413 protein-coding genes, 1 tRNA gene, 4 pseudogenes, 1 CRISPR repeat array, 3 riboswitches and 1 other annotated feature (1 of these 423 only partly in view) are annotated in these 461,373 nt (G+C 44.0%); of the genes and pseudogenes, 304 read left to right on the forward strand and 114 right to left on the reverse strand.

Annotated elements, in window-relative coordinates; all coding sequences use genetic code 11:
* The first annotated feature begins 278 nt into the window (after window positions 1-278).
* The 10 genes from AR337_RS11905 (at window position 279) to AR337_RS11950 (ending at window position 12,542) form a co-directional block, all read left to right on the forward strand.
* Window positions 279-962: a DUF421 domain-containing protein gene (locus tag AR337_RS11905; protein ID WP_059172251.1), complete on the forward strand. Its 684-nt coding sequence runs from the start codon at window positions 279-281 to the stop codon at window positions 960-962.
* Window positions 963-1,050: 88 nt separating this feature from the next.
* Window positions 1,051-1,236, forward strand: coding sequence for an NETI motif-containing protein (locus AR337_RS11910; RefSeq protein WP_059172252.1), 186 nt, complete (start codon window positions 1,051-1,053; stop codon window positions 1,234-1,236).
* A 156-nt stretch (window positions 1,237-1,392) separates the two neighbouring features.
* Window positions 1,393-2,685, forward strand: coding sequence for an adenylosuccinate lyase (gene purB, locus AR337_RS11915; protein WP_059172253.1), 1,293 nt, complete (start codon window positions 1,393-1,395; stop codon window positions 2,683-2,685).
* A 226-nt stretch (window positions 2,686-2,911) separates the two neighbouring features.
* On the forward strand, window positions 2,912-4,654 hold the full coding sequence (locus AR337_RS11920; protein ID WP_059172254.1) for an adenine deaminase C-terminal domain-containing protein: 1,743 nt from the start codon (window positions 2,912-2,914) through the stop codon (window positions 4,652-4,654).
* A gap of 64 nt (window positions 4,655-4,718) precedes the next feature.
* Window positions 4,719-5,765: a DUF3048 domain-containing protein gene (locus AR337_RS11925; protein WP_059172255.1), complete on the forward strand. Its 1,047-nt coding sequence runs from the start codon at window positions 4,719-4,721 to the stop codon at window positions 5,763-5,765.
* 67 nt (window positions 5,766-5,832) lie between these two features.
* Window positions 5,833-6,147 carry a YerC/YecD family TrpR-related protein gene (locus AR337_RS11930; protein ID WP_059172256.1) on the forward strand — a complete coding sequence of 105 codons (315 nt, stop codon included), beginning with the start codon at window positions 5,833-5,835 and terminating at the stop codon, window positions 6,145-6,147.
* 165 nt (window positions 6,148-6,312) lie between these two features.
* On the forward strand, window positions 6,313-7,005 hold the full coding sequence (locus AR337_RS11935) for a heptaprenylglyceryl phosphate synthase (protein ID WP_059172257.1): 693 nt from the start codon (window positions 6,313-6,315) through the stop codon (window positions 7,003-7,005).
* Between the two features lie 68 nt (window positions 7,006-7,073).
* Window positions 7,074-9,314, forward strand: coding sequence for a DNA helicase PcrA (pcrA, locus tag AR337_RS11940; RefSeq protein WP_059172258.1), 2,241 nt, complete (start codon window positions 7,074-7,076; stop codon window positions 9,312-9,314).
* A gap of 43 nt (window positions 9,315-9,357) precedes the next feature.
* Window positions 9,358-11,361 carry an NAD-dependent DNA ligase LigA gene (gene ligA, locus AR337_RS11945; protein WP_059172259.1) on the forward strand — a complete coding sequence of 668 codons (2,004 nt, stop codon included), beginning with the start codon at window positions 9,358-9,360 and terminating at the stop codon, window positions 11,359-11,361.
* Between the two features lie 17 nt (window positions 11,362-11,378).
* Window positions 11,379-12,542: a CamS family sex pheromone protein gene (locus tag AR337_RS11950; protein WP_059172260.1), complete on the forward strand. Its 1,164-nt coding sequence runs from the start codon at window positions 11,379-11,381 to the stop codon at window positions 12,540-12,542.
* Between the two features lie 347 nt (window positions 12,543-12,889).
* Here the strand turns inward: AR337_RS11950 and AR337_RS11955 are convergent, their stop codons facing one another.
* Complete coding sequence (locus AR337_RS11955) at window positions 12,890-14,686, reverse strand: hypothetical protein (protein WP_059172261.1); 1,797 nt, start codon at window positions 14,684-14,686, stop codon at window positions 12,890-12,892.
* Window positions 14,687-15,184 carry an RNA polymerase sigma factor gene (locus AR337_RS11960; RefSeq protein WP_059172262.1) on the reverse strand — a complete coding sequence of 166 codons (498 nt, stop codon included), beginning with the start codon at window positions 15,182-15,184 and terminating at the stop codon, window positions 14,687-14,689.
* Window positions 15,185-15,539: 355 nt separating this feature from the next.
* Here AR337_RS11960 and pruA (AR337_RS11965) point away from each other — a divergent pair, with 355 nt between their 5' ends.
* From pruA (AR337_RS11965) to gatB, 6 genes are all read left to right on the forward strand, one after another.
* Window positions 15,540-17,087: an L-glutamate gamma-semialdehyde dehydrogenase gene (gene pruA, locus AR337_RS11965; protein WP_059172263.1), complete on the forward strand. Its 1,548-nt coding sequence runs from the start codon at window positions 15,540-15,542 to the stop codon at window positions 17,085-17,087.
* Window positions 17,088-17,203: 116 nt separating this feature from the next.
* Window positions 17,204-17,653, forward strand: a complete 450-nt coding sequence (locus AR337_RS11970; protein WP_059172264.1) for a YueI family protein — start codon at window positions 17,204-17,206, stop codon at window positions 17,651-17,653.
* Between the two features lie 160 nt (window positions 17,654-17,813).
* Window positions 17,814-18,638, forward strand: a complete 825-nt coding sequence (locus AR337_RS11975) for a VanW family protein (RefSeq protein WP_059172731.1) — start codon at window positions 17,814-17,816, stop codon at window positions 18,636-18,638.
* 448 nt (window positions 18,639-19,086) lie between these two features.
* On the forward strand, window positions 19,087-19,380 hold the full coding sequence (gene gatC, locus AR337_RS11980) for an Asp-tRNA(Asn)/Glu-tRNA(Gln) amidotransferase subunit GatC (protein WP_059172265.1): 294 nt from the start codon (window positions 19,087-19,089) through the stop codon (window positions 19,378-19,380).
* A gap of 11 nt (window positions 19,381-19,391) precedes the next feature.
* On the forward strand, window positions 19,392-20,837 hold the full coding sequence (gatA, locus tag AR337_RS11985) for an Asp-tRNA(Asn)/Glu-tRNA(Gln) amidotransferase subunit GatA (RefSeq protein WP_059172266.1): 1,446 nt from the start codon (window positions 19,392-19,394) through the stop codon (window positions 20,835-20,837).
* A 15-nt stretch (window positions 20,838-20,852) separates the two neighbouring features.
* Complete coding sequence (gene gatB / locus AR337_RS11990) at window positions 20,853-22,280, forward strand: Asp-tRNA(Asn)/Glu-tRNA(Gln) amidotransferase subunit GatB (RefSeq protein ID WP_059172267.1); 1,428 nt, start codon at window positions 20,853-20,855, stop codon at window positions 22,278-22,280.
* 277 nt (window positions 22,281-22,557) lie between these two features.
* On the opposite strand, the gene AR337_RS11995 is transcribed toward gatB, so the two are convergent.
* From AR337_RS11995 to AR337_RS12010, 4 genes are all read right to left on the reverse strand, one after another.
* Window positions 22,558-22,755 (reverse strand): DUF4177 domain-containing protein, encoded by a 198-nt coding sequence (locus AR337_RS11995; RefSeq protein ID WP_059172268.1) that lies wholly within the window; start codon window positions 22,753-22,755, stop codon window positions 22,558-22,560.
* Between the two features lie 178 nt (window positions 22,756-22,933).
* Window positions 22,934-23,179 (reverse strand): hypothetical protein, encoded by a 246-nt coding sequence (locus AR337_RS12000; protein WP_059172269.1) that lies wholly within the window; start codon window positions 23,177-23,179, stop codon window positions 22,934-22,936.
* Between the two features lie 117 nt (window positions 23,180-23,296).
* A complete protein-coding gene (locus tag AR337_RS12005; protein WP_059172270.1) occupies window positions 23,297-23,527 on the reverse strand; it encodes a hypothetical protein in 231 nt (76 codons plus the stop codon).
* Window positions 23,528-23,550: 23 nt separating this feature from the next.
* Window positions 23,551-23,733, reverse strand: coding sequence for a hypothetical protein (locus AR337_RS12010; protein WP_059172271.1), 183 nt, complete (start codon window positions 23,731-23,733; stop codon window positions 23,551-23,553).
* Window positions 23,734-24,185: 452 nt separating this feature from the next.
* Here AR337_RS12010 and AR337_RS12020 point away from each other — a divergent pair.
* The 9 genes from AR337_RS12020 to AR337_RS12060 all read left to right on the forward strand — a co-directional run bounded on the left by AR337_RS12020 (window position 24,186) and on the right by AR337_RS12060 (window position 30,239).
* Window positions 24,186-24,259 (forward strand) — tRNA-Pro (locus tag AR337_RS12020).
* A gap of 431 nt (window positions 24,260-24,690) precedes the next feature.
* Window positions 24,691-24,993: an urease subunit gamma gene (locus AR337_RS12025; RefSeq protein WP_059172273.1), complete on the forward strand. Its 303-nt coding sequence runs from the start codon at window positions 24,691-24,693 to the stop codon at window positions 24,991-24,993.
* A gap of 16 nt (window positions 24,994-25,009) precedes the next feature.
* A complete protein-coding gene (locus tag AR337_RS12030) occupies window positions 25,010-25,333 on the forward strand; it encodes an urease subunit beta (protein ID WP_059172274.1) in 324 nt (107 codons plus the stop codon).
* On the forward strand, window positions 25,330-27,045 hold the full coding sequence (gene ureC, locus AR337_RS12035) for an urease subunit alpha (protein WP_059172275.1): 1,716 nt from the start codon (window positions 25,330-25,332) through the stop codon (window positions 27,043-27,045). Before AR337_RS12030 ends, ureC begins: the two co-directional genes overlap by 4 nt.
* A gap of 10 nt (window positions 27,046-27,055) precedes the next feature.
* Window positions 27,056-27,511 carry an urease accessory protein UreE gene (ureE, locus tag AR337_RS12040; RefSeq protein ID WP_059172276.1) on the forward strand — a complete coding sequence of 152 codons (456 nt, stop codon included), beginning with the start codon at window positions 27,056-27,058 and terminating at the stop codon, window positions 27,509-27,511.
* Entirely contained in the window at window positions 27,504-28,190 is a 687-nt protein-coding gene (locus AR337_RS12045) for an urease accessory protein UreF (RefSeq protein WP_059172277.1), read from the forward strand. The genes ureE and AR337_RS12045 overlap by 8 nt, the downstream gene beginning before the upstream one ends.
* A 33-nt stretch (window positions 28,191-28,223) precedes the next feature.
* Entirely contained in the window at window positions 28,224-28,835 is a 612-nt protein-coding gene (ureG, locus tag AR337_RS12050) for an urease accessory protein UreG (RefSeq protein ID WP_059172278.1), read from the forward strand.
* 1 nt (window position 28,836) lies between these two features.
* The gene (locus AR337_RS12055) at window positions 28,837-29,661 is read left to right on the forward strand and encodes an urease accessory protein UreD (protein ID WP_059172279.1); all 825 of its coding nucleotides are present in this window, start codon (window positions 28,837-28,839) and stop codon (window positions 29,659-29,661) included.
* Window positions 29,662-29,750: 89 nt separating this feature from the next.
* Window positions 29,751-30,239, forward strand: coding sequence for a hypothetical protein (locus AR337_RS12060; RefSeq protein ID WP_059172280.1), 489 nt, complete (start codon window positions 29,751-29,753; stop codon window positions 30,237-30,239).
* Between the two features lie 69 nt (window positions 30,240-30,308).
* On the opposite strand, the gene AR337_RS12065 is transcribed toward AR337_RS12060, so the two are convergent.
* From AR337_RS12065 to putP, 5 genes are all read right to left on the reverse strand, one after another.
* Window positions 30,309-31,883, reverse strand: a complete 1,575-nt coding sequence (locus tag AR337_RS12065; RefSeq protein ID WP_059172281.1) for an ABC transporter substrate-binding protein — start codon at window positions 31,881-31,883, stop codon at window positions 30,309-30,311.
* 18 nt (window positions 31,884-31,901) lie between these two features.
* A complete protein-coding gene (locus tag AR337_RS12070) occupies window positions 31,902-33,464 on the reverse strand; it encodes an ABC transporter ATP-binding protein (RefSeq protein WP_059172282.1) in 1,563 nt (520 codons plus the stop codon).
* A complete protein-coding gene (locus tag AR337_RS12075) occupies window positions 33,445-34,299 on the reverse strand; it encodes an ABC transporter permease (RefSeq protein WP_059172283.1) in 855 nt (284 codons plus the stop codon). The genes AR337_RS12070 and AR337_RS12075 overlap by 20 nt, the downstream gene beginning before the upstream one ends.
* Window positions 34,296-35,264 carry an ABC transporter permease gene (locus AR337_RS12080; RefSeq protein WP_059172284.1) on the reverse strand — a complete coding sequence of 323 codons (969 nt, stop codon included), beginning with the start codon at window positions 35,262-35,264 and terminating at the stop codon, window positions 34,296-34,298. Before AR337_RS12080 ends, AR337_RS12075 begins: the two co-directional genes overlap by 4 nt.
* Window positions 35,265-35,607: 343 nt before the next feature.
* Window positions 35,608-37,101, reverse strand: a complete 1,494-nt coding sequence (gene putP, locus AR337_RS12085; RefSeq protein WP_059172285.1) for a sodium/proline symporter PutP — start codon at window positions 37,099-37,101, stop codon at window positions 35,608-35,610.
* Window positions 37,102-37,330: 229 nt separating this feature from the next.
* Between putP and AR337_RS12090 the strand changes: the two genes are divergently transcribed.
* The gene (locus AR337_RS12090; RefSeq protein WP_059172732.1) at window positions 37,331-37,882 is read left to right on the forward strand and encodes a thioredoxin family protein; all 552 of its coding nucleotides are present in this window, start codon (window positions 37,331-37,333) and stop codon (window positions 37,880-37,882) included.
* Between the two features lie 53 nt (window positions 37,883-37,935).
* Here the strand turns inward: AR337_RS12090 and plsY are convergent, their stop codons facing one another.
* On the reverse strand, window positions 37,936-38,556 hold the full coding sequence (gene plsY / locus AR337_RS12095) for a glycerol-3-phosphate 1-O-acyltransferase PlsY (RefSeq protein ID WP_059172286.1): 621 nt from the start codon (window positions 38,554-38,556) through the stop codon (window positions 37,936-37,938).
* A 428-nt stretch (window positions 38,557-38,984) separates the two neighbouring features.
* Between plsY and AR337_RS12100 the strand changes: the two genes are divergently transcribed.
* The 5 genes from AR337_RS12100 to AR337_RS12120 all read left to right on the forward strand — a co-directional run bounded on the left by AR337_RS12100 (window position 38,985) and on the right by AR337_RS12120 (window position 43,771).
* Window positions 38,985-39,197, forward strand: coding sequence for a hypothetical protein (locus tag AR337_RS12100; protein ID WP_059172287.1), 213 nt, complete (start codon window positions 38,985-38,987; stop codon window positions 39,195-39,197).
* Between the two features lie 208 nt (window positions 39,198-39,405).
* Window positions 39,406-40,347, forward strand: a complete 942-nt coding sequence (locus AR337_RS12105) for a diacylglycerol kinase (protein WP_059172288.1) — start codon at window positions 39,406-39,408, stop codon at window positions 40,345-40,347.
* Window positions 40,348-40,539: 192 nt separating this feature from the next.
* Complete coding sequence (locus AR337_RS12110; RefSeq protein WP_059172289.1) at window positions 40,540-41,091, forward strand: cysteine hydrolase family protein; 552 nt, start codon at window positions 40,540-40,542, stop codon at window positions 41,089-41,091.
* Between the two features lie 27 nt (window positions 41,092-41,118).
* Entirely contained in the window at window positions 41,119-42,591 is a 1,473-nt protein-coding gene (locus tag AR337_RS12115) for a nicotinate phosphoribosyltransferase (RefSeq protein ID WP_059172290.1), read from the forward strand.
* 631 nt (window positions 42,592-43,222) lie between these two features.
* Entirely contained in the window at window positions 43,223-43,771 is a 549-nt protein-coding gene (locus tag AR337_RS12120) for a GNAT family N-acetyltransferase (RefSeq protein WP_253701665.1), read from the forward strand.
* Between the two features lie 49 nt (window positions 43,772-43,820).
* On the opposite strand, the gene AR337_RS12125 is transcribed toward AR337_RS12120, so the two are convergent.
* On the reverse strand, window positions 43,821-44,615 hold the full coding sequence (locus AR337_RS12125; protein ID WP_059172291.1) for a hypothetical protein: 795 nt from the start codon (window positions 44,613-44,615) through the stop codon (window positions 43,821-43,823).
* Between the two features lie 136 nt (window positions 44,616-44,751).
* On the opposite strand from AR337_RS12125, the gene AR337_RS12130 reads away from it, so the two are divergent.
* The 16 genes from AR337_RS12130 (at window position 44,752) to AR337_RS12210 (ending at window position 66,398) form a co-directional block, all read left to right on the forward strand.
* Entirely contained in the window at window positions 44,752-45,366 is a 615-nt protein-coding gene (locus AR337_RS12130; protein ID WP_059172292.1) for a hypothetical protein, read from the forward strand.
* A gap of 73 nt (window positions 45,367-45,439) precedes the next feature.
* Window positions 45,440-46,810, forward strand: coding sequence for a 23S rRNA (uracil(1939)-C(5))-methyltransferase RlmD (gene rlmD / locus AR337_RS12135; RefSeq protein ID WP_059172293.1), 1,371 nt, complete (start codon window positions 45,440-45,442; stop codon window positions 46,808-46,810).
* Between the two features lie 277 nt (window positions 46,811-47,087).
* Complete coding sequence (locus tag AR337_RS12140; protein WP_059172294.1) at window positions 47,088-49,121, forward strand: DUF262 domain-containing protein; 2,034 nt, start codon at window positions 47,088-47,090, stop codon at window positions 49,119-49,121.
* A 222-nt stretch (window positions 49,122-49,343) separates the two neighbouring features.
* Window positions 49,344-50,120, forward strand: coding sequence for a zinc ribbon domain-containing protein (locus AR337_RS12145; protein ID WP_059172295.1), 777 nt, complete (start codon window positions 49,344-49,346; stop codon window positions 50,118-50,120).
* Window positions 50,121-50,177: 57 nt separating this feature from the next.
* Entirely contained in the window at window positions 50,178-51,542 is a 1,365-nt protein-coding gene (locus AR337_RS12150) for an SPFH domain-containing protein (protein WP_059172296.1), read from the forward strand.
* Between the two features lie 584 nt (window positions 51,543-52,126).
* Complete coding sequence (locus tag AR337_RS12155) at window positions 52,127-53,740, forward strand: ATP-dependent endonuclease (protein ID WP_059172297.1); 1,614 nt, start codon at window positions 52,127-52,129, stop codon at window positions 53,738-53,740.
* Window positions 53,727-54,860 carry a UvrD-helicase domain-containing protein gene (locus AR337_RS12160; RefSeq protein WP_059172298.1) on the forward strand — a complete coding sequence of 378 codons (1,134 nt, stop codon included), beginning with the start codon at window positions 53,727-53,729 and terminating at the stop codon, window positions 54,858-54,860. Before AR337_RS12155 ends, AR337_RS12160 begins: the two co-directional genes overlap by 14 nt.
* A gap of 29 nt (window positions 54,861-54,889) precedes the next feature.
* Window positions 54,890-55,819 carry a hypothetical protein gene (locus tag AR337_RS12165; protein WP_059172299.1) on the forward strand — a complete coding sequence of 310 codons (930 nt, stop codon included), beginning with the start codon at window positions 54,890-54,892 and terminating at the stop codon, window positions 55,817-55,819.
* Between the two features lie 769 nt (window positions 55,820-56,588).
* Window positions 56,589-57,089: a hypothetical protein gene (locus AR337_RS12170; protein WP_059172300.1), complete on the forward strand. Its 501-nt coding sequence runs from the start codon at window positions 56,589-56,591 to the stop codon at window positions 57,087-57,089.
* Window positions 57,082-57,327 (forward strand): hypothetical protein, encoded by a 246-nt coding sequence (locus AR337_RS12175; protein ID WP_059172301.1) that lies wholly within the window; start codon window positions 57,082-57,084, stop codon window positions 57,325-57,327. Before AR337_RS12170 ends, AR337_RS12175 begins: the two co-directional genes overlap by 8 nt.
* A gap of 25 nt (window positions 57,328-57,352) precedes the next feature.
* Window positions 57,353-57,661 (forward strand): hypothetical protein, encoded by a 309-nt coding sequence (locus AR337_RS12180; RefSeq protein WP_059172302.1) that lies wholly within the window; start codon window positions 57,353-57,355, stop codon window positions 57,659-57,661.
* Window positions 57,662-57,986: 325 nt separating this feature from the next.
* Window positions 57,987-58,871: a DUF5677 domain-containing protein gene (locus AR337_RS12185; RefSeq protein WP_059172303.1), complete on the forward strand. Its 885-nt coding sequence runs from the start codon at window positions 57,987-57,989 to the stop codon at window positions 58,869-58,871.
* 244 nt (window positions 58,872-59,115) lie between these two features.
* On the forward strand, window positions 59,116-60,525 hold the full coding sequence (locus tag AR337_RS22745; RefSeq protein ID WP_082686956.1) for a DUF4062 domain-containing protein: 1,410 nt from the start codon (window positions 59,116-59,118) through the stop codon (window positions 60,523-60,525).
* 890 nt (window positions 60,526-61,415) lie between these two features.
* A complete protein-coding gene (locus AR337_RS23775; RefSeq protein WP_253701669.1) occupies window positions 61,416-62,387 on the forward strand; it encodes an SHOCT domain-containing protein in 972 nt (323 codons plus the stop codon).
* Between the two features lie 480 nt (window positions 62,388-62,867).
* Window positions 62,868-65,183 (forward strand): AAA family ATPase, encoded by a 2,316-nt coding sequence (locus AR337_RS12205; protein ID WP_059172305.1) that lies wholly within the window; start codon window positions 62,868-62,870, stop codon window positions 65,181-65,183.
* Window positions 65,184-65,411: 228 nt separating this feature from the next.
* Window positions 65,412-66,398 carry a diaminopimelate dehydrogenase gene (locus AR337_RS12210; RefSeq protein ID WP_059172306.1) on the forward strand — a complete coding sequence of 329 codons (987 nt, stop codon included), beginning with the start codon at window positions 65,412-65,414 and terminating at the stop codon, window positions 66,396-66,398.
* A 205-nt stretch (window positions 66,399-66,603) separates the two neighbouring features.
* Here AR337_RS12210 and AR337_RS12215 read toward each other — a convergent pair whose 3' ends face one another.
* Window positions 66,604-66,825, reverse strand: coding sequence for a hypothetical protein (locus tag AR337_RS12215; protein ID WP_059172307.1), 222 nt, complete (start codon window positions 66,823-66,825; stop codon window positions 66,604-66,606).
* A 318-nt stretch (window positions 66,826-67,143) separates the two neighbouring features.
* Between AR337_RS12215 and AR337_RS12220 the strand changes: the two genes are divergently transcribed.
* From AR337_RS12220 to AR337_RS12300, 17 genes are all read left to right on the forward strand, one after another.
* Window positions 67,144-68,643: an extracellular solute-binding protein gene (locus tag AR337_RS12220; RefSeq protein ID WP_059172308.1), complete on the forward strand. Its 1,500-nt coding sequence runs from the start codon at window positions 67,144-67,146 to the stop codon at window positions 68,641-68,643.
* 23 nt (window positions 68,644-68,666) lie between these two features.
* Window positions 68,667-70,412, forward strand: coding sequence for a sensor histidine kinase (locus tag AR337_RS12225; protein ID WP_059172309.1), 1,746 nt, complete (start codon window positions 68,667-68,669; stop codon window positions 70,410-70,412).
* A gap of 28 nt (window positions 70,413-70,440) precedes the next feature.
* A complete protein-coding gene (locus AR337_RS12230) occupies window positions 70,441-72,045 on the forward strand; it encodes a response regulator (protein WP_253701747.1) in 1,605 nt (534 codons plus the stop codon).
* Between the two features lie 250 nt (window positions 72,046-72,295).
* Complete coding sequence (locus AR337_RS12235) at window positions 72,296-73,792, forward strand: sugar ABC transporter ATP-binding protein (RefSeq protein WP_059172311.1); 1,497 nt, start codon at window positions 72,296-72,298, stop codon at window positions 73,790-73,792.
* A 14-nt stretch (window positions 73,793-73,806) separates the two neighbouring features.
* Window positions 73,807-74,784 carry an ABC transporter permease gene (locus AR337_RS12240; RefSeq protein ID WP_059172312.1) on the forward strand — a complete coding sequence of 326 codons (978 nt, stop codon included), beginning with the start codon at window positions 73,807-73,809 and terminating at the stop codon, window positions 74,782-74,784.
* A 69-nt stretch (window positions 74,785-74,853) separates the two neighbouring features.
* Window positions 74,854-75,846, forward strand: coding sequence for a sugar ABC transporter substrate-binding protein (locus AR337_RS12245; protein ID WP_059172313.1), 993 nt, complete (start codon window positions 74,854-74,856; stop codon window positions 75,844-75,846).
* Between the two features lie 170 nt (window positions 75,847-76,016).
* Window positions 76,017-77,057 carry an NAD(P)-dependent alcohol dehydrogenase gene (locus AR337_RS12250; protein ID WP_059172314.1) on the forward strand — a complete coding sequence of 347 codons (1,041 nt, stop codon included), beginning with the start codon at window positions 76,017-76,019 and terminating at the stop codon, window positions 77,055-77,057.
* 5 nt (window positions 77,058-77,062) lie between these two features.
* On the forward strand, window positions 77,063-78,568 hold the full coding sequence (xylB, locus tag AR337_RS12255) for a xylulokinase (RefSeq protein ID WP_216637378.1): 1,506 nt from the start codon (window positions 77,063-77,065) through the stop codon (window positions 78,566-78,568).
* Between the two features lie 397 nt (window positions 78,569-78,965).
* Entirely contained in the window at window positions 78,966-79,949 is a 984-nt protein-coding gene (locus AR337_RS12260) for a tRNA-dihydrouridine synthase (RefSeq protein WP_059172734.1), read from the forward strand.
* Window positions 79,950-80,118: 169 nt separating this feature from the next.
* Window positions 80,119-80,331, forward strand: coding sequence for a type II toxin-antitoxin system RelE/ParE family toxin (locus tag AR337_RS12265; protein ID WP_082686958.1), 213 nt, complete (start codon window positions 80,119-80,121; stop codon window positions 80,329-80,331).
* Between the two features lie 252 nt (window positions 80,332-80,583).
* Complete coding sequence (locus AR337_RS12270; protein ID WP_059172316.1) at window positions 80,584-81,147, forward strand: sigma-70 family RNA polymerase sigma factor; 564 nt, start codon at window positions 80,584-80,586, stop codon at window positions 81,145-81,147.
* Window positions 81,147-82,208 (forward strand): DUF4030 domain-containing protein, encoded by a 1,062-nt coding sequence (locus tag AR337_RS12275; RefSeq protein WP_059172317.1) that lies wholly within the window; start codon window positions 81,147-81,149, stop codon window positions 82,206-82,208. Before AR337_RS12270 ends, AR337_RS12275 begins: the two co-directional genes overlap by 1 nt.
* 187 nt (window positions 82,209-82,395) lie before the next feature.
* Window positions 82,396-82,938 carry a sigma-70 family RNA polymerase sigma factor gene (locus AR337_RS12280; RefSeq protein WP_059172318.1) on the forward strand — a complete coding sequence of 181 codons (543 nt, stop codon included), beginning with the start codon at window positions 82,396-82,398 and terminating at the stop codon, window positions 82,936-82,938.
* The gene (locus AR337_RS12285) at window positions 82,931-84,340 is read left to right on the forward strand and encodes a DUF4179 domain-containing protein (RefSeq protein WP_059172319.1); all 1,410 of its coding nucleotides are present in this window, start codon (window positions 82,931-82,933) and stop codon (window positions 84,338-84,340) included. The genes AR337_RS12280 and AR337_RS12285 overlap by 8 nt, the downstream gene beginning before the upstream one ends.
* 382 nt (window positions 84,341-84,722) lie before the next feature.
* Window positions 84,723-86,192, forward strand: coding sequence for an amidohydrolase family protein (locus AR337_RS12290; protein ID WP_059172320.1), 1,470 nt, complete (start codon window positions 84,723-84,725; stop codon window positions 86,190-86,192).
* A gap of 15 nt (window positions 86,193-86,207) precedes the next feature.
* Entirely contained in the window at window positions 86,208-87,431 is a 1,224-nt protein-coding gene (locus AR337_RS12295; protein ID WP_059172321.1) for an amidohydrolase, read from the forward strand.
* A 901-nt stretch (window positions 87,432-88,332) separates the two neighbouring features.
* The gene (locus tag AR337_RS12300; protein ID WP_059172322.1) at window positions 88,333-89,895 is read left to right on the forward strand and encodes a glutathione ABC transporter substrate-binding protein; all 1,563 of its coding nucleotides are present in this window, start codon (window positions 88,333-88,335) and stop codon (window positions 89,893-89,895) included.
* Window positions 89,896-89,955: 60 nt separating this feature from the next.
* On the opposite strand, the gene AR337_RS12305 is transcribed toward AR337_RS12300, so the two are convergent.
* From AR337_RS12305 to AR337_RS12335, 7 genes are all read right to left on the reverse strand, one after another.
* A complete protein-coding gene (locus AR337_RS12305; RefSeq protein ID WP_059172323.1) occupies window positions 89,956-91,269 on the reverse strand; it encodes a hypothetical protein in 1,314 nt (437 codons plus the stop codon).
* Window positions 91,266-91,958 (reverse strand): helix-turn-helix domain-containing protein, encoded by a 693-nt coding sequence (locus AR337_RS12310; RefSeq protein ID WP_059172324.1) that lies wholly within the window; start codon window positions 91,956-91,958, stop codon window positions 91,266-91,268. Before AR337_RS12310 ends, AR337_RS12305 begins: the two co-directional genes overlap by 4 nt.
* Window positions 91,959-91,970: 12 nt before the next feature.
* Window positions 91,971-92,720 carry a sensor histidine kinase gene (locus AR337_RS12315; protein ID WP_059172325.1) on the reverse strand — a complete coding sequence of 250 codons (750 nt, stop codon included), beginning with the start codon at window positions 92,718-92,720 and terminating at the stop codon, window positions 91,971-91,973.
* A 95-nt stretch (window positions 92,721-92,815) separates the two neighbouring features.
* Window positions 92,816-93,808, reverse strand: coding sequence for an ABC transporter ATP-binding protein (locus AR337_RS12320; RefSeq protein ID WP_059172326.1), 993 nt, complete (start codon window positions 93,806-93,808; stop codon window positions 92,816-92,818).
* Window positions 93,808-94,827 (reverse strand): ABC transporter ATP-binding protein, encoded by a 1,020-nt coding sequence (locus AR337_RS12325; protein WP_059172327.1) that lies wholly within the window; start codon window positions 94,825-94,827, stop codon window positions 93,808-93,810. Before AR337_RS12325 ends, AR337_RS12320 begins: the two co-directional genes overlap by 1 nt.
* Window positions 94,828-94,843: 16 nt before the next feature.
* A complete protein-coding gene (gene nikB / locus AR337_RS12330; RefSeq protein ID WP_059172328.1) occupies window positions 94,844-95,764 on the reverse strand; it encodes a nickel ABC transporter permease in 921 nt (306 codons plus the stop codon).
* A 15-nt stretch (window positions 95,765-95,779) separates the two neighbouring features.
* Window positions 95,780-96,682, reverse strand: a complete 903-nt coding sequence (locus AR337_RS12335) for an ABC transporter permease (RefSeq protein ID WP_059172329.1) — start codon at window positions 96,680-96,682, stop codon at window positions 95,780-95,782.
* A 290-nt stretch (window positions 96,683-96,972) separates the two neighbouring features.
* Here AR337_RS12335 and AR337_RS12340 point away from each other — a divergent pair, with 290 nt between their 5' ends.
* The 6 genes from AR337_RS12340 to pruA (AR337_RS12365) all read left to right on the forward strand — a co-directional run bounded on the left by AR337_RS12340 (window position 96,973) and on the right by pruA (AR337_RS12365) (window position 107,371).
* Window positions 96,973-98,550 carry a glutathione ABC transporter substrate-binding protein gene (locus tag AR337_RS12340; protein ID WP_059172330.1) on the forward strand — a complete coding sequence of 526 codons (1,578 nt, stop codon included), beginning with the start codon at window positions 96,973-96,975 and terminating at the stop codon, window positions 98,548-98,550.
* A 76-nt stretch (window positions 98,551-98,626) separates the two neighbouring features.
* Window positions 98,627-99,865, forward strand: coding sequence for an amidohydrolase family protein (locus AR337_RS12345; protein WP_059172331.1), 1,239 nt, complete (start codon window positions 98,627-98,629; stop codon window positions 99,863-99,865).
* A 13-nt stretch (window positions 99,866-99,878) separates the two neighbouring features.
* A complete protein-coding gene (locus AR337_RS12350; RefSeq protein WP_059172332.1) occupies window positions 99,879-101,099 on the forward strand; it encodes an amidohydrolase family protein in 1,221 nt (406 codons plus the stop codon).
* A 281-nt stretch (window positions 101,100-101,380) separates the two neighbouring features.
* On the forward strand, window positions 101,381-103,444 hold the full coding sequence (locus tag AR337_RS12355; RefSeq protein ID WP_253701672.1) for a DUF4179 domain-containing protein: 2,064 nt from the start codon (window positions 101,381-101,383) through the stop codon (window positions 103,442-103,444).
* A gap of 853 nt (window positions 103,445-104,297) precedes the next feature.
* Complete coding sequence (locus AR337_RS12360; protein ID WP_059172333.1) at window positions 104,298-105,296, forward strand: DMT family transporter; 999 nt, start codon at window positions 104,298-104,300, stop codon at window positions 105,294-105,296.
* Between the two features lie 443 nt (window positions 105,297-105,739).
* A complete protein-coding gene (pruA, locus tag AR337_RS12365) occupies window positions 105,740-107,371 on the forward strand; it encodes an L-glutamate gamma-semialdehyde dehydrogenase (RefSeq protein WP_059172334.1) in 1,632 nt (543 codons plus the stop codon).
* A 47-nt stretch (window positions 107,372-107,418) separates the two neighbouring features.
* Here pruA (AR337_RS12365) and AR337_RS12370 read toward each other — a convergent pair whose 3' ends face one another.
* Window positions 107,419-109,236, reverse strand: a complete 1,818-nt coding sequence (locus AR337_RS12370; RefSeq protein WP_059172335.1) for a dihydroorotate dehydrogenase — start codon at window positions 109,234-109,236, stop codon at window positions 107,419-107,421.
* 183 nt (window positions 109,237-109,419) lie between these two features.
* Between AR337_RS12370 and AR337_RS12375 the strand changes: the two genes are divergently transcribed.
* A complete protein-coding gene (locus tag AR337_RS12375; RefSeq protein ID WP_059172336.1) occupies window positions 109,420-110,862 on the forward strand; it encodes an HD-GYP domain-containing protein in 1,443 nt (480 codons plus the stop codon).
* Between the two features lie 607 nt (window positions 110,863-111,469).
* The gene (locus AR337_RS12380; protein ID WP_059172337.1) at window positions 111,470-112,714 is read left to right on the forward strand and encodes an MFS transporter; all 1,245 of its coding nucleotides are present in this window, start codon (window positions 111,470-111,472) and stop codon (window positions 112,712-112,714) included.
* 224 nt (window positions 112,715-112,938) lie between these two features.
* Here AR337_RS12380 and AR337_RS12385 read toward each other — a convergent pair whose 3' ends face one another.
* Complete coding sequence (locus AR337_RS12385) at window positions 112,939-113,523, reverse strand: uracil-DNA glycosylase (protein ID WP_059172338.1); 585 nt, start codon at window positions 113,521-113,523, stop codon at window positions 112,939-112,941.
* A 208-nt stretch (window positions 113,524-113,731) separates the two neighbouring features.
* Between AR337_RS12385 and AR337_RS12390 the strand changes: the two genes are divergently transcribed.
* Together AR337_RS12390 and AR337_RS12395 are read left to right on the forward strand one after the other, a co-directional pair.
* The gene (locus AR337_RS12390; RefSeq protein WP_059172339.1) at window positions 113,732-114,328 is read left to right on the forward strand and encodes a DedA family protein; all 597 of its coding nucleotides are present in this window, start codon (window positions 113,732-113,734) and stop codon (window positions 114,326-114,328) included.
* 90 nt (window positions 114,329-114,418) lie between these two features.
* On the forward strand, window positions 114,419-115,468 hold the full coding sequence (locus AR337_RS12395) for an LLM class flavin-dependent oxidoreductase (RefSeq protein WP_059172340.1): 1,050 nt from the start codon (window positions 114,419-114,421) through the stop codon (window positions 115,466-115,468).
* A gap of 245 nt (window positions 115,469-115,713) precedes the next feature.
* Here AR337_RS12395 and AR337_RS12400 read toward each other — a convergent pair whose 3' ends face one another.
* Window positions 115,714-116,541: an alpha/beta fold hydrolase gene (locus tag AR337_RS12400; protein ID WP_059172341.1), complete on the reverse strand. Its 828-nt coding sequence runs from the start codon at window positions 116,539-116,541 to the stop codon at window positions 115,714-115,716.
* A 173-nt stretch (window positions 116,542-116,714) separates the two neighbouring features.
* Window positions 116,715-117,455, reverse strand: coding sequence for a 3-oxoacyl-ACP reductase FabG (fabG, locus tag AR337_RS12405; RefSeq protein ID WP_059172342.1), 741 nt, complete (start codon window positions 117,453-117,455; stop codon window positions 116,715-116,717).
* Window positions 117,456-117,665: 210 nt separating this feature from the next.
* Here fabG and AR337_RS12410 point away from each other — a divergent pair, with 210 nt between their 5' ends.
* The 32 genes and pseudogenes from AR337_RS12410 (at window position 117,666) to AR337_RS12550 (ending at window position 150,970) form a co-directional block, all read left to right on the forward strand.
* Window positions 117,666-119,096 (forward strand): sigma-54-dependent Fis family transcriptional regulator, encoded by a 1,431-nt coding sequence (locus tag AR337_RS12410; protein WP_216637379.1) that lies wholly within the window; start codon window positions 117,666-117,668, stop codon window positions 119,094-119,096.
* 242 nt (window positions 119,097-119,338) lie between these two features.
* The gene (locus AR337_RS12415) at window positions 119,339-120,211 is read left to right on the forward strand and encodes a branched-chain amino acid ABC transporter permease (RefSeq protein ID WP_059172343.1); all 873 of its coding nucleotides are present in this window, start codon (window positions 119,339-119,341) and stop codon (window positions 120,209-120,211) included.
* 3 nt (window positions 120,212-120,214) lie between these two features.
* Window positions 120,215-121,219, forward strand: coding sequence for a branched-chain amino acid ABC transporter permease (locus AR337_RS12420; RefSeq protein WP_059172344.1), 1,005 nt, complete (start codon window positions 120,215-120,217; stop codon window positions 121,217-121,219).
* Between the two features lie 2 nt (window positions 121,220-121,221).
* Window positions 121,222-122,004 carry an ABC transporter ATP-binding protein gene (locus tag AR337_RS12425; protein ID WP_059172345.1) on the forward strand — a complete coding sequence of 261 codons (783 nt, stop codon included), beginning with the start codon at window positions 121,222-121,224 and terminating at the stop codon, window positions 122,002-122,004.
* A complete protein-coding gene (locus tag AR337_RS12430) occupies window positions 121,997-122,704 on the forward strand; it encodes an ABC transporter ATP-binding protein (RefSeq protein ID WP_059172346.1) in 708 nt (235 codons plus the stop codon). The genes AR337_RS12425 and AR337_RS12430 overlap by 8 nt, the downstream gene beginning before the upstream one ends.
* A gap of 70 nt (window positions 122,705-122,774) precedes the next feature.
* Window positions 122,775-124,025, forward strand: a complete 1,251-nt coding sequence (locus tag AR337_RS12435) for an ABC transporter substrate-binding protein (protein WP_059172347.1) — start codon at window positions 122,775-122,777, stop codon at window positions 124,023-124,025.
* A 287-nt stretch (window positions 124,026-124,312) separates the two neighbouring features.
* Window positions 124,313-125,116: an alpha/beta fold hydrolase gene (locus AR337_RS12440; protein ID WP_059172348.1), complete on the forward strand. Its 804-nt coding sequence runs from the start codon at window positions 124,313-124,315 to the stop codon at window positions 125,114-125,116.
* A 50-nt stretch (window positions 125,117-125,166) separates the two neighbouring features.
* Entirely contained in the window at window positions 125,167-126,210 is a 1,044-nt protein-coding gene (locus AR337_RS12445) for a 3-oxoacyl-ACP synthase (RefSeq protein WP_059172349.1), read from the forward strand.
* Window positions 126,194-127,534, forward strand: a complete 1,341-nt coding sequence (locus AR337_RS12450) for an acetyl-CoA hydrolase/transferase family protein (RefSeq protein ID WP_216637380.1) — start codon at window positions 126,194-126,196, stop codon at window positions 127,532-127,534. Before AR337_RS12445 ends, AR337_RS12450 begins: the two co-directional genes overlap by 17 nt.
* Before the next feature lie 104 nt (window positions 127,535-127,638).
* Complete coding sequence (locus tag AR337_RS23930; protein ID WP_082686996.1) at window positions 127,639-127,749, forward strand: MaoC/PaaZ C-terminal domain-containing protein; 111 nt, start codon at window positions 127,639-127,641, stop codon at window positions 127,747-127,749.
* A 316-nt stretch (window positions 127,750-128,065) separates the two neighbouring features.
* Window positions 128,066-129,760 carry a serine hydrolase domain-containing protein gene (locus tag AR337_RS12455; RefSeq protein WP_059172350.1) on the forward strand — a complete coding sequence of 565 codons (1,695 nt, stop codon included), beginning with the start codon at window positions 128,066-128,068 and terminating at the stop codon, window positions 129,758-129,760.
* 48 nt (window positions 129,761-129,808) lie between these two features.
* A complete protein-coding gene (locus AR337_RS12460; RefSeq protein ID WP_059172351.1) occupies window positions 129,809-131,074 on the forward strand; it encodes an exo-beta-N-acetylmuramidase NamZ domain-containing protein in 1,266 nt (421 codons plus the stop codon).
* A gap of 129 nt (window positions 131,075-131,203) precedes the next feature.
* Complete coding sequence (locus AR337_RS23180) at window positions 131,204-131,356, forward strand: hypothetical protein (RefSeq protein ID WP_156424389.1); 153 nt, start codon at window positions 131,204-131,206, stop codon at window positions 131,354-131,356.
* A 175-nt stretch (window positions 131,357-131,531) separates the two neighbouring features.
* Window positions 131,532-132,992: a YdiU family protein gene (locus AR337_RS12465; protein ID WP_059172352.1), complete on the forward strand. Its 1,461-nt coding sequence runs from the start codon at window positions 131,532-131,534 to the stop codon at window positions 132,990-132,992.
* A 123-nt stretch (window positions 132,993-133,115) separates the two neighbouring features.
* Window positions 133,116-133,733: a LysE/ArgO family amino acid transporter gene (locus AR337_RS12470; protein WP_059172353.1), complete on the forward strand. Its 618-nt coding sequence runs from the start codon at window positions 133,116-133,118 to the stop codon at window positions 133,731-133,733.
* Between the two features lie 249 nt (window positions 133,734-133,982).
* Window positions 133,983-135,086, forward strand: a complete 1,104-nt coding sequence (locus AR337_RS12475) for an ABC transporter ATP-binding protein (RefSeq protein WP_059172354.1) — start codon at window positions 133,983-133,985, stop codon at window positions 135,084-135,086.
* On the forward strand, window positions 135,083-135,895 hold the full coding sequence (locus AR337_RS12480; RefSeq protein WP_059172355.1) for an ABC transporter permease: 813 nt from the start codon (window positions 135,083-135,085) through the stop codon (window positions 135,893-135,895). The genes AR337_RS12475 and AR337_RS12480 overlap by 4 nt, the downstream gene beginning before the upstream one ends.
* Window positions 135,888-136,691: an ABC transporter permease gene (locus AR337_RS12485; RefSeq protein WP_059172356.1), complete on the forward strand. Its 804-nt coding sequence runs from the start codon at window positions 135,888-135,890 to the stop codon at window positions 136,689-136,691. The genes AR337_RS12480 and AR337_RS12485 overlap by 8 nt, the downstream gene beginning before the upstream one ends.
* Complete coding sequence (locus AR337_RS12490) at window positions 136,688-137,761, forward strand: PotD/PotF family extracellular solute-binding protein (RefSeq protein WP_059172357.1); 1,074 nt, start codon at window positions 136,688-136,690, stop codon at window positions 137,759-137,761. The genes AR337_RS12485 and AR337_RS12490 overlap by 4 nt, the downstream gene beginning before the upstream one ends.
* A 295-nt stretch (window positions 137,762-138,056) precedes the next feature.
* Window positions 138,057-138,500 carry a MarR family winged helix-turn-helix transcriptional regulator gene (locus AR337_RS12495; RefSeq protein ID WP_059172738.1) on the forward strand — a complete coding sequence of 148 codons (444 nt, stop codon included), beginning with the start codon at window positions 138,057-138,059 and terminating at the stop codon, window positions 138,498-138,500.
* An 18-nt stretch (window positions 138,501-138,518) separates the two neighbouring features.
* A complete protein-coding gene (locus AR337_RS12500) occupies window positions 138,519-140,246 on the forward strand; it encodes an ABC transporter ATP-binding protein (protein ID WP_059172358.1) in 1,728 nt (575 codons plus the stop codon).
* Window positions 140,246-142,123 carry an ABC transporter ATP-binding protein gene (locus tag AR337_RS12505; protein ID WP_059172359.1) on the forward strand — a complete coding sequence of 626 codons (1,878 nt, stop codon included), beginning with the start codon at window positions 140,246-140,248 and terminating at the stop codon, window positions 142,121-142,123. The genes AR337_RS12500 and AR337_RS12505 overlap by 1 nt, the downstream gene beginning before the upstream one ends.
* 292 nt (window positions 142,124-142,415) lie before the next feature.
* Complete coding sequence (locus AR337_RS12510; RefSeq protein WP_059172360.1) at window positions 142,416-143,198, forward strand: amino acid ABC transporter substrate-binding protein; 783 nt, start codon at window positions 142,416-142,418, stop codon at window positions 143,196-143,198.
* Window positions 143,199-143,275: 77 nt separating this feature from the next.
* Window positions 143,276-143,935, forward strand: coding sequence for an amino acid ABC transporter permease (locus tag AR337_RS12515; RefSeq protein ID WP_059172361.1), 660 nt, complete (start codon window positions 143,276-143,278; stop codon window positions 143,933-143,935).
* Between the two features lie 15 nt (window positions 143,936-143,950).
* Window positions 143,951-144,697 carry an amino acid ABC transporter ATP-binding protein gene (locus tag AR337_RS12520; protein ID WP_059172362.1) on the forward strand — a complete coding sequence of 249 codons (747 nt, stop codon included), beginning with the start codon at window positions 143,951-143,953 and terminating at the stop codon, window positions 144,695-144,697.
* A 49-nt stretch (window positions 144,698-144,746) separates the two neighbouring features.
* Window positions 144,747-145,358 carry a class I SAM-dependent methyltransferase gene (locus AR337_RS12525; protein ID WP_253701676.1) on the forward strand — a complete coding sequence of 204 codons (612 nt, stop codon included), beginning with the start codon at window positions 144,747-144,749 and terminating at the stop codon, window positions 145,356-145,358.
* A gap of 444 nt (window positions 145,359-145,802) precedes the next feature.
* Window positions 145,803-145,970 carry a hypothetical protein gene (locus AR337_RS23185; protein WP_156424390.1) on the forward strand — a complete coding sequence of 56 codons (168 nt, stop codon included), beginning with the start codon at window positions 145,803-145,805 and terminating at the stop codon, window positions 145,968-145,970.
* A 15-nt stretch (window positions 145,971-145,985) separates the two neighbouring features.
* Window positions 145,986-146,303: pseudogene (locus tag AR337_RS12530) on the forward strand (redoxin domain-containing protein); the annotation flags it as partial.
* A gap of 151 nt (window positions 146,304-146,454) precedes the next feature.
* On the forward strand, window positions 146,455-148,671 hold the full coding sequence (locus AR337_RS12535) for a bifunctional diguanylate cyclase/phosphodiesterase (RefSeq protein ID WP_059172365.1): 2,217 nt from the start codon (window positions 146,455-146,457) through the stop codon (window positions 148,669-148,671).
* A gap of 196 nt (window positions 148,672-148,867) precedes the next feature.
* Complete coding sequence (locus AR337_RS12540; RefSeq protein ID WP_059172366.1) at window positions 148,868-149,917, forward strand: aldose epimerase family protein; 1,050 nt, start codon at window positions 148,868-148,870, stop codon at window positions 149,915-149,917.
* Window positions 149,918-150,064: 147 nt separating this feature from the next.
* Window positions 150,065-150,559 (forward strand): NUDIX domain-containing protein, encoded by a 495-nt coding sequence (locus tag AR337_RS12545; protein ID WP_059172367.1) that lies wholly within the window; start codon window positions 150,065-150,067, stop codon window positions 150,557-150,559.
* Between the two features lie 51 nt (window positions 150,560-150,610).
* Window positions 150,611-150,970 carry a YbaN family protein gene (locus AR337_RS12550; RefSeq protein ID WP_253701680.1) on the forward strand — a complete coding sequence of 120 codons (360 nt, stop codon included), beginning with the start codon at window positions 150,611-150,613 and terminating at the stop codon, window positions 150,968-150,970.
* 110 nt (window positions 150,971-151,080) lie between these two features.
* On the opposite strand, the gene AR337_RS12555 is transcribed toward AR337_RS12550, so the two are convergent.
* The gene (locus AR337_RS12555; protein WP_059172369.1) at window positions 151,081-151,569 is read right to left on the reverse strand and encodes a QueT transporter family protein; all 489 of its coding nucleotides are present in this window, start codon (window positions 151,567-151,569) and stop codon (window positions 151,081-151,083) included.
* 6 nt (window positions 151,570-151,575) lie between these two features.
* Window positions 151,576-151,620, reverse strand: a riboswitch (PreQ1 riboswitch).
* 162 nt (window positions 151,621-151,782) lie between these two features.
* Between AR337_RS12555 and AR337_RS12560 the strand changes: the two genes are divergently transcribed.
* Window positions 151,783-152,487, forward strand: a complete 705-nt coding sequence (locus AR337_RS12560) for a glycosyltransferase family 2 protein (RefSeq protein ID WP_059172370.1) — start codon at window positions 151,783-151,785, stop codon at window positions 152,485-152,487.
* Complete coding sequence (locus tag AR337_RS12565) at window positions 152,480-153,715, forward strand: glycosyltransferase (RefSeq protein ID WP_059172371.1); 1,236 nt, start codon at window positions 152,480-152,482, stop codon at window positions 153,713-153,715. Before AR337_RS12560 ends, AR337_RS12565 begins: the two co-directional genes overlap by 8 nt.
* Before the next feature lie 64 nt (window positions 153,716-153,779).
* On the opposite strand, the gene wecB is transcribed toward AR337_RS12565, so the two are convergent.
* The 7 genes from wecB to AR337_RS12600 form a co-directional block, all read right to left on the reverse strand.
* Entirely contained in the window at window positions 153,780-154,904 is a 1,125-nt protein-coding gene (gene wecB, locus AR337_RS12570; RefSeq protein ID WP_156424391.1) for a non-hydrolyzing UDP-N-acetylglucosamine 2-epimerase, read from the reverse strand.
* A 60-nt stretch (window positions 154,905-154,964) separates the two neighbouring features.
* The gene (locus AR337_RS12575) at window positions 154,965-155,324 is read right to left on the reverse strand and encodes a hypothetical protein (RefSeq protein ID WP_059172373.1); all 360 of its coding nucleotides are present in this window, start codon (window positions 155,322-155,324) and stop codon (window positions 154,965-154,967) included.
* Between the two features lie 123 nt (window positions 155,325-155,447).
* Window positions 155,448-156,470, reverse strand: a complete 1,023-nt coding sequence (locus AR337_RS12580) for a glycosyltransferase family 4 protein (protein ID WP_172797543.1) — start codon at window positions 156,468-156,470, stop codon at window positions 155,448-155,450.
* 69 nt (window positions 156,471-156,539) lie between these two features.
* The gene (locus AR337_RS12585) at window positions 156,540-157,049 is read right to left on the reverse strand and encodes a PIG-L family deacetylase (RefSeq protein WP_059172375.1); all 510 of its coding nucleotides are present in this window, start codon (window positions 157,047-157,049) and stop codon (window positions 156,540-156,542) included.
* A gap of 15 nt (window positions 157,050-157,064) precedes the next feature.
* Entirely contained in the window at window positions 157,065-157,733 is a 669-nt protein-coding gene (locus AR337_RS12590) for a protein kinase (RefSeq protein ID WP_059172376.1), read from the reverse strand.
* 77 nt (window positions 157,734-157,810) lie between these two features.
* Entirely contained in the window at window positions 157,811-158,821 is a 1,011-nt protein-coding gene (locus tag AR337_RS12595; RefSeq protein ID WP_059172377.1) for a glycosyltransferase, read from the reverse strand.
* 29 nt (window positions 158,822-158,850) lie between these two features.
* Window positions 158,851-159,792 carry a glycosyltransferase gene (locus tag AR337_RS12600; RefSeq protein ID WP_059172378.1) on the reverse strand — a complete coding sequence of 314 codons (942 nt, stop codon included), beginning with the start codon at window positions 159,790-159,792 and terminating at the stop codon, window positions 158,851-158,853.
* 490 nt (window positions 159,793-160,282) lie between these two features.
* Here AR337_RS12600 and AR337_RS12605 point away from each other — a divergent pair, with 490 nt between their 5' ends.
* The 4 genes from AR337_RS12605 to buk all read left to right on the forward strand — a co-directional run bounded on the left by AR337_RS12605 (window position 160,283) and on the right by buk (window position 165,664).
* Window positions 160,283-161,617, forward strand: coding sequence for a hemolysin family protein (locus tag AR337_RS12605; RefSeq protein ID WP_059172379.1), 1,335 nt, complete (start codon window positions 160,283-160,285; stop codon window positions 161,615-161,617).
* A 256-nt stretch (window positions 161,618-161,873) separates the two neighbouring features.
* Window positions 161,874-163,235: an amino acid permease gene (locus AR337_RS12610; protein WP_059172380.1), complete on the forward strand. Its 1,362-nt coding sequence runs from the start codon at window positions 161,874-161,876 to the stop codon at window positions 163,233-163,235.
* 413 nt (window positions 163,236-163,648) lie between these two features.
* Window positions 163,649-164,569 (forward strand): phosphate acyltransferase, encoded by a 921-nt coding sequence (locus AR337_RS12615; protein WP_059172381.1) that lies wholly within the window; start codon window positions 163,649-163,651, stop codon window positions 164,567-164,569.
* Window positions 164,570-165,664, forward strand: a complete 1,095-nt coding sequence (gene buk / locus AR337_RS12620; protein ID WP_059172382.1) for a butyrate kinase — start codon at window positions 164,570-164,572, stop codon at window positions 165,662-165,664.
* A 49-nt stretch (window positions 165,665-165,713) separates the two neighbouring features.
* On the opposite strand, the gene AR337_RS12625 is transcribed toward buk, so the two are convergent.
* The 3 genes from AR337_RS12625 to AR337_RS12635 form a co-directional block, all read right to left on the reverse strand.
* Window positions 165,714-166,325, reverse strand: coding sequence for a LysE family translocator (locus tag AR337_RS12625; RefSeq protein ID WP_059172383.1), 612 nt, complete (start codon window positions 166,323-166,325; stop codon window positions 165,714-165,716).
* 109 nt (window positions 166,326-166,434) lie between these two features.
* Entirely contained in the window at window positions 166,435-166,935 is a 501-nt protein-coding gene (locus tag AR337_RS12630) for a hypothetical protein (protein ID WP_059172384.1), read from the reverse strand.
* Window positions 166,936-167,162: 227 nt separating this feature from the next.
* Window positions 167,163-167,282 (reverse strand): DUF4023 domain-containing protein, encoded by a 120-nt coding sequence (locus AR337_RS12635; protein WP_059172385.1) that lies wholly within the window; start codon window positions 167,280-167,282, stop codon window positions 167,163-167,165.
* Between the two features lie 251 nt (window positions 167,283-167,533).
* On the opposite strand from AR337_RS12635, the gene AR337_RS12640 reads away from it, so the two are divergent.
* The 8 genes from AR337_RS12640 to AR337_RS12675 all read left to right on the forward strand — a co-directional run bounded on the left by AR337_RS12640 (window position 167,534) and on the right by AR337_RS12675 (window position 178,412).
* Window positions 167,534-169,024: a TIGR02677 family protein gene (locus tag AR337_RS12640; protein ID WP_059172739.1), complete on the forward strand. Its 1,491-nt coding sequence runs from the start codon at window positions 167,534-167,536 to the stop codon at window positions 169,022-169,024.
* Entirely contained in the window at window positions 169,025-170,197 is a 1,173-nt protein-coding gene (locus AR337_RS12645; RefSeq protein ID WP_059172386.1) for a TIGR02678 family protein, read from the forward strand.
* Window positions 170,190-174,296 carry a TIGR02680 family protein gene (locus AR337_RS12650; RefSeq protein ID WP_253701685.1) on the forward strand — a complete coding sequence of 1,369 codons (4,107 nt, stop codon included), beginning with the start codon at window positions 170,190-170,192 and terminating at the stop codon, window positions 174,294-174,296. The genes AR337_RS12645 and AR337_RS12650 overlap by 8 nt, the downstream gene beginning before the upstream one ends.
* Before the next feature lie 115 nt (window positions 174,297-174,411).
* The gene (locus AR337_RS12655; RefSeq protein WP_059172388.1) at window positions 174,412-175,695 is read left to right on the forward strand and encodes a TIGR02679 family protein; all 1,284 of its coding nucleotides are present in this window, start codon (window positions 174,412-174,414) and stop codon (window positions 175,693-175,695) included.
* Window positions 175,696-175,775: 80 nt separating this feature from the next.
* Entirely contained in the window at window positions 175,776-176,171 is a 396-nt protein-coding gene (locus AR337_RS12660) for a nucleotidyltransferase substrate binding protein (protein ID WP_253701688.1), read from the forward strand.
* Window positions 176,172-176,176: 5 nt separating this feature from the next.
* Entirely contained in the window at window positions 176,177-176,512 is a 336-nt protein-coding gene (locus AR337_RS12665; RefSeq protein ID WP_059172389.1) for a nucleotidyltransferase domain-containing protein, read from the forward strand.
* Window positions 176,513-176,704: 192 nt separating this feature from the next.
* Window positions 176,705-177,442, forward strand: a complete 738-nt coding sequence (locus AR337_RS12670) for an SWIM zinc finger domain-containing protein (RefSeq protein WP_059172390.1) — start codon at window positions 176,705-176,707, stop codon at window positions 177,440-177,442.
* Window positions 177,405-178,412, forward strand: a complete 1,008-nt coding sequence (locus AR337_RS12675) for a hypothetical protein (RefSeq protein ID WP_156424392.1) — start codon at window positions 177,405-177,407, stop codon at window positions 178,410-178,412. Before AR337_RS12670 ends, AR337_RS12675 begins: the two co-directional genes overlap by 38 nt.
* 286 nt (window positions 178,413-178,698) lie before the next feature.
* Here AR337_RS12675 and AR337_RS12680 read toward each other — a convergent pair whose 3' ends face one another.
* Window positions 178,699-179,214: a hypothetical protein gene (locus AR337_RS12680; protein WP_059172392.1), complete on the reverse strand. Its 516-nt coding sequence runs from the start codon at window positions 179,212-179,214 to the stop codon at window positions 178,699-178,701.
* 153 nt (window positions 179,215-179,367) lie between these two features.
* Between AR337_RS12680 and AR337_RS12685 the strand changes: the two genes are divergently transcribed.
* The 16 genes from AR337_RS12685 (at window position 179,368) to AR337_RS12760 (ending at window position 202,425) form a co-directional block, all read left to right on the forward strand.
* On the forward strand, window positions 179,368-179,832 hold the full coding sequence (locus tag AR337_RS12685; RefSeq protein ID WP_059172393.1) for a GNAT family N-acetyltransferase: 465 nt from the start codon (window positions 179,368-179,370) through the stop codon (window positions 179,830-179,832).
* Window positions 179,833-179,864: 32 nt separating this feature from the next.
* On the forward strand, window positions 179,865-180,587 hold the full coding sequence (locus AR337_RS12690) for a hypothetical protein (RefSeq protein WP_059172394.1): 723 nt from the start codon (window positions 179,865-179,867) through the stop codon (window positions 180,585-180,587).
* A gap of 108 nt (window positions 180,588-180,695) precedes the next feature.
* Window positions 180,696-181,217, forward strand: a complete 522-nt coding sequence (locus tag AR337_RS12695; RefSeq protein ID WP_253701692.1) for a sigma-70 family RNA polymerase sigma factor — start codon at window positions 180,696-180,698, stop codon at window positions 181,215-181,217.
* Complete coding sequence (locus tag AR337_RS12700) at window positions 181,210-182,520, forward strand: DUF4179 domain-containing protein (RefSeq protein WP_059172395.1); 1,311 nt, start codon at window positions 181,210-181,212, stop codon at window positions 182,518-182,520. The genes AR337_RS12695 and AR337_RS12700 overlap by 8 nt, the downstream gene beginning before the upstream one ends.
* Before the next feature lie 409 nt (window positions 182,521-182,929).
* Window positions 182,930-183,901 carry a LacI family DNA-binding transcriptional regulator gene (locus AR337_RS12705; protein ID WP_059172396.1) on the forward strand — a complete coding sequence of 324 codons (972 nt, stop codon included), beginning with the start codon at window positions 182,930-182,932 and terminating at the stop codon, window positions 183,899-183,901.
* A gap of 12 nt (window positions 183,902-183,913) precedes the next feature.
* Window positions 183,914-186,295: a beta-galactosidase gene (locus AR337_RS12710; protein ID WP_059172397.1), complete on the forward strand. Its 2,382-nt coding sequence runs from the start codon at window positions 183,914-183,916 to the stop codon at window positions 186,293-186,295.
* Between the two features lie 78 nt (window positions 186,296-186,373).
* Complete coding sequence (locus AR337_RS12715) at window positions 186,374-187,759, forward strand: ABC transporter substrate-binding protein (protein WP_059172398.1); 1,386 nt, start codon at window positions 186,374-186,376, stop codon at window positions 187,757-187,759.
* Between the two features lie 26 nt (window positions 187,760-187,785).
* Complete coding sequence (locus tag AR337_RS12720; RefSeq protein WP_253701695.1) at window positions 187,786-190,740, forward strand: extracellular solute-binding protein; 2,955 nt, start codon at window positions 187,786-187,788, stop codon at window positions 190,738-190,740.
* The gene (locus tag AR337_RS12725) at window positions 190,730-191,620 is read left to right on the forward strand and encodes a carbohydrate ABC transporter permease (RefSeq protein WP_059172399.1); all 891 of its coding nucleotides are present in this window, start codon (window positions 190,730-190,732) and stop codon (window positions 191,618-191,620) included. The genes AR337_RS12720 and AR337_RS12725 overlap by 11 nt, the downstream gene beginning before the upstream one ends.
* An 18-nt stretch (window positions 191,621-191,638) precedes the next feature.
* Window positions 191,639-192,517, forward strand: coding sequence for a carbohydrate ABC transporter permease (locus AR337_RS12730; RefSeq protein ID WP_059172400.1), 879 nt, complete (start codon window positions 191,639-191,641; stop codon window positions 192,515-192,517).
* Window positions 192,518-192,535: 18 nt separating this feature from the next.
* A complete protein-coding gene (locus AR337_RS12735) occupies window positions 192,536-194,554 on the forward strand; it encodes a YIP1 family protein (RefSeq protein WP_059172401.1) in 2,019 nt (672 codons plus the stop codon).
* Window positions 194,547-196,811, forward strand: coding sequence for a DUF5696 domain-containing protein (locus tag AR337_RS12740; RefSeq protein WP_059172402.1), 2,265 nt, complete (start codon window positions 194,547-194,549; stop codon window positions 196,809-196,811). The genes AR337_RS12735 and AR337_RS12740 overlap by 8 nt, the downstream gene beginning before the upstream one ends.
* On the forward strand, window positions 196,808-197,671 hold the full coding sequence (locus AR337_RS12745) for a carbohydrate ABC transporter permease (protein WP_059172403.1): 864 nt from the start codon (window positions 196,808-196,810) through the stop codon (window positions 197,669-197,671). The genes AR337_RS12740 and AR337_RS12745 overlap by 4 nt, the downstream gene beginning before the upstream one ends.
* Before the next feature lie 15 nt (window positions 197,672-197,686).
* Complete coding sequence (locus tag AR337_RS12750) at window positions 197,687-198,637, forward strand: carbohydrate ABC transporter permease (protein ID WP_059172404.1); 951 nt, start codon at window positions 197,687-197,689, stop codon at window positions 198,635-198,637.
* Between the two features lie 63 nt (window positions 198,638-198,700).
* Window positions 198,701-199,909, forward strand: coding sequence for a glucoamylase family protein (locus tag AR337_RS12755; protein ID WP_059172405.1), 1,209 nt, complete (start codon window positions 198,701-198,703; stop codon window positions 199,907-199,909).
* A 104-nt stretch (window positions 199,910-200,013) separates the two neighbouring features.
* Entirely contained in the window at window positions 200,014-202,425 is a 2,412-nt protein-coding gene (locus AR337_RS12760; RefSeq protein WP_059172406.1) for a beta-galactosidase, read from the forward strand.
* A 728-nt stretch (window positions 202,426-203,153) separates the two neighbouring features.
* On the opposite strand, the gene AR337_RS12765 is transcribed toward AR337_RS12760, so the two are convergent.
* From AR337_RS12765 to AR337_RS12790, 6 genes are all read right to left on the reverse strand, one after another.
* Complete coding sequence (locus AR337_RS12765; RefSeq protein WP_059172407.1) at window positions 203,154-204,134, reverse strand: LacI family DNA-binding transcriptional regulator; 981 nt, start codon at window positions 204,132-204,134, stop codon at window positions 203,154-203,156.
* A 155-nt stretch (window positions 204,135-204,289) separates the two neighbouring features.
* Window positions 204,290-207,628 (reverse strand): cellobiose phosphorylase, encoded by a 3,339-nt coding sequence (locus AR337_RS12770; RefSeq protein ID WP_059172408.1) that lies wholly within the window; start codon window positions 207,626-207,628, stop codon window positions 204,290-204,292.
* Window positions 207,629-207,646: 18 nt separating this feature from the next.
* A complete protein-coding gene (locus AR337_RS12775; RefSeq protein ID WP_059172409.1) occupies window positions 207,647-209,806 on the reverse strand; it encodes a glycoside hydrolase family 3 N-terminal domain-containing protein in 2,160 nt (719 codons plus the stop codon).
* Between the two features lie 385 nt (window positions 209,807-210,191).
* Complete coding sequence (locus AR337_RS12780) at window positions 210,192-210,731, reverse strand: PH domain-containing protein (protein WP_253701699.1); 540 nt, start codon at window positions 210,729-210,731, stop codon at window positions 210,192-210,194.
* 38 nt (window positions 210,732-210,769) lie between these two features.
* Window positions 210,770-210,901, reverse strand: coding sequence for a hypothetical protein (locus tag AR337_RS23935; protein ID WP_301335723.1), 132 nt, complete (start codon window positions 210,899-210,901; stop codon window positions 210,770-210,772).
* A gap of 200 nt (window positions 210,902-211,101) precedes the next feature.
* Window positions 211,102-211,788 (reverse strand): CAP domain-containing protein, encoded by a 687-nt coding sequence (locus tag AR337_RS12790; RefSeq protein WP_059172743.1) that lies wholly within the window; start codon window positions 211,786-211,788, stop codon window positions 211,102-211,104.
* Window positions 211,789-212,349: 561 nt separating this feature from the next.
* Between AR337_RS12790 and AR337_RS12795 the strand changes: the two genes are divergently transcribed.
* Both AR337_RS12795 and AR337_RS12800 read left to right on the forward strand, forming a co-directional pair.
* Window positions 212,350-213,057, forward strand: a complete 708-nt coding sequence (locus AR337_RS12795; RefSeq protein WP_059172411.1) for a DNA alkylation repair protein — start codon at window positions 212,350-212,352, stop codon at window positions 213,055-213,057.
* Window positions 213,058-213,090: 33 nt separating this feature from the next.
* Complete coding sequence (locus tag AR337_RS12800) at window positions 213,091-214,425, forward strand: amino acid permease (RefSeq protein WP_059172412.1); 1,335 nt, start codon at window positions 213,091-213,093, stop codon at window positions 214,423-214,425.
* Between the two features lie 115 nt (window positions 214,426-214,540).
* Here AR337_RS12800 and brnQ read toward each other — a convergent pair whose 3' ends face one another.
* Complete coding sequence (gene brnQ / locus AR337_RS12805; RefSeq protein ID WP_059172413.1) at window positions 214,541-215,881, reverse strand: branched-chain amino acid transport system II carrier protein; 1,341 nt, start codon at window positions 215,879-215,881, stop codon at window positions 214,541-214,543.
* Window positions 215,882-215,983: 102 nt separating this feature from the next.
* Window positions 215,984-216,226 (reverse strand) — a binding site (T-box leader).
* Between the two features lie 298 nt (window positions 216,227-216,524).
* Window positions 216,525-217,172 (reverse strand): hemolysin III family protein, encoded by a 648-nt coding sequence (locus AR337_RS12810; RefSeq protein WP_059172414.1) that lies wholly within the window; start codon window positions 217,170-217,172, stop codon window positions 216,525-216,527.
* Window positions 217,173-217,311: 139 nt separating this feature from the next.
* Here AR337_RS12810 and AR337_RS12815 point away from each other — a divergent pair, with 139 nt between their 5' ends.
* Window positions 217,312-217,908 carry a DUF1836 domain-containing protein gene (locus AR337_RS12815; protein WP_059172415.1) on the forward strand — a complete coding sequence of 199 codons (597 nt, stop codon included), beginning with the start codon at window positions 217,312-217,314 and terminating at the stop codon, window positions 217,906-217,908.
* A gap of 59 nt (window positions 217,909-217,967) precedes the next feature.
* On the opposite strand, the gene AR337_RS12820 is transcribed toward AR337_RS12815, so the two are convergent.
* The 4 genes from AR337_RS12820 to AR337_RS23190 all read right to left on the reverse strand — a co-directional run bounded on the left by AR337_RS12820 (window position 217,968) and on the right by AR337_RS23190 (window position 222,720).
* A complete protein-coding gene (locus AR337_RS12820; protein ID WP_059172416.1) occupies window positions 217,968-219,647 on the reverse strand; it encodes a PAS domain-containing sensor histidine kinase in 1,680 nt (559 codons plus the stop codon).
* Between the two features lie 83 nt (window positions 219,648-219,730).
* Entirely contained in the window at window positions 219,731-220,675 is a 945-nt protein-coding gene (locus tag AR337_RS12825) for a DMT family transporter (RefSeq protein WP_253701702.1), read from the reverse strand.
* 154 nt (window positions 220,676-220,829) lie between these two features.
* Complete coding sequence (locus AR337_RS12830; RefSeq protein ID WP_059172417.1) at window positions 220,830-222,434, reverse strand: glycosyl hydrolase family 28-related protein; 1,605 nt, start codon at window positions 222,432-222,434, stop codon at window positions 220,830-220,832.
* A 127-nt stretch (window positions 222,435-222,561) separates the two neighbouring features.
* Entirely contained in the window at window positions 222,562-222,720 is a 159-nt protein-coding gene (locus tag AR337_RS23190; RefSeq protein ID WP_156424393.1) for a hypothetical protein, read from the reverse strand.
* Window positions 222,721-223,083: 363 nt separating this feature from the next.
* Between AR337_RS23190 and AR337_RS12835 the strand changes: the two genes are divergently transcribed.
* Both AR337_RS12835 and AR337_RS12840 read left to right on the forward strand, forming a co-directional pair.
* Complete coding sequence (locus tag AR337_RS12835; RefSeq protein WP_059172418.1) at window positions 223,084-225,810, forward strand: lipopolysaccharide assembly protein LapB; 2,727 nt, start codon at window positions 223,084-223,086, stop codon at window positions 225,808-225,810.
* Between the two features lie 140 nt (window positions 225,811-225,950).
* Window positions 225,951-227,306, forward strand: coding sequence for a TrkH family potassium uptake protein (locus AR337_RS12840; RefSeq protein WP_059172419.1), 1,356 nt, complete (start codon window positions 225,951-225,953; stop codon window positions 227,304-227,306).
* A 124-nt stretch (window positions 227,307-227,430) separates the two neighbouring features.
* Here AR337_RS12840 and AR337_RS12845 read toward each other — a convergent pair whose 3' ends face one another.
* On the reverse strand, window positions 227,431-228,630 hold the full coding sequence (locus AR337_RS12845) for an MFS transporter (RefSeq protein ID WP_301335724.1): 1,200 nt from the start codon (window positions 228,628-228,630) through the stop codon (window positions 227,431-227,433).
* Between the two features lie 264 nt (window positions 228,631-228,894).
* Here AR337_RS12845 and AR337_RS12850 point away from each other — a divergent pair, with 264 nt between their 5' ends.
* From AR337_RS12850 to AR337_RS12965, 24 genes and pseudogenes are all read left to right on the forward strand, one after another.
* Window positions 228,895-229,656: a threonine/serine exporter family protein gene (locus tag AR337_RS12850; protein WP_059172420.1), complete on the forward strand. Its 762-nt coding sequence runs from the start codon at window positions 228,895-228,897 to the stop codon at window positions 229,654-229,656.
* A 16-nt stretch (window positions 229,657-229,672) separates the two neighbouring features.
* A complete protein-coding gene (locus tag AR337_RS12855) occupies window positions 229,673-230,113 on the forward strand; it encodes a threonine/serine exporter family protein (RefSeq protein ID WP_059172421.1) in 441 nt (146 codons plus the stop codon).
* 351 nt (window positions 230,114-230,464) lie between these two features.
* A complete protein-coding gene (gene mtnK, locus AR337_RS12860; RefSeq protein ID WP_059172422.1) occupies window positions 230,465-231,679 on the forward strand; it encodes an S-methyl-5-thioribose kinase in 1,215 nt (404 codons plus the stop codon).
* 147 nt (window positions 231,680-231,826) lie between these two features.
* Window positions 231,827-232,255 (forward strand): annotated as a pseudogene (locus AR337_RS23785) (general stress protein); the annotation flags it as partial.
* Between the two features lie 1,186 nt (window positions 232,256-233,441).
* Window positions 233,442-235,184 (forward strand): ABC transporter ATP-binding protein, encoded by a 1,743-nt coding sequence (locus tag AR337_RS12870; protein ID WP_059172423.1) that lies wholly within the window; start codon window positions 233,442-233,444, stop codon window positions 235,182-235,184.
* Window positions 235,165-236,979, forward strand: coding sequence for an ABC transporter ATP-binding protein (locus AR337_RS12875; protein WP_059172424.1), 1,815 nt, complete (start codon window positions 235,165-235,167; stop codon window positions 236,977-236,979). The genes AR337_RS12870 and AR337_RS12875 overlap by 20 nt, the downstream gene beginning before the upstream one ends.
* Before the next feature lie 214 nt (window positions 236,980-237,193).
* Complete coding sequence (locus tag AR337_RS12880) at window positions 237,194-238,666, forward strand: sodium:alanine symporter family protein (protein ID WP_059172425.1); 1,473 nt, start codon at window positions 237,194-237,196, stop codon at window positions 238,664-238,666.
* Window positions 238,667-238,854: 188 nt separating this feature from the next.
* Window positions 238,855-240,153 carry an ATP-binding protein gene (locus tag AR337_RS12885; protein ID WP_059172426.1) on the forward strand — a complete coding sequence of 433 codons (1,299 nt, stop codon included), beginning with the start codon at window positions 238,855-238,857 and terminating at the stop codon, window positions 240,151-240,153.
* A gap of 265 nt (window positions 240,154-240,418) precedes the next feature.
* A complete protein-coding gene (locus tag AR337_RS12890) occupies window positions 240,419-241,822 on the forward strand; it encodes an amino acid permease (protein WP_059172427.1) in 1,404 nt (467 codons plus the stop codon).
* Window positions 241,823-242,029: 207 nt separating this feature from the next.
* Window positions 242,030-243,259 (forward strand): ATP-binding protein, encoded by a 1,230-nt coding sequence (locus tag AR337_RS12895; protein ID WP_059172428.1) that lies wholly within the window; start codon window positions 242,030-242,032, stop codon window positions 243,257-243,259.
* Window positions 243,260-243,449: 190 nt separating this feature from the next.
* A complete protein-coding gene (locus AR337_RS12900) occupies window positions 243,450-244,634 on the forward strand; it encodes an HD-GYP domain-containing protein (protein ID WP_059172746.1) in 1,185 nt (394 codons plus the stop codon).
* A 164-nt stretch (window positions 244,635-244,798) separates the two neighbouring features.
* The gene (locus tag AR337_RS12905; RefSeq protein WP_059172429.1) at window positions 244,799-245,983 is read left to right on the forward strand and encodes a hypothetical protein; all 1,185 of its coding nucleotides are present in this window, start codon (window positions 244,799-244,801) and stop codon (window positions 245,981-245,983) included.
* A 237-nt stretch (window positions 245,984-246,220) separates the two neighbouring features.
* The gene (locus AR337_RS12910) at window positions 246,221-247,303 is read left to right on the forward strand and encodes a hypothetical protein (protein ID WP_059172430.1); all 1,083 of its coding nucleotides are present in this window, start codon (window positions 246,221-246,223) and stop codon (window positions 247,301-247,303) included.
* Window positions 247,290-249,494: a molybdopterin oxidoreductase family protein gene (locus tag AR337_RS12915; RefSeq protein ID WP_059172431.1), complete on the forward strand. Its 2,205-nt coding sequence runs from the start codon at window positions 247,290-247,292 to the stop codon at window positions 249,492-249,494. Before AR337_RS12910 ends, AR337_RS12915 begins: the two co-directional genes overlap by 14 nt.
* Window positions 249,494-250,057 (forward strand): 4Fe-4S dicluster domain-containing protein, encoded by a 564-nt coding sequence (locus tag AR337_RS12920; RefSeq protein WP_059172432.1) that lies wholly within the window; start codon window positions 249,494-249,496, stop codon window positions 250,055-250,057. The genes AR337_RS12915 and AR337_RS12920 overlap by 1 nt, the downstream gene beginning before the upstream one ends.
* Window positions 250,058-250,068: 11 nt before the next feature.
* A complete protein-coding gene (locus AR337_RS12925; protein WP_059172433.1) occupies window positions 250,069-250,593 on the forward strand; it encodes a Rieske 2Fe-2S domain-containing protein in 525 nt (174 codons plus the stop codon).
* Window positions 250,583-250,783: a hypothetical protein gene (locus AR337_RS12930; RefSeq protein ID WP_059172434.1), complete on the forward strand. Its 201-nt coding sequence runs from the start codon at window positions 250,583-250,585 to the stop codon at window positions 250,781-250,783. Before AR337_RS12925 ends, AR337_RS12930 begins: the two co-directional genes overlap by 11 nt.
* Window positions 250,780-251,094 carry a hypothetical protein gene (locus AR337_RS12935; protein WP_253701705.1) on the forward strand — a complete coding sequence of 105 codons (315 nt, stop codon included), beginning with the start codon at window positions 250,780-250,782 and terminating at the stop codon, window positions 251,092-251,094. Before AR337_RS12930 ends, AR337_RS12935 begins: the two co-directional genes overlap by 4 nt.
* A complete protein-coding gene (locus AR337_RS12940; RefSeq protein WP_059172435.1) occupies window positions 251,081-251,356 on the forward strand; it encodes a hypothetical protein in 276 nt (91 codons plus the stop codon). Before AR337_RS12935 ends, AR337_RS12940 begins: the two co-directional genes overlap by 14 nt.
* A 39-nt stretch (window positions 251,357-251,395) precedes the next feature.
* The gene (locus AR337_RS12945; protein WP_059172436.1) at window positions 251,396-252,052 is read left to right on the forward strand and encodes a sensor histidine kinase; all 657 of its coding nucleotides are present in this window, start codon (window positions 251,396-251,398) and stop codon (window positions 252,050-252,052) included.
* Between the two features lie 56 nt (window positions 252,053-252,108).
* Window positions 252,109-252,762: a response regulator transcription factor gene (locus AR337_RS12950; protein ID WP_059172437.1), complete on the forward strand. Its 654-nt coding sequence runs from the start codon at window positions 252,109-252,111 to the stop codon at window positions 252,760-252,762.
* Between the two features lie 15 nt (window positions 252,763-252,777).
* Window positions 252,778-253,233, forward strand: coding sequence for a GAF domain-containing protein (locus AR337_RS12955; RefSeq protein ID WP_059172438.1), 456 nt, complete (start codon window positions 252,778-252,780; stop codon window positions 253,231-253,233).
* Window positions 253,234-253,245: 12 nt separating this feature from the next.
* Window positions 253,246-254,607 (forward strand): PAS domain-containing protein, encoded by a 1,362-nt coding sequence (locus AR337_RS12960; RefSeq protein ID WP_082686968.1) that lies wholly within the window; start codon window positions 253,246-253,248, stop codon window positions 254,605-254,607.
* 98 nt (window positions 254,608-254,705) lie between these two features.
* Window positions 254,706-255,266, forward strand: coding sequence for a maltose acetyltransferase domain-containing protein (locus AR337_RS12965; protein ID WP_059172439.1), 561 nt, complete (start codon window positions 254,706-254,708; stop codon window positions 255,264-255,266).
* A 1,683-nt stretch (window positions 255,267-256,949) separates the two neighbouring features.
* Here the strand turns inward: AR337_RS12965 and AR337_RS12975 are convergent.
* A complete protein-coding gene (locus AR337_RS12975) occupies window positions 256,950-258,476 on the reverse strand; it encodes a cation acetate symporter (RefSeq protein WP_059172441.1) in 1,527 nt (508 codons plus the stop codon).
* Complete coding sequence (locus AR337_RS12980) at window positions 258,473-258,826, reverse strand: DUF485 domain-containing protein (protein WP_059172442.1); 354 nt, start codon at window positions 258,824-258,826, stop codon at window positions 258,473-258,475. The genes AR337_RS12975 and AR337_RS12980 overlap by 4 nt, the downstream gene beginning before the upstream one ends.
* Before the next feature lie 290 nt (window positions 258,827-259,116).
* Here AR337_RS12980 and AR337_RS12985 point away from each other — a divergent pair, with 290 nt between their 5' ends.
* Window positions 259,117-259,659: a histidine phosphatase family protein gene (locus tag AR337_RS12985; RefSeq protein ID WP_059172443.1), complete on the forward strand. Its 543-nt coding sequence runs from the start codon at window positions 259,117-259,119 to the stop codon at window positions 259,657-259,659.
* A gap of 46 nt (window positions 259,660-259,705) precedes the next feature.
* Here AR337_RS12985 and AR337_RS12990 read toward each other — a convergent pair whose 3' ends face one another.
* Complete coding sequence (locus tag AR337_RS12990) at window positions 259,706-260,668, reverse strand: nuclease-related domain-containing protein (RefSeq protein WP_059172444.1); 963 nt, start codon at window positions 260,666-260,668, stop codon at window positions 259,706-259,708.
* Window positions 260,669-261,052: 384 nt separating this feature from the next.
* On the opposite strand from AR337_RS12990, the gene AR337_RS12995 reads away from it, so the two are divergent.
* The 3 genes from AR337_RS12995 to AR337_RS13005 are packed head-to-tail and all read left to right on the forward strand — an operon-like array spanning window position 261,053 to window position 262,419.
* Window positions 261,053-261,583: an RNA polymerase sigma factor gene (locus tag AR337_RS12995; RefSeq protein ID WP_059172445.1), complete on the forward strand. Its 531-nt coding sequence runs from the start codon at window positions 261,053-261,055 to the stop codon at window positions 261,581-261,583.
* Window positions 261,558-262,187, forward strand: a complete 630-nt coding sequence (locus tag AR337_RS13000) for a hypothetical protein (protein WP_059172446.1) — start codon at window positions 261,558-261,560, stop codon at window positions 262,185-262,187. Before AR337_RS12995 ends, AR337_RS13000 begins: the two co-directional genes overlap by 26 nt.
* 52 nt (window positions 262,188-262,239) lie before the next feature.
* Entirely contained in the window at window positions 262,240-262,419 is a 180-nt protein-coding gene (locus tag AR337_RS13005; RefSeq protein WP_059172447.1) for a DUF4083 family protein, read from the forward strand.
* Window positions 262,420-262,474: 55 nt separating this feature from the next.
* Here the strand turns inward: AR337_RS13005 and AR337_RS13010 are convergent, their stop codons facing one another.
* On the reverse strand, window positions 262,475-263,764 hold the full coding sequence (locus AR337_RS13010; protein WP_059172448.1) for a purine/pyrimidine permease: 1,290 nt from the start codon (window positions 263,762-263,764) through the stop codon (window positions 262,475-262,477).
* A gap of 523 nt (window positions 263,765-264,287) precedes the next feature.
* On the opposite strand from AR337_RS13010, the gene AR337_RS13015 reads away from it, so the two are divergent.
* The 4 genes from AR337_RS13015 (at window position 264,288) to AR337_RS13030 (ending at window position 268,072) form a co-directional block, all read left to right on the forward strand.
* Window positions 264,288-264,959, forward strand: coding sequence for a Yip1 family protein (locus AR337_RS13015; protein ID WP_059172449.1), 672 nt, complete (start codon window positions 264,288-264,290; stop codon window positions 264,957-264,959).
* A 112-nt stretch (window positions 264,960-265,071) separates the two neighbouring features.
* Window positions 265,072-266,193 carry an efflux RND transporter periplasmic adaptor subunit gene (locus AR337_RS13020; RefSeq protein WP_253701708.1) on the forward strand — a complete coding sequence of 374 codons (1,122 nt, stop codon included), beginning with the start codon at window positions 265,072-265,074 and terminating at the stop codon, window positions 266,191-266,193.
* Window positions 266,190-266,882: an ABC transporter ATP-binding protein gene (locus AR337_RS13025; RefSeq protein ID WP_059172450.1), complete on the forward strand. Its 693-nt coding sequence runs from the start codon at window positions 266,190-266,192 to the stop codon at window positions 266,880-266,882. Before AR337_RS13020 ends, AR337_RS13025 begins: the two co-directional genes overlap by 4 nt.
* A complete protein-coding gene (locus AR337_RS13030) occupies window positions 266,879-268,072 on the forward strand; it encodes an ABC transporter permease (RefSeq protein WP_059172451.1) in 1,194 nt (397 codons plus the stop codon). The genes AR337_RS13025 and AR337_RS13030 overlap by 4 nt, the downstream gene beginning before the upstream one ends.
* A gap of 316 nt (window positions 268,073-268,388) precedes the next feature.
* On the opposite strand, the gene AR337_RS13035 is transcribed toward AR337_RS13030, so the two are convergent.
* The gene (locus AR337_RS13035) at window positions 268,389-270,047 is read right to left on the reverse strand and encodes a glutamine--tRNA ligase/YqeY domain fusion protein (protein WP_059172452.1); all 1,659 of its coding nucleotides are present in this window, start codon (window positions 270,045-270,047) and stop codon (window positions 268,389-268,391) included.
* 180 nt (window positions 270,048-270,227) lie between these two features.
* On the opposite strand from AR337_RS13035, the gene AR337_RS13040 reads away from it, so the two are divergent.
* Window positions 270,228-271,214, forward strand: a complete 987-nt coding sequence (locus AR337_RS13040; RefSeq protein WP_156424409.1) for a Gfo/Idh/MocA family protein — start codon at window positions 270,228-270,230, stop codon at window positions 271,212-271,214.
* Between the two features lie 129 nt (window positions 271,215-271,343).
* Entirely contained in the window at window positions 271,344-272,363 is a 1,020-nt protein-coding gene (locus AR337_RS13045; protein ID WP_253701712.1) for a 4Fe-4S binding protein, read from the forward strand.
* A gap of 73 nt (window positions 272,364-272,436) precedes the next feature.
* On the opposite strand, the gene AR337_RS13050 is transcribed toward AR337_RS13045, so the two are convergent.
* Both AR337_RS13050 and AR337_RS13055 read right to left on the reverse strand, forming a co-directional pair.
* Window positions 272,437-273,447 (reverse strand): diguanylate cyclase, encoded by a 1,011-nt coding sequence (locus AR337_RS13050; protein ID WP_156424395.1) that lies wholly within the window; start codon window positions 273,445-273,447, stop codon window positions 272,437-272,439.
* A 279-nt stretch (window positions 273,448-273,726) separates the two neighbouring features.
* On the reverse strand, window positions 273,727-273,987 hold the full coding sequence (locus AR337_RS13055) for a hypothetical protein (protein ID WP_059172455.1): 261 nt from the start codon (window positions 273,985-273,987) through the stop codon (window positions 273,727-273,729).
* Window positions 273,988-274,291: 304 nt separating this feature from the next.
* On the opposite strand from AR337_RS13055, the gene AR337_RS13060 reads away from it, so the two are divergent.
* The 4 genes from AR337_RS13060 (at window position 274,292) to AR337_RS13070 (ending at window position 278,468) form a co-directional block, all read left to right on the forward strand.
* Complete coding sequence (locus tag AR337_RS13060; protein WP_059172456.1) at window positions 274,292-275,452, forward strand: DEAD/DEAH box helicase; 1,161 nt, start codon at window positions 274,292-274,294, stop codon at window positions 275,450-275,452.
* 147 nt (window positions 275,453-275,599) lie between these two features.
* Window positions 275,600-277,066 carry an amidase family protein gene (locus tag AR337_RS13065; protein WP_059172457.1) on the forward strand — a complete coding sequence of 489 codons (1,467 nt, stop codon included), beginning with the start codon at window positions 275,600-275,602 and terminating at the stop codon, window positions 277,064-277,066.
* Between the two features lie 134 nt (window positions 277,067-277,200).
* Entirely contained in the window at window positions 277,201-277,335 is a 135-nt protein-coding gene (locus AR337_RS23940; RefSeq protein ID WP_281272305.1) for a hypothetical protein, read from the forward strand.
* Between the two features lie 147 nt (window positions 277,336-277,482).
* Window positions 277,483-277,568: riboswitch (cyclic di-GMP riboswitch) on the forward strand.
* Between the two features lie 102 nt (window positions 277,569-277,670).
* Window positions 277,671-278,468 (forward strand): amidase, encoded by a 798-nt coding sequence (locus tag AR337_RS13070; RefSeq protein WP_156424396.1) that lies wholly within the window; start codon window positions 277,671-277,673, stop codon window positions 278,466-278,468.
* 346 nt (window positions 278,469-278,814) lie between these two features.
* Here AR337_RS13070 and AR337_RS13075 read toward each other — a convergent pair whose 3' ends face one another.
* On the reverse strand, window positions 278,815-280,338 hold the full coding sequence (locus AR337_RS13075) for an FAD-dependent oxidoreductase (protein WP_059172459.1): 1,524 nt from the start codon (window positions 280,336-280,338) through the stop codon (window positions 278,815-278,817).
* Between the two features lie 317 nt (window positions 280,339-280,655).
* Between AR337_RS13075 and AR337_RS13080 the strand changes: the two genes are divergently transcribed.
* Complete coding sequence (locus tag AR337_RS13080; RefSeq protein WP_059172460.1) at window positions 280,656-281,801, forward strand: PLP-dependent aspartate aminotransferase family protein; 1,146 nt, start codon at window positions 280,656-280,658, stop codon at window positions 281,799-281,801.
* Window positions 281,802-281,932: 131 nt separating this feature from the next.
* Window positions 281,933-282,667, forward strand: a complete 735-nt coding sequence (locus AR337_RS13085) for a hypothetical protein (RefSeq protein WP_059172461.1) — start codon at window positions 281,933-281,935, stop codon at window positions 282,665-282,667.
* Window positions 282,668-282,816: 149 nt separating this feature from the next.
* On the opposite strand, the gene AR337_RS13090 is transcribed toward AR337_RS13085, so the two are convergent.
* Window positions 282,817-283,233 (reverse strand): DUF1360 domain-containing protein, encoded by a 417-nt coding sequence (locus AR337_RS13090; RefSeq protein WP_059172462.1) that lies wholly within the window; start codon window positions 283,231-283,233, stop codon window positions 282,817-282,819.
* A gap of 172 nt (window positions 283,234-283,405) precedes the next feature.
* On the opposite strand from AR337_RS13090, the gene safA reads away from it, so the two are divergent.
* The 6 genes from safA to AR337_RS13120 all read left to right on the forward strand — a co-directional run bounded on the left by safA (window position 283,406) and on the right by AR337_RS13120 (window position 287,936).
* Window positions 283,406-284,017, forward strand: a complete 612-nt coding sequence (gene safA, locus AR337_RS13095; RefSeq protein ID WP_059172463.1) for a SafA/ExsA family spore coat assembly protein — start codon at window positions 283,406-283,408, stop codon at window positions 284,015-284,017.
* Between the two features lie 307 nt (window positions 284,018-284,324).
* Entirely contained in the window at window positions 284,325-284,678 is a 354-nt protein-coding gene (locus AR337_RS13100) for a hypothetical protein (protein ID WP_059172464.1), read from the forward strand.
* A gap of 60 nt (window positions 284,679-284,738) precedes the next feature.
* Complete coding sequence (locus AR337_RS13105; RefSeq protein WP_059172465.1) at window positions 284,739-285,383, forward strand: PspA/IM30 family protein; 645 nt, start codon at window positions 284,739-284,741, stop codon at window positions 285,381-285,383.
* A gap of 150 nt (window positions 285,384-285,533) precedes the next feature.
* Window positions 285,534-286,268: a cell wall-active antibiotics response protein LiaF gene (liaF, locus tag AR337_RS13110; RefSeq protein WP_059172466.1), complete on the forward strand. Its 735-nt coding sequence runs from the start codon at window positions 285,534-285,536 to the stop codon at window positions 286,266-286,268.
* Window positions 286,265-287,311, forward strand: a complete 1,047-nt coding sequence (locus tag AR337_RS13115; RefSeq protein ID WP_059172467.1) for a sensor histidine kinase — start codon at window positions 286,265-286,267, stop codon at window positions 287,309-287,311. The genes liaF and AR337_RS13115 overlap by 4 nt, the downstream gene beginning before the upstream one ends.
* Complete coding sequence (locus tag AR337_RS13120) at window positions 287,304-287,936, forward strand: response regulator transcription factor (protein WP_059172468.1); 633 nt, start codon at window positions 287,304-287,306, stop codon at window positions 287,934-287,936. The genes AR337_RS13115 and AR337_RS13120 overlap by 8 nt, the downstream gene beginning before the upstream one ends.
* Window positions 287,937-288,331: 395 nt before the next feature.
* Here AR337_RS13120 and AR337_RS13125 read toward each other — a convergent pair whose 3' ends face one another.
* Together AR337_RS13125 and AR337_RS13130 are read right to left on the reverse strand one after the other, a co-directional pair.
* Entirely contained in the window at window positions 288,332-289,045 is a 714-nt protein-coding gene (locus AR337_RS13125; protein WP_059172469.1) for a TrkA C-terminal domain-containing protein, read from the reverse strand.
* Window positions 289,046-289,130: 85 nt separating this feature from the next.
* Window positions 289,131-289,394, reverse strand: a complete 264-nt coding sequence (locus AR337_RS13130; RefSeq protein WP_059172470.1) for a hypothetical protein — start codon at window positions 289,392-289,394, stop codon at window positions 289,131-289,133.
* 173 nt (window positions 289,395-289,567) lie between these two features.
* On the opposite strand from AR337_RS13130, the gene AR337_RS13135 reads away from it, so the two are divergent.
* A complete protein-coding gene (locus tag AR337_RS13135) occupies window positions 289,568-290,515 on the forward strand; it encodes a magnesium transporter CorA family protein (RefSeq protein ID WP_082686970.1) in 948 nt (315 codons plus the stop codon).
* A 67-nt stretch (window positions 290,516-290,582) separates the two neighbouring features.
* Here the strand turns inward: AR337_RS13135 and AR337_RS13140 are convergent, their stop codons facing one another.
* The 5 genes from AR337_RS13140 to AR337_RS13160 all read right to left on the reverse strand — a co-directional run bounded on the left by AR337_RS13140 (window position 290,583) and on the right by AR337_RS13160 (window position 296,824).
* Window positions 290,583-291,218: a Bax inhibitor-1/YccA family protein gene (locus AR337_RS13140; RefSeq protein WP_059172471.1), complete on the reverse strand. Its 636-nt coding sequence runs from the start codon at window positions 291,216-291,218 to the stop codon at window positions 290,583-290,585.
* Window positions 291,219-291,425: 207 nt separating this feature from the next.
* Window positions 291,426-291,830 carry a large conductance mechanosensitive channel protein MscL gene (mscL, locus tag AR337_RS13145; RefSeq protein WP_059172472.1) on the reverse strand — a complete coding sequence of 135 codons (405 nt, stop codon included), beginning with the start codon at window positions 291,828-291,830 and terminating at the stop codon, window positions 291,426-291,428.
* 376 nt (window positions 291,831-292,206) lie between these two features.
* The gene (locus AR337_RS13150; RefSeq protein ID WP_059172473.1) at window positions 292,207-293,439 is read right to left on the reverse strand and encodes an aminopeptidase; all 1,233 of its coding nucleotides are present in this window, start codon (window positions 293,437-293,439) and stop codon (window positions 292,207-292,209) included.
* Window positions 293,440-293,956: 517 nt separating this feature from the next.
* Entirely contained in the window at window positions 293,957-295,540 is a 1,584-nt protein-coding gene (locus AR337_RS13155) for a M20/M25/M40 family metallo-hydrolase (protein WP_059172474.1), read from the reverse strand.
* 15 nt (window positions 295,541-295,555) lie between these two features.
* The gene (locus AR337_RS13160) at window positions 295,556-296,824 is read right to left on the reverse strand and encodes an MFS transporter (protein WP_059172475.1); all 1,269 of its coding nucleotides are present in this window, start codon (window positions 296,822-296,824) and stop codon (window positions 295,556-295,558) included.
* 164 nt (window positions 296,825-296,988) lie between these two features.
* Between AR337_RS13160 and AR337_RS13165 the strand changes: the two genes are divergently transcribed.
* A complete protein-coding gene (locus AR337_RS13165; protein WP_059172476.1) occupies window positions 296,989-298,191 on the forward strand; it encodes a hypothetical protein in 1,203 nt (400 codons plus the stop codon).
* A gap of 16 nt (window positions 298,192-298,207) precedes the next feature.
* On the forward strand, window positions 298,208-298,570 hold the full coding sequence (locus AR337_RS13170) for a YkvA family protein (RefSeq protein ID WP_059172477.1): 363 nt from the start codon (window positions 298,208-298,210) through the stop codon (window positions 298,568-298,570).
* 443 nt (window positions 298,571-299,013) lie between these two features.
* Here the strand turns inward: AR337_RS13170 and AR337_RS13175 are convergent, their stop codons facing one another.
* Both AR337_RS13175 and AR337_RS13180 read right to left on the reverse strand, forming a co-directional pair.
* Entirely contained in the window at window positions 299,014-301,101 is a 2,088-nt protein-coding gene (locus AR337_RS13175; RefSeq protein WP_059172478.1) for a DNA topoisomerase III, read from the reverse strand.
* 293 nt (window positions 301,102-301,394) lie between these two features.
* Window positions 301,395-302,636 carry a hypothetical protein gene (locus tag AR337_RS13180; RefSeq protein WP_059172479.1) on the reverse strand — a complete coding sequence of 414 codons (1,242 nt, stop codon included), beginning with the start codon at window positions 302,634-302,636 and terminating at the stop codon, window positions 301,395-301,397.
* Between the two features lie 277 nt (window positions 302,637-302,913).
* On the opposite strand from AR337_RS13180, the gene hutH reads away from it, so the two are divergent.
* On the forward strand, window positions 302,914-304,431 hold the full coding sequence (gene hutH / locus AR337_RS13185; RefSeq protein WP_059172480.1) for a histidine ammonia-lyase: 1,518 nt from the start codon (window positions 302,914-302,916) through the stop codon (window positions 304,429-304,431).
* A 98-nt stretch (window positions 304,432-304,529) separates the two neighbouring features.
* Here the strand turns inward: hutH and AR337_RS23515 are convergent, their stop codons facing one another.
* Window positions 304,530-304,703: a hypothetical protein gene (locus AR337_RS23515; RefSeq protein ID WP_172797544.1), complete on the reverse strand. Its 174-nt coding sequence runs from the start codon at window positions 304,701-304,703 to the stop codon at window positions 304,530-304,532.
* 203 nt (window positions 304,704-304,906) lie between these two features.
* On the opposite strand from AR337_RS23515, the gene AR337_RS13190 reads away from it, so the two are divergent.
* Window positions 304,907-305,281 carry a DUF1992 domain-containing protein gene (locus AR337_RS13190; protein ID WP_059172481.1) on the forward strand — a complete coding sequence of 125 codons (375 nt, stop codon included), beginning with the start codon at window positions 304,907-304,909 and terminating at the stop codon, window positions 305,279-305,281.
* A gap of 67 nt (window positions 305,282-305,348) precedes the next feature.
* Here AR337_RS13190 and AR337_RS23195 read toward each other — a convergent pair whose 3' ends face one another.
* The gene (locus tag AR337_RS23195) at window positions 305,349-305,504 is read right to left on the reverse strand and encodes a hypothetical protein (RefSeq protein WP_156424397.1); all 156 of its coding nucleotides are present in this window, start codon (window positions 305,502-305,504) and stop codon (window positions 305,349-305,351) included.
* A gap of 430 nt (window positions 305,505-305,934) precedes the next feature.
* Window positions 305,935-306,026, forward strand: a riboswitch (cyclic di-GMP riboswitch).
* A gap of 31 nt (window positions 306,027-306,057) precedes the next feature.
* Here AR337_RS23195 and AR337_RS23200 point away from each other — a divergent pair.
* Window positions 306,058-306,204, forward strand: a complete 147-nt coding sequence (locus AR337_RS23200; protein WP_253701715.1) for an anti-repressor SinI family protein — start codon at window positions 306,058-306,060, stop codon at window positions 306,202-306,204.
* Window positions 306,205-306,255: 51 nt separating this feature from the next.
* Here AR337_RS23200 and AR337_RS13195 read toward each other — a convergent pair whose 3' ends face one another.
* Window positions 306,256-306,588: a helix-turn-helix domain-containing protein gene (locus AR337_RS13195; RefSeq protein WP_059172482.1), complete on the reverse strand. Its 333-nt coding sequence runs from the start codon at window positions 306,586-306,588 to the stop codon at window positions 306,256-306,258.
* Between the two features lie 194 nt (window positions 306,589-306,782).
* On the opposite strand from AR337_RS13195, the gene AR337_RS13200 reads away from it, so the two are divergent.
* The gene (locus AR337_RS13200) at window positions 306,783-307,301 is read left to right on the forward strand and encodes a type 1 glutamine amidotransferase domain-containing protein (RefSeq protein WP_059172483.1); all 519 of its coding nucleotides are present in this window, start codon (window positions 306,783-306,785) and stop codon (window positions 307,299-307,301) included.
* A 109-nt stretch (window positions 307,302-307,410) separates the two neighbouring features.
* On the opposite strand, the gene AR337_RS23945 is transcribed toward AR337_RS13200, so the two are convergent.
* The gene (locus AR337_RS23945; protein WP_301335725.1) at window positions 307,411-307,533 is read right to left on the reverse strand and encodes a hypothetical protein; all 123 of its coding nucleotides are present in this window, start codon (window positions 307,531-307,533) and stop codon (window positions 307,411-307,413) included.
* A 209-nt stretch (window positions 307,534-307,742) separates the two neighbouring features.
* On the opposite strand from AR337_RS23945, the gene map reads away from it, so the two are divergent.
* On the forward strand, window positions 307,743-308,492 hold the full coding sequence (gene map / locus AR337_RS13205; RefSeq protein WP_059172484.1) for a type I methionyl aminopeptidase: 750 nt from the start codon (window positions 307,743-307,745) through the stop codon (window positions 308,490-308,492).
* 96 nt (window positions 308,493-308,588) lie between these two features.
* Here the strand turns inward: map and AR337_RS13210 are convergent, their stop codons facing one another.
* On the reverse strand, window positions 308,589-308,813 hold the full coding sequence (locus AR337_RS13210) for a DUF1128 domain-containing protein (RefSeq protein WP_059172752.1): 225 nt from the start codon (window positions 308,811-308,813) through the stop codon (window positions 308,589-308,591).
* 249 nt (window positions 308,814-309,062) lie between these two features.
* Here AR337_RS13210 and AR337_RS13215 point away from each other — a divergent pair, with 249 nt between their 5' ends.
* Window positions 309,063-309,503 carry a hypothetical protein gene (locus AR337_RS13215; RefSeq protein ID WP_059172485.1) on the forward strand — a complete coding sequence of 147 codons (441 nt, stop codon included), beginning with the start codon at window positions 309,063-309,065 and terminating at the stop codon, window positions 309,501-309,503.
* Between the two features lie 34 nt (window positions 309,504-309,537).
* A complete protein-coding gene (locus tag AR337_RS13220; RefSeq protein WP_059172753.1) occupies window positions 309,538-310,359 on the forward strand; it encodes a YihY/virulence factor BrkB family protein in 822 nt (273 codons plus the stop codon).
* Window positions 310,360-310,782: 423 nt separating this feature from the next.
* Here AR337_RS13220 and AR337_RS13225 read toward each other — a convergent pair whose 3' ends face one another.
* The gene (locus AR337_RS13225) at window positions 310,783-312,696 is read right to left on the reverse strand and encodes a heavy metal translocating P-type ATPase (protein WP_059172486.1); all 1,914 of its coding nucleotides are present in this window, start codon (window positions 312,694-312,696) and stop codon (window positions 310,783-310,785) included.
* 182 nt (window positions 312,697-312,878) lie between these two features.
* Window positions 312,879-314,057, reverse strand: a complete 1,179-nt coding sequence (locus AR337_RS13230) for an MFS transporter (protein ID WP_059172487.1) — start codon at window positions 314,055-314,057, stop codon at window positions 312,879-312,881.
* A gap of 158 nt (window positions 314,058-314,215) precedes the next feature.
* Here AR337_RS13230 and AR337_RS13235 point away from each other — a divergent pair, with 158 nt between their 5' ends.
* The 17 genes from AR337_RS13235 to rlmD (AR337_RS13315) all read left to right on the forward strand — a co-directional run bounded on the left by AR337_RS13235 (window position 314,216) and on the right by rlmD (AR337_RS13315) (window position 329,624).
* The gene (locus tag AR337_RS13235; protein ID WP_059172488.1) at window positions 314,216-314,605 is read left to right on the forward strand and encodes an OsmC family protein; all 390 of its coding nucleotides are present in this window, start codon (window positions 314,216-314,218) and stop codon (window positions 314,603-314,605) included.
* Between the two features lie 78 nt (window positions 314,606-314,683).
* Entirely contained in the window at window positions 314,684-315,721 is a 1,038-nt protein-coding gene (gene cax, locus AR337_RS13240; RefSeq protein WP_172797551.1) for a calcium/proton exchanger, read from the forward strand.
* A 314-nt stretch (window positions 315,722-316,035) separates the two neighbouring features.
* On the forward strand, window positions 316,036-316,671 hold the full coding sequence (locus AR337_RS13245) for a YitT family protein (RefSeq protein ID WP_059172490.1): 636 nt from the start codon (window positions 316,036-316,038) through the stop codon (window positions 316,669-316,671).
* Between the two features lie 112 nt (window positions 316,672-316,783).
* The gene (locus tag AR337_RS13250) at window positions 316,784-317,530 is read left to right on the forward strand and encodes a YfkD famly protein (RefSeq protein WP_253701759.1); all 747 of its coding nucleotides are present in this window, start codon (window positions 316,784-316,786) and stop codon (window positions 317,528-317,530) included.
* 263 nt (window positions 317,531-317,793) lie between these two features.
* The gene (locus AR337_RS13255; RefSeq protein WP_059172492.1) at window positions 317,794-318,519 is read left to right on the forward strand and encodes a hypothetical protein; all 726 of its coding nucleotides are present in this window, start codon (window positions 317,794-317,796) and stop codon (window positions 318,517-318,519) included.
* Between the two features lie 141 nt (window positions 318,520-318,660).
* Window positions 318,661-319,065 (forward strand): PH domain-containing protein, encoded by a 405-nt coding sequence (locus tag AR337_RS13260; RefSeq protein ID WP_059172493.1) that lies wholly within the window; start codon window positions 318,661-318,663, stop codon window positions 319,063-319,065.
* A gap of 141 nt (window positions 319,066-319,206) precedes the next feature.
* Entirely contained in the window at window positions 319,207-320,886 is a 1,680-nt protein-coding gene (ggt, locus tag AR337_RS13265; RefSeq protein WP_059172494.1) for a gamma-glutamyltransferase, read from the forward strand.
* Between the two features lie 63 nt (window positions 320,887-320,949).
* Window positions 320,950-321,135, forward strand: coding sequence for an SE1561 family protein (locus tag AR337_RS13270; RefSeq protein WP_059172495.1), 186 nt, complete (start codon window positions 320,950-320,952; stop codon window positions 321,133-321,135).
* A 148-nt stretch (window positions 321,136-321,283) separates the two neighbouring features.
* Window positions 321,284-322,831 carry a fumarate hydratase gene (locus tag AR337_RS13275; RefSeq protein ID WP_059172496.1) on the forward strand — a complete coding sequence of 516 codons (1,548 nt, stop codon included), beginning with the start codon at window positions 321,284-321,286 and terminating at the stop codon, window positions 322,829-322,831.
* 192 nt (window positions 322,832-323,023) lie between these two features.
* Window positions 323,024-323,809 (forward strand): delta-lactam-biosynthetic de-N-acetylase, encoded by a 786-nt coding sequence (pdaA, locus tag AR337_RS13280; protein ID WP_059172497.1) that lies wholly within the window; start codon window positions 323,024-323,026, stop codon window positions 323,807-323,809.
* Window positions 323,810-323,966: 157 nt separating this feature from the next.
* The gene (locus tag AR337_RS13285) at window positions 323,967-324,560 is read left to right on the forward strand and encodes a hypothetical protein (protein ID WP_059172498.1); all 594 of its coding nucleotides are present in this window, start codon (window positions 323,967-323,969) and stop codon (window positions 324,558-324,560) included.
* A 55-nt stretch (window positions 324,561-324,615) separates the two neighbouring features.
* Window positions 324,616-325,152 carry a hypothetical protein gene (locus AR337_RS13290; RefSeq protein ID WP_059172499.1) on the forward strand — a complete coding sequence of 179 codons (537 nt, stop codon included), beginning with the start codon at window positions 324,616-324,618 and terminating at the stop codon, window positions 325,150-325,152.
* 77 nt (window positions 325,153-325,229) lie between these two features.
* Window positions 325,230-325,634: a hypothetical protein gene (locus tag AR337_RS13295; RefSeq protein WP_059172500.1), complete on the forward strand. Its 405-nt coding sequence runs from the start codon at window positions 325,230-325,232 to the stop codon at window positions 325,632-325,634.
* 51 nt (window positions 325,635-325,685) lie between these two features.
* Window positions 325,686-325,892, forward strand: a complete 207-nt coding sequence (locus AR337_RS13300; protein WP_059172501.1) for a hypothetical protein — start codon at window positions 325,686-325,688, stop codon at window positions 325,890-325,892.
* 117 nt (window positions 325,893-326,009) lie between these two features.
* The gene (locus tag AR337_RS13305) at window positions 326,010-326,597 is read left to right on the forward strand and encodes a uridine kinase (protein ID WP_059172502.1); all 588 of its coding nucleotides are present in this window, start codon (window positions 326,010-326,012) and stop codon (window positions 326,595-326,597) included.
* A 704-nt stretch (window positions 326,598-327,301) separates the two neighbouring features.
* On the forward strand, window positions 327,302-328,165 hold the full coding sequence (locus AR337_RS13310) for a DNA-3-methyladenine glycosylase (protein ID WP_059172503.1): 864 nt from the start codon (window positions 327,302-327,304) through the stop codon (window positions 328,163-328,165).
* A 73-nt stretch (window positions 328,166-328,238) separates the two neighbouring features.
* The gene (rlmD, locus tag AR337_RS13315; RefSeq protein WP_059172504.1) at window positions 328,239-329,624 is read left to right on the forward strand and encodes a 23S rRNA (uracil(1939)-C(5))-methyltransferase RlmD; all 1,386 of its coding nucleotides are present in this window, start codon (window positions 328,239-328,241) and stop codon (window positions 329,622-329,624) included.
* Window positions 329,625-329,781: 157 nt separating this feature from the next.
* Here the strand turns inward: rlmD (AR337_RS13315) and AR337_RS13320 are convergent, their stop codons facing one another.
* On the reverse strand, window positions 329,782-331,476 hold the full coding sequence (locus AR337_RS13320; RefSeq protein WP_059172505.1) for a M3 family oligoendopeptidase: 1,695 nt from the start codon (window positions 331,474-331,476) through the stop codon (window positions 329,782-329,784).
* 354 nt (window positions 331,477-331,830) lie between these two features.
* Here AR337_RS13320 and AR337_RS13325 point away from each other — a divergent pair.
* The 8 genes and pseudogenes from AR337_RS13325 to AR337_RS13365 form a co-directional block, all read left to right on the forward strand.
* Window positions 331,831-332,343: pseudogene (locus AR337_RS13325) on the forward strand (excinuclease ABC subunit UvrA); the annotation flags it as partial.
* A 531-nt stretch (window positions 332,344-332,874) separates the two neighbouring features.
* On the forward strand, window positions 332,875-333,729 hold the full coding sequence (locus tag AR337_RS13330) for a hypothetical protein (protein WP_059172507.1): 855 nt from the start codon (window positions 332,875-332,877) through the stop codon (window positions 333,727-333,729).
* 1,143 nt (window positions 333,730-334,872) lie between these two features.
* Window positions 334,873-335,375 (forward strand): annotated as a pseudogene (locus tag AR337_RS22760) (Ldh family oxidoreductase).
* A 350-nt stretch (window positions 335,376-335,725) separates the two neighbouring features.
* Complete coding sequence (locus tag AR337_RS13345; protein ID WP_059172510.1) at window positions 335,726-336,289, forward strand: DUF4256 domain-containing protein; 564 nt, start codon at window positions 335,726-335,728, stop codon at window positions 336,287-336,289.
* 178 nt (window positions 336,290-336,467) lie between these two features.
* Complete coding sequence (yiaA, locus tag AR337_RS13350; RefSeq protein ID WP_059172511.1) at window positions 336,468-336,938, forward strand: inner membrane protein YiaA; 471 nt, start codon at window positions 336,468-336,470, stop codon at window positions 336,936-336,938.
* 134 nt (window positions 336,939-337,072) lie between these two features.
* Window positions 337,073-337,606, forward strand: coding sequence for a DUF1456 family protein (locus AR337_RS13355; RefSeq protein ID WP_059172512.1), 534 nt, complete (start codon window positions 337,073-337,075; stop codon window positions 337,604-337,606).
* A 220-nt stretch (window positions 337,607-337,826) separates the two neighbouring features.
* A complete protein-coding gene (locus tag AR337_RS13360; protein ID WP_059172513.1) occupies window positions 337,827-338,222 on the forward strand; it encodes a VOC family protein in 396 nt (131 codons plus the stop codon).
* A gap of 21 nt (window positions 338,223-338,243) precedes the next feature.
* On the forward strand, window positions 338,244-338,615 hold the full coding sequence (locus tag AR337_RS13365) for an MmcQ/YjbR family DNA-binding protein (RefSeq protein ID WP_059172514.1): 372 nt from the start codon (window positions 338,244-338,246) through the stop codon (window positions 338,613-338,615).
* 144 nt (window positions 338,616-338,759) lie between these two features.
* Here the strand turns inward: AR337_RS13365 and AR337_RS24070 are convergent, their stop codons facing one another.
* Entirely contained in the window at window positions 338,760-338,966 is a 207-nt protein-coding gene (locus AR337_RS24070; RefSeq protein WP_082686974.1) for an FtsW/RodA/SpoVE family cell cycle protein, read from the reverse strand.
* Window positions 338,967-339,230: 264 nt separating this feature from the next.
* Between AR337_RS24070 and AR337_RS13370 the strand changes: the two genes are divergently transcribed.
* From AR337_RS13370 to AR337_RS13405, 8 genes are all read left to right on the forward strand, one after another.
* A complete protein-coding gene (locus tag AR337_RS13370; protein WP_059172515.1) occupies window positions 339,231-340,823 on the forward strand; it encodes an ABC transporter substrate-binding protein in 1,593 nt (530 codons plus the stop codon).
* 110 nt (window positions 340,824-340,933) lie between these two features.
* A complete protein-coding gene (locus AR337_RS13375; RefSeq protein ID WP_059172516.1) occupies window positions 340,934-341,884 on the forward strand; it encodes an ABC transporter permease in 951 nt (316 codons plus the stop codon).
* Between the two features lie 4 nt (window positions 341,885-341,888).
* Window positions 341,889-342,743 carry an ABC transporter permease gene (locus tag AR337_RS13380; RefSeq protein ID WP_059172517.1) on the forward strand — a complete coding sequence of 285 codons (855 nt, stop codon included), beginning with the start codon at window positions 341,889-341,891 and terminating at the stop codon, window positions 342,741-342,743.
* Window positions 342,744-342,778: 35 nt separating this feature from the next.
* Entirely contained in the window at window positions 342,779-343,777 is a 999-nt protein-coding gene (locus AR337_RS13385; protein ID WP_059172518.1) for an ABC transporter ATP-binding protein, read from the forward strand.
* The gene (locus AR337_RS13390) at window positions 343,770-344,747 is read left to right on the forward strand and encodes an ABC transporter ATP-binding protein (protein ID WP_059172519.1); all 978 of its coding nucleotides are present in this window, start codon (window positions 343,770-343,772) and stop codon (window positions 344,745-344,747) included. Before AR337_RS13385 ends, AR337_RS13390 begins: the two co-directional genes overlap by 8 nt.
* A gap of 14 nt (window positions 344,748-344,761) precedes the next feature.
* Complete coding sequence (locus AR337_RS13395; RefSeq protein WP_059172520.1) at window positions 344,762-345,211, forward strand: hypothetical protein; 450 nt, start codon at window positions 344,762-344,764, stop codon at window positions 345,209-345,211.
* Window positions 345,212-345,394: 183 nt separating this feature from the next.
* On the forward strand, window positions 345,395-346,783 hold the full coding sequence (locus tag AR337_RS13400) for a TldD/PmbA family protein (protein ID WP_059172521.1): 1,389 nt from the start codon (window positions 345,395-345,397) through the stop codon (window positions 346,781-346,783).
* Window positions 346,784-346,786: 3 nt separating this feature from the next.
* The gene (locus tag AR337_RS13405) at window positions 346,787-348,121 is read left to right on the forward strand and encodes a TldD/PmbA family protein (protein WP_059172522.1); all 1,335 of its coding nucleotides are present in this window, start codon (window positions 346,787-346,789) and stop codon (window positions 348,119-348,121) included.
* Window positions 348,122-348,261: 140 nt separating this feature from the next.
* Here the strand turns inward: AR337_RS13405 and AR337_RS13410 are convergent, their stop codons facing one another.
* From AR337_RS13410 to AR337_RS13445, 8 genes are all read right to left on the reverse strand, one after another.
* Complete coding sequence (locus tag AR337_RS13410) at window positions 348,262-348,513, reverse strand: hypothetical protein (RefSeq protein WP_059172523.1); 252 nt, start codon at window positions 348,511-348,513, stop codon at window positions 348,262-348,264.
* Between the two features lie 210 nt (window positions 348,514-348,723).
* Complete coding sequence (locus AR337_RS13415; RefSeq protein ID WP_059172524.1) at window positions 348,724-349,623, reverse strand: FixH family protein; 900 nt, start codon at window positions 349,621-349,623, stop codon at window positions 348,724-348,726.
* Complete coding sequence (locus AR337_RS13420; RefSeq protein WP_082686976.1) at window positions 349,556-350,296, reverse strand: ABC transporter ATP-binding protein; 741 nt, start codon at window positions 350,294-350,296, stop codon at window positions 349,556-349,558. Before AR337_RS13420 ends, AR337_RS13415 begins: the two co-directional genes overlap by 68 nt.
* The gene (locus AR337_RS13425; RefSeq protein ID WP_059172525.1) at window positions 350,293-351,090 is read right to left on the reverse strand and encodes an ABC transporter permease; all 798 of its coding nucleotides are present in this window, start codon (window positions 351,088-351,090) and stop codon (window positions 350,293-350,295) included. Before AR337_RS13425 ends, AR337_RS13420 begins: the two co-directional genes overlap by 4 nt.
* Window positions 351,054-352,403, reverse strand: a complete 1,350-nt coding sequence (gene nosD, locus AR337_RS13430) for a nitrous oxide reductase family maturation protein NosD (RefSeq protein ID WP_059172526.1) — start codon at window positions 352,401-352,403, stop codon at window positions 351,054-351,056. Before nosD ends, AR337_RS13425 begins: the two co-directional genes overlap by 37 nt.
* The gene (locus AR337_RS13435; protein ID WP_059172527.1) at window positions 352,403-352,969 is read right to left on the reverse strand and encodes a hypothetical protein; all 567 of its coding nucleotides are present in this window, start codon (window positions 352,967-352,969) and stop codon (window positions 352,403-352,405) included. Before AR337_RS13435 ends, nosD begins: the two co-directional genes overlap by 1 nt.
* Before the next feature lie 84 nt (window positions 352,970-353,053).
* Window positions 353,054-354,925: a Sec-dependent nitrous-oxide reductase gene (gene nosZ / locus AR337_RS13440; protein WP_059172528.1), complete on the reverse strand. Its 1,872-nt coding sequence runs from the start codon at window positions 354,923-354,925 to the stop codon at window positions 353,054-353,056.
* 60 nt (window positions 354,926-354,985) lie between these two features.
* Window positions 354,986-355,432: a cytochrome C gene (locus AR337_RS13445; RefSeq protein WP_059172529.1), complete on the reverse strand. Its 447-nt coding sequence runs from the start codon at window positions 355,430-355,432 to the stop codon at window positions 354,986-354,988.
* Window positions 355,433-355,797: 365 nt separating this feature from the next.
* Here AR337_RS13445 and AR337_RS13450 point away from each other — a divergent pair, with 365 nt between their 5' ends.
* Window positions 355,798-356,115 (forward strand): hypothetical protein, encoded by a 318-nt coding sequence (locus AR337_RS13450; RefSeq protein ID WP_059172530.1) that lies wholly within the window; start codon window positions 355,798-355,800, stop codon window positions 356,113-356,115.
* A 136-nt stretch (window positions 356,116-356,251) separates the two neighbouring features.
* On the opposite strand, the gene AR337_RS13455 is transcribed toward AR337_RS13450, so the two are convergent.
* From AR337_RS13455 to AR337_RS13485, 7 genes are all read right to left on the reverse strand, one after another.
* Complete coding sequence (locus AR337_RS13455; RefSeq protein WP_059172531.1) at window positions 356,252-356,605, reverse strand: hypothetical protein; 354 nt, start codon at window positions 356,603-356,605, stop codon at window positions 356,252-356,254.
* A gap of 330 nt (window positions 356,606-356,935) precedes the next feature.
* Window positions 356,936-357,271 carry a hypothetical protein gene (locus AR337_RS13460; RefSeq protein WP_059172532.1) on the reverse strand — a complete coding sequence of 112 codons (336 nt, stop codon included), beginning with the start codon at window positions 357,269-357,271 and terminating at the stop codon, window positions 356,936-356,938.
* Window positions 357,264-357,644 carry a hypothetical protein gene (locus tag AR337_RS13465; RefSeq protein WP_059172533.1) on the reverse strand — a complete coding sequence of 127 codons (381 nt, stop codon included), beginning with the start codon at window positions 357,642-357,644 and terminating at the stop codon, window positions 357,264-357,266. The genes AR337_RS13460 and AR337_RS13465 overlap by 8 nt, the downstream gene beginning before the upstream one ends.
* Window positions 357,622-357,855 (reverse strand): hypothetical protein, encoded by a 234-nt coding sequence (locus AR337_RS13470; protein ID WP_059172534.1) that lies wholly within the window; start codon window positions 357,853-357,855, stop codon window positions 357,622-357,624. Before AR337_RS13470 ends, AR337_RS13465 begins: the two co-directional genes overlap by 23 nt.
* Window positions 357,856-357,890: 35 nt before the next feature.
* A complete protein-coding gene (locus AR337_RS13475; RefSeq protein ID WP_156424399.1) occupies window positions 357,891-358,202 on the reverse strand; it encodes an Hsp20/alpha crystallin family protein in 312 nt (103 codons plus the stop codon).
* A 291-nt stretch (window positions 358,203-358,493) separates the two neighbouring features.
* Window positions 358,494-358,739 carry a hypothetical protein gene (locus tag AR337_RS13480; RefSeq protein WP_059172536.1) on the reverse strand — a complete coding sequence of 82 codons (246 nt, stop codon included), beginning with the start codon at window positions 358,737-358,739 and terminating at the stop codon, window positions 358,494-358,496.
* 32 nt (window positions 358,740-358,771) lie between these two features.
* Window positions 358,772-359,254, reverse strand: a complete 483-nt coding sequence (locus tag AR337_RS13485) for a hypothetical protein (RefSeq protein ID WP_059172537.1) — start codon at window positions 359,252-359,254, stop codon at window positions 358,772-358,774.
* A 259-nt stretch (window positions 359,255-359,513) separates the two neighbouring features.
* Between AR337_RS13485 and AR337_RS13490 the strand changes: the two genes are divergently transcribed.
* The gene (locus AR337_RS13490) at window positions 359,514-360,353 is read left to right on the forward strand and encodes a 6-phosphogluconolactonase (protein WP_253701719.1); all 840 of its coding nucleotides are present in this window, start codon (window positions 359,514-359,516) and stop codon (window positions 360,351-360,353) included.
* A 35-nt stretch (window positions 360,354-360,388) separates the two neighbouring features.
* Entirely contained in the window at window positions 360,389-361,774 is a 1,386-nt protein-coding gene (locus AR337_RS13495) for an alpha-galactosidase (protein WP_059172538.1), read from the forward strand.
* Window positions 361,775-361,795: 21 nt separating this feature from the next.
* Here AR337_RS13495 and AR337_RS23205 read toward each other — a convergent pair whose 3' ends face one another.
* Entirely contained in the window at window positions 361,796-362,056 is a 261-nt protein-coding gene (locus AR337_RS23205; RefSeq protein ID WP_156424400.1) for a hypothetical protein, read from the reverse strand.
* Between the two features lie 350 nt (window positions 362,057-362,406).
* Between AR337_RS23205 and AR337_RS13505 the strand changes: the two genes are divergently transcribed.
* Together AR337_RS13505 and AR337_RS13510 are read left to right on the forward strand one after the other, a co-directional pair.
* Window positions 362,407-363,375 (forward strand): NAD(P)-dependent alcohol dehydrogenase, encoded by a 969-nt coding sequence (locus AR337_RS13505; RefSeq protein WP_059172540.1) that lies wholly within the window; start codon window positions 362,407-362,409, stop codon window positions 363,373-363,375.
* 60 nt (window positions 363,376-363,435) lie between these two features.
* A complete protein-coding gene (locus tag AR337_RS13510; RefSeq protein WP_059172541.1) occupies window positions 363,436-364,047 on the forward strand; it encodes a class I SAM-dependent methyltransferase in 612 nt (203 codons plus the stop codon).
* A 122-nt stretch (window positions 364,048-364,169) separates the two neighbouring features.
* Here AR337_RS13510 and AR337_RS13515 read toward each other — a convergent pair whose 3' ends face one another.
* Window positions 364,170-364,625 carry a GNAT family N-acetyltransferase gene (locus AR337_RS13515; RefSeq protein WP_059172542.1) on the reverse strand — a complete coding sequence of 152 codons (456 nt, stop codon included), beginning with the start codon at window positions 364,623-364,625 and terminating at the stop codon, window positions 364,170-364,172.
* 245 nt (window positions 364,626-364,870) lie between these two features.
* Here AR337_RS13515 and AR337_RS13520 point away from each other — a divergent pair, with 245 nt between their 5' ends.
* From AR337_RS13520 to AR337_RS13570, 11 genes are all read left to right on the forward strand, one after another.
* Window positions 364,871-365,620 carry a YveK family protein gene (locus AR337_RS13520; RefSeq protein WP_059172543.1) on the forward strand — a complete coding sequence of 250 codons (750 nt, stop codon included), beginning with the start codon at window positions 364,871-364,873 and terminating at the stop codon, window positions 365,618-365,620.
* Window positions 365,601-366,293, forward strand: coding sequence for a CpsD/CapB family tyrosine-protein kinase (locus AR337_RS13525; protein WP_172797545.1), 693 nt, complete (start codon window positions 365,601-365,603; stop codon window positions 366,291-366,293). Before AR337_RS13520 ends, AR337_RS13525 begins: the two co-directional genes overlap by 20 nt.
* 317 nt (window positions 366,294-366,610) lie before the next feature.
* Window positions 366,611-367,282 (forward strand): sugar transferase, encoded by a 672-nt coding sequence (locus tag AR337_RS13530; RefSeq protein WP_172797553.1) that lies wholly within the window; start codon window positions 366,611-366,613, stop codon window positions 367,280-367,282.
* A 28-nt stretch (window positions 367,283-367,310) separates the two neighbouring features.
* Window positions 367,311-368,132 carry a glycosyltransferase gene (locus AR337_RS13535; RefSeq protein WP_059172545.1) on the forward strand — a complete coding sequence of 274 codons (822 nt, stop codon included), beginning with the start codon at window positions 367,311-367,313 and terminating at the stop codon, window positions 368,130-368,132.
* Window positions 368,129-369,235, forward strand: coding sequence for a glycosyltransferase (locus AR337_RS13540; protein ID WP_059172546.1), 1,107 nt, complete (start codon window positions 368,129-368,131; stop codon window positions 369,233-369,235). The genes AR337_RS13535 and AR337_RS13540 overlap by 4 nt, the downstream gene beginning before the upstream one ends.
* 75 nt (window positions 369,236-369,310) lie before the next feature.
* Complete coding sequence (locus tag AR337_RS13545) at window positions 369,311-370,627, forward strand: lipopolysaccharide biosynthesis protein (protein ID WP_059172547.1); 1,317 nt, start codon at window positions 369,311-369,313, stop codon at window positions 370,625-370,627.
* Window positions 370,628-370,682: 55 nt separating this feature from the next.
* Window positions 370,683-371,435 carry a hypothetical protein gene (locus AR337_RS13550; RefSeq protein WP_059172548.1) on the forward strand — a complete coding sequence of 251 codons (753 nt, stop codon included), beginning with the start codon at window positions 370,683-370,685 and terminating at the stop codon, window positions 371,433-371,435.
* A gap of 74 nt (window positions 371,436-371,509) precedes the next feature.
* The gene (locus AR337_RS13555; RefSeq protein WP_156424401.1) at window positions 371,510-372,916 is read left to right on the forward strand and encodes an O-antigen ligase; all 1,407 of its coding nucleotides are present in this window, start codon (window positions 371,510-371,512) and stop codon (window positions 372,914-372,916) included.
* Window positions 372,917-372,921: 5 nt separating this feature from the next.
* Entirely contained in the window at window positions 372,922-373,965 is a 1,044-nt protein-coding gene (locus AR337_RS13560) for a polysaccharide deacetylase family protein (protein WP_059172550.1), read from the forward strand.
* Complete coding sequence (locus tag AR337_RS13565) at window positions 373,934-374,722, forward strand: hypothetical protein (protein ID WP_059172551.1); 789 nt, start codon at window positions 373,934-373,936, stop codon at window positions 374,720-374,722. Before AR337_RS13560 ends, AR337_RS13565 begins: the two co-directional genes overlap by 32 nt.
* Before the next feature lie 39 nt (window positions 374,723-374,761).
* Window positions 374,762-374,983 carry a hypothetical protein gene (locus AR337_RS13570; RefSeq protein ID WP_059172552.1) on the forward strand — a complete coding sequence of 74 codons (222 nt, stop codon included), beginning with the start codon at window positions 374,762-374,764 and terminating at the stop codon, window positions 374,981-374,983.
* Window positions 374,984-375,044: 61 nt separating this feature from the next.
* Here AR337_RS13570 and AR337_RS13575 read toward each other — a convergent pair whose 3' ends face one another.
* The gene (locus AR337_RS13575) at window positions 375,045-375,743 is read right to left on the reverse strand and encodes a class I SAM-dependent methyltransferase (protein WP_253701722.1); all 699 of its coding nucleotides are present in this window, start codon (window positions 375,741-375,743) and stop codon (window positions 375,045-375,047) included.
* Window positions 375,744-375,983: 240 nt separating this feature from the next.
* On the opposite strand from AR337_RS13575, the gene AR337_RS13580 reads away from it, so the two are divergent.
* Entirely contained in the window at window positions 375,984-376,889 is a 906-nt protein-coding gene (locus AR337_RS13580; protein ID WP_059172553.1) for a hypothetical protein, read from the forward strand.
* Window positions 376,890-376,935: 46 nt separating this feature from the next.
* Here AR337_RS13580 and AR337_RS13585 read toward each other — a convergent pair whose 3' ends face one another.
* A complete protein-coding gene (locus AR337_RS13585) occupies window positions 376,936-377,796 on the reverse strand; it encodes a CAP domain-containing protein (RefSeq protein ID WP_059172554.1) in 861 nt (286 codons plus the stop codon).
* A gap of 598 nt (window positions 377,797-378,394) precedes the next feature.
* Between AR337_RS13585 and AR337_RS13590 the strand changes: the two genes are divergently transcribed.
* Complete coding sequence (locus tag AR337_RS13590) at window positions 378,395-378,790, forward strand: CidA/LrgA family protein (protein ID WP_059172555.1); 396 nt, start codon at window positions 378,395-378,397, stop codon at window positions 378,788-378,790.
* Window positions 378,768-379,451, forward strand: coding sequence for an LrgB family protein (locus AR337_RS13595; protein WP_059172556.1), 684 nt, complete (start codon window positions 378,768-378,770; stop codon window positions 379,449-379,451). The genes AR337_RS13590 and AR337_RS13595 overlap by 23 nt, the downstream gene beginning before the upstream one ends.
* A gap of 119 nt (window positions 379,452-379,570) precedes the next feature.
* Here the strand turns inward: AR337_RS13595 and AR337_RS13600 are convergent, their stop codons facing one another.
* Together AR337_RS13600 and AR337_RS13605 are read right to left on the reverse strand one after the other, a co-directional pair.
* Entirely contained in the window at window positions 379,571-380,461 is an 891-nt protein-coding gene (locus AR337_RS13600; protein WP_059172557.1) for a manganese catalase family protein, read from the reverse strand.
* Between the two features lie 105 nt (window positions 380,462-380,566).
* The gene (locus AR337_RS13605; RefSeq protein WP_059172558.1) at window positions 380,567-380,791 is read right to left on the reverse strand and encodes a YuzF family protein; all 225 of its coding nucleotides are present in this window, start codon (window positions 380,789-380,791) and stop codon (window positions 380,567-380,569) included.
* A gap of 255 nt (window positions 380,792-381,046) precedes the next feature.
* Here AR337_RS13605 and AR337_RS13610 point away from each other — a divergent pair, with 255 nt between their 5' ends.
* From AR337_RS13610 to AR337_RS13655, 10 genes are all read left to right on the forward strand, one after another.
* On the forward strand, window positions 381,047-382,162 hold the full coding sequence (locus tag AR337_RS13610; RefSeq protein WP_059172559.1) for a sugar ABC transporter substrate-binding protein: 1,116 nt from the start codon (window positions 381,047-381,049) through the stop codon (window positions 382,160-382,162).
* Between the two features lie 88 nt (window positions 382,163-382,250).
* The gene (locus AR337_RS13615) at window positions 382,251-383,771 is read left to right on the forward strand and encodes a sugar ABC transporter ATP-binding protein (protein WP_059172560.1); all 1,521 of its coding nucleotides are present in this window, start codon (window positions 382,251-382,253) and stop codon (window positions 383,769-383,771) included.
* A 13-nt stretch (window positions 383,772-383,784) separates the two neighbouring features.
* A complete protein-coding gene (locus AR337_RS13620) occupies window positions 383,785-384,960 on the forward strand; it encodes a sugar ABC transporter permease (protein WP_059172561.1) in 1,176 nt (391 codons plus the stop codon).
* A gap of 217 nt (window positions 384,961-385,177) precedes the next feature.
* Window positions 385,178-386,155, forward strand: a complete 978-nt coding sequence (locus AR337_RS13625; protein WP_059172757.1) for a substrate-binding domain-containing protein — start codon at window positions 385,178-385,180, stop codon at window positions 386,153-386,155.
* Window positions 386,152-387,588 carry a histidine kinase gene (locus tag AR337_RS13630; RefSeq protein ID WP_059172562.1) on the forward strand — a complete coding sequence of 479 codons (1,437 nt, stop codon included), beginning with the start codon at window positions 386,152-386,154 and terminating at the stop codon, window positions 387,586-387,588. Before AR337_RS13625 ends, AR337_RS13630 begins: the two co-directional genes overlap by 4 nt.
* A 1-nt stretch (window position 387,589) precedes the next feature.
* Window positions 387,590-389,167: a response regulator gene (locus AR337_RS13635; RefSeq protein ID WP_059172563.1), complete on the forward strand. Its 1,578-nt coding sequence runs from the start codon at window positions 387,590-387,592 to the stop codon at window positions 389,165-389,167.
* The gene (xylF, locus tag AR337_RS13640) at window positions 389,151-390,245 is read left to right on the forward strand and encodes a D-xylose ABC transporter substrate-binding protein (RefSeq protein WP_059172564.1); all 1,095 of its coding nucleotides are present in this window, start codon (window positions 389,151-389,153) and stop codon (window positions 390,243-390,245) included. Before AR337_RS13635 ends, xylF begins: the two co-directional genes overlap by 17 nt.
* A 202-nt stretch (window positions 390,246-390,447) precedes the next feature.
* The gene (locus AR337_RS13645; RefSeq protein WP_156424402.1) at window positions 390,448-390,678 is read left to right on the forward strand and encodes a hypothetical protein; all 231 of its coding nucleotides are present in this window, start codon (window positions 390,448-390,450) and stop codon (window positions 390,676-390,678) included.
* The gene (locus AR337_RS13650; RefSeq protein WP_059172566.1) at window positions 390,675-390,962 is read left to right on the forward strand and encodes a hypothetical protein; all 288 of its coding nucleotides are present in this window, start codon (window positions 390,675-390,677) and stop codon (window positions 390,960-390,962) included. The genes AR337_RS13645 and AR337_RS13650 overlap by 4 nt, the downstream gene beginning before the upstream one ends.
* Window positions 390,963-391,324: 362 nt before the next feature.
* Window positions 391,325-392,548 carry an MFS transporter gene (locus AR337_RS13655; protein WP_059172567.1) on the forward strand — a complete coding sequence of 408 codons (1,224 nt, stop codon included), beginning with the start codon at window positions 391,325-391,327 and terminating at the stop codon, window positions 392,546-392,548.
* Between the two features lie 108 nt (window positions 392,549-392,656).
* Here AR337_RS13655 and AR337_RS13660 read toward each other — a convergent pair whose 3' ends face one another.
* The gene (locus AR337_RS13660) at window positions 392,657-392,869 is read right to left on the reverse strand and encodes a hypothetical protein (protein WP_059172568.1); all 213 of its coding nucleotides are present in this window, start codon (window positions 392,867-392,869) and stop codon (window positions 392,657-392,659) included.
* A 172-nt stretch (window positions 392,870-393,041) separates the two neighbouring features.
* On the opposite strand from AR337_RS13660, the gene AR337_RS13665 reads away from it, so the two are divergent.
* The 8 genes from AR337_RS13665 (at window position 393,042) to AR337_RS13700 (ending at window position 402,460) form a co-directional block, all read left to right on the forward strand.
* Complete coding sequence (locus AR337_RS13665; RefSeq protein ID WP_059172569.1) at window positions 393,042-393,335, forward strand: DUF5658 family protein; 294 nt, start codon at window positions 393,042-393,044, stop codon at window positions 393,333-393,335.
* A gap of 1,367 nt (window positions 393,336-394,702) precedes the next feature.
* The gene (locus tag AR337_RS13670) at window positions 394,703-395,920 is read left to right on the forward strand and encodes an S-layer homology domain-containing protein (RefSeq protein WP_059172570.1); all 1,218 of its coding nucleotides are present in this window, start codon (window positions 394,703-394,705) and stop codon (window positions 395,918-395,920) included.
* A 16-nt stretch (window positions 395,921-395,936) separates the two neighbouring features.
* Complete coding sequence (locus tag AR337_RS13675; RefSeq protein ID WP_059172571.1) at window positions 395,937-397,547, forward strand: ABC transporter substrate-binding protein; 1,611 nt, start codon at window positions 395,937-395,939, stop codon at window positions 397,545-397,547.
* 166 nt (window positions 397,548-397,713) lie between these two features.
* Window positions 397,714-398,676, forward strand: a complete 963-nt coding sequence (locus tag AR337_RS13680; RefSeq protein ID WP_059172572.1) for an ABC transporter permease — start codon at window positions 397,714-397,716, stop codon at window positions 398,674-398,676.
* Between the two features lie 15 nt (window positions 398,677-398,691).
* Window positions 398,692-399,609 (forward strand): oligopeptide ABC transporter permease, encoded by a 918-nt coding sequence (opp4C, locus tag AR337_RS13685; RefSeq protein ID WP_059172573.1) that lies wholly within the window; start codon window positions 398,692-398,694, stop codon window positions 399,607-399,609.
* Between the two features lie 14 nt (window positions 399,610-399,623).
* Window positions 399,624-400,625, forward strand: a complete 1,002-nt coding sequence (locus AR337_RS13690) for an ABC transporter ATP-binding protein (RefSeq protein WP_059172574.1) — start codon at window positions 399,624-399,626, stop codon at window positions 400,623-400,625.
* A 17-nt stretch (window positions 400,626-400,642) separates the two neighbouring features.
* Window positions 400,643-401,650 carry an ABC transporter ATP-binding protein gene (locus AR337_RS13695; RefSeq protein WP_156424411.1) on the forward strand — a complete coding sequence of 336 codons (1,008 nt, stop codon included), beginning with the start codon at window positions 400,643-400,645 and terminating at the stop codon, window positions 401,648-401,650.
* Window positions 401,651-401,731: 81 nt separating this feature from the next.
* The gene (locus AR337_RS13700) at window positions 401,732-402,460 is read left to right on the forward strand and encodes a response regulator transcription factor (protein WP_059172575.1); all 729 of its coding nucleotides are present in this window, start codon (window positions 401,732-401,734) and stop codon (window positions 402,458-402,460) included.
* Between the two features lie 153 nt (window positions 402,461-402,613).
* On the opposite strand, the gene AR337_RS13705 is transcribed toward AR337_RS13700, so the two are convergent.
* Window positions 402,614-403,102 carry an STAS domain-containing protein gene (locus AR337_RS13705; protein WP_059172576.1) on the reverse strand — a complete coding sequence of 163 codons (489 nt, stop codon included), beginning with the start codon at window positions 403,100-403,102 and terminating at the stop codon, window positions 402,614-402,616.
* 160 nt (window positions 403,103-403,262) lie between these two features.
* Here AR337_RS13705 and AR337_RS13710 point away from each other — a divergent pair, with 160 nt between their 5' ends.
* The 11 genes from AR337_RS13710 to AR337_RS13755 all read left to right on the forward strand — a co-directional run bounded on the left by AR337_RS13710 (window position 403,263) and on the right by AR337_RS13755 (window position 414,684).
* Complete coding sequence (locus AR337_RS13710) at window positions 403,263-404,285, forward strand: LacI family DNA-binding transcriptional regulator (protein WP_059172577.1); 1,023 nt, start codon at window positions 403,263-403,265, stop codon at window positions 404,283-404,285.
* Between the two features lie 127 nt (window positions 404,286-404,412).
* Window positions 404,413-406,509, forward strand: coding sequence for an amylo-alpha-1,6-glucosidase (locus AR337_RS13715; RefSeq protein ID WP_059172578.1), 2,097 nt, complete (start codon window positions 404,413-404,415; stop codon window positions 406,507-406,509).
* Window positions 406,510-406,581: 72 nt separating this feature from the next.
* A complete protein-coding gene (locus AR337_RS13720) occupies window positions 406,582-407,853 on the forward strand; it encodes an ABC transporter substrate-binding protein (protein WP_059172579.1) in 1,272 nt (423 codons plus the stop codon).
* 222 nt (window positions 407,854-408,075) lie between these two features.
* Window positions 408,076-408,975 carry a carbohydrate ABC transporter permease gene (locus tag AR337_RS13725; protein ID WP_059172580.1) on the forward strand — a complete coding sequence of 300 codons (900 nt, stop codon included), beginning with the start codon at window positions 408,076-408,078 and terminating at the stop codon, window positions 408,973-408,975.
* Window positions 408,976-408,990: 15 nt separating this feature from the next.
* Window positions 408,991-409,818: a carbohydrate ABC transporter permease gene (locus AR337_RS13730; protein WP_059172581.1), complete on the forward strand. Its 828-nt coding sequence runs from the start codon at window positions 408,991-408,993 to the stop codon at window positions 409,816-409,818.
* A gap of 66 nt (window positions 409,819-409,884) precedes the next feature.
* On the forward strand, window positions 409,885-410,850 hold the full coding sequence (locus tag AR337_RS13735; protein WP_367576260.1) for an alpha-amylase family glycosyl hydrolase: 966 nt from the start codon (window positions 409,885-409,887) through the stop codon (window positions 410,848-410,850).
* A gap of 77 nt (window positions 410,851-410,927) precedes the next feature.
* A complete protein-coding gene (locus AR337_RS22770; protein ID WP_082686980.1) occupies window positions 410,928-411,083 on the forward strand; it encodes a DUF1540 domain-containing protein in 156 nt (51 codons plus the stop codon).
* A 220-nt stretch (window positions 411,084-411,303) separates the two neighbouring features.
* Window positions 411,304-412,554 carry an ATP-binding protein gene (locus AR337_RS13740; protein ID WP_059172583.1) on the forward strand — a complete coding sequence of 417 codons (1,251 nt, stop codon included), beginning with the start codon at window positions 411,304-411,306 and terminating at the stop codon, window positions 412,552-412,554.
* A gap of 211 nt (window positions 412,555-412,765) precedes the next feature.
* Window positions 412,766-413,410 carry a GNAT family N-acetyltransferase gene (locus AR337_RS13745; RefSeq protein ID WP_156424403.1) on the forward strand — a complete coding sequence of 215 codons (645 nt, stop codon included), beginning with the start codon at window positions 412,766-412,768 and terminating at the stop codon, window positions 413,408-413,410.
* 202 nt (window positions 413,411-413,612) lie between these two features.
* The gene (locus AR337_RS13750; RefSeq protein ID WP_059172585.1) at window positions 413,613-413,993 is read left to right on the forward strand and encodes a RidA family protein; all 381 of its coding nucleotides are present in this window, start codon (window positions 413,613-413,615) and stop codon (window positions 413,991-413,993) included.
* Between the two features lie 166 nt (window positions 413,994-414,159).
* Window positions 414,160-414,684, forward strand: a complete 525-nt coding sequence (locus tag AR337_RS13755) for a ferritin (protein WP_059172586.1) — start codon at window positions 414,160-414,162, stop codon at window positions 414,682-414,684.
* A gap of 69 nt (window positions 414,685-414,753) precedes the next feature.
* On the opposite strand, the gene AR337_RS13760 is transcribed toward AR337_RS13755, so the two are convergent.
* The gene (locus tag AR337_RS13760; RefSeq protein WP_172797546.1) at window positions 414,754-415,266 is read right to left on the reverse strand and encodes a hypothetical protein; all 513 of its coding nucleotides are present in this window, start codon (window positions 415,264-415,266) and stop codon (window positions 414,754-414,756) included.
* Between the two features lie 96 nt (window positions 415,267-415,362).
* Here AR337_RS13760 and AR337_RS13765 point away from each other — a divergent pair, with 96 nt between their 5' ends.
* The 3 genes from AR337_RS13765 (at window position 415,363) to AR337_RS13775 (ending at window position 419,456) form a co-directional block, all read left to right on the forward strand.
* Entirely contained in the window at window positions 415,363-415,950 is a 588-nt protein-coding gene (locus AR337_RS13765; protein ID WP_059172587.1) for a vWA domain-containing protein, read from the forward strand.
* A 214-nt stretch (window positions 415,951-416,164) separates the two neighbouring features.
* Complete coding sequence (locus AR337_RS13770; protein WP_059172588.1) at window positions 416,165-417,892, forward strand: ABC transporter ATP-binding protein; 1,728 nt, start codon at window positions 416,165-416,167, stop codon at window positions 417,890-417,892.
* A gap of 193 nt (window positions 417,893-418,085) precedes the next feature.
* Window positions 418,086-419,456 (forward strand): MATE family efflux transporter, encoded by a 1,371-nt coding sequence (locus AR337_RS13775; protein WP_059172589.1) that lies wholly within the window; start codon window positions 418,086-418,088, stop codon window positions 419,454-419,456.
* A gap of 77 nt (window positions 419,457-419,533) precedes the next feature.
* Here the strand turns inward: AR337_RS13775 and AR337_RS13780 are convergent, their stop codons facing one another.
* Window positions 419,534-419,728: a YwbE family protein gene (locus AR337_RS13780; protein WP_059172590.1), complete on the reverse strand. Its 195-nt coding sequence runs from the start codon at window positions 419,726-419,728 to the stop codon at window positions 419,534-419,536.
* A gap of 1 nt (window position 419,729) precedes the next feature.
* Window positions 419,730-419,924, reverse strand: coding sequence for a hypothetical protein (locus AR337_RS13785; RefSeq protein WP_059172591.1), 195 nt, complete (start codon window positions 419,922-419,924; stop codon window positions 419,730-419,732).
* A gap of 218 nt (window positions 419,925-420,142) precedes the next feature.
* Here AR337_RS13785 and AR337_RS13790 point away from each other — a divergent pair, with 218 nt between their 5' ends.
* A complete protein-coding gene (locus AR337_RS13790) occupies window positions 420,143-420,718 on the forward strand; it encodes a CD3073 family putative ECF transporter S component (protein ID WP_059172592.1) in 576 nt (191 codons plus the stop codon).
* Window positions 420,708-421,169 (forward strand): CD3072 family TudS-related putative desulfidase, encoded by a 462-nt coding sequence (locus AR337_RS13795; RefSeq protein WP_059172593.1) that lies wholly within the window; start codon window positions 420,708-420,710, stop codon window positions 421,167-421,169. Before AR337_RS13790 ends, AR337_RS13795 begins: the two co-directional genes overlap by 11 nt.
* Before the next feature lie 467 nt (window positions 421,170-421,636).
* Here AR337_RS13795 and ilvA read toward each other — a convergent pair whose 3' ends face one another.
* From ilvA to ilvE, 10 genes are all read right to left on the reverse strand, one after another.
* Window positions 421,637-422,647, reverse strand: coding sequence for a threonine ammonia-lyase (ilvA, locus tag AR337_RS13800; protein WP_253701724.1), 1,011 nt, complete (start codon window positions 422,645-422,647; stop codon window positions 421,637-421,639).
* 19 nt (window positions 422,648-422,666) lie between these two features.
* Entirely contained in the window at window positions 422,667-423,248 is a 582-nt protein-coding gene (gene leuD, locus AR337_RS13805; protein WP_059172594.1) for a 3-isopropylmalate dehydratase small subunit, read from the reverse strand.
* A complete protein-coding gene (gene leuC / locus AR337_RS13810) occupies window positions 423,249-424,667 on the reverse strand; it encodes a 3-isopropylmalate dehydratase large subunit (RefSeq protein WP_059172595.1) in 1,419 nt (472 codons plus the stop codon). It abuts the gene before it with no gap.
* Window positions 424,668-424,682: 15 nt separating this feature from the next.
* Window positions 424,683-425,789 carry a 3-isopropylmalate dehydrogenase gene (leuB, locus tag AR337_RS13815; RefSeq protein WP_059172596.1) on the reverse strand — a complete coding sequence of 369 codons (1,107 nt, stop codon included), beginning with the start codon at window positions 425,787-425,789 and terminating at the stop codon, window positions 424,683-424,685.
* Between the two features lie 40 nt (window positions 425,790-425,829).
* Window positions 425,830-427,377: a 2-isopropylmalate synthase gene (locus AR337_RS13820; RefSeq protein WP_301335726.1), complete on the reverse strand. Its 1,548-nt coding sequence runs from the start codon at window positions 427,375-427,377 to the stop codon at window positions 425,830-425,832.
* A 93-nt stretch (window positions 427,378-427,470) separates the two neighbouring features.
* The gene (ilvC, locus tag AR337_RS13825) at window positions 427,471-428,481 is read right to left on the reverse strand and encodes a ketol-acid reductoisomerase (protein ID WP_059172597.1); all 1,011 of its coding nucleotides are present in this window, start codon (window positions 428,479-428,481) and stop codon (window positions 427,471-427,473) included.
* Between the two features lie 46 nt (window positions 428,482-428,527).
* A complete protein-coding gene (gene ilvN / locus AR337_RS13830) occupies window positions 428,528-429,049 on the reverse strand; it encodes an acetolactate synthase small subunit (protein WP_059172598.1) in 522 nt (173 codons plus the stop codon).
* The gene (ilvB, locus tag AR337_RS13835) at window positions 429,046-430,755 is read right to left on the reverse strand and encodes an acetolactate synthase large subunit (RefSeq protein ID WP_156424412.1); all 1,710 of its coding nucleotides are present in this window, start codon (window positions 430,753-430,755) and stop codon (window positions 429,046-429,048) included. The genes ilvN and ilvB overlap by 4 nt, the downstream gene beginning before the upstream one ends.
* Window positions 430,756-431,401: 646 nt before the next feature.
* Entirely contained in the window at window positions 431,402-433,069 is a 1,668-nt protein-coding gene (ilvD, locus tag AR337_RS13840; protein WP_059172600.1) for a dihydroxy-acid dehydratase, read from the reverse strand.
* Window positions 433,070-433,081: 12 nt separating this feature from the next.
* Complete coding sequence (gene ilvE, locus AR337_RS13845) at window positions 433,082-433,990, reverse strand: branched-chain-amino-acid transaminase (protein WP_059172601.1); 909 nt, start codon at window positions 433,988-433,990, stop codon at window positions 433,082-433,084.
* Between the two features lie 479 nt (window positions 433,991-434,469).
* On the opposite strand from ilvE, the gene AR337_RS13850 reads away from it, so the two are divergent.
* From AR337_RS13850 to AR337_RS13885, 8 genes are all read left to right on the forward strand, one after another.
* Window positions 434,470-436,404 carry an FUSC family protein gene (locus tag AR337_RS13850; RefSeq protein WP_059172602.1) on the forward strand — a complete coding sequence of 645 codons (1,935 nt, stop codon included), beginning with the start codon at window positions 434,470-434,472 and terminating at the stop codon, window positions 436,402-436,404.
* Between the two features lie 306 nt (window positions 436,405-436,710).
* Complete coding sequence (locus tag AR337_RS13855) at window positions 436,711-437,187, forward strand: CarD family transcriptional regulator (protein WP_059172603.1); 477 nt, start codon at window positions 436,711-436,713, stop codon at window positions 437,185-437,187.
* Between the two features lie 345 nt (window positions 437,188-437,532).
* Window positions 437,533-438,192 (forward strand): acetate CoA-transferase subunit alpha, encoded by a 660-nt coding sequence (gene atoD, locus AR337_RS13860; RefSeq protein ID WP_082686982.1) that lies wholly within the window; start codon window positions 437,533-437,535, stop codon window positions 438,190-438,192.
* Window positions 438,192-438,842 (forward strand): 3-oxoacid CoA-transferase subunit B, encoded by a 651-nt coding sequence (locus AR337_RS13865; protein WP_059172604.1) that lies wholly within the window; start codon window positions 438,192-438,194, stop codon window positions 438,840-438,842. Before atoD ends, AR337_RS13865 begins: the two co-directional genes overlap by 1 nt.
* A gap of 67 nt (window positions 438,843-438,909) precedes the next feature.
* Complete coding sequence (locus tag AR337_RS13870) at window positions 438,910-440,097, forward strand: acetyl-CoA C-acetyltransferase (protein ID WP_059172605.1); 1,188 nt, start codon at window positions 438,910-438,912, stop codon at window positions 440,095-440,097.
* A 262-nt stretch (window positions 440,098-440,359) separates the two neighbouring features.
* Entirely contained in the window at window positions 440,360-441,796 is a 1,437-nt protein-coding gene (locus tag AR337_RS13875) for a GntP family permease (RefSeq protein ID WP_059172606.1), read from the forward strand.
* Between the two features lie 36 nt (window positions 441,797-441,832).
* Window positions 441,833-442,615, forward strand: coding sequence for a 3-hydroxybutyrate dehydrogenase (locus tag AR337_RS13880; protein ID WP_059172607.1), 783 nt, complete (start codon window positions 441,833-441,835; stop codon window positions 442,613-442,615).
* Between the two features lie 146 nt (window positions 442,616-442,761).
* Window positions 442,762-444,168, forward strand: coding sequence for a sigma-54-dependent Fis family transcriptional regulator (locus tag AR337_RS13885; RefSeq protein WP_156424404.1), 1,407 nt, complete (start codon window positions 442,762-442,764; stop codon window positions 444,166-444,168).
* A 57-nt stretch (window positions 444,169-444,225) separates the two neighbouring features.
* Here AR337_RS13885 and AR337_RS13890 read toward each other — a convergent pair whose 3' ends face one another.
* Window positions 444,226-446,148, reverse strand: a complete 1,923-nt coding sequence (locus AR337_RS13890; RefSeq protein ID WP_059172608.1) for an alkaline phosphatase family protein — start codon at window positions 446,146-446,148, stop codon at window positions 444,226-444,228.
* Between the two features lie 156 nt (window positions 446,149-446,304).
* Between AR337_RS13890 and AR337_RS13895 the strand changes: the two genes are divergently transcribed.
* The 13 genes from AR337_RS13895 to AR337_RS13955 all read left to right on the forward strand — a co-directional run.
* Complete coding sequence (locus AR337_RS13895; RefSeq protein ID WP_059172764.1) at window positions 446,305-448,734, forward strand: CRISPR-associated helicase/endonuclease Cas3; 2,430 nt, start codon at window positions 446,305-446,307, stop codon at window positions 448,732-448,734.
* Window positions 448,735-448,894: 160 nt separating this feature from the next.
* A complete protein-coding gene (cas5c, locus tag AR337_RS13900; RefSeq protein ID WP_059172609.1) occupies window positions 448,895-449,614 on the forward strand; it encodes a type I-C CRISPR-associated protein Cas5c in 720 nt (239 codons plus the stop codon).
* A complete protein-coding gene (cas8c, locus tag AR337_RS13905) occupies window positions 449,611-451,500 on the forward strand; it encodes a type I-C CRISPR-associated protein Cas8c/Csd1 (protein WP_059172610.1) in 1,890 nt (629 codons plus the stop codon). The genes cas5c and cas8c overlap by 4 nt, the downstream gene beginning before the upstream one ends.
* Before the next feature lie 19 nt (window positions 451,501-451,519).
* Complete coding sequence (cas7c, locus tag AR337_RS13910) at window positions 451,520-452,380, forward strand: type I-C CRISPR-associated protein Cas7/Csd2 (RefSeq protein ID WP_059172611.1); 861 nt, start codon at window positions 451,520-451,522, stop codon at window positions 452,378-452,380.
* Window positions 452,370-453,029, forward strand: a complete 660-nt coding sequence (gene cas4, locus AR337_RS13915) for a CRISPR-associated protein Cas4 (protein WP_059172612.1) — start codon at window positions 452,370-452,372, stop codon at window positions 453,027-453,029. Before cas7c ends, cas4 begins: the two co-directional genes overlap by 11 nt.
* On the forward strand, window positions 453,026-454,057 hold the full coding sequence (gene cas1c / locus AR337_RS13920) for a type I-C CRISPR-associated endonuclease Cas1c (RefSeq protein ID WP_059172613.1): 1,032 nt from the start codon (window positions 453,026-453,028) through the stop codon (window positions 454,055-454,057). Before cas4 ends, cas1c begins: the two co-directional genes overlap by 4 nt.
* A gap of 55 nt (window positions 454,058-454,112) precedes the next feature.
* Window positions 454,113-454,403, forward strand: a complete 291-nt coding sequence (gene cas2 / locus AR337_RS13925) for a CRISPR-associated endonuclease Cas2 (protein WP_059172614.1) — start codon at window positions 454,113-454,115, stop codon at window positions 454,401-454,403.
* A gap of 168 nt (window positions 454,404-454,571) precedes the next feature.
* Window positions 454,572-456,783: a CRISPR direct-repeat array (repeat unit 32 nt; unit sequence GTCGCACCCTACATGGGTGCGTGGATTGAAAT).
* Between the two features lie 207 nt (window positions 456,784-456,990).
* On the forward strand, window positions 456,991-457,755 hold the full coding sequence (gene yunB, locus AR337_RS13930; RefSeq protein ID WP_059172615.1) for a sporulation protein YunB: 765 nt from the start codon (window positions 456,991-456,993) through the stop codon (window positions 457,753-457,755).
* A gap of 77 nt (window positions 457,756-457,832) precedes the next feature.
* Window positions 457,833-458,330 (forward strand): DUF1259 domain-containing protein, encoded by a 498-nt coding sequence (locus AR337_RS13935; RefSeq protein WP_059172616.1) that lies wholly within the window; start codon window positions 457,833-457,835, stop codon window positions 458,328-458,330.
* 131 nt (window positions 458,331-458,461) lie between these two features.
* Entirely contained in the window at window positions 458,462-459,439 is a 978-nt protein-coding gene (locus AR337_RS13940) for a ring-cleaving dioxygenase (RefSeq protein WP_059172617.1), read from the forward strand.
* Between the two features lie 244 nt (window positions 459,440-459,683).
* On the forward strand, window positions 459,684-460,133 hold the full coding sequence (locus tag AR337_RS13945; RefSeq protein WP_253701761.1) for a DJ-1/PfpI family protein: 450 nt from the start codon (window positions 459,684-459,686) through the stop codon (window positions 460,131-460,133).
* A gap of 124 nt (window positions 460,134-460,257) precedes the next feature.
* Window positions 460,258-461,166 (forward strand): D-alanyl-D-alanine carboxypeptidase family protein, encoded by a 909-nt coding sequence (locus AR337_RS13950; RefSeq protein ID WP_253701726.1) that lies wholly within the window; start codon window positions 460,258-460,260, stop codon window positions 461,164-461,166.
* A 141-nt stretch (window positions 461,167-461,307) separates the two neighbouring features.
* Window positions 461,308-461,373, forward strand: the beginning of a protein-coding gene (locus AR337_RS13955; protein ID WP_059172766.1) for a proline dehydrogenase family protein. Its footprint extends 924 nt past the window's final position; 66 of the gene's 990 nt are visible here — the first part of the coding sequence; its start codon is at window positions 461,308-461,310; its stop codon lies beyond the right edge, outside the window.

Consider the following 461,373-nt stretch of genomic DNA (forward strand, 5'->3'; position numbering starts at 1 on the left):
AAGCTTCTCAGCGCCGATGGTAGTTGGGGCCTTGCCCCTGTGAGAGTAGGACGCTGCCGGGCAACGCGAAAGGCAACCTTATATAGGGTTGCCTTTTTTGTGTTTCCACGTAACATGAATGGTTCAATGAAAAAGCTTTAAGCATAATTCTTTTTAAAGGTATCAAAATTACCCTGCCTTCTCGTAACTGATAAACTCCTTATACTTGCCAAAAGGAGGTAACATTAACTCCCTGAAAAATGGGTAAATGGACAGAAAGAGAGAAGGAGGACAACTTTATGTATGGTACCATAGCCTTAAAACTGGGAGTGGGCTTTTTTGCCTTGGTTGTAGTAACAAGGCTACTGGGCAAAAAAGAAATGTCCCAGCTCACCCCTTACGATTTTGTTTTTGCTATTTTATTAGGTGGAATTATTGAGGAATCCATATATGACGAAAAAGTTTCCATTTTTCATGTTTTGTTTGGGGTAGCAGTATGGGGAAGCCTCAGTTTTATTGTAGAGAAGCTTTCCGAAAAATTCGAATGGATACGAACCCCGCTTACTGGTAAGGCATCCGTACTAATTAAAGATGGAGAAATCAACCATAAGGAAATGAAAAAAAATCAGCTCGAAATGGAACAACTTAGGGCGCTTCTTCGCTCCCAGGGAGTATTCTCATTACAAGAAGTAAAATATGTCTTCATGGAAACAGGCGGACAAATCAGCATAATGAAAAAAGCCTCTGCTGATACGGTGACTCCAGAAATGTTGAATATAAAGGCCAAGGATGTGGATCCTTCGTTATTGTTGATTGATGAAGGGGAAATCAATAAAGAGGATCTAAAGGAAGCCGGCAAGGATGAAAAGTGGCTTAGGGACGAGCTTGAGAAAGAAGGCATATCAACAATTAAGGAAGTTTATTATGCCGAATGGTCGCCACAGGAGGGCTTTTATATAAAGGTATATGAGAAAGAGCAATAGGCAATTGGAAGTGCAGGTAAATCCCCTGCACTTCCTTTCGTTTGGAAAGATTGGGGTATAATAAGAAAAAAATGAGAGGGAGATTTGTATGGGGAAAAAAATGATATTTGAGGTTAAGGATAATGAGACCATTGATAGCTGTCTTAAACGGATGGAGGAGCAGGGGTATGTCCCAGTGAGAAGAATGGAAAAACCAGTATTTAAGGAGCAAGGAAATGAGGTTGTCCCGGCTGGAAGGCAAATCCTATTCGAAGGAAAACCAAAAGATAAATAAACACGAACAATTAATATAATAATTTCAAAAACGTTCGCTAATTGGTTTGACAGCTTCTGTGCAAGGCTGATAAGATAGGAATGGATTTGCCCATAACCGACAGTGCAACTGGGCCAATGGAGGAAATGTAATTTACCATAAAAAGGGGGAAACGCAATGATTGACCGTTACTCTAGGCCGGAAATGGCTGAAATTTGGGAAGAGAATAACCGTTTTGCGGCATGGCTTGAGGTTGAAATACTTGCCTGTGAAGCGTGGGCTGAACTTGGGGATATCCCTCTTGAGGATGTCCGCAAAATCCGTGAAAATGCCAGGTTTGATGTGGACCGTATTAAAGAAATTGAAGAAGAAACAAGGCATGACGTAGTGGCGTTTACAAGAGCGGTATCAGAAACGCTTGGAGAGGAAAAGAAATGGGTCCATTATGGCCTTACATCGACCGATGTTGTTGACACAGCCCTCTCGTATTTGATTAAGCAAGCCAATGAAATTATCAGGTTGGATATTGAACGTTTTATTGCCATTTTAAAAGAAAAGGCACAGGAACATAAATATACGGTTATGATGGGGAGAACCCACGGAGTCCATGCTGAACCGACAACGTTTGGACTGAAGCTTGCCCTCTGGCATGAAGAAATGAAGCGTAATTTAGATCGCTTCAATGATGCGGCAAAAGGCATTGAGTTTGGTAAAATTTCAGGTGCAGTTGGTACATATGCGAATATTGACCCTTTTGTCGAAAAGTATGTATGTGAAAAGCTTGGCCTCACGGCTGCTCCAATTTCAACACAGACGCTACAAAGGGACAGGCACGCCAACTATATGTCTGTACTAGCGCTTATTGCTACGTCAATTGAAAAATTCGCGGTGGAAGTTCGAGGCCTGCAAAAAAGCGAGACCCGTGAGGTTGAGGAATTTTTTGCAAAGGGGCAGAAGGGTTCTTCCGCAATGCCGCATAAACGCAATCCGATTGGTTCGGAAAACATGGCCGGACTTTCAAGGGTGATCCGTGGACACATGCTAACGGCGTATGAAAATGTCCCTCTGTGGCATGAACGGGATATCTCCCATTCGTCCGCTGAACGAATTATCCTGCCTGATGCAACGATTCTCCTGAATTATATGCTTAACAGGTTCGGAAACATCATCAAAAATTTGACAGTCTATCCGGAAAACATGAAGCGGAATATGGATCGGACCCTCGGGTTGATTTATTCGCAGCGGGTGTTGCTGGCATTGATTGAAAAAGGCCTTTCCCGCGAAGAAGCATATGATACAGTCCAGCCAAGGGCAATGGAGGCCTGGGAGAAACAGGTTCATTTCAGAAATCTCCTTGATGAGGACGAACGGATTACAAAGTATCTTTCAGCCGAGGAACTTGATGATTGCTTTGACTACAGCTATCATCTTCAGCATGTGGATACCATTTTCGATAGGCTCGGCTTGTAGGGAATTAATGGAGTAATAGAGTGAAGCATTTATCCGGTCCAGGGTAAATGCTTTCTTTATTTTGGTAGACCTTTCTTTTAAAATTGCTCAACAATTCACAAATAGTTAATTTACTCTGCAATTCACTTCTCCATGAAATGATAGAATATGGTAATATAAAATGTAAGGGCTTTCTTAAAATAATTAAATTTAAATAGAGATCCTCTTGTTAAAGGGAGTGAATTAAATGGAGCAGCGCTACAGATGGAAAAACAAACATTTGCGGGAGCATATTGATGTCTTGGACGGCAAGCTTTCGCCGACAATCCTCCTAAAAAACGCAACCTACCTTAACCAGACGTTCCGGAGATGGATGGAGGCGAATATTTGGATTTATGATGACAGGATTGTGTATGTAGGCGATAAAATGCCGGAGAAACTTGTGAATTGCAGCACAATCGATTGTTCGGGGCAATTCATTGTACCGGGTTATATAGAGCCGCATGCCCATCCGTTTCAATTATACAATCCTCACTCTTTTGCTGCTTATGCATCAGGGAGGGGTACCACCACTATTATTAATGATAATATGTCACTGGTGCTGCATCTAAACAAGCAACGGGCTTTTTTGTTGATGAAGGATTTGCGGAGCATCCCTGCCAGTATGTTCTGGTGGTGCCGGTTCGATCCCCAGACAGAAATCCTGAATGAGGAAGAGGTATTTTCCCATAGCCATATTAAATCGTGGCTGGAGCATGATGCAGTCCTGCAGGGTGGAGAACTGACCGGTTGGCCGAAACTGCTTGCAGGCGATGATATGATGCTCCACTGGATACAGGAAGCGAAAAGGATGAGAAAGCAAATTGAAGGGCATTTTCCCGGAGCTTCAGAGAAAACTCTGGCAAAAATGATGCTTTTAGGCGCAGATTCCGACCATGAAGCTATGACAGGGAAGGAAGTCTTTGACAGGCTTATGCACGGATATACCGTTTCCCTAAGGCACTCATCCATCCGCCCGGACTTGCCGAATCTGCTGGATGATATGAAACGGCTCGGGATTACAGCTTATGATCATTTGCTGTTTACGACGGATGGATCCTCATCTGGGTTTTACAAGGACGGGATTATCGATCAAATGATCAAAATTGCAATTGATAAGGGCATCCCGGTTATTGATGCTTATAATATGGCGACAATCAATCCGGCGAGGCATTACAATATTAGCCATATCCATGGCAAAATCGCAACTGGAAGAATTGCCAACATCAACATCCTCTCAAGCATGGAGGAGCCATGCCCGGTTTCCGTCCTGGCAAAAGGAAAATGGGTCAAACGGGATGGTGAAATTATCAGAGATTCGTTTAACAGCCTGGATTGGAATGAGTATGGACTGGATCCGCTCCGTCTCGACTGGGAGCTTACGCCGGATGACCTTCAGTTCTCAATGCCTTTTGGGATTAAAATGGAGAATGCCGTCATTACAAAGCCTTATTCCATTTCGCTTGAGGTTTCAAGGGACCAGTTATCTGACAGCCATGATGAATGCTTCTTTATGCTGATAGACCGGCATGGGAAGTGGCGGATCAATACCCTTTTAAAAGGATTTGCCAACAGGCTTCAGGGAATGGCCAGCTCTTTCTCGAACACTGGGGACATTATCCTTATTGGCAAAAGCAAAGCCGACCTCCTCTGTGCCTTTAACCGGATGAAGGAAATAGGCGGCGGAATTGTTGTCTCTGAAGGCGGGCAGGTTATATGCGAGCTGCCGTTAAAGATCGGGGGATTGATGACCGAGCTGCCGCTTGAGGAACTCATGGATATTGAAAAAGTCCTGCTGGAAGTTTTGCGAAAGAGGGGTTATGCCTACTCGGACCCTATCTATAGCCTGCTGTTCTTTTCTTCGACCCATTTGCCATATATCCGGATTACCCAGCAAGGAATGTATGATGTTATGAATAAAATGGTACTCTTTCCGTCAATAATGCGTTAAAATAATAAAGTGAACATAGAATATTACGGCTTAGACAGATAGATGCACAAACAGGGGTGTGAGGATGAGGAAATGGTCTTTGGCGGCGGCAGCAATGTTGTTGCTGTTATCTGCATGCAGCGACAAGGCGCCACCGAAGGATTTGGCAAAGGGCGGAAAAAAAGCTGTAGCCGCAAAAAAGGTGGAACATCCGGTACAAGAACTTCCTTTTTCATATCCGCTTACAGGAATTGGTTCACAAACAGAACCGAATAATAGGGCATTTTCAGTTGTAGTCAACAATTTTCCAAAGGCCCGCCCGCAGACTGGATTGAACCAGGCGGATATTGTCTATGAATTGCTTGCTGAAGGGGACATTACCAGATTCCTTGCTATTTACCAGAGCGAAAAGCCTGAAACCATTGGGCCTGTCAGAAGCGCAAGGGATTATTACGTCGAAATCGCAAAAGGGCTTGATAGCATCTTTATCGCTCACGGTTATAGTGTCGAAGCAAAGAAAATGCTGAATTCAGGTTATATCGATAACCTGAATGGCATGGTTTATGATGGGACACTTTTTAAAAGGGCAAGTTTCAGGAGACCACCGCACAATTCGTACATTCCCTATGAAAATATGGTCAAGGGCGCCGAAAGGAATGGCTTTAAGCTATCCCCTGCACCAAAGCCCTTTAAGTTCCTTACGGAGCAGGAGGTTGCGAACATCGAAGGCAGGATTGCGCTTTCGGCGTTTGTGTCGTATGGAACGAAAAGGTATTCCCCGACATATAAATACGATCCTGAAATCGGAAAATATAAGCGGTACATCAATGGTGAGCTAATGGCTGATTTGGAATCGAAGCAACCAATCCTGCTAGACAATGTTCTCATCGTGGAAATGGTCCATACATCTGCAGGGCCGGGCGGTCTTCGTGATATCGATTTGAAAAGCGGGGGCAAAGGATACCTTTTGCAAAAAGGAAAGCTTACAGAGGTTGACTGGGTGAATGACGAGGGAAGGATTATTCCTGTAAATAGTGGGAACGAGGCCGGCCTTGTCCCAGGGAAAACCTGGGTTAATATTATTCCATCGAATCCAGGACTCTCCAAAAGTGTCACCATTGAAGAAAATTGAATTTCTAACTAATTCTTATACAAGAGAACGGCAATATACATTTTTTATTCCAAGGGGGTAAAACAATATGCAAATCAATAAGCTAAGGGGAAAAGAACTCGATCAGCTGTTCAATTCAATCCTCACATTGAAAGATCTTGAGGAGTGCTACCGCTTTTTTGATGATCTTTGCACGGTGAATGAAATACAGTCCCTTTCCCAACGGCTTGAAGTGGCGAGGATGCTGCGTGAAGGGAAGACGTACCACAAGATAGAAAAAGAAACAGGAGCAAGCACAGCGACAATTTCACGGGTTAAGCGCTGCCTTAACTACGGGAACGATGCTTATGAAATGGTCCTAGACAGGGTCACGGAGCCCGCTGTAACGGGTACAGAAGAATAAACAACGATGGAAGGCCGGGGCAAAGCTTCGGCTTTCTTTTATTTATGTGGGTCTCCTCCCTAACTGGTTATCATTTCTACAACGGCTTTTCCTTCGTTTTCTTTTTTTATCGTTTTGGCAAATGTTATAATGTACTAATGGAATAGTGAATGGAGGATTTTTTGCATGTACGATTTTCGTGAGTGGCGCCATGTGTTCAAGCTTGACCCGGCCAGGGAGATAACGGATCCAGACTTGGAGGCAATTTGTGAATCCGGCACCGATGCGGTGATTGTCGGCGGAACGGACGGGGTGACACTGGAAAGGGTTCTTGATCTGATGGCAAGAATTCGCCGCTTTACAGTTCCATGCGTCCTGGAGGTCTCGAACCTTGAATCGGTTACGCCGGGATTCGATCTTTATTTTGTCCCATCCATCCTGAATAGCAGGGACCCAAAATGGATTAACGGCCTGCATTTTGAAGCGGTCAAGGAATTTGGGGATATAATGGACTGGGAAGAGTTCGCAATGGAAGCTTATGTTATCCTCAATAAGGATTGCAAGGCAGCGAGGCTGACACAGGCTGACACGGAATTGTCTCCGGAAGACATTAGGGCCTACGCGATGATGGCGGAAAAAATGTTCGGCATGCCAATATTTTACCTCGAATACAGTGGTACATATGGCAATCCGGAAATGGCAGCTGCTGCCAAAAGTGGCCTTGATAAAGCAGTGCTTTTCTATGGAGGCGGTATCCGTACAAAGGAACAGGCTGAAGAAATGGCAGCACATGCAGATGTCATTGTTGTTGGTAATGTTATTTATGAAGACCTCAGTAAAGCGCTTGAAACAATCAAAGCAGTGAAAATTGAAAAATAGCTGCATTTTTAGGATAAAGAGCTTACAATAAAAACAGAACATATGTTTTCTTATAGGCGGTGGAGAGAATGCAATACCTGAAGGATAAATTACTTGGGGGCCTTAACCCCGAACAGCAGGCGGCTGTTAAGGCAACGGACGGCCCTTTGCTGATCATGGCTGGAGCAGGGAGCGGCAAGACAAGGGTTTTGACCCACCGGATAGGGTACCTGATGCTCGAAAAGTCGGTCAATCCCTACAATATTTTGGCAATCACCTTTACAAATAAGGCCGCCCGCGAAATGAGGGACAGGATTTCGAGGTTGATGGGCGGAGTCGCTGAGGAAATTTGGATTTCGACGTTCCACTCGATGTGTGTCCGGATTTTGCGAAGGGATATTGACCGTCTTGGATTTAACCGTAACTTTACCATCCTTGACACGACCGATCAGCAATCGGTTATTAAAGGTATCCTAAAGGATCTGAACATGGATCCAAAGCAATTTGACCCAAGGGCAATCCTTGGCTCGATTTCCTCGGCTAAAAATGAATTAATTGGTCCCAGCGAATATGAAAATGCTGCCGGAAGCTACATAGAGCAGAAGGTCGCCAACGTATATAAGGAGTACCAAAAGCGGCTCCGCAAAAACAATGCCCTCGATTTTGACGATTTGATCATGTTGACAATCCAACTGTTCAAGCAGGTTCCCGAGGTGCTTGAAAAATATCAGCGCAAGTTTCAGTATATCCATGTCGATGAGTACCAGGATACGAACAGGGCGCAGTACATGCTTGTTAAAATGCTCGCGGCTAGATTCAAGAACCTGTGCGTTGTCGGTGATTCGGACCAGTCAATTTACAAATGGCGCGGGGCAGACATTGCGAATATCCTCTCGTTCGAGAAGGATTATCCGAATGCCAAGGTCATTTTGCTGGAGCAAAATTACCGTTCGACCAAACGGATTTTGTTGGCGGCTAACGAAGTCATCGCCAAAAACATGAACCGGAAGCCGAAAAATTTGTGGACGGAGAACCAGGAAGGGAATAAACTCGTCTATTATCGTGCAGACAGTGAACAGGGCGAGGCGCAATTTGTTGCCGGAAAAATCAAGGAACTTGTTGATTCCGGCGATTACAGCGCATCTGACATCGCCATCCTCTACCGGACAAACGCGCAGTCGCGTGTCATGGAAGAAGTGTTGTTGAAGTCAGTCATTGACTACCAGATTGTCGGCGGCATCAAGTTCTATGACAGGAAAGAAATCAAGGACATTCTTGCTTATTTGAGGCTTATCTCCAACCCGGACGATGACATCAGCTTGCTTCGGGTCATCAATGTGCCAAAGCGGGCAATCGGGGCGACGTCGGTTGATAAAATCATTGATTTTGCCAATCTGCATGACCTGACGCTCTACCAGGCGCTTGAGTCTGTGGAACTGATCGGCCTTAGCCCAAAAACGGCCAAAGCCGCAGCCGAATTCCGTGACATCATCGCCAATTACACAAGGATGCAGGAATTCCTTTCTGTAACCGAAATCGTGGAAGATTTATTGGATAAATCAGGATATATGGACATGCTCCAGGCGGAGAAGTCGCTTGAGGCTCAGAGCAGGATGGAAAACCTTGAGGAATTGCTCTCTGTTACAAAAAGTTTTGAAGAGACTAGCGAGGATAAGACGCTTGTCGCTTTCTTGACAGATCTGGCCCTTGTTGCCGATATCGATTCGATGAATGACGAGCCGGAGAAAACTGAAAAGGTGACGTTGATGACACTTCATTCCGCCAAGGGGCTTGAATTTCCTGTCGTATTCCTAATAGGCCTTGAGGAAGGGGTCTTCCCTCATAACCGATCTTTGGTTGATGAGGGAGAAATGGAGGAAGAGCGGCGGCTTGCCTACGTTGGCATCACCAGGGCAGAGGAGTATTTATTTATAACAAACGCCCAATTGAGGACACTGTACGGACGGACGAATATGAATCCTCCGTCCAGGTTTATTAAGGAAATTCCCTCCGATTTACTTGAAGTCATTGAAATAGCGGAGAAAAGATTCAGTCCTTCAGTGGGCAGGTTTGGAAACGCTGGACCTTCTCGCCAAGTTGCTGTAAATCAACAGCCAACAATTCGAAAACCGGTCACTCGCCCGGCTGCTTCGGGAGGGGAGTCGATTGCCTGGCGCGCAGGCGACAAGGCTGAGCATGGCAAATGGGGAATCGGCACGGTTGTAGGCGTAAGGGGCGAGGGAGACGGAATGGAACTTGATATTGCTTTTCCAAGTCCCGTGGGAGTAAAACGGCTCCTGGCAAAGTTTGCCCCTGTCAAAAAAGTTTAGCGTGTATTAAACGATTGAATTTTACGAAAAGAGGGATTGATGGATGGACCTGCAACAAGCCGAAATGAAAATCAGGGAGCTGCAGACCTTGCTGCATCAATATGGATATGAATATTATGTTCTCGATAAACCGTCAGTCCCGGATGCGGAATATGATCGGCTCCTTCGTGAATTGATTGAACTCGAAGAAAGTTACCCTCAATTCAAAACCCCTGATTCACCAACCGTCAGAATTGGCGGCGCCATCCTCGACATGTTTGAAAAGGTGCGGCATAAAACTCCGATGCTAAGCCTTGCGAATGCATTTAATGAAGAGGATCTCCGTGATTTTGACAGGAGGGTAAGGCAGGCAGCTGGAGATGATGCCAGCTATGTGTGCGAGTTAAAAATAGATGGGCTTGCCGTCTCGCTTACCTATGAGGAGGGGCGATTCGCGATTGGCTCCACTCGAGGCGACGGGACAACAGGAGAGGATATTACCGCAAACCTGCGTACCATAAAGTCAATCCCGCTCAAGCTGAGGGAAAATGTATCATGTGAAGTCCGTGGAGAGGCATTCATGCCTAAGAAATCCTTTGAAAAGCTGAATGAATTGAAAGAAGAGCGGGGCGAGGAGCCGTTCGCGAATCCAAGGAACGCGGCGGCAGGGTCGCTTAGGCAGCTTGATACAAGCATTGCAGCATCCAGGAAGCTTGATGTTTTCCTATACGGATTGGCCGAGGCGCCAGAGCTGGAAATCGAATCACATAGCGAAGCACTGGACTTTCTGGACAGGCTTGGCTTTAAAACAAATAGGGAACGGCGCCGGTGCGCAACCATTGAAGAGGTTATCGACTATGTAAACGGCTGGGTGGAGAGGCGCCCGAACCTTGACTATGACATTGACGGAATTGTTATCAAAGTGGACTCACTCGATCAGCAGGAACAGCTTGGCACAACGGCAAAGAGCCCGCGATGGGCAGTTGCTTACAAATTCCCCGCCGAAGAAGTGGTCACTACCCTGTTGGATATTGAGCTAAGCGTAGGGCGGACGGGTGTCGTCACCCCAACGGCCATCCTTGAGCCGGTCCGGGTAGCCGGGACCACTGTCCAGCGCGCCTCTCTGCATAATGAGGACTTGATCAGGGAGAAGGACTTGAAGATTGGCGATAAAGTTGTTGTAAAAAAGGCCGGTGACATCATTCCTGAAGTTGTCAACGTCCTTCCTGAGCAGCGGACTGGCAATGAAACGGATTTCTTCATGCCAACTCATTGCCCTGAATGTGGAAGCGACCTTGTCCGGTTAGAGGGCGAGGTAGCATTAAGATGCCTCAACCCGAAATGCCCGGCGCAAATCCGGGAAGGCCTGATCCACTTTGTCTCAAGAAATGCGATGAATATAGACGGGCTAGGCGAAAAAGTCATTTCCCAGCTGTTTGCCCATAAGCTTGTGGAGGATGTGGCTGACATTTACAAGCTGACCGCCGAGGAGCTGCTTGCCCTCGAAAGGATGGGGGAAAAGAGTGTAAACAATCTGCTTCAAGCGATTGATAAATCCAAAGATAACTCGCTGGAACGGCTTTTGTTTGGACTCGGCATCCGCCATGTAGGCGAAAAGGCGGCGAAGACACTTGCCCAGGAATTTGAAACAATGGGCAGGCTTGCAGCGGCAACTGAAAGTGACCTTACATCCATAAATGAAATAGGCGAAAAAATGGCCAGCTCAATCGTGGCTTTTTTCGAACAGGAAGAGGCCAGGGAACTGATTGAGGAGTTGAAGGCTGCCGGCCTTAATATGGAATACAAGGGTCCGAAACGTACGACGGTTGAGTCATCAGATTCAATTTTTGCCGGAAAAACGGTTGTCCTGACTGGAAAAATGGAAAGAATGTCCCGGAATGAAGCGAAAGAAAAGCTGGAAGCTCTCGGCGCGAATGTAGCCGGCAGCGTTAGCAAAAAGACAGACATCCTCATTGCCGGAGAAGATGCAGGATCCAAGCTCGCAAAAGCACAGGAGCTGGGCATTGAAATTTGGGACGAAGAGAGGCTGCTCGAGGAAATCGAATAGTAAGAGGTGCAGGAAACGTGAGAAAGTTATCAATCATGCTTCTTTCCTTATCCCTTCTGCTGGGTGCCTGCGCACCCAACTTCGAACAGCGGGAGGAAGTCGTGGACCAAGTCAAAAACACGAAGGAAAAGGCAATAATTCCAAAATACAAGATTTCAGATAAATATTATCAGACACTCCTCCGATTTGAACCGAGTGGGGCGAGGGGGCTGACCGTCAATAACCTCAACACCCGCTACGATATCAATGAATTTGAAATGGGATTGATGAGGGTTGCCCAGAACGCGTTTGATCCGGATAAGTATGTATTCAGGGAAGGGCAAATCCTGAAAAGGGATACTGTGGAAGCATGGCTCAAACGAAAGTATACGAAAAAACAGCTCGATGAATTAAAAATGAAGGAAGAAGACAATCTTGGCCTAAATCCGGTTGATGAAAGTATCGGCGATATTGAAGCCCGGAATAAAAAAAGCCCAATTTATCTGGCCCATCTCCTGGAGCAGGATTTCCTTGTAAAAGGGGATAACGATAAATACAAGCTCGGCGGAGTGGCGATTGGCCTCGCCCTGAATTCTGTCCACTATTATCAAAAGGAAAAATACGGGGATACATTCCGTGTTCCCATTGATCAGCAGGTAATGGAACGGGAAGGAAAAAAGATTGCCCAGGAAGTACTAAAACGGCTTCGTGGCATGGATGAGTTGAGGAATATCCCGATTACAATCGCTTTGTTTGAACAGGCAAGCATTGAATCGGTTGTTCCAGGGAACTTTTTCGCCTATACGACTGTAAAGCAGGGAGCCGATATCGGGAAATGGGAAAAGGTCAGTGAAAAATACTATCTGTTCCCTTCCAAAGGTGCCCGCGATAAATATCGCGAGGATTCGTTGGCATTTGATAACTTCAAGCAGGACGTTGAGAAATACTTCCCCAACTTTAATGGGGTAGTAGGCAAAGCCCATTATGTGGACGGCCAGCTTAAGGAGTTAAGCATTACGATTCCAATTCAATTTTACGGAAAGGCGGAAGGAATCGGGTTTACCCAGTATGTAACCGGCCTGGTGATGGAGCACTTTCCAAAATACATTTCCGTTTCGGTCAGCGTCACATCGGTCAATGGGCCTGAATCGCTCATCGTCAGAAAGGCGGACCAGGACGAACCATTTGTGCATATTTATTAGGGATTCCAAGTGGATTCGTATAATCTTTTTCACAAACTAATAAAGCTGGTCCGGAAGGCCGTTGATAACGGCTATTCCGGGCCGGCTTTTTTGTATTTTAACGAAACTATAAAATAGAACATTGTGAATAACTCGAAATAAGTTGTTGTAATCCAGCTCCAGCGCCTAGCCCCTCGAGGTCTTAAGCCGGTTCCCTCCGGAGGGCAGGCCCGTCCTGCGGGCCCCGTCTTAATCTGGTCGGGGCTGACCAAGGCGCTTGCGCATTTTGTTCCTTTAGGAGAAGGATTAATCTTGAATTTGTAAAAGAAGAAAGGCTGCCCTATGGATTGGAGGGCAGCCTCTTTAAATTAATAACCGCTTATTTGACCAGTTTTTGGATTGTACTCGTACAGCACTTCTCCATTGTCTTGTATTTTCCTGAGGACCAGCTTTTCACCCTGCCAAAAGTTAGAGTGCGCCTGATCGAACTCTGCAAGCTGGCTCTTTTCCTTTAGATCATAGATGAATACGCTCGGCCTTTCCAAACCAGGGAAGACATCAGCGGCGACATAACGGCCAGATGAATCGACGGAAAGCTGTTTAATCGTCATGTCTTTTCCCGGGTATGATAGTCTGGCAATTGGACTGAATGATTTTGTTTTCAGGTCAAAGGAAAGAAGCTGCACGGAGGGATTCTGGTCCTCCAAGTCATATTCCTGAAGGCTGAATACAATGTTCCCGGTACCGGGAACCTCCGCCAGGGAACTGATTCGGATATTTTCCGCTGTGATGTATTCCTTCGGTATGTCTCCCATGGAAAAGAGCGTTTCTGACTGTTCTCCCTGAATGGCCCGTACTTCATTTTGCATCTCGATGATTTGCCTGCTTGAAATCTCGTTAACTTTTGTGATCCGGTAATGCCCATCCTTTTTCGTGAGGTTAAACTCATAGTTGGAAATCTGGTAATATGCATTAGCTGTATAGGTCCACTGAACTTCAGCATGTATCGTTGCCGTGTTTTGGCTTTCTTCCGACTTGATGATTCGGTACCCGATTTGATGCGGGTTTGAAATGGTAAGAAATTCAGGCGGACTATCCAAATAGGTTTTTGCATAGTCGTCATCCCTGTTGATCAAAGCCTGAAGGTACTGTTCTACCGTTTCTTCCGGGCCCATTTCCTTCTCGCTCAATGAAATTTTCATGACTTTCATTGGAAGATCTACCTGCTGTTTTAAAACAAAAAGAGTATTCCGCCCTGAATCCCATTTGGGCAAATGATAGCTGTACATTCCTTTGGTTGGGTCATCCCTTTCGGCAGGATTGGCTGTTACCTTTTTCTGGGTGTCCAAATCGAGGTCGGCAATCCAGACGTCTTCAAAGCTGGTGGTCTCTTTAATATAGGCAACGTACAGGCCATCCACCGACACGGCGGGGTCTTTTCCCCGGTCAACAATATTCTCTTTACCGTTTTTCAAGTCTTTGACCAGTATATTTCCGCCGCGGCTAAAGGCCAATTTGTTTTCCTTTTTACTGTAGACAGGCGCAGAACCGTCTGTAATGGAAATTTCTTTTTTCGTTAGCAAATCAATCTTTATGATTGCATTTTCGGAACCCGTTTGTTTAACAGCAAATATCTCATCGCCGTTTTTCCATTCCGGAAGTGAATAGTTTGCATTGGAAGTCTTGGAAGCAATGGTTACCTTCTTTTTCGTCTTCAAGTCCAGGCTGTAAATGCTGCCTCCATTTGAAAAGAGCAGTTTTTCCCCGTTATCGGAAAAACCAAGGCTCTCGGCTGTTACATCTGCTGCCAAATGGAGGCCATCTTCTGTAATTTCGAAAATTCCTTTTTGTTTAATCGATACAAACAGGTTGTCATCGTGGATAGCGTAGGCATCGATTTCACCGCTGCCAATGTCAAAAAATGAAATGGCATTTGAAATATTCAGTGTATCGGCCTTAACCTTAACCTCTTCTTCCCTGAGGTTGCCAAGGAACAACGCGATGAATATGCTTGCGGCAACCAACCCGTTAATCCACGGGTTATTCCAGCGGAGGATTTTCTGCTTCCTGACATAATTTTTCCTTAGTTTTTCTTTAAAGGAATGGTCAACAGAGATTTGGTCCCGCAAGGCATTTAATGAGCGTTCAACCTTTTCCTCTTCCATTTAGGTTTCCCCCAAACATTTTTTTACCAGGACGCCGAGTTTTTTCGTGATCCGGCTGGATTTTACACGAAGGGATTCTTCCGTCTTTTTTAAAACGAGGGCGATGTCCTTAAATTTCATATTGGCAAAGTATCTTAAGTTTGTAATCTCCAAATCTTCTTTTGAAAGGTGGTTCAGGCTTTTCTTAAGGCACTCCATTTCCATTGATTCAACAAAAGGGTCCTCAAAGGGAACTGGCGGATAATAGGAGTCAATTTCTTCCCCAATCAGAATGCTCTTCTTTTTTCGATAAAAATCAATAACAGTATTCCTGGCAATGGCCAGGATCCATGCTTTTGGATTTCCCGGATTGTTCCGCCGCCCCCAATTTTCGTAAATTTTACGGAAAACCTCGCTTACAATGTCTTCGGCATCCCATTTGTTGCCTGTCTTTACGAACACATAACGATAAACATCATCAAAGTGCTCATCGTATAAATCGATAAACGTTATACTCAATTGAACCTCCCCTCTCACTAATAAAAACGTATGAGGCTGCAAAAATGTAACAGTTCGGGAAAACAGGATTGTGCGGAATGGGGGAGTCGGAGCGGGCGGCAGGGGGTTTCATTTCCCATTTAATGATGTATAAAATTGATAATAAAAATGATGATAAGAACAGTGAATAATCACTTTGATTATACACAAAGGGTGTAAAAATGAAGTGCTTAATGTAAAAATGGCTCAGATTCTTTATTAAAACAATAAGGGCTTTTAAATAGAGAATATAGATTAGGGGAACAAATAGGATTGGAATTGCTTCTTTAGCGATTGATTGATAGGGGAGATTTACAACCTGCATAGGAGGGTGAAAATGGTGCAACCATACAGGCACGAACCTTTTACGGATTTTACAAATGAGAAAGAACGGAAAGCCTATCTCGAAGCGTTGAAGACAGTCGAGGGCTATCTGGACCAGGATTATGATCTAGTCATCGGAGGAAACAAGGTTACCACTGAAGACAAGATTGTATCCTATAACCCCGCAAACAAAGAAGAGGTTGTTGGCCGCGTGTCAAAAACAAACCGTGAGCTTGCCGAGCAGGCAATGCAGGCGGCAGTGGAAGCCTTTAAAACATGGAAGAAGACAAAGGCTGAAGTGCGCTCTGACGTCCTTTTTAAAGCGGCAGCCATTATCCGGCGCCGTAAGCATGAATTTTCCGCTCTTTTAACAAAAGAAGCCGGTAAGCCGTGGCGGGAAGCAGATGCCGATACTGCTGAAGCAATCGATTTCCTTGAATTCTATGCGCGCCAAATGCTTAAATTGAAAGATGGCGTACCTGTCTTGAGCCGTCCGAACGAGTTCAACCGTTACAATTATATTCCGCTTGGGGTGGGAGTTATCATTTCCCCATGGAACTTCCCGCTTGCCATTATGGCAGGAACAACTGTAGCAGCTATTGTTACAGGCAACACTGTGCTGCTAAAACCAGCGTCCACCACGCCAGTCGTTGCTGCGAAATTCGTAGAGGTGATGGAAGAAGCAGGCCTTCCAGCAGGGGTTTTGAACTTCATTCCAGGAAGCGGAGCGGAAGTCGGCGATTACCTTGTCGACCACAAGGATACTCGTTTTGTTAGCTTCACGGGATCGCGTGAAGTCGGCCTGCGTATTTTCGAACGTTCTTCAAAGGTTAGCGAAGGCCATGTGTGGATGAAGCGCCTGATTGCGGAAATGGGCGGAAAAGATACGATCGTGGTTGACAGTGATGCCGACCTAGAGCTTGCTGCACAATCGATAGTTTCTTCTGCATTCGGTTTCTCTGGGCAGAAATGCTCCGCATGCTCCCGTGCAATAATCGTTGAGGATGTTTATGATCAGGTTCTTAACCGTGTAGTTGAGCTGACAAAAGGTCTTAAAGTCGGCAACCCAGAGGAACAGGATACGTTCACGGGACCGGTTATCGACGGAAGCGCGTTCCGCAAAATCATGGAATATTGCGCAATTGGCCGTGAGGAAGGCAAGTTGATGGCGGGAGGGGAAGGCGATGACTCAAAAGGATACTTTATCCAGCCGACCATTTTTGCTGACCTTGATCCAAAATCCCGTATCATGCAGGAAGAAATCTTTGGCCCTGTTGTTGGATTTTCAAAAGCGAAAGACTTTAGCGAAGCAATTGAACTTGCCAACAACACAGAATATGGCCTGACTGGCGCGGTTATCACAAGGAACCGCAAGCATATGGAACAGGCGCGCGAAGATTTTCATGTTGGAAACCTGTACTTCAACCGCGGCTGTACTGGTGCCATTGTTGGCTACCAGCCGTTCGGCGGCTTCAACATGTCCGGAACGGACTCCAAAGCAGGCGGACCGGATTACCTGTTGCTCCACATGCAGGCTAAAACAACATCAGAAATGTTTTAATTCAGACCCTTGTCCTTATGGGCGGGGGCTGTGTTTTAATGTTAGAAAGGCTCTTCTGTCACATTTAATAGGGAAACATCATACCATCAATACTAACAGGAATGGGGGGGATGGAAATGCCGAAACCATCAATAGATGATGTCCTTCAGCAGGGAATCCACGGGCAAAAGGAGATAAAGCCAGAAGAAAGGCGCCGTTTTTTGGGCACAATCCGTGAACGGGTCCTTGTGGCGCTTACAAAAAAGCAGGTTTACGCGCCTGGCACCTTTCCCGAAGTGGAAAAGCTAATGAAGGACTATCCAGACGCCCATTTATACATGAATGGCCATATGTCGTATGAGGAATTTTCAAAGTATCTGAAGAAGGCCAATGAGCACGATATTGAATATACAATTGTGACGAACAAGGAGCATGATTCGGAAATCGGGCTTGTGCTCGCCTGCCATTATGCGGTTGATAAAGAGGAAATTTATATTATAGAGAACAGCGGAAAGGCTGAAGTGGAAGCACCTGCCCCGGGGAAGAAAGGGTTTTTTGCCAAGCTGGGCGGCTGGCTTAGGAAGTAATTTTAGGGATTACTGGAACTCCGGCAGAAGCCGGGGTATTTTTTTTGCATTTAATAAAAAATGGCTCTATCTTTTTTCGTCAAAACCGATTACGATATGGGTTGAGATGAAAATGTTTGGAAGTTTATTGGAAGTAACATACAATAAAGGAGCCATTGTTATGAACACGGTTGCTTTACGTCCAAAGGACCGCTCCCCGCTCAGGATTAAGGCCGGGAAAGCCTATTATACATGGAAACGGTACCTAGAATGGCTGGCAAACGCAAACAAATATACAAGGACGCGTAAAAGGGTTCTTTTGCCCTATTCGGCATTCAGCCACCAGACGCCGCTGCTTCGCCAGCTGCAGGGAGTTGATATGTCGTATCAATACAATAAGATTAAAAATTTGAAGCTTGCAATCGATCGGCTGGATGGCGTGATCATCCAGCCCGGTGAAACGTTCTCATATTGGAAGCTAATCGGCAATCCGACGAAGGCAAAAGGATATGTGGATGGAATGGTGCTTCATTACGGAAAATTTACGAAGGGAACGGGCGGCGGCCTTTGCCAGCTGTCGAACCTCATTTACTGGATGACCCTTCATACGCCGCTGACCGTGACGGAAAGGCACCGCCACAGCTTCGATGTGTTTCCGGATTCAAACCGGACACAGCCGTTTGGAAGCGGGGCGACATGCTCGTACAATTACCTGGACCTTCAGATTAAAAATGGGACAGATGTGCCGTATCAGCTCCACGTCCGCCTGACCGATTCCCACCTTGTTGGGGAATGGCGCTGTAATGAACCTCCGCTTTATAACTACCGGATTTACGAGAAGGAACACAGCATAACGCCCGCTTACTGGGGCGGCTACATCCGCCATAATGAACTGTGGCGCAAAGTGTACAACCGGCAGCATAAACTGGTACACGAAGAATTCGTTACTGAAAACAATGCGATTATGATGTATGAGCCGCTGCTGGAGCAGCAGTCTGTGAAGTGATTTAATTGGCATCCGGCCCTTTGGGGGCGGGTGTTTTTTTTGCTTAGGACATTGTTGAGAAATCGAAATAAGTTATTGTAATCCAGCTCCAGCGCCTAGCCCCTCGAGGTCTTAAGCCGGTTCCCTCCGGAGGGCAGGCCCGTCCTGCGGGCCCCGTCTTAATCTGGTCGGGGCTGATCAAGGCGCTTGCGCATTTTGTTCTTCATTTAATGAATAGCCTCGTCCTTTGTTTTGTCCGGAAGGGATCAAATTCATGCCTGTTAAAAGTCTTCTTGAAATGTGGGGAGAGGAAACATGTAGCAGCCGGCGGCACATTTCGTTCGTAATGACCGGACTAACGGCCGTACAAAAACCACCTATCCCCCTTGTTAACACCTCCTTCCATTGCTAACAACAAGAATTTTCTGCTATTATCAATAGTATTATGGTTGAACGGGAGGAATAGAGGATGTCAAGGATTTCACTCGATCAGGTGCAGCATGTTGCGCACCTGGCAAGACTTGAAATCAGCCAGGATGAGGCTGAAAAATTCGTCCAGCAGCTAGATGCGATTATCGGATTTGCTGAGGAATTGAATGAATTGGACACAGAGGGCATTGAGCCGACTTCGCATGTTTTGCCAATGACGAATGTACTTAGGGAAGACAAAGCAGGGAAAGGCCTGCCGCGGGAAGAAGTTCTGAAGAATGCACCTGACCACGAAGATGGCTATTTCCGCGTGCCGTCCATTTTAGGCGAATAGGAGGAACGTACGTGAGTTTATTTGAACAGACACTATCGGATTTACATAAACTTTTGCAAAAGAAAGAAGTATCCTCTCTCGACCTTGTCGAAGAGTCATATAAAAGAATTAGCGAAGTAGATGGAAAAGTAGGGGCTTTCCTTACACTTGATGAGGAAAATGCTCGCCAAAAGGCGAAAGAACAGGATGCCAACGGTCCAGCTTCCATCCTATCCGGTATGCCGATTGGAATTAAGGATAATATTGTGACGAAGGGTCTCAAAACGACCTGCGCGAGCAAGATACTTGAAAACTTCGACCCGATCTACAACGCAACAGTTGTAGACAAGCTCGACCAGGCGGGGACGATAACAATCGGGAAGCTGAACATGGACGAGTTCGCGATGGGCTCATCCAATGAGAATTCGCACTACCAGATAACCCGCAACCCGTGGGATTTGGAACGAGTGCCGGGAGGGTCGTCAGGCGGCTCGGCGGCGGCTGTCGCAGCAGGAGAAGTATTGTTCTCACTGGGCTCTGATACAGGGGGATCTATCCGCCAGCCGGCATCGTATTGCGGAGTGGTTGGAATGAAGCCTACATACGGACGGGTTTCGCGCTATGGCCTTGTTGCCTTCGCTTCATCACTCGACCAGATTGGACCGATTACAAGGAATGTTAAGGACAACGCACATCTTTTAAGCGCGATTAGCGGGTTGGATCCGATGGACTCAACATCCGCGAACACCGAGGTTCCTGATTTTGCTGCAGGGCTGACCGGTGATATTAAAGGGATGAGAATTGGTGTGCCAAAAGAATATATTGGTGAGGGAATAGGAGAAGGAGTTAAAAACTCCATCAAGTCCGCGCTTGAAGTACTGGAAAAGCAGGGGGCAGTTATTGAAGAGGTTTCTTTGCCGCACTCAAAATATGCTTTGGCTGCATATTACCTCCTGTCCTCATCAGAGGCATCTGCGAACCTTGCCCGCTTTGATGGCCTTCGCTACGGATACAGGGCTGAAAATGCCGAAAACCTGATTGACCTGTACAAAAAGACACGCGCTGAAGGCTTTGGTGATGAAGTCAAGCGCCGGATCATGCTTGGTACATTCGCTCTTAGCTCTGGTTATTATGATGCGTATTATAAAAAAGCGCAAAAGGTACGGACGCTGATTAAGAAGGACTTTGAGGATGTATTTGAAAAGTACGATCTTATTATTGGCCCGACAGCCCCGACCCCAGCTTTCAAAATCGGCGAAAACATTGATGATCCGCTGACAATGTATGCGAACGATATCCTAACCATACCGGTCAACCTTGCGGGCGTACCGGCACTATCTTTGCCATGCGGATTTGAAAACGGGCTGCCGCTCGGCTTGCAGATCATCGGCAGGCATTTTGGCGAAGAGTCCATCTACAAAGCCGCCTATGCGTTTGAGCAGGCAACTGAATACCATAAACAGCGGCCGGCGCTATAGGAAGGGAGAAGCATTATGAACTTTGAAACAGTCATTGGACTTGAGGTCCATGTTGAATTAAAAACAGAATCCAAGATTTTTTCAAACAGCCCGAATCATTTCGGTGCCGAGCCGAACACGAATACAACGGTCATCGATCTTGCCTATCCAGGAGTCCTGCCAGTTCTGAACAAGAAGGCGGTCGAGTATGCCATCAAGGCTGCCATGGCGCTAAATTGCGAGATTGCGTCCGTAACGAAATTTGACCGGAAAAACTATTTTTACCCAGATAACCCGAAGGCTTTCCAGATATCGCAGTTTGATAAGCCAATTGGCGAAAATGGCTGGATTGAAATTGAAGTGAACGGCTACAAGAAAAAGATTGGCATTACTCGGCTCCACCTCGAGGAGGACGCGGGCAAGCTAAACCATGTGAAGGGAGCCTCTCTCGTTGACTACAACCGCCAGGGGACTCCGCTTGTCGAGATTGTTTCCGAACCGGACATCCGCACACCTGATGAGGCATATGCATACCTTGAAAAGCTTAAGTCAATCATCCTTTATACAGGTGTTTCCGATGTCAAAATGGAAGAGGGCTCGCTTCGCTGCGATGCAAACATTTCCATACGCCCGGTTGGCCAGGAAGAGTTCGGGACAAAGACCGAATTGAAGAACCTTAACTCGTTCAATTTTGTCCGAAGAGGGCTTGAATTTGAAGAGAAGCGCCAGCGTGAGGTTGTCAGCGCAGGCGGAACAATCCAGCAGGAAACCCGCCGCTATGACGAAGCGACTGGTGAAACGCTTCTCATGCGTGTCAAGGAAGGTTCGGATGACTACCGCTATTTCCCGGAGCCTGACCTGCTTGATGTTGTCATTGATGAGGAGTGGAAGGCTCGTATAGCAGCAGAGATTCCGGAACTGCCGGATCAGAGGATTGAGAGGTATGTATCTGAACTCGGACTGCCTGAATACGATGCGAAGGTGCTGACAGCGACCCGTGAAATGGCGGATTTCTTTGAAGCGTCTATCAAAGCCGAAGTGGACGCGAAACAGGCTTCCAATTGGCTGATGGGCGAGGTTTCGGCTTATCTGAAGGCTGAACAGAAGGAGTTAATCGAAACAAAGCTTACTCCGGAAAACCTTGCCGGGATGATCAAACTGATTGAGAATGGCACGATTTCCTCCAAAATTGCCAAGACTGTTTTCAGGGAATTGATTGAGAACGGTGGCAATGCCGAGCAAATTGTAAAGGAAAAAGGGCTTATCCAGATTTCCGACGAAGGCGCCCTTCTGAAAATTGTCAACGAAACGCTTGATGCCAACCCGCAGTCCATTGAGGACTTCAAGGGCGGTAAGAGCAAAGCAACCGGTTACCTGGTTGGCCAGATCATGAAAGCAACAAAGGGCCAGGCGAATCCTCAGCTTGTTAATAAGATTCTTGCGGAGGAAATCCAAAAACGGTAATGTTTTAATAGGACACGGACCTATACGCAGGCGGGGAATATCCTAACGGGTTCGGTTTTGAAGTACAAAATTCGAATTAGCAGTGCTTTTCCCAAAACAATTAGCAGAGGAACCAGCATACAATTAGCAGGTACTTTAGCAGTTAAATTAGCATACAAAAAAGCTCAGAGTCAAAAGCCCTGAGCTTACTTTGTATTAGAGTTTTGTCATGCATAAGCACCCGTTAGCTTAAGTGTAAAGTATCACAAACTTTCGAAACGAATGGTTTCCGTTCTATTTACTGTTTTATAGGTCTTTCAAAAATCAATTCATAGTATGACCCTGCTGCAACTCCTGAAGTTGCAAAGTCAGGAGAGAAAATTTGAACAAAACGCCAGCCTTGATTTGCGTTATTTTTAATTACTTCTCGATAGTCTTCACTAGGTTTACCAGATAACTTTTTAAACTCTATTTTTATAAACTTGTATTCAAACATTTATTACTCCTCCTTTCGATTATGTGTTGTAAACGGGATTTATATAATCTAACTGTTTGTACGATTTGAATTGGAAAAAGTTACGACTTTGCAACAATTTTGTTTAACTAAACTGCATCGTTAGCACAATAAGGAATTCACTACATCATTCTTCAGTAGTTCATCGTATCCAGAGATTTCATTTATTTTCAGGGTTAGAATTCAGTAATTCTGCTTCTATTTCTTCATCTGACACTAATACCTCTTCATTGTTTTGATCCTTACTTTTAGGTATCAGCATTAAAATACCAAGAATAAAAACGATTAAAATGAGCAAAACAGAAACAGTATGCAAACTTTGCCCTGCTGCCATAGCAACTTGCAATAAAATTGAGGCTGTAAGTAGTGATAAACTAATTATTAAAAATCCAAATAACTTGGACATAACTCCCCAACTCCCTTTTTCAATTACCTGCCGTTATTTATATTTATTCTAGTATTTACTACGGATTCCTTCTTCCGCTAAACGCCCCGTTTGTTTAAGTACATTTGAAACCAACAGTTATCCAAAGTGATTATGAAACCACCAAACAATAAGAATCATACTCACTATTCCCCAAGCTGTGGTAATCACTATCCACCAAATTATCGATTTGGCTTTTGTTGAACTTTCCTCGTCATCCATATTTGCTGTTATAAAAGCTAGCTTACTTTCCATACCTTTTTTCATAGAGGTGAGAACAACAAATCCGACTATTATGAAACCGATAGTTATCCAGAGTAATAAGTCCAACTTTAACACCTCCCTTTTTGTATTTAGAATTGGATATTTTTAAAAAGCGAAATGATTAGTATTAGTGTTGATAAGGAACCGACAGACATTAGAGTAATTATTTTTTTCCCATTCTTCTCTTTTGAAGGTTTTACAAGCTCTTGGGATACCGCAATCCAAATAACAATAGAAACTATAGCTACTATGGTAATAACAACTGTAGACACATTTGTTACCTCCCTTAATTAATATTTTATCTGTGTTTTAACATAAATAATTCCTTTAAAGCACCAGCTATATTAATCTGTGTACCCTATGTACGAATTAGAAAAATTAAAGTTGCACTTTTAAACTAAACTGCCCTTATGTTGCGAATTGGACTGCTAATTAGTGTGCGAATTAAGTTTTTGTACTCGAAAACCGTAATTCGGCAATTTTTTCATAAGAAATATGCCCCCAGCCCAAGCACGAAAGCTATTCCGGAAAATTCAATCAAACGTTTGATTGAATTGGGGTTTGTCGGAGTTGGGCGGATTTTTGGGGAAATCAAAATGGAAAATAAAGGTGCAAAAAGTTATAATAATAGTGTGAAACTGCCTTCGCCGAGCTTCAGCTTGCGTGATCTTCCCGAGGCGGGGACACAGAATGTAATTTAAGATTAGGATGCAATATTAACTATCGGGATGTAGCTCAGGTTGGTAGAGCACTAGCATGGGGTGCTAGGGGTCGCAGGTTCAATTCCTGTCATCCCGATTTAATGTACGGAAAGCCTGACCGCGTTGATTTTGACAGCGGCAGGCTTTTTGTTTTTTTAAAAGTAGCGCTGTGATTTTTATAGGTTAGATAATGCTAGTAAATCTCGTAAACAAGTTTTCCTGGATTCAGTGGAATATGGCCCCTTTTTCGACCCCAAAAACTAACCGAAAAGCTTTACTAGTTTGGCCTCCATATATGAAGCACTGGAACTGTCTGCCAGCAACCATTTATAGAGGTTTTTTCCTATGATAGAGACCCGAATTGCGTTATGTTTCACCTTGAAATTTTTATATGCTAAAATGCTCTAGTGGCGGTTAACTTAGTGCCATTGGGGGCAGTATAAATAATGAATTTTTAACTTTTTTTGTAAAAATCCCCTTTCTCCCCAAAGGGGGTTTTTACGTGAAGGATTAAAGGAGGTTTAATGGATGCATTTATTGCCAAGGGAGATTGACAAGCTCATGATCGTTGTTGCTGCCGACCTAGCAAAACGCCGGAAGGAAAGAGGTTTAAAATTAAATTATCCGGAAGCTGTGGCCCTCATCACCTATGAAGTCATGGAAGGTGCAAGGGACGGAAAAACTGTAGCCGAGCTGATGGAGTATGGGGGGACGATTTTGTCTCGTGAAGATGTCATGGAAGGTATTCCGGAAATGATTGATGATATTCAAGTCGAAGCCACTTTTCCTGATGGGACAAAATTAGTAACTGTCCACAGTCCGATACGATAAATAGGAGGGAACGCGAATGTTGCCAGGCGAATACATTTTGAAAGATGAAGACATTATTTGTAATGAGGGCAGCGAAGTATTTACCATTTCCGTTATAAATACGGGTGACCGTCCCGTCCAAATTGGTTCACACTATCATTTCTATGAAGTGAACGAAGCGCTTGAATTTAATCGAGAAGAAGCATATGGAAAACGGTTAAACATTCCGGCAGGTGCTGCTGTTCGCTTCGAACCTGGTGATAAAAAGGAAATCCAGCTTGTTAATTATGCAGGGGAACGCCGTGTATATGGGTTTAACAATAAAGTAGATGGCTCACTAGAAAGTAGGGATGACTCATGAGTTTTAGGATGTCAAGAAAACAATATGCTTCTATGTTCGGCCCAACAATAGGTGATTCAATCCGCCTTGCTGATACGGACTTATTTATTCAAATAGAGAAAGATTATACTAAGTACGGAGAAGAAGTTGTTTTTGGCGGCGGGAAAGTGATTCGCGACGGCATGGGACAGCATCCGCTTGCTACCCGGGAAAAAGATGGTGTAGCGGATACGGTTATTACCAATGCGGTGATTTTGGATTACACCGGAATCGTTAAAGCTGATATTGCCATTCGGGACGGGAAGATTGCCGGGATTGGAAAGGCAGGTAACCCGCTCATATCCGATAACGTCGATATTATCATTGGTGCAGCAACTGAAATTATTGCCGGTGAAGGCTTTATTGTTACGGCCGGAGCGATTGATACGCATGTTCACTTTATGAATCCCGATCAGGTTCAATTAGCTCTTGCAGCAGGGACCACAACATTGATCGGGGGAGGTACAGGGCCGGCAACCGGATCGCGGGCAACAACGGTCACTCCGGGTGAATGGAATATTCACCGAATGCTAATGGCAGCAGAAGGCCTTCCAATCAACGTCGGCTTCACAGGAAAAGGAAGCGCCGCGGCTATGGAACCTCTAGCAGAGCAAGTAAAAGCTGGCGTAATCGGCCTCAAAGTGCACGAAGACTGGGGTGCTACCGCTTCTGCCCTCGATTACGCACTCCGTACAGCTGACAAATATGATATCCAAGTCGCCCTCCACGCGGATACGTTGAACGAAAATGGCTTTATGGAGCATACAATGGCTGCAGTGAAAGATAGAGTTCTTCACATGTACCATACTGAAGGTGCAGGCGGCGGACATGCCCCTGACTTAATCAAATCTGCGGGATATTTAAATATTCTTCCTTCATCAACAAACCCTACCCTTCCTTATACCGTAAACACAATTGACGAACATCTCGATATGGTAATGGTTTGCCATAACTTAAATCCTTCTGTTCCGGAAGATATTGCTTTTGCAGACTCCAGAATTAGAAGAGAAACAATTGCAGCCGAAGACATTCTTCAAGACATGGGTGTTTTCAGTATGGTCAGCTCTGATTCCCAGGCAATGGGACGTGTCGGAGAAGTTATTTTGCGTACTTGGCAAACAGCAGACAAAATGAAAAAGCAGAGAGGGCTTCTCCAAGGTGACAACAAATATGCTGATAACAACCGTGCGAAGCGCTATATCGCGAAATATACAATTAATCCTGCGATTACCCATGGAATTTCCAATCATGTCGGTTCAATTGAAGTCGGGAAAATAGCCGACCTTGTCCTTTGGTCTCCGAAGTTTTTTGGAGTAAAGCCTGAAATGATCCTTAAGAACGGACTGGCTGTAAAAGCATTAATGGGAGATGCTAATGCTTCGATTCCAACCCCGCAGCCGTATATCTACCGCCCAATGTATGCGCAGTTCGGAAAAGCTTTATCAAAAAGCTCGGTTACGTTCATTTCTCAGGCTGCTTATGATGACGGAGTCCATGAAAAGCTTGGCCTTGAAAAAATTATTCACCCTGTGGGTGGAATTCGGACGTTAACCAAGAAAGATATGAAATTAAATTCAGAAACACCCGAAATTACAGTGGATCCACAAACGTATGAGGTGCGTGTCAACGGAGAACTATTGACATGTGACCCTGTTGATACTGTTCCAATGGGACAGCGTTATTTCCTATTCTGAGGTGAAGGAATTGATTATTGAAAAGATTGTCGGAAATATAGGAGACATGGATCAAGAAGAAATCAAAAAACGGCATATTGAAAAAGTTTACCTTGAGAGTGCCAATTTAGTGAAAAGAATCCAGCGGGTAAAAACAGATCATGGAAATGAGCTGGGAATCCGTTTGAAAGAGCTACGCGATCTTTTAGCTGGCGATGTGTTGTATATGGACGAAAAAAATATGATTGTCGTTGATGTGCTATCCGATGATCTTCTCGTCATCAGCCCACGAAGCATAAAGGAAATGGGAACAATCGCACACCAGCTGGGCAATCGGCATCTGCCTGCCCAGTTTGAAGGGAACGATATGCTCGTTCAATACGACTATTTAGTAGAGGAACTACTCCAAGAGCTAGGAATCCCATTTAAACGGGAAGACCGGAAAGTAAAGCAGGCATTTCGTCATATAGGGCACAGCCATGGATAAAAACATCCTTTCTTTATTCCAGCTATGCGACTCGAATTTTCCAACGGGCGCCTTCAGCCATTCGTTTGGTTTGGAAAGTTATATTCAAGATAACCTAGTAACTGACCAAGAGACGTTTTATCGGTGGCTGCAGGTGTACTTGCATGAGCAGCTCATCTATACGGATGGGCTTGCCTGCAGGCTCGCCTACGAGGCCCTATTAAATGAAGATTTTGAGCGCATATGGGAACTGGATCGCCTGTTAACCGTTCAAAACTTACCGCGGGAAACAAGGGAAGGAACACAAATGATCGGGAGCCGAATGCTAAAAATAGCCGAATCTTTATTCGGCTTTCCGGTTCTCGCCAAATACAGAGAAGAAATGAAGAAGAAAAAATCATTCGGGCACCCTTCCATTGTGTTTACGATGGTCGCTCACGGCCTTGGAGTAACAAAAACAAATACAGCACTCTACTATTTGTATTCTTCTATTTCCAGCCTGACACAAAATGGAGTACGGGCAATTCCCCTAGGACAAACAGCAGGCCAACTGATTACACATCGATTCATGTCTGAACTGACAGAGGCCGTTGGAAAAATACTGACGCTGAGCGAAGATGACTTTGGAATTGTGTCACCAGGATTGGAATTAGCCCAAATGAAGCATGAACGAGTCAATATTCGTATTTTCATGTCTTAAAACTATTAAAGAATGATTAAAGGAAGTGTTTTAATGGAACCAATTAAAATCGGGGTTGGAGGCCCTGTTGGTGCAGGAAAGACAATGCTTGTGGAGAAGTTGACCCGCCATCTAAAAGATGAAATCAATATGGCGGTTGTCACAAATGATATATACACAAAAGAAGATGCGAAATTCCTGATTCAAAATGGTGTTCTCCCTGAAGACCGAATTATCGGTGTGGAAACAGGAGGCTGTCCTCATACAGCCATTCGTGAAGATGCATCAATGAATTTCGCGGCCATCGAAGAGCTAATCGAGCGCCACCCTGATGTGGAACTTATTTTCGTTGAAAGTGGCGGTGACAATCTCGCGGCAACATTCAGTCCAGAGCTCGTTGATTTCTCCATATATATCATTGATGTGGCACAAGGGGAAAAGATTCCCCGCAAAGGCGGCCAGGGGATGATTAAGTCCGATTTATTCATCATAAATAAGACGGACCTAGCCCCATTCGTCGGCGCCAGCCTTGAGGTCATGGAGAAGGATACAAAGGTATTCCGCGGGGATAAACCGTTTGTCTTCACAAATTTAAAGGATGAGGAAGGCCTTGATGAAGTCATTGACTGGATTAAGCAACATGTTTTATTAAAAGGATTGGAATAACATGACAAATTGGACAGGCGATTTATCTTTAGACCTGGAATGCCGCAATGGGAGAACTGTTGCAAGAAATGTCTATTTCCAAGGGGCATTTAAAGTCATGCGGCCGATCTACCATGATAATTCCGGGCAGGTATGTTATTATCTATTAAACCCTGGGGGCGGGTATTTGGACGGGGATCGGTATAGAATGAAAATTTCTGCCGCCGAAAACTCTAAAGTAACTCTAACCACTCAATCTGCGACAAAGGTTTATAAGACGCCGAAAGATCATGTCTATCAGGAATCAGAAATTTTTTTAAAAAAGGGAAGTTATCTGGAGTACCTACCGGATCCGCTGATTGCCTATGAAAATGCTCATTACAAGCAAAAAAATATCGTTCATATGGAATCGGGGTCGACGTTCTTATATACGGATATTCTCACACCCGGCTGGTCGCCAAGCGGAGAAAACTTCAGCTATGATACGATTCAATTGAAAACCGAAATATATTTGGACGGCGTACTTGGTGTTTTCGATCATATCAAGTTAGCTCCAGAAAAGAATTCAATTGCAGGCCTGGGTTTTATGGAAGGCTATACCCATTTAGGTTCGATGATTGCGGTCAGCGAAAATACTGATAATGGCCTTCTCGATATGTTGTATGAAACGATTCATTCGGAACAGTCAAACTTTAAATTTGGTCTTTCAAGGCTGGCCATCCCAGGTTTAAGCATTCGGGTCCTTGGGAACTCGACCCAACTCATTGAACGTATTTTTAACCAATGTCACAAAATCATCAGTGAAAAGTGGAACAATACTACGCCAAGTCCTTTAAGGAAATATTAAACATTGAATTCACTTTAGGACAGCCCTCCCCTGTCAGCTCAACCATAAGAAGGGGAAAGCTACCAACAATCAACAGAGGAGGCTCACCGATGCCTGAAGAAAAGAACGAACACCCTGATATTGAAGATTTTGAAGTGAATACTGCATTTGAGGATCGTGTACATGAGAGATTCTCTTTTACGTTTAAAGTCAATAATAATGAGTATAAAGGTTTCTTCCACGAGAATGAAATTCAATGGCACCACCCACACCCCAAACAATTACTTGGTGATGAAAAAATGGAAGCCATGGAATCGAAAATCCATTTATTAATGAGGAAGTACGGAATCTCCAGCGATAGTGGAATAGAAGAACTAGAAATCAAGCCGGCATTTGAAGACAGGGTGCACGAACGCCATCAATTTACCCTGAAAGTAGACGGTGAGGAATACAAAGCGTTTATGACCGAAGGTGAAATTCAATGGTTCCATCCTCATCCTAAACAAAAGCTTGAAGATGAACATGTTCAGGCAATCGAGTTAGAAATACACAAAGAAGTGGCAAAAAAAGAGGAACAACCAGAAGAGGAAAATAAGTAAATTATAAAAAGGAAGGCTTGACGTAGCCTTCCTTTTTATATGGAAGAAAGAATCTACCATGTTACATAATTATTCTTTATCCCATTCCTCAATGTTCCACAAAACGCCGAACCCATGGTGCCCAAGCGTCCTCGTACTGATTCCGGTGACGTCTTTATTGACCCCATAGAGGGCTTTCAGATAGACAAGAAAGTTATACGGCGGGTCTTCCGCAAGTTCTTTCTGGAATTTTTGATAATACGATTCTCTCTCCTGCACTTTAGTTGCCGTACGGGCTTTTTCAAGGAATTCATCTACCTTATAATTTCGATAGGCTCCAAAATTATATTGTCCATCGCCTATTTCGCTGCTATGAAAAAGCCTGAATGTGTGATCATCAGGATCATGTTCACTTCCCCATCCGATAATTAGTGCCTCTTCTTCGTCGTATTTTACCGCATTTCGATCAACTGGTTTGGGTATCGCCTGTATGCCAAGCGGCTTTAATTGTTCCGAAACGACATTGGCGAGCGCAACCCGAATTTTATCTTGTACAGGTGAGACGAGTTCAAACTCGAACCGCTTTCCGCCTTTTACAAGAACTCCATCATCGCCTTTTACCCAGCCGGCTTCAGCCAAAAGCTTTTTTGCTTTTTCCGGATTATACGTATACCAGTCTTTTTGAGGGACTCCTGCCCACGATTTTTGCAAAGGTCCGTAGGCCGGTTCACCATTCCCGGCCAGTACACCTTTCACAAGCGCTTCCCTATCCACCGCCAGGTTCATCGCTTGCCGGACACGCTTATCTTGAAAAAGAGGTAAATTAAAGTTATACATAACTGCCCGATAATCCGCTGTTTCAATTTCGTGCACAGCAAAAGGATCATTTTCTTTTACCCCCGCCCGTTGATTAGGCTCTAACAATGCCAGGTCAATTTCTCTCGTTTTCAACTGGAGGATTCTCGTGTTCACATCAGGTACGGCTTTAAAGACCACTTCATCAAGCTTCGGGGCGGGCCCGTAATAGCCCTCATTGCGCTCAAGGACAATCGTATGGTCACTTTTCCATTCCTTTAGCTTGAAAGGGCCATTGCCGACAGGATTTTGGTTAAAGCCCGTCTCATTCATCGTTTCACCGCTTAATATATGAGCAGGTACGATGCCGATTTTCAGTTTATCCAAAAGTGGCGGGAATGGACGGTAAAGCGTTATTTTAACTTCATCATCCGAAGGAGCTTCGACTGATTTAATTTCATTGAACTCCCCTGCAATAGGTGTGTTTGTTGATGGGTCCTTAATTTTATCAAATGTAAAAACCACATCTGCCGCGGTAACAGGCTTTCCGTCTTGCCACTTTGCGTCTGTACGAAGTTTAAATGTATAAATCAACTGATCTTCCGAGACATCCCAACTCTTGGCTAAATCGGGTTTTACCCCATTGTTCACATCGGGCTTTGTTAAACCGCGAAATAAGAGAGCATCAATTTCTTGGCTTTCATCCAATACTGGATTGATTTTTTCTATTTCCGATCCCGTACCGTAAATGAGTTGCTTTTTATTCGGTATTTCACCTTGTTCCGAACGTTTTTCACTACAGCCCGCCATGACCGCCAAAATAAGTAAAGCCATAACGGCAAAAATCCATTTCATCAAATTCCTTTTCATTCAGAATCTCCTTTACTTCTAAATTTTTTCCGCCCGCGATCCGGGTATAAACGACAAAAGTTCTTTCGTGTATTCATTGGTTGATTGGAATAATTGATATGCGGGAAGCTCGTCGACAATTTCTCCGTTTTTCATAACCATGATCCTGTGGCATAATGCCATGGCTGCCCGGATGTCATGTGAAATGAAAAAAATGGCCAAGCGTTCTTTTTTGATTAATGACCGGATAAGTGAAATTATCTGTGCCTGTGAACTCATATCCAAGTTCGCAAAAGGCTCATCCAGCACAATCAGTTCAGGTTCGACCAAGAGTGCGCGGGCAAGAGCGACCCTTTGTCTCATACCGCCCGAAAGTTCATTTGGATACAAGGAAGCGACTGTTGGAGGAAGACCAACTTTCTTTAAAGCCGACAATACTTGGGCATTTTTATCTCCCTGGCCTTTTTTCCAATAGTCAAACCCTTCCCCAACAATCTTTCCTACCGTCCAACGTAGATTAAATGAGGCAATGGGGTCCTGATGAACCCACTTGACTCCTCTTGCAAGCGGCTTTTCTCCGTGCCAGGATACGATGCCTGTAGTACTTTTTTCAAGCTTCAGAAGAAGACGGGCAAGAGTGCTTTTTCCTCCTCCGCTTTCACCGATTAATCCAACCGCTTCTCCTTGGCATATGTGTAAGCTCACATCTTGTATGGCTTTTATCTGTTCCGTTCGATACCATTTTTTGTTGGTGTATGTTTTTGATATGTTTTTTACATCCATTAAGGGCTTTAGGTCATGGGAGTTGGAGTATTCTGGAGGCCGCGCAAGTAATCGGTATTGCTCGAGCAGCCTTTTTGCCACATTCGTCTTAGGGCGGTGGAATAGTTCCTCTGCCGACGAGCATTCAACCATTCGCCCGGCACTCATAACAAGCACCTCATCCGCTATTTCCGCCACCACGCTAAGGTCGTGTGTAATCAACAGTACTGTCCTGTCCGATTGATTCTGCCATTCATATAGGAGGGAGAGTATTTCAGACTGAACTTTCAAGTCGAGTGCTGTAGTAGGTTCATCTGCAATGAGCAGCATAGGATCGAGTGCAATCGCTAACGCCAGTTGGACACGCTGCCTCATTCCTCCCGATAATTCATGGGGATATGAGCGGAATACCCGCTGAGGATCCTTTATTTTCACAGAATGCAAAAGCTTTATAGCCTCTTCTTTCGCTTCCCGTCTCTTTAAAGGAGTATGGACGGAAAACAGCTCCATAAAGTGTTGTCCAATTGTCTTTATTGGATCGAATGTTTGCCATGTATCCTGGAACACGAACCCAATGTTTTTGCCCCGCCATTTCCTCTTTTGTTTCTCACCCATCAAATGGACATTTTCTCCGAAAAAATGAATATTTCCGGTACTGATAGTGGCTCCTTGCGGGAGCAAGTCAATCAGCGCCCTCGCAGTCAAGCTTTTACCAGACCCGCTTTCACCGATTAATGCAGTAATCGTTCCCTTTTGAATGTTAAATGAGGTGTCAATAATGAATGGAGTCTTGTTTATAGAAATCGTAAGATGTTTTATCTCAAGAAGAAGATCTTTCATACTTTCCTCCTTGTCTGAACTGCGGCCTTGCCAATCGTTCCTGCAATTCATCCCCCAAAAAACTGATGGCAAGTAAAGTTAAGGTAATGCAAATTCCTGGGAATAATGCTTGCCACCATGCACCCGCAAGTAAATGGCTTTGTGCGCTCATAAGCATATTGCCCCAGGATGGCTTATGCGGCGGAATGCCAATCCCAAGAAAGCTCAGCGTTGCTTCCGCAAGAATAGCATGACTCATTCCACTGATGGCAAGAACCGTGATTGTTGGAGAGCATTGGGGAAGCATGTGCCTGATTAATAATTGTAAGGGGGAAGCGCCGATGACGGTTGAGGCCTGAATAAATACTTCCCTTTTCATCGCCATAATTTCCGTACGAATCATACGGGCAACAGGCATCCAGCTTGTTATACTGATCACGAATACGATTGTCATTAAGCCTTGAGATAATAAAAGTTGAAGACCAATCATTAAGATAAGTGAAGGGATGCTTAAACAGGCATCAACAAACCGCATCATCACCCTGTCAACTATGCCGCCGGCAATACCGCTTAAGGATCCATAAATGATGCCTATGATAATGGAAACAGCCATGGCGGCAGCGCCAACTAAGAGGGAAACCCGTCCTCCGTATAAAAGGCGTGTAAAAACATCACGGCCCAGTTCATCCGTCCCAAATAAATGGCCAGAACCAGGTGGTTGAAGTACCTGATCCATCCTGACTTCAATAGGGTCGAATGAGGTTAGAATTGGGGCCATCCATGTGGCAAGGATAAGAACAAAAAGTACACCGGAAGCAATAATTAGCTTCCATGAATAGTGTGGGGTCCGGCTCATTTCTCTCCCTCCCCAAGCATGTTGGCCTGCAAGCGGGGATCAATTACCGCACAAACAATATCCACCAATAAATTGGTGATTATAACAAGTATCATACTGAGCGATATAATTGCTAAAAACACAGGATAATCATGGGCGAGTGCTGATTTTAAAGCAAGCCGGCCGAGGCCCGGCCAGGAAAAAATTGTTTCCACCACAACTGAACCTGCAAGTGCGACCGCAAGCGACATTCCCATATATGATAGAAAAGGTGATAATGCATTGGGCAACAGATGGTTCCACAAAATATGACGATCCGGAATCCCGCGGGCTTTTAAAGCAAAAACAAATCCGCTGTCTTTTGTGAAAGCTATATGATTTCGCAAAAGCTGGATGTAATAACCGGCATGAGATAGTGCGAGGACGAATGCGGGCATAAGCAAGTAACGAAGATGTTCAACCCATCCACCTTCCCCCATTCCGGAAGTTGGCAGAACGCCTAAATAGACGGAGAATATGAGCATGAGCATAAGGGCAAACCAAAAAGACGGAATGGACATAAGAAGGATGCTGACAGCTGTAACGGTTTGGTCAAAATAAGAATGCCGTAACAAGCCAGAGGCGATGCCAAAAAACACGGCCAGAATAACAGTGATTAGATGGGAAGTTAACATAAGTGTAAAGGTCGGCTCAATAGCCCTAGCAACAATGGTGGTTACCGCCTCACCGGAAATGAATGATTGTCCCCATTCTCCGTGGAGTATTTGTGAAAGCCATTTCCCATATTGAATGGGCAATGATTCTTCCAATCCCAAATTTTCCGCGATCCGGGCACGATCGGCATCACTCAGCTTTTGGACCTGTTCACCATACATTGCCGCAGCCGGGTCCCCCGGAAGCAGCCGGATAAAAACAAAGCAAATCATGCTGCCAATCAGCAATACAAAAATTGATTCTACAAGCCGCTTCAAAATGAATTGAACCATTCACATCCTGCTTTCTGTTTAAACTAACTTGACTATTCTAACATACTTTTACCTTGCTTTAACAAAGAGACGATTTACCAAGCAGTTCGGTTTTTACTATGAAACCGGAATTTCAGAACGGTATGTTAGAAAAACAATGTCGGCGGAATCCCTGATAAATTCACCAACCGTAATGTGGAAAGATACCCCATTAAAATTAATGCATTAGTCGAGGCCGATTTCATACCAAAGGGCGGGGAAATCTTGAATGTCTAAATGGCATTGTTTTTGAATGGGGTTTTTCACACTTCTCTTCAAAATGCCATGAAAAAGCCGGACACCCAAGGGCGTCCGGCAGGCTGGCTTATTCGCTTTTCAATAAGTCCATGCTTTGGGTGAATTCTTTTTCGATTTGGTCGTTCTTTTTGTAAGTCATCAAGCTGACTACGTAAGCAACAATCAAGTTGAGGATAAATCCTGGGACGATTTCATACAGAGTCTCACCGAAAAGGACTTTGCCCAGGTTGTAGTTCGACCATACGATTACCGTTACGGCTCCAACGACCATCCCAGCTATGGCTCCCCAGTTGGTCATCTTCCTCCAGAAAAGGCTGAGGATGATGATTGGACCGAAGGAAGCACCGAAACCCGCCCATGCGTAAGCAACAAGGTTCAGGATGGTGTTGTCCTGATCGAATGCTAAAACAGCTGCGATAAGAGAGACGATCAATACCGACATACGTCCAAGGAAAACAAGATGTTTGTCTGATGCATCTTTTTTAACAAGGACTTTGTACAAGTCCTCAACAAGGGCGCTAGATGTAACAATAAGCTGGGAAGAAATGGTGCTCATGATTGCCGCAAGAACTGCTGCGAGCATAAATCCTGCTAAAATAGGGTGGAACAGGATTTGTCCGAGAACGATAAAGACTGCCTCTGGGTTATCCAGTTTCACATTCGTATTTTGCTGGAAGTATGCAATACCTACAAGCGCAACGAAAATTGTTCCAATAAGCGAGAAAATCATCCAGCCCATTCCGATTCGTCGGGCATTTTTAATTTCTTTAACATCCGTAATCGCCATGAAGCGGACGATGATATGAGGCTGGCCAAAGTAGCCCAGGCCCCATGCCGCCGCTGAAATGATGCCGATGAAGGTTGTTCCCTTAAGTAGATCAAGGAAAGCCGGATTTACGGACCTGACAGTTTCAAATGTTTCGGCAGGGCCGCCTGTTGCAAAAATTCCGATAGCCGGAACAAGGAGCAAGGCAATCAGCATCATTAAGCCCTGGATAAAGTCTGTATAACTTACGGCAAGGAATCCGCCAAATAACGTGTAAGCAACAGTAACTCCGCCAACAATATACAGCCCTGTCATATAGCTTGTTCCGAAAGAATTCTCGAAGAAAACGGCTCCGGCAACAAGTCCGGAAGAAACATAGAAAGTAAAGAAAACAAGAATAACAATACCTGAAATGATTCTTAAAAGTTTAGTTTCATCCTTAAACCTGTTTTCCAAATAGCTTGGAATTGTAATTGAATTGTTCGAAACCTCGGTGTAGGAGCGGAGCCGCGGTGCGACCAAAAGCCAGTTGAGGTAAGCACCGGTTGTTAGACCGATTGCAATCCATGCGTCCGCTAAACCGCTAAGATAAATACCGCCAGGCAACCCCATTAACAGCCATCCGCTCATATCGGCAGCGCCGGCGCTTAAAGCCGTTACCGCAGGCCCGAGAGAGCGTCCCCCAAGCATGTAATCAGTCAGGTTGCTCGTTTTACGGAAGGAATACCAGCCGATGAAAAGCATCGCTGCCATGTAAATTCCAATCGATATGAGCTGTAACACCCCATTCGTCATACTATTTCCCCCTTTGCTGAATTGGAAAATATTTTAAATAATATTCAATATATAAAATATTCTCTCATCTTAATTTATAATATAAGTATTTTACTAGTCAACTTGAAAAGTTTTGGTAATATAACAATTTACATATTAAGGGAAATATTTTCGCCAGTAGGAATCGGGAATTTGTAAACGTCGGCCAGGATAGATAAAATAGGAGAAAAGGGAAGGAAGGGTGATTGAAATGGATTTGAATAGCTGGTTTGAAAAAGCAATGCGGGTTGAAGACTACATAGACAGCATGAAAACTCATAAGGAAGGAATGCTTGAGATCTATGAAGAATTTGACTTATCGGAGCCCCAAATATCAAGCCTTGAAGAGGTAAAAGGGAAGCAGCTCCGTGTAATAGGCCTAACGGAGGATTGGTGCGGAGACGCCATGCTGAATAACCCTATACTTTTAAAGATTGCCGAGGCAGCGGATATGGAAGTACGCTTCCTTTTGCGTGATTCGAATCTTGAACTGATGGACCAATATCTGACAAATGGAACTTCCCGGGCAATCCCGATCTATATCTTTATTGATTCGGAAGGGAAGGAACATGCTGTTTGGGGTCCGCGCGCCCCGAAGGTACAGGATTTTGTAGACCGAGGAAGGGCCGAGTTGCCAGGTAAAGATGAACCTGAATACGAAGAAAAACAAAAAGCTTTTTACAGGAACCTTATGGAATCATACAGGACAGACAAAGGAATCTGGCAGACAGTTTCGGAAAGTATGATTCAAAAAATAATTTAATTATATTAAAAAAGCAGCTTTCGTCAATGAAGCTGCTTTTTTTCGTACAACAACTAGCTGAACGGATAGGAGCCGCCTGGAGGAATTCTGTCCTTTTTAATGTTTTTATCATTAATTTTTGGTTCGATACCCAAAATGAGATTGCGTATATTGGATCGATGCAGGTAGATAAGGAACAAAGTAAAACATCCGAACAAAAGACTATTTCCTGCTGTCGGGAAAATAAGAGAGAAAACCAGCAGGGAGAGGCCGACGGAAATAGAACCAAAAAATACATACTTTGTAACATATGTTATAAAAATGAACGAAAGGTATGCGATTAAAAACATTGGCACATTGGCCATAAGCAGGGCTCCAGCGGTGGTGGCTATCGCTTTTCCGCCCCGGAATCCGGCGAAAATGGGGAAACAATGCCCTAGGACAGCAACCATCCCCAGATAAAGAGGATCGATGCCCGTGGGAATAAAAGCCGGGAGGGAAGCTGCAAGCGCGCCTTTACCGGCGTCAACGGCAAGGACAAACAAAGCTGCTTTTTTTCCCATTACCCTAAGAGTATTGGTTGCCCCGGGATTATTGCTGCCATGTTCGCGAATATCAACTCCGTACATAAGCTTGCCCAAAATCAAGGCGGTTGGGATTGAACCGATTAAATAAGCCAGTAGAATTGCCAGCATGCCACCATTCCTTTTATCATTGTACTAGGTCAATATGGAATATATTGTATCATATTAAAGGATGATGTTCCTTTTGAAAATAAGGAACTTGTTTCTACTATTATATTCGCCACATTCTTGTCTACAACATTCATTTAATAGTAAGATAAAAAAATTCTGCCTTTTTTGTAGAAAATTGCATAGTATTTACGTCTATATAACTGGGATGGGAAAAAAGTTTTTTCTAGTTTTAATAGAGCATTTTAGGAATGGACTGCCGAAAGCCCTGTACATAGTTTAATTTGCTAAACCTTTAGATGAGGAGCATGGAAAAAGGGGGAACAAGGGTATGAAAAGAATAAAGTGGACCCAAGTATTGATTGGGATGGCTATGGCCACAGCAGCCTTGCTGGAGCTTGTTATTAAAAAAATAGGGAAAGCGGTAAGCAATGTTTAAGTATCTGTCTGTTCTGGCAGCCTTGTTATCGGTTTTATTGTTCTATTTAAAACCTCTGCCCTATTCAAATTGGTTTGCAGCAGCGGCTGCGATATTTGGTTTTGGCTATGGATTGATCAGCCTCCTGAAGGAGAAGGATAATTGGGGAAAGGCTTCAATTCGTTTAAATCTGCTGGCTATCCTGATTTTGGTCATGGGCCAATAATATAGTGTGGATGCCTGCCTAGGTGGAGGAATCAATTTGGGTACGGTGTTCGGCGTTAATTTTGCAAAAGAGGTGCCCCAAGGGTATGATAGGTATCGAATTCCTCCTTTAAATCCCATTGCGGATGAACATCCTATAGGTTATCATTGAAGATGGATAATGGATTTAAATGGGAAAAAGTACTTTTTGGAAATAGGGATGATATTTTATGATGAGAGCGCGGATTATTTATAATCCTACGTCAGGGAGGGAAATATTCAAGCGAAATTTGCCTGAAGTCCTGGAAAAGCTTGAAAGGGCGGGGTATGAAACTTCCTGCCATGCTACTACTGGTGAAGGGGACGCCACGAGGGCAGCGAAAATTGCTGCTGAGCGCCGCTACGATATTGTCATTGCTGCTGGAGGGGACGGAACGATTAACGAGGTAGTCAATGGCCTTGCCAATCAGGAATACCGTCCAAAGCTGGGTATTATTCCGATGGGCACAACCAATGACTTTGCCCGTGCGCTTCATATCCCAAGAGATATAGAAAGGGCCGTTGACATCATAGTCAAAGGCGGCCGCATTCCTGTCGATATCGGAAAAATCAATAACAGGTATTTTATAAATATTGCAGGCGGAGGGCGTATTACCGAGCTAACCTATGAGGTGCCAAGCAAGCTGAAGACGATGCTTGGACAGCTTGCGTACTACCTCAAAGGGGTGGAAATGCTTCCTTCAATCAAGGCCAGCCATGTTTGCATTGAATACGATGGAAAGCTATTTGAAGGGGAGGCGATGTTCTTTCTTGTCGGCCTGACCAATTCGATTGGCGGCTTCGAAAAGCTCGCGCCTGACGCCTCGCTTAATGACGGGATGTTCACGTTGATCATCCTTAAAAAGCTGAACCTTGCGGAGTTTATCCGAGTTGCCACCCTGGCAGTCCGGGGCGAGCATATCCATGATGAACATGTCATTTATACAAAGGCAAACAGGATAAAGGTTCATTCAAATGATAAGATGCAATTGAATCTTGATGGCGAGTTTGGAGGGCTTCTTCCAGCGGAATTTGAAAATCTGTACAGGCATTTTGAAGTGTTTGCGCCAATTGAAGATTTGCGCCCTGAGGATGTTCCAGCCGACTGGATTCCCGGAAAGAAATACAGCTGATAAGTGGTTCCGTCCTTTTGGGGCGGAGCTTTTTTTATTGGTTTTTCGTAAATCAGGCAATTAATGTTTTAGATCGCCTGAATGTGATATTCTTATTTGGAGTGTTGAAATACCGACAAAAAGGGAAATGGCGAAAATCCATTTTAATGGTACAATGGGATTGGTTCTTATTTTGCGAAACGAGGTGGCAAAATGGGTAGAAGGGCTTTGCTCAATATCGACTATACATATGATTTTGTCGCGGATGCCGGCGCGTTAACATGCGGTGAACCGGGACAGGCAATTGAAAAGAAAATAGTTGAGTTGACCGAAGAGTTCATCAGGAATGGGGACTATACTGTGTTTGCGATTGACGTCCATGACAAGGGCGACGAGTATCACCCGGAAACGAAGCTGTTTCCTCCGCACAATATAAGGGGGACAAGCGGGCGGGACTTGTTCGGGGATCTGCAAAATGTTTATGAAACGAATAAGCATCTGGAGAATGTGTACTATATCGATAAAACCAGGTATTCCGCTTTTGCAGGGACCGACCTTGAAATAAAATTGCGTGAACGCGGCATAACCGAAGTGCATCTTGTCGGGGTTTGTACCGATATTTGTATCCTTCATACCGCGGTCGATGCCTATAATAAAGGGTTTAAAATCGTTGTTCACAAGGAAGGTGTGGCGTCATTTAACCAGGCCGGCCATGAGTGGGCACTAGGGCATTTTACAGGAGTACTTGGGGCCGAAGTTAAATAGCACACATTTCACAAAGGGGTTAACGGAATGAAACACATATATAAAGATGACAGCTATGCCTTGCATACTGATTTATACCAGATCAATATGGTTGAAACTTATTGGAGGGATGGCCTCCACAACCGGAAAGCTGTGTTCGAGCTTTATTTCAGGAAACTTCCGTTTGGGAACGGCTATGCTGTGTTTGCCGGGCTGGAACGGATAATAGAATACGTAAAAGGCTTCCGATTCACGGAGGATGATCTCGACTACTTACGGAATGAAACAGGCTATGGCGAGGATTTCCTGGACTACCTGAAGGGTTTGCGTTTTACCGGGACCATTCGCGGGATGAAGGAAGGGGAGCTTGTTTTCGGCAACGAGCCAATCATTCGTGTTGATACTACCCTTGCGGAAGCACAGCTTCTCGAAACCGCCATGCTCAACATTGTGAATTACCAAACACTCATTGCCACAAAGGCATCGCGTATTAAACATGTCATTGGCAAGGAAGTGGCCATGGAATTCGGAACGAGAAGAGCCCACGAATTTGATGCGGCAATCTGGGGTACACGCGCAGCCTATCTTGCAGGATTCGATGCGACAAGCAATGTCCGTGCGGGCAAGAAGTTCCATATACCGGTAGCGGGCACACATGCCCATGCGATGGTCCAAGCATACCGGGATGATTATACCGCTTTTAAAAAATACGCCGAGACGCATAAGGATTGTACGTTCCTCGTGGACACGTACGATACCCTCCGTTCCGGAGTGCCCGCAGCCATTAAGGTCGCCAAGGAAATGGGAGACAAAATCAATTTCGTCGGCATCCGCCTTGACAGCGGCGACCTTGCTTATTTGTCCAAAGAGGCTCGGAAGCTGCTCGACGATGCAGGCTACAAGGATGCCAAGATTGTTGCTTCCAGCGATTTGGACGAGTATACGATCCTCCATTTAAAGGCACAGGATGCGAAAATCGACAGCTGGGGCGTTGGCACAAAGCTGATAACAGCATTTGAACAGGCCGCACTTGGAGCTGTCTATAAAATCGTATCCATTGAAGACGAAAACGGAAAAATGAATGATACAATCAAGATTTCCTCCAATCCGGAAAAGGTGACAACACCAGGATTGAAACGGGTCTATAGAATCATTAACAATCGTACTGGCTTTTCCGAAGGGGATTACATCACGCTAGAGACCGAGAATCCCCAGGAAGAAAAGCGGATTAAGATGTTCCATCCAACCCATACGTATATCAGCAAATACGTATCGAATTTTACGGCAAGGGAGATTCACGAGGATATTTTCGTTGGCGGCGAGCTTGTTTACGAGGTGCCATGCTTAGAAGAATCACGTGAGTTTCTGAAGAAAAACCTGTCCGAGATATGGGATGAGTACAAGCGGACGGCGAACCCGGAAGAATATCCGGTCGATTTAAGCCAGAAGTGCTGGAATAACAAAATGCGCAACATCGAAGAAGTGAAGGAAAAGGTTACGGCAATGTTCAAAAAAGAATAAAGGGATTGTGGGGCCGGAATTGGTCAGGCGATCTTTGGTGGCGTCCGGTTTTGCCGGGCGCCTTTTTGAATGGATTTTTTAAAAGAAATCTTTAATTAAAAGATAGAGTATTGCCGCGATAATCAGGAAGAGCATACAGCCTGGATTGCCAAATTTGATTCGGTCCTGGTTTTTTCGGTCTGGGTACATGTGGGCGAAGCACCTCCTGGGTATTTTATAAAACAAATATATAACGCTGGGACATTTCATTCTGGCATAAAAATGCGCTAAATCGCCTTCTGACAGGTTTTCAGGATTTCGTGCACATAGAGTCAGAAGTACCCTCGACTTCTGACAGCTTTCTAGGATTTCGAGCGTATCGAGTCAGAAGTACCCTCGACTTCTGACAGCTTTTCAGGATTTCGAGCACATCGAGTCAGAAGTTGCCCCGACTTCTGACAGCTTTTCAGGATTTCGTGCGTATCGAGTCAGAAGTTCCCCACATGATTCTATAGAAACCTCATAAAAAAACATCCGCCCATTCGAAGCAAAATAGGTTCGCAAAAATATGGCTATTCCATTAGAATAGAGTCAAATTAATCCAAGTATTAGCTAGTACGGGGAAAGCAGTAATAGGATAGGGGGATTTCCTTTGGCAAAAATAAGCTCCAAAAAGGTAAACATGATCAATGGCGGGCAGCTACTACTTAGGGAAGCGTCCCCTACAGATGCGGAAGCGGTCCTAGCATATACGAAAGAAATCCTGGCTGATTCTCCATATTTAATGACAACATCAGAAGAATTTAACCAGACGGCAAGCCAGCAGCAGGAGTGGCTCATTCGGATGGCGGAATACCCGAATAAGCTTGTAATTGTTGCGGAATCAAGCGGAATGATTATCGGATTTCTAGATTTTCATAATGGAAACAGAGTCCGGAACATGCATCAAGGGGCATTCGGGATGAGTGTGAAAAGGGAATACCGGAACAAGGGAATCGGTAGCGCTCTCCTCGATGCTCTTTTGGAATGGGCAGAGGGCAACCCCTCCATCGAAAAAGTCACCCTTGAAGTTTTTTCTGAAAACGTTAATGCCATCGCCCTGTATAAAAAAATGGGCTTCGAAATGGAAGGGATCAAGAGAAAGGCTGCCAAGACGGATGCCGGCTACCATAATCTTTTCCTGATGGCGAAGTTTGTGTAAATCGCTTAAAACAAAAAAACTTCAGACGAGTACAGTCTGAAGCCAAAAATCATTCGGGATTTTTTAAATCATATTGCAAGTGTTCCGACAGATAAGGGTTCTGTCCTTGTATATAGACATTTGCAGAGTAATAATCCTCAGGTGCTTCAAACCGGGTTACCGTTGTTAAGTGAAGGCCCACGATATCCTTAAGCAATCCGGGCTGTTTCCATGGAACCGAATAGTATAAGGACGGAGAAGAGTTCGTTTGGAAAAAGGGGAAAGCGTTGTTGTTTCCCATAGGTTGATCTGAAGGACGGATCACTTTAAACTCCCGCTTAATTTTTTCCGGACCGATGGTTGATGCGGTCCACCATACTTGCTTTGCGTAATTCTCAAACACTGGACCTTCAGGTGCCAACTGGATTTCAATCCCCATTGGTTTGATTGGGCCCGCGACATAATCAAAATGATGCTCTGTAATCAAGGTGAAATTCCTGTCTCCTTCATGCAATAGCTTCAAGCTAATCCTTTCAAGACTTGAGAACTTTGGCAAAAAAGAAGTTGAATATGATTTTAGAAGAGATTCATATTCATTTTTTGTGAGGTTATCACTTCGGTCTAAATCATTGATTTCTCTGTAAATATCTATTTCAGAGACAATCTCTCCATCAATCCCCAGTAATGCAGTTCGTTCCGCATTGGCCATATAGCTGATTGCTATTTTGGAAAAGCCAAGCTGCTCCAGATGCCGCAAGTCACGTTCTGATGTCGGTGCATTCGGGTTTTCAAACTTTTTGATATCGGTGATAACCACAGCCTGGGATGTGTAATCCAGATAGGCGGCACCTGTATAAATAAACAAAAGAATTGTCAGCGCACTTGCCAGGCGAAGAAAAGAAAGTCTATTTCTCAGTTCTTCTCCTCCTTTACAGATATTAATAGTATACTATTACCAATATTATACATTGAGGACGGATTACGCGATAGGGGGAATAAGCGTGGGCTTTGGGACAATGATTGTTGGATTCTTTTTCATATTCTTTAATTTTAATCTTGGGCCGGTAAACATCTTCCCGGATTTGGTTGGTTATATTCTTCTTTGTATAGGAGGGGACCGGCTTGCTGGGCGTATCGATAATAAACATTTTCATGTTCTGGGCAAAACCGCACTGTTGTTAATTGCGATGTCGGTACTTGATCTGTTTGTTAAAAACTCATCTATCCTGAATGGGGCAATAAATGCCGCGAATACGATTGAAGGAAAACTGTATATTGGGATAACCTCGCTGCTCACAATAGGCTTGTCTGTATTCTTTTTTTACAACCTTTCAACAGGAATTAGTGAGGAAGCAAGTAAACACGGAAATTCCGAATTGGCGGAGAGGGCTTTAAAAACGAACAAGTTATATATGATTTACCAGGCAGCAGGGGCTATTATATTAATGGCAGGACTCGTCTTTATGGGTGAGACTGTTCATTTTGAGCTTGGTGGAGAGGGCTTCCTCCTCTTTGCTGGATTGATGGCCATTTTTCTATATCTATTCCTAAAAGTCAGGAAAATGCTGAAGATAGCCAAGGAAACCTTTGATAGCGCCTTATCGGACAATCAGTAAAAAACCAGCTTTTTTCGCAATCGTTTCATCGTTATGATAAAATCCTTTTATTACTAAGAGCGAGGGCGAAACAATGACAAAATCAATTCCAGTTCAAAAAAATGAAGTGATAGATGTGCGTTTTGAAGACCTGACCCATGACGGTGCGGGGGTAGCCAAGGTGGACGGATTTCCACTATTCGTCTCAGGAGCCCTGCCGGAAGAATCGGGAAAAATAAGGATTATTAAAACACAAAAAAACTATGCAATCGGGAAACTGATTGAAATCACCGAAAAGAGCCCTTATCGGGTTGAGATTCCAGCTGGCGAAACACATAAATACGGGGGATGCCAGCTGGAGCATATGTCCTATGAAGGCCAGCTGAAGTATAAAGAAAACCAGGTAAGGCAGGTGCTGACACGGATTGGCAAGCTTGAAGATGTGGTTGTCCATTCAGTACTCGGCATGGAAGAGCCGTGGCATTACCGGAACAAGGCTCAGGTCCCGGTCGGCGAAAAGGATGGAAAGCTGATTGCGGGCTTTTTTAAACCGAGGAGCCATGAGATTGTGGATACGGATGAGAGCTTGATCCAGCTTCCCGAGGTCAATGAAGCAATCAATGTGGTAAAGGAAACTTGCAGCCGGCTTGGCATCGAGGCATATAACGAGCAAACCCATAAAGGCGTTCTCCGCCATATTATGGCCCGCTATGGCAAGAAAACTGAGGAACTGATGGTTGTGCTTGTTACAAGAACCTTGGAGCTCCCTCATAAAAACAAGATTATTGAAGAAATTACCGCCAGGCTTCCGAAGGTAAAATCAATAGTCCACAACGTCAATTCGATGCGGACGAATGTCATCATGGGACCGCAAACAACGGTTATTTGGGGAAATGAATTTATTTATGATTATATAGGTGATGTGAAATTCGCAATTTCAGCCATGTCCTTTTACCAGGTCAATCCTGACCAAACAAAGGTGCTGTATGAAAAGGCGTTGGAATATGCAGGGCTGACCGGCGGCGAAACGGTCATTGACGCCTATTGCGGAATTGGGACCATCTCGCTATTCCTCGCACAAAAGGCAGGCCGGGTTTTCGGAGTCGAAGTTGTTCCACAGGCTATTGAAGATGCTAAGCGGAATGCGGAGTTGAACGGAATTACAAATGCGGAATTCGAAGCGGGCGAAGCCGAAGTTGTTATCCCAAAATGGTATAAGGAAGGCAACATGGCGGATGTTCTTGTTGTCGACCCGCCGCGCAAAGGCTGTGACGAAGCTTTACTAAGGACAATTATTGAGATGAAGCCAAAGAAAGTGGTCTATGTCTCCTGTAACCCAGGAACACTCGCTCGCGACCTTCGGATCCTTGAGGACGGGGGATACAAGACGGTGGAAGTCCAGCCAGTGGATATGTTCCCGCAGACGACACATGTGGAGTGCGTAACACAATTGATACTAAAATAAATACGAATAATCACAAAAGTGCCTGTAACTAACCTTTCTAGTCGAATTTTCGACAAATATCGGGGAGTGACAGGCACTTTCTTTAATAATGGTCGATGTTTCCTGAGAGATTTAAAAAATTTAATAACCCTTAAATAATGGCTTCTTCTTAGTTAGGTAGAAAACTTTGGGAATTCACTAAGTATTTCGACATATAAATTAAATTTTTTGGTATATTTTAGTTATAAAGTTGCCTACTTAAAGAAATTTAGAGAACAATTAAAAAAGGGGGATTACTTTGAATACTCCACAACAAACAGAGTCAATCAAAAACTTATTCGAGAACATTGAAAAGGGAAACATAGTTTTACCGGAATTTCAGAGAGATTTCGTTTGGGAAGTAAAAAAATCAATTGAGCTTTTTGATTCATTGGTTAGGGATATTTTTATAGGGTCGATTATTTACGGAAAACCGACCTTTGAAATTACTGTTAGAGAAATGGATACTAGGCCACGCAAAGGAGAAGGGAGTCGTAAAAAATTACAAATTACTTCTTATGACGAAGAAGAGATAAATCTAAAATCGCAAATTGCAAATTTCCGCCTGATATTAGATGGTCAGCAAAGAGCAACATCGATTTATAGAGCATTAAAAGGTATTGACGAAATCTGGTATATTGGAAAAAATGATGAGGAGTTAACGGATACAGTACAAAAAAAGGAGTATAAAAATAGAAGCCTTGAGGAGATGCTGTTTGAATTTTCTCTCCAAGAAGACGAGAGTAGAATTTCAATAAGGTTATCTGAGGCTTATGAAATTTCTAATGGCGATATGTTAGATGAGGATATAAAAGAAAAGTATTTTGATAAATTATCTTTCTTAGCTGGAATGGATGCTTTAGAAATTAGAGAAAATTTTAGAAGGTATAAAACACTTTGTACAAAATTAGGAGAACTATTTAAAAGCGATTTATTGTTATCTTATTATTTGTTAAATATGGACAATGAAAAATTTGCTTTATTTTTCGAACGTAGTAACAGTAAGGGAATACAATTGAATTTTATAGATATATTGGCAGCTAAATTATATAAGGGATTTAACCTTAGAGATAAAATAGATGAATTAGGTGCCCTTTTTCCAAATTATAATTTTGATAGGGAAATTATAGTTCGAACAATTTCCTATATAGTCAGCAATGGTAAAGATATTGATAGAAACTTTATTTTAACCAACTTGAATTATGAACATTTTAATAAGTATTGGGATGAAATTTGTAGCCTTTATAACCAGGTGTTAGATTTTCTATTTAATGAAAATTTGATAATATCCCAGAATTGGATGCCGTATGAAAATATGGTTATACCACTAATGATTTTTTTAAGAGAGTCGAATCAAAAGGACTTTTCTCAAATGAATGAATCTCAATATGAATTCTTAAAATATTGGTATTGGGCATCGATTCTTTCTCAAAGATACTCATCTGGTTCTAACGAAGCAATTTTACAAGACTCAATGATATTTAAAAGCATAGCAAGTAATGAAAGGATAACTGACAGAGTATTTTTTACCCGGCTAAAACTACAAATAGATTCATATGAGGACATCTTATCATATTCTAAAAAGGTTAACGTCATCTATAAAGGGATTTTAAACTTGATAAACTTTAATGCAAAGGGGCTATCCGATTGGAACAACTCAAGTAAGTTATCAAAAAATAAAAAATTAGAGGACCACCATATTTTTCCGAAGGAATATGTAAAACAACAATTTAAAAATGATGAACAAGCAATTTCATTAATTGATTGTGTTGCAAATAGAACTCTGATTCCTAAAATAACCAATATTAAGGTTGGCAAAAAGGCCCCATCTAAATATATGTCAGAAATAAAAGATTCAAATTATAACTTTGAAAAAACCCTCATTGAACATTTAGTTCCTGTAGAAATAATAGAGGGCTTATATGATGAGTTTTATTACGAATTTATTGACGAGCGAGCTAAATCAATATTTAACTTGATAAAAAATAATGTAATTGATAAGGAGAAATCAATAATAGAGCAATATTATCAGCAACCAAAAATAAAAGGGAAAGGGAATATTAAAATTTTTGCCACTTACCATAAAAGAAAATTAGAGGCTACACTTGATTTTGATTCACAAAAAGTTCTTTTACTAGGAGAAAGTCATTCTATATCATCCGCAGCAGATAAAGCGAAGCACACTTTAACCGGAAAAAGTGATACTTCAACAAATGGGTGGAAATTTTGGAAATACATTGATGAAAATGGGAAAGAGAAATTTATTGATAATTTAAGGAAGAGAACATTCTAATGCATTAAACTTAATTAACGAAGTGGAATTTAAAAATGGAAAAACGCTAATATATACAAATCTAAAGCGGCGGGGTCTACCCCCAATGTCAACAGGCTTATCAGAAAGCCGAGATTGCATTCCCTAATTAAACTAATGCTTGCTAATATTCAAAAAATTATTTTTGACAAAAAAATAGAAGAATTGAAGATCAAGGTTCAATAGCCTTGATATGGAGGGAATATGGCATTTTGTTCAAGCTGCGGTGCCAAATTAGAGGATGGTGCAAGGTTCTGCTCTAACTGTGGCACACAAACGCAACAGTCAAATTATAAATATAAACGAACAGAAGAGTATGCAGGAAAAATAATTAAATGCCCGGCGTGTGGTGCTGAGTTACCGAGTTTCACCGCTGTATGCCCAGGTTGTGGGCATGAAATTAATTCATCCAAGGTTTCTGATTCATTAAAATCGTTTATTGCACAAATTGATGATTGTGATAGGCGTATTACAAATAGTCCAGAGGTTTCTAAAAAAGGATGGTCAACCTGGGGTACGGGAAAAAAGATAGGATGGGTTATACTAAATTATTTCCTTGTCTGTATCCCACTAATGATTTATTTGATAATACCATTATTTCGAATAGACAATGTGCCTGCATTAACTAATGAGGAGAAACACAAGGCGACAATTATTGAGAATTTTCCATTCCCTAATGACAGAGGTTCAATATTAGATGCATTAATGTTCATTAAATCAAAAGTTTCCTTTTTAGTAACAAAAAAAGCAAATGTAAATAATGCATATTGGACGGGACTTTGGATGAAAAAGGCAGAGGATTTATATCAGAAAGCAGAATTGATGTTCCCTGGTGATCAGATTGCCAGTGGAGCATATAAAGATATAGTTAATAATAGTGCAAAGGTTAAGAAAAAATTGAAAATCCGTTTGCTAATAAAGGTTGCAATAACAGTTGCGGTTATTATATTTATTGGAAATCTAGTGGCAAATAATAAATAAATCAAATTTAAATTTCAATAAAGATGCACAATCTGAAACACAGAAAGGAGAATAGTCATGGGGTTATTTAGCAAGCTAAAGGCGGGCGGATTTATGGACGTAATTCGTTGTGACGAACCTTCGTATTTAATTTGGAAATGGCATCCACACGGTTCAAAGCAAGGCGAAAACAATAGAGAAAATGCTATCAGATGGGGCTCATCTCTTCGTGTCAAAGATGGTGAAATTGCTGTATTCGTTTATAATCAAGAGAATGAAATTATGCAAGATTTCATTGAGGGACCGTATGATCAGATTCTTGAAACTGAAAACCTTCCTGTTTTGGCGAGTATTGTCGGTTTGGCTTACAAAGGAGAAACTCCATTTCAGGCAGAGGTCTATTTTATCAATCTTGCCAGGGTTATTCAGATTCCATTTGCAGTACCGTTCTTTGAATTATATGATCCAAGGTTCTTGGATTTTGGTGTGCCAACAGCAGTAAGAGGAAAGATTACTTTTAACATTGCTGACTATAGTGAATTTATTAAACTTCATAGATTAAGCAGCTTTGATTTAAATGCTTTCCAAACACAGATCAGAGATGCTGTTGCACGTTATGTCAAAGGCATTGTGGCAAATGTCCCTGCAGAAAAGAATATTCCGGTCGTACAGATAGAACGAGAAATTCCGAAAATCAACGAGCTTGTTGAAGCTAGTATTAGAGACCGTTTCGAGAAAGACTTTGGCGTAAACATCACAGCGGTTGATATTAATTCTATAGAAGTTGATAAGACTAGCGAGGGATTCGTTCAACTGAAGAAAGTAACGCAGGATGTTACCATTGCAACTGCACAGGCACAGACAGAAGTCAATATTAAGATTCTACAAGATATGCAGAGAATTAACGCAGAGAATATGGAAGAAACCATGAGAATCCAAAGAGAAGAAGCACAGTATGCTCAGCGTAAACAGACTCAAGGCGCAAATTTTGTAGCATATCAGTTTGAACAGCAAGCTGCAGTTGGCATTGCTGGTGCTAATGCTATTGGACAAATGGGGGTAAACGGTGCTACAGGAATGACTGACGGTGGCAGTATGAATCCGGCTGCAATGATGACAGGTATGGCAATGGGTGGCGTTATTGGTCAGAATATGGCCGGTATGATGAATAATATGATGGGAGGCGTTCAACGTGCTAATCCAGTAACAACCCCCCCTCCAGTCATTCTAACTGCGTACCATGTAGCAGTTAACGGGCAGGCTACAGGACCTTTTGATATTGCTACCATGACACAAATGGCTACTTTAGGAACTCTTACAAAGAGTAGTCTTGTATGGAAACAAGGAATGGCAGGCTGGGTTACTGCAGAAACGGTTCAGGAGTTGCAGACTATATTTGGAGGAACTTTACCACCTATTCCACCAGTACCGCCAACTTTATAAGGAGTTGCAGTGATGGCGAAAATCATTTTTACTCTATGGATAAACTTGCGAATTTGATAACGCGGGTGTACGAAAAAATTAGTTTAAGGTAAACAACGCTACATCAATATTTATCTGTGACCACCACTCAAGCCATGTGGAAGCGGTCGCGAAAATAGTATTGAAAGAAGGCAACTAACCAGTGTGTATGATAGTTGCCTTTTTATGTAACTTATAAGGTTATTACTCAGCTCTCCAATCATTTTATAGAGTAATGGATGACAAGTGGTTTCAACCCGGAAATAAATTAGTACAATCTGTAGAATTGTGTTTGGATAAATTATACAATTGAATACAGATATTTATATTTAGTACTTTAAAAACCATCGAGGTGTCAATGAATATGGTGAATACTTCGTTTGTGATTTAATCTGCAATTGGAAAATTAAAAAGGTATCTACCTCAATGGAACGAGAAACTAAAAAATATTTTTTAAAATCTAACAGTGATGAATATATCTTTCAATGGATACTGTGTGAAAAATAATAAACCTACGAATACAGTAACCAACTGTACATAATAATACGGATTGGGGAAGAAGAGAGATGTTATTAAAAGAAGTTAAAATATTTAATTACAAGAAGTTTGAGGATTTCTCCTTAGAATTTGATAATAACTACTCAATTATGATAGGAAACAACGGCGCTGGAAAATCGACATTATTAGAAGCAATTCACTTAGCCTTATCAGGGACAATAAATGGGAAACCAATCTTTTATGAATTATCCCCCTACATATTTAATAGAAAAGTAGTAAACCAATTTATCGAGGAAGTAAAAGTTGATAATAAGATTACCCCTCCAGAAACAAAAATAGAATTGTACTTTCCGGTTTCGGAAGATTCTGACCTTAATGAATTAATGGGTTTAGAGAATAGCAAGAATATAAATGTACCGGGGTTCGTATTTTCTATTAAATTTAATGAGCATTATCGTGAGGAGTATCAAGAATATATTAAGAACGAAAATTTTATACATATCCCTACTGAGTACTATACAGTCGAATGGAAAAGTTTTGCAGGGACGACGATTACTACAAGATCAATTCCAATAAAATCTCACCTGATTGATTCAACCACGACAAGTCTCGCTGCTAGTTCTCAAAAATATATTATGAAGATTATTTCAGATGTCTTAGATGAAAAGCAAAAGGCTAATCTGGCTGTTCTATACAGAAGTTATAAGGAGAAATTTGGTGAAGATCCTAACATTGCTTCCATAAATGAAGTATTAAACCAGAAGAAAAATCTTATGTTAGACGATACTAGGAATTTATCGATATCGTTAGATGTGACTCAAAAGGCGACATGGGAATCTGCCATTGCTGCTTTCATGGACAATATCCCTTTCGATTATATCGGTAAAGGAGAACAGAATGTTATAAAGACTACCCTGTCCATTGGAAATAGGAAGCCTGAAAGAAACTTAATCCTTATTGAAGAACCAGAGAGTCATCTTTCTTTTTCAAACATGAGGATTTTATTAGATAAGATCATATCGGAATGTTCTGATCAACAATTAATTATTACTACCCATAGTTCATATGTGTTAAATAAGATGGCGATGGAAAAAGTTATTCTTCTAGGTGAGAACAGAAGTGGGAAGTTAAATCAATTGCCAAAGGATACAAGAGACTATTTCCAAAAGCTACCGAATTATGACACTCTGAGATTTATATTGTCTAAAAAGGTAATATTAGTCGAAGGCCCAGCAGACGATTTAATCATTCAAAAAGCTTATCATCAAAAGTATAATAAACTTCCGTTAGAAGATGGGATAGATGTAATTACAGTAAACGGGCTATCTTTTAAAAGATTTTTAGATATAGCTAAGCTATTAAATATAAATACTGTAGTAGTTACAGATAACGATTCTGATTATGAAAACAATATCAACAGCAAGTATAGGGACTATTTGGGAGGTACTATTAAGTTGTGTTTTAGCACAAATAATGAGCTAAATACACTAGAACCACAGGTATTAAAATGTGATGCTGGTAATTTTGAGAAATTAAAAACAATACTAGGAAAGCCTGACAAAACTGAAAAAGATTTGCTAGAGTATATGCTTAAAAACAAAACAGATTGGGCGTTAAAGGTATTTCTAAACAGCGAAATACAACTAAATTTTCCGGAGTATATAAACGATGCCATCCAATAAAAGAATTGTTAAAGCTGCTGCCGGTACTGGAAAGACTACATTATTAATAGGTGAAGCAGTAAAGAACTATCCAGAAGGCAAGGTACTATACCTCACATATACGAATGCAAATTTAAACTCTATGAAATCTGACCTTATGGAGTCAGTGGGAATAATACCTACGAACATAAAATGTAAGACATGGACGGAGTTTTTGCTTAATGAATGCGCTAGGCCATATAGAAAGGTTCTAGGGGGACCTGAAATAAGAGGAGTCAATTTTTGTTCGTTAGGAGAAATTCCACGCTTGAAAGGTATAACAGCTACTAACTGGAGATATTACTATGATTTCCAAGGAAGGCTTTTTTATGAAAGGTTGGCGCAACTTTGCCATGTAATCTTAGAGGCTTCTCGTAGTGTAATCATTGATAGGCTTGAAAAAATCTATTCTACACTTCTTATCGATGAGGTTCAAGATATGGGGGGATACGATTTAAAAATAATCGAGGCTATCTACCAATCTAACCTAAATCTTGTAGTAGTAGGAGACCATCGACAGGCAACGTATTCAACAAATTCCGGTCCGTTTCTCAGCAGATATAGAGGAGTTAATATCTTTAATTTCTTTACCGAAATATTAAGGCATGACAACCTTGAAAGCTTAGATGTCTGCCACCGTTGTCCACAAATAGTTTGTGATCTAGCAAACACATTATATGATGACCTTAATATGCAATCAGCAAAGGAAGTTGAAGATGAAGATGTAGGTACATACTTGGTTAGTATGGAAAATGTAAATGAGTTTATAAATAGTTTTAAGCCAACGGTTCTTTACTATGATATTAGAGCGTTTAGGAAGTTTAGCTCTCAGATAGATGATGCTCTGGCTTTTGAAGCTATAACGTTCGGTAAATCTAAAGGATTAAGCTTCGATAATGTTTTAATTATTCCAACCAAGGAAATGGAGAGTCACATTGTTACAGGTCGACACAAAATGTCTGATCCAGTAATAGCTCAGTTCTATGTAGCAGTTACAAGAAGTAGGAATAATGTTGCAATCCTTACGGAAAAAACTAGTGTTTTTGACTTTATGAAGACATGGACAATTATCCGTCAACAGCAAGAGGTTACAAGCAAATAATAATATTGTAAAAGAAGGTGTAGTATTATATGACACAAGAAAAAAGACCTTTAAGCCATGTTGTGATTAGAAATCTAATGCTAGAGACTCTAGGTACTGAAATTTTTAAGCAGCATGGTTATAGAGCAAGGCAAAGTAATTTATTCACTGAAATGGAAAAATTGGCAATAGATAAAGGTTTATTAGAGAAAAAGGTAAATATTCCTGAATATGCTTGGGGAGCAGATAGTCACTTATTATATAGTGGCCATAACACAAATTTTACTCCTGAAGAAATTCAGACACTTTATGCAGTTTTTTGGACACTGCTTAATCAACAGGTAATAGCACCTGGAGCATATGGCGAAAGTCCAAATTTACCCCAATTTCATGTTACTAGGCATGGATTAGAATGTATAAGTGCAAATGAAGTATTACCTTATGATATAGATGGATACTTATCAAAAGTTAGATCAATTCCTAATCTGAATGAATGGGTTAAGACATACATGACAGAAGCAGTAAAGTGTTTTAATGCAAATTGTAACCATGCTGCAACAATAATGATAGGACTTGCTGCAGAGAAGTTGACACTTGATTTGATTGATGGATTTAAAGATTACCTTAAGAATAACCAAGCAAAGTTTAATGTAAAAGGAACTATTAATCTTAACGGCAATACAGTAGATGTTGCATTTGAAGATGAGATAAATGGTGTGTGGAAAATATCAGAGCAGTACAGAATTTTTAATGATTATTATGATGGTGTAAGTAGGCACCCCCAAGCGATTAAAGAGGTAATGGATATGAGTTCAAGAAAGGTGTTTCATGAGTTTGCTAGAATGACCAGGAATGAAGTGAGTCATCCTAATGATTTAGAAAAAGACAATACAGAAACCCTCCTTTTATTCATCAGTTTTACTAAATACGCGGGAATTTTAACTACTTTAACAAACTCATTTAAAACAACCACCTTATGATTTCAGTGTTAAATAAGGATATTCGAACGCTCGAACGCTACACTGACTGACATCTAAAAATAAAAAAGAATAATGAAACTAAAGGTGACAATTGCATTGGAAATAAGTATTACAATGCTGTCGCTCTTGCTACTTGATTAACCACGGTAAACCATATCGGTTTGTAATATAAGGTAAACACTACTTCATCAATAAATAACTGCGATCACCATCCAAGCCATGTTGAGTGTGTAACACAATTGATACTAAAATAAATACGAATAATCACAAAAGTGCCTGTAACTAACCTTTCCTGTCGAATTTTCGACAAATATCGGGGAGTGACAGGCACTTTCTTAACATGCAAGGAGCCGTTCCCGCTCCTTCTCCAGCAATCCTGTCCAAACAGCAGAAAAACCTTGACTAATGATTGCTAGTGCTGATTTTCTTTGTCGCGTTGGCTCAGCTCACCTGACCTCTTATTTAGCGTGACTTAAGGGCATTTCCCACGGTTATTCTTGTTTCCGGTTTCGTTCCTGTCGGCACCGGCAAACGACAGCGTTTTGACAGAGGTAGCGGCTCTGACCCTATTGGGATTTATCCTATTATTTGTGACTTTAATAAAACTTTTTTGTAAAAAGAAATCAAGTTTTATTATTAAGACTTTTAAGTTGGTTTCAAACTCATCACAAATGTGATGAAATCATTACTTTATTTGAAATTTTAGTTGAAAAGGTAATTTTTATGTGCTATATTTTGTCTAGAAGGAATTTCCAACGGAGTGAAGAGCATGCAGAATGAATTTAAAAAGAAAAGTATTAGAGGGGGAGTGATTGCGGATTTATTATTTCCGCTTGAAACAATTCGTGATAATACAACTACCATAATAAATGAAGTTCAAGGGTTTGGTGTTAAAGACACAGACAATCGACTGTTATTAATGAAGTTTAGGGTTAGCGCCTATAATATTTTCTTTAATTATGTTGAGTATCTGTTTAAAACCAAAAAGTTTCAAAACAAGAAATTTCGCAATAAAACGTTTAAGGGCTCTAAAATAGTAAAGTTAATGTCACTATTAAGGCTTAGAATTGATGAATGTGAGTTCCATGAAAAATTCTTTGGTGAGTATAATACAAATATTTCCGATTTATATGCGGAACAAAAGAAAGCATTTCAAGAAATATGGGATTTCCTTCAAAAGTATCTTGTTGAAAATTTTGATGAAGCCTGCGATTTTTTTGATTCTTTTTTAGGCAATATTTTTAATGAGGAGGAAAATATTAATGAATAACTTTGAAGAGCAATATGATAAAAATGGGGTAAAACTCACTGGAAAGAAATTATTATTAAGACAGGCCAAACTAGCTGGCGGTAAAGAAGAATATGATCAATATAGAAGGGAAGAAGGTCAGAGGGAATTATGGGCTGAAGTTCGACCTACCCTTGAACGTTTACAAAAAACAATGGATCTACTTGTTGAGGAAAAATCCTTAAATGAAAACAAGCCAGTTTTACGTAGAATCAAATAACATATCTAATTTTAGGGGGAGACCAATGAACCGCAAAGAAAGGTTTTTAAGTTATATTTTAGAAAACGAAGTGCATGAACTTGAATTGTCTTTCGGAAATAATACAGGAATTATCCAACTCGGTATGTTGACGGATTATGAAAAGCTAGCCTTAAAAGAGGAAGGGCTGCCATGCTTGAATGATTTTGATTTTTATCGGATCTTGGATTCTAATTCTATTGAAGAGCAAGATATCAGAAATCTACAGAAAATACTTAACCACAATCATCTTTCCTACCAATGGAATTACGGTGAAACTTTTATTTTTAATCATCCGGTCAAAGAAGTGTGGTAGTCAGTATAAATATTAATTATTGTCTAATTTGAGAGGCTGTTGAAGAAGTTCAGTAGCCTTTTTCTTTTGAAATTTTTCAGAGAAAACTGTAAATTCACCAGCACCCCATGTGTTGCCACATACAATCCGCACATGTGGAGTGTGTGTCGCAGCTCATGTCTCATGTTGAAATTGTAATATAAATACTAGTAGGCTCGGTTTTCGGTATAATAAATATATCCGTTTTCCGAGTCTATTTTTGGCTCTATCCATGCTCTCCAAAAGTTATTGATGAAGTAGTTTTTGCATTTAATAACTCAGACTTTCATTTTAAGGGGAACTTAACATGAATAAACTGACTAAAGACCAAGAATTATATGTCATAGATTTAAATAAATTATTAAACCGATTTATTTTGCATTCTAAAAAATTTGTAGAATGGTCTGCTTTTTCTTACGGTGCTGCGGACTTGTTGCAGAAACGTGAACCTAATAATAAATTCACTTACGACCATGAGTATTTTAATTTTACTAAGAGTACTAAAACATTAATTAGCATTCGTAGTTTGTTAAAAATGGGTCATAATGAGGATGTTCTAATTCTTGTCAGAAGCATCTTTGAGAATTATTTAAGCAGTAGATATTTAAATGAAAATGAGGAACATTTCAACGAATTAACTTTGGTTAATATAAAATTATTTTTTAAGGAATACATATATGATTCCACAGCTAATGTTGTTAAAGATCGTAAAGGTAACCTTATTGTGGAGAGATTGAATCCAAGTAATTTTAAACTAGGAGATGATAAAAAATACTTTAGTGTTTTTTATGATTTACTATCATCTGTAGGGCATAGTAATTTTGGAATTAGTAATTTTTATAAAGATAGCAGTTTAGGGTTTACCATATATAAAAATAATTATCCAGTTGTTACTCGATTTTTTGTGGTATTTGTATATACGAAGCTCTTTGAGCATATTGTTACAGTCCAGGGCGAAGATTTTTATGATTTTAGAGAAGAAAAGCTTTGTTATAAGCTAGTGATAGACTCCCTAATATATCAGGAGAATTTATTAATTCAATTAATAGAAGCAATCACAAAGGATATAGCTAATTACCCAACAAAAGAGAAATATTTTAATGTGAAGATGAAAGAAATGTTTAAGGCTATGCGTAAATCTTTGCGAGAAGAGCTAGGAAGTGTAAAAAAGGATTTTCTTATTTCTTTGTAATAAGCGTTTTACAGTTAACTCATCAACCATGGTCTTTCTTCTTTTTTAAACGGTTAGTTAATAAGTCAAGAATGTTTTACTCAAAACCTGTTGCTATTAAAATTTACTAGAAGACAACTCATCTTTAGGAAAGAGAGTTGTCTTTTCTTATATACACCACCAAAACTTTCTTTTAAAGACACTTACATAATATGGATTTTGGTATAATTGTAGTAAAATACTATAAAATGTGTGGTGGGAAAAATTGAATAAAAAATTACAGGTGTTTGTTTCTTCAACCTATTTAGATTTAAAAAATGAAAGACAAAAAGCGGTCGAAGGAATCCTTAGGTCAAAGCATATACCTGCTGGGATGGAATTATTTATTCCTAGTGATAAAACTCAATGGGAAATCATTAAAGAATGGATTAGAGATTCAGATTTATTATTATTAATTTTAGGCGGTAGGTACGGTTCTGTTGAGCCGGAAGGCGGAAAAAGTTATACACATCTTGAGTTTGAGTATGCTTTATCTAATAATATTCCTGTGTTTGCCATTGTATTAAATGATCAGTTCCTAGCAAATAAAAAAAGTAAGAATATTGAGTTGAAGATATATGAGCACGAAGTCGAAAATCCTTCTATTGAAAAATATAAGGAATTTAAAAAGTTAGTAACTTCCAATTTGGTTAGTATTGTGGAAGATATTAATCAAATAGCTACCGAAGTTTCATTAGCACTTCAAGAATTCATTAGAAAAGATGAACTTGAGTACCATTTTAGAGGATGGGTAAGGGGGGAAGAAAAACGTACTTTAGTGGAGTTAAGTATTGATTATAATGTTAAAAAATATTTAGAGGACAAAAATAGAGAGGGACTAGTTAAAGTAACATTAGATAATTATATGATGCATCTTCGTATTTTTAAGGATTACTTCAACCATTTATCAATAAAAAAAATAAATACTGAGAACATCAAAGATTTCCTTAAGTATAGAGAGAATAATTACTCTGTCACTTCAAAAAGTTCAATGGAAGTTATTAGAGGTATTTTGAAAGGTTTTTTTGACTGGTTAGTCCAAGAAAAAATTATAAATAGTAATCCGGTAAATAAGATACCACCATACAGGTATAGTATAAAAGGGAATAAAGGGTTAAAAAATATAGAACTTCAACAATTAAGAAAATCTTGCAGTACACCAAGAGAGAGGGCAATAATAGAAATTTTTCTATCAACAGGTTGTCGGCTCTCCGAGTTAATAGAAATGCAAATAAATCAAATTGATTGGGAAACTAAAACTATTCATATAAATTCAGGGGTTCGTAGCAGATATGTTCTAATGACACCAAAAGCAGAAAAGTATCTTTCGTATTATTTAAAGACACGTCAAGATGATGTTAGTTATCTACTTATTACAGAAAGAAGACCTTTTCGTCAGATGGGGGCAAGAAATGTAGGACGTGAAATTGATAATATTGCGGCTAGGGCGAACATATTAAGAAAAATTTCTCCAAAAACTCTGAGAGAAACCTTTGCTTCTATTTTGATGGAAAAAGGTATTCCGTTTAACGTCATACAAGCCCTGTTAGGATATACAACTAGCAGTTCAGAAACTTACTTCAAAATTACAAATAAAAACATCTGGGATGTTTTAAAGACACGGCCTGATTTTTAGATAGATGTAAACTCACCAGCACCCCATGTGTTGCCACATACACTCTGTTTTTAAACCAAGAAAATTCCGTAATTAAGTAATCCATTTCAGCATGTGAACTTTCAATTTGCTTTTCATACTCCTCTTTCATTTTATCCAGCTTTTTATTGTTGTTATCGAATAAATTGATAATCCAAGGCTACATTTTTCCATTTTTGAAGTTAATTGCATAAATCGCATAAGTAAATGGAATCTCATTTAAGGTTTTTGCGGCCATATACAATCGTATGACAATAGAGGCATCTATTTAGCCCTTAAATTTCACCAGCATCCCATGTGTTCCCGCATACACTAAACACATGTTGAGTGCGTCTCGCAGATAGTTTAAAAAGTGTAGCCCTTTTCGTAGTTCTCCTGGTCATAAAAAACATTTGGAATGGATATGGGAGAAAAGGGTCTAAAACAGAATCAAACCAAATGCACCAGACCAAAGGTAAACAGGTCCCAGCCTGCAGACTTTCGGTCCTTTTGTTTGAAAAAACGGAGATTGGCGGGGAGAAGAGTGGGAAAAAGGCCCGATTCATTAAAGGATTCAGGCAAGAAAGATGTTCACATCTATTGTACTTAACCTTGAGAACTGCCGAAAGTATATACATTAAAGTGATTCCATCCTTTGGGATCAAAAGCGAGCAGTGCCTGTCACTGTTCGCTTATTTTCTATATTTAATAAGAATTATAAAAAGTAAATTGTAGTTTGAATGGGATCTTTTAGTTATAGTGCTAAAAAACAAACGATAGTAGGAGGAAAAAGTAAGAGATTTATCGAAATATGTAATGTTAAACATTAGAAATTTATAGGAAGATTATCCTAGTACTTTAGGATAGGGTCTTTTCGAAAGGAAGTCATTGTATTGAGCAACACAGAAAAGAGTAATTCATTAGAGTTAATTTTAACAAATGCATTAAAAGTGCCAGGAGTTAAGATTAATCGGACGGAGTTCCTGTCAAAAACATTAGCAGACCATGTAGATTACAATGAGCTTGTAGTTGTATTGGAAAAGGGGCCAATTGAAGCTGGAGTAAACATTAATACACTAGATAAATTGGCTAAATCTCTAATAGAGAAAAGAACTCTTCAAAGTACGGGGGCATCATTTGCGGCTGGACTACCTGGAGGATTGGCAATGGCAGCTACTATTCCAGCAGATACTCTTCAATTTTATGGAGTTTCCTTGCGTTTAGCTCAAGAATTAGCCTACCTATTCGGGTATAAGGATTTGTGGGAAGATGATCAAGTTGATGCAGACAGAGTAAGAGGAGAACTTACTTTATTTTTAGGAGTTATGTTCGGTGTTGGGGGTACTGCTTCAGCATTAAAGGTAATGTCTTCAAAAGTAGCGCAACAGGTGTTAAAAAAACTCCCACAGAAAGCATTAATGAAAACAATCTATTACCCGATCATTAAAAAGGTAGCCGCCACTGCAGGAGTAAAGGTTACGAAAAAAACGTTCGCCCAAGGTGTATCAAAGGCCATTCCCTTATTGGGTGGTGTTATTTCTGGCGGTTTAACCTATGCTTCAATGAAACCAATGGGGACCCGATTAAGAACGACTTTATATGAGTCGGTAAATAATTATTCCAAGGATGATTTAGACAGTGATTTACAAAATATAAAAAGAGAAATGCCTGATTTTATTGATGCAGAGTTTACGGATGTAGAAGAAGACCTCTCAAATTATAATGAGGAGATTAAGGAACACAAGGTGGTTTTTAGTGCTGCTGATGAAATATTAAAGTATAAACAATTGTTAGATTTAGGAATCTTAACCCAGGAAGAATTTAATAGAAAGAAAGAAGAATTATTATTCAATTCTACTCTATAGCTTTGGGGGTAAGTTATTCTATGCCTTAGGTATTGCAGGCTACTGACTACGAATTGTACCCTCTCCTGTAAACATGAATCTTTATTAGACTCGTGTACAGAGGAAGTGGTACAAGCGTACTTGCTTTAGTGTAAAGCGGAACTTGATGGCGCTGCTGTTTAATACCTGGATCTCTTCACCTTGCCATTAGCCAGTTTGGCGCATACAGTTTGTCCGCATGCTTTTTGTAAGAAGGTAAAACTAATTTATGCATGACAACAGTGTATGAAAGGATTCCTACACTAGTCGTCATGCATCTTTTGTTTTTGGAGTGTGCCAGGCACCCTTTATAATCTGATGTGGCATGTTTGAGAAAAAAAGAAATAAAAGGATATCGTTCCGAGACCTTAAAATTAGCCCTTTGTTCCTTTTAAGCGCAGCCTTTCATAGCAACGCGTACGATGTGGTACGATAGTAAAAAACAGACAGAAGTGAGGAACTATGCAGGAGCAAACAAAATGGAACAATGAGCTAGAACAAAAAGGGTACATCGATGACGAGGTAGAAATCCTCGCTTACATAATGGAGCATGATCAAACACTGAACGCAAAGGAAATTGCCCGGCTGCTCGTCATGGCTGGCAAATCCCGCATCCAAAAAGACAAAAGGGACAGACTTGGAATCGTCTGGATGAAGCGGGCTGCCGAGCTTGACCCAGCTAATCTTGAAGCACAGGGATTTTTGAACCAATCCACCTGGCGGACGGCGGCACCATTTCTGGACTCGTTGGATTTTCCACCTATCAGGGAAACGGATAATCGGACGACAAAGAAGAAAATCGCTGAGGAATATTTAATGATTTGCCGTAATTTCCTTGAACAGGCTGATGATCAGCTTGATCAACTGGATAACTCGCTCCAAGGCGCGGTGGACCCAATACAGGCAAAGCTCTATAACTTGATGCTGGATTCAATCAAATCAACGAGCGAACTTTTAAAAGCTGCCGAAGAATACGAACAATCGATTACAGGAGTTTTCCACACAGCGGCATATATGGAAGAATTGTCCGCTAGGCTTGAACAGGTAGAGGCAATAAAGAAAGAATGGGCCATCCAATTTGCTGAAGCGTCAGAACAAGAAAATGAAGCTAACGTAAATGCGATCGATGAATTAAATCAGATGATCGGCCTTGAAACTGTGAAAGGCCGCGTCAAGGATTATTATCAGTACCTTAAGTTTCAAAAAAAGCGTAAGGACATGGGCTTCCAGATGAAAGATGAGCTTAGCCTGAATTTTGTCATAACCGGGAACCCTGGTACGGGAAAAACCACCCTGTCCAGGCTTTTAGCTAAAATTTTTCATGAGCTTGGCTTTTTACCAAGGGAAGAAGTTATAGAAACAAATAGATCACAGCTGGTAGGATCATACGTTGGCCAAACGGAGGAAAATGTCCGTAACATTGTCAGTAAGGCTGTTGGAGGAGTATTGTTCATTGATGAAGCCTATAGCCTTAAACGGGAAGGCCAAACCGGCAATGATTATGGGCAAGCTGCAATTGATACACTCGTTTCATTGATGACCGGAGAGGAATTTGGCGGAAAGTTCGCAGTTATCCTGGCCGGTTATCCTGAAGAAATGAGGAGTTTCCTTGATGCGAATCCGGGCCTTCGGAGCCGATTTCCCCAATCAAACCAAATTTTCCTACGTGACTATACAAATAAGGAACTTGTTACAATAGCTGAGAAAATTTCCGAGGACAATGACTATCTATTAACAAGATCGGCAAAGAACGCATTAGAGGAACGGCTTGAACGTGAAAGGGTAGACGAAACATTTGGTAACGCAAGAACTGTTCATAACCTCGTTCTTGAGGCAATTTTTCGAAAGGGAGCAGCGAAAGATGACAATGTGTTAGACATTTTTCGTTTTTCTATTCTAGATGGAAATGACTTCAGGCTGCCAGTTCAGGAAAACCGCAACCGGCCTCTTGAAAAGCTCGACCGCCTAATCGGATTGCATTCCTTAAAGGATGAAATGAAAACCCAGGCTGCCTTCGTCAAGTTTCAGCAAATGAGAAGGGACAGCGGCCTGCCCACGGTTCCCGTACAGCTGCATTCAGTATTTACGGGGAACCCCGGTACAGGAAAGACAACGGTAGCAAAAATATATGCGGAAATTTTAAAAGAAAACGGCTTTCTAAAACGCGGCCATTTGGTGATTGCCAGCAGAGCGGACCTTGTCGCCAGCTATGTCGGCCAAACAGCCGAGAAAACGAGAAAGAAAGTCCGCGATGCACTCGGAGGGGTCCTGTTCATTGATGAAGCCTATTCATTGCTTAGCACATCTGGAGGGGACTTCGGCAAGGAGGCTATTGAAACACTAGTAGATGAAATGACGAGGCATAATGAAAATCTCGTTATTGTCCTTGCTGGATACCCGAAACAGATGGATGCACTTCTGGAATTTAACCCTGGGTTAAGGTCCCGCTTTAAAAAATTCTTCCATTTTCCTGATTACAATACAGAGGAACTCCTTGAAATTATGATTAATTATGCAAAAACTTATAAATACAGGCTTTCCGGGAACGCTGAGGACTATATACTTGATTCTCTCAAGGGTAAGCAGGTTTCGGGAAATGGCAGGTTTGCGGCGAATCTAATTGAAGAGGCGATCCAGGCACAGTCATTGAGGCTCTCCTTGATGGAGGATATTGCTTTAGCCGATGCCGATGCGCTATCAAAGCTTGAATTGGCTGATATAGAGAAAGCTTTGCAGAAAATACGAAATGGGGAAAAAGAAAGCAAAGACAAGAGTTAAGCAAATCGGAATTTGGAGTCTGATGTACGGCAACGCTTGGGAAGATGTTGAGAAAATAATTTTATGCAAAAATAAATTATTATTTTCCAATAATTAAGTGAATTACTTTGGACGATACAATTGAAAAGTATATTAAAATGGATTAAGGTAAAAAAGATTTTACTTATGAGTTGTTAAATAGTTATTCTATAATGAAAAGTGAAGAAAAGATAGAAATGGAGGAAGAGTATGAGTAATCAAATTAAAGTAGGAATTGTAGGCTATGGTAATCTTGGCAGAGGAACGATTGAAGCAATCAAGCAATGTTCAGATATGGAGCTTGTGGCTATTTTTACAAGAAGAGCACCTGAAGATCTTTCAATAAATGAACCAAATGTAGAGGTTTTGCATATTTCGAGTGCAGAGGAATATAAGGACAAAATTGATGTGATGATCTTATGTGGAGGTTCAGCAACAGATCTTCCTGAACAAGGTCCATATTTTGCTAAAATGTTTAACACAATCGATAGTTATGATACACATGCAAAGATACCTGATTATTTTAGTGCTGTTAATCAAGCGGCTAAAGAAAGTGGAAAGACCAGCATTATTTCTGTTGGCTGGGATCCTGGTCTATTTTCACTGAATCGTTTAATGTCTGAAGCCATTTTACCGAATGGTGAAACTTACACCTTCTGGGGAAAAGGACTTAGCCAAGGACATTCAGACGCGATTCGCAGAGTAGAGGGTGTTGTAGGTGGTGTTCAGTATACAGTACCGATTGATGAAGCGATTGAGAAGGTTAAAAGTGGAGTAAATCCTGAATTATCTACAGGTGAAAAACACCGTCGTGTTTGTTACGTTGTAGCACAAGAAGGATATGACCAGGCAAAAATAGAACACGAAATTAAAACAATGCCTAACTACTTTGCTGATTATGATACAGAAGTAAACTTTATCACAGCAGAAGAATTAAAAGAAAATCATTCAAAACTTCCACATGGAGGATTTGTCATTCGAAGCGGGAAATCAGGAAAAGACAATAAACAAATTATCGAATTTTCGCTTAACTTAGAGAGTAACCCTGAATTTACGGCTAGTGTACTAGTAGCATATGCAAGAGCAGCTTATCGTTTAAATAAAGAAGGACAAGCTGGTGCAAAAACTGTTTTTGATGTTGCACCTGGTTATCTGTCTCCAAAATCCGCGGAGGATTTGAGAAGAGACCTCTTATAATAGAGGTTCCTGTCCCCAAGTATGTCAATGATTTAATGCTTCGGGGGCAGGCACGTGAATATAGATTGATTCTGTTAATGATAAAAACTCACCAACACCCCATGTGTTGCCACATACATCCAATGCACGTGGAGTGTGTCTCGAAGTGAGAACTAAAAAAATATTAGCAAGATTTACATAAAAAGAGTTCATTAGTGAACTCTTTTTATGTTTGGAAATAGATACAAATAACTACCTGAAAGATAAAGACAGAAAGCCATTGAATTTCATCAAAAACATTTGGGGAAAAATAGATTTGATAAGCTGTAAAAGGACTTGTTAAAGAAGGATAGTTTTCAAGTAATTGAAGAGCACCCAGCATAGCGATGCCGTATTCAATAGTATAGAAAGGAACCTGGAAATAATGAAGGTTGTCTGCCCAGCTCATCCCAACTTCCTTCTCAAACCCAGAAGCGACTAATATACAAACTGCTAGGAATGCTAGTGCAACAAAATGTTTTTGTTTGCATTTTCATACAGAAGGTTAATGAATTAGTCCAGGATGGATGATATTATGGATATATGTGGACACGTATATGTTTTAGCATTCTATTAAAATGAAAAACCTCTATATATCCTTCAGGGATAAGTTCGCCTTGTCATCGGCTTAAATTTTCTGAAATTTCAATAAAGTGGTTCTTTGAGATGAATTCTAAGCAAATTAAATTTAACTTAAAGCAAAGTATAGAGATAAGTAGGTGACCTAATGATTAAAAGGATGGCAGTTTTACTACTAGTGTGTATTTTCTTGACGTCCTGTATAGAACCTTCCATTTCAAAAAGTAAAGAAAGAACCTTTGATAAACCAATCGGAAATGTGAATCTTAAAGGTACAAGCTTCGAGAATTTACTGTTGCCTTCCAATTACAATATTAGAAAATTTGAGGGTACCACACTGAATTTCATCGTAGAAAATAATTTATATGCAAATATACTTTCTCATGAAAATGAGGAATTTTCAAAACTCACTGGAATTAATATAAAAATTAAAGCAGTAGATTTCGATACATTAATTCAAAAGATTAATTTAGATTTTATTGGAAAGTCTGGAAAGTATCAGCTGGTTTACGTAGATCCCTATCAGACATTAAATCGTTTTTATGATTACATAGAGGTATTGAATCCCTATATTAACAATAAAAATTTGCCTCAAGCTGAAGGCTTTCCTGATGACTTTTTTGAAAGCCAGACAACTGTAAGCTCCTATTTTAAGGACGACAAGAATTTATATACAGTGCCATTTGATAGTACGACAATGATTTTGTATTATCGAAAAGATATTTTTGACAAGTATCGGTATCGTTTTATGAAAGAAAAAGGGTATGATTGGACCCCTGGAAACAGCCAATTCACTTGGACAAGATATTACGAAGTGGCAAAATGGATTGGTGAAAATGTGCCTAATGAAGAAGTGAGATATGGCAGCGGGTTAATGGCAGAGCAGCATAACTCTATTTTTTGTGAATTCTCAAATATATTGGCTTCCTATGGTGGAGATTATTTTTCTGATGAAAAAATCAATACGTTAGGATTAAAAAATTTTAATAAAATAAATGTACTCGATAAAAATTTTACAGAAGCCCTAGATATGTATAAAAAAATTGCCAGTGTCTCAGCGCCACAAAGTGTAAACTGGAATTGGACAGATTTGGCCAGGGAATTTCGTAATGGCCAGGTTGCGATGATGGCTAACTGGGATGAAAATTATACCTATGTAGAAGATCAAAAAAATTCAAAGGTAGCTGGTAAAGTAGGCTATGCCATACTGCCTTATGGTGACACTAGGAGCGCAAATATTTATGGTGGTTCGGGAATAGGGATAAATAAGTATGCTACCGATGATGAAAAGCAAGCTGCCTGGCTATATATTGTTTGGGCCACTTCTAAAGATATGCAACTTAATGTTCTAAATCATCCTGAAGGCGGTAGTGTACCTACCAGAAAGTCAGCATATCAAGAAGCGCAATTAAATAAACTCAATCGGAATTCAGAGACTTTTACTAATAAAGATGTCATGTTAAAGCATATGGATGCGGTGTTTAATGCATGGAGAGCTGAAAACATATATTTAAGACCTAAACTATCAAACTTCTATGATGTTGAGAAAATACTTATCCGTAATTTGCATAATATGATTGAGTTTGATTTGGACAGCCGCGAAACTGGACAGAAGATTTATAAAGAATTAGAGAATATTAATAGATGATAGTAAACCGGAGGAAGGGCAACTTGAATAACTATAATATATTCAGCTCCTTACGCGTCAAACTTGGCATCATTGCCATATTTTTAATTGCAATTCCTGTTATTGCAATATCGGTTACCTACTCCAGAACAGTGAAAGAAATCATAAAAAACAAATATACAGAAACAGCGGTACAATCGGTATATGAAACTGGTGAGAAAACCAATATGATTTTGGAGAATATTCAAGAATTCTCTACTGTTATTATCTCAGATAGTGAATTTTTGGATATGCTGAATGATAATACTGAATATAAAGGTGAGGAATTTAACAGAAAATTAAGAGGCTTTATTACCTCAAGAAACGATATAGAAGTGATTAATTTTTATTTGAATGGTAGATATTACTCTGTGGGTGCAAAAAAGGTTAATAATATCGAAGCGTTAAGCCCCAACATAAGAATGTCTTCCGGAGAACCCCTTTGGTTGCCTACGAAAAGTGAAGAAATAGAAATTTTGTCAGGTAATTTTAGTAAGAATTATTTTACACTAGCCAGAAAAATAGTTGATTTGAATACTTTGAAGGAATATGGCTATTTGCTGATTGATCTCGAAGAAGTAATATTGGAACAAGCCTATTCAGGTCTAATAGATCATAATAATGTTGAGATAATCATATGCGATAATCGAGGAAACATCATCAGCCATTCGGACAAGAAGAGGATAGGGAGCTCTATTAAAGATGAACCCTTTGCAAATAAGGTATTATCCGATCAAAGCGGGCATAACTATGTGCAGTATAAAACTGAAAAAGACAACAAGGTTGCCATCTATTCAACAATTGAGAATAATAATTGGAAAATTATAAAGACCATTTCTACAGACTATCTCTATGAAGAAATCAATCGAATGCAAACATACCTGATGGTAGGTGGACTGATATATACTTTGGTGATTATTTCGTATATCCTGTTTTTCTCCTTTAGATATACTGAGCCAATGATGAAAATGATGGGGGTTATTAAAAGGGTAGAACAGGGGGATTTAACAGCTAGAACGGAGGTTCATTCCAATGATGAAGTAGGTCAGCTGGGCCATAGCCTAAACAATATGATTGCCCAAATGCAGGTATTAATTGACCAACTGATACGGGAAGAGCAAGAAAAGAGGGAAGTAGAACTTGAAGCTTTGCATGCTCAGATTAATCCACACTTTTTATATAATACCTTAAATACAATTAAATGGATGGCCAAGATCCAGGGTAATACAAGTATCAGCACAGCTATAACTGCTCTTGTAAAGCTTCTTAGAATTAGTATAAATCTAGGCCAGGATATGATCACGCTAAAAGAAGAAGTCGAATACGTCATGAACTATATTGTGATTCAAAAACTTCGTTTCGGTAAAGCTATAAATATTTTCTATCATATTGATGAAAGTTGTACAAATCTTCGTGTACCCAAATTAATCCTCCAGCCCATTGTAGAAAATTCAATCATACATGGGATGGAAGATGAGAGGCTTGAATTAAATATTTGGGTGAATGCCTATAAACAGGAGAATCGTTTGTTTATAGAGATTACTGATAATGGTCCGGGAATTCCCGAGGCTGTTTTGAAGGGCATTATGACCGAGCCATCCAATAAGAACCGCTTCAGCAAGGTAGGGTTAAATAATGTTAATCAAAGGATAAAGCTTTATTTTGGCAGTGATTTTGGTTTGAATATAGAAACCGAGCAGGGAAGTGGGACAAAAACGATTGTAACTCTGCCAATAAATCCTCCTGAGTAACAGTTATGATGGAAGGGTAGGTGTGAAGATGTATAAAGTTTTGATTGTAGATGATGAGTTGTTGGTCAGAGTCGGTCTGAAGACAACGATAGATTGGACAGCAAACGGATTTAAAGTTGTGGCTGAAGCATCCAATGGCGAAGAGGCTTATGAGCAGTACAAGAAATATATGCCGGATGTCATCATTACTGATATAAAAATGCCCAAAAAAGATGGGCTATGGCTGGTTGAAGAAATCAGAAAAGAAAACCGCAATGCCAAGATTCTCTGTCTGACTTGCTACGATGAATTTTCCTATGTTAGAAAGGCATTACAGTTAGGTGCCAACGATTATCTTTTAAAATTTGAGATTGAAGATGATGAGTTAATGGCTCATATGCGGTCAATTAAGAAGTCGTTGGATGCAGACAATAAGTCTAAAAACTTAAATGAAAATTTAATCATGAATAGGAATGATATTAAAAAAGCTATTTTTGCGGACATGATTAAGTTCAGATTCAATATTGATGCCAATTTATCAGATCGGTGTGCCGGCATTGAGTTTCCACTTTTTAATACAAAGTTCGCTTTCGCAAGTGTTTCTATTAACGATAGCTTAGATGATATGCATATGGAAACAACCCAGTTTAAACAGCGGAATCAGGCCATTAGAAACATATTTTTGAATTTATTTGCCGAGCGATCCATCGAATGTTTATACAGTCACCTGACCAAAAAGTATACTTTCATTTTGTCATCACCCAGCTTAAATAAAATCGAATTGAAAAAAATGTTTGAAACGGCAATAAATTCAGTCAAGCAATATTTTGATTGCTCATTAAATATTGTTTATACGGATATTTTCGAAAACATTTTTGATTCACAAAGCATCTATGAATTATTTGACTATAAAGCTCAAATTCTTTTTTATAAAGATGGGGCATCCTATTACTTATCCAGTATAAGCAATATCCACCTGAGTGAACCTAAGATCCTTCAATTAGTGAAGGAATACGATAAACAGTTGATTGAAGTGATTGGCCAAGAGAGCTCTGAAGGTGCAAAACTACTAATTAATAGAGCCAACAGTTATTTTGTTCAGTATAAAGTTAACCCAAAGCTAGTTAAAATATTTTGGTCAAAGTTAATAAGTAATATTTTTAGCAGCTATGGTCTCTTTATTGAAAATAACAAAGAGATCCATAACCTTGAATATTATCATCAACAATTGGAAATTTATGAAAATATAAAGGGCATGACATATTTGTTAACGGAGTTTACAAGCACAATTATTAATTCCATCAAGCAAATGAAATACATAAATTCAAAGCTTTTAATCAATAGAGCCTTGAATTATATTAATAACCATTACCATGAAAAAATATCATTAGAAGATGTAGCTCAGAATCTTCATTTGTCTAAGCATTATCTCTGTAATGTTTTTAAGAAGGCCACAGGGGAGAATATGTCTCTATATATCAATAATCTTAGAATAGAAAAAGCAAAACGGCTATTATTGGAGTCTGATGGTAGGGCAAAGGAGATTTTTGAAGAGGTGGGATACTCAAATCAACAGTACTTCAGTAGGGTTTTTAAGAAGATTACCGGCATGACAATTATGGAGTATAAGGAACAAAAGCTTTTAAATAAATAACATTCCCTAAGAGAATCTTCCTATCTGAAGATTCTTTTTTTATACCTAAAATTCAGAAGTGCTTAATCGGGTGCAAAGGAATATTAATCTAGTGCAAAAGAAATATCTTGGCCAATAATATTTTTATTTTTGAGTAAAATAAGCGACTTAAATCGCAATATAAGACGTTTAACAGCTCCATTTATTCTACTAACATTGTACTTAAGAAACATACAGGATTGAAAAAACTCTGAAGGAGAAACTATAAGCGATGAATCTGGATATAAAATTAAGAGTCTCTAATGTAGAAAAATTTTTTCCAGGTGTTAAAGCATTAGATAATATCAACTTTACGGTAAGAAAAGGAACGGTTCATGTTCTTTGCGGTGAAAATGGCGCCGGAAAGTCCACTCTAATGAAAGTTATTAATGGCATACATAAGCCTGATGCGGGACAAATCTTTATCAATGAGAAGCCTGTAGAGATTAATAACCCCATTCAAGCTAGGAGCTTAGGAATCTCAATGATCTTTCAAGAGCTTAACTACATGCCTGAAATGTCTATTGAGGAGAGCCTTTTTGTAGGCAACTGGCCAAAGGACAAGTTCGGTAAAGTTGACTGGAAAGAAATCCGAAAACGAACAGTAGAGTTACTGAAAAAGGAAAATCTTAATTATGATCCTGAGACAAAGTTAAAGGACCTTACGGTTTCGGATATACAGATGCTGGAAATTTTGAAAGCTATATCTTACAACTCAGATATCATAATTATGGATGAACCAACTTCTGCCATTACAAATAAAGAAGTCGAATTGCTGTTTAAGAAAATTAATGAGCTTAGAGCACGGGGTACATGCATTATTTATATTTCACATAAAATGGATGAAATCTTTAGGATTGCGGATGAAATCACAGTATTTAGAGATGGATGTGTGGTGGATTCAAGACCTATTGATCAATATGACATGGAAACTGTTATCACCCAAATGGTAGGCAGAAAAATAGAAAGTGTATTTCAAAAGGAAGCCATTGAATTAGGCGAAACAATGCTGGAGGTTAAAGGTTTAACAGCAGAAGGAAAGTTCCAAAATATAAGCTTTGATGTTCGTAAAGGTGAGATTGTTGGGTTCGCTGGTTTGATGGGTGCTGGGAGAACAGAGGTTATGAGAGCTTTATTTGGACTCGATGAGTACGAAGAGGGCGAGGTATTCATTAAGGGTGAGAAAGTGAAAATAAAAAATGTCAAAGACAGTATAAATAAAAAAATGGTTATGCTGTCTGAAGATAGACGAAGATTTGGAATCATTCCAATACGAAGCATAAGAGAAAATGTGTCTCTGTCTAGCCTGAAAAAATTCATATATGGCGGAAGATTGCACGCAGAGGAAGAGAAAAATACTGTTGAGGATATTTGCAAAAAGATGAATGTTAAAGCTCCAAACTATGAAACTCCGATTGAATCCTTAAGTGGAGGCAATCAGCAGAAAGTTGTACTTGCGAAGTGGATGGTAACGGATCCGGATATTCTCATTATTGATGAACCGACTAGAGGAATCGATGTAGGAGCGAAGCATGAAATTTACAAATTAATGACAACGCTTACGCAGCAAAACAAGTCTATCATCATGGTCTCATCAGAACTGCCTGAACTAATCATGATGTGTGATCGGATCTATGTTATGGCTAAAGGTGAAATTACCGGAATATTAACAAAAGGCGAATTTACGCAGGAAAATATTATGTTTTATGCAACTGCGTCGAAGGGTTAATAGGGGGAAGGCAAATGGGATCTTTAAATATGGGGAAAATTTGGTCGAATGCAAAAAGCAAATATAGTATTTATTTTGTATTGTTAGCCCTCTTTTTTATTAGTTGGCTGTCAAATGAGAACTTCGTATCTGTACAGAATCTATCGAATATATCTACACAGATTGCTGTAGGTACTATCCTGGCCTTTGGCCAAACCATTCTGATTATTTCCGGAATGTTGGACTTATCCTCAGCAGCTGTATTGGCATTGGCAGGAGTTTTATCTGTATCAGTTTATAAAATGACTGGCTCACTTATTCTAGCGTTTATCGTTGCCATCGTAGCAGCTGTGATATGCAATGTGATTAATGGAATAATGGTTACAAAGTTTAAAACTCCGCCGTTTATTGCAACACTTGCAATGATGGCCATGGCCCGCGGCGCAGCACTTATGTACACAAATGGACAGAATATCTACCAGATAGGTGATTATACAAAGTTTGGGCAAGGCGAAATCTTAGGGATACCAACACCTCTTCTCTTCATGATAGGATTATTGATTCTAACTTGGTATCTGTTAAAACATACAACCTTTGGAAGATCCATTTATGCCATTGGTGGCAATGAAGAAGCGGCAAATGCCTCTGGGATAAATGTAAACAAGATCAAAATGAAAGCCTTCATTATCAATGGTATATTCGTTGGTATTGCAGGGGTAATATTTATGGCCCGTGTAAATGGCGGGATGCCAAATGGCGCCATCGGTTATGAATTTAAGGCTTTAACTGCAGCAGTAATCGGTGGAACAAGCTTTTCCGGCGGTGTTGGAACGGCAGCAGGTACATTGGCAGGTGCCTTTATTGTTGGATTCTTAGACAACATAATGGTTTTAGCAGGTGTTAACTCTTATCTGCAGCAAATTGTGCGTGGTGCAATCATTGCCTTGGCAGTTATGTATGATATCTGGGCAAAAAACAAGAAGTCTAAACGGAAGCTTCTTGGCGGCAGATAAGCAAGCACAATAGTCTAATATAGAGAAATCTATTTAGAATAAACAAACAATTTTAAAGGGGGAAGTAAATTGAAAAAGTGGTTAACAATGGCGCTAGTTCTAACATTAGTTGTCGCGGTTTTCACAGGTTGCAGCAACACTGCTTCTAAAGACAACAAAACAGAAAAAACTGCCGATGGGGAAAAAGTTTATAAGGTTGCTTACATTGCAAGAGCACAAGCAGACTCATTTGCAGCATGGTTGGCAAACGCAGTAATCGAGGAAGCAGAGAAGTATGACAACATTAAGTTGAAAGTATTTGATGGCCAAGCATCTGATGATACTGAAAACGCTCTTATTGAGAACGCTATCACGGACAAGTATGATGTAATCATCGTCCAACCAAACAACGGTGAAGCTCAAAGGCCATATGTAGAGAAGGCAGTAGCTGCAGGTATTCACACGATTACTACAAACGCTCGTATTAGTGGAATTGAAGGCGCATCATCAGTTGACGCTGATCCATATGCACAAGCTGCAGTTAACGCAGCACTTGCAGTTGAGCAAGTTCCAAAAAATGCTAAGGTAGTAGTATTAAAGGGCCCTCCAGGAAACTTCCATGCTGACGAAAGACGTAAGAGCTGGGAAAAAGAATTTTTTGAAAAGAGACCTGACGTAAAAATCGTTGGAGAAGAAATTGCTAACTGGAATAAAGACGAAGCTATGAACTACATGGAAACTTGGGTTCAAGCAAATGACAAGATCGATGCAGTCATCGCAATGAATGATAACATGGCTGCTGGTGCTTTAGAAGTTGTAAAAGATAATAAAAAGTTTGCTAACATCCTATCTTATGGTGTTGACGGTACAGCTGAAGCTGTCCTATTGATCAAAGAAGGTAAAATGACATCAACAAGCTTACAAAGTGCTTATGCTCTAGCAGAAGGTTTAATGACTACAACTCAAAAGCTTATAACTGGCCAAGAGAAGACAATTGATATTGATATCGACTGCCCTCTAATCACTATGGATAACGTAGACGAATTTATTGAAATGCACAAGAAGGCTGGCGCAATTAATTAAATCAATACTTAAATAAGTTAGTATGGTACGTGAATGAAAAATTTGCGTACCATATTTTCAATGAATAAATACAGTAATATGATCCACAGATAGAACATCGATAAATTTGAAAATTAAAGACTTTTTGGTCGTTAAGATATTTCTACTACATAGAGATGGGAGTACAAAAAATGAAGAATAAAGCTATTTTCATGAGTGGTACAAACCATATGGTTTGGAAGGAAGTGCCGATGCCAACAGTAAAAGACAATGATGTTTTAATAAAGGTTGAAGTAGTTGGAATCTGCGGTTCCGACGTCCACTACTATCAACACGGCAGAATAGGAGATTTCATTGTAAACGGTGATTTTATATTAGGCCATGAATGTGCAGGTGAAGTTATTGAGGTAGGAAGCGATGTAAAGAATTTAAAGGTTGGCGACCGTGTGGCGCTTGAGCCAGGTAAGACTTGCGGTAAGTGTGAGTTCTGCAAGACGGGGCGGTATAATCTTTGCCCGAGTGTAGAATTTTTTGCTACACCACCTTTTCATGGTGTGTTGACCAACTATGTAGCTCATCCTGAAGATATGTGCTTCAAGCTTCCTGAGAATGTATCTAGTACAGAGGGTGCATTAGTTGAACCCTTGGCAGTAGGATTGCATGCAACAAGCATTGGTGATGTAAAGCTAGGTGATACTGTCGTTATATATGGCTCAGGCTGTATTGGTTTAGTATCACTATTAGCAAGCAAAGCTAGAGGCGCTTCTAAGATAATAGTAATAGATGTTTTGGATAATAGACTAGAAACAGCTCTGAAGCTAGGTGCAACTCATGTTGTAAACCCAAAGCAATCAGACGTGGTTCAGACAATTATGGAAATCACTGACGGCAAGGGTGCGGAAGTAGTAATTGAAACCGCCGGAGCTGTAGTTACTGTTAAGCAAACAGTTGATTTACTAAAAATCGGCGGTACCATTGTTCTTGTTGGTATGACTCCGGTTGATGAGATTGAGTTTAACTTCATGAAGTTAATGGGCAAGGAAGGCGTAATAAAGCCAATATTTAGATACAGGAATCTATACCCTGTTGCAATTAACGCGATTGCCAGCGGCGCAATCAATGTGAAAGATATCGTAAGCCATGAATTTGACTTTAATGATACTAAAGAAGCCTTTGATTTCGTAGTAAAAAATGCCAAGGATTTAGTGAAGGGCGTAATCAACATAAAATAGGGGTTTTGAAATCAATTGAAGGTAGGTTAGCTATGTATTTTATAGGTATAGATATAGGAACCAGCTCTGTAAAGCTCATAGCAATCGATGAGCACGGCGAAGTTTTAAAATCAGCTAGCAAGGAGTATCCTCTTTATTTTCCAAAACCTCTTTGGTCCGAGCAAAATCCTGAGGATTGGTGGCAAAAAACCATCGAGGGCATGAAAGATTTGTTGGATGGTCTAAATAAAAATGAAGTAAAAGCCATCAGCTTTAGTGGACAGATGCACGGATTGGTGTTACTAGATAAGGATGATCAGGTGATTAGGCCAGCAATCCTCTGGAATGACCAAAGGACTGAGAAGGAATGCAAATATTTAAATGAAGAAATTGGACAAAAGACGATTTCGGAATGGACAGGGAACCTGGCTCTAACAGGCTTTACTGCCCCTAAGGTATTATGGGTTAAGGAAAATGAGGCACCAAACTTTGCTAGGATCAATAAAATAATGCTTCCAAAGGACTATATTGCATATAGAATGTCCGGCGTGTTCGCGACAGATTTGTCAGATGCATCAGGGACGCTGTATTTAGATGTAAAAAATAGAAAGTGGTCCAACCCAATGCTTGAACTGTTGGGAATCACTGAAAATCAGTTGCCGAAATTATTCGAGTCCTATGAAGAAATAGGGACGATTACAACGGAATTGGCAATGGAATTAGGCCTAAAAGAAACCGTGAAAATCGTTATAGGTGGAGGAGACCAAGCCGTAGCTGCTGTAGGTGGGGGAGTAGTGCGACCAGATACCTGTTCCGTGTCTCTTGGTACTTCAGGGGTAGTATTTACTTCTACAGAGAATTTCTTCGTAGATGGCCAAAATAGCCTACACTCCTTCTGCCATGCCAATGGCGAATTCCATCAGATGGGTGTTACCTTGGCTGCCGCCGCTTCCTTAAAGTGGTGGGTGGAGGAAGTCAACAAGTCGGATAATTTTGAAGGATTGTTAAAGGAAGCCGAAGAAGCTGCGATAGAGGATAATGTGTTCTACCTACCGTATTTAATGGGTGAAAGAACACCACACAATGACCCATACTGCAGAGGCACTTTCATAGGCATGAACATGGCCCATGAACGAAAGCATTTGACTCGTGCTGTGCTAGAAGGGGTTGCATTCTCCTTAAGAGATACCTTTGAAATCATGAAAGCAATGGGCATAAACATATCGGAAATCAGTATCAATGGCGGCGGAGCAAAGAGCCAGCTTTGGTGTGAGATCATTGCCAATGTATTAAATGCAAGAGTAGTGAAGCTAAACGCTAATGAAGGACCTAGTTATGGTGCTGCGATACTGGCAGCTGTAGGCAGCGGGTTGTTTCCTTCAGTAAAAGAGGCTTGTGATGCGTTTATTAAGGTAACCGACAGCATAGAACCAAGCAAAGTAGCCGTTGAACTTTACAATTATAAATATCAAAAGTATAAAGCGATATATCCAGCAACGAAAGATCTCTTCAAAATAATAAGCGGCAGCTAAGAAAAGGCAAAGTTTTTGAAGCATCTTCTTTTAGAAGTGACCGGATAGCCGTTGCTATTCCTACCACTATTGTCCCAAAGGCTATACATTGAGGGATTTAGACTTCTCATAACAAAAGGTAATCACTACTACATTATTAAGTCTGCGATAACCACTCAAGCCAAGTCGAAGTTGTTGCAAAAATAGTGTTAAAGTAAACGGAAACCGCAAATGGTTTCTGTTTATTTTTTTGAATTTGGCATCAAAATGTAGTATTCGTGATGGATTTGGAATTGCAGTTCCAATCCATTTGATAAAAGGTGGTTAACCGTGGTATAAGTGTAAAAGGACATTTTGCTTTAATTTTGGGATAAGGGGTTGGCTTTGTATCCCATACTGAAAGGAAATGAATTTTAAAATGAAAGATAATTTTTGGCGTGATTTACCACGGCCTTTTTTTATACTGGCACCAATGGAAGAAGTGACGGATGTTGTTTTTCGGCATGTAGTGAGTGAAGCAGCCAGACCTGATGTGTTTTTCACAGAGTTTACAAACAGTGAGAGTTATTGTCACCCTGAGGGGATTCGCAGTGTGCGAGGGCGTTTGACTTTTACAGAGGACGAACAGCCAATTGTTGCCCATATATGGGGAGACAAGCCTGAAAATTTTCGGCAAATGAGTATTGGTATGGCGGAACTGGGATTTCGGGGAATCGATATCAATATGGGCTGTCCTGTCCCAAATGTGACACAGCACGGGAAGGGAAGCGGCCTGATCCGTCGTCCGGAAGTTGCAGCTGAATTAATACAAGCGGCAAAAGCAGGAGGATTACCCGTAAGTGTAAAGACAAGGCTTGGTTTTACGGATTTAGATGAATGGAGATCCTGGCTGACACACATATTGGAACAAGACATCGCTAATCTTTCCATTCATCTGCGTACAAGGGAGGAAATGAGCAAAGTACCTGCTCATTGGGAGTTGATCCCGGAGATTAAGCAACTTCGTGACAAGACGGCACCAGATACACTCTTGACGATCAATGGGGATATTCCTGACCGTCAAACTGGTTTGAAGCTCGCTCATCAATACGGTGTCGATGGTGTTATGATTGGGCGTGGTATTTTCCATAATCCATTTGCCTTTGAAAAAGAGCCAAAAGAACACAGCAGTGAGGAATTGCTCGATCTCTTGAGACTGCATATGGATCTTCATGATAAGTATTCGCATTTAGAGCTGCGACCGTTCACGGCTCTTCATCGCTTTTTTAAGATATATGTTAAAGGATTCCGCGGGGCGAGTGAATTAAGAAATCAACTAATGAGCACAAAGTCAACAGATGAAGTGCGTGCCTTGCTCGATGACTTTGTGTCAAAGGATCTTGATGTAATCGGGGAACAGTAGGAGTGTCTTGGGTAAAAGTGAGGATGTTAAACGGTGCGCCTACAAAAGCTAGTGGTTGCACTAAGCAGTTAATAGGATGATATCAAGGTATTACTAATCTTCAAATTTTCCTTTATACGTTTGGTTTTAGCTGCTCCTTTTAGCACCCTAAAAAGCCCCGAAGGCAGTAATGGACTTATTGAATGAATTGGATGATTCCGTTTCTCTGCTGCAACAATTCCCTTATTCTTATAGGCTATACCAGCCAATCAAAGATATGGAGAATGAATATAGGCTTTTGCCAGTTAAAAATTATATTGTTTTCTATGTTGTTAAACAACAGGTTGTGGAAATTCACAGAGTTTTATATGGCAAGATGGATTTGGCCAAGGCAATAAAGTGATATGAAAATGTCAGTCTCACGAAAGTAACCTTAAAGTAAGCAAAAACCAAAAATGGTTTTTGCTTATTTTTTTGGTTCTTTACCATATTGCCCGAAAACCGCTTTTTGTGGTGGGGAATCATTTTTTTGCGTTTCTCCATAAAAAGTGGTACTCCTTTTTTAAAAAATCACTATTTTAGAAATGATGAAAGAAAAATGAAACCAATGTAACTCTCCCGATGTCTAAAAGGTGAAGAGAAAGGAGGTTTCATATTGGAAAGCAAAGAACTACATACAATTTACCCAAACAACATTGATTGCCAAGATACAGAAAAAGTTATTGAACAGCTAATGGATCTCTATACCGAGAAGGTCTACCTGCTTGCTTATTCTTTTGTAAAAGATAGAGGGCTGGCCGAGGACATTTCGCAGGAAGTTTTCCTAAAAGTATATAAGTATTTTGATCGGTATAGGGGCGAGGCGGCGCTGGCCACCTGGATATACCGAATCACTGTTAATACCTCCAAAGACTTTTTAAAGAAAAAGAGTTGGAAGCAGCTGTTATTAGAGAGCAGCTTTTTTGAAGGTATCAAAAGAACCGAGAGCACGGAAACCACTTTTTTTAAGGCGGATCAAAATGAGCAACTTTTACAAACCGTTTTAACGTTGCCGGTAAAGTACCGTGAAGTAATTGTGCTCTATTATTTTTATGATGTAACAATTCATGAGCTTGCTAGGATGCTTGATCTAAATACAAATACTGTTAAAACAAGGCTTTGCAGAGGGCGGGATATGCTGAAACGGAAATTAAAAGCTACGAAAGGGGTTGAATTTTAATGAAAAAAGCGTTGGAAAAGGTCTATGAGCATTACCGGAAACATTATATCAATGACCAAATAACAGAGAGGATTAAAAATAAAGTTCTCGATGAAATGGAAAATGGTAATCCAACACAGTTTAAGAAGCAGCGCCCTAGTTTTGCAAAAAAACTATCCTATGCTTCTGCTTTTTGCGTAGTCGTAATCGGTCTTTTTATTGGTACCGCATTCTTTTCACCGGCGATGGCAGAAGTGGCATCTAAAATTCCATTTTTAAGCAAAGTTTTTGAGCAAAAACCGATTAATGAAGTGGTGCGGGAAAGCCTTATGGAGAAAGGCTATAAAGTGAGCGGGGTGGGATATAGTGTCCCAGGGAAGATTTATCATGTAACAGTAGACGGGCCAGGGGACTATTACAACCAAGTAAAAAAAGAAATTGAAAAAATCACAGATGAAGTCATTACTTCGAGGGGATATGATGATTTTAAGGTGGAAGTTGGCCAAGAGCAGAGAATTGAACATAAGGATGATCCCCGTAATCGGGATGGTGAGCTCCTGTTTGATGTAGTGAATGAGATTGTCCCGAAATTACAACACCAAGGCTATAAAATCCATAACTATGGTTCCGGCTATACTGATCCGGATGGAAAAATGATGATCATCACTCTTTACATTGAGGACACGGAAAAACGTACAGCTGAAATCGAGCAAGCGGTCCTCGAAGGCATTCAAAAACTGGATATTAAAAATGAAGTAACGGTCAAATTCAATAAATTCAACGTTCTAAAAAGAGAAATTGAGAATAAGTGGGCCAGTAAGGTACTGCCGGTTATTGGGGAAGGCATGCTGGGCAAAAAAGAGTACAAAACAAAAGGCATCGGTTACTCCTATAAGAAAGGCATTATGAACATTTATATTACAACTAAACTAGATAAGTCGGACAGCGAAGCGCCTGAACTAGCCAACAAAATTGAAACCGAGATTCAAGAATTCCTGCAATCGGATGACCTTAAGGATATCGTTGCCGACACTCCTTATAAAATTGTCGTAAGGGATAAAGGAGGAAAGGATATCAATTAAAAACAAGGCGGTGAAATTCAATCTCATTGTTCCACTTATAGTTTATAGTAAACAGAGACCTTAATGGTTTCTGTTTATTTTTTTTGAACTTGGGAGTTGTTTGCGTGTTATGCTTTTTTAAAATAACTAATTTTTTGAAACTTTTCTTGATGATAGAATCCACTAATTAGTAAAGGGGGTCAAAAAATTGGAGAATGATGAACACCACAGGTTAATTAAAAAAGCGATTAAAGGCAATAAGAGGGCCTTTGAAAAATTGCTTCAACAGCATTATGAGAGAATCTACCGTACTGCCTATGTGTATGTACATAACGAAGAAGATGCGCTGGATGTTGTACAGGAGGCAACTTATCAAGCATTTACTTCTATCCATTCGCTAAAAAATCCGGAGTATTTCATGACCTGGCTCACCAGGATTGTCATTCGCTGTTCGGGACATCTGCTAAAGAGAAAAAGCAATGTTGTGCCGCTGAGTGATGAAATAATATCAAATCTACCGGGTCAGGAAAATCCAAAGATTGAAGAATCATTACAGCTGCTTAATGCAATTGGGCAGCTTAGAGAGAATTACCGTACTGTGATTGTCTTATTCTACTATTACGATTACTCGATAAAAATGATTAGCAGTGTCATGGAAATTCCAGAGAGTACTGTAAAAACTTATTTAAGCAGGGGCAAAGCCGAGTTGAAAAAATCTTATAAAGATGAGGAGGACAAATGCCATGGATAACAAGCAAATAAAAATAGCAATTGATCAAATAGCGGTACCAAAAGATAAAGTATTTGATGCAATCAATAAAGGTATAAATAAAACTGAACATAGAGGAAAGGCCAGAAAGAAGGTTCTTGCAGGGGTGGCGACTGCGGCTGCTCTTCTTGGAATTACCGTTGCCTCAGGATTTGTTAATCCTACAATGAATAGAGTTTTAGCTAACACTCCTTTAATAGGCGGGATCTTTCAAGAATTTAATGATTCAACAGGTGTCGAATTGGCTAACCAGCATGCAGTCACAGAATTAAATCAAGCCATTACAAAAAATGGGGTAACTGTAAAACTGACCAGCGCTTACTTTGATGGAAGTATTGTATCAATTACAGGATTTGTCGATGAAGATGTAGAAAAGGGGGGCAACGAAAAAGGGGAAGTAAGCTTTGATATGAACTTTGAACACTATAAAGGGGATCATGACCCTTGGCTGCGTGGAAAGTCAAATAACATTAAGAAAGTGGAAAATGGATATAACTTCCAATGGAAAATGCACTATCCAAATAAATCATTTAAGGAGAATTCTACTCTTCCTATAACGATTCATACTATTAACGGGATAAAAGGTGAATGGAAATTTGATATTCCAATTAAACAAGAAGAAAATATTACATTTGTTATTAATCAAGAGCAGGGATATCCGGAAGAGGAGGTAAAAATCAAAATTAAAGAGATTTTAACAGCAAAAGCATCATCATCAATCATCTATGAGACCGTAGAGAAGTACAAAGGTGATGATATTAACTTCGTAAAAGCAGTCGATAATAAAGGAAAAGTATATAGGTTTGGGAATGAAACATCACTTGAGGAATCGAAACGAGAAGATGGATATCATAGTACCATAAGAAGAGAAATGACCGAGCTCAATGCAGATGTTACATCACTTACTTTTTATCCGACGTTATCTGCAGCAGATCCGAGAGTACAACAGCTTTTGGATAGTAAATCTTTCACCTTAAAAAGCACAAGGTTCAATTTAGGCATGCAGGTAAATGATATTACGCAAAAGGGCAGCAAGCTGATAATAGATTATCAACTTAAAGGGCTTCCGAAGAATTTGAGTAAAGGTAAACTTGAAACGATTAACCACAATTTGGAGTATCTTATCTGGCTGGTTGATAAGGAATATTTAACCGAGATTAATCCGGAAAATCCATGGCCACCTAAAAACCACGGTATTCCCTTTAATAAAGTAAAAATGATCGATAAGGCAACAGCACACTTTCAATCTACATTCGACTTAAGCGGAGAAGAAAGGATTGAGAATTTTAAGCTGGAAAATACAATGCTGTTATTTGATTTTTCAAGCTTTGTCCCAGCTAAGGAATTAAAACCAATTACTGTCGAGCTCCCTAAGAAAGAATAAACTCACCAGACACCACGAGTGTTGCCACGTACACTCAACACACGTGGAGGCAGTTACGAAACTGGTGTTAAATGAAGGCAAATAGCTTAATACAATTCCTATCCCCTTTCCCGTATATACGGTTGCGCCAACAGATAGAATAAACATTGCCCAGTCGGACCCTGATTCGTTAAAAAATACGATTTTCGGGGTCCTTTTCTCCTTTCTGAAAAGATTCACCGACTGTTCTTTCGTTTAAATTTATCCAAAAGAATGTATGCAGTAAATACAAGAGAGAAAAGAAGTAGAAATATTTTAAAAAAGAGTAATATTTCTGAAAATAATAACAACTTTTGTTTTTTATAATTAAGCTACCAATGAGATTTAAAAAGGAGAATACATAATGGTAACAAAGATAATGGGAAGATATGTGATTGGCTTCGATGGCAATGATCATGTCATTCTTGAAAATGCAGAAGTTGTATATGAAAACGATACAATTATTTATGTAGGAAAGAATTTTCCGGGGGAAGTTTCTGAAGTCATAGATGCTGGAAACGCTGTTATTAGTCCGGGATTTATTGATTTAAATGCATTGGGTGATATTGACCACGATATTTTGCATTTAGAAGCAAGCAGCGATAGACAGAAAAACCTGCTCTGGTCAGAGCGATATGTTAATAACGGATACCATGAAGTCATGACAGCGGAAGAGGAAGCCTTTAAATCACTCTATGCCTATTCTCAATTGATTCTTCATGGTGTAACTACGGCCATGCCGATTACATCTGTTTTTTATAAAAAATGGGCAGAAACATATGAAGAACTGGCCGCCGCAGCCAACCATGCCGGTAAATTAGGATTAAGGATTTATTTAGGGCCAAGTTATCAATCCGGGATCAGAGTTGTTGAATCGGATGGTAGGGTCAAACTATATTGGGATGAAGATGCTGGGAGAGCGGGTCTCGATAGGGCCGTGAAATTTGTTGAAGAATTTGATGGTGCTTATCATGGATTGATCAAAGGAATGCTGGCACCAGAACGAGTTGAATGCCAAACGAAAGACAGCCTCATACAGACGAAATATTATAGTGAGCAATTAGGTGTACCCATAAAACTACATGCAGCTCAAGGAAACTTCGAATATCAAACAATTTTGGAGGAACATGGGGTAACCCCAATCCGTTATCTGTATAATCTCGGTTTTTTAGGACCAAAAACCGGTATCCCTCATGCTCACTTCATTGCAGGGTATAGTGAAGCTCAAGTTGGTGATGGAGATGATTTAGCACTTCTTAAAGAAACGAATACAACGGTTATACATTGTCCCTTGATTATTGGAAGACACGGATCTGCATTGGAGTCGTTTGCCAAATATAAAAGAACTGGAATCAACCTGGCACTTGGAACTGATACATTTCCACCAGATATGTTTCAAAACATTCGAACAGGCAGTATGCTGTCACGCCTTATCGAAAAGGATGTAGAAGACTCAACCTATGCAGACTTATTTCGGGCGGCAACCATTGGCGGTGCCGACTTCCTGGGCAGAAAAGACTTAGGGCGTATTGCTCCAGGTGCAAAAGCCGACATCATTGCGATAGATTTAGATGGATTTCATATGGGAGTACAGGATGATCCAATTCGGACTATGATTGTCAGCGGTAGTGGAAGAGATGTTAAATTATCTATCATTAATGGCCGCATTGTAATGAAGGACAGACTAATACCGGGCCTCGATTTAGAGGAAATCAAAATCAAAGGGCAAAAGTATTTTAATAAGATGAGAAACGGTTACTTGGAAAGAGATTATCAGCAGCATCCAGAGGAGGAATTATTTAAACCTTCTTTTAGGATGGTTCATTCTATATAAAGGGGGAAATTTAATATGATTCAAAGTTATTGGTTAAAGAATGTGCGTTTAGAAACTGGATTTAATAAGGAAAATGATAGAGTAGTTGGCACAAATACAGAGATTGTGAATTTATTTATTTCAGATGGCAGGATAACTGAGGTGGTATACTCTGAGGATGCTGCAACCGGCGGCTTACCTGGTAAAGATGCAAAAGGGTTGCTTTTAATTCCATCTTTTATCGAAAAACATGTTCATCTTGATAAGACCTATATGGGTGAGGCTTGGAGAGCCTGTATTCCAGCATCAGGTGTGATTGAACGCTGCGAAATTGAAAAAAATATCCTGGCATCCATACCATCCAGCACACAGAAGCGTGCAGAAGCTTTGTTGGAAATATTATTATCACACGGATCCACTCATGTGAGAACCCACGTGGACATCTATCCGGAAGTAGGTTTGCAAAATTTGGTAGGTGTCAAGCGGGCACTGGAAACTTACTCGAATAAAGTAAGTTCAGAAATTGTGGCGTTTGCCCAGCACGGATTGCTGGGTCCCGGAACGGTGCAGCTTATTAGAGAAGCTGTAAGAAATGGTGCAGGCATCGTTGGTGCGGTTGATCCTGCAACTGTTGATAATAATATTGAAGCGTCACTAGTTCAGTTAATGGATTTGGCTGTTGAAGGCAATGCAGATATTGACTTGCACTTACATGATCCAGGGCATTTAGGAACATTCACGATGAAACGACTTGCATATTTTACTAAGCAGGCTGGATGGGAAGGAAGAGTAGCTGTTAGCCATGCCTTTGGCCTAGGTGATGTTTCAAAAGAAGAAGTGATTGAAATGGCACAAATTCTACGAGATGCTGGAATATCGATTGTGACCAGTCTCCCAGGAGGCAGGGCCATACCCCCAGTTAACCTGCTTGCTGAACGGGGAGTAAACATCGCTATTGGAAATGATAATATTTATGATTCTTGGTGGCCGACAGGTAACGGTGATGTCCTTGAAAGAGCCGGGCGCCTGCTGGAACGATACAGATGGACAGATGAGGTTTCACTCGCGCAAGCTCTAAAATATATTACAGGTGGCATCACTCCATTGGACAGAGAGGGAAACCAGGTATGGCCGAAACCTGGAGACGCCGCAAATATGATTTTGGTGGATGCAAGCTGTTCTGCAGAAGTCATTGCTAGAAGGTCAACCCGCAAAGCAGTCTTTTATAAAGGAAATATTGTTTCAGGAACTATTAGTTAATGAAAGAAGGAAATTTAGCTGCTGTTTCAAAAAATGTGGATGGCTTTAAAATTAGCCCGGCAGGATATTTAGAAATCAACAATGTTTTAATAAAAAAATAGGGTTCTACACAAATGGGATATCCAATTTTGGATATCTCGGATTGTCGACAAAAGGCAGCGAGAGGATACCCACTCGCTGCCTTTTGTAATTTATATGGAAATTACGAAGGTTAAACGTTCTTCCCCAGAAAAGTGGTTTTAGCGAATGTGTTGATTTGCTCTACGGGCACACGCTTTCCGCGGGGCGTCAGTGGAGCCTCCTTCGGCGCTTGCGCCTGTGGGGTCTCCACCTTGCCGCTGCATCCCGCTGGAGTCCGTGCCCTCCGCTCCAATCAACATAAAAGTTAGGCATATTAATCATAAACCAGCACTTATGGTGAAGAACCAAGTTAAATTAAACTTAAGAGTTACTTCCAATTCTTCACATCATTGGCTTGATTTTTAGTCATCATGGCAGGTCACCCCATATAGTGTCCTTTATATTAAGGAAATTTCAGTTGATTGAAATGGAGGGTGGCGACTCCTGCGGGAATAGCGGGATAGTCGAGACCCTGGACTGAGCGTAGCGAGGGAAGCGGCTCGGCCCCGCCCGCGGAAAGCGTCCACCCGGAATGGAAATCTAGAGACGCATTGTCATTTCAATTTATATTTTAAATTCAAAAAGACTGTAGGCAAAACCCGAAACACTTCGTGTTTGTCTACAGTCTGGGATATCCAATTTTGGATATCTCTTTTTTTTGAAGATTAAATTAGTAGATATATTGTAAAACATAGTAAAGAAATCGAAATTAAAGAGACAGAATATTTCTTATAATTAGACAAACATTAATACGTTAAAACACTACGGGAGGGTATAAGTAATGAGATTACCATCAGGGATAGGGAAATTATTTATTGTTATAATGATATTCCTCGTCATTACTGGCTGTTCAACCGGCCAGAAAACCAGCAACAATGCCACTGGAGAGGGGAAGGCAGATAATGGCGGTACTCTAGTTATTGCACGTTTATCAGACGCTGAGAACTTAGATCATCATTTTATGTCGACCATCAATTCAGCTAGCGTCACACACAACAAAATTTATGAAGGGTTAGTCGGGAGAGATAAAAATGCCGAGATTAAACCTTTGTTAGCAGAAGAGTGGAACCAGCTTGATGATTTAACATGGGAGTTTAAGTTAAGAAAAGGGGTTACATTTCACGATGGCACTGATTTTAAAGCAGATGCAGTGAAAGCGACCTTTGACCGTCTGTTAGATCCAGATGTCGGATCACCAAGAGCAATTGTATTTAAAATGGTAAAAGAAGTAAAGGTTATTGACGACTATACTGTTCAATTTACTCTAAGTGAGCCATTTTCACCCTTACTTTCGATTCTCGCAAGTCATGAAGGCGGAATTATTAGTCCAAAAGCAATTGAGAAATTTGGAAAGGATATTATTAATGAACCAAATGGTACAGGTCCGTTTGTTTTTGAGTCCTGGGCATCGGGTAAAGAAATTGTCTTTAAGAAGAATGACAACTACTGGGGAACGAAAGCTAACGTAGATAAGGTTGTATTTAAGGTTGTCCCTGAAGAGACGACTAGAATCTCAATGGTGGAAACAGGGGAGGCGCATATCGCCGAACCACTATCCGTGCCAATGATGGACATAGTGAAATCATCCCAAGCAAGTAAAGTTTATCGAAGTGAGGGATATGGAACGGAATTTATCGGTTTTAATGTACAAAAGCCACCATTTAATGATGTTCGTGTTCGGAAAGCAATCTCCCATGCCGTTGAAATGGATTCAATTATAAAAGGCGTATTCAATAATGTTGGAAAAAAAGCCGATTCGACAATGGGGTCAAAAGTTTTCGGATATAATCCCAATTTGAAAGCCTATGAGTATAACCTTAACGAAGCGAAAAAATTACTCGCCGAAGCAGGTTATGCAGATGGCCTTGAAATAAACTTAATAACGATGGATAGTAAAGAAAGAATCAATATGGCAGAAGTCCTTCAATCGCAATTAAAAGGAATCGGGGTAAATATTAAGATTGAGGTTATGGAATATGGTGCATTTGTCCAAAAATTATATGGCGCAGATACCCAAATGTTTTTATTAAGCTGGAGAAATGCTACTGGGGATGGAGATTATAACCAATACAATCAATTTCACTCGTCCTCTCACGGAGCATCAGGAAATGCATTTTTCTACAGTAATAAAGAGGTTGACAGCTTAATAGAAGCTGCACGCCGAGAAAAAGATCAGGAAAAACGTATAGAACTATATGCTAAGTCACAGGAATTAGAAATGGAAGATGCGGTATACATCCCAGTCCGTGTAATTGAAAACCTTGCCGCAATTGGTAAAAACGTTGAAGGTTTTTCAATGAGTCCGTCAGGATATTTGGAAATCAATCAGGTTACAATTAAATAATCAATGACCAAAGGGATATCTATGCTGGATATCCCTTTTTACCGTTCCTAGTATTCCTATCTACTGATTTTCAATTCTTTTATAGTTTAGTAATTGATACAGTAACACAACCAAACAAGTAATGGTGGGAATGGCAAAGCTCAACAATACCGCTGCAAAATTATCTATTACTAATAAAAATAGGGATCCACCGCATGCTCCGATAATTGCTGAAAAGGGGACAATGAACGGCTGCACCTTTTTACTAAGAATGATCGTAAGCATCGGACTTATTATAGCTGCATAAATATTCCCAAAGACAAACAATAATTTAACGGGAACAGGAGACTGGATACTGACGATTATAAGTAAAAATAAACATATTGCACCAGAGAATATAATGGTATATTTCCATTTTTCATTATTCGTTAGGGAACGAAAAACTCCCATTATATTTTTTATAAATAGGCTTGTCATTGCGGTTAGCTCCGCGCTCATCGTAGAGGCGATAGCGCTAAAGCAAAATACCACAAATAAGAGAATTAGGACGGTTGATTGAATTTTGTTTACTAATTCAGGAAATAAAGAATAAATATCTTCGAACCCTTTTCCAAATAAAACAATCATTATAAATAAAGAGAATGCCAGCGGGATGGTAGCCCAGATTAATCCTGTTAAGGCAAAGGTTAGACGAATCTTGTTTTTTTTGAGAATAAATATTCTCTGCCAAGTGGCCGGGTCTATCAAAATTTGACCAAAAAAAACGAAAATGGCAATAAAAATAAACCAAAAAGCATCAGTGTTTTTTATATAAAATATATAGGGATGATATAATTTTATTCCGTCATATACAGGGTAAACACCATCTTGGATGAAAAAGTAGACAGGAATAATGAGAACAGCTGCAAAGATGACGGTAACATTCACACCCGCCAGCTGATGCAGTCTCTGCATTCCGCCAATTCCTCCTATAAAAAAACAAAAAGTTAAAAAAAATAACATCCCCATAAAGACGGGAATTGGAAAAATCATTTGAATCAGAATTCCAGCGCCTACTGCCTGGATGAATAAGGAGTAAAGGCTTGTAATCGTAAGCACAGTTACCATACACCAATAGCCGTTAGCTGTTAATTTTTGCTGCAATACATCCCCAATTGTTTGTTGATCTGGAAAATCTCCATAGATTTTTTTTGCCAACAGGCCAAATAAAATAAGGCAAAAAGCTCCAACTAAAGAATACCCTATCCCACCAATCAATCCATATTGAATCAATGTTTGTGGCGAAGAAAGAATCGTATTTCCTGTTACCCAACGGGATAACAAACTAACAACTCCAAAACCCACCCCGAGTTTAATCGTTCCGCTTATATAATTGTTATAATCAATTTTTTTCAATGAAAAGACTCCCTCAGGCGATAATCCCTAGGTGATTGTCCAGTTGCTTTCCTGAAAATTTGGCTAAAATAATGCTGGCTGTTAAATCCGCATTTTTCGGATATGGTACTGATGCTTAAGTCGGGGTATTCAATTAGCATTTTTTGTGCTTCCCTTAAACGATATTCATTTAAATATTCAGAGAAGCCTATCCCGACTTCTTCGTGAAATTTTCTGCTTAAATAGGCAGAGTTAATATGAATCTTTGAAGCCAAGTAATTTAACGTTAATTTTTCACTATATTCCTGATGGATAATTCTTAATGCGCTTACTATTTGGTCTGAATAACGGGCCAATCTCTCATATTTGCCTAATACAGAGATTAGTTCTTCTTCAATAATTGGCTTTGTAATGTAATCGACAACGCCAAGTCTGATTGAGGTTTGGGCATATTGGAAATTTTGAAATGCCGTAACGATAATAATGTCCATGGAGTATGAACTCATTAACTCCCCTGCCAATTCCAAGCCGGTTTTACCCGGCATTTGGATATCAAGGAAGGCAAGGAAAATGTCATGCTGCTTAACGATTTGCAATGCAATCGATGCATCTTGAGCCTTGAAAATTTTCCAATTTGGAAATTTTTTTTGTATTAAGTATTCCAGTTGCTCCAATTCCAAGGGTTCATCATCTACAAGCAGGATATTCATTGAAGCACCTCCTTAAATTTCTAACTTTAGCATAAAAGGAAAAATAGCTAAAACCCTTGTCCCATCATCTTCGTTAATTAACTGTACAGATGTTTCACTGTTTGGGAATAATAAATCCAGCCTTTTAGTAATGTTCTCTAAACCTAAACCACTTTCGTAAGAAAACTCTGCATGATTTTCAACAGAGTTGTTCCATACGGTTATATGGATTTCTTGATGCTTTTTCTCGATGGATATTTTTAAAAAAGCTTCTCCGATAACTTTTTCAAAGGCATGTTTAAAAGCATTTTCGACAATGGTCTGTATTAAAAAAGGTATGGTTATTGCTTGTGTAATGTTTGCATCGAATGAGAATTCATAATGGAGTTTATCCCTGAATCGGATTTTCTGTATTTCTAAATAATAATTTACATAGTTTAGTTCATCTTCAATAGTGATAAAGGTATTATTTGTTTGATACTTAAACTTAAGTAACTTTGATAGAGTTTCAATCGAATGGATTAATTCTGTTTTTCGCTCCAGCCTTGCAAGACTGAGGATCGAGTTTAAAGTATTAAAAAGGAAATGGGGCTGAATTTCTTGGTTTAATTGATTATAAAGAGCTTTTTGTAGCTCCCGTTCTAATGAAATTTCCCTTTTTTGCTTTTCCAGCAAATCAATGCGCTTTTCAAAAATAAACAAAAATAGTAAGGTAAATGCCCCCAGCAAAGGTGCCAGAACAGCAATCATGATACTAAGGGAGAAGGCTTCCACAGTTAACATATACGAGGATCTCCTTTAAATGAAGAAAAGGGAGGCTTATTCTCCCCCCTTTAAATACTATTTTACAATACTTCTATATTTTTTGAAAATACTTTCTATACAAATTTTTCCGCATAATGGCAGCTGACTATATGATTTTCACCCATTTCCCTTAATGCAGGTTCTTCGTTCTTACACATTTCCGTTGCAAATGGGCAGCGTGTATGGAAGCGACAGCCGCTGGGCGGGTTGATAGGCGAAGGGACATCTCCTTTTAACATAATCCTCTCTCTTTTGATTTTTGGATTAGGAACAGGAATGGACGAAAGCAATGCCTGCGTATAAGGATGAAGTGGTGAATCGAATAAATCTTTTTTGTCCGCAATTTCAACTATTTTACCTAAGTACATGACCATGATACGATCCGAAATATGTCTTACTACACTTAAATCATGTGATATGAAAAGAAAAGTTAAGCCAAACTGATTTTGGAGCTTTTTTAATAGATTAAGAATTTGCGCTTGGATCGATACATCCAAGGCAGAAACAGCTTCGTCACAGATGATTAATTTTGGATTAACGGCCAGTGCTCTGGCAATGCCAATTCTTTGGCGCTGGCCGCCGCTGAATTCATGGGGATAGCGGTCAAGCGCTTCTGACGGCAGACCTACATAGCCAAGCAATTCAAGCATTCTTTCCATCCTTTTGGGTTTCGCAACTACATCCTGAATCGCCATTGCTTCATTTAAAATTTGTTTTACTGTTTGGCGAGGGTTGAGGGAGGCGAACGGGTCCTGGAAGATGACCTGCAAATCACCTCTAAGTTTTCTCATTTCAATTCTATTTAAATCGAGAATGTTTTGTCCGGAATAATAGACTTTTCCGCCGGTTGGCTCATCAAGCCTTAGAATTGCCCTGCCGGTGGTTGATTTGCCACAGCCCGATTCACCTACAATACTTAATGTTTCGCCTTCGAATAAATGGAAGGATACATCGTCAACTGCTTTTACATATGTTTTTGGCTTAAAGATGGAGTCTGTTTTAACAGAGAAATATTGTTTTAAATGTTCCACCTGCAATAATACTTTCTTTTCAGCTGCAGTCTGCATTATTTAACGGCCTCCATTTCTTCAGCTTGGCCTGTCCATTGATCTGTATACATCCAGCAGCGAACTTTAACTCCATCAGGTTGTTCAATCAACTCGGGCTGTTTCTCCAAACAGATAGGTTGTTGAAAAGGGCACCTGGATGCAAATCGGCAACCCGCTGGCAGGTTATAGGGACTTGGGACACTGCCTTCAATTGTTTGCAATTCTTCTTGATCCTCGTGGATTTTAGGTAATGATGCCAATAATCCGCGTGTATAGGGATGCCTTGGGTTTTCAAAAATTTTCTCGGTCGGTGCATGTTCAATGATATTGCCGGAGTACATGACTGCAACCGTGTCACATGTTTCAGCTACAACACCTAAATCGTGAGTGATTAATATGACACCCATTCCTAATTCGTTTTGCAAGTCTTTAATTAACTCCAGTATTTGCGCTTGAATGGTCACATCCAGCGCGGTTGTTGGTTCATCGGCAATTAAGACTTCCGGTGTACAGGCAAGGGCCATCGCAATCATAACCCGCTGGCGCATTCCGCCGCTTAACTGGAAAGGTTCTTGTTTTGCTCTTTTTTCCGGAGAGGGGATTCCCACCAGTTTAAGCATTTCGACTGCTTTTTCCCAGGCAGCTTTCTTAGCCAATTTTTGATGCAATCTCAATGCCTCTGCTATTTGCTCTCCAACAGGAATAACAGGGTTTAAAGAAGTCATCGGTTCTTGGAAAATCATCGAAATTTTATTTCCACGGATTTTTCTCATCTCATCTTCGGACAACGCCACTAAATCCTTACCTTTAAAAAGAACTTGTCCGCCAGCTATTTTCCCGGGAGGGGAGGGAATTAAGCGCAGAATTGAAAGAGAGGTTATACTTTTTCCACATCCGGATTCACCAACGATTCCTAATGTTTCACCTTTATGCAGTGAGAAATCAATACCATCCACTGCTTTACTTACACCGCGTTTTGTAGAAAAATGTGTTTTTAAACCTTTTACCTCTAAAATGGGTCTGTTTGTCAAACTCATGAGCGTTCACCACCTATTAATTTAATTCAATCCGTTTATTAAAGAAGCGATAAAGAACATCAACAAATAAATTCACAACCACGAAAACGAGCGAGGCAACTAAAACCCCACCTTGGACCATTGGAAGGTCGCGCATCCGGATTGAGTCAACAATCATTCTTCCTAAACCATTGATAGCAAAAATCGACTCGACTAAAACCGTTCCGCCAAGCAAAGAACCAAACTGCAAGCCGACTACAGTTATTACCGGAATTAATGCATTACGCAATGCGTGCTTATAAACAATCACGCTTTCACGAAGTCCTTTAGCACGCGCGGTTCGTATATAATCCTGGCGAATTACTTCAAGCATACTCGATCTCGTCATTCGGGCAACAATGGCTGCACCGCCGGCTCCTAATGTAAAAGCGGGAAGGATGACATGAAGGATGCTATCCCATCCAGCTACCGGAAGGATTTGTAATTTTACAGAAAAGAAATACATCATCATCAACCCAAACCAAAAGCTAGGTAATGAAATCCCTAATAAGGCAACAAGCATGACAGTTGTATCGGTGAGGGAATATGGTTTTACGGCAGAGATTATGCCAGCAGTCATCCCTAAGACAATGGTAATGATGATACTGAAGAAAGCAAGCTCCATTGTGATAGGTAATCGTACTAGTATTTCATCAAGGACTGGCTGGCTGTTTTTTAGGGAAACTCCAAAATCCCCACGAAAAACGTTCACCAAGTAATCAAAGTATTGAATAAAAAGTGGTCTATTTAACCCTAGTTGATCCCTAAGGCTTTCAATCGTTTCTTTTGATGCACCTTCGCCAGCAAGCAATACGGCTGGGTCTCCTGGTACAAGCTGCATGATAAAAAACACAACAAACGTTACCCCAATTATTACTGGAATGGTTTGCATTAATCTTCGTAATATAAACATCAACATGCTGGTCAACCTCCTCTATTTTTTCATTCTCGGGTCAAATGCATCACGTAATCCATCACCAAAAATATTAAAACCTAAAACTAGTATTGAAATGGCCAGCCCTGGGAAAATAGCGATGTAGGGTGCAGAGAATAGAAAATCCCGGCCGCTGCTTAGCATCGTACCCCATTCCGGAGACGGGGGCTGGGCTCCAAGGCCAAGGAAGGAGAGACCTGCTGCTGAGAGAATAACGGTTGCAAGCCTAAGCGTACCTTGCACAATGATTGGTGAAAGAATATTAGGTAAGATATGCTTGAAAATAATCGTTAAATCATTTGCCCCTAGTGAGCGGATGGCATCAATGTATTCAAGCCGTTTAACTTCTAAGGTAGACCCGCGGACGATTCGTGCAAATAACGGAATAGAGTATGCACCTACAGCAATTGTTACATTAATTAAACCAGGTCCAAGTGCGCTGATAATCGCCAACGCAAGTAATATTCCAGGGAAGGCTAATAGAATATCCATAATTCTCATAATGGTCGAGTCAACCCATTTTCCATAGTAACCTGAAATCAATCCAAAAATAATACCAAAAAATGCACCAAAGATGACCGCTGTTATTCCGATGCCCATTGAAAGTCTCGACCCATATAGGATCCTGCTCAAAATATCTCTTCCTTTATCATCGGTGCCCATCCAGTGATCAGCTGATGGAGGTATTAATTTGTTTTCCAATTTAATTTCAAAAGGATCATAAGGGGCAAGTAATGGTGCGAATAGGGCAACAACTAAATAAAAAAGAATGATGATAGCCCCAACCATTGCTGCTTTATTTTGAAATAAGATGGATAAGGAATCTTTCAATTTAGATTCTTTTGGATGATTTATTGTTTGTGTAACCAGAACTGTTTGTTCCGTTTTGACTTCTAACGCCATGTAAAGCCCCCCTTGTTTTTAAAAAAGAATACTGTAGCTTCCAGGTAATAGCCCTTCTGCCGTAAAAATTTTGTTATTTGAGTTATGTACAAAATTATCAAAATTTAGTGGAAAGTAAATATATTTTAAATTGTTTGTCAATATAGTTAAAATAATCGTAAATATTCTGTAAATATATCGGTAAATCTTCTTCTATAATGCATATAAGGATTTTAAAGAAATGAGGTTTATCAATTTTCTTTTTGAATCCAGAATATTAAAAAAATAAAACATAGGAGAGGCGGATTAAAATGGGGGAAAAAAGACGATCCATAAAAAATGGCATGCTGTTAGTCTTAATTGGTTTAATGTTAGTGATTGCGTCAGCATGTTCAACAAAATCAACTAATTCAAATGTAGGAGTTGCTAAAAAGGGAGGGGAGAAGCAAGACGCTACCTTAACGGTTGTTCGGCTCTCTGATGCAACGAAATTAGATCCACATTTTATTACTGATATTCCGTCAGCAAATATCATCTACCAAAAAGTCTATCAGGGACTAGTGGTTCCCGATAAGGATTTTAAAACTCAACCGCTTCTTGCAAAAGAATGGACAGTAGTCAATGATACAACCTGGGAATTTAAATTAAGAGATGATGTTACATTCCATGATGGGGCGCCTTTTAACGCTGAAGCTGTTAAAGCAACGTTTGATCGTTTATTAGATCCAAATACAGGATCGCCACAGCGTGAGAAGTTTTCAATGATTACCGAAGTAAAAGTAATCGATGATTATACTGTACAATTATTGCTTGAATACCCTTATGCACCATTGTTATCTATTTTGGCCAGTCAGGAAGGAAGCATTATCAGTCCAAAAGCTTTAGCTGATAATCCTGAAGGATTAGCCGATCACCCTGTTGGAACTGGTCCATTTGTATTTGAACAATGGAAGAGCGGCCAAGAGATATCATTAAAGAAAAATGAAAACTATTGGGGCAAGAAGCCTAATATTAATCGCGTGGTATTTAAGGTAGTACCTGAAGATGCTACTCGTCTCGCGATGATTGAAACAGGTGAAGCACACATAAATGACCAAGTTCCTGTCACTGAAATTGAACGAATTGACGCGTCCGATAAGATGAATCTATACCGTACAGAAGGGCTAGCTGTAGAATATGTCGGTTTTAACACAAAGAAAAAGCCCCTCGATGATGTTAGAGTACGTAAAGCAATCAGCCATGCTATTGAAAGAGAAGCAATTATTAAAGGTGTCTATAATAACGTTGGAACTCTGGCTAACGTAGCAATGAGTCCGAAAGTGAATGGGCATAGTGAGAAGGTTAAGCCTTACGATTATGATCTAAATGAAGCTAAAAAACTGCTAAAAGACGCGGGTTATGAAAAAGGACTCAAGATTTCATTGCTAACAAGTGATCGGAAAGAACGTATTAACATGGCTGAAGTTATTCAGTCTCAATTAAAAGGAATTGGCGTGACTGTGGATATTCAAGTAATGGAATATGGTACCTATATTGAAATGGTCAATAAGGGAGAGCAAGATTTATTTATCGGCGGCTGGGGGAATGCGACAGGAGATGGAGACTACAATCAGTATAATTTATTCCACTCTGCATCACAGGGCCCTGCAGGAAACCATTTCTACTATAGTAATCCAGAAGTAGACCAAATGATTGAAGCGGCACGAAAAGAAACAGATGAAACGAAACGTTTAGACCTATATGAAAAAGTAATGCAAAAGGAAATCGACGATGCTGTTTATATTCCAATCCGTAACTATGAGCATATGGCTGTTCATAGTAAAAACGTAAGTGGTTATTGGTTGAATGCGGCAAATTATTTAATGATTGATGATGTAGTGATTAAGTAAATGTTGTTTAAATAATCAGTGGAAGAGTACTTTTGAAAAAAAGTACTTTTCCTATTTCAATAATAGGAGGATTTTCATGACTACTTTTTGGCTGACAAATGTCCGCTTAGAAAAAGGCTACAATTACGACAATCATCGTATTATAGGAACCGAGACGGAAATTTGCCATTTGAAAATTCAAGATGGAATTATCACCGAAATTACAGATGTTTTGCCGTCCTCAAATGAGAACCAGTTCGATGCTAAAACTCAACTTCTGCTCCCGTCGTTACGAGATATGCATATTCACATCGATAAAACCTATTACGGTGGCCCTTGGAAAGCCTGTACCCCCATTACAAAAGGGATTTTTACTAGATTGGAAGAGGAAAAGGAATTACTTCCAAAGCTTTTGCCAACAGCCCAAGAACGGGCAGAGAAAATGATTGAATTGTATTTAAAAAATGGCCATACCCATATTCGGACTCATTGTAATGTTGACCCTGTAATTGGTCTTAAAAATTTAGAAGCAACGGTAAATGCATTGAAAAAGTATGAAGATGTTCTTACCTATGAGATTGTTGCCTTCCCGCAGCATGGCTTGTTAAGAAGTGACTCTGTCCAGTTAATTCGCGATGCAATGAAGAATGGAGCGACTTTAGTTGGCGGTGTTGACCCAGCTACCGTTGACCGAAATATTGAAAAATCTTTATATACAATTTTTGAAATTGCAGTTGAAAACAATAAAGGCGTCGATATTCACTTACACGACCCCAATACTTTGGGGGCATTTACATTTGAACGAATGGCACATTATACGAAAGAGGCTGGACTTAAGGGGAGAGCCACAATCAGCCATGGAATTGCTTTAGCTGATCTTCAAGGGGAAGCGCTGACTGAAATGGCGGCTATGCTAAGAGAGCAGGAGATTGATGTTACCACTACTGTTCCAGTAAATCGTACAACTATTCCAATTCCCACTCTTGATACGTTAGGTGTTAAAGTTGCCGTCGGACACGACAGCATTACTGACCACTGGTCACCATTTGGTACAGGAAATACGATTCAAAAGCTCGGAACCCTTGCAGAGCGCTTCCGTTTATCTGATGAATACTCATTATCTAAAACGCTAAAATATGGAAGTGGAGGAATTACCCCGCTAAATGAGAACGGAGAGCGAATTTGGCCAAAGATTGGCGATGAAGCAACCATGATGCTCGTAAACGCAACCTGTTCTGCTGAAGCAATTGCAAGAAGAGCTTCCGTGCAATCGTTATTTTTTAAAGGGAAAAAGGTTGAAAGTAAATTAACCGAATCGAACCCGATGGAGGTATAAAGGAGGAAATAGAATGGCAACTCCCTATTGGCTAACAAATGTAAGATTAGAAACTGGATATATACAGGTTGAAAAAGGGGCTTATGAAACAAAAACAGAGCTTTTTCACTTGAAAATTGAAAATGGAAGAATTGTAGAAAAGAAGAGTAATGGCTTTGCTATTCCGGAAGCTGAAAAAGTAAAGGATGGAAAAGGATTATTAGCATTACCATCTTTTAAAGAAATGCACAACCACTTAGATAAAACGTATCTCTCGCTAGACTGGAAGGCACCTATACCTGCAAAAAATTTAGAAGACCGACTGCGGCTCGAAGCCATGGAGCTTGGAGAATTAGCGCCAACAGCACAACAACGGGCAAGTGCTATGATCGAATTACTCCTCTCTCATGGTTCTACACATATTCGAACGCATGTAAATATCGATCCTTTTATAGGCTTAAAAAACCTTGAGGGGGTTAAATCGGCACTTGAGAATTACTCTGATAAGCTTACCTATGAAATTGTGGCTTTTCCGCAACATGGATTATTAAGGGATCAGGTGATACCTTTAATGAAGGAAGCGATGAGATCGGGTGCAACCCTAGTAGGCGGGTTAGATCCAGCGGGGATTGACCGAAACATTGAAAAATCACTGTATGAAGTAATGAATCTGGCGACCGAATTTGATGCGGATATCGACATCCATTTACATGATGGCGGGCATGTTGGCTATTATACAGTGGATAAGTTTGCAGAATTGGTAGAGGAGGCAAAATGGCACAATCGTGCAGCTGTTAGCCATGCTTTTAGCTTAGGTGAAGTACCAGTACCTCAGCAAGAAGAAATTGCAGAAAGATTAAGCGGGCTGGGAATGTCCATTATGTCTACCATTCCAATTTCAAGAACCCTTCCGCCAATCGAAATTTTGGATCAAAAAGGCGTTAATGTTTATTTAGGCTGCGATGGATTCTATGATTCCTGGGGGCCATTTGGCACAGGAGATGTATTAGAAAAGGTAACACGCTACAGTGAATTGTATCGTAAGAGCGATGAGCGCTCATTAGCACAGTCACTCAAATGGGCAACGGGAGGCCCGACGCCTTTATCGAAGGATGGCGAAGTTGCCTGGCCGCTTGAAGGGGACGAAGCAAGCCTTGTACTTGTCAATGCATCTTGTTCCGCGGAAGCAGTGGCAAGAACACCAAAACGGGAAACAGTCATTTTTAAGGGGAAAGTAGTTTCAGGTCAGCTTTAAGATAAAAAGAAGTTAAGGTTAGACCTATGGCAATAAAACTGAAGAATACAATTTTAACAAGCAGTTTCTCCAATATGAGAGGGCGGTTTGTTTCTGTTTCGATCAATTCTTGACGTGATACCAGAAGCATGGATTTCAATCCGCTGGATCTTATTGTTATTGCGAATTTTAAAAGCGCTTAATCTAGGTTCATAAAACCCTCGGCTAAAGTGTGTTGCCAATAACTTCCTCGGCTTATATCATAAGGTATAAAGAGAATGTTAAAGGGGGAAGCAGATATAATGATCCCAGCGAAAATAGAGCCCATCTCAAATACTCCAATAAGAGAAAAAAGTGTGGAATCCATCTTTGATTGGTTCGATCACCATAAACAATCGTTTTATATTCTGGGTAGTTCCTATCTTGGGGATCAGCAGCAAATGGAAGAGCTTTTTTACCGTACCATACTAAAAGTACACAAGGAGTTGCCCCGATTCAAAAAGGAAACATCATTCGAAACGCGGGTTACATCCATTTTTATACAAACTTACCGGGAACTTTCTATCGATGGAAGTCCACAAGTTTCAGAGGAAAGTGAACAGGCCCAGGATGTATTTAAATCGCTTGATCAGTTGAAAAAGGATGAGAGGGAAGCGCTGGTCCTTACATATATAAAAGGATTCTCCCGAGAGGATGCAGCACTTCTTCTTAACGTTTCAGAGGAAAAGCTGAAAGAGCAGTTGTTTACCGGAATCCAGACACTTAAAAAAGGACTGGGGTTTGGGCTGAGCGTCAATGGCTGTAAAGAGTATCATAAGAATTACATCGATTACTTAGAAAGAATCATGGACCGGCCGGAAAAGGTTGATTTCGAGATACATATTTATCATTGCGAAAACTGTCAGGAAGATTTGGCCGCCTTTCAGGACGTCATGTTAACGATAAGGGATCTTACTAAAAGGGTTGGCGATTTTCATGTGCCATCCAATTTTATGGAGAACGTCAAGGCCAGGCTGACAGAAAGGGAAAAGCACAGGAAACTGAAGAACAAGAAACTGAAAAGAATCGGGATTGTTTTTGCAAGTATTTTCGCATTTTTAATTGCCATACAAGTTTTTACAGGAACTTTTTCAAACCTCTACTATGCATATACAGAAGAGGATGAGCAATTGCGTCCGTTTCTGCAACAGGGCCTGGGGGAAATGTTGAACCTGGAGGCAGAAAACAAGGGGGTGAAAATCAGAATCAAGAGTGCGATTGCTGATGATGTTCAGACGCTTATTTTTTATGAAGTAGAAGATACAGCTAAAGATCATCAATATGCAATCGATAATTTTGGAGGGGTCTTAGTAAAGAACGAACGTGAAATCATGAACCATGCGACACAACCAAGGTTCTATCCACCAGACCTTAAATCTGATTTTAATGCTAAAGAAAAAAACGTCTATCAAGGAAAGATGAGTCTGCTTCCAATAAAAACCGATAAAGCGATAATGAAGCTTAGGATCACGAAGCTTCAGAAGTTGATTTCTGACTCCTCTAGTCCGTATGGATATAGTTTTTCTGGGAACATGGTATTTGAAAGTGGAGAGTGGAACTTCGAGATTCCCATAACAAAGCAGCCATCTGTTGAATATGCCTTGGATGGAGAAACAGAGATTGAGGGAATCCCGGTTCGATTTGATAAACTAACGATTGCTCCGACAATGACGATTCTGCAATATGCGATTAACCAAGAACAGCGAGATAAGCGAATAGAATTTCTGAATTTTGACAATCTGGAAGTGAACAATAAAAAAGTAAATGCAGAGATGTATGGAAGTACTTTTTTAAACTCTGACATGAATTGGACTGCATATCAAATGCACTTTGATCCACTTTTTGAAGAAAAACCGAAAGAGGTGAACGTTCAATTCAAGTCTGTTTATTTAACGATTGAGGACCTAAAAATCATCGACCTGGATGCTTCACAGGATTATCCACAAACCTTTGAATATGCAGGCAGTACGATCTCCATCGACAAGCTTGAAGTTGGACAGTCAACCAAGTTTGTAATAAGCGATCATGAAATCAAGAATAGGGCATATGAATCGCTTCAATTAGAGTTTATTGATGAAGTTATGAATGGAATTGGTTCAATGACGGAGTCTGAAGGAGTGCTTGTTGATAAAAACGGGGTTAAATACGATATCAATACTCCTGTCGTATATGAGGAAATTGAACAGCCCCGTTATTTCGTTAAAGTTCAAACCATAGTGGTTGACAATCTTAACTCCACAGAGAATAGGATTCCTAAAAGTCTCAGGATTCATATGTATAATACAACAAAATATTTGGATGATGTTGTGAAGATATCAGTACAATAAAACTTTTACTTATCTGCTCTGCAATGCAGGAATGTTAACATCAACTTTTTAAAATAACTAAAGACTTTGCAGGCTGAGTTTCCCTGGGATTGTTAGGTAAAACTAACAATCCCGGGGTTTTTTTCTAACGAATCGACAAATTCTCCTTAACCGAACAACGTGTTACACCCTCGAGGAACTTGACAAAAAAGTTAGAAAAATGTAAAATAGCATAGTTGTTTTTAGGGTTCTGCATCAAATCCTCTCCCCGTTTGCTTTTGTTCACTTTTTTTCTTTATTTCCTGCATGAATCGAATATGAAAAGTAGTTATGATGGACTCGTTTGCTACCCCATAAATTTACACTTTATTAACGCTTTGTACATGACCGCAAAACCCATTCCTCAGGTTTTTTATTCGTCCTACCAGAAATAAGTCTCAATAATCATTGAACAGCAGGGCCATCCGCAACAATTAAATCAGGTGTTTGACCTCCATTTTCCCTCCTTTAATTCATTTATGTTAACACCTTCTTTTCCGTCCAATATGAATGCAGGTAAGGCCCGGGCTGTTCTCTATCGGGAAAGCATTCGAGCTTTGTTTTGTTTTGCCTGGAGAGGTATAAACTTTATTCTTGATAGACAAATTAACTATACATTGCCAGCCGGTCAAAGAAGTACCAGGCGTGGAACGCGCGTCTAGCTTTTCGCACTTGCTGGCGGGGTTGTAGCAAAGTAACATCCTCATTCTCTTTCCTATCCTCATCACTTCCCATACGACTGATTGATGATGAGGGAAATGATTCATCAGAACAAAAGCTGATTCTTAATTTAGCCGGTTTCCGGTGAAATGATTTTAGAGAAGAGGTAGATTTGATGAGTGCAAAAAATATTAAACAAGCCAGAAAAGGTATAGGCCTGGGGGCTACTTCGGCAATTGCCTGGGGTGTAGATACCGTAATCATTGGCATGATCATAGCAAGTACACCATTTAAAGAAGCCATTGTACTTGCTCCAATAATAGCAGCATTCATGCATGACTTTTTTTCTGCTATTTGGATATCGTTGTTGATGATTATAAAAGGCGAATTTATTAACGTTTTAAAGCTGTTTAGAACGAAGAGCGGTTTGATTTTAATTATTGGAGGATTGTGCGGCGGCCCATTGGCTATGACCTTTTACTTTCTTGGTATCCAACATGCCGGGGTAACGTATGCTGCAAGTCTTGCTTCCATATTCCCTGGAGTAGGTGCTGTACTTGCTTTCTTTTTTTTGAAAGAAAAAATGGTCGGAAGAACCTGGCTTGGCGTAGTTATAAGTATCATTGGCGTCATAACGCTGGCCTATGTGCCTTCAAAATTTGACGCCGATAGCAACTTTTTCATCGGAATATTGTTTTCTTTAGGTGCTGCTTTATTCTGGGGCCTTGAAGGGGTAATCAGTGCATGGGGAATGAGAGGAAAAAATGTTGTTCCTCTCTATGCAATTAATATAAGGCAGCTGACCTCGGCACTGAGTTTTGGGATATTAATTATCCCGTTCGTAAAAGGTTATCCTATAGCCCTTGAAGTTGCTTCATCCAATGTAGTGTGGCTGCTCGTTATAGCTGGTTTATTAGGAACCATGAATTATTCTTTATACTACGCGTCAATTGATTTAATCGGTGCTGCCAGGGGGCAATCCCTGAACAATACGTATGTTTTTTGGGCAATACTAACTGAAATTTTGATAATCGGCACCCCTGTTAGCATGCAATTTGTTATAGGTACGGCAATCGTACTAGTAGGTTCTGTCCTTGTGTCTGCGCACCTTAAAGGCTCAAAAGTTGATGGTGATCCCCGATCAAAAGAAGGTGAAGGCATCAATCCGGTTTAAAAAGGGAAGACAGCACAAGTTTCCTTTAAGGTTTACCTTGATTGAAAAGCAGTATCGCGAGGCTTGATTTTAACAGTATGGGTTAAAATGGGCTTTCCGCAAACCAAGGGGAATTTGATGTATTTTTTAAAGAACCCTAAACCCTTTTCAAAATACTAAATGTTTGCCGCCAAAAAGTGGACAGTAAATGAAATGCTACGAGTATCCAGGCAGTTTAGCCTCCGGAGGGGACTGCCTTTAAAAGAAGCTCTTCTATAACAGAAGCGCTTCTTTTTTCATATTAATAATGGTTAGCTTTTCATACCAGGCATGGATACCACTCCCTGTTCTTTATCCATGGAAAGAAAGGGCAAGAATCGCGAAAGTATGATATAATTTTGACGGTGTAAATAAATATATTTATATAATAGTGATAGTATTTTAACAGGAAGGAAAGTGAGAGAATGAGTAACGGAATTTTTACAATCCCAACAGTTAAAAATGAGCCTGGCAATACGTATGCACCTGGTACAAAAGAACGGGAGACGTTAAAAGCGGAATTAAAGCGCCAGTCTGAAAAGGTCGTTGAGATTCCTGTAATTATTAACGGAGAAGATGTAAAGACAGATACAGTGAAGCAAGTGGTTATGCCTCATAATCATCAGCATGTTTTGGCCAACTTTTCGCAAGCCGGGGAGAAAGAACTGCGTGATGCAGTAGAAGCGGCGATGGCTGCGAAAGAAGCATGGGCTAATATGCCATGGGAACACCGTGCATCCATTTTCCTGAAAGCGGCTGATTTAATCTCTGGTCCATACCGTGATGTTATGAATGCTGCTACTATGCTGGGACAATCCAAGACAGCTTACCAATCTGAAATCGATGCTGCACAGGAATTAATCGACTTCCTGCGTTTTGGCGTTGAATGTGCGAATCAAATCTATCAAATTCAGCCTGAGAGCATGAAGAATATTTGGAACCGTACAGATTACCGTCCATTGGATGGCTTTGTATTGGCCATTTCTCCATTTAACTTCTCGGCAATTGGCGGGAACCTGCCAGCAGCTCCTGCAATAATGGGGAACGTTGTTGTTTGGAAACCGGCAACCACTTCTATCCTGGCAAACTACTATTTCATGCGTATCTTAGAGGAAGCTGGATTGCCAAAAGGCGTAATCAACTTTGTTCCTTCCCGTGGTTCACAAGTATCTGAAGTCGTATTAACAGACCCTCGTATGTCTGGATTCCACTTTACTGGCTCAACTGATACCTTCAACACAATTTGGAAAACAGTAGGGGAAAACATTGCAAAGTACAACTCCTATCCTCGCCTGATTGGGGAAACTGGCGGTAAAGACTTTGTATTTGCCCACGAAACCGCACAAGCGGATAAAGTAGCCGCTGCCCTTGTTCGCGGAGCATTTGAATACCAAGGCCAAAAATGTTCAGCAGCTTCCCGCGCATACATTCCAGCAAGCATCTGGGAAGAAGTTAAAGGAAAGATGCTCGAAGAAACTTCTAAGCTCAAAGTTGGCGATGTCCGCGACTTTAGAAACTTCATGGGTGCGGTTATTGATAAACCTGCTTTCGATTCCATTACAGGTTATATCGATTATGCGGCAAATTCTGAAGAAGCAGAAATTATTGCTGGCGGTACGTATGATGATTCTGTTGGCTATTTCATTCAGCCTACAATTATTGTAACAACCAATCCAAACTTCAAGACAATGGTAGAAGAAATTTTCGGACCAGTCTTAACGATTTATGTATATGAAAATGATAAATTAGAAGAAACGTTGGATGCAGTCAATACAGCGTCTATCTATGCGTTAACGGGTGCTATCTTTGCGCAGGATCGCCAAGTGATCATGCATTTGGAGCGCCGTTTATCTGAAGCAGCTGGAAACTTCTATATCAATGACAAGCCAACTGGCGCGATGGTTAACCAGCAGCCATTCGGCGGTTCCCGCGGTTCTGGTACAAACGACAAAGCTGGTTCTATCTTCAACATGATTCGCTGGACAAGCCCACGTGTCATCAAAGAGAACTTTGTGCCAACTACAGATATCGTCTATCCATTTATGGATGAAGAATAAGAATAGAATGCAGAAAAGCGGTTGAAACGAATTGTTTCAACCGCTTTTTAATTTTGCCGGGATTTTTTAAAAATTGGCCCATTCATTAAAAATTGCGCGGTGAAAATGACCCCGGCCGCGTACAGGAGTAGAGCAAAATACGCAGGCAGCAAGTGGATGAAATCGGTATACCCAATAATAAAATGAGTAACAATCCCCGATAAAAATGCTGGAATGGCCCCAATTGTGAAGGTCCACCAAACCCAACGTTCTCCCTCGCGTATTCCCCATAACGCCAGCATCAATACGAGCAAGCCAACACTTAACAAGGCGCTTCCGAAACCGGCGCGGTCATGGGCAATCACCGGAATTAACTTATCGTTAAACGCATTTAGCATTTCCGGAGACATGCATAAATAGGTTATATCCGTCGGGACAAACACACTTGAAGCCCCAATGAAAGAAATAACGGCTCCGCCAATGGTTAAAGAAGCCCCTAATACGATAAAAGCAAGCTGCCCAAAAAGGCTCAGCTTCCAGGACCGGGAATTGAAAAGGTTCGTGCTAGTCGGACTTTCTGCCGCGGTTTTTGTTTTCATATATCCAGCAATAAAAAAGGGCAGCAGTATAAGCCAAAACAATCCATGCAGCCAGTCAAAATACCCATATCCAATAAATAAAAAGATCCCTAGAAATCCAATAATCCCGGCGGTGTTTACGGCTTTTCTAGCCCAATGCAACCCGTACCTGATTCCATGCCTCGCCAACTGCATGTAGATGATGCCACCTGATATCATGGTCCCTGAAAGTGTCATGCGGTCATGCGCCATAAAAAATAAAATCGCGGAATTAAAATCCACAATATCGTCCCTGAACATACCAAGGAACGCTTCATCGTAGGGAAGGATTACATCTTTCATGCTGAAAAATAACGCAATGAATCCAGCAACTGTAATGGCAAACCCAAACAGCCAATACCAGATCCATCCGTCCAAAATGGCGGGCTGCTTTTGGAAAGTGCCACTGTATGCTTCATTTATCCGTTTTGGCAGTCCAGGACCGGAGAATACATATTCTTGCCCCAAAAGAATAAGGGAAGCGCCGCTCTCCAATAATGCCACAGCATTGGCAGGTTCCTTTACTCCACCTGAGGTTATTAGCGGCACGTCCTCACCAAATGATTCCCTTAAAACTGCCAGTCCATGGCGAAGAATTTCAGAAGAAGTCCCTTCAAGAAGGATTCCGATTGGATGAAAGGTTCGAATCCGTTCGGTTGTTGTTCCGAGTTCTGCTGTGCAGTCCAGGATGACGGGTTTATCGATTCTGTTTCTAAAATGGTGAAATTGAGTATCTGATTCGAAAAGAGTGCTATTTAGAATGAATGCATCACCATTAGGAAGAAGGGTATCGCAAATTTGATTTATTTCATTTAACGTTCCCTCGGCCCTAATTAAAAAAGGCATTTTCTTCTTTTTTAATGAAGCCAGTTCTTTTATAACTGTTTCCAAGGCTTGTGTTCGGCCTGATATTCCTGTAATTTGCTCCTTTTCTGGGTCAACGCTTAGAATCTCCTTCTGTGTCGAGCCGTTAAGTGAAACGGGGCCAATTTCAATAAAGCCAAACCCAAGATTTTGAAAGGCCTTCAATCCTGATAATTCGGAATCCAATCTCCCACTCAGTCCTACCGGGGTGGCAAAATCGACATTAAATAAATGATTTTCCAGTTTCTTTGGAGGTGCCATGTGGCCAAGGAATTCAATAACGGCTTCGCCGATTGGCGTAGATGATAACATGCTCATTCCACGGTGAATAAACCCGCGGCTAAAGGCAGGGGGCAGCTTCATGAGAATCGGCTTGAATAAAGTATGGTACGACCAATCCGGCATGGCTAATCCCCCCTCTGCGTATCTGTAAATATAGTATCATACTTGGTAAAGGTTAGTGCCGACCTATTTACACTGTTTACCAATTTGGTATGTTAAAAAATAAATATTCTTACCAGTTTCTTCCCGTGTTAAAATGGAACGGATACATAATATTCGTTCTGTTGTTCAGCCTGGAGGATTAAGATGAAAAAAATAGTGATTTCCATACCTTTTTTAGCAATAATTTTCCCGTATGTTTTATTTGAATTGATTCAGTTGGAGATTTTCAATAATCCTACCTTAGTACATCCCCATGGCCATTTTTATATTGTTTCGGTTGTGTCCATTCTTGCTTCAGGGATTGCACTATTGGTAGGGATATGTGGCAGCAGGCTGAGGAATATAAAAGTCAGTATCCTTTCGCTCGCTTTTATATCCCTCTCTATTATGTTTTCAGTCCATGGCCTTTCAACGCCGTTTTTTATTTTTGGAATTACAAGCCTGCCTGGTGTAGCGGCGCAATTAAGCATGCTGCTTGTAACTGTTTGGCTATGGTTCTCTTCATTTTCCTCTAATAATAAATTTATCGTTTTTCTCGCCTCCCGGCAAAAAGTCCTGGTTCCTTCCTGGACAATTGCCCTAAGCATTTTTTGCACCATCGGCCTTCTGAATCCAGGGATTGTTGACATTGTTCCACTTAACATGAATCCGTTAAAGATTATTATTACCATCCTTATTCTTGTACTTAATGGGGTGACAATACATAGGTATTTCCAATCCTACCGTTTTACGCGGTTTCCATTGCAGCTTGCAATTGTCTTTAGCTCTGGCTGGATTATGGTGTCCCAGATTATTATGGTAAGAGGATTATTGTGGAGCCTGAGCTGGTGGATTTATCATTTCCTTCTTCTTGGTTCAATGGTGGTTATGATCATTGGCTTATACAAGCAATATGCAGTTAAAGGAACGGTATCTGAATCATTGCGTTCCCTGTTTATCACAGATCCGTTTGAGCGTATAACAAATAGCATCCCGTCCAGTATCAGGGCCCTTGTGACGGCTACAGAAGAGAAGGACAGTTATACAGCCGGACATACATTCAGGGTAACCTTATATGCTTTGAAACTAGCGGAGGAAATGGGTCTCAAACCAGAAGAACTGCGAATTATTCTGCAAGGTTCCCTCCTGCATGATGTTGGAAAGATAGGCATTCCAGATTACATCCTGAATAAACCAGGAAGATTGGCACAGGAAGAAAGAATGCTGATTGAGGAACACCCTGCAACAGGATTTAATATGTGCAAAGTGCTTGGATTTTTAAAAGAAGAATTAAGCATCATTCGGTCCCATCATGAAAAGTGGGATGGTACAGGATATCCAGACAGGCTTTCTGGAGAAAACATACCATTATATGCTAGAATCGTAGCCGTGGCGGATGTATACGACGCACTTACATCTGAAAGGTCGTACAGGAAAGCATGGACTCACGGTAAGGCAATGGAATTTTTAAAAGATAGTATAGGAACTCACTTTGATCCTGCCTGTGTGGCTGCATGGGAAGAGGTATGCATAAAGGATCCATTTGTTTATCAATATCCTTCAGAATTCATAAAGGATGGGACAATCGTTAAGAGGGCTCTAGCTTAGAGAAATTTTGCGTATTGCTACATATTCGCAAGCGAAATTCGGGTTGGGTTGTCGGATAAAGCCTTGTCATCTGACAAGCGGAGGCGGAAATCGGGTTGGGTTGTTAGATAAACCCATGATATCTGACAAGCAGAGGGCGGAAATCGGGTTAGGTTGTCAGATAAACCCCGGATATCTGACAAGCGGAGGCAGAAATCTGGTTGGGTTGTCAGATAAAGCACCGATATCTGACAAGCGTAGCCTGAAATCTGGTTGGGTTGTCAGATAAACCCATGATATCTGACAAGCAGAGGGCGGAAATCGGGTTAGGTTGTCAGATAAACCCCGGATATCTGACAAGCGGAGGCAGAAATCTGGTTGGGTTGTCAGATAAAGCCCGGATATCTGACAAGCGTAGCCTGAAATCGGGTTGGGTTGTCAGATAAAGCACCGATATCTGACAAGCGGAGGCAGAAATCGGGGTGGGTTGTCAGATAAAGCACCGATATCTGTGAAGCGCAGGTGAAATCAGGTTAGGTTGGGAACTGTCGCAAAACGGGTAAAATAGGTGTAACTTTGGGTATACTGTTCCCAGTAAAATAGAAATGAAGGAATGAGTTGTTAGGTAATGAATGTAGAAACGAATGATCATAAGGAGAATTGGTTCAGGAATATCATTCTCTTTTTAACGAGCCAGACGATTTCGCTTTTTGGATCATCCCTGGTTCAATATGCGATAATGTGGTACATCACGTTAACGACAAAATCGGGATTAATGATGATGCTGTATATCATTTGCGGTTTCATCCCTACGTTTATTTTGTCGCCTGTTGCAGGCGTTTGGGCCGACCGCTATAACCGGAAAATGCTGATTGTATTGGCAGACGCGCTTATTGCAGTGGCTACATTAATTATGGCTATCCTTTTTTTAATGGGGTATGACTCCCTTTGGCTGCTTTTTGTGATGGCTGCGATCCGAGCCTTTGGTACGGGGATCCAGACGCCGGCTGTCGGGGCTATTTTGCCGCAAATCGTTCCAAAGGATAGGCTGACAAAGGTAAACGGAATAAATGGAAGTATTCTTGCTATTATCATGTTTGTCTCTCCGATGGTCAGTGCGGCGTTACTAGCAATGACTTCGATTGAAATCATTTTCTTCATTGATGTCATTACTGCGGCGATTGCCATTGTTACATTGCTTGCTTTCTTAAAGATTCCCGCGCATAAGAAGGCAACGGAAAAACAAACGACGAGCTACATGAGTGACTTTAAACAAGGGTTGCACTATGTTAATAGCCATGCTTATCTTAAACAATTTTTCCTTTTCTTTGCGGTCTTTTTTGTATTGATGGCGCCTGCGGCATTTTTGACGCCATTGCAGGTGGCCCGCAGTTTTGGCGATGATGTATGGAGACTAACTGCAATTGAGATTGCCTTTTCCATCGGCATGATGGCTGGCGGCGGAATTATTGCCGCCTGGGGAGGCTTTCAAAATAAAGTCAAAACGATGGCATTTGCGAGTGTGATCATGGGTATTTGCACATTCGCGCTTGGCATCATTCCGATCTTTTGGATTTATTTAGTCTTCATGGCCATTTTCGGAGTTACAATGCCAATTTTCAACACTCCGACAACCGTTCTTTTGCAAGAAAAAATAGAAGAAGACTATTTAGGAAGAGTTTTTGGAGTCATGGGAATGATTTCAACCTCAATGATGCCAATCGGAATGCTTATATTCGGCCCGCTCGCCGATATAATCAAAATTGAATGGCTGCTGATAGGAACGGGCGTGTTCATTATCGTATTGGCTATCATGTTAGGGCGGAACAAAGTATTAATCAAGGCTGGAAAACCGGTTATAGAGGAAACGTAAATTTATCTATATATCCAATGATAATAAGAAACATTTAAAAGCCATTCTTAGTTTCCATAGAATGGCTTTTTGCTTTATAGGCAGCGGATACAATGTCATTAACGGAAGTGACAGGCATTCCAAAAGAAGAGTATTATCCTCCAGCCATAAAATAATCCCCTACAGCAAACAGCACTGATTTTTCAGGCTGTCAGCTTTAGGGTTTTATTATCTTTTGAGGCAGACTAACTAACAGACCCATTGTTAAATAAATGCTCTGCGGCCAGTTTCCAATCCTCCAAAAATATGGGCAATAGGTTGGGGCGGCGCCTGACAGCCAATGGATGGTAGGCAACGATTGTTTTGTATCCCTGGACTTCATGGATTTGGCCTCTTAATGATTTTACGTTTGCTTCTGTATTTTGAAAGAAAGATTGAACAGCAATGTTGCCGAGGCAGATGATGGATTGTGGCTGCTTTGTCTCGAGTTGCTGCTTAAGGTGGCCTAGGCAGATTTGCCGGGTTCGCTCTTTATTATAGGCTCGGACAGGCTTTCTTTTTAAAACATAGGTGACGTACAAGTCGTTGGTTGTTAATCCAGCGTGATAAGCAGCATGCTGAAGCGTTTGCCTCGTTCCACAGATAAAAGGCCTGTTTTTTCTATCCTCTCGTGCGCCGGGATTATCCAGCAAGACGAGAATTGGGGCATCTGGATTCCCTTCCCCCCAAACCATTCTCGACCCATGCTCATCGAGGCCGCATTGACTGCAGTTCTTTAAACCTTCTGGGGTTGGATCTTCCGGCCATAATGAAGCACAAAACTCACTCAAACGATAACCTCCTCGAAATCAATTTATTACATTATGCCCACATGCCCTAATAAAAAAGTGTTCAGGTTAAACCTCCAAATCAACTGTGCATTCATCACTTTTTTGCATAAATAGGCCAATTGGCTAAAGAATAATGATGGGCTTTCCTTTTAATTACTTGTAAAACGGGTAAAAGAATAGTTCTATTATTTTCCTGGTGGGATGCGGAATGGAACAGCATTTGAACTATTTTATCGAACATTTTGGTTATATCGGGATCATCATCTTGCTGGTTGGGGGGATTGTGGGCCTTCCCATTCCGGATGAGGTCCTTTTGACGTATGTCGGTTTTTCGATTTTCCGGGACAAACTTTCCTATTTTCCGTCACTAGTGAGTGCTTTTGCCGGGGCGGCAGGGGGAATTAGCCTGAGTTACTTTATTGGCTATAAATTAGGGCTGCCGCTTTTACACAAGTTTGGCCCTAAAGTCCATATTACCGAGCAAAAAATCAATTACACAAAGAAGTTATTTGAAAAAATTGGCCCCGCTGTCCTAGTTGTAGGCTATTTTATACCCGGGATTCGCCATCTCACCGCCTATATTGCTGCCATCAATAAATACCCGATTAAAAAATTTGTTATTTTTGCATACAGCGGGGCTTTTATCTGGACGTTTACCTTTATTACACTAGGAACAGTTCTAGGGAAGGATTGGGATAAAGTAAAGCTGTACGGATCAAAGTACAGTTTTTATTTGGCTTGCTTGTTGCTCATAGCGGTTGTCTTCTATTTCTCTTGGAAAAAGAAAATCAAAAAACAGAAGTGAGAGCGGATTTTTACTCGCAATTTCTTAAAAAAGGTACAATGGAGGATATCTGGCTATGCATTTGGGTGGCTGATGAAGGAGGAATTGAAAATGGAATTAGGCATTAGTACATTTGTGGAAACTACGCCGGATCCGGGGACCGGGAAAGTTATCAGCCATGCGCAGCGTTTGCGCGAAGTAGCTGAGGAAATTGTTTTAGCGGATCAGGTGGGACTAGATGTATTTGGTGTTGGAGAGCATCACCGGGAGGATTTCGCGGCTTCATCACCGGCAGTTTTGCTGGCGGCTGCCGCCATGCAGACAAAGCGGATTCGGCTCACAAGTGCGGTAACGGTGCTTTCATCGGATGACCCAGTGCGGGTTTTCCAGGATTTCGCGACGCTCGACGGATTATCAAACGGCCGGGCGGAAATCATGGCGGGAAGGGGATCGTTCATCGAGTCGTTTCCGCTGTTTGGATATGATTTGAAGGATTATGATGAGCTGTTTGAGGAGAAGCTGGACTTGCTATTGGCGCTGCAAAAATCAGAGAAAGTGACCCGGAGCGGGAAGCACAGGCCAGCTATTAATAATATTGGGATTTACCCGCGGCCGGTACAGGATCCATTGCCAATCTGGATTGGAAGCGGAGGCAATCAGGAATCCGTTGTTCGTGCAGGGTTACTCGGATTGCCGCTTGTCCTCGCCATTATCGGGGGAAGCCCGCTTCACTTTGCCCCGCTTGTCCAACTCTATTGGAAGGCTGCCGAACATGCGGGACACGATCTTTCAAAGCTGAAAGTTGCGTCCCATTCGCACGGCTTTGTGGCGGAGGATACCGAAACAGCAGCGGATAAGTTTTTCCCGTCAACCCAGCAGGTTATGAACAAGCTGGGGCGGGAGCGTGGCTGGGGGCCGTACTCTCGCAGGGCATTCGACTCTGCGCGGACTCTGGAAGGAGCGCTTTATGTCGGGGACCCTGAAACAGTCGCGGAAAAGATTATCTTTTTACGTAAAAATGTCGGGATAACCCGGTTCATGCTTCATTGCCCGGTTGGGTCGATGCCGCATGAAGATGTAATGAGGGCGATTGAACTTTTTGGTACGGAAGTGGCGCCGCGGGTCAGGGAAGAAGTCGCCCGCTGGGAAGCGTCGAACTAATTTTCATTGGTTAAACGGCTCTTTTAGGAATCTAAGGACCGATTTGATTTGGTGAAATTATAATATTGGCAGCTTCTACAACGAAAGAAGGAAACACTCAACGCTAGATTACCTTTCGCCAAATAATTTCAAGAGAAAAACCATTTGTCTTGAAAAGTGATAAGTGCCATTTTTGTACTACTCACTTTTCAAGGCTTACCAAACGAAGTCGTGAAGAAGTCCAAGACTGCTAGCAGGCCGCCACACTAACTCCTCACACACTCACTATTTTTCAAAACAAACCCCACCATCGCAGTCAACAAGCTCTCAGGCTGTTCAAAAATGGCCACATGGCCACACTCGGGAATGATGAGATATTCCGTATTCGGTATGTGCCGTACAAGAATGTCCGAAAATCGGCGGGGGGTCAGCAGATCATTCTCCCCAACCACAACGAGAGTCGGACACTTCACTTTGCAAAGCTCACCGGTTACATCCAAATCATTGATATACGTATCATAGAGGTGGACCTGCCCCTTGAAATAATCCTCTCCAATATCATTCATTAGCTTTGCCCGCTCGGCGAGAAATTCTTTATTTTTCTCAACAAAGGAATTGTAGTAAAGGGAAGGGACCGCTCCCCAGAAAAAAGCTTCTCCTTGAGGACCCATAGCCAGCTGTTTCCAGCCCTCCAAAAACAGCCGAGTCGTTTCGTCAATTTCACTGGCAACATCAATCAACGTCAGGCTAACCGCAATCTCAGGATAATCAATCGCAAACCGAAGTGCCGCCTTGCCGCCATACGACGTTCCGACCAGGTGCACCTTTTTAATTCCCAGCCCATCCAGCAAAACCTTCGCATCTTCCGCATGCTCCCTAAATGTATAAGGGCCATCAGGCTTGGCGGATTTCATTTGTCCTTTAAAGTCATGAAGGAGAATCCGATAGCCGACTTTTTCAAAAAGGGGATAGTATAAGGCCCACGAAGACGTCGTCGTCATCACTCCATTAAAAAACATAACCGTTTCGCGCGCTTCCGAATCCCCAAACACCTCGTAAAACAATTCATTTCCGTTAATATTCATCATTGCCATGCCAACGCCTCCCATCATATGCAAAAAGGCTGAATTCCATAAGAATCAGCCCGACTCAACCTCGAATAACGGACAAAACCCACCTAGTTTTAAAGAACTCTGGTCCGATAACTCACATATCGGACAGATCCAGTCTCCCCCTAATGAAAATTGTCCGATAATCCCCACATGTATTAAAGCACAACCCCGCCATCAACGCTCAATACAGTCCCGGTAATATACCGTGCTTCATCAGAGGCAAGGAACGTATACGCATTGGCAATGTCCTCCGGCTGGCCGAGGACCCCAAGCGGAGATTTTCCTTTCATCATTTCAAGAACCTTTTCAGGCATTTTTTCGACCATCGGCGTCATGATGAACCCAGGGGCAACCGCATTCACACGGATGCCAAACCGGCCAAGCTCCTTCGCCCACGTTTTGCTCATGCCGATGACGCCCCATTTGGTTGCTGCATAGTTTGTTTGTCCGAAGTTTCCATATAAGCCAACAACAGAGGAGGCATTCAAAATGACGCCGCAACGCTGCTCCTTCATTTGTTTTGCTGCGGCCTGGGCGACGTTGAAGACTCCTTTTAAGTTAACATCAATGACCCTGTCCCACTGGGCTTCTTCCATTTTAATCAACTGGGCGTCAGCGGTGATTCCGGCGTTATTCACCACGATGTCAACGCTTCCGAAATGCTCCAACGTATCAGAAACCATTTTTTCCACCTGGACCAGTTCAGTTACATCAACGACCATGCCAACCGCCTCGCCGCCGTCTTCAGTAATAACAGCAACAGTCCGGTCAACGTCCTCGCTGTTTACATCGGCAACGATGACCTTTGCACCTTCTTTTGCAAATTTTATCGCAGTTGCTTCCCCGATTCCTCTTCCAGCTCCCGTAACAATCGCCACTTTGTCTTTTAATCTCATCTCTTGTTACCTCCCAATATATAGTCAATTAAATAGTATGCAAGAATCTTGCCAACCTGAATAATCACTATTTTAAAGAAAAATCTCCACCCGGAATGTAGCCAACGACAAACACTGTCTGAATTTCCTACATTTTTTATAAAAAAGTTCCATTTTGTACTGTTAATTATATACAATAAAGGAATAGAGATGAAAACGGGAGGGGAATTTGTGAGTTTGGATGTTACCAACGTAATCACCACTGTAGATTTGGAAATCCTTGGCTCAGAGGCTTTTCTGAATACAATGGAAAAGCTGTTTGATCCTATTTCAGTTCCAATCATTTTGGTTGATAAAGATACGAAAATCCGGATGATTAACCAAATTTTTGCCGATTATTTAGGTTTCCCGAAGGAAGAAATCATAGGAAAACCGGTATTGGAAGTAGATGAATTTTCAAGGTTCCCATATGTATTATCAAGCAAGAAACCGGAGATAGCCTGGAAACATAAATTTAAGAACGGAAAAACAGCGATTGTCCACAGAATACCTGTACTGGATATAAATCAAGAAGTGGCCTACGGCTTTGGGTTGCTGCTCTTCCAGGATGTGAAAGAGTTCAAGGATATTATTGAAAAAAATAAACTCCTTGAGACAGCGTTAAACTATGCTGAGGAACAGTTGAAGCACATCCATGGTGCGAAATATAGCTGGGAAAACATCCTGGGTACGAGCGAGAAAATGGTGTTGGCGATTTATATGGGAAGAAGGGCTTCCCAAACAAAATCGAATGTTTTATTGCTGGGGGAAAGCGGAACTGGCAAGGAATTATTTGCCCATGCAATCCATCACTCCAGCAACAGGAAGCATGAGAGATTTATCAAGGTCAACTGTGCCGCAATCCCGGCGGAGCTGCTTGAGTCGGAACTATTCGGCTATGTGGAAGGAGCGTTTACGGGGGCTAAAAAGGGAGGCAAGCTTGGAAAGTTTGAACTGGCAAGCGGCGGCAGCATTTTTCTTGATGAAATTGGCGACATGCCGCTCAGCATGCAGGCCAAGCTCCTTCGCGTCCTGCAGGAAAAAGAGATTGAAAGAGTTGGCGGTACGAGGACGATTCCAGTTGATGTTCGCGTGATTGCGGCCACCAATAAAAACCTCGAAAAAATGGTGGAGGAAGGGTCATTCCGTGAAGATCTTTTTTACCGCCTGAATGTCATGTCAATTGAAATCCCGCCGTTGCGCGAACGGGAAACCGATACGGCGGATATGGCGATGAAGCTGCTTGAGAAGCTGTCGAGCCAGTTAGGGGTTTACGTCCGCACCATTTCCAATAATGCGATGGAGCATCTGCTGAACTACCATTGGCCTGGTAACGTCAGGGAACTTGAGAACGTACTGGAGCGTGCCATCAATCTCACAGATACCGATACGATTCATTCTGTCCATCTTCCATTCACGATTACGAGAAACAAGAAGCTTCATAAGCTATCAAAAGGGCAAACGTTAAAAAGTATCCTGGACGAAACGGAAAAAGAGATTATTAAAAATTACCTGGACGAGTTGAACTTTAATAAAGTAAAGGTAGCTGATATCCTCAATATTAGCCGTTCGAGCCTCTACGACAAAATAGAAAAATACCAATTAAAGCCGCCTCTGTCGTGAAACCCTACACCTGTCGGAATATCGGACACTAAAACGAAAGCGCTTACAAACCAAAATGACTTTGAGAACAAATCAAAGTCATTTTTTATTTGTTCAAAAAATTTTTACAAGTCGAAAAACCCTTTAAAATCACGGGTTTTTCGCAACCTCATTCAATCAGCATAACCATTTTATTAAAAATTGGCACGGTATTTGCAATGTAAGAAAGTATAGCTGCACTAAAAAGAAAAGGAGGGCTTGTTATGGTTGAATTTTTTCAAAATGTCATAGCTGGATTGGAAACAGGCAGTTTGTATGCTTTGGCTGCCCTGGGTTTAGTCCTGATTTACCGGACCTCTGACGTCATTAACTTTGCTCAAGGTGAAATGGCTATGTTCAGCAGCTTTATCGCCTTTACAATATTCCAGCAAACGATGTCTTATCCAGTTGCGTTCATCGGAGCCATTTTATTTGCGGTCTTTCTTGGCTTTCTCGTTGAGAGAGTCTTCATACGGCCTGCATCAAAGGCTAACCTGGTAAGTAAAATGATCATCACCCTTGGACTTATTATGATTTTTAACGGAGTAGCATCCGCATTGTTCGGAATTGATATGCACCCATTCAGAAAAGCGTTGACCATGGACAATATCAACATCGGGGAAGTCATTATCCAGCCTAACGCCATTTTCATCATCTCAATTACACTCGTAATCATGGCGATTTTATTCTATTTGATAAAAAATACATTGATTGGCATTGCCATCCGGGCCACTGCCCAAAATGAGACAACCGCAAAATTGATGGGAGTGCCGGTTTCGAAGGTGTATTCCTTGTCATGGATCATCGCCACCGTACTCGGAGCGATCGCGGGAATCCTGATTGCCCCGACAACCAACGTTTCGACGACGATGATGGGAGAAGTGCATTTGAAATCATTCATTGCTGCCGTCCTTGGCGGTTTCGGATCCTTTGTCGGGCCAGTTGTCGGCGGTTTTGTTATCGGGGTTTTTGATAACCTTGTTGGCTACTACATCTCGCTGCAATGGAAAACAGTCATCGTATATGCTTTGTTGATCATCATTCTAATCGTCAAACCTACAGGACTCTTCGGCAAAGTCCACCGGAAGAAGGTGTAAGGCATGAAGGGATTGTTAAAAAACAAACCATTCCTCTATATAGTGGCCGGGCTGATCGTCGCGATGATTCCATTACTGGTTGAGATGGATCGGTCCACGATGACGATGATGAATCTAATCGTCATTTATGCAATCGTTGCAATCGGCTTTAATATCCTGCTCGGGTATGCAGGACAAATCTCGCTTGGCCATGCGGCTTTTATGGGACTGGGAGCCTATTTATCAGCCTATATTACTGCAAACTATGAACTTCCGTTTTTAGTAAGTCTCTTATTATCCGGACTGATTCCAATGGTCATCGGGCTCATCCTTGGATTAGTGGCGCTTCGCCTTGAGGGCCATTACCTCGCAATTGCGACACTTGGCTTTGGGGTTGCCATCCAACAGACCTTTAAGGAATGGATTGCCTTTACGAATGGATTCTCCGGGGCACGGGCGGCCACCCCAGAGATTTTTGGCTTCGCCTTGAGGGAACGTGAACACTTTTTCGTTTTGGCGGTCATCATCTGTGTTTTGCTTATTCTATTTGCCCATAACCTTTTATCTTCAAAAACCGGACGCGCCCTGATTGCGATCCGGGATAGTGAGCATGCGGCCCAGGCGATGGGTGTCAGCTTATTCAAATATAAATTGATTGCCTTTGCACTAAGCGCTTTTTACGCCGGGATCGGCGGTTCTTTATATGTACACTTAATCCGATATACAGAGCCGAATCAATGGGGAATCGACCTGTCACTGAATTTATTGGCGATGGTTGTTATCGGAGGCCTGGCCTCCATACCGGGAAGCGTATTAGGTGCAGCATTTATCGTATTTGTTCCTGAATTCGTAAAAGATATTGAGTGGCTGCAGAACATCAAGAACGTTGCCAGCATTTTTACCGGGGTGGCGCTTGTCCTTGTCATCATGTTTTTCCCATATGGCCTAGCGAGAATAGGATCCCAGCTTAAATCACTATTCGTTGGCAGGCCGAAGCACACGAAACCGACAAAGGGAGTGGAGGGATAACGATGGAACCGATCTTACAGGTAGAGGACCTGTCCATTTCCTTCGGGGGGTTAAAGGCGATAGACAACCTAAGCTTCACCGTTGAAAAAAATGCAATCTATGGCCTTATCGGACCGAATGGCGCAGGCAAAACAACCGTATTCAATTGCATCAGCCGATTCTATACTCCCGACAAAGGAAAACTCACCTTTCAAGGGCATATAAATCTGCTCGATTATAAGGTCCATCAAATGGTCGACATCGGTTTGGTACGGACCTTCCAGAATGTCGAACTTTTTAAAAACTTGACTGTCCTGGAAAACCTGATCATCGGCCAGCACAGCATGACAAAGGGAGGAATCCTCTCACAGGGCTTCCGGCTCCCGTTCGTAAAAAAGGAAGAAAAGCGGATCCGCGAAAAGGCTCTCGATATTATGGATTTCCTGGGCATCCGCGGGATTGAACACTATCCAGGGGCAGCCCAGCCTTACGGGGTCATGAAGCTGATCGAACTCGGGCGGGCGCTGATGTCCAATCCGAAAATGATTATCCTCGATGAACCTGCTGCCGGCATGAATCATAGTGAAACACAAACATTAACCAACCTTATTAAAAAAATTAGGGATGAATTTAACGTCACCATCATCCTCGTTGAACACGATATGAACCTCGTTATGGAGGTTTGTGAAAAAATTTGTGCGATAAACTTTGGCTCCAAGATTGCAGAGGGCAGTCCAAAGGAAATCCAAAATCATCCAGCCGTACAGGAAGCGTATCTTGGCAAGGAGGATGAGGTTCATGCTTAAGCTCGAAAACATCGATGCCTATTATGGCTACATCCATGCCCTTAAGGATGTATCTCTTGAAATAAAGGAAGGAAATATTGTAACCCTCCTGGGTGCGAACGGGGCAGGGAAAACTACTATTTTAAAGGTTATTTCAGGGTTGATGAAGCCGCAAAAGGGCGGCATCACCTTTGGCAATAAGAGTTTGACAGGCCAATCTCCTGAAAAGATTGTGAAATCCGGGATCGTTCAGGCACCAGAGGGAAGGCAAGTTTTCCCCGAACTGACCGTCAAAGAAAATCTGCAAATCGGCGCCTATACACAAAAAGATCGAAAGGAAGCCGCCAAGTCCCTGGAAAAGGTCTATACCTATTTTCCGAGATTAAAAGAGAGGGAAAAGCAGGATGCCGGGACCTTATCCGGAGGGGAACAGCAAATGCTGGCCATTGGAAGGGCATTGATGGCCAAACCTAAACTGCTTTTACTCGACGAGCCTTCCCTGGGCCTCGCGCCGTTGATTGTAAAAGATATCTTTTCGATAATCCGGGAAATCAACCTGCAGGGGACCACCGTATTCCTAGTCGAACAAAATGCAAACCAGGCCCTGTCCATCAGCCATCATGCCTATATCCTCGAGACAGGGAAAGTCATTCATCACGGACCCGCACAAGTGATAAGGAATGATCCGAAAATCAAGCAGGCCTATCTGGGCGGCCATTAACCCACGGCATTTACTAAGCAAATGCTTAGATGCATAGTTGAAAAAAATTTAAAAAAGGGAGATCAAAATCATGGGGAAAATTTTCAAAAAAGGTTCATTGTTGGCTTTAGTACTCACTCTTCTCTTTTCAGTAGCGGCATGTTCAAACAGTGAAAAAACAACGGGCAAGGACGAGAAAGACGAACCAGAAAAGGTCGAACTGGCCCAGGGTGTTACCGATAAGTCGGTAAAAATCGGAACCATTGGCGTCCAATCAGGGGCGTTAGCATTCATTGGCACTCCATACTTTGAAGGAATGCAAGCATATTTGAAAGCAGTGAATGATGAAGGTGGAGTAAATGGCAGGACCGTTGAGCTAATTAAGAAAGACGATGAATTCAAGCCGGATAAAGCCGTAAAGGCAATGGAAGAACTCGTTTACGATGATAAAGTTTTCGCTGTTGTCGGCCAGCTTGGCACGCCAGGAGTCATGGCGACTGAAAGCATTGTCCAAGAAGAAGGAATCCCAGCCGTTTACTTCGGCTCCGGCGCAAAGCAGCTTACACAATCCGGGAAAAACTTCTTCCCTGTCCAGCCAAACTACTACTATGAAGGCAAGCTGATGGCTAAATACGCAGTGGAAAAATTCAGCGCTAAAAATGTTGTTGTCATTTATCAAAATGATGACGTGGGCCGCGATGGTGTTGAAGGTTTCGCGGAAGGCTTAAAAGCGCTTGGCCAGGAAGGAATCCTTAAAGAAGAAGGCAAATTGGCAATCGGTGGCGCAGATACAGACTTCACCGTTCCAGTCCAAAAAGCAAAGAGCCTTAACCCTGATGTCGTAATCGTCTACAGCCTTGCAGGCGCAACGACTGGCATTTTGAAAGAATTCGAGAAAGTGAACTTCAACGTTCCAATGATCACAACCTATTCAAATGCAGATGCATCCTTCCTTGCACTGGCAGCACCAGGAGCTCCGAATGTAATCAAGAACCTCTATGTCATGGGCTGGGTCAATGCCGATGCAGCAAAGCTTCAACCGCTGATGGACGCAATGGCAAAATACTTCCCGGAACAAAAGGTAATCAATGCTTACACAATGGCTGGCTGGGTTGCAGCCGAAACATTTATTGCAGGACTGAAAGCAGCAGGGGATAACCTGTCATGGGAAGGCTATGTTGAAGCAATGAACGGCATGACGTTCACAGACGGACTTGCTCCCGAAATCAGCTATGTAGATGGCAAGCGTGAAGGCGTTACCAAAATGGCACTGAGCAAAGTCGCCCAGGATGGAGGCAACTTTATCTTTACCCTGGATTCCGAGTTCACAGAATTCGAATAAATCTGTGCTACAACTGGCCAGGTGAACCAATCGGACTGCAGGGCACCTAATTTCTGTGGTCTGAAGTTCTAAAAGTAAGGGTTCCTAAATGCTCTATCCTGGCATTTAGGAAACCCTTATTCAAATAGAGGGTCAAATGTTCGATTTCTGAACAGTGTCCGGAAAACCGACAGGGCCCGAAGAAAGGCCAGGAACGGCTTTTGCATTTTTAAGGAAACAAAGCCTTTCATAAACTTTATCTAGCAACCGGTTCCTATAAAAGCTTCAAGAGAAGGGGGATAGTGATTATGCCAAAAGTAAAAGCCAATGGAATTGAATTTTACTATGAAATACATGGAGAAGGCCCGGCCCTTGTCTTATTGGAAGGGCTCGGGTATGCAAGCTGGATGTGGAGACGGCAAGTAGAGGAGTTATCCAGCCATTTTAAGGTTGTTATCTTTGATAACCGCGGTGTAGGGCATACCGATAAGCCTGAAATGGAATACACGATCCAGCTGTTTGCTGAAGACACTGCTGAGGTTCTCAAAGCTTTGAATATTGATAAAGCACATATTTTAGGAGTTTCAATGGGAGGCTTTATCGCCCAGGAATTTGCCATTACCTATCCCGAAATGGTTGATAAATTAATCCTTTGCTGCACCTCATTCGGAGGCGCTAAAAGTATCCCAATCCCGAAGGAAACACTGGAAATCATGCTCCAGGGTGCAAGCAAGGATCGTACTCCTGAAAAAGCGAGATACGCTGTTTCCACCGCTTTAAACGAAGGGACATTGAACGAAAACCAGGACATCCTTGATTTTATCTTACAAGAGCAGAGAAATAATCCACAGCCAAAACAGGCTTATCAGAGACAGCTGTTTGCCGGTGCGTCCTTTAATAGCGAAAACAAGGTAGACACGATAGTCGCAGAAACACTCATACTCGCAGGTCGAGGTGATCGAGTCGTACCTTTTGAGAATGCACAGCTTCTTCTTGAAAAAATTGCCCATTCAAGAGCAATCATCTTGGATGATGCAGGACATCTGTTTTTTATGGAGAAGCCCAAACAAACCAACCACTTAATCATAGATTTTTTGAAAGGTAACAAATGAAACTAGGCGCTAAAAACAGTCTGGATAACTATAGACAGGAGGCGTAAAGAATGACAACCAATGATGTTGGAATTGTCGGAACAGGCATCTATATCCCAGACCATAGAATGACCGCGAAGGATATTGCCGATGCGACAAACGGCGTTTGGACGGAGGAAGCCATCTCCCAAAAGCTGGGGATCAAGGAAAAGCGGGTTCCCGGCGAAAATGACGGGACACAGGAAATGGGCGTCCGGGCGGGCCTAGATGCACTCAAGAACACCGGAATCGACCCGAAGGAAATCGATCTGGTCATCTCAATCGGAGAAGAGTGGAAGGAATATCCGCTAACCACTTCCGCCATTTACATCCAGGAACAAATCGGCGCAACCAATGCATGGGGCATCGATCTCCAGCAGCGCTGCTGTACAGCAGTCTCGGCCATGAAAATAGCAAAGGACATGATGCTTTCAGACGAGGACATTAACACCGTCATGATTGTAGGCGGCTATCGCAATGGCGATTTCGTCGATTACACCGACCGGGCGATGTCGATGATGTATAACCTATCAGCAGGAGCCGGAGCGATTATATTAAAAAAGAACTACGGACGCAACCTCCTATTAGGCTCGCATATTATGACAGACGGAACAATGGCGCGCGACGCAGGAGTGGAATTCGGTGGAACCGAAAAGCCGATTACCAGCGAAAACCTTAACGAAGCCTACAAATCTTTAAGACTATTTGATGAAAAGCATATGAAGGATCGTTTGAACGAGGTTTCCATGCCTAACTGGCTGCACTGCATCGAACGGGCATTTGAAAAGTCGAAAGTGGCCAAAGAAGAGCTCGGCTATCTGGCAGTCCTCCATTTCAAGTATTCCATGCACAAGTATCTGCTCGACCTTCTTGGCCTGACTGAAGACCAATCAATCTATTTAAGCGAATATGGCCATATGGGCCAGGTGGATCAGATCCTTTCCCTACACTTGGCATTAGAGCAAGGCAAGGTAACTGACGGTACCGTGATATCAATGATTTCAGCGGGAATAGGCTATGCCTGGGCAGCGAATGTCATTAAATGGGGGCCGATAGAAAATGAACACTATGTCTAAAACGAATAAGTATTATGACCTTTTTTCTTCAAAAAAAATAACAGTCGAAAAAGCATTGAGTTTCGTCAAAACCGGGGACCATATCGTCTCGGCACTTGCGGCTGCTGAACCAAGGGATATGCTTTCCAAGCTCCATACGATTTCAGAGGATATTACCGATGTAAGAGTCTCGACGTGTTTGCCAATCCTTGAATATCCGTACTTTTGCGACCCAGCCTATAAAAATCAATTTCTGATGGAGGGATGGTTCTATATGCCTGCTGTAAGAAAGATGCACGAGGCAGGCACGGTTTCCTACATCCCAAACCATCTCCATTTTGCAGGTGTAAGGCGAAATGAACACCGCCATACCAACATCTTTATCGGCACCGCTTCACCGATGGATGAGCATGGCTATCTGTCGCTTTCCTTAAGTGCGACCTATGAAAAAGAAATCGCACAGATGGCCGACCTCATCATTTTGGAGGTCAATCCAAAAATGCCAAGAACCTTTGGGGATACAATCATTCATATATCGGAAATTGATTATGTAATTGAAGCCGATTACGATATCCCACTTTTTCCAGCATCAGAGCCAAATGAAAAAGACCGGATTATCGGCAAGCAGATTGCAGAATTGATTGAAGACGGCTCCACGATTCAGCTTGGCATCGGCGGCATCCCGAACGCTGTCTCAGCAGAGCTCATGAATAAAAAGGACCTCGGAATCCATACCGAAATGTTTACCGATGGAATGGTTGATTTATTTGAAGCGGGCGTCATAACCGGCAGGAAAAAAACATTGCAGACAGGCAAGATGGTCGCAACCTTTGCGCTCGGCACGAAGAAGCTGTACGATTTTATAAACAACAATCCAGGTGTCGTCATATTGAATGGCAGTTACGTAAACGACCCATATGTAATCGGTCAGAACTATAAAATGATTTCGATTAATACAACCCTTGAAATCGATTTGACAGGCCAATGCTGCTCCGAATCGATCGGCCACCGCCAATTCAGCGGAACTGGCGGCCAGGCTGACACAGCTATCGGCGCACAGCTTTCAAAAGACGGCAAATCATTCATTGCCCTTTATTCAACTGCCAATATCAGAGTCCCTGGAAGCAACGAGCGGAAAACGATTTCGAAAATAGTACCGAGGCTTACTCCGGGTGCCGTCGTTTCACTGTCCCGAAACGATGTCGACTACGTTGTAACCGAATACGGCGTTGCCCACCTAAAAGGTACCTCCATCAGGGAAAGGGTAGAAAAGCTGATAGCCATCGCCCACCCTGATTTCCGTGAGCCACTAAGGCGTGAAGCAAACGAATTGATGATTTGGTAACTAGCCTGATAGGATAAGAGGAAGGTTTTTACCATTCTCTTATTTTATATGGGAATTATGTGAATTTTTGAACAAACTTAAAGGGATAGGATAGAGAGAGGTAAATCAAAACTGGTGACAAGGCTTCGAATTCAAAAACACTAACAGAGAGCGATGTGTATCTTTTTGCAGGATTGACTGGCGATTCTAACCCAGCCCATGTGAACGAACAATGATCATAGAGTTACAAAGCGCGTTGCAAAAAATAATTTTCCCAACAGGTTTTATGCAAAAATTGAAAAATGAAGCAAATGTCCCAGAGGATATCCTTTGGGGCATTTTTCTTTTGCGATGATTCCATAATTTTGAATTTCCCCACAAATAAACCTTCCTTTCTGCCTGGGAAAAAGGTTGGGTCTATGATTTGCTTCCAATACTTGTAGGTCTTAGGCTGGATGGACAGATCAAATCATGTTTGGATAGGCTAAAAAGAAAAACAGTGTAAGCCCTTACACTGAACTTTTTGAGCCGGAGCTCGGAAAAGGAGGAATCATGAAGAAAAAACCATTAGCAATTACCCTGTCAGCAGTTCTCTGTACAGGGGCGCTCCTTCCTGTATATGCCCTCGCAGGAAATCAGGGCCAGGGTGCAACTATCGAACAAAGGGAAGAAAATTCCGGTTCCCAAAGGGCACACCCCATTTTTTCTTGGGACAGGCCGGGACCGCTGTCACCCGTCCTACACAGAGGTTCCATCAGAGGCGCTGGAATGATCGGGGAGCCCTTGGATCAAATCGATGGCCTTATGAACCAATTTATATCTGAAAAGGCCATGCCTGGAGCTGTTGCTTTCGTTGCGCGCAGCGGGCATATTGTAAAACATGATGCCTATGGATATGCGTACAGGTATGAGGATGATCAATTTACTGAATCTAAAAATCCAATCTTGATGCGGGAAGATACCATTTTCGACCTTGCTTCCATCAGCAAGATTTTCACAACAACAGCCGCAATGATTCTATTTGACCAGGGTCGATTCGGACTTGATGACAGGGTTGCGGAATATATTCCTGAATTTGCTGCGAACGGCAAGGAAAACGTGACAATCCGGCAGCTGATGACCCATACGTCCGGGCTCGCAGCGTGGATTCCACTTTATACAAAAGGGAACAGCCGTGAAGACAGAATCAATCTCGTTTTAAGCCAGCCTCTTAGCAATCAACCGGGCAGTACCTATACATACAGCGATTTAAACATGATAACACTCGGGGTTCTGATTGAACGCTTATCCGGTAAGCGGCAGGATGAGTTTGTTAAAGAACAAATAACTGATCCTCTAAAAATGAAGGATACCATGTACAACCCGCCTGCTAGCCTGAAAAATAGGATTGCGGCAACCGAGTATCAGCCTTTGATAAACAGGGGCATAGTCTGGGGTGAAGTCCATGATGAAAATGCCTGGTCTTTGGAGGGGGTTGCCGGGCATGCCGGTGTATTTTCAACCGCTGAAGACTTGGCGAAATTGGCCCATATGTATTTGAATGATGGCCGATACGGAGGCGAACAAATCCTTAAGGCGGAAACAGTCGGAATGCTTGTTGAAAACCAGATTCCCGAATTTCCCGGCAACGATCACGGGCTTGGATGGGAACTTGCTCAAGGCTGGTTCATGGATGGACTCGCTGATGAATCTTCACTCGGGCATACCGGTTACACAGGCACCTCAATCGTTGTAAATAGGAGCAATCATACAGTTGCAATTCTTCTTACAAACAGGGTTCATCCAAGCAGAAATACAGTTACCACCAATACGGCAAGGAGAGCTTTTGCAAGGCAGGTTGCTGATGCCATTCCGGTTGCGATTCCTGATGGGCCGGCCTGGTTCGCAGGCTACGGCGATAAGCTGCAGCGTTCGTTGACGGCAGCGGTGGAATTAACCCAGCCAGTAAGGCTTACTTTCAATACATGGTACCGGATTGAAAAGGATTCGGATTACGGGTATCTCGAATGGTCCATGGATGGCTTGAACTGGACGAAGGCAGAACAATTTACTGGCAACAGCGATGGCTGGTCTGCCGTGGAAGCAGACATACCGGAAATCGCAAAGTTTATCCGTTTCCGTTATGAAACCGACAGTACGGTTAACGGCCGGGGCTGGTATGTTGATAACATCAAAATTGAAGGTACGGATGGCAATATTGTAGTGCCAATTTTTAAAGGAGATGGCTGGGTACAGAGAAGCTATTAGGTTCGTTCATGGAATGAAGTGAAAATTTTAAAATCAGGAGTGATTGTTTTGAAAAAATGGCTATCCGCAGTTGCAACCGTAATCTTAATCCTGTCATCCTTAACAGTGGCATTGGCAAACCACGATAAGGGTAAAGGAAAAAGCCAGGACCATAAAAAATTCTTGGTTGGCGCCGAGGCCTTGTTAAATGAGCATAAGGATTTGATTAAAGGCAAACGGGTAGGATTGATTACGAATCCGACCGGAGTCGACCAAAACCTGGTTAGTGTTGTTGATTTATTATTCAATGACCCGGAAGTGAAGTTGACGGCATTGTATGGCCCGGAGCACGGGGTAAGGGGAAGCGCCCAAGCCGGGCAGTATGTCGAGTACTATATTGATGAGAAAACGAAACTTCCTGTTTACAGCCTATACGGAAAAACGAGGAAACCAACACCGGAAATGCTCGAAAACGTGGATGTCCTATTGTTTGATATCCAGGATGTGGGGACCCGTTTCTATACGTATATCTATACCATGGCTTATGCAATGGAAGCGGCAAAGGAAAACAACATTCCGTTCATCGTACTTGACCGCCCAAACCCGCTCGGAGGGACAAAGGTTGAGGGGCCAGTGCTTGATGCATCGAAATATACTTCTTTTGTCGGGAACTATCCGATTCCACTCAGGCATGGGATGACCGTGGGCGAGCTTGCGATGCTTTTCAATAAGGAATTCAATATCGGGGCAGATTTGACGGTAGTTGAGATGAACGGCTGGAAGCGCAACATGTACTTTGATGAAACGCCGCTTGAATTTGTGATGCCATCCCCGAACATGCCGACATTGGAAACCGCATTGGTTTATCCGGGAGGAGCTTTGATTGAAGGCACCAATGTTTCTGAGGGGCGCGGAACGACCAAGCCGTTTGAGTTGATTGGCGCGCCGTTTATCAATGCCGATGACCTGGCGGCTAAACTGAACGGATTAAAACTTCCGGGAGTGAAATTCAGGGCTGCATCTTTCATCCCGTCGTTCTCTAAACATTCCGGGGTGCTCTCTCATGGGGTGCAAATCCATATCACAGACCGGAACTCGTTCAAGCCGGTTGAAACAGGACTGCATATTGTGAAGGCTATCCATGATTTGTATCCAAATGACTTCCAATTCCGCGCGCCTGACAGCAAAGGCATTTCGTTCTTTGATTTGTTAGTCGGAAATGGCTGGATCCGGGAGGGCATTGAAAGCGGAAAGTCTGTAGATGAATTGAAGGCTCAGTGGGAGAATGAGCTTGATCAATTCAAGCAGGTTAGGGAAAAGTATTTGATGTATTAATATAGTAGGAAATCGCCGTTCGATTGAGCGGCGGTTTTTTTGTGTCTAATTTCAAGAGAACCTCATCTCCCGCATAGCAAAAGCCGTTTGTTGGGATAGTAAAAAGAAAACCTGAAGGAGGCAGCCGTAGTGGACAAGGACAAAAAACAGCAGGACAGGCAACCAGATAAATCGAAAACGGGCATGATTCATGTAGGGTATCGTTTTACCAGTGAAAAGAGCGAACATGCCCAGGATGACGGCTTTCGCTATGATTATGATGACTCATCCGATTTGCAATAAAGTGAAGCTTCCATCCGTGGGAAATCCTTTTCCCCACTGATGGTTAGCTGAACCAATCGGACCTTAGTGGGGCAAAAGCAAATAGAGCGTCTTTTCGATTAAGAAAGGATATAATGAATCATCTGGAAAAACTTGAATGTAGTAAGGGACTAAGGCATCGAGGAAAGGAGATTCCATGGGAAAAGAAATTGGCTGGAATTTTGACAATAGTTATCCACACTTGCCACAGACATTTTACACGATGCATAACCCAACACCGGTCCGCGCTCCAAAACTAGCGGTACTAAATAGGCCGTTTGCGGAAACGCTTGGGCTTGATGCGGAGGCATTGGCTGGGGAGGATGGAGTTTCGGTTTTGGCTGGCAACCGGGTACCAGAAGGCGCAACACCATTGGCCCAGGCCTATGCGGGCCATCAATTCGGGCACTTTACGATGCTTGGCGACGGCCGGGCTGTCCTACTTGGAGAACAAATTACTCCTAAAGGTAAAAGGCTGGATGTCCAGCTGAAGGGTCCGGGGAGGACGCCTTATTCACGCGGTGGCGATGGACGCGCTTCACTCGGTCCGATGCTAAGGGAATACATTATTAGCGAAGCGATGCATGGGCTTGGCATCCCGACGACCCGGAGCCTCGCGGTTGTTGAAACAGGTGAACCTGTATACCGTGAAACCGAGCTGCCTGGCGCAATCCTCACCCGTGTGGCAGCAAGCCATATCCGAGTCGGTACGTTCCAATATGCTGCTGGCATGGGTGAAGTCGATGATCTCCGGGCTCTCGCCGACTATGCGATTGAGCGGCATTATCCGGAGATTAAAACCGATGAAAATAAATATTTATCGCTGCTAGAGGAAGTCATAAAACGCCAGGCCAAACTGATTTCCCAATGGCAGCTTGTGGGCTTTATCCACGGAGTCATGAATACCGACAATATGACGATCAGCGGGGAGACGATTGACTATGGGCCCTGCGCCTTCATGGATACGTACGATCCGGCGACCGTATTTAGCTCAATCGACAGAGAAGGCCGCTATGCTTATGGCAATCAGCCGTATATCGGAGCATGGAATCTGGCCCGATTTGCCGAAACGCTTTTGCCGCTTCTTCATGATGACGAGGAAGAGGCTCTTAAAATAGCCAATGAGGCTATCTCCGATTTTGCGAAGCAGTTCCAAAAGAATTGGCTGAATGGAATGAGGGCAAAGCTTGGACTGTTGGATGAGGATGAAGCAGATGGAAACTTAATTAGCGAATTGCTCGGCACTATGGAAAAATACCATGCCGATTATACAAATACGTTCCGCGCTTTAACCTTCGACAAGTTGGAGGATACTGCCCTGTATGAAAAAGAGGAATTTAAAAATTGGTACAAACGTTGGCAGGAGCGTCTTGGCAGGCAAAAGGATTCGAAAGAAGTTTCCCATGAATTAATGAGGCGAAGCAATCCTGCCGTCATTCCGCGTAACCATCGGGTGGAAGAGGCAATTGACGCGGCTGTAAAGAATGGGGATTACAGCGTAATGGAAAAGCTTCTGAAGGTGCTGTCAGAACCATATGCCCACTCAGCTGATCAGGAAGAGTACTGCACACTACCAGACCCAACAGGACGGCCTTACAGGACTTTTTGCGGGACGTAAGCTGGGAAATAGTATAACTTCGAAAAGGCGGCTATCCAAATTGGTTGCCTTTTTTTGATGCTTATACTAGATTAACAAAGTAAATATAGAAGCGATTGTCTTGGAATGGAGGCTGGGGATTGGATGGAAGCGCTGGTTCATGGGATTATATTGGCCTTTGGCTTGATTTTGCCGCTCGGTGTGCAGAACGTATTTGTTTTTAATCAGGGGGCAACCCATAAAAAATTCTCCGGGGCCGTTCCGGTAATTGTAACAGCAGGAATATGTGACACGCTTTTAATTTCCCTGGCGGTTGCTGGTGTGTCGGTAATTGTCTTCAATTTAGAGTGGATAAGGAATTTACTATTTATAGTCGGGTTTTTGTTTCTCGCCTACATGGGATGGTCAATATGGAAATCTGGAGGTGACGGAGTCAGGAATGACCAGCAGGCATCCTTCTCTGCAAAGCGGCAAGTCATGTTTGCCGCATCCGTCTCGCTTCTTAATCCACATGCAATTATGGACACCATTGGGGTAATAGGAACAGCCTCCCTGGTTTATGCTGGTTCTGATAAATGGCTGTTCACCTTGGCCTGTATAGCCATATCCTGGATCTGGTTTTTCTCGTTGGCGGTTGCTGGCAGGAGGATTGGGCAGTTTGACCAGAGAGGAACATTCCTCAAACGCCTCAACAAGGCGTCAGCGCTCATTGTCTGGGGGGTGGCACTTTATATGGGGTATCAGATTCTCTCTTTCGTATAAAATAGTAACCCATCAAATGAGCCTTTTCCTTTTGGAGAAGGCTTTTCGGCCATGGAAAATGCCGTTGTTGGATTGAATTAATTTTCATTTTTTGTAAAAAATAGAAAGAATATTGAATTTTTATCCCCCTCATGTATAATTGTTCAGAATGTATCTTGGAGATTTGTCGAAAATCGACATGATTTGGTGGAAATACAAGAATCGATTCGTTTTTCATAAAATAGGAATGCCCGGAAAAGGAGGCTGAAAATGAATAGCTCTGTAATTATTCAATTTAACAATGTAACAAAGCAATACGATCAAGACCGCCCGGTACTGGATAATGTAAGTTTTGAGATTGAACGCGGGAAGTTTTACACTCTTTTGGGTCCTTCGGGTTGCGGGAAGACAACGATCCTCAGGCTGATTGCCGGATTTACGGAGGCAAGCTCTGGTGATATTTATTTTAACGAAAAGAGGATTAACAGCCTGCCAGCCAACAAGCGCCAGGTAAACACAGTTTTCCAGGATTATGCGCTGTTCCCTCATTTGAATGTGTTTGAAAATGTCGCTTTTGGCCTTCGGATTAAAAAGATGAAGGAAACCGATATCAAGGCGAAGGTTCGAGAAGCACTTCAGTTCGTGAACCTGGTTGGGTATGAAAACAGGGAGATTACGGAAATGTCGGGCGGCCAGCGCCAGCGTGTCGCGATTGCCAGGGCGATTGTTAATGAGCCAGAAGTTATCCTGCTCGATGAGCCGTTATCCGCCCTGGATTTGAAGCTGCGTACAGAGATGCAGTATGAATTGCGTGAACTTCAGCGCAGGCTTGGCATCACATTCATTTTCGTCACGCACGACCAGGAAGAAGCACTGGCAATGTCTGACGAGATATTTGTCATCAATGAGGGCAAAATTCAGCAAAGCGGAAGCCCTACTGATATTTATGATGAGCCGATCAACCGTTTTGTTGCAGATTTTATCGGTGAATCCAATATTGTCAAAGGGACAATGGTCCGCGATTATCTGGTTGAGTTTACGGGCAAGCAATTCGAGTGCGTTGACCAAGGGTTGAATCCTAATGAACCAGTTGAAATTGTCATCCGCCCGGAGGATTTGGAAATCACTTCATTGGAAAAAGGGAAACTTCAGGTGCAAGTGGATTCCCAGCTTTTCCGCGGGGTCCATTACGAACTAAGCTGCTATGATAATGCGGGGAACGAATGGCTTGTCCATTCAACGAAAAAAGCGGGCGTTGGCGACCAGATCGGCCTGTATTTTGAACCGGAAGCGATCCATGTCATGCGGTTGGGTGAAACGGAAGAAGAATTTGACCGGCGGTTAGAGGCCTATAAGGACGGAGACGGCGAATGAACCGGAACCTGACCCGCCAGCTATACATGGTCCCCTATACGCTCTGGATGATTTTCTTTGTTATTGCGCCAATTTTATTGGTAGTCTATTATTCTTTCCTGAATATTGACGGCCATTTTTCCCTGGAGAATTATCAGAAATTCTTTACGCCTGTTTATTTGAAGATGGTATTCAGTTCTTTTTGGTATGCGTTCCTAATTACGCTTTTTTCCTTGCTTGTCGCCTATCCGACTGCGATGCTGCTGACGAAAACGAGGCACAAGCAGCTTTGGCTTTTGCTCATCATTGTTCCTTCATGGATTAATTTGCTGTTGAAGGCTTATGCGTTCCTTGGCATTTTCGGGACGTACGGGGCAGCCAACCAGTTCCTTGAGGCAATCGGGATTGGGACGAAGCAAATTCTGTTTACCGATTTCAGTTTTATCTTCGTATCCGTCTATATTTTTATCCCGTTCATGATCCTGCCAATCTTCAATTCGCTGAATGAGTTGAATCCGGTGCTCCTTGATGCGGCAAATGACCTCGGCGCCTCCAAATGGACGACGTTCAAGCGGGTTATCTTCCCCCTGACAATTGAAGGGGTGAAATCAGGCTGCCAGGTTGTCTTTATCCCGGCACTTTCCCTGTTCATGCTGACACGATTGATCGCGGGCAACAGAGTCATCACGCTTGGAACGGCGATTGAGCAGAATTTCCTTGTGACGCAGGATTGGGGCATGGGTTCGACAATCGCGGTGTTTTTAATTATTGCGATGTTTGCCATTATGGCCATGACAGGCATCCGAAAGCGGGGTGTTTCACGTGGATAAAAGATTATCCCCACTCTCAAAGCTATTTTTGGTCCTGATTTTCTTTATTTTGTATTCACCTATTTTCTTTCTGATTTTTTATTCTTTTAACAGCGGGGGGAAAATGTTTGGCTTTGAAAGCTTTACCCTGGATTGGTATAAGGAATTATTCACCGATACCCGCCTGTTGATCATTGTCCTAAATACGCTCGTTGTGGCGCTGCTTTCGGCGCTGTTTGCCACGATTATCGGCGTTGGTGGCGCGCTCGGAATCCACTATATGAGGAAACGGTCGACGAAAAATGCGCTACTGTCGCTCAATAATGTGTTGATTGTCAGCCCGGATGTCATTATCGGGGCATCATTCCTGATTTTGTTTACCGTTTCCGGGTACAAACTCGGATTTTATTCTGTTCTCCTGTCCCATATAGCGTTCAGCGTACCGATTGTCGTTCTGATGGTGCTCCCGAAATTGACTGAAATGAGTCCCACTTTGGTCGACTCAGCGAGGGATCTTGGTGCAAATAGCTGGAACGTACTGACGAAGGTTATTTTGCCCTACTTGTCGCCGGGAATCATGGCCGGTTTCTTTATGGCCTTGACCTACTCGCTTGACGATTTCGCGGTTACATTCTTTGTAACAGGGAATGGGTTCAGTACGCTGTCGGTCGAAATTTATTCATTGGCGCGCCGGGGGGTTTCCCTGAATATTAATGCCCTGTCGACACTGCTGTTCCTGTTTACAACTATCCTGGTTGTGGTCTACTACTTTATTACACAACGGCAGAAGCCGGCTGGAATGGGGGTACGTAAATGAGGCAGCTTATGCGTTTATTTATCGCCATCGTTCTTGTTTCGGCCATTTTGCTCGGGATTATTTCAAAATTGAATGATACAAAAGGGTATTCAGGCGGCAACACGGTGACGATTTACAACTGGGGAGATTACATCGACCCCGATTTGATTAAGCGTTTTGAAAAAGAAACAGGCATTAGCGTTGTATATGAAACATTTGATTCCAATGAAGCGATGATGACAAAGATCAAGCAGGGTGGAACAGCCTATGATATCGCGGTTCCATCGGAGTACATGATTGATAAGATGCGCGAGGAGAAAATGCTGATTCCTCTTGACCATTCGAAACTGCCGAATTTGAAGAATATAGACCAGCGCTTCATGGATTTGCCGTTCGACCCAGAAAACAAGTATTCCGTTCCTTATTTTTGGGGGACGGTCGGAATTGTCTATAACCCAAAAATGCTCGAAGGAAAAGAGATTACGGGCTGGAACGACCTTTGGGATCCCGATTTTAAAAATGAAATCCTTCTTGTTGATGGCGCCCGTGAAGTTATCGGCATGGGTCTGAACAGCCTTGGCTACTCGCTGAATGACACGAATAAAAAGCACCTCCGCCAGGCAAAATCAAAGCTTGATACGCTGACGCCGAATATTAAAGCGATTGTCGGCGATGAAATCAAGATGCTGCTTGCAAATGAAGAAGCCGCAATCGGACTGGTTTGGTCGGGAGATGCCGCGGATATTATGGGTGAAAACGAAGACCTCGACTATGTCGTTCCGAGTGAGGGCTCCAACCTGTGGTTTGACAATATGGTCATTCCAAAAACAGCGAAAAACAAGGAAGCGGCCCACAAGTTTATCAATTTTATTCTTGATCCGGAAGTTTCCGCCCAGAATACAGAATGGGTGAGCTATTCGACCCCGAACAAGGAAGCTCTTCAGTTTATGCCGGAGGAAATGACGTCCGATGAACGCTTCTACCCATCCGAAGAACTGACGAAAAAGCTTGAGGTGTACAAAAACCTCGGCCAGCGGAACCTGGCGTATTACAACGAGTTGTTCCTTGAGTTTAAAATGCACAGGAAATAGTATTGGAGGCACCCGATTAGGGTGCTTTTTCTTTTTCGGTAGAATATACGAACAGTGCCTGGCACCGCCCGAAAAATCTTGTTTCACAGTGGTTTCTTTTACACGATTAGTGAGGCAATGGAAACGTCCCCCGCCTCTTTTTGCGGACTGAGGCAATGGAAACGTCCCCTGCCTCACTGCCTCACTGCCTCACTGCTTCATTTCACATATAGACAGAAAATGTAAAACGAATTATACTTAAGTTCACTAATATTTAAGTAACCTAATTAAATGCGGGGTGATGAAAGTGGCGGAAATGGATAGCGAGGTTGCCCAGAAGTTAATTAATACATTTATGCAGTTTCGAAGGGGTGGCTGGCATGAGAAAAAGATTGCCGGTTTTAATCCGAGCGAATTTAAAATAATGGCTGTGATTAAGCAGGGAATGAAGGACAATGGCGGGGGAATGAAGGTTTCCGAGATTAGCCATAGTCTGCATGTGACTCCGCCAACGGTGACACAGCTTATCAATGTCCTTGAAAAGGATGGGCTGGTAGAGCGGACGATTGACCCGAACGACCGCCGTTCTGTGAATGTTAAGCTGACAGCCGAGGGCATTGATGTCACCAGGAAGGCCAGGAAAGCGTTTAGGGAAACCTTTCTGGGTTTAATTGATTATCTTGGAGAGGAAGACAGCGATAAGCTAGCAGAACTGCTCGCCAAGGTGAATGAGTATTACCAAAACCTAAACCGCAAGTGAGAAAGAAGGAACTAATTTATGAAGAAATTAAGCAGGTTTTTAAAGCCCTTTGCCTTTTCTGTTGGAATCGTCCTCATCCTTGTGTTTCTCCAATCCTTATCCGATCTTTATCTGCCAACCTTAATGGCAGATATCGTTGACTATGGTGTTGTAAAAGGAGATTCGGCCTATATTTGGAAAATTGGCGGATATATGCTGCTGGTTGCTGCTGGTGGGATGATTTGCTCGGTCGGGGCAAGTTATTTTTCGGCTAAAATTGCTTCAGGATTCGGAAAATCACTCCGAAGTAGAGTGTTTTCCCATGTGTCCGGGTTTTCCCTCCATGAATTTGACCAGATTGGTACGTCCTCGTTAATTACGAGGACGACAAACGATATTACCCAGGTTCAGCAGGTACTGGTCATGATGCTGAGAATGATGATTATGGCGCCGATGATGTGCATTGGCGGAATCATTATGGCGGTCTCAAAGGATGCAAAGCTGACTCTTGTGCTGGCGGTTTCTTTGCCAATCCTTGTTTTGGCGATTGCCATTCTCGCCAAAAAAGGGCTGCCGCTTTTCAAAGCCATGCAGGTTAAGCTCGACAGCCTAAACCGTGTCTTGAGGGAAAATCTGACTGGAATCCGCGTCATCCGCTCTTTTAACAGGATTGAACACGAGAAAAAACGCTTTGACAAGGCTAATCTGGATTTGACGGAAACAGCTATAAAGGTAAATAAAATTATGGCGTCGCTCATGCCGATTATGATGATCGTCCTAAACCTGACAACCGTGGCGATTATCTGGTTCGGGGGCATTCGGATCAGCAACGGGCACATGCAGGTAGGAGATATGATGGCGTTCATCCAATACGCGATGCAAATCATGTTTTCCCTGATTATGGTATCGATGATGTTTGTCATGATACCGCGCGCTTCAGTTTCCGCGGGGAGGATTAACGAGGTGCTCGAGCTGACAGCGGATATTAGCGATCCGGTCAATGGAAAGAAACCGGCAGAGGAAAAGGGGATTGTCGAGTTCAGGGACGTGACTTTCAGGTATCCGGGTGCGGAAATCCCGGCTTTGTCTACTATCAGCTTTACGATGAAGCCTGGGGAAACAACCGCTGTTATCGGCGGCACAGGGTCCGGGAAATCAACTCTAGTTAATCTGATTCCGAGGTTTTACGACATCGACAACGGCAGCATCCTTGTTGACGGGATTGATATCCGGGAGATGAAGCAAGAAGATTTAAGGGAAAAAATCGGTTTCGTGCCGCAGCAGGCAGTGTTATTTTCCGGAACGATTACCGACAATATCCGTTTTGGAAAAGAAGGCGCTACTGAAGAGGAGATTCGCCATGCAGCTGAAATTGCTCAGGCGAAGGATTTTATTGAGGCAATGCCTGAAGGATATGAATCCGTCATTTCCCAGGGCGGGACAAATGTTTCGGGAGGCCAGAAGCAGCGTTTGTCGATTGCTAGGGCGCTGGTCAGGAAGCCGGAGATATACATTTTTGACGACAGCTTTTCCGCGCTTGATTTTAAAACAGATGCAAAGCTCCGCGAAGCATTAAAAGAAGAAACAGCGGATTCCACGATGCTGATCGTCGCCCAGCGTGTCAGTACCATTATGGATGCCGACCAGATCATCGTCCTTGATGAGGGTTCAATATCAGGAATCGGTACGCACAAGGAACTGATGGAAACAAATAAAGTTTACCGGGAAATCGTCATGTCCCAGCTTTCCGAGGAGGAGATCGCCTGATGAGTAAAGGAACTGAAAACAATAGCCATAGTCAGGGTCCCCGTGGAGGCGGGTTTGGGCCGCCTGGAATGGGTATGCCCGTCCAGAAAGCCAAGGATTTTAAAGGAACGTTGAAACGGCTGATAGGCTATTTAAAGCCATATAAGTTGAAGCTTCTCGCTGTGTTGGCCACAGCGATTATCAGTACGATTTTTGCCATCGTCAGCCCGAAAATTATGGGAAAGGCAACGACAAAGCTTTTCGAAGGCCTGATGATGAAAATGAATCGCGTACCGGGAGCGGAAATCGATTTTGATTACATCGGGCAAATCATCCTCATCCTTATCGGCCTTTACGTTTTAAGCGCGGCGTTTTCCTATTTGATGCAATACATGATGGCGGGGGTAGCGCAAAAGACGGTTTATAACTTGAGGAAGGAAGTCGAAGAGAAGCTTAACCGGCTGCCGTTAAAGTATTTCGACTCGAGGACGCATGGTGAAATCCTCAGCCGGGCCGTCAATGATGTAGATAATATCAGCAATACGCTCCAGCAAAGTATGACCCAGCTGATTACCTCGGTCGTGACAATTATCGGTGTCATTATTATGATGCTGACAATCAGCCCGCTCATGACGCTAATTGTCATTGTGACCCTTCCCTTGAGCGTTGTTGCGATCGCGAACATCGCGAAGAAGTCGCAAAAGCATTTTATGGGCCAGCAGAAATCTCTGGGAACGCTAAATGGCCATGTTGAGGAAATGTATACAGGCCACAAAATCAGCAAGGTATTTGGCCATGAACGGAAGTCGCTGGAAAAATTCGAGGAAGTGAATGAAGAACTCTACCAATCCGCTTGGAAAGCGCAGTTCATTTCCGGGATGATTATGCCAATCATGATGTTCATCAACAATATCGGCTATGTCCTCGTTTCCGCTGTCGGAGGAATCCTGGTCATGAAAAAGGCGATTGAAATCGGTGATATCCAGGCATTCATCCAGTACGCGAGGCAGTTTTCCCAACCGGTTGCGCAAACGGCGCAAATCGCGAATATCATTCAATCCACAATCGCCAGTGCGGAGCGGGTCTTCGAGATTCTGGATGAAACCGAGGAAGTTCCTGAAGCAGCGGCAACAAAGAAACTTTCCAAAGTGAATGGAGATGTCTCCTTCAATCATGTTTCATTCGGTTATAAAGAGAATGAAATTTTAATAGAAGATATGCATATCCACGTCAGGCCGGGCCAAAAGGTGGCCATTGTCGGTCCCACCGGGGCAGGAAAAACGACGCTTATCAATTTGCTGATGCGATTCTATGAGGTGAATGCCGGAGAAATCCTTATCGATGGGGTTAACATTGCCAGCATGAAACGAAGCGATCTTCGGGGCCTGTTTGGAATGGTCCTTCAGGATACATGGCTGTTCAATAGCACAATCCGTGAAAACATCGCTTACGGCAAAGAAGGTGCTTCGGAAACGGAAATCATTGCGGCTGCCAAGGCTGCCAATGCCGACCATTTTATCAGGACCCTTCCTGAAGGATATGACACAATCCTGAACGAGGAAGCGTCGAATATTTCGCAAGGGCAAAAGCAGCTCCTGACAATTGCCAGGGCAGTTCTGGCTGATCCGGCCATCCTCATTCTTGATGAAGCGACAAGCAGTGTCGATACCCGCACAGAGGTGCAAATCCAAAAAGCGATGGACCGGCTGATGGAGGGTCGCACCAGCTTTGTCATTGCCCACAGGCTTTCAACAATCCGTGATGCCGATCGGATTCTCGTGATGAACCACGGAAAAGTCATAGAGCAGGGGACCCATGAGGAATTGCTTGAAAAAGGCGGCTTTTATGAGGACCTGTACAACAGCCAGTTTACAGGAAAATCGAAAAATGCCGGCTAGTTTTAACGGTCATCCTTGTTTTTCTATAACAAAAATGCTTTTAATACATTAAATAGATTAGTGGCCCCCTCACTGAAAGGCAGCTGACCATTCCCAGGCAGCTGCCTTTTGCTATTTTTCGGAGTTAGCGGAATCAATTAATAAAATGCTCCATATTGGAAATTTTGTGAACTTTTTAAAGTGTGTTGTCCACTGAATAGTTTAGTGTTATAATCTGATAGTGTGATAATATGGTAACGCATTAAAGTGTTTTTAACTAAAATAAATTTAACAAAAAGGATGGTCTTTCACAATGAAACGTCTAGCGATGATTGCATTTCTTGTCTCAGCGTTGTTTATGGTTCTAACAGGATGTTCCGGCAGCTCCACTTCCGGAAAAGGAAAAGGCGATACGCTCGTAATTGGCATTGATGATAAATTTGCGCCGATGGGCTTCCGTGATGAAAACAACAAGCTCACCGGTTTTGATATTGACTATGCGAAAGCGGCTGCCGATGAAATGGGTATGAAGGCGAAATTCCAGCCGATTGACTGGAAAACGAAAGAATCCGAGCTTAGCAGCGGACGGATTGACTTGATTTGGAACGGATACACTATTACAGATGATCGAAAGAAAAAGGTTCTCTTTACAAAGCCTTATCTTGAAAATGCACAGGTAGTCGTCACACTTGCTGATTCAAATATTACCAAGCTTGCTGACCTGAAAGGAAAAGTAGTAGGGCTGCAATCCTTGTCTTCTGCTTCAGATGCGCTTGATGCTAACCCGGTAAGATCACAGATTAAAACAGTAACTGAATTCGCCGACAATGTCATGGCACTCAATGACCTGAAAAGCGGCAGGCTGGACGCGGTCGTCATCGATGAAGTTGTCATAGATTACTACATGGCAAAACAAGCAAACACATTCAAAATCCTTGATGAAAGCCTTGCTCCGGAACAATACGGAATCGGCGTAAAAAAGGGAAATGAAGAACTTCTTGAAAAGCTGCAGAAGGCCCTTGATAAAATGAACGAAGACGGCACCGCCGCCGAAGTTTCGAAAAAATGGTTTGGGGAAGATAAAATATTAAAATAATAGCTGAATAAAGAACAGAACAGGATTTCCGAGGGGAACCCTGTTTTGTTTTCGCTTTTGATTATGGAGGAATTCCAATGTCTCTTGATTATATTATTTCCATCAGCGGGCCGATGCTAGAAGGCGCAAAAATGACAATCCTGTTGTTTTTCATCGCCATTATCACATCCATCCCGCTAGGGTTTTTACTGACTCTTGCAGTAAAAAGCAGCTTCAAGCCGCTCTCTTGGCTGGCCCAAGGATATATTTACGTCATGCGCGGCACCCCGCTTTTACTTCAGCTCTTGTTCATCTGCTTCGGGCTGCCAATGATCCCGGTAATCGGGGAGTATTTGGTGCTCGACCGGTTCGTTGCGGCTTCGCTAGGATTTGTGCTGAACTATGCGGCTTATTTTGCCGAAATTTTTCGCGGTGGACTGCTTGCCATCGATAAAGGCCAGTTTGAGGCGTCACAAGTGCTTGGCTTGAGCAAATGGCAGACGACAGTCCGGGTCATCCTCCCGCAAATGTTCAGGATTGCCCTTCCGGCTGTTGCGAACGAATCTGTAACACTTGTAAAGGATACGGCGCTGCTATACGCAGTTGCGGTACCTGAGCTGCTCCACTTTGCCCAGACCGCGGTTAACAGGGACTTTACCATTGTCCCATTCTTCGTAGCCGGGGTGATTTACCTAGCCATGACACTCGCCTTGACGGTATTTTTTAAATGGATTGAACGAAGCTTTAAATTTGAATAGAAAGGGGTGGGGAAAATGGCTATCATTGAAGTAAGCAATCTAAAAAAGTCCTTCGGTCCTGTCGAAGTGCTGAAGGATATTTCTTTTAACGTAGATAAGAATGAAGTAGTTGCCATTATCGGTCCATCGGGTTCAGGAAAAAGCACGATGCTCCGCAGCCTCGTCCAGCTCGAAAAAATTGACGGGGGCAGCATAGCCGTCGACGGGGAATACCTCGTAAAGGACGGCGTTTATCCAAGCCAGCAGGAAATAAAGAGGATCACCACGAAGATGGGAATGGTATTTCAGCATTTCAACCTGTTTCCTCACCTGACTGTGAATGAAAATCTTGAGCTTGCCCCAAAAGTTGTCAAGAAAGAAGCATCTGAAGGGCTAAAGAACCGGACCGAAGAGCTTTTGGGGAAAATTGGCCTCTCGGGCCATGCGAACGCCTACCCGTCCAAGCTGTCGGGCGGGCAGAAACAAAGGGTTGCGATTGCCCGGGCGCTCATGATGGATCCAGCTATCCTCCTGTTTGATGAGCCAACCTCCGCGCTTGACCCTGAATTGACCGGCGAGGTGCTCCAGGTTATGAAGAAGCTTGCCGAAGAGCATATGACCATGATTGTCGTCACGCACGAAATGGGATTCGCGCGGGAGGTGGCAGACCGTGTCATTTTCATGGATAACGGGGAAATCATCGAGTCAGGGCCGCCATCGGAAATTTTCACGAATCCGCGCAATGAACGGACCAAGGCGTTTTTAACAAGAAGTTTTAAATAAGGGGAATTCTATTTGACCAGGCGTAGCCGGATTAAAGGAAGAGATGCAGTTGGACATAGAACGCTATAAAGATGCCTTGTTGAATATAAAAACTGCCGGCAGCCAAAAAGGGTTTTTAAAATCGATTCATTACCATCCTTATGAACCGACTCCCTATGAGGCGCTTGAAAACCTATTTAATGAATACGAACTTTCAAGCAGTGACAAGCTTGTTGATTATGGCTGCGGCAAGGGCAGGATGGCGTTCTATGCCAATTACGTATTCAACGCATCCGTTGTAGGCATCGAAATGAATGAGGTTTTTTACCATGAAGCGGTGGAGAACAGGAACGATTATCTTGCAAAAATGAAAAGGCGAAGTGACAAGATTGACTTTTGCTGCTGCCTGGCCGAGGAATACCTTATTCAGCCAAAGGACAACAGGTTTTACTTCTTCAATCCTTTTACTCTTTCTATTTTTATAAAAGTGGTGAATCGGATTCTTGCGTCCGCAGAAAGCAGTCCACGGGACATTGACTTGATTCTCTATTATCCGTCCGGGGATTATGTCCAGTACCTTGAATACCAGACGGGCTTTGAACTGTATAAAGAGGTTATTTTACCTGACTTGTACGAAAAAAATCAAAATGAGCGGTTCCTGGTGTACCGGAAGAAAGTTTAATAGAGCATCCCGTCAAAAACGGGGTGCTTTTTGCTTTTTTAGCGTGTTTTTTTGAAGAAAGCCATCTTAAGAAGCGGTGTAAACCAAATTAGCAGGCAGTATTTACACTTTTTATGCACCTAAACCAAACTGGGGAACGTATTTTTAAGACTATAAAAAATTATTCGCCCCGTTATTTGAAGGATTCACCCCATTTTTTCAATTATTCGCCCTGTTATTTCATGTATTCTCCCCTATTTAAATTTTCAGAAAATGTACGGGAGATTCTTGCTGAAAAACAAAAAATGTACTCACTTTGGCTTGTATTATTAGGAAAGTAGAGAAGAAGGACAAAGTTCCTTTGCTTAAAAAACGTCCTTTTGGTAAAATGTTCACAAACTTGATTCTTTACGCTCTAAAACGGTACGGTATACTTAACTTAATGATTTTGAAAGGGGATAACACATGCGCAAGCGGAAGTTTTTGCCGGCTGTCCTGCTCTTAATGGCTTTTGCACTCGTTTTGGCAGGCTGTTCCGGAAAGAAAGTCCTTTTGGATGAACAAGGCAAGGAAGTTTCATTAGAAAATAAGGACAAACCTTCATTAGTCTTTTTCTTCACCGGCAATACCTGAGACTATTGCAAATCGCAGCTGGTCGAGCTGCAGAACAATAAAGATTTATTAGCCGAATTTCCGGGTGATGTCTATGCTTTAAGTGCCGCTTCTCCGGAAGACCATAAGGAAATGAAGAAAGAACTGGGGCTGGATTATACCCTTCTTTCAGATAAATATTTGACGTTGATTGAAAAGGCTGAATTAAAAGATCCAAGCGGCCCTAAGTCAGTAAGGGGCTTTGCCATCCTTGATAAAAATGGGAAAGTCCTCGAGTCCCAGCAGCTGGATCCATTCGGCGACCAGGTCGGCGAAATCATCCCATATGCCTCCCAAAAGGTTGGCGGCCAATAAAAACTATACCAACTGCCTGTTCCATTCTGGACGGGCAGTTGTTTTTTCTATCGATCCTGTAAAAACCACATTGAGGAATTACTGGAAATTTGGTATTTTAAAAGTAATAGAAAAAATGCCATAACGATTCATCGGGCATTAAGGGGAAAACATGAAAAATAAGAACTTCATCAAGAATAAAGGAAAACTAATTTTGCTCTCCTTCACTGGTTTGGTACTGATATCCGAAATTGGTTCCATGCTTCTTCCGTTTAACAAACAGTTTTTTCATGTCACCGCCCTGATCGTTACGGGCCTTTTAATCCTCGCTGTCCTAAAAGGAGTAGATTTGACAGCGGAGGAACTTCAGAAGAACAGGCAGCGGTTGAAAGACATTTTTGATACGCTGGATGTCGCGATTTGGTCCCATGATTTGAAATCCAATCACCTGATGATCACCCCTGGAATAGAAAAGCTTTATGGCTATACCTTCCAGGAGTTTTACCAGGACAATGAACTTTGGCGGAAAGTGATTCATCCGGATGATCTATATGTTCTGCCGGTAAGGGAGAAAGCATTTGCAAGAGGAGAAATAATTACAAGCATCTACCGGATTATCCGCCCTGATGGGGAAATCCGCTGGATTCAGGATAGGGGAATTCCTACGGTCAGGAATGGAGAGCTAGTTGATTTCAGCTCAGTTCTATTTGATATTACCGATAGAAAAGAGAGTGAAAATCGTTATAAAAGCCTCGTAGAAATGTCGCCTGACATCATTGCTGTGTACAGCAGGGAGAAGATAGATTATATAAATGAGACGGGTGCGCTTGTTTTCGGTGCAGCATCGCCAGAAGACTTGATAGGAATTCCGCTTTCAAATCTTGTCCCAAAGAAGGTTCTAAGCGAACTGAGGTACCGGGAATTGACCATTGGCGATGATGTCGGGGACAAGATTAATGTTGAGTTCCAGGCAGCTCGTCTTGATGGGAAGTTGATTGATCTTGAAATGGTCTCCATGCCCATTTTCTTTGAAGGAAGGGCGGCCAGGCAAATTGTGGGCCGTGATATCTCTGAACGGAAAAAGGCGGAGCAGATGATCCAGAATATGGCCTACTATGATGGATTGACCGGGCTGCCAAACAGGAATCGATTCAGGGAGAAGCTGAATGAAGCCCTGCTCAACAATAAGGGGCAAAAGCTTGCTGTACTTTTCCTTGATCTTGATAGGTTTAAAATCATCAATGATACAAAAGGGCATACTGCAGGCGACGAACTGCTAAAATCGGTCGCTTCCAGGCTTGCCGCGGCTGTCAAAAAAGACGGCATCGTTTCCCGCCAGGGCGGGGATGAGTTTATCATCCTTTTAAATGATGGAAGCCGTGACAAGATTGTTAGGGTTTCAAAAAGGATATTGAACGATTTCTCAAGGCCGTTCGGAATTAATGGCGAGGAGTTTTTTGTGACGCCAAGCATTGGGATTAGCGTGTATCCATGCGATGGGGCTGACGGGGAAACGCTTATCAAAAATGCCGATACTGCGATGTACCTGGCAAAGGACCGAGGGAAAAATAACTATCAGTTTTACACATCCCACCTGCATGGGCTCTCTTCAAAGAAGATGGAGCTCGAGACCGGGTTACGGAAAGCGATTGAACTTGGGCAGCTGACACTCCATTATCAGCCTCAGGTTGAATTGGAGACAGGCAATATTATTGGCGTCGAGTCGCTGATCAGGTGGGAGCATCCTCAAAAGGGGTTGGTTTCGCCAGCGGAATTCATCCCGCTTGCCGAGGAAACAGGGCTGATAGTCCCAATTGGGCGATGGGTGCTGAAAAAGGCATGCGAGCAGCATCAGCTTTGGCAGGAGAAAGGGTTTCCTCCCCTTACGATTTCCGTGAATATTTCCGTAAGGCAGTTCCAGGATGATAATTTTGTCGAGTCGGTAAAGAGAATTCTTTTGGAAACAGGAATGGATCCAAGTTCTCTTGAGCTGGAAATAACCGAAAGCATTATGCAAAATTTTGAGCGGTCGATCACCATTCTTGGCCAATTGAACCAATTGGGATTAAAAATAGCTCTGGATGACTTTGGGACAGGCTATTCATCGTTAAGCAACCTGAAACACCTGCCAATTGATACGATTAAAATTGATAAATCCTTTCTGGATGACATTCAAGCTGATGCACTTGAAGGAGCAATGGTCAAGACCATCCTCGATATGGGCTTGAACATGAGATTCCATGTCATTGCCGAAGGAATCGAAAAGCCCGAACAAGTCGGCTATTTACTTTCAAACGGCTGTACGGTCGGGCAGGGCTTCCATTTCAGCCGGCCCCTTCCGCCATCACAAATAGAAAGGCTTTTGAGCAAGCCAATTCTCGTTTCATAAAAACAAGTATAAAAGGCAAATCTCCTCCTTTAGGGGAATTTGCCTTTTATAATTTAGGATAGCCATAGGTTGCAAATATTACTGTTTTGTATGACGATGGCTATGAGAGTTTCTATAATGATCGGACGGGATTTTATCAGATTTACAGTGTAAAAAGGAAATTATAGAGAATAGGAAGATTGAGGAGGGGTTTGAAGTGGAGATAACGAAAAAGCTCTTTGGGGAGCTGGAGGGAAAGCCGGTACATGCGATTACAATAAAAAATCACAATGGCATGGGTATCACTTGCCTGGACTATGGGTGCATCATATCGGCAATCCGCGTCCCGAATTCAAAGGGAGAAATTGAAAACGTCGTTTTAGGCTTTGAAAACCTTGAAGATTATGTAAAACATTCTCCTTATTTCGGGGCTGTCGTTGGCCGGATGGCAGGGAGGATTAAAGAGGGACGTTTTACTCTCGATGGGAAGGAATATACTCTTGCTAAAAATAATAACGGCAATCATCTTCATGGCGGCCTGAAAGGATTGGACAAGGTAATTTGGGATGTTCAAGTCCATATAGAGGGTCCTGTCGCGAAAATTGAATTTACATATGATAGCCCAGATAACGAAGAGGGATACCCGGGAAGTGTTTCCCTCCGTACAGTTTATACGCTGACCGATGATAATGAACTGAAAATCGAATTTTTCGGGACAACAGATGAGAAAACAATTCTTAACCTGACAAACCACACGTATTTTAATTTGAGCGGAAACGGGAAATCGACAATTCTTGGCCATACTCTTCGAATGGATAGCGAGAGGTTCCTTGAGTTGGATGAAAACTTAATCCCGACGGGAAATCTCCTTGAAGTCGAGGGGACTGCCTTTGATTTCCGGCAAGGGAGAAAGCTTTCGGACGGACCCGCTTCCGGCCATGAGCAAAATATTATTGCCGGCAAGGGGTATGACCATCCATTTGTCCTCTCGAAAAAGAAGGAGCCTGTTATTGAATTGATTTGCAGCGAAAGCGGCAGGAAATTGGAAGTAGAAACGAACCAACCGGCTGTCGTTGTCTATACATCCAATCAATTGGAGGGCAGCTTTCTGCTTAGCGGAAATGTGAAACCGGAACGATATTTGGGAATTTGCTTGGAGACGCAGATTTATCCGGACGCCATTAACCAGCCATCCTTTCCTTCTTGCGTGCTTGATAAGGGTGAGAAGTACTATTCCTACACAAAGTTTACCTTCACATGCATGTAAAAGGGGAAGTGATCGACCGTATAGACGGCCGGGCAGCAGCCTAAAAAGATTTATGTCGCCACTAAACTTGTACTAAGAAAAAACAGCAATTGATATCCAATAATGGTACAATTTAGGTCGACTCTACCAAATGGGAGGATGCCTATCTTGGAGCATTGGGATGTTTATGATCGTAATCGGGTAAAGACAGGAAAAACGGCAATTCGCGGTGAAAAATTGGCACAGGGTGATTTTCACCTTGTAGTACATATCTGGATTTTAAACAGCAAAGGCGAATATCTGATCCAAAAACGCGCCCCGCACGTGAAGGGCTTTCCAAATATGTGGGCGACTACAGGAGGCGCTGCGATTAAGGGCGATGATAGCGCCGCAGCATGTATCCGCGAAACGAAGGAAGAGCTTGGGATTATCCCGGATATGGAAAAGGCCGAGGTTGTCTTTACCATTGTCAGGGAGGAGAGCATATCCGATGTCTGGCTTATCAGGCAAAACGTCGATATTTCAGAGTGTGTTCTCCAGGAAGAGGAAGTAAGCGCCGTGAAATGGGCGACAGCTGAAGAAATCCTTTCAATGGCCGAGAAGGGCGAATTCGCCCACTACCGTTATCTGAATGAATTATTTGCACTGGCATTGCCGGCATAATTACCTTCTCTCGTTCGGGAAAAGGAGGCGAGGAACATCGTTAATAAGCCGTTGAGGCTGCTTTTTATCCTGGCTGGTTTCCTTGCTCTAGGACTTGGCGTGATCGGGATTGTTTTGCCGGTAATCCCGACAACCCCGCTCCTTCTGTTGGCCTCTTATTGTTTTATGCGCGGGTCGGAGAAGTTTGAGGCATGGTTCAAAGGTAGCCAATTGTACAGGAAGCATCTTGAGGGATTCGTCAAAAAGCGTGAAATGACCTTAAAGCAAAAGCTTTCCATTCTGCTTTTTGCAGATGTCATGATTGCCATCCCGTTCATCATGACCGACAGTTGGCCTCTTAGGCTGGGTCTTGGGGCAGTTGTCTTATATAAATACTACTATTTTTTTACAAAGATAAAGACCGTCCCATAGAAGGAAAAGCCCTCGGCTATGAAAACAGCGGAGGGCTTTTCAGTTTTGGAGATATCTTAAATTTTGAACGCAAAAAAGGCCAACCCACTAAGGGTTTGGCCTTAAATTGTTTAATCAACAAGCTTTTCAAAATTGATCCGCTTATTAATGGCATACATCAATGGGGCTCCGACCGCAAGGACAACGAACTCACCAAATGCAACTGTCAGCCACGTTGCAAGGAATGGGAATCCCAAGGCAATGTTCAATTCCCAGGCAATCAGGAACATGGTTACGGTGAAGACGACAGTATTAATCGCCATCCGGGCCCAAATCCCTTTAATAAACTGGGATGAAAAAATGGTGATTAAGAGTGCCAGCACCGATTGGCCAAAGCCGAAGATAAGATCAAGGGCCGGTGAAGGGGAAAAGAATAAGTTCGCCAGGAAAACACCAAGAATGATGCCAAAAAAGTACTTCCTGTTAAAGACGATGAGATGATTGAACATCTCCGATAAACGGAATTGGACGTTGGAAAAGCTCAGCGGCTGAACCAAAAACGTAACTGCGATATAAAGGGCGGCGATCATCCCGTTAACCGCCAGTGTTTTAATTTTCATCTTTCTCTCTCCTTAGTTTTTTAGCGTGGGAGGTTCTCGAACCACGTCGGGCTTTGCCCGAAAGTAACATTATAATCCGCGTTTAAATCCCCGTCAATAGGACTGTTGGGAATGTGAATTAACTTACAGTAATGGCGAGCAGAGCTATAATAAAGCATTACTTCCGTTCCTATATCATAAAAATAATATCAAAACTCATAAAGGGTGGATGAAGTGGTCACAGTCATTACCTGTACGAAAAGGCCCGAGTTTCTTCCATTAATTTTTCAAAACTTCGAAAATCAAACCATTGAGGAAAAGGAGCTTGTCCTCGTTCTGCATGGGTTTAGCAGGAATTTGATTGGCAGAGTGGCCGCAAGTCCGCTTGCCAAGATCCTCGAACTTCCAGAAGCAAAATCTCTTGGTTCCTGTTTGAACGAGGCAATAAGCCATGCGAAGTATGATGTCATTGCCAGATTTGATGATGATGATTATTATGGTGCCCATTACCTTGCCGAAGCAGTTAAAACCCTGGAGGAGAAGGGTGCTGAAGTCGTAGGAAAACAATCTTTATTTGTCTATTTTAAAGAAAATCAGTTACTTGCATTGCTTTTGGAGGGGAAGGAACACATGTATATAGAGGAAAGCGGAGATTCGCTGGCGGGGTCAACTCTTGTTTTTAAAAAATCAGTTGCAGAAAAAGTAAAGTTCCCTTCATTTTCAGTCGGTGAAGATGAAGTATTTGTTAAAGAGTGCAAAAACGAAGGGATTCGGATGTATGCGTCCTCTCCCGATCATTATGTATACATTCGCTACACCAATTCACATCACTCCTCGGATTCCAATAATGAACGTATTAAGCGCCATTGTATACCGCTAGTTCGAACTGAAAATTTCCCGGAATTTTTTACTTTAAGAGGGGGGTGGCCGTATGGATAACGGATTTTTGAGTGGAGAACAAATGAGGAAGAACCTTTCCCTCAGGAAAGAGACTATGAAAAGCAGGCGTTTAAGCTTGAATGACCAAATTCTAAATTTGATTCTTTATGAATTGGAGCGGATATTGGAGGGAAATCCCGACAGGATAATCGTTTTGTTCCCATCCTTATTGGATTGGAACATTCCCCTTTTCCAGCGCCCCCAGCATATAGCCTTAAATCTTGCTGAGGAAGGAGTGCTTTACTTATTTGGAACAACAAACACTTACGATAAAATCGGTGCCATTGAGGAAATAGCCCCCCGGTGTTTTCTATTAAATATGATGGAACCGGAAATTGAAGCTGAAATTCTTTCTTTTTTAGCGAAAAAACAAAAAAGGGTTGTTGTCCATTTATATTCAGGAGACATGCAAAGGGGATATGAATTTGTAAAGCGGTGCCTGGATAGGGGCTTTGATATTTTGTATGAGTATATTGATGAGCTTTCTCCTAGCATTTCAGGAATCCCACTCCAAAGGAAGATAATAGAAAGGCATCTGAGTATATTGGCAAATACATCTTGTTATGTGGTTGCGACTGCCGATAAACTCTTCAGGGATGTCCTTGAGAAAAGAGAACCGGTCAGGTGCGCGCTTATTCCTAATGGAGTAGACTACAGCCATTTTAGCTCACAATCCAAGAACGGTTTTCCCAAGATGCTGAATGATTTTAAGAAGAAAGAAATACCGATTATTGGTTACTTCGGGGCGTTGGCCGACTGGTTTGATTATGCACTCATAGAGAAGCTTGCTCTAACCAAGAGAGAATGGCAGATTGTCCTGATAGGGCTGGACTATGATGGTAGCTTGAAGAAAAGCCGGTTATTAAACTTCCCGAATGTCCATTTTTTAGGAGCAATTCCTTATCAAGAATTGCCTTCCTACGCCCGGCAGTTTGATGTTTCCGTTATCCCTTTCCTATTAAACGAAGTGACAATATCCACCTCACCTATCAAGCTGTTTGAATATATGGCTGTTGGAAAGCCGATTGTAGCCACTGCCCTGCCAGAATGCGAGAAGTTTAACCAAATATTGATTGCCCAAGATCATGATGACTTTATCAACAAAGTGAAATATGCACTAACATTGGGTGGCGATGAAACCCTTGCGTTATTACTTAAGGAAGAGGCCAAGAAACATACATGGACTGAAAAGGCCAGATCAATTGTGCATCTTCTCAACACCAAATAATCATCCCTTTCCCTGCTATATAACGCTAAAAAGGAATGATTAATTGGGGTTCATTCTTCTACATTCAAATTCCATTACGGCTAAAATAATGCAGGATGGCTTCCACTATTCTTCTTGATGCAGTACCGTCACCATAGACATTGGACTGGACAGCCATTTCTTTATACAGATGCTCATTTGTCAATAATTCTTTTGTTAGATGGTAGATGGTCTCTTCTTCAGTTCCAGCAAGCTTTAATGCCCCTGCTTCGATAGCCTCTGGACGTTCGGTTGTATCCCTTAATACGAGGACGGGGACTCCCAGAAAGGGGGCTTCCTCCTGAATTCCGCCTGAATCGGTAAGGATTAAATAAGACCTTGCTGCAATATTATGAAAGTCGATTACATCGAGAGGCTCTGTTAAATGGATGTTCGGTTGGCCGCCGAGGATGTCCTTTGCCAATTTTCGGATAGCAGGATTCATGTGAACCGGATATACAATAGCAATATCCTTGAATTCATTTGAAATCCTCCTGACGGCACTGAAGATATTGGCCATAGGTTTTCCTAGGTTTTCCCTTCTGTGGGCAGTAAGGAGGATAAGCTTTTTCGTTTGAATGGATGTGAGCAATTCATGGCTGTACTTTTTTGCAACAGTTGTTTTTAACGCATCTATTACAGTATTTCCTGTTAAAAATAGTGTCGCGGGATCCTTGTTTTCCTTTTGTAAATGGGTTATGGCTGTCTCGGTAGGAGCAAAATGAAGATCCGCAAGCAGCCCGGTCAATTGCCGGTTTAACTCCTCTGGAAAGGGAGAATGCTTATTAAAGGTGCGGAGCCCGGCTTCGACATGACCAACCTTCACATCATTATAAAAAGCAGCTAAAGCGGCGGCGAAGGTAGTAGTTGTGTCCCCATGAACCAGAATGATATCAGGACGTGTATCTTTAATAATGGTATCAAGGCCAATTAATGCCCTCGTCGTAATATCGGCAAGGCTTTGCCCCGATTGCATCAGGTTAAGGTCAAAATCGGGGCTAATTGAAAAGGCCGTTAATACCTGGTCCAGCATTTCCCTGTGTTGGGCAGTGACAGTTACGTACGTTTCAATCAGGCTGGAGTGCTTGGAAAGTTCACTTACTAAAGGAGCCATTTTGATTGCTTCGGGCCTGGTTCCAAAAATGACCATGACTTTAATTCTTCTCTTCACATCTATTGTCCTTTCCCTTTAATTAGGTTCAGATCGAGAAAGTTAGCAAAAAGTATGTGATTAGTGGGAATCAACTTCAAAAGAAATACTTTCGATGTCAAAACAGGAAATAATCACAGCCAATGGCGGAAGCTTTGGAGATTTCATTCCTGGCTGCACAATCACCAGGCAACCTGAACACTTGTCAAAGCACTTGATGGTCCCAATTATTTCATCACCCGTTTTTGTCCTGAATCGAAATGTTTTCTTTTTCTTTTCCAATTCACATAAGACAGAACAAATGCAATTTTTTCGTTCTTTGCAATGGCAGTCTTCCTCGCAATCATCGTCCTTTTTATGATGATTTTTGCTATGTCCGGAAATAGAAAGGAATTCCTCCTCCCAACAAACCTTGTGCTCCATTTTGCTTTTCTTATCCATTTAAATACTCCTCTCCTTTGTTTGCGTGGATGGGTTATTATACCAACATGGTATTCCGCATAAGGAGAATCAGTGTTGGGCGAATTTATTAGTTTAGTGGATGGACAAAAGAAGGAGGCACATTTAGTGCGAATATTGTTCATAAATACGGATTAGTTGTTTGGCAATTTTTTTGCTATTATAATTACTTTTTACCAATTCATACCCTTCCTGTGCACTCTGGTAGAGCAAGTCCTTCTTTTTCAGTATTTCAGATAGATTGTAAATCAATTGAGAATCTGAAATTTGTTTAAACGCAATCCCTGACATAACTGCATCATGGTTGTACTTCGTTATTAATTCTCCGAATCCATCCCACATAGCATACACAGGTACTTTACATGCGAGGGCCTCCAATGCAACCCTTCCGCTTCCAAAAACGAGATCGGACAAAGCGTAGAACTCGGATACGTTCTCTTGCCAACCCAATAATTTTACTCTAACCCCATTTGGCAGTTTCCGAGGGATGGCTGCTTTTACTTCTTTTAATTTTCCTCCGTCACCGATGATAAGGACATTAAGGCTGCCAACACATTTTGCCAGTTCTGGAAGACAACGTAAAAATTGAATGATTGGTACTTCCTTATCATCATCAAATCTGCTAATGATTGAAATAGTAGGTGAGTCGGGATTAAGTCCAAGTGATGCTGCCTTTTGCCTGTTCTTTTTAATTGGATGGAATTTTTCAAAATCGATCCCATTCCTAATAATCGAAATCTTTTCTGGTTCGATTACACGATTTAAAAGAAATAATGCTACCCTTAGATCAACGGCAATAATTCTTTTTACATGGGGGCTGACATCATGGCCGAGAGGTGAATCATCGAATCCTAAGTCATAAATCCCATGCATCGTTACGATCAACGGCTTATTTAGCTGAATCGCTAGTTCCTTTCCTGTAACAATGGCTGTAAAAGGATGGGCGTGAATAATATGCGGATCAAAGCTTTTAATAGCATCAATGGAACCATCGGCCCAGCTTAGCACCTTAAATCTTCCGGAATTAATTTGTGAAAGGACAGACGGGGAGGTAGATGCGGTATATAGAAGAATGTGGTGGCCAAGTTCAGATAAATCGTTAATGATTGTTGTGATATGCGTTTCCAATCCTCCCTGTACCAAATGATCTGCCAGCATTAATATTCTGATAAGGATTCCCCCTTTGAAGAGTATAAACTAGCGTGTTTTATGCAGATTCTCATATTCCAATTCTCTTAATTTCAAGAAATAGTCTTTTTGAAGAATGAAAAGAGAATACTCATGTAAAAGCTCCAATTTTTTTTTGAAAATATCTGAAGGTAATTTTTGATCATGAAAGCCAAATACATATAAATCTTTTTTTACCAAATCATGAAGTACCTGTGAAAGAGCAATGTGCTGTGTATGCCCATATTCTCCGTGCAAATTATGGGTAACGATCTTCTTGTAATTGCACTCCCCAAGCAATTTTTTCAAATCATTGCTTAGGGCCATCCTATCAAAATCGCCGTTCCATTTATCAGGATAATTCCAAATGTCGTACTCCGCATTTAGGAGGTTCATTACTTTTCTAAATTCAGCTGCCCTTTGGGGGTTGCCTCTGTTTGTAACACACACTACCTTCCACCCTTTTTCTGTCAACAGTTCCCCCCCGCCAAATAAAAGTTCATCATCGGGATGAGCGACAATCATCAGTTTATCGGACATTTTAGTGACACCTGCTCATTTTAAGGTTATTGAGTTCAAATCATTTATCATTTCCGCGGCATTCTTATACCGATTTGTTGAACCGGCATTCATTGCCTTTAAAAGGACTTTTCTAAGGCCTGCTTCCTTAACATCCTGTGGAATTACCTTCCCGGTTAGTAGGTAGGTACAAACAGCTGCGGCACCATAAAGATCATAGCTATTATCTATGTCTTTGGAAGAGGGAGGAGAAAAGATCCATCCATCCACTTCCCCTCTATACACGCCTCCGGAATCTTTTAATACGGCTGATTCAAAATCGATAATTTTTAAATCCAACGTACTTCGATTGGTCAGGATAATGTTCCGGGGGCTAATGTCGGTATGCAAGATGCCTTTTGAATGTAAATATTCCAGTCCTTTCAGGATGTTTATCGTTACTTGTACAGCTTGGCTTGTGTTAAGCGAAGAGAGTACACTGCCATTCAGCTGCTCCATAACAATGCAAGCATGATTCTCATGGATGAAAAAATCATAAAATTCAACAAGCCATTTGTTTTTTTCATATAGTTTCATAATCAATGCTTCCTTTAAACCAACGGCAATATCCTTCATTTTTTTAATCGCTACTTTTCTTTTAGTGAGGGGGTCAGTTCCAAAGTAGACAGAGCTTGTTCCGCCATATCCCTGCTGTACCAAGTTCACTTCATATCTCCCCCACATTTCTGTTGGCACATTTTACCCCGCCTTTTTTGTCCGTATAGTAAATAACATGGCTGTTTTTATAGGGAAAGATATTTTTTAATAACTTTTAAGGCCTCTTTACCACGGCAGATCCATGAATTTTTGTTTGCTGTTTGCTGCCGTTCGCTAATTTTTTCTGCTGTATTGGACGAAATTGCAGTTTGTATTTGATCCAATACATTCCTTTCATTTGCGAAGTAGCAAAGGTTGCTGTATATGGCCAATTCCGGCAATGGCGTGCTTACTACTGGTTTTCCTGCGGAGAGGTATTCAAAAAATTTAATGGGATTGGTCGCTTTAATCATGTCAGTCATTTTGAACGGAATAATGGCGACATCAAACCAACTGAGGTATTGCGGCAAGTCCTCATAAAATTTCATGTCAAGGACAGTGATATTTGGATGAGTTATTTCGACTGTTTTTGAGCCTATTAAAACGACTGGATAGTGGGTTGCAATCTTTTCAATCATTTTTACATCGAGCCAGGAATAGATTGCCCCGTAATACCCTATTAATGGTCTTCCTTTTGTATCCGGCAAATCCCTTGGACGCTCGCCTATTGGGGTAGAAGCCTGTTTGAAATGCTCAAAGTCGGCTCCATTTGGAAGGAGAAATACATCCCTGCCGTTATTCTTATGATCTTTATAAATGGGCATGGAAGTAGCGAAGATAATGTCACATTTCTTCTCCATTTCAGGAATAAAATCTTTCCAAACCGCAAATTCATCGGAAGGGAGGTCGCAAGAGTCGAATACTGCCAGATCAGGTTTGAATCGGTCTATCTCCTTTCCCTGATTGACTGCACACCAAAGAACTACTTTTCCTGAAATTAAAGGTTTTAGATTGACATCTTTTTTGACAACCTTAAAATTTGGCAGGGAGGGAAAAGGCTGTTCAATTTGTTTTTCTTGTTTAAAAAACGTTTCCGGATTAATAAACAGCACATTGGCACCAAGGACAGCAAGGACCTTCATCATTTGCTGCGGCCTTTGGTGCATGAATTTATAGTCGATGGCCGGAGGATAAATAACGGTAATTTTTTCCTTCATAAAAAACACCCCAGTTCCACATGTGATAATTAACGCCGCAGCTCTTTTATTATGTCTGCCGCCCTTTGTTGATAGGTGTGATTTTGATATACAAATTTTTGTCCGGTTAAAGCAATTTTTTCCCTTGCCGAATCATTTGCTAGATAAAAGTCCATTAATTCAACTGTTTCGTCATAGCTGCCCGAAGAAACAAGATGCTTATGATTCTCAAACATCGATTCGATTGCTTTCGTCCGCTGGGTTAAAAAGAAGCCGGCACAGCCCAAAACCTCAAAGGTTCGCATGGACTGCATTGTAAGGGAGTCCGTAATGGAATGAACTCCAAGGGTAATCTTTGCGGAGGAGTAGGCATGAACCGATTCTTCGTGGGCCATGTATCCTTTAGCGTATTTGGCTGGTACGTTAAAACGGTGGTTAGGATTTTGCCAATCCATTCCATAGATATGAATGTTTTTTCCTTTATCAATGAATGGTTTTAAAATATAGGTATAAGCCTGATATCGATCATCAAAAACATCGTAATTGTTTCCGATATGGATTGCTTCCAGGCCGGAATAGGCTTTATTGTGTTTTTTCTTATTATAGTAATCGGGGTCTATTGCAAAAGGGATGCATATCGCTTTGTGATTCTTCTTTTTATAATTTTCAAGCATCTCGACGCAAGGGGTAAGTGTAAGTACGGATTTGCTTGCCCATTCCATAGCTAATGAACCATTGGCAACAGGGTCTTCAATGGCCCAATAGATGTGTGGTATTTTGAATTTTTCAAGGATAGGAAAGACAAATCTCTTTGTATCCACTCCGCCTTCTGTAAATAAATAATCTGGCCTGAATTGGTTTATTTTTTCGGCTAGCCCTTTCTCCGACTGTTCAGGAACCTCTAATCTGTCCGTTTTCCAGCCCATTTTTTCAAACCCTGGTTGCATTCCATATTTAATAATTGGCGGAGGATTGGTAAAGAGAATTTTCACTGTGCTGCACTCCTTTTTACATGATGTTGCAAAGGACAATATACAGTCATTATCATTCCTTTTCTTGGCATAGTATGTGGCAATCAGGAAAATGCAAGGGTATTGACATAGAGAAATGAAAAATACTTGTCAATGTGAGTGTCCATTTTTCTTTGCCTTTAGGCTTGCTATATGTCGGGGCATAATCGCAATTTCTCCGGTTACAATCATTGGCCATTCAGGAATTTAGTAAATTTGCCATGCTAGAAATGGATATTTGTTTTGGGTGAAGGGTATAACGAAACAGAGGGTTAAACTCCGTCTTTATCGGAAAGATAAAGAATATTAGGGGTGCGGGGTCTTGCAGGTTTTCCTTATATGAAGTAATAGATTGTTGTATTCTTCTTCGATAGAAAAGACTAATAAGAGGAACCGACAATTTGTAAAAGAAATTCTTTTGTATAGCCAAAAAGAACTCTGGTGATTTATCCATACCTGGGAGATGGTTTTATTGTTTATTGAAATAGTGGTACTGTTCATCCTAATTTTAATCAATGCTTTTTTTGCAGCATCAGAAATTGCCTTCATTTCCTTAAATGACAATAAAATTAAAATAATGGCCGAGAATGGCAATAAAAAGGCGATCGCACTTGAAAAGTTTCTGTCCGAGCCGAGCCGTTTTCTTGCGACCATCCAAATCGGGATTACGCTCGCAGGGTTCCTGGCGAGTGCCTTCGCGGGTAAAAGCTTTGCTGGAAGGCTGGCGGAATGGCTTAAGGAAATAGGCGTTCCACTGCACCAAAATGTATTGGAGTCCTTATCTCTTATTATTATTACACTTGTACTTTCTTATTTCACATTGGTTCTGGGAGAACTAGTCCCAAAGCGCCTTGCCCTTCAAAAGGCGGAGCCGATCGCTTTTTTTGCCGTCAAGCCCTTGGCGATATTGTCAAAGGTAACGTCTCCTTTTGGAAAATTCCTTACTATTTCGATGAATACAATTGTAAGGCTCTTTGGGGTCGACCCGAATGCGGAGGAGGAAAACGTCACCGAAGAGGAAATCCGGATGATGGTCGATGTCGGCAAGGAAAGAGGGACCATCCTTGAAAACGAAAAAGTGATGATTAACAATATATTTGAGTTTGATAATAAGACCGTTTCAGATATCATGACGCACCGGACAAATATTGCCTCGCTGCCAATCAATTATTCCCTGTTGGAAACGGTACGGGTAGTCAATAATGAAAGATATACGCGTTTCCCTGTTTATGAAGAGCATATTGATAATATTGTTGGAATTCTTCATGCGAAGGACCTGATCCAATTCGTTGAAAATTGCTCGGAGGAGGCGTTCAGCCTTAAAAGCCTAATCCGGGATCCATTTTATGTCCTGGAGTCCCAGCGTATTGACCATCTGTTTAGGGATATGCAGGCGAACAATGTCCATATGGCCATCGCAATTGATGAGTACGGCGGTACGGACGGCATTGTGACGATTGAGGATGTCATCGAGGAAATTGTCGGGAATATTTTTGATGAGTACGACGACCCGGGCTTAGATGAGGAAGAAATTATAAGGATTGACGAGAAAACGTATTTGATTCCAGGTACAACGAACCTCTACGAAGTGGAGAGGCTTTTAAAAGTGGACTTGCCGATCCATGAATACGATACGCTCAGCGGGTTTGTCATCGGCCAGCTTGGCTACATTCCGAGCGAACTGGAGCAGCATACGGTCAAGCACGGCAATGTCCTGTTTACAGTGGAAGAAATGAATGACAGGCGGATTACACAAGTAAAGGCCAACGTTCTCGATGGTGAAACAGTTAAAGACGCAATGGAATAACTCAGAATGGCCGGCGATGCGGGTACCCCGTATTGGCGGCCATTTTTTAACAGAGAGGAAGCGTGGAAACTGCCGGTTTCTTTGTAAAATGGAGGCTTCAGGCATTTCATACAATTGGCAGGAAAAAATAAAAATTTTCATAAAATAATATTAACGGATATGGTATTATGGATTGATAATTATTGTGGGTTTTTTTAAAAAAACAACGAGATTCAATTAGAATACCAACTAGGGAATATACAGTGGGGGTTGAAATATGGGGAGTCCAAATCATGAAAAAGAGGGCTTAAAGAGGGGATTAAGCAGCAGGCATATTCAATTGATCGCTCTTGGCGGTGCGATAGGGGTCGGCCTGTTTTATGGATCCAGTTCCACAATCCAAATGGCGGGACCGGCTGTTGTCCTGTCGTATTTGGTCGGCGGCATTGTTATTTTCGCAATCATGCGTGCACTTGGTGAAATGGCGGTTGCCGAGCCTGTCTCTGGGTCTTTCAGTTCGTATGCCAATCGTTATCTTGGACCGTTCGCGGGCTATTTGACCGGCTGGACATACTGGTTTATGTGGGTTGTGGTCGGTATGGCGGAGATTACCGTCGTAGGAGTGTATGTGAACTACTGGTTCCCGGATATTCCGCAATGGGCCAGCGCGCTTGCAGCCCTGGTAGCGATCACTGCCATCAACCTCATTAACGTTAAAGCGTTTGGCGAGTTTGAATTTTGGTTCGCCATGATTAAAATTGTCGCCATTATCGGTATGCTTATTGCCGGGCTGGCGATTATCCTGTTTGGTTTCGGAAATGGCGGACAGGCATTAGGCTTTGACAACCTTTGGGCACATGGCGGTTTCATGCCAAACGGCATAAATGGCATTTTGCTTTCGCTTGTAATGGTCATGTTTTCATTCGGCGGTGTGGAATTGGTCGGTATTACAGCGGGTGAAGCAGAAAACCCTAGGAAGACAATCCCGAAAGCGATTAACAGCGTAATTTGGCGAATCCTTATTTTCTATATTGGCGCCCTTAGCATTATGATGATCCTATTCCCGTGGGATAAGGTTGGCTCAGAGGGCAGCCCATTCGTCCAGATTTTTGACAGCATCGGCATCCCCGGCGCGGCGCATATCATCAACTTTGTCGTCTTGACAGCCGCCCTGTCATCATTCAATAGCGGTTTGTTCAGCACAGGGCGGATGCTGTACAACCTTTCGTTGCAAAAGAACGGCCCGGCTTATTTCGGAAAATTAAACAGTTCAAGTGCTCCAAGCAGGGGAATCCTGTTTTCATCGCTATTTTTATTGGTCGCGGTTTTCCTTAATTACATCGTCCCGGAAAAAGTGTTTATTTACATTTCCGCTGTCGCGACGGTGGCGGTCATCACGAGCTGGACAATCATCCTGTTGACCCAGCTGAAATTCCGGAAAGCCCGGTCAGCCAAGGAAGTGGCGGAGCTTGAATTCAAACTGCCTTTCTATCCGTATTCATCCTGGTTCGCTCTCGCCTTCCTCGCAATGGTCATCGTCCTGATGGCGTTTATCGACGGGATGAGGGTGGCCCTCTTCGTCGGCCCGGTTTGGTTTGCGATCCTGTATGTTGGGTATCGGCTGAAGAAAAGAGCGTAGGTGTTTCAGCTTCTCGCGGTTTGATGTGTGACTGGGAATAGGAAAAAAACCATCTCGGGTGTCGCTCAACCCGGATGAGTGACAATCTCCGGCTAAATTCCGCAAAGGAAGTCACTCAAATCCCGTTGAGTGACAAATCGGCCTAAAACTAACTAAGTTATCACTCAAACCCAATTTAAGAGATCCATACATTTTCTTTTAAATTAAATAGTGCCCTGCTCATTCAATTCACTTGGATGGGGAGAAATATTTGATCAAGACCCGGTTGATAGGTAACCGGGTTATTTTTTGTTTTATTTTCAAAAAGTTGTAACAAAGTTGGCATTAAGCAGGGGGTTCCACCAAATTGAAAGCGTTTACAATAATAGTAAGACTGCTTTTTTAAAAAGAAAGCCTTTAACGGGGTGAATAGGATGAGATATAGAAGCTTTTCTGATGTTGTGGAAGAAGCCCGGAACAGAAAGCCGATCAGGATGAGTATCGCTGCGGCTCATGATTTAGCCGTGCTCGAGGCGGTAAAAGACGCCGCCAGCTTCGGTATGATAGAGCCAATCCTCATTGGGGATGAAAGGCAAATTAAACAGATGGCCAGCCTGATGGACTTCAGGGTTGAAGATTTTGAAGTCATTCATGCGTCAACAGATGAAGAAGCATCATTCTTGGCGGCTAAAATTGCAAGCACTGGAAAGGCACAGGCGATTATGAAAGGACTGGTGAATACAACTCCTTTCTTGAAAGGAGTCCTGAGCAGGGAGCTTTCATTGCGGACAGGACGCATTTTCAGCCATTTATCCGCATTCGAGATTCCTGGCACAGACTCGCTTCTTTTTATGACGGATGGGGGAATCAATATTGCCCCTGACTATTCTCAAAAAAAACAGATTGTCCTTAATGCGCTTGAGTTCCTTGATCAGATTGGAATAGATTGCCCGCGGACAGCAATTCTCGCTGCCAACGAGCTTGTAATGGAAACAATGCCCGTGACGTGCGAGGCGGGCAGGCTTGTTGAGGAATTAAATGCTGAGTACGGCAAGCCGCTTTTAATCGAGGGGCCGCTTCCGCTAGATCTTGCCATCAGCAGGGAATCCCTCCTTCATAAAGGGATTAAGAGCGAGTTGGACGGAAAAGCCGATTTGCTGATTGTCCCTACGATAGAAGCAGGAAATATTTTTGGGAAGGCAATTACGTACTACGCGCATGGGACGATGGCCGGCATCGTGCTCGGGGCAAGGGTACCACTTGTCCTCAATTCCCGTTCCGACTCGGCAAAGGCAAAGCTTGCTTCAATTGCCCTCGCGGTGGTCGCAGCGTCGAATGCGGCTATACCGGTCTAAATGGAGGTATGCACGATGGCTAACTATATTCTCGTAATCAATCCTGGCTCAACGTCTACAAAGCTGGCAGTCTATGAAGACCAAAAACTTTTGTTCTCGGATACAGTGCGCCACCGGGATGAAACCCTTGCCGGATTTTCTAAAATTGTGGACCAACTTCCGCTCCGTTTACAGGCGGTTTTGGAATTCCTTGAAACGTATTGCTTTGAAGCCAATCGCCTTGCCGCGGTTGCCGGAAGGGGAGGTCTATTAAAGCCGTTAAAGGGCGGGACCTATGAGGTTTGCGAGGAAATGTTATATGACGCAAGGTCCAGTACATTTGGGGAACACGCTTCAAACCTTGGGCCGATCCTTGCTTTTGAAATAGCTTCAAAACTTGGGATTCCCGCCTTTATCGTTGATCCGGTCACCGTAGATGAGCTCATCCCGGAATCGAGGCTGTCCGGGTTTGCCGGAATCGAACGGATCAGCCAGCTGCATGCATTGAATATCAAGGCTGTTTCCCGTAAAATAGCCCGCAGGCTTGTCCAGCCGCCTGAAGAGTTGAATTTTGTGGTTGCCCATTTAGGCGCCGGCTTTTCGGTCGCGGCCCAGCGTCGAGGCCGGATTATTGATGTAAACAACGCGGACAATGAGGGACCCTTTTCGCCTGAACGGTCCGGGACACTTCCGGTAAAGCAGTTAATCAAGCTATGCTATTCGAGCAAATACTCGGAGAGAGAAATGGTTGAACACGTTACAAGGAAGGGTGGCCTTTTCTCTTATCTTGGAACGAAAAGCGCACTTGATGCAGAAGAACGGGCCGTGGCGGGCGATGCCCATGCGGAGCTTGTCCTGAGGGCCATGATTCAACAGATTGCAAAGGAAATCGGAGCGATGGCCGCGGTTCTTGATGGTCAAGTGGACGGAATTATTTTAACAGGCGGTCTTGCGTATTCGGAATATATTGTAGGAAATCTCCGTGGGAAAATTGAGTTTTTGGGCGAAGTATTTGTGGTCCCAGGTGAAGAAGAATTGGAAGCTCTGGCAGAAGGCGCGCTGAGGGTGCTGAATGGGGAAGAAGCGAAACGCGAATATAATTGCCTATTCGTATAAAGAAGTGCGGCTTCAATTCAGAAGCCGCACTTCATTTTTTTAGAGAAAGTTATTGATGTTTATCAAGCGCCAATTTTAACCCAAACCCAATCAAGACAATACCGGTCACCCTGTCCATCACTCTTTGTACCTTTGGTGACATTAACCAACCGCGCAGGTAATTTATAAAATGGACATATAAGAAAAACCAGCTGACAGAAAGGATTGTATAAATAACGCCCATCAGCACGAGTTGCCGGGTTGTTTCGCCGCCGGGTTGTACAAATTGCGGTAAAAAAGTCAGGAAAAACATCGCGACCTTTGGATTAAGTACATTCGAGAGAAGCCCCTGCTTGTAGGCGGATCCTGGTTTTTCACCGTTATTTTTGTCTTCAGCCGATTTTTGGCGGGTAGTAAACGAGGTTACGCCGAGATAGATTAAATAAAGGGCGCCGGCGTATTTTACGATTTCAAAGGCCACAGCCGATTGCATAAGGATGGCTGAGAGCCCAAAAGCCGCAGCAAGGGTATGGACCAAAGAGCCGGAGGTAATCCCCAGCGCAATTCGATATCCATCCATGCGCCCGCCGGAAATTGTCCTTTTCGTAATTAAAGCGGTGTCGATTCCAGGACTCATAACGACAAAGAGTGAAAGCAGCAGGAACGTAAAAAAGTCATTCATTGTCTTAGCTCCTCCCGGTTGTCTGAATGTTTTTCTTAGTTTAACACGGCAGGTGACATGAGTAAAAAGAAAAACAGCGTGGGCCTGGGCTCACGCTGTTATGTATTGATTAAGCAAAAAAGTTTTGGGTCTTTGTTTCCCTGTCACGGGAAGCAAACAGAGTGGCCTGTGTTTTTGTTTCCCTGTCACGGGAAGCAAACAGAGTGGCCTGTGTTTTTGTTTCCCTATCACGGGAAGCAAACAGAGTGGCCTGTGTTTTTGTTTCCCTATCACGGGAAGCAAATTGAGTAGCCTGTGTTTTTGTTTCTCTGTCACGGGAAGCGAACAGAGTAGCCTGTGTTTTTGTTTCCCTATCACGGGAAGCAAATTGAGTGGCCTGTGTTTTTGTTTCTCTGTCACGGGAAGCAAACAGAGTAGCCTGTGTTTTTGTTTCCCTGTCACGGGAAGCAAATTGAGTGGCCTGGACTTTGATCTCACGGTCGCGGGAAGCGAATTGCGTTGACTGGACCTTAGTCTCGCGGTCTCTTGAAGCGAATTGATCGGCTCCATAGTCCCCTACGCTTAAGCAGAGAATGATTCCGCTAATAAGCGCCCATTTCAATTTTACCAACTGGCAAACCCCCTTATGGTATATTATACCTACCTATAACTATAATAAATTACAAAATATTCAAAAACAAGTCAAAATATTGTTTTTTATTGGGAAATAAGGATTATATGAACAAAATAGTACAAATTTCAATTTTAGCTGTGTTTCTAGTCAAAAAGATAAGTATGGAATTAAATGAAGTGAGGCAGAGGAAACGTCCCCTGCCTCACTGCCTCACTGCTTTAAACTTAATGCTGCTTATTTGGGAGCTGTTCGCTGGGATTTCCTTTTCCCTGCCGCTTCTTGTTTTGTTCGTCCTTTTTCTGCTTTTCGTGCAGCTTTTCCACAAACTTGTGCGTGTTTTCCAAGGCTCGTTCCTCCTAAAAAATTTAGTGCATGGGCTTATTTTTCCATTAGAGCTCATAAAACATGCGTTGGATTCGAAATAAGATGAATTCCACAAGATTTTCAACGGGTAAGTAGCGTTCGTCTACGGCGAACCGTTCCTTGTACATAGCTGTTGAAGCCGTATCAAACCTCTCATTTCCAATATTTTTCCTCCAAAAAACTGCCAATATTCGATACAATGAAGCTATCCAGAAGAAATGCGGTGACCGAAATGAATCCTACGATGAATAAGGTTGTTGAGGCGAGTTATTTAACCGCCGAGAAGGCGTGGAGCTACAGGACCATTCTCCGGTTCTTTTTTATCCAGCATGAACGGATGAGGGATTACATCACGCCGGAAGAGATTTTTGCCTTTTTAAAAGAAATGCCAGAGTTTTTTACATATACGGAAGAACAGCTGCATATGGACCTTGCACAACTAGTCAAATGGAACAATTTGATTGCCCGCCAGGATATGGGGAGTGCGAAAACGGTTGAGGAATACAAGAAAAAGCGGTTCCGCTATCAATGCACGCCATATACAGTCGAGATTGAACGAATGCTGCAGCAGCTTGAAAAGATGGGCGACAGCTTCCAGGGCTCGCTTGAACGGACCCAATTTGACCGCCTTCTCCAGGCGATTGCTAAGCTTGAATCGGCGGCAATAAACATTAAGGATGAGAAGCCTGAGGAAATCCATCAACTTTGGGAAGATCTGTTTGGCTATTTTCGGAACATCCGCCGGAGCACTGCCGACTATATTGCCTATATTAATAGTGAAAAAGCTGAAGAGCAGATGCAAACAGAGGCGTTCCTTGTCTATAAAAATCAATTCACGGCGTACCTGCGTGATTTCATTGTGTCTCTCCAGAAAACCTCGATGCAGATACAACAGCGGCTGGCGGAACTCGGTCCGGACAAAATGGAGCCTATTTATGAGGCGATTGTCCAACATAAACTTGCTATTCCGAGGCTGGAGGAAGCCGGCCTTTCAAAAGAAGAGCTGCTGGCCGAACATCAAGGAATTTGGCATACGGTTTGCTTCTGGTTTCTTGGCAGCCCATCCCACCAGAGCGAACTGGATATGCTCCAACATCAGACGAACGAAATGATTCGCCGGATTACCCGCTTTGTCCAGCGGATTGGGGAGCGGCACCAAAATTTCCGCAGCCGCCGGAAGGACTATTTGCACTTGGCGAAATGGTTTTCCGGGCTTGAAGAACTAAATGAAGCGCATTGCTTGTCGTCGGTAGTTTTTGGTGCGCTTAAAACGAGGCATATGTTCCATGAAGGGGCGCCGACGGAGGATATTTATTCCGATATATGGGACGAAAAACCGCAGGAAATCCAAATTAAGCCAAGAACAAACCGGTATAGGGAAAAAACGAAACCGGGGGCGATTATTGATACACAAGAACAAAAGAAAGCTGCCTTCGAGGAATACTTGAAGCAGCTTGCCAATGAACGGAAAATGATTGAAAAATATATAACTGAAAACCGAATCATCATTTCAAATCTTCCCGTCATTGAAACGCAGGTACGGAAAATGCTCCTTACCTGGATTGGCAAATCGATGGCCAGCAAAGATAACAAGGTAAAGACGGATTTTGGCATGACAGTAAAAGTCTCCATTAACAAAGGGAACCGTGTCCTCCTCCGGGCTGAAGACGGTTTTCTCGAGATGCCTGATGCTGAATTGCTATTCACGGGGGGAGATGTATAAATGGAGGAAAATATTTTTGATGAAAAGGCCCAGCGGGGACTTCAACTCCTTTTTGACCATTATTGGATTCTCCGGTCCGAACAGCCTGATTGGTACCAACTGGTCCGCGAACGTGAAAAGGTATTGCGCCGCTATATTGATGAAAAGTTTGGGCTTCGTCTGATCATTCACCGCCATTTTGCCAAGCTTGAAAAGATTCCGGTTGAACCGCAGTCCTGGATGGGCATTCCCCATTTTCAGGAGCCGATGGATTATGCGATATTTTGCTGCGCACTCAGTTTCCTCGAGGGGAAGTCAATCGATGAACAGTTTCTGCTCTCGGAGTTTTGCGAAAGCATCCGAGCCGACTATCCGGGTGATTTTCCGCTTGACTGGACCGTTTATGCCCATCGGAAATCACTTATCCGCGCAGTCCAGATGCTGACGGATTTCAGGCTAATGAAGACGATTGATGGCGATGTGAACCGTTTTGATAATGACCAGGAGCAGGAAGCGCTATATGAGGTAACTATTTTCAGCCGGTATTTTATGAGGTCGTATCCGGAAGATCTTTTTAACTATACTGACTGGAGAGATATTTTGGATGAAGAGTGGAAGTTTCAGTCAGAAGACGAGACGAGGAAGCGTGTGTACCGCCAGCTGTTTATGTCCCCGGCCATTTACAGGAAGCAGCAGAATGACTCTGATTTTTATTACTTGCGCAATCTCCGAAACCGGATAAGCGATGATATTGAAAAACATACATCGTTTCAATTTACACTTTATAAAAATGCCGCGATGCTGACGGTCGCCGAGCCAAAGACATTCCAAACAATATTCCCTGATCAGAAGGCATCGAGCGATATTATTTTGCAGCTTTCCGCGGCAATCCATGCCCAGAAAAGCAGGTTCCAGTCTAATGAGACAGGTGAGATTTTTCTGACAGAGTCAGAATTTGACTCGTTTCTTATGGAAATAAAAGATAAAAACGGAGCGGGATGGTCAAAAGCGTATAGGGATGGCACCATTGCTTCAATTCGGCGCGATCTGCTTCAGGTCATGGAATCATGGATGATGGCGGAAACGTATAAGGATTCGAATGTAATTGTTTTGAAGCCGCTGCTTGGTTTGCTTTCGGGAGCATATCCAAAAGATTTTTTGAAGGGAGTGGAAGAGGATGAGCGAGATGAATAGGTGGAAAATGAACCGCGCCGGCCTGCTGAACTTCTGGTATTACGATGAGGAGACATTTGACTTTGTCGATGGAAAGCTGCTTTTGCGGGGCAGCAATGGTTCCGGAAAATCGGTGACAATGCAAAGCTTCCTTCCAGTTCTTTTGGACGGAAAAAAATCCCCGGACCGGCTCGATCCGTTTGGTTCGAAAGCGAGGCGAATGGAGGATTACCTGCTCGGCGAAAAAGGCGTTGTTGACCGTGATGAACGGACGGGCTATTTGTTCCTTGAGTATAAAAAAGAAAATAGCGATCAGTATGTAACGACTGGGATTGGCCTTCAGGCAAAGCGGCATAAAGAAATGAAATTCTGGGGTTTTGTGATAACCGACAACAGGCGGATTGGCGATAGCTTTCAGCTCTATCAGATTTACCAGGGCGAGAAAATTCCGCTATCGGCAAAAGAACTGGAGAACAGGATTGGCACCGGCGGGCAGGTTGTCCGCGGGCAAAAAGAATATATGGATCTGGTAAACAAGCATATTTTCGGATTCCAGACACTTGACGCATATGATGATTTGATTAAGCTATTGATCCAGCTACGAAGCCCTAAGCTTTCAAAGGATTTCCGTCCGACCGTCATCTATGAAATTCTTGAATCGGCGCTCCCGCCGCTCGGGGACGATGACCTCAGGCATTTGTCCGATACAATCGAAAACATGGACCAGTCAAGGCAGCAGCTAGAGCAGCTGGAACGCGAGTACAATGCGGCAAAGAAACTAGTGAATTTTTATGATTTGTACAACCGCTATATCCTGGCGGAAAAAGCTGAAAATATTTTAAAAGTAGAAAAAGGCTTTAAAGCGGTTAGCAGACAAAAAGAAGAAACGGAAGCACGGATTGACAAGCTTTCCGAGGAAATCCGCCTGCTTCAGCAAGACTATGAAATGTATTCCGATCGCCTTCAGGTGGCGAAGGGTGAGGAAGAGCGGCTCAACAGGCACGAGGTCTGGCGGCTTCAGCGTGAATTGAATGAGCTTGAAGAAAAGTTGAGAATTCTAACCTCGGACTTTGAGAGGAAGCAAAAGCAGCTGGATGATAAAAAGGCCCAGGAAAGCAGCCAAAAAAGTAAGCTTAATAAAATCGGGCAGGACATCTATGAATCTGAAAAGGAAGAGGCCAGCCATGCGGAGGAAATGGAACTGGATGCCCGTGAAGCCGGCTTTTTCGGACATGGCCAGAATTTTGAGGATTACAGGCGGAACGGTAAATCTGGCTTTGACTTCACAGTGTGGGACCGGGAAGCGCAAGCCCATGCCAATCTGTTGGAAGATATTCGGAACGACTACCGAAACCAGGAACAATATAGGAAAGAGATGGACGCGAAATACCGGGAAGCATCTGATTTGAAACAGAACATCGATAAGCAGCGGAATGAACAATCCGACCTTGCAAAGCTTTTCGAGGAGGATCGGCAAAATTTGGAGGATGCCATTTTCCGCTGGGCTGCGAATTATCCTGAGCTGCAAATCGGCGATGAACGTTTGCGGGTAATCTCCCGATCAATTGGCGGCCTCTATGAGGAAAATAATTTCGATGACGTAAAGGCACCGATCATGGATGCCATTTATGCCTACCAGCAGGAACTCGCGGCCCAAATTGGTACATTGAAGGCCAGCCTTGATGCCAAGCTTTTGGAAGCGGCGGGTTATGAAGAGGAACGAAACAGATGGAAAAACATGAATGATCCGGAACCGGAGAGGGCGGAAGCAACTAGCCGATTCCGTGGCAGATTAATGGATGAAGGAAGAGCCTTTGTACCGTTCTATGCGGCGGTTGATTTCAAGGATAGTGTTTCGGATGAACAAAAACGCCGGATGGAGGCTGCATTAAAACATTCAGGCATTCTTGACAGTTTGATTATCTCTAATCCGAAGGACTTTGAAAATGACCGGTATATCAAACCAAACCCGTCGATGTTCGGGCATACACTTGCCGATTATTTGAAGCCGGATCTAGAGGAAGGCCATCCTGTCTCCAAAGAGCTTGTTGATGATGTGCTGAGGACGATTTTGATTGGCGAGGAGCCAGGAATTGATACAACCAGTACCATTTCGATTGACGAGCAAGGGTTTTACCGGATTGGGGATCTTTTCGGGCACGCGCCTGATGAAGGGGAACCAAGTTTTATTGGCAGATCATCAAGAAAAAGGTTCCAGCGTGAGAAAGTCGCTGAATTTGAAAAGAAAGCTTCCATCGCATTCGAGGAGGTCGCTGAACTGAAATCGGAGACGGAACGGCTCCAAAGATTAAGCGAAGATGCAAAGCGGATAAAAGATTCTTTTCCAACAGACAGGGATTTACGAGAGATTCACGCCAATCTTGAACGGTATAGAACAAGAATTGAAACGTTGTTGGCAAACCATGACCGTGTTGACAGCCAGTATAAATTTGCGGCGCAGGAGTACCATTCACTGAAACAGGTTATTCAAGAAAAGACGAAACTGCTTAACTTGCAGGCGGGCCTTGAAAGCTGTGAGTCTGCGATCAAGTACATGAATAGCTACAACCGGTTCCTTGGAAAGCTTCAGAATTTAAAAATCATGTTAACGGGCTTTTACCGTGAGAAGGACCTTATTGACGCCCGCCTTGGGGAACTGGAAGAGGAGATTATAGAGATTGCCGGGGAACGGAATAATCTTGAAATCAGCGCTAGGAGAACGAAGGCCGAAATCGAATCGGTCAAAACCCAGCTTCAGCTTGAGGGAGTTGACGAGGTACGCAAACGGATTGCAGAGGTACAGCGTGAATTGGCGGACTGCGGAAAGGAACTCAACCGGATTCAAGGAACACTTCCTGCCCGGAAAGAAAATGCAAAACAGGAAAAGGAGAAACTTGAGACGTTAAAGAGAGAGGTTTCCTTCTGGTCCGCCCTGTATGAAAGTTGGAAGTACGCCTTTAGCGAAGAATTGTCGCGCGGATTTATCGTGGTGGAGGACCCGGCTCCCGGAACTGTATTTAATCTGTTTCAGGCTGAATTGAAAAAGTATGACCGTGCAAAAATGAATGAGCTTCTTTCAAAGGCGTATTACAGTGAGCAGTCGGATTTGATGGAATACCGGCTTACTGAATACGATCAGCCCCTTGATTTGCCGGAGGATTTGCAGTTTATTGATTTGAACCAGACAGAGCAGCTGCAGATTGATAACTGGGTCCAGGTGAACCGGCGGAAAAACATATTGATGGAATATCATGGCCAAAAGGCGAGTCCCTATTATGTGTTCGAAACGCTCGGCGGAGAGCTGGAGACAAAGCAGCAGCTGCTGGATGAACAGGACCGCCAACTTTATGAGGATATTATTTTGAAATCGGTTGGTTCGATTCTGAGGGCACGAATCAACCGCGCAAATGAGTGGATCCGGAAGATGGACAAGCTAATGGCGGGGCGGAACAGCTCTTCGGGACTAACGTTTTCAATTGCCTGGAAGCCTAAGACCGCCGAGACGGAGGAGGAAATTGATACTCAGGAGCTCGTTGATTTGCTCCAGATGAACAGCAAGTTCCTAAAGGAAGAGGATTTCAGCAAAATCACCCGCCATTTTCAGTCAAAGATTTCGAAGGCAAAGGAATTGATTGAGCTACGGAATGAAGGGAACACGCTCCATCAGGTTTTAAAAGAAGTGCTTGATTATCGGAAATGGTTCTCGTTCATTTTGTCCTACCGGCGGGAGGGTGAGCCGAAACGGGAATTGACGAACAATGCTTTTTATAAGTTCAGCGGCGGGGAAAAAGCGATGGCGATGTATATTCCGCTCTTTACTGCGGCTTACTCCCGCTATCAGGAAGCGGCTCCTTCCGCACCGTACATCATTTCGCTCGATGAGGCATTCGCTGGGGTAGATGAAAACAATATTCGCGATATGTTCCAGGTGGTTGAGGAGCTAGGCTTCAATTACATCATGAATTCCCAGGCGCTTTGGGGAGATTATGACACAGTCAAAGGCCTTGCGATCAGTGAGCTCGTCCGTCCGAAAAATGCCGATTATGTGACGGTCATCCGTTACAAGTGGGATGGAGTGAAAAAGATTCTGGATGTTGGCGAGCCTGTATTGCAGGAATAGCCCGTGAGTAATAATGGCAATTATGATGAGGTGGTCCGCTTGCAGTTGGACCGCCTTTTTTAAAAGGGATGCAAGAGGATGTTGTTCAGAACTGACTAGAGAGAGGAGAAGATGGATGGACAAGCGGCTTGAGTTATTGAAAAAAGAACCCGGTTTCCAAAAGCTGCTCATAAGGTTTAGGGAGAAATACAGGTCCGTTGGCAGGGTTGGAGGGACTGTAAAACTGGATGGTTTTTCTGAAATGGAACTTCATTCAATCGCCGGTTTTCTGGCAAAGCCTCCCCATCTTCTTAAGGAAAAAGGAACGTTGGCGCTAAGGGAATTTGAGTTGGGGCTTGAAAGAACCAATTTTACGGGATTGGGGCTGAAGGAACTGCTTGAATTGTACTTTGGTGAGCCGCTTGTTTCGAAGGCGGAGGAAAGGCAGGCGGCGGCTGAAGAAGAAACGCTGTTTTTTGAAAGCTTAATCACCGAGTTTCCACACCTTGAAAAATGGTTCGGGCGGATGCTTGGAAAAAAGCCCGATGCACGGTTTGTTTTTCCGCTTTACCGCGAAGACAGGGATGAATTACAGCGGCTTCTGCGCATGGCCGCGAGTGCCTGGCACCTTTTGCCCGGAGAAGGACTATATGAGCGGCTGCCTCTATTCGCGCAAAAGGTAACCGGAAATCCGCATGCATTTGACAGGAACCAGCCGGGCGGAAGGCTGCTATTGCATTTGCTTTCTGTCATGCGGGAGGGGCAGCCAGGCGGGGAATTGGAAGGAAAGCAGCAAACCGAGCAGGTGAATGAACTCTTGCTTCAGTATGGACTCCTTCGAGATGATTTATGGAGTTTTGTTACATGCCGGGGATTTACGGCGATTGGCTCGGATGGTGGGATTCATCCTGTTTGGCAAGCAGCAGCTGAGTACGGCAGCGTTATGAATGTGCCGGTCCGCGAGCTTGCAGTACTTAAGGGTATCGAGCCTTTTCAAGGTACAGATGTATGGGTTCTCGAAAATTCAAGTGTCTGTTCGGCAGTCATGGATGAAATTTCAGTTGCACCGGTTGTCTGTACGCATGGCCAGTTCAGGATTGCGAGCTGGATTTTCTTCGACCGGATAGTTGAGGCGGGATGCACCATCCATTATGCTGGTGATTTGGATCCGGAAGGCCTCCACATGGCCCAAAGGCTTAAACAGCGCTATCCCGGGAATGTGCTTATTTGGCGCATGGACCCTGAATCGTATAGGATTGCGATATCGGAAGAATCAATTGGTTTGCGGGTGAGCCAACTAGGCGCCATAACCGATCCCATTTTAAAAGAAACGGCCGAGGTAATGGCAAAGGAAGGGAAGGCCTCTTACCAAGAAGGGCTAATTGATCTACTGGTTGGAGATATTAAGAGTCGGCTATGATAGATTTCTGGGCCGTTTCACTATTGAGATGTCTGGAATCGGTTATAATGATAAAAAAGGCGGAACCAGGGGGAGTTATCATGAATTTAAAGGATACCCGATGGAGGCAAAGGTTCGAAAACTACAAAAAATCATTCTTGCTGCTGGAGAAGTATTCATCAGGCGAAATTAATTCCGACCTAGAACGGGCGGGTATTATTCAATTTTTTGAGATGACATTTGAATTGGGTTGGAAGACAATGAAAGACTATTTAGAATCGCAGGGATACTTGGTTAATAGTCCTAGGGAAACAATAAAACAAGGATTTCAAATTGGGTTGATTGAAGAAGGCCATATTTGGCTTGAAGCATTATCAAATCGTAATTTAACTTCCCATACGTATGATGAAGATACCGCAAAGAGGCTTGTGAAAGAAATTAAAAATACTTATGTGCCAATTCTTAAATCGCTCTTTGAGAAATTAGAGAAGGAGTGAAAGGGATGTACGGCTTATTGGAGAAAGACCTTGATTATATCGATCGGGCTTTAAGCAGTTTTAGTGAAATTGATACAGCGTATATTTTTGGCAGCCGGGCAATGGGCAATTATAAGCGCGGATCCGATGTGGATATTGCTATTTCAGGAAAAGGCGTAACAGAAAAAACGCTTTTTCAAGTGTATGATTTGCTAAATGAGGAGTACCCATTGCCATACTTTTTTGATGTTGTTATCTATGAAGACATAAAGAATGAGGAATTAAAGAGGCACATTGATACGGTGGGAAAAAAGATTTACCAAAGGGAAAATCAAACCAACCGCTCAAAAAGCCCAATTTAAAAAGCCTTTGGACAACCCATCGCTTTTTGCCATTCAAAAATGTATTTTGAAAAATTCAATCAAACGTTTGATTGAATTTTTCAAGTAGTGCAGGTTTAATCTGGAGGGGAACCGATGTAGCGGGGAGCAAATCTATTGGTTCTTTTTTCCCGACATATACAAATGGCAGTTTTAAGAGAGGAGGTTAACCGGGTGAAGCTGGAGAATTTCGAGAGTTACATTGATCCGGAAATCCTCAAACGGGGGCTGGATTATTTTGAAAGAGGGTTTGTATCCAGTCTTGTAGAGAAAGAGACTGATTTTTGGTTCGCCCTTGTAGAAGGGTCGGATGATTATGAAGTTGAGGTCCGTCTTGCCGCTGGTGAGACAATTGTGGAATTATTTTGCGACTGCCCCTATGACTGGGGGCCTTACTGTAAACATCAGTCCGCGGTTCTGTACAAAATCAGGAGTTTTAAAAAGTCGGGTACTGTTGGTACTGATATGGAAAAACATCCTAAGAAAAGCTTTGGGGCTATACTTTCGGAATTAACCAAGGAAGAATTGATTGGCATTATCATGGAGCTGGGCCGGGAATATCCGGATGCCAAACGGCGTATCCAGTTTCAATATGCCGAGAATGGCAATGAGGCGGAATCGTGCAGAAAAATAGTTTGGGAATATATTAACCGGGCGGAACATAGAGGCTTTGTCGATTGGGAACATGTGGATGAAGCCGTCCGGGGGGCTGAAATTTGCTTTGAACGGGCCGAAGAAAGTCTTGACCAGGGAAAAGCTGATAAAACCATTGAGATTTCACTTGCTGTTTTGCCAATTATGGTTGAATTGCTGGAATTCTGTGATGATTCAAGCGGCGTTGCGGGAGCAATGGTTGATGACTGGCTTGAATTAATTGGGGAAGCCTCAGAACAGGCTGCGTCTGAGGCTTGAATTAATTGGGGAAGCCTCAGAACAGGCTGCGTCTGATTGTCCGTTGGAGGTAAGAAGAAGATTATTTGCATCTATAGTCTCCGAAGCGGATAGTGAAGTATTTGAAGGATGGAGCGAATGGCGTTTTGCAATGCTTGAAGCTGCGGCGAGCTTTTGTGAAGACCCTCAAACAAGAACCATGTTGGAAGCCATGCTTGATGACTATTTGAATAATTCAGGCGAAGGGTTAACAGCCGATTATAATAGAAACTCGCTTAAATCAATCCAGTTGAAGCTGATTGAACAATTCGATTCCCCTGAAAAGGCAGATGCATTCCTTCTCGAAAATATTTCTGTTAGTGAGTTTCGGGAAATTGCTATTGAAAAAGCAATTTCCTCGAGCGAATTTGCCAGGGCGTTGAAGCTTTCATCGGAAGGTGAGTATACAGACAGGGAGTGGCCGGGCAAGGTGCTGCGCTGGAAGAAACTCCGGTACAAAATATACGAACTGACAGGCGATTTAAAAGACCAGCAGCTTCTTGGCTATGAACTCGTTTTAAAAAATGAGTATGAATACTATGAAAAGCTGAAAGATTTATATAACAGCAGTGAATGGCCCGCTGTTCTTGAAAGCATTTTGATTAGTTTGGAGTCTGAAAGATTCAATTCTATCTATAAAAAAATTCTGATCGAGGAGAACGAGACAGAGAGACTTCTCAACTATTGCGTAGAAAATAAGAATTCGATTTTAGAATTGTATCCATTTTTAAAAGAACCTTATCCGCAGGAAGTAAAAAATATATTCATAGAGGTGCTCCAACAAGATGCAAAAGAAGCATCCAACAGGCGAAGATACCAGGATGTCTGCAACAGGATAAAGGTTTATAGGAAAGCATGCGGAAGCCAGAGTACAGCTGAATTAGTTGAAGAGCTTATGCGAATTTTCAGCCGTAAACCTGCTTTTATTGATGAACTGAGTAAATTAAGATAATTATACCCGGAAAAAATTATAGAATTCAATCAAACGTTTGATTGAATTCTTTTGCTGTGCTGAAACATAAAAATCCCCCTCCCAAAAAGGAAGAGGGACTCACGGAAGGAACAAAAATAAACGATTAAGTTTAGCCATCAGCCGCCATTGCATTGGTTGGTAACCGGTCAAGGGTGAACGTGTAACGGGAAATCGGTCATGGGTTTGCCTTTTGCCATTACAAATTACCAATTAATTTGGGTGGGGCTCCTTCCGCGCCTTGAAGAGGAGTCTCACCTCTTCAAGGCTAGAAATACTTTTCTGCATCGAAATCAAGTTCGATTGAGTAGTTTTTAGCGTTGATTAGGTTGGAGAGCCTGTTGGCCTGTCGGTCAGCTTCAAGCCCTCTCATCCGGTATTCCTCCGGTTCGAAAAGAGCAACACGGACAATGGAATTGTTCTCTCCATACGAATAGGGATAAACTTCCTTCTGTGCCGCGCCGTACTCCTTATATTTCCTGGCTTTTGCCCGGAGCTGGGTAGCAAGCTCGATTGCTTCGACGATGGGAAGCTCTTCCTCATTGAAGGTAACGGTATTCTGGATGTTAGCAGCATACACCATTCTATCCAGGGTACGCATATCTTTTCGGATATCCTCCATATCTCTTTCTACTTCCAAAAGAGTGCGCGGCAGCTTTGGCGGTTTCGCGCCCTTTTCCATCTCTGCAAACGCCACCCTATCCATTTCACTTTCAAGTTCATGTACCCTTTTATTTAAAATACTTTTTAGTTTTACTGCCTCTGCAAGAGAAATTTTCGGCATGTTCCCATTCCCCCTTTGCTCATAAGGATTAGTCTATGCTACCATTAATTGGGTGAATATTCAATTAAATAACCGGTCAAATAGAATAGGCGAATACATAGAGCTGCTAGATTCAAAGAATAATTTGCAAAACCAGAAAAGAGGGGATATAGGATGAGAATCCGGCTTGCCGAAAAGAGAGATATTGAGCAATTGATTAAAATGAGATGGGATTTTACGCTGGAGGATTACCCGGCCGCCGCGTTGGAAAGTGACTATGATGCATTCGAATTGGAATGCAGGGTCTTTCTGGAGAATGCAATGGATGGCGGCCGATGGTTTATTTGGGTTGCCGAGGAAGAAGGACGGATAGTTTCGCACATATACATTGAATTAATCCAAAAAGTGCCCCGCCCGGGCAGGGTTACCCGCCCTTTTGCCTATATGACCAATGTGTATACGGTGCCGGAATACAGGGGAAAGGGCATTGGCAGTAAATTAATCTTAGCCATTAACGAATGGGTAAAAGACAGCAAGTATGAATTCATCATCGTATGGCCGAGTGAGGACGGGGTTCCTTTTTACGAAAGAAACGGGTACTCCCACTGCAAAGAACCGATGGAGTTTTTCCCATCCTAACTTTACTTTTTATAAAAAAATGAGGTGACAACATGGCCAAGATAGCCCTTATAACAGTTGTTCATGACCCGAGCGGAAAAAATATCAAGCTTTTCAAGCAGCTTCAAAATGATTTGGAAGGCATCTATACGGAACTGTTCATTGCGATCAGCGACCAATCCTCCGCCGAATTGATTCATGAAATGGAAAACAGCCGGTTCAATGTGAAAGTCATTCCCAAAAAAGGAGCGGCTGAAGCGCGGAGGGAAGCGGTCAGGTTTGGTCTGACAGGTGATTGCGGGCATTTTCACTACTGTGATTTTGACAGGCTGCTGACATGGGGAAGGAATCACATGGACGAATTGAATCATATTGTCCATGAGATACCGAAACATGGTTATCTGATACTTGGCCGGACGGAACGGGCGTTGGAAACCCACCCGGTTGAGTGGAAGGAAACCGAACGAATCACAAATAAAATCGTTTCCCTTGAACTGGGGCAGGAAGTCGATATAACAGCCGGTTCCTGCGCATTTTCAAGAAAGAATGCTGAATACATACAGGAATACTCAAATGGAAAGATGACCGATGCGGAATGGGTGATGATTGCGTACCGGATTGGAAAATCGAATATAGATTATCGCCCTGTCGAAGGCCTTGAGTATTATGAAGATACGAACGGAATCAGCAGGAAAATAAGCGATGCCGAGAAATGGCTCGGACGCCTCGAATTAAGTTATGTTATTAGTGAAACCGCTGTTCGTACTGGAAAATGATAGTTTATTAGGAGAGGGACCAAGTCGGTTCCTCTTTTTATGAAAAATCAAAATAACCAAAACTTTTTTGATGTTCAGCTGTCTAATGCATAGAAAGGGGGCGGGTTGGTGGAAATTGAACAATTGGCGAGGGATGCCATCAAAGGGGAAGACCAGGCCTTTCTTGAATTAATGCACGCTTGCAAGATCGATTTATACAAAACGGCCCTCGCATTTTTGCGGAATGAAGAGGATGCTCTCGAAGCGGTACAGGAAGTTACATTTCGCGCCTATAAGGGAATTCGCTCGCTAAAGGAGGCTTCATTTGCCAAAACGTGGATGATTCGGATCATGATCAACTACTGCAATGATGTTTTGGACAAAAGGAAACGGGTGGTCCTTGATGAGGCGTTTATTCATAAAGAAGGGCGGCTTGAGCAGCATGACGGACTTGAAATAAGAGATGCGATGGAAGGACTTGACGCCCGGTCGCGTGAAATTCTGGCAATGAAATACTTTCAGGACCTGAAAATCAGTGAAATTGCAGTTGCCCTCAACCACCCTGAAGGTACAATCAAAACCTGGCTGAACAAAGCGTTGAGGTCGCTTAGGGACAAACTGGACGAGAAAGGGGGAGGGTACCGTGCATAGTTTTGAAGAAGAAAAGCTTGCCGATTACAAACGGATTGTGGATGGCCTTCCTGTCCCGGAAGATTTACTGGATGCAGCTATCTTGCAAGGCATTGAAAAGGCCAGGCGTGAGAAAAAGCGGGCTAAACAGCGGATGAGAAGCTTATTCTCCATTGCAGCTGCGGCTATCATTTTAATAAGCTTTTTTGCCTCGATTAGGCTTTCCCCTGCTTTCGCGGGATATGTATCCGAGCTGCCCGGCTTTGCAAAGCTTGTTGATTTAATTCAAGGTGACAAAGGGATCATTGCTGCGCTGGAATCTGAATACGACCAGGAAATAGGTGTATCGAGCACGAAGGATGGGGTCACCTTTACGATTACAAGGGCGATTGCGGATGAAACTGGGCTAGTCTTGTTTTATACGATTGATACAGTGACAGAGCGTAAGGAAATTGCCCTTGAACATGTCACGCTCAAAAATACGGATGGTAAGAGTTTTGTACTTGGGAGTGCGAGCTACGGTATGCCTCAATATTCTCTAAAAGGTGAAAAAAATTTCACCGGTTTCCTGGATTTTTCCTTTCAGGAGCCGCTTGAAGCAAGGTCCTTTAATTTAAATGTAAAGATCGAGGGTAAAGAACATGAGGTTGATTTTAACCTGAATAAGAAAATTTCCTCAAAAAAGGAATACATTTTGAATAAAACCGTTACCATCGAGGGCCAGAAACTTACATTTGAAAAAGTTGAAATCTATCCTCTTAGGGTAGCTATTCATGTCAAAATGGACCCTGATAATACGAAAAGGATTCTTAACTTTGATGAAATCAGGTTAGTGGATGAACATGGCGAGACATGGAATAAAATTTCGAACGGTATTATTGCTTCCGGAGGTCCTGCTGATGACAAAAGAATCCTTTATGTTCAAAGTAATTATTTCATGGAACCTAAAGAGCTCTATTTGATTCCGGGCAAAATCCAGGCAATCAATAAGAGCGAAACGAACCTGATAGTTGATTCCGAAAAAGAGACCATCGTAAAGCAGCCTCATCCCGCGAAGTCTACCGGTGTAAAAGTTGCGGACGACAACTATCTATTAATAAAGATGAAAGCTGAGGAAGATTTCAATTATCATCCTATCGGTATCATTAGAGACGCAGATGGGAAGGAAGTCATAACGGATGGATTTACTAGATATGAATTAGAGGGATATAAGGAGTTTGGGATTAGCATTCCTGGCCTTGATAAATATAAAAACCCATTATCCCTGGAATTGAACTTTTATCCTGCCTGGATTAAATCAGAGGAAAAAATAAAGATTAAATAAAGCGAAGGGCAAAATCCGCGGATGGGTTTTGCCCCTTTTATCATCGTATAATCGATTTCCGTGAAAAATCAATCGATATGTTAGAATAATTAATCAATAAAACAAATTAATTAACCGACAAATGCATTTGAAATAGAAAAGCTTACCAGGTGAGCGGAAATCAGAAGAAAAGCTGCGATTAGTAACCTGCAGCTAATGATGATACACCCATAAATTCCACATCCAAGAAAAATATTTATGGCAAATCTATTGAAAACGATTTCATTAAAATCTATAATTAAATCATTGAAACGTTTCAATGAATCTATTGAGGCGTTAATAATTTTTTACTAGTAATAGAAACGTTTCGAGGAAAAATCTTATTTTTTTTATTCTCTTTTGAAACGTTTCAATTAAACGGAGGCTTGATTTGGCAACTTTAAAAGATGTCGCTAAAAGGGCGGGCGTCAGTGTCTCGACCGTATCTTATTCAATCAATGGCAGCCATTTGATTTCAAAAGAAACGAGAAATAAAGTTTTGAAGGCGGCAAAGGAAATTGGCTATCGGCCAAATGGGCCCGCAAAGAATTTAAAGGAACAGAAGACGAATATTATCGGATTATTTCTAAGTGGTTTTACCGGACCATTTTTCAACGACATGATGGAAGGCATTCAGGACGTTGTAATAAGCAAAGGTTTAGAACTGGTAGTCTGCTCATCGGTGGACAAGCACAGGCTCCTTATTGAGCGTCATGTTGATGGGGCCATCATTTTAAATTATCACATGGACGACAATCTGCTGGCATCTCTGGCTGAAGAAAAATTTCCGATCGTTGTCCTCGACAGGGAGCTGCAGTCTCCATTTATTAAGAATATTCTCCTCCCGAATGAGCACGGTTCGGCAATGGCTGTCCGCCATTTGCTCGACAAAGGGCATAAACGGCTTGGGTACATTGCGGGTTCGATTGAATCGTATGACGGGGAAACCCGCCTGAAGGGCTTCAGAAATGAATTGGAGAGGCATGGAATCGCATTTTTTGAGAGCGACCTTCTTCGTGCGGATTTCACTGAGTTAAGCGGCTATCAGGAAATGGAATTGTATTTGAATAGGGTCGAACCCCCCCTCCCTACCGCAATGGTGTGCGCCAATGATGAGATGGCCATTGGAGCGATTAGGGCTATAAAGGAAAGAGGGATGAGGGTTCCCGATGACATGGCGGTTGTTGGGTTTGATGACATATATCTATCCCAGTACTTCCCCCCATCACTCACAACCATTCAAGTGCCCCGAAAGGAATGGGGAATCATTGCAGCTAGGACATTATTCAGGATGCTGGACAATGAGTTTGAATTCGAAACAGAGAAAGTTCCGGTAAAACTTATGGCCAGAAATTCAGGATGACGGGGTGAAATCATGGTCCAAATTGAAAATGAGAAAATCATCATCAATGGAAAAGAGACGTTTTTGTTTGGCGGTGAGCTCCATTACTTCCGTGTTCCCAGGGAGAATTGGAAACAAAGGATACGAGATGTAAAGGAAGCGGGTGCGAATTTAATTAGCACCTATGTCCCTTGGATTTTCCATGAAATTGAGGAAGGCCTCATTGACCTCACGGGAAAAACAAGGGCGGAAAGGGATTTGGCGGCTTTTCTAAAATTGGTTGCCGAAGAGGAGATGTATTGCCTCGTTCGTCCCGGACCTTATGTAATGGCCGAAGTAGTCGATCATGGCGTGCCAACCTGGTTCATCGACAATTACCCTGAAGCGGTTGCAAAAACCAACGAAGGGTCAATTCACCCAACAAGGGTTGTCAGCTACATGCATCCGGTATTCCTTGAAAAAGTGGACATTTGGTATAAAGCGGTCTGTGAAATCATCGTTCCTTTTCAGGTCACAAACGGGGGACCCGTCATCATGTTCCAGCTCGATAACGAAGTTGGAATGTTCCATTGGGTAACCAACCAGCCGGACTTCAACACGGAAACACTGAAACAATTCCACCGCTATTTACTTGAAAAATACACTAAAAAAGATTTTGAATCTACATTCAATGTTCCTTTTGAAAGCATAGAGGAACTTTCGCTGAAAAAAATAAAGAAGCCAGAGCCTGGTTACGCACATGCGTTGCGAAATGAATTTGGGCTTTTCCTTCGCCTGCATTACCGGTCGTTTCTCGAGAGATTAAAAGGATACGCCGAATCCAATGGCATCAATGTTCCTTATGTGGTAAACATCCATGGTTTCCATACAGTTGATCTTCTAAAGCGGGGGACTATGTATCCAATCGGGATATCACAGCTCCTCGAGGCTGCCAAAATAGAAAACGTCCTTGTGGCTGGAGACTATTATATTGGCAATATTGAGTATGACAATTACATCGACATTGTCATGGCAAATGCTTTTACACGGGCAATCCAGTGGAAGGAACAGCCTTTATTCTCGGCGGAATTCCAAGGTGGAAGCATTCATGATGTACCTAGGCTGCAGCCCACTACCTTTGATTTGACTACCCGGCTTTGCGTCGCTGATGGTATGAATGCGGTGAATTACTATATGTTTGCCAGTGGCGAAAACTATGAAAATATCGGCTTGTTTGGAAAAAGGCACGATTGGCAGGCACCGCTTGGACTGAATGGGGAAAAGAGGCCTCATTACGAGGTTATCCGCCATCTAGGGGGCATGTTCGGGGTGTATGGCAAGCAGCTTTTGAACGCCGCGCCTGTTTCAGATTTACATATAGGATTTTATCCTGATTATTATATGACCGAATTTTACGATGAGCATACAAAAGCGATGGTCGATGAAATTCAGGAGCAACGGGAGGCATTCCTTTATAACGGCCTTGTGAAATCATTGAGGCTGAACAACTATATATTTGAAGCCTGGAACGTAATGGAAGGCGATAGGATTGATCCTGAGCAGGTTTCAACGCTTTGGATGTTCAGTACGAAATGGATGGATGAGGACATCCAAAAAAAGCTGGTCCGCTATATGGAAGAAGGAGGGACCCTTGTTTTGTTCCCGGTCCTCCCTACTAAAACGCTTAAAAATGTGCCATGCACCATCCTGAAGGATTATGCAGGAGTGGAAGTATCCGGACATTTCAAGGAAGGTTTCGCAACGATTGGCTCCATCGACAATGTAAGTGTCAAAAGTATGGAAACCTACGATGTTCATGAAGGTGTATTCGCATGGAGCGAGGAAGAGACTCCAAAGCCAATTGCTTTTGAAAAGAATCTTGGAAATGGAAAGCTTATTATGCTAGGTGCAGCCATAAAGGCTGAATTTAACTACCAAAACCGGATTGCTTCAGAACTTGCTCAAAGGGCAGGAATCACAAACCGCTTTGGGCTCGATGATGAATTGGATATCACGGTTAGAAGCGGCTCTTTAGGTGACAGGTTCTTCTTCATTGAGAATTTCGATGAGTATAAGAAGTACACTTCCATTAGCTATTTCGGCGTACCGCTCATTGGTGGGAAAAAGCTCGAGATAGCCGCAAGGAGCGGGTTAATGCTTCCGCTACACGTTGATTTGACCGATGATATTAAAATTCTGTATGGAACAGGCGAGATTTTTCAACTGCAGGAAGATGAGGAAAAGCTTACTGCCACGCTGAAAATCATGCAGAAAGAGGAAGAATTCCTTTTCTCTTCATCATCATGGATAGCAGATGAAACCAGTCAAGTTAAAGTGGAAATAGGAGAGTATGAGTCATTTAAAGTGTTCATCCGCTCACCTGAAGAAACAGCGGAGATAACCTTCCGCAAAAGGCTTGAAGGGGGGAATGCCTGACAAACCATTTCTCCCAAGGGCATCCATTAGAAAATGAAATGAATGATGAAAAAATTTAAAAATTGGAGTGGAAATAGGATGAAAAAGATTCTCTCAATTTTTGCCATTATGGCACTAGTATTCGCGCTGGCTGCCTGCACCTCAGATAAGACCGATAACAAATCAAAAGAAAAAGATACGAACAAGAATGACAAGAAAGAAGAAGTCACCATTTCATTCGCGAGCTGGGGATTAGGAACTGAAGAAGAGCAAAACCTTGATCGCCTGATGATTAAGGCATTCCAAGATAAATACCCGCACATTAAAGTACAAATTGACGAGTCAATCAACCCTGCGGACTGGAATGGTTCCTTGGCTGCGGCTGCAAGCGGCGGGACAATGCCTGATGTATTCATGCTTGCACAGCTTCCAATGGCAATTTCCAACGACTGGCTGCTGGATGTTAGCGACTTGGCGTCAAAGGATAAGGACTTTGCAAACGTTCCTGAAGCCGTTCAGAATTCTGCGAAATTCGATGGCAAACTGTTCGCAGTTCCATTTGCCCAGCATTTCCTCGGATTCCTTGTAAACAAGGATTTGTTTAATGCGGCAAACCTTGATGCGCCGGAATATGGGGTATCCATTGAAGATTTTGTTAAGAGCATTAAAGATGTGACGAATGTTAAGTCTGGGGTTGCTGGAATCAACCATCCATTTACTTTCCCTGACTGGTATCCTGCGGCTGCCAACGAGAATCTTGGCTGGTTCACCTACAATAATGGCGAGTTCGCGCTTGATAGCAATGAATTTATATCCGCGGTCAACACTGCAAAAGACATTTGGACAAACGGGTATGCGTATGAAACATTGACGGATGACCAAAAGGCCAATTTCAAAGGTGAAAACCCCGAGGAAGTATGGCTGAACGGTGGAGTAGGCCTGAAATGGGATGGAACATGGACGACTGGCCATCTTAACGAGCAGGCTGGATTTGAATGGGATTTCATCGGAATTCCTGGAGGGCGTACTGCCGTAACGAATGACTTTGTTGGTATTTCTAAGTCAACCAAGCATCCGGAAGAAGCATTCCTGTTCTCAAAATGGATGTCATTTGGAAAAGAAGGTTTCCTGAAGAGGGTTGATATTGCCGACAAGGAAGGCAAGACATTGAATTCCCTGCCTGTAAACAGCGATCAGGAAGTACTTGATGCTTACTTTGAGGTCTTGGATATTCCTGGAGTACGCACAGCCTATGAAAACCTTGGCAACGCAATTGTTGAACCTGTAAAAACCGCGCCTGGCTACATCCCTGCAAGATGGGAAGCGCCGACTGGCGTCAAGGTTGGCGATAATGCCAATGCAACAACAGCTGCACTGATTGATAGCTTCATGAAGGGCGAGCTGAAGGCAGAAGACTATGTGAAGCAGTTGGATCAACTTGCTGACCAGCAAGCGAAGGAAGCAACAGATGCGTTAAATAAGTAAGGCCTATTTTCAAGGAGGTAGAAAGTATGAAATCCAGGATATTGATTGGGATGGCGGCGGTACTATTCTTAATTTTTCCGAGCGGGGCTGCTTTTGCAGAAAAAAATGATTCCGCCAGCCGTCCTGTTGAAAATGTCATCGAAGAACGCTATCATACCATCCTTGAACAATGGGAAAAGAATGGGATTGGCAGCGCCCCGACATTCGGGGCCGCTGTCGCCCCTTCTGATTTTGTTTTGGAGAAGAACGAGAAGCCTGCTTTGCTGCCGACAAATGAGAGCAAAGGCTACAAAGATCGTGTTTTCTATTGGGGCAATCAGCAATCCGTATCTTTCATGGTAGAAGTGGAGAACGATGGTTTATATGAAATAGGTTTCGATTATTATCCCTTAACCAGAGAGGTTGTTCCAATAGAGGGTGCAATCCAGATAAATGGAAATTACCCATATTATGAAAGCAGGAGAATCGTTTTTCCTGTCTATTGGCATAGTGAAAAAGAGGAGTTCGAAAAGGATAGGTTTGGCAATGAAATTCTTCCCAAGCAAGCTCCCGTCGCCAAGTGGAGCCATGTTAAAGCGGAAGATGCAAGCGGCCTCCAACCGTCAGCACTGAAGTACCATTTGAAAAAGGGCGAAAATACAATCACTTTGCAAAATTTGCGAGGTGAGGCCCTTCTAGGTTTTGCCTATGTCGATTCCCCTGAAAAACTGGCAACCTATGAGGATTACAAAAAGAAATACACTAATGCCGAAATAGTAGACCAGGTTATCAAAGTAGAAGCAGAAAAGCCATTCATGAAAAATAGCTCCTTTGCAAGGCCAATTGCGGTTCGTGATTCATCCGCTGTGCCGAGCGACACAAAAAGCCTTCTCCTGAATACATTTGGTGAAAATTCATGGAGCATGAGCGGGCAAAGAGTAGACTGGCAGGTTAACGTAAAAAAGTCCGGGCTGTACCGTTTAACCTTTAAAGTGAAGCAAGATAAGATCACCGGCGGAACTGTATTCAGGAAGCTTTTGATTGATGGACAGGTCCCTTTCGAGGAAGTCGCTCACTATCCTTTTGATTTCAATAAAAAGTGGACGAACGAGACCCTTCACGGCGAAAACGGCGAAGAGTTCCTATTCTATCTCGAGGAGGGGGAACATCTAATAGGCCTTGTCGCGGATGCCTCCCCAGCTGAAAGGGTCGTAAACAGAACAAATGAGATTATGAGGGAGATTGAAGGATTATCCCTTTCAATAAAAAAATTGACCGGCAACCAAATTGATAAATCGAGAGGTTGGAAGATAACCGAATTTATCCCCGACATCAAACAGCGAGTTGGGGGCTGGGCTGATAAGCTTGAAAAGGAAAGTAAGTATTTGAAGAGCCTCGGCAAGGCGGATAAAGACTCCCAGGAAATTGTTTCGCTTGAGCTCGCTGTCCAAAAACTTCGTACCCTTGAACGGAAGCCGAATGAAATCCCCTATAGGCTGACGGAGTTATCCGAGGGTTCTTCCTCGGCTGCCCAGCTGTTGGGGAACCTTCTTATTGAGGTTCAATCTCAGCCATTAACGATTGACCGTTTCTATGTTCATGGCAATGAAGGCCTTCCTAAAGCGCAGGCTGGTTTTTGGAAAAAAACAACCGATTCAATTAAAAGGTTCTTTCAATCGTTCTCATCTGGTACATATGCGGCTTCAGAAACGGATTCTGACACAATAGAGGTTTGGATTAATAGGCCGCGGCAATATGTAGAACTCATACAAAACCTGGCCGACCAGACGTTTACGCAGGAAACAGGTATTAAGGTGAAGTTTTCAATCATGCCGGATGAACAGAAGTTGATTTTGGCCAATGCCGCTGATAAGCAGCCGGATGTCGCGCTCGGAATCAGCAATTGGCTCCCTTATGAACTCGCCATCAGGGGAGCGGCGGAGGACCTTCATCAATTTGAGGATTTTGAAACGTTCAGCGAGCAATTTTCACCGGGAGCGTTTCTTCCGATGATGATTGGTGATTCGGTGTACGCACTGCCGGAAACCCAGGATTTCTTTGTCCAATTTTACCGGAAGGATATTCTTGAATCACTGAATATCCCCGTTCCTGATACATGGGACGATGTAACGGAGATCCTCCCGGAACTGCAGCGCTTTGGGATGAACTACTATACGCCTATTTCCGGGGCAGTCGGCTTCAAGCCATTCCAGACGACCGCGCCATACATTTACCAGTTCCATGGTGATTTGTACGATGAAAATGGAATGACAACGGAAATTGACAGCGAAGAAGCGCTAAAGGGAATCCAGTTTATGACCGACTTGAATACCATTTACAGTCTGCCCCTCCAGGTGCCGAATTTCTACAATCACTTCAGGTATTCAACATTGCCGATCGGCATTTCAAGCTTCCAGACGTATGTGCAGCTGACGGCCGCGGCGCCGGAAATTGCGGGCTGGTGGAATATCGCACCGCATCCAGGCACAAAGCAGCCCGATGGAACGGTTGAGAGATGGGCAACAGGTTCCGGCCAATCCGCAATGATTTTTAAAGGGACAAAAAGCCCGGAAAAATCCTGGGAACTCTTAAAATGGTGGATGGGAAAGGAAACCCAAGTCGGGTTCGCCTCCAGCCTGCAAATGTTTTATGGGCCATCCTACTTGTGGAATACAGCCAACGTCGATGCTTTCAAGGAGCTGCCATGGCCTGAAGATCATAAAGAAACAATCCTTAATCAATGGGAGTACCTGAAAGAAGTTCCTAAAACTCCTGGTGCCTATATGGTTGAACGGGAACTAAGCAATGTTTGGAACCGAATTGTATTTGACGGCGTGAACACAAGGTCGGCAGTCGATGATGCCGTTATTGCCATCGACAGGGAAATAGGCAGGAAAATGGAGGAATTCGGATATATGAAAAACGGCAAGATGGTAAAGCCGTATCCGGTCCCTTCGATAGAACAGGTGAAAAGCTGGGGTGGAAAAGAAGATGAACAATAAAATCAAAGATAAAAGCCATTGGGTCTTTCTTGCTCCGTATATTGTGTTCTTTTCTACCTTCATTATCATACCGGTCGTAGCGGCCATCCTATTGTCTTTCACTTATTTTAATGCGATAGAAGCACCATCCTTAATCGGGCTGGCCAATTATGTCAGCCTGATTACCCAGGATGAGGTGTTCATGCAAAAGGTTTTGCCGAATACATTGACGTTTGCACTAATTGTTGGGCCGGGAGGATACATCTTATCCTTCTTGTTAGCCTGGCTGCTTGCCCAGATTCCAAAGGGGCCAAGGACAGTTCTCGCCCTAGTTATTTACTCCCCATCCATGACGGCGGGAGTGGCAATGGCGGTTGTCTGGACAATCATTTTCAGCGGAGACCAGACAGGCTACCTAAACAGCATTTTAATAACCCTAGGGATTTTGCTTGAGCCAATCCAATGGCTTCAATCACCGGAATATTTAATGAAAATCATGATTTTCGTCACGCTTTGGGGAAGTATGGGAGTCGGGTTCCTGGCCATGCTGTCAGGGGTCCTGAACATCAACTCCGAAATTTATGAGGCTGGATATATTGACGGGATTAAAAACCGTTTCCAGGAAATTATCTACATCACTATCCCTTCAATGAGGCCGCAGATGCTGTTTGGTGCTGTTATGGCCGTTGTCGGCACCTTCCAGGCTGGTGCGATTGGAGTCGCGCTTTCTGGTGCCAACCCGACGCCTCAGTATGCCGGACAGCTAATGGTCAACCATTTGGAGGATTACGGCTTTATCCGCTATGAAATGGGCTATGCCGCGGCAATTTCGGTCGTCCTCCTTGTTGTCGTTTACGGTTTTTCAAAGGTCGCCTGGAAACTGTTTGGCGAAAAGGATTAATAACGGGGAGTGTATCGAATGTCATCCTTTCAGGGAACAAAAATAAATCCGTCAAAATTCCATAAAAGCCAGCTGAAATTCTTTATGGTCTTAATCCCGCTGGCGGTATTCATGGCCCTGCCAATTATATTTATCTTCTTTCATGCGTTTAAACCGCTTGATGAACTGTTTGCGTATCCGCCCCGGTTCTTTGTACAAAAGCCGACGATGGGAAATTTCGCTGACCTTTTCGCGCAGATGGATGCGACCGGCGTGCCGATATCACGGTTTCTTTTTAACAGTATTATCGTTACGGTTGCAGTTGTAGGATTGACGGTACTGATTAGCACAATGGCGGGATATGCCCTGTCAAAGAAAGAATTCAGGATGAAGAAGGCCATTTTTGAAATCAATACCCTGGCCTTGATGTTCGTCCCTGCGGCGGTCATGATTCCAAGATACTTGCTTATTGAAAAGCTTGGCCTGATCAATCTATTCATCGTCCATATCCTGCCCCTTTTGGCGATGCCGATTGGTTTGTTTCTCGTAAAACAATTCATAGACCAAATTCCAAATGAGCTGATTGAAGCAGCCAAACTGGATGGAGCATCGGACTTTCAAATTTTCACCAGAATCATCATTCCCCTCGTCAAGCCAGCTATTGCGACAATCGCCATTCTGTCGTTCCAGCTCGTTTGGAATAGCGCGGAAACCTCGGCTTTTTATGTAAATGATGAAGGCCTGAAAACATTTGCTTTTTATATGTCAACATTGACCTCGCAGGTGACGGGGAACAGTGTGGCGGGCCAGGGGATGGCAGCAGCGGCTTCGCTGATCATGTTCATTCCGAATCTCATCATTTTCATTATTCTTCAGAGCCAGGTCATGAATACGATGGCCCACTCGGGAATTAAATAACAGTTGGGAGGGAGGGAAATGAAACAACTTATTAGAATAGTAGCCTGCTATATGATTATCTCCCTATGTTTCCTGCAAAGTGCATCGGCTGAAGTGCCATACGCTACGGAAACAATGGCTGCGGACGGGAGTATCATTCAGACGCAGACGGCCTATAAACCGCTGGGCCGATTTCTGCCTGATGTGGAAGTTAAGAGCCCTGAGGATATATACTCCGATTCCAGCGGAATGATGTATATAGCAGACTCCGGTACGAAGCGAATTATCGCTGCTGATGAAGAAGGAACGGTTAAGGGAGTCTTCGGAGATGGGATTCTTGGCACGCCTACAGGAGTATTTGTCGATGAACAAAGCATTATATACGTTGCTGATTATGAAAAGGAAAAAATATTCAGCTTTTCTCAAGACGGGAAGCTGATCGCTGAATTTGGGAGGCCCACCTCGCCGCTTTTTGGCAAAAACTCCCCCTATAAGCCGCAAAAAGTCAGTGTCGACAGGCGGGGGAATATATACGTCATTAGCGAAGGGTCCACAAATGGAATTATCCAGTTGAGCAAAAATGGTGACTTCATGGGGTACTATGGGGTCAATTCAACCGGGATAAGTTTTTCGTCGCTTCTGCAAAATCTCTTTTCGTCTGAAAAGCAGAAGGCAAGAATGTTCATGAAGACGCCTCCAGCTCCCGATAATATTGCAATTGACAGCCAGGGACTTATTTATTCAGTTACGGAGGGAACGAAAAACGAAGTCATAAAAAAATTGAATGTCGCGGGGAAGAATATGCTTTCCCCTTACATATCCGATGTCTCGAACTATCAGGATATTACCGTTGATGCGGCTGGGAACATTTTTGCCATAAGCGGAAAAGGGAAAATCCACGAGTTTGACAGCTTCGGGCACCTGCTATTCATTTTTGGAGGAAGAGATGATGGCAGCAACAGGCTGGGCCTGTTCAAACAGCCTACCGGAATCGCGATTGGGAAGAATGGCCGCCTTTATGTAACAGATAAGGAAAGGGGCATGATCCAAGTTTTCGAGCCAACCTCCTTTGCGGGTAAAGTCCACGAAGGAATCGCCCTTTTTAAAGAAGGGCTGTATGTTAAAAGCCAGAAACACTGGGAATCAGTCCTTGAACTTAATTCATCATTCGGGCTTGCCCACTATGCAATGGGACTGGCCTATTATAAACAGCAGGAATATGATAAGTCGATAGAGGAATTCAAGTTCGCCGAAGCTGTGGATGGCTATTCGGACTCGTTCTGGGAAGTCCGCCAAAAATGGATGCAAGACAATCTTGGCACTGTCTTTACGTTCCTGATAGGAGCGGCAATCCTTTATTATTCTATTAAATTCCTTGATAAAAAAGCCGGCATCCTTCATTTGCCGAGAAGAAGGTGGGAGTCCTTCAAACGGGTAAAGCTTGTCGGGGAGCTTCTCTTTTTATTCAAGTTTTTCAGGCATCCGATCGACAGCTTCTACGATTTGAAAAGGAATGGCCATGCATCCGTGCTGTCGGCCACCATTCTTTATTGTGTATTGTTCATTGAGTTTTTGGTGAGCCGCTTCCAGACGGGCTTTATCTTTAGGAGCGGCATATCCGAAGAAGTAAGCCTTGGGGCTGAAGTTGCCAAAGTCCTTCTCCCATTGCTCCTCTTTATCATCATCAATTACATGGTCAGTACAATTAACGATGGTGAGGGAAGATTCAAGGACGTTTATATCGGGACGATTTATTCACTCGCTCCGTATCTTGTTTTTATCCTGCCAATTGTCCTCATTTCGAATGTGCTTACTTTGAATGAAGCATTTGTCTATATTTTTTCTACAAGGATTGTTTACGCCTGGTGCCTGGTCATTCTGGTCATCATGATTAAGGAAATCCACAACTACTCGTTTACAGAAACAGTTAGGAACATCTTTGTTACATTGTTTGGGATGGGCATCATGGTGCTTGTCATTTTTATCATTTTTGTCCTGGCCGACCAGGTATATGACTTCGTTTATTCCGTCATTAAGGAGGTGGTCCTGCGTGTATAGAAAATCGTTGCTGGTACTCATCATGCTGATTTTGCCCATCCATGCCATGGCAGAGGGAATATCGGTGGACCAACCCGAATCACCTACCGCACTGGCGGAAAAAGAAGTGGGGGATATCAAATATACTTCCTCCCAATTTACTAGTCCGGAAACGACCGTCCAAAAGCCTGCCTTGGCGGAGCCATCCTTCGAGGGATTTTCCAAGGCTGCAGAAAATGAAGAATTCGTTTTATTTGTAGATGAAAAGTCCTTGGCATTGAAGATTCAGGATAAAAAAAGCGGTTATGTATGGAATTCGGGCCTTGATGCCAATAGGGAATACAGATTGAATAAAACATGGAGGGAACTGGCACAGTCTGCAATAACAATCGAATATACCGACCGGAAAGGAAAACTCAGGACCGAAAGCATCCTTACGAATAATACAAAGCCGAAAATCAAAAAGAAAGATAACGGCTTTACGGCAACCATCAATTTGTTCCAGGCAAAAATCAGCCTGGACATTGTAGTCGAGCTTAGGGAAGATGGGGTAACTGTGTCCATCCCGGAAGAGAAAATCAAGGAAGGAAAACGGACAAAGCTTATTTCCTTAAAGGTTTATCCATACCTCGGTGCAGTTAATGAGGATGAAATGAACGGCTATATGTTTATACCGGACGGCAGCGGCGCGCTAATCCGCTATCAAAAGGGCGGAAAGGCGGCGGATGCTCCTTTTTCCGGGGCTGTTTTTGGCAGCGACCAGGGCTTTAGCCGAAACCTTGGGAGCGAAGAGGATATTAAGCCTGTCCAGCAGATTAAAATGCCCGTCTTCGGCGCGGTTCATGGTATAAAGGAGAACGGCTTTTTAGCTGTTATTGAATCCGGTTATGAATATGGCGAAATCCTTGCCTATCCGGCTGGCGTTTCGACCGATATAAATTGGGTAACCTCCCAATTCCATTACCGCCACGAATACTATCAGCCTACCAGTAAAAAAATGAACGGAATCAATGTGTACCAGAAAAACAGAAACGGTTTTGATGTAAAGGTCCGTTATATGTTTTTGCGTGGAGCTCAAGCCGATTACGTCGGCATGGCCAAGAGGTATCAGCATTATTTGATTGACAGCGGCATTCTTAAAAGAAAAAAGGATCAAGCAGATGTGCGCCTCGAATTCCTTGGGAGCGAGGGGAAAAAGGGACTTATTTGGGATAGTGTCATCCCAATGACAAAGATTGAAGAAATCCCTGGGTTTGTCAAGGAACTCCAGAAGAATGGCGTCGACGATATGTTTGTTGTCTATAAAGGATGGTCAAAAGGTGGTTTGACAGGAACATTGCCTGCAAAGTTCCCATTCGAGAGGAAGCTTGGTAGTAAGGCTGATGTTAAAGAGACCATTTCAATCCTTGAAAAAGCTAAAGTACCAATTTATTTTTACAGTGATTATACAATTGCCTATCAGGGGGCAAGGAAGTTTTCGGGAACGAAGGATGTTGCAAAAAAAATCAGTTCAGAGGCAATATCTTTCCAGGAAAAAGGAAAAACAGCTTTTTATCTTTCTCCATCGAAGTCCCTCCAAATGGCGAAAAAAGATAGCGGGGAGTACAAAGAGTACGGAATTTCCAATCTGGCTATAGATTCAAGCGGCTTTACATTGTTTTCCGACTTCAGTAAAGGGAACCAGTCTACCCGGTCTGAAACGCTAGAATCCTATAACGAGATTTTTGGGGACCTATCCAAAAAGGTAGGTGGACTGTCGCTCTATGAACCAAATATATACGCATTTGCGGAGACAGAACGCTATCTGGATATACCGATGTATTCATCAAATTATGTGTATGAGACGGATACAGTACCGTTTTTACAAATTGTCCTAAAGGGTTATATCCCGTATTACGCACCTTTTTCAAACTTTTTCTCGGATTCGGGGGAAGAGGTTCTAAGGCTGATCGATTATGGGGCGTATCCTTCGTTTTACTTAACGTCGGAATCGCCGCATCTCCTGGCGAAAACCCCATCGAGGGATATATATACTTCCGAATACAGGATATGGAAGGACGATGTAATTAATCAATACACATTCATTAAGAACAGCCTCGCTCTCGTCGAAGGAGAAGAGATCATAGGCCGGCATGTCCCAGCGGCCGGAATTAGTGAAGTAGCTTATTCAAATGGAAAAACCATTATTGTGAACTACACAGGAAACGTGTACAGGAGCCACGGCATTGAAGTGCCGCCGAAGGGATTCGCTGTGGCAGACAGGGGGGATCGGGAGTGAAGCAGCGGTTGCGTTCTAGAAACAGCAGAATTGGCCTCCTCTTTGTATCGCCATGGATAGTGGGCTTTCTCGTCTTTACTGCCTTTCCTCTATTGTATTCGTTTTATTTGAGCTTTCAGAAAGTGAAAATAACGACAAGCGGGATTAAAACGGAATTCATCAAGTTCGACAACTACCAGTACGCTTTTACGGTTGATGCTTCTTTTGTCGAGCGGATGACAAAGTATCTCGAGGAACTAGTCATTTCATTTCCTGTGATCATCGTATTTTCACTAATTATCGCTCTTTTGCTGAACCAGAAAATAAAATTCAGGGGACTGTTCCGGACAATATTTTTCCTGCCAGTCATTATTGCGAGCGGGCCAGTTATCAAAGAACTTATTGATCAGGGAGTAACGACAATCCCGTCAATCGAGCAATACGCAATCTATGAAATGCTTGCCTCGAATCCGGATGGATTTTTGAATGGCATCCTGCTCTACTTAATTAAAAACTTGATCATTATCCTCTGGTATTCGGGTGTGCAGATTCTTATTTTCCTGGCAGCGCTACAGAAGATGGATAAACAAATTTACGAGGCCGCAAAAATTGACGGCGCTTCAAACTGGGAAATGTTTTGGAAGGTTACCCTCCCAAGCCTTTCTCCAATGATTGTTGTGAATACCATCTACACAATTGTCACTTATTCTATTTTTTCATTGAATCCGATCATTGAGCATATTCAAAAAAATATGTTTACAGTGAACACCGGCTTTGGCTATGCATCGGCACTTTCCTGGATATACTTCCTGATTATTGCCATTGCATTGGGGCTGTCTGTGGGGGCCCTGACATTCAGGGGCAAGAGAAAATTCTCATAAGAAGGAAGGATTCTAATGAAAAATAGGAAAAAACGCCAGCTTGACAGGCATTATCTCCGAGCCAAAAGATGGCTCCTTGGGATGCAGGGAACAGATGGCTTCCTTTTTAAATTGCTTGTTTATGGGCTGCTAATTGGAATTGGGTTCGTCTACCTGTTTCCGCTTATTTATATGGGCTCCTACAGCTTCAAAAGCCTTGATGACCTATTGAATCCTCTCGTTAACTGGATTCCAACCCAGCTCTACCTTGATAACTATAAGAAAGCGAATGAGGTACTGGACTTTGTTCCAACCTTGCTTGAAACGCTCTATGTAACGGTGCTTCCGGCTCTCGCGCAAACAGCGGTGGCGGCAGTCATCGGGTATGGCCTTGCGAGGTTCGATTTTAAAGGGAAGAAGGTTTTGTTCGTCCTTGTGCTGGCGACATTCATCATCCCTCCGCAGGTGACTTTGATACCGAGGTATATCTTTTTTAATGAATTGAATATTCTCGGGAGCCTGAATGCTTTTATTCTTCCGGCTATAGGTGGCCAGGGACTAAATAGCGCAATCTTTATCCTGATTTTTTACCAGTTCTTCAGGATGGTTCCAAAAGCGTTGGAGGAAGCCGCGCAAATTGACGGGGCGGGCCATTTTAGGATATTTTTCACCATTGCTATTCCGATGGCGGTACCGGCGATTATCATTTCATTCCTATTCTCTTTTGTATGGTATTGGAATGAAACCTACCTCGCGTCAATTTACTTCGGGGATGCACTGACGACTCTGCCTCTGCAGCTGCAGAAATTTGTCGCCACGTACCAGAAGATGTTCCCGGCTGGAATGAATCCAACTGGAAATCAGCTGAACGAAGGCATAAAGATGGCAGGTACAGTCCTTTCGATCCTTCCGTTGCTAATTGTTTATTTCATTACCCAGCGCTGGTTCACAGAAGGAGTGGACAGGTCTGGCATAACAGGCGAATAAGCTTATGAAAAACTGGTTTCAGGCAGTCCAAGACCAGCCAGTTATTAAAGGAGGAAGTGTGCAATGCAGTTGCCCGCTATAGTGGAAGAGGAAGCAAAAAGAAGCTTTGATTTTTTCTGGAAGGAAGCCAATACGAATCCGGATTCTCCCGGATATGGGCTCATTCTTGACAATACAGGTAATAAAAAGGTTGCCAGCATCGCTTCGGGTGGCTTTGGATTGACTGCAATCGTTATCGGAATAGAGCGCGGTTGGATTACAAAGGAAGAAGGGTACGAAAGAACGAGGGGCACCTTGGAAACCTTCCTGAATAACGTCGAACATGAAGGCGGTTTTTTCTATCATTTTTTGAATATGGAAACCGCAAAGAGGTATGAGGAGTATCATGATTGTGCTTCCATTATCGACACCTCTCTTTTTTTGAACGGTGCCATCACCTCGGCAGAATATTTCGGTGGAGAGATTGCCGATTTGTTTGAAAAAATATATGCCAGGGTTGACTGGGACATGTATTACGATAAATCTGTCAACCAGTTTTATATGGGCTATACCACTGAAACTGGTGGTTTCCATCATTGGGATATGTATGCGGAACAGATGATGCAGTACATTCTTGGGGTTGCCTCCGAAACCCATCCGGTTCCAGTGAAAATTTATGAGGGCTTTGAAAGAATGCTTGGAGAATATGGCGGTTATGAGTTTTACAATTCACCGGGCGGAGCCCTGTTTACCCATCAGTTTTCCCATGCTTGGTTCGATTTTGCAAAGTACCGTGACGGTGATGGAATCGACTGGTTCGAAAACTCGGTAAAGGCGTCGAAGGCAAGCCGGCAATACAGCATTGATCAGAAAGAGAATTTTAAAACATACCATGAAAATTCATGGGGCCTTACAGCCTGTGCAACTCCAAATGGCTATGGCGTCCCGGGTACCCCGCCTTACCATCCAAATGTGAATCCGGAAAATGACGGTACAGTTCCTCCGGCGGGTGCAATTGGATCCATTGTGTTTACACCTGAGGAGTCAATTTCGGCAATGGAATATTATTATGAAAATCATCCTAAGCTATGGGGCGAATACGGCTTCCAGGATGCGTACAACCTTGATGTAACTCCTCCATGGTACGCAGACCATGTGATTGGCATCGATAAAGGGATTTCCCTGTTGATGATTGAAAATTACAGGTCGGGACTGGTTTGGGATTTATATATGAAGAATAAGTATGTCCAGCGCGGCATCGAGCTGCTGGGGTGGAAAAGGGCAGATAAGTAGACTGCAAGTTTAGAGAATTGCATAAGGGCCATCTAACAGTAGGCAGGGAGCTCCATTTTGTGGAGCTCTCTTGCTATCCAAAAAGAAGAAAGAGGTCTTTTAGTATGATTGAAATCAAGAATAAACAAATCATAATTGATGGGCAGCCTACGCTGCTCATGTGCGGGGAAATCCACTATTTCAGGCTGCCTCCTGATCAATGGCAAGACCGGCTGGATAAGCTGAAGCTTGCGGGCTGCAATGCGGTTGCGACATATGTCCCCTGGCTGATTCATGAGCAGGAGGAAGGACGGTTTGATTTTACAGGACAGACAAGGCCTGAATTGAACCTGAAGCGATTCATTGAGCTTTGCGAAGAAAACGGCCTGTATTTTTTCCTAAGGCCCGGGCCATTTATCATGGCTGAAGTGAAAAATGAAGGCCTTCCATATTGGGTCTACGAGAAGCATCCGGAAATCATTCCTGCTGGGTGGGATGGAAATCCTGCAACAACAAAGACCATCGATTATCTTGCGCCGGCGTTTCTAGAAGCCGCCCGTAATTGGTATAAAGCTGTCATTGATGCGGTAAGGCCCCACCTCCATACAAATGGCGGCTCCATTATCGCTTTTCAGCTTGACAATGAAATCGGCATGCTCTCCTGGGTCAGCAATACCCCGGACCTAACTGACAATCTTCTTGAGGATTTTGCGGGATGGCTGCGAAAAACTTATAATGGGAAAAATTTGTTAGATAGGTATCCTTTTAACTTGGACGATCCTCAAGCAAGGAATGGAGGGGTAAGGTCGCCGAAAGAGGCATATGCCGCGCAGTTATTGAAAGACCTCGGCTATTATATGAGAAACCGTTTTGCTCGATATATAGCCACTCTTCGCGGGTTTGCCGAAGAGTTTGGTGTAAGGGACATCCCATTTGTCGTAAACATCCACGGGACAGGCGGGCTTCGCGGCTTAACCTTCCCGATTGGGATAAGCCAGCTATATGAGTCCTATACACAGGACTCTGGCTATCTTTCAGGCTCCGACATTTACTTTGGGGATTTGGAGATGAACAGCTTCCAGGACCTTTACGTTATCAACGGGTTCATGGATGCGGTCCACCTTCCCGATCAGCCGCTAACTTCTGTGGAATTCAACTGCGGGGACGGTAATTTTGGAAATAACTTTGGAGGAAGGTATGACCCTTCAGCTGCCGACTTGAAAGCAAGAATGTGCATTGCCCAAGGGAACCGCCTGATCAATTACTATTTGTTCACCGGGGGAATGAATTTTCGGATGGATCAGGCTTTACACGATGGGAATGACAGGATTGCATTCACGGGTGAGCGCCATGGCTTTGCGGCTCCTGTCAGCCCTGAAGGAAAGCTGAATTACACGTTCCCTCGCATGGCCCGCGGAATCAAGGCAGTCATGGCGGTTGCAGAAAAGGCAGCTGCAATGGACGAACAGCGGGACGGGGTGGCGTTTGCCTTTATCCCCGATTATTATATGACGGAATACAGATACCCGAAAAGCACGAAAATGGCCGAAATTGCCTCCAATCTGGAAGCAAACCGCGCAGGGGGAGGATGGGAAAGCATGGCAAGGTCAATGCTCCTTGCCGGTTACCGTTTTGGGGCGGCTGATATCCAAAATAAGCCTCTTTCAGCAAGTGAGGTTCCAGTACTTGCCCTTCCTTCCGCTAAATATATGAGCAGGGAAATCCAGCAAAAACTTGTTGATTATTTGGATGAGGGAGGCGGTATCCTTCTCTATGGCGAGGTGCCAGAATATGACATGGAAGGCCATGAGTGCTCCATTTTGGCTGATGCCCTTGGGGTGAAGCCAATAGGAGTCCGCCGCGATTCGGGCGGATACTACCTTTCACTCCAGGCGGCAGGATGGCTTGCTCCACGTCCAGAATTAAGGACCCATTTTGCGCAGGTATTTGAAATTGGGGAAGCCATGCCTCTTCTTAGGGTATATGGTACAAATGAAGTATGCGCTTTTGAAGCAGCCAGGGGAAAGGGAAAGGCAATCGTCCTTGCCGCAGCCTACCCTGCCGAGCTGGAATTGTATAAAATGGCGCTTGAAAGGCTTGGTTCAAAAGCGGGACTGGTACATGATTGCAAGGAGCATGGCATCTTCATGACCTCCACAGCCAACAGCGAGGGAGAACGGTTCCTCCACCTTCTTAACCTGGATGGGTTTGATAAGGAATTCCATATATATGAGAATGGGGAAGTATTGTTTGGCGGTCAAAAACTCCTGCTGCAAAGCAGGGATGGGGTCATGCTGCCAATGAATTTGGCAATCGGGGGAAGGAAGATTGCCTGGTCGACAGCCGAAATAACTGGCTTTACACCAGATTCGATGGACTTCCGCCTTACCCAAAGAAGCGATGTAGTTGCCTTCAAGGAAGGTACCGCTATAGCCTGTTCAACTGATTATACAGTCGAAAAGGATGAAGGGTTAATCAAGGTGCTTTCGCTTAAGCATGCGAAGGTAGATGACTGCTTGACAGTCTATTTTAATTAACAAAAAAAGGTGCTGGGGAAACTCCCCGCACCTCAGACTGTAGACAAACTCGAAGAGTAGGTTTGCCTACAGTCTTTTTTAATTTAAAATATAAATTGAAATGACAATGCGTCTCTAGATTTCCATTCTGGGTGGACGCTTTCCGCGGGCGGGGCCGAGCCGCTTCCCTCGCTACGCTCAGTCCAGGGTCTCGACTATCCTGCTATTCCCGCAGGATATTGAATGGCATCCTCGAATCTGCCCACGCACGAAGGAAACGCGTAGCGTTTTCGAGGAGTCGCCACCCTCCATTTCAATCAACTGAAATTCCCTTTATATAAAGGACACTATTTATGCGGTGACCTCCCATGATGACTAAAAATCACGCCAATGAACGTGAACAATTAGAAGTAATTCTTAAGGTTAATTTAACCTGGTTCTTCACCATAAGTGTTGGTTTATGATTAATATGCCTAACTTTTATGTTGATTGGAGCGGAGGGCACCGACTCCAGAGGGATGCAGCGTCAAGGTGGAGACCCCACAGGCGCAAGCCGAGGAGGCTCCACTGACGCCCCGCGGAAAGCGTGTGCCCGTAGCGCAAATCAACACATTCGCTAAAACCACTTTTGTAGGGAAGAACCTTTAACCTTCGTAATTTCTATATAAATTACAAAAGACAGCGAGTGGGTAACCTCTCGCTGTCTTTTGTCGGCAATCTGAGGTGCTGGGGAAACCCCCCGCACCTTTTTACTTGTTTACTTTTTGCCTCACGGAATTTCCTTCGAGAAGGCTGACACGGATTTTAAGAGGATCGTCCGTCTCGGCATTTCCCATAATCAAATTGAGTAGCTCGCGGGCAGCTATTGCACCCCAATTTTTCTTGGAATAGGCGATGGTTGTCAGGCGTGGGTCTGTATAGTGCGACACTTCGATGTTATCAAAACCGACGATCTGAATGTCCCTGCCAATTTTCAGATCCGTACCGGAAAAGAAGTTGTACATTCCAATTGCCATTTCATCATTGAAGCAAAAGACTCCAGCAGGGAAGGAGCCCTCCTTCGCAATTATTTCCGCAGCAGCCATGCCCGACTCTTTGTCAAAGTTCCCATGTATCTCTAAATAGGAAACTTCCGGATATCTATTTATGGCCGCCTTGGCGGCTTCAAGCCTGCGCTCCGAATCATAGGATTCCCCGGGGCCAGTAACAAGATATATCCTGTCCAGCCCGGAAGCAATCAAGGACTCGACTGCGAGCTCCGCACCGGTATTATTATCAAGCAGCACCTGCTTTATATTTTGATGATTGAGCTCACGGTCGAGGACCACAAGCTTATGCCCACGTTCCGCGTAGGACAGCAGCTCATCGTTTTTAAAGGAGGCATCAAGGACGATGGCTCCATCTATCATCCGTTCAGGAAGGAACCGATGCGACTGCTTCCCAGTGCAAACAATCAGCTCATATCCATAATCGGAAAGCATTTCCCGTATGCCGTGGAGGAGGTGGCCGTAAAAAGCTCCGCTGTAATCAGTTAGATAAGCGCCAATTATTTTAGTTTCCTGCTTCTTTAGATTTCGCGCCGCCGCATTCGGAATGTAATCCAGCTCGGCTGCCAGGGCCATTATTTTTGCCCGGGTTCCCTCGGTAACTTTCGTGCTTCCATTTAAGGCGTATGAGACTGTGGAAATAGAAACGCCTGCGCGCTTCGCAATATCTTTTATACTGACCAAAACATTTCCTCCGTCCTCGCAAAAAAGAACTTTATCCTTAGTATAACTCTTATTCCGTTAGAAAAAAATCCAGTGTTGATTGAAATATTTTTATAAAAGGAAGCCGGGGAAATCTTGTTTCCTCCGGCATGAAAATGGAAATTCTTTTTTGGATCTTACAATAGTATTTCGACTAAATTAGTATCCTCGGAAAGCATTCCTTTTAAACTATCGCTGCTAATGAGAAGCCCGCCGCTCCGATAGCGGTTGGAAAGAGTTTCTCCATTCACTGTCTGCCCATTTACCTTTACAGAAATGGCGGCTCTTCCTTTAATGTTGTAAATGAACGTAACAGGCTTGCCGTCAATCCTGAACTCAAAACGCAAGCCATCAAGCTCCTGCGGCAGGACAGGGTCGATGAGCAGGTTCCCTGCATTGCGACGAATGCCTAGGCAATTGGAAATCAGTTGGTTCATGTAAATTCCCGGGCCGCTTGAGTAAATCCTCCAGCCGCCTTTTACTGTGACCTTGCCCTCCTTCAGTTCGCCAAACCTTTCCCGGGCTTCGTACCTCGTTTTAAAGCTTCCGTCCGAGCTGCTGAAATAAGCATTGCTTTGGCGGAAAGCGGCGTTTGGCACTGCGTCCCTTATTCCGACAGGATTGATCATTTCAAGGCCCTTCCATGCTTCGCCGGCTTTTCCAAGCTTGGCCATCGCTTCGACAAAACGAATATGGGCATGGACATATTGGAGGCCGATTTCCCGTCCGAAGTTTGCTGCCTGCTCCGCGCGTTTAAAATTGGTGCTGACTCCGCCTTCATAGTTTGCGGGGCGGTTCATTAGGCGGACGCCATCAGGGCAATATAAGTGCTCCTTAATTAAGTCAAAGTGCGTGTTTGCAGATTCTGGAGGGAGCAGTTCGCTGATCATGCTCCTTGTCATTGGCAGGAGCCTGTATTTGATGCCCGTTTTATTGTCTTCCGGATGAACCATCAATTCCGGATTTTCTGGCTCTTCCATGTAGATGAATCCAGGCAGAGTGCCTGTTGCAAGCATGTATTTTTCAAAGTCGCTCTCAATTCCGCGGGCGAGAGCTTCAAGTTCCGCGGCTTGCGTTGCATTGATCGGGGTGATGGCCTTTGCAAAGCTATTGATGGCCTGATAGGTCAATGCCACTGTCCAGCTGCTGACCATATAGGTTTTCAGCTGGGCATTGGCGGGCTGTAGCGTATCATCCCAGTCGCCATCCCCGTAAGATGAAAGATGCGTTTCATGAAGGAAATGGTTTTTAATATACTCGATTTCCTTTTTCGCGTGGTCAAGAATTGTTGCCTTTTCTGCTGTGGATTCGAAGCTGCCCCTAACGGTATAGGGGACTTTTTCCTCGAGTATGCCAAAATCGCCGGTAGCCGTAATATAGTCGGCAAGTACCTTAAGCGGCCAGACGATGATATCGCCATGGCTTTCATCAGACTGGATACGAAAATAGTTGTCGAACATAAACCATTGCGGCCAGCTTCCAGTATCTTCGTATTGGTGTGTATAAACCGTTTTGATAATTTCACGGATCGGACCGTCATTTTGTGTAGCCAGGAAGTATTCGACTGGTCCCTGGCAAACGTCCCTTGTACCCCATGCTGCGCCGCCGTATTGTTCAAGCCCATGGGGAACGGAGTAATGGACCAGCATATTGTGCGTATACCACCAAGCCAGCGCATTTACTTTTTCAATCGGAATGGCGCTTTCTTCGCTCCAAAGCTTGAAGCCATTCATGACTTCTTTTAAAAATGCTTTGTATTTGGCAATTTCATTTTCCTCATTGCCCGCAAATAATGGGATGGTTTCCCCGTGCAGCATTCCCTGGATTGTCATCGACCATTTGGAGGCCTCGTCTAGTGCGAAAGCAACGATGCCTGTACTTCCGGGAGAAATGCCCTTGGAAAAAACGTGTTCATTCTTTATTTCAAACTTTGCACCCTGGATGTAAACCCGATAAGAGAGGGAAGGGTAGCTGTTGCTGCTGTCCGCATGGCCGTCCGCCTTGAACAGGATGGATTCCTCATCTTGTTCCATCCGGAATGGTACCTCATATTCATTGTTGTTCATTGAAATTTGGTTCGTTACAAGGTATCGGTACTGTTTGCCGCTTTTAGAACGGGCGGAGAGGACAAGCTCCGGCGTATCTACGGCTGTGAAATTCGTTACGATAATCGTGTCTTCGGCGAATTTATAATGCCAGCGGGCGTAATTGAAGCCAATTTCAAAAAGGGACGGCATTGTCAGCAGCCTGTATTTTCCGCCCAATTCAACATAAATTCGCTGGCCCGATGTTTTGAATACGTTTAGCGCATTCCTTGCGTTGGTCATCATTTTATTAAAGGAAGTATTCCCAACGACAACCTGGGCATTGAACATGCCATACATATACGAAGTGGAAGTAAGTGTGTTTTCCTTCATGTTCGCATTGTTCCCGGTCATCACAATATGCCCATGTGGCCGCTCGACAAGCAATTCTTTTTCTTTTAAAACAATATGTTCATACGTATCCGTGAAGAAGCTGAGCAGCGTTTCGCCTTCCCATTCTTCCTCAATCCTTGCCGGGAAAAGCGCGTCTATTTCTTCAATGGACAGCGAATCTGTCTCAAGCGGCTTTCCAAAAGCGGAAGACAAGGTTATTTTATTCTTTGCCGGAGCGTATGGCTTTTGCCTGCCTTTAACCCTGCTCCAGGCTTCTTCAACTTCATCAGTATATTCAAGCGTGGTTACAGGCTCCGGATGGTTTTCTTTGAACAGGCCATAAAATACAACCGTTTCCCTGCCGTCCAGCTTCATTTTCTCTGATTGAAGTGCTGTGAAGGCAAACTCGTATTGGTAGACTTCGTTAGCAAGCATCGGCTTTGCCAATGCTTCAGGATAATCGGTTTCCTTGTAGGAAAGGCCGAAAAACTGGAAACCGTCCGTTGAATAGCCGGCAGAACCTGTTAGAGAACCTTGCTGCAGATAAGGAAATCCGCCTGGCTGCGGCTGGTTTTGCCGCGAACAAACAGCGTAGCCGTATTTATTTTCATAGATAGAGTGATCAATATAATGGGATAAATACGCTTCATTGGAACGGACGAACCCCTGGCTGCCGAGACCAAGATCCTGTGTGTATATTACGTCAACCTCGGCATTCGTGCCCTCAAGCTCAACTTCCCAAAACCAAAGGCCATTGTCTTCCAGGTGGAAGGTAACTGTGTAGGCAATCGTTTTTGCCCTTCCTTCCCAAACGACTGTGGAGCCTTCTTGGCGGACGGTGCTATCGGATTTGACACCGAGCAGGGGGACAGCTTCTATATTTCCGCCATCATGGAAGCGGAGATAGAGATTGTTTAAGGAACCGTCCACCGGATTGCCGATAAGCTGGTTGAGCATGATTTCGCCGTGGGTGGCGAAATAGAGGTCGCCGCTTTCTAAAAAAGTAAAACGGGCATTCCCTTTCTCGATGGTAAACATCGTATCGTTCAAAATAGGCATGGTTTTCCCTCCGGTTGGTTATTTTATAAGCTTGAATTCCAGCTCTAGGCCGTCCCGGCTGTTTGGCCCGATATAGGCATTAAATTTGCCGGCATCACTTTTATAGTCAAAATTGGCATGGTAATAGCGGAGCATTTCTTCGGTAACCGTAAATTCAACCTTTTCCGATTGGCCTGGTTCTAGGAACACTTTTTTGAACCCCTTCAGTTCCCGGACAGGCCGGACAATTTCGGCTGAAATATCCCGAATGTATAGCTGGACCGTTTCTTCTCCGGCTATTGGCCCGTTGTTTTTAACAACAGCAGAAATAGTAATTGTCTCATCTTCCGTCAGCGTGGCTGATGAAATGGCTGCATCACTGTAGTGGAAGTTGGCATAGGTGAGACCAAATCCAAAAGGGAAGCGCGGGCTGTTGGGTATATCAAGGTATTTGGAAACATAGCTGTCCTGATCGCTCATTTTCGGCCTGCCTGTATTGAAGCTATTGTAGTAAACAGGTACCTGGCCAACGGAATGAGGGAAGGACATGGAAAGGCGCCCAGACGGGTTTTCATCACCGAATAAAATGTCAGCGATTGCCGCTCCTCCTTCAGTGCCTGGATACCAGGCTTCAAGGATGGCATTTGCTTCATCGATAACCCCATCAAGATCGAGTGGGCGGCCGTTGAAAAGGACTACTGCCATTGGCTTGTCCAATTTGGCAAGTTCCATTACGAGCTCCAATTGGATTATTGGGAGACGTATATCTGCGCGGCAGTTTGCTTCTCCGCTCATTTCCGATTTTTCACCTAGCGCAAGGAGAATGATATCCGCTTTCTTCGCCGTTTCAATTGCTTCTTTTAGTTGTTGCTCCGTTCCGGTTTCAATGCCGCAGCCCTGGCTAGTTAAAAGGAACGAGGAATCAATTTTTTGTTTAACGCCTTTTGCCAGCGTAATGGCGTCTTCACGTGACCCATGCCAAGACCATGGCCCAAGGATGTCGCCGTTTTCCGCGAATGGGCCAATCAAGGCGATTCTTTTGCTTCGATCCAGCGGCAGCACTCCATCATTTTTTAAAAGAACACACGATTTGGCTGCCATTTGACGGGCATAGCCACGATGGGATTCGGAAAGGACAATCTCTTTCTCCTTTTCTTCATCTGCGCCCCTATACGGATTTTCAAACAAGCCTAGTTTGTCTTTAAGGCGGAGGATGCGGAGAACCGCTTCATCAATCAGGCCCACGGAGACCTCGCCATCAGAGATTAAATTCTTTAAGTTTTTCACATAGCATGGCGTCATCATCTCGATATCGACACCCGCTTCAATAGCTTTAAGGGCTGCCTCTGCTTCATCTTCTGCCGCGCCGTGGCTAATCATTTCTTTTACAGCGCCCCAGTCGGAGATGAGTACACCATCAAATCCCCATTCGTCCCGGAGGATACCGCGCATGAGGGCTTTGCTGCCTGTAGCGGGAATGCCATCGACAATATTGAAGGAAGTCATCACCATTTCGCAGCCTTCATCAAGCGCCGCCTTGTATGCCGGTAAATACGTTTCCCGAAGCGTCCGCTCGGACATATCGACGGTATTGTAATCCCTGCCGCCTTCTGCCGCGCCATATGCCGCAAAATGTTTTACGCAGGCCGCGACATGCTCGTTGCTGTTTTTCAGGTCATTCCCCTGGAATCCGCGGACAAAGGCCCTGGCAAAAAGGCTGTTTAAATATGGATCTTCACCGGTTGACTCCATTACACGTCCCCAGCGCGGATCGCGGACAAGGTCCACCATTGGGGCGAACGTCACATGAACGCCGGAAACGGCTGCTTCCTTAGCTGCGATTGCCGCGCTCTTTTCGGCAGCCTCGAGGTCCCAGGAGCATCCCATTGCAAGAGGGACAGGGAAGATCGTTTTAAAACCGTGAATGATATCCGCCATAAACAAGAGCGGAATGCCGTGAGGGTTTTCCTCTAAAAACGCTTTTTGAATATTCATGACTTCCTTAGCTCCGGAAGCGCCAAGGATTGAGCCGGAGTTGATAACTGTGTCTTCGTTAATGCCCATATCGGCAATCGGCCCGGTAATATGGCCTCCATCCGAGGACCCTTTGTAAAAAGGTGTTGCCAGCTGCATTAATTGCGCGATTTTCTCATCAAGAGACATCTTTTCCAATAACTCGATTAAGTGGTTTTCAGCCATGTGCAGGCCCCTTTCACACTATTTAGTGAAACGTTTCGATTGAATTATAAACGCTTTCATTGAAAGCGTCAATTGGTTTGTCGAAACGTTTCAATTCAAGTTTATAAGGAAAGATTCGTATAATCGATAAAATGAAAAAATTAATCGATATAATTGAAAAATTAATCGATAAGTTGAAAAAATTAATCGATATCTTCCCCAAAAACAAAAAAAGAGACTTAAAAGCCAAATGATTTACAGAATATGTAAACAATTTAACCAAGAAGTCCTGGTTTTGTGGTTAAGAATCGCCCATCTGGTCATAAAGCAGGGACGGATCCAGTGCTTCTTTCGAAAAACGAATGAAGCAGAGGATACGTCCCCTGCTTCACTGCGTCACCCTTCTTCATTCGGCAAGCTTCTTTTCCCATGATCTGGTTTTTTCGGGGTTATCACTATTGATGAAAAGGTGGCCATCCTTTGTTTCGATATGAAGGTAGGGAGGAATGCCTTTTTGGATGAACAGCAGGCTGGTTCCATAGCCAACCAGCTTGAACCTTCCCTTTGCAATCTTGCTCATGCCAAAGCCATCCACTTTCACGGTTGCTTTCGGCATCTCCTCAAGCAGTTCAACTTTTTGTATATCCTCATAAGCAATTTCCTCACCATACATTCCGGTAATTTCAAATCCCTCTTTTTTGAAAATAATGTCAGCATCCTGATAGCCGAAATACATAAGGACCCCTATCGAAACAAAGGTGAATGCGGCAATGCCCGAACTAATGATATAGCTTTTTTTCCTTTTCGCGGGAACTTCATAGCGGGATAGATAGATAATCCCTCCTAGCAAGAAGACGAGCATGAAGCTTATTACAACCTCAATTGCATAGGGGAACGAGGTGAGCAGGAGCGGCAATAAAAGTATCATGCCTGCAGCCGTTGCCACTAACAGAGCGCCAACTTTGTGCGGATACCTGTTTTCAATTAACAGCTCCTGTTCATCCTTTGCCGCATCGCGTATCCAGAGATAAGCCAGTAAGCGCCTTTCCGGACTGCCCAGCCTAGCAGGAGGAACAGCAAAGCAGTGCCCAGTAGAGTAAAAAATAATGCCAGCATAATAAATGCCTCCTTGGTTGATGCCGTTTGTTCAAGAATACTATACTTTTCCATTTTTAGGCCTGTGGCGATGAAAAAAATAATAGTGGAAATGGAATTCCGGCGCGTGGATAGGGAGGCGGTGATGGAGGAAGCAAAGTTATTACGGCTCTTTTTTAAGCCAAAAAAAGCCGGGTCTGATGGGTACCCGGCTTTCAAAATTATTTACCGATGAACATTTGTGTCCAATGGTTGCTGCCCTGTTCGAATCCGACGCCGATGTGTGTGAATTCACGGTTCAGGATGTTGTTGCGGTGGCCTTCGGAGTTCATCCATGCCTGTACGACTTCCTGGGGAGTCCGCTGGCCCATTGCGATGTTTTCGCCGGCGCTTCTATAGGAGACGCCGAAGTCGCGCATCATGTCAAATGGGGATCCGTAGGTTGGGCTGGTGTGCGAGAAATAGTTTTTCTGCTGCATATCCTGTGACTTTTTCAATGCTACTCCGCTTAGCTTGGCATCAGCTTTTAATGGAGGCAGGCCGTTTTGCTGGCGCTGGACATTGGTAAGGTCAATGACCTGCTGGGCCGCTTTGCTGATGCCAGCTTTTGGCGCAGTTTGCTTTTGGGCAGGGGCTTGCTGGGGTGCTCGATTGCCCTGCTGTGGATAGCCTGTTAATCCCTGCTGGGGTGCGGGTGCTTGTCCATACTGATTTGGGATTTGGCCCGGTTGCATGACTGGAGGCTGGGCACCCGAGTTTTGCGGGAATGAAATTTGCCAATCCTGCCAATATTGACCCATCCCAGAGTATTGCTGCATGGCCTGTCCTTGGCCGTCGACACGGATAAACTCGTATCTAGCCGGTTCGATTAATATCGCCTGAGTGTTTGGATATTGATCGCTGTCCATGGTAGTCTGGAGGCTTGAGATGTTGTTCCGGTCGAGAATCCTGTTCCTGTTCTTGCCGCGATTGTCATTGTCGCCAAGCGTACCGAATCGGTCATTCCGGTCGTTTCGGTCGTTCCTATCGTTCCGTCCAACCCGGTCATTCCTGTCATCGTCGTGGCCGGGATTCCATTCTTCCGTCAACAGCCCTTCATGGTCCATGCCGTACCAGTCATTGTTTCTGTCTCCATTGTTGTCCCGGACGTTATATGCACCCGTTCCATGATCCATTGCATTGTTTCTATTGTTGTCGTTGGCATTGCAGGCGGCGAGGCCCAATGTCAGGACGCCTGCAGCCATTATTCCTACAGTCTTTTTTATCAAGTTGTATGCCTCCTCTTGCGTATTGTGTGGTACTCCCTTATTTTCCGACCGTTTGGGTAAAATATGAATGGAAATAAGCTGCGGCTTGCTATAAAAAAGGAAAGCTGTCTTCCTATGCCCAGCCGTACTTTGGTTTGCAAAGTAATGGTATAATAATGAATTAATAAATTGGGGAACAAATCCATGAGGGGGTTGGGGAGAGTGACGGTAGCAGAAGTAATGGAAAGGCTTGCGGAGATGGGGACCGAGCAGACGAAAAAAACATTTTTACGGCATGGGGCCATAGAACCGCTCTTTGGGGTAAAAGTTGGGGACATGAAGAAATTGGTGAAGCATGTTAAGAAGGACCAGGAACTCGCATTGGCGCTTTTCAATACAGGAAATTACGATGCCATGTACCTTGCAGGCCTTTCTGTTAATCCCAAGCTCATGGATAAAGAAACACTTCAGGATTGGACAAGCCGGGCAAATTGGCACGGGGTTGCTGAATACATTGTTGCTGGGGCAGCGGCTGAAAGCAGGTTTGCGCTTGAGCTTGCTAGGGAATGGATTAAATCCGATGAAGAAAATGTGGCTGTTTGCGGATGGAGCACGTATGCCAACTATCTTTCCATTACCCCTGACGACAGGCTTGACCTGGAGGAAATTAAGCGTCTTTTGAATATGGTTGAGGAAACCGTACATATTGAGAGAAACAGGGTTCGGTATGTGATGAATTTGTTTGTAATTGGCACAGGATCGTTTGTTAGGCCGCTCCATGAAGAGGCGATGAGAGTGGCTGGGGCCATCGGCGAGGTTCACGTTAATGTGGGGAATACAGCCTGCAAGGTTCCGCTTGCTGCAGATTACATTAAAAAGGTTGAATCGAAAGGTAAGCTCGGAGTAAAGAAGAAGACGTGCATATGTTAAAGCTTTTGTGAAATGGTGAGAGGTGCGGGAAGTATGGAAAACAATAAATTGAAAAGGGAATTGAGCAACAGGCACATCCAGCTGATTGCACTTGGAGGGACAATTGGAGTAGGGCTGTTTTACGGGTCGGGTGCCACCATTAAACTTGCCGGGCCGGCAATCCTGCTTTCCTACCTGCTTGGGGGGGCTGTCATTTTTATGATTATGAGGGCCTTGGGTGAGATGGCTGTCGCCGACCCTGTATCAGGATCCTTCAGCGCATACGCACATAAATATCTCGGTCCCTTTGCGGGGTATTTGACCGGCTGGACATACTGGTTTAACTGGATTGTCGTTGGCATGGCCGAGATTACGGTTGTCGGCGTCTATATCAACCACTGGTTTTCGGATGTACCGCAATGGGTTTCGGCACTCGGCGCACTTATTGCCATGACTGCGATCAACTTGATAAATGTGAAAGCATATGGTGAATTCGAGTTTTGGTTTGCGATGATTAAAGTGGTCGCAATTGTCGGTATGATCGTTGCCGGGCTGGGAATCATTTTGTTTGGGTTTGGGAATGGCGGGGTACCAATCGGTTTTGATAATCTTTGGGCAAATGGGGGCTTTATTCCAAATGGAGTAACAGGGATTGTCCTTTCGCTCGTCATGGTGATGTTTTCATTTGGCGGGATTGAAATGATTGGCTTGACTGCCGGCGAGGCGGAAAACCCGAAAAAGACAATTCCAACCGCAATTAACAATGTAATATGGCGCGTTCTTATTTTCTATATTGGTGCCCTTGGGATCATTATGGTTCTTTATCCGTGGAATGAAATTGGGACTTCCGGGAGTCCATTCGTACTTATTTTTGATAAAATCGGGATGCCTGCCGCCGCGGATGTAATTAACTTTGTTGTATTGACTGCAGCTCTTTCGGCCTTTAACAGTGGCATGTACGGGACGGGAAGGATGCTGTACAGTTTGGCGGACCAGGGCAATGGCCCGGGCTTTTTCCGTAAACTGAATAAATCCGGGGTGCCTGCCAGGGGCATCCTGTTTTCAGCGGCGATCTTGCTGGTTGCGGTTTTCCTGAATTACATTGTTCCGGAAAAAGTGTTTTATTATATAACCTCTATTGCCACAGTTGCGGCTGTTACAAGCTGGACGATCATTCTTGTAACCCATATGAGGTTCAGAAAAGCGGGGGATAGGGGGAAAGTGCAATTTCGGATGCCATTCTATCCGTATTCTTCTTATTTCGCTCTTGCGGCTCTCGCTGTTGTGGTCGTTGCGATGGCTTTTATCGAGGGAATGGCGGTCGCATTTATCGTGGCGCCTATCTGGTTTGTGATTTTGTTTATTGGCTATAAGATAAAAGGGATTTAAAATAAAATGCCATGCCAGTTTATTTGACTGGCATGGCATTTTTACTATAAAAGTTTTTATACTGATTATATGAATGAGGCAAAGGAAACGTCCCTTGCTTCATTGCTTCATTGCTTCACTCTTGTTGCCAGGAAGTTTTCAGCTTGGTTTGGGTTACAGGCTCCTGTTTTTTGCCGCCTGTGACCATGCCGATCAATGTGCCGACTAATGCGGGCACTACCCAGTCCATTCCAGCAGAAGCAAAAGGCAGAGTATTCCTTAGTGTGAGAATCGGTCCTAGGTTAAGGCCAAATGTACTCAAGCCGCCGATTGCCGCAAAGATTCCGGTGAACAGGATTGCTGTTGCGTATACATGGCGCGGGTTCCTAAAGTAGCGGTGGAAGAAGCTCAATGTGACCAATACGATTGTTAGAGGATATGCGGTTACAAGGAATGGAACCGAGACCTTAAGAATCTGTGCGAGCCCCAAATTGGAAAGTGTAAACCCGATCAGTGCGACAGCTGAAACCACCGCTTTATAGCTTAATTTCGAGTGAAGATTCGAGAAATAATGTCCGCAGGCAACGGTCAGCCCGACTACAGTCGTAAAGCATGCTAGTGTAAAAATCAAGCCAAGAAGGACGGGTCCGCTTTTACCTAGCAGTTGTGCGGAAGCGGTAGTCAAAAGCTCCGTTCCGGTTTCGAATGTCCCAGTAGCGCCCATTTTTCCGCCAACATAGCCGATTGATACATACACAAGCGCCAGAAGGGCTCCCGCAATAACGGCTGCTTTCATAGTATAGCGGGTAAGCTGTTTTTCATTGCTGACGCCGCGCTGTTTGACGGCGGTGAGGATGACAATCCCGAATGCAAGTGAGGCAAGGGCGTCCATCGTGTTATAGCCTTCAATGAAGCCTTTAAAAAAGGCGCCTGATTCATAACCGCCTGTTGGCGCCTGGAAATGCCCGTTCAGCTTTGCGAACCCAGCTGCGCAAAGAGCTACAATTGAAACGAGGAGGACCGGGGTAATCCAGCGTCCCATATATTTTTCCATCTTCTCGTGATTTAAGGCGGCCATGTAGACGACCAGGAAGAAGACTGCTGAATAAGCAAATAATGCGAACGTTTTATTTAATGAATCAGGCGTAAATGGAAGGATACCCATTTCAAACGCAACAGATGCATTTCGCGGTATGGCAAGGAACGGCCCGATAGACAAATATACGATAGCCATGAAAATAGAGCTGAATAGAGGATGGACTCTGTTTCCAAGGGCTTCCGCACCGCCTTTAACAAGGGAAACTGCGAGCAGGACCGCAAATGGCAGGCCTACAGCGGTAAGGATAAATCCGGCCATTGCCAGCCAGTAGGATGTACCTGACAAAGCACCAAGCATTGGAGGGAAAATTAGATTGCCCGCTCCAAAAAACATTGAAAATAACATAAATCCGATGAACAGTGTATCGTACTTCTTCATATCTAACTCTCCCTTTCCGAGAAAAGCCTGCAAGGTACATTGGGCAATTCTCTAACATATATTTTGTTATTGTAAAATAAAAAAACCCGCCCCCGTAAAAAATACAGGGACGAGTTAATACTCGCGATACCACCCTACTTCCGCCGCCAAAATGGCGTGCGGCACTCAGCCAACGTACAATCATACGTGTTCCACGTAACGGCGGAATTCCGTCAAAGCTTACTCCCTTTTCAGCTTTGAATCTCGGAGATGATTTTCAGCCAGGTACTGGACGCCGGCTTTCACCACTTGCCGGCTCTCTGGGGAACAGTCTTCCTAGCTTACTTTTCTCGTCATTGATTTCTTATTTAAAAATAATTTAACAGAGCCCCTGTAAGGTGTCAATCACTTTTTAGACAATTTTAACTATTGCCTCCAGAGGCTGAAAAATGTTTTATGAATAAAAATCCAGCCAAGCCAACAATGAAAGCGGTACCTATATGGAAAAAACTTACGAAAAATTATTTTTAAAAAAACTAACTGCAAACTTTAGGGTTGTCCATACGGTATGGAAAGTGTCCTCGGACGTTTTCCGGGTACCCGTGTGAGAGAAAAAATGTCCCGGGGAGCTTGGCGAACCAATTGTCTGGATGAAGTTATTTTCCTATAGAACATATAGGTAGACGCTGAGAAAGTGGGCGAGGCTTCCCAGTAGAATGAAGATATGAAAAATTTCGTGAAAGCCCATGTGTTTTGTACGAAGGAAGTTTGGTTTTGCAGCGTAGATGATTCCTCCGATTGTATAAAAGATGCCGCCGATTACAAGAAGGCTGAGCCCTCCATCATGGATGCTGCCGGCAAGCGGCGAAGCCACGAAGATGACCATCCAGCCCATGATGATGTACAGGGCCGTCGACAGCCAGCGCGGGCAGTTAAACCAGACCATTTTAAAGACGATTCCGCTAATAGCTGCCGTAGCTATAATTCCAAACAAAACCCAGCCGGTTGCTCCATTCAAGCTAATCAGGCAGTAGGGTGTATAGGTTCCGGCGATTAAAACGAATATCATTGAATGGTCGACCCTGCGGAGAAAGGCGATGGCCTTGTCCCTGGCGATGACCATGTGGTAGGTAGCCGATGCTGAATATAGCAAAATCATACTGACGCCAAAAATTATCACAGCAGCAATGGCTAATGGAGATGCCGCTGTTGATGCTGCCTTGATGACCATGGCCAAAAGGCCGATGAACGAAAGGACTGCTCCAGCAAGATGGGTTAATCCATTGATGGGCTCTCGGATATAAGTATTCATTATATAACCTCCAATTAAGTATTACGTAGTTTTGATAACTACTTATAAAGATACGCCTATTACGTAACGTAGTCAACATTTTAAAAATAAAAAAATTCCTGTTATAATAAATTGAATCTACTTACATTGGAGGCTGCTCATGAACAATATAGATGAATTAATTGATAGCCTTGGTCTCGATAAACATATACAAATAGGGGATATGCCCTCAATTGATTTATATATGGACCAGGTCATTCAGCTTTTTGAAAATGCATTCGCCCAGTCAAGAAGGAATGAGGACGAAAAAATTCTCACCAAGACCATGATCAATAATTACGCAAAGGGAAATTTATTCTTTCCTGTAAAAAAGAAAAAATATACACGCGAGCACCTCATGGTAATCAGCTTGATATACCAGCTAAAGGGCGCTTTGTCGATAACCGATATAAAAGGTGTTTTAAGCGGTATCAATGAAAAAGTATCGAAAGGGAGCATTAGCCTGGAGGATTTTTATGCCGCATTTCTTTCTCTCTCAGCCCAAAATACCGCCAGTTTCAGGAAAGAGCTTTCCAGGCGCCAACATTCGGCGGAAAGTGAAATTGAACATATATGCGGGGGCGATAAGCATGCAGAAAAGGTTTTGCTGATTGCATCGCTTGTAAATATGAGCAATATGTACAGAAGGGTTGCTGAAAAACTGGCCGATGAGCTTCAGCAGGAACATCCTGACGATGAACAAGATAATCAAGGATAATACAGACTGGAAAGGACAAAAAAGAACCTGGAAAATCCAGGTTCTATAATGGAAGGTATTCAATTCGTATTAGCTGCTTGTTCTTCCCAGAATGGCATACCCTTTTTCGGGACGCATTTGGCTGGGAACTCAATCATCACGATTGTTCCTTTATTCAGCACGCTTTTAAAATCTATCTTCCCAAAATGCGCCTCAACAATTTTCGAACTCACAGTAAGCCCGAGGCCTGTCCCTTTTTCCTTCGACGAATAAAAAGGTTCGCCGATTTTTTCCAGCCGCTCCTTTGAAATACCGACACCTTCATCGGTAATGGAAATACGGACCTTTTCATCCTTTCCGCAGTCAACTGAAATGGCAACCTTTCCGCCAGGGTGCGAAGCTTCAATGGCATTTTTAATTATATTGATAAAAAGCTGCTTTAATAGATTCGGCTCGCATTCAATAATACTATCCTTATCCCCAAAGGAAGCACATATCTCGATATCGTGCGAAGCAGCCTCAGGCTTAAGGAGTGAAATGACATGGCCCATCAGGGAATGAAGGTCCGATTGGACAAAGTTCAGTTTCTGCGGTTTAGCCAGTAAGAGAAGCTCGCCTGTAATATGGTTAATTCTGTTCAATTCGTCCGCCATAATTGAATAGTAATATTGATGCTTTGCATCCTCCGATTTTAGAAGCTGAACGAAGCCGATTAATGACGTAAGCGGGTTGCGGATTTCATGGGCGACGCTTGCCGACAGTTCCCCTACGACCGAAAGTTTTTCTGACCGCCTCAGCTTCTCCTCCGTTTCCCTCAGCTTCGTAACATCCCTCCCATAGCCGATGATTCCCTTTGTTTCACCATTGATAATCATCGGAACGGAAGTACATTCAAGAATAATTTTCGCACCGTTCTTGTTTTTAACTTCAATTTCAATCAGCTGTGGTTGATTATCGTTACTGACGATTGAAAAGTAATTTTTAAGCTGCTCCTGGTATCTCCTTGGAATCAGCTTTTGAAAATGCCTGCCAATCACGTCATCAGGGTCATATCCTGTTACTTCCTTGAACCTCGGATTAAGATCGATGAATTTCCCTTCAAGGTCAGTCATATAAACAATGTCCGGGCTGTATTTAAAAAGGGATTTATATTTCTGGCGGCTCTCCTCGAGCAAGTTGATGAGCCGTCTTTTTTCAGTAATATCCCTTCCTATGATGACGAGGCCTTTTCTGCTTCCGTCCGGATTGAAAAGCGGAACTTTAATGGTGTCAAAAAATCTTTCGCTTCCTTTAGGGCAAACGAGGACCTCCTCGACACGGGTGATTTTCCGGTTTTTCCACGTTTCCTCATCAGATGTCTCGCAATAGATGAGAGCTTCCGCATAATTTGTGCTATAGGCTGCGAGTTCCGAGTCTTTCTTGCCCCGATAATCGATACCTTCAATGCCGAAAAGCTTAAGGCCGAATTCATTAGCTTCTACCCATCTTCCCTGTCCATCCTTGAAGTTTACGAAGTCAACCATTGAATTGATAAGCGTCGAAAGCCGTTGTTTGTCCATTTTCGTTGTATTCAGTTCTTCCGCCTTTTTAAGGGCAAAATAAAACAGGATGCTCGTTGCAACGACAAAAAACACTTCTTTTATATTGCCGATCAGCCTGATGAAAGGAGAAGGTTCAAATTGCCCAAGCAGATGATTGGTACCCGAAATCCAAACGATGCTGCAAATAATAAAATAGACAATCAGCTTTTTTTTCTCCATAAGACCACCCCTGGAAAAATGATTTTGCGCTAGACTTAGAAACAAATAGCTGTACGGCCGGGAAAGGGCTGTACAGCTTTCGCTTATAACCGCGTTTTAATTTTTTGTTTCCTGTATAGTTTCTTCCCTGAAGCATTCCACTCTTCAATAGCGCCCGAACCCAACATGACCCCAAATAGGATCAGAATGAATCCAGCCAGGTGGGAATACGTAATGGTTTCATTAAGGAATACTGCTGCTCCAATTAAGGAGAAAAATGGGCTTAAATTAATAAATATAGCCGATTCGGCTACGCCTACTTTGCTGATTGCCGAATTGTAAGCCATATGTCCGAGCGCAGTGGCAATGATTGCAGATGCAAAAAAGACTGGCCACACTCCAGCCGGTGCTTTGAAGATGCCGCTTAGTGCCCCCGGTTCCTGTACCAAACTGATTAGGAACAGAATAATGGAGCCGAATAGTAGCATATACCCGGTCATCAGGCGGGCATCCATTGTCCTGGATACTTTTTTTATTAAAATAAAGCTTCCCGCCTGCGTTAGGATCGAAAGAAATATGAATAGGTCGCCAATCGAGACAGACCCAACGCCCGTACCATTTTCCAGAACAATAAAAGAAACACCCGCCAGTCCGGCAAGTACACCGGCCGTGCGGAGGGCTGTGAAGCGGCTGCCTAGGAATATTGCCGCGAGGATAGCGGAAAGCAAAGGGCCAAGCCCGAGTATAAGCCCTGCATTTGAGGCGGTTGTTTTGGTCAAACCCAAAGACAGGAAATAATGGTGGCAGACAACATTAAAGATGCTCGCGATAAATGTATAAATAAATTCATGCCGGGTTGGCTTCCGAATTTTTTTAAGCAGGGCGAGGACAAGGAATACCGTTATTCCTGCTACCAAAATCCTAAGGGAGGTAATGGCCACCGGCGAAAACGTAGTAACGATGATTTTTGTTGCAATTACGTTCAATCCCCAGGCTGCCATCACCGCTACAAGGATGGCATAAATCCGGAGATTCTTCTGTCGTTCCACTCTCTTTTTTCCTTCTTTCTGCTGCCTTGGAAGGGGTCATTCCTGGGGCAGGATAATGATAAAGAGGGGAGGATGCGCGACATCCTTCCCTCTTCCAGTTGGATTCTATGGTCTTTAGTATAACAGGTTTTTCTAAAACAGGCACCGCGAAAATTTAAACCAAATTTTTGTTAACTTCATTTTTATCGCTGCTTTTGGCCAGGACAGTCCCTACGCTGGCCTTTTGAATGCCTACTCCAATTTTGATGGCTTCACGCGCCGAGTTTCGGACGGTCAGTTTTCCAATTGCGACTGAATCGGTGCAATTGTCTCCTCCAAATAGTTTGATATCTGTTCCTGCGGTACGAAAGCCGCTGATTGAGACGTTATCTAGCGCTATATTCCTTGAACGGTACTGGACCGCCATAACAGGCTCGCCGCGGTAATCATAATTAGGGTCGCCGATGGCGGTAAAATGGTTAATCGCGACATTCCTGTAAGCCGATACAACTAGGGCCCTTGGCTTAGAGCCTTCATATAAGGTCGTGTGGATCGGCGCAACAGAGATTAAGTTTGTGGCCTTAATATTGAATGCGGTCTTCGAGATTGGATCCGTGCTTTTATGATGGCCGATATGGCGCCAGTTAAAGGATCGGTTGTCATTGATGGAAAGGTGGCCGATAATATGGACATTTGAAGCGGCAGAAGAGTTTCCGTGTGCCTTGATTTCCACCCCTCCGAAGCAGCACGCAGAGGAATTATTGACAAGCCACACATTGCGGGAACCGTCATCCGCTTCGAACCCGTTTGAATTGGAAAACCCTTTTTTATGGGCCCGGCCGCTTGGGTCACACATATGGCAATTGGAAATAAGGATATTGTCACTATGGTGGGTTGTAACTCCGTCATCGCCAAACCCGTACCCATTCAGGCCGTCCAGCCAGATGTAATTGCTGCCGCCCTTTGCCCTGTAGCCATCTCCTGAATAATTGTAGATGGTTGATGATACATCAAAACAATGGAGCCCGGGATTAATCGCTTCTACATCCGCTACCCAGCCAAATGTAACATTGGCGTAAAGCAGGCAGCTTGAAGAATTATTCCCTGCTGCAGTTTTCTCTGCTTTACCGAGCCGTTCAACATTCCAGTCAAGCGTCATTCCACTGACTAAAATATTTCGGTTGCCTTTCCAATGGGAGGAATTTGTCACAAGCTGGGAAGACTTCGGTGCTTCGTCCTGTAGCCTGAGAACCGTCCTGCCTTTTCCTTCCCCGACAAGGCATGTCCAAGATGGAAGCCGGATTTCACTTGTTACGAAAACGCCATTGGGAATCCTAACAGTGACTCTTCCATTTCCGATGGCCTTTTCGAAAGCTTCGGTATTGTCCGTCACCCCATCCCCGACCGCGCCGTAATCCTCGACATTTACTTCCCTTTTCGCAATTGCCTTTAAATGCCTGTATTCTTCATCAAGAATTCCTTTCCAAGAGGGGTACACAAGGCCGTCTTCATCTACGACAGTTTCCGAATCTACAAGTGCGGGCGTTGCTTTTTTGGCAAAAAAGAAAACGGGCATGGTTGTAAAAAACTGCTTCAGTATGCTTGAAAATGGCCTCTTTTGGGCAGTTTCAAAAGAATAGCTGCCGGGATTTGCACTATTCTCCCTGAAAAGTTTTTCTGTCCAGGCAACTGCCTCCCGGATATCAGGGTTCTCTGCGGAAAGCTGCGAAATTAGTTTGGCATTTTTTCGGGGATCGTGGTTTTTATCCAAATAAATCATTTTTCCACCCTCCTCTCTCCCTAAATCGATCTTTTTATTATTCCCAGTCCATAAAGAGGTAATCATTAGTAGGCGCAGGGCCGCTTAGAAGGAACCGGCTTCCTTGCAAAAATAAAAATTGTAATGGCTAAAATTCCCCGTCAAAAGGGGTGAACGGGATATTGAACCTGTTTTTGAGGACGCGAAGCCGCTGAATAACCCGGATAAGGCGGCGCGAAATGCACTCCAGCTGATTATTCAGCCGAGTGGCTTCCTTGCTCTGGCGGTCATTTTCACGCTCTATCAATCCCGCTCTCCTCTTGAGTAGGGCAAAACTCCTTTATCTTTATTATAGGTGAAAGTCCCTATAACATATGCCTGGAAACCGGCGAAGGCACGGCTTCTGCCCATTTTTTTCAGTCGGAAGGCCCATAGCGGGAATTACCTGAACCTCAATATGGCTGGCCCTATTTTTTTGAAAAGCCAAAGCTTTCGATTGGAATTCATAAGTTGTTCTATCGATTTTACTTTACCTGAATAGGTCCTGCCCGGTCGCGGACTGCTTCCGCTTCGCTTCTTTACTATTACTTTGTTAAAATAGAATGTATATTGAAAATACAAACTTATTGATTTTTAAACAAAAATATACGCGAGTATCAGGGGGGCGGCTATGAATCTCGAAAAAATGTTGATTGAAAAGACGTACTATGAAGGTTTTATGGAAGGAAATGAAGAGAAACATCCCGCGGGCGTACTGGCGGAAGGTTTTCTGGAAGCTAGGCAACAAGGAGGTAAGGGGCTTCCGGAAATCAGGTTTGCCCAAGGAGAAGTGTATTATGCTTTCCGCGACTATGAAGCTGCCATCCATAAATGGGAGAGAATCGATGGTTCATTAAAGGAGTGGGCTGTAAAAAATACCGCCGATTCCTATTATGAGCTTGGGGAACTGGCAAAAGCCGAGGATCTCTACAAAGCGGTTAATTCCCAAAATGCTTCCCTGAAAGCGGAAGTCGCGCTGCAATTATTTTCACTCTACATTGAAAAAGGGCAAGAGGCATCAGCTTCACACACAATAAAGGGGCTGATTGCAGAAAATCCCGGTTATCCCGACGCAGCTAGCCTGGCACGTTCGTTTTTTGAAGGGAGTGCGGACTGGGACAGCGCAACAGAGCTGGCAGTTAATGAAATTGTGAGAACTAGATCGGCTGACTGGGCCGATATCCTAATCTCATATGTGGAAAGGGAAGCGACTGCCGCCTATTCTCCCTCCTACTTCAAGCGTGTGCTTACCGTACTATATGAAACGGATGAAAACAGGTTTGGCCAGCTCGCTGGGGCATTATGGAAAAGCTATCAGGGACGGGAGAGTTATTTTACCTGGATAGAGGAGTTTAATAGCCTGCTGGCAGGCTTCGGAAACCTTCCTTCAGGCATATGGCCGGAGCTGTCAATACTTTATAAAGAGGCCTATCTCGGCTTCACAACCTCCGGGAACTACTCGATTCAGTCATTGGCGCCAATTATGCCTTCCTTGCTGTCGAATTGGATTGCGATCGAGGACAGAAAGACAATTGCGCTGGCAGCGTCCGCGCTCCTTGCCTGGAGTGGAAGGTTCCCAGCCGGAGTTTCAAGGGAGTCGATCGAATCGGCGGAATCTTTCCTAGCTCTTTCACAAAGGACCGAAAATGATTTTGCCGAGGGACTTGCCCTTATATCGGAAATTTCAGCATGGGCAGGGAGCCAGGGATTGCAAATTGGCCCGCGCATTGAGTGGATTGCAGAAGAACTTGCCAATTTCAGGACAAGGCATGTTGTTACAGCCGGCCTAAAGGGAAGCGGAAAAGCACATGTACTTAGCCTGATACTCGGGGATGCCTATCCTGAAGAGGATGATGCATCTTCCGCGGCACTGGCATTTCAATACCACGATGAAGCCGCTGTCAGTTGGGTGACAGATGAAGCCATTATTGAAGCCGAAGAACTTGGCGAGCTTGATGGAATGAACAAGGGGAGTGGAATATGCACATTCTCCCTGCCAGTACCATTTTTAAAGGATTCAGGCTTGTCAATCATCGACTTGCCGGAATTTGAAGGGGAATATTTGGGTCCGGAGGATTTTGATTATCTTCATCTTGCGGACAGCCTGTTTTTTACGGTGGATGCATCCGATCCGCTGACATCGGAGGAGCGGATGGCCCTGGGCCAAATTCGCGAACAGGCGCCGGGGCTGCCGGTTCACTTTATGTTAACCCAGTCTGGAGAGCCTGATCCGCATGCTTTTGAGCAGGCTGCTTTAGTGATTAAAGGCTCTTTTCCAGATTCGGAGATCATTAAGGCCGGACCTTCTCCAAACCGGCAACGGCTATTCGAAAGCATTGTAAAAGCGGTCGTAATCGGCACCCCGGAGCGGAGCATTTTAGGCAGCAGGACGGATAAGCTGCTTCTCTTGATCAGAAAAACACTCGACCATCTTCTGAACCAGAGGGCCGAACGTGAAAAGGGTATCCTGGAAACCATCGAAAGCCAGGAACAAAAGGCTGCAAAACTTACTGGCGCCATCCATCAGCTGGATGATATCGAATCAGAAAGAATTGAAAAAGTCCGGAAATCGTACCGGAAGCGGATTGACCAAGCTAAGGCGGACGCTTTGGCGGATATTCCCGAGCTTCTACGAGGAACAGCAGACTTTCTGAAAGAGGACAGTGATTTCAGGACAATCCATCTCAGCCTGAATGATGAGATGAACAGGCGGCTTAATGCCTATCTAAATGAAACCGCCCTTCCAAAATTGCGTACAGCGATTGGAGAGTGGATAGAGGAGACAGGTGGGGAACTGTCCCGTATTCAGGAGTTTCTTGATGAAATGGCTGCGAGCTTCAATACCCTTTATGGAAGGGATTGGGTCAAGCTGGATTGCGATTTCCGTGTGCTTGACGACTGGCAAAGGGATATTAGCCGAATGGCCGATAGTTATCAGCTCGACAAGGTGAATGTGCTCCTGAGGAGGACCCCGTCGCAGATCTTTTTGAAAGGGGCCGGCAAGCTCCTGGGGGCGCTCCCGCAAAATAACGCCATGCTTTATAACAGGTATAAAAATTTCGTTGAAAATGAAGACTATCTAGATACAGCCAAATTGGTGAACGACCGCTTTTTTATCCAATTTGATTTGTTTGAAAAAGCGATTTCCCGGGATTTGGCGCTTTTCTTCCTTAATCCGCACCAGGTACTTGCAGGAACGCTGGCAACAACACAGGCACAGCTTGCGGATAGCAGGCAGCAGGCTGTGGAAATGAAGGAGAATCCCACCAGATTCCACGACCCAATGTCACTGTTTGGCATCAGGCTAAGGCAGTTGGAATGGCTGGAAATGGCAGGGAGAGGCAACGGATTGGATTAACGTAATTTCAGCCCTTCGGCAAGCAGCCGGAGGGTTTTCTTTTTGGCTATTAAAGGGAAACATGAATATATCCATTCTGTTTTGGGAAGGAATCCTATATAATGTGGATATTCTATCACAAACAAAATTAGAGGTTAATTATGAAGATTAAATTGGATGAATTGACTGCACGACTTTCATCAGTCCAGATTATCGTTCTTTACTATCTTTCCGCGATCATTGTGTCGACCTTTTTATTAATGATGCCGATTACGCAGAAAGAGAATGTGAAGCTTCCATTTATTGATGCCTTATTTACCGCAGTCAGCGCAGTCAGCGTAACCGGGCTGTCGACGATTTCCCTCCATGAAGTATTAAGTTATCCGGGAACATTTATCCTGGCCTTCATTTTACAGATTGGCGGAGTTGGCGTAATGACGCTTGGTACGTTTATTTGGCTGATTTTAGGTAAAAAAATCGGCCTTAAGGAACGGATGCTGATCATGGCGGACCAGAACCAGTCTGCGCTGTCAGGCATGGTAAATTTGCTGCGTGAAGTTCTTTTCCTGATTGTTGCTATCGAACTTATCGGGGCAATCGTCCTTGGAATCCACTTCCTTGACTATTTCCCGACATGGCAGGAGGCGTTCAGGCAGGGGTTATTTGCCTCTGTCAGCGCTACTACGAATGCCGGCTTCGATATTACTGGGCAATCATTAATTCCATTTGTAAATGATTACTTTGTCCAGACTGTCAATATCCTTTTAATCACTGTTGGGGCAATTGGATTCCCGGTCCTGATTGAATTCAGGGAGTTCCTGGCCCACAGGGGAAAGAAGCAGTTCAGGTTTTCCCTTTTTACAAAAATTGCTGTAAGTACCTTCCTTTATCTCCTTGTTTTTGGGACGATTTTCATCTATATATTTGAATCGAATAATCTATTTGCCGGAAAAACGTGGCATGAAGCCTTTTTTTATTCTGCATTCCATTCGTCCTCGACAAGGAGTGCCGGCTTATCCACGATCAACATCAATGAATTTTCGACCCCAACCCATTTGCTGCTTAGCCTGCTCATGTTTATCGGGGCATCGCCAAGCAGTGTCGGGGGAGGAATCAGGACAACGACATTTGCCATTGCCGTGCTTAGCATCATTTCATATGCGCGTGGGAATAGTACTATTAAGGTATTCAATCGTGAGATTATGCCTGAAGATGTTGTGAAATCGTTCATCGTCATTGTGACGGCGTTTTTGATTTGTGGATTTTCGATCATTTTCCTAACGTTTATTGAACCTGAATATTCGATTAAGGAAATATTGTTTGAGGTTTCATCCGCGTTCGGGACAACGGGTATGTCACTCGGCATTACACCCGAACTTGGGACGCTTGCAAAGTCTGTCTTGATGGTCCTCATGTTCATTGGCCGGATAGGCATTTTCTCGTTCCTGTTTTTACTTAGAGGAAAACCGAAGCAGGAGAAGTTCCACTACTCGAAGGAGCGCGTCATTATCGGCTAATTTTTAAGCTTAAAAGGCAGGGCCTACAATAGAAGAATTGATGGTTAAGTATTTTGAAATGAAAAAGGGGAGAGCCATTTAATTGCGGCTCTCCCTTCCATTTTTCCCTGTTGAATTGGATAAATCAGTGTACCCCACTTTTTGATAAATGCATCCTCCGGGTAACGGACAATAAGGTTAGCCCGCTGATCAGAAGCAAGACGCTTGTTACGATGAATACTGAAGAGAAACCAAGGCTTCCCGCGAGGAATCCGCCAAGCATCGGGCCGACGATGTTCCCGAGGAAACGGAGGCTTGTATTGTAGCCGAGCACCTCGCCCTGGATGGCAACCGGTGCTTCCTGCCGGATATAGGCCATCCTGACGGGGATGATGCCGCCGATTGTTATGCCAAGGCCGAAGCGGATCAGGATCAGCTGCCAAACCTCTGTGACAAAGGCGCCGAACGAATAGATGGCTGCCCCGGACAGCAGCAGGATAATCAGGATATTTAAATAGCCTTTCCTGTCGGCCAGTTCGCCCCATTTCCGGGCCATCATCAAATTCCCGACACCCGCCGCCGAAAAGGCAAGGCCTGAAATAAAGGCGAGGTTTTCCGGTCCGTGCATTGTGCTGACGAAAAGCGCCAGGATTGGCTGGATGCTGAAAAGTGCTACCTGGATCAGCATAGAAATAAAGAGAACCGTTGCAAGGGCGGGGTTCCTGAGTATGTGCTGAATGACTTCCGTTCTTGTATAATTGGTTTTTATGTCTTCTTTTGGTTTGATTTTATATTCTCGTGCGAAGAAGATGAGGATAACGGATATTAGGATAATGGCAGATGTTCCTTTAAACGTGAGTGAATAGCCAAAGGAGTCGGCTAGAAAACCGCCAATCAGCGGGCCAAGCAGAGTCCCGGCGATGCTTCCTGTCTGCAATGTTCCCAGTACTCTCCCTGCCATATGCTTTGGGGTCTGAGTAGAAATGAATGCCTGCGTAATTGAAACCATCCCGGCGAAAAAGCCCATGAACAGGCGAAGGGTAAATAGCTGCCAGACGGTTTCGACGACCCCCATGAGAAAAAGCGAGACCGACATTCCGAGCCCGAGGGTGATGAGAATTCTTTTCCTGCCGTACCTGTCCCCAAGCCTTCCGAGAATTGGGGAAAAAAAGAAGGCTGTCACAAACGTCGCTGCAAAGGTAATTCCGGCCCAGTGCTGTACGTATGTTTCCGTAAAGTTCCCAAGTGTTTTGATATAAAGGGAAATGAACGGGAGAACCATAGTCATGCTGCCGCCGACAAAGAAGTTTGAAAACCACATGATCATTAAATTCCGTTTTAGCAATTTCTGTTCATCCAAAGCGGACTCACTTCTTTCATGGTGCTGTTATAGGGGGCAACCAGGATCGATTATTTCGCCTCCCTAAATAGAATACCAGAAAATCTCATTTATTTAAACGGTGGAGCTTGGCTAAATTAGGAAACATTTTTGTGACAGGACCAGGGCAAATTGTGATACTTAAAGTTGTTTTATAAAATATCTTTTCAGTTTTACAATGAAACAGTATATAATAATTTGAACTATTTACGTCATTCTAAAGAGGTGGAAATGGACATGCAGCGGAGTGAACTATATGGCGTGATGGAAGTTTGCTTGAATGCGGGGAAAATCATGCTTCAAAGTGGAGCTGAAACCTACCGTGTCGAGGATACCATGACAAGGATTGCATCATCATTCGGTATAGAAAAGTCGCACAGCTATGTCGTTCCCACTGGCATAATTTTTACTGCTGAAGACGGAGGGCCGGGAATAACGAAGCTCATCCGTATTTCAGAGCGTTCGACGGATTTGCAAAAGGTAACGCTTGTCAATGCTGTTTCGAGAAGAATAAGCGATAGAGAAATCGGCATTGATGAGGCCGCGAAACTTCTCGCCGATATTGATGAAATGAGCCATACGTTTCCAATAACCTTGCAGGCTGCGGCTGCCTCGTTGGCAAGCGGCTGCTTTATCATCATGTACAATGGAGTCTGGATGGATTTTATTCCGGCGCTTGTTGCGGGGGTCCTTGGTTTTTTAACAGTTACCTATTTGACCGAGATTGTGCCGATTAAGTTTTTTGCGGAGTTTTGCGGTTCATTGGTTATTGGGATTGTATCATACCTGTTTGTTTATTCCGGATTTGGAGTTCAGCTAGATAAAATTATCATCGGTTCGGTCATGCCGCTTGTTCCGGGACTCTTGTTGACAAATGCTGTGCGGGATTTAATCGCAGGCCACCTTGTTGCCGGGCTTTCAAAAGGGGCGGAGGCTGCTTTGACCGCCTTCGCCATTGGGTCGGGCGTAGCGATTGTCCTGATGCTGTTATAAGGAGGGGGGCATTACGATGGAAATTATCGAACAGCTTATAATGAGCTTCATTGCGACAGCGGCTTTTGGCATTCTCTTCAATGCCCCACGGAATTCACTTGTAAAATGTGGATTAGTCGGGATGGCCGGCTGGATCGTTTATTATCTTTTGGAAAAGTACATTTCCAATGTTGTTTCAGCTACCCTGACAGCGGCGTTTGTCGTCGGGGCTATCAGCCATTTGCTTGCAAAACAATACCGGGGCCCCGTTATTATATTTAGTGTCGCAGGAATCATCCCCCTTGTTCCTGGTGGAACATTCTATAACGCCATGCGCCATTTTGTGGCAATTGATTACAATTCCGCTTTAAGCCTTGCGGGAAGGGCTTTCTTGATTTCTGGAGCCATAGCAATGGGACTTGTTTTTTCCGAAGTGATAAACCATATATACAGGCGCACAAGTTCGTTAAAAAAGTAACCCTTTCCCACCTGAACGATGGGAAGGATTTTAAGCCTGGTTTTAGCAGGGGCTGGCGTTTTGCAGTCCCTTCCCAGTAACAATGGAAAAAAAATTACACTTACCCCCAAGGGTGGAATAGTGGAAATAGCCCTCTAAAGGCTGTTCGTTTTCTCTCAAATTTAGGCCGGTTCCTCATTTCTAATTGGCATTTCGCTCAAACTTTTTCGCTCATTTTGATTTGTTAGTCTGATATTGAGAGAAAACGGCGGCTGAAAAAATATTGTTGCCGTTGTCCAGCCGTGTTAAAATTTAGATAATTTGAAAAGTTTAGTTGCGGGATATGCCGCGGCTTTTGGAGGGATGGGCAGCATGGCAGTTTTTACAGACGGCTATTTTAAAATGAATGAAGGGCATGCCATAGAATACACGAAAGCAAAGCTTGGATTTTTCCCGGCAGATGCCGAATTAACGTGCAAGGAAATTGGCGATGGCAATTTGAATTATGTCTTCCGGGTAGTGGATGGGAAAAGCGGGAAATCGATTATCATAAAGCAAGCCGGGCCAGTGGCCAGGATATCGGATGAGTTTAAGCTATCCCCTGACAGGAACCGGATTGAGAGCGAAATCCTTTCGCTTCAGGACAAGCTTGCACCAGGTTTCGTTCCAAAAATGTACCATTATGACCCGATTATGAATTGCTGTGTTATGGAGGATTTATCCTACTATGAAATCATGCGAAGCGCCCTTTTGAAGCATAAGCAGTTTCCAATGTTTGCAGACCACATTACAACGTTTATGGCTCAGACCCTTTTGCTTACAGCGGATGTAGCTATGGGGCATAAGGAGAAAAAAGAGCTTGTAAAATCATTTATCAATCCAGAGCTTTGTGAGATTTCCGAGGACCTTGTCTATACGGAGCCGTTTTACGATTGCCCGCGGAACGATGTTTTTTCTGGTTCAAGGGATTTCGTAAAAGAGTTCATTTGGGAAGACAAAAAGCTTGCCCTTGAAACAGCCAAGCTAAAATTCGAGTTTTTGACGCATACACAGTCGCTCATCCATGGCGATCTCCATACAGGATCCATTTTTATAAAAGAAGATTCAACAAAAGTAATTGATCCCGAATTCGCCTTCTATGGCCCGGCTGGATACGATGTCGGAAATGTGGTGGCTAATCTAATATTCGCCTATGTGAACGCTTTATTCACCGGGCCATCAAGCCAAGCCGAATACCTGGAACACACGATATCAGAAGTGATTGACTTGTTTAAGGAGAAGTTTTTAGTTTTATGGGAAGAGAAGGCTATTGAGCGTGTTGCCCGCTATGAAGGTTTTAAGGAGTACTATCTCGATTCTGTTCTACGTGATACCGCTGCCGTAACAGGGCTTGAACTGTGCCGCCGTATTATCGGCCTTGCCCATGTAAAAGATATTACGTCAATAGAAAACCCGGAAACCCGCGTGAATGCCGAAAAAATCTGCCTTGCTGCCGGAAAAGAATATATTTTAAATCGTGATTCGTTCAAAAACGGAGAAGATTTTGCGAAAACAATCCGGGAAAGCGCGGCATTATTTTCGCTCTAGCAGTTTCCTGAACATCCGCCACCTGGCGGGTGTTTTTTTGTGGACATGGGGCAAGCATTTGAAATCAAACTGTAATTTATTGGAGGATTAATGGACAGCCTGTAGGGGTAACTAATCTTTGTATCAACCTTTAAAGGAGGAAGATCAATGGATAAGCGAGTAGTAGGAGTATTTGACAGCGGAGATGAAGCTGTACAAGCGATTGATGACTTAAAAGCACAAGGCTATGACAGGGATGCAATTTCTGTAGTTGCCAGAGACAGAGACGAAATTGACGACATATATGATGAAACTGGCACGAAAACGGAAGAAGGGCTGGCAACTGGGGCCGCAACGGGCGGAGTACTCGGCGGACTGGCGGGATTCCTTGCCGGGGTCGGCGCCTTGGCAATTCCGGGCGTAGGGCCGATTCTAGCGGCGGGGCCAATCGCGGCAACGTTGACTGGAGCTGCGGTTGGAGCAGGCGCTGGCGGATTGGCGGGTGCGTTAATTGGAATGGGCATTCCAGAGGATGAAGCTGGCCGTTATGAAACCGATGTAAAGGCAGGGAAAATTCTCGTCCTCGTTGATGAAGACGGAAGGAACCTTGGAGCCGGCGAAACAGGCGCAGTGACTGGAAATACGAATGATTGGTCGGGAAGCACGACAATGAATGACCCGACGATGAGGTCAGGCAATGAATTCGGAACCGGAACGGTTGACGCGAACTATGATACGCTAGGCGGAAATTTGAATACCGGAGATAGGGCGGGAAACCCAAAAAACTGGAGTGATGATTCGGCGAGCGGAATGATGTCTGGAGGGTCCTCGGTTGGAAGGTCGAGCATGATGGATGATTATCCAGTCGGCTCTAGCGAAATGTCTGGAAAATCAGATTCATCCGCTATTAACCGGAATTCAGCCGGCGCGGCGTTTGGAACCGATGAAGATACGATCATCGGCGGCGGAGCAGGCGGGAATTCTACAATGGGGACAGGCGGCAATACGACCATGGGGGCCGGAACAGGCTACAATGCGGGGCTCGGTTCAGATCCTAATTTCTCGAATGTGCCGAATGCGAACCCGGAGTCAAGCATGGGCGATTCATTGATCAGCAATGACCCGTTCAGGGGAACGGACGACACGCTGAGGGAAACGAATAAGAATCGAGACAGCTTTGATGACAGGTTCAAAGGCGAAGGAAGAGACAATACGAAACGGTAACTCTTTTCTAAAATAGCAAAAGGCAGGGAAATGGCGACATTTCCCTGCCTTTCTATGTTGTGGCGCAAACTGCGCGCCTTTGGTTCGCGTGGGAGCATCCTTAATGTCCCCACGCCATTTCAAGTAACTTGCAGCATGTTGCAAGGCAATAGTTTAAAGTTAGGATTGTTTAGAGTTAACAATCATTTGCCGCGGTTCAATATTCCACCTGGTTGTTTAAAACCTAAACGATGTAAGCCCTACCTCTCTTACATCCTTGCGGCTCCGAAGCCGCGCCAGTGTGAATAAGCCCATCTAATAAAACAAAAGCAGAATGCCAGTCTGTATTACGTTGCAATCCGCGCGTTCAAGTTACTCGAGTGAACAATTACTAATATTACCACACTAGTTTAAGTCTGTCAACAATCTTTTTGATAAATAATTTTTACATAATTATTTTAAAAAATGGAAAAAAGCAGTATGATTGATTTGCAAGAATATTTAGATTTCCGAAGTATTGCCTGGTACTGGCATCCGGTACCGCAGCTTAGGATATATCCAATCAGGCAGGTGGCAAACCGTGTCAAAAATCTTTTCTTATTTAAAGGCTTACCGTATCCATATGGCAATCGCCTTGTTCCTAATGCTCGTCGAATTGATTGTGGAGCTTTGGCAGCCGTTGTTGATGGCTAAAATTATTGATGAAGGCGTTATGAAAAAAGACCTTGATCTCGTCTTGAAAGGTGGGGCCATCATGCTGGGGGTTTCGGCGTTAGCATTTGCGGCTGGAATCCTCAATTCCTTCTACGCTGGCCACGCCAGCCAGAGCTTTGGTTACGAGGTGCGCAAGGCTCTCTTTGAAAAGGTCCAATCCTTTTCTTTTTCAAATTACGACCGGTTTTCGACGTCCTCCCTTGTAACGAGAATGACAAATGATGTTACGCTGATTCAAAACACTGTGTTTATGAGTTTAAGGATTATGCTGAGAGCTCCGCTGCTTATTATTGGCGGGCTTGTCATGGCCATGATTGTTGACTTGAAGCTTGGCCTCATATTGGCTGGTGTGACTCCATTTCTTGTTTTTTTCCTCTCTTGGGCAATGACTAGGGCGCGTGGATTCTTCCTTTCCATGCAGAAGAACCTTGACCGGGTCAACTCAGTCTTGAGGGAAAACTTGATTGCAATGAGACTGATTAAGGCATTTTTACGCGGAGGGCATGAAATTGGCCGGTTTACCAATGCGAATGGGCGCCTAAGGGAAAAAACCGTTTCCGCTTTCAGGCTCATCGAATACACCACCCCGATTTTGATGCTTGCCATGAATGCGGGCATCCTTGCGGTATTGTGGTTCGGGAGCTTTGAGGTCTCGAGCGGTAAAACAACGGTAGGGGAGGTCGTGGCAATCATTAACTATGGCACGAGAATTACGTCCGCCCTGTCGATTGTTTCAATGATTATCATGATTTTCTCCCGGGCTCGCGCATCCGGCCAGAGGATTGCCGAAGTATTCGATACGGAGGTTGACCTGCTCGATGCGCCATTTCCGAATAAAGACAAGGCCATGCCATTTGGAAAAATTGAGTTCAATTCCGTTTCCTTCCAATATCCAGGTACAAACGCGCGGGTGCTCGAAGATGTTTCATTTACCGCTAAAGCTGGAGCAACCGTTGCCATCATGGGAGCGACAGGGGCGGGAAAGACATCTTTATTCCAGCTTATTCCGAGGCTTTATGATGTAACGGAAGGCGAGATTCTGATTGACGGGACCGACATCCGGAAAATGAAATTAGAAACCTTGCGAAGGCAAATTGGCTATGTTCCACAGGATGTTCTTTTGTTCACCGGGACGGTTTCGGAAAATATTTCGTGGGGGAAGGAAAACGCATCGGAACGGGAACTGGTTGAGGCGGCTGTGAATGCCCAGATTCACGAGTCGATAGAGAAATTTCCAGAGGGTTACGAATCGAGGATTGGCCAGAAGGGGGTTAACCTGTCTGGCGGCCAGAAACAGCGGATTTCAATTGCCAGGGCTCTCGTACGAAAGCCGAAGATTCTTCTTCTGGATGATAGTACTAGCGCACTGGATTTGAAGACTGAGGCGAACCTTCTGAAGGCGCTGAAGAAATACAAATGTACAACCTTAATCATTACACAGAAAATCTCGACAGCCATGAGCGCGGATTCCATTCTATTGATGGAGGATGGGAAGATTAAGGCGGCCGGGACCCATGCCATGCTGATCCGCACTGAACCGCTGTACAGGAGAATTTACGAAACACAGCTTGAAGAGGAGAACAGACTGTATGCTGAAGGTATTAACTAGCCCCTTTATGTATCCAAAGCCATCGCTAAAGGCTAAAGGTGCGCCGGAACCAAAGAAAAACCAAAAAGCAAAAAACTGGGCGGGTACGATTAAAAGGCTATGGGACTATCTGTCCGTAAAAAAAGGCGGCCTAACTGTTGTTCTTTTCATGGTCCTTTTAAGCACTGGCCTATCCCTGTTGGGACCGATTTTGATTGGAAAAACGGTTGATAAATACATCATTCCAATGAAAACAGCGGGGCTCCCGCTTCTGCTTGCGGGGATCCTTGGGGTTTATTTCTTATTCTCTTTATCGACATTCCTGCAGGGCTATCTGATGATTGGCATTGCCCAGGATACCGTATCAAGGCTAAGGACGGATTTATTCAGCCACCTTCATAGTCTGCCTATATCCTTTTTTGACAAAAGGCAATCAGGAGAGCTGATGAGCCGGGTGACAAACGATATTGAAAATGTCAGCTCCACTCTCAACAGCTCGGTCATCCAGGTTTTTTCAAGCGTGCTTATGCTAGTCGGAACGGTTTCTGTAATGGTATGGCTGAGTCCGCTACTGACGCTGATTTCACTCATTATTGTCCCGCTTATGTTTTTCGGCATGAAGTGGATTACAAACCGCACTGGCGTCCTTTTCAAGGAGCAGCAGCGGAACCTTGGCGAATTGAACGGGTTTATTGAAGAAACCATCTCGGGCCAGCGGATTGTCAAAACCTTTTCACAGGAAGAAAAGGTGATTGAAGCGTTCCTTCAAAAAAACGGACGGCTGCGCCAGTCGGGCTTTTGGGCGCAAACCTTCTCGGGATTTATTCCTAAGCTAATGAACGTCCTGAACAATGTCAGCTTTACGATTATCGCGGCGATTGGCGGAGTCTTTGCCTTAAAAGGAATGATTACAATAGGTGTCATCATTGTCTTTGCTGAATATTCCCGCCAGTTTACAAGGCCGCTAAATGACCTCGCTAACCAGTTCAATACCCTCTTATCCGCGGTTGCGGGTGCGGAGCGGGTGTTCGAAATTCTTGATGAAGATGCTGAATCCGTGGATGAATCGGGTGCAGCCAATCTTGAGCAGGTAAAGGGTGAAGTCGAGTTTCGGAATGTTTCTTTTTCCTATGAAAAGGAAGGGAATACGATCAAGGATATTTCGTTCGTTGTCCAGCCAGGGGAAATGGTTGCCCTCGTCGGACCTACAGGTGCAGGGAAATCAACGATTATCAATCTGCTATCACGCTTCTATGACCCTGATAGCGGGGCTATTTTAATCGATGGCCATGATACGACCGCTGTTAAACGGAAAAGCCTCCGCAGCCATATGGGCTTTGTGCTCCAGGATTCCTACCTGTTCGAGGGGCCGATCATGGAAAATATCCGCTATGGAAGGCTGGATGCAACGGATGAAGAGGTGATTGAGGCGGCAAAAATGGCAAATGCCCATTCATTTATTGGAAAAATGCCTGAAGGCTACAATACTGTCCTGAAACAGGATGGAAGCGGAATTTCCCAGGGACAGAAACAGCTATTGTCCATTGCAAGGGCTATCCTTGCCGATCCGTCGATATTAATTTTGGACGAAGCGACCAGCTCCATCGATACGATTACCGAATTGAAAATTCAAGATGCGCTTGGCCGATTAATGGAAGGCAGGACTAGCTTTGTTATTGCCCACCGTCTGAACACAATCCGGAATGCTGATAAAATACTTGTTCTCCAAAATGGGGAAATCAGTGAGGAAGGAAACCATGATTCGCTCCTTCGCAACAAAGGATTTTATTATGAACTGAATAACAATAAAAACTAGGCTGGCTGATTTTGCCAGCTTTTTTTGTTTATTAGAGTAACATTTTTCATTAAAAAAAACATTATTATTCCAGTGACCCTAATAAAACAGCATTTTTATGCGAATTAATGTTAGAGAATTTAAAATAGTGTGACATAAATAGTTGTTTAACCAAAATTATTATTTTATAATTCAGAATGAAACGAAAATTCCGCAACACACGAGGGGGATGTTTGTGAACGAATTTGTTAACACGTTGGTTGGCTGGCTTTGGAGTACGCCAATGATTGTATTTTGCCTTGGGGTGGGGCTATACTTTTCATTGCGTACTCGCTTTCTTCAAGTAAGGCACATCAAGGATATGGTCATGTTGATGTTCCAAGGGAAAAGTTCAGACGCGGGGGTTTCATCTTTCCAGGCGCTATCGCTGGCACTGTCCGGGCGTGTGGGAACAGGTAATATCGCGGGTACTGCAACAGCTATCGCTATGGGTGGGCCTGGAGCTGTATTCTGGATGTGGGCGATTGCCTTCATCGGAGCCGGAACCGCCTTTGTTGAATCGACTCTCGCGCAGATTTATAAAGTAAAACAGGATGGGGAGTATCGCGGGGGCCCAGCCTACTACATTGAAAAAGGCATGGGGATGAAATGGTACGGAATCCTGTTTGCATTATCGGCGTTGGCTGCAATGAGCTTATTGATGCCGGGAATCCAATCCAATTCCATTGCAATCGGAATTGAAAACGCTTTCAAAGTGGACAGGTCAATAACCGGACTTATCATTATTGCTATTTTAGGCGCCATCATTTTTGGCGGGGTTAAAAGGATTTCGATAGTTGCTTCGTACGTAGTTCCTTTTATGGCTCTAGGCTATATTCTGGTTTCCCTTTATATTGTGGCAGTGAATTTTACAGAAGTTCCGGCTGTTTTCTCGCTCATATTCAGAAGCGCATTCGGCGCGGACGCGGCATTTGGCGCGCTGCTTGGTCTGGCAATCCAGTGGGGGGTTAAGCGGGGTATTTATTCCAACGAAGCAGGACAGGGGACAGGTGCGCACGCAGCGGGCGCTGCTGAAGTATCCCATCCGGCAAAGCAGGGGCTTGTCCAAGCTTTCTCGGTTTATATCGATACATTGTTCGTTTGTTCGGCAACAGCTTTCATGATTCTTTTTACAGGCATGTACAACACAGTCGATCCAAGTGATGCGACAGGGAAGACGTTTATTATGCAAAACCTCCCGGGGGTGGAAGCTGGCCCTGGATTTACCCAGGCGGCTGTTGATACCGCATTGCCTGGCTTCGGTGCAGGATTTGTTGCGGTCGCATTATTCTTCTTCGCATTTACAACAATTATGGCATACTACTATATTGCAGAAACGAACATTGCCTACCTGACAAGGAATATGAACAGCAAATGGCCGATGTTTATTCTCAAAATTGTTTTAATGGCCTCAACTTTTTATGGTGCAGTTAAAACAGCAAACCTTGCCTGGGCCCTCGGAGACGTTGGGCTCGGGATCATGGTATGGCTTAACCTGATAGCGGTCGTCATATTGGCCAAACCGGCTCTGATAGCGCTAAAGGATTATGAAGCACAGAAAAAAGCTGGACTGGATCCTACATTTAACTCCACAAAGCTGGGCATCAAAAACGCCGAGTATTGGGAAGATGGTTACAACAACTCGACTGAAACTGAAAAAGTATCATAATTTGTTTTTAATGGAACGGGATGCCAAGCATCCCGTTTTTTCGTGCCCGAAAAGTTTTCCAATGTCGTTTTATAGGAGAATTGCTAAGTAATTGTCGGACGAAATACGGGTGAGATGTGAAGGTTTCGCAAGAGATTTGTCGTAAAATATACATAACAAAAAGTATTTTGGAAATTGGGTGCATATGAATGATCGAGGAAAAATTGCTTCTCCAGGCCCTTCTGATATTAGCGCCTGTTCTCCTCTTTAGCCTATTGCCTGAAAACAGGCGTCTGGGGGATAACAATCTGATTTTTGGTGTTTTTCAGGGCGGTGCCGCATTTTTATGCCTGGTGTTTTCATACCAGTTTGAAGGGTTTTATTGGGATTTGCGATATGTTCCATTCGTGCTCGCCCTGCTATATGGAGGCCCGGGAGCGGGCTTGATCGTTTTCGTTGTCATTCTCGCAACAAGGACTTTTCTTGGCGGCGAAGCAGTTATCTATACTTATATTACAAGTATCACGACGATTGTATTTACAATTTTTTGGTACAAGAAGTTTTGGCTATATTCACCTTCAAAAAGGATTAAGCTTGCCATCCTCGGGAGTGGCTGGTCCATTTTCTTTTCCTTTGCAATGTTTGGTGTTTTCCGTACCATTACAGGAAAGCCTTTGGAAAAGGAGCTGCTCTTTTCTACGGATATCCTTTTATTCGGGGCAATCAGTATAGCAGGTATTGGTTTTGCAGCAAGGCTTATTGAGGAAGTCATTGAAAGGGAAAAAATGAGGGATGATATACTCCGAACCGAAAAGCTGAATACCATGGGGGAACTCGCCGCCTCTTTTGCCCACGAAGTACGCAATCCCTTGACGGTAGTAAAAGGGTTCATGCAGCTCATGCACCAAAATGAGACTGGAAAAAACCATGAGTATCTTACTCTTGCTTTAAGCGAAGTGGGACGGGCTGAAATGATCCTGAGCGATTACCTTAATTTTGCCAAGCCGCAGTTTCATAAGATTGAAGAGTGTTGTTACCATGAAGTTGTCTCGGAAATCGTAGCCTTGCTAAATCCGCTCGCAGCTAAAGGCGGGGTAACGTTAGAGGGGAACTTTCCAAAAGAAGATCTGCATATTGCCACTGACCGTAATCAATTGAAACAGGCTATTGTCAACTTGATAAAAAATGCGATTGAAGCAACCCCTGAAGGCGGAACCGTTTTAGTCAACCTTAACACGAAGGAAGGAGATGCGGTAATTGAAATTGCCGATAATGGAAGGGGAATGTCACAGGAGCAGCTTTCAAGAATCGGTACTCTATTTTATACGACGAAAGAAAGGGGAACCGGGCTTGGGACGTGTGTATCCCTTCGGATTATCCATGAAATGAACGGCCGTGTCTTTTATTCGAGCGAACTAGATAAAGGGACCAAGGTAACCTTGCTTTTGCCAGTAAGCAAGAAAAGCAGTAGCCTTCAAACCCAGGGAGTGTTGCAATTAGCCAAATGATCACCACAAAAAAACAGGCTTTCGCCAAATCGGCGGAAGCTTGTTTTTGTTATATCAGAATAATGATATTCGAGGTTTTTCCTAATTGGGAAATCGAAAACATCAGGGATACAGTGGAAACCGTATGGATTGTTTGGGAATATTTAAAACGAAAATAATTTTTGAAAATTATTGCAATAATAATAAAATGAGTATATCATGTCGTTATGAATTTTTTTAGTGGAAGTTTTCGGAAAGTTCCCAAAGATTAGTCAAGGAGGACGTCATGAATTTATTCAGAAAAAAATCGATTAGTAAGCTCCTTCAAGAAGCTGGAAATAGAGATATTAAGCTTAAAAAGGAACTCGGGGCATTTGATCTTTCGATGCTAGGTATCGGCGCCATAATTGGCACGGGTATATTTGTCCTGACAGGGGTGGCGGCGGCCACGCATGCTGGTCCGGCCCTTATCATTTCGTTTATTTTATCAGGTCTAGCCTGTGTTTTCGCGGCCTTATGCTATGCTGAGTTCGCCTCAACCGTTCCCGTTTCTGGAAGTGCCTATACGTACAGCTATGCTACATTTGGCGAACTAATCGCCTGGATTCTTGGGTGGGTCCTCATTCTTGAATACGGCCTTGCCTCATCCGCTGTAGCAAGCGGGTGGTCGGGATACTTCCAAGGGTTGCTTGCCGGATTTGGCATCCATATCCCGGAAGCTCTTTCAAGCGCATATAACCCAGCAAAAGGGACCTATGTCGACCTCCCTGCGATTTGCATTGTTTTACTGATTACTATGCTTCTGACACAAGGGGTAAAGAAATCTTCACGGTTCAATGCCATAATGGTGTTCATCAAGATGGCTGTCATTCTGCTCTTTATCGGGGTTGGCGTATGGTATGTCGAGCCTGCGAACTGGACTCCATTTATGCCATTTGGCTTCTCCGGAGTTACAACTGGGGCTGCGACTGTCTTTTTTGCCTATATTGGGTTCGATGCGGTCTCGACAGCGGCAGAAGAGGTAAAGAATCCACAGCGGAACATGCCGATCGGGATTATTGCTTCCCTCTTGGTTTGTACGGTATTGTATATTGTCGTTTCACTTATTTTGACAGGAATCGTCCCTTATGACCAATTGAACGTTAAAAATCCTGTGGCGTTTGCGTTGAACTATATCCACCAGGATTGGGTGGCCGGCTTCATCTCGGTTGGCGCCATTACCGGAATTACTACCGTCCTTCTTGTCATGCTTTACGGCCAGACTAGGCTTTTTTATGCTATTTCGAGAGACGGTCTTCTTCCAAAAGTTTTTTCAAGGATTGACCAAAAGAAGCAAACTCCGGTTGTTAATTCGTGGATTACCTTCGTGATGGTCGGGGTATTCGCAGGGGTTGTCCCGCTGAACAGGCTTGCTGAGCTGGTAAATATCGGTACCCTGTTTGCTTTCATGACTGTATCCCTGGGCATATTGTATCTTCGGAAACATCATGTGCCGACAGGCAAAGGATTCAGGGTGCCTTTTGTTCCCGTCATTCCAATTTTGGCGTTCCTGTCCTGCGGTTATCTTGCCCTTCAGTTGCCATTAGCTACCTGGAAAGGGTTTTCCATCTGGCTGGCAATCGGAATCATCGTTTACTTTTCCTACGGAAGGAAGCATTCTGTTTTAAACAACTCAACGGAAGATTCATAAAGAAAACCACCTTCATATAGATTTTTGGATTTAGGCCCCTTGATAAAGGGGTCTATTTTTGTGGGCTTATTTTTTCATATTTGTCGAAACTTTACGATGTGGAGGCGGAATTTGACGAAATTTGGAGTATTTATAAAAAATATGTAATTAACTATCGTGGAAGATGGTAATATAAAGAAGGAAAAAAGTATTTTAAGGAGACAGCCAATGAATGGAAAATTACAAGACGTTAGAATGATTCCAGAAGAAGTGAAAGCTCTTAAACTTTTTTTCTATCTTTTTTATCCTACCTTTTTAGGAGTGGACCTCCTTTTATTTCTAGCTTTTAGAGGTAGTGATTCTTCTGCACATTATTTATACGATCCTTTGGAAGTTGCTTGGTACTATTTAATTGTATTAGGATTACTTCCGTTATCAATTTACTGGACCAAAAGGCGCTCTCCTTTTACAGTAAAATATTTGTTTTTTATTTGTTTTTCAATTGTTGATTTTGCCTATTTAATTTTTTCTTATTTAAACTCCGAGAAAAACTTATTAGTCGGAAATTTTGTAGAGCTTATATTCATTATGCTTGTCCCCATTTTTGTGAATAAAAGATATTTCTGGGTAGTGGCTATAGGAACAATAATTAAATATTTGACATGTGGAATTGTCCTGCAGACAACAGAAGCTTTTATGCCAATCGTTCTATACATGGTCATCTCATTTGTAGCCTATATTATACTTAATCGATTTTCATCCTATTTGAACGCCATTACTGAAGTATATGAAGAATTAAGGCGAAATGAAAAACTGGTTAGCATTGGCCAAATGGCTACCGGAATTGCTCACGAAATTCGCAATCCTTTAACAGCCTTGAAAGGATTTATCCAGCTTCAGCAAGAGTCAATGCATGAGAAAGACTACTCAATGATTATGAAACAGGAAGTTGACAGACTAACCACCATCGTAGACGATTTAATGATTTTGGGTAAACCCAAAAAATCCAACTTTAGTAAAATTAACTTGAAGGAAACCGTTGATTATGGGCTTTCGGTTGCTGAACAATTTGCGCGAGGGACCAACATTACGTTTATCAAAGAATTTGATGCAAATCCTGCTTATGTAAATGGAGATGATAAGTCGCTAAAGCAGGTTATTATCAATCTAGTCAAAAACTCAATTGAATCAATGCCACAAGAAGGCGTAATTAAAATTTCTCTAAAAACAACAGATAAAAACCAAATCATGTTATCGGTTTCCGATGAAGGCTATGGCATTCCGGCTGATCACATTAAAAAGCTGTGTGATCCGTTTTTTACAACGAAAAAAGACGGCACTGGCTTGGGGTTGATGGTAACCAGTCAAATTGTGAAGGACCATGGCGGCGATATTCATATCGATAGTGAAGTAAACAAAGGGACAAAATTTGACATTACTTTTCCAAAAGTACAATAAAACTCATTTATTCGAATAAAATCCATAAAATCAGGAAAAATTTCTACCATTATACATATTTAACCGATATGAGCTATGTATTGATAGTAGAAATTGTTTTATAATGTATTAGATACTGTATAAAATGGGAAAAAAACTAGAAATTAGTAATATATTTAAAGAAGAGGACTTTTACTTGCGAGGTATATACATGCAGAAACCTATTTATCAAAGCTTATTAACAGAGGAACAAAGGACATTGAAATGGTTTATTGCACTTTTTTATATCATTTCATTAGCCTTTGAATTCTTTTATGGATATGTATTGCCCAATTTTATGTCTGGTTTTAAAGACAATTCTCCTCCGGATTTATTGGGTAATTGGTTCTATGTTTTTATGTTTTTATTAATTCCCATATCTATTTATTTGAGCAAGGATAACAAGCTTCATTGGATTAAATATATTTATTTTATTTCCTATACATTTTTTTCATTGCTAAAAGACATACTAATGTTTTTCGGACATCCAGAACTTTTTAAAAGTGGAAATCCTATAGAAATTTTTTGGCTTTTAATGACACCTATTTTTGTTAATAGTAGGTTTTTCGTTGTAGTGGTAGTAGGTTTGATTCTTAAATATATAATTGCTGGATTTGTAATTCAATCCCCCAATGTAATAGGTGCAATAGTAATGATTGGTGCATTAGCTGTTTTTTCATATATATTGCTGAATCGATTTCAATCATATATTAATGCTGTTAAAACCTCTTATGATCAACAATTGGTAGGAATAGTTAAAGGCGTTATTTCTACCCTTGAACTAAAGGATCCTTATACAAGGGGGCATAGTGAAAGGGTTGCTAGTTATGCTTTATCATTAGCAAGAGAATTAGGTGAGTTTAGTAAGGAAGAGTTAAAAACATTTAATTATGCTTGTTTGCTTCATGATATCGGGAAGGTTCATATTCCAGACAATATACTAACTAAACCTACCGCACTCACAAAAGAGGAGTACGAAATTATTAAATCTCACCCAGAGGTCGGGGAACGGGCGGTAGCAAACGTTGATGGATTGCAAGGGAGCATATCTGTTATTCGTTCCCATCATGAACGCTGGGATGGCAAGGGATACCCTGATCAGCTAAAAGGTACAGAAATTCCTTACCTAGCAAGAATTTCTGCTATAGCAGATGCCTTCGATGCAATGACAAGCTCGCGTTCTTATCGAGATGCCTTGCCGATAGAAGAGGCTTACAAAAGGATAATAGAAGGAAAAGGAACTCAATTTGATCCGAGATTAGTAGAAGAGTTTATAAAAATATATCCCTCATGGGAAAAAATTCATTCCGAATGGAATAGTAAGCCGGCTGGTAATTTTACAAGTATAAATATTTAAATTTGAAAGGGAGGTGATTACATGAAAATCCGCAAGCTTAAGAAAGTAAAAGCAACAGCTGTTCCGTGCTGGTGGTGCTGGTTCATGTAATAAAATTACAACCTAAACGGGGGTGCATGCTATAGGCAATGCATCCTTTTTTATATAAGAGATAAGGTGATAGTATGAAAATAACAAATTTATCAAAAATCGAATTAGTCAGGATTGAAATTCGTCCGGATAAAAAGAACTTTATAGTAGAAGCTTTGGAAGCCAGAGAATTTTATGAAATGCCCGAGCCGGCAGTTGAAGCAATACGGTTGATAGAGCAAAAAATGCCCTTAAATGAGATAGAGGAAAAGCTGAGATATCATTATCCTAAAGAAGATATCGACATTTTGGATTTTGCAAACCAGCTAATTGAGCTTGGCCTGGTAAGTAAGGTTGACGGAGAAGAAGTTCATACACAAATAGATAAGAAGGAAGACCTTGGTTTCACTTGGATTCCAGCATGGGTTGGAAAAATGTTATTCAATCGAGGGAGTTACATCTTATTTGGGTTCATTTTTCTAATAAATATTCTTTATTTCATTGTGAAGCCGGATCTTTTCCCTAATTATAAGGATTATTTTGTATTTTCATGGATGTCCTTAAATATTCTGCTCTGGATTGCAATAGGGATGACGCTTTTGATCATTCATGAATTTGGCCATATTTTGGCAATGCGGTCTAATAATTTGCCGACCCGTCTAAGTATAGGCCATAGATTGATGTTCTTGGCTCTTGAGACAGACATGGAAGGTGCTTGGAAACTTCCTGCTGGAAAACGCAATGTTCTCTATCTCGGCGGCCTTTGTTTTGATATGACCATTTTGGGCATTGCACTTTCTGTCCAGTATTTTTATCCAACAGCTCCCGCTTTGCTCCTTGCAACTATGAAAATTGTGGTAATTGATATATTCATCCGATTCATTTTTCAATGCGGCGTGTATATGAAAACAGATTTCTACTTTGTGCTTGAGAGTAGTACCGGCAGTTACAATCTAATGGAAAATGCCCATCACTACATAAAAAGCTTCTTTAAAAAAGAAGCACGAAAGGCAGGGGAAACTGCCTATGAGGAAGAAAAAAGGACTATTAAGTGGTATAGTGTCATTTACTTCCTGGGAGTGATTTTAACCATTATGGTCTTTGCTTTCTATTCAGTCCCGCAGATTATCATGACAATGAGCCGTTCTATCGAAAGGCTCGGCAGCCCAATATTCTCAAAATCTTTCTTTGATGGGGCGATAGTCTCGATTCAAACCGTGATTGGATTAAGCCTCCTCCTCTACTCCTGGAACAAAAAGTACCGCCTTAAAAAAGAATAAGGGATTTTACGCCATTTCGGATCATGAGCCGGGATGGCTTTTTTGTGCTCTGAAAACGTTAAAGTGCTGTAATTCTGCGCCTAATTGCCCCTTTGTGTCTAATCTTTGTCAAATCCGGCGGAACTCAGGGGATTTTCCCCAGAGGATGGGGGAATACCCTGATACAGGCAAACAGTCTATATTTCCTACAATAAGAGTATCAAATTGAACTGTGCAATTTTTTAAGGAGGAACTCTCATGCAGGCAAATCTTGAAACTGAAAAAAAATCCGGCCGGTCGGTAAACGATGCTTTTGCATCCCATTTTGCCAAATCGATGTTTTTGGCGGTGAGCGGGCTTGTGATCCTGTCTTTCATCGGTACAAGGATGTTCACACATGTTGATTTAAACCTTTATGGATATATGGTTGGGACCATTGTTTTCCTTGGCGGATTTTTCTATCGGTTCATTGCTTGGGGAGAAAGGCCTCCGACAAAGATTTTTATAAAAAAGGGTATCAAGCTTCTATTCAGGAAATCGACTCCTAAAACAGCAACCGAGCAGCTTGTTACATACCGGTTCATCTGGAATCGCGGCCTGTATCGATGGACACAGCATATTATGATGGGCTGGGGCTGCGTAATAGCCCTACTTGTAACTTTTCCACTTGTCTTTGGCTGGATGTACTTTACGATGGCCGATAATGGCATGTACACCATCGTCTTAATGGGAATGAACATAATGACTGTCCCGGCAGACGGCTTCATCGCCTTCTTATCCTATAACGCTTTGAACATCTCCGCATTTATGGTCATCACCGGAGTATCAATGGCGCTGTATCGCCGCCTGAAGAATATGCAGGCCCGGGCGGAGCAGACATTCATTTACGACTTTCTGCCGCTGTATCTGCTGCTGTTTGTTTCAATAACAGGGCTGGCACTGACATTTATCAATATCGCGCTGCACGGCTTCGGCCATCAGGCGATGTCACTGATTCACCAGTATTCGGTTATCTTGACCCTGATATATATGCCGTTCGGAAAACTTGCCCATATCCCGTTCCGCCCGTTAAGCGTATTTGCGAGGAACTACCGAGAGCACTATGCGGAACAGGCCACAAAGGAATGCAAGGTTTGCGGTACAGGGTTCGTTTCTATCGAGCAATCAAATGATGTTATCGATGTGCTAGGGATGAACAATATAGAATTTGCGTCAAAAGAAGGCTTCCAGCTTGCGGAGCTCTGCCTTCCATGCCGCCGGAAATACCGGATCGCACAGTTTTCCGGAATTGCGACCCATCATGTGAAAGTAAAGGAGGCCAACCAGAATGCAAAAGGTTGAGTTCAGAAACGAACGGGATAAATTTTTCAGGGAAGTTGAAAACCTGACGCATCCGAATGAGACGCTCGTCAAAACACATTGCAGCTATTGTGCGATGCAGTGCGGGATGAACCTGAGGGTGAATACAGTAACCAATAAAATCATCGGCGTTGAGCCGCGCTATGACTGGCCTGTGACAGTTGGTAAAATGTGCCCGAAAGGCGTGACTGCTTACCAACAGGTCAATCACCCGGACCGGATTCTAAAGCCTTTAATCCGTGATGACGCATCCTTAAAAGGAACGAAAGAAGGTTTCCGGGAAGCAACGTGGGAAGAGGCGTACGACCTGATCATAAAAAACTTCAAGAAACTCCAGGCTGAATATGGCAAGGACAGCTTGTCCGTATACGGCGGCGTTTCAATGACAAACGAAAAATGCTACCTGACAGGGAAATTTGCCCGTGTTGGCTTGCAAACAAGATACATTGATTACAATGGCCGTTTCTGTATGTCGAGCGCGGCTGGCGGCTTGAATCGTTCTTTAGGGATTGACCGCGGTTCGACTGTTCCGTGGACGGATGTACATGAAACAGACTGCCTGTTCATCGCTGGCAGCAACACCGCTGAATGCCACCCGACCTCGATGTTCCGCATCTGGAATGTACAGGAACGGGGCGGTTATCTGATCATTGCCGACCCTCGTGAAACACCGATTGCGAGAAGGGCGGATGTTCATCTTGATCTTAAGCCGGGTACAGACCTTGCGCTTGCAAATGGTATTGTAAATTTGCTAATCCAAAACGGCTATGCGGATGAGGAATTCGTAAACAGCCATACAAATGGCTTTGCGGAACTAAAGGAACTTGTTAAAGAATTCACACCGGAATACACAAGCGAAATTACTGGAGTTGCAGCAGAGAAAATTATCCGTGCTGCCGAACTGTTCGGAAAGGCTCCAAATGCAATCGTTATGTTCGCCCGCGGGATTGAGCAGCAGCAGAAAGGCGTCGACAACGTTTCGGCTTATGTAAACATGTCACTAATCACTGGTAAAATCGGACGTCCAAAATCAGGCGTCGCAACGATTACCGGGCAGGGCAACGGCCAAGGCGGCCGGGAACACGGGCAGAAGGCTGACGCGCTTCCGGGTTACCGTAAGCTTGCGAATCCTGAGCATGTTAGGGAAATTGCAGAAGTATGGGGAATTAAACCGGAGGAAATGCCTCTCCCTGGCGTTTCCGCTTATGAAATGTTCGGACTCATGGAAAATAAGACAATCCGGGCATTATACCTGCTTTGTTCAAATCCGGCAGTATCCGCGCCGAACCTGAATTATGTAAGAGAGCAAATGAAAAATCTTGATTTCATGGTCTGTGTGGACTTCTATATGTCTGAATCCGCTGAGTTCGCCGACGTCATCCTGCCGACAACAACTTGGGCTGAGGATGAAGGAACGACAACGAATGTTGAAGGACGGATTATTAAAATCAACCAGGCGCAGGCTCCGCTTGGAGAATCCAAGCCAGACTGGCAGATTCAAATCGAAATTTCCGAGCGGATGGGACGTGGAGAATATTTCTCCCATCTCAAAACGCCTTTGGACATTTTTAATGAACTGCGCCGCGCATCAAAAGGCGGAATCGCGGATTACTCCGGAGTAACATGGGAAAAGATAGATAAACAGGATGGCGTATTCTGGCCATGCAAGAGCGAGGACGATACTGGGACACCGCACTTGTTCCTCGATAAAAAGTTCTACCATCCGGACGGGAAGGCAAAGCTGTTCGCCCTTCCATATACACCGCCAGCGGAGGAGCCGGACCAGGAATTCCCGCTTCGCCTGACGACCGGACGTGTTGTGTACCATTATCTATCAGGCAACCAGACTAGAAGAATTCCATTTTTACACGATATGTGTCCGGACCCGTTTGTCGAGGTCCATCCGGAAACAGCCGCGAAGTATGGCATCGAGCATGAGGAACGTGTTCTGCTTTATACCCGCCGCGGTGAAGCGGTCTATCAGGTGAAGATAACAGAAGCCATCCGAAAAGATACAGTCTTCGTTCCCTATTCATGGGGACATGAAAAATCTATCAATCTGCTAACCATCCCGGCGCTTGACCCGATTAGCCGGATGCCGGAATTCAAGGCCTGCGCCGCGCAGATTAAGAAAGTGCAAGCCGAAAAACACGAATTGAAGAAGGTGCAATAATGGATAAGAGGCTTTATATAGAACTTGAAAACTGTATAGGATGCCGCTCATGCCTAGCTGCCTGCACACAGTGCGGCGGGCATGAAGAGCGGAACAGGAATTACGTTTACGACGTAAACCCGCTTGTAGACCGGCAGACGATGCCTCTTATGTGCCTTCACTGTGTGAACCCGGCATGTGCGCGGAGCTGTCCTGCCCAGGCAATCCAAATCCATGAAACAGGCGCAGTCCTTTCCGCCCTTGTTGAAAAGTGCATCGGCTGCCAAAATTGTACAATCGCCTGCCCGTATGGCATACCGAAATTCGATACGGAACAGAACCTTATGTACAAATGCGACCTCTGCATTGACCGCTCGAAGGATGGAATCCCGCCAATGTGCGCGAGTGTTTGTCCGACCAATACACTGCAATGGCTGTCAGAAGAGGAAATTGATATGAAAAGACAGCAATTCAACCTCGACAATGGCGGGAAGTGGGTAACAAGCCTGCCATATCTTGAAGGGGAAACAAACGTAAAAGTAAACCTGCCGGGCATCCTGCAGGGCGTTACGAAACTGTTTTAGGAGGGATTGGCATGGCAGAGAAAAATAATAAAATCCCGTTCGAAGAAGATAACTATACACATAATATAAACCGCAAAAACGAACGAAAGCTTGACCGGCGCGGCTTTATGAAAACACTTGTCGGCGCGGCCGGCGTGTTCGCCGTCTCGTCCCTTCCATGGGGCGCGATGGCCGCCAAGGAACTGATGGGCCTCGGCGAAAAGGAATATCCGCGTAAAAAAATCGCCAGCCTTGATTCAGTGGCTGTCGGTGACGCAGTTGAATTTGCTTTTCCCGGCGAACATGACAGCGCGATTATGATCAGGCTGTCCGAGACAAAATTCGTCGCTTACCAAAATGCGTGTACCCATTTGCGCTGCCCTGTTTTCTGGGATAAAGCGGAGAAGGACCTGCTTTGCCCGTGCCACCATGGAAAATTTGACGTCGAGACAGGAGCGCCGACTGCGGGGCCGCCAAGAAGGCCGCTTCCAGAGATCTTTGTAAAGGTCGACAAAGGCGCAGTTTATGCAACAGGGGTGAAACGCTATGAAGCCTAGTAAGGTGAACTTTTTCATCCTCTGCGCCGTCCTGATGCTGAACATCGTATGCACCCATTTCATGGTCCAGCAGTATTTTTTCGAAAACTATGCCAACTCGCTCATTTTTGGCGCTTTGAACATCGTGCTCTTCCCATTTGCGCTATACATTTATAAAAGGGACAGGAAGCAGGAGCGTGAAAGCCGATGATGAACAGCGAAACATACATCGACTTTTGTTTTGCCAGGAAGGAAGCGGGGAGTTTTTCGCAGGAAGTGGATTCCTTGCTGAAGGAACTTTTTTCCGGCAAGCGCCTGAACTGGTACCTTGAAGAAAAAATGGTTGACGGTGCGGACGTGGTCATTGCCGAAATTAAAGGAATGAGCCCCTTCCAGACAGAGGAAGAAACGATTCATTATATCGAAACAAAAGCCAGCGAAGCATTCTGGGAGTACCTGCAAGGCTACAAAATCTTTGTTTATCCCAACAAGAGAGGGTGCGGCAGTTGTGGAACCCATTAACCTGAAGGAACTGAAGCATTTTGAGGGAGCCCATGTCGAGCTTGCGATCAAAGACAGGGATGGCGGCGAACAGGCCCCGGCAATCCGGAAAACAATCAAGTATGTATTGCTTTGCCCGGATGGAACGCATATACGATTTTATTTTGATAAAAATAAATTCCTGGCCGTCCCGATTACCAGTGAATTCGGCGGCTCTGAACAAGAATTGACAGCCTATGATGCTGGCAGCGGACTTTCGTACTCGGTTAAAATAACGGGCTAAACAGCCGGCGTGCCGCATTGAATAGAAGGAGGAAGCCTGATGGATGCTATGGCAGGGAATAAAGAAATCAGCTCGTATATCATTCACTCCCAGGAAGACGAATTAAAAAGGATTGCGCTCGACTTGCATGAGGGAGTCGGCCAAAATCTGTACAGCGTCTTCAATGGCCTTCAGTTTATTCAGGCTTCGATACAGGACCAGGGAATGAAGGCATATGTGAACGAAATGTCGCAGCTCATGGAGAGGACAATCCAAGAAATCCGCCTTCTATCCGTTGAATTGCATCCTCCAACTTTAAGCACTCTTGGATTCGTACCTGCGATGAAAAGCTATATTAAGCTTTATACGTCCACATTCGGCATTCTTGTCGATGTCGAGGCGGAGGGCGAAGAACAGGCTATTTCCGAAAAAGGAAGGATTGCCGTGTTCCGGGTTTGCCAGGAGGCTTTGGCGAATATTGCGAAATACGCGGATACATGCCATGTCCGCCTCCACATCCACTGGTCGGCCGATTCCCTTACAGTTTCCATCAAGGATTTTGGCAAGGGGTTCAATCTTGAAGATAGCTTTCTGCCCTTCCAGTCATCAGGGCTTGCAGCAATGAAGGAAAGGATGCTTCTTGCTGGCGGGAATTGCCATATTTCCTCTACAATAGGGGAAGGGACATTGATTGAATTGACCCTGCCGCTTAACTAGCCGGCCAGGGTATTTTTATTAAAGAAAGCTGTCCATAAGTAAAAGGGGGATTTGCTTTGATTAACATCCTGCTTGTAGATGACCATGCGGTCGTTCGGATGGGCCTTTCCATGCTTCTCAATTCTCATGCGGATATGAGGGTGGTGGGCGAGGCATCCGAAGGGAACGAAGGGATTAAAAAAGCGTTGGAGCTCAAGCCAAATGTTGTCATTATGGACCTCAGCATGCCCCATGGAAAGGATGGGCTATCAGCAACAGGTGAACTGAAGAAACTGATGCCTGGCGTCAACATCCTGATCTTGACGATGCATGATGATGAGGAATATTTATTCCGGGCGATCCAGGCCGGTGCATCGGGCTGTATTTTGAAAAGCGCCCCGCACGATGAGCTTTTGTCCGCAATCGAGACTGTTGCGAAAGGCGATGCTTATCTGCACCCATCCGCAACAAAGCGGCTGATGGAGGAATACATGGGCGCTGTCAGGCAGGGAAGCGCGGATATCTTCAATCTTTTATCAGATAGGGAAAAGGAAGTGCTAACCCTAGTTGCAAAAGGATTTTCGAACAAGGAGATTGCCGAACAGCTCGTAATTTCCGTGAAAACGGTTGAAACGCATAAAAGCAATGTGATGGAAAAACTGCAATTGAAAACGAGGCCAGAGCTCGTCCAATACGCCATTAAAAAAGGGCTATTGGGATATGGCCTTTAAGGGGAGTCATCCGGCATGGAAAAATTAAGGGGCCTTCAGCCTGTCATTGAAAAATGCGAACAGCTTCGGGAAGCAATTGGCTGCGATTTTGTCGGACTCGCCCTCCAAAACAGGGTAGGCCTTGATATCCGCTGGCATTTTGCATCCGGGAATCTAAATGATAAGTACGAGCGGATCACAGTCCGATATGGAAAAGGAATTGCCGGTAAGGTGATTTCTAGCGGAAGCCCCCTTTTGGTGGAAAATTTCCCGGACAACATTCTTGGCAAAGCGACCGATTACCCAATCATGCTGGCGGAGAAATTGAGGTCGTCCTACGCGGTTCCGTTATTTTTTAAAGGAATGCCCAAAGGGGTGCTTCTGGCCGGAAACAGGACAGCCCGCTCATTCAGCGTCCAATGGTGTTCAGCGGCTAGGGAGACCGCGGTTGCGCTTGAGAAAATTCTTGATGGGCAAATTTACTTTGAATGACGGAGGCTCTTTATGGTAAAAGAAAACGGTTGGGGACAGAGGCAGGATTTTGGTGACGGGGTTTTGCTTGTTGATGACGCCGGCAAAGTCCAATACATAAATGAACAAGCGCGATTGAAATTCAGATACAATCATGGAACACGCCCGGAGATGGGGCTATACTTTGGTGATTTCCTTCCAGATATTGATTTGGGAACAGTGGCAGAAGGAATCGTGACAAGTGCATATGGACGCAATGCAGAGGGGGAGACATTTCCGCTCTTTTTCAGTATAAACAGCTTTTTGCTCGATGGGAAAAAATATGTCCTCGTCATTTTTCAGGACATTAAAAACAGGGGCAGGCTCGACAAGGAACTTTCCGAACCGCTGAACGAATTAGTCGACCTGAAATTCGCGCTTGACCAATCAGCGATTGTTGCCATTACGGACAGGCGCGGGACGATTAAATATGTCAATGACAAGTTTTGCGAGATTTCGAAGTATAGGGCCGAAGAGCTGGTCGGACAGGATCACCGGATAATCAATTCCGGCTGCCACCCGAAGGAATTTTTCACTAGGCTTTGGCAGACAATTTCAGCGGGGGAAGTCTGGCAGGGTGAAATCAAAAACCGGGCAAAGGACGGGAGTTATTACTGGGTGGATACGACGATTGTTCCGTTTTTGGATGAAGGAGGGAAGCCGTATCAATATATGGCCATCCGCTTTGAGATTACGGAACGAAAACGGATGGAAGGCGAGCTGCAAAAAATGATGACCCGGATCATCGATGTTCAGGAGGATGAACGAAAGCGGCTGTCGCGTGAGCTCCATGATGGCCTCGGCCAGAATCTCTACAGCCATCTGATTACGATTAACCGGCTGCTGTCGGAAATCGAACATCCCCTCCTTGTCCAAATGCAGGAGGAAACAATGGAGATGATTGAGGAAATTCGGGACCTTTCGTGGGAGCTTCGTCCATCCGTCCTTGATGACCTTGGCCTTGTCCCGGCCATCCGATCCTTTTTGAACCGTTATTCCAGCTATTACAATATTTCTGTCCATTTTGAATGTGTCCTTGGCCGCCGGCTTCCGGCAAGTACGGAAACGACGATTTACCGCGTCATACAGGAGGCGCTTACCAACACCCGGAAATATGCGGATGTTGATGAAGCATTCGTTGTAATCCGTGAATACAACGATGCCGTCCGCGTGATGATTGAGGACCGCGGAAAAGGATTTACCGCTGGGGTGGGTCCGCGCGGTGTCGGTCTTTTCAGCATGGACGAACGTGCCAAGGCTTCGGGCGGTGAACTGCAAGTTACATCGGAACCGGGAAAGGGGACGAAGGTTATCCTTGAGGTCCCGATTTTGGGACAGAGAACAGACAAACTCTGAATCTCTGTAACGAATTGGGTGTTATGCGACAGTAACGACCAGGAAAACGGTAACGGGAATTCTGCTTGTTATTTAAAAATATTAGTGAGGTGCGGAATGTGAAAACGGAAAAACAGAAAATGCTCGCGGGCGAGATGTATAATCCTGCTGATCCTGAATTGCTAGAAGGTCGGTTCAACGCGCGCAGGCTGACGAATGCCTATAACCGTACAGCGGAAACCGAACTTGAGAAGCGGACAGAAATCTTGGAGGAGCTTTTGGGTTCACTCGGCAAAAATACCTTCATCGAACCTAGCTTTCGATGTGACTATGGCTCGAATATTTATACCGGTGATAACTTTTACGCCAATTTTGACTGCGTCATACTTGATGTATGTGAGGTGCGGTTCGGTGATAACTGCATGCTGGCCCCCGGTGTGCACATTTACACGGCAACCCATCCTTTAAAGGCTGTAGAGAGGAACTCTGGCCGTGAATTGGGCAAGCCTGTAACGATTGGCAATAATGTTTGGATTGGCGGCCGGGCTGTTATTAATCCGGGAGTGACAATCGGGGATAATGCCGTTATCGCATCTGGAGCGGTTGTCGTGAAGGATGTTCCTGCAAACGCAATTGTCGGCGGAAACCCGGCAAAAGTTATTAAATTTATTGAGGAATGATTGTGAAACGGCAGTCAGGAACCACGGCATTGTACGTGGCGATTCAGCTGCTGTTTTTTTGTAGTTGTGTGAGAGGAGGGAATATCTCAAGACCGTTTGGAGTGATTTTTTGAAGTGAAACGGTCTTGACATAGTTTCTCAAGACCGTTTGGGGTGATATTTAGAAGTGAAACGGTCTTGACGGGGTTACTCAGGACCGTTTGGAGTGATTTACGAAACGAAACGGTCTTGATGAGGATTTTCCCATTGGAGTGGCTTTTACAAACCAAGCAGTTCCCTAAGTAAAAGAAGGAAACACCAAAAACCGGCTAGGGGTTGCCACTAACGGGTTCGGTTTTCGAGTACAAAAACTTCATTCGCATACAAATTAGCAGTCCAATTCGCAACTGAATTGGACTGCATCTTTTTGCTGATATTTCAACGTTTGCTGTGCATTTAATGGTGTTTTAGCACTTCAATTCGTACCCCTTTTAGCGAGATGCCAAAATTGCTATGCGAATTGGTGTGCTAAAAATGATAAATTGGTTTTTGGATATTTATGTTAAAATGATAAGAGAGCTTTTTCAACATAAGGTTTGTTGAAGAAGATTAAGCTATAATTTAGATAATACTTAACAGAAAGAGGTTCCTTTTGCACGAAAACAATCAGGAATTAACTTCACAAGAACAATGGATTGAGGCATTTCCAGTCCAAAATCACGCGCGAAACTGACTTAGGACTCGGAACGTATTTTATTCAGAAATCCTAACAACATTGCTTTTTGGGGATATGTTGCTCAAGGAGTGATTGACCTCCATTTTAATTACAATTAACGGAGGGGAAGTTTAAGACTTGCTGACATTAATATTTGATACACCCAAAAATATTTGATACACCCAAAAAAATACAATATATTGCTTCTTCCGAATGATACAATTTAAAAAAATAATCACTTTATGTTCAATGGAATGAGGTCTATATGTTTTTATTAATGTTTTTTCTCAGATATGTCATGGAGCAGCCTCTTTTGTGTTTCGGAACATTGTTTCTTTCTGTGTATGGTATTATATTATCTAGTATTAGTCTCATATTTAGAAAATCATCTATTGTCCAGGTAAGTCGAATTCTGCTTTGCTTGGTAATTCCATTTACAAACTTTACAATGTATCTATCTAGCTTTGTTGGAAATGCAGCAGATGGGTTTAAATTTGTTCCATTTAACACTGTGGACAAATTAACGCTCGTATGTCAAATCTTGTTTATTCTCTTACCTGAATTCTTTTGGATTCTCTCCCTAAAAATAAACACAAAGCATTACCGTTTTTTACCTTGGTTTTATCCTATTGGATTTATAGCTGTATTTAAAATCCTTTCTAACTACCAATAAGGAAAAAGTATCTTTTTATCACTTTAATCACTTCAAAGGTATTTCGTCCATAATAATCAAGATAGTATTAAAATCCTTATTTTATGAGTGTTTTGTGAATAGTTATACTTAAACTATAGGAGGCCTATATACAACAATGCACTACTATAAAAAAGCTCAGAGTAAAAATGGCTCTGAGCTTTTTTGCGTTCTAATTTTACTGCTAAAGTGTCTGCGCTAATTCAGTTGCAATTTTCTGTGCTAAAAGCACTGCTAATTTGAAGTTTGTACTTCAAAACCGAACCCGTTAGGTTGCCACAGCCGGTTTTTCCTGTTTTTAAAGGCCGGTATTTGCTCTTACGAGGATTTCATCAAAATTCCGTGCATCCTCTTTCTTTGTGGAGAGGAGGGTCCCGACAAAGGCTGCTAAAAAGCCCATCGGGATGGAAACGATGCCCGGGTTTGTCAGGGTGACAAGCGGCTTGCCAACAAAAATGGCCGCTCCGGCTTCAGGGGACCAGATATTTGGTGAAATCGCCACCATGATAAGAGCACTGCCTAAACCAACAACCATCCCGGTGATGGCCCCGGTAGTGTTGAGCTTTTTCCAAAAGATTGTCAGTAAAATAACGGGCAAATTGGCGCTTGCCGCAACGGCGAAAGCAAGGGAGACAAGGAACGCTACGTTCATCTTCTGGGCAAATAGAGCCAGCAAAATTGAAAGGACCGCTACCCCGACAGAAGCATAGCGCGCCACCCGTACCTGCTGTTTCTCTGTTGCCGAGCCCTTTTTTAAAATATGTGCGTAAAAATCATGCGCAAACGCGGATGCCGCTGAAAGGACGAGTCCGGCTACCACCGCAAGGATTGTCGCGAAAGCAACAGCCGAAATGAATGCAAACAGGAATTCCCCACCGATCGCCTCGGCAAGCAGCGGCGCAGCCATGTTGCCGGCAGCATTGGCGGCGACAATTTTATCATAGCCGACGAACGCCGCCGCCCCAAAGCCGAGAAACACGGTCATGACATAGAATATGCCGATGATCCAGGTTGCATATATTACCGACTTCCGGGCTGTAATCGCATCTTTCACAGTGAAAAAGCGGATCAGGATATGCGGTAGCCCTGCCGTTCCCAGTACAAGGGCAAGGTTCAACGAAATAGTATCCAGCGGATTCTTGAACTTATTGCCTGGATTCAAAAAGGCTTCCCCAAGCGGTGTCGACGTCTTCATTTCGTTAAACATCTTGAACACGCTGAAATCAAATTTTGCGAAAACGATGAATGAAATAATGAATGTACCTGCCATCAGCAGGACGGCTTTTGCAATTTGCACCCAGGAGGTAGCTGTCATGCCGCCGAAGACAACATAAACGGTCATGAGCGTTCCCACAATGAGAACGGAGTACACATAATCGATACCGAGAAGCAGTTTTATAAGTGCGCCGGCACCGACAAGCTGGGCGATCATATAAAAAATCGAAATTGTAATCGTGTTAAGAGCAACGACGCCGCGAACCTTCTTTTCCTTAAAACGGGCTGCAATCATGTCTGCCATTGTATATTTCCCAAGATTCCTTAATGGTTCCGCAACAAGATAAAGGACGACAAGATAGGCGACCAAAAACCCAATGCTATAAAAGAAACCGTCGAATCCGGAGAGCGCAACCATCCCCGCGATGCCGAGGAATGAGGCAGCGGACATATAGTCGCCGGCAATCGCGAGACCATTCTGGAAACCGGTCAGGCTGGAATCGGCTGTATAAAAATCACTGGTCGTCTTCGTCCTTTTCGAAGCAAAATACGTGATGACGAGCGTAAGAAGGACGATGGCCAAAAACAGGGAAAATGCTACAGTGTTCATCGCTGGGCCCTCCGTCCAACATTTTGTTTAATTTCATCAACAAGGCCATCAAACCTGGCTGCCTTCTTCGTATAAATAATACATAATGCCCATGTCATGATGAATTGCGCAAACGCGAATACCCAGGCCCAGCTGACCGGGCCGAATGCGGGGTTGTTTAGGACCGTCGAATATGCGGTCATTACTGGAAGTGTGAAGTAAAAGGCTAGGAAGAACAAACAGGCCGGCAGTATAAATTGCCGTTTTTCCCGGAGCAGCTGCTGAAATAAAGTCGATTGGACGATTTTTGAATAGTCTAAAGAGGGGGGTGAAAGATCTGTTTGCTTTAAATGCTTTTCCTTAAGAGCCATGAGTAATTCCTCCTTGTTGAAAAGTAGTTTCTATTAAAATCAACGTTATTATATAACTATCAAAATAGTTTGTAAATTCTGAACAAAAGCGGTTTTTAAAGGAATCTATCCGATTTTCCCAATGCCATTTTAATAGTAAAAGCTTGTCTTTTTAGTCTTCAAATGGTTGGAATCAGGACGGATTTACTAGACTTCTATACTTTTTAAGGGCAATATGGGAAAAAATGTTGACATTTCCCGTGGTGGGCATAAAAATAAAAGTCACTTAATAGGGAAGGGTGGAATCCGCATTGAGAACGATCTTCCTTATCCGCCATTGCCAGGCGGAAGGACAGGAACCGGAAGCAAGGCTTACCGAAGCTGGGGAAAAACAGGCGAGGGAGCTTGCGGCATTTTTAAAAAACAGCCAAATCGATTATATCGTATCAAGCCCTTTTGAAAGGGCGGTTTCCACAATCGGGCCCTTTGCAGTGGAAGCAGGAATTGAAGTTGAAACAGACGAACGGCTTTCGGAGCGGGTATTGTCTGGAGCGCCACATCCCGACTGGCTCAACATGCTGAAAAAATCGTTCAATGATCCGGATTTAGCTTTTGATGGCGGGGAGTCTGGTGGTGCCGCAGCAAAGCGGGGAGTGGAAGTCATTATCGAGGTACAGGGAAAACCCGCGGAAAATGTTGCGATTGTTACCCATGGAAACTTAATGGCACTAATCCTCAAGCATTATGACGAAAGCTATGGCTTTGAACAATGGAAGGCTCTGTCAAATCCAGATGTGTATGAAATTCACATTGATGGAGAAAAGACAAAGATTAAAAGGATTTGGGGATTATAGCGTACAGTACTTATAGAAAAGAGTGGGCCGGGTTTTTGCCCGGTTTTTATTTTGGCGGTTTTAGCGAGTAGACACGGCCTTTATTGATTCCGGAAGCGACTAAACCCATTGAAACTAGCAATCTTCTTGCTACTTGGCTGGATGGCAAATGAAGGAACCTGCAGCACTCTTTAACGGAAATAACAGGACTTATAATGAGTAAATAAGCAGCAATAATCTCCTTGTGAACATCCTTTGCTTTTGTGTGGCAATTAAGACATTGCCAATAGGCCTTTTTCCTCTTCATTGGCCTGTTATCACAATTAGGACATGGATTGCCTGTAAGGAATTCATCTTGGTTTAATTTAAAAAAGTCCATAATTTTAATAGGTTTCGGAGAGTGTGCTTTTTTGAGGGCTTTTGCAGTCCTTTTAAGTTCCTTATCTGTGAGCAACTCTTTTTTGTAGCGTTTGGAAAGCTCCATGACCTTTAGCGGCAGGCTTTTGTCAGTGCCGACATGGTTCGCTGTTTCGCGATTGCTGCATCGGATGACGGATTGCGTGTTGCTAATAATTGCGAGGTGCTCCATTGACATATCTTTCAACTTATGGGTAATGAGCCAGTCCTTTAGCTGGTTGCAGTGATTTAATGCCTGGACAAGCGGATTATCCGCGCCGGAAATGGTTTCATGGCGCGAAACCGTGAGCTGGCCGGTCTCCCCGTTGAAAAACAACTCGCCTTCAAGGGTTTTTATTTCGATAACTATAATGAATCTAGTAGTCAAGATAAGGGAATCGATTTGAAAATGGAGTCCGTTGTGATCGAGGCATAAATCATGGAGGATGAGAAAGTGTTTTGGATCGAGGAGTTGGGCGTAGTAATCGGAACTTTTTTCGCCTTTGTAGCCTTTCCTCCGGTATTTAAGATTCCGCCGGATATCGGGGATAAGTCGGTGATCCTGGGGCAGCAATTTCAGGAGTGCTTCAAGGCATTGGATCCAAATAGGGACCCCACGTGCTTTTATTAGCAAAAAAACCATCACCTTTCATTCTTTTTGGATAAAATTCTTTAAAATTGGTGCGTTTTCCTTCTAATTCTTGCGGAGAGGGAAGATTCTCGGGGGCAATTTCACAATAAAGACACATTTATATAGAAGAAAGCATTATTTTACTTTGATTTTCATTTATTTTTTGCCAGCAGACTGCACCGAGAAATTAAATCGTTCAATTTTAAAAAGATATCGATTAATTTTTTGTATATATCGATTAATTATTTTCGGATATCGATTAATGCCCGCTAATAGGTGGATTTTCTCTTGATTATTGGGCTTATGTTTATAGTAAGATTAGGTAAGTAGTGCCACAAACGGCGCATGTTTCCGTCTACTATTTAAGGGGAAAGCGGAGGAAAGCTGATGTCAAGGAAAGAGATCATATCAGAGTGGTTCCGGCAATACAGCCATGATGTGTACAATTTTTTGATTTACTATACGGGGAAACGGGATGTCGAAGACTTGGTGCAGGAGACGTTCATCAAGGCGCTCAAGGGTCTGGAACGGTTCAATTACAATTCGAGCCCAAAGACGTGGCTGTTTGCGATTGCGCGGAACCTCGCAATTGATGAGGCAAGGAAAAAGAAAAATAGAATTTGGGATAAAATAGCCAGATTTGATAAATCCAATGAAGGTATTGACGGTGAAACCCCCGAGAAGATTTTCGAAGGGAATGAGCAAGCGCAGGAGCTGATGTCCGCAATCCGGGGGCTGAAGCAAAGTTACCGCGATGTCGTCATTCTCCGCGGAATCAAGGAATTAAGTGTTGCGGAAACAGCCGCCGTGCTGGATTGGACGGAGGATATGGTTCGGACGAATTACCACCGGGCCTTGAAAACGCTCCGGCAAGAAAAAGGAGGTGGCCCCGATGAACAGCCAGGACGAATTTCGTGAGTTGGAATCTCAATTAAATAGCCTTCCTTCTAAAAACTTGACTCCTAAATCATTCGAAGAAATCCATCATCGGCTTTTGAATGAGGCCGAAGCGCTCGACCGGAGGGAGAAATGGGGTTCGATTCTGAAAAAGACGGCAATGGGGATGGCAGGAGCCGCGGCACTTTGCCTTATGCTGTTCCTTGGGTTCTCGATGGGCAATCAGTCAAGTTCCGATCACTCAGAATTCGCAAAAAGTTCTGATCAAAAGAATGCTGTTGGTGACTATGGGGAAAAGGGAGAAGTTGAACGGGACTATTTTTCCTCCGAATCTAGCGTAAAAATAGTGGTTGAATCTGCACTCGGGGAACAGACGGAAATTACAGATGAAGCTGAAATTGCTAAATTGGCCGAAATATTTAGGGAAGCACATTGGGAGAATGCGAAGATAAAAAAGGTGAGCTCCCCTGATTACAAGGTGAATGAGCGTTACTTGGTTTGGCTGACACCACAAAGGGACCGGCTCGAAATCATTATATCTGGTGAAAATAAACATACCGTATTGTCCGAAGAGGCATCGAATGGACTGTATGAAATCCTTACAGGGGGAAAACTTGGCGACTAGTGATTTTGTAAAAGCTGAATCCTAAGTACTAATAAAGATAAGGGGGATAGATATGGAAGGCGGCATCTTGATAGCGTTGCTTCCACTGGGGCTGATGGTATTATTCTTTGTCTCGATCGGCCTTTTTGTAAGAAGCATACTGCGGTATCTAGAGAGACGGGCGGTTTCCGCCGAAAGGATGGAAGAGAAACTCGACCGGATAATTGAGCTGCTGGAAAAACAGCCGACATAAAATAAACCCCTGGCTAAGATGATTAGCCAGGGGTTTTCGTATTGAGGGGGAAGGGTCAGGTGGCTTCTTTATAAGGCTGGGGATTTCTTTTCGTAAACAGCTCAATCGTAAGTGCAATCAGTGTACCGACGACCAGCCCGTTGCTCAACAGGGTGACGGCAATTGGCGGCAGCGCCGAAAAAGAATTAAGCGGAATAAACATTAAACCGATGCCTGTGAATAAAGGTATCGTTGCTTTTTTAATCACTTTTTCGGCATCCTCGCTATGGAAGAGCTCTCTCAATCCAAGCGTCAAAATTTCCACATAAACTGGCAGGATAGCCGCATAGCCCACCGCAACCGGCAGGGTTGAGAAAAATGACATGATGGGTGAAAACATGCTCGCGGCAAGCACAAGGACGGAACCGATGATAAACGGGCTCCTTGTAAATGTTTTATTCGTCTGAATAAAGCCGGCAGCTCCTGAAATGGCCACTGTGCCCATAGTAGAAAAAAGTCCGCCAAGCATTTGGCTGATGCCCATGACGACCCCGGCTTTCATGGTGTTTGGCTTCAGCGGGATTTCGGTATGGGGCTGGATGACCTTCTCGACAACCTTTATGCTTGCAATCATATTCGTAATCAAAAGGATGGTGATCATGAAAATAATCGGCAGCATGCCAGGTTCAATTCTCGGTCCGCCAAAAACGAACATGGAAGGAAGCTGGAAGATATGGTCCGTATTTGCAACAAACGATGAGCCGAGGCTGAAAATTGAGTATAATGCCCAGCCGGCGCCGAGGCTAATGATGATGCTGAACTGGCCTAGCCTTTTGCTGCGGCTGAGTGCAAACGAGAGTACAGCCGTAATTGTGGATACGAGCAAAATTTTCAGGCTGACGGCGCCTTCAGATGTAACCCCTAGCATTCCATTCAAAAATGAACCACTCAGCTGTACGATCAGTAAAATCAAGTATGTTCCGATAACGGTGGAAGTAAACAGTTTTGATAATCGGCTCACAAGTCCGAGAGATGTCATCAGAATGGCGACAATCCCGCTGCTGATTAACGAAAACTCCATTACCTTTAGGGTTTCGAGCGATGAACCATAAAGCGTCTTTCCAATCCCTGCATATAAAATGAAAAAACCCCACCACAATCCGGCAGGCCCTTCGTTGATTTGCAGCTTGTGGCCAAAGGCGACTTGGAGCAGCCCCGTTAAGGCAAGGACAAAAAAAGTCCTTGAGATGAAGTCGATTGAGTCCTGCCCGGTAATTCCATACAGTGCACCTACTGAAACTGGAACAACAATGCTGCTCGAAACGATATATAAAAACCATTGAATAGAGGCAATTATTTTCCTCAAAGTAAAATCCCCTTCGCTGTCCGATTCACTTGATGCATAAAAGAAAATTATCACATCCGCTTCGGGACGGTCAACCTGATAGGGGGTGTTTTCGCGGTTTTACCGAAATTCATTTTTTCTGAAAAGTTAGGATGTAGAAGGATACAGTAATGGTAAGTTGAAGGATTTCCTGAGGAGAACTATCCATACAGGAAAAAACACACTGGATTTCAACAAATTAGTTTATCGCAGATTAACGGGCTGTAAGACCCCCAATTCAAGAAGTTGAGTAAAACAAAATTTTCTAAGTGGGGGGTCAACAGCCCGTAAAGGCCCGATTGGTTCAACTAACAATCAGTGGGGATGAAGAAACTCCCCACTGATTGAAGTTTCACTTTATCGCAGATCAACAGCCCGTAAAGGTCCGATTGGTTCAACTAACAATCAGAGGGGATGTAGAAAATACCCACTGATTGAAGTTTCACTTTATGCCCACACCTATATATGGTAAGTTTTTCATAAGGATAAAAGAGGGGGAACAACAATGGAAACTCAAATTGAAACAAATGAGAAGAAGCCATCGCCATCACTGATTGGGATTTTTACAAGCCCGGGTGAGCAATTTGAAAGAATAAGGGCAAACCCGAAAATCTGGGTGCCTCTCCTGATCGTAGCGGTTGTCAATGTTGTTGGAATGGGGCTTATGGCAATGATGATGGATGCCGGAACACTCATCAAGCAAGGGGTGCCGGAAGAAAATGCGGAAAGATTCCTTGGATATACAAGGATTGCGATGGTTGCGACAGGGGTTATCACGCCCGCCATTGGCGCGTTGATTTCAAGTGCAATCATGATTGCTATCGCTAAGATTGCCAATGCGCAGGTTACATTCAGGCAGCTGTTTTCCATGAATATGTACATAACATTTGTTACCGCTGTTGGCCATCTGCTAAATATGGCAGTTGGATCCTTAATTGGTACACATGCGGAAACTCATGTAACAAGTCTTGGGGGCTTGCTGGGAAAGGATGAATCCGGTGTTCTTGGCGCGATTGAATTGTTTGCGATTTGGGCAACAGTACTGACGGGGATCGGACTTTATAAAACAGCCCGCTTTCCAAAAGGGCTTGCATGGGGAGTGGCCATTGTTTTCTTCCTTATCGGAATTGGAATTGCGGTAATTGGTACTTTACTGCAAGGAGCACCTAAATTGTAGTCAATAACCAACCATTTTCCTAGCGGTAAAAATCCATACGTCTGACGCTTTTAAACGAATACAGCGACTAGAGTGTGCCAGCACGTATTTATGTGAAAGGAATTGCCTATATATGATGAATAAGAAAAAGAAACTATTAATCGGCTCAGGTATTGTCGTATTGCTTTTATCCATGATCAGCGTAAGCGTCTATCGCGAAGTTTATGCACAGGGACCTTCAGTGAAACTATTTAAAGTCAAGGAAGACAGCATTTCCGCTTTCCTGCTGGTGCCAGGCACCGTAGCCCTCGAGGAGGAGCAGGCTGTGTATTTGTCGCCTGAACGGGGGACACTGAAGGAAATTCTCGTGGAAGAAGGCCAATCCATTGCTAAAGGGACCGCAATCGCACGCTTTGAGAATCCCCAGCTCCAGCTGGAAGAGGAACAAAATGCGCTTTCTATGGAATCCAATGAAATGAAGATGGCTCAGCTTGAAGATCAAATCAGTAGTTTGAAAGACCAGGAACAAACATTGGCGGGTGCACCCGTTCCTGACCAGGCCGCGTCTGCCCAAATTGCTTCACAAATCTCCCAGCTTGAAATGGAACTGAAGGTGGCGGAGCTGGAGCGAAGGCAGGCGGAATTGCAGAAGGAAAGCATTGAGAAACGAACCGCAGAGTTGGAGATTAAGAGTACGATAGATGGCACTGTTCTTGTGGTAAATGAACAGGCAACCTTACAAGGGGGCAGCCCGATTGTTTTAATTGGAAAAATGGAGGGCCTTGTCGCCAAAGGCCTTTTATCCGAATATGACACATTGAAGGTTAGCGTTGGGCAAATAGTCACAATCCGTTCAGACGCGGTCCCTGACCAGAGCTGGCCGGGTGAAGTGGTGAAGGTAAGCTCTATGCCGGAATCACAGACGGGCATGGCTGGGAGCCAGGCTGTCCAATATCCTGTCAGAGTAAAGCTTTCCGGCAAGAATCCAGTCCTGAAACCGGGCTTCCAGGTCATCATGGAAATTGAAACGGAGCAAAAGACTGCCCTCGTTCTGCCAGATTCCGCGCTCGTTGACCAAGGGGATTCCCAATATGTTTTTGTTGTCGAAAATGGGATCGCCCATAAGCGAAAGGTAAAAACAGGTATTATGTCCGGGCCGAAAGTGGAAATCCTTAAAGGAATCAAAGCAAACGACAAAGTAGTTGCCAATCCGCCCGAAAAATTGGAGGACGGCATGGAAGTGACCGTTAAATGATAGAACTTAAATCGATCACAAAGTCCTACACCGTGGGTACGGAAAAAATCGATGTCCTGAAAAATGTGTCGGTCACGATTGAAGACGGCGAATTTGTTGCCATCATGGGTCCATCGGGCTCTGGGAAATCGACGCTGATGAACATTATCGGCTGCCTCGATATGGCATCCGAAGGCTCCTATTTTCTTGATGGTGAAGATGTTTCCGGGTATAAGGAAGCTGAATTGGCCAGGGTCCGAAATGCGTCAATCGGGTTTGTGTTTCAGCAGTTCCACCTGTTGCCAAGGCTTACCGCGCTAAGAAATGTCGAGCTTCCGATGATTTATGCCGGTGTGCCAAAGCCGGAGCGGGAGGAGCGGGCCGAGGAGGCACTCGTAAAAATGGGCCTTGGCGACCGGATGGCCCATTTACCCAATGCGCTTTCCGGCGGGCAAAAGCAGCGGGTCGCGATAGCGAGGGCAATCGTGAACAGGCCTTCACTTATCCTGGCCGATGAACCGACGGGAGCCCTTGATACCAAAACTAGCCAAACAATTATGGAACAGTTCAGGGCGCTGAATGAAGAGGGCGTAACGGTCGTTGTCGTCACACATGAACCAGAAATCGCCGAGTATGCCAACAGGACCATACTCGTCCGTGATGGGGAAATCGTTTCGGCCAGGACCCGGGAATGGGGGGCTGGCCAATGAGCGTGATGGAGAATTTGAAAATGGCGCTTGGTTCGCTCAAAGCCCATAAAATGAGATCGATTTTAACCATGCTTGGAATCGTTATCGGCGTTGGGGCGGTCATCATTGTTGTCGCCATTGGGCAGGGGGGCGAGGCGATGCTGAAAAGCCAGATAACCGGCCCGGGGAACACAATTGAAGTATTTTATCAGCCATCTGATGAGGAAATAAGGGCGAATCCAAATGTTTTTAACAAAGCGCCCTTTACCCAGGAGGATATCCGCGCCCTTGAAAGGATTTCCGAAATAAAACGGGTCGTTGCATCGAGCTCGCAGTTTTCTTCGGCCAGGCTGCAGGACAAAACCGTTGATGTGTCCGCGACCGGGATAACGGGTGAATACATCCGCCTCCACGAGTTGAAGGTGAAAAAGGGAAGGACGTTTTCCGCCACGGACTTCCTTGGCGGGAGACGGGTGGCGCTCGCAAGCCACAAGCTACAGGAAGAGCTGTTTGGAGGGAAGTCGCCGATAGGCAAAGTCATCCTAGTCGGAAATCAGCCTGTTGAAATTGTCGGGGTTTTGGAAAAGCCCGAGGGCCTGTTCGCCTTTGGTTCAATGGAAGTGTATCTCCCGTTTCAGACATGGCGGACCATGTACGGGAAATCCGACTATACACAAATAACGCTGCAGGCAGCCAATCCTGATAAAATCCAGACTGCAGGAAAAAAAGCCGCTAAAACACTGAATACGCTCCATAATACCGAAAAATCATACCAGGTTATCAATATGGAGGAAATCGCCGCTGGCGTCGGGCAGGTTACGAAAATCATGACGCTTATTATAGGCAGTATCGCAGGGATTTCGCTGTTTGTTGGAGGCATTGGTGTCATGAACATCATGCTCGTCTCGGTCACAGAAAGGACGAGGGAAATCGGTATCCGAATGGCGCTTGGGGCAACGAGGAACCAGGTCCTCACCCAATTCCTGATAGAATCAATCACATTGACACTGATTGGCGGAATCATTGGCATCGGTCTTGGCTGGGGAGTCGCGACACTTGTCAGCTTCTTTGCCGGATGGCCATCGCTCATTTCATGGCAGGTCGTCCTGGGAGGAGTCCTTTTCTCCATGGTGATTGGCGTCGTCTTCGGCATCCTGCCAGCAAACAAAGCATCCAAACTCGATCCAATTGAATCGTTGAGGTATGAATAACAAAGTTAAGCACCCCTCCTTTCGGCAGCAGCCGATCTGAGGGGTGCTTTGTACTTTCCGGAATCGGAAGCGTTTTTAAAATTTTGTGTTAAAGGACAGTTTTGATATTCAACTACGTTGATTGAAGCGGAGGGCGCCGACTCCTGCGGGATGCAGCGGCAAGGTGGAGACCCCACAGGCGCCTGCGACGAGGAGGCTCCACTGACGCCCCGCGGAAAGCGTGTGCCCGCAGTGGAAATCAACAGCTAAATTTAACTGATCCTTTTTTAAAAAACCCCCTTCCCGCCGTAAACCTCAGGCAGAAAGGGGATTCCTTTTATAGCTTGAATGAACTCTTCAGTGATACGATTCGGTTAAATACCGGTTTCTCAGAAGAAGAATACTTTGAATCAACATTGAAATAGCCGTGGCGGAAGAACTGGAACTTATCCTGTGGCTTGACATCTTTCATGTTTGGTTCAATAAAACCCTGCAGCACCTCGAGTGAGTTAGGGTTTACATTATCGAGGAAGGACTTTGCATCCTCTTCTCCGTCCTCCTCACCGTTATCATCCAGAATCAGCGGCTCGTACAGGCGGAACTCAGCAGAAACGGCCTGAGTGGCTTCCACCCAGTGAATCGTTCCCTTTACCTTGCGGCCGGTGAAGCCAGAACCGCTCTTTGTTTCAGGATCGTACGTGCAGCGAAGCTCAATGACATTGCCGTTTTCATCCTTGATGATTTCTTCGCATTTGATGAAGTACGCGTGCTTCAGGCGGACTTCATTGCCAGGAAAGAGGCGGAAGTATTTTGGCGGCGGATTCTCCATGAAATCATCCTGCTCAATGTAGATTTCACGAGAGAACGGAATCTGGCGGATTCCCATGTCAGGGTTTTCCGGATTGATCTCGGCATCAAGCATTTCCACTTCGCCTTCAGGATAATTCGTAATAACCACCTTGAGTGGATTCAAAACGCCCATCGTTCTTGGCGCTTTCAGTTTGAGGTCTTCGCGGACGAAATGCTCGAGCATTTGCTCATCAACCGCGCCTGAACCCTTGGAAACACCGGTTTCAAGGACAAACGCGCGGATTGATTCAGGCGTATAGCCGCGGCGGCGCATTCCGGAAATCGTCGGCATTCTCGGGTCATCCCAGCCGTCAACAAAGCCTTCTTCAACAAGCTGCTTCAGCTTTCGCTTACTCATGACGGTGTTGGTGATGTTCAGGCGGCCAAACTCGATTTGCTGAGGAGTCGCTTCCATTTCACACTGCTCGACAACCCAGTTATAAAACGGGCGCTGGTCTTCAAATTCAATCGTACAAATGGAGTGGGTAATTCCTTCAATCGCATCCTCGAGCGGGTGGGCAAACGCGTACATCGGATAGATGCACCATTTATCGCCAGTGTTGTGGTGGGCCGCATGGGAAATCCGATAGATGACCGGGTCACGGAGATTGATGTTTGGCGATGCCATATCAATTTTTGCGCGCAGGACCTTCTCGCCGTTCCCGAATTCACCGGCCCTCATCCGTTCGAACAGGTCAAGGTTCTCTTCGATTGGGCGATCCCTGTACGGGCTGTTCTTGCCTGGTTCCGTTAGTGTCCCACGGTATTGGCGGATTTCGTCTGCGGAAAGGTCATCAACATAAGCAAGCCCTTTTTTTATTAAAAGAACCGCCTTGTCGTACATTTCCTCAAAGTAATTGGACGCAAAGTGAAGATTGTCCCATTCAAAGCCGAGCCATTGGACATCCTGTTTGATCGATTTGACGTATTCGACGTCCTCCTTCAATGGGTTCGTGTCGTCAAAGCGGAGGTTTGTTGTTCCTCTGAATTCATCGGCAAGCCCGAAGTTCAGGATGATTGACTTCGCATGGCCGATATGTAAATAGCCGTTCGGTTCAGGCGGGAAGCGGGTGGCGACTGTTTTGTGTTTTCCCGATTCCAAATCCTTGATAATGATGTCGCGGATAAAATTTGACGTATTGTCCACAGTTTTCTACCTCTTTCAAAAACGCGATAAATGATACTTGTATATATATCATAATTATTGTTATTTTTCCATAAAACCGGCTATTTAATAAGGAAACCTTCTGTTTCATCCGAAATAATTCCAATAATCCGCGACAAAGTCTAGAATGAAAGAAAATCATGAAAGCAGGTTTGATGGATGATCAACTTTGGAACAATCGGCACAAGCTGGATTACCGCCGGATTTATTTCAGCGGCCAGGCTGAGTGGCAGGATGGAATTGAAGGCGGTTTATTCACGGTCCCCTGAAAAAGCCCGGCAGTTTGCTGAGCAGAACAATGCTGAGATAACCTTTACGGACCTTGATGAAATGGCATTAAGCCCTGATATCGACGCGGTGTATATTGCTTCACCCAATTCGCTGCACTTTGAGCATGCGATTCTTTTACTGAAAAATAAAAAGCACGTCATTTGCGAAAAACCGCTATTCTCTAACTCAGAGGAGTTAGAAGAAGCGTTCCGCGTTGCCGAAGAGAATGGCGTCTATTTATTTGAAGCCATTCGCAATATCCATTCGCCAAATCTTGCCGTTTTAAAGCGGGAACTCCATAAAGCGGGAAAGCTGAGAAGTGCAATCCTCACGTATATATCCTATTCGTCCCGCTACGACCTTGTTCTTAAGGGGGAAGAGCCGAATATTTTTTCGGCAAACTATTCTGGAGGCGCGCTTGTGGATCTAGGGGTTTATCCGCTCTCCCTGGCAGTGGCCCTTTTTGGAAAACCAGAAACAGTTTCCTATTCACCGGTTATTCTTCCAACAGGCGTAGATGGTTCTGGAACTCTTGTCCTGACATACCCGGGATTTGTCTGTACGATTCTATGCTCGAAAATTTCCCATTCCACCATTCCATGCGAAATTCACGGTGAAAAAGGTACGTTTGTCCTCGGGGACGCAGCTCCAATCACAACCATCTCCTTTCTCGACAGCCGCACAAAGGAGCGAATCGAACTCGGAGAAAGGCTGGAAGAGCAGGATATGATGTACGAAGCTGCCCGTTTTGCCGACGTCATTGAGATGAAGGACGACGGGGCATACAAAGAATTAAAGAACCTAAGCCGGACCGTACTTCAAATAACCCAGCAAGCAAGACACGAAAACGGAATCCGATTTGGTGCCGATAAAAAGTAGCAGCCAAAGGTAAAAGGCACCACCGAGTGTGACAGTTTATTGACATTGGCCGGTGTGTTATCTATATCACATACTTCCCGCGGCACATTCCCTATAGTGGATATATAGGAATGTAATGGAGGGATAGGTGTGGCTACTCTCACCCGGTTTTACAAAAAAATGAAGCGGAATCCGATACAATATACCCGCATGGCGGTGCAAATTGTGTTTGCGCTGTTCCTGCTGTTCGTTGGGATTCGCTTTTATCAATTTTATGAGCATTTTCATACTATGGGTGCGGAACCGTTCGTAGAAAGGCCTTCTGCTGTTGAGGGGTTTCTGCCCATCAGTGCGCTTGTAGCCCTTAAGGTGTGGATTACGACCGGGATATTCGACCCAATCCATCCCGCGGGACTGGCGCTGTTTGCCTTTTTTGTTGCCTCGGGCTTTGTTTTCCGAAAGGCGTTCTGTGGCTGGATGTGCCCGATTGGGACAGTTAGCGAGTGGATAGGAAGGCTTGGAAAAAAACTGTTCAAGCGGAATTTTGACGTTCCAAAGTGGCTAAAATGGGTATTGGCCCCAATCAAATATTTGATTTTGTTTTTCTTTATTAAGTTCATCGTAATTGACATGCCAACATATTATGCGATTGATTTTATGGCGGGTGATTACAATAAGATTTCCGATGTGAAAATGATGCTGTTTTTTCTCAATATGGGAGGCTTAGGTCTGAAGGTCATTTTAGTTCTCGTTGCTCTGTCCCTTTTTGTGAAAAATTTCTGGTGCCGCTTTCTTTGCCCGTACGGTGCAATCATTGGCCTTGGCTCTGTATTCGGCTTGACCAAAATTAAACGCAATGAGGAAACCTGCATCGACTGCAATGCTTGTACAAGAGTCTGCCCGCAGCGGATTGTTGTTTCGAAAGTGAATGCAGTCAAGGCGCCGGATTGCTCGGCATGCATGTCGTGCGTTGAAGTCTGTCCGGTAAAAGACACTCTGAATATGACGGTTGCGGGTAAAAAAGTAAACAAATGGTTCATTCCTGCAGCCTTTTTCGTTACCTTCTTTCTTGTGGTCGTTATTGCAAAAGCAACCGGCCATTGGAATACGATGATTTCCTATGAAGAATTTAGAATGCTCATTCAGAATGTGTACAACATCGGCCACTAAAGAATGCCAAAAGAGGCCTGCCCTGTAAATAGGGCAGGCCTCGATTATTGTTGCGGTTGCGGTTTTAGGAATATTAGCAAACTCGGTCCCTTCCGAGCTTCTTTGCCAGATACAGCTGTTTATCCGCTTCCTCAATCGTTTCTTTCAAATGGGAAGCATTAAACAGTTCGGCAACACCTATTGAAAGGGATAGCGTAAAAGGCGGGGTTCCCGGAATGGCTTGGTTTGCATGCTCCTTTGTATCTTTCCGGATTGATTCGAGCTTTTGCTTTACATGAAGAATTCGCTCTGAGGCCATGAACAAAATGAATTCGTCCCCACCATAGCGGGCAATGACCATATCCTCCCCGCAATTGGAGAGCAGGATTTTTCCAACATTGCTGATCGTGGCATCACCAACCTGGTGGCCAAATTTATCGTTGATCTCCTTGAAACGGTCGATATCAATCATGGCGATGAACATCCGTTTTCCTGGATGAATCTGTTTCCGGAGCACTTCCTCAAACTTCCTCATATTATACAAGCCCGTAAGCGGGTCGCGCTCGGCATGGAATTGGAGTTTTTGGTTCGACTCCAAATGGCGCAAGCCCATAATGGCAAACAAATACATAACAAAAAACGCTACTACGAGTGATGCCAGATGCATGAAAGCAATTTCATTTGGCATGGCCAGCCGGATTTTTGGCGAAAAAAGATCAGAGACAGCCCAGGAGGCAAAGAGCACACCCAAGAGGTTCCAAGGCGAATGAAAGCCTTTTGCCTTTCTGTTGGCTAGAAGTGAAAAAAACGCAGGCAGCAGGATGCCAAAAAGAGCTCCATGTAAAGCAGTCGGCCCTCCCAGGCCAAGTCGGTACAGCGAAGTGATGGCAACCACCGGCAAAACATATTTCCAGCCATGAAGGAAACCGAGGAGAATAATCGGGATAATCCTAAGATCGACCCGATGGCCTCCGCTCATAAAAGGGAAATAAAACATCGCAATGACGGCCAGTGAAACGATGGAAATATGTATAGCAGGCAATAAAGCCGTGCGTATTTTCTTCTCCGCGCTTAAATGGTAAGCGGTATTAATGCTTAAATGCATGAGCAAAAGGATGCCCAGGTTGGCTAAAAAAGACTGTAGGATAGGTATCACTCCATTCACATAAAACAATTATAATGCCGATATCCCATTTTTACCCTACCCTATTTATGAAATTTATTGGAACATTTTCTGTATCCCTGCGAAAAGTGATAAAAGCAATTGCAGTCATTTTAAAAGAAGGGTCAGGGAAAAACGACGACAATGCATGAATTGTACTAAAGGACAGTAAAAATGGGAAAACAAAAACCAGTCCGTCGTGAAAGGACTGGTTTTGCATCGTTATACGACTTTTTTTCTGAACACAAGCCAGTAGGACGCGAGGCCCCCAATAATTAAAATGCCGGCGATACCGGGGAGGATAATTGCCTCGAGAGGGGAGTGTATTTCTTCTGCCTTAACGGCCTCCAGCTTTGGCGCTTCTTTACCTGCCGATGCGGCATAGGCGATTGGCTGCAGCTTGCTAGTTTGTGTTGGCGCTAGTGCTTCGTTGGATATAAAAAGGAACAAAAGTCCGATAATAGCTAGAATTTTCTTTAACATTGTATTCAACTCCGATATGGTGTTATCGTGATGTTCTTATTTTAGCATCGATTAATGGTCATGAGGGGCTGTGCATCCAATGTTCACAATAGTTTCATATTTACCCCGACGAAAATGACAAATTTGCCGAAAGAGTGATAAGAGAAGCTCGCTTTTTTTCGATGCATGCAAAAAGTTGCGGAGAAACGAAGGTTAGTGTCTTGATGATATGGCACCATTTTTTAAAAATGCTTTGCCCCTAAATGGATTTATGCGGCGTTTATCCTTATAATAAGGACAATCAACAGCTGAAAAGGAGCAATATATGCTAAATATAAATGAAACGTTCAAGCCTTATATAAATGAAGCGTGGGAGAAGTCAGGGTTCAGCCGTCCGACGTCCATCCAGGAAGCGGCCATTCCAGCTATTCTCGAGGGGCGCGACTTGATTGCCGAGTCGCCGACCGGAACAGGAAAGACGCTGGCTTATCTTCTGCCGGTACTTAATAAGGTAGACAGCTCGAACCAGGCGCTTCAGGCGGTCGTGCTTGCATCAAGCCAGGAGTTGATCATGCAAGTGTTCCAGGAGTTCCAGAAATGGTCTGAGGGGAGCGGCATCCGCGGTGCGACTTTCATTGGAGGCGCGAACGTGAAACGGCAGCTTGAGAAGCTGAAGAAAAAGCCGCACATCGTTTTTGGAACGCCAGGCAGGATGAATGAGCTCATCAAGCAGAAAAAACTTAAGATGCATGAAGTGAAAATGATTGTCTTGGATGAAGGTGACCAGCTTTTGGTCCGCGAACATTTCGGCCCTGTGCTTGATATTGTGAAATCAGCCTTGAAGGATCGCCAGGTTGTCCTGTTTTCGGCGACGATGAAGCCGGAGACCGAGCAGCTTGCAAAGAATTTGACAGAAAATCCGGAGATTATCAGAATCACGAAGGATGAAACAATTGAGCAGGGGAAGGTTGAGCATATTTATTTCTCATGCGAGCCGAGGGAAAAGATGCTCTTGCTTGAAAAAGTAGCCCGCTTGGACGGCATCAAGGTGCTGGCATTCATTAATGACATTACCGAAATCCCCGTTATTACAGCAAAGCTTCAGTTCAAGGAACTCTCCGTGGGCCTATTGCATAGCGAGCTTGGGAAAATGGAAAGGCAAAAGGCGGTCAAGGACTTCCGCGACGGGAAGATCAAGATGCTGGTGGCGACCGATGTTGCCGCAAGAGGATTGGATATTGAGGGCGTCACCCATGTTGTCCATGTAGACTTCCCGAAGAATATCGATCAATACATCCATCGTTCCGGCCGCACAGCGAGGATGGGCGCAAGCGGAACGGTCATTTCGCTGGTGACGGAACGGGAGGAGCGCGAGTTGAAGGTGTTTGGCCGAAAGCTGGACGTCCCTGTCGAGAAGAGGATTTTTTACAAAGGAACTATTGCCATTGAAAACATCAGGCAGGTCGAACGGACCAAAAGGAGATAAGGTAGAGGGCGTCCACCACAGGGGTGGCGCCCTTTTTTAATCTATAAGGCTTTTTTAAAAAAGGATTCCAGGGATCTTTTATTGAATGTAAGGAAACGATGGTATTTTTCAAAAACTCTTTTAAAAGAGAAGATAGGGGGCTTTCGTTTGCAAAATCCAAAATTAAAAGAACTGCACGATACATGGCTTGAAGAAGCGACGATTGGCGATATGCAGGAAAAAATGATGATGGGGGAGTTGACGTCAAAAGAACTTGTGCTGATGTATTTATACCGCATTTCAAAGTATGACCGGAAAGGCCCGGAACTTAAGTCGGTCATTGAAATCAATCCGGACGCCATCCACATCGCGGCGGCTCTGGATGTTGAGAGGGAAGTATTCGGAGCACGGGGTCCGCTGCATGGGATTCCTGTACTAATAAAGGATAATATTGATACGGGAGACCGAATGCATACAAGCGCGGGCTCAAAGGCGCTGGCCGATTCGTATGCGCCGGCCGATTCGGAAGTCGCGCACAGGCTCCGTGAAGCAGGAGCGGTCATTCTTGGAAAAACAAATATGACAGAGTGGGCCAATTTTATGGCAATCGGTATGAAGAGCGGCTACAGTTCAAGGGGCGGGCAGACGCTTAACCCGTACGGCCCGGGCACCTTTGACGTTGGCGGTTCAAGCGCAGGATCGGGTGCGGCGATTGCCGCCAATTTTGCCTCCGCTGCGGTCGGAACAGAAACTTCGGGTTCAATTCTTAATCCATCCGCGCAAAATTCTCTTGTCGGCATCAAGCCGACTGTTGGCCTGGTCAGTAGAAGAGGAATCATTCCGATCGCACATACCCAGGATACGGCGGGCCCGATGGCAAGGACGGTTACAGATGCGGCGATTTTGCTGACTGCGCTTGCCTGCGAGGATAATGAAGATCCGGCGACAATGGCAAGCTGGCTCAAAGAGGTGGACTTCACCATTCATTTGGAAGAGGACCTTTCCGGCAAAAGGCTCGGCGTTGCCCGGGAGCATTATTTTGCAAAAGCGGGCGAAAAAAGGGCGGCTGTCGTCGATAAGGCGATTGAAAAGCTGAAATCTCTGGGTGCGGAAGTGATTAATATTTCCATTCCTTCCGCTAAAAAACAATGGGATTGGGAGGTCCTCACCTTTGAGTTCAAGTCAGGAGTGAACGCCTATCTGAAAGGCCTCAGGCCAAACGTGAAGGTGCGGACGCTTGCAGATGTCATCCGTTTCAATAAGGAAAACGAAGCGGAAATGCTCAAGTATGGCCAGGAAGTCCTGATCGGCTCGGAAGCAACCAGCGGAGGACTGTATGAGGATGCCTATATCCGCTCACTCGAATATAATGAGTACAATGCAAAGGAAAACGGAATCGATTTTGTGTTGTATGAACACCAACTTGATGCGATTGTTTTCCCTCATGATGAGGGTGCGGATCTTTCGGCGCGCGCTGGCTATCCGTCGGTTGTCGTGCCCGCCGGCTTCACGGAGGAAGGCGAGCCTGTCGGCATTACGTTCGCCGGGACGGCCTGGAGTGAGCCGGAGCTAATCCAAATTGCGTATGCGTTTGAGCAGGAAACCAATGCCCGCAAAGCGCCTAACCTTGGATAAAAAGTCACGCTGGGTAATTTTTTTATAAAAAAAGGCCTTTAAAACAATACAGAAACTCCCACTCTACAACGAGAATAATCCCGTATCTCCTGCCCAAACTATAGAATATCCTGAAAAAGGAGATGTGTTAAGGTATGGGCAGAAAAAAGCTGGGAAACCGGAATGCGCAAATCAACAACAACAAAAGTGTGGGCAAAACAAGCTCCGAACTAGTGAAGTTTACAACCGGGCAAGACAGGCTGGTTCGCAACCGGCCGAATGATGACTGAACATAAGCGCCACTATTTTAATGCATTAATGATCTAGGTATACGAGGGATGCCCGGGATAAGGTTCTGGGCATTTTTTGTTTTGGCTTTGCGGCCTGCCTAGTTATATTGGTCTATTCTCCCTTGGGGGCAAAGGAGCTATACTAAATACAGAAAAAGGCAAACCTGCCGAAAGACAGGGACGCAAAGCGATGGGCCTGCCCGGGAAAATCGAATGGCTGCCACGCCGCCGGACTTCTTTTTGGATGTCTGGGACAATTCCAAAAAGGAGTGGAAAAGAAATCTATGCGCAAAGCTCTTTTGTGTGCAATTTTATTTTTTATGGCGGCGGGGTCAATGGCAAATTCAATTGTAAAGGCTGAGGGGACGCCGAGGGCAACCTGGCTATGGGATACCTCTCTCATCGAAACGCAGCCGGACGAAGTGTTCGCTTTTCTTCAGGAGAACAACGCAAATCAGGTCTATTTGCAAGTCAACCGGGGCATCAGCATTAATTCATACAAGCAGTTCATTAGAAAAGCTACTTATTCGGGGATAAAGGTCCACGCCCTGGACGGCGCCCCAAACTGGGTAGCCGCGAAAGGTAGCACGTATTTAAATCAGTTCATGGCCTGGGTCGATGCTTACCAGGCGGGAGCGGCCCAAGAAGAGAGGTTCTCCGGAATTCATCTGGATGTGGAGCCGTATTTGTACAGTGGCTGGACGTCAAATTACAAAGCCACAGTCCTTGCCTACCAAAACCTTCTTATAAACGCTAAGGCGCAAGCTAGCCAGTTTGGCCTTCCCATTGGAGCGGACATGCCGTTCTGGTTTGACGAGCATACTTTTAACAACAAAATCGGCAAAGGGAACCTGGCCAATTGGGTTATTCAAACCGTTGACTACCCAACGATCATGGCATACCGCGACACGGCGCCGGCAATTACCGATATTATTAGCAATGAAGTCCGCATGGCAAAGAATGCGGGTAAAACCCTTGTCGTTGGCGTGGAAACAGGCGCTACTTCAGAGGGGAATTTCATTACCTTCCATGAAGAGGGGAAAGCCTATATGGAAGGCGAACTTTCAAAGGTCGGTGGCAATCATGTTTTTGCCATCCATTATCTTGAAAGCTGGATGAAAATGAAGCCTTAAATAGTAAAAGAGCAGCCGTGCCATAGTGTGCGGCTGTTTTTGGTGTTTATTGGTGAGGGGTGGGAAATAAACAATTGTGAAAATTGAGATAAACTAGAATCCCTGAAATAATGACTAGAATAATTAAGAAAATGACTAGAATCATTGTGATAATGACTCGAATAAAACGACCAAAAGAAAATTCAGAATGCTAAGGCATAAGAATTAAGGGGAAAGTGGCTTTTTCCATGCAGGAAATAATAAAAAAGCCAAGCGAGGCACACTGCTTCACACAAAAATGAGGCAAAGGAAACGTCCCCTGCCTCACTGCCTCACCTCACGTCCCCTGCCTCACTGCCTCATTCTTTCAACCTTCAAGCTTTGTAAGGTTTTCGATTGCCGGGCCTTCCACAACTTCTCCGTTGTAAGCGAATCGTGAGCCATGGCATGGGCAATCCCATGTCTTTTCGGCGCTGTTCCATTCGCACTCGCAACCAAGATGGGTACACGTCGTATCAACAAGATAGAGCTTGCCAGTTTCGTCTTTATAGCCGCCGGCGCGCTTACCATCGACCAGGACAGCTCCGCCCTCGCCAACCGAAAGATCGCCGGGGAACTTGGGGATAAACTCCAATTTCCCTTTTATGAGATGGCCGGCTACAGACGCATTAAAGCTGACCGCTTTCTTCAATGCCGGGTCGAGTTCGAATCGGGATGGGTGATAAAGCTTTTTGTACGGGCTTTCAAGATTGAGGACATAATCCGCTAAAATGTGGCCGGCGAGCGTGCTTGTTGTCATGCCCCATTTTTTATAGCCAGTCGCGACAAGAATCGTTTCCTCATCGTCCTTCAACGGCCCAATGTATGGAAGCTTGTCGAGCGTATCCAAATCCTGTGCCGACCAGCGGTACATATAGTGCCCGTTTCCAAACACATCCTCCGTGAATTTAGCGAGCGCCAGATAATGCTTCTCTGTATTCTCACTTTTCCCGGTACGGTGGTTCTCCCCGCCGATAATTAGCAGATTATCCCCATCATGAGGCGTATAGCGGATTGAGCGGGTAGGAGAATCGGCGCTTATGTACATGCCTCCGGGATACTCCTTGTCCGATTTTACGCCGATTGCATACGAACGGGACGCGTACATCCTTGCGAAATAAAGCCCTCTTTTATCAAAAAATGGCCAGTGCGAGGCGATAATTGCATGCCCGCAGGAAATTTTCCTGTCCTCTTTCGTATGCACAACGGTGCCGCCTTCAAGCGTGATATCCTTCGCGGTCGTATTTTCAAACACCTGGCACCCGGCATCAATGGCTTTTTTCAAAAGCACTCTTAAATATTTAAGAGGGTGGAACTGTGCCTGGTCTTTCATTGCGAGCGCATTTTTGACTTCGATGTTAAACGGAATGCTCTCGCTCAATTCGTGCGGAATACCAAGCTTTTTATATGCTTCTGCCTCGGTCTCGATTTTCGATTTGTATTCATCGGTTACCGAGTAAATGACCGCATCCTGGCTGCTGAAGTCGCAGTCGATGTTTTCTTCGTTAATGATCCTTCTGATAAAGCCGAGCGCATCGGAATGGGATTCATAGTAAAGCTTCGCGTTTTCCTCGCCAAAATGGCTGATTAATTCATCGTACAGAAGACCGTGTTGGGCCGTGATTTTCGCGGTTGTATGCCCTGTCGTCCCGTTAAGAACACTGCCGGCCTCGATAATTGCTACCTTTTTGCCTTGTTTAGAAAGCAGGTAGGCCGTTGTGATACCGGTCATTCCCGCCCCAACGATAGCGACATCAACAGAAAGGTCCCTCTCAAGCCTGCCAAACTTGGGAAGGTCGATTTCTCGCCAATACGATCTCGGATACTTTGGCGTCCTGCTTTGTCCGCTCATGTTATTCCTCCTTCATCTTGATAAGTCCGCTTTTCGGAATCTGTAATTCACACTATCCCACTCTTAAGGGACAGTATGTGTATGAGGGCAACTGTCCCTAAAGGTATGTTTGGTTCAACCTAACCATCATCAGAAAACCACCGCTGATGGAAGTTGCACTTTATTGTTCCCTGTTTTGGGAAAATAAACTCAACAATTCCCAGGGTTCTGCCACTATCTAATTTTTCGAAGGATTAGCAATTCCGTTGACGCTTAATGCCCGGGCTGATATACTCACCCTCATATATAAGGATAACCAATAGAAGAAGGTGGATTGAGTGGCAAAGGAATTTGAAACAAAAGTATTGCATGGGGACACAAGAGGCAGGGAAATCGCAAGCAAGGTGACACCGATTTACCAGACGTCTGCCTTCACATTCAAGGATCTCGATGAACTTGAAGGGTTCTATGAAGGCAATGGACGCTACCTGTATTCGAGGGTCGGAAACCCGAATACGGATGAGTTTGGCGCGGCTGTAGCCAGGCTTGAAGGCGCGCCTGCCGGAGTGGCTGCTTCATCCGGATTGTCCGCAATTCTCGCCGGGGTGCTTGCGGCAGTGAAAAGCGGCGGCCATATCATCGCGGCTGATGACGTGTATGGAGGCAGCTATCATATGCTGAAGGAAGAACTGAAGGACTTTGGCATAGAAACAACCTTCGTTTCATTTACGGACCTTTCCAATGTTGAAAGCGAATTACGGGAAAACACCCGCCTGATTTATACAGAATCGATCACGAACCCGCTTCTCCGCGTCGAGGATCTCGAGGCTGTCATTGCTTTTTCGAAAAAGAAAGGCCTGCTCACGCTTGTGGACAATACGTTCGCGACACCGCTGCATGTCCGCCCGTTTGAGCTCGGTGCGGATCTCGTTGTCCACAGTGCGACAAAGTATATTGGCGGGCATAGTGATGTTACATCCGGCGTTGTAGTCGGCAGGGAAGACCTGATTGCTAAGGCTAGCGGTAAAATCGCCAACCTCGGCGCAAACCTAAGCCCATTTGAAGCCTGGCTAACTTCCCGCGGTTTAAAAACGCTGGCGCTCCGGATGAAAGCTCAGTCCTTAAATGCAAGGAAGCTTGCTTTGGCGCTAAAAGAAAACACCAATGTCAAAAAGGCTTATTATCCTTTTGAACATAGTGAGGAAGGCTTCGGCGCCATCGTTACGGTCGAGCTTTCTGAACAAGCGGACATGAACACATTTTTCAGGGCGTTATCCTGGATTAAAATTGCGCCAACTCTGGCCGGCGTGGAAACAACGGTTTCCCACCCGGAAGTGACGTCACATCGCGCCCTATCTCCTGAAGCGCGTGCCGCTCTCGGCATCAACCGCCAGGTCGTCCGCATCTCTGTTGGAATCGAGCATGCGAACGACATTATCAACCAATTCGAATTGGCAATCAAAGAATCAATCAAAGGTTCATAAAACGATAGCTCCGTGCATCGGCACCCTACAGGCCGATGCATTTTTTATTTCTCAAAAATCTGCCATGTTTCATTATCCCCTCAAGATTGGTAAAGAAGGAGGGGATACTAGTAAATGTAAGGAGGCAGCCAATGGCTCATAATTCAAAAGAGATAAATCGGCAAAGGGAGAGGTCCGAACGTTTTGAAGTGGCGTTCAACCAAATCCACACCGAATTAAAAAAGCTCGAAAAAAATGCCGATACAGATCATTTCATCGAGCTCCTTCATAAAGTAAAGAACAGGCATGCGCCCATCCGCCGTTACTTTGATGATTTGAAGAGTTATGCGCGACTGCGAAATGCGCTTGTCCATGAAAAAAGCCGAAAAAATTTCTATATTGCCGAGCCTCACCCGGAGGTGGTCGAACAAATTGAAGCAATCGCCGAATTCCTGCAAGTCCCGCCATCGATACTTACCGTTGCTTCAAGGCGGGTAAAGACATTCCAGGTGGATGAAGAGGTCAAGGACGCGCTAGTTGAGATGGAAAAGCATGAATTCACCCAGTATCCAATTTATCAAGGTGAAAATTTCAAGTTCTTGATGACCGAAAGCGGGCTGCGGAGCTATTTTGCCAGCAGGCTGAAGGGTACTTCAATTGATCTTGAAGGGCAAAAGCTAAGCGATGTCCAGAAGCATGAAAAGACGAATACGGTTAAAATTGTGTCGAAGGAAATGAATATTTTCGAACTCCAGGACCTGTACGACTCGCGCCCGGAAGATGAAAACAAGCTGGAGGCGGTCATCATAACCGAGAACGGATCCCATAAGGAAATGCCGATCGGAATCGTTTCATCGTGGGATTTGATAAAAATGGAGACGGATTAATAATGGATTTAAAAAAGCCCCCAAACCATTACAGTTTTTCGGCTATTTTATGGCTTGCTTCTTTGGAATTGTCATTGTCCTGATGTTTATTTTACACGTATTAAAATAGCGAAAACTCGCCTCCACGGCGAGTTTTTTTGTGCAAATTATTATCCCTTTGGATGTTCCTTTGGCGGGTCAGCGGCAGGAACTTTGTCCTCGTGTTCCTTGGCTGAGTAATAGGCGACCTTTTTAATGTTGACGCCGACAAAGGTTTCGATGACGGACTGCCCTCCGGCAATGGCGAGAATCAGGGCGAGGACAAGGAATGGTTTTGGAAAAAGAAGATAGCCGCCACCAAGGAAAAGTGCGCTCCAAATGCCCGCGCACCAATAACAGTTAAGCAGATAGCCAAACATGTTTTTCGGAACATCTTTCATCTCGCTGCCATGGGCTGTCTCAATCTTCTTCTTTTTCATGAATGGCTTACGGATGAACTCGGTTATTTTGTCAAAAACAATCAGGTGGGTCAGACGGTAGCTAGCTAAAATAAGTATGATGAGTTCAAACCATGACAGGTTATCCATGATGCGCCTCCTACAAAGCTTTCGTTTATAGCCTTCCCAAAACAGCTGCTGATTCTCGCACGTTTGGTTCCCACTTTCTGTTTTCCCGCCAGGAAAACGAATAACCATGAAATCTTCGTTTTGTGTATATTTTTGTGGATAAAACACATTCTATCCCGAGGAGGCGATAAAGATGAAAAAAGGAATACTGTTTCTGATGCTGCTAATGATGGCCTTAATGGCAGCGCCAACGATTTCCAATGCCCAGACCAGTCATACCGTTGCCCGTGGTGATACATTATGGAAAATTGCGGTCCGGTACCATGTGGGCTTGCGTGAAATAATTCGTGCGAATCCACAATTTAAGAATCCGGATTTGATTTATCCGGGACAAAAGGTAACAATTCCTACGATTGGGGCAAAATCCGTTGAGCAGCAGGTGATTAGCCTGACGAATCAGGAGCGCGCCAAGCACGGGTTAAAGGCATTAACGCACGATTGGGAGCTTTCCAGAGTAGCCAGGTACAAATCCGTCGATATGAGGGACAAGAATTATTTTTCCCATACGAGCCCTACATACGGTTCACCATTCACAATGATGAAGAACTTCGGCGTTGCCTACAGGTCGGCTGGAGAAAACATCGCGGCCGGGCAAACGACTGCTGCTGAAGTGGTCCGGGCTTGGATGAACTCGCCAGGCCACAAGGCAAACATCTTGAATAAAGGCTATACGCGAATCGGAGTCGGCTATGCCGCAGGAGGGTCCCAGCGCCATTACTGGACACAGATGTTCATTTCAAAATAAGTTCAATCTTGGCATCCGCCACCCAAAGCGGATGCTATTTCTTTTTAAAAAGGCCAGCACAGCCTTGCTGTTAGACGGAGTTTGACTGCAAAAATAGAAGTTGCACCGAAATCCCCCCTCGAATAGACCAAATCCATCCCTATAAATACAATCTGAAACCGCCCAACCATTGATCCGGAAAAAGTAAAATCCACGCGAGTCCGAGCCAGTCCTCCGCCTCAAGTCCTAGAGCAAAATCTGGCTTGAGCACGTTATTGAAAATTCTCTCTGAAGGTAAGATAGAGACATGAAAGGAGAGGAATTGAACATGAAAAAATTTGGTTTACTTGTAGCAGGAGGAATCGCGGCAATGGTTCTGTTGTCTACCATCGGCCCGATTGCGGGAATGGTGGTCAGCTTGGCGATTCTGTACTTTGTAATTAAGCAGTTCCTAAAAACGAAATCAACAGCGGCAAGGATTGGCCTCGGAATTATCGGCCTCATCGTGTTGTCGGCAGCAGCTAGCAATGCACCTGCCCTGGTCGGATTCGCAGCAGCCTATATCCTGTACCTTGTGTACAAAAACTGGAATGAAACAAAGTATACCGAGCCAGTTAAGGAAACAGAAACAGATCCATTCGTAAATTTTGAAAAGCAATGGAGCGAACTGCATAAAGGCTAATGTTGAAAGATTTGGGAACAAAGCGCATGAAAATAATAAATTTTAAGGAGAGATAAGAAAATGGCAAACTTATTTACTAAACTCAAAAACACAGTAATGGCGGACCTGCATGAAGCGTTGGATCAGAAGGAAATGAAAAATCCGATTGCGATGCTGAACGAGTACCTTCGCCAGTGTGAAAAGGAAACCGAAAAGGTCCGGAAGCTTATTGAACGCCAGTATTCGTTGAAGGAAGAATTCACACGTGAATATCACCTTGCAAAAGAAATGGCCGAAAAGCGGAAGCACCAGGCGGACGTAGCCTCGCAGGCCGGGGAACATGGTCTCCAGGAATTTGCTGAAAGGGAATACCTGCAATATTCGGAGCGGGCTACGCGCCTTGAGGAAGCGATTGCCCATGCAGCCAGGCAGCATGATGAGCTTGAGGCAAGATACGAGGATATGAAGCACAAGCTGAAGGACATGAATATTCGCCGCCTTGAATTGATGGGAAGGGAAAATATGAACAGGGCCAACCACCGCATCAGCCAGGTTGTTGAGTCGGGCGAAATGAAGTCGGCAAACCGGTTCCAGGAAATTGAAACCTATCTCGACACAATTGAGCAAAAGTCTAACAACAACTATATCCGTAGCACAATTGATGCAAGAATTGCCCAGCTGGAAAAGCAGCTTAAAAACCAGGACGGACAGCAAAGCGCTCAATAAGGCCGGGAAAACAGAATGGGGCGAGTCCCGGGGAGAACCCGGGATGGCCTTTTCGCACAACATCTTAAAGACAACCTCTGGTGGAAAGTGATATCCTAAAGAGGACGATATAACAATATTACAGATGTGGCTTTTCGGGGAGGAAGAGAGATGGACAGGAAAATGACAGGAGATTATATGGGCTGGCTAATCTTTGGAGGCGGAATTATTCTCCTACTGGAAATTGCATTTTTTAATAGTGGCCTTGTCTTCTCCCTCTTCCTTGCGGGAGCCTTGATTTATATCGGCCGGAAAAAGTCGCCTTCCAAATTCGGGAGGTTCCTCTTTTGGGGCGGGGTTATTATACTGGTAGCCAGTCTGATGAACATGATTACCTTAAAGCTGGTACTGATCGGAATGCTTATTATAATATTTATCCAGTTCATCCAGTCAAAAAAAGCACCGAAGCGGATCGCCCCAGCCATCGAAGTCCCTGAACCTGGAGCGGCTCCAATCCAGATGGCCAGGACAAAGCCGCTTTTTGAAAATATCTTATTTGGCCAGCAAAAGACCCCAGAGCAGGTCTATGACTGGAACGATATTAACATCCAGGCAGGCATTGGCGATACGATTATTGACTTAAGCTATACTGTTTTTCCAAAAGGGGAGACGGTCATTTTTATCCGCAACTTCATTGGCAATGTCCAAATACTTGTCCCGTATGAGATGGAGGTCAGCATCAATCATTCCGTAATGGCGGGGTCCACGTCTATTTTTGGCGAGGAAGAAGCGAAAGTATTCAACCAGGTCTATCAGTTGAAAACAGCGAATTATGATGAGTCAATCCAGAAGGTGAAAATCCTTACATCGTTAATCGTTGGGAACCTTGAGGTAAACCGGATATGAGCGCAATCCAAAGACAAGTTGTCTGGAGCCTCGGGTTCGCCTTTGTTCTACTAATAACTAGCTCAGTGGCCTTTTTTATCGTTTTCCCGATTGATGAATGGTCCTATCTTTGGCATAGGGAACTGATGGGCATCCCGTTCATCATCTTTATACCTGCATTCAGCGGAGCATTCGGAATCATGTTCGGCTTGATTTCAGGTGTTTACTGGAAAGCTCAGCTATCAATTATCGATCAGTCGCTCCGCCAGATTGAAGAAGGGCACCAAGCGGAACTGAAAGAGGCTGGTTCGCTCTTTGAAATGCAGGAAATCCATGAACGCTTTAAAAAATTGAACACGCAACTGTCGGAGAAAGCCAAGCTTTCACAGCGGCTTGCGACCGAAAAAGCGGAAGAACAGGAAACAAGAATCCAGGAAATCATCTCCCAGGAACGGAACCGGCTTGCCCGTGAGCTGCATGATTCGGTGAGCCAACAGCTGTTCGCCGCATCCATGCTCATGTCCGCGATTACCGAAACAAAAGCGGATGGAGAAGGGCACGAAGCCAAGCAGCTAAAGCTTGTAGAAGAAATGATTCACCAGTCGCAAATTGAGATGAGGGCACTCCTGCTCCACCTCCGTCCGGCAGCCTTAAAAGGCAAATCGCTTCAGGAGGGTATAGCGGAGCTACTAAATGAGCTTTCCCAAAAAGTCATGATCGGGATTAACTGGAAGGCTGAAGATTTTTCAATGGACAAGGGAGTCGAGGACCACCTGTTCCGCATCCTACAGGAATCGGTCTCGAACACGCTCAGGCATGCGAAGGCAAAGTCGCTGGAGGTTCTTTTAATCAAAAGAGATGGCCTGATCATCCTTCGGGTTGTCGATGACGGTATCGGTTTTGATGATGGGGATCGGAAGGCTGGTTCGTACGGACTGCAAAATATGCATGAACGGGCATTGGAAATCGGAGGCACACTGAAAATTGTCTCGGTAAAGAATAAAGGGACGCGGCTTGAAGTGAAGGTTCCGGCTGTGTCGAATGGGGATGGGGAAAATGATTAAAGTTGTATTTGTTGATGACCATGAGATGGTCCGAATCGGTGTATCATCCTATTTGTCCGCCCAGCCGGATATCGAGGTTGTCGGCGAGGCTGACAATGGAAAACGCGGTGTCGAGCTTGCCCTGGAACTCAGGCCTGACATCATCCTGATGGACCTGGTGATGAAGGAAATGGATGGTATTGAAGCAACAAGGCAAATCATTGAACAGTGGCCCGAGGCAAAAGTAATTATCGTCACAAGCTTCCTCGATGACGAAAAAGTGTACCCCGCCCTTGAAGCGGGTGCAACAAGCTATATGCTGAAAACCTCGAAGGCAAGTGAAATTGCCAACGCTGTCCGTGCTACATATCAGGGCCAGTCCATCCTCGAGCCCGAGGTTACCGGCAAAATGATGCTTAAAATGCGCCAGAAAAAAGTACTCCTGCCCCATGAGGAACTGACGGAACGGGAAATGGAGATATTGCTGTTAATGACAGAGGGTAAAGCAAATCAGGAAATCGCTGATGAACTGTTTATTGCACTGAAGACAGTGAAAACGCACGTGAGCAATATCCTTTCCAAGCTTCAGGTCCAGGATAGGACCCAGGCGGTCATCTATGCGTTCAAGCATAACCTTACTGAGTAGAAAGGGCATTCCTGGTGAGAATACTATGTTTCTTTGAAAAAGCTTCCGTATTGGGGAAGCTTTTTGTTTTTCGGGTTTGAGGAGGGAGGAGGGCTAGTGATAACTAACTATCCGTTTCAAAGCAAAGTAGTCGGTGTAAGACGCCTACTAGTGAACAGTAGAGAGTATTGTGTTCCAGCAAGGAAGTGCCTAACTCTGACTAGTGATAATTCACTATCCGTTTTCAAGGCAATGTAGTCCGGGTCAGACCCCTACTATTTTTTCAAAAATGCATAGCCTTTGTTCACTAGTTATTTTTTATGAAAAACCATTCATAGAAAACGATACCTTAAATATTCATACATGGACCGCAGGAATCCCACCGCGTTCAAGAATGCACTCAAAATGGGTACGTTCTACGTGAGTTGGCTTTTCATTTCTGGGTCTTTAAGTTTTTTTTCATAAGCCTCGATTTCATCGGCGAATTTTTCATTTAGGAGTGATTTGTCGCCATACAGCACTACCTGGTCGCCGGCCTGAATTTTTTCATCATTCCGGTCATGGCGGATCATCACATCACCCCTTTTGATAAAAAGAATGTTAATATCCTCCTCCGGCCTAATTTCTTCACTTAAGGTTTTTCCGATTAGGACTGACTCTTCGTGAATGTGAATTTCGGCGATATAATCGTCTTCATTGTGCAATAAGACATCCTTAATGGGCAAATCCTCAAGTTGATAGTTCTGCTCCATCTCCTTTTGAAATTTGGACGTAAGCCTTGTCTTAACAAAAGGCGTTTTCAAGGAAAGCAATAACAGGATGAGGAACCCAGCTACTAGGCCTAGTTCGGTTATATGGAAGCTTTTTTGCAAGATTCCGCTAATGGCGGAAATGATGACCGCGAGGGAAAATGCGCCGAAAAGGATTAGAAATGATCCGAGCCTTCTTCTGATTGGATGGTCGATGATCAATTCGGATTCACCGGTTGTATAGCCCGTGCTCGTCAGCATTGAAATTACCTGGAATCTGGCAACGGGTTTTTCGAGGCCGGTCAATACAAAAAGGATCGTACATAATTCAATCACGGCTAAAATTATCCCTACATAAATCAAAATAAATAAATAACCCATCCTAATTCCTCCGCATCCAAAATCGAAGTCACTTAATCCAGCACAATAGTTCCCCACACAACAAAAAACCTAAAGGAATTCTCCTTTAGGCTTTATCCTGCTCGTTCTGGTTATAATATTGGACTCCGTATTGCGAACCTTCGCTTACCATTTTATTGTCATCCAGGTCCATTGGATCCGACAGGCCGGCTTTCGCGACTACGGGCTCAGTTTCAGTTTTTCCAAAAGGAAGTTTACTTGAGACAGTATCAACCATTTCTCTAAGGTTTACTTTCGAAGGCTTGAAAGCGTACAGGAGAAGCGCGCCAATCCCGGCCCCTGCAACCAAATAACGGCTATTCTTTTTCATGCCAGTCCATCTCCTTTTCGAAAATTATTTCTCTCTAGAGTGTACTATTTATATTACCCTGATTCCTTTCCCGAAAAACATTCATATCTGAAAAGTTTTGAAAAGGAGAGTTGTGGGGATGGTTAAGAATAAGACTAATTTCTTATTTCAAAAATTGAACAGGATGTGGCTGAATGAAGCATGTGTTTAAGGATGGGGCCTGGACATGGCATGAAGTTCCTCCTGGAGAAACGAGAGGGCTGAAGGAGCTTGCCAGGGAAAATGCTTCCTATCATTTAGAAGGCTGGATCAAGAAAATAAAGGAAATGAACACAAATAATATTATTGTCGATACATTCCATGAAGGGAAGGAATGGATTGCCGGGACGCTGGTCTTTAAACAGGACTTGAAAGAAAAAGAAGACTATCATTATTTTCATTTCTGCATTGCAGAAAATTTTATGATTACAGTTGGTCTGGACTTTAACGTTCTGGGGGAGAAGGATTATACCCTAATCAAGGAGCAAATGGGTAACAGTGGAAATGCAATTGAAGGATTTTCGGTCCTGCTAGGGGAACTGACAACCAGCAGCCTCCTCGAAATCGACCCATTTGAAGTAAAGCTAAACGACCTTTTTTGGAAAGTGAAAAATGAAAACAGTACTGGACTTCTTGAAGAAATTTATCATGCCCGCCATGAGCTTCTTGTCCTCAAACATCTCATGATTCCTCTTCAGGAAATAAGGATTGCAATGGAAGAAGCATTCGGCGACAGGGCTGCGGGAAAACCTGAATACAAGCGGGCATGCTTGAAAATTGAACGGGGGTTTAAACTCGCCAGCGAATACCAGTCTGAAATTGATACACTCATTAAACTTGAGGAAGTCGTTTCATCGCACCGTGGAAACGAAATTATGAAAACATTGACAGTCCTGACCACACTGTTTACCCCAATCACCGCGCTTGGAGCTTTATGGGGAATGAACTTCCGGAACATGCCGGAGCTGGAATGGAAGTATGGATATGTTTTCGCAATAGCACTTGTAGTTATTTCCACGCTAATCCTCTACATTGTCCTGAAAGGGAAAGGCTGGTCGGGGGACATTTTGCGAGGGAAAAAACGGAATTCTTTTTTTAAATAAGCAAAAGGCAGGCCTGGGGGAAGGCCTGCCTTTCCTATCTATTCAAAAGAGGGGGAAACACAAGAATTTAATCGTCGCTCGACAATATGCCGAAAATGCGCAGCAGATTGATGAACAGGTTTACAAAATCAAGGTACAAATTAAGCGCCATGAGTGGAACTTCTTCTGCTGTAACGCCATAATGCTTCATCCTATTAAAATCAAATAGGATGTAGCCGCTGAAAACAAGGACGCCGACGAATGAGAAAGCGAGCATTCCAGTCGAGCTAAGCGGCCAAATCAAATTGAAAATGGAAATCGCGATCAAGGCGAGCAGGGAAGCCATCAGCATGCCGCCCATCCAGGAGAAATTGCGCTTCGTCTTTGTTGCATAAACGCCAATTCCTGCAAAAACAACCGTTGTTGTCGCCAAGGCAAGCAGGACAACATCGCCGCCGGATTGTGACGCGTAATGGGCAATGATCGGATAAGTAGTAATACCAGATATGAACGTAAATGTATAAAGGAAAGTGTACGAAATGGACTTCTTCCTACGGATTAGGAATGCGAAAAGCAACATGCCTACTTCGAGGATAATCAGTGGTAGGAATAATGCCGGCGGAACGTATACACCAGCCATTGCGCCAAGGAGTGCGAACGCAATCGACATCGCGAACGCCCTCATAACGGATGGCAAATACTCAGTGCTGGATTGTACATACATCAGTGCTTCACCTCATAATTTAATTGGAATAAGTGTAGTACGATTCGAAAAAATAAAAGGTTTCACCTTTTTCCATACGAAAAAATATTTTTTTAATTGCGTAAAGCCAACGGAACCATTTGAGGGCATCTTTTGATGTGGCTGGCGAAAATCTTTCGAGGATTAGACATTGTTGCGGTTTGTGAAAGCTATAGGCTAATAAATACTTTAGGCCCTGTCTCCGGAACGCTGGGACTGTTCTTTTAGAAGATCCCTAATTTCAGCGAGCAATTCCTCGGTTTTATCTGCTTTTTCTTCTAGTATCTCTACTATTTCTTCCTCCTGTTTATGCCTGAAATGGTGGATGAATTTTATGAAAAGGAAGATTGAAAAAGAAATGATGAGAAAATCGGTGACAGACTGAAGGAACTGTCCATAGAGGATTTCCGCTTTCCCAAAAGGATATTTAAGGCTTTTTAGGTTAATTCCCCCCATCAGCACGCCGATAATTGGCATCAGGATATCATTTACAAGTGAAGTGACAATTTTTCCAAAAGCCCCTCCGATAATGACCCCAACGGCCAGGTCAAGCACATTACCTTTCATTGCGAATTTCTTAAATTCATGCAGCATTATGTATCCCCCATTTTAGAATGATAAGCATACTGTATCAGTAAAATGGGGAGTTGTCACTGGTAGAAAAGCCAATTTTCCTATAAAGGAAACCTGCATTTGAATGGTGCAAAACATTCATGAAAATTTGCCGCTCTATTTGTAAACATTCCGTCTCTTTTCATAAAAAAAGCAGGCAGGGACTATGATTTCATCCCGCCTGCTTTTTCAATCAAACGTTTGATCCCACTCTTAACGGGCAGTAAGACCCCCCACCTGAAGATTCAGAGGATTCTAAGAAGATACGTGGGAGATCAACTGCCCGTAAAGGTCCGATTGGTTCACCTAACCATCAGCGGACAAACACCGCTGGTGGAAGGTTCACTTTATCAAATTGTTAAATTGACCAGTTGCCGCCGCGGAAAACTGGTTCCGATTTGCCGTCCTCTGTGATGCCGTCGATATCCATTTCGGCGGAGCCAATCATGAAATCAACGTGCGTGATGCTCTCATTCAACCCGGCTTCTTTAAGCTGCTCGGCGTTCATTGTTTTACCGCCTTCTATACAGAATGCATAGGCGCTTCCGATAGCAAGGTGGTTTGACGCGTTCTCGTCAAAAAGTGTATTGAAAAATAGGACGTTAGATTGCGAAATTGGCGAGTCGAATGGAACGAGCGCGACTTCCCCAAGGTAATGGGAGCCTTCATCGGTTTCCACAAGCCTCTTCAGGATTTCTTCGCCTTCTTCGGCCTTCACATCAACAATGCGTCCGTTTTGGAATGTCAGGCTGAACCTGTCGATGATGTTGCCGCCGAAGCTAAGTGGTTTCGTGCTAGAGACAACTCCGTTTACGCCGGTTTTCAACGGAACCGTGAAAACTTCCTCGGTCGGCATATTGGCCATGAATTCGAAACCTTTTTCATTTATGCTGCCGGCTCCGACCCAAAGATGGCCTTTCGGAAGCTCAATCGTCAAATCTGTTCCGGGCGCCTTATAATGAAGGAACTTAAAGCGCTTTTCGTTCAGGACGCGAACCTTTTCGTGGAGGGTTTCATCATGCTGCTTCCACGCCTGGACAGGGTTTTCTGCATCGACACGGACAGCTGTGAAAATGGCATCCCAAAGCTTGTCAACCTGCTCGGATTCCGGGACATCCGGGAATACCTTCGCGGCCCATTGAGCGGATGGGACAGCGATAACGGTCCAGCTGACCTTATCGGACTGAATCATCCTGCGGTAATTGGCAAGTGCGGTACCCGCCGCTTTCTGGAAGTTGGAAATGCGCTGCGGCTGAATTCCTTTCAGAAGGTCAGGGGATGAAGAAACAATCGACATGAATGCCGCGCCATTTTCAGCCAGATCTTCGGTTTCCTTGGCCCTCCATTTTGGAAATTCATTGAATGCTTCATCGGGCGCTAGCTCATATTTATGGCGGGAAACCGTGTCATCCGTCCAATTGACGATGACGTTGTAAGCACCCACTTCGTATGCTTTTTTAGCGGCAACCCTTACAAATTCAGCTGCATCAAGCGTTGCATTAATGACCAGTGTCTGGCCAGGCTGGACATTAACCCCAACCTTTATTGCAAGCTCCGCGTACTTGTCCAATCTTGTTTGAAAATCACTCATCATATGTACCCCTTTTCCTGTTTCATCTTACTCAGTTTATCTCTTTTTTGGAAAAAAAAGAAATAATATACACGCACGTTCTGAAAAAGATGTATTCACCCGATTTTGCACATCTATACAAAAAGGAAAAACAGCAAAACAAAAAGCAGGAGGCCGACGCCTACTGCTCGATATCGTTATATAATTTTATATTTAAGTAAATACCCCAGGAAAACAGTGATGCGAATGCGATAATCCCTGACAAAGAGGTAGGAGACATCCAATCCATCATATCCACCATCCTAACGTGGTTAAGTATCTGTTAATCTGAAGTATACGCTCATTTCTCAACCAGTTCAATCAAAAGTTCACCAAATATTCAAAAATGATTATTGACAAAAACTGCGGATAATTTTAATCTCGTCGCAATTTGTTCCTGCCAAACCCGTTTTATTAAAAAAAGAAAGAAGGCAACCCAAAAAGGATTCCCTTCGCTCCTGCAAGATGAAGCAGGGGAAACGTCCCCTGCTTCACTGCTTCATTGATGAAACGCATGCCGGACAAGTTTTTCGAGTAGTTCAGGCAGCGTTTCGAATGAAAAGTTCAGCTCTAGCCGTTCAGTTTTTTGGTGCGGGTCGGCTCCGTATGGTCCAAGGTTAAAAACGGGCATATCGAGCTGATTGATAGAATCGAAAGGAATCGTATAGCCATTACCGTAGAGGGGCATGTTGCCAATCAAGAGCCTTGCGTCCTTTTCGGAAATGGAAGAGGAGGCGAAGCTTAAATCGCATAGCCCAGGGAAAAAGCTTCTTTCGACGATTTCCTCATTTTCATTTTTAATAAAAGAAGCAATTGATTGAACAAATCTGGAATTCCTGGATGAAACAGCCGGATAGAAGGGAGGGCTGAAATAAAAAACGATAAACGGCCGGGTTTCGGAGAAGGCGGATAACTCCTGAACAATCCGGAGGCTTTTCCCCCGCTCATCCTCTCCTGCTGAAGCGAGCAGCGTGGCGGCAATCAGTTCCTTGACGCCATCCGGACCAACCGATTCCACAGCCTTCGAGTACAGTTCGTCCCATGTGTAAACGTCGATGGTAAACGGCAAGCCCTGTACGCCGGCTTTACTCGCTTTTAAGCGGTAATGGTCCAAAATTTTCTCGGCGGCCTGGTGGGTACTAGCGAGAATTCCCTCGACAAGTTCTCCCGGCGATTTCTCCATATACAAGAGGTTGAACATCGCCACAGAAGAGTTCGGCGTCTGGACATTGTAGCCTTGCTTCAAATCCCTCATCATAAGACTGGTGAGGGCCGGCGTCTTTTCTTCGCCAACCGTTTCGGCAAACCCGCTGTTCAATTCAAACTCCAACGTCAGCGCAGCAGCCATCAAGGAAGCATTCAAGCCGCCAAACGGTTCACCGACATGGGTTTCCTGGCCGACGCAATAAAAGCTCGGCATCATTTTTCCGATTGTTCCGGTATACATATATTTATTTGTATCATGGGGATGTTCCTTGAACGACGGCTCCGAATTCAGGCAAAGGATGTATTCAAGCCCCAGTTCTTTTTTCAACCGCAAAATTTCATCAATGGCCTTCAGCATTCCCTTTGAACTGACTTCTTCGTCCGAAACGGTCACAAAAAGGAGATTGCCGTCAATTTGCCCCGCAGCAGCCTTCTCCACTAATGACAACTGGGCGACGATGCCGGCCTTCATATCCATTGAGCCCCGCCCGAAAACCCAATCCCCTTCGTTGAATTCATCACGGAAAGACTCGGGCAGCAGCTCAGGATACTCGTTATACTGCTCTGTCAGTTTTTCGATATTGAACGCATAATCCTTTAGCTGGCCATAATCGTCGACTCCAACGACATCGAAATGGCTAATCATGACAATTGTTTTCTTCGTGCCCTTCTTTTCCACAAAGGCAGCCAGGAAGGAGCCGTCTGGTGAATTGTGGACATTGAGATGATCGCCATTCTCCTGGAAGTAGGGGAGTTTTTTTAGCTCATGCGCCAGTAAATCGGGGAAAATGGCCTCCGATTCGGTCCCGCTGATACTCGGGATGCTGACGAGCCGTGCCAGCAAATCTACTAATTGTTGCTTTGATTGCCAAAACATGTTGGAGGCCCTCCTTTATGCTGTAACCGCTTTTTTCCTATCATAGCTCTTAAAGGTCGCCCAGTAAAACACAGCGCTCAAAAGCGACAGCAGGCAAAGGGTAATGAAAGTCCATTCAAAGCCAATCCACTGAGTGAGCGGGATTGAAAGAGGGGCGATTGTCCGCCCAATTGTATAACGAAGGCTTGCCGCGGCGAAATACTGGCCGCGCAGGTGTTCCGGTGCGAGTTTTGAAACGAATCCCTGCTGGATGCCTGCCGATGCAAGCTCTCCTAGCGTAAACACCCCCATTACGAAAATTAGTCCCCAAATCCAGACCGTCTGGCCGAATAGGATAATCGCAATGGCATATAGGATCGATGACGCCATAAACACATTCCGCTCATTGAATTTTGACATCCACCTTGTAACAACCACCGTAAATAGGGCAACGAGGAATCCGTTTTCTGAGAGGATGATGCCAAACGCCTGCTGGCCGTCCACCTTGAGGGACCAGTCGCCAAAGCTGAACAGTGTCTGGATTTGAACGAATTCATTCATATAAACCGGAAACAGCAAATCGAGCTGCATGAACGTCTGTGAAAGCAATATCCCCGCGATGATGAACAGCAGGAAGGTCCTGTCCGCCATAATGACCCCGTAATTTTTTACCTGGCTTACCAATCCCGCATACCAGCTGCGTCCGCTCTGGCTGGCGTCAGCCATAGTTACCGGAAGTGTTTCCCGGGTCCATTTCGCAAGAATGAAAGAGAGCAGCAGGCCAATGAGACCGGATACGAGTAAAACCTCGAACGGGTAGCGGACGAAAAAGATCGACCCGAAAATCGGTCCAACGACAACGGATATGTTGATCGATGTGTAAAATACGGCGAACACTTCACTGCGGTCCTTTTCAGGCACCAGATCGGCTACCATTGCCTGGCTTGCGGGCCAATAAAAGGAGCCGAAAACTCCGGCAAGCGCAAAACAAATAAAGCCAAGCATCGGCGAATCCAGCCACGGCGACTGGGCAAGCCCGAACACCAAAAACGACAATCCCTGGCCGGCGGCGGAGAAAACCATCATCTTTTTCCGGCCAAACCGGTCGGCGCAATATCCCCCGAGCAAATTTGCGGCAACCGAGAAAACCTGGGAGAAGACTAGCAGGAGCCCAGCCTTGCTTTTCCCGAACTCCCCGGAAAAATAAATCGCCAAAAACGGGAAGAACATCCAGAACATTGTATTGAGCAAAGCCTCGGCAGCAAGCCGGACCCGTAAATTTGTATCCCAATCTTTAAGTCTCATAGTAAACTCCATTTCTTTAAAACAGTAGGCAGCTTTCTTATCATACTATCCTAAAGGAAGAATTTTCAATAATGAAATTTTGCACGAACTCTTTGCACGGGAAAGGATTTACGGTCACAAAGAACGAACTATAAAAATGTAAGTAAAGTGAGGGGGACTAAGGGATGGAAAGTAAGATTGCAAGGATTGCTGAAGACATAGCGAAAGCCAATCCGGACTTTTACTGGCCTGGCTATGAATTTGTCGCGTTTGCGCTTTATGATGAGGAGAACGTGTTTTTATTTAACCATCCGAACTACCAGGCAGACGTTGAAAAGCCGTATTGCGTTTTACCCCGTACAAATTCATTTATTGGCGAAACCTTAATACTCTTTGAAGAGCACCCAACCGCTATAGTGAATATGTCCTTCCATCATGACTATGAAGGGTTGTTTTCCACCATCATCCATGAATTATTCCATGGCTATCAGTATGTAAGAGGGGAAAAGCGCTTCCCGAATGAATTACTAGGAATTATGTATCCAATCCTTAATGAGAATATTGAGGCGAGGAACCAGGAGAGACAAGCCATTTATCAAGCGCTCACTGCCGGCAGCGAGGAACAATTGCACTTATATATTAGCAGGTTTATTGCGCTCAGGGAAAAAAGGGCAAAACTGATTGGTGAAACCATCGAATACGAAAATAGAATTGAAACAGTAGAGGGACCAGCAGCATATGTCGAGGTAAAAGCGAAGGCACTAACCAGCCCGCTCCCCTACGACAATATCGTTGAAAGCTATGCAAAATGGCTAACGGACACGTACGAATCGTCCCTTCATATAAGAAGAAGCTGCTATTACTCTGGACTTTTTTTAACTCTTGCGCTGGACAAGTTATTGCCAAACTGGAAAGAATCCTTCATGGAGTCTGAAAAAACACTGTATACAATTTTAAAAGAAACTGTACAGGTGCAGACCCCGCTTGAAGGAAGTATTGAAATAAGTAAAGAGACAGAGGAAATCGCACGGCTCATCAATGAAAAAAGAGAAAAGGAGTTCGAAGAGTTTTATAAAAAAACAGGAACCCATGTCTGCATAGCAGGGGCGATATCGGCTAAAACTATTGACCCTATGAATATATTCCGGCATCAGCACAAGCTTCTGCATAAAAATTATATAAAGGTAGGGATTAAACAAAAAGAATACCTCATCAAGCAGCCGGCAATTGCGGTGATTAAAGGAAATTTCAGGGAGATTATAGAGCTTCATCTCATGCTGGAAAAAAAGCCTACCCAATCGGATGATTCGCTTTTCCTTGACGGTATCGGAGAAATAAAAGGAAGGGTAAGCATACAGAGTGATAGTATTTACCTGTACGTCGATTAATAGGCAGGAGAGAAAAATGCAAAAACTAAAACAATGGGCGAGGCAGCTCAAAAAACAAATCATGACACTTTATATCGCGGTTCGAGACCCAAGGGTGCCATGGTACGCGAAGCTGGTTGCGGCCATGGTTGTTGCTTATGCGCTCAGCCCGATCGACCTGATCCCCGATTTTATACCAATTCTCGGGTATCTCGATGACGTCATCCTACTGCCGCTCGGAATTTGGCTTTCACTTAAACTTATTCCGGAAGAAGTTAGGAGGGAGGCAGCCGAAAAGGCCGAGTATGCCAAAAGGCCGGTCAGCAAAGCTGGCGCCGCTGCCATCATTTTGCTCTGGGTTGCAGGAATTGTGGCATTGGCGGTACTGTTTTTAAAATAATGAATCACTTTTTATGAAAAAAGAGCGGGCTTTTGCCCGCTCTCTGCCCACGCCCGCTATAAAATTATGTCATTGCGCACGCATCCCGGCTATCTTTCCTTAGCAACGCCCTCTCCTGGAACTTCCATAGCAACATGAAGACCGTTTCAGATGAAGCGAACAATCGAAACGGTCTTCAAAAAGCGTCTCAAGACCGTTTCAGGTGAAGCGAACAATCGAAACGGTCTTCATAAAGGTTCTCAAGACCGTTTCAGGTAAAGCGAACAATCGAAACGGTCTTCATAAAACGTATCAAGACCGTTTCAGATGAAAAAGCCAACCGAAACGGTCTTGATGTGGACAACTATGAAATTTAAAGATTACTTCAGGTTAAAAGGCGAGACAATTGTTACGTTTTACGCGAAAAGGTTGCCATAAAAGCGACAACGTGGATAAGACAGGACTTATTCGTCTTTCTCCAGCGCTTTTTTAAGCAAATCGCCGAGGCTTGTGCCGAAGTCTTCCTTCTGGGTATACTTCTGGACAAGCTTTTTCTCTTCGTGCTTATTTACCGCCTTTTTCCGCTCTTCCGCTTTTTCTACGACATTGCATGTCCGGCACTGGAAGTAGGTGCCGGCTTTGCCATTATGAATTTCCATTTTCTTACGGCATTGCGGGCAGCGGCGGTTCGACAGCTTCGCATCCTTCCGTTTCCGGTAGGAGCAGTCAAGGCTTGAGCAGACAAGGATTTTGCCTTCTTTTGTGTTCCGCTCCTTTAGGAAGGAGCCGCATTCCGGGCATTTCGAACCGGTCAGGTTTGGCGGGCGGTACGCCTTGCTGCTCGTTTTGATTTCGGAAACAAGCTGCTTCGTCTGTTCACGGATTCTTTTACCAAAAGCCCTCGGATCGCCTTTCCCTTTAGCGATTTTTTCGAGTTCTTCTTCCCATTTAGCGGTTAATTCGGGTGACTTCAAGTCATCATTCACCAGCTCAATCAGCTGCTTGCCTTTTTGGGTAGGGTGAAGGCGTCCATTCTGCCGTTCTACCACTTCCGTTTCAATAATCCGCTCGATGATTTCAGCGCGGGTTGCCGGAGTGCCCAGACCGAATTTTTCCATCTGGCCGAGAATATCAGACTCGGAATAACGGGAAGGCGGCTCGGTCCATTTCTGGTGAACGTTCGCTGCAGAGGCCGTTAATGCCTGGCCCTGCTTAAGTGCAGCGACCGCAGGCTTCAATGGCACCGTTTCTTCCTTGCCGAGGACTTTCCTGAAGCCCGGTTCGATTGTAACCGTTTCTCTTGTCGCAAATGTTTCGCCGGCAGCCGTTACTTCAAACGAAATCGTTTCGAATTCGTATGCCGGGTAGAAGAGCGCTAGAAAGCGCCTGACAACGAGGTCGTAAATTTTACGTTCATCCGGATCAAGCTCTGACAGGTTTGGGCGTTCCTCGGTCGGGATGATCGCATGGTGGTCGGTTACCTTCGAGTTGTTGAAAACACGTTTGGCCAGGACCTGGCTTTTCCCCAAAACCGGCCTTGCCTCTTCCTTGTAAGCCCCGGCAATTGCGCCAAGCCGGTCAGCCATGGTCGCTTCCATGTCAGTTGTGAGGTAACGTGAATCAGTCCTTGGGTAGGTAACGAGTTTGTATTGCTCATACAAGCGTTGCATTGTATTCAATGTCTTTTTCGCGGAAAAGCCAAAGCGTTTGTTGGCATCCCGCTGAAGTTCGGTCAAATCGTATGGGAGTGGTTGAGGTTCTGATTTCGTCTTTCGCTCAATTCTGGTAACGGTAGCTTTGGCGCCTTTGACCTTGCCGGCAATTTCTTCGGCTTTCTCTTTGTCAAAAACGCGCTTCTCACCATTCTTTTCCCACTCAAGCGAGAGCGGGCCGGCTGAAAGCGAAATGGTCCAGTATTCCTTTGGCTGGAATTTCTGAATTTGGTTCTCGCGCTCCAACACCATCGCCAGTGTCGGCGTCTGGACACGCCCGGCTGAAAGGGGATCCTGGTATTTCGTCGTCAAAGCCCTCGTCACATTCAGGCCAATCAGCCAGTCGGCTTCAGCACGGCAAACAGCCGATTGATACAGGCTTTCGAACTGGGAGCCAGGTTTCAGCTGGCGGAACCCGTCCTTAATCGCTTTGTCTGTCTGGGATGAAATCCAAAGGCGTTTGATTGGCTTCCGCCAGTTGATTTTCTCAAGAATCCAGCGGGCAACGAGCTCGCCTTCTCGCCCGGCATCAGTCGCAATGATAACCTCGCCAACATCCTTCCGTTTGGCTAGGTTCTCGATTGCCTTGAACTGGTGGCTCGTCTGTTTCATGACCTTAATGCCCATTTTATCAGGGATAATCGGCAGATCCTCGAGGTTCCAGTTCTTGAATTTTGTATCGTAATGCTCAGGCATCTTCAATTCGACAAGGTGGCCAAGCGCCCAAGTGACAATGTATTTATCGCCCTCAATAGAGCTTTTAGATGATTGCCTGCAGCCAAGCACCCGGGCAATTTCCCGCGCCACACTTGGTTTTTCAGCAAGTACCAGTGATTTCACAGCATTCAATCCTTTCGTAAAGGCTCTTCTGCGCACAAACCAAAGCTGTGTGCATGTTGGCTTTTTACAAGTATACCGGAAAACGCGGTTTTTTTGTAATCAGGTTGCATGGGTCCCTCGCTTTTTACATCAGCTAAAAATAATTAATCGATATCTTCCAATAATTGAACGATATATCCAAAAAATTAATCGATATCCGGAAAAAATTAATCGATATATTTACAGGAACCGAAAGTTCAGCCACATGTAAGGTGCTTTTAATAAAAAAAGCTCTTTCATTAAGCTGACTTTAGCTATTTTTCATAAAAGACTATGGATTCGACATCCTTTATCCATGGTTTCGCGGCGCCTCCATCGGTATTGGCCAGCCACACAGTCCAATTTGAATCCACAATCGACCTGCCCCTCAGCCAAGCTAGTTTATCAATTGCTTCTACATATTGTGGAGAATAGTCCCCAAATCCTTTTGGCGGGGTTGTTATTTTTGCTTGCCTTTTTGACGTGATATCAATGGAATAGAGTGATGGAAGCGGGTGCTTGCTAAAGTCATTTGTCCATTCTTGTTCTTTGATCCGGGAGGCGACCAGCGATTTATCGGTAACCCAATCAAAGTAGAGATCAGCGTAGTTGGGTGGGGTAAGTGTTCCGGAAGCAGGCATTTCCTTTACCTTTAAGTCTTTATTTTTAAATCCGAACACAATTCTTCCGCCGCCAGCGATAAAGGCAATCGTATCGGTTGATGGCGCCCATTTTGGTTCATCTACACCAAGAATTACCTCATCCAAAACCTTGAAATGCTTACCGTCAGCCCGAATGGTACAGAGCATATTGCTGTCCATGGACCAGGAGGCGGTTGGGGATACAATGAATGAAATCCATTTGCCGCTAGGGGAATAGGTTAGTTTCTCGGCATAAACGGCAATCAGTTTGTTCTCTTTGGTCGTACCGATTTCCCTAGGCAATGTGAAAAAGGGTTCGACGCCCCCAAAAACCTGGATGTTGCTATAATTATTATCGGTTTTTTTCGTAAATAAAGTGGCGCTCGACCAGCCATCGGGACGAAGAGTACCAGCGGCCGAAAGGAGGAATCCCTTCCCGTCAGGAAACCATGTATAGTTATCAACACCTGTAGCAATGTTGAAAAATTGCTTGAAGTTAGAAATGTTTAAAATGCCTTTTGCATTAAAGGCTACCACATTTTTATGCGGAGCCCAGGCGGGGGAATACCCGTTATAGAAAAGCTTATTCTTTTCACCAGTGTCTGGATTGTAAACCCAGACCTCAGACTGCTGTTCCCCTTCCTCGAATTGTGAAGGTGCACTAAGCTGGAAGACAAGCCATTGGCCGTCTCTTGACCAATTCGGTTTACCGATTACTCTTCCAGTGGACGTAACCCTTTTTTCTTGGCTGTTTTTAAAAATCCACAGGCTTCCTTCACGAATAAACGCTGCTTTAACATTATCTTCAGGGGCCGCAGAAACCATGGCTGGATAAATGAGTAAAATGGCCAGTGCCAAAAATATAACCCTTCTCATTCAAACTTCTCCTTTCAATATTGCAGTGTTCTTACTATTTGCCGCAAAAAAGCTTTTATGTGAAACCAGCTATCCTCCCCGAAAACAACTCTCCGTTGACACCAAACACTGTAACGCATACAATGAATGTAATTTCATTATTTTCTGACAAACAAGGATGATTCCGATGAAAATAAAACATTACGCAGGCATATACAAAAGGCTGGACTCCAAATCTTAACCGGTTTGGAAGTCCAGCCTTTTTCTTTATCCTGCTAAATTGGTAGAGGTGAGAACTATGATAACGTTAACAGGAAATACATTGACATTAGCTGAGGTTAAAGAGGTTCTTTATAATGGAGCATACGTGAGCGCTTCAAAAGAAAGCATGGAGAAGGTTAAGAAAAGCAGGCAGGCGGTCGAGCGGATTGTCACCGAGAAGAAGGTTGTCTATGGAATAAATACCGGTTTTGGAAAGTTTAGCGACGTCCTGATAGATGCCGCCAATGTCAAAGACCTGCAGCTGAACCTGATTCGTTCCCACGCATGTGGCATTGGAGATCCATTTCCGGAGATTGTATCAAAAGCGATGGTATTGCTTAGGGCAAATGCGCTGCTGAAGGGTTTCTCGGGAGTGCGCCCGGTTGTCATTGAACGGCTGATCGACCTCGTGAATACCGACATCATTCCGGTCATTCCGCAGCAAGGATCGCTCGGCGCGAGCGGAGACCTTGCCCCGTTGTCCCATCTGGCGCTTGTCCTAGTTGGGGAAGGGGAGGTTTTCTACAAAGGGAACCGAATGGATTCAGCCGCAGCGCTGCAGGAGGAAGGGATTTTGCCAATTTCACTGGAAGCGAAAGAAGGACTTGCGCTGATTAATGGAACGCAGGCGATGACCGCGATGGGAGCGGTCGGCTACCTTGAATCAGAGCAGCTTGCCTTCCAAAGCGAGCTGATTGCAAGCCTGACAATTGAGGGACTGACGGGTATCATGGATGCCTTTGCCGATGAAATCCACCAGGCAAGGGGATATGTACAGCAAATCGAAACAGCTGCAAGGATTCGCAATTACCTGAAGGACAGCCAGCTGACAACATCGCAGGGAGAACTGCGCGTACAGGATGCCTATAGCATCCGCTGTATTCCCCAGGTCCATGGCGCGTCGTGGCAGGCGCTTGATTATGTGCGTGAAAAGCTCGAAATCGAACTGAATGCGGCAACCGACAACCCGCTTATTTTCCATGACGGCGAGATGATTGTCTCGGGAGGGAACTTCCACGGCCAGCCGATCGCCTTTGCAATGGATTTTATGAAGATTGCCGTTGCTGAGCTTGCCAATATTTCCGAGCGCCGGATTGAGCGCCTTGTCAATCCGCAGCTTAATGACCTTCCGCCATTCCTGAGCCCCGAACCGGGACTGCAATCGGGCGCGATGATCATGCAATATGCGGCGGCATCGCTCGTTTCAGAAAATAAAACCCTTGCCCACCCGGCAAGCGTTGATTCAATTCCTTCATCCGCAAATCAAGAGGATCATGTCAGCATGGGTACGATCGCTGCACGCCATGCATGGCAAATCGTCCAGAATGCGCGGAGAGTGCTGGCAATCGAACTCATCTGCGCTCTTCAGGCAGCTGAATTCCGCGGACCGGAAAGATTAGCCACTGCCACCCGCCAGATGTATGAAGAAGCTAGGGGGATCGTCCCTAGCATCACCCATGATCGTGTCTTCTCGAAAGACATCGAAGCGGCAGCAAGCTGGATGAAGCAAAAGGAACTTGGAGCAGTCCTGTTGCCAAAGGAGGAGCAGGTGTAATTCCCACTAATCAAAGCGGTTCCGCCAATTTTGGCAGAACCGCTTTTTTGAAATGAACTATACTTTTCATTAATGCCAGTAATCCAACAGTGAAACTCTTAATGGAACCGGTTCCCGTCTCCACGCTCGACCCGATTTTTAAACGCTTCCCTGACAACCAAAAATTCCTCATCTCCAATTGCTTCTTTTACATGTTTTTCAGTTAAGGCATCTTTCGGGAAATCCCCGGGATGCCCCTTCTTTTTATGGTCAAAATTCTTACCGCGGCCCATATCTGTACCCCTTTCATCTGCAATCGTATCACGGTTAGTTTTCCCGCTAATTGCCCGTTTATGAAAGGATTCGGAAAACCAATCTGTTGTTTTTCAATCATGGCAACTTGAATGGTTAAAACTGCTTTGCCCAGTGGAAAAGTGGTATACTTAAATTGACAACATGCACATTCATACACATTCCTATTTGAGGAGGAACAAGGGTGGATTTTTTTCAAATCATTTCGGAAGAACGAATCAAAAAGGCGTATGCTGATATGGAATTTGAACATTTGCCTGGCTTCGGGAAACCGCTGCCGCCTGATGAACTTGCGGGTGTGCCCGATGAACTAAGAATGGCCTATCGAGTCCTCAAGAATGGCGGTTATACGGATGAAGCCAAAACGCTCCGCCAGGAAATGGCGTCGATTGAAAGCATCATTGTCCAGTCTACAGACGACACTGAGCGCGCATCCATGCAAAAAAAGCTGAACCAGAAATTGCTCCAGTACAACAGCCTCATGGCCAAACGCGGTGCCAAAACCAACTCCTCTGTTTTTAAAAACTACAGTGCCAAGGTCATCAAAAAATTAACCTAATAAACGTCCTTATACACAAAAAAGGGCCAGCCAATGCCGGCCGGCTCTCTCTCCTGCTACAAACCGTTCATTCCCTAATTCGGCTTTCTCCTGCAAGCTCCTGTTCGGCAGCTTTAGACTCCTGGGCCGCAGGAGATGGCCTGCACATCCAATCAAGCAAAAATCCAAAGAAAATCATAAACGCAATCGGGATTGTGTAATTTATTATATGGATAACTGTCAACTCAATCCCTCCTCCTTAGAGAGTCTTAATTTCCTGCATTAATATGTTGTTTACATTATATTCAAAAGGACATAAAAATTCAAAAACTTTTCGAAATATTCCCGCAATTTTTACGGACCGGCTAAAACAAAATTTTTTCGACTTTAAGGCCCTTGTCAGTCCATTAAAACAAACTGTTCTACATAGCTTTTCGACAGAATTTTTTCATTTCTTTAACGGCATCCAAATAATAATAGATTAATTTGCATAATACCGAATTATCAGAAAATTATATGTAGATTTATGTATAAATATTGTGGGATATTCTGCTTAGTGTAAGACAAAAACCAACACACTACTCCGAAAGAACTATTTATAATGAACTTATTACTACTACTTAAGTAGGTGTCCAGGTGAGAAAGTAAAAGACAGGGCGCCGCTTGGGTACATAAACAGAAAAAGGCAAACCGTTTGAAAGAACGGGACGCAAAGCTTCGGGTCTACCGCAAGAACATTTTTTGCAATGACGGCTGGGCTGCCTGGAATACGAATTCGTATTTTAGGGGTGAGAAAGTTGCAGGTTATAGAAAGAGGTAAAGAGGGATTAGATCAGGAATGGATGGCACTTATCATGGAGGCAAAAGAAATTGGGCTGGGAACAGATTTAGTGCGGGACTTCCTCAGCAGAGATGACAGAACGGCTTTAATGGGTGCAGAATAAAAAATAATCCAATGGGATTGGACCCATTGGATTGTTTTTTTTGACGTTTTTTCAATTATCATTGTTGCCCTGGTTCAATCGCCATCTATTAAATTCCAGGAAGTCCCGGAACTGATCCTTGGAAACACCCGAATCCATAGCCTCTTTCACCAGATTCAGCCAATCGCTGTCCAATTCCCCCTGGTCTGCCATATCGTGGATAAGATGGTCGACAGGAACATTCAGTACTGCTGAAATCTTTTCAAGGAATTGGATGGAAGGATTCCGCTGCAAATTCCTTTCGAGGGAACTAATGTACGACTTTGCAACCCCAGCCTGTTCGGCCAACTCCGATAACGACATTTTTTTCTCCAAACGAATCTTCTTAACGCGATCACCAATCATCAACGTTCACACACCTTGGAATATATATCTTTAATCCATGATAACAAATTGATGTAAAAAGTACCAGACCAACAAATTAATTAAGTGAAAAATCCATCAATTCCAAGTATGTGACACAGTTGACGTTTTGTTACGGATTTCGAAGGGAATGAGAATATAGGACAAGATGAAAATAAGCAAAGGAGCTGCAAAAAATGGCAAAAAAGATCGCCTGCCTGATTACATCTATGTTTGAAGACTCCGAATTCACAGAACCAGCTAAGGCCTTTGTCGAAAACGGGCATGAAATCCTCACGATTGGAACCGAAAAAGGAAAAGAAGTCCAAGGAAAGCAAGGCAAAGCCACAATATCGATTGACTACAGTATTGATGAAATTACTCCCCAGGAATATGATGCCTTATTTTTACCAGGAGGATTCTCACCCGATATTCTTCGCGCTGATGAGCGGTTCGTCCAATTCACAAAGCATTTTATGGACGAAAGCAAACCTGTTTTCGCCATTTGCCATGGGCCGCAGCTGCTCATTTCTGCAAAAACATTAGAAGGTCGGCAAGTAACCGGCTATAAATCCATTAAAGTCGATCTCGAAAATGCAGGTGCGACGTACAAGGATGAACAAGTGGTCGTCTGCGGAGACCAGCTTGTCACAAGCCGTACCCCCGATGACATTCCGGCCTTTATCCGGGAATCAAGCAAACTGCTGGAAGCATAGGGTTTTACGCATCCCACCAAGACAGAGGCTGTAGCCGGCAACCACCGGGACAGCCTTTTTGCTTGGTTAGAAAAAATAAAATCGCACAGTGTGAATAACTCGAAATAAGTTATATTAATCCAGCTCCAGCGCCTAGCCCCTCGAGGTCATAAGCCGTTTCCCTCCGGAGGGCAGGCCCGTCCTCGGAAATGCTCGCATTTCCTTCGTGCGTGGGCGAATTCAGGGATGCCATTCAGTGTCCTGCGGGCCCCGTCTTATGCTGGTCGGGGCTGACCAAGGCGCTTGCGCATTTTGTTCTTGGATGAAACAACAGGAAGCCAATTGCGCAAAACAAGCACTTTGAAAATGAGAAAAAGAACGATACTATAGGTATGACAGCATTTAATCGTGAAAAGCATATAGTAAACGAGAAAATGAAATTTGCGCAAAGGCGGGAAAAGCATGATTGTCCTTAAATCACCAAGAGAAATCGCCATGATGAAAAAGGCGGGTGAGGTCCTGGCTGCTTGCCATAGGGAGATAGCTGGCATCATTAAGCCTGGCATAACCACATGGGAAATCGATCAGTTTACGGAAGAATTTTTGAAAAAGCACGGAGCCACTCCCGAGCAGAAAGGATACCGGGGGTATGAATTTGCCACTTGTGCAAGCGTCAATGATGAAGTTTGCCACGGATTTCCGAGGAAGGAACCACTGGTGGATGGTGATATTGTTACAGTCGATATGGTCGTCAATCTAAACGGCGCGCTTGCGGATTCAGCATGGAGCTATCCGGTCGGTAATGTAAGTGATGAAGTGAAGCGGTTGCTTGATGTCACGAAAGAATCCCTGTATAAAGGAATTGAACAATCTGTCATCGGGGCAAGGATAGGCGATATCGGCCACGCTATCCAGCATTATGTTGAGGGGGAAGGCTTCTCTGTCGTCCGGGATTTCATCGGGCATGGCATCGGTTCCTCCATCCATGAAAAGCCCGACGTGCCGCACTTCGGGTTGCCAGGCAAAGGCGCTCGCCTGAAAGAAGGCATGGTCTTCACTATTGAACCAATGGTCAACATCGGCGCATGGGCAACCAAAATGGATATGAACGGCTGGACCGCAAGAACCGTGGACGGCACCTACTCTGCACAATATGAACATACCATCGCTATCACCAAAGACGGCCCACTCATCCTGACTAACCAAGAATAACACTATGTGTCTGGCACTTCGTTGGGACGTATTCTGTCCAAACCGGGTGCCAGGCACCAAAAAAAAATGATGCACCAAATTGATGCATCACGAGTGTCATTGTTTTCGGAGGTTTCCGAGTTCTTCTGCGAGTGCCTGCATTTCGCTTGTGGAAAAGGAGTTTTTCCGCATGACCATTTCATAAATTTCGGTTAGCTCTTCATACATATTTTCATCGAAATGGGAGGGCTTGATTGCTCCCAGGTTCATTACCTTTAGTTTATCTTTTATTTTTTCAATCATATATGCAACGTTTTCGGTTGATTTCTTTGATAAGTCCATTCCGTTCACCCTTCCTGTTTTTCGTAATTTCATCTTTCCATGGGGAAGGGAAAATGTCAACAGCGGAGGCTGTCCCGCGACCAATTAGTAGACATCTTTCAACAGACAGAGAAGAACGCACCATGTTTGCCTGTCCCTGAAAGCGGGAAGGATAGTACCAGGAATTATGGCGTAGGAACTGATGGTTAATTGAGTAAATGAGTAAAAGAGTATGTGTAGGAAAACGTGCAGATGAAGGAGAGATTGCTGATGGCAGGTACAAGCAAATTTTGGAAAGCAGTTGTCTGGGGGGCACTCGCGGGCGGTGCAATTAGCCTTTTTAACAAAGAGACGCGCACAGCCGTTTTTGAAGGGGCAAAGAAAACTACCACCAACTTATCCTATGCAGTGAAAAACCCTGGCGAAATTACAAATTCAATCCGTGACGCTGCTAAGAAAATTCAAACCACTGTTGAACAAATGAACGATGATATTGTTTATATTGCAGGAAAAGTAGAGGAGCTGCGCGGCACAACACCGCAGCTGGTTGGCATCCTGAAGGAGACGAAGGATACTTTTGTTAAAAAAGAAGATAGCAATGCTCCGGAAACTGTGTCTGCCATGGCGGGCGGTGCCAAATCCGATAGCGATGGCGATGAGCCGGTATTAAGCGAAGTAGTCCTCAAGGAAGCTGATACTGTTGGCACATGAGGCAATAGAGGAAAGAGTCGAGAATGTCAGCCGTTTGTTCAGCAAGAATATCTTCAAACAGCTCTGGCACCGAATTCAGGAGGATGACCTGCCTGGGCTGGCAGCACAACTGGCCTATTACTTCCTTCTTTCCATGTTCCCATTGCTGATTTTCCTGTTCACGCTTCTTCCGTATTTGCCAATTCCCCATCATGACATCCTCGAGGCAATCAGCCGGTACGCACCGGAAGAGGCAATGGCCATGATTGAGAAAAACCTTGCGACTGTATTGGAAAAAAGAAGCGGCGGGCTGTTGTCCATCGGGATCATCGGGACAATTTGGTCCGCATCAAATGGAATCAACGCACTCGTCCGCGCGTTCAATAAAGCCTATAACGTGAAGGAGAGCCGTCCCTTCATTGTGGCACGCGGAATGGCAATCCTCTTCACCTTTGGAATGATCACTGTCTTTATCGTTGCACTAGTACTGCCTGTATTCGGTAAAGCAATCGGGCTGTTTTTATTTTCGCAATTCGGCCTTAGTGAACAATTCCTGGCCGTTTGGGCGGCCCTACGCTGGATTGTCAGCACTGTGATTCTTTTTGGCATATTCACCGTCCTTTACTGGGTAGCGCCAAATGTTAGAATGAAATGCAAATCCGCTGTGCCCGGCGCCATTTTTGCAACGGTCGGCTGGACAGTCGTTTCACTGCTCTTTTCATTCTATGTAAACAATTTTGGCAATTACACCGCAACATACGGCAGCATCGGGGCAATCATCATCCTAATGATCTGGCTCTTCCTGACCGGTTTGATCATCATAATAGGCGGGGAAATTAACGCCTTCTACTCGGAAAAAGCAAAAGAAAATTGCTAATCGAAAGGATGCTGTGCCTTTTTATAGGGGCAGCATCCTTTTTTCAAGTTTAAAAGATTTGTGTATTTCCTCATAGTGAATGGCTAGTGATTAATCACCATCGTTACTTTTGGAAAATAGTCGGTGTCAGACACCGACTATATATCCTGAAACCTCATAGCCATTAATCACTAGTTATAAGTAGACTTTGCACCTGGTTTTACTAGTAAACTAACGGTTTCAGGGTTCTGTTCACTAGTGAAATACAACTATCCCTTTTAAAAAAGGTAGTCCGGGCCAGACCCCTACTATAAGAGATAAAACTTTATAGCCATTAATCACTAGTCGTCTACCCCTGACCACTCCCAATTTCATAATCCAAGTCCAAGAAAAAAAGCAGCCAACACCGAAGTGCGGGCTGCCTTTATCTGCAAAACTCTTAACTTACGACCTCAACAGCCTCAAGCTGTTCAATATAACTAAAATTGTACTGCCTTCATGCCCGATAACTCCATAAGGCAAATCCAAAACCTGTAGGAAGTTCGACGCAATCAGCACCATAATAACCAAAATCGAAAACACAACGTTCTGCTTGATGATCCGGTTCATCCGGCGAGAAAGGCGAATCGCTTCAGCTATTTTAGGCAAATCGTTTTTCATCAAGACAATATCCGCTGTTTCAAGCGCAACATCCGTTCCTTCCCCCATTGCAATCCCAACATTTGCAGTTGCGAGGGCGGGGGCGTCATTGATTCCATCGCCGACCATAGCCACGGTTGTATACCGGTTCATAAGTTCTTTTAACTTATTTACCTTCTCTTCGGGCAGGCATTCGGCAAAATATTCATCGACACCACTCTCTGCGGCAATCGCTTTGGCAGTCGTTTCACTGTCGCCTGTCAGCATCACCGTATAGATGCCTTCATTGGCCAATTCGCCAATGGCACGCATCGTTTTCTCGCGGACGACATCCTTCAACGCCAGCATCCCGGCAGGTACGCCATCAACACTGATATAGACAAGTGTATTTCCTTCAGCCGCAAGCCGTTCAGCCCGTTCGCCGCCAAGCACAGCGGCTCCCTCGCCAATAAACCCCGCCTTGCCAATCTTCCACGATTCTCCGCCAATTTCAGCCGAAATGCCCCAACCTGGCATATCTTCCATTTTATCCGGCTGGACCATCTCATTTTCAAAGCGTGTTTTTGCAAAAGAGACAATCGCCTTCGCCAGGGGATGGTTGGACTGGTTTTCGACAGAAGCCGCCTTCCAGAGCAGGTCGCTTTCAGAGAATCCATCCGCAAGAATGAATTCAGTCACTTCGGGCTTTCCTTTCGTCAGCGTTCCGGTCTTATCAAAAGCAATCGCGTTCAGGTTGCTTAAATTTTCAAGATGGACTCCGCCTTTGACAAGGATTCCATGCCTGGCCCCGTTTGAAATCGCGGACAAGGTCGCTGGCATGATTGAAGCAACAAGGGCACAAGGCGAGGCAACGACCAATAGGATCATCGCCCGGTAGAAGGATTCCTGCCAGCCCCAGCCAAGTACGAAATTTGGTACGACCATCATCAGCGCCACAACCGCCAAAACAATCTTTACATACGAACCTTCAAATCGTTCGATGAAAAGCTGGGAGGGGGACTTTTCGCTTTGGGCCGTCTGGACAAGCTGAATAATTTTATGAAAAAGTGTTTCATTGCTCGCCTTCGAGACTTTGACGGTAATTGCGCCAGTCATATTTACCGTTCCGGCAAAAACCTCGTCGCGCAAGCCTTTTACAACCGGGACGGATTCACCGGTAATCGCGGCCTGGTCAATGCTGGATTCGCCTTTTTCAATGATTCCGTCTGCCGGGACACGCTCACCTGGTTTTACCAATATCGCATCGCCAACCGCCAGTTCCGAAACCCCTACTTTCCTTTCACCGCTGCTAGTAATCAGGAGGGCTTCCTCGGGCTGGAGTTCCATCAACGACGAAATCTCTTTGTGGCTTTTGTTCATTGTGTACGTTTCAAGGGCGCCGCTGACCGCGAAGATGAAAATCAAAATCGCACCCTCCGCCCAGTAGCCGATAAGTGCAGATCCGATCGCGGCGAAGACCATCAGCATTTCGACATTCAGCTCTTTATCCTCGATCGTCGCCTCGATGCCTTCCTTTGCCTTTGCAAAACCGCCAATCACAAACGCGGCCAAATACGATGTGACACTCGCTGCCTCAAGGCCATTTTTGCCAAGCAGCCAGCCAGTGAGGATGAGGATTCCGCTTATTGCAGCGGCTATCAGTTCCGCATGGGGAAGTATTTTTTGTAAAAGAGCGCTCTGGTGGCCTTCCCGTTCATTAACTCTAGCTTCCGCTTCCATTTTCGTTTCCCTCCTTCTAATTGAGAAAAAGAATCATAATCAATACCCTTATAAAATGACGAAAGCTGCCACCGACAAGCGATAGCAGCATAAAACATTTAATTTCTAATTTATAATTATTCTATCATATAGTATATGCAAAGGAAAAGGAAAACAGCTCCGTTTGATAAATCTTTACCCGGCTATGCCACACCTTGAGCTGGTTCGGGCTGTTTGAAAAAGTAGAGCGCGGCAAAAATCACAAGCAGCAGCGCACTGATCATATAAAAGAACGTTGCGCCATCAGTGAACTGGATGGCCAGTCCGCCAATGAATGGGCCTGACATACTGCCGAGGCTAAAAAAGATTCCGCACATCAGATTCCCGGCAGGAAGGAGCTGTTTCGGCAGCAAGTCCGCCATATAGCTAATTCCGAGCGAGAACGTTGTGCCTACTGCCATTCCCGCTAAAAAGAAGCAAATCAATAGGCCAAGGGCGGTAGTATGAAAAATGCCTGCTGCAATAAAGCATAAAAAGCCGGTCAGCATAATACCCATTAATACGTTCCGCCTTCCGAACCTATCGCTCATGATGCCAAGCGGGAACTGGAAAAGGATCCCGCCGATTGAGAATGCTGGCAAGATGATTGATACCGCGGAAATATCGAGTCCGTTCCTCAATGCCAAAACGGGGAAGTTCCCATTCAGGGAGGCTTCAAGGAATCCATACCCAAGCGGAGGCAGCAATGAAACCCATGCAATTTTTAAAACCTGCCCGAAACGGGAAAAGGTGCCCAAATAGGAACCCGTATACCCCGCTCCATCCGTATCCGGTGAATCGTTCCGCAACAGCCAGACAAACAGCCAGGATATGATCGATAGCACAGAAGAAACTATGAATGGAAGGGCCTCGTTGATTTCAACAAGCCTTGTTAACAGAGGCCCAATGGCAAAACCCATCCCAAAGAAAAGTCCGTACACTGACACATTCCTGCCGCGGCGGTTTTCCGGTGAGGATGCCGTTATCCATGTCTGTGCGCCGAAATGGAGCATATGGTCACCGACACCGATAAGAAACCGCAGCATAAACCAAAACCAGAAACTTTTCCAGACCGGGAACAGGGCCAGGGCTACAGCGACGCTAAGCCCCCCTGCGAGGATAATCGGCTTATAGCCAAACCGCCTAAGCGGCGCCTCCATGAAAGGGGAAGCCAATAATATTCCAATATAAAGGGCGGTTGCGTTCATTCCATTCAAGGATGAAGAGAGCCCATCGTTTTCAAAAATAATTGCGATAAGTGGAAGCAGCATGCCCTGTGAGATACCAGAGATGCCGACTGTGCTGACGAGAATCCAAAAATGGGCAGCGGGATTTTTTTTCATGATGAAAACCTCAATTTACTAGAATGTCAAAGTTGATGGTATCTGTTAACGCTCCTTTTTGCAAGCGGGAAGAGGGAAAAAACTTTTCCGTAAAAACGATTTGTTGTACTCTCTAAACAAGATACTTTTGGAGAAAATAATATGAAGAGGTGATCTTGGTGAATTTTAAAATGAAAGAAGTCGGTTTTTATACGGAGCTCCCGTTCGGGCGCCTGGACGTATCGGGAAATGAAGAGGCAGGTTTCAGGCCATATCAGCTGATGGCCGCATCCGTAGCTGTATGCAGCGGAGGAGTCCTGAGGACAATCCTTGAGAAAAAGAGGCTGCAGGTCGAGGATATCGAGATCCGTACAGAAGTCGACCGGAAAGAGAGCGAGGCAAATAGGATTCAAACCATCCATATCCATTTCACAATTACCGGTAAAGGTCTAGACGAAAAGCAAATCCACAAAGCCCTTGAGCTTGTCGGGAAAAACTGCTCGATGGCCCAATCTGTAAAAGGCAGCATCAACATTAAAGAGACGTTCGAGCTGGTCAATAGAGAATAAATGTAGGAAACGCGGGTAAAGGTAGAATTAACATCTACATATGGATTGAGAGGGAATTTTGTGGCGAATAAAATTTTTATGATAATGACCTTTATCGGCGTTCCACTATCCGTTATTGGAAGCCTTATGCATTGGCCGAGCACAATCCTATTTGTCATTTACTGTTTAACCATCATTGCACTGGCAAGCTATATGGGCAGGGCGACAGAAAGCCTAGCCATCGTCGCAGGGCCGAGGGTTGGCGGACTTTTGAACGCTACTTTCGGGAACGCGGTCGAGCTGATCATCTCGATATTTGCCCTCAAGGCCGGCCTGACCGGCGTTGTACTGGCATCTCTGACCGGTTCCGTTCTTGGGAACCTGCTGCTGGTTGCCGGGCTATCCTTTTTCATTGGCGGAATCAAGTTCAAGCGCCAAACCTTTAACGTCTATGATGCGCGCCATAACTCAGGATTGCTGATGTTTGCCGTCCTCGTCGCGTTCGTTATCCCGGAAGTGTTTTCGATGGGGATGGATGAAGGAAAGACGATTTCATTAAGTGTCGGGATTTCCATCATTCTGATTGCACTGTACCTGGCTGCGCTCTTCTTCAAGCTTGTCACCCATCGCGGGGTTTACCAAAGTGAAAGTGGCGGTGGCGGACATGAGGAAGAACCGGAATGGAGCAAGAAGAAGGCAATCATCATCCTAGCCCTTGCTACAGTCACGGTTGCCTATGTATCCGAAAACCTTGTCCATACATTCCAAGCGGTTGCGGAATCTTTTGGCTGGACCGAGCTGTTCATTGGGGTCATCATTGTGGCGATTGTCGGTAACGCGGCCGAGCACGCATCCGCCCTCATTTTCGCCTGGAAAAACAAGATGGACATAGCGGTTGAAATTGCAATCGGTTCGACATTGCAAATCGCAATGTTTGTCGCGCCTGTCCTAGTCCTTATTTCTTTGCTGTTCAAGGATTCTATGCCGCTCGTATTCACCCTGCCAGAGCTAGTCGCAATGGCTTCTGCCGTCCTGTTGATGATCATTATTTCAAATGATGGGGAATCAAACTGGTTTGAAGGTCTAACGCTTTTAGCGGCTTACATTATCATGGGAATCGGTTTCTTCCTCCTTTAAAATGCATCGAGCAACACAAAAATGGCCCTGAGCATTGCGCCCGGAGCCATTTTTTCTCAACTATTCAACTTGCGCCTATAAGGGTCGTCAATCAATTCGCTATTATTTAGGGAACAACCACCAACCTTCATGCTTAATATGGTAAAATCATTCTCAGTCAACATAAATTAGTGTATCCCTGCCTCCTTTTATGGAAAGTTGCCAGCGAGTTGATCCTGCCCTCCTTTTATAAGATAACGTTAGTATACACTATTATTTAATTGTTGTAAACATTCTGAATATTACTTTTTCATTATTTTTAAAAGGAGAGTAAAATGGCGCTATTTTATCGTTTTTCATTTTTTTTCATAGGGTTAATCATCTTAACGTTTGGCGTCTGCATGACAATTGTCGCTGATTTTGGAGCGGGAGCCTGGGATGCGCTGAACGTTGCTTTAACAGAATTAGTCGGCTTATCGATTGGGCGCTGGGTTATGATTGTCGGAGCCATACTAATCGGTGTAAATGCCTTTCTTCATAAAAGCAGACCGGAATTCCTTGCAATTGGAATCATTTTCGCCATAGGCTCAATGATCGATCTATGGATGTTCTTATTCCTTGGAGGCTGGGAACCTTCAGGGCTCATTGAGCAGCTTTCAATGTTCCTCTCTGGCATCATCGTCATTGGAATAGGCGCGGCCCTTTACCTTCAGCCAAAATTCCCTCTTAATCCAATTGATAATTTAATGATGGGCATTAAGAAAAGGATGAATGTTAACATCATGACGGCTAAAACGATTGGGGAACTAATCGCCCTTATCCTCGCGCTGATTTTAAGCGGACCTATTGGGCTCGGAACACTGATTATCACCTTTGCAATCGGCCCAGTCATCCAGCTTTTCTACCCTCCATTTGAGAAATTACTGAACAGGCTGCTCGCTTCTACCAAAAAAAGACCTGAAATTGGATAATATCACCGAACTCCGAAAACACTAAGGGCAATACAAATGCACTTTGTGAAAGGAGTTCTTTTTTGTGGGAAAAAAATATGTCATTTTTATTCTGTTTACATTAGCATTGTCAATCATCTCACCGGCCTCCGCCGAGAAAGCGGTGCCGAAGAGGCTGGTTCCAGAAGGGGTCATGAATATTACGAAGGAAAACACGTACCCGAACCCGAACCAGGACGAGCCGCTTCTCCAGCCGAGTGAGTTTGCAAAAAAGCTTATAGAGTCATCTAGGGTGAAAATCGAAAATCCGAATCTGATCAGGATGCTGAACGAAACTTCTGTCAATAGCACTCCGTTTGCCCTTGGCTATAAGGCCATCATCTATCTTGGCCAATGGCCGCTGAACTATGAATCATCGGAGACATCGCCAAATTGGGAATACCAGCGAATTAATACTAATTACTTTGACAACAGAGGCGGAGAAAAGCCGTACCAAATCCATTATGTACAGGAAGCCCAGAAGGTCATCAAAGGCGGCCTGACGGCAAAAGTCCCGAATGCCGATGAAGTGAAAAAAATGATGCTTATAAAAGCTGCCAGCAAATCAAACCTGCCGCTAGCCTTCGAAACCGTCATTGGCCTCGGTACGAAGAAGGACCAGATTTACAATATTCCGAGGAAACGGCTTGGCTATCTGTATGCGTACGCGCCAGCGATCAACGAAAAGGGGAAAATCACTTACGGCGAGGTTTACCTGATGCTAAAGGGCAACAAAAAGACACTGGTCATCAAAAACGTTACGTCCCAGGGAATCGGAGCCTGGATTCCAATCCAGGACTACGTATCCTTCAGTTTTGCGGCAAGCGAACGGCCAAGGTAAGTGAATGTTTTGTAAAAAGGCTATTTCGGGTCATACCGAAGTGGCCTTTTTTAATGGTTACTTTGTTCAGTCTCAGTTTTTTTTGTTATGCCTTTCTTTGTCCAAAAGACCTGACAAAAGTTTGTGGATTTTGGCTTAAAGGGCCTGCTAACCCTATTGTATATCCTGGAAATTCCCCGATTGTTTGTTTAGGTAAGCCCCAGACCGGGAAATACACAAACAGGCTAAACTTTACTTATAAATGATTTAAGGAGGAATAGGACATGAACGAGTATGAAAACCAAAACAACCAGAATTATGGCTACTCTGAAAACGAAAAGAACAGCAAATTGCTGAAAGGAATCGTAATTGGCGGTGTAATTGGAGGAGTTCTGACCCTTCTCGATTCTTCAACGCGAAACAGCTTGAAAGAAACAGCTGTAGACCTGAAGAATACCTCTAAGAACATGTTTACGGAAGTAAAGCAAAACCCCACTGAGGTAAAGGATCAGATGGTATCACAGTTCCAGCAGGCATCCAACGTTCTAAAGGAAGCAATTGCTGACGCGCAACAGCTGTACGACCGCCTGAACAGCGACCTATTCGGAAAAGTGTCTGATGTGAAGGATATCTCAAAGGATGCTCTCGACACTGTCATGGGCTTTAAAGGTGAAGTAAAGCAAATCGGTTCAAAGGTAGCGGAAGCAGGCTCTGAATTGAAAGCTGCAGCACCAACTGGATCGGGTACTGACAACTCCTTGTCATCGCAATCAGGAAGCTCGGTGAAATCATCGATGTCCGAAACCTATTTAGGAAAGGCATCAGGCTCGTTGACTGGCTCAACCGGACTTGACAACTCATCCGTATCGTCCGAATCGGTTGATATGTCGGCGAGTGATGATTCATTCGAATCGGAAAAATCAGGCGGGCTTGGCTATTCGAACGATAAAGGCAAGCACACAACTGGCGGACAGGAGTCGCCGAACCACGACAAAGACGAAAAGTATTAATACAACCTGACCATAAATGAACCAGCGGGATTATCCCGCTGGTTCATTTAGTTTCCCAGTCTTTATTGCATAAAAAACATCTTGTAGAAACTGGTCGTAAAGGGTAAGTTTGGTTTAGCAGAATAATAGGGAGGCATATTAGTGTATTTTCCATCAAAGAAGGATGCTTGGCTTACATTGATTATTTTGTTATCGATACTTGTGTGCTTTATTCCACTGTTTTCAAAGGGAAATGGTTCACCTATTACAACATTGCCAATTGCCGCGTTTTTGCTTTGGCTTTGGTTTTCAACAGGCTATAAGATTGAGGGAGATCTGCTGATTGTCCGAAGCGGTCCGTTCAAGAGGAATATTCCGATTAAAGAAATTGAGAAAATCAGAAGAAGCAACAGCCTGCTCGCTTCCTATGCCCTTTCCATAAAAAGGCTGGAGATTACGTTTAGCAAATATGGATTGGTTTACGTTTCCCCAAAGGATGAGCAAGACTTTATAAACCTCCTAAAAGAAGTTAATCCAACCATTCAGACAGATTCAGTCAAAACTTGAGCAGCCAACGGGCTGTTCTTTTTTAAAAACAAAAAGCCAGCCAGATTGTCTCGATTTTGCCATTGACCTCCAGTTTCTATAAAAGGAACAAAGGGTACTAACTTGGTATAAGACTATGGACGTAGAGGGGAGACGAGGCATTTGGCACGATCAGAAAGATGCTGCATAGAAAGAGAAACAGCAACAGGGAAATACGGGATGGTGGCTACAGCCCATCCGTTGGCGACCGAAATCGGAGCCAAGGTTCTTGAAGAGGGTGGAAATGCCATCGATGCCGCCGTAGCTATCCAGTTTGCCCTGAATGTCGGCGAGCCGATGATGACGGGCATTGGCGGTTCAGGCTTCTTTATGGTCTACCATAAGGAAAGCGGGGACATTAAAATTTTTGACGGTCATTCGGAAGCCCCGGCTGCAGTTCACCCGGAAATGTTCCTTGACGAGAACGGGGAGGTCATTCCTTTCAGGGAACGATCTACCCACGCAACCGCGGTCGCCATCCCTGGAATCCTGAAAGCGATGGACGCAGCCCTAAAGGAATATGGGAGCAAGCCGCTTGCGGAACTCATTGAACCTTCCGCAAAAGCCTGTGAGGATGGCATTCCGCTCAATTGGGTTTTTATGAATGCACTTGATGAATTCGAATATAGGCTAGGTGATGAAGCCCGGAAGTTTTATTTTACCGAAGGGACAAGGCTTCAGGAAGGCGAGCCGGTGAAAAAGCCGAACCTTGCGAGAACGTTCCGTATATTGCAAAAAGATGGCGTTGCCGCTTTTTATGAAGGGGAAATTGCGGAAGCGATTGTCGATGAAGTTCAAAGCCTTGGTGGCTTCCTGACGCTTGATGATTTGAAAAAGTACCGACACACTGTTGATGAACCAATCCGTGGCTCCTACAGAGGATATGAAATTGCAGCCGCAAGCCCGCCAACCGCAGGAGGGCCAAGCCTGCTTTATATCCTAAAGCTGCTGGAGAAGTTTGATCTCGCTTCCTATGGGCCGCGTTCTTGGGAGAAGTATTATTTGTTCACCGAAGCGATGAGGCTTGCTTTTTCTGATAAAATTGCTTACATTGCCGACCCGCGCTTCAACAAAATTCCATTGAAAGGGATGGCGGACGAACGCTACCTTGCCGAGCGGTTAGAATACATCAACTTTGAATTCAGGAATCTGGATATCGATTTTGGAAATCCATGGAAATATGAAAAGGGGGAAGGGCGTCCGGTCGTCAGGCAGCCGAATGACGAGGAAAAAAGCGAAACGAGCCACTTTACGGTCGCCGACCAATGGGGAAACATTGTTGCATGCACGTCAACGGTTGAGCATCCATTCGGGACTGGCATCATGGTTCCAGGCTATGGTTTTTTCCTGAACAATGAATTGACCGATTTCGATGCGATTCCAGGGGGAGTAAACGAACCGAGACCAGGAAAACGGCCGGTCAGCTGCAAATGCCCGACGATTCTATTTAAAGATGGCAAGCCGGTTCTGACGTTAGGCTCACCGGGCGGACCGACAATTATTGCATCCGTTTTCCAGACAATCGTGAACTTCATTGATTTCGGCATGGATTTGAAGGACGCGATAGAAGAACCACGTATCTTCTCTACGCCAGGTATGCTGCTGTCCTGGGAAAATGGAATCGACATGCTGGCCAAAGGGAAGCTTGAATCAATGAATTTCGAGTTTGGCAATGAACCGCATGTGATCGGGAATGTCCAGGCGATCCAGTTTGGCCTGGAGGCGGGAATGATGTACGGCGCATCCGATTCAAGCCGGGAAGGGACGGCAATCGGGATTGATTTTTTGCCTAAAGTGGAATAATAGGACTAGAAAAACAGTTCGTTTTCGGATAGGATGGTAGTCGAGACGAAAGGAGCGAAACACTTGGGCAAAGACATTACTGATAAAGACACACAAGTAACCTTCCTGAAACAACGCCTGAACATGTTCATGGAACTGCTTGAAGCGATTGAACCTGAAGAAGCGGACGTCGACGACATCGACCGCCTGCTCGAAATCATTGACGACATCGAATCCAAAGTACGCGAATTCAATAATCGCGACCTCTAAACCCCGCCGCGAGCGGGGTTTTTTAAATGGCTGAATGAATTTAAGAAACAAACATACTTTAATCCCCTCCCCATTCGGAGTATAATGAACAATGATGGGAATTATTTGCACTACATATTTTAGCTGTTGAAACAAGGGGGAGAAGACAGTGAACATAGAAAATTTTCGAGAGAGCATGTACAAGCTGATTGTGGAAACGTCTACAAAGCTGCCAAAGGATGTCCGCCGGGCAATTAAGGGTGCGGCAGAGCGTGAAAATGCCGGAACTCGTTCGGCAATGAGCCTTGCGACGATTACGAACAATATTAAAATGGCGGATGAACAGGTCTCGCCGATTTGCCAGGACACGGGGCTGCCAACGTTCAAAATCAAGACCCCGGTTGGCGCGAACCAGATCCAGATGAAGGCTGCAATCCAAGAAGCAATTGCTTTGGCTACAAAGGCCGGCAAGCTTCGCCCGAATTCCGTGGACTCGCTGACAGGGGAAAACAGCGGCGACAACCTCGGCGGTGGAACGCCTGTCATTAAGTTTGAACAATGGGAAAAGGACTATATCGATGTCCGCTTGATTTTGAAAGGCGGGGGTTGTGAAAATAAAAATATCCAATACAGTCTGCCTTGCGAGCTTGAAGGGCTTGGCCGTGCGGGCCGTGACCTCGATGGAATACGCAAATGCATTATGCATTCCGTCTACCAGGCACAGGGACAGGGATGCAGCGCAGGATTCATCGGCGTTGGCATTGGCGGTGACCGTTCTTCCGGTTATGACCTTGCCAAGGAACAGCTTTTCCGTTCCAATGATGACGTGAATCCCAATGAAGAACTTCGCAAGCTTGAGGAATATGTTATGGAAAATGCCAACAAGCTTGGCATCGGCACCATGGGCTTTGGCGGGGAAACAACCCTTCTTGGCTGTAAAATTGGCGTTATGAACCGAATTCCTGCCAGCTTCTTTGTGTCGGTTGCCTACAACTGCTGGGCATTCCGCCGCCTTGGAGTCAATGTTAATCCTGAGACCGGGGAAATTAATGATTGGATGTATCAGGAAGGCGAGATGATTGATTTTAAACAGGAGCAAACGCTCGCAGCACAGGAAACCGCCGCTGCCTCCGAAGGGGTTATCACACTTCAGGCACCAATCACCGAAGAACAAATCCGCAGCCTGAAGGTTGGCGACGTTGTCCAAATTAACGGAATGATGTATACAGGCCGTGACGCAATCCATAAATATTTGTCGACCAACGATTCCCCAGTCGATTTGAACGGACAGGTCATTTACCACTGCGGACCGGTTATGCTGAAGGATGAAGAAGGAAAATGGCATGTGAAGGCAGCCGGCCCGACAACAAGTATCCGCGAAGAGCCTTATCAGGGCGATATAATGAAGAAATTCGGCATTCGCGCCGTTATCGGAAAAGGCGGAATGGGGCCGAAAACACTTGCCGCTCTTCACGAACATGGCGGAGTTTATTTGAACGCAATTGGCGGTGCGGCACAGTATTACGCGGATTGCATTAAATCTGTCGAAGGAGTCGACCTGATGCAGTTCGGAATCCCGGAAGCAATGTGGCATTTGAAGGTTGAAGGCTTTACAGCTGTTGTCACCATGGATTCTCACGGAAACAGCCTTCATGCAGATGTCGACAAGTCCTCGCTCGAAAAGCTTGCAGAGTTCAAAGAACCGGTATTTAAATAAGAATATTCTGATAAAATGACAGTCCTGACCTAGTTAGGCTGTCGTTTTTTTGCAATATTAAAGAAAATGACGGAATTTCCCGGGAAATACGTGAGGATGGGAAGTCTGTCGGATATAGAGAAAATATTGCCATCAGTATAATCGACAATGATTCCAAACACTAAGGGATATTGGGTTTGGAGGGATTTGCGAATGAAAAAATTGTACATGCTGTTGATTGCAGTTTGCATAATGCTTGCTTTTATTCCCAAAAAGACACACGGAGAGACATCATCAACACCGTTCGGCTGGGGTTTCAAGCGCGGCCAAAATGAACAGCAGGCGGATGCAGGCTGGCAATATGAAGCACTCCTCGAAAAAAACGGAGCATTTTACAAGGGAAGCCCGGACGAGAAAATCGTCTATCTCACTTTCGACAATGGCTATGAGAACGGTTATACAGAAAAGGTTCTCGATGTTCTAAAAAAAGAAAAAGTCCCCGCAGCATTTTTCGTTACGGGCCACTACATCGAGAGCGCGCCGGAATATGTGGAGCGAATGGTAAAGGAAGGGCATATTGTCGGAAACCATTCGTGGGGGCACCCCGATTTTACAAAAATTCCTGACGCAAAAATAAAGGAAGAACTTGAGCGTGTCCGAGCTGCCTATCAGGAGCTGACCGGCAAAAAGAAAATGGCCTATGTCCGTCCGCCCCGTGGAACATTCAGCGACAGGTCAATGGCGGTTAGCAAGGAAGCGGGTTATACACATGTGTTATGGTCGCTGGCATTTGTTGACTGGAATGTAAACCAGCAAAGAGGTTGGCAATATTCGTATGACAATATTATGAAACAGATTCACCCAGGCGCGGTTATCCTGCTCCATTCCGTCTCTAAAGACAACGCCGACGCTCTCGAAAAAGTGATTGTCGATCTTAAAGCCAAAGGCTACAAATTCAAAACCCTCGATCATTTGGCAAAAAAGCAGAAGGCAAATTGATCAAAAGAACTGCAGCGATGCAGTTCTTTTTTATTAATAATAGGCATATTAAACCCAATTATTGTTAAAAAGTGGTACAATAATTTCCATAAATCTATTGTAGGGAGGGACATGGAATAAGTTTTAAAAAACACGATTAGACCTACGGAGGTTACACATGAGCAACTTAATGACGAAAACTGAAAAAAGCCCTGCGGTAATGGTTGTTTGGGCGATTATTTTGCTGATCAGCAGTTTTTTTATGCCCTTTATAATTGTTTTTCTGATACATAATTCTTTTTTTCAAAACCGTGAGCAATGGCTATTTGTGGCGCCAGGCCAGGGGTATATAACATTTATGGCGGGGATGGTTTGGATTGCGCTTGTCATGTTTATGCATCTTTTTATTCAATACAGATACGAGCTGAAATTTATGAAGTGGATTACATTGGTGCTCCTATTATTTAGTATACCCGTGTTCATGGTCGGGGCTACCAACTATTACTACTTCGATGATAAGGGGCTTCATTACAATGAACTGAAATCGTTCAACCATACAGATACCTATGAATGGAACAGTTTTAAAGAAGTAAAACAAGTTCATGCAGTAAGAACCGGCGACAACGCAAAGTACTTGGAGAGCTATGAGTTCATTACGACTAGCAATAAACATTTCGTCGTCCCATATGAGGATTTTAGGGGAATTGAGAGCAGAGTTTTAGAAAAATTGGAAAAAAATCAGGTTAAAGTTACAGATAATTATTATGAGTAAGAAAGAATTCTCCTGTTTTAGAATAGATTCGTAAATTTTCCCTAGAGGTGATCGTATGAAAAAATCCAAATGGGTATTTGCCTGTTTTTGGCCGCTGCTCATTTTCGTTTTATCGGGATGCCTGGAAAACAAAGATTATGCAGGCGCTAATACCAAGAGTCAGCCTGTAGCTGAAGATTCCCGGCAATGGGAGCTGTCACCTGAATTTACAACTTCCGAAGGAGATTTACTAATTGGAGAGGATAAAAAAGTAGGGATTGTTGGACCGGAGTTTATCGAAGGAGAAACAAACAAATGGCTTTGGCATTTTTGGAGTGATGAACAGACGATAGAAGGCGGCGAATTCAAAGTTGTCGCGACACATAAAGAGACCGGGGTAAAGGAAAAAGCACTGGTTGAAAATGCCGGTACAGCGAATGTGAAAAAAGTATGGAATTATGGAAAGCTGGACTACAGCCCAGACGGGGTTAGAGGTTCTGACAGTTCAAGGCCTTCCAATATGTCATTATCCAAACCGGGGACGTGGCGTTTGGAAGTATCCATTGGCAGTAACTATTTTGGCACAATTGTGGTCCATGTTAAAGGGAAATAGAATGGGGTTCCGAAATTAAAAATTAAGGCTGTAGAAGAGCCAAAGAATACCGCAAAGATAGCAAGGAGTTTTTTAAAATGAAAAATACATCCAGTGATGGCCGTGGGATAAAGTTTGTATTCCCTGAAGACTGCGGTAACTCTCCTAAAAAAAGATTTCTTATAGAATTTATTATTGCCATTGCCAAAAAGGATATAGAGTTCATTGCAGATAGTGTCACAGATCATATCCATTGGCAACTGGTTGGAAACACAACGATCATCGGGAAAGATAAACTTGCAGATAAACTAAAAAAAGATTTTATTTGGAAAATAGTCGAAATAGAAGTGTTAGATATTATTACACATGGCAAATCAGGTGCTGTAAATGGAACGTTTAAAATAGAGGATGGCCGCCAGTACGCATTTTGCAATGTTTATAATTTCGTCAGTGCTGGCAAAAGCATCGTAAAGAAAATAGCAACGTATATAATTGAACTTTAAGTTTGGATAGGTGGCTATGATTAGAAGATAAACTTCAGGGAGGTTTAAAAAATGAATCGTTCGATAGCTGCGATAACACAATGCCCAAAATGCGGTGGAACTGAACTAGGTAAGGGGAAGCATAGTGGACAGGGGGTTATGTATCCGATGAATAAAATGAGTCTAGGTTCGGATGTAGAATATATTCTTTGTACAAGATGCGGGTATATAATTGAGAGCTATGTAAAAAAACCTGAGAAGTTTAAGGGTACTTTATAATAACTTCAATATAAGGTAAAGGGACACAGCCATTTAATACTTTCCCAAAAAATACGTCCCGTGATTGTGGGGAGAAATGGTAAGCAAAGGCGGATTGCAAAGGGGGAAGCAAACGATATGCGAATAGAGACATTTGAACAGTTGGCAGTGGCGATTGATACACTTCCGAGAAAGCAATCGACGTTACTTATCGGGGTTGATGGATGCGGGGGTTCTGGCAAAAGCACTCTTGCCAGAAAGCTGAAGGAAGCTAGAACAGATACAATCGTTGTCCATATGGACGATTTTTACTTTCTTTCGGCCCAAATCATAAAAGGACCGCCACAGGAAAAGCCTGTTGGCGCAGATTTTGACTGGCAGCGGGTATTAAATCAGGTGCTGCTGCCGTTGAGCCAGGATAAAGAAGGTAGCTACCAGCGTTACGATTGGAATAGTGATCAGCTTGCTGAATGGCATACCGCCCCTGTAGGCGGAGTTGTCATTATTGAAGGGATATCCTCGACACGGCATGAACTGGCGGATTACTACGATTTCACGATTTTCGTGGATTGCCCGTATGACGTCAGGCTACAAAGAGGGCTTGAGCGGGATGGCGAAGGGGCTAGGGATCGTTGGGTAAATGACTGGATGGTTGCGGAACAGATATATGTGGAAGCCCATAAACCGCATGAGCGGGCAGACGTGGTAATCGATGGGATGAAGTAATATCGTGTTTAAGGCATTCGGGATGAGATGAAATTGGCAATTAGCGGCATTATTCCATTAATGATTTATTCAATTTTGTTAATATTACTGGGTCATATTCACTTAATGGTGATGATTTAGAAATACATTTACCAGAGGTTGCACGTCAACAACTCATGACTGAAGTCACGAGCTTGTGAAGGCAAAAATCGCCTTCTGGTATCAACAGCCCAATATACGCCCGTTGGCATACCGAATTAATCACCTTCTTTAAGAGGTGAACTGTTTGACGAGGAACCAAGCAAACCCCGTTTAATCTATCACATGTGCTTGGCTATCGCTACATGTAACGGTTTTTGTTCTTGTTGCTTGAACATTTGACGATGCAGAGCTTTTCCTGCATCAACCCTGTATGTTCAGTTTTCAAAGAACAATTTCTAGTTATATTATAGCATCTATATTGAGCTTTACGAAAGATTGGCTTACCTGTCGGATACTTAGTCTAGTACAAAAACCAAATGATTTATAGCACTAGACCGTATCCGAAGGTGATTCATCTCATGACTGAAGTCACGAGGGTTCTCGCCTAATTCTAAATAGATGATTGGATGCTGGTTAAAGATATTATTCTTGGCCAGCATCTTTTTTTTAGTTATTGACCGTGTCTTAGGCCATCGCAGGAAATCATGCTATAATCAGGGAAAATGGACAAAGGGGAAACTAGTGTGTGGCAGGAATCAATTCAAATAGACGGCCCGTATAATTTTGACAGGGTCCTTGACCGGCTATCAATGGACCCGCTCAATGCCCTCAATCTTGAAAACAGGACAATTAAGGTTCCAATCAAACAGGCTGGCGGAGCTTTTACGGCTACCGTCACCGCGACTGGTACAACCAATCAGCCAAGCTTCGTAATCGAAGCCGAAAGCGGGGATAAAGAGCGCATCATCAAACGGCTTGCCGAGGTATTCCAGTGGGAAGTGCCGTTAAAGGATATTCACGAGCATTTTGGTAAAACTGACCTCAACATGATTTTTGATGAGCATATCGGCACGCCGCTTATTCTTGACTTCGATCCGTTCGGATGCCTGCTGAAATGCATCATCCACCAGCAGCTCAATTTGGCGTTTGCGATTAAGTTAACGCAACGATTCGTCATGAAATACGGGTTTGAAAAAGACGGTGCCTGGTTCTATCCGTCACCTGAGACGGTTGCCGCGCTGACAGTTGAAGAACTCAGGGAGATGCAATTCAGCGGCAGGAAAGCGGAATATTGCATCGACATTGCCAAGGCTGTCACAGAGGGCGGTTTGGATATCGAAGCTTTAAAGCATGAGGATGAGCAAGTTATTTTTGACAAGCTGATCAAAATACGCGGAATCGGCGCATGGACCATCCAGAATTTCCTGCTTTTTGGCCTCGGCCGTCAAAACCTGTTTCCAATGGCGGACATCGGCATCCAAAACGCACTCAAAAAACTATACCAGCTCGAACGAAAACCAACCAATGAAGAAATGGAACGCTACAAAACCGGCTGGGAACCATACCTAAGCTACGCATCCCTCTACCTATGGAGAAGTATTGAGTAAAGTGAAGCAATGAAGCAGGGGACGTATCCAGTGCCTCATTTTATTATGAGGGAAGTAAACGGAGTTGAACAACATGAAAAAAGAACAGGCAATTAAAATAGAACCAAAGCAAACCTTTCCGCTAACAATCAAAAGGCTCGGCATTAATGGGGAAGGCGTCGGTTATTTCAAAAGGCAGGTTGTCTTTGTTCCCGGCGCGCTTCCCGGTGAGGAAGTCGTCGTCGAAGCGACCAAAATCAATCCGAAGTTCGCTGAAGCCCGAATAAAAAAAATCCGCAAAGCGTCACCGTTCCGGGTGGCGCCGCCATGCCCAGTTTTTGAACAGTGCGGTGGCTGCCAGCTTCAGCATCTCAAGTATGAACGACAGCTCATCGAAAAGCGCGACATCGTCCTGCAGTCACTCGAGCGCCATACAAAGCTGAACCTAGATGAACTCGATGTCCGCTCGATGATCGGCATGGAAGACCCGTGGGCATACCGAAACAAAAGCAGCTTCCAGATCGGCGTCGAAAAAGGCAAGGTGCTCGCTGGCCTATACGGACTGAATTCGCATAAGCTCATCAACATTGAGCAATGTGCCGTACAGCATTCCGCGACGACCGAAGCAACATTAAAGGTACGGCAAATTCTGCAGGATCTCCACATTCCGATTTATAACGAAAAATCTCGGAAAGGAATTGTCCGGACCATCGTCACCCGCGTCGGCATCCAGTCCCAGGAGCTCCAAGTTGTCCTGATTACCACGCAAAAGGACATTCCCAAAAAGGAAATACTAATAGAAGAAATTACGAAGAGGCTGCCTGGCGTTAAGTCGATTGTCCAAAATATCAACGGAGAAAGAACGTCTTTGATTTTTGGAAAAGAGACAGCCACCTTGTCCGGAAGCGACTTTATCCAGGAAACACTCGGCGATTTGCAGTTCGAGCTTTCAGCAAGGACGTTCTTCCAGCTGAATCCTGTTCAAACAGTTAAGCTGTATGATGAAGTGAAAAGGGCGGCCGAGCTGACCGGGGTGGAAAAGGTCGTCGACGCATACTGCGGGGTTGGAACGATTGGCCTTTGGGTCGCAGGCCAGGCAGGCGAAATCCGGGGAATGGACATTATCCCCGAATCAATCGAAGACGCAAAGAAAAACGCTGCGCGCCACGGCATCAAACACGCAAAATATGTAACAGGCAAAGCGGAAGAATGGCTGCCGAAATGGACGAAAGAAGGCTGGCGCCCGGACGTTGTCATCGTCGACCCGCCACGGACAGGTCTCGACGGCAAGCTGCTTGAAACACTGTTAAAGGTAAAACCAAAGAAAATCGTCTATGTGTCCTGCAATCCATCAACGCTTGCGAGGGATATCCAGACATTAAGCACGAAATTCAAAGTTGAATACATTCAACCGGTTGATATGTTTCCGCAGACGGCTCATGTGGAGTGTGTGTCGAAGTTAGAACTGAAAAAATATTAGCAAAGTTTACATAAAAAGAGTTCATTGTTGAACTCTTTTTATGTTTGGAAATAGAAATAAATGATTACTCTCCTGAATTCTTATTGAACAATCGGGTCAGATTGTGGAGGAACTTCTCTGATATTCTAATAAGAACCGTCTCCGTGCTCCCACTTTGTTAAATATCCTGAATCGTTTTTTCTAGGAATTCACCCATACGCTTAACAGCCGGCTCTGAAAAATCAAAACTGACTCCAGTTTCTTCAAAAATAGATGCGATGGATTGATTGTAGTCTGCACTTGCCCCTTTTTTAAAGGATTCCACAGCCTGATCTGGATTTTTCTGATAGTTTTCAAGTAATTGAAGAGCCCCCAGCATAGCGATGCCGTATTCAAGAGTATAGAAAGGAAAATGGAAATAATGAATAGTGTCTGCCCAGCTCATACCAATTTCCTCCTCAAGCCCGGAAGTATCCACTGGGTTGAAGCTATAACGTTTTGAGATTTCAAAGAACTTGTCATCACGCTCTTTGGCAGTGTGCGCAGGATTTGTATACATCCAATGCTGGAAGAGATCCCCGGTTAATGGTTTTAATAACATTGAAAATGCCCATCTTAGCTCTTCACGCTGTGCGCTCTTAAAATCCTCTTGATCTGGATAAAAACGATCTAACTTATCCAATAAGAGCATTTCCATCCCAAAAGAATACAGTTCAGCAACTTCCGCTCGTAGTTGGTATTCTTCTAGAGGCCCATGTTCTGAAAACTCGAGGTACCCATTTACCGCATGGCCCATTTCGTGAATCAATGCGCTTAGTGAATCAAAGGATGGACTGAAATTCGCGAAAACAAAAGTATCCCCGGAAACAGGTAAGAAGGTACAGAAAGCTCCTGGGCCTTTTCCTTTCCGATCTCCAAGATCTAGTAACCCATGCTCCCTCATGTACTCGAAACGCTCTCCAAAATATGGGTCGGTCTTCCCTAACATTTCGGAAACGCCATCCAAAAGAGTAGATACTTCGGAGTAAGGTGGGTTTTTCAATAATTTAGCGGTGTTATCCCAAGGACGATACGTATCAACACCAAGTTTGGACTTAAAGACATCTGCTAACCTATTCCAAGCTGGGACAATATGCTTTTCTACATTATCATGAAAGTCATAACAATCTTGAACAGTATACTCACGATTATTAACCATAAACATATAATCTCGATAATTTTCAAAGCCTGCATTCAAGGCAATTTGATGGCGCAGTTGAACAAGTTCATCCATAATGGCATCTATATCGGGCTTAATCCCTCGATGGGCTGACATCATGGCGTGATAAGCTTTTTCTCGCACCTCTCTGTCCAGGTGATCGAGCTTAGATTTGATAGAAGGATAAGGCCTTACCTCTCCTTCCCATTCAACTGTTAATCCTCCCATAATTTCACTATACTTCGTACAGAGCTCTTGTTCTTTTACCATTAAGGGTATGTTTTCTTCTCTGAACAATTTAACTTTGGATTCGCGAAAGCGTCGCATTAAGCCGTAACGGTTTTCATCTAATTGATTTAGATAAGCAGACTCGCAGCATTTCTCATTCAATTTTGCTTCATATTTCATTAAGATTGGCTGGATAACTTGCTGATCGTGAAGATGAGTTGATTTGAAGTCCGCATCCTCTGTGTTTCGGTAGAAATCGACTTGGTGGCCTGTCATCGCCTCCGTGATTTTCATCATTAAATCCTTTTCATCTTTTAACCACTTTTCCAGGTCAGAAATGGATTCAATCGGAACCTCAAGTAAACTTCGAAATTGAGCCTCGACCCCTTCTGCATCTTGTAAATCGATTAATTCTTTATAATAATTATGGGCTATATCTTTTGTCATGGATAACTCTCCTTACCTTTAAATTATTTAAATTATCTTAATATTCATAATATAGTTTTCTGGTAATTAAATCTAGATAAATTTGTCTAAACTTACCAAAAACCCTATGTGTTACCACGTACACCGAAATCGAAACTTTATCCGAATTCAATAAAAAGCATACAAAAAAGAGGGGAAAAGGTAATAAGAGTGTGGACAAAGGGGAAAAAGAAGGGGACGTGTGATTTTCGGGAGACTTTATTCTAACTATGAATTGGAGGAATGCTCGGTTTGTTAATGATTAATCGGGTTGAGTTCTGACAGTATAGTTGAACGATTTAGTAAAATGTATAAACTCATAGAAAGGATATTAAAATGACAGAAATAAAAGATGAAATAATTTTAAGAGGACTTAAAGAAAACAATTTAAAAAATGTAGATATAAACATCCCAAAAGAAAAAATCATCGTATTTACTGGTCTTTCAGGATCAGGTAAGAGCTCAGTGGTTTTTGATACCTTAGCAACGGAAAGCAGAAGATATTTTGATAAATCTCTTCGAGAGTATGCTGTCAGATTTAAGCCATTATCTCCTTCAGGCTGGCAAGGTAATTGGATGATGACCTGCGGATTATTTGATCCGGATAAACCCATAAAGGACTACTCAGAAGAAGACCTCCACCTACTATTGTATGGTCCTCGGGAAGGCGAGAGAGCCTATGCGCCGTTTCACACAAAAAATGGACCCCACAATGCAGAGTGGGATGGGTTATTGCCTAGATTTACGCGGGTCTATATTAATAGAGATATCTCAAAGCTAAAACAAATATCCCAGGATGATGTTTTAGCAGTGTCAACACATTCATTGTGTCCAATGTGCCAAGGTTCACTGGATCATAGAAATGGGTCCGGGAGGAGGAAAACAAGGCGGACAAATTATATTTGAAGGCAGACCAGAAGAGATGCTAAACGCAGAGACATTGACAGCGAAATGGATAAGTCCCTAAAATAAAACGCTTGAGAAAAATTAGTTCTTTTTCCAACTGCTTTTGTAAAATAATTATTTAGGTGCCTTCAAAAGTTAGCGACTTTTTGAAGGCCTTTATTTCATAGTTATTTCAAAAAGTAATGAGGATAAAATCTTTATTTTACCCCACAATAAAATGTATTGTCAATAATAAAATTGCGATATTTCCGAAAAAATGTTACAATAATCTTTATAATTGCTTTTTTAAATCGTATCCCGAATTCAGCTGTATTTTTTGCAGATAGAATTATGGATACGTTTTTTAATATCCTTTTTTTAAACCGAAGAAAAAATCAAACAGTTTTGTGAGCTTTAAAGGAAGTTAATTGAATAAAAATATCAATTTGTTATCTAATTGTAACCGAGTTTTTATTCTAAAAGGAGGACTAGAGAATGAATCTAATCAATAAGAAAGTCACACACAAGCGTTTTGGTATGGGGAGTATAGTTAAACAAAATGATTCTGTTATTGAAATTACCTTCGCATCGGAAAATAAAAAGTTTGTTTTCCCCGATGTATTTGGAACGCACCTAAAACTGCATGATAAAAATGTTGCTAATTCACTTGAAAAAATTATACAAAAAAGGGAAGACGAACGAAAGGAGGAAGAATGGAAGAAGGAAGAGGAAAAAAAACTACAACAAAAAAACCAGCAACTTCAGTTGGAACATGAAAAACTTATGAAAAATCATAAACTTCATCCCGAATCGCAAATGGTTTTTTGGTGTGACACAGAAGAACAGAATAGTTCTTTTTCAGAGTGGAAGGTTTTCTCAGGCATAATAAAAAGTGGTAATAACAAGGGAAAGCCAAATAAACCCATCCGGTTGCACCAAAATAGTGCTGTTCTGTTAACAGCAATAGATTCAAGCATGCCTGAAAAAGACAGACGAATCTTAGGTGTCTATATGGTGAATGAAGATTTTATTGGTAAGCTCAGTGAAGATGGTTATATTCCTGCTCATTCAAAATACAGAATCCAGCTTACAGAACAAGAATCGGATCAGATGCTTTTCTGGAGATATTATGTAAATGAAAAATATCCCCAAAAAATGACTTGGAATACAGGTAAATACCGTTATTTTGATAATTCATGGATGGCCCAAATTTTGCTTGATATTATTTCGTTGAAAAGTGACCCGAAGGAACGAGAGCTTGCACAACAATTTTTTGAACATTTTTGTAAAATGAATCAGATAACAGATCAAGAGTTAGAAAAGCCTAATGGCGCATTATTACGTATTTAATCGTTAGCCCACAGATAATAAGACTGGCAGGGAATGACACAATAAATAGGGATAAAATTAAATAAAAAACTCTTATTAAAGTGCAAGACGATTCCAATCTATAGCATTTGCACTATTTAGAAATTAAAGCAATTAAATTGAAAACTTACCTCATATTGTGTTCCACCTACACTTAACACATGTTAAAGCGGTTACGAAACTAATATTAAAAGAAGGCAACTAATGTTATGGAAGTTGCCTCTTTAACAAATATCAATTCGCAAATACATATCTACATTAACTTTTAACTTATGTGAACCAATAAACTTACTAACCCGTAACAATAAACTCTTCCGATTTGCAGTTATGGACCAATATTATCCCGGTTATTCCATTATAGGAATCCGGGTTTTTTTCTTCTATTCAATACAATCTCAATATCTTTTCCATTCTTTTTTCATACTCTTTTCCCCGTTATCCCTTGTCAAAACTAGATTTATCCGATAACTCAATCATGTATTTTATCAATAAAAAAACCAGTTTAATCCAATAACAACCCCCTGTATTTCTTCTCTCCTTTCTCTTACTTCTCCCATTCAATTTCCTTTCCACTACACCAAGAAAATTGAGATTTCTATTTTAACTCCCGTGAAAACGTGAAAAAATGAGGTGAATTTAGGTGAGAAAACGGCTTTTAGCGGCAGAGCGTACAATAACTATACTCTTGAGGTTGTAGACCGGTTGGGTGCGGACTCTTTCACACAAGATTCTGGTGTATTGATTGCCAAGACGAGAAATGCGGAGACTGCACCAGGTATACACGTTGTTGATTCACATCCGGAAGATATTAATATACCTAACTATGTAAAACCAGATGGCTCAACATTTATGGTAACTGTAGGGGATTCCCGCTAGCTTGGCGACGCTATAAGGGGACCTTTACGCGCCGCTACTGTCTGTATGGCCGCTTCCAATCTCTTAGTGAAATGTTTTTATCTTGGCCACATTCCGACAACATTGTGAACTGGATCGAATCACATCACTGTTGTTTTTGTCTACGCATATATGTGTGGAATAAAAGTAAAGGAGCGGTTCATTGCTCCAGGCAATACCCAGATGGCTGTTCGATTGCTATCAGTTCTATTGGAAGTTCCTTCAGCCATCATGATTCGGGGCGGTAAAGGCGAGACGATTCCACTTGGCTGGGCGATCGATAAGAAAGGGAACCCGACAATAGATGCGGAAGCGGCACTTGAAGGATCCGTCCTTCCCTTAGGGGGGCCAAAAGGATATGGCATTTCCATGTTTATTGATATATTGTCCGGTGTCCTTACGGGGGCAGGGTTCGGACGCCATGTGAAAAATATGTACGACAATTGGGAGGAACCCCAGAATGTAGGCCACTTTTTTATTGCAATCGATTTAACCGCTTTATACCGGTGGAGAAATTCAAGGAACGGATGGACCTGTATATAAGGGAAATCAAAGCCGAACCTACAGCCCCGGGTGTCAAGGAGATATTGGTTCCTGGGGAAATTGAATACTTGCGTATGCTGGAACAGACTGAACAAGGAATTGAACTTCCTGAAAATCTCTTTACTGAGCTCGATGAAATCGGGAAGCGGTATCAGTTGGATTTGCGTTCTTTTGCCCTTCAGACTGTGTAACAGAAAAAGCATAGCTCCCATTACGGGCAGTTATGCTTTTGTTATATCCTCCACAGTCCGGACAACTGGGGTGCCTTTCTCCTTAATAGAAAAAATTCGGCAGAAGAAAAACCAGGTTGCTGGGAATACACAAGGTATTCTATTATTTTAAGAATGGATGATTGTGTTTGCGGTCGCACTAAATGATTCTTATTCCGGTGAATCTTTTGAATTAGTTTGAGGTCGTGATATTATAATAGACACATGAAATTATTACGCATTTTGGAAAAACAAACAGTTGCAAAAAGAACCAAATGGTTTAAGTGGCAGTTTTAAAAGCAGGCTAAACATAGTAAACGAGGAGAATTGATATGGAAACTGAAAAAAGGTTATCGCCTAAACAACATGAAGAAATACTCGGTACATTGAAAACCCGTTTTGAGAAAAACATGGACCGACATCAAGGACTTGAATGGGATAAAGTACAGGGAAAACTGGACAAGAATCCTGCAAAACTGTGGTCGCTTAATGAAATGGAAAGTACCGGTGGTGAACCGGATGTTATTGGGCATGGTGAAAAAACCGACGAATACATTTTTTATGATTGTTCGGCGGAAAGCCCAAAGGGACGCAGAAGTATTTGTTATGACCGGGAAGCGCTGGAGTCAAGGAAACAACACAAGCCTCAAAACAGCGCTATGGATATGGCTGCTGACATGGGTATTGAGATTTTAACGGAAGAACAATACCGGGAGCTGCAGAAACTTGGAAGTTTCGATACGAAAACATCGAGCTGGGTGAAAACACCTGAAAATATTAGAAAACTTGGTGGAGCCATCTTTTGTGATCGCCGCTACGATACAGTCTTTGTGTACCACAATGGAGCAGAATCCTATTATGCCGCCAGGGGTTTCCGTGGGTCGCTAAGGGTCTAATTTAGTTGTCGCTCGCTGCCTTGTGAGGTGGCCGAGGTGCTTATACCCAATCTTTTTCATAATAAGGAAAAATATCTACCCTTTGTTAGAATTTTCTATATAATGGATTTAAGCGGGAGCACTCAGTGGATCTGTGGTGCTCCATTCTTATTAGATAAAGATGGAGGGGGAGCATTCGATGGCTAATGATCCTGAGGTTTTATTGGATAAAGGGAGACAGCCTGATTTAAAAAAGAAGGTGGAGCGGAAAGAGGGGGAACCGACTCCGGCTTTTGTGGGGGCTTCCTGGGCGGCGCTTTTAGTCGGTGTTACGGCTTATCTCATCGGCTTATGGAATGCAGGGATGCAGCTGAATGAAAAGGGTTATTACTTTGCTGTTTTGGTATTCGGCCTTTATTCCGCGGTATCTTTGCAAAAAGCGGTTAGAGATAAAGAGGAAGGCATTCCTGTTACAAATATTTATTACGGTATCAGCTGGTTTGCACTTATTGTAGCGATTTCATTAATGGCCATCGGTTTATACAATGCGGGAAGTATTGTTTTAAGCGAAAAGGGCTTTTATGGTATGTCATTTGTCCTTAGCCTATTTGCAGCAATCACGATTCAAAAGAATATTCGCGATACACAGAGAGTAAGAGAAAGAGATTGATTCTTATTTTAAAAATACTATGGTATTCGAATGAGCACATTCGGATACCATTTGTCGTTATGAGGATAGTTGCGCTATTTATCTAACTAAAGTAGAATTCTGTAGGCTAGTTGAGTAATAATAGAAGAAACAGGATGGACACGGGAGGTTTTTCGTTGGAAAACAATGATATTTTAATCAGAGTTCGGTATGCGCTGGATATTAAGGATAACGACGTGGTAAAGATTTTTAAACTGGGCGGAATTGAAGTTACCAAGGATGAAGTGAAAATGATGCTCACGAAAACGAAGGACGACTACGAGGATGAAGACGGCTTTGAAGAAGACGACAGTATTAAAATCAATAATACCAAGCTTGAGTCCTTTTTTAACGGACTGATTATTTTCAAAAGAGGGCCACAGGAGCAAAGGCCGGGACAGGGTGACCAAACCCCAGCGGCTTTAAAAAGTAATGATCCGGTAAACAATATGCTTTTAAAAAAGCTGAAAATAGCCCTGGCATTAACGAGTGAGGATATGATCGATATTTTGGCTATGGCCGGAGTCTCCATAACAAAAGGAGAACTTAGTGCTTTATTGCGTAAAAAAGGCCATAAGAATTATAAAGAGTGCGGGGATAAGTTCGCGAGGAATTTCATAAAAGGGTTGGCTATAAAGTATAGAGGTTAAGGGCGAAGTGCCCGAATAAAAATAAGTGCCTGTTGCAACTGAATGTATCTCCTTTAGATTGTGGCAGGCACTTTTGTTATTAGATTGGATGAACATCTTTAAGATGTGCTATATTATTCTGAATATTGTATATATTTGCTTGTCCGGAGGTTATAATTTAAATAACAACTTGAAAAGCGTATATGGCAAGGGGAATTTTAGAAAAGGTGGGTGCTAAGTTATGGGAAGATTAATTCATTTCGAAATTCATGTGGATGAGATGGAACGCGCAAAGAAGTTTTATGGCGAGGTATTTGGATGGACATTTCAGGATTGGACTGAATATGCGGGAATGCCTTATTTTGGAGCTGTGACTGGTTCCGAGGATGAAATGGGTATCAATGGGGCTTTAATGAAGCGGCAAGGCGCCCGGCCTGAACCGAACCAAGCGATGAACGGCTTTGCATGTACAATGGGAGTGGAAGATTACGATTCAACAGAAGCAAAAATTCTAGAGAATGGCGGCCAGGTCGCAGTACCGAAGCATCCCCTTCCTGGAATGGCGTGGCAAGGCTACTATCTGGATACCGAGGGCAATGTATTCGGAATCCATCAGCCAGATGCGGATGCAAAATAGGACCCATTCCAGGTGGAAAATATGATTTCAAAAGACTCAGACGCCATGTTGGAAAAATTGCGCACTATTTGTCTTGCGCTTCTCGAAGCAGGTGAAATTGTTGACGGATTCGGCCACAAGACGTTTAAAATCAACGGAAAATCATTTGTAATTTCAGGTGAAAGCGAAAAGGGATTCAACGTGTCATTCAAGTCGGACCGGGAATCTCAGGAATTTTTGCTTCAGAAAGAGCATTTTTTCAAAACTCCGTACATAGGGCATCACGGCTGGGTATCCATCCAAAATCCCGCTGGGGAACAGTGGGATGAATTGACCGGCCTTATCCAGGAAGCCTATTTACTCGCTGCACCAAAGCGTTTGGTTAAGCAGTGGATGGAGTCACGGCAGAAGTGAAGGATTAATGTTAAAGGGAGAGCATCTTATTCATAGGTGCTCTCCCTTTGTAATTGAATGGCCTTATTGGAAAAGCTGGTCGCTATCGCCAGCCGTTGGGTTTTGATAAGTGGCCATATACTGCTTAATCATAATCTTCATAACTCACTCATAAATTAACGACAAGAGTTTTCTGCGGTACACGCTTAACATTAATCCGATGAGAAAGGAATTTAAGACTATGGATGCTAGTCCGTAGCTGATAAACGGCAGTGCCATCAGGATAACCGGAAAAAAGCCAAGGATCATACCCGCATTATAGACAAACTGAATAGAAAGGAGTGAACATACTCCGAGTATCAGTTGGATTATTTTTCAAGAGTAGAGATTGAAGATAACAAAACCCGAATTAAGGTATCTAATTTATCAATACATATCTAAGGTGTTTAAAGGAAATACAGATTAGGAAGATTTCGTGAAGATTTTAATATGTGGTAAATTTAGTGGTATAGTGGATAAAGTTCCAATAGAAAGACAGATTGACTTCTAATCTCTCTGGTGATAGATTATTCTTATTGGAAAACTAGGAATTAAAATTTAGGTAGGAAAATCAATAGATTCATAGGAGGTAAAAAAATGAATAAGAGATTAGTATCCATCTTGATTTTAGCATTGTTGCTAACTTTGGCAGCTTGCTCAGGTGATAAAAATTCATCAAAACCATCTGGCGGGAATGAAAGTAAAGGTACCGCAAAAGAAGGCGGAACATTGACAATCGCGGTTTCCGACAACCCCCAGGTGATGAACCCGCTCTATGCAAATGACCGCGTCACACTTACAGTCCAGCAGGCACTTTATGCACCTCTTTATTTCTTGGAGGATGGCGGCAAAAAGAAGTTTGTCCTGGCAGAGAGCTTTGAACCGTCAGAGGATCAACTGACATGGACATTAAAACTAAAAGACAATTTGAAATGGCATGATGGCCAAAAGATAACAGCGGATGACATTGTGTTTACAATCGATTCCATTCTGGATGAAAATCAAAGCAGTTCCATTCGCGGCAGCCTTGTTTTCGATGGCCAGCCTTTAAAAGTGGAAAAAGTGGATGAATTGACAGTAAAGTTCACCCTACCACAGGTAACTGCTTCCTTTGAAGGAGCATTGAACGACTTCTTCCCGATCCCGAAGCATGTTTTTGAAGGGGAAACCGATTTGATGAAGAGTGAAAAGAACCAAGGGCCAATCGGCTCCGGTCCTTTCAAATTCAAGGAGTTCAAATCGGACCAATATGTCCAGCTTGACCGTTTCGATGATTATTTTGCAGGAAAGGCGAAATTGGATTCCATCGTTTACAGGGTTGTGAAGGATCCAAACACTGCGAATATTTCACTTCAAAATGGCGAAGTAAACATGAGGCTTATCGACCCTCAAGATTATAAGAAGTTGGATGCAACAGGAAAGTTCAATATGCATCGATTCCCTGAAGGCCGTCTCTTTTATATGGCGTTCAACCTGAACAGCAAGGCTGTCCAAAGCAAAGAGCTTCGCCAGGCTGTCGCCCATGCACTTGATAAAAAGGAACTGATTGATTCAGCGTTTATTTCGGCCGATTTTGCTGAACCTGCTGCATCGGTCTTGACTCCTGATACAATGCACCACACCCAGGACATTACGACGTATGACTATAGCCAGTCGAAAGCAAAAGAGCTTCTGAAAAATGGCGGTATTAAAGAAGGGCATACTCTCCGTGTAATTTACGCAAACAACAATAAAATCATGGAAAGCCTGGCACTTTATACACAGCAGAAGCTTCAGGAAATTGGCTTGAAGGTGGAACTGACGCCGATGGATCCAAGCGCGTACGGCCAGAAGACACTGGATATGGCAACCACTGATTATGATATCAGCTTTGGCGGATACATCATGGGGCCTGAGCCGGACGTCTATAAGTCACTGTTCCAGAGCGATGCCGCATACAACTTTGCCCGTTATAAAAACGCTGAATTCGATAAGCTATGGGATAAAGCGGCAGTAGAAACGGATAAAGATAAGCGTGCTGATTTATACAAGCAAATCCAGGAAACTGTTGCACAGGACGTTCCTTACTTACCGCTAGCCTATCCAAAGGCAAGCCTTGCGGTTGATAAGAAATTTGCCGGCATTGAGGATGCAAAACTGATTCCTGTTACTATGGTTGAAGATCTTTCGAAAATTTATCAAGTTGAATAGTCCCTTTGCAAAAAAGCTGATAAAAGCATCAGCTTTTTTGCAGTTTTAATACGTATGGGCGGTACTCAGCCTGCCAAAGGGCTTTTGGCGTTCCATAAGGAGGTACACGCGTGAAAAGAATAATAGTGAAGAGGCTGCTCAATGCGATCCCGCTTTTAATCATCATTTCCATGATAGCCTTCCTTCTTATAAAACTGGCCCCGGGCGACCCGGTGAGGAGCTTTGTCACCCCGGATATGGCCCCTGAAGATGTCGAGCGAATACGCATAAGCCTTGGTCTTGATAAGCCGATTTATATTCAGTATTTTTTATGGCTTCAAAACATTGTAGTCGGAAATTTTGGCTATTCCTTGATTACCAAGCGCCCCGTGCTGGACATGATTCTCGAGCGCCTGCCCGCAACAGTCGGATTGATGGGGGTTTCACTTATCGTAACCTTGATTATTGCCATTCCCCTCGGATTGTTTACGGCGGTGAAAAAGAATTCGCTCTTTGACCGCATTGCAAATTTAATCTCGTATATAGGGATATCCATCCCGATTTTTTGGTTTGCCTTAATGCTGATTTACCTGTTTTCACTCAAATGGGGACTGCTGCCGAGCATGGGGATGCGTACGGTTGGCAGCGATTCTGCGTGGGATATCATCAAACACGGAATTCTTCCTTGTACAGTTCTCGCTTTTCAGAATGTATCAGTCTATATGAGGTATATTCGTTCGAGTACAATCCATCAGCTGGAAGAGGACTATGTCCACATCCAGTACGCTTATGGGGCCAGTAAGACAACGGTCCTGTTCCGCCATGTCTTGAGGAATGTCCTTTTGCCAATCATTACGATTGTCGGATTGTCGATACCCGGGCTGGTTGGAGGAGCGTTCATCACGGAGACTGTCTTTTCTTGGCCTGGACTGGGGCTTTTGGGCGTCACTTCGATTTTCTCATTCGATTATCCCGTGATTATGGCCATTACCCTGTTTTCGTCATTAATGCTTGTGGTCGGGAACTTGTTTGCGGACATCCTCTACAGTGTTGTCGATCCGCGGATAAGGCTAAGGGGGTAAGCCAATGAACAAGAGAAGATGGAATAATGTTAAAAAAGAACTGTTAAAAAACAAATTTGCCTTGATGGCCCTGATAATCCTTATACTCTTTTCAATTCTTTCGCTGTTTGCATTTTTGTCGCCGTTTGATCCTAATAAAATGTCGATACCGGATCGGCTGCAGCCTCCAGGCGCCAAGCATTTGTTTGGAACGGATGATTACGGCCGGGATTACTTGACCAGGGCACTTTATGGCGGCCGCGTGTCGCTTGCCGTGGGCTTTCTGTCCATGGTTGTCGCAGTCACAGTTGGGACAGCGGTAGGCACCATTTCGGGATACTTCGGCGGCTGGATTGATAATATCCTGATGAGGCTTGTGGAAGTGCTGATGTCGATTCCATCCTTTTTCCTAATGCTTCTTTTAAATGCCTATATGAAACCAGGAATTAGGACCCTCGTCATCATTATCGGCTTGATGACCTGGATGGAGATTGCGAGAATTGTAAGGTCCGAGACGCTTTCGGTAAAAGAACGGGAGTATGTCATGTACGCAAAAGCGTCCGGACAGTCGTCGGTGTTTATAATTTTGAAGCATATTATCCCGAATATCGCATCGACCATCATCATTGCCGGGACTCTTAACATTGCGACCGCCATATTGATGGAGTCCTCCTTAAGCTTTCTTGGGCTTGGCGTCCAGCAGCCAAACTCATCGTGGGGCAGCATGCTGAACAATGCCCAGGGCTATATCGGAGATGCCTGGCACCTGACGTTGTTCCCGGGATTTTTGATCTTATTTACCGTTCTAAGCTTTAATGTCCTTGGAAATGTCCTTCGAGTCGCATTCGAGCCAAAGGGTACCATACTGCAAAAAAAATAACGCATATGTGTTTTATATAAAGGGGAGTAACCAAAGTGCCAGAGAAGCTTCTTGAAATCGAAAACTTAAAAACTTCTTTTTACACAGAAGCAGGGGAAGTTCAGGCAGTCCGTGGTGTTGGCTTCAGCTTGAAAAAGGGGGAAGTGTACGGGATTGTCGGGGAGTCAGGGAGCGGAAAAAGCGTCATGGCTAAATCAATTATTTCCCTCATTCAGCCTCCGGGAAAAATAAAGGAAGGCTCAATCCGGCTTCGTGGCGAAAATCTTCTGCAAAAGAAGGAAAAGGATCTGCAAAAGATTCGCGGCAACGAAATCGCGATGATTTCCCAGGACCCGATGTCCGCGTTGAATCCAGTTGTAAAAATCGGCAAGCAATTGACGGAAGTAATCATTCGCCACCGCCGTGTTGGAAAAAAGGAAGCCTACCTAATCGCGGCTCAATTGCTTCGCCAGGTAGGAATATCTTCTCCTGAGGAACGGCTTCAACAATACCCGCATGAATTGAGCGGCGGGATGAAACAGCGGATTATGATTGCGATGGCGATCAGCTGCCGTCCCGAGGTATTGATTGCGGATGAACCGACGACCGCACTCGATGTGACGATTCAGGCCCAAATCCTGGATTTAATGAAGGAACTGATAGAGAAGGAAAACATGGCGATATTGCTGATTACCCACGATCTTGGGGTAGTGGCGCAGAATTGTGAACGGGTACTCGTCATGTATGGCGGGCTTATCATGGAAGAAGGACCGGTAAAGGACCTTTTTCAAAATCCGAAGCATCCGTATACAGAAGGATTGCTCAAGTCCCTCCCGAAACGTTCAGATACCGGGAAGGAAAGACTCATCCCGATACAGGGATCGCCCCCAGATCTGCTTAACCCGCCGAAGGGCTGTCCATTTGCCGGGCGCTGCCCTTATACAATGAGAATTTGTGAGGAAAAGATGCCGCCTTATTTTGATGCCGGTGAAGGAAGGCGGACAATGTGCTGGCTTCACGACGATAGCCGAAAAGAAGGTGAAGTTCATGAGTGAGACAATTTTGGAAGTAAATGACCTTAAAAAATACTATCCGGTCAAAAGTGGCATTCTTGGACGGAACCAACAGTATCTGAAGGCTGTCGACGGTGTAAGTTTTTCTATCCAAAAAGGGGAAACATTCGGCCTTGTTGGCGAGTCGGGCTGCGGGAAGTCGACCGTTGGCAGAAGCATCATTAGGCTACATGATATTACCTCAGGGAATATATATTTTGATGGGAATGATCTTGCCTCTTTAAAAGAGAAGGAACTTAAGAAATACCGCCGGCGAATGCAGGCCGTTTTTCAGGACCCTTATGCATCACTCAATCCGACCATGAATGTATTCGAATTGATAAGTGAACCAATGAAAATTCATAGCTCTTCATCTGTTTATGAACGGAAGGAAATCATTTTGGACCTCCTCGAGCGAGTCGGCCTGAAGGAGGATCATTTATACCGCTATCCGCATGAGTTCAGCGGTGGGCAGCGCCAGCGTGTGAGTATCGCAAGGGCGCTTTCGGTCCGGCCTGATTTCATCCTGTGTGATGAACCGATTTCCGCCCTCGATGTTTCAGTTCAGGCCCAGGTGGTCAATATGCTCGAGGATATCCAGCAGGATACCGGCGTGACATACTTATTTATTGCCCATGACCTGTCAATGGTCCGGCACATCTCAAGCCGTATCGGTGTCATGTATTTAGGCAATATGGTTGAAATCGCGGAAAGCAACGAGCTATACAAAAATCCTTTGCATCCTTATACACAGGCGCTGCTATCGGCGATTCCGGAACCGGATACGACAAAGGCAGCCCGGGAGCGCATCATCCTGAAAGGCGAGGTGCCAAGCCCATTGAACTCGCCATCAGGCTGTAAGTTCCGCACCCGGTGCCCATTCGCCATGGAGATTTGCGCCCAAGTTGAACCGCCGATGCTGGATGCTGGAAACGGCCATCACGTTGCCTGTTATCTATATGGAGGAAAATAGGGGAGGTAAAAAACATGCAAAAAGAAAGGCTGGCATTGAACCATGCTCTGATGATTGAAATGGTTCGCTCGAATGGCGTTCAGGACAGTGAAATCCTGAAAATGGTTGAAAACGGGAATTCTACAGAGTTTGAGAGATTTGGAGAAGGAATCCCAGATTGGCAAACGCTGATTGATTTTTACAATAACAATCCCGAGAAGATCAGAAGTGCTATCCTAAAGGGCTATAGGATCACCTTTTTAACAAAAGGCGCTCTGAAGTCGCTGCTTGGGATTAAGTTCGGGCTGGAGAGAGATGTCGAATTCCGGGACGGCGGCTTTTATCTGGATCAGGTGAAGCTGTCGGGGAATCAGCTGAATGAACTCAAAGAAATCATTTCCGCCAACTGGCAGGTAATCGAAGAGCATCAAACCGATGGAATGTATGAACTAAAAATTGCGTTAGTAAATCCTCCAATTGAATAGGAGGAACAAAAAGGCTGCCTCAACAACGAGGCAGCCTTTTTGTTAATGAATCATATTTCCTCTACTGGCTAATTGAAGTACAAGGAATTATTAACCTGGATGGTGGAGGAATAACCTTTGAGAAAAACGAATATTCAATTAAGGTGGTCTTAAGTAGTTCAATTTTAATAGCGGGAGGTTTATATGCTAAGTAAACATGTGATTGAGGATGTACTCGCAGCAGCTTTAACGACAGGCGGTGATTTTTCCGAGATATTCATTGAGGACCGGTTTACGAATAATCTCACCCTTCAGAGCGGGAAGATTGAAACAGCATTGTCCGGACGCGATTTTGGTGTCGGGATTCGGGTGTTTAAAGGATTACAGAGTATTTATGCGTATACAACAGATTTTAGCAGGGAAGGCCTTTTAAAAGCAGCAAATAATGCGGCCCAGGCTATTAGAGGAAAGGCGAAATCCCGGCTGGTCCCTTTTTCCCAGCAGCCTGTTGAATCCATCCACCCAATTCACATTTTGCCTCGGGAGGTTGAGAAATCCAGCAAGGCAGCAATTATGACAATGGCATATGAGAAGACCAAAAACTATCATTCTTCGATTTCCCAGGTTACCGTACGGTTTTTGGATGAAGAACAAAATGTCCTGATCGCCAACTCGGAAGGAACATTCATTGAAGATAAGCGGGTTCGTTCCCGGCTTGCGATTCAAGCTGTAGCTGTCCGAGGAAATAAAATGGAATCTGGCTTTTACGGCCCCGGTGCCCATCAGGGATTCGAATTCTTTGAAAACCTCAATCTCGACCATTATACGAACGAAGCAGCCCGCATTGCGGTGACGATGCTGGATGCCGCCCCATGCCCAAGCGGAAAATTCCCTGTCATCATTGATAATGAATTCGGCGGGGTCATCTTTCACGAAGCTTGCGGCCATGGGCTGGAAGCTACAGCGGTTTCCAAGAACAACTCCGTGTTTGCCAACCGGATTGGGGAGAAGGTTGCGCCGGAAATCGTTTCATATATCGATGATGGTACGCTGCTGAATGAGTGGGGTTCTATCAATATCGACGATGAAGGTGAGAAAGCGCGAAGAAATGTTCTGATCGAAAATGGTATTTTAAAAGGATACTTAATTGATAAATTTAATGGACGGCGAATGGGGATGGCGTCCACGGGTTCTGGAAGAAGGGAATCCTTCCGGTTTGCGCCGACTTCAAGGATGACGAATACCTATATTGCCCCTGGAAAATCAACGCCTGAAGAAATCCTTTCCAATACCGAGCATGGCATTTATGCGAAGTATATGGGTGGCGGGCAGGTCAATCCTGCAACCGGTGACTACAATTTTGCGGTCATGGAGGCGTACGAAGTAAAAAACGGAAAGCTCGGGCAGCCATTAAAGGGGGCTACTTTAATTGGAAACGGCCCGAAAACCCTCCAAATGGTCGATATGGTTGGGGACAATTTGAGCCATGGGGCAGGGATGTGCGGTTCCCAGAGCGGAAGCATCCCGGTGAACGTGGGCCAGCCGACAATCCGTGTCAGCGAAATCACTGTCGGCGGGACAAAGGGGGAATAGGTGATGACGATCCAGGAATTGCTGTTTCAGGAGGCTGAAAATAACGGGTTTACCGAAGTAGAGATTTATTTTGAAAAGAAAGAAGTATTTGGCTGCCAGGTGTACAATGGGGAAATCGATCAGTATGAAATTGCTGAGGATGGCGGCCTGTCATTTCGCGCGAAGATGAATGGGAAGATGGGTTACGCCTATACGGAAAAGATTGAAAAAGCATCCATCCCCTATCTGATTGAGAATGCGAAGGAAAATGCCGGGATTTTGAATGATGAAGAGACTGAGGAAATTTTCTCTGGAAGTAGCCATTATGAAGATGTGGAGTTCTTTTCGGAGCCATTACAAGAAGTAGGGATTCCGGAGAAAATCCAATTCATTAAGGACGTTGAAAGGGAGCTCCTTGCCATCGACTCAAGAATAGAGGCCACAGATTATTGCGGCATCCGAACCGAATCGGTTATCAAAACACTTGCTAATAATAAAGGTTTGAACGTAAGCGAAAGGCAGAATTTTTTATATGTATTTGTTGAAGCGATAGTGAAGGATGGTGAGGAAAAGAAAACGTCCTTTGAATTTAAAGTGACAAAGGATTTTCATAAGTTAAACGCCAGGGAAATTGCCCAAAAGGCTGCCGAGGAGGCCCTTGCTCAATTAGGTTCGAAGTCAATTGAAAGCAGGAAATATCCGGTTCTGCTCAGAAACGTTGCGGCGGCTCAGCTTTTGGCTGCATACTCCGGCAATTTTTCCGCTGAGAATACACAGGCCGGCACCTCCCCATTAAGGGATAAATGTGGAAAAGAAATTGCTTCGGCCAAGGTATCAATTGTGGATGACCCATTTCTTGAAGAAGGCCTTGGCTGCCGAACCTTTGATAGTGAGGGGGTAGCAACTAGGAAACTGAAGGTTGTAGAGTCAGGAGTGCTGCAATCCTTGCTCCATAATCTAAAGACTGCTAAGAAGGATCAAACGTCCACCACAGGGCATGCTTATAAAAATTCCTATAAGGCGGCTGTCAAGGTCGGGCCATCCAATTTTTATATCGAGCCGTCATCGATGGAGTTCAATGAATTGCTCGGCAGGATGGACGAAGGGATTTTGATTACGAGTCTTTCGGGGCTCCATTCGGGTGCAAACACCGTATCAGGAGATTTTTCGGTCGCTGCGAATGGGTTCTATGTGAGGGACGGTAAAGTACAGTATCCAGTCAACTTGATGACGATAGCCGGGAATTTTTACGAGATGCTGAAGGATGTTGTGGAAATAGGTTCCGACCTGACATTCCCGCTCACACCAATCGGCTCTCCGTCACTATTGGTGAAATCTTTATCCGTTACGGTTGAATAAAGGCCAATCGGTGTTTCGAGGCACCATATGCTTGTTTGCTAGAAGCTGTCTCGCCAACAGGCTGTAGTTGAACCACAATTGGGAGATCTGAAACATGCAAAACAAGCATAAAATGAAGCAAAGGGACGGAATCTGCTGCCTCAAAGAGGGTGCAGACCGCCCCTTTTTCGTTTTACAGACTCAGTAATTCCAATGGTGGAATGGATAACCTCCGTGCCAATGATGGTGATGGTGCCAAGGATAGCCGCCATAACCATATCCTGGATAACCGCCGTATCCCATGCCGTGACCATGATAACCGCCGAATCCCATACCGTAGCCAGGATAACCGCCGTATCCCATACCATAGCCTGGATAGCCGCCAAAGCCCATCCCGTAACCCATGCCTCCAAACTGTCTCTCCATATTTCTCTCTCCTCCTCAAATTCATTCAGAACATCATATGTTTAATTGGGTGGGCTGGAATGGACATTTGCCTAGGTGTAGGAGATATTTTAGCAGTTCCTTATTTTTCACTCTTTCATGTTCTTACATGAAACAGAGGACGTATCCAGTGCATCAATGAGGCACTGGATACGTCCCCTGCTTCACTGCTTCACTTTCTATAGGATTTGGATGTCCAGTGAGTTGACTTGTGAGACGAGGAGTTCTTCATATTTTTTTTGGGCAAGGTAGTTGATTTCCTGTTCATTGGCTTTTGGGTTTTCTTTTTTTACTAGTGAGATGACATCCTGCTGTACTTTTTGGGTCAGGACAATCATTTCGTATTGGGTTTGCTGTTGTTTCCAAAACTTCTCACTGCCATATTCGGCAATCATTTGATTGGCAATTTCATACTTTTCATACTGCTCTTTTATATCCTCCAGCTGGCTGTCCACTTCTGCCGCGGTTGCTTTATGGCCTTTTTCTTCTGCAAGCATGGCTGCCGAACGGAGCCGGATGATCTGGGTGAGCAATTGGTTCTGATTTTCATTAACCTTGTCCTGGGCATCCCAGTAGGCGAGGGCATCCTCAAGCTCTTTCCCGCTATATTTCTCCTTGTCCCTTTCCCGGTTTATTGCCGTATGAAGCTTGTTGATAAACCGGTAAAATTCTATGTGTTCCTTCGTTATAGGTTCGCCGTTGATGGTTGCGACGCCATCCGGCTTTTTCACTTCAGCTTCCAGAATCGTTTCAGTTTCATGGCCATCCTTTTTGAACTTTAGGGCAATAGTATACTTACCCGCCATGGGGAGTTTTGCTTCTGTTTTATAAACTCCTTTTTCACCCTCTATAAAATCCGCCTTTATTGTCCCATGGTCCATTTCGGCCATCTCCAGCTCACCGGTAATATCCAGGTTTGAAGCCGGTTTCCCTTTTTCGGTTACAGCAATTTCAATGGCGGTAGCCTTATTGTTAAGAAATTGGATCGGACGTGTTAGCTCTGCGTCATAATCAACTTTTCCGCTGCAGCCTGTAAGGGCCATTGCGGCTAAAACCATCCATATCAGCTTCTTCATCATTATCCAAGCCTCCAAGTTTTTTCTTTTTCAAAAATTCGCCGACTTCATATTTTTCCATTTCCCCGTCTTCAAGATAGGCTACATGGGTGCAAACCTGCTTGATTTCATCAATATGGTGGGAAGACAAGAAAATTGTTTTTCCCTTCAAGGACTTCAGAACCTCAAGAATTTCTTTTCGCCCAATGGGGTCAATCCCGCTTGTCGGTTCATCAAGAATAAGCAATTCCGCATCTGAATAGAGAGTGATGGCGAGTCCGAGCCGCTGGAGCATCCCCTTGGAGTAATTTTTTACGAGCTTATCCCGGTCTTCCCAGAGGCTGACGGACTTCAGGAGTTCCTCAGTCCTGCTATCATCTACCTTCCCCGTGGCCGCTTGCGCAAAAAAACCCATGTTTTCCGCGCCTGTTAAAGACGGATAGAGGAGAAATTTCTCCGGAAGGTAGGACACCGACTTTTTCCAGTTCTTGTTTTTGGCCTTCACTTCTATTCCATTAATAAGGACGCGTCCTTCATTTACCGGGAGGAGGCCTAGCATGCTATTCAAAAGAGTTGATTTTCCGGCCCCGTTTCTGCCGACTAGGGCACAAATCTCGTTTCTGGAGATTTCAAGATTGATATTCTTTAAAATCGCCTTTTTTCCAAATGATTGGCTTAGATTTTCAAGAGAAATCATTCTATACCCTCCTTTTTATGAAAAACAGCAGCCCCAATGAATGAAGCGGCAATCCAGAATACGGTGCTCCCGAGATAAAAGTAGACAGGTTTTGCCCACATGAACGATTGGAGCAGCCTTGACATATGGCTGTAGGAAGTTACATTCATTGCGGTCTCCAGAAAGATCCTTACCGATTGCAAAGGGCTAAGGAAATAGGCTAGGGAAAACAGTTTCACATTTTCGTACGTCACCTTAGGTAAATACGCCAATAAGAGGAAATCATGCAGAAAGAAGAAGTAAAACCAAATGAAAATGGCAAATCCGATAATCTGCATTCGGTTCCGGCTGATACTGCCCACAAACACCCCGAGTTGCATGAACACTATGGCAATAGTGAAAATTGATAAAAGAAAGATGGCATATCCGGTAAAATTGATTAAAAAATTAAATTTTAAAAGAACCAAATAAATAATAAACCAGACGGCAAGCGGGACCAGGAAAACGGCCTGGAGTGCCAGGGATTTTTTTAGTAAAAAAACGGGAAAGGTATCCGTTTTAGTTAAGAGCATGACCAATGTCTTTTGCTCTTTTTCCTGATAGACGCTGAATGCGCCGATAAAGAGGCATAAAATCGGAATTAAGTACATCAGTGTTTCAAACAAATTAATCAGGAGTACATAAAAACCCTGGTCAAACGAAAGGGAGGAGGAGTTGAACAGAATGCCGGCAGAAACGGCGATCATGACTGCCAATGAAAGCCAAAGCCCTTTTCCTCTTACGGTTTCCTTCCATTCTTTCCAAATATAATGCATAGCTGATGTCTCCCTTTAAAAAGTAATAGTAAGGCTGCGAAAAAGGCTGCTGCACCGAACATCCATAATCTATTCCTATTGTCCGGGCTAGTTGAAATAAGCGGATGGGCATCCGTGAACATGATTTCGTCGCCATTCAGCAGGCTGTTCAGCTTCTCGTAAATTTTCAGGGCTGGGCTTTTTAAAAACAGGAATGAAAGCTCCTGATCTTCTAATAATTGAAAGAGGGAAGAGCGGTACGTAATGGGGAAGTCCCCTTTTCCGTCCTGGTCCAGGTCAGGGAGAGGGAGAGTCTTTCCCCAATAGTTCCCTTTATCCTTTAAGCTCCACTGGTTATTGGCTCCCTGGCCGCCAAGGGCAACCGCGGGAATGGTATTTTCCGAGACTGTATTTTCTGTGAAAACCTGTCCGCTTGAACTTGCCCAAAGCTCAATGCCGATTTGGTTCTGGGTGATCTGGTTGCCGATGATCATTGTTCGGTTTGCCTGATCCGAATAAATTCCGCGCTGATTAAGATAAAATATATTATTTTCAATAACAATGTCATTTGTCTGCTGCAGCAATATACCGAAGGACCGGTTGCCGTAGTTGAAAATGAATTGGTTTTTTTTGAGTTTAATATCATCCGACTCCATGATGGCAGCTCCGCCGGTATTGAATGTGAAAATATTTTCGCTGAGGCTGTTGTTATGTGAGTACATGTAATGAAGACCATAGCGGGTATGGCTGATTTTATTTCCGACTATTTTGTTTTGATTGGAATAATCGAAGTACATTCCGTCCCGGGTGCCTTCAATCGTATTTCCCTTAATTGTGTTCTTATTTGAATAATAGACATGGATGCCATTTCCCTGGGCGGCAATTTCATTTCCGCCTGTACCAAGGATTTTGTTGTTTTTCAAAACATTGCCGTACGCTTTACTTAAATAGATTCCGTGAAAAGCATGGCCGATTTTTACATTCTCAATTTTATTGTCGTTGGTAAAAACTTTAATCGCAGCATATTCTTCAGGGGCATTCCTGTCCATCCCGCCATTGTTGACTGTCAGATTGGCAATCGTTACCCCCGGTGCTTTAACCGAAATCACGTTCCCTTTGCCGTCCCCTTTAATGACTGTTCCTTTTGTGCCGAAAATTTTAATGCTCTTTGTTATAACCAAATTTCCGAGATATGTTTTTCCTTTGAGGAACAGGGTTTCTCCATCTTTCATGGAATTGATTCTGTTCTGTAAATCTTCTGCTGCTGCGGTTTTTTCAGGCCCAACGGCTATTAGTAAAAAAAATAAAGAAAGAAAGAAGAGTTTTTTCATCATTATACTTTTCTGTCCTTCCATAGAGGAACCAGAAGCAAAACAAACGCGATTAGGATAAAGTAAGCGCCCTTATCAAGGTAGCTTGTTGTAATGAAATTGGCCAATGTATTTTCTCCTATAATGGGCGGTACAAAGGGATCGATTTTAATGGGCGCGTCCGGGCTTAAATTCGTTCCAAAATTTTTCAGCCACCGATGCAAATCATACACTCCCAGGATCCCCCCAATACAAAACAAGCCGATCAGACCGTAAAGAACCGTTTTTCTCCGCAAGAGGGCTGTCAGAAGAGTAAGCGCGGCCAAACCCCAAACTAAATAAGTAAGAAAACTCAGTTCCGGGAAATTTTCTTTGCTGAATTGGGCCATCCCAATATAATGGTTCAAACCGTTTACGATATCTATTTCTCCTTCTAGCTTGTTGGGATAAACAATAATGTTCAGTCCTTCGGGATATTGCGGGGCCACGAATTTCATCCCCCACCAGGGAAAATAAGTGGATAGAAATATGATTAGCGCGGCAATCCCGATAAGGAAGGCCGATATAAGTGAAAGTTTATTGCTTTTCATCTCGCATCACCTTTCTTTAAAACAGAGGAGGTATCGGTTTTTGCCTGATACCTCCTCCTGAAATCCATTTTTAAAGGAACATGTTTATTTTTTTGGCTTCACCAGGAAATAACCTGTCATTTCCTGATGAAGAGCCGAGCAGAAGTTTGTGCAGTAGAGCGGGAATGTTCCAGCTTTATCAGCCGTGAACGTTACAGTATTGGTCTGGCCTGGCTGCACTTCCATGTTCAGGTCATAGCTGTTAATTGCAAAGCCATGTGTAATGTCCTGGTCAAAATCGATATTAGTCAGGTGAATGATAACCTTGTCACCTTGATTCACTTCAATTTGGTCTGGGCGCTTTGCTTTTGCGTCAAAAACAAATTTCGAACGCATCGCAATCCCGTATACATGGACTTCATTTCCTTTGCGGACAATTTTTGTGTCCTCTTGTTTATAAACCGCGTCCTTATTCTTTTTATCTTCAGGATAAACAGTAATAGTTTTTATTTTATCCGCCTTGATCATCTGGGCATAATGCGGCTCAGGGTTAACGGGTGCCGATTGAATGACCTCCATTTTTTTGCCGGACAGGTCGATCAGCTGCATGGACTCTGGATGTGAAGGGCCAACAGACAGATAGCTGTCCTTGGCGATTTTATTTAGGGCAATGATGTACTTTCCATCTGGAGCAACCGTATCGCCTTCAGCTGCAACAGAATGGCCTGGTGAATATTGGACCGGTACACGGTCGAGCGTTTCACCTGTTTGTGGATTCCATTTTACAATTTCGGAGGTAATGAACATGGTTGTATAGGCCATACCTTTATCGTCAAACTGAGTGTGAAGCGGCCCGAGTGCGTTCTCCGGATTGACCTCGCGTTCCATAACGGATTCATAATTCAGTACAGGAATGCCGTTTCTTTCCCCTTTAAAATCCTTATTTTCGACCGCTTTGAATGCCTTTTCAAACGAAAATACAGTCATCGCCGGAGCCAATTTCCCTGAGGCAATAAAGTATTTCCCGTCTGGAGTTACATCCACACCGTGCGGGGATTTGGCGACAGGAACGAGATATATGCCGCCTTTGTGTTTTTCAGGAAAAATCATTTTTTGCCCTGTTACAGTATCATATTCGCCGTCCTTGACCATTTTTTCAAGTTCTCTCCAGTTGAACAGAACGACGTAATCACGGTCCGCCTTTGAGGCATTAATTTCAAGATTGGTTGTCGCTTCTTCTGTATTGTAGGTTGTCAAAACGGCCCAATCCTTGGACATTTTCTTTCCAGCGTCGGAAAGATCAAAGGACCATGGCGGAAGAGCTACCTGATATGCGATATTGAGCTTTTCCTTTTTTTCATCAAAAGTAACGGCAGACATTACACCGCGGTATTTTTCACTGTAATCATCCAGCTCGGCGTATTCGCTTCCGATTGGGACCGCGAATCGTGTTGGCAGAAACATGTACTCCGTGTTTTCGGTTACGAATGCCGCGCAGTGTGGGCCGCTTGTATTCGGGACATTGATGATATCGCGTACAGTGAATGTTTCAAGGTTCATAACGGCTGCCCGGCTATTGCCGACGTCGGTCGCAAACATATACTTTCCATCATAGTCCCCGTTCGTTTCGGAAAAGGCGGGGTGATGGAGATCTCCCCAGGTATAGCCGCCGAGCATTTTCTTGGAATGATCATCCCAGCCGTAGCCGGTTGCTGAATCCTGTGAAAAAACCGGGACGGTCCTAATATGCCTCATCGATGGAACGCCGTAGATAAACATTTGGCCGGAATGGCCTCCAGATGCGAATAGGTAATATTCATCCTTTTTGCCGAATGGGACATATACTTTCTCGGCATTCGATTTCGTATCAGCAACCTGGCCTTCTTTGGCGGTACTAGGTGAAAAGTCGCCAAAGAACAGTGTCGCCGCCGTAAATCCCGCGAGGAGTCCCGAAGCGGCAGGAATCCATTTTTTCATGTTTTATTGCACCCCTTTAAAGTAAGTTTTATAAAAAATTGGTTTGGTCCAATCCGGAGTTTATTTTTTCTCGGATGCTAGCTTCAAGAGATCAACGATTTGGGTAATTTCCTCATCCTTTAACGGATTGCCGCCAATAACTCCCGACATTACCGCGGATGTTGGTTCCTTCATGAATTCATTGATCGGTTTTCCATGCTTTCCTTCTACATTCTTGAAGGCATTGGTCAAATCCGGGCCGGTTGCGCCTCCCTGAAGATTCAGGCCTTCCACTGAGTGGCAGCCGAGGCATCCTTTTACGGAAAGGATATCGGAATCAGCTGAAGTAGAAGTTTCCTGCACCTTTCCTTGGTCATTATCTTCCTTTACTGCTTCCTGCGGGGATGCCTGTTCTGTTTTTGCTTTGGAGACATCCTCCCCGCTCCCGTTAATCACTTCAAAGACGACATAGCCAACACCCAGTCCTAAAAATGTACAAATGATGAATGTAAGTATTGAACCTTTCATCCTTCCCCCTCCTCCTATGCGTTAAGCAATTTCATTCTAATTGAGAAGGAAGTATCAAATTGTGACCTATTGCACACCTAAGTGGGAATAATGTGAAGATTTTGTGAAGATAGGAATTCGCTTTTCACAAGATTCATCAGGGGGAAAACAGTCGGAAAAGTTCCTCTAAAAACCAGTTTAGGCAGGGGAGGTGTGGAATCCATCACACCCTTGGAAAATCATTAAGTATAAAATTGGAGTGTTCCTTACTTTCCTCGGGGGAGAGATGCTGGTCAGAAATATCATAAAGATTAGCGGTATGTGGTGGCAGTACCTTTCCGTCAACCATCGTTTATCAATTGAGACTGAAATGGAGGAGTTTAAGCTTGTTGAAATTTCTTGTTTTTGTTTTACTGCCTATTACACTAGTATTATTGGCTATTTTCGCCCAAGAGCTTTTTGAACTACATAAACAGGAAAAGGAAGAGAAAAAGAGCCTTGTAAGGGAAGGGATGGAAGGATACCTGGATCAACTATTCGGATATCGGAATGCGAAGGTATTCAAAGTTGTTTACGATGCCGATGGCAATGAAAGGTATATGGTATATTTCCCATCCTACGCCTGGTTTAAGGAACCAACCTACAAGTGGTACGAAGTCTATCAGGTTCAAAACGGCTACCGGCACAGTGAAATCACAAAATAACAAACGTGATCCAACTTGTAAGGCCATTTTTACGAACTCGGAAACCCGAAAAAGAATAAAGCAGTAAAGCAGGGGACGTATCCAGTGCCTCAATAAGTCACTGGATACGTCCCCTGCATCTCTGTTTTCATCTCACTTAAGAGATTTGCGCTATGTATTCGGCGTTTGATTGGTGTTCGTCTTTGCTTTGGACTTTATCGATTTTCTCGACAAACATGTTGAAGACCCTTTTCTTTTCTTCAAGGTCCTTAATTTCTGACTTTAGTTTATTGAATCGTTCCTCAAACGGTCTATGGTAAATTTCGCGGATGGTTCGGATAATCTCTTCGTTGACTGTGGACTGGGTGACCTGCTTGGTAATGCTGAACTTATAATTGTACACCACGAGCTCCTGCTTTACCTTTTCGTATTCCTTATCGATCTCCGCGAGTAATTCTAAAATTTCCTCTTTCCATTCATTCAGTGATTTTTTTAAGTATGATGAATCCATAACCCTTCTCCTTCACGGTAAAATATACGAGAAAATGCTTCTTCCATTCTAGCATGCGTAAATTACAAGGAGTTTTCGGGCAAGTTACAGTTTTGGGCCAGTAGATTAAAAAGAAGTAACAACAAAGCTACTAAAGCTACTTTTAAAATCCGGATTAGCGACAAAGATTGGCCAAGATCCGGAAAAGGTGTCCCTCAAATCAGGATGAGTGACAAAGTATGGCTAATATCCGGAAAGGATGTCACTCAAATCCGGATGAGTGAAAAAAACTCTGGCTAAAATTGTCGTGGCAGAAATCAACACATTAGTTAAACACTTTTTGTAGAAGTGTCAATCCTTTTTGCCACCCTCATCTTCCTCCACAACCTCCTGGATATCGACGTCCTGATGCGCGATGATTCCCTGGGCGTATTGATTGAGGGTATCCAGGCCAGTATCTTCACCCAATTCATAGTTGAATGAGTCGTTTGTCTCTCTTTCCTCCAAAGAAGCAAAAAGGTCGTGTATATCGGCATTGTCTCCGGAAACGGTGCCGAATCCCTGGTTATGCTTTTTATAGCTCGTAAAGCCGCTGGGAAGATTGTTTCCGAGATTTACGCAAGAGGCGCCCTCGACTGTTCCAATGTTGATTTTGCCGATAAAAAATGATGGGGAAAATTTATTCATCGTTTTTATCCTTTCCGTCAATTAGGGAATAAGAAACCGGGTTGCCACTAATCAGTACCTGAATATCCAAGTCGCTGGTTTCTGTTTCCGATGATTCCATAACATTATCCAACTCGGGCTCATCCAGTTTCTTTTTGGTATGCACCTTTGGGGAAAAGGTATTGCCAAGGTTCAACATCCCGCTTAATTCCTTAATATCCAATTTCTCTAGGTGAAAGGCGAGTTCCTCAAGGTTCAGTTCATTTAGATGAAGATCCTTTATCTGAATATCAAAATGGAATTTCGCATTCTTAGAATCTTTCATGGCATTTTCGAGCCTGTCCAATCTTTCAGCAAAATCCTGGAGGCTTTCAATGATTCTTTCTGTACTCATTAACCTCAGATCCTTTTAATAGTCCATTTTTATCCTGAAGAAAGAGAGAATGGTTATTATCAACCTTGCTGCCCTTTCCTTTAATCGAACCGAAGCCCTCGTTTATTTCCGTTTTGCTGATTCTTCCGTCTTGAATGTTTGTCCCTAAAAACAGGCCTGATGAAGAATGGATTCTGTTGATTTTCAATCCGCTGTATCGAATGACCGTCATGGCGCTCCTCCTCGCAGGTATCGCTTTTAATGGTATTAAAAAGGAATGGTAATTGTTAAAATTCCGTTTTCCAATTCTGCCTTCATGTTACCTGTTAAACAGTTTTCAGGAAGGATGATTTTTCTTTGAAAAGGGCCGTAAAACCTTTCCTGCTGGAGCATCTGTTTGAAATCGTCAAATAATGGAGGGATAACTCCGCTGATGATAATGCTGCCGGCGCTTATACCAAGCTTTACATCCTGAGGCTTTGCACCTGCTAAGTCCGCTGAAATAAAAAGCGAGTCTTCTGTACGGATGCAATCTATACGCGGGCCAATTAAAGGGGCGACTTCTGTCAAAAGCTCCATGAAATCACTGCCCAGAGTTTTTTTTATTCGGGAACGATGGCCCTTCTTTTTCACAGGTTCACAACCTTTCGAATGAATAAGCGGAATAAGCTTTACTATTACTTATATGTAAAAAAAGGGCTCTAATGCTACGAGATTCAATGTTTTAGAGAAACTGCGCCTTCCTCCAGTCCGTTTCAAGAGGTAAGCGGGTGATTAAAGCGGAAATCAGCAGCAAAGTTTAACAAAGCCATTAATAAAAAAGCAGCCTTGCCGCAACTTGCGGCTAGGCTGAATTTCGCTCTCTTACCCTTAAAGTGTCTGGCCTTGCCCGCTTGGTGATATGTTAGCATTATTCATTTGGCCATCAATAAAGTCCAGGTCGTTAATGACAGATCCGTTAGCTGAATTAAAAACGTTCCCCGCGAAAAATCCTTGCCCGTTATTCACCTTCCTGTGGGCGGCCCAGCCTGGGAGTTGGTTCTGTCCAACTGAGACGGCTGAATTCGTATTCTGGGAATTAATATTGATTGCTCCAACTCCGAAGGTAATTGCCACCTAAATCCCTCCTCCTGAAGGCCGGTAAAAAATTATGAGTGTGTGAATTGATTGATTTGGGAATCAATTATATCCTGGTCAGAAATATAGGTAGCATTTCTTTCGTTTTGTATGTTGCCAATCATTCTTCCCTGGCCGGCATTTCGTTTGCTATGCGAGCTCCATCCATTTAGGTCATTTTCACCAACGGTTAGGGCTGCACAGGAATCAAGCACATTTACATTTATCCCAACGACATCAACATGATTAAGACTGCTATTGGGCCCGCGTTCTATAATGCTGAAGGCATTACTGTTAATTGGGGTATCCACTAAATCATTGTCAATGACATAGCTATAGTTCCCGGAAATCTGGCTATTGCTCATTGACCCAAAGCCGTAATTCGTTTTACGGTGGGAAGACCAGTTATTGGCATAATTAATGCCAACAAAAATTCCTGAGGCTGTATCAATGGAATTCACATCAATATGATCAACAATTACCCGGTTCCTGATTCGATTCCGTCCCATTTTCATACCAATCTCCTGGTTTTTATGACAAATATATAGTGTAGACTATGCTTCAATCTAAAAAAAAGTTCGTTATCCTAAATGAGGGACGATGGTTCCTGGCAAAGGATGTTTCGTAAAAAATGGAGCAAAGCTTTTCCTTTGAAAGCTGCTTAAACTTACGCATAGAAAATGCCCGCTGTTTTTCCTTGACTACTCATTTACCGGGGGTATACTTCTTAATAAGGCAATTGGGAAAGGGTTTACAATTTAAGAAAGTGAAGCAATGACGTCTATTTTGCCGCACGATATAAAAGAAGAAAATAAATTACGGCAATGGGGGCAGCCATTCTTGTCCTCCGAGGATAGAATTATGGAGATTATCTCAGAAGGTGACGTGAATGGTATGATCCGAATTTTTAATAGTGAACAGGAAGTTGCTCGCCAAATTGCCAATGAAATGAAAGAGCATGTAATCAGCGAAGCAAATCCAGTTTTATGTTTGGCGTCAGGCAGCACTCCCAAAAAATCCTACCAGCTGTTTGCTACCGACATGACAGGACAGCATGAGCTGAAAAAAGTGAAATTTGTAAGCCTTGATGAATGGGTCGGAATCCGCCGTGAATTGGAGGGCAGCTGCTATCAAATGCTTAATCAGGATTTATTTTCTCATTTGGAGCTGAAGCCACAACAAATTGAATTCTTTGATGGGACCGCTGATGATCTGCTGGAGGAGTGTTCGAAAATTGATCGTTTCATAGAGGACCATCCAATAACGTTCAGTTTAATTGGGGTGGGCATGAATGGCCATATTGGCTTGAATGAGCCTGGGTGCCAGTTGTTGGCTCATAGCAGTGTGGTCGATTTATCTGAAACAACAAAGGAAGTGGCCCAGAAGTATTTTTCAAAACCAACAAAACTTGAAAAAGGCATTACGTTGGGATTAAAGCAGATAAGGCAAAGCAAGCGTGTGATTGTAGCGATTACCGGTGAAAGGAAAGCTGAAATCGTAAAGGAAATGGCTTTTCTAAAGGAGAGGAAACTGCCTGCCCAGGAGCTACTTGGCTATGAACATATTGATTTCTATTTGGATAAGGCGGCAGCGAAACATCTAAAGTGTAATTAAGAGAGTTATAGAGGAAAAGTCGGAAGGAGAAGCATATGAAAAAAGTAAAAGTGGCATTAGTCGGGGCGGGCAGCATCTCGTTTGCGCTTGGCTCCCTTCAGGATTTGGTCCTGTCACATAGGCTTAAAAATGAAGTGAACCTCGAAATCGCCCTTATGGACATTGTCGATGAAAATTTAACAAAATCCTTTGCCTACGCGAGGGAAATGTTTACGGAATTCTCGCACCCGGCAAAGCTTTGGAAAACGACAAATCTGGAAGAAGCACTGGCCGGGGCTGACTTTGTCATTTCTGCAATAGAAGTAAACCGATATTTTTACTGGTCACAAGACTTCCATATCCCGCGGCGGTATGGCAGCAAACAGATTTACGGCGAGAACGGCGGCCCTGGGTCGATGTTCCATACACTAAGGAATTTGGGCCCGATGCTCCATATCGCCCGTACAATGGAAAAAGTTTGCCCGGATGCCTGGCTGCTCAACTACACAAATCCCGAGGCGAAACTGGTCGAGGCAATATCTAAATTAACATCTATTAAAATAGTAGGCCTGTGTCATGGACTTGATATGGGGGTTGACCAAATCTCGAAGTTCCTTAAAATGGGCAAGAGTGACTTCGGCTTCGAAGGGGGAGGCCTGAACCATTTTGGTTTCTTTACGAAAATATGGGATAAGAATACGGGCGAAGATTTATATCCGCTTTTCCAAGAAAAAGAAAAGCAGGCCAACCGCCTCGCCCAGTATGACCATATTTCGCTGTCCCGGACGATGTACCACATTTACGGGCTCTATCCATACCCTGGCACAAACCATATCGGGGAGTATGTCTCATTTGCAGGTGATTTTTACGCCGGGCTTCCGTTGCAGTTTCACTATGACCCGGTGAGGGAAAAGCTATGGGAAAAAGATTCGAGGACACCGGAATTTGTTTACTGTGCCAATGGCGGCGTACTTGATAAAGGCTTATTTGAAGAAAACATGACCTATGAAGAATGGGCGGAAACCGTGTTCGTTTTTAAAAAGGAGAATGTCCATAAGAGCGGCGAATATGCGGTTCCGATTATAGAGGCGATTTTCTTTGATGATGAAATAGAAATCAATTCAGCTAATTTGCAGAATTATGGCGCCATCAAAGGCCTGCCTGACGATATGGTTGTCGAAACGCAGGCTGTCGTGAATGGTGAAGGGATCAGATTGAAACCGATGACGGTTGAGTTGCCAACAGCTATCATCGGAACGATCCATATCCAAGGAATGATCCACAGATTGCTGATTGAGGCTTACGAGGAGAATTCAAAAACGAAGCTTTTGCAGGCGATTTTGCTTGATCCGCAGGCGCCAAGCTATTATCAGGCATGCGCCATGATTGATGAAATGTGCGAACTGCAAAATGACATCCTTCCTTTGCTGGAGTGGAAATAATTAAAAGAGCCGCCCTTCGTATTAAAAGAAATGGGCGGCTTTTTCGTATGTAGGGATGCTGGACTTCATCATCAAATTGGATTGCCGCTCCTGGAGGGCTTTGCTCCCGGAATCAAGCTTTTTCCAAATGGCCACGACAAATAGAAACATCAGCAAAGGGATGAGGTAACTCTTTGCCTCCAGAAAAAGGGAAGTAGAATTGTGCGTGGTGCGATAGAAAATACCGCCTTTATCCTGGCCGAGGGTGCCATTGAAACCGAATCCCCACGTCCTTGAAACCATCTAGCCCGGTCCATTTTAACAATAAATAAAGGAACGGGAAAAAGCCGGCAACCAGCAGAAGCTGAACAATCATACTGCCCGATCTGGCGATAGCTACATTTAAATATACATCCAAAAATATTACCCCAAGTAAAGCTTTTATGAAATGGATTGTCTTCAAAAAAACCACCCGCCATCCAAATAAGATATTCTCTATAATATCACGGTGAATAAATAGTTAAAACTTTCAATTAATGGTTTTTTAAACCATAATAAAAATACATAAAGATTCATAATTTCTCCCAAGATAAATACCTTTAACCTGATTAATCTTTTTTTGCGAGGAAAAACCAATACGAGGGGGAATCTTTATTAAGGCGATTGTTTATGGCAAGTATGGCCCGCCGGATGTTTTGGAAGTAAAAGAAGTGGAGAAGCCAGAGCCTAAGGAAAATGAAGTATTGGTTAAGGTACATGCGGCATCGATGAATTTTGGGAATTTGGTTCTTTTAAAAGGTGAACCGTTCCTGGCCCGGTTTGCTTTTGGCCTTTTAAAACCGAAATACCCTATACCCGGAGGCGACATAGCTGGCCGGGTGGAGGCGGTTGGAAAAGGCGTCAAACTGTTCAAGCCGGGGGATGAAGTGTTTGGTGACTTATCCGGGAGCGGATGGGGCGGTTTCGCGGAGTATGTAACAGCTTCAGAACAAGCCTTGGCGCCAAAACCATCAAACCTGTCGTTTGAGGAAGCCGCCTCGGTTCCAATGGCGGGGGTCACAGCCCTGCAAAGCCTGCGTAATAAAGGTAAAATCAAGTCCGGAAAAAAAGTTTTAATCAATGGGGCCTCTGGCGGTGTCGGAACGTTTGCGGTGCAAATCGCCAAATCCTTCGGCGCGGAAGTAACCGGTGTTTGCAGTACTAGAAATGTGGAGATCGTTCAATCGATTGGAGCCGACAAAGCAATTGACTATACCAAAGAGGATTTTACAACGAAAACGGAGCGGTATGACCTCATTATCGGCGCTAATGGGCACCATCCTATTTCTGCTTATAAGAGATGTTTGAACCCGGACGGGATCTTTGTTCATGTGGGAGGCTCCGGGGCCCAAATGGCGCAGGCATTGCTTTTAGGCCCATGGATTTCGATGGCCGGAAGTAGAAAGATTGGCAGCTTCTTGCAAAGGCCAAACCAACAGGATTTGTATTTTATGAAAGAACTGCTTGAGGCAGGCAAGGTAAAGCCTGTTATTGATAGAAGTTACACGTTGGATGAGGTTCCCGAAGCTTTCAGGTATTTTGCAGAAGGGCATGCGCAGGGAAAAGTAGTCATTACAGTATAAGGCTTAAAGAGATAGCTCTTTTGGCAGGATTAAAGCAATGAGCGAATCAGGAGGGGGGAAGTGGAAATCAACCGGCAAATTCAATTGTTTAATAAACAGGCTAACCGGTATGCGAAGCCACTCAATCAAAATTCATTCAATTACCGTTTGAGGAAAAAACTTTTGCATTCGGCCAATGGAGACATCCTTGAACTTTCGGTTGGAGCAGGAACAAATTTTCAGTTTTATCCGAGAGACGCGAAAATTACTGCTGTTGATTTCAGCCCATCCATGATTGAAAAAGCCAGGGTAAAGGCATCGCAGGAAAGGTTCGCTGTGGAGTTTTTGAGTGCCAATATCGAAGAAGCTGAACTAGAGGCCAACCGGTATGATACAGTCATCTCTACCTTATCGTTATGCTCTTACCCGAATCCCGAAAAGGTACTTGAACGGATGGCTCAATGGGCAAGGCCGGATGGCCAAATTCTTTTAATGGAGCATGGGCTCAGCTCGAACCCCATTTTTGGCTGGCTGCAGAAAAAAGCCAATCATTTTCTTTTGAAAAAGTTTGGCTGCAATCACAACCGGGATATTGTAAAGATGGTTGAAGCATCCTCATTCCAGGTTAAAAAAATCGAGAGCTTTTGGATGAATTCGGTTCACCTAATTTGGGCAAGCCCCGGGAATAAATAAGCAGGGAAGGTTCCTTGAATGGACACCTTCCTTTTTTTTATTGGAAAAAGCCGTGAGGAGTCTGCCCCCGTTGATCCTACTCTTAACAGGCAGTAAGACCCCCCCACTGATGAAATTTTTCTTTATCCAAAATTCTTCTTGAAAAAATCGAGCTCCATAACGGTTGAAATTTCTCTGAAACCGAGCTTTTTATACATGGCTTTTGCCGGGTTGCCTGCAAACACGTTGAGCTGGATGGTGCCGATGCCGCGGGATTGAAGTTCTTGGATGGCTGCCTCCATCAGCTTCTTCCCGATGCCAAAGTTTCTGTATTGTTGAAACACGTATAACTGGAGAAGTTGGCCGGTCACATTGCCGGTCAGCGGATTCCAATCAGACCCAAGCAAAATCCAGCCCCTAATCTCGCGGTTGTAGTCGTCAACCAGATAATAAGCACCATCTTTCACAATTGGCTGAAACATGTTGTAAGCATTCGCCATATTGTTGGGGGCGTATCCCGCGGTGCTTTCCTCGACCACATGTCCAGCAAATCTAAGAATATAGTCTGTCTCTGTTTTACTGGCTTTTCTAATTGTCATACAGCACCTCAACAAGAAAGTAATATGTAATACTATATCCCCTAACCACCCTACATGTGCCTATCCGACTGATGCAGTGAGGGAGGGGATGTTTTCTACTAAATGGAACGCTCCCTGTCCGCGTAAATGAAGCACTGGATACGTCCCCTGCTTCACTAGATCCGCCCCCTTCTTCTGCTTCATCCTGTCATGAATTTGGTGGGACGGGCATATAAATAGGCAGAGATTAGTTGGGAGGTGCGGGGATGGAGGAGAGGCTGTCATTAAGAGAAGTGGCCGTGGTCTTGCGGAAGTGGCTTTGGCTGATTATTGTCTTGTCGCTTTCAACAGCGCTCATTGCAGGAGTTATGAGTTTCTTTGTCATTGAGCCTCACTATCAATACAGCTCGCAATTCCTTGTCAATCAAAAAAGTCCGGATCCACGCGGAGTGACAGGGGATGATATTCGGACAAATGTTGAATTAATCAACACTTATAAAGGAATCATTCACAGTCCGGTCATTTTAGACGGGGTCATCAAGGAATTGAAATTGAAGCTGCCAACCGAAAAACTGAGGGAGAAAATAAATATATCGAGCGAAGAAAGCTCCCAGCTTGTAACAGTCAAAGTAACCGATCCGGATCCGAAACGCGCTGCTGCGATTGCAAATTGGACGGTCCGGATTTTTCAAAAGAAAATCCCGCAGCTTATGAACGTGGATAACGTAAAAATCCTGTCTGAAGCAAAGGTGGAGGCCGATCCCCAGCCGGTCTCCCCTAATATGGGCTTGAATATCGTGATTGGAATCATTATAGGCACAATGGCAGGTGCCGGAATCGCCTATGTGCTTGAGTATGTAAACAACACGATTAAAACAGAAGCTGATATTTCGGGAAAATTGCATGTCCCTGTGCTCGGGGTGATTCCCCACATAAAAGACCAGGATATTGCTTCTGGGAGAAGGTCGCAGGATGCGCAGGGGAAGGGGAGGCGGAATGAAGTTGGCGCATCGTAAAATCCATAATAGGAACAACACCCAAAAGAATTTGCTGGCGAATTTGAACCCAAAATCGGCGATATCCGAACAGTATCGGACGGTTAGGACAAATATTCAGTTTGCCTCTGTAGATAAAAAGATACAGGTAATCGTTGTGTCTTCGCCATCCCCTTCGGAAGGGAAGTCCATGAGCGCTGTGAATCTTGCGGTCGTTTATGCCCAGCAAGGGAAAAAGGTTCTCCTCGTTGATGCGGATTTGCGAAAACCAACGGCGCATTATACCTTTTCTTTAGAAAATCATAAGGGCCTAAGCTCCACATTAGTCGGAAATACAGCACTGAGAGAGGCAATTGTCCCAAGCGGGATTGAAAATCTTGATGTATTGGCATCGGGACCTATCCCGCCAAATCCATCAGAATTACTTGCATCGAATAAAATGCTTGAACTTTTGGAAGCAGTCAGGCAGGTGTATGACATTATCCTCTTTGATACGCCTCCCTTGTTAGCAGTCACGGACCCGCAAATTCTTGCATCACTGGGAGACGGGACAGTGCTGGTGATTCGCAGTAAGAAGACCGAGATTGAAGATGCGCGAAAAGCAATCAACATGATTCATTCCGCCAATGGAAATTTGCTCGGGACAATTTTGAATGATGCCCGTATAAAAGAGGGGCATTACTACTATACTTAAGGTCATTCCAGCCGAAAAGGCTTCGATCAAAGATCGGAGTCTTTTTTGGTTCGTTATTAAGTATGCGTGCTAAGCGTGCAAAAGGAAAAATGTCCAAGGAAAACCTGGTAATAATCCACCGTTAACCTCCATAAACTGAAATAAACCTAGAGTGCGGCTTACAGCTGCATAAAAACTCACTTCCCCGAACGGCAATGAAAGACAGAAAGGAGTACATACCATCAGATGGTTTAGACAGGATTAGTCGGAAACGTTCGGTAATCAGAACAACTTAGACAGTGGGGGATAGCCTAATGATACGAACGGAAAGTAAAGGCATGAAATCGCCGACATCAAGTGCATCGGTTGCGAAAGAGGTACTGGCACCGGTTTCGGTTCTTTACTTAATTGGCAAACGGGGTCTTGATATTGTTGGGGCAATTATTGGTTTAACCCTTGCGCTTCCCCTTTTCGTGATCCTCCGAATCCTCTTTTGCTTTGGAGAAAACAAAGGCCCGCTCCTTTTCAGACAGAAGCGGTATGGAAAGAATGGGAGGCTCTTTTGCATTTATAAATTCAGGTCCATGATTGTAAACGCGGATGAATTTCTGAAACAGAACCACGCGCTCTATGAAAAGTATTTAGAAAACAATTATAAGCTCGAACAAGATGAAGATCCTCGGATTACAAGGCTGGGCAGGTTTTTGCGCAGAACAAGCTTGGATGAAGTACCCCAATTAATAAACGTTTTAAAAGGGGATATGAGCCTTGTCGGACCACGTCCAATCGTTGAAGAAGAGTTAAGAGAATATAAACATAAAAAACATCATTTTCTAGCGGTAAAACCCGGAATGACAGGTTACTGGCAAGTATGCGGCAGAAGCAGCGTCGGTTATCCGGAGCGGGTGGCTGTTGAACTTCATTATGTGTATAACCAGTCAATGTTTTTGGATATGAAAATACTCTTTCTGACCATATCAGTTGTTTTATTAAAAAAAGGTGCCTATTAAACTATTTCTTTACCGATAGGAGGCTTGAATGAATAGGATAGCTGTTTTAATACCTGTCTTTAATAATCAGGAAGGCATTTCACTTACCATTGCTTCATTTGTCAATGAAAAAGAAGAGGCGGTTGATATTTATGTGATCGATGATGGAAGCATCCCTGCCATCACCTGCCTGGATAAAATAAACCAGCATACTGTCCATGTGGTCAGAATGTCTGAAAACGCGGGAATTGAACACGCGCTGAACCACGGATTGAACACGATCCGTAAAGGAGATTACACATATATTGCCAGGATAGACGCGGGTGACAGTGTAGTGGAAAATCGCTTCAGCAAACAGGCATCCTTTTTGGAGGAAAATAAGGAAATTGCATTAGTAGGCTCCTTTTCGGATTTTAAAACGAGTGAAGGAACCTTGCATTTTACGTATAAACCGCCAACAACCCATAAGGAAATAAAAAGAAGAATGCATTTGAACTCCTGCTTCAGCCATCCGGCTGTCATGTTTCGGTCCGGTATTGTCGATAAGGTTGGCCTTTATTCGCTGGAGTACAAAAGTGCGGAGGATTACGAGTTTTTCTTCAGAATCGTAAAAAGTTACCCAACGGCAAATTTAGATGAAGTCTTGCTCGAGGAGGAATTCAATCATACGGGGATTTCGGCAACTAGGAGAAGGCAACAGCTTATCAGCAGGCTGAAGGTGCAGCTGAAGTATTTTGATTTCACTGAAGTATACAGCTATCTTGGATTTTTTAAAACTATTGCTCTGCTCTTTATCCCAAGAAACTTCATAGAGCGGTTAAAGTCCTCTGGTTCATTGACAGTACAAACTGTAAACGAGGGAAAGCAATGAGGAAAAAGGTGCTGCTCATTTGTGAGGCTCTAAGCGGAGGGGTGCGCAAACACCTCGTTACAATCCTTGAGAATCTTTCATCGGAAAAATTCGATATTGCCGTAGCTTACGGAGAGGCGCGGGCCGACTTGATTTTTTTGAAGTTTGTAAAGGAAAACAGCGATAAATATTCGTTTTACACTATTTCCAATTTTGTAAGGGAAATAAGCATCGTCGAGGATGTAAAGGCGATTCTCCAATTAAGAAAGATCATCAGGGAGTTCCAGCCGGAAGTCATCCATTGCCATAGTTCCAAGGCAGGCGGAGCCGGGAGGTTAGCGGCCCTGTTTAGCGATTCCTCGAAAGTTTTTTATACGCCGCACGGCTATATTATGCAGTATCCATATATCAGCAGGAACAAGAGGAAGATGTATGGCTTCATTGAGAGGAATCTAGGCAGGATAACGGATTATACGATCAATGTGTCAAAAGGGGAACATGAGGCTGGACAGCGTTATAATCTTTTCCGCTATCAAAAAAGCAAGGTGATCTACAACGGGGTCGAAGATAAAGGCTTTTTCAGGCGGGAGAAAAGAAATGGAAAGCTTATTGTCGGGACGTTGGCACGATTCGACCAATCCAAGGATCCAATGAGCTTTTTGAAAATAGCTAAAGCGGTTACCAGTCTTAACCCGGACATCGAGTTTTGGTATGCGGGTGGCGGCGATTATTTTAAGGAGGAATTTCTTGATTCGATAAAAGGGTGCGCAAACATCAAATATTGCGGTTTCCTAAGCTCCATTGAGGATTATTTGGACGAGGTGGATATTTACTTATCAACCTCCCTGCATGAAGCCCTGCCGTATTCGGTCATTGAAGCAATGGCTAGGGGAAAGCCGATTATTGCAACGAATGTGGAAGGGAATAATGAACTGGTCATCCATGGCTTTAACGGGTATTTGTACAGCCCCGGAAACATTGAAGAAGCTGTTTTTTGGATCAAAAAACTTGTCCAGGATGAATCGGGCATCGGGAAATGCCAGTTGAACAGCTATAAGCTATTTAAAGAAAATTTTCACATCCGGACAATGATTCAACGATTGGAAGAGGCCTATGAACAGTAAATTTCCGAGCAAAGTCCGTCACAATCACGGGATGGAGTTCCTTTTTGCCGCTGAAATAATCGGAGGTCCGACATAATGAAGCTGCTAGTGAACATGAAAAATACATTCATTGATAACCCATTTATGAAGAGTATCTCAATCCTTGCAGCCGGAACTGCCATCTCCCATTTATTCATTTTTTTAACAACCCCCATATTGACCCATTTGTATTCACCGGAGCAATTTGGGATTTTTTCGATTTATTTATCGCTTCTTTACAGTATTTCAGTCATCGCTTCCCTTATGTATGACCAGGCCATCCCGCTGCCAAAAGACGACCAGGAGGGCTGGGATGCGCTTGTCTTATCCTTGATGATTGCAGTAGGGATTAGCATCATCGTTTTTGTTTGTGCTCTTATTTTGCCGATTGGGAAATGGGTTGGCGCACCCGAATTGGACCGGTATGCCTGGCTCCTCGCAATAAGCGTTTTTGGGATTGGCTGGTTTCAGGCCTTCAATTCATGGAGTATCCGGGTTCGGGACTTCACATCCATTTCGAGGTCGAAAATCAATATGAACAGCGGACAAATGGTGTCCCAAATTACTTTTGGGTTTTTCCATGCGGGCATTTTTGGGCTGCTGGCTGGTGAAGTTATTGGCAGGATTTCAGGCTTTCTAACCTTTTTAAAGTATCTTTTTAAAAATAAGCCAAAGGTCAAGCTGTTTTGCTTTCAAGGTATAAAAAGGGCTATCATTCGCTACAAAAACTTCCCGCTCATTTCAAGCTGGTCCGCCTTCATCAATATATCCGGAGCCCGGATTCCGGCTATTTTCCTGGCTGCTCATTACGGTCCTGCGGTAGCAGGATGGTATTTGCTGGCGGAAAAAATTCTGACCGTTCCTGAAGCATTGCTTGGATATTCGGTAAAGCAGGTGTATATGTCGGAATCGTCCAGGCTTCACGCAAAGGGGGAAGAATTCAGCTCCCTTTTTTGGATGACTGTCAAGAAGATGTCCATCATTGGCGGGGTAGTAATCGGAATGATCGCACTCGCTGTCCCGCCCTTCATTCCCCTGCTTTTTGGCCATGAGTGGAAGGAAGCCGGCCCCTACTTGCATATGATTTCACTCTTATTCTTTATGAGAATGGTCGTAAACCCAATCGCCACGAATTTTTATGTATTAGAATCACAGGCCCTTCAAATAATCAGTGAAGTTATCCGGTTTTCTTTGATTTGCCTGTCGATGATTGTTTCCTATTTTTACATTGAAAGGGCCGATATGGCCATCCTTGTTATCAGTTTGCTTTCTTCATTGGGCTATCTGTCATACGGAATTGCATCCTGGTATATCGTGAAAATTCATTTCCGGAAGGCAGAAACATCTGTCTCCGTGGAACGAATCAAAAGCTGAGCTGCTAGGCGTATTTTCTAATCTTGCGGGTTTTCGCTATAAGGGAGTGACCAGGGTGTTATCCATTTCCAGGAAAAGATGGGGTATTCAAATCCAGCAAATCTATTTTCCAAAAGGAACAAACTTTCAGATTCGTTCTTCGGCAGATTTAGTTGGAATCACACAATCAATTGTCCCGATTGAAGGGTTAATGCCAATCGAGACGTTGCAGAAGGATTTAACGAAAAGTGAAGAAGAATTGTTTATGGAAATATCCAAATCAACAAGGAAGCAAATTAAGCAGTCCCAAAACAATCCGGATCTACAAACTTTCATTAATCCCGACCCTTCTGATGAAGATATCCTCGTATTTCAGGAATTCTATAATAAGGCTGCCGATAGCAAACGGACCGACCGCTGTACGGACTTCCATGTAGAAAAATTAAAGCTGCTGAGGGATCAAAAGGCGCTTGTCATGACAAAAACGGAAGGGGAGGGCCAACATCCACTTTGTTATAGGGTATATGCCGCGGATGGGGAACGAGCGATGCCCTTTTACTCGGCGTCCCACTTCAGGCTGACTGATGACAGCAAATTCAGGAAGCTGGTAGGCAAAGCGCACCGGCTGCTTAAATGGAAAGACATCCTTTGGTTTAAAAACAACGGGTACTTGATTTATGATTCCGGAGGCTTAACGCCTGATAAAAATGTCCGCAGTTTCAAGCTTGAATTCGGAGGCAGCATCAAAACCGAATATTCTGGCTACCTGCCCTATTCACTGGCCGGAAAACTTGTGCTGAAGGTACGGAAAATGAAGAGCCATTGGTAAAGAAAGGTGAACCTTCCATCAGGGGGACTTTTTTCCCCGCTGATTCCGCTATTTCAATAAATGGGGTTGAAGCCATGTATTCAGTAAAGCATATTTTCATAAAAGCGATATTGATCGGACTGCTGGCTTTGCTTCTGGGATGGCTGGCGATTGCGTTCCCGCAGGCCATGAGCGGAACATCCAACCTTGTATTTCCCTTTCTTGTATTGGCAAGCATTGCTGGTCTATTTGCCGCAGCTTTCCTGCTATTGCTGAGGTGGGAGCATCACCTGTTCATTTTTGCATTGAGCGCCGGCTTTCAGCTGTATGATCCTTCCCCTTATGAACTAATGTTTTTCATCTTGGTAATTAGTGTTTTTATCAAGCGTGTTCAGCTGAACAGGGACATGTTTAAGAATGTTTTGGCACTCTTGCTGTACATTTTTCTGTTTTTCGGCACGGTTTCCCTGTTCTTCGCAGCAAATTTTTCAAAAGCGGCTGTCTGGCATGGGATAACGGTGTTCCTTGTTTGCAGCGGGCTCTTTCTTGTTTTGGCCATCAAAAATGATAAGCATCTTGAATTTTTTCTGAAAGGATATATTGCAGGAGCGGTTGCCAACAGCGTTCTAGGCATAGCCGGTTACGTGTCCAATAAGAATCTTGGCAATAGCACCCGCCTTGAAGGATTTTTCCAGGACCCGAATATCTTTAGCCCGTATTTGATCATTGCGCTCCTGCTTGTTCTCGAGGATAGCCTGAATCCAAAATTATTTGCGTCAAGGTCGTTTAAATACCTTTCGATAGCTTTATTGGCAGGTGCAGTTGTATTGGCTATGTCCAGGGCCGGCTGGATCAATCTTGCTGGTTCACTGGCGGTGTACCTGGCCATTAAAATGCTAAAAGGGGAGCTGAAGCCCAGCTTTGTTATCAAATCGTTCTTGGTTCCGTCATCCCTGCTTGTGTCCGTTTATTTTTTGTTCCCGGCCATTACGAATCAGTTTATAAAACTGCTGGTTGAAAGGACAACGCTCCAAACCTATGACAATGAACGGTTTAATGCGCAGCTTTTCGCGGTGAAGGTTTTGAAATCCAATTATTTTGGCATAGGGCCCGGAGAGATGACATCGATTTATTATATGGACCCCCACAATACGTATCTCCGCCTGTTTGCCGAATATGGATGGATTGCGGGCATCTCCCTATTGCTGCTTCTTGTAATCCAGGCAGGCTTTCTGATAAAGAGGAGCATATCCTGTGATAAAAATAAATTCAATTTCCATCTCGTGCTCTTGTGCTCCATGGCAGGTTCACTTGTCAACATTCTGGTAGTGGATGCCCTTCACTGGAGGCATTTCTGGATTTTATTCGGCCTTTGCTGTTATGCGATTCTTTATCAAAAGGATGAATCTGCTGAGGTGATTCGAACTGAAACTGGGTGTTTGGAGCAGAAATCCGCTTCAATTGGGGATAGCCTGAACAATTTTCCAAAGCAAAGGGGTTGAAGCGTTTGGCGAGCAATGAATGTGGAACCTTCATCATCTCCCTGGATTTCGAACTGTTCTGGGGAGTCCATGATATTTATGAAAAGAATGACTATGAGGAGAACGTCCGTGGGGCCCATACAGTCGTCGTCTCACTGCTAGAATTGTTCTCCCGTTACAAAATTCATGCCACCTGGGCCATTGTCGGTATGATTTATTTTAAAAATATGGAACAGCTGAAAAAGATGATTCCGGCCAATAAACCGGCCTATAGCCAAAAAAAACTGTCTTCGTACCATTACATGGAAACCCATTCAATTGAGAAAAACGATATAAATTTATTTTTTGCCCCCCAGCTTGTTGAACGCATTGCTTCGGCCCCGGCTCAGGAGGTGGCTACACATACATTTTCCCATTATTACTGTTTGGAAGAAGGACAAACATTGGAACAATTCTCGGCCGATCTCCAACTGGCTCAGTGGCTAAACCGGGAACGCGGCTGGGAAATCAAATCAATAGTGTTTCCGCGAAATCAGGTTAACGAAGAGTATTTGAAAGAGTGCAAACGGCTCGGCTTGGCCGCCTACCGTGGAAATGAGGACAGTTGGGCATACCGGATGGAATCTTCGGAAAGAACGCGGTATGTGAAGCGCGCTTTCCGGCTTTTGGACAGGTATATCAACCTTTTTGGCCATCATACATTTGAACTGGCTGCCGAAGATGCCAGTTCTATCCTCGTTAATATAAGATCTAGCCGTTATTTGGCGAAGGTTTCGGAGCGGCTGAAATGGCTGGAGGGTTTGCGCCTGCACCGGATCAAGAGCGAAATGTCCCATGCCGCAAAATACGGCAAGGCTTATCATCTTTGGTGGCATCCACATGATTTTGGGCGGAATATCGAGGAAAACATGGGTTTCCTGGAGGAGATATTGAAGCATTTTGATTATTTGCAGTGTACGTACGGGTTCAGGAGCAGGAATATGAATGAGCTTACGGATGAACGAACGGCCGGAAAATTGCCCCGGGAGGAGCTTGAAGATGCATATCAAATGGAAGAAGCGACTTTTTGAAATAAACGAAATTTACGGGCCGAAAGATGAGGCCGCTGCTCTCCCTGCTGCAGACATGATTGCCTACTTTCAGCAAACTGAACCGGTTGAGCCTGATCGATGGAATGCCATCCACAAACAAGCGCTTACTCTTTGTATCGACCTGAGAAAGGGAGAAGAGCATCTGAAATCGGAGATGAATAAATCAACCCGTTACCAAATTAACAAAGCGGGAAGGGATGATTTGGCTGTTCAGTTCATTGAAGAACCTGGAAGGGATGACCTTGAAGCCTTTAAAGCGTTTTTTGATCCCTATGCCAAAGAAAAAGGAATTGAACCGTTCCAGGACGAGCGGATAGAGGGCATATACGCCCAGAACATGGTTACGATTACGTATGTCTACCACAAAAGCGGGCCAAAACTCGCCGGCCACTTGTACTTTGCAGACGGTGTCCGGGCTCGGATGTTTTATTCGTCCTCCGGGAGGTTTGCTGACAACGGAATTCCGAAAAATGAAATAGGGCGGGCCAACCGCTACCTTCATTGGCAGGACATTCTCTATTTTAAAAAGAAAAACTACAGGCTGTACGACTTTTTTGGCCTTTCCATAGATGAAAGCAATATTGACCAGCAAAATATCAATCAATTTAAAAAAAGCTTTGGCGGGGAAGAAATCGTCGAATACCGCAGCTTCATCCCCAAAAGCCTAAAAGGAAACCTCCTTGTCCTCCTCCTCAAACTAAAATGGCGCAACCAGCCCGAACTCATCAAAAAGTGAAGCAGGGGACGTACCTTCTGTTTCACTTTTCCAGCTTGAATGAAGCATTTATATCAATTTGTCCAGGTGGAGCTGAAAGATGGGGCCGTCTACCAGGGCATCCTTCACAGCTACGATAAGGAAAAGATGTATCTCATCATGCCGAATATGCATCACCCCAGTATGAAATTGGAATCGATGGATGAAAGCAGAATTTTTCCCTTCTTCGGGCCATTTGGGCTATTCGGCTTCCCGATTTTTGGTATTCCATTCTTCATCTGATAACCACAAAAAAGCTTGCAGCAAAATTATTTGCTGCAAGCTTTTTTATATCCCTAATCGATTATTTCGTACACGAAAGAATCCGAAAATCCAGGATATCCTGGTATTTCAGCATAATTGTGAAATGCTGATTGAATATCTCGTAAAGCTTCGGATCGATCACATCCGAATAATGAAATTCGGGCATCTGATGGGTTTGGTAAATGGACTGCTTGTTCCTGTGAATGGCGATTTTTTCAAAACCGGCCTGATTGAGTAATAAAGACCAGTCAGATTCCATTGGAAGGGAATCAAATCCGTAAAATTGCTTAATTTCCTCCGCCTCAATTGTCCCAGGTTGTTTGTTAATCGTCAGTTCATTCGCAATAAATCTACCTCCGCTTTTTAATAAACGGTATACTTCTTTAACCGCCTGTTGTTTATTTACAAATGAGAGGACAGACTCCGAAATAATAAAATCAAATAACCCATCCCCAAGAGGTATATTTTCTATGGAACCTTGAATAATTTGCACTGGCAATTGGTATGTCGCCATTCTATTTGTGGCTTTCTCCACCATAATCGGGCTGATATCCATCCCAGTTACATTTGCCCCATAGTGTGAAGCAAGATAGGCAGCTGTTTGCCCAGTGCCGCAACCAGCATCCAAAATAGATGACGAAGCGTTAATTTGTTCCCCCTTTAGCATTTCTTTTGTAAGATTGAAGCCGCCAGGATGCGCGCCGCCAATGCCAAATTTGGACAAAAAATCTAAATACAAGGAAGCACCAATTTGAAACACCTTCTTCAATTCAGCTTATTTGCATCATATGGCTAGACATTTTAGAAGGTTCCTGATGAGATAAGTTTACAAAAAATACCATCCAAAACCACTGTGAAGCAAGGGACGTATCCTCTGCTTCATCTAACAGATTAGTATCCTTCTTTCTTTACTGCATACTGAAAAATGAATCTTAATTTAGTCCTATCCGTATGTTAGAATACTAAAGGGGGGAGCTCGATGGCTCAGTTGGTTAAATGGCTGGGGTATTTGGTTATTGGTTTTGCGTATTTTATGGGAATGATTGCATTCGATGAGTGGCTTGTTAACAGGACGCCAGGATATCTCACCGCTTACTTGATAATGGGAGTGGGTGTTTTCCTCGTTGGCCTGTTTATTTTAATAGGAACAAAAATGTTTTCTTCGTATATTTTTAAAAGTAAATCTTTGCGTTCGTTTTTATTTTTGACTACTGTAGGGCCTTTTTCCCTAAACCTGTTGGATTGGTGGAGGAATGGCCAATATAGAAACCTTGCAAACTTGAAGGATGTTTGGCTGATGCCTGGCTCCTTTGGATGGCTGGATTATTTTTTGTGCGGTACAGGGGTCGCATTCCTTTTTACAATGGGAGCTATTTTTATTTTTGGCTCTAAAGAAACTGGGAAATACGTGATTTCACTCTGTGTCGTTTCTTTATTACTGACATCTGTACTCTTTTATATAACAATGAATGACTATGAAGCAATCAGGGCGGATGGGATTGTCATCCAAAAGCTTGGAGACAAAGAGGAGATCGCCTGGTCTAAGGTAAGGCATGTGGATATTCTTGGTTATCTTTCACGGGACGGTGCTTCAAAAACCAGTACCCGCAGCTTTAAATGGGAGTTCGTTTTTTACCTGAACGATGGAACAAAAAAAGCAATTGGTCCTTTTAAATATAACGACTATTTCTTAACGGGTTCGCTTGATATAAAGAAATTAATAATGGATAAGAAAATACAAATGGCGACGGATCGAATAACAGAGGAAGAATGGGGTTTCATTAAAGTCGATATGAAATACGAAGTGGGAAACCGGGATGATTTCTACGAAATATTTCAATATGACCCAAAAACAAAAGAATATTATAGCATCACTTATGATTAATGAAGCAGGAGATACGTCCCCTGCTTCACTTTGCTGCTTCACTTCATTATTTGCCGATGAATTCCTGGGTCCAGTAGTTACCTTGGGCAATGTGGCCAACACCTATATGAGTGAAGTTTTTATTAAGGATGTTTTTGCGGTGGCCTTCGCTGTTCATCCAAGCGGTGACAACTTCCTGTGGTGACCGTTGTCCCATTGCAATATTTTCGCCAGCATAAGAATAGCTGATGCCGAATTTCTTCATCATATCAAAAGGTGATCCGTATGTCGGGCTGTTATGGTCAAAATAACCATTTGCCGACATGTCACGTGATTTTTCACGGGCCATCTTGCCTAGATTGCTATCTGCTTTCAGGGCAGAGAGTCCAGCTTTTGCGCGCTCCTGATTCGTTAGAGAGACAACCTGCTGTTCATATGCGCTCAACGTGCCTGCTTGTGGTGCAGCTGGCTCTTGGTTTTTAGCAGGCTGCGGTTTTGCAGATGCCGGGGCAGCTGTCTTTTCCGGAGCTTTTACCGGAGCTGCTGGCTGGGCCAGTTTTGGTGTAGCTTTTTTTGCTGGTGCCGGGGCAGCAGCTTTTACCGGAGCTTTTACCGGAGCTGTTGGCTTGGCCGGTTTTGGTGTAGCTGTTTTTTCTGGTTTCTTTGGAGCAGGGGCAGCTTGTTTTTCTGGTGCTTTAGCTGGCTGCTTTAGACCTTGTTTAAAGTAATTCTCCAGTCCACACCGCTGAAGCGTTTCTTCAATAAATTTATTGATTTCATCTAACTTAATAGATTGGTTATGATAAACGTAAACACGTTCCTGTACATTCTGAGTACCAGTCGATGCTTCAGCCTTATCCGGCATTTGTCCGGACATCCATAAAGCCGAAGCGACTGCGAAGGACAGGATTACTTTTTTCTTATTCATCATGCATTCCTCCTGTTTGCTAATTTAGTAGATTGTTCGCTTGCAGGACTATCGTACCATAGCTTTTTTGTCATATTTGTGGATAATCCTGTTAATACTTACCTTTGTGATATGTACCTAACTTATTAAAAAGCTATCTATCATTGATATGGCGGGATTTTTAGCGTGAAGGAAGCAGACGAATGGGAACCCCGCTTTTTCTTAAAATCTAGCATGCGTGCCATATATTACAGTAATATAAGGGTTGACAGCCACTTGGAGACAGCATTTATGTTACAGTTTCTTTAGAATTATGTAACAAAGGCTTTGAGTCAGGATGTGAAGCACTTGCCTGCCCAGAGGCATAGCGCTTTCCTCGGGTAGTTCTGTGAATTTCCTCACAAAGGGAGGCGTCCTTGAACTTAACATCAATGAATATAATTGGACGCTGGAATCAAAATAAATTCAGGTATCACAGCGACATAATAGATAGTTGGGTGATTCCAACCTCTAACACATAGATTAATTATTTCCGATTTGTACTGGTTGGTCTGTTTCATGTTTACCGGGCGGGTAACTCCGCTGATTGTCCACTACTTTACAGAAGGGGGTGAGGTGGTTGTTTTACCTAAAGCAGGCACTTCTTTTTTTAATCCAATTATTTTTTATTTGGAGCATTTATTCGGTTTCAGTTTATATTACAGGTATTTTTCGTTTGCCCATACCGGCGAGCGTATTGGGGATGGTCCTTTTATTCTTGCTTCTTGCGGGAGGGATTGTGAAGATACCCCAAATAGAGAGGGCGGGTACCTTTTTAAACAAGCACCTCGGCTTCTTTTTTGTGCCTATTTCGGTGGGATTAATGGATTTTGGCGGTCTGATAAAAACAAGCGGACTCCAAATACTCATAATGATCGCTGGTAGTACTATTATTGGGCTTCTGGTTACTGGAGGCATGGCCCATTATTTTTCACGAAGGGAACAGAAGCAGCATGAGCGAAATAACCCTCTTTAGCATTATTCTTACAATCATTGTGTATATCGGGGCACTGAGTCTTGCACGGAAGGTTTCGTCTCCTCTCACATCACCTGTACTGACTTCCACCGCCGTTATCATCCTCGTCTTTTTAGCAGTCGACATTGATTACAGCCAATATACACCCGCGAAGGATTTGATGACCTTCCTATTAGGTCCGGCAACGGTGGCGCTTGCCCTGCCATTATATAAGAGCAGGGAAATACTCTTGGAAAAATTCAAGTCCGCCATGCCGGGATTGGTAATTGGTACGATCGCGACGATCCTTTCTGCCGTTTGGCTTTCAAAAACATTAGGTCTGCCTGAGGACATTCAGGCTGCTTCTGCGGTCAAAGCTGTGACAAACCCGGTCGCAATTGAAGCCGTGCAGTTGATTGGAGGAAATCCGTCTATTGCCGTGGCATTCGTAATAGTGGCAGGCATTTTAGGAGCGGTTTTTGGCCCGCTAATTTTAACATTGGCAAGAATAACAGACCCATTTGCCCGCGGGCTTGGAATCGGAACAGTTTCCCACGGAATCGGCACGAGCCAAATCATGAAGGAGGGCTCGGTCCAAGGGGCAGCGTCCAGTATAGCGATGGGGGTTGCAGCCATCATCACCTCGGTAATCCTTCCGTTGCTTTACCCGCTAATAAAATAACAAGGGACGGTTCCTCCGCTTTATTCGGCAACCGATGAGGCAGGGGACGTATCCTTTGCTTCATTCGGCAACCGAAAGAAGCGCTGGATACGTCCCCTGCTTCACTCTTCATATTGTTTCTACATGTTGGCCATGAGCCTTTTAAGGATGCGATCATAGTCGTCGCGGTCGATGCCTGGAGCGAATTGCTCGGGTTTTTCCTCGAAATCCGGGACCGGGGCACCTTCAGGCATGCCGTCAATGACGCGGAGCGGTTCGCCGGTCTCGGGATTCGGGCCTTTCCAGATTCGGTCGATATCCCGGTATTCCGGCTCTCCCCACGTGTAAAGGACATTATAAAGACCTTGTGCCATGAATTTTTTTGCATAATCGAATTTATTGTTATCGAGGCTAGGCACCGGGAGCATTTTGCCGACTTCCACACCGGTTGCGACTTCCAGGGCTTTGGCATAAGCGATAATATGTGTGCCGCCGCGTACGAGCAGGTAACCGATCATTTCCCTTGCGACAGGGTTGGTAGTCATCTCATAAACTCGCATTTTATGTGTCCTGGCGCCGATTTCAAGTAAGTAATTATGGAGAAGATCTGCAACGAGGTTGCCGCTATTTGTAACAAATTCCCCGTTCCATGGCCGTCCCATCCCGTCACCTGGATAGGCTGTTTGGGCAGTCGTTGTAAAATGAAGGGAGTAGCGTGCATCCTTTCCGTTCATGAGCGGGGCCAAATCCGGGTCGGCTTCAAATGTATTGCCGAAAGAGAGCAGGTTAATCGTATTGGCAACGAGCTCAACATGGCCGAATTCCTCGGCTGTGATGCTTGCGATGATATCGTAAAAGGGTTTCAGTTTCTTTTTGCCCCGAAAATTAAAGGACTGGAACATGTAATTGTTCAATGTCGACATTTCACCAAATTTTCCACCCATCAATTCCTGGACTGCGGCTGCCGCATTCGGGTCCCCGTGTTCGGGCCTCGGCAATTCAATCGCAATCCTATTGACACGCTTCATCATATGGGCCACCCCCAATAAGGTATTTTAATCCGTTCCGTACTGATTTAGGCAGAAGGTTTTTCCGCAGCTTCATCCGCGAATGAGGCAGAGGATACGTCCCCTGCCTCACTCCATTACCAAATCGGGGTTTGGAACGACCCAAATGATTTGGGCTGTACGGATGAAGAAGGAGTTTCGCCCAAGCTCCACAACGATATGGTCAGGCTGTACATTGGCAAGCCTTCCCCTCACCCCGCCTCTTGCCGTTTCAACCGCAACATTCGAACCGACAATTCCTGAAAGCGCCTGAAATACATATGGGTCACTGATCTTCCACTCAATATTGTCCATTTTGTCCCCTCCTGTAGGCATATCTAAGGAAGTATATGTGTGAAGTGAGAAATTTATTTTGAAATCGGCAACAATACGTTGAAAAGTGAAGCAGGGGATACGTCCCCTGCCTCACTTTTTTTGTTTCCTACTCTACAGGTTAAAAAAGTACAGCAGATATTAAAAGAGTGCTAGTGATAGCGCTTTCATTAGGCCTTTTTCTATAGAATAATTGGTTTATAGGCACTTAATGCTTTTTTTAAAAGGAGGATTATGATGAAGAGAAGCTGGAAGTTTATTTCTTTACTTATTGCTGTGATGATGTTCATGGTTATTGCAACAGGCTGCAACCAGTCAACTGGCGGTAAAAGCAAAAGCAAGGTGAGTGTCGGGATTGTTCTGCCGACGAAGGATGAGCCTAGGTGGGTGCAGGACGAGCAAAGGTTTAAGGATGCTCTGAAAGGTACGGAGTATACGACTGAAATCCTGTTCAGCCAGGGATCCTCGGCCAAGGAAAAAGAAAACGTTGAAACTCTTCTTAACAAAGGAATCGATGTTCTGATTATTTGCCCGCATGATGGCGATGCAGCTGCTGCAGCGGTTGCAGAGGCTAAAAAAGAAGGCGTTAAGGTTATTTCCTATGACAGGCTGATAACCAATACAGATGCAATTGATTATTATGTTACTTTTGACAGCCTTGCTGTAGGTGCCGCACAGGCGCAATACCTGATTGACAAAGCAAACGGATCCGGCGTGCCTCTTTACCTTTATGCGGGTGCTGCTTCCGACAATAACGCATTCTTGTTCTTCCAGGGTGCATGGAGCGTCCTTCAGCCAAAGATTGCTGATGGAACTTTCAAAATCGCCAACTCAAGCGAAGCGATTAAACTAAAGGATACTGCTGAACTTACACGCGACCAGTTAAGCAAGATTATCGGCCAGGTGACAACTAACTGGGATGCGAACGAAGCGAAAAACAAAGCACAGACGCATTTGACAGCGGCTGCATCGGATATGAAAGGCGATGTCGCAGTACTTGCTCCGAATGATGGAACTGCCCGTTCAATTGCGGACGTTTTTGCAACGGATAATGAAGTTACAAGCTTCACAGTAACTGGACAGGACGCGGAAAAGGCGTCAATTCAGTACATTATTGATGGCAACCAATCCATGACTGTCTTTAAGGATGTCCGCACACTTGTTAAGGATGCAATGGGCATGGCAATCGACCTTCTTGATAAAAAAGACCCTGAAACAACTGGTTCTTATAATAACGGCAGCATCGATGTAAAAGCAAAGCAAACGGATGTCATTGTAGTAGATAAGGAAAACGTCAAGACAGAATTGATTGATTCCGAGTATTACAAAGCAAGTGACTTCACAGGACTCTAAGATAAAAGCATAGCATGATGCGGAATAGTGATAGATACGTCTATCACTTTTTCGGCATTGCGTTAGCTGTTTGCAGGGAGGGATCGTGTTGAGCGGATATATTCTGGAAATGAATGATATTTCCAAAGAGTTTACCGGGGTTAAAGCGCTCACCAACGTCAATTTCAAGGTAAAAAAAGGAGAGATTCACTGCCTGATAGGGGAAAATGGGGCAGGTAAATCAACGTTGATGAAAGTACTGAGCGGGGTGCATCCTTACGGCACCTATGAAGGCGATATCGTGTTCGAGGGAGAGGTACAGCAATTCAAGAAAATCAACGACAGTGTCAAAGCGGGCATTGTAATTATTTATCAAGAGCTTGCGCTGTTTCCGGATCTCACTGTCTATGAAAATATTTTTGCGGGAAACGAAGTGAGGCGCGGCGCAATCGTAGACTGGAACCAGACAATTGCCAAAGCGAAGGAAATGCTGCGAAAGGTAAAACTGGACGTTAATCCTGAAACCCTTGTAAAAGACTTGAGTGTAGGGAAGCAGCAATTGGTCGAAATCGCCAAAGCACTTAGCAAGGATGTCAAGCTGCTGATTCTGGATGAGCCGACTGCTGCGCTCAATGAGGACGACAGCGAAAACCTGTTGAAGCTGCTTGGTGAGCTGAAAAATCAGGGCATTACCTGCATAATGATTTCCCATAAGCTGAAGGAAGTTATAGCGATTTCAAATCAGGCAACGGTTCTTCGCGATGGACGCACGATTTGTACGCTCGATGCTTCCAAAGGGCTAATCTCCGAAAACGTCATTATTAAAAACATGGTCGGGCGCGAAATCGATGACATTTACCCAAAGAGGACAAACAAGAATTTTGGTGAGAAAATACTTGAACTGCGGAATTGGTCCGCTTATTCCCAACAATTAGGCAGGCAGGTTGTAAAGAACGTCAATTTCCACGTGAAAAAGGGGGAAATTGTCGGGATAGCCGGCTTGATGGGTTCGGGACGCACGGAGCTGGCATTAAGCATTTTTGGAAACCCCAAATCCTATAAGATACTGGGCGAACTGCTGGTGGACGGTTCGCTAAAATCGTTCACGCATCCAAGTGAAGCCATCAAATCAGGGATTGCCTATGTTACTGAAGACCGGAAGGGTGACGGGCTGTTTTTAATCCAGGATATTAAGAACAATGTTTCCGCTGCCTACCTGAATAAGGTTTCCCAGAGGGGCATCATCAATGAGAATGAAGAGGTCAAGAGTGTAACGGAGTATAAAAATAATTTGTACATTAAAGCCCATTCCCTGGAACAGGTCGTTGGTAATCTTAGCGGGGGAAACCAGCAGAAGGTTTCACTTGGAAAGTGGCTGTTTGTCGGGCCAAGGCTGCTTATCTTGGACGAGCCGACACGCGGAATTGATGTTGGGGCAAAATTTGAAATTTATACGATCATGAACCAGTTAATTGACCAAGGCATGAGCATTATCATGATTTCCTCGGAGCTTGGCGAAGTGCTGGGAATGAGCGATCGCGTGTATGTCATGGCAGAGGGAGAAATTAAAGGCGAGCTGTCGTTTGAAGAAGCAAACCAAGAAAATATCATGCAGCTTGCTACGCAATAGGAGGTAAAACCCTGTGAACTTTTTTATTGAAGCAAAATCATTAGTGAAAGAAAACATTCGTGACTACGGGATGTATATTGCCTTAATCTTCATTATGCTCACCTTCTCGATCATGACGGATGGATTGTTCATGTCGTCCCGAAATATTAGCAATTTATTGGATTCGACCGGCTACATCGCCGTCCTTGCTGTAGGAATGACGCTCGTTATCGTCATCCGGCATATTGACCTCTCCATTGGTTTCGCAGCTGGATTCATGGGGGCGATCGCTGCGATTCTCCTTACAAAAGTCGGGGTGCCTTTTTATTTTACCATTCCGATTATCCTTGTCCTTGGGATCGTAATCGGCCTTTTCAATGGCTTGCTTATTGCCTGGTTCGGGATTCCCGCCTTTGTCGCGACCCTTGCCGGAATGCTTATCTTTAGGGGTGCACTGCTTCAGGTAACCGAACAGACGGGGACAATCATTATTAGGGATAAAGCCTTTAATGCCATCGGCAACGGATTCCTTCCTTCCTTAATGGAAGTGAACGGCCTCCATCTGCTCTCCTTGATTTTAGGCGCATTGTTCATTGTATTTTATATATACAGTGAATTGTCCACGCGCAAAAATAAGGTTAAATATCAGTTTGATGTTGTTTCAAAAGGGATTTTTACACTGAAGCTGGTTTTAGTTTCCTCTATTATCGCCTATATCACGTGGATTTTGGCAGGCTATAACGGCTTTTCATGGACAGTTGTCATTATGCTTCTAGTCGTGGCCATCTATCATTTCCTTACAAAGAAAACCGTGCTTGGCCGACACATATACGCGGTTGGAAGCAACCCGGAAGCAGCGCATCTAAGCGGGATTAACGTAAACAAAATTACGTATATCGTATTTGGGTCCATGGGAATGCTTGCGGCACTGTCAGGAATTCTGTTCACCTCCCGGCTTCAATCCGCAACGACAACGGCAGGGACGTTGTTCGAACTTGACGCTATTGCAGCCGCATATGTTGGAGGCGTATCGTCCGCGGGCGGTGTTGGCAAGGTTTCGGGGGCGATTATTGGAGCAATTGTTATGGCCTCCCTTTCAAGCGGAATGAACCTATTGGGGGTTGGAGTATCGTACCAGTACATGATCCGCGGTGGAGTGCTGGCAGGCGCGGTTATTTTTGACGTTATGACCCGGAAGAAGCGAGGCTAACGGCAATTTACCGGGCAACTGAATATGGGCGAGGGGTACCTTATTAATGATAGGGTACCCCTGCTTTTTAGTTAGTTTCCATAGACTGCCGACATCCTTGGGTAAAACTCCTTAATTCCAAGAGGGCTCTTATTTAAGCACCTTAGAAACTATTGAGAAAATGCGGGTAGATGATATGATGAAAATAGTCGATTACTGGAAAAAGGAGAATTCTCTTTTGCGAAAAACAGGCATGATCGCACTTTGTATAGCTGGCATTATCCTAAGTTATTTTACATTCTTATCTGCTGGGAAAGCATTTCGTTCTGATTGGAAGCTTCCCCAGGCAACCTTGCAAAAAAAGGAACAATATCGCCTTGTATTGATAACAAAGGAATTGGAAACCCCTTTTTGGGATAAGGTTAGCATAGGCGCCCTGAAACAGGCGGAAAAAGAGGGCGCAAGCATCGAGATATGGGGGAGCTACGGCAATAACCAGGAAGAGTTTTTGAAAAAGGTTGAAATCGCCATCCAGTCAAAGGTGGATGGCATTATTGTTCAGGGGCTTGATACGAAAGAGTTTAAGGATTTGACGAAAATAAAGGCGGCTTTTTACGGAATCCCGGTGATTACTGTCGCGAACGATGTGCCTAAATCGGAGAGCTTGCGGAGAACCTATGTGGGCTCAGACCAATTATTGGCGGGGAAGATGATTGCGGAGGAGCTTGTCGCTGATATGGGGGTTTTCGGTGATGTGGTCCTTATGTACGACAGTCACCACGATTATTATCAGGAGCAGCGGCTGGCTGGCATCCGGGAGGTTTTGAAGGAATATCCGAATGTCCGGACGATTAGTGTGGACACTGCGAACTCAAGGGAACAAATCATTGCTGCGACTCAGGAAGTGCTGAACGAATATCCGGACGTGGCTGGTTTTATAGCCGTTAATGCAACGATAGCAGGCCCGATGATCCAGGAAATCGGTAGGCGGTCCCAGGTTGTGCCCTATTATCTTTTTTCCTTTGATGACGGTCCAGAATCTTTATCATTGCTTATGCAGGGAAAACTTGATGCAATGATTGAGCAATCACCTGTGGAGATGGGGGAAACAAGTGTTGAATTATTGATAAAATGGCTGGAAGGAAATGCTGTTCCCCTTGACATGGACGGGTATCTTACCGATATCAAGATTTTGAAGGCGAATGATACACGATGAATAGAATACAAAAGAAAATCTGGATGCTTGCCGCTGTCGTACTTTTTATCATGGCCGCAATTTGGATAACGCTTACCTTTTACAATCAAAAAACACAAAATAAATATAATGATATCCTGCAAAGGTATTTACATATGAATGAAGTAACCACAGCAAGCCAGCAGCTAATAGCAGATTTAAATAATTATTTGCTCATCCCAACGCCGGCCAATCTTGAAAAACTGAATGGAAGCAAAGAAGATTTTCGGAAATCAAAATATAAAATCACCAGTCTCCGAAACTCCGAAAATGATTTTGCCTTAACAAACTATAAAAATTTAATTGATAGCCTTATAGAAACAACGGATAGATCTATTATGTACCAGACAGAAAATGAAGCAGAGGCCTCCGCAAAGGAATTCTCGGAAGCTACGAGGATATCCAAGTATATATCAGAGATGACACTCACGCTGATTGATACGGAGCTGAAAACCTATGAGCGTTTTTATAGGCTAATCATTGAACAATCCGCGGCCTTGAAGAAGCTCGGCATCTGGCTGCTGCTGCTGATTACGTTCCTATTGCTCCTGTTGACATACTGGTTCTCACTAAGTATTACGAGGCCAGTGCAAAAGCTGACCCAGGCGGCCAATGATCTTTCAAAAGGGCGTTTTGATTTAGAAATAAAAGTAGATTCAAATGATGAAATCTCCTTTCTGGCTGAAACCTTCGACCGGATGCGGATCAACATCAATAACCTGATATCTGAAATCCAGCAAAAAGCGCAGCTTGAACATGAGCTCCAGCAAAGCAAGCTATTGCTAAAGGAAAGCCAGCTCCGCGGGCTGCAAAGCCAGATAAACCCGCACTTTTTATTCAATACCCTAAACACATTGTCAAAAAAGGCCTATCTGGACGGCTCGGAGGAGACAAGCGATTTACTTGTCAGCGTCGCTGGCTTGCTGCGCTACAACCTTAAAAGAATGGACAAGCCAGTTACATTGCATGAGGAATTGGTGGTCCTTCGCCAATATATGGATATTCAAAAAGCCAGGTTCACCGATCGCTTAAATCTCTATATGGAGGTTGATGAATCATGCCTAGAAGTACAGATTCCCGGCCTGACGCTCCAGCCCATCATTGAAAATGCTGTAATCCATGGAGTAGAGCCAAGGGAAGAGGGCGGAAATATATGGGTGCGGATTCTGGACGAAGGCGAATTTGTGAGAATTGAGATTGCCGATGACGGCCCCGGAATCCCTAGCACAAAAATTCAGCAAATCCTCCAAGAGAATGCCTTCCAAACGGATGGCGAGTCAACAGGAATCGGTACTGTGAATGTGGTGAAAAGGCTGCGGCTCTTTTATAGCCTGGAGGATGTATTGGAAATTGAAAGCAAAGGAAAAGGCACTACGGTAGTGATGAAAATACCGAAAACAAGGAGAATTGATTAGCATGTTAAAGCTCCTCATTGTAGATGACGAACAGATTGAGAGGGAAGGATTGGAGGCTATTTTGCAAAAAGCATTTCCCGACCTCGTCATCAGCCAGGCGAGGAACGGGAAAATCGCTATCGAAATGGCGGCAGCGTTCATGCCGGATTTAATTTTGATGGACATTAAGATGCCTGGAATGACAGGGCTTGAAGCGGTAGAGCTAATCAGTGCGGACTTCCCGGAGATAAAATTTGTAATGGTAACGGCTTTTGACACCTTTGAGTATGCCCGCCAGGCAATTAAGCTTGGCGTCAAGGATTATTTGTTAAAGCCCAGCAAGGTAAGCGAAATCGTCGCGACAGTGGGCAAGGTACTCGAGCAAATAAAAGAAGAGCAGGAAAAAATCTCGGCGGAAAGGCTGCAGCAGGCTACTCTGCAAAAAGCGTTGTCGCTCGCTGAGACGGATATCGTTACGCAGCTTCTGTTCGACCATGTACATGAAGTCCATTTGGACATGCTCGTTGAAATGCTGGACATCCGGTCAACGAATGAGCATTTTGTAATGAGCATTCTCGTTCCTCCGGGAGGGGAGAGTATGTATGCGGCAATTAAGGAGAAGGTCAGGAATTCGGGAAGCGCCTGGGTCGGCGCTCTGTATGGACGCCAGCTTCCAATTATTGTTTTTCGTGAGAAGGGCAAGCGGTTCCGCTGCCAGGCTATATTCCTTGCCAGAGAAATTTTGTCTCTTGCGAAATCAGACAGGGAATCTGGCTGGTTTGTCGGAATCGGGAATACATGCAACGCGCAAAATCAAATTAGGCAATCATACCAAGAGTCGCTAATAGCAACGATGGATACAACATTGCCCGCAAAGTATCGGTTCTATTCAGATGTTCCTACCATGGATACTGCCGCTGACTTCCAGCTTGCTAAACAAAGGGAAAAGCAATTTTTTGACCATATTAGGCTTGGCAGGTGGGAAGAAATCAAAAAGGGAATAATGGAATTGATTCTTCGTTATGAGAATGAATCCGCCGACCTTTTGCAGGCGCAGCAGCGAATTCTTGAATTGCTTTGGATCGCATCTAGAATATTAACCGAAATAGGGGTAGAGGCAGATTCACCTTTCTATTCTTTCCAAGCCCAGGATTTCCGGCAGCTGCGTGCGGAAACCGGACACTTGCTTGACCGGATGAAGCAAGCCTATGAAGAGAATGCTGGCCGGCTCGAGGCGGATACAATCCACAGGATCAAACAGTATATTATCAGCCACTCCCATGAAGACATCTCATTGGATACGCTGGGAAAGAAGGTAGGCTTGAGCCCGATTTATATAAGCAAAATGTTCAAGGAGAAGCTAGGTGTCAATTATATAGATTTTTTAACAGAGTGCCGGATTGAGAAGGCAAAGAAACTAATGGCGAATCCTGGGACGAGCCTTAAGGAAATTGCCATTGAGGTTGGCTACCATGAACCGAATTATTTTAGCAAGGTGTTTAAGAAATTGTGCGGCATTTCACCGACGGAATACAGAGGATTGCTGCAGGGGAAAAAGGATGAAGTAAAAAGGAGCGTTGCCAATGGAAAGGGCTTTTAGTCGATGTAAGCTTATTCTGCTTGCGTTTGCTCTTTTTTTTACGTCAGCCGGCTGCGAAAAAGTGGGGAGCCGGACCTCTACTGAAAAACAGCCAAAACCAAATCAACTTGCCAAGCCAACCAAGAAAGCAATAGGGAGGGAACCTCTTAAAATCGGTTTCTCTATGGACACTTTATTGGAGGAACGCTGGCAAAAAGATCGTGATTTATTTAAAGCAGCGGTGGAAGCGCTCGGAGCGGATGTGGAAATTTTGGCAGCAAACGGTGACGATGCCTTGCAAATTGCCCAGGCGGAGACACTAATCAGCCAAGGGGTCGACCTACTGGTTGTCGTTCCGCATAATGCAGAGGCAACCGCAACGATTGTCAACAAAGCCCACAAGGCCGGCATTAAAGTGATCGCCTACGACCGGCTCGTTAAAAACGCCAATATCGACCTTTATGTTTCCTTTGATAACGTGCAGGTTGGGGAACTCCAGGCAAAAGCCATAACGGAGTTGGTTCCAAAAGGAAAATATGTTTATATCGGCGGCGCCAGTACGGACAACAATGCCCATTTATTTAAAAAAGGTGTCTTTAATGTTCTTCAGCCGCTAATTGACAAAGGAGATATTACGGTGGTATTCGACCAGTGGAGCAAGGATTGGACCCCGGTGAATGCGCAGGCAAACATGGAGGCAGCCCTTAAAGCAAATAATAATAATATTGATGCAGTGATTGCTGCAAATGATGCAACAGCGGGAGGCGCCATTAAAGCGCTGTCATCACAAGGCCTTGCAGGCAAAATACCGGTTGCTGGCCAGGACGCGGAGCTTGCCGGTGTCCAGCGAATCGTTGACGGCACCCAGACGATGACTGTTTACAAGCCGATAAATGCCCTAACTGAAAAAGCAGCCGAGGTGGCAGTCATGATCGCAAAAGGCGAGCATATCGAAGCAGACAGAAAAATGAACAACGGAAAAATTGAAGTACCATCCATTCTTCTTTCCCCAATCGCGGTAAATAGACAAAACATAGACCAAACCATCATCGCCGACGGCTTCCACTCAACGGAGGATGTTTATCGGCAGAAGCAGTGAAGCAGGTGAAGCAGTGAAGCAGGGGACGTTTCCTCTGCTTCACTTTTATATTGGCGCCAACCGTTGAACTGAAAAAATATCTTCCGTTTTGCTAAGGAGGACGGTTTTATTACCACAAATATCCAGTACTTCCTTTTCTTTAAGGTGCTAAAATAAATTGCCGATTCAGGCAATTTTAACTAATTATGAGGCAGGGACATCGATGAAAAGCAGAATCCTATTAATTGTAATGGCAATTTTCTTTTTTACCGGAACCATGGGAGCAATGCCGGGCATGGCCAAATCCTACACTTCGTACCAGCTAGTCCGAATTTCGGAAGGGTACGCGAGGGAGCTCTCTCCTCTCATTAACAGGTCTCCCCGGATGGGAAGTATATTTTCAATGGATCCGGCGTTGTCCTGCAAACCGGCTCAAGTTACGGTGAAGATATGAAGTATGTGGGGAGCCTGTACAGCCCTTTTGAAAAAATCGCATTTGACCTGAAGAACAACCGGGTCTATGCAAGCTCGGGCAAAGGGCTCGACATATATGATTACTCAACCTTTGAAAGAATCAAGCATTATGAATTGAATTATAAAATTGATTACCTGGCGGTAACAGGCAGCAGCCTGCTTGTCACTTATAAAGAGGCGGCGGCAGGAACGCTCCTTCCTAAAAAAACTGTCATGAAATACGTTTTGGCGAGTGACGGAACTCTGGCCATGCAAGCCCAATAGCCTGGGAAAACCACCCGGTTAAGGTTTGAAACGGATGGTTTTTAAAAAGGGACAACGGAAAATACGTCCGTTTTCCAAAATAAATCCATTGTGTGTTCAATTTCCTTATGCTACTATGAAAAAAATATAATTACCTTTAAACCAGTCCAGAGAGGCTGAAAAGGGCGGCATTAAAAGCGATATATTCTTTAGCTATGGTTATCCATGCCCTTTTGTCCTCCGCGGACGAAAGGGCATTTTATTTTGTGGAAAAAAACTCTTTTAAGGGAAGTCCAGAGAGGCTTACAAAGAGGATGGATAAATACATGCTCCATTCCTTAAAAGAAGGTCCTGCTAAGAAAAATACAAAGGAGTGGTAAAGAATGGATTATCGAAAAAAAACAGTAGTGGCATCGGTAGCGGGTTTGACTCTTGAGGGTATGGATATCATGTTCATTTCCTTTGCGATGTCGATGATTGTCTCGCAATTCAACATTAGTCTGGCGACTGGCGGATTAATTTCTTCCATTACAAATATGGGGATGCTGATCGGGGGAATTATTTTCGGAATTATGGCGGACAAATTTGGCAGGGTCAGGATTTTCACGTACACAATTATCCTGTTTGCGATTGGAACAGCGCTAACAGGCTTAGCGGCAAATATTGAACAGGTCTATATCTTCAGATTTATCGCCGGGCTTGGCGCCGGGGGGGAGTATGGAATTGGGATGGCGCTAGTCGCAGAGGCTTGGCCGAAGAATAAGCAGGGAAGGGCTTCTTCCTATGTAAGTGTTGGCGCCCAGTACGGGGTTATCCTCGCGGCACTGCTTAGCGCACTGATTCTGCCGACGCTAGGTTGGAGGGCGCTGTTCTTCGTTGGCATACTGCCTGTGATCTTTGCTTTCATTGTCCGAAAAAATCTAGAAGAATCTCCTGAATGGCTTGCCTCCCAGAAAAATAAAAAGGCAAAAAGTAAGGAAAAAGGAAAGCTTGCACAGCTGTTTGAATCGCCACGGGTCGCATTTACAACAATGGGCCTGGCACTTATGGCAACCGTCCAGATTGCAGGCTATAACGGGCTGATGATCTGGCTCCCGTCCATGCTGCAGAAATCACAAGGCCTATCGGTTTCAAGCTCCGCGCTTTGGACGATCAGCACAGCAGTCGGAATGATTCTTGGCATGCTCGTCTTCGGGCAATTCATGGACAGACTAGGCGCAAAAAAGGCCTATGGAATCTTCCTTCTGGCCTCTGCCGCTGCTGTGTTCCTGTATTCCTTCGCAACAGGCAGTGCTGGAGTCCTGATTGGCGGCGCGATTGTGGGCTTCTTTTCGAACGGAATGTTTGCCGGATACGGCGCCCTTATAAGCAGCTTTTATCCTGTTGAAATCCGTAGTACGGCAACAAACACAATCTTCAACTTCGGCCGCGCGGTTGGCGGGCTGTCGCCAATCCTGGTAGGCTATATTTTGCAGCATTACAACATGACAACAGCGATGGTTTACCTAGCAATTCTATACTGCATTTCATTTACCGCCATGATTACCTTAAAAAAGGACCAATCCGGCAGTCCGATATCCCCCTTGCATACTGCAGAAAAATTATGAAATCTAACCCAAACCACCGGTTGCATTGCAGCCGGTGGTTTTTATTTTAAATAAACAAAACCAGGACAAAATTAATTCTGTCCCGGTTTCCTGGGTCCTCCGAATGTGCTAGGAACGTCGGCAGTGTCTGCGGCGGCGTCTGTTCTCGTTCTCGGCAGCTTCAAGCAGGTCGTTAATTAGGCAGCGGCGGACTGCACGGCAAAATTCGCGTCGGTTTTCAAAAACGCCTGCAACATTTTCAAGCTCCCTTTCTCTGGATTCGCTCCTCTTTCTCTTGTGGCCTGTAGTTCGTCCCGAAAGATTATTGTGATTGCATCCCATTTGTTTTCCCCCCTTTCTCCTTTAGATAGGATATTCTATGCCGTTTTGTACAAGCTGTCTGGGGCTTGTCCCCGATTTAATAAAAATAGGCAGCTGATTTTTTAAAAAAGGGATGGAATATTTATGGGTGCCTGAGGAGTAACTATTCCTAATGGGATAGAAGGGATGGACGATGATGAAAAAGTGGGCGTACTTACTGGCCGTGTTGAATTTCCTGGACGGTGCCGCTACCTATGCGGGGATGAAAGTAGATTTGATCCATGAAGCAAATCCTACGTTGTCCAGTATGCCTCCCGGAACAATATTGTTCTTAAAAACAATATTAAGCCTTGCCCTTTTTTATTTAATAAAAAAAGTTAATCTGGCCCAGCCTGTTTTTAGGCTGATTATTATTGTAGGAAACAGCCTATATTCCTCTATTGTGGCGATGCATCTTTATTGGATGTCGCTAATATGGGCCAGTTGAATTAGGAGATGGCACGCCTCCTGATGGACAGAGTCCCCTCCTAAAAGCGGGAAGGTTTACATGTTTTTCACCAGTTCCTTCATTATATGGTCAATTAATTGAAATGGTTGAAAAGAAGTAGGAACATACCATGCCGTTATCTCTGCTCAATGAGAGGCTGGGAGAGTTCTCTTTATGGCTTGAATACTTGCCGATTTGGGAACAAAATTTCGGCCTGTCCCTTTGGGGCTGAATAGCTTTGGGAAATTCAAGTAAAGTTTAACTGCATCATTAGCGATATGAGGAAAGAATTTTGTGATAGTAAGTAAATACAAGAATCGAATGTAGGGTGCGGAATGCCTGCAAGTAAATGACCTTAAGCAAAAAAACCACCTTCGCATAGGGCAATTGGTGGTTTTTCATGGATAATAGTTACATTTTTTCGCCAAATGGTTGACAATAAATTGAAGATTCAAAATAACTAATTGCGAGTTGGTAAAATTTTCGTTTAAAACAGAACTAAACAATTTAACAATTGTTAAATTGTTTAGCAGCGAATATTATAATCCATGTTTAGAAACTCATTGCTTGCCGATTAGGTATAAGGTCCAGGCGGCGTAGAAAATAACTCCCTAAATCATTCAAACTGTGTTTTTCTTGAAGGTTTCTTAAATTAGTAGTTCAGATATCTACTCTTAGTACACTTGATCATACTGCCGTTATTATAAGAATTTAATATATGGTACTTTTTCACTATATTAACTTCGTTTCTAAATGTATCTTTTCCCTGATTTTTCTGGCAAGAATAGCCAAATGTTTATAAAAAGAATCATTCGGCTCCCTATTCTTTAGGAATTAGAAATAGTTTAGAGTGTAAAAATAGGATAAATGGATAGTTAAGGAAGATTTTCTAACCAGATAACCTAGAAATATAGTAAATTGTTTAATCGGAAAATGTAGGCAATTTTTCCTATTTTTATAGACTAACTTTAAAATTTAAAAAAGATTTTATGAGTCAATTTTATTAGAAGTCACAAAAAAACCAGAATTAAGTGAATATTTTGTTAGAATTTTGTTAAACTTAAGTTGAATTTTTGTGCTGCTATATTGTTTTTTCGATAATAATACCCATTTTCCCATATAAATTGTGGAAAATGGGCAAAACTGCTTTATGATTCAGAATCTTTCGCCATTCGAATTAGTATGATAATTGTTAATCTTTTTTTAGCGAATCGAGAGTATTTTCCAAGGAAATATATGTTATAAATACTATAGAAGTATCGCAATTTTCCAATAAGTACAAAAAATAGTAAAAGGAGGGCTTCAAAGTTTAGAACTGAATCTTAATCCAGATAAAGAAAAAGAAACAAGAGAGGGGAAACCACAAAATGAATTTTAAGAAGTTGCTTGTAGTTGGAGCATTATCCTGCTCCCTGATCCTGCCTAGCTTCGCTGTAACAAACAATGCCTACGCAGTAGAATTTGCTGATACGTCAGGTTCCCAAAGTGAAGTATCCATCAATAAACTAGTTTCTTTAGGAGTCATGAAGAATCCAGGAGATGTATTCGATCCTGAAGGCGATTTTACAAGGCTTGATTTTGCTTACATGGTTAACCAGGTTATGTCCCTAAGCGCAGGCAAGAGTGTTGCATTTAAGGATTTGTCCTCAAAGAACTCCAATTATACGAATACTCTCAAATTGGTGAACAATGGTTTCCTTTCTGTTGATAAAGGAAACGTCAAGCCAAGCAAGGGTGTTACATATGCGGAAATGAGCAAAGCATTGGCTCAGGGATTAGGTTTGAAAAAGGGTTGGACGAATCGCCCGATTGACTTCTTGTTCTACCTTGTCCGTAAAGATGTCCTTGATATCGATGTGGACCTGGATGCAGTTGTAACAAGGGAAGCCGCTGCAGTTGCTTTTGACAAATTCATTACCCTTAAAGGGAACTTCACAACAGAAGAAGGAGTTGTAGTAGCAGTTACGGATAAAGGATTCACAGTGAACTCCGCTTCCGGTACAACCGACTACACTTTTGCTTCAAATATCTCAGTATTTGTTAGCGAGCAGGCAGCCACAACCGAGGATATCCAGGTTGGAAGCCCGGTTACAGTCGTGCTTAACAAGAAGGGCCAAGCTGCATACTACGGCGGCGAACTTCTTGACGCTGAAGAAGGCGCCTTGAAACTAACAGCTGCGAAGTGGGAGCTTGGAACATTTAAGAAGGAAATAAATCTTGACGCATTCGTTGCTTCCCTTCCTAATAATCCTGAAGGCGAATTCTCCATCAAGCTAATTGACGAATACATTAAGAATGGCGCTGAATTCGGTGCACAGGCATTCTTTACAAAGGATGACGAAGTAACTGCGATCTATCCTTTCGTCTCCAAGGCGACGAACAAAGATATCGCCATTAACGGAAAGCAATTGACAGTTACTCTTGCTGCCGCTTACAAAGAAACATTCGTAATCAACGATGACGTGAAAGTTACCCTTGATGGCAAAGAAGCCAAGCTCGTAGATTTGAAGGGCGCTCTTACCGCAACCATTACCGCTGAAAAGTTTGGTTCGGTACTTACCATCGACGCAACAACGAAAAAATAATTAAGGGGGAATCAACTTGTTCAAGAAATTTAAAACATTACTGCTATCAGGAATCGCACTCATCCTGATTCTGTCAACATTCGCGATGCCGGCAGACGCAGCCTACCGCAAAGGGTTCGATGCGAAAAAAGTCGGTGGAAACCTTGTATTCAGTACTTTTGCTGACGCTACCCGCCTGACTCCTGGTACGACAAGCGATGCTGTATCCAACCGCCTTCAGGGCATGATGTTTGATGGACTGGTAACCACTGACATCAAAAACAATATCATCCCTAGCCTTGCAACAAGCTGGAAAGTTGAAAACAATACGAAGAAATACACGTTCACCCTCCGCAAGGGTGTTAAGTTCCATGATGGCAAACCTTTGACTGCACATGACGTTGTCTTTACATTCGATATGTTTATGCATAAAGATTCCATCAACCCGTATAAGGGAACTTATACGATGATCGACAAAGTAACTGCGAAGGACAACAATACGGTAGTTTTCGACCTGAAGGATCCATCGCCGCTATTCTTATACGCTGCTGGTAGTCCTGGAATCCTACCGAAACATAAGTTCCCTAACGGAGTTAAGAGCTTCAATGACTCAAGCTTCCACCGCAACCCTGTAGGTTCAGGAATGTTCAAGTTCAAAGAGTGGAAAACTGCACAGCGCGTCGTCCTAGTTGCCAACAAGGACTACTGGGATGGCCGCCCTTACATGAACCAGGTCACGATGAAAATCCTTCCGGATGCGAACGTTGAAGTAGTTAACCTTCTGAAGTATCAGGTAGACTTCGTTGAATCCGTCGGCCCGAAAAGTGTGGCAACGGTTCAAAAGAACAAGAACCTGAAAATTGTTAAGTATGACCAGGGCCGTTATGACTACATCGGCTTGAACCAGAAAGATCCATTGTTTGCTGATATGAAAGTTCGCCAGGCGCTGTCTTTTGGCCTTAACCGCCCGGCAATCGTCAATACTGTCTTGTTGAAGAACGCTCAATTGGCAAGCGGTCCAATCCATCCGATGGAAGCTCCATACAACAAAAACGTAAAGCCACTTGCGTACGATGTGAAGAAGGCCAATGACCTTCTAGATGATGCAGGCTGGAAAATGGGCTCAAGCGGCTACCGCGAAAAGGGCGGCAAGGTAATGGAAGTTACCCTGACTTACAACAATGGTAACAAAGTCCGTGAAGACATTGCCAAGATGGCCCAGCAAGATTGGAAGAAAATTGGCGTAAAAACGACTATCCGTTCTTACGACTTCTCAATCTGGCTCGAGAAAATCGACTCAGGCGAAGTAACTGCACACGTTAGCGCATGGTCTCTTGGAACTAACCCTGACAAGTATGGCCTATGGCATTCAAGCCAAATCCCGGCTAACAACAACCAAGGCGTTAAAGATGCACGCGTTGACAAAATTATGGAAGATTTCCGTAAAGAGCCAAATGCCGCAAAGCGTAACGCCCTTTACCAAGAGCTTCACAAAATCCTTAACGACAACGCACACAGCCTGTGGCTGCACCATCCAAAAGGATTTGCCGGTATGCACAAAGACTTGGCTGGAGTCAAGTTCTCACTTTATAGCCGTTACTTCAATATGATTGACTGGTACTGGAATGATCCTAAGAAGAGGAAGTAGTACCGAACTTGGCCAAAAGCCAATGCGCACCAATTGAAACTTAAAGCTAATAACTAGAAATGACCTGACATAAGCAGCCGTAGGTGACAGTCTAGTCCCTACGGCTCTTATTCTTAAAAGGTTGAATAAATAACCATTCGTGCAATGGAAAGTGGGGGAAGTTTAAATGTGGAAATATATCATACGGCGTAGTCTCCAAGCTATTCCTCTATTAATCATCATCTCTATAATCTCATTCATGTTAATGACATTGGCTCCCGGGAGCCCTCTCGATATGTACCGAAGCAGTGAAGGCGCGGATGCAGTTGATACTACAGCAATTGAAGAAAGACTGGGCTTGGACCAACCAATTTACATACAGTATCTCAAATGGTTAAAGCTCCTTGTGTTAGAGGGGGATTTGGGTTACTCCTTTGAAGATGGCCGTCCCGTTACGGAGAAAATCATTGAACGTATTCCGGCTACCATGCTCCTGATGGGAGTAGCGATTGTATTTTCAGTCCTTCTTGCTGTTCCAATCGGGGTTTATTCCGCAGTTAAAAAATATTCTTTGTTTGACAACTTTTTCACTTCATTCACTTATGTAGGGATTGCGGTACCTTCGTTTTACTTGTCTTTAATGGCCATTTTAATTTTTTCACTGAAGCTAGATTTATTCCCTCCCAGTGACATGATGTCAGTCTATGATCGCTTCGATTTCTTAGACCGCCTAAAACATCTGATGTTGCCGGCTTCTGTTTTGTGCTTTGGCTTGATTGCAAGCAAGTCGCGTTATATGCGCTCCAGCATGCTTGAAGTCGTCAAGCAGGATTATGTAAGAACAGCGAGAGCAAAAGGAGTATCGGAAAATAAAGTTATTTATAAACACGCACTTAGAAATGCCCTTCTTCCACTAATTACAATATTAGGGCTTCAGCTGCCTGCTCTATTTGGGGGCGCATTGTTTGTCGAGCAGATTTTTGCATGGCCGGGAATGGGTCGCTTGGCTGTAAATGCGATTTTTCTTCGGGATTATCAAATAATTATGGGGACAACAATGTTTGCAGGGATAATGGTTGTACTCGGGAACTTGCTTGCCGACATCCTTTATGCAATCGTAGACCCGCGCATCCAGTATGGAAAGAACTAGAGGAGGTAGCCTAAGATGAGTGTCCCAAAATTGGCGGATAACCAGGAACCAGTTGTTTTAACAGAGTGGCAGGAGCAAGGAAAATTGGAAAGCCGTTCTGCCGTTGTTTGGAAAAGATTCAAGAAAAATAAATTGGCTGTTACAGGCCTTATAGTCTTCAGCACTTTAATCCTAATGGCGATCTTCGCTCCATTGGTTGCACCGCATGATCCGTATGTCAATGTTTATGAGGAAGCAAATTTAGCGCCAAGCCTGAAACATCTTTTTGGAACCGATAGCCTTGGCGGGGATGTATTCAGCCGGGTGGTTTATGGGACAAGGGTTTCGCTGACCGTTGCCTTGGCAGCTATGGTGTTCACATTGCTCATTGGGATTACGTATGGAGCGGTTGCCGGATATTTTGGCGGGGCTGTTGATAACGTCATGATGAGGGTTGTCGATGCCATCCAGTCCATTCCGTCGCTATTTTTGCTGCTTATCATCGCTTCAATAGTTGTTCCGTCAATTTGGACAACCGTATTCGTATTGAGTATCGTTGGCTGGACAGGTATGTCACGTATCGTCCGCGGCGAAATCCTGACACTGAAGCAACGGGATTTTGTTGAAGCGGCCCGAGCAACGGGTGAACTAAAGCCAAGTATTATTTTTTATCATATTCTTCCGAACGCAATTGCCCCGATTACTGTAATTGCTACATTGGACATAGCAGGAAATATCCTGGCTGAAGCCGGCCTTAGTTTCCTTGGACTCGGAATACAGGCACCCACGCCAAGCTGGGGAAATATGCTTACCCAGGCACAGGATCTTTCAACATTAATGACTTATACATGGGTAGCGATTTTCCCTGGACTATTCATCTTAATAGCAGTAATGTCTGTTAACTTTATCGGAGATGGCTTGCGCGACGCATTGGATCCGCGTAACAAGAACTAGGAGGGAGGACAAGCATGAGCACAACAGTTACAGCCAAAAAAACACTATTGGAAATTAAAAACTTAAAAACGCATTATTTCACTGAAGATGGTGTAGTGCCGGCAGTCGATGGAGTTGATTTTAAGATTAAAAAAGGTGAAACGCTGGCGATTGTAGGAGAGTCTGGTTCCGGAAAGAGCCAGACATCGTTATCCATTATCCGCTTGATTCCTTCTCCTCCGGGAAAGATAGTAGCAGGAGAAATCAACTATGATGGAGAAAATCTGCTCGAAAAAAGCGATAACGAGATGCGCCAAATCAGGGGAAATAAAATCTCGATGATTTTCCAAGAACCGATGACATCACTTAATCCGGTGTTCCGTGTAGGCGACCAGATATCGGAATCACTTATTTTGCACCAGGGAATGACTCCAAAAGAGGCGATGGAGCAGTCTATTAAACTATTGAAACTTGTTGGTATTCCTGAGGCTGAACGCCGTGTACAAGCATTCCCGCATGAATTGAGCGGCGGGATGAGGCAGCGTGTCATGATTGCGATTGCACTTGCCTGCAACCCTGAACTGCTAATTGCGGATGAGCCGACAACTGCTTTGGACGTTACAATTCAAAACCAGATTTTGGAGCTGATGAAAGACCTTAAAGCTAAGCTGGATACGTCGATTATGCTCATTACCCATGACCTTGGGGTAGTAGCGGAAATGGCTGACCGCGTGGTTGTTATGTATGCGGGACAAATAGTCGAGCAGGGCGATGTTTATACAATTTTCGAAAATCCAAAGCATCCATATACAGAAGGCCTGTTAAAGTCAATGCCAACCCCGGAGAAAAAACAGGGGAAACTGTATGCTATCGATGGCATCGTTCCAAATCCATTGAATCTCCCGCCAGGCTGCCGCTTTGCGCCTCGCTGCGAGTATGCAAGGGACTTGTGCCGTGGGGAAATGCCTGAAACGGTTGTCATTTCAGAAGAAGAACATGTACGCTGCTGGAAATATACTAATCGCTGGGAGGCATAAGGAGTATGCTGAATACTATGTTAGAGCAGGAAAAAGACACAAAAAAAGAGTCTTCAGTCATTCTAAGCGCCCGTGGCGTTACGAAACATTTTCCGATTAAAGGCGGCCTGCTTGGCAGGGTACAGGGGTATGTAAAGGCTGTAGAAGGTGTCAGCCTGGATATTCATCGCGGAGAGACTTTGGGGCTGGTTGGAGAAAGTGGCTGCGGTAAGTCGACAATTGGCAGGGTTCTGCTCAATTTGCTTGAGCCTACTGCAGGCAGCGTGGAATTTGAAGGCCAAAATATTTTCGATTTATCGAATGATAAAATGCGCCACACCCGTAAAGATCTACAGCTCATTTTCCAGGATCCCTATTCATCACTAAATCCGCGCCTCAGTGTAGGTGATACAATCGGCCGGGTACTAAAAATTCACGGAATGAAGGATCCGGTCGCAAGGGAAAAACGGGTCCAGGAGTTGCTGGAAACGGTCGGCTTGAGCCCTTACCATATTAGAAGGTATCCGCATGAATTCAGCGGTGGCCAAAGGCAAAGGATCGGTATTGCAAGGGCCTTGGCATTGAATCCTAAATTCCTAGTCCTCGATGAAGCGGTTTCGGCACTGGACGTTTCAATTCAAGCGCAAATCATTAACTTATTGGAAGAGCTTCAGAGAGAAATGAACCTTACATACTTATTCGTTTCACATGGGTTGAACGTTGTAAGGCATATAAGCAACCGTGTTGGGGTAATGTACTTAGGTAAGCTTGTGGAATTGGCGGAAGTCGATGAACTTTTTGAAAATCCAAAGCATCCCTATACATTGGCATTGATTTCTGCCAACCCGATCACAAATCCAAGATTAAGAGACCAAAAGAATAGAATTGTACTTGAAGGGGATGTTCCAAGCCCAATCAACCCTCCTTCTGGCTGCTATTTCCATACTAGATGCCCATTTGCCCAAGCCAAGTGCCGAGAGGAAGCACCAGTGTTTGAGAAAAAAGAAAACAACCATTTTGTTGCTTGCCATTATCCATTATCATAGGTAATATTTACCGCCATCAAAGCAACTGCTATAATAATAAGGAGGCATCGCTGCCTTTAGTGCTGTTTGGGGGCGTACTAAATGGAAAAGAAAATTTTAATAATAGAAGAAGATAGTCAAAGATGCGCAAAGCTTTTGCAATTTTTCGGATCTTACTTCTCGGTCACCTCCTATAACAATGGGTTGCAGGGGTTAATCAGTGCGATTGAATGGCGGCCAAACGTCGTCATTATCAATCATTCTTTAATAGATGTGAATAGTATTGAACTTTGCCGCCAAATCCGCCAAAAGTTTCAAACGATAATTGTCATCGTAGGAAAGCCATTGCCCGAAGAACAAATTATCAAGTATTTTGAAGCAGGCGCGGATGACGTTGTACTCAACCCGATCAGCTATCCTATCCTTTTATGTAAAATAAAAGTTTTGCTTGATCATGTTTCTTTGAAAAGGAGCAGTGAGGAAGAGGTTATCCAATTCGGCAAGCTTAAGATGAATCGAAACAACTACAAGGTGTACCATGGGAAAAAGGAATTGAATTTCACGAAAAAGGAATTCGCCATCCTATGGATCCTTGCCAAAAAACAGGATGTTGTCGTGACCAGGGAAGAACTCCTTAAGGTCGTCTGGAGCTATGAGCATTTGGAGGATGACCGGATGATCGACACCCACCTCAATAGGATCCGGAAAAAACTCAAGCAGAATGAAGTGAACCTTACCATCAAAACGGTTTGGGGAATAGGATATAAACTGCAAAACGAGGAAGTGGATGTAGTAGATTCCATTGCAATACCAGCTGAATCACAAAAGTGAAACCCCTGAAAAAGGGGTTTCAGACTGTAGGAAACCTCGATAAAATCGGGTTTTCCTACAGTCTTTTTATTTCTTATCTTTTCTCTCAGTTTAATGCCCCGAAAGACTAATTACCCTTGATGGAACATTTGTAAACATATATAGGTAACATTATTAAACTTTTTTAGTAAGTGACAAGCCTTTTTCCTTCATTAAGAATTGAAGTGCAGATTTGAAGGTGGAGAAAGTATTTAATTCTTTTATAAACTGGAATTGTGACTTGGCAAGTTCCTGAGCGAACTGGGGATTGATGCCGACAACGATTACCTGCGAACCGACGAGGCGGAGTGAAGATGAAATGGTAATCAGGTAATGCCCCAGTATATTTAAATCATCCAACCCGTTTAAGTTAATCGCTGTAAAGTCCAGAATAACCGTATCGATTTCTTCCTTGCCGGCATGTTCCAACAACTCGGGAATGATAAGATCGAACCTGGTTGCTGATACCTCACCAGAGATTGGAATTAAAACCACCCCAGGAATGACAGAAGGAATAATCGGGATGGAAACAGACCGAATCAGTTTTTTTAACTCAATCACTCTCTCGGCCAACACTTTATTTTCTTCCCGCAATAAGTCGATTTCATTTTTATTTTCAACCATAGAAACCTCGCGTTAAATGTACTTTGTTCAATGCATTAAGTATATACTCTTTTTGAAAATTTAGAAAACGAAACACAGAGATCAAAAAAAACAATTGCGACCGCTTTCAAATTGCGTTATTCTTGAATTATAATAGTACCAAAACGTTTCGGAGGATTAGATGGCTACGACAATCAAGGATATTGCAAAAACTGCTGGGGTTTCGGTTACAACGGTTTCAAGGGCGCTAAACGGTTATTCCGATGTAAGTGAAAAGACAAGGAAAAGAATCATGGACATCGCCAAGGAACTGAATTACAGTCCGAATACACTTGCGAGAGGGCTCGTAATGAATGTTTCAAGGACAATCGGGCTTCTCGTTTCAGGTTTGAACCGGGAAAGTGCAAAGGATCAAATCATCTTTTCAATCCTTTCCGGAGTCAATGATTCGGTATCAGAAAAGAACTATGACCTAATTTTATTTAATACAGATACATCCAAACAGCGCGAAAAAACCTACTCCCAGCTATGCAGGGAAAGACGGGTGGACGGGGTTATCATCCAGGGAATAAAAACGGATGACCCGTATTTAAAGGAAGTAGTAGAAAGTGACATTCCCTGTGTACTAATCGATATACCGGTCCATTCTGAAAACGTCGGCTATGTAACGGCAGATAACGTCACCGGTGCACGGAAGGCCGTAGAGCATTTGATTAGTCTTGGCCACAAAAATATTGCGATGTTAAATGGCCATGGGAAAGCTTTTGTCAGCCAAAAAAGGCTTGAAGGATATATGGAGGCACTAAAAAATCATGGATTGCCCGCTAATCAGGACTGGATTTGTAATGGCCGATTTGAGGAGGAGAAAGCTTTTGAAGAAGCCAAAAAGCTCCTGCTCAATCAAAAAGATATCACGGCCATTTTTTGCGCCAGCGACCTCATGGCTCTTGGCGTGCTGAAGGCTGCAAAGGGCTTGGGATTGAGGGTTCCAGAGGATTTGTCGGTGGTAGGATACGATGATATCATTCTTGCTTCTTACTCAGATCCTTCGCTGACAACCGTATCCCAGAACTTTTTCCAATTGGGGTACCAGGCAGCCCACCTTTTGGTTAATATGCTAGAGGGAAGGTCGGAGCCGCAAATTGTAATGATGCCAACGAAGCTTGTAACCAGAGGGTCGGCAGCAAAAAACAGCAGGAAGTAGTTTTTTGCTGACTTTATCCGAAACGTTTAAGTAAAATGGAAATTACTTTAACACTTATTAAAGGAGAAAGGAATATTATTTATAAAATCCGAAACGTTTCGGAAATAATGGTTTATTGGGGGCGCATATGGACTACCGTGTAATTAAAGAAAATGATTTGTTTTTATTGACCGATAGCAAAGGGGACATCCCGGTCGACCATCCATATGGATTGGGGCTCTATACAAAGGATACCCGTTTTCTTAGCATGTTGAACCTTTATATTAACGGGGAAGAACCAATCCTGTTGTCTTCTGATGCAGCTGAAAATTATATGGCAAAAATCCTTCTTACAAATCCCCATATGGAAAATAACAAGAGATTGATCTTATGGAGGGAGTCCGTCGAAATTGAAAGGACCCGATTCATTTCGAACAATGTTCTCTACGAAACTATCAAGGTAAAAAACTACTTCCCAAAACCAGTTTCATTTGATATCACCCTTGAAATGGATGTTGATTTCAAAGATATGTTCATAATCAGGGGCTTCCAGAACGGAAAGGTCGGAAGCAGGACCGGCCAGAAGTTTAGTGGGAACTCGCTTGTTTTTGGCTATGAAGGCTCTGATCAATTAACCCGCAAAACAGTTGTGGGCTGGGATAGAGAGGCCAAATCAGTAGAAGAAGAAGGCCGGGTAACATTCGAATTTACGCTAGGGCATTGTGAGGAAGATACGGTGACTATTTTCATCCAGCCGGAGATTGGAGATTCCAATCCCGTAAATCCTCTCCCCTCGGCAAAGGCCCTGGCCCAATTGAACAAGTCGTATAAAATGTGGGCACAGGAAACCACTAAGGTCAAAACGGATTTCGCTCCGTTACAAACTCTTGTAGACAGGGGAATCGACGATTTAAGGATTCTACTTACTGACGTCGGGTTTGGCCCGTTCCTGGTCGCAGGGCTTCCATGGTTTGGAGTTCCGTTTGGCAGGGACAGCATCATAGCAGCTTTGCAAATGCTAGCCTTTAACCCTCAAATAGCGAAAGGCACCATTTTGACAATGGCAAACTACCAGGGGACGAAGCTTGATCCCTGGCGTGATGAACAGCCAGGAAAGATTATGCATGAAATCCGTTATGGTGAATTGGCGAGCACTGGACAAATTCCATTTACTCCGTATTACGGTACCATTGACGCTACCCCGCTTTTTCTAATCCTGGTGAAGGAATATGTGAACTGGACAGGGGATTATGAAATTCTGGCGGATATTGAAACCCATATTGAAAGCGCTTTAAATTGGATTGATGCTTTTGGGGACCGTGATGGGGACCAGTTCATTGAATATCATCAGGAAGCAAGCAAGGGCATTGCCAACCAGGGCTGGAAGGATTCAGGGGATTCAATCGTCCACCGAAATGGGGACTATGCAAAATCACCAATTGCATTATCAGAAGTGCAAGGCTATGTATACCAGGCGAAAACAGGTATCGCTGACTTATATGAACATATAGGGAAAAACGAACAGGCAGAAAAGCTCAGGCTGGACGCTCAAAAGCTAATGAATAAATTCCATGAAGCTTTTTGGATGGATGATCAGGAGTTTTACGCAATCGCTCTCGATGCAGAAAAGAAGCAGGTCGGAACAATCACATCGAATCCAGGGCACCTTTTGTACTCAGGAATTTTAAATCAGGAGCAGTCCGAAGCGGTAAGCAATATGCTTTTATCTCCAAAAATGTTTTCCGGATATGGCATCCGGACCATGGGGGAAGGGGAAGCAGGCTATAATCCGATGAGCTATCATGACGGCAGTGTCTGGCCTCATGACAATAGCCTAATTCTTTTAGGATTAAGCAAAACAGGGCATCAGGATAAGGCAAATACAGTTATTGGTGGGCTAATTAAGGCCTCGGAATATTTTGAATATAACCGCTTGCCTGAACTGTTTTGCGGGTATGACTCTTCGCTAGGCAAGGCTGTAAAATACCCCGTTGCATGCTCTCCGCAGGCGTGGGCAGCAGGTACACCACTGGTTTTTGTCCAGACCATTCTTGGTCTGTTCCCAGACAGCGTTAAAAAGGAAATCTCCCTGTCGCCGCAATTGCTTCCAGAGATGAATGAGCTAGCTGCTTATAACATAAGGATAGGTGAAGGCCTGCTTTCCATCAAATTAAACCGTTCAAATGAGGGCACTAAAGTAAACATCATTGAAAACACAACCGGTTATAGGCTTGCCCCGCGCTAGTAAGTAAAAATAGTCTCTAGAGATGAACTCTCTTAAGATATAAAAAATAAAATATTGAAAGGGGCTCTGAAAATGAAATTGAGAAAGTGGCTTTCGACAGTGGGGGTAGCATCCGTACTGATGGCAGGAATTCTTGCCGGCTGCAGCGGCAGCAAAGAATCATCTGGAAACAAAGATAATGAGGGGTCGAAAGAAAGCGGAAAACCAGTCCAGGTTACGCTGGCAGGCTGGGGGGGCAACCCTACTGAAGAAAAACTATTGAAGCAGGTAATTGCGGACTTTGAATCGAAGCATAAAGATGTAAAGGTAAAATATGAGGTCATTTCCGAACAATACATGGATGTCATGAAAACAAGGCTGATTGGCGGTGAAGCCCCGGATGTTTTCTATCTTGATGCATTCGAAGCGCCAGCTTTGATCGAAACTGGTGTCCTTGAGCCGCTTGATGAGTACGTAACGGGCGATTTCGATGTTGAGGATTTTGAAAAGCCATTGGCTGAAGCATTTATCCAAGGTGGAAAGACTTATGGTTTCCCTAAGGATTACTCCACACTTGCACTATTTTACAACAAGAAAATGCTGAGCGATGCCGGTGTTGAGGTTCCGAAAACATTTGAAGAATTCCGCGAGGCGTCAAAGAAACTGACCAAGGATGGAGTTTATGGATTTGGGGTCGCGCCTGAGCTTGCGCGCATGTACTGGCTTGGTGAGTCGACTGGTGGCGAAATCGTGAAGGACGATAAAGCAAACTTCGCTTCCCAAGAAGTTGTTAGCGCCCTCCAGCCAATTATTGATATGCACAATGTAGACAAAACAGCAGTTGAACCGAAAGAAGTTGGGGTCGGCTGGGGTGGGGAAATTTTCGGACAAGGTAAAGCGGCAATGGTGATTGAAGGAAACTGGGCTATTCCATACCTTGCTGATACATTCCCGGATATTGACTATGGAACTGCAGAGCTGCCGTCGGTTGATGGTAATCATTCAACTATGGCCTATTCTGTTGCTTATGTTATGAATGCTGCGTCAGAAAAGAAAGAGGCTTCATGGAAATTAATTTCTTATCTGACAGGCAAGGAAGGCATGGAAACGTGGACAAGTTTAGGTTATGCCCTTCCAACCCGTAAATCGGTTGCCGAAAAGCTAGGCTATGACAAGGATGAGTTGCGTTCTGCACTCGTCGCCGGGGCTTCGTACGCGACAGTATGGTCAAAAGGAACAAATCTTCCGATTATCATGAACAACTTCAACAATCAGTTTACGAGTGCGTTTCTTGGTAAACGTCCTCTTGGTGAAGCACTTAAGGATGCAGAAAAACAGGCAAATTCAGAAATCAGTTCAAAATAGTAATGATGGCAGGGAAGGGAAATGAGGTTGTTTCCCTTTCCTCCTTTTAATAGAGGTTTTGGTGAAGAAAAACCAAATCCTCCTATATAGGGACTGAACAAAGCGCTTCCGCTATTCTTTTCTGTAGATATTTTTGTGTTGAAGTCTGGAGTGGACTTCTACAGAAAAAGTTCTGACAGAAAATGGGCTTTTACTCAATTTTGAAAAGGGAGTGGTGCAATAATGAAATCTGCATTTTCCAGAAGAAATCTCCGTGAAACTGGAACGGGGTATGCCTTTATTTCACCTGCCATGCTAGTGCTGCTTGTATTTATTATTGGCCCCATCTTTTATACTCTTTTCCTGGCTTTCCATAAAGTTCAGCTGCTTGGAACAGCTAGCTTTGATTTTGTCGGAATGGACAATTTTACGAGGATATTGGATGATACTCGGGCAAAGATTGCGTTATGGAATACGTTTAAGTACGTAATCATTGTCGTTCCATGCCAAACAATCCTGGCAATGATACTGGCCTCGACCCTCAATGCGGGGATTAAAGGCCAGAACTTCTTTCGGATCGTCTACTTTTTGCCAACCTTAACATCTTCTGCGGTTTTAACACTCATCTTTATGTGGATGTATAACAAGGAAGGCTTAATCAATAACATATTGGAATTTGTGGGACTGCCTACATATAACTTCCTTGGTGATCCAGCCATTGCGTTAAATGCGATTATGTTCATGAATATCTGGTCTACCGCGCCTTTCTTCATGGTAATTTATTTGGCAGCTCTCCAGGACATACCTGATTCTCTTTATGAAGCGGCTGAGCTTGATGGTGCAAACTTTCTCCAAAAGTTTTTTAACATAACAGTACCGCATTTGAGGCCCGTAACATCATTTGTTGTCATTATGGGGCTGATTGGCACCTTCCAATTGTTCGACCAATCGTATATCTTTTCCGCTGGGTCAGGCGGACCGGATAACTCTACCTTGACGATTGTTTTACTAGTTTATCAATATGCATTTAAAGCAATGGGGACGATGGGATATGCCTCTGCGCTTGCCTTCTTATTGGCAATAGTCATTCTTATTGCGACATTGCTGCAGCGAAAATTTTCAAAAGAAGAGTCTTTGTATTAAAAGGGGGAGGAAAAAATGAAGAGGAAATTAAGCATTGGAAAACTTTTGCTTTATCTTATTCTATGTGGCTACGCCGTTACTACAATTGTGCCGTTTTTATGGGCATTGTCTTCATCATTTAAGACACTCCAGGAAATAGTAAGTGGAACAATGAGCTTTATTCCAAAAAATTTCACCCTCGATAATTATAAGCAGATCTTCATAGAACAGGAGCACTTCCCGCGATGGATGTTTAATAGCCTATTTATTGCAAGTGTAGGTACAGTATTAAACCTTACATTCAATTCGATGGCTGGCTATGCTTTAGCGAGACTGAAATTCCCCGGCAGGAAGCCGATTTTCATTATCGTACTTGGGGTACTTATGATTCCTGCGCAGGTGACAATGATTCCAAACTATTTGATATTGAAGGAATTAGGCTGGCTGAACTCCTACCAGGGCATGATTGTCCCCAGCATGATCAATGCGACTTACATTTTTATGATGCGTCAGTTCTTCGTTAATTTTCCAAAGGAACTGGAAGAGGCAGCTGAAATGGATGGGCTTAGCCGCTTTGGCACGTTCTTCAGAATAGTTCTTCCTTTGGCAAAACCAGCACTTGCCGCGCAGGCAATTTTTATCTTCATGGGTTTTTGGAACGACTTCATGAGGCCGTTGATAATCATGACAGATATCGAAATGTTCACTCTCCCTTTAGGACTGAACACTTTTAAAGGTCAATTCATAAGCTATTGGAATTATATTATGGCTGCTTCAATGGTATTTACTTTGCCGGTACTGTTAATCTATGCATTTTTTAACCGCTATTTTATTAAGGGCGTCTCCTTTACCGGAGGAAAGTAAGAAAATAGTGGCCCTAATCGTTGTCAAAAGCAGGGATTAGAAGACATTAGCTATCTTACAAATAACCTGGGAGTGCATGACTATCTGCAGGAAATGAACAGGGAGGTATTCAGCCACTATGATATCCTGACGGTTGGCGAGGTTGCCTTTGTTTCCCCGGAAGAGGGGTTGCTGTATGTCGATGAGCAAAGAAAAGAATTGAATACCTTGTTCCACTTCGATGTAGGCGATGAAATGCCAACATGGGACTTAAAGAAATTTAAGGAATTCCAAAAACGCTGGTACGAGGGATTGTGGGGGAAAATGTGGAATTCCCAGTTCCTGAATAACCATGACCATACAAGGCTTGTCACAAGATACGGGAATGATGCGGAATACAGGATTGAATCGGCGAAGCTATTTGCCGCGATGCTGCATTCTTTGCCGGGTATGCCCTATATTTATCAGGGTGAGGAAATCGGCATGACCGGGGCACGTTTTGACACGATTGATGACTACAATGATATCGCAATGAAGAATAAATTCCGGGAATTGGTGGATGCCGGGATGAGCCCGGAACAGGCGCTTTCCGTTTTGCAGGCTTTGAGCAGGGATAACAGCCGGACGCCAATCCAATGGGACAGCAACGGAAGTGCGGGTTTCACCGCGGGTGAACCGTGGATAAGGGTCAACCCGAATTGTAAGGAAATAAATGTGGAAAACGCTCTGAAGGATCCCGATTCCATTTTTTATTTTTATAAAAAGTTAATAGAGTTAAGAAAGACTTATAAAGTGTTTGTATATGGTGATTATCAGCCAATTCTTGAAAACGAAGAGCAATTGTACGCTTTTACAAGGACGTATGGAAGTGAAACATTACTGTTCATTGCAAACTTCCAGGAAAGCGAATATTTAGCCATGCTTCCGGAAGGCTTCAGCATTTCGGAGGGAAGCTTGTTGATTGGGAATTATAAACACGTCGGCAATGAAAAAGAAAATACATTACAGATGAAAGCTTATGAGGCGAGGATTTACTTTTTTGCGGAAAAGTAAGCGGGGGAATCCATGAGGTTATCCCTCCTAGAAAAAGGGTAATGTCCCTGTAACCTTATTTTTAGGAGGTATTCCCTTTGAAAATAGAAGTGAAATGCAATGTAGAAAATTGTAAGTACTGGGCTGAAGGCGATGAGTGTGTTGCCGATTCAATCTTTGTCATCGGCCAAAATGGCAGAGTGGCGGACAGTGTAGAGGAAACAGCCTGCAAAACCTTTGAAAAACGAGAGTAACGTGTAAACCCGGACGGAATGCCGTCCGGGTTTATACGTTACTTTTACTTTTAGCAGTCTCCATCTGTCTCATTGCTAAATATTCACATTTTCTACAAAAATAGCTAAAGCGATAATTTATTTACGATTAAAAAAACAGGAATTGGAAGATTTTTATAGAATTTAGAACAATATGTAATATCGTGCGGTAGTGCCACTTATTAAATAAGGAGACTGTCCCATGCTGCAAAATATACATTATGTTTTAAATCAGGTTCTTGTACTCTTGTTTCCAATCTGGTTTTACCATTTGTTTCTCCATAAAAAAGGCAATCAGGAAAAGGGGTTTAAACCATGGCTTTTAATGGTCCTCTCCCTCTCTCTTCTTCTTACGCTCATGTTTTCTGTTAATTATTCAAATAAATTAATATACGATTTAAAATTGATTCCCATCATCGTTGCCTTTTTGTATGGAAACAGTCTTACGGGACTGGTTCTTCTTTTAATTGCCATGTTCTATAAAATCCTCTTCCAGGACGGAACCCCTGTTGTTACAGCGCTCAATTTTATCATAATGGGCGTAATCTTAGTTTTTTTAGCGAAAAAGTTCAAGGATTATTCACTACACTTTAAGATTGTCATGATAAGCGCGCTGCATTGGATTATTACCGTTTCTAGAGGAATATATCTTATTCACATTAAGCACTCTGAAGATATCGGGATTGTTTTCATCTTTTCATTTATCGCCTGGCTTACTTTATTGTCAGTCGTATTTATCTTTGAGAATTTGAGGGAACAAGTAGAGCTGGAGGAAAAAGTCCAGCGGGCGGAACGATATAATGTCATCGGCCAACTGGCTGCTTCCGTCGCCCATGAGGTTCGTAACCCAATGACCGCCGTACGTGGATTCCTGCAGCTAATGAGAAAAGATGGCAATCTAACGGATTCACAAAGAAGGTATATTGATATTTCAATAGAGGAATTAAACCATTCCCAGGCAATCCTATCGGAATACCTCTCCCTTGCAAAGCCGGCCATAACAGATTTAAAGCTGATTAATTTGAAAAACGAACTGGAAAAAATCATCGAGCTGATGAAATCGTATACCAACCTTCAAACTGTTACAATCACTTCTTCAATAGCAGATGGCCTTTATATAAAAGCGGACAGTTCCGAAATAAAGCAAGTATTTGTGAATATTATGAAAAACAGCATTGAAGCAATTGGGGCAAAGGGTGAAATTGTAGTTAGAGCCTTCAAAAACGGGGAATCAATCGTTGTTGAAATAGAAGATACCGGCAACGGCATGTCAGAAGAACAGTTAAAATACCTGGGAACACCGTTTTATTCAACTAAGGATAAAGGGACTGGAGTAGGGTTGTCGGTCTCCTATAAAATCATTCACTCCATTAAAGGAAGTATTCAGGTGGAGAGTCACCGGGGAAAAGGAACCAAGTTTGTCATTCAAATGCCTGCATATAGTACAGATTAACACTTGCCATGAAATTGGGAAGGCTGCAAAGAGGTCCAGTTGGAACAATCAAGGATTGTGCTAAGGCCGTATGAAACGGTTGTTTTTTTAAAAATGATCAATTAATTTGAAAAAGGCAGCTGCCCGTGATTCGGCGGCAGCCTTTTTTTGTGGGACATTTAAGGAAGTGTTATTATTTTTATATACAACTTGGATAAAAAGGAAGCCGAAAATGGAAATAAATTTAAATGAAATTGAGATAGAAGAGGGGAACCTATCTGATCTTAGCCGGGTATACAGGCAGCTTCAACGTGATTTTCCCCCTGAAGAATTAAAGGAGTATTCCCAGATGGAACGCCTAATCGCAAAGGGGAAATATAAGATACTTCTTGCCAAACATAAAGGTTTGGATGCTCTCGTCGGATATGCGTGCATATATGAAATCCATGAAATAAATGGACTTTGGCTTGACTATATTGCGGTGGATTTGCCATTCCGCAATTCAGGCTATGGGTCGGCCCTTTTCAATGTAATTGCGGGTTACAAGAAGGAGGAAGGTTTCCTTGGTGTCTTTCTTGAGGTTGAAATTCCAGGAGAACAGGACGGGCCGGAACAGGAGATTCAAAAACGGAGAATACGATTTTATGAAAGAAACGGCGCAAAGAGGCTCGCGGTCGGCTATAGGCTTCCAACAAAGGAAGGCTTCATGCCTATGCATCTCTATTTCAAGCAAGCGGAAAAGTCTAACAACACATTAACTGGAATCAAACTAAAACAAGCCATCACCTCCGCACTGGCCTACATCCACACAGACATTCCCCATACCAACGGAATAATTAGCAAAATAACGAGGGCCATACAGTGTAAAGGGGAATAAAACGTGCAAGTAAAAAAGTGCCTGGAAATAGGTGAGATAAATAACATCCGTTTCAATGCATGGTACATCTGTCCTTCAACCGCTAACTGAATGCAGGAAATCTTCGTCCTTTTGGAGGAAAAGGGCAACCCATCTAGAACTATTTAAAGGAGATGGTGCTTTGCACCACAAAAGCACCACAAATTGAAAGGGAGAGGGTTGTATGGCAAGGAAAGCGTACGAGTCGAAGGATGTGAAGGCGGTTGGGCCTTATTCGCATGCGGTGGATTCGGGAGAGCTAGTTTATTTATCCGGCCAGACGCCGATTGATCCGGTGACGGGGGAATTGGCTACTGGTGGCATTGGGAAACAGACGAAGCAATGCTTTGCGAATCTGTTTGCCGTTCTTGAAGCTGCCGGGCTTACACCGGATGATGTAATGAAGGTAAATGTCTATTTGACGGATATGAATAATTTTACTGAAATGAATGAGGTTTATAAAACACAGTTTTCCGAACCATTCCCTGCAAGGACGACGGTCGCAGTTTTGGCGCTGCCGCTCTGGGCTGAAGTGGAAATTGAGATGATTGCAAAGAGGCCCTGATAGCGGTGATGCGATGTCCCTATTCTTATGGAATGGGGCATTTTTTTTGTTGAAATAACCCTGCATTTCTAAATAATTGGGCAAATCCGGGGAAACAAGTTCCATTTCATCTAGAGGATAATACAATGGATTATGTGTACATTTCGCACAAAAGGGGCGGGAAAGCATGAATGAAGAACTTCAAAAGCTAATGAACAATCTGATCCAAATTGAACATATTTCATCAACACTTTACCTGGCGATGTCTGCCCACATGGGAAGGCTGAATTTTACGGGTATGGCAAAATGGCTCCGGTTGCAGTCCGAGGAAGAACGGACGCATATGCTGAAGCTGATTGATTATGTTGTGGACAAGAATGGCATGGTCCAGCTTGCCAGTATCCCGGCACAGCCGAGTGATTTTGGTACACCGCTTGAGACATTCCAGAAGGTGCTAGCCCATGAGCAATTCGTAACAAATGCATACAGGCAGGCCTTTAATTATGCCAATCAGGCGGATCCCCAGGCAGCCGTCATCATCCAGGAATTTTTAAGGGAGCAGATTGATGAGGAGGCCCAGGCGCAAACGATTGTATCCCGATTGACATTGGCAGCAAATAATCCATCCGCGCTCTTACTGTTGGACCAGGAGCTTGGACAAAGGAATGCCGGGGGAGCTGCCGCTACACCAGCGCCCCCAGCGGCGGGCTGACCCATTTTTCTTTAAAAAAAGTACAATAATAAAATCCAGGGAATCAACATGCTTCCCTGGATTTGCTTTTTAAATCATAACCCCGCCAAGCGGCTTGAGGCTGAAATACTCCAATGCCTCGTTAACCTGGTGGATATCATAAATTCTCTTATCGATGCAAAATTGAATTACGAGGTCGGATGTATCGCTGTCCGACAGGGAGTAGCCGGCCGAGCTTAATAGCTTGCCGGTTTCTTTTTTATCCAGTTCCAGCGCGAGCGCTAGGGCGATTACTGTATTTTTTCCTGGGCGGTAGTCTGGATTGGAGCGGATTTTTGAAAAGTGGCGGCGGTCGATCTGCGCTTTCTTATATATATCGGAGTCCGGCACCCCTTTTCTGTCAATAAAGTTGAAAAGGACTTCCCTCAGGACGGGCTTCCGCTTCCCTTCGATAAACTCTTTAATCTCGATGGGCGAGATGCTCTCCAAAATAACATCCCGTTTAAAGTTTTCATGAAAGCTCTGGGATTCTTCTAAAATCAGTACCTCAAGGTGGTCATTTACATATTTCTGCAATTCCATATAGAACTTTTGATCGAGCATCCTGGCCGACCTCCATATTTGTCGCCCGGCAGGCGACCAAATGATTGGCTTATCAAGTTACTATTATATCAATTAAACCAAAGGAGTTGACGCATTGTGAACAAAGATTTAACGGAAATTATTTTTCTCATCGACCGCAGCGGTTCAATGGCCGGGCTCGAGCAGGATACGATTGGCGGGTTTAATTCCTTCCTTAACCGCCAGGCAAGTATGGAAGGAGAAACAATTGTGACAACAGTACTCTTTGATGACAACTATGAGACATTAACGTGCGGGGTTGACGCGAAAAACGTGACCCTGACGGAAAAGGAATATTTTGTGAGAGGTACGACTGCCCTCCTGGACGCGGTGGGAAGGACAATTGTTGAAGTCGGCTGCAGACTATCCAAAACGGAGGAGGACCGGCGCCCTGGCAAAGTTATTTTCGTCATCACCACGGATGGGATGGAAAATGCAAGCCGGGAATTCACCTATGAAAAAGTAAAAGAGCTTATCCGTCACCAGCAGGAAAAATACAGCTGGGAGTTTATCTTCATGGGGGCGAATATCGATGCGGCTAAGGAGGCGGGAAACCTTGGCATCGAAGAAAAGCACGCCTACAGTTTTGAGGCATCCCATACAGGGGTAGAAAAAATGTATGACATGGCCACGGAAGCAGTATCGGAAGCCAGGAAAAGATGGTAGGGGGGGGAATAAAATGACGGGAGAGTATTCCGTTATTAGGGAGCGGCCAGTTCTGGCTGCTCCTTTTGGTTGTATCAGGAAGAACCCCTTTATTCGACAAAATTCGGGTAGTGACAGGGACTGTTCGCATTTCGAATGAAAATCCGTTTTCGGGGTTGTGATTTCTCCCGTTTTTGGCATATAATCACAGGAAGAGCAGGGGGGATATATAGAAATGATACGGCGCTTTTTTACGTACTACCGGCCTCACCGCAGGCTATTTATTATTGACTTCGGCAGTGCCGTCATTGTTGCGGCGCTTGAACTCGCTTTCCCGCTTGCGGTTAGTTGGTTCATCGATAAATTGCTGCCCAGCGGCGATTGGAATGCGATAATTGGGGTTAGCATAGGACTTCTTCTATTATATATCGTGAGTACGATGCTCCAATTTATTGTCAACTACTGGGGGCATAAGCTCGGGATCAATATCGAAACCGATATGAGGCAGGAGCTCTTTCAGCATGTCCAAAAGCAATCGTTCCGCTTTTTTGACAATACGAAAACCGGCCACATTATGAGCAGGATCACCAATGATTTATTCGATCTTGGAGAGCTTGCACACCATGGCCCGGAGGACTTGTTCATAGCGGTTATGACGTTTGTGGGCGCTTTTTGGATCATGCTGACAATCAATGTCAAGCTTGCGTTCACAGCAATGATTATCGCTCCATTTCTTGTTTGGCTGATTTCTTATGCGAACAAGAAAATGAATGCCGCATGGAAAAACATGTACAGTGATATCGCCGACGTGAATGCCCGGGTAGAAGACAGTGTTTCGGGAATTCGCGTCGTTCAGTCTTTTACAAACGAAGATTTCGAAATTGAGCGCTTTACGAAAAATAACCGGAAGTTCCGCAGGGCGAAGCTGGCTGCCTACAAGGTAATGTCATTCAGCTCTTCCGGAATCTACATGTCGACAAGGCTGATGGTCCTTGTGGTTCTCGTCTATGGATCATGGCTAAGTTTCACAGGCAAATTAAGCTATGGGGAATTGGTCGGGTTTGTCCTTTATGTCAACGTCTTGTTCAAGCCTATTGATAAAATAAGTGCCATTCTCGAGCTTTATCCGAAAGGCATGGCAGGTTTCAAGCGGTTCACCGAGCTGATGGACCAGAACCCGGATGTCGTGGATACACCGAATGCAATCGATGTACCGCATTTGAGGGGAGACATCCAATTCAGGGACGTGACGTTCAGCTATGACAATAATAAGCCTGTTCTTGAAGGGATTAATCTAGATATCCATCATGGTGAAACTGTTGCCTTCGTCGGTCCGTCTGGAGCGGGGAAGACAACGATTTGCTCCTTAATCCCTCGTTTTTATGATGTCGATGGCGGCGGCATTTATATTGATGGTATCGATATTCGCGATATGACAAAAAAATCGCTCCGTTCGCAAATCGGCATCGTGCAGCAGGATGTTTTCCTGTTCACCGGGACACTTCGCGAGAATATTGAATATGGTTCACTTGGCGCGGCACAGAAAGACATCGAGGAAGCCGCAAGACGGGCCCATCTCGAGGATTTTATTGCAACACTGCCCGATGGCTACGAAACCCAAATAGGTGAACGAGGCCTTAAGTTATCCGGAGGCCAAAAGCAACGGATTGCGATTGCCCGTATGTTCCTGAAAAACCCGCCAATTTTGATTCTGGATGAGGCAACGTCAGCACTTGATACTGAGACCGAGCGAATCATCCAAAGAGCTCTCACGGAATTGGCAAAGGACAGGACCACTCTAGTCATTGCCCATAGGCTCGCTACAATCCGCAATGCCGACAGAATTGTCGTTGTGACAGAAGATGGGATCGCCGAAGAAGGCAGCCATGCTGAACTGATCGAGCAAGGCGGAATTTTTGCGAACCTCCATAAAGTGCAGTTTGAAACATCCTTAACAAACTAAATGCACAGCCCATTGGATTAGCCTGCTGATTGGTTAATTCAGTGGGCTGTTTTTAAAAATTGAGGATTCAGGATCCGTGATTCGGGGCAAAAGGCTATTTTTAAAAAAAGAATAGACATCAACTGGAAAATGCACTAGAGTAGGGAAGCGGCATTTAAGCCCGCTAGCGAAGTTTTTAATAGAAGGTGGATACATGATAGAAACAGCTAAGAAAAAGAGCTTCATAGAACCTGGATTATTTGCTTTGACATGGCCAATTTTCATTGAGTCATTTTTGCATATGCTAATGGGCAGCACCGATACATTCATGCTTTCCTATGTGTCTGACGAAGCGGTGGCAGCCGTTGGGGTCGCCAATCAGCTTGTGTTTTTTACGATTCTTATATTTGGATTCGTGGCAACAGGGACAACAGTTCTTGTCTCGCAGAATCTTGGCGCCGGCTTGGTGAAGGATGCCAGAAGGATATCGGGAATCTCCATATCCCTGAATCTCATCTTTGGGATTGCGATTAGTGCGCTTGTCGTCCTGTTCAAAGGATATTTTTTAAACCTTTTTGGCCTTACTCCGGAAATCCACCGGCTTGCTGAACAATACCTTGCAATCGTAGGGGCAACCTTGTTTTCCCAGGCACTTCTCGTAACAGCATCATCGATTCTGCGCGCGAATGGCTTCTCGAAGGAAGCAATGATGATTTCAATCCTGATGAACATCATCCATCTGGCCGGAAACAGCCTGTTGATTTATGGCCTGTTCGGGATGCCTCAGATGGGAATCCAGGGAGTGGCGATTTCTACCGCCGCCAGCAGGGTAATTGCGGTTGCTATGATTTTCTGGCTGCTGTATAAGCGACTGCCGGTCAGAATCAAAAAGGAAGACTATACGAATTTCAGCCCGGTATTTATTAAAAAAATACTTAAAATCGGAGTGCCTTCCGCTGGCGAAAACCTTGTCTACAATACAAGCCAGATGGCAATGACAGCCATTATCGCCATGATTGGCGCGATGGCTCTGACAACAAGGGTGTATACTTGGAATATCATGGCGTTCATGATGCTCTTCGCAATCGCACTCGGGCAGGGGACGCAAATCCTGGTTGGATACCGAGTTGGGGCGGGGGACTACGACGGTGCATACCATCGGCTTTTGAAAAGCCTCAAATGGAGTCTGTTGATGACGGTTGCTGTCGTTATCCCGATGGTCCTGTTCAGGAAATCCCTTCTTGGAATTTTTACGGATAACAACAAGATTATTACAGAAGGCGCAAAGCTTCTTTTACTAGGAATCATTCTTGAGCCTGGGAGGACATTCAATATCGTTATCATTGCGGCACTCAGGGCGGCCGGGGATGCAAACTTTCCGGTAAAAATGGCCTTTCTTTCTATGTGGGGGATTGGCGTTCCGGTTGCCTATTTCCTCGGGATTACAATGGATTTCGGGCTTGTTGGGATCTGGATTGCCTTCATTGCGGATGAATGGTTCAGGGGAATTGTCATGTACTTCAGGTGGAAGAGCCGGGTATGGGAAAGCAAGTCCCTTGTTGATAAAAAAGTGCAAACAGCTTGAAACACTAGAGGCAATTATCGAGCATTTCTATATAAGAAAAGCATTCAAGGATTTAGGTCCCTGAATGCTTTTTGTTGTTAAGGATGGATTGCCTTTACCCTGCCAACCTGGCCGTCCGTGAGCCGGACCTTAATGCCATGGGGGTGACTGGCTGATTTTGTGAGTATATCCTTTACAATTCCCCTTGTAAGCTTACCGGTTCGCTGGTCCGCTTTCAGGACAATATCGACTGTTATTCCTGGTGTGATGTCCTTCAGGTTTTGTCCGTTCATTTTAAGAGCCCATTTTCCTGCGTGTATTGCTTGGTTTTTTCGTCATCTGGCTCTTCATTTTTTTCGCCGATGTATCTGTGGCGCCCTTCCCCTTTGCCGCGGCCGCCTGGTTTTTCTTGTTGGCAAGCTGCTGTTTCATTGCCTCCTGCAGGCTGATCTTCTTTTTCTCAGTTTCTGGATTTGTGTTTTCTTCCATACGAATGTCTCCTTTTAAAATAGATGTTAGTTCATAAAGTATAATCTATTTTCAGTTGTTTGGGAAATAAACGCCATAGGAAAAATCTGAAAATGCCTCATTGCTTGCTGATATCGCTTTTATCTATAAGAGAGTAAGATTTGTATCAGAAAAATCTACTGGTAAAAAATTGATATGGCAGTAGAATCAGAGTAAGAAGAGTAAGAGGAGGAGTTTGGATGAAGGCTGGAAGAACGAATATTGTTACATTCGGGGCGCTATGCATAGCGCTGAATGTTGTACTTGGAACTGTAGTATCATGGATGAAAATACCGCTTTTGTTCCTTGATACTATCGGTACGGTTTTAATGGCCGTCCTCTTTGGCCCTTGGTGGGGGGCGCTTGTCGGAGTTTTGACAAATCTTGTCCTTGGGGTTACAACTAGTCCGACAGCCATCTTTTTTGGGCTTGTCAATGTTGCCATTGCACTTGTTGTCGGTTTTGCAGCTCGAAGATTTGATTTTACGAAGTGGTATATTGCCCTGGCTACCGGACTAATTTTATCAGTAGTTGCCCCGTTGATTGGGACTCCAATTGCTGTTGCCGTTTTCGGCGGGTTGAACGGAAGCGGAATGGATGTTATTGTCCTCTGGCTGCGGGCCGCTGGGGAAGGCATTTTCGCCTCAACATTTATTTCAAGAATTTCAAGCAATCTTGTTGATAAAATAATTACCTGCCTATTGGTGATGGCAATTATCACTAAGCTTCCAGTCTTTAGAAAAACCTATAAAGGAATAAAAAAGAATGCCGCGTAGTAAACGGATTATCCTTACATCCCACTGCATTCTGAATCAAAACACTGTAATTGATGGAGAAGCCAGGGCGCTGGGGGCAATCCCCTCTGCGGTCCATTGGATTGTGGAAAGAGGATACGGAATCCTGCAGCTGCCTTGTCCGGAATTCACGTTTTTGGGGCTTGACCGCCCGCCAATGACGTATGAAGAATATGATACGAAAGAGTACCGCGCACATTGCAGGCACATATTGGAGCCGATCATTAGCCAGGTTAAAGAGTACTTGGGTAACGGATACATTATTGAGGGGATTCTCGGCATCCAGAGCAGTCCATCCTGCGACCAAACGCGAGGCGTGTTTATGGAGGAAGTCCACCAATTATTTTTTGAAAACGGAATCGAGATTAAAACACTTTGGTACCTTCCCAACAATGAGAATCCTGTCTTTGATGGAGATGCTCATAAATTATAACTTTCAACACGCCATCGGCAAGCCGGTGGCTGTTTTTAATTTCCTTGTAAAAATCCAAATGCAATGCCCGTTTGGGGCGGAAGTTATGAGTGAAACGGTCTTGACAGGGCTTCTCAAGACCATTTGGGGCGGAAGTTATGAGTGAAACGGTCTTGACAGGGCTCATCAAGACCATTTGGAGCGGAAGTTATGAGTGAAACGGTCTTGACAGGGCTTCTCAAGACCATTTGGAGCGGAAGTTATGAGTGAAACGGTCTTGACAGGGCTTCTCAAGACCGTTTGGAGCGGATGTTATGAATGAAACGGTCTTGACGGGATTTCTCAAGACCGTAGGGCGGTTTTACCTCTGAAAGTGTCTTCATTAACTGTAAGCCCGCCATGTTCACAAAGCCGATGCTTTTTTAAAAGAAGAAAGCCAACTTATCGTAATAATAAGTCGGCTTTCTTCTATTATATATCACCACGGCTCAAGCTAAACAGGACAAAGTTCCACTCTGGGCCAGTTGATGAATAACCCCCAGCTTGGAAAGATCCATGTTGCCTCCGCTGACAATGATGCCGCAGTTTTTGGAGCGGATGGTGCTTTGGTTGGCTAGGAGGGCGGCGAATGCTGCGGCTCCGGCGCCTTCGACTAATGTTTTTTTCCTTTCTAGCATGTAAACAATGGCAGTGGCGATATCACTCTCGCTTACAGTAATCATATCATCTACATAATGCTGGATAATGGGAAGGGTCAACTTTCCAGGTTCCTTGACGGCAATGCCTTCCGCGATGGTTCCCGCAAACCGGCTGCCTGGAGCGGGGCGATTATGAAAATGATCATACATAACCTTTGCCCCTTCCGCCTGGACACCGATAATGCGGATATTCGGCTGCATATGCTTTGCGGCAACCGCAACCCCACTAATCAGGCCGCCGCCTCCAACCGGGACAACTAGTGTATCAAGAAAGGGCTGCTGGATCAGCATTTCAACCGCTATCGTTGCCTGTCCAGCCATGACATCATAGTCATCGAATGGATGGAGAAAGAAACTTCCCGTCCTTTTCTGCTCAATGCACGCTGCATCATACGCTTCCTGAAAGGAGGCCCCGGTAATGACGGCTTTCGCCCCGTAATATTCCGTCGCACTGATCTTTGCCTGAGGCGTATTTTCCGGCATGTAGATTTTTGCTGTAATCCCTCTCTTTGAAGCGGCGAAGGCTACACCTTGGGCATGGTTGCCTGCAGATGCGGCAATAACGCCTTTTTGCAATTCCTTCTCCGTCAGGCGCGACATTTTATAGCTGGCGCCCCGGATTTTAAAAGCCCCGGTCTTTTGCTGATTTTCCATTTTAAAAAAGACATTTTTCCCGGCAAGCCTATTCAGAAATGCAGAGGTCGTAAGCGGAGTGCGATAGACGGTTTTTGCCAATTGTTCCATCGCATCGGAAATCATGTTAGTCGTTAAAGAATCCCCAAGGGGTTCACGCTCCTTCATTTTTCATAAGTTTCACCAATTAAAGCCTGCTTTCAAACTGTGTAATTTTTTCTTCATATAAAAGAGTAATGCCTATATCATCCAAGCCGTTATAGAGCATTTCCTTTGAATACTCCTCAATGTCAAAATGATACGAGAATCCTTCCCCGTCCTGGACGGTTTGAGCAGCGAGGTCCACCGTTAACGAATAGCTTCCTGCTTCCGCTTTTTGCATAAGCTGTTGGACTTGCTCATAAGGCATTTCAATTGCAAGAATCCCGTTTTTTACGCAATTGTTTTTAAAAATATCAGCATAGCTCGGGGCGATGATAATCTTGAAGCCGTAATCGAGAAGAGCCCAGGGGGCATGTTCCCGGGAAGAGCCGCATCCGAAGTTTTCACCTGCAAGCATGATGGACGCACCGCCATACTTTTTATCATGGAGGGGAAATTCCTCGATTGGCTTTCCTGAATGGTCGAATCGCCAGTTGTAAAACAGGAACTCTCCAAATCCCTGGCGCTCAATCCGTTTTAAAAATTGCTTCGGAATAATCTGGTCTGTGTCCACATTGCTTCGGTCCAGCGGAAACACAAGCCCGGAATGGATTGTAATTGGTTCCATTTATAGCACCTCCAGGGCGGCGTATTGGCGTATGTCGACAAAGTGGCCTTCAATTGCAGCTGCTGCTGCCATTTCAGGGCTGACTAGATGGGTTCGCGCGCCTGTTCCCTGGCGCCCTTCGAAGTTCCGGTTCGAAGTCGAGGCACAGCGCTCGCCTGGAGGTACGATATCGTCATTCATGGCAAGGCACATGCTGCAGCCCGCATCGCGCCATTCAAAGCCTGCATTTTTGAAAATTAAATCCAGCCCTTCCTGTTCGGCTGCAGCTTTCACGCTTTTCGAACCTGGGACAACGATTGCTTGGACACCAGAATTAACGTGACGACCCTGGATGACGGAAGCGGCCCTGCGCAAATCGCTCAGCCGCGAATTTGTACACGATCCAATAAACACATGTTCGACAGGGACCGAGGTGATTGGTTGTCCGGCTTCAAGGCCCATATAGTCGAGGGCGCGTTCAATCTCCTGTTTTTCACTTTCCGAACCTGCTGATTCCGGAGTAGGAATCGTAGCATCGACCGGGATGCACATTCCAGGATTGGTGCCCCAAGTAACCTGCGGTGCGATTTCAGAGGCTTCAATCTCGATTGTCTTGTCGTAAACTGCTCCTTCATCCGTTGCAAGCGCGCGCCATTTCTCCACCGCCTTGTCAAAATCAGCCCCGTGCGGAGCATATTTTCTGCCGCGAAGATAGTTGAAGGTAGTTTCATCTGGAGTAATCAAGCCCGCGCGTGCACCAGCCTCAATCGACATGTTGCAGACGGTCATCCTTTCCTCCATTGAAAGTGAGCGAATGGCTTCGCCTGTAAACTCAATCACATATCCTGTACCGAACCGGACCCCATTTTGAGCAATGATGGCCAAAATCAAATCCTTCGCAGTCACGCCAAACCCAAGCTGGCCGTTTACCTTGATATTCAATGTTTTCGGCCGCTTCTGCCAAAGTGTTTGCGTCGCAAGGACATGCTCGACTTCGCTTGTACCAATTCCGAATGCTAGCGCACCGAATGCACCGTGTGTCGAAGTATGGCTGTCACCGCAAACAATTGTCTTGCCTGGTTGGGTAAGGCCAAGTTCCGGGCCGATTACGTGGACAATCCCATTGTCGGGATGGGTAATGTCCGCAAGCGGGATATTGAATTCCTGGCAGTTATCGATAAGTGTATCGATTTGTTTTCTCGAAATTAAATCTTTTATAACAGACTGGTCCTTTGTCGGAACGTTGTGGTCCATTGTAGCAAAGGTTAGATCCGGCCTGCGGACAGTGCGACCATTCATCCTCAAGCCTTCAAAAGCCTGGGGAGAGGTTACTTCATGTACCAGATGTAAATCGATATACAAAAGGTCCGGCCTGCCATCTTCCCGATGGACAACGTGCTGTTCCCATATTTTTTCGACAATTGTCTTTGGTGAGTGCATGGTTATCCCCCTTCTTTAGGCGTAGCAGTCCATAATGCAGTTGGCTGCGTTTCTTGTTTTAAGTGTTTCAATAATTTTTTGGGTCAACTCTTTCGTTCCAACCTTTTGCCCACTGACGGCTCTAATATCCGATGTGTGAAACCCGTCATTTATAATGGATTCGACTGTTTCCTCAATCACATTTGCTTCTTCATTCAGACCAAAAGAATGCCTCAGCATCATCGCCGCTGAAAGAATCATTGCAACCGGATTGGCGATTCCTTTACCCGCGATATCGGGAGCAGACCCGTGGACAGGCTCATAAAGGCCGAATCCATCTTCCCTTAAGCTTGCGGACGGAAGCATCCCAAGCGATCCTGTTAAAACCGAGGCTTCATCGCTAAGAATATCGCCAAACATGTTCTCGGTTACGATGACATCGAACTGGGAAGGGTTCGTGATCAATTTCATCGCTGCCGCATCGACAAGGACATGTTCAACGGCAACATCCGGATACTGCTGCTTCTTTTCCTCGACAACTTCCCGCCAAAGCTTGCTCGATTCAAGCACATTTGCTTTGTCTACAGAAGTCAGATGCCCGCGCCGCTGCTGGGCACATTGGAAGGCTTTGTCTACAATCCTTTCAATCTCGGCACGTGTATAAAAAAGAGTGTCGACAGCGGACTGGCCATTGTCGCGCCGCTCGCTTGGAGTTCCGAAATAGAGGCCGCCGGTAAGCTCCCTGACGATTAGGAGGTCGCTACCTTTTACAACGTCTTCCTTAAGAGGAGATGCATGGAGCAGTTTTTCAAATCCTTTTATCGGCCTTAGGTTTGCAAAGAGACCAAGTTCCTTCCTGATTCCCAATAAACCTCTTTCCGGCCTTAAATGGGAAGGGTTCGTATCCCATTTTGGCCCGCCGACCGCTCCAAGGAGGACAGCATCGGCCTTTTTACAAGCGGCGGTTGTTTCGGCCGGAAGCGGGGTACCGTGCCGGTCGATAGCAGTTCCGCCAATGTCGTGGCTTTCAAAGGTGAAAGAATGGTTGAATTCTTCGGCAATTGCAGCTAATACAGCCTGGGCCGAGGCCATTACCTCCTGGCCTATACCATCTCCGGGCAGCATGACGATATGTTTTTTCATGGATTTGGCCTCCTTCATCATTGTTTTTTCGTCCCGGCTCTTAGCTATTCGCTGTTTGCAGGACTTTCGTCGTTTGTCCGTAAAAGACCCGGTTGACAGCGTTTAAAAATGCTTTGGCCGAAGCTTCGAGCACATCCTGGGAAGATCCGCGTCCGCTTACCGGCATCTCATTAACGGTCATTTTTACATGGACCTCAGCGAGGGCATCGCGCCCCTGTCCCACGGAGCTTAATTGGTATTTCGTCAAATGTATTTCTTCTTTTATCAGCGCTTCAAGCGTGTTGTATAAAGCTTCGACTGGGCCCTTTCCAGTCCGGGCTGTTTCGGCGCGTATCCCTTCCGGCGTTGTCAGTGCGACAGTCGCTGTTGGGAGGTTGATGGAACCGGATTGGACCTGATAGGCAAGCAGTTCATATTTTTTCACATCGGACACAGCCGTCTGGATGTCAGTGAGAATTGTGAACAAATCTTCGTCGGTAACTTCTTTCTTACGGTCTGTCAATGACTTAAATTGCCTGAAAGCTTCTTCCGACTTTTCCTCGGTCAGTGAAAAGCCGATCTTTTCAATTTTCTCTTTGAAGGCATGGCGCCCGGAGTGTTTCCCGAGTACAAGCTCATTCGATTCGATGCCGACCATCGATGGATTGATAATTTCATAGGTTTGAGGGTGTTTCAGGACTCCATCCTGGTGGATACCCGATTCGTGGGCGAAAGCATTCTGTCCAACCACTGCCTTGTTCGGGGCAATCGGCATCCCGGTAAGCTTCCGGACCAAATCGCTCGTCCGCTTGATTTCCTTTAAGTTCAGTCCTGTTGAAAAAGGAAATTGGTCCTGGCGGATACCCAGAGCTACGGCAAATTCCTCAAGAGCGGCATTCCCGGCGCGTTCTCCAATTCCGTTGATCGTTCCTTCCACCTGGGTCGCCCCATTTTGGATAGCGGCAATGGAATTGGCGATGGCAAGCCCAAGGTCATCGTGGCAATGCGCCGATAAAATCGCTTTATCAATATTTCGGACATTTTCCTTCACATAGCGGAACATCCGGCCATATTCCGCCGGGGTCGCATAGCCGACAGTGTCAGGCAAATTGATGACAGTCGCTCCGGCGTCGATAACCTTTTCGATGATTTGGACAAGGAAATCAAGGTCGGAGCGCGAGGCATCCTCGGCGGACCATTCAATCTGCGGAAACTTGGACTTCGCATATTGGACCATCTCGACAGCAAGCTGGGTGACTTGTTCGGGCGATTTTTTCAGCTTGTATGTCATATGGATGGGGGAGGTGGCAAGGAAGAGATGGAGTCGCGGGGCTTCCGCTTCCTTCAGTGCCTCCCAGCTAATATCAATATCGCTTTTCGTTGCCCTTGAAAGGCCAGCGATCGATACATTCTTGACGGTTCGGGCTATGGTCCGTACAGCTTCAAAATCGCCTTGTGAAGAAGCGGGAAACCCGGCTTCCATTACATTCACGCCAAACCGTTCAAGCTGCTTGGCAATCTCCAGTTTTTCGAGCTGATTCAAATTGACACCGGGAGATTGCTCCCCATCGCGCAAGGTTGTATCAAATATGTGAATGTTCTGCACCACTTGAATTCCCTTCCTTCTTTGTTAGGTATGGCCCCTTGCCGTAATAGGAGGGAAGGGGCCTTGTTTATAAAATCGGTTCTTTTACAGTTTGATCTATCGGGACATTGCCTTTTGCTTTGGCTTTACAAATGGCATTAGCTCGCGGAGTTCGCGTCCGACTGTTTCGATCGGGTGGCTGTTTTCCCGCGCATTGATTGCATTGAACTGCGGGCGATTCGCCTGGTTTTCAAGGATCCAGCCTTTCGCGAAGTCACCAGTTTGGATGTCGTGAAGGATTTCCTTCATGCGCGCTTTCGTTTCTTCGTTGACGACGCGCGGGCCGGAAACGAAGTCACCCCATTGGGCGGTATCCGAGATTGAGTAGCGCATGTTTTCGAGGCCGCCTTCATACATGAGGTCCACAATCAGCTTCAGTTCATGAAGGCACTCAAAGTAGGCGACTTCTGGCTGATAACCTGCTTCAGTCAAGGTTTCGAAGCCTGCTTTGACAAGGCTGGTCAGCCCGCCGCAAAGGACAGCCTGCTCACCGAACAAATCGGTTTCGGTTTCTTCCTGGAATGTAGTTTCCAAAACGCCGGCACGGGCGGAACCAATTCCTTTTGCATAGGCAAGTGCAATTTCTTTTGCCTGGCCGGAGTAATCTTGATGGACTGCAAATAGGGCAGGGACCCCGGCGCCTTCCTGGTATGTGCGGCGGACAAGATGGCCCGGGCCTTTAGGAGCGACGAGGAAAACGTCCACATCCGCTGGAGGCACAATCTGATTGAAATGGACATTGAAACCATGCGCGAAAACAAGTGCGGCTCCAGGCTTGAGGTTATTTTTAATGCTCTCCTCGTATACCTGTGGCTGCTTTTCGTCAGGAAGGAGAACCATAACAACATCCGCCTGTGCGGTTGCTTCTGCAACGGAACAAACCGCTACGCCATCTTCGGCGGCTTTGTCCCATGACTTTCCTCCGCGAAGCCCGACAACGACGTCATATCCGCTTTCCTTCAGGTTCAATGCGTGGGCATGGCCCTGGGAACCATAGCCAATCACTGCGATTTTTTTCGATTTCAATACCTCTTCAAAAATGTCCTGATTATAAAGTACTTTTGCCATTTGTTATCATCCTTTCGAGTATGCTTGCATGTATATTTTTAAATTCTTACCTCTGGAGCGAATAAGAAGGTAATTCGGATACTTGCGGCTGGCTTCCGCGCAAGAGGGCGGTAATGCCGGTCCGTGCTATTTCCTTGATTCCATATGGCCTGAGCAATTCGATTAACGCTTCAACTTTTTCAGGTTTCCCGGTCACCTGGACAGCCAGGCTTTCCTTGCTGACATCGATGACGGACGCGCGGAATGGATCAATGATTTCCTTGATTTCCCGGCGGAGCTGGCCGCTGATCGCAACCCTGATTAGGGCAAGCTCGCGAGAGACAACCGCCTTATCGGTAATATCGGAAACTTTTAAAACATCAATCTGCTTATGAAGCTGCTTCGTCAGCTGTTCAACCTTTTGGCTGTCTTCAACCTCGACAACAAGTGTCATTTTTGAAATGCCGTCAATTTCTGTCGGCCCGACCGAAATGCTCTCAATATTGAATTGCCGCCGCTGCAGGAGGCCGGTAACCCGGTTAAGGACGCCGCTTTTGTTTTGGACAGTGGCTGTAATGATCCGCTTCATGGTTTCACTCCTATCATTTCGTGCAGTCCCTTGCCTGGGGCGATCATCGGGTAGACATTTTCTTCAAGGACAACCCTGCAATCCAGTACGACAGGACCGTCATAGGCAAGCGCTTCGGGAAGGATGCGCCACAATTCTTCCTCGGTTTTGATTTTTGCGCCTTTGATTGAATAGCTCTCGGCCAATTTGACAAAGTCCGGCTGTACGGGTAAAAGCGATTCCGAATAGCGTTCCTCGTAAAATTCCTCTTGCCATTGACGGACCATTCCAAGTGCGCCGTTATTGACAATGATGACTTTTACAGGCAGTTTCAGCTCCTGCAGGACGCCGAGCTCCTGAAGTGTCATCTGGAACCCACCGTCACCGACAAATGCGATGACCGTTTTATCTGGTGCGGCAAGCTGGGCGCCAATTGCAGCGGGGAAGCCGAAGCCCATCGTACCAAGCCCGCCGGATGTTACCCATCGGTCAGGGTTGTCCAATGTGTAATGCTGGGCCGCCCACATTTGGTGCTGGCCTACGTCAGTCGTGACAATCGCTTCGCCGCCCGATACTTCATATACCGCCTGAATAACTTTTTGCGCACTTAGCCTTTGATTATAGTCGGTATACCAAAGAGGGTACTCGCCCTTGTTTTCTCCCAGCTTGTTCAGCCACTCCGTATGGTTTTCTATCTCAAATTCGTGTTTCATCAGTTCATTCAGCGCTTCTTTCGAGTCAGCGACAATCGGAATGCTTGTTGGCACGTTTTTGCCAATCTCCGCCGGGTCAATATCGATATGAGCTACCTTCGCCTTCGGTGCGAAGTGCTTCAGATTGCCTGTTAGGCGGTCATCGAATCTTGCGCCGATGTTGAGAAGCAGGTCGCATTCATATAGGGCCATGTTGGCTGTATAGGTCCCGTGCATCCCAGCCATTCCAAGCGACAACTCATGGGTGCCAGGGAAGCTGCCCAGCCCGAGAAGTGTGGTTGTAACCGGAATCCTGTGCTTCTCGGCAAGTGATTTCAATTCCGCGGTTGCCTTCCCGTGGAGGATTCCAGCACCAGCGAGGATAACAGGCTTCTTTGCTTTTGATAACGCATCGGCAAGCTTGTTGATTTGCAGCGGGTTCGGCCTTGTTGTCGGCTGATAGCCCGGCAGATGAAAGTCCGTCTCCAAGTTGCTTTCGTAAACAAGATTAGCGGAAATATCCTTTGGCATATCAATGACAACTGGTCCCGGCCGTCCAGTCGAAGCAATGTGGAAGGCTTCCTTAATGATTCTCGGAAGATCCGCGATCGACCGGACCTGGTAATTGTGTTTTGTAATTGGGGTGGTAATGCCAATAATATCCGCTTCCTGGAAAGCATCGGTTCCAATTACACTAGTTGCGACCTGGCCCGTAAAAACAACGAGCGGCAAAGAGTCCATCATTGCATCTGCAATTCCTGTGATAAGGTTGGTTGCGCCCGGGCCGGAGGTTGCAAGGACGACGCCGGGCTTTCCGGTAATGCGGGCATATCCTTCGGCAGCGTGGATGGAGCCCTGCTCGTGCCGGAACAATAAATGCTTAATTTGTTCTCGAGCGCGGTAGATTGCATCGTAAATTGGCAAAACGGCTCCCCCGGGATAGCCGAATATCGTATCGACTCCCTCATTCACCAATGTTTCAATCAGGACATCGGCACCCGTTTTTGGGGCAACAACTGTCTCCATGGCCGGCATTGTCTCCACTTTCACATGAAATCCCTCCATTTTTTAAAAGTAAGGCATAAATAGTTGCCAGTTAGGCATTATTAATGGCTTGTTTGGCATAAATAGTTGCTTGTTTGGCATTAATACCGTCAAGTTCGGCATTAAAACGATCTCAGGTTAGGCATTAATATGGCCAAGTTCGTCGTAAATCGCGGTTTGGCATTAATACGGCCTGGTTTGGCATTAATACGGTCCAGTTCGGCATTAATACAAGTGCAATCGGCATAATTAAGTGGAACTTGGAGTGTCATAGCTTAATAGAAAATGGCGCGGCACTATTTTTTCCAACAAAAAAACCTCTTCTCCCGCGAACATCCCGCCGTTTTAAAAACAGCAGGAAATTCGGGGAGAAAAGGCCTATGTCTTTCCTCGGTACCACCCGGATTCACGGCAGTCTTGCAACTGCCGCCTCATGAAACGGACAATAATTCCGTTCCGTTTTAATAACGAGTGCCGAAAACACCCGATTAAGCCTAGTGGGAAGGACCGTTCAGCTTAATACTCAGGGACGATGTCAGAATAAGTAGTATTGCCGGCTTCCAGCTGCCCCGGCTCTCTGTGAATACTTGGATCTTATTCCTTTGTTCCCGTCAACGATTTACCGTTATGAGTCTTGTTAAAATTTCATGATTCCGCCAGTGCTTGCAGAAGTGACTAGCTTGGCATATTTGGCCAGGTATCCGGTTTTGATTTTGGGCTCCGGTTTTACCCAGTTTTTCTGTCTTTCCTCTAAAACTTCCCGGTCGACAATCAGGTTGATTGAGCGGGCCTCAAGGTCAATCATTATGAGGTCGCCATCTTCAACAAAAGCAATCGGGCCGCCCTCGGCTGCTTCCGGGGAGATATGGCCGATTGATATGCCGCGGCTTGCTCCTGAAAAGCGGCCATCCGTGATTAGTGCGACTTCCTTATCAAGCCCCCGGCCTGCGATGGCGGCGGTAGGGGCAAGCATTTCGGGCATTCCCGGACCACCTTTTGGCCCTTCATAACGGATGACCACAACATGGCCGGGCTTTACTGCTCCGCTATCAATTTCTGCCTGCGCTTCCTCCTGTGATTCGAAAACGATCGCTTCACCGGTAAATCTCTTTATCGAGGGATCAACTGCTCCGACTTTAATGACCCCGCCATCTGGGGCGAGATTACCAAATAGGATGGATAATCCGCCAACAGGGCTATAAGGATTATCCTTTCTCCTGATGACCTGGTCGTTTGTGATCTCGGCATCCTTTACATTTTCATAAAGAGTTTTTCCGGTAATGGTGATAACGTCCTTGTGAATCACCCCGTCCAGTTTACACAATTCGTGAATAATCGCACTAACTCCGCCAGCATGATGCACATCCTCCATGGAATAGTCGGATGCAGGGCTTATTTTTGAAAGATATGGCACTTTTTCCGCAATCCTGTTGATCTCATGCAAGTCATAATCGATTCCTGCCTCGTGGGCGATGGCCAATGTATGAAGGACGGTATTGGTGGAGCCTCCCATTGCCATATCGAGTGCGAAGGCATTATCAAATGCTTTTTTCGTCATAATATCGCGTGGCTTGATATCTTTTTTGACCAGGTCAATTAAGTGTTTCGCCGCCTTCTTGATCAGCTCGTGCCTTGTATTGGAAGTCGCAACAATCGTTCCATTGCCAGGCACAGTCATGCCGAGCATTTCCATGAGGCAGTTCATTGAGTTCGCTGTGAACATGCCCGAGCAGGAGCCGCAGGTAGGACATGCGTTTGTTTCAATATCGAGCAATTCCTGCTGGGTAATGGTGCCTTTGTTGTAGGCGCCGACCCCTTCAAAAACAGAAACGAGGGAGAGCGGCTTTCCAGTCGAGGAAACGCCTGCTTCCATCGGCCCTCCTGATACAAATACGGAAGGGACATTCGTTCTTGCTGCTGCCATCAACATCCCGGGAGTAATTTTATCGCAGTTCGGGATGTAAAAGACTCCGTCGAACCAATGGGCGTTTATAACGGTTTCGGCACTATCGGCAATGATTTCCCTGCTTGGGAGTGAATAGCGCATCCCGATATGGCCCATTGCAATACCATCGTCAACGCCGATTGTGTTGAACTCGAATGGCACGCCGCCCGCTTCCCGAATCGCTTCTTTCACCACTTGGGCAAAAACATTAAGATGCTTATGCCCGGGGATGATGTCGATATAAGAATTGCAGACTCCAATGAAGGGCTTGTCCAGGTCGCTTGTTTTAACGCCGGTTGCATAAAGCAGGCTCCGATGCGGGGCCCGGTCAAATCCTTTTTTAATCATATCGCTTCGCATAATTGCCCTCCTTTAACCTACTACCGCTTTCGCTTTGGTTTCCGGATAGCATTTGACTCCATCCTCGGTAACGAGCTTCCTGAATTCAGCCAAAAGATGGTCTGTGATTGGCCCAGGCTTGCCATTGCCAATCTTCCGGGTATCCACATCGATGACAGCGATGACCTCGACCGCCGTTCCTGTCAGGAACACTTCGTCAGCGATATATACATCATGCCGCGTAAATGGCTGTTCCTTAATTTCGTAACCGTTTTGTTTCGCCAGGTCGATAATGGCGTTGCGGGTGATTCCTTCCAATGCGCCAAGATAAACGGGAGGAGTGAGAATCACGCCGTTTTTGACTATGAAAATATTATCGGCTGAGCCTTCGGTGACATAGCCTTGGTCATTCAGCATTAGCGCTTCATCAACGCCTGCCTGGTTTGCTTCAAGTTTTACAAGAATGTTATTTAAATAATTGAGTGATTTAATTTGCGGGCTAAGGACATCCGGGCGGTTCCGCCTAGTTGCAACCGAACCGACTTTCAAGCCGCGTTCATACAGCTCTCTCGGATAAAGCGCCAACGGCTCCGCAATGACAATGACCCTTGGCTGGGAACAGGATCCCGGATCAAGGCCAAGATTTCCTTTACCCCTTGAAACAACGACGCGTATGTAGGCGCTCGATAAGTTGTTTTTGCGTACTGTATCAACAATGATTTGGGTCATTTCCTCAAACGTATAAGGAATTTCCAGCATGATGGAGTGGGCTGATTCATATAGCCTCTTTAGGTGTGCATCGAGCCTGAACACGTTGCCGCTGTATACCCGGATACCTTCAAATACTCCGTCGCCATAGAGAAAGCCGTGGTCATAAACTGAAACAACCGCATCCTCCTTTTTCACAAACTCGCCGCCAAGAAAAATATACTTGCTTTCCAAAAAAATCACTCCTCCTAAACAGATGCTCGTAAAAAACTCTATCTCATAAAAAAAATTAAGTAAGTTGAACCCTGAAAAGCTTCATTTTATATTTCAAAAAAATAGTACGTGAAATAAAATACGAACTTTTCTGAGATTTCCGTTAATGATACTCTCATCTTTTAGAATATTCAAGTGCAAAAAGCCTATATATCTGACAAATTGGAATTTTCTATTAACTTGGTAGCGTTTACAATGTTGATGTTTCAAGGATAATAATTTTTTAAAAATTTTTAAAAAATTTTATAAAATCATGCTTTCAGGAAAAAGATTCGTGGAAATTAAATTGAAGCAGATACTGAAGGGGATTTTGCCAATAATGTTCCTGAAGGCAGAAAACCAAAGTTTTTCTTAAAGTGGCGTATACTATATTCATGTGAATTTTTCGATAGTAAGGAGGCTTTTGCTCTGGAGCTTGGTTTCTGTGGCAAAGAAAAAAGATGGACAAACTTGAACGAACATCGAGACAAATAATACTACATACATTTAAAAACGCGTTCGCAGTAAGGAAAAATGCTTTTCCATGGGGAAAAGCATTTTGCGCGGGACTCGCGGCTTCATTGCCAATTGTAATTGGGTTGCTCTTTGGTAATTTTCACTATGGCATTGCGGCGGGGATGGGAGGATTCGCGTATTTGTACGTATTCAACCAGCCTTACGCACAGCGGGCAAAATTGATATTTTTTGTTGCTGTCGGGCTGGCTTTGTCCATGTCTCTTGGCATCCTTCTTTCCCCGTATCCTTTTGGGGTCGCCATTGCGATGGGAACGATCGGTGCAATTGTGATTTTTGTGTTTGGCGCTTTAAGGATCACAGGCCCATCCGCAATTTTCTTCGTACTTTGTTTTTCAATTGCAACGGGGATTCCGACTGACCCGGCGGATGCCCCTCTTCGTGGCGGGCTAGTTTTATTGGGTGGTGCCCTATCATGGCTGATCAGTATGCTTGGCTGGTTTTTTAATCCGCACGGGCCGGAAACAAATGCCGTTAAAAAGGTATACACCCAATTGGCCGTTTTTGCCGATTCTGCGGGGGGAGAGGATATGAATATTGCCCGCCATAAGACAGTCTCCGTTCTAAGGGATGCCGAGGAAATTATTTTGGCAGGCTACTCGCCATGGACAGATACGGACTTGTTTAAAAGGCTTTACTTACTGAACGACCATGCCAATCGCATGTTCCTGGAGATACTTGAGTTAGCGGAGAACAAGAAGAACGGGCTTCCTCCTGAGCTTGGCAGGTCATTGCGTGCGCTGGCCGAGTCAATCGGCTCATCCAAAAAGAACAGGGCGAAAATCCTTCAACCTGACACAGATGATTTGAAAATTGCCGGTTTATTTAGGAAAATTTACGACGCGGATGCCATCCTGAATGAGCCTGCTGGGAAAATCGAAAGCGATGTGAAAATCGCGAAGCTCTCAATCCGGACCATGTTCACGGGGGCGTTCGATAAAAACTCCATCGTTTTTATTTCAGCAGTCCGTTTTGGAATCATTCTAATGGCAGCTTCGCTTATTGCATACGTCCTCCCATTTGAAAGGTCCTACTGGGTACCGCTTTCCTGTGCGGCGGTTATGAGTGGGTCAACAATCATTTCCACTTTTCATCGGGCAATCCAGCGGACGTTCGGTACATTGGCAGGGCTACTGATTGCCGGGCTAATCTTGATGAATGTACATAACGGCTTGGTTGTGGCTTTACTTATTCTATCCCTTTCGTTTCTTACTGAGATGTTTATCGTCCGCAATTACGCGCTTGCCGTCCTGTTTATCACTCCTTCCGCATTGATCATCGCGGAATATTCCTCAGAGATACATAACTTTCCCTTCTTCGCAGCGGCGAGGGCGATAGATATCATTGCGGGGAGCCTCTTTGGGCTTTTGGGAGTTTGGCTTTTTGGTCGCAAGACAGCCTCGGCAATGCTGAACCATTTTATTGTGAAAACGCTACGGAGCCAGGGCCAGTATGTACTTGGTCTGTTTTCGGAAAACAATGAGAAGATGGACTTCCACGAGAGCTGGGAACGGAGGAAAATGCACACAAACCTTGTTAACCTCTCAACGTTGTACACAACTGCTTTAGGGGAATTTTCCAGTAACGAGAAAAAGCTTGAATCGTTTTGGCCAGTTATTTTCTCGATTGAGCAGCTCGGTTTTTACCTTGATGCAGCGTTAAAATATGAAAAAAGGCCTGTTCTTAAAGACGAAGAACTTTCAAGGATTTTATATATTTTCGAAACAATGGCTAGGGCTGCCGGGCAAAATCTGCCGCCAGCCGGAAAAAAGGTACCTGATATGCCCGGTTTTGAAAAAATACGAAATGAAATTGTCGACCTTCAATCTTCGCTCCGTTTCGGGGAGGAAGTGGCTAAATAAGGGTTGGATTGAAGTAATTCCAGTTTTCAATTTTTTGGCCCTTTAACGGGTCTTTTTTTATATCCATTTGGCAGCTTTTTTAAAAAAATGATCCATGTTAATTAGTCAGGTTTCAGAATATGTTACCCTTCCCTTTATTGGAAATCAGGCGTATTTCCTATGTTTTTAGGTTGTTTTTGCTAGATCTGATTTTTTATTAAAAAAGTTATTGACATCAAAAATAAATTTATGATATTATAGTTTATTTGATTAAAAAACCAACCTGTGATAACATTAAGAATGTTAGCATTTATGGAGGTGGATTTTATGTTTGAAATTGGCGATAACATTATTTATCCAATGCACGGTGCAGGTAGAATTGAAGCAATAGAGGAAAGAGAATATTCTGGGGAAAAGCAAGAATATTATGTGATAAAAATGTCAATTAGTAATATGCAGGTTATGATTCCAACACGCAAAATAATGAGTTCCAATATACGGCCTGTTACTGATATACTTGCATTAAAAAACATCATGCACATTTTTCAAAATGGTGATTCAGGTAGTGTACTACCGTGGAAACAAAGGTTTAAAACAAACACGGAAAAAATAAAAACGGGTGAAATAAAAGAAGGTGCTGAAGTTGTACGCGATTTAATGCGTATGAAAAAAGAAAAAGCGCTGAATTCAAGTGAAAAGAAAATGTTGGATAATGCTTATGAATTTTTAATTAGTGAACTGCACTTAATTAAAGGAATCACCGAAAAACAAATAGAAAGTTTCCGTGTATCAAAAATAGTATGATTAAAAGCAAATCATTTCAAAAGTATCCTTTTTCTTCAACTTACTTTAGAACATTAATCCTCTCCTTGTGATTTCCACCATCTCTAATCCTTTTTAAAAACTCACTAAAATAGCCAATTGACTAAAATAGCACTCTTTTTTAAGGGCGCTGAAATAGCAATCATACAATTAGAAAAGGTATAACCCCTCATTATCTGAGGGAGTTATACCTTTTTTGCCGTAAATAATAATTTCAAACGGATGGGTTTCACTCCTTTCTATTCTTTGGCACGCTTCTTGCATAGGTATTGGATGTGTGAGTGGATCGGACTCACTGCCACAAAAATAGTTGGGGGTGTGTAAAAGGTGAATAAGGTTATTTCTAAAGAGGAAGCTGCGTCTTTATTTCGGGACGGGATGACAGTAATGGCGGGCGGTTTTATGGGTGTCGGAACGCCTCAGGACCTTGTTGAGGTAATGCTTGAAAAAAACATTAAGAATATCACGCTAATTGCTAATGACACCGCTTTTATTGAAACGGGAGTTGGACCTCTTATTGTTAACCATCATGTAAAAAAGGTAATTGCCTCACATATCGGGACGAATCCGGAAACAGGAAGACAAATGATTGCAGGAGAAATGGAAGTTGAACTCGTTCCTCAGGGGACTCTGGCCGAACGCGTCAGGGCAGGCGGTTCAGGGCTTGGCGGGGTGCTGACTCCTACAGGAATTGGTACAGTGGTCGAGGATGGGAAACAGAAAATCACCGTTGACGGGCGCGAATTTTTGCTTGAAAAGCCTCTCCGGGCAGAAGTGGCGATCCTTAAGGCGTATAAGGCTGACAAGGCAGGCAATCTTGTTTATCACCGTTCTGCCCGTAACTTCAACCCGTTAATGGCGCTTGCTGCCGACGTTGTAATCGCCCAGGTTGAAAAGGTCGTTGAAGTCGGGGAAATCGACCCGGATGAAGTTATGACCCCGGGAATCCTCGTTGATAAAATTTTGGTTCAAGGGGGCTGTAAATAATGACGATTACACTTGTAAGCCCGAAACAGCTGATTGCTGCACGTGTTGCAAAGGAATTGAGTGACGGAGATGTTGTGAACCTGGGAATTGGGCTGCCAACAATGGTCCCGAATTATTTGCCTGAAAACGTGAACGTCATTCTCCAATCAGAAAACGGATATGTCGGGTTGAAGCCTCTTGAAGGTGAGATTGATCCTGACCTAGTAAATGCTGGCGGCCAGCCCGCGGGAATCATTCCAGGAGGAGCATTCTTTGACAGCTTGTTTTCCTTCGAACTGATCCGCGGTGGGCATGTTGACGTAACGGTACTTGGGGGCCTTGAGGTTGATGAAAAAGGAAACCTCGCCAATTGGATGGTTCCCGGCAAAATGGTCCCGGGCATGGGCGGTGCGATGGATCTGGTAACCGGAGCGAAAAAGGTTATCGTTGCAATGGAGCACTGCGCAAAAAGCGGGTCATCTAAAATTCTGAAGGAATGCCGCCTACCCCTTACTGGCAAAGGTGTCGTCGATATGGTTGTCACCGAGCTTGCCGTGTTCCGTGTAACTGCGAAAGGGCTGGTTCTTGAGGAACTCCAGGTGGGTGCCACATTGGAAATGGTTCGCGATAAAACGGAGGCTTCGTTTACCGTTAACCCAGCCATCTATTAAATTTTGAAAAATGCTAGCATCACTAAAAGATTAATTGGTTTGGAGATTCTAAAAAGGGGGAAGCAAAATGCGTGATGTTGTAATTGTTAGTGCAGTCCGGACAGCAATTGGTAGTTTCATGGGAGCGTTAAGCAATACGCCGGCTACCGAGCTCGGGGCAATTGTTATAAGAGAGGCATTGAAACGGGCAAAAATCCCAGGAGAACAGGTTGATGAGGTGATTATGGGCAATGTCCTTCAGGCGGGGCTTGGACAGGGACCCGCCCGCCAGGCCGCACTCAAGGCGGGGCTGCCAATCGAAATCCCATCAATGGCAATAAATAAGCTGTGCGGCTCGGGGCTGAAGGCCGTCCATCTTGCCGTCCAGGCAATCCAGACAGGAGACGCGGAGATTGTTGTCGCTGGGGGAATGGAAAATATGAGTATGGCCCCGTATCTTTTGCCAAATGGCCGGAACGGTTACCGGATGGGCGATGGCAAGGTGCTGGACAGCATGATGAAGGACGGCTTGGAGTGTGCGATTAACAGCTGCCACATGGGAATAACGGCTGAAAACCTGGCTGAAAAATATAGCCTTACACGCGAAGAACAGGATGAATTCTCCGCTTGGAGCCAGCAAAAGTCGGAATCGGCAATTAAAGAAGGGAAGTTCAGAGATGAAATCGTCGTTGTGGAAATTCCGCAGCGGAAAAGCGAGCCAATTCGTTTTGAGACAGATGAATTTCCCCGACCCGGGGTCACCGCGGATAAACTTGCAAAGCTGAAGCCTGCTTTCAAAAAAGAAGGCACCGTTACTGCAGCCAATTCTTCAGGGATTAATGATGGGGCCGCGGCTTTGGTGTTAATGAGCAGGGAAAAGGCAGCTGAAATGGGCATTGAAGCAATGGCCGTCATCAAGGCAAACGGGACAGCAGGAGTCGACCCGGCAATCATGGGTATAGGACCGGTACCCGCGGTAAGGAAAGCATTAGGAAAAGCTGGCCTAAAGATGGCGGATATTGATCTTGTCGAAGCAAATGAGGCGTTTGCCGCACAGGCTTTAAGTGTCGGAAGGGAACTGGATATCCCGGAAGAAAAATTGAACGTAAATGGCGGCGCAATTGCATTGGGCCACCCGATTGGAGCAAGCGGGGCACGTGTCCTTGTTACTCTTCTGCATGAAATGAAACGAAGGGGGTCCCGTTACGGATTGGCTGCGCTTTGCATTGGAGGCGGACAGGGAATCGCCACAATCGTAGAAATGGAACCAAAATAACTTTTTTGAAAAAACTGAAGATTCCGGAATTACGGAATAATCGGCTTCGGTTTTCCGGAATTCCGGAATCTTTAAAAGAATAATAGTAAATTTCCAGGGGATTATTTATTGTTAAAACGGGAATAAACTTAGTGTTTATTCAAAATTATTAAACAATTCATTCTTGGCATGAAACTTGCATTCTAATTAGAATGTAAGCCTCGTTTTGTAAACGCTTACTTAAGGGGATGGAATGGGGCTAACAAAATAAAGGGGGATTTATATGGAATTATTCAGTATTCTTTTGGCGCTGGGCCTATTGATGTTTGTGGCCTATCGTGGTTTTTCGGTTATCCTTTTTGCACCAATTTGCGCACTTTTGGCTGTTGTCCTGATTGACCCAAGCCATGTGCTGCCATTCTTTTCAGGGGTATTCATGGAAAAGATGGTTGGATTCATTAAATCTTATTTTCCTGTCTTTTTACTGGGTGCAATTTTCGGTAAGGTGGTTGAAATGTCCGGAATTGCAGAATCAATTGCCAAGACGATTGTTGGCTGGCTTGGCGCCAAGCGGGCAATTTTAACAATTGTATTGCTCGGCGCGATTCTTACTTACAGCGGAGTAAGCCTGTTCGTTGCTGTTTTCGCTATTTATCCATTTGCTGCCCAAATGTTCAGGCAGTCGAACATTCCTAAACGGCTTATTCCCGGCACAATCGCACTGGGGGCATTTACGTTTACGATGGATGCGTTGCCGGGCACACCGCAAATTCAGAACGTTATCCCGACCCCATTCTTTAAGACGAACATTTATGCCGCTCCAACCCTTGGGATCATAGGTGCGATTTTCGTCTTTGCAATGGGGATGCTCTACCTGGAGTGGAGGAGGAGGAAGGCCGCAGACGCGGGTGAAGGATACTTCGGCTTTGATTCGGAAAATGCTGCGGCGCTGGAACAGGCTGAAGCGGAGAAGAATGTTGCAGTTCCTAATATGTCACTTGAGCAATCAAGAGCTAAGCAATTATTGGCATTTGTTCCACTTATCCTCGTTGGCGTTACGAACAAGCTGTTTATCACACTTATTCCAAAATGGTATCCAGAAGGCTTTGATTTTGCGAAAATTGGGCTGAATGCCTTTACAGTCGATGTTTCAGCAGTAATGGCCATCTGGGCAGTTGAAATGGCGCTCGTAGTCGGAATCATCACTACGCTTGCTTATAACTGGAAGCGGGTAACGATTAATTTCAAGGAAGGCCTGAACCTTAGCATTGCTGGCGCGCTTCTTGCCACAATGAATACAGGTGCCGAATATGGATTCGGCGGAGTCATCGCCTCTCTTCCGGGTTTTGCGAAAATAAGCGATGGAATTTCCAACACATTTACGAACCCGCTTGTAAACGGAGCGGTGACAACCACAACCCTTGCAGGGATTACTGGTTCTGCTTCCGGCGGTATGGGAATTGCTCTTAGTGCGATGGCTGATAAATACAATGCAGCAATCGCCTCTGCGAATATCCCGCCCGAAGTCATGCACCGTGTCGTTTCGATGGCATCGGGAGGAATGGATACGCTCCCGCATAACGGGGCGGTCATCACCTTGCTGGCTGTTACCGGATTGACCCATAAACAGTCCTACCGTGACATTTTTGCTGTAACAATCATCAAGACAGTTGCTGTATTCGTCATCATTGGCATCTACTCACTGTTTGGCTGGGTTTAAAAAAAGAGACTGTTAATCCAATAGGGAGGTTAATGCATGAAACAGTTGGAAGGAAAAACAGCGTTTATTACCGGTTCAGCTAGCGGGATTGGGCTTGAGATCGCTAGGACGTTTGCTAATGAAGGAGCAAACGTTATCATCTCGGATTTAAACCGGGAGAAATGCGACCAGGTTGCAGAAACATTGCGGGGTGAAGGGTTTGAAGCTTTTTCAGCCCCTTGTGACGTAACAAATGAAGAAGCCTATAAAAATGCCCTTGGGCTGGCGGGAGAGAAATTCGGGAAAATTGATATCCTGATTAACAATGCCGGCCTTCAGTATGTTTCCCCGATTGAGGATTTCCCGACGGAAAAATTCGAACTGCTTGTAAAAGTCATGCTGACTGCACCGTTTATCGGCATTAAGAATGTTTTCCCAATGATGAAAAAGCAGGGCTTCGGCCGCATTATCAATATGGCCTCGATTAATGGGGTCATTGGGTTTGCCGGAAAGGCTGCCTACAATAGCGCCAAGCACGGCGTGATCGGCCTGACAAAGGTGGCTGCCCTCGAAGGTGCTGCTGATGGAATTACTGTCAACGCCCTCTGCCCGGGCTATGTCGACACCCCGCTTGTCAGAGGCCAGCTTGGCGATCTTGCCAAGACGAGAAATGTACCTTTAGAAAGCGTTTTGGAAGAGGTTATTTATCCGCTTGTTCCGCAAAAAAGGCTTTTGTCGGTTACGGAGATTGCCGATTATGCAGTCTTTTTGGCCAGTGATAAAGGCAAGGGGATTACCGGCCAGGCTGTTATCCTCGATGGGGGCTATACCGTACAATAAGGCTGCCGGTTTATTTTATAATGAAGAAGGAAAGTCCCGCCCTATCCCACCGGCGGGACTTTTCTTTTAAAATAGTCTGAAAGCTTCGCACATTATCTGGAATTAGTTGATATAATTATCTTTAATAGTCTGACAAAGGTGGGAGAATGGTGAACGTGCGAATCGATGATATCCCCATGAACTGGCTCGAAGAAATCTTGAACCTATCGGCCGAGCGGATTGTTGTCACCGACCGGGACGGGGTCATCATTTATATCAACGAAGCTTATTGTGAATTTCTTGGAACCACAATGGATAAGGCAATGAGAAGGCCTGTCCAGGAGGTAATTGAAAATACGAGGATGCATATTGTATCCCGGACCGGCCAAGCTGAAATTGCCGCTGTCCACCATATTAATGGGAGTGAAATGATTGCCAACAGATTCCCCCTGATTGTTTCCGGAGAATTGGTCGGGGCTGTTGGAACAGTCATGTTCAAAAATCCGGAGGAACTCCATTCCTACAAGAGCAAAATCCAGAATCTCGTGGACGAGCTGAAATACTACAAAACAAGAGCAGAGAAAGAGTTGACGAGCAAATATGCCTTTCCGGACCTGATTGGGACGAGCCACGATTTCATGGAAGCAAAAACGCTTGCCGAGAGGATATCGGGAAGCAAATCGGCTGTCTTGCTGCTGGGTGAGTCCGGAACAGGAAAGGAATTGTTTGCCCATTCCATTCATGCCAATAGTATTCGGGCCCCATATCCATTTGTGCCAATTAATTGCGCCTCCATTCCGGAACATCTGCTCGAATCCGAATTATTCGGGTATGAGGACGGAGCGTTTACAGGAGCGAAAAAAGGAGGCAAGAAGGGGCACTTCCAGGTTGCCAATAGGGGAACCATCTTCCTTGATGAAATAGGCGACATGCCACTTGCCATGCAAAGCAAACTCCTCCGTGTATTGCAGGAAAAGGAAATCCAGTCCGTTGGCGGGCAAAAATCAGTCCCGGTTGATGTACGGATTATTACGGCTACCAATCGTGACCTTGAAAAGATGGTAGCTGAGGGGAAATTCCGCCAGGACCTTTATTACCGGCTGAATGTCATAAAAATCGAAATCCCGCCGCTCCGGAAAAGGAAAGACGACATTGAGCAGATTGCCCTGAACCTTGTGGAAAAACTTGAAAAGAGATTCCAGAAGAAGTCCGTGCAGCTGTCCACTGAAGTGATCCGCCTGCTGGAGCAGCATTCCTGGCCGGGGAATATACGGGAGCTTGAAAATGTCCTTGAACGCTGCATCAATGTACTGGATGGAAGTGTAATTAAAACAAATCACCTCCCGTTATATTTACGGGATCAGGAGGCATTGCCATTTACCCCAGCTTCTCAAACTGAAAATGCTGGCGAAACAAAGGTAAAGCCTTTAAAGGAAACAATAGCGGAAGCCGAAAAGCAGGCAATCCTTGCAGCCCTCGAAGCAGCCGACGGAAACCGCCAGGAAGCAGCCAAACTCCTCGACATCGGCAAAACAAGCTTTTACGAAAAATGCAGGATCTACTCAATTAAATAAAGGTACCGGGCATGCCGTTTTTTGGCGCCTGGTACCTTTATTTATCCCGCCTAATCATTAGTTATTTACTATCAACTCGGAAATTGGTTTTCCTTCAACAAAGTCGGGAATGTCAATTTTCAATAATTTATACAATGTAGGAGCAATGTCCAAAGTACTGATTTTTGATTCAATCCTTCCCTTGGTAATTCCTTTCCCGGCTGCCAAAAAGACAGGGATTAACTCCTTACGGGAAGGGTCGCCTCCGTGGTTGCCAAGGTCATTAACCGTCATTACTTTGTTGCCATCGTCCTGCGCCATATAGTAGCCTTTTTGGGCAACTAAAAGAACATCCCCTGCGTTTTCATGGCTATTGAGAATCGGGATGACTTTTTCATATGGTGCCACTTTTTGTTTTGATGGAGAGAGCAGTGCAGTATTTTTTATTGCCATTACCGAGCTGAAAAAGTCATCCTTAATCGCGGCATTGTTGTTTGATAAGTTGGAGGATACAAAGGATAAATAATTCTTGAGTTTGATTTTCTTTTTTTCAACTTGTACATTTTCAAAAATCACAGCGATTCTCTTTTGGAGTGAGCGATAATCCTCTTGTTCGACAATCCCCTTTTTTTCCCGCCCTTTTAAGTTAATATAAACATGCGCGATTGCCCCGCTGGCAACGGAGAACGCTTTTGATTTTTCGTAATCAATCTCCCCGTTTTCATCCTTCACCAATAACCCTTCCTTTTCCAATTCCTCATTTGGCGAGAGTCGAGAATGGACTGGCTCCATCCCGTGATCAGACACAAGATAAATGCGGTCATTTTTATTTAACTTTTGAAGGACCTGGCCCAACATTTTATCAGACAAGCGGTATGACCAGCGAATATAGTTCATATATCGTTCCGACTTTTCCTTTGAATAGCCAGGCTGCCTTGGGTCAACGAGGAGGTAGTTGTGAGATTCATGGTCGACTTGTGGATAATAAAAGAACATGATGTCCGGCTTGTAACGTTCTTTAATATACAATGATACATCTGTTGTCCACTGTCCGAAGCGCGTACTAATCTCCTCATATTCCTTCCGGGTAATCCATTTGTTGGCCAATGCTTCATCGTCGTCCTGGACAGGGAAGTAGCCGAACTTCCTGTTGATGTCATCTTTAAAATCTCCGGGGCCTTCGATTTCTGCTGATGTCACTGCCGTACGATACAATTTGGCATCGGAGAGGTCTGGCTTATTTGCTTTTATTTTAAAAGAAAAGCCTGCCAAGTCTTTGTCTTTTGTCATGAATGAGAGAGAGCTCCATTCATTCGCATGAACAGTCGATGCATCTTTCATATCCGGATTCAATGAAACCTGAAGGGTATCGTAATTTCCTTTCTGGCCTTTTGTGGATGTGGAAGCAACTATATAGATAGTACGTGTATCGTTTTTGCTTAATTTCAATGGAAAACTGGCCTTTTTATTCGACTTCTTGGATTGGGTCTTTTGAAAATCAAGGTCTACTAAATCGCTTTTAGCCAAAGTCTCTCCGTAATAAATTGCGTAATCTGCGTGATTTCTGAATTTTGGATTTGAACCCGGGAAGAGGATCGTCGCAGTGGTCTTTCCTTTTTTACGAGCCACAGACCATACGGCTTCGGAATCAAGCGGGGAGAAAAAGGCGCTGTCGCGGTTCGTCAGTTTTTTGTGTGGTTTATGGATTTCGTTGCTGACCATGCCAGATTCACTTGGCTTCGTTCCTGTTGCAATAGCAGCATGGGAGGCTGACGTTAAGGAAGGAAAAATAGTTTGTATATTTTCTGCATACATCCCTTTATCAGATACATCTTTAAAATTCGGCATGATTCCCTGCTTCATATATTCTTCTAAAAAGTCCTGGCGCATGCCATCAAACGAAATTACTACTTCAGTAGATTTGCTGTTTCCGCTCCCAAAAGCATGGGATGGAAAGCTTGTCATTAATAAAACAGAAATACAAATAACCCATTTTCTCATATCATTCACACCTTATTTCTATCTAGCTGTTGTAATGAATATTCCCTTTATGGGCTTTGGTAAAACAATAGATTGGTAAGGGTGAGGATATAATTGACAAGAATGAAAAGTAGTGATTATGTAAATATATGTTAATATTTTGGGGGGAGATTTATGTTGGACTACATTGCCCATATTCGAAGCAGTGACAGAAAAATTCAAACTGTTGGAGAGCATTTAAAAGAAGTGAAAATCCTGGCTGAACAGTTTGGCGAAAAGATTGGGATTAAGCATTTAGCAGGCTTGGCGGGTATGCTCCATGATATGGGGAAATACACAAATGATTTTAGAAATTACATATTAGAAGCTGTAAACAACCCAGACAACCCGCCGAAAAGAGGAAGTGTCGACCACTCAACCGCTGGGGGAAAACTCCTATTCGAACTGTATCACTCCTCAGAAAAACGAGACCCCTATAAATGCATTATTGCCGAAATAGTCGGGAACGCCATTATCTCCCACCACTCGTATCTCCATGACTTTTTAAATCCGAATTTGGAATCACCTTACCTCAACAGAGTCCACCAAAAAGAATTAAACGAATATGAAAATACACGAACCCTTTTTTTTGAAAAAGTAATTACTGAGCCGGATTTTCACAATTATGTTGACAAAGCAGTTGCAGAATTGAAGAACACACTTGCAAAAACCTCATCCGCTCTCGTCGAACAGCAATTAATGTTCCTCACTAAATTTATCTTCAGCATCTTAATCGACGCCGACCGCACTAATACAAGAGAATTTGAAGAGAATGCAGCAGAATATCCACCGGTGGAAACAGCCCCCATCTTTGAAAAATATTATGAACGGCTTATGGAAAAAATCAACTCCTTTAAAATGAGCAATCACTCCGAATCACCTATCAATAAATTAAGAGCCAACATGTCGAACCAGTGTGATGAGTTTGCCGCCAGGCCATCAGGAGTCTATACTTTGTCGATTCCGACCGGCGGTGGCAAGACATTGGCCAGCCTTCGCTATGCACTGAAGCATGCCAAAATCCACGGGAAAAAGCGGGTTGTATTTGTTGTGCCTTATACAACGATTATTGAGCAAAATGCGGAGGAAGTGCGGAAAATCCTTCAGGACGATGCCAACATACTTGAACATCATTCAAATGTAGTTATTGATGACCAGGATAATGATGAGAATCAGGACGGGTTAATAAACATAAATCAAAAGCTTAAGCTTGCAAAGGATAATTGGGATGCTCCCATAATTTTTACAACAATGGTACAGTACCTGAACGTCTTTTTTGCAAAAGGGAGCAGGAATATCAGAAGGCTGCACAACCTTGCTGAGTCTGTAATCATCTTTGATGAAGTGCAAAAAGTTCCTATTCATTGCGTGTCGCTCTTCAATCAGTCATTGAATTTTTTAAAAACAAATAGCAAGGTGAGTATTGTACTTTGCACAGCCACGCAGCCTGCATTAGATTTTGTGGAGCACAAGCTTGAAATAAATGCTGATGGAGAAATTGTTCAAAACCTGAAAGAGGTCGTAAGCGCTTTTGAAAGAACAGAAATTGTGGACAAGGCAACAGGGAATATTTTTGATAGTGAAATGCTTTCAGACTTCGTGATTGATAAGATTCAAGAAATAAACAGTGTGTTAGTTATTTTAAATACTAAGTCTGTTGTTAGAAAACTTTATTCTTTATTAAAAGAGAATAATATGGGAATACCGATTTACCATTTAAGCACTTCAATGTGCGCCTTCCATCGGAATGAGATTTTAAGGAAAGTTAGGAAAAATCTCAAAAACAACAATAAAATAATATGCATTTCGACCCAGCTTATTGAGGCAGGGGTAGACGTGAGTTTCGAGTGTGTAATCCGTTCATTGGCTGGGCTCGACTCGATTGCCCAGGCGGCTGGGAGATGCAACCGCCACGGTGAAAAACCGCTCCAGCAGGTTTATATTATTGACCATAGTGAAGAAAACCTGAAGAATTTGAAAGAAATAAAGGTTGGAAAGCATGCAGCCAGGAAAATCTTTGCCGATTTAAAGAGTGACAAAACTGTTCACGGAGGAAGTGTGCTATCAACGAAAGCGATGGAGAGGTATTTTCAAGAATTTTATACAGATCTTCACTCAAACTTAAATTATTTTATACCTAAGCTTGGTAAAGAAATGATGGAATTACTATCTACAAATAAAAGAGAATACAGTTACCACAAAGCTTTTAAACATGCGACTGGAAATGATTTGCCTCTGTTCCTAGCTAATAGTTATAGAACTGCGGCGGAGCATTTTCAAGTCATCGACCAAATTGCAACAGGGGTAATAGTCCCTTATGGGGAGGGAAGAGAGATTATAACAGAGCTGAATGGAAATGGAACCATAGAGGACCTATCGAAATTGATGAGGAAAGCCCAACAGTATACTATTAACCTTTTTCCATATGAATTGGACCATTTGGATAAAGAAGGCGGACTGGTACCGTATTTAAATGGGAAGGTCCTGGCTCTTAAGGAAGGGTCATACAATGAGGAATTCGGCCTTGATTTGGGGGGTGGCAGCCAATTGACAATAAATATATTTTAATAAAGTTCCATTTCATAAGGGTGATTTTTCATTTTCTACATTTAATTAAGATGGCAATAATTAAAAGTGGGAAATTTCTGATATTTGTTGAATTGGACCTAGGACTAAGCTACCATTAAATTGTAGAAAAAGGGAATTTTTCACAGAGGAGGTGATATCAATGAGAAACTCAATCGAATTTGAGGTGTGGGGCAAGTACGCTTTATTTACAGATCCTCTTACAAAAATGGGAGGAGAAAAACTTACCTATCAAGTGCCTACCTACCAAGCTCTTAAAGGCATTGTCGAATCAATTTATTGGAAACCCACTTTGCTTATGGTGATTGATGAAGTCAGGATTATGAACCCTATTCAAATGGAATCGAAAGGGGTCCGGCCAATTGAATACGGAGGGGGCAATACACTTGCGAATTATACGTATCTGAAGGATGTTCGCTACCGTGTCCGTGCCCATTTTGTTTTTAATCAGCATCGCCCGGATTTGGCTTACGACCGAAACGAAAACAAGCATCATAACATTCTAAGACGCTCGTTGAAAGCAGGGGGACGGAGAGATATCTTCCTAGGGACTAGGGAATGTCAGGGGTATGTAGAACCTTGTGTTTTTGAAGAAGGTAAAGGGTTTTACGACAACTATGATGAAATCCATTTCGGTACGATGCTGCATGGTATCAATTATCCCGATGAAACCGGCCGGAATGTCATGGAATCGCGCTTGTGGAACCCGGTTATGAAAAACGGTGTAATTAAATTCTTAAAGCCCAATGAATGTACGATGGTACGAAAAATTACCGATATGGCTCCCAAGCATTTCGACAGAGATAACATTCTTTCAGCGGAAGACCTGATATTTCAATTAGATGAGGGGGTGAATGGATGAGCTGGCTTTTGAACTTATACAAGACCTATGATTCCAACCTAGATCTCGTAGGTAAACCGGAGAAACGGTATGGGGACAGGGAATTTACATTATTGCCAATTTCCCATACTACGCAAAATGCCCATATCGAGGTAAGGGTCACAGAAGAAGGAGAGTTTCATTCGGCGGAAGTAATTGATAAAACAGATGCCAATACCCTCATTCCTTGCAGCGAAAAATCAGCCAGCCGTGCCGGCATGGTGATTGCCCCGTATCCTCTGCATGACAAATTGAGTTATGTCGCCGGCGATTTAGCGGCCTATCACGAAAAAATTAACAATCGTGCCCAATTTGATGAATATATTAGACTGCTTTGCGAGTGGGCTGATTCTCCATATGGAAACAGTAAGGTGAAGGCTATTTTTACATATTTAAATAGAAGGAACCTTATTGGAGACCTGATTAAAGAGAAAATTTTATATACAGATGCCAATGGAAAGCTTGTAGGGGCTTGGGATAAAAAATATGAATCTCTGTATGGTACAAAACCTCCATTGTTTTCAGTCATTGCAGGTGAAGTTGAAAGCGCTTTCGTTAGGTTTGATGTCTATTGTGCCGAGAAAATACTGACCAAGGTTTGGAAGGATCCTGGAATGTATGACTCCTTTTGCGAGTATTATAGCAAATCGCTTGCAGGGGAAGACCTTTGTTTTGTTACCGGAAAAATGCTTCCGGGCACGGAAAGGCATGGAAATAAAATACGGAACGCTGCCGATAAAGCAAAGCTCATCTCAGCCAATGATTCCTCCGGGTTTACTTACCGAGGTCGATTTAATAAAAGTTCCGAGGCAGCAGGAATCAGTTATGAAGTATCCCAAAAGGCACACAATGCATTGAAATGGCTTATAAACCGGCAGGGAAAAACGATTGACCAAAGGGTTTTCCTTGTTTGGGGAAACGATGAACCTGAACTTCCAGATCCAACCGAGGATACCTTTGACATACTCTCGCTATTTTCGGAAGAAAGCGGACCTCAGAAAAGAGAATCGTATACCCATCAGGAATTTGCCCGGGAAGTGGCTAAGGCGATTGATGGATTCAAGGGTAAATTGGCGGCTCGTTCCGATGTCAATATTATGATTCTCGATTCCGCCACAACTGGCCGGCTTGCAGTTCTCTATTACCGGTGCATGGATAAGGAGGATTATTTGGACAGGCTTGCGGAATGGCACACAAAAGGTGCTTGGCTCCATCGCTATCGCAAGAACGCAAATGATAAAACTTCTAATTTTTTCGGATCCCCTTCATTAAAAGATCTAGCATTTGCTGCTTACGGACCGAGGGCCGGAGATAAAATCGTTAAAGGCCTGATGGAGCGGGTTCTTCCTTGTATTATTGATGGGAGAAAAGTCCCGGAAGATATTGTGAGAAGTTCGTTTAACCGCGCGGGCAACCCGGTTTCGATGGAACGGTGGGAATGGGAGAAAACACTGAGTATTGCCTGCTCGCTAATCAATAAGAGGGAGGAAATGGATGTGGCATTAGATAAAGGGAATACCGATCGGAATTATTTATTTGGCCGGCTGCTTGCCATTGCGGACGTACTTGAAAGAAACGCTTTAGGTCCTAACGAATCGAGAGCAACCAACGCTATCCGGTATATGAATTCCTTTTCGAAGAATCCCGAAAGGACCTGGGCGACAATCCAGGCAAGTTTGCAGCCCTATCAGGCCCGTTTGGGAACGAAGGTCAGATATTATAACAGTTTAATAGATGAAGTGGCTTCAAAATTCAGTAACGAAGATTTTAATAATAAACCCCTAACAGGGAAATATCTATTGGGCTTTTATAGCCAAAGGCATGATTTGTATCAGAAAAAAGAACAATCCGAGCCTGTAGAGGCTTAGGAATAGGGGAGGAATACTAATGTCAGTCCTAGATCATAAAATTGACTTTGCTGTAGTTCTGTCCGTAACAAAAGCAAATCCAAATGGAGATCCCTTGAACGGAAATCGCCCACGGCAAAATTATGATGGGCACGGGGAAATTTCCGATGTTGCCATTAAGCGTAAAATCAGAAACAGGCTTCAGGATATGGGAGAGTATGTCTTTGTGCAATCTAACGATCGGAAAAATGATGAATTTACTAGTTTAAGGGAAAGGGCGGCTGCCAATCCGGAACTTGGTAAAATGTTAAGCTCAAAAAACAGTTCGAGTGACGAGTTTGCAGCCATAGCCTGTAAGGAATGGTTTGATGTAAGAAGCTTTGGGCAGGTGTTTGCATTTAAAGCGGGCGCAGGATCAAGTGTTTCTGTAGGAGTAAGAGGTCCGGTATCCATCCATACTGCCACAAGTGTGGATCCAATAGATATTACAAGCATGCAAATCACAAAGAGCGTGAATTCCGAACCCGGAAAGGAACGGGGATCGGATACGATGGGGATGAAGCATCGAGTTGATTTCGGAGTCTATGTTTTTTATGGTAGCATAAATACCCAGCTTGCCGAGAAAACCGGATTTACCAATGAAGATGCAGAAAAAATAAAAAATGCACTCATCACATTATTTGAGAATGACACTTCTTCCGCAAGGCCAGACGGCAGTATGGAAGTCCACAAGGTTTACTGGTGGGAACACAATTCAAAGCTTGGGCAATACTCTTCAGCCAAAGTTCATCGGCTCTTGGAGGTAAAACCTGAAGTGGAAGAACCAAGATCAATAAATGATTACGCCATTGGAGTTGGGGAATTGGACGGTTTAAGGGTAGAAGTCCTCAATGGAATATAATACAGAAGATGAATACTTAATGTTTTCAGGCATTCAACATTTTCAATTTTGCAAAAGGCAATGGGCGCTTATCCATATCGAGCAGCAGTGGGAGGAAAATGTCCGGACGATTGAGGGACAGCATCTTCACAGGAAGGCTGATAAGCCGTTTATCAGGGAGAAACGTGGAGATACTCTCATTGTCCGGGGGATGCCAATAAAATCAAATGAATTAAAAGTAACAGGGATATGTGATGTCGTTGAGTTTGTAAGAGACAGCTACGGTGTGGAACTCTCTGGCGCAGAAGGAAAGTACCTAGTTTATCCCGTTGAATATAAGCGGGGGAAACCAAAGATTGATGATTCGGATGTCCTTCAATTAACAACCCAGGCGATGTGTCTTGAGGAAATGCTACTTTGTGAAGTTAAGATTGGATATATGTTTTACAATGAAACGCGCCACCGTCTCGAGGTACCGATAACAAAAGAGAAAAAAGAAAAGGTACGTGAGATAATGGCTGAAATGTACAGCCTGTATAGTCGCAGGCATACCCCTAAAGTAAAAACAGGTTCATTTTGTAAAAGCTGTTCCCTTCAAAATGTATGTATGCCGGATTTAATGAATAAGCGCTCGGTTAAGAGTTATATTGAAGGGCGGATAAAAGAATGAAAAAATTCTTAAATACACTTTATGTAACCCAACCGGACGTTTATTTATCATTGGATGGCGATAATATAGTCCTGCTTAAGGAGAAGGAGAAACTCGGTAGGCTTCCATTGCATAATCTCGAGGCCGTCGTTTCGTTCGGATATACAGGTGCAAGCCCGGCACTTATGGGATACTGTGCTGAACGGAATATTTCGCTTGTATTTTTCACAATTAATGGCCGGTTTTTGGCCAGGGTAATTGGGAAAAGCAGGGGAAATGTCGTCCTGAGGAAGAAACAGTATCAGATTTCCGAGAATGAGGAATTATCCGCTAACATTGCCCGTAATTTTATTGTTGGCAAAGTTTATAACAACAAGTGGATACTTGAAAGAATGACCAGGGATTATCCAATGAGGATAAATGTTCCAATATTTAAGGAGATTTCTAAACATCTTTCTTCTCTCTTGTATGAAATAAGGGGATGCGAAGATTTGGAGAGGTTACGGGGGCTGGAAGGACAAGCGGCAATAAGTTATAACAAATTGTTTAACCAAATGATTCTCCAGCAGAAGGAAGATTTCTTTTTCCATAATAGATCGAGGCGTCCCCCATTGGATAATGTAAATGCAATGCTTTCGTTTGCTTATACGTTGCTAGCAAATGATATGGCAGCTGTCTTGGAAGGGGTAGGGCTTGATGCATATGTAGGTTTCCTTCACCGGGACAGGCCGGGAAGAGTATCTCTCGCCTTGGATGTAATGGAGGAACTACGTGGAGTCTTTGCAGATCGATTCGTTTTGTCCCTAATCAATAAGAAGGTAGTTAATAAGGACGATTTCCTAAAGAAAGAAAATGGAGCGGTCATCATGACAGATGAAGGCCGTAAGAAATTTCTTGCTGCCTGGCAGACCAAAAAACAGGATCAGATTACCCACCCGTATCTTGGTGAAAAAATTGCCTGGGGCCTAGTTCCCCACGCCCAGGCACTTCTACTTGCACGGTATTTAAGGAATGATCTTGACGAGTATCCGCCGTTTCTTTGGAAATAGTGAAGTTAAGGTTATCAAGACGTTGGCTATAGTCTGATTGAAAGTAGGTGTCAGCTTGCTGGTATTGATTACGTACGATGTCAGTACTTCCAGTGGGTCAGGGCAAAAAAGGCTAAGGAGAGTCGCTAAAGTGTGCCAAAACTATGGGCAGCGTGTCCAAAACTCGGTATTTGAATGCATTATAGATGCAGCCCAGTTTACAACTTTAAAACTTGAGCTTGAAGACATCATTGATAAGGATAAAGATAGCCTTCGATTTTATCGGTTGGGGAATAATTATAAGAATAAGGTGGAGCATGTTGGAATTAAAGAAACAATTGATCTTGAAGGCCCTTTAATTTTGTAGTGCGAAGGTAAAGTACCCATGGTTTTCCTGGCAGGTTCGCACCAGTTTTTCTGAGGGTTTTCATGAAAAAGCAATTTGGTTTTAAAATAATCCTTTACTTCAATAAAGGGGATAGTGGTTTTTTGGCTGAATTTATGGTTTTAAGATGAATTTTGCATGAAAATCGCTGTCGCACCCTACATGGGTGCGTGGATTGAAATCTGACATCCTTCAGGGCTTGCTTGTATTCCGCGGTCGCACCCTACATGGGTGCGTGGATTGAAATTTAATTGGGGTAACAGTGTATGAAACCGATACATTGTCGCACCCTACATGGGTGCGTGGATTGAAATACCCATTCTCATGTTATCCGAGCAGGAAGCCGAGTCGCACCCTACATGGGTGCGTGGATTGAAATTATTAGCACAAATAATGCTTGAATCCAGCGGGGGTCGCACCCTACATGGGTGCGTGGATTGAAATTTTTTGAGATTGAGTTTGTGGCGCGGGATTGGTTGTCGCACCCTACATGGGTGCGTGGATTGAAATGGAACTAGGATCGCTTTGTCGTATGTTTCGTGCATGTCGCACCCTACATGGGTGCGTGGATTGAAATTCCGGCGGTCATATCGTCCTGCTCCTCGTATTGGGTCGCACCCTACATGGGTGCGTGGATTGAAATCAGTTACGGAGCGTTGACGTCGAGACTCCCAATTGTCGCACCCTACATGGGTGCGTGGATTGAAATAGCACCAACAAGAGCAGTAAGCTTCTTTGCAAACGTCGCACCCTACATGGGTGCGTGGATTGAAATTAAACCGTATGTCATGGGTGCTTCTCCATTGGTGTCGCACCCTACATGGGTGCGTGGATTGAAATTCCCATACTGCCCACGTCATGCCATATTAGCGACGTCGCACCCTACATGGGTGCGTGGATTGAAATTGGATGTAAGCAAAAAAGAAACTAAATCATACGAGTCGCACCCTACATGGGTGCGTGGATTGAAATCTTCGAGCGATTGGAGCAGCGCATTGATTTTGTGTCGCACCCTACATGGGTGCGTGGATTGAAATCGGCCGATTTCTCTCCAGCAGTATCCTTCAGACCGTCGCACCCTACATGGGTGCGTGGATTGAAATAAAAGTTCCTCCACCGTTACTTTTGTGATAACGTACGTCGCACCCTACATGGGTGCGTGGATTGAAATAACATCAACCCTAACCGCAACATCCAATGTGCCTGGTCGCACCCTACATGGGTGCGTGGATTGAAATATGGCGCAAATATCGCTCAATTTATAACCCAAGTCGCACCCTACATGGGTGCGTGGATTGAAATTGAAAGAGTAGGACCACGGCTGGCGGGAGCAAATCGTCGCACCCTACATGGGTGCGTGGATTGAAATATGTGTACCCATTGCGGCACAAGCTATGCCCTGGTCGCACCCTACATGGGTGCGTGGATTGAAATTAAGGAGGAAATTATGACCGAGCTGCTTATAAAAGTCGCACCCTACATGGGTGCGTGGATTGAAATGCGTCCCTCCAGGAAGGCAAGCGCCAATTCCAAGTCGCACCCTACATGGGTGCGTGGATTGAAATTTTGCGCTCTTTTTCCCCCGCAACCAACGGCAATGTCGCACCCTACATGGGTGCGTGGATTGAAATATCCGAACAGTGACTTAATCAAAATCTCCGTCTAGTCGCACCCTACATGGGTGCGTGGATTGAAATATGACTACTTGGTTTGCAAGACTTCAGACGGTAGTCGCACCCTACATGGGTGCGTGGATTGAAATCCATATCCTTCCGATCAAGCCGCCAGCGATCAGGAGTCGCACCCTACATGGGTGCGTGGATTGAAATTTCTCTCGCCTGATGGGGCATACAGGAGACGAGCAGTCGCACCCTACATGGGTGCGTGGATTGAAATAGCGAAGGGGATTGGCAGCGTTACATGTTCTCTCGTCGCACCCTACATGGGTGCGTGGATTGAAATATCTGCGCCTTTATCGATAAAGGGATGTGCGGACGTCGCACCCTACATGGGTGCGTGGATTGAAATACTCTATGGATGGGTCCATAAGGATACAGGTTATGTCGCACCCTACATGGGTGCGTGGATTGAAATACCATGCAGCTACCGCAGAACCGGGAAAAGTTGACGTCGCACCCTACATGGGTTCGTGGATTGAAATGCGTTTCCCATCGGCCAACAATTGCAACGCGGCAGTCGCACCCTACATGGGTGCGTGGATTGAAATTTCGAGCACGACGATTCTGTTCTTTCGTGGTTCGGGTCGCACCCTACATGGGTGCGTGGATTGAAATAGGGGATGACAAGGAACAAACATATGGAAGGGAAAAGTCGCACCCTACATGGGTGCGTGGATTGAAACAATAAAATTAAACCCAGACGACCTATGTAAGTGAACAAGAGAAACAATCAGTGTTAATTTTCAAACCCGCTTTACTTAGAAATAACGAAGGGTATTTTTTGTTTACATCCAATATTAATCTCTATAGTCCTCACTGGGGCCCCCCGTAATACACGGAGCATTTAATGCATATACAAGTAGTAGTTTAATCGCGGGGGAGGGCCCGATTTGAGGAAAATCAGGAGAAGCTATCGCAAGCGGGGACCGCTGCCATTGAGACATGTACTATTAATTACATTAGTGGCATTTGTATTTGTTACGTACCAAAGTTTAAACATAATTAATAAACAAATTGAACCAAGGTTAATTAAAATTGCCGAAACAAAGGCCAGAGAGTTTGCATCACAGGCAGTAAACAAAGCCATATCTCAATATGTAGTGGAAAATATTGATGTAGGCGAACTCATTATCGTACACCGTAATTCCGATGAGGTAGGTTACAGCTTTAACCCAAGACTATATAGCCGGGTAATATCTGATATAACCACAAGGATTCAGCGGTACCTCAACCTCCTTGAATCCGGTAATATCGAAGATCTCGAAGCCTTTAAGGAATTCAATGTCAAAGATTCGAAAAACAAACAAGGCTTAATATATGAAATTCCAATTGGAATGGCTACCGACAATACATTGTTTTCAAACTTGGGCCCTAAAGTTCCCGTCCGGTTTGAAATAATCGGCGATGTTACCGCTAATATTGAAACAAAAATAAGAGAAACTGGGATAAACAACACATATCTTGAGATTTACGTTAAAACTCATGTCCAGATGGGAGTTATTATCCCTTTAATAGACAACGAAATTAACGTTACAAACTCCATTATGATAGGCGACCTATTTTTACCCGGCAAAGTGCCGCAATATTACAACGGTGGTGGTGGAAGCGGCGGAAATGAGGTTAATCCGATTGTCATTCCAGATGGAGATGGCTAAAGCCTGCGGAATCTTAATCCCGCAGTTTTTTTACATATGGCCAAGCAACTAGGGCACCCTATGGATGGAGGTGCGGTATGAAAAAAATATTGATAATTATTGGCTTATTTTTAATTATGATTTTGCCGCCGGAAGAAACATCTGCAAAACAAAGTCCAGACTGCCGGACACTTGAACAGATTTTTAAAACAAAAGTCAAGGAAGCGGATGGTGTTTGCAAGGTTGAGATTGAACGAAAAAATCTGGAGGTCACACATATGGGGAAAAAAGTATCTCCGGAATCGATCGATCTCGCCTATGATTTTGCTTTTGAAAAAGCGGATGGACAGACAGAACTAATAGGTGAGATGGCCTTGCTTGAGGAAGAGGTCAATCCTGTAATTGACGTCCTGCGCAGAGGTGGACTGGAGGTAACCGCCATCCACAATCATATGATGTACGAGCGCCCGAGGATTATGTATCTCCATTTCCAGGGGAAAGGCGACATGATTAAGCAAGCGAATACCTTAATCAACGCAATCGCCGCGACAAAGGAATTAAAACAACTTCAGCAATCCACAGGGCCTCATCACTAAGAGGCCCTTTATATTGACAGCTGAAAAAATTCGTGATAAATTTATCTCGAATTAAAGATATTTTTATTAAGAGTAAATTCCGCAATAAGTGGAAAAGAATAAATTATGCACCTTAATAGGAGGTTTTTATAATGAATCAATTAAAAGGTATACACCATGTAACGGCAATTACAAGCAGCGCCGAAAAGAACTATGAGTTTTTCACCTATGTGTTGGGCATGCGGCTTGTCAAAAAAACAGTTAACCAGGATGACATCCAAACGTATCATTTGTTTTTCGCAGACGATGTTGGCAGCCCGGGAACGGATATGACCTTTTTTGACTTTCCTGGTATCCCCAAGGGCAGCCATGGCACTAATGAAATTTATAAGACATCCTTCCGAGTGCCAAGTGATGCAGCTCTTGATTACTGGGTAGAGCGTTTTGACAGGATGGAGGTCAGCCATAACGGAATCAAGGAGCAATTTGGCAGAAAGACGTTGCCGTTTGTGGATTTTGATGACCAGCATTACCAGCTTATTTCGGACGAAAATGTACAAGGTGTTTCGCCGGGTACCCCATGGCAAAAAGGGCCTATCCCGCTTGAATATGCCATCACCGGTCTTGGGCCAATATATGTACGTACGGCGCATTTCGATTATTTTAAACAAGTAGTTGAAAAGGTAATGGAATTCAACGAAGTTGCCCAGGACGGATCCCTCCACTTGTTCGAAGGCGGTGAAGGCGGAAACGGCGCAGGGATTGTAGTTGAAGCAAATACAGTACTACCGCAGGCGCTGCAGGGGTTTGGCACGGTCCATCATGCCGCATTCAGGGTGGAGGATGGGTCGGTGCTTGAGCACTGGATGAAACGGATGGAAAGCTTCGGCTTCCAGACATCAGGGCTAATCGACCGTTTTTTCTTCAAATCACTCTATGTAAGGGTCGCTCCGCAAATTCTTTTTGAATTTGCGACAGACGGACCTGGCTTTATGGGAGATGAGCCATATGAAACACTGGGGGAAAAATTGTCTCTGCCGCCATTTCTTGAGCCGAAACGGGAACAAATTGAAGCGATGGTTCGTCCAATAGATACAGTAAGAAGTACAATTGAGTTTTCAAAGGAATAAAACCGAACGCAAAACAGGAACCAAAACCAGGTTCCTGTTTTTTGTCCTAGAAAATCTTCTTTGTATTATTTTTATAGACTAGTAGCGATGTGTTTTTATGGAAAAACATAAAAGCAAACTGGATTTGGGGGAATGGGGATGGCTAAAGTTGGGTTTATTGTTTTTGAAGATTTTGCGATGTGGCAGGTTGCCCTCCTGCAAAAGTTTTTAAAAGACAAAGGGGTATGAGATTGAGACTCTATCAATAGGGGGAGGGCAAGTCAGGACGGATGGCGGTGTCTTTGTGGCATCCATGGAATTGGTAGGCCGTGAAGCGAACGAGTATAGGATGCTCCTTCTACCTGGGGCAGGGGGAGCAATCCCCGAATCACTTCTAGAAAATAAGGAACTCCAACTTTTTCTGCAAAGCTATAAGGGATTAATTGCGGCCAGCTGTGCCTCCACAGCCATTGTCGCTTCCGCGGGAGTGCTTGAGGGTAAATACACAACCATGCCTCACCTAAAGGACCACTTTTCAAAGTATTTTCCTGAGGAAGGGTACCGTGATTGTGATGTGGTTGCCGGTGAAAGAATCATATCTGCCCGAGGGTACGCCCACTATGAATTCATGATGACAATACTGGAGCGGCTTGGGCTATTGGAGGCGGATTCAAGACTCGGGCGGATGGCGCTGAAACTATCAAAAAACCAGTGAAAGAACGAGCATGAAACGGATGCCGGAACTAGCGACAAAACGGTAGGGCCGCTCGATGAGCCGATTGGCATCCTTTCAGTGAATTTTACCTGGAAGTACTTTTATTAGGGAAAGGAGGAAACTCTTGAAAAAATTGCGCAGGCTGGCTATGGTATCTGCTATCATATTTGCCCTGCTGGCGGGAGCGGGCTATTCGGCGTTTTACATAAAGGGCCCGGATGTTCATGCAAGGGCGGCAATTTTAATCGATTCGGAAACAAAGGAAGTCCATTTCGCGAAAAATGAGGACACGCCATTTCCGGCTGCAAGCATGACCAAGCTAATGACGGCTTATCTCATCTTGGAAAAGATCCAGGCGGGGGAATTTGGCTGGAACGATGGAGTTAAAATCAGCGGGAATGCTGTTGGGAGTGAGGGGGTAGCAATCCCAGTAAAATTGGGTGATACCCTAACGGTTAGGGATTTATTCATGGCCATGGAAATCGCATCGGCAAACAATGCGGCTGTCGCTCTGGCAGAAAAAGCAGCGGGAACAGAAGTGGAATTCACGGAATGGATGAACCGAAAAGCTAGGGATATAGGGCTCTCGGAGCATACACGCTTTGTAAATGCGACGGGGCTAGCGAACCGTAACGGACATGAATCGGTGATGACAGCTGCAGACGTTGCCCAGATGGCGGCAAGGCTGATAGAGGATTACCCTGAAATTCTGGCCATTTCAAGCAAGATAGAATATCAGCTTCATTACGATCAATCCATTGTCCGCTCGACAAACGCCATGCTAATTAATCCGGATTTTGCCTTTAAAGGTGTCGACGGCTTAAAGACTGGTTTTACGGATGGTGCCGGTTATTGCTTCGCCGGAACAGCGAAAGTGGGCGGGACAAGGCTGATAAGTGTCGTGATGGGGGCGGATGGTAAAGAAGCCCGGTTTTCCGAAACAAAAAGGCTTTTCGCTTATGGTTTTAAAAAGCCGTATTTCCCGCCGATAAAACAAGTGGTTGCAAATGAAATAAGCCGTTTTGGACTTTAATCTTCCAGCATTACGAAAACGCAGTTATTTCCACTATAAAGACGGTGGGAAAAGTTATTGTGGAAAAATTTTAATCGAATTAACATTGAGAATTTTGAAAAGAGGCATGATATAATAGAGAAAAAACAGCAAGGAGCAAAAGTGATGCTTAGAGACTTATTTATTGGACTTTCTAAAAACCAACTTCTAAACACTGCGGCCAAAAAT

It is taken from the genome of Bacillus sp. FJAT-27445, from assembly GCF_001510665.1.
GTDB lineage: Bacteria > Bacillota > Bacilli > Bacillales > Cytobacillaceae > Bacillus_D.

What these genes read in the sequence shown, in the direction of transcription:
- AR337_RS13570 (WP_059172552.1), top strand. Translation starts at nt 374,762, where the DNA reads ATGAAGCATTTATATCAATTTGTCCAGGTGGAGCTGAAAGATGGGGCC.
- AR337_RS23935 (WP_301335723.1), bottom strand. Translation starts at nt 210,901, where the DNA reads ATGCTGGCATTATTTTTTACTCTACTGGGCACTGCTTTGCTGTTCCTC.
- pdaA (WP_059172497.1), top strand. Translation starts at nt 323,024, where the DNA reads ATGAAAAAATTGTACATGCTGTTGATTGCAGTTTGCATAATGCTTGCT.
- AR337_RS13465 (WP_059172533.1), bottom strand. Translation starts at nt 357,644, where the DNA reads ATGAGTACAGAAAGAATCATTGAAAGCCTCCAGGATTTTGCTGAAAGA.
- AR337_RS13475 (WP_156424399.1), bottom strand. Translation starts at nt 358,202, where the DNA reads ATGGAGCTTTTGACAGAAGTCGCCCCTTTAATTGGCCCGCGTATAGAT.
- AR337_RS13605 (WP_059172558.1), bottom strand. Translation starts at nt 380,791, where the DNA reads ATGGACAATATTGAGTGGAAGATCAGTGACCCATATGTATTTCAGGCG.
- AR337_RS13455 (WP_059172531.1), bottom strand. Translation starts at nt 356,605, where the DNA reads ATGGATTCATCATACTTAAAAAAATCACTGAATGAATGGAAAGAGGAA.
- AR337_RS12350 (WP_059172332.1), top strand. Translation starts at nt 99,879, where the DNA reads ATGGCAACTCCCTATTGGCTAACAAATGTAAGATTAGAAACTGGATAT.
- AR337_RS12475 (WP_059172354.1), top strand. Translation starts at nt 133,983, where the DNA reads ATGAATAGCTCTGTAATTATTCAATTTAACAATGTAACAAAGCAATAC.
- AR337_RS12755 (WP_059172405.1), top strand. Translation starts at nt 198,701, where the DNA reads ATGCAGTTGCCCGCTATAGTGGAAGAGGAAGCAAAAAGAAGCTTTGAT.
- AR337_RS12915 (WP_059172431.1), top strand. Translation starts at nt 247,290, where the DNA reads ATGCAAAAGGTTGAGTTCAGAAACGAACGGGATAAATTTTTCAGGGAA.
- AR337_RS12425 (WP_059172345.1), top strand. Translation starts at nt 121,222, where the DNA reads ATGGAACCGATCTTACAGGTAGAGGACCTGTCCATTTCCTTCGGGGGG.
- AR337_RS11930 (WP_059172256.1), top strand. Translation starts at nt 5,833, where the DNA reads ATGCAAATCAATAAGCTAAGGGGAAAAGAACTCGATCAGCTGTTCAAT.
- AR337_RS12500 (WP_059172358.1), top strand. Translation starts at nt 138,519, where the DNA reads ATGAAGAAATTAAGCAGGTTTTTAAAGCCCTTTGCCTTTTCTGTTGGA.
- AR337_RS13020 (WP_253701708.1), top strand. Translation starts at nt 265,072, where the DNA reads ATGATGAATAAGAAAAAGAAACTATTAATCGGCTCAGGTATTGTCGTA.
- AR337_RS12585 (WP_059172375.1), bottom strand. Translation starts at nt 157,049, where the DNA reads ATGTCCGATAAACTGATGATTGTCGCTCATCCCGATGATGAACTTTTA.
- AR337_RS12090 (WP_059172732.1), top strand. Translation starts at nt 37,331, where the DNA reads ATGGATTTGAATAGCTGGTTTGAAAAAGCAATGCGGGTTGAAGACTAC.
- AR337_RS12820 (WP_059172416.1), bottom strand. Translation starts at nt 219,647, where the DNA reads ATGGAGAAAAAAAAGCTGATTGTCTATTTTATTATTTGCAGCATCGTT.
- AR337_RS12815 (WP_059172415.1), top strand. Translation starts at nt 217,312, where the DNA reads ATGAACAATATAGATGAATTAATTGATAGCCTTGGTCTCGATAAACAT.
- AR337_RS12995 (WP_059172445.1), top strand. Translation starts at nt 261,053, where the DNA reads ATGTCAAGGAAAGAGATCATATCAGAGTGGTTCCGGCAATACAGCCAT.
- AR337_RS13770 (WP_059172588.1), top strand. Translation starts at nt 416,165, where the DNA reads ATGATACGGCGCTTTTTTACGTACTACCGGCCTCACCGCAGGCTATTT.
- AR337_RS12390 (WP_059172339.1), top strand. Translation starts at nt 113,732, where the DNA reads ATGGAACAGCATTTGAACTATTTTATCGAACATTTTGGTTATATCGGG.
- AR337_RS13515 (WP_059172542.1), bottom strand. Translation starts at nt 364,625, where the DNA reads ATGACAATTAGAAAAGCCAGTAAAACAGAGACAGACTATATTCTTAGA.
- AR337_RS12595 (WP_059172377.1), bottom strand. Translation starts at nt 158,821, where the DNA reads ATGAAGGAAAAAATTACCGTTATTTATCCTCCGGCCATCGACTATAAA.
- AR337_RS12575 (WP_059172373.1), bottom strand. Translation starts at nt 155,324, where the DNA reads ATGGATAAGAAAAGCAAAATGGAGCACAAGGTTTGTTGGGAGGAGGAA.
- mscL (WP_059172472.1), bottom strand. Translation starts at nt 291,830, where the DNA reads ATGCTGCATGAATTTAAGAAATTCGCAATGAAAGGTAATGTGCTTGAC.
- AR337_RS12895 (WP_059172428.1), top strand. Translation starts at nt 242,030, where the DNA reads ATGAATGGAAAATTACAAGACGTTAGAATGATTCCAGAAGAAGTGAAA.
- AR337_RS12165 (WP_059172299.1), top strand. Translation starts at nt 54,890, where the DNA reads ATGACACAAGAAAAAAGACCTTTAAGCCATGTTGTGATTAGAAATCTA.
- AR337_RS12660 (WP_253701688.1), top strand. Translation starts at nt 175,776, where the DNA reads ATGAATTTAAAGGATACCCGATGGAGGCAAAGGTTCGAAAACTACAAA.
- fabG (WP_059172342.1), bottom strand. Translation starts at nt 117,455, where the DNA reads ATGAGATTAAAAGACAAAGTGGCGATTGTTACGGGAGCTGGAAGAGGA.
- AR337_RS13195 (WP_059172482.1), bottom strand. Translation starts at nt 306,588, where the DNA reads ATGATTGGTGATCGCGTTAAGAAGATTCGTTTGGAGAAAAAAATGTCG.
- AR337_RS13050 (WP_156424395.1), bottom strand. Translation starts at nt 273,447, where the DNA reads ATGCATTTAAGCATTAATACCGCTTACCATTTAAGCGCGGAGAAGAAA.
- AR337_RS12145 (WP_059172295.1), top strand. Translation starts at nt 49,344, where the DNA reads ATGGCATTTTGTTCAAGCTGCGGTGCCAAATTAGAGGATGGTGCAAGG.
- AR337_RS13360 (WP_059172513.1), top strand. Translation starts at nt 337,827, where the DNA reads ATGGGAAGATTAATTCATTTCGAAATTCATGTGGATGAGATGGAACGC.
- AR337_RS13710 (WP_059172577.1), top strand. Translation starts at nt 403,263, where the DNA reads ATGGCTACGACAATCAAGGATATTGCAAAAACTGCTGGGGTTTCGGTT.
- AR337_RS13155 (WP_059172474.1), bottom strand. Translation starts at nt 295,540, where the DNA reads ATGTTTTGGCAATCAAAGCAACAATTAGTAGATTTGCTGGCACGGCTC.
- AR337_RS12735 (WP_059172401.1), top strand. Translation starts at nt 192,536, where the DNA reads ATGAAACAACTTATTAGAATAGTAGCCTGCTATATGATTATCTCCCTA.
- AR337_RS12925 (WP_059172433.1), top strand. Translation starts at nt 250,069, where the DNA reads ATGGCAGAGAAAAATAATAAAATCCCGTTCGAAGAAGATAACTATACA.
- AR337_RS13225 (WP_059172486.1), bottom strand. Translation starts at nt 312,696, where the DNA reads ATGGAAGCGGAAGCTAGAGTTAATGAACGGGAAGGCCACCAGAGCGCT.
- AR337_RS12435 (WP_059172347.1), top strand. Translation starts at nt 122,775, where the DNA reads ATGGGGAAAATTTTCAAAAAAGGTTCATTGTTGGCTTTAGTACTCACT.
- AR337_RS13445 (WP_059172529.1), bottom strand. Translation starts at nt 355,432, where the DNA reads ATGAAAGGTTCAATACTTACATTCATCATTTGTACATTTTTAGGACTG.
- AR337_RS12340 (WP_059172330.1), top strand. Translation starts at nt 96,973, where the DNA reads ATGGGGGAAAAAAGACGATCCATAAAAAATGGCATGCTGTTAGTCTTA.
- AR337_RS11920 (WP_059172254.1), top strand. Translation starts at nt 2,912, where the DNA reads ATGGAGCAGCGCTACAGATGGAAAAACAAACATTTGCGGGAGCATATT.
- AR337_RS12440 (WP_059172348.1), top strand. Translation starts at nt 124,313, where the DNA reads ATGCCAAAAGTAAAAGCCAATGGAATTGAATTTTACTATGAAATACAT.
- AR337_RS12210 (WP_059172306.1), top strand. Translation starts at nt 65,412, where the DNA reads ATGAGTAATCAAATTAAAGTAGGAATTGTAGGCTATGGTAATCTTGGC.
- AR337_RS12205 (WP_059172305.1), top strand. Translation starts at nt 62,868, where the DNA reads ATGCAGGAGCAAACAAAATGGAACAATGAGCTAGAACAAAAAGGGTAC.
- ligA (WP_059172259.1), top strand. Translation starts at nt 9,358, where the DNA reads ATGGACCTGCAACAAGCCGAAATGAAAATCAGGGAGCTGCAGACCTTG.
- purB (WP_059172253.1), top strand. Translation starts at nt 1,393, where the DNA reads ATGATTGACCGTTACTCTAGGCCGGAAATGGCTGAAATTTGGGAAGAG.
- AR337_RS12060 (WP_059172280.1), top strand. Translation starts at nt 29,751, where the DNA reads ATGCCTGAAGAAAAGAACGAACACCCTGATATTGAAGATTTTGAAGTG.
- AR337_RS13285 (WP_059172498.1), top strand. Translation starts at nt 323,967, where the DNA reads ATGAGCAACTTAATGACGAAAACTGAAAAAAGCCCTGCGGTAATGGTT.
- AR337_RS13470 (WP_059172534.1), bottom strand. Translation starts at nt 357,855, where the DNA reads ATGACGGTCATTCGATACAGCGGATTGAAAATCAACAGAATCCATTCT.
- AR337_RS12930 (WP_059172434.1), top strand. Translation starts at nt 250,583, where the DNA reads ATGAAGCCTAGTAAGGTGAACTTTTTCATCCTCTGCGCCGTCCTGATG.
- AR337_RS13530 (WP_172797553.1), top strand. Translation starts at nt 366,611, where the DNA reads ATGAAATCGCCGACATCAAGTGCATCGGTTGCGAAAGAGGTACTGGCA.
- AR337_RS12290 (WP_059172320.1), top strand. Translation starts at nt 84,723, where the DNA reads ATGGTAACAAAGATAATGGGAAGATATGTGATTGGCTTCGATGGCAAT.
- AR337_RS12235 (WP_059172311.1), top strand. Translation starts at nt 72,296, where the DNA reads ATGAATCTGGATATAAAATTAAGAGTCTCTAATGTAGAAAAATTTTTT.
- AR337_RS12760 (WP_059172406.1), top strand. Translation starts at nt 200,014, where the DNA reads ATGATTGAAATCAAGAATAAACAAATCATAATTGATGGGCAGCCTACG.
- AR337_RS12855 (WP_059172421.1), top strand. Translation starts at nt 229,673, where the DNA reads ATGGAAATTATCGAACAGCTTATAATGAGCTTCATTGCGACAGCGGCT.
- AR337_RS13600 (WP_059172557.1), bottom strand. Translation starts at nt 380,461, where the DNA reads ATGATGAAGCGTGTCAATAGGATTGCGATTGAATTGCCGAGGCCCGAA.
- AR337_RS13525 (WP_172797545.1), top strand. Translation starts at nt 365,601, where the DNA reads ATGAAGTTGGCGCATCGTAAAATCCATAATAGGAACAACACCCAAAAG.
- AR337_RS13705 (WP_059172576.1), bottom strand. Translation starts at nt 403,102, where the DNA reads ATGGTTGAAAATAAAAATGAAATCGACTTATTGCGGGAAGAAAATAAA.
- AR337_RS11995 (WP_059172268.1), bottom strand. Translation starts at nt 22,755, where the DNA reads ATGTTTGAATACAAGTTTATAAAAATAGAGTTTAAAAAGTTATCTGGT.
- AR337_RS13645 (WP_156424402.1), top strand. Translation starts at nt 390,448, where the DNA reads ATGAAAAGCAGAATCCTATTAATTGTAATGGCAATTTTCTTTTTTACC.
- AR337_RS12890 (WP_059172427.1), top strand. Translation starts at nt 240,419, where the DNA reads ATGAATTTATTCAGAAAAAAATCGATTAGTAAGCTCCTTCAAGAAGCT.
- AR337_RS12535 (WP_059172365.1), top strand. Translation starts at nt 146,455, where the DNA reads ATGAAAAATAAGAACTTCATCAAGAATAAAGGAAAACTAATTTTGCTC.
- AR337_RS12465 (WP_059172352.1), top strand. Translation starts at nt 131,532, where the DNA reads ATGGGAAAAGAAATTGGCTGGAATTTTGACAATAGTTATCCACACTTG.
- AR337_RS13290 (WP_059172499.1), top strand. Translation starts at nt 324,616, where the DNA reads ATGAAAAAATCCAAATGGGTATTTGCCTGTTTTTGGCCGCTGCTCATT.
- AR337_RS13490 (WP_253701719.1), top strand. Translation starts at nt 359,514, where the DNA reads ATGACGTCTATTTTGCCGCACGATATAAAAGAAGAAAATAAATTACGG.
- AR337_RS13725 (WP_059172580.1), top strand. Translation starts at nt 408,076, where the DNA reads ATGAAATCTGCATTTTCCAGAAGAAATCTCCGTGAAACTGGAACGGGG.
- AR337_RS13580 (WP_059172553.1), top strand. Translation starts at nt 375,984, where the DNA reads ATGGCTCAGTTGGTTAAATGGCTGGGGTATTTGGTTATTGGTTTTGCG.
- AR337_RS12640 (WP_059172739.1), top strand. Translation starts at nt 167,534, where the DNA reads ATGAATCCTACGATGAATAAGGTTGTTGAGGCGAGTTATTTAACCGCC.
- AR337_RS12910 (WP_059172430.1), top strand. Translation starts at nt 246,221, where the DNA reads ATGCAGGCAAATCTTGAAACTGAAAAAAAATCCGGCCGGTCGGTAAAC.
- AR337_RS13635 (WP_059172563.1), top strand. Translation starts at nt 387,590, where the DNA reads ATGTTAAAGCTCCTCATTGTAGATGACGAACAGATTGAGAGGGAAGGA.
- ilvC (WP_059172597.1), bottom strand. Translation starts at nt 428,481, where the DNA reads ATGGCAAAAGTACTTTATAATCAGGACATTTTTGAAGAGGTATTGAAA.
- AR337_RS12710 (WP_059172397.1), top strand. Translation starts at nt 183,914, where the DNA reads ATGGTCCAAATTGAAAATGAGAAAATCATCATCAATGGAAAAGAGACG.
- AR337_RS13390 (WP_059172519.1), top strand. Translation starts at nt 343,770, where the DNA reads ATGAGTGAGACAATTTTGGAAGTAAATGACCTTAAAAAATACTATCCG.
- AR337_RS13680 (WP_059172572.1), top strand. Translation starts at nt 397,714, where the DNA reads ATGTGGAAATATATCATACGGCGTAGTCTCCAAGCTATTCCTCTATTA.
- AR337_RS12875 (WP_059172424.1), top strand. Translation starts at nt 235,165, where the DNA reads ATGCTGAAGGTATTAACTAGCCCCTTTATGTATCCAAAGCCATCGCTA.
- AR337_RS12275 (WP_059172317.1), top strand. Translation starts at nt 81,147, where the DNA reads ATGAAAAAAGCGTTGGAAAAGGTCTATGAGCATTACCGGAAACATTAT.
- AR337_RS13060 (WP_059172456.1), top strand. Translation starts at nt 274,292, where the DNA reads ATGCTAAATATAAATGAAACGTTCAAGCCTTATATAAATGAAGCGTGG.
- AR337_RS12980 (WP_059172442.1), bottom strand. Translation starts at nt 258,826, where the DNA reads ATGGCTCTTAAGGAAAAGCATTTAAAGCAAACAGATCTTTCACCCCCC.
- AR337_RS13015 (WP_059172449.1), top strand. Translation starts at nt 264,288, where the DNA reads ATGGAAACTCAAATTGAAACAAATGAGAAGAAGCCATCGCCATCACTG.
- AR337_RS12185 (WP_059172303.1), top strand. Translation starts at nt 57,987, where the DNA reads ATGAATAAACTGACTAAAGACCAAGAATTATATGTCATAGATTTAAAT.
- AR337_RS12395 (WP_059172340.1), top strand. Translation starts at nt 114,419, where the DNA reads ATGGAATTAGGCATTAGTACATTTGTGGAAACTACGCCGGATCCGGGG.
- nosD (WP_059172526.1), bottom strand. Translation starts at nt 352,403, where the DNA reads ATGATGAAAAAACTCTTCTTTCTTTCTTTATTTTTTTTACTAATAGCC.
- cas5c (WP_059172609.1), top strand. Translation starts at nt 448,895, where the DNA reads ATGAGAAACTCAATCGAATTTGAGGTGTGGGGCAAGTACGCTTTATTT.
- AR337_RS13085 (WP_059172461.1), top strand. Translation starts at nt 281,933, where the DNA reads ATGGCTCATAATTCAAAAGAGATAAATCGGCAAAGGGAGAGGTCCGAA.
- AR337_RS12170 (WP_059172300.1), top strand. Translation starts at nt 56,589, where the DNA reads ATGCAGAATGAATTTAAAAAGAAAAGTATTAGAGGGGGAGTGATTGCG.
- nosZ (WP_059172528.1), bottom strand. Translation starts at nt 354,925, where the DNA reads ATGAAAAAATGGATTCCTGCCGCTTCGGGACTCCTCGCGGGATTTACG.
- AR337_RS12920 (WP_059172432.1), top strand. Translation starts at nt 249,494, where the DNA reads ATGGATAAGAGGCTTTATATAGAACTTGAAAACTGTATAGGATGCCGC.
- AR337_RS11955 (WP_059172261.1), bottom strand. Translation starts at nt 14,686, where the DNA reads ATGGAAGAGGAAAAGGTTGAACGCTCATTAAATGCCTTGCGGGACCAA.
- AR337_RS12470 (WP_059172353.1), top strand. Translation starts at nt 133,116, where the DNA reads ATGGAAGCGCTGGTTCATGGGATTATATTGGCCTTTGGCTTGATTTTG.
- AR337_RS13355 (WP_059172512.1), top strand. Translation starts at nt 337,073, where the DNA reads ATGGACACGGGAGGTTTTTCGTTGGAAAACAATGATATTTTAATCAGA.
- AR337_RS13650 (WP_059172566.1), top strand. Translation starts at nt 390,675, where the DNA reads ATGAAGTATGTGGGGAGCCTGTACAGCCCTTTTGAAAAAATCGCATTT.
- nikB (WP_059172328.1), bottom strand. Translation starts at nt 95,764, where the DNA reads ATGTTGATGTTTATATTACGAAGATTAATGCAAACCATTCCAGTAATA.
- AR337_RS12840 (WP_059172419.1), top strand. Translation starts at nt 225,951, where the DNA reads ATGAAGATTAAATTGGATGAATTGACTGCACGACTTTCATCAGTCCAG.
- AR337_RS12070 (WP_059172282.1), bottom strand. Translation starts at nt 33,464, where the DNA reads ATGAAAGATCTTCTTCTTGAGATAAAACATCTTACGATTTCTATAAAC.
- AR337_RS12730 (WP_059172400.1), top strand. Translation starts at nt 191,639, where the DNA reads ATGTCATCCTTTCAGGGAACAAAAATAAATCCGTCAAAATTCCATAAA.
- AR337_RS12725 (WP_059172399.1), top strand. Translation starts at nt 190,730, where the DNA reads ATGAACAATAAAATCAAAGATAAAAGCCATTGGGTCTTTCTTGCTCCG.
- cas1c (WP_059172613.1), top strand. Translation starts at nt 453,026, where the DNA reads ATGAAAAAATTCTTAAATACACTTTATGTAACCCAACCGGACGTTTAT.
- gatB (WP_059172267.1), top strand. Translation starts at nt 20,853, where the DNA reads ATGAACTTTGAAACAGTCATTGGACTTGAGGTCCATGTTGAATTAAAA.
- AR337_RS12565 (WP_059172371.1), top strand. Translation starts at nt 152,480, where the DNA reads ATGGATAACGGATTTTTGAGTGGAGAACAAATGAGGAAGAACCTTTCC.
- cas8c (WP_059172610.1), top strand. Translation starts at nt 449,611, where the DNA reads ATGAGCTGGCTTTTGAACTTATACAAGACCTATGATTCCAACCTAGAT.
- AR337_RS12490 (WP_059172357.1), top strand. Translation starts at nt 136,688, where the DNA reads ATGAGGCAGCTTATGCGTTTATTTATCGCCATCGTTCTTGTTTCGGCC.
- AR337_RS13660 (WP_059172568.1), bottom strand. Translation starts at nt 392,869, where the DNA reads ATGGGATGCAATCACAATAATCTTTCGGGACGAACTACAGGCCACAAG.
- AR337_RS13865 (WP_059172604.1), top strand. Translation starts at nt 438,192, where the DNA reads ATGACGATTACACTTGTAAGCCCGAAACAGCTGATTGCTGCACGTGTT.
- AR337_RS12025 (WP_059172273.1), top strand. Translation starts at nt 24,691, where the DNA reads ATGCATTTATTGCCAAGGGAGATTGACAAGCTCATGATCGTTGTTGCT.
- AR337_RS13090 (WP_059172462.1), bottom strand. Translation starts at nt 283,233, where the DNA reads ATGGATAACCTGTCATGGTTTGAACTCATCATACTTATTTTAGCTAGC.
- AR337_RS13460 (WP_059172532.1), bottom strand. Translation starts at nt 357,271, where the DNA reads ATGAATAAATTTTCCCCATCATTTTTTATCGGCAAAATCAACATTGGA.
- AR337_RS13300 (WP_059172501.1), top strand. Translation starts at nt 325,686, where the DNA reads ATGAATCGTTCGATAGCTGCGATAACACAATGCCCAAAATGCGGTGGA.
- liaF (WP_059172466.1), top strand. Translation starts at nt 285,534, where the DNA reads ATGGACAGGAAAATGACAGGAGATTATATGGGCTGGCTAATCTTTGGA.
- AR337_RS12685 (WP_059172393.1), top strand. Translation starts at nt 179,368, where the DNA reads ATGAGAATCCGGCTTGCCGAAAAGAGAGATATTGAGCAATTGATTAAA.
- mtnK (WP_059172422.1), top strand. Translation starts at nt 230,465, where the DNA reads ATGGCAGTTTTTACAGACGGCTATTTTAAAATGAATGAAGGGCATGCC.
- AR337_RS12450 (WP_216637380.1), top strand. Translation starts at nt 126,194, where the DNA reads ATGAACACTATGTCTAAAACGAATAAGTATTATGACCTTTTTTCTTCA.
- AR337_RS12715 (WP_059172398.1), top strand. Translation starts at nt 186,374, where the DNA reads ATGAAAAAGATTCTCTCAATTTTTGCCATTATGGCACTAGTATTCGCG.
- AR337_RS13005 (WP_059172447.1), top strand. Translation starts at nt 262,240, where the DNA reads ATGGAAGGCGGCATCTTGATAGCGTTGCTTCCACTGGGGCTGATGGTA.
- AR337_RS13345 (WP_059172510.1), top strand. Translation starts at nt 335,726, where the DNA reads ATGGAAACTGAAAAAAGGTTATCGCCTAAACAACATGAAGAAATACTC.
- AR337_RS13720 (WP_059172579.1), top strand. Translation starts at nt 406,582, where the DNA reads ATGAAATTGAGAAAGTGGCTTTCGACAGTGGGGGTAGCATCCGTACTG.
- xylF (WP_059172564.1), top strand. Translation starts at nt 389,151, where the DNA reads ATGGAAAGGGCTTTTAGTCGATGTAAGCTTATTCTGCTTGCGTTTGCT.
- AR337_RS12315 (WP_059172325.1), bottom strand. Translation starts at nt 92,720, where the DNA reads ATGTTAACTGTGGAAGCCTTCTCCCTTAGTATCATGATTGCTGTTCTG.
- AR337_RS13545 (WP_059172547.1), top strand. Translation starts at nt 369,311, where the DNA reads ATGAAGCTGCTAGTGAACATGAAAAATACATTCATTGATAACCCATTT.
- AR337_RS12160 (WP_059172298.1), top strand. Translation starts at nt 53,727, where the DNA reads ATGCCATCCAATAAAAGAATTGTTAAAGCTGCTGCCGGTACTGGAAAG.
- plsY (WP_059172286.1), bottom strand. Translation starts at nt 38,556, where the DNA reads ATGCTGGCAATTCTACTGGCTTATTTAATCGGTTCAATCCCAACCGCC.
- AR337_RS11975 (WP_059172731.1), top strand. Translation starts at nt 17,814, where the DNA reads ATGAACACGGTTGCTTTACGTCCAAAGGACCGCTCCCCGCTCAGGATT.
- AR337_RS13755 (WP_059172586.1), top strand. Translation starts at nt 414,160, where the DNA reads ATGAATGAAGAACTTCAAAAGCTAATGAACAATCTGATCCAAATTGAA.
- AR337_RS23945 (WP_301335725.1), bottom strand. Translation starts at nt 307,533, where the DNA reads ATGGCATCCCTGAATTCGCCCACGCACGAAGGAAATGCGAGCATTTCC.
- safA (WP_059172463.1), top strand. Translation starts at nt 283,406, where the DNA reads ATGAAAAAAGGAATACTGTTTCTGATGCTGCTAATGATGGCCTTAATG.
- AR337_RS13610 (WP_059172559.1), top strand. Translation starts at nt 381,047, where the DNA reads ATGAAGAGAAGCTGGAAGTTTATTTCTTTACTTATTGCTGTGATGATG.
- AR337_RS13245 (WP_059172490.1), top strand. Translation starts at nt 316,036, where the DNA reads ATGGCGCTATTTTATCGTTTTTCATTTTTTTTCATAGGGTTAATCATC.
- AR337_RS12955 (WP_059172438.1), top strand. Translation starts at nt 252,778, where the DNA reads ATGGAAAAATTAAGGGGCCTTCAGCCTGTCATTGAAAAATGCGAACAG.
- AR337_RS13485 (WP_059172537.1), bottom strand. Translation starts at nt 359,254, where the DNA reads ATGAAAATGGGACGGAATCGAATCAGGAACCGGGTAATTGTTGATCAT.
- AR337_RS12105 (WP_059172288.1), top strand. Translation starts at nt 39,406, where the DNA reads ATGATGAGAGCGCGGATTATTTATAATCCTACGTCAGGGAGGGAAATA.
- AR337_RS13165 (WP_059172476.1), top strand. Translation starts at nt 296,989, where the DNA reads ATGGAAAGTAAGATTGCAAGGATTGCTGAAGACATAGCGAAAGCCAAT.
- pruA (WP_059172334.1), top strand. Translation starts at nt 105,740, where the DNA reads ATGAGTAACGGAATTTTTACAATCCCAACAGTTAAAAATGAGCCTGGC.
- AR337_RS12975 (WP_059172441.1), bottom strand. Translation starts at nt 258,476, where the DNA reads ATGAACACTGTAGCATTTTCCCTGTTTTTGGCCATCGTCCTTCTTACG.
- AR337_RS13750 (WP_059172585.1), top strand. Translation starts at nt 413,613, where the DNA reads ATGGCAAGGAAAGCGTACGAGTCGAAGGATGTGAAGGCGGTTGGGCCT.
- AR337_RS13105 (WP_059172465.1), top strand. Translation starts at nt 284,739, where the DNA reads ATGGCAAACTTATTTACTAAACTCAAAAACACAGTAATGGCGGACCTG.
- AR337_RS12850 (WP_059172420.1), top strand. Translation starts at nt 228,895, where the DNA reads ATGGACATGCAGCGGAGTGAACTATATGGCGTGATGGAAGTTTGCTTG.
- AR337_RS11905 (WP_059172251.1), top strand. Translation starts at nt 279, where the DNA reads ATGTATGGTACCATAGCCTTAAAACTGGGAGTGGGCTTTTTTGCCTTG.
- AR337_RS12375 (WP_059172336.1), top strand. Translation starts at nt 109,420, where the DNA reads ATGAAAAAAATAGTGATTTCCATACCTTTTTTAGCAATAATTTTCCCG.
- AR337_RS12230 (WP_253701747.1), top strand. Translation starts at nt 70,441, where the DNA reads ATGTATAAAGTTTTGATTGTAGATGATGAGTTGTTGGTCAGAGTCGGT.
- AR337_RS12650 (WP_253701685.1), top strand. Translation starts at nt 170,190, where the DNA reads ATGAATAGGTGGAAAATGAACCGCGCCGGCCTGCTGAACTTCTGGTAT.
- AR337_RS13875 (WP_059172606.1), top strand. Translation starts at nt 440,360, where the DNA reads ATGGAATTATTCAGTATTCTTTTGGCGCTGGGCCTATTGATGTTTGTG.
- AR337_RS13125 (WP_059172469.1), bottom strand. Translation starts at nt 289,045, where the DNA reads ATGGGTTATTTATTTATTTTGATTTATGTAGGGATAATTTTAGCCGTG.
- AR337_RS12265 (WP_082686958.1), top strand. Translation starts at nt 80,119, where the DNA reads ATGGACTTATTGAATGAATTGGATGATTCCGTTTCTCTGCTGCAACAA.
- AR337_RS12055 (WP_059172279.1), top strand. Translation starts at nt 28,837, where the DNA reads ATGACAAATTGGACAGGCGATTTATCTTTAGACCTGGAATGCCGCAAT.
- AR337_RS12505 (WP_059172359.1), top strand. Translation starts at nt 140,246, where the DNA reads ATGAGTAAAGGAACTGAAAACAATAGCCATAGTCAGGGTCCCCGTGGA.
- AR337_RS13855 (WP_059172603.1), top strand. Translation starts at nt 436,711, where the DNA reads ATGTTTGAAATTGGCGATAACATTATTTATCCAATGCACGGTGCAGGT.
- AR337_RS13420 (WP_082686976.1), bottom strand. Translation starts at nt 350,296, where the DNA reads ATGATTTCTCTTGAAAATCTAAGCCAATCATTTGGAAAAAAGGCGATT.
- AR337_RS12430 (WP_059172346.1), top strand. Translation starts at nt 121,997, where the DNA reads ATGCTTAAGCTCGAAAACATCGATGCCTATTATGGCTACATCCATGCC.
- leuB (WP_059172596.1), bottom strand. Translation starts at nt 425,789, where the DNA reads ATGAAAAAACATATCGTCATGCTGCCCGGAGATGGTATAGGCCAGGAG.
- AR337_RS12790 (WP_059172743.1), bottom strand. Translation starts at nt 211,788, where the DNA reads ATGGACAGCGATCAATATCCAAACACTCAGGCGATATTAATCGAACCG.
- AR337_RS13520 (WP_059172543.1), top strand. Translation starts at nt 364,871, where the DNA reads ATGGAGGAGAGGCTGTCATTAAGAGAAGTGGCCGTGGTCTTGCGGAAG.
- AR337_RS13210 (WP_059172752.1), bottom strand. Translation starts at nt 308,813, where the DNA reads ATGGACTTATCAAAGAAATCAACCGAAAACGTTGCATATATGATTGAA.
- AR337_RS12520 (WP_059172362.1), top strand. Translation starts at nt 143,951, where the DNA reads ATGGCTATCATTGAAGTAAGCAATCTAAAAAAGTCCTTCGGTCCTGTC.
- AR337_RS13435 (WP_059172527.1), bottom strand. Translation starts at nt 352,969, where the DNA reads ATGAAAAGCAATAAACTTTCACTTATATCGGCCTTCCTTATCGGGATT.
- AR337_RS13255 (WP_059172492.1), top strand. Translation starts at nt 317,794, where the DNA reads ATGAACGAGTATGAAAACCAAAACAACCAGAATTATGGCTACTCTGAA.
- AR337_RS13665 (WP_059172569.1), top strand. Translation starts at nt 393,042, where the DNA reads ATGATGAAAAAGTGGGCGTACTTACTGGCCGTGTTGAATTTCCTGGAC.
- AR337_RS13740 (WP_059172583.1), top strand. Translation starts at nt 411,304, where the DNA reads ATGCTGCAAAATATACATTATGTTTTAAATCAGGTTCTTGTACTCTTG.
- AR337_RS13030 (WP_059172451.1), top strand. Translation starts at nt 266,879, where the DNA reads ATGAGCGTGATGGAGAATTTGAAAATGGCGCTTGGTTCGCTCAAAGCC.
- gatC (WP_059172265.1), top strand. Translation starts at nt 19,087, where the DNA reads ATGTCAAGGATTTCACTCGATCAGGTGCAGCATGTTGCGCACCTGGCA.
- AR337_RS12360 (WP_059172333.1), top strand. Translation starts at nt 104,298, where the DNA reads ATGAGTGCAAAAAATATTAAACAAGCCAGAAAAGGTATAGGCCTGGGG.
- AR337_RS13785 (WP_059172591.1), bottom strand. Translation starts at nt 419,924, where the DNA reads ATGGAAGAAAACACAAATCCAGAAACTGAGAAAAAGAAGATCAGCCTG.
- AR337_RS12400 (WP_059172341.1), bottom strand. Translation starts at nt 116,541, where the DNA reads ATGGCAATGATGAATATTAACGGAAATGAATTGTTTTACGAGGTGTTT.
- AR337_RS13075 (WP_059172459.1), bottom strand. Translation starts at nt 280,338, where the DNA reads ATGAGCGGACAAAGCAGGACGCCAAAGTATCCGAGATCGTATTGGCGA.
- AR337_RS13940 (WP_059172617.1), top strand. Translation starts at nt 458,462, where the DNA reads ATGAATCAATTAAAAGGTATACACCATGTAACGGCAATTACAAGCAGC.
- AR337_RS12180 (WP_059172302.1), top strand. Translation starts at nt 57,353, where the DNA reads ATGAACCGCAAAGAAAGGTTTTTAAGTTATATTTTAGAAAACGAAGTG.
- AR337_RS13055 (WP_059172455.1), bottom strand. Translation starts at nt 273,987, where the DNA reads ATGTTAAAGAAAATTCTAGCTATTATCGGACTTTTGTTCCTTTTTATA.
- AR337_RS12900 (WP_059172746.1), top strand. Translation starts at nt 243,450, where the DNA reads ATGCAGAAACCTATTTATCAAAGCTTATTAACAGAGGAACAAAGGACA.
- AR337_RS12380 (WP_059172337.1), top strand. Translation starts at nt 111,470, where the DNA reads ATGAATGTAGAAACGAATGATCATAAGGAGAATTGGTTCAGGAATATC.
- AR337_RS13115 (WP_059172467.1), top strand. Translation starts at nt 286,265, where the DNA reads ATGAGCGCAATCCAAAGACAAGTTGTCTGGAGCCTCGGGTTCGCCTTT.
- AR337_RS12945 (WP_059172436.1), top strand. Translation starts at nt 251,396, where the DNA reads ATGGATGCTATGGCAGGGAATAAAGAAATCAGCTCGTATATCATTCAC.
- leuC (WP_059172595.1), bottom strand. Translation starts at nt 424,667, where the DNA reads ATGCACTCACCAAAGACAATTGTCGAAAAAATATGGGAACAGCACGTT.
- AR337_RS13595 (WP_059172556.1), top strand. Translation starts at nt 378,768, where the DNA reads ATGAGCGAAATAACCCTCTTTAGCATTATTCTTACAATCATTGTGTAT.
- AR337_RS12625 (WP_059172383.1), bottom strand. Translation starts at nt 166,325, where the DNA reads ATGAATGACTTTTTTACGTTCCTGCTGCTTTCACTCTTTGTCGTTATG.
- AR337_RS12345 (WP_059172331.1), top strand. Translation starts at nt 98,627, where the DNA reads ATGACTACTTTTTGGCTGACAAATGTCCGCTTAGAAAAAGGCTACAAT.
- AR337_RS13180 (WP_059172479.1), bottom strand. Translation starts at nt 302,636, where the DNA reads ATGAGAAGGGTTATATTTTTGGCACTGGCCATTTTACTCATTTATCCA.
- AR337_RS12075 (WP_059172283.1), bottom strand. Translation starts at nt 34,299, where the DNA reads ATGAGCCGGACCCCACACTATTCATGGAAGCTAATTATTGCTTCCGGT.
- AR337_RS13535 (WP_059172545.1), top strand. Translation starts at nt 367,311, where the DNA reads ATGAATAGGATAGCTGTTTTAATACCTGTCTTTAATAATCAGGAAGGC.
- AR337_RS12000 (WP_059172269.1), bottom strand. Translation starts at nt 23,179, where the DNA reads ATGTCCAAGTTATTTGGATTTTTAATAATTAGTTTATCACTACTTACA.
- AR337_RS13295 (WP_059172500.1), top strand. Translation starts at nt 325,230, where the DNA reads ATGAAAAATACATCCAGTGATGGCCGTGGGATAAAGTTTGTATTCCCT.
- AR337_RS12810 (WP_059172414.1), bottom strand. Translation starts at nt 217,172, where the DNA reads ATGAATACTTATATCCGAGAGCCCATCAATGGATTAACCCATCTTGCT.
- AR337_RS13000 (WP_059172446.1), top strand. Translation starts at nt 261,558, where the DNA reads ATGAACAGCCAGGACGAATTTCGTGAGTTGGAATCTCAATTAAATAGC.
- AR337_RS12295 (WP_059172321.1), top strand. Translation starts at nt 86,208, where the DNA reads ATGATTCAAAGTTATTGGTTAAAGAATGTGCGTTTAGAAACTGGATTT.
- putP (WP_059172285.1), bottom strand. Translation starts at nt 37,101, where the DNA reads ATGACGAATGGGGTGTTACAGCTCATATCGATTGGAATTTACATGGCA.
- AR337_RS23940 (WP_281272305.1), top strand. Translation starts at nt 277,201, where the DNA reads ATGGGCAGAAAAAAGCTGGGAAACCGGAATGCGCAAATCAACAACAAC.
- pruA (WP_059172263.1), top strand. Translation starts at nt 15,540, where the DNA reads ATGGTGCAACCATACAGGCACGAACCTTTTACGGATTTTACAAATGAG.
- AR337_RS12250 (WP_059172314.1), top strand. Translation starts at nt 76,017, where the DNA reads ATGAAGAATAAAGCTATTTTCATGAGTGGTACAAACCATATGGTTTGG.
- opp4C (WP_059172573.1), top strand. Translation starts at nt 398,692, where the DNA reads ATGAGTGTCCCAAAATTGGCGGATAACCAGGAACCAGTTGTTTTAACA.
- AR337_RS13230 (WP_059172487.1), bottom strand. Translation starts at nt 314,057, where the DNA reads ATGAAAAAAAATCCCGCTGCCCATTTTTGGATTCTCGTCAGCACAGTC.
- AR337_RS12335 (WP_059172329.1), bottom strand. Translation starts at nt 96,682, where the DNA reads ATGGCGTTAGAAGTCAAAACGGAACAAACAGTTCTGGTTACACAAACA.
- AR337_RS12665 (WP_059172389.1), top strand. Translation starts at nt 176,177, where the DNA reads ATGTACGGCTTATTGGAGAAAGACCTTGATTATATCGATCGGGCTTTA.
- AR337_RS12555 (WP_059172369.1), bottom strand. Translation starts at nt 151,569, where the DNA reads ATGAAAATTAAAACACTGGCGGTTAACGGGATGATCGCCGCCCTTTAT.
- AR337_RS12770 (WP_059172408.1), bottom strand. Translation starts at nt 207,628, where the DNA reads ATGCCTATTTTGAACGATACGATGTTTACCATCGAGAAAGGGAATGCC.
- AR337_RS23185 (WP_156424390.1), top strand. Translation starts at nt 145,803, where the DNA reads ATGCGCAAGCGGAAGTTTTTGCCGGCTGTCCTGCTCTTAATGGCTTTT.
- AR337_RS13715 (WP_059172578.1), top strand. Translation starts at nt 404,413, where the DNA reads ATGGACTACCGTGTAATTAAAGAAAATGATTTGTTTTTATTGACCGAT.
- AR337_RS13140 (WP_059172471.1), bottom strand. Translation starts at nt 291,218, where the DNA reads ATGTATGTACAATCCAGCACTGAGTATTTGCCATCCGTTATGAGGGCG.
- AR337_RS13790 (WP_059172592.1), top strand. Translation starts at nt 420,143, where the DNA reads ATGAAGGCTGGAAGAACGAATATTGTTACATTCGGGGCGCTATGCATA.
- AR337_RS12065 (WP_059172281.1), bottom strand. Translation starts at nt 31,883, where the DNA reads ATGAAAAGGAATTTGATGAAATGGATTTTTGCCGTTATGGCTTTACTT.
- AR337_RS13870 (WP_059172605.1), top strand. Translation starts at nt 438,910, where the DNA reads ATGCGTGATGTTGTAATTGTTAGTGCAGTCCGGACAGCAATTGGTAGT.
- AR337_RS13540 (WP_059172546.1), top strand. Translation starts at nt 368,129, where the DNA reads ATGAGGAAAAAGGTGCTGCTCATTTGTGAGGCTCTAAGCGGAGGGGTG.
- AR337_RS12220 (WP_059172308.1), top strand. Translation starts at nt 67,144, where the DNA reads ATGATTAAAAGGATGGCAGTTTTACTACTAGTGTGTATTTTCTTGACG.
- map (WP_059172484.1), top strand. Translation starts at nt 307,743, where the DNA reads ATGATTGTCCTTAAATCACCAAGAGAAATCGCCATGATGAAAAAGGCG.
- AR337_RS11970 (WP_059172264.1), top strand. Translation starts at nt 17,204, where the DNA reads ATGCCGAAACCATCAATAGATGATGTCCTTCAGCAGGGAATCCACGGG.
- AR337_RS11935 (WP_059172257.1), top strand. Translation starts at nt 6,313, where the DNA reads ATGTACGATTTTCGTGAGTGGCGCCATGTGTTCAAGCTTGACCCGGCC.
- AR337_RS12935 (WP_253701705.1), top strand. Translation starts at nt 250,780, where the DNA reads ATGATGAACAGCGAAACATACATCGACTTTTGTTTTGCCAGGAAGGAA.
- AR337_RS12455 (WP_059172350.1), top strand. Translation starts at nt 128,066, where the DNA reads ATGAAGAAAAAACCATTAGCAATTACCCTGTCAGCAGTTCTCTGTACA.
- AR337_RS13700 (WP_059172575.1), top strand. Translation starts at nt 401,732, where the DNA reads ATGGAAAAGAAAATTTTAATAATAGAAGAAGATAGTCAAAGATGCGCA.
- AR337_RS13495 (WP_059172538.1), top strand. Translation starts at nt 360,389, where the DNA reads ATGAAAAAAGTAAAAGTGGCATTAGTCGGGGCGGGCAGCATCTCGTTT.
- AR337_RS13695 (WP_156424411.1), top strand. Translation starts at nt 400,643, where the DNA reads ATGTTAGAGCAGGAAAAAGACACAAAAAAAGAGTCTTCAGTCATTCTA.
- AR337_RS12110 (WP_059172289.1), top strand. Translation starts at nt 40,540, where the DNA reads ATGGGTAGAAGGGCTTTGCTCAATATCGACTATACATATGATTTTGTC.
- AR337_RS13320 (WP_059172505.1), bottom strand. Translation starts at nt 331,476, where the DNA reads ATGACAAAAGATATAGCCCATAATTATTATAAAGAATTAATCGATTTA.
- leuD (WP_059172594.1), bottom strand. Translation starts at nt 423,248, where the DNA reads ATGGAACCAATTACAATCCATTCCGGGCTTGTGTTTCCGCTGGACCGA.
- AR337_RS13370 (WP_059172515.1), top strand. Translation starts at nt 339,231, where the DNA reads ATGAATAAGAGATTAGTATCCATCTTGATTTTAGCATTGTTGCTAACT.
- AR337_RS13330 (WP_059172507.1), top strand. Translation starts at nt 332,875, where the DNA reads ATGAATCTAATCAATAAGAAAGTCACACACAAGCGTTTTGGTATGGGG.
- AR337_RS13655 (WP_059172567.1), top strand. Translation starts at nt 391,325, where the DNA reads ATGGATTATCGAAAAAAAACAGTAGTGGCATCGGTAGCGGGTTTGACT.
- AR337_RS13200 (WP_059172483.1), top strand. Translation starts at nt 306,783, where the DNA reads ATGGCAAAAAAGATCGCCTGCCTGATTACATCTATGTTTGAAGACTCC.
- AR337_RS13585 (WP_059172554.1), bottom strand. Translation starts at nt 377,796, where the DNA reads ATGAATAAGAAAAAAGTAATCCTGTCCTTCGCAGTCGCTTCGGCTTTA.
- AR337_RS12905 (WP_059172429.1), top strand. Translation starts at nt 244,799, where the DNA reads ATGAAAATAACAAATTTATCAAAAATCGAATTAGTCAGGATTGAAATT.
- AR337_RS11910 (WP_059172252.1), top strand. Translation starts at nt 1,051, where the DNA reads ATGGGGAAAAAAATGATATTTGAGGTTAAGGATAATGAGACCATTGAT.
- AR337_RS12310 (WP_059172324.1), bottom strand. Translation starts at nt 91,958, where the DNA reads ATGAATATCCTGCTTGTAGATGATGAACCCTTGGAATTGGAGCAACTG.
- AR337_RS12885 (WP_059172426.1), top strand. Translation starts at nt 238,855, where the DNA reads ATGATCGAGGAAAAATTGCTTCTCCAGGCCCTTCTGATATTAGCGCCT.
- AR337_RS13935 (WP_059172616.1), top strand. Translation starts at nt 457,833, where the DNA reads ATGAAAAAAATATTGATAATTATTGGCTTATTTTTAATTATGATTTTG.
- AR337_RS12355 (WP_253701672.1), top strand. Translation starts at nt 101,381, where the DNA reads ATGATCCCAGCGAAAATAGAGCCCATCTCAAATACTCCAATAAGAGAA.
- AR337_RS13795 (WP_059172593.1), top strand. Translation starts at nt 420,708, where the DNA reads ATGCCGCGTAGTAAACGGATTATCCTTACATCCCACTGCATTCTGAAT.
- AR337_RS12680 (WP_059172392.1), bottom strand. Translation starts at nt 179,214, where the DNA reads ATGCCGAAAATTTCTCTTGCAGAGGCAGTAAAACTAAAAAGTATTTTA.
- ilvA (WP_253701724.1), bottom strand. Translation starts at nt 422,647, where the DNA reads ATGAAGGAGCGTGAACCCCTTGGGGATTCTTTAACGACTAACATGATT.
- AR337_RS13630 (WP_059172562.1), top strand. Translation starts at nt 386,152, where the DNA reads ATGAATAGAATACAAAAGAAAATCTGGATGCTTGCCGCTGTCGTACTT.
- AR337_RS12150 (WP_059172296.1), top strand. Translation starts at nt 50,178, where the DNA reads ATGGGGTTATTTAGCAAGCTAAAGGCGGGCGGATTTATGGACGTAATT.
- AR337_RS12100 (WP_059172287.1), top strand. Translation starts at nt 38,985, where the DNA reads ATGTTTAAGTATCTGTCTGTTCTGGCAGCCTTGTTATCGGTTTTATTG.
- AR337_RS12260 (WP_059172734.1), top strand. Translation starts at nt 78,966, where the DNA reads ATGAAAGATAATTTTTGGCGTGATTTACCACGGCCTTTTTTTATACTG.
- brnQ (WP_059172413.1), bottom strand. Translation starts at nt 215,881, where the DNA reads ATGAAGAAGTACGATACACTGTTCATCGGATTTATGTTATTTTCAATG.
- AR337_RS13670 (WP_059172570.1), top strand. Translation starts at nt 394,703, where the DNA reads ATGAATTTTAAGAAGTTGCTTGTAGTTGGAGCATTATCCTGCTCCCTG.
- AR337_RS12610 (WP_059172380.1), top strand. Translation starts at nt 161,874, where the DNA reads ATGGGGAGTCCAAATCATGAAAAAGAGGGCTTAAAGAGGGGATTAAGC.
- ilvN (WP_059172598.1), bottom strand. Translation starts at nt 429,049, where the DNA reads ATGAAGCGGATCATTACAGCCACTGTCCAAAACAAAAGCGGCGTCCTT.
- AR337_RS13100 (WP_059172464.1), top strand. Translation starts at nt 284,325, where the DNA reads ATGAAAAAATTTGGTTTACTTGTAGCAGGAGGAATCGCGGCAATGGTT.
- AR337_RS13405 (WP_059172522.1), top strand. Translation starts at nt 346,787, where the DNA reads ATGACGATCCAGGAATTGCTGTTTCAGGAGGCTGAAAATAACGGGTTT.
- AR337_RS13305 (WP_059172502.1), top strand. Translation starts at nt 326,010, where the DNA reads ATGCGAATAGAGACATTTGAACAGTTGGCAGTGGCGATTGATACACTT.
- AR337_RS12480 (WP_059172355.1), top strand. Translation starts at nt 135,083, where the DNA reads ATGAACCGGAACCTGACCCGCCAGCTATACATGGTCCCCTATACGCTC.
- AR337_RS12420 (WP_059172344.1), top strand. Translation starts at nt 120,215, where the DNA reads ATGAAGGGATTGTTAAAAAACAAACCATTCCTCTATATAGTGGCCGGG.
- AR337_RS12155 (WP_059172297.1), top strand. Translation starts at nt 52,127, where the DNA reads ATGTTATTAAAAGAAGTTAAAATATTTAATTACAAGAAGTTTGAGGAT.
- AR337_RS13025 (WP_059172450.1), top strand. Translation starts at nt 266,190, where the DNA reads ATGATAGAACTTAAATCGATCACAAAGTCCTACACCGTGGGTACGGAA.
- AR337_RS13380 (WP_059172517.1), top strand. Translation starts at nt 341,889, where the DNA reads ATGAACAAGAGAAGATGGAATAATGTTAAAAAAGAACTGTTAAAAAAC.
- AR337_RS13215 (WP_059172485.1), top strand. Translation starts at nt 309,063, where the DNA reads ATGGCAGGTACAAGCAAATTTTGGAAAGCAGTTGTCTGGGGGGCACTC.
- cas7c (WP_059172611.1), top strand. Translation starts at nt 451,520, where the DNA reads ATGTCAGTCCTAGATCATAAAATTGACTTTGCTGTAGTTCTGTCCGTA.
- ilvB (WP_156424412.1), bottom strand. Translation starts at nt 430,755, where the DNA reads ATGCCGGCCATGGAGACAGTTGTTGCCCCAAAAACGGGTGCCGATGTC.
- AR337_RS12510 (WP_059172360.1), top strand. Translation starts at nt 142,416, where the DNA reads ATGAAACGTCTAGCGATGATTGCATTTCTTGTCTCAGCGTTGTTTATG.
- AR337_RS13555 (WP_156424401.1), top strand. Translation starts at nt 371,510, where the DNA reads ATGTATTCAGTAAAGCATATTTTCATAAAAGCGATATTGATCGGACTG.
- AR337_RS12045 (WP_059172277.1), top strand. Translation starts at nt 27,504, where the DNA reads ATGGATAAAAACATCCTTTCTTTATTCCAGCTATGCGACTCGAATTTT.
- AR337_RS13730 (WP_059172581.1), top strand. Translation starts at nt 408,991, where the DNA reads ATGAAGAGGAAATTAAGCATTGGAAAACTTTTGCTTTATCTTATTCTA.
- ureG (WP_059172278.1), top strand. Translation starts at nt 28,224, where the DNA reads ATGGAACCAATTAAAATCGGGGTTGGAGGCCCTGTTGGTGCAGGAAAG.
- AR337_RS13070 (WP_156424396.1), top strand. Translation starts at nt 277,671, where the DNA reads ATGGCAAATTCAATTGTAAAGGCTGAGGGGACGCCGAGGGCAACCTGG.
- AR337_RS13880 (WP_059172607.1), top strand. Translation starts at nt 441,833, where the DNA reads ATGAAACAGTTGGAAGGAAAAACAGCGTTTATTACCGGTTCAGCTAGC.
- AR337_RS12030 (WP_059172274.1), top strand. Translation starts at nt 25,010, where the DNA reads ATGTTGCCAGGCGAATACATTTTGAAAGATGAAGACATTATTTGTAAT.
- AR337_RS23205 (WP_156424400.1), bottom strand. Translation starts at nt 362,056, where the DNA reads ATGGTTTCAAGGACGTGGGGATTCGGTTTCAATGGCACCCTCGGCCAG.
- AR337_RS12115 (WP_059172290.1), top strand. Translation starts at nt 41,119, where the DNA reads ATGAAACACATATATAAAGATGACAGCTATGCCTTGCATACTGATTTA.
- AR337_RS12775 (WP_059172409.1), bottom strand. Translation starts at nt 209,806, where the DNA reads ATGGCTGAAAACCACTTAATCGAGTTATTGGAAAAGATGTCTCTTGAT.
- AR337_RS13135 (WP_082686970.1), top strand. Translation starts at nt 289,568, where the DNA reads ATGAAGCATGTGTTTAAGGATGGGGCCTGGACATGGCATGAAGTTCCT.
- AR337_RS12285 (WP_059172319.1), top strand. Translation starts at nt 82,931, where the DNA reads ATGGATAACAAGCAAATAAAAATAGCAATTGATCAAATAGCGGTACCA.
- buk (WP_059172382.1), top strand. Translation starts at nt 164,570, where the DNA reads ATGGAGGTATGCACGATGGCTAACTATATTCTCGTAATCAATCCTGGC.
- AR337_RS12300 (WP_059172322.1), top strand. Translation starts at nt 88,333, where the DNA reads ATGAGATTACCATCAGGGATAGGGAAATTATTTATTGTTATAATGATA.
- AR337_RS12830 (WP_059172417.1), bottom strand. Translation starts at nt 222,434, where the DNA reads ATGATTTATTTGGATAAAAACCACGATCCCCGAAAAAATGCCAAACTA.
- AR337_RS12370 (WP_059172335.1), bottom strand. Translation starts at nt 109,236, where the DNA reads ATGCCGGATTGGTCGTACCATACTTTATTCAAGCCGATTCTCATGAAG.
- ilvD (WP_059172600.1), bottom strand. Translation starts at nt 433,069, where the DNA reads ATGCGAAGCGATATGATTAAAAAAGGATTTGACCGGGCCCCGCATCGG.
- rlmD (WP_059172293.1), top strand. Translation starts at nt 45,440, where the DNA reads ATGACAAAATCAATTCCAGTTCAAAAAAATGAAGTGATAGATGTGCGT.
- AR337_RS13890 (WP_059172608.1), bottom strand. Translation starts at nt 446,148, where the DNA reads ATGAGAAAATGGGTTATTTGTATTTCTGTTTTATTAATGACAAGCTTT.
- AR337_RS13170 (WP_059172477.1), top strand. Translation starts at nt 298,208, where the DNA reads ATGCAAAAACTAAAACAATGGGCGAGGCAGCTCAAAAAACAAATCATG.
- yiaA (WP_059172511.1), top strand. Translation starts at nt 336,468, where the DNA reads ATGGCTAATGATCCTGAGGTTTTATTGGATAAAGGGAGACAGCCTGAT.
- AR337_RS12720 (WP_253701695.1), top strand. Translation starts at nt 187,786, where the DNA reads ATGAAATCCAGGATATTGATTGGGATGGCGGCGGTACTATTCTTAATT.
- AR337_RS13780 (WP_059172590.1), bottom strand. Translation starts at nt 419,728, where the DNA reads ATGAACGGACAAAACCTGAAGGACATCACACCAGGAATAACAGTCGAT.
- AR337_RS13425 (WP_059172525.1), bottom strand. Translation starts at nt 351,090, where the DNA reads ATGCATTATATTTGGAAAGAATGGAAGGAAACCGTAAGAGGAAAAGGG.
- rlmD (WP_059172504.1), top strand. Translation starts at nt 328,239, where the DNA reads ATGAAAAAAGAACAGGCAATTAAAATAGAACCAAAGCAAACCTTTCCG.
- AR337_RS13395 (WP_059172520.1), top strand. Translation starts at nt 344,762, where the DNA reads ATGCAAAAAGAAAGGCTGGCATTGAACCATGCTCTGATGATTGAAATG.
- AR337_RS13775 (WP_059172589.1), top strand. Translation starts at nt 418,086, where the DNA reads ATGATAGAAACAGCTAAGAAAAAGAGCTTCATAGAACCTGGATTATTT.
- AR337_RS12215 (WP_059172307.1), bottom strand. Translation starts at nt 66,825, where the DNA reads ATGAGCTGGGCAGACAACCTTCATTATTTCCAGGTTCCTTTCTATACT.
- AR337_RS12655 (WP_059172388.1), top strand. Translation starts at nt 174,412, where the DNA reads ATGGACAAGCGGCTTGAGTTATTGAAAAAAGAACCCGGTTTCCAAAAG.
- AR337_RS12240 (WP_059172312.1), top strand. Translation starts at nt 73,807, where the DNA reads ATGGGATCTTTAAATATGGGGAAAATTTGGTCGAATGCAAAAAGCAAA.
- AR337_RS13365 (WP_059172514.1), top strand. Translation starts at nt 338,244, where the DNA reads ATGATTTCAAAAGACTCAGACGCCATGTTGGAAAAATTGCGCACTATT.
- AR337_RS13760 (WP_172797546.1), bottom strand. Translation starts at nt 415,266, where the DNA reads ATGCTCGATCAAAAGTTCTATATGGAATTGCAGAAATATGTAAATGAC.
- AR337_RS12615 (WP_059172381.1), top strand. Translation starts at nt 163,649, where the DNA reads ATGAGATATAGAAGCTTTTCTGATGTTGTGGAAGAAGCCCGGAACAGA.
- AR337_RS13745 (WP_156424403.1), top strand. Translation starts at nt 412,766, where the DNA reads ATGGAAATAAATTTAAATGAAATTGAGATAGAAGAGGGGAACCTATCT.
- hutH (WP_059172480.1), top strand. Translation starts at nt 302,914, where the DNA reads ATGATAACGTTAACAGGAAATACATTGACATTAGCTGAGGTTAAAGAG.
- AR337_RS13885 (WP_156424404.1), top strand. Translation starts at nt 442,762, where the DNA reads ATGGTGAACGTGCGAATCGATGATATCCCCATGAACTGGCTCGAAGAA.
- AR337_RS12800 (WP_059172412.1), top strand. Translation starts at nt 213,091, where the DNA reads ATGGAAAACAATAAATTGAAAAGGGAATTGAGCAACAGGCACATCCAG.
- AR337_RS12835 (WP_059172418.1), top strand. Translation starts at nt 223,084, where the DNA reads ATGAATCTCGAAAAAATGTTGATTGAAAAGACGTACTATGAAGGTTTT.
- AR337_RS12325 (WP_059172327.1), bottom strand. Translation starts at nt 94,827, where the DNA reads ATGAGTTTGACAAACAGACCCATTTTAGAGGTAAAAGGTTTAAAAACA.
- AR337_RS12495 (WP_059172738.1), top strand. Translation starts at nt 138,057, where the DNA reads ATGGATAGCGAGGTTGCCCAGAAGTTAATTAATACATTTATGCAGTTT.
- AR337_RS13120 (WP_059172468.1), top strand. Translation starts at nt 287,304, where the DNA reads ATGATTAAAGTTGTATTTGTTGATGACCATGAGATGGTCCGAATCGGT.
- AR337_RS23515 (WP_172797544.1), bottom strand. Translation starts at nt 304,703, where the DNA reads ATGGGCCGCGGTAAGAATTTTGACCATAAAAAGAAGGGGCATCCCGGG.
- AR337_RS12960 (WP_082686968.1), top strand. Translation starts at nt 253,246, where the DNA reads ATGGTAAAAGAAAACGGTTGGGGACAGAGGCAGGATTTTGGTGACGGG.
- cas4 (WP_059172612.1), top strand. Translation starts at nt 452,370, where the DNA reads ATGGAATATAATACAGAAGATGAATACTTAATGTTTTCAGGCATTCAA.
- AR337_RS13850 (WP_059172602.1), top strand. Translation starts at nt 434,470, where the DNA reads ATGGACAAACTTGAACGAACATCGAGACAAATAATACTACATACATTT.
- AR337_RS13160 (WP_059172475.1), bottom strand. Translation starts at nt 296,824, where the DNA reads ATGAGACTTAAAGATTGGGATACAAATTTACGGGTCCGGCTTGCTGCC.
- pcrA (WP_059172258.1), top strand. Translation starts at nt 7,074, where the DNA reads ATGCAATACCTGAAGGATAAATTACTTGGGGGCCTTAACCCCGAACAG.
- AR337_RS13565 (WP_059172551.1), top strand. Translation starts at nt 373,934, where the DNA reads ATGCATATCAAATGGAAGAAGCGACTTTTTGAAATAAACGAAATTTAC.
- AR337_RS12080 (WP_059172284.1), bottom strand. Translation starts at nt 35,264, where the DNA reads ATGGTTCAATTCATTTTGAAGCGGCTTGTAGAATCAATTTTTGTATTG.
- AR337_RS12415 (WP_059172343.1), top strand. Translation starts at nt 119,339, where the DNA reads ATGGTTGAATTTTTTCAAAATGTCATAGCTGGATTGGAAACAGGCAGT.
- AR337_RS13150 (WP_059172473.1), bottom strand. Translation starts at nt 293,439, where the DNA reads ATGAGTGATTTTCAAACAAGATTGGACAAGTACGCGGAGCTTGCAATA.
- AR337_RS13400 (WP_059172521.1), top strand. Translation starts at nt 345,395, where the DNA reads ATGCTAAGTAAACATGTGATTGAGGATGTACTCGCAGCAGCTTTAACG.
- cax (WP_172797551.1), top strand. Translation starts at nt 314,684, where the DNA reads ATGATAATGACCTTTATCGGCGTTCCACTATCCGTTATTGGAAGCCTT.
- ureC (WP_059172275.1), top strand. Translation starts at nt 25,330, where the DNA reads ATGAGTTTTAGGATGTCAAGAAAACAATATGCTTCTATGTTCGGCCCA.
- AR337_RS12445 (WP_059172349.1), top strand. Translation starts at nt 125,167, where the DNA reads ATGACAACCAATGATGTTGGAATTGTCGGAACAGGCATCTATATCCCA.
- AR337_RS12690 (WP_059172394.1), top strand. Translation starts at nt 179,865, where the DNA reads ATGGCCAAGATAGCCCTTATAACAGTTGTTCATGACCCGAGCGGAAAA.
- AR337_RS13690 (WP_059172574.1), top strand. Translation starts at nt 399,624, where the DNA reads ATGAGCACAACAGTTACAGCCAAAAAAACACTATTGGAAATTAAAAAC.
- AR337_RS12320 (WP_059172326.1), bottom strand. Translation starts at nt 93,808, where the DNA reads ATGCAGACTGCAGCTGAAAAGAAAGTATTATTGCAGGTGGAACATTTA.
- AR337_RS13415 (WP_059172524.1), bottom strand. Translation starts at nt 349,623, where the DNA reads ATGATGAAGAAGCTGATATGGATGGTTTTAGCCGCAATGGCCCTTACA.
- AR337_RS13130 (WP_059172470.1), bottom strand. Translation starts at nt 289,394, where the DNA reads ATGAAAAAGAATAGCCGTTATTTGGTTGCAGGGGCCGGGATTGGCGCG.
- AR337_RS12515 (WP_059172361.1), top strand. Translation starts at nt 143,276, where the DNA reads ATGTCTCTTGATTATATTATTTCCATCAGCGGGCCGATGCTAGAAGGC.
- AR337_RS12750 (WP_059172404.1), top strand. Translation starts at nt 197,687, where the DNA reads ATGAAAAATAGGAAAAAACGCCAGCTTGACAGGCATTATCTCCGAGCC.
- AR337_RS12645 (WP_059172386.1), top strand. Translation starts at nt 169,025, where the DNA reads ATGGAGGAAAATATTTTTGATGAAAAGGCCCAGCGGGGACTTCAACTC.
- AR337_RS11925 (WP_059172255.1), top strand. Translation starts at nt 4,719, where the DNA reads ATGAGGAAATGGTCTTTGGCGGCGGCAGCAATGTTGTTGCTGTTATCT.
- AR337_RS12175 (WP_059172301.1), top strand. Translation starts at nt 57,082, where the DNA reads ATGAATAACTTTGAAGAGCAATATGATAAAAATGGGGTAAAACTCACT.